The sequence below is a fragment of the Paenibacillus rhizovicinus genome, from assembly GCF_010365285.1.
Classification (GTDB): Bacteria; Bacillota; Bacilli; order Paenibacillales; family Paenibacillaceae; genus Paenibacillus_Z; species Paenibacillus_Z rhizovicinus.
The window spans coordinates 4,807,501-5,268,873 of the sequence record NZ_CP048286.1 but is presented as its reverse complement, the minus strand read 5'-3'; the positions used below and the strand labels follow the sequence as shown (position 1 = coordinate 5,268,873).

Below are 461,373 nucleotides of genomic sequence, written 5' to 3'. Positions count from 1 at the left end.
GGGCGATAATTCGTTTGTTCGACATGACCGTATTCATGTTCGTTATGGCCTCCTGCCGGTCATTGGGAGAGAAGGGCGCATCCGCGATTTCGCAATTTTCGCGATCGGCGGCACGCCCCTCTATCGCAAGACATTCGTTTTATTTGCCTGCTTTAAGCGCGTCGTCTTGTTTCTTGATGAATTCTTCCGGCGTTACCGCTTTGCCGAACAGGGCCTGCACCATGTTGATATGCGTTGCGGAAGCGCCCGGTTTCATCTGCGTATCCAGGTAGAGCGTTACTTTGCTAGCTTTGTTCAGTTCGTTCAGCAGATCGATGAACATTTGCGGCAGTTTGACCGTAGACGTGTCGACCTTCGTAGCCGGGATGACGCCTGCGTCCGTTACGCTGTGCTCGCCCCACTTCTGAACGAAGAAGCTGACGAATTTCTTCGCTTCTTCGACATGCTTGGAGTTCTGGGAAACGAACAAGCCTACGCCGGGTCCGCCTACCCAATCGTCCACGGAGCCTTTGCCGCCTGCGACGGTCGGGAACTTGAAGTAGCCGATTTTATCTTTGAATGCCTGCGGAATGTCCGCGGCAGTCGTGTAATTCGGGACTTCCCACGTGCCCATCGCGTACATCGCCGCCTGCTCGTTCATGAACAAGGCTTTCGCTTCTTCGTTGGACAATCCGTTAGCGCCTTTCACGAATGCGTTCATGTCCACCAGCTCTTGCGCTTGTTTGGCCGCTTCGAGCAGTGCCGGATCCGTGAAATCGTTGCCTGCGACCGCTTTGTCCAGCAAATCCGCGCCGCCGATGCGGTCAGCCATGTACATGTACCAGAACGATGCCGGCCATGCGTCCTTGCCGCCGAGCGTAATCGGCGTCACTTTGTTGTCGTTCAGCGTTTGGATGATTTTCTTCAGGTCATCCAGCGTTTGCGGCGGAGTCAACTTGTATTTGGCGAAAATATCTTTGTTGTAGTAGACCGGAACGATATTCAGCTCGACCGGCAGCGCGTACGTTTTGCCGTTGAAGGCATATGCTTCCGTCGTGCCGGCTACGAACTTGTCCTTCAAGTCGCCTTGCAGCAGATCGTCGAGCGGCGCGAACTTGTTACCGTTTACATAGGGGTCCATGAAACCGGCTGCCCAAGTGAAACCGACATCGGGCATATCGTTCGAAGCGGACAAGATCTTCAGCTTGTTTTTGTACTGCTCGGTTTCCAGCACTTCCGTCGTAATCGTGACGTTCGGGTTGGCTTCTTCGTATTCTTTAATGATTTCCGAAACCATTTTATTTTGCGCGGAGTTGCTGCCGTCCGGCCACAGATGCATCATTTTGAGCGTCATTTTCTCGCCCGTGCCCGCATTCGAACCCGCATTGCCCGACGTTGCATTCGCATTCGCGTTGTTGCCGGAAGTGTTGGATTGGCTGCCGGAATTGCTGTTGTTCGTGTTTCCGCAAGCGGTTGCAACGAGCAGCACGGCAGCAAGAAGGGTGCTTGTCATTACATAATGGCGTTTCATTCGTAGAGTCCCCCTTGATTCGTATGCGAAGGATGTATGCGCTTTCCTTCTTGAAATTAAGTTTATCATTGCTGCCCAAAGGGGATAAGGGTACGGCGTTTGCCTAAAGTTCCACTATTTTTGGATTTCGGTATCCGCCTTGTTCATCTCGGTTCTATATTGCCCAGGGCTCATGGTTTCATATTCCTTGAACAGCTTGTTGAAATATTTCGCGGTCTGGTAGCCGACGCGTTCGGCGATTTCGGCAATGGGCAGGTTCGTCTTCACAAGCATTTCCTTCGCTTTCTGCAGCTTCCTGCGCACGACGTATTCGCTGAAAGTCATCCCGCTCTGCTCTTTGAACAGCGTGCTGAAATAGCTCCCGTTGAGATGGATATGATCCGCCACTTCCTTCAGGCTGACTGCTTCGCCCATATGCTCGTCCACGTATTGCATCGCGCTCTTCACCGGATCGCTTAAGTTCGCTTCGCCGCCGGCAACGGCCATCAGCTGCGGGTCGGCCATCTTCCGCATAAGCCCGATCCGATCGCGTTCTTCTCCCGCCTTGATCGCATCCTCGACGGCCGCGATCAGCTTCTCTCTGCTAACCGGCTTGAGCAAATAATTGACCACGGACAGCTGAATCGCCTGCTGCGCGTATTCGAATTCGGCATGGCCGGAGATCAGGATGACGGAAGGCTGACGCGCCAGCCGCTTGTCTTTCATCTGCGCGACAAGGCTCAGTCCGTTGATTTCCGGCATGCGAATGTCCGTGATCATCAGGTCGACCGCGGTTTCCTCCACGATGGACAGCGCGGTAAATCCGTTATCGGCGGTCAATAATTCGTAAGCCCCGGATGCCCAGGACGCCAGCATCTTCTTCATGCCTTCTCTTGATCTCGGCTCGTCGTCGACGATTAGAATGGTTCGGTTTCTCATATCGTTCTTCCCCCGTTAAGCGGTATTGTAATGCTGACTCGCGTCCCGGCGCCCTTGCGGCTCTGGATCGCGATGCCGGCAGGCGACTTATCGTCATCGCTTGCGAAGTACAGCCGCAGTCTCCGCTGCACGTTCGCGATGCCGACGCCGGAATTTTTGGAAGACGGCACCTTTCCGCTCTCCAAACCGTCGGCGAGCAGCCTGAGCTTCTCTTCGTCCATGCCGGCCCCGTTGTCCTCGACCGTAATGACGATATGATCGCCGGATTGCACGACGGTCAATTCGACGCGTCCCGGCATGACCGTGCTCTCGACGCCATGGAGAATGGCATTCTCCACAAGCGGCTGCAGCAGCAGCTTCGGCAGCTGCACGTCCGCGAATTCGGCAGCGGCATCGATATGCCACGTAAGCCGGTCTTCAAACCGCATTTTCATAATAAGCAAATACCGCTCGACATGCTCCAGCTCGTCCCGCAGGCTGACCCATTCGTCCTTGTTCGGTCCCGTAATGGTGTAGCGGAACAGATCGGACATGGCGACGACGTAAGCGGCCAGCTGATCCTCGTCCTTCTCCAATAACGACCAGTATAACGCATCCAGCGTATTGAACAGAAAATGCGGATGGATTTGCGCCTGCAGCGCCTTCAATTCCGTCCGGCTCTGCGACAGCTCCTTCTCGTACACCAGCTTGATCAGTTCGTTGATGTTGTCGACCATTTGATTGTACGAATAATTCAATTCCTTGATTTCGATCGTGGAAGAAACCGTATCCGTAGGCTTCAGCACGCCGAGGCGGGTGCCTCTCATCGTCTTGATCAGCCTGAATATCGGCCGGGTAATGACCGTAGACAAGAAGAAGGACAGCAGCATGAACAGAATCGTGCCGATGCAGGCAGACACGACGATCGTCGTCCGTACGATGGAGACGCCCTTCGTAATCGTGTCGACCGGCGTCAGGATAAGCAACGTCCATCCGGTTACGGAAGAGCGCTGTTTGACGAGAATGAACGACCGCTTGCCGATCTTGACGGTCTGATCGTCGGACGCCGTCAATCGCGCCGCTTCCGACTGCGAGATCGAGTCGTCGTTCGACGTAATCAATTGGCCGTCCCGCGCCATAAGCAGCATCGTCTCCGCTTCGCTGTCATCGGAAAGCGGATCTTTGAGCGCGAATTTACTGCGGTCCGCGCGAATGAGCAGATAGCCCCCCGTGGAGAAATAACGGTCCACGAGGCTAATTCGGCGTATGGCGAGCAGCGAAACGGGGTTGGACGGATCGATGCCGAACCAGACGATGCTGCCTTCCTCCTCGTTCGCCTGCCGAATCCAATCCTCGCTGACCTTGTCGCCGAGATTCCCTTCATCCAGCGGATACAGCCTGGCGCGGTCTTTGTTATACAGCTCGATCGAATTAATGCCGTCCGTGTACATTTGAACGAGATTGATGATCGGCGGGAGCGCCTGCCGTTCCGCGAACGTGGAGGGCTGTCCGTGCACTTCTTTCAACAACAGCTGCTGCACGTACCCGTTCGTCGACACCAGCGTCGTTAATGAATTGATTTGATCGAGAATGCCCTCCAGTCGTCCGTTGGTCTGAACCGCGGTCTGCTGAATATGCTTCTCGGCATTGTTCTTGAGCAGCGTCGACACCGAATTGAAGGTGATGCCGCCGACGAAGGTTAGAATGACCATCATGACGGCAAGAAATCCGAATAACATTTGATTGCGCAAGGTATTGAGTCTCGATAGCTTCGGCCACACGTTGCGTTACCTTCCTTTCAGCATCTCAGGCTTCGAATACGAATACGTTTGCAGGCCGATTACGTGGAAGCGATTGCGAACCTTCATACAATAACATTTCTATTCATCCAGCGGAATAACCAAGTTGGCCGATCGCGGTCGTGCAGGCAAAACAAATCTTGACAGTGCCATAGAAACGCGTATACATTTGTATACAAATGAATTCGTATACATACGTATACAACCATCGAGGTGAGACGCTATGTGGCTCTTGAAATCCTATTTAAAGCCTTACTGGAAATCCGCTTTATTCGCGCCTTTATTGATGCTGCTCGAGGTCAGCATGGATTTGCTCCAGCCGACGCTGATGGCTCGCATCGTGAATGACGGCATCGGCAAGGGCAATCTCGGCCTTATTCAAAGCACCGGACTCTGGATGGTCATCGTCGCGCTGATCGGCTTAATCGGCGGTGCCGGCTGCACCGTCTACTCCACCATGGCTTCTCAAAATTTCGGCGCGGACCTCAGGAACGGGTTGTTTCAACACGTGCAGAAGCTGTCCGTTCGCCGTCTGGATGAACTGCATGCGGGCTCGTTGATCACCCGGCTGACGAACGACGTGACGCAGGTTCAAACCTTCGTTCAGATGATGCTGCGGATGATCCGCTCCCCGCTACTCGTCATCGGAAGCCTGGTGATGGCGGTCATGATCAGCCTCAAGCTGACGCTTATCCTGGCCGTTGCCGTTCCCGCGCTGTTCCTCGTGCTGTTCGTGTTGATCCGGACTTCCTTCCCGCTCTTCACGAGCGTCCAATCCAAGCTTGACCGGGTAAACACCGTTCTCCAGGAGAATCTATCCGGCATCCGGGTCGTAAAATCCTTCGTGCGCGCCGACTATGAACGCCAGCGCTTCGCCCGCGCGAATCAGGACTTTACCGGCATCGCGATCAAAGCCGGCCGGATCGTCGCGCTCAACATGCCGTTCATGATGCTCATCATGAATGTCAGCACCGTCGCCGTGCTCTGGTACGGCGGCGCGGCGACTTGGAAGGGCAGCCTTCCCGTCGGCGATCTCATCGCTTTCATCAATTACGTTACGCAGCTGCTCTTCTCCATGCTCATGCTGGGAAACATGCTGTCGTTCATCCCCCGTGCCCAGGCGTCGGCCGTCCGGATTCAGGAAGTGCTGGACATGGAGCCTGAGCACGATCAGCCGGAGAACGAGGCACCGCTTGCGGAAGCCGCGCTTCGATCGGGGCAGATTATTTTCGATAACGTCTCCTTTGCCTACGACAACGATCGCAAGGATTATGTGCTGCGGAATATCAGTTTCCGCGCCGAACCCGGCCAGACGGTCGCGATATTAGGCGCCACCGGCGCGGGCAAATCCTCGCTCGTCCATTTGATTCCCCGCTTCTATGACGCGACAGAAGGCAGGGTGATCATCGACGGCTGCGACGTCGGCGATATTCCGCTCGACGCGCTGCGGAACCGGATCGGCATCGTGCTGCAGCAAACGATCCTATTCAGCGGGAAAATCCGGGATAACATCAGCTTCGGCAGACCCGAGGCCACGCTGGAGGAAATCGAGGCTGCCGCCAAAGCCGCAGCTGCGCACGCGTTCATCAGGCTGCTGCCGGACGGCTATGACACGGACCTGAATCAGCGCGGCGTGAACTTATCCGGCGGCCAGAAGCAGCGAATCGCCATTGCCAGAGCGCTGCTGATGCAGCCCGACATCTTGATCCTCGACGACAGCACGAGCGCATTGGATCTCGGAACGGAATCGCGCATCCAGAAGGCGCTCAGAACGATGATGAAACAGAGCACGAACTTGATCATCGCGCAGCGGATCTCGTCGGTCGTGGACGCAGACAAGATTCTCGTTCTGGACCAAGGCATCATCGTGGCCGAAGGCACCCACGAACAGCTGCTTCAGAGCAGCGCGATCTATCAAGATATTTATCGTTCGCAATGGAACGAGGAGGATGTGTCCTATGTCAACGCACGCTAATCGCACGCAGCAAGGTGGCATGAAGCCGCCTTCCTCCCCGATCGGCATCGGCGGTCCCGGCGGTCCCGGCGGTCCCGGTGGCCCAGGCGGTCCCGGCAGGAACATCGCCCCGAAAGTGCGGCCGAAAAACACGTATGCCACGATCAAGCGGCTTTGGAGCTACTTGGGCAGACAACGCACGGGCATGCTGCTTGCCACGCTTCTCACCTTGCTGGGATCCGTCGTCGGCCTGGTCGGTCCCTATCTGATGGGAAAAGCCGTAGACGACTATATTATTCCGCACGACTACGGCGGCCTTGTGCGGTTATGCCTGTTCATGCTTGGCTTCTACGTACTGGGCAATATCGTGTCCTGGGTACAGTCGTACGTGATGACGGGCGTATCCGGCCGGACGGTCCAAGAGCTGCGGCATGACGTATTCGATCGCTATCAGGCACTGCCCCTTCCCTTCTTCGATAGCCGTTCGCACGGCGAGCTGATGAGCCGCGCCACGAACGATATCGAGAATGTGTCCAATTCGTTGAACCAAAGCGTCATTCAAATGCTGACCAGCATCATTACGCTGATCGGCTCGCTCATCATGATGCTGCGGCTGAACTTGGCGTTGACCGGCGTCAGCATGGTATGCATTCCGCTGATGTGGATTGCGACGAAGAAGATCGCGGAGCTGAGCCGCACGAATTTCAAAGGCCAGCAGCAGGCGCTCGGCGCGCTGAACGGATTCATCGAAGAGACGGTAAGCGGCCAGAATACCGTCAAAGCATTTCGCCGGGAAGCAGCGGCCGTTCGGCAATTCCAAGCCATCAATCGGAATTTGAACCAGGCCGGCATCAAGGCCCAAATCGTATCCGGCATGGTCGGACCGGTCATGAACGTGGTGAATAACTTGAGCTTCGCGCTCATCGCCGCAGTCGGCGGGTGGATGGCGCTTCACGACTGGACGACAATCGGCGTTATCGTAAGCTTATTGACGTATTCCAAACAGTTTAACCGCCCCATTAACGAATTGGCCAATCAATACAATATGGTCCAATCGGCGATCGCCGGGGCCGAGCGGGTCTTTGAAGTGTTGGATACGGACACGGAATTCGAGGAACAACGGGATACGCATATTTTGGATGCCGTGAAAGGGGAAGTTGTTTTCAGCGAGGTTACCTTCGGTTATAACCGGGAACGTCCGATTCTTAAGCACGTATCCTTCGCGGCAAAGCCCGGCGACAAAATCGCGCTGGTCGGGCCGACCGGCGCCGGCAAGACGACGATCGTCAATCTGTTGACCCGGTTCTACGACATTGATGCCGGATCGATTACGATCGACGGCGTCGACATTCGCCAGGTCGATAAAAACCATTTGCGCGGCAAGCTCGGCATGGTCCTGCAAGACGCCTACGTGTTCTCGGGCAGCATTCGCGAGAATATCCGATACGGCCGCCTGCAGGCAACGGATGAGGAAATCGAGGCGGCGGCGAAGCTCGCGAATGCGGACAGTTTCATTACGAAGCTTCCGCAAGGCTACGATACGCTGCTCACGTCGGAAGGCAGCAATTTAAGCCATGGCCAGCGGCAGCTGCTTACCATTGCCCGAACCATTCTTGCCGATCCCGCGATACTGATCCTGGACGAAGCGACGAGCAGCATCGATACGAGGACGGAAATGCATATCCTCGATGCCATGCGTACGTTGATGAAAGGCCGCACAAGCTTCGTGATCGCGCATCGCTTGAGCACCATTCAAGACGCCGATCGGATCATCTTCATCCGGGACGGCGAAATCGCGGAACAAGGCACGCATCGCCAGCTGCTCGAAGCCGGCGGCTTGTATTATGAACTGTTTACAAGCCAGTTCCAGCGGGTGGTTTAGGGGGGGTTAACCAAGAAGCTGCGCAGGCGAATGTTCTTCCGATTGCTTAAGGTGATTGGTTTGCGTTTACCGGCGTAGGCCGGGAAATGCAGCATTCACCTACGCTTCTGCAGAATCATTCGACCTGCTCCGCTTTAGGTTAACCCGTATTTTTTAATATAATTAAAGACAGAGAGGCTGCCCCATCGTCATCTAGGATGACTTCTGGGACAGCCCTTTCTTGTTGCATGGCTATTAAGACAACTCCCGACCGAACACTTCGATCTGGCTGAGCGCCGGAAACGGCGAAGGATCATTGGATTTGATCAGATTCTTGAGCGTAACGGATTCGACCTTCCGTGGCGCTATGCTTAGCGCTTGCGGGCGATGGGTCTTGATCAGATCGGCCTTCTCTTGGCTGCCGTCCGAGAATGCGAGCGTCACGTTCTCCCAGTAGTTATCATGCGGGAAGTCCGCGCGAAGCGTCAGCACGACCTTGTCGATGACGACGGTGCGGCCGAAGCTTACCGTGATCTCCGCATCCTCCCGCTGATTGATGCCCCACGATTCATACGGCCATTCCCCGTGCGAATCGTTGACCACGTTCCCGTTAATGGCATTTCGGGCCGCGAACACAGCCTCGCCGCGGGTTTCCACGTTGGCATGCGCATGCGGATAGAGAACCTGATTCTCATGGTGATCATATTCATTGATCGCCAGATTGCGGTAGGCGGATCGTTCTTCCTCCGTGGCCAGCCGCACGCGCAGCACATGCTTCTCGCCCGAAAAGGTTTTGGGCGAATACGAGATACGCTTCTCGCCGAACGGAATCGGGAGCCGGTATTCTTGCCCGCTGAAATAGACAAGTCCAGGATTCATGGCGTCATCCAATTGAATCATCAGATGAACCTTGTCTTCATCGCTCTTGACGACGATGGCATCGCCGGGCGCATAGGCTTGACCGTATACAAGGTTGGCTTGTACGTCATCAGCAGCCGATGCAAGCACGCTGCCGTCTTCATTGTGGATCTCAATCGACAGTTGACTCATTCCCAATCCCCCATGAACTTCAAAATATGCGCATTGCCTGTCCGCGACCAGCTATACCGGCTACACCTTCGCTTGGCGGTAGGCCTCCATGTAGGCTTTCGCTTTGCGCGTAATGTTGTCGAAGTCGCCGCTGGCAACGGCTTCTTTGGTCAAATCGGAACCGATGCCCACGGCGAAGGCCCCTGCCTTGACCCAGTCCTTCAGATTCTCGAGCCCTACGCCGCCGGTCGGCATAATATTTGCTTGCGGCAGCGGTCCCCGCAGCGTCGGAATGATCGATGGCGAATACAGATTGCCCGGAAATAATTTCACGACGTCGACTCCCAGCTCGAGCGCCGCGGTGATTTCCTTCACCGTCATGGCGCCCGGAAGAACCGGTGCTCTGTAGCGATTGCACAGGCGTACCGTAGGCTCGTCGAGGCTCGGGGAAACGACGAATTCCGCCCCTGCCAAGAGCGCGGCTCTCGCCGTCTCGGCATCCAGCACCGTTCCCGCTCCGATGATGGCATAGTTATCCCCGCTAGCGTCGCGGCTCTGATACTTCATGGCGAGCGTGCGAATGGCATCGCATGCGAACGGGACGGTCATCGTAATTTCAATGACAAGGATGCCGCCTTCGATGGCTTTCTCCGCCATGCGGACGACCTCGTCGGGCGAATTGCCCCGCAATACCGCCACGACGCCGGCTTCATGCATGTCCTGCAGTAATTTCAACTTTTTCATACCGCTGTTCCTCCTGGACGATCGATTTGACGCGCCAATAGGGGCGCACTACGCATTCGGATTACTGGCGGACAACGGACAGGAAGCTATCGCGCCATCCAGCCGCCATCCACGCACAGCACATGGCCGTTCATGTAGTTCGAAGCCGCGGAAGCCAAGAATACCGCCGGGCCCTTCAAATCTTCCGGATTGCCCCAGCGTCCCGCCGGAATGCGCTCCAGAATCGCCTGGCTCCGCTTCTCGTCGGCAAGCAGCGGCGCCGTGTTGCGCGTATCGATGTAACCGGGCGCGATCGCGTTGACTTGAATGCCTTTGCTCGCCCATTCGTTCGCCAGCGCTTTCGTGATGCCCGTCACCGCATGCTTGCTCGCCGTGTAACCGGGAACGTTGATGCCGCCTTGGAAGCTGAGCAGCGACGCGATGTTGATGATTTTGCCGCCGCCTCGTTCGATCATGTGATTGCCGGCCAATTGACTTAAGAAGAAGAGCGAGTTGAGGTTAATATCAATAACGTCGTACCAGTCTTTCCTGGCATGCTGGGCTGCCGGCGTGCGGCGAATCGTGCCCGCGTTGTTGACGAGAATATCGATGCTGCCGAAGAAGCCGAGCGCCTCTTGGAACACGTCCTCCAGGCCGTCCGCATTGCTCAGGTCGGCGGAGATTTGCTCGATCGAGCCTCCGAACCCGCGCACGATGGCGACGGTATCGTTGCTGTTCGATGCGGAGACCGCCACGACGGACGCGCCTGCTTCCGCAAGGCCTGCCGCAATGGCTTGGCCGATTCCGCCGGACGTACCGGTGACCAGCGCTGTTTTGCCTGTCAAATCAAAGCTCATTCGTTCCACTCCCTCGTATGATCAGCCGAGCGCCTGCCTGCCGGAAGAACTCGGCCGTTCCGCTCGGCATCCCTGAATCCGTAATAATGGCATCCGCCTGCGCGAGCTTGGCGAACGTGAACAATGCCGCCTGCCCGAATTTGCGATGGTCCGCCACTACGTAAGCCGTTGCCGCCGTCTCCAGCCATGACCGCTTGATGCCGGCAGAATCGCTGGCGTAGATCGTGAAGCCGTACTCCGAATGAACGCCCGTCGTGGACAGGAACGCTTTGGCAATGTTCAACTTGCGATTGAACGCCTCGGCTTCCGGTCCGCTCAGCATGTTGCGCCGCTGATAACCGCCGGGCACGACAAGCCGAATGCGCTCCTTGCGGGCGAGCTCCGCAATAATGTGCACGTCGTTCGTCACGACGGTAAGCGGCAGCTCGGGGAGACGCCTGGCGATCTCGAGCGTCGTCCGCCCGCCATCCAGGGCGATGACTTCGTTCGGCGCGATCAGCGCGATCGCCGCCTCCGCGATCTCCCGCCGTTCGGCCGCTTCCCGGACCGGCGTATCCGCTTGTCGTGCTCCTGCTAATCCTAACGGAGGCGTCTGCGCAAGAACCGCTCCTCCGTGAATGCGCACCAGCATTCCTTTCGCCTCGAGCCTGTCCAAGTCTTCCCGGATCGTCTTCCCCGTCACGAGCAGCTCGCCCGTCAGCTTCGCAACCGTGACTTCCCGTTCCGCCAGCAGCAGGTCCATGATTTTCTCGTATCTTCGTAGTGGATTCATGCGGATTCATCGCTTTCTTGCTTAACGCTCAGCAACGCTTATTTGAGATCGGTCATTTTCACGGCGTCCATGTCTTCGAAAATCTGATTCTCGCCGGCCATGCCCCAGATGAACGTATAGCTGCTCGTGCCGACGCCGCTGTGGATCGACCAGCTCGGCGAAATGACCGCTTGCTCGTTGCGAACGACCATATGGCGCGTCTCTTCGGGCTCGCCCATCAAGTGGAAAACAACGCCGTCTGCCGGCATGTCGAAGTAGAAATACACTTCCGAACGGCGGTTATGTGTATGGCACGGCATCGTATTCCACATGCTTCCAGGCTTAAGCAGCGTCATGCCCATGACGAGCTGGCAGCTTTGGATGCCGCCGGTGTGGATGTAGCGGTAGATCGTGCGTTCGTTGGAATTGGTCTGGCTCCCCAGATGATTCGGGGACGCTTCGCTGATCGCGGCTTTGACCGTCGGATAGGTCTGATGCGCAGGCGTCGAATTGAGGTAATACTTAGCCGGCTGGGAGGCATCGGCACTCGCGAAGCTAACGTCCTTCGCACCGCGTCCGACATAGAGACAGTCCTTGCTCGCCATCTCGTACACTTCGCCATCGACCGTAACCGTACCCGGAGCGCCGACGTTGATAATGCCAATCTCGCGGCGTTCGAGGAAAGTGGCAGCGCCGATTGTCGCCGGATCTGCTTCCAGCTTCACGGGTTCGCTCACCGGAATGACGCCGCCGATGATGAAACGATCCACATGGGAGTAGCTCAGCTCAAGCTTGCCCGGGACGAATAATTGCTCGATCAGAAACTCGTCGCGCAGGCGAGTCGTATCGAAAGCTTTTACTTCATTGGGATGGGAGGCATAACGGATTTCCATGATTTCATTCTCCTTTAGGTTCATTTAAGTTTATTTTATAATTTATAAGTTCATATTAAGTCATTCATGTTCATTTCGCAATCCTATTCCGTACACGACGGACAGCTTTATTCAGGAAGTTCGCAACAAAAAAACCGCCCGAAATAGGCGGTTAGCATACTATAGGAGGTCGGAGTCTAATTAGGCGGTCATCCGCGACAATTGCTCCGCTTTGCCCGAGGTTCGTTGGTACCACACGCCGATCGCAAGGGAGAGCAGGCACACGGCGAGCAGGATCCGATATACGTTTTCGTAAGCCAGGCCGAGCGGGACCTTCTTCTGGACGGCCAGCACCAATCCGAATACCGCAACGGAAACCGACCCGCCGAAAAATTGAATCAGCTGCATCAAGCCCATCCCCGAACCGATCAGTTGCTTGGGCAAGATGCGGGACGTTTCGTTGTTCAACGAAGACAGCGTTGCAGAGAACGAGGGAGAGAAGCATAGATACCCGCACAGAATAACGAGCGGAGAAACCTCGATCGCAAAAGAAAACACCGCCAGCACAACGGCCAGAATACAATGACCGATCAGCAAAAACCGAATATTCCCGTATCGGTCGATCCACTTCCCTACAAACCGGGTTAAGACGGCCGATAATAACGCGCCCGGAGCAATCGTCAGTCCAATGACAATCGCCGATTCTCCGCTCAGGTTGGCCAAGGCCAGCGGCATCAAGAACAGATTGCCCAAATTCAACACCAACACGCAGAATCCGATCGCCGTAAGCTTGCGATAATCTTTCTTCGCGAATAATTCCGGGTTGATGAACGTGATGTTCTTCGCTTTTCTCAGATGCCATACATGCACGTAGAACGAGAGCAGGCTTCCGATGAACCAGAATAAGGAGCGCTGCATGATGGCGACCAGCAGCGTAACGACATTCACGGTCGTTAATAACGCGCCCAGAACATCGAATTTCATCGGCTTCGGTTCTTCTTTCGGCAACAGCCGCATCAATACGGGCAGTACCAGAAGAATGAGGCAGGTCACCGCAAACAATCCGTTAAATCCGAAATACTCGCTGATTACGCCTCCTATGATCGGACCGAAACCGAACGCCATCGCGCTGCCCGTCGAGATCATCGCGATCGCTCTTCCCCGCCGTTCATAAGGGATGTAACGGCTTGCCATCACTAATCCCAGACCAGCCATCGTTCCCGCGCCCGCCGACTGCAAAATCCGCACGGTAAGCAGCTGGTTGAAGCTTTGGGCGAAGATTCCGAATACCGAGGATAAACCGAGAATCGTCAATCCGATCAGCAGCAGCTTCCGCATCGGAATGCTGTCGGACAACCGGCTGTAGATCATCGTCGATAAGGCATAGCCGATGGAGTAGCTGGAAATAATCCAAGACCCCAGGTCCGCCGTAATGTCAAAATCCTTGATGATGCTGGGAATCGATACATTAAACATCGTCGTATTCATAATCACGATAAACACGCCAAACATCCAGATTGGCATGACAACTTTGTCATTCATTGCTATTGTCCTTCTTCCTATCTTCCGGTTCTAGTTGCGCTTGCAGGCGTACTTTAACGTTACTTATGGTAACTTTACTTCACCTTACGTAACTTTACTTAACTTATCGCATTTCGACTCGCATTATGAGCGATTGTATCAAGCACCCGTGCGAATACAGCCAGCTCTTCTTCAGTCAGCCCTTCGACAGCGGCCTCGTGCACCCGAATATCAAGCGGAATCAACCGCTCTGTAAGTTCCTTCCCCGCTGGCGTCAAATAGACTAAAGTAGACCGTTTATCGTTCGGGTTGGCGCTTCTTCTTACGTAGGCCCGCTTCTCCAGCAAATCCAAAATTCGCGTCACGTTACCTTGATCCTTCTCTGCCGCCTGGGCCAAATCTTTCATACTGATTCCTTCTTGTGCATCCAGCCGCTTCAGCAACGACCATTGTTCGCTTGTGATGCCATAGGCGTTAAATTCTTGATTGAACAGGACATTCAACTGTCGCAGCGTCTTCGTAACCATAAAACCGACATGATCATCAAGCTTCATCGGCACCCTCCCAACTATACATGTTATAACATGTATGTTGTGGCATGTAAATGAAGAGGCAGCTGCCAAGCCGTTGCCGAATAAAAAAACAGCGTCCGCATCCATAGCTCAGGCTTGGCGCGAGAGAAACTTATTAGGTAATCGGATAGGTGAATAGTACCGGGATTCGCCGCGCTTACAAGGATGAAAAACCGACCCCGCGCCATGACAGCTCATCGCCTATAAAAAAGAGACCCGCAGCAACGGGCCGCGGGTCTAAGAGATTATATACTAAAGGGGGGTTGCTTATATTATAACTAGGCTACATAAAGACCGGTTAAAGTTCGGGTTGCAATATTATTACAATTTCATTACAAATCAGATATGGACTGCGTCTTCTCGACATCCTTCATGACGCCGCTCGCTAATCTCGCGCCGCAGCCGTAAGCAACGTGAGCGGCTGGCGGCCGGCTACAAGCCGCCCGTCCCGCACATAGCCCTCCTCGCGTCCGGTCAACTCCGTGATGACGCGCCTTCTCCATGCCAGCAGCTTGTCGTTCCATGACTCGATGCCGGCCAAATTCGTCTTCTCTTCCGGATCATGCTTCAAGTCGAACAACTGCTCCTCGCCGGTTTGCGAGAACCAAATATACTTCTCCGAACCATCGGTTGCGAACTGATTCGACAGCGCGCCATAGCTGTGCTCGCCATGAATGTAAGATCTCCATTCCGTCTGCTCGCCTCTGCAGAGCGGCAGCACGCTGCTGCCGTCGACCGCAGCCGGGATCGGCACGCCGGCCAAGTCCAGCAGCGTAGGCATGATGTCCCGCAGCTCGACGACTTCATTGGACTCGCTGCCTTGGCGTAAACCGAGCCGGCCGCCGGGATCGCTTACGATGAACGGCACCTTGGCACTCCCTTCATACGGCAGCGCTTTGCGGAAGTAATGGTGGTCGCCCAGCATTTCCCCATGGTCAGACGCGAACAGAATGACCGTGTTCTCCGATACGCCGTATTCTTGCAGCGCGTTCAACAGCCGGCCGATTTGATCGTCGATATGCGTGATCAGCGCATAATAAGCTGCGCGGGCGCGGTCCAGCCTGCGCCTCGGAAGCTTGCCGAAGATCGCCGTCGGATCGGAGACTCCCTGCTCTGCCGCTTCGCGATCCACCCAGTTTCCGACGGGAGGCTCCGGAAATTCAAGCTCCCTGTACAGATCCAGATACGCCTGCGGCGGATCAAGCGGAGAATGCGGACGAACGAACGAGGTATATAAGAAGAAAGGCTTGCTCGGATCCCTCCGCCGCAAGAAATCGATCGACTGCGTAACCGTCCAATTCGTCGGATGCAGCTCTTCCGCCATATGCCAAGGCCTTGCTACGGTCGAGGCATTGCAATCCAGGCCGTTGTCGGTAATATCCAGCCGCGCGCCCGCGGTCTGTCTCAGCCACGTCAAATAATCGTCGACTTGATCGAAATGGGCATCGACCGTATTGTTAAGCTTCTTGCGGTTATGATGCAAATAGCCGTCATGCAGCACGACATTATGAAAACCGCATAGATGCCGGGCCGGATAAACATGCATCTTGCCGACGCACTGCGTATGATAGCCGGCTGCCGCGAGCTCCCCGGCCATCGTATGCTCGAACTCCCATGGCACGCGGTCTTGATAGCCGACCTTGCCGTGCGAACGCTGGCTCATTCCCGTCAAGAGCGCCGCCCTGGCCGGCACGCATGTCGGCACCGCCGAATAGGCGGACCGAAATAGAACGCCGCCGCGGGCCAGATGGTCCAAATTCGGCGTCTCCACGACGGGATGGCCAAGCACGCCTAAACAGTCCGCGCGCATTTGATCGACCGTAATGAGCAGAATGTTGGGCTTCATTTTAAAATCCGCCTTCCCCGTCAACGAATGGTGGTGTTAGGCTTCCTGCCACAGAAGGCGAAGATTGTCCATCGCGATCCGCGAAGCCGTCTTGCATTCTTCCATGCCTTCGAATTCAACCGTGATGTTGCCGTCGTATCCGGCTGCCTTGATCAGCTTGACGATGCGGCGGATCGGAATTTCGCCATGGCCGACGATCGCGCCGCGCAAATAGTTGCCGTTGCTGCTGCGGAACCAGTCCCCTCCGCCGGGCGGCTCGTCGAACGGCCGGAAGTAGAAATCCTTGAAATGAACCAACGAGGCATAAGGCAGGTTCTTCATGACGCCGATAACCGGATGCTCGTCCACGCACATGAAATTGCCGATGTCGAGCGTCGTCTTGAAATTCGGGCGGTTCACCGCCTGCAGCACGCGCTGCACCCGGTCGCTTGCCTGCACGCTGAAGCCGTGATTCTCGATCGTCGTCGTTATGCCGTACTTCGCCGCATAATCGGCGACGATCCGGCTGCCCTTGACGATGAGCGGCAAGCTCTCCTCGAACCAGGCGATCGTCATCTGCTCCTTCCCGATCGTGAACGCCGTGACGTCATGGCGCATATGCGTCATGCCAAGACGATGAACGAGATCGACATGCGTCCTCATGCGGTCCATCTCCGCTTCGAACGACGCTTCGTCCGGCTGCACGAAATTCGCCGGCATGGAATAATTCGACAACGCGATGCCCGCTTCCTTCGCGCGCTCGCGCACCGCGTCGGCCAATTCCGGATTGTCGACGAGCGTGAAGCCGTACGGCACGATTTCCATATGTTCGCCGCCATTAGCGGCGATCCAGTCCACGGCATCCAGAACCGTCATTTCTCCGGAAGTAAGGGACTTCAATAAACTGTATGTGCTTAAACCGATTTTCATCGCGACTCCGCCTTTCAGCTCAACGAATGTATGAATGCTAATTAAACGCTAACCGGCGATCTCGTCGACGGCGAATTGATCGATAATCAGGCTTCCTCGATCCGTGTCATTACGCAGGATGGCAATATAATAATCGGAGTAAGGACCCGTCTTCGCTTCCGCCCGCCATTCGTGCAAGCCGGCGCGCAGCGGCTTCCGCAGCAATTCCCCTTCCAGTCCGCCGTCCGACGTGCGCAGCGCCACCGCGTACTGACCGTCGCGCTCCGACTTGTAGGCGAACGAGAACGCGTATTTCCGATTCGGCCGCAGCTCCAGCCCGGACGGCAGCGTCCGCAGCAGCTCGCCCGCGAGCGCATCCATCGTTTTCAGCGACCACCGCCCTTCGATCGTGTCCTCCGTATAGCCCGCATGCAGCTGCGAGAGATGCGTCTTGCCGATTCTCGGATCGGCGCTGACGAACAGCCCCCAGCCCTCGTCCACATGCTCGAAATCCTCATAGGCATAATGGCTCGTTACGGTAGGCCGGCTTGATTCCGTGACCCGCACATCGTCGAAATGCACATAGGAATGCGGTTCTCCCGCGCTCGCGGACAGCGTTAGCACGGGCAGAACCTCACCCTCTTCCTCTTCCTTCGCTTCCATCGTTCCCTCTTCGGCCGCCGCCACTTCAAAACGGATTTGCAGGCGCTGATAGCGCGTGCCGCATTTGTCCGAATCGACATCGCAGTTCACGACCGCGGTACGCTTGATCGATCGGATCCGCTCCGGCCCTTCGCAGCAAGTGACGCGGATCGCCGCTTCCCGGCCTTCCGACACTTCCGCCCATACGGAGGCCGAATACGTCTTGCCCCGTTCCAAACCTTGGAGCGTCTGCGAAACCTGCGCATCGGCGCCGCCATTCCCGCCGATGCGCAAATACGACTGGCCGGTACTCGTCTCCGCGATTACGATGTGATCGGTCTTGTCCCCGGAGGAGGATTTCGACCACCATTCGAATCCATGACTTTCGAAGCCCATATCTCTCACCGGACTGCCTTCTCCCCAATTCATGTCCGGAAGCGCGGGCGCCTCTTCGGGATAGAGCACATAAGGCACTCCGGCTTCCGCCTCGATCGCGACGATGCCTTCCAGAACCTCGACGTCGCGGACGAACCGCCGCCCTTGATTCGTTAACCGGTACAGCTTGACTGCCCCGGTCCTGAGCCAGCTGTCCGGGAGCTGCCACGCGGTCTCGCCTCCTTCGGCATTCCAATGGTAAATCTTCGATTCCGCAATGGGATCCCACGGTATGAAGACCGTATCGCCGATCGCGATCGTCCGGCCATGCTTCCGAATGACGGCAGCGCCGTTCTCCAACCGGGACGTGACGCCTCCCTCCAGCATAGCCTCCTCCGAATCCTTCCACCGCAAGATGGCAAAATGCATGAGATAACGATACGGAAGCTGCTTCGTAAAGAACGCCCGTATGGACGCATTCAAATCCCGCTCCCGCTGCCAGCCCATGAAGCCGTTATCGCCATAGCGGGCATAACCGCCTTTAAGCAGCGCATCCTCGGCGTAAGCGTCTTTGTCTTGATGGCCGATAAACCGGGATATGCGGCTGTCGCCGGTAGCATCATGCGTCCAGACCGCGGCGTCATCGAGCGCGTCGGCCTCCTCCGTCCAGATCGTCCAGCCGTTCGCGCGAAGTTTACGGGTCAGCCTCCACGCCGCCCAGTGCTCGTCGCGATACGTATCCACGTAAACGAACCCGAGATGAGGCGCGTTCGCCTTCAATTCATCCAATCGCCGGTCAAAGTCCCCGGAGAGAATATCCGCCTCCCGGTCGATGTAATACGATTGGTCCAGCCAGCGCCAGCCCGGCGTTGTCGTGACGAGCGAGGAAGAGAAGGCTTTGGCCTCGGGATAGGCTTCGCTATGGTTGATATGAACGCCGATGACGGCGCCATATTGACGCGCCCGTTCCGCCAGCAGATTCAGATCCTTCAATCCTCCAGCCCGCTCGTTGAAATTGCTGCCGTAATCGGGATGCCCGCTGTCATGGCCTTCGCTCTGATAGCCCTTGAGCTCGAGCATCTGCCCGAATCCGTCGGTCAACAAATAAAATTTCTTCACGTTATCCAGAATGCGGAGAAACGGAAACTGCGCCAAGCTGGCGAAGTTCATCGCGATATGCGCATAGCTGCCCCGCAGCGTCTCGGCGCCCGGGATGGGAGCCATCGCTTCTCGGACCGCAATCGCCCCGTCCTGCCAATCGACGATGCCGTCCCCGTTGCGGTCGTCCGTCACGATGACTTTGGCCCACAGGTCGCCGACGATCCGCATGTCGGGTCCCCGGTACGTCCAATATGCGTTCCACACCGAGGTTCTCTTATAGCCGTCCCTCTGTAAGGTTTGCACGCACAATCGCCTGCGGTTATGAAGCGAATTGCCGATGACGGCTGCCGCAAGCGCCGTCGTATGCACGATCGCGATCGCCCGGTATACGGGCGCTTGCGCCGCGTGCTGCTCGGATACGAGCCCGAATTCATCGCCTTTGATTCCCTCGGCGCAAGCGAAAGCCGCCCCTGCTTGCACATCGCGAACCGATACGAGCCCATGCTGCGGAAATCCGATCGTGCGGATGCGGAATTCTCCGTCCTCCCGTATCGAAGAAATCCGCAGTTCAAGCACGGCTTCCGAGACGATGATGGCCGCATCCATCTCCACCCGAAGCCGCGGGAAGCTCAGCCGATAAACCGCTTCATGGCCGGACGGCACGGATGCGCGAACGACCGGCTTATACCGTTCCCCGTTCAGCTCGACATAGGCAAGCCGGTCCTCTTGGCCGTACAGGACGGCCCCGCTTGCCCTCCACCGGTAGTGCAGCACGCGCGGGAACGCCGCATCTACTTCCGCCTCCATAAGTTCCGACGACAACCTAAAAGTCGCTGCGTGCGGAGTTAGCTCACCGTCATTCGACGCCTCAAAGTCCGAGCGGTAGATCTCGTCCAATACGCTTGCCTTGGCATCGCTAAAGCAGGCATCCCCGCCTTCGTGCCCATCGCCTGGTTCGCCTTCGTACCCATCCACTGGCTCGCCTTCGTGACCATCGCCCGGTCCGCCTTCGCGTCCATCCACTGGCCAGCCGACATGCCCATCGCCTTGCCCTCCGACATACTCCCCGTCCCGCAAGGCGCAAAAGCCGACAGCTCCCGCCCCCGTCTTCCATTCCGGCAATTCGCCGTGATAGACCTGATAGCCGTTCATATAAACGGTGAGCACGGTGGCGCAGAACCGTAGTACGATCCGGTAGCTTTTGCCTTCGAAGAGCGGATCGGATTGGAACAGCACGCCTTGTTTGCCGCATGGCATGGACCAGATCCAGGTGCTCTTGCCGAACGGATCCATCGGTTTGCCGCAGCCGACGAAGATCCAGCTGTCGACCGCCGAATAGCGGATCACCGCGCCGACCTTGCCCGCGAGATTCATCGGCGTCATCGTGAACGCGAACTCTCCGTCGCCGATGTCCGCCGCGGTCTCGGCCGCGATCGCCGCCGTATGCGAACCGCGCGCGGCCAGTCTGTACGCGTTCCTCTCCTGCCGCCCATATCCGCTGCCGAACGCGATTCGATAAGACGGTCCGGCCGCCTTCGTCATCGCTCTACCGCTTGAACGTTGGCGGACTCGCTCCGCGAGCTTACGCATTCCGGCTCGCCCCAAGTGCTGACCGTAACGCTGACGACCGGCTTCGGATCGCCTTCGAACTTGCAGCTGAACGAGATCGCCTGTCCGCCAGCGCGGACAACCGGCGCGTCCGCGGTCGCTTCGACGGTGCGCAGTAAATTCCAGTTCACATCGTACACGCGGCCGATACGGTCGCCGTCGCAGACGAGATACTCGTTGGCGCGCACCTCCGTGTCGAACGTCATGTACGTCCCGCTCGTATAGAAGGTCGGCCGTTTAATCGACGCCTCCTCGTTGCCGTAAGCAGGCGAGACGCGCAGACGGAAACGCAGCGGCTGCTCGCCGTGCTTGTTGTGGAATGCCCAATCAGCCCCGCCCGGCTGGCCAGGCTGCAATTCATCCGTATTGCATACTAGCGGCCTCGACCAGCTGACAGGAAAGAGATTCCAGCCGCCAACGCCGCCGTTCCCATCGTTCCTGTCGTTCCCGTCATTCCCGTCGTTCCCGCCGTCCGCCGGCTCTAGATGCCAGTCGCCCTTCGGATCGCGCAGCCGCTCCCGCTGCTGCGGCGTGAACGCTCCCGCGCTCCTGGCCGATTCCCATTGGCGCACTTTATCCAGCAGCGCTTCGGCATTGCCGTTGCGACGAAGCACCGCCATATCGGCCGCGAGCGCAAAGCCCGCGCCGAAGCCGGCCGCCTTCGACAGCACCCATTCGATCTCGTCCGGCGTCGTCGCCTCGAACCGCTCGGACGCCGAACGGATGAGGAACCAGCCGAGCATCGGAGGAATGAAATTCCGTTCGAAATACGCCTGATTCGTCAGCCGCCATTCCAGCTGGCCTTCGCGCGTCGACACGCCCCACGGCTCGCCCCAGTTGAAGCGCGTAAAGACATGCCACAGGAAGTTCGGCACGACGATGCTCGCGTCGTTAATGACTTCATCGCCCCATCCGTCGTAGCATTGCTTCACGAACCGGTTCACGCCATAACCGTCGTGGCCCGTCGCGTAGCAACCCTCCAGCCCGTCGAACGAGATTTGCTTCAAACCCGTCTCCCGGAACAGCCCGGCGATTCGTTCGCTGTACGAATCCTGCAGCTCGATGTCCGGGAAGAATACATCGTACGGATGATCCCACAAGCGGCCGATTGACGCTCCGGGCTCATGGGCAGCGGCAGCCGTGCCGTTGGCTCCCCGCTTGACGCCCAGCAGCTTCCAAGGCGCCTGCTCCGTAACCGACGCGTATTCGATGATTTCTGCTCCGAGAACGGCCGAGTTCCGATAGAGGCTCTCCCTGAATGGCTGCGGATCATCGATCGCGAGCTCATCCGCCTCCGCTTCGGCCGGCGCCAGCAGCATGGCCCGTCCCGCCTTCTGCAGTCCCGAAGCCGGAACCGGCGTCACGTAAGGATCGTTCAAGGTCGTAAAGGTAGACAGCGTATGCACGCCGACGTTTACCCCTTCGCGGCCGGCAGTTTCGACGCAGGCCCGCATGCTGTCGTCCCCGTCCGGAAACTGGCCCGGCTTCAGCACGAAATGCCCCCACTTCGCGAACGGATCCGGGTGATACACGTATTTGAGCCCGGCCTGCTTCGTGTACCGCACCGCTTCCTCGATCGTTGCCTCCGAGAAATCGGTAATGAGATACGATTGGGTCGCGGCCGCGGACGTCTTGGCCCATTCGCCTTCCAGCATCGGATGCGGCAAGCCCTCGCCGAGCTCGATCGCTTCGATCACCTCCAGCACGAGGCCCGCCGGGCAGCCGAACAGCGCGATGCCCGTACCGGTCAATTCCGCCTCCCCGCCCTGAATCGGCGCCACGTCTACGGCCTTCAAATTCCAAACCGGCCTGCGGCCGCCCTTCCTCCGGTCGCGTGCGAATGCTTGCAGCAGGCTGCCTCCTTGAATCGGCCAAGCCGTGCTGTCCGCATAGTCGAATTTGCTGCCTTCATAGGCTTCGAGAGCGCATGCAGGCTTATCGAGCTCGGCGGGCCAGCCGCCGATCGTCTTCGCATTCAGCGCCATCAAGCCGATGGCGAATTCCCCGTCGCGAACGACGCCGACGGATTCGCCGATCGATCCTTCCACGCCTGTCGCGTACGGCCCCCACAGGATGGCGCGAATATCCGCGTCCCCGTCCGGTTCCGCAATGCGGAACACCTCGAACGTCGCGTACTGCTCTTTCGCGGCGACTTTCACTTCGATCTGCGCCATGCCGCCTTCGAAGTCCAGGCTGAGTACGCCGCTGCCGCTATCGTACGCCGCCGATTCCGGCGCGAGGATCCGGCTGCCCGCGACGATACTCAACAGCGGCGATCGTACGGCCGCTGCCTCATAGCTTCTTCCGGTCCCCGCATCCGCTAATTCCGTCCATTCTCCCCGGTCATTCAATCCGAACGTTAAGCTTCCCGCTTGCAATCGCATCATCACTCGCATCTCCTCTATCCCCATAAATGTGGATGTCCCTTCCAACCTAGTTGGAAAGGACATCGTTATGCTGCTCTTTATACGGCTTTCGCCGCTATTGTTTCAGATTGGCGTCGTACACCTGCTGCGCTTCCGCAAGCACTTTGTCGCCGCCCATGCTCTTCCATTCCTTGACGAAAGCGTCGAAGTCGTTCAGCGACTTGCGTCCGGTAATGAAGTCGATGAAGTTTTGCGTCGTGAATTGCTTCAGTTTATCCTGCGTTTCGTTGTATACCGGCTTGTTGAACGGCGCGAGAATGTCGATGTTCCGCGTTCCTTGGGCTCTTGTATCCTTAGCCAATTGACGCATGCTCGCGTCCGACGTATAGGAGGTTTGGAAATCATAGTCGTTGAACGAACCGCTCATCGAATAGCTGCCAAGTCCCAATTTCTGACGTTCCTTCTCGTCGGTGTAAGGGGCAATGTATTCGACGGTACCGTTCGCGCCGACCTTCCACTCTTTATCCTTCTCGCCGAAGTTCAGCTTCTCGTAGATGTCCGGATCGAATTGGGAAGCTTCGAATATTTGCATGTACTTGATCATTTTGTCTTGATCCTTCTCCAATTGCTTGCCGAATACGACCCCGGACGCATAGGCCGGATTATACTGCGAAATGCCGTACTTGCCGTCCGGGCCCTTCACGCCGCCCGTAATCGCGAAACTGAAATCCGGGTGCTTCGCCTTCAGCTTGTCGTACCATTGCTCGCCGCCGAGGAACGCGTTGCCCGTCAGGAACGACCACCAGTAGTATTCAACCGCGCCCGTTTTGTCCGTCAGCACCTTATCTTCCACGTTATTGCCTTTGTTGACGACGAATTCGGGATCGATCAGTTCATTCTTATACCAGCGATTCAGCACTTCCAAGGCTTGCTTCGCGCCCGGCTCGATTTCGCCGCGGACGATCTTGCCGTCTTTCTCGCGGAAGATATTCGGGTAAGCGTCGAAGGCGCCGAACACGGAACTGAACATCGACTCGATATTGTCGCCTGCCGCGGTGATGCCGTACGTATCCTTCTTGCCGTCGCCGTCCGGATCGTCGTTGCGGAATTTCGTCAACGCCGCTTCCATTTCATCGAGGGTTTCCGGCGTCTTCGTAATGCCGACTTTCTTCAGCCAATCTTCGCGGAAGGCTAATTGGATACCGTCGATGCCGATATCCCAGATCACGGGCAGCGCGTAGATTTTGCCGTCTCTGCGGACATATTTAAACGGATCGTCCCCGAGGAAGCGCTTGAGCCAAGCGACGTATTTCGGCATGTTCTGCTCGATCAGCTCTTGCGGAATTTCGGAAATGATGCCTTGCTGGAGATACTTGTCGTAGTCGGTGAAGGACGGCTCTTTCATCCAGTCGGGAATATCGCCCGATGAAATCATCAGGTTGACTTTCTCCTTGAACCCTTCGCCGCCGGTCGGCACGAATTCGACGTCGACGCCGAATTTATCGCGGATGGCCTTCACGCCCGGAGCATCGATCTTGGCGATTTCAGGGCTGCTCGTCCAGAACTTCAAGAGCGGCTTCGCGGCAGGCTTATCGTCCGTCTTCCCGGCATCGGCGTTCTTGGCATTCGACGCATCCGTATTTGCGGCCGTATTCGTATTTCCTTGCTTGTTGGCGTTCGCATTTCCATTCGAACCTGAACTTCCGCAGCCCGCGAGCATCGAAACCGCCAATACGCTTACGAGCGCTCCTGCCATCAAACGCTGGTTGTTACCTTTCAAAACGACCAACCCCTTCTCCCCTAGTATGCTTGCCACGCTATCTATTGCAGGGTTGTTATCCCTTAATAGCCCCAATCATAACACCTTTGACAAAATACTTCTGAATGAACGGATACACGGCAAGCATCGGGATAATGGAGAACATCACGATCGTCGCCTGAAGCTGGCGTCCCGTGTACGCCGTGTTTTTGCCGATATTTTGAATGATTTGCGTGATATCGGACGTGTCGTTCTGGATGATGATTTTCCTCAGGACGACCTGCAGCACTTGTTTATTCGGGTCCGTGATATACATAAGCGAATCGAACCACGCATTCCAATGTCCGACGCCGACCCATAAGGCGACCGTTGCAAGCACCGGCTTCGACAGCGGCAGGATGATTTGCGCGAAAATCCGCAGGTAGCCGGCCCCGTCGACCCGCGCCGACTCTTCAAGCTCTTCCGGAATCGCCCGAAAGAAGTTGCGCATGATGAGGACATTGAAGGCCCCGATCATGCCCGGCACGACGAGCGCCCAGATCGTGTTCATCATATGAAGCTCTTTGATCAGCAGATAGGACGGAATCGTTCCGCCGGCGAACAGCATCGTAAACAGGATCATGCCGGTGAAGTACTTGTTGAACGGCAAATCCCTCTTCGAGAGCGGATATGCGGTAATCGACGTGAAGACGATCGATAGCAGCACCCCGAGTACCGTACGGAGCACGGTGTAGGCGTAACCGTTCCAGATCGCGTCGAATTTGAAAGCAAGCTTGTAACTTCCGAACGTCAATTTCGAGGGAAGCAAGACGATTCCGGAAGCATACGCGGCGCCGTCGACGCCCGCTCCGTCCAGCGAGATGACCACCTGCGTCCAGAACGGATAGAGCGTAATCAGCATGATGGCGGCCATCACGGCATAAATCACGAAATCGATCAACCTGTCCGCCGGCGTTTTCTTAACGTTTAACACGGCTCCATTCCTCCTTTCGCTATCGCTTGGGCTACCATAAGGCGTGGTCCTTGCCGCCGATCAGCTTCACGATCCGATTGACGATGAAGATGAGAATCAAGGCAACGACCGATTTGAACAGCCCGACCGCCGTTGCGTAGCTGTAGCTCATTTCGACGATCCCCTTGCGGTAGACGTAGGTGTCGATGATATCGGCGACGTTGTATACCTGCGTGTTGTACATGTTGAAGATTTGGTCGAAGCCCGCATCCAGCACGCCGGACATCGAGAGGATCAGCATGATGGCAATGATCGGGACGAGCATCGGAATCGAGATGTAGAACATCCGCTTGAACCGTCCCGCGCCGTCGATGATCGCCGCTTCGTACAGCTGCGGGTCGATGTTCGATAACGCCGCGAAGTAAATGATGGAGCCCCAGCCGAAGCTTTGAAAGATGCCGGTGATGACGAGAATGGAGCGGAAGTAGCCGGCATCGGCCAGAAACAGCACCGGGTTGCCGCCGAAGAAGCGGATGATCGTGTTAAGCGGGCCCTCCAGCGAGAAGAAGGAGAAGAAGATGCCGGCCAGCACGACCCAGGAAATAAAATGGGGCAAGTAAGTCACGGTTTGGACGACCCGTTTATATTTGCCGTTCGTCACTTCGCTGAGCAGAAGCGCGAAGACGATCGGAACCGGGAAGCCGAACAAGAGCTTGTATAAGCTGATGATGAGCGTATTCTTGAGCACCGTGTAGAAATAGTCGTCGTGGAAGATGGTGCGGAACAGATCGAGTCCCACCCACGGACTGCCCATGATCCCTTTCAAAATCTTAAAATCCTTGAAGGCCAACAGCACGCCGTACATCGGCAAGTATTGGAAAACGACGTAGTAAACGATCGCCGGGACCATCATTAGAAGCAGCACGCGATATTGCTTGATTTTTTTCATCTTCGATCGTCTGAGCATCGCTTTGTCCCGCTTCTTGCCTGCAAGCCGCGCTTCCGCGCCGCTGACGATTACGGTGTCGTTCATGCTCGGCACCCCCTTATGTATGCGTTCTCAATTCCCTTAACCAAACTATAACAAAGGCCGCTTCGGATGAAATTATCAAATATTTTGGAATGCTTTCGTTTTTCTACGAACATTGAACAAACAGAAAAAGCCTGCCCCGCAAGGGACAAGCTCGGCACGAAATGGATATTCAGGACTGTAGATATGCGGGAATGACGATACTCATTTGCGTGCCGCGGTCAACCGCGCTTTCCACCGTAAAGCTGTAATCGGAGCTGTATTTCAGCCGCAGCCGTTCATTGACGTTCTTCATGCCGTAGCCCGAGGAATCGTTCTGCAGCAGCGTATTCGCCGTCTCCAGGGGCATTCCGATCCCGTTGTCTTGAACCTGGAAGACGACCTTGCCGTTGGACAGCTTCGCGGATATGCGCAGCAGCCCTCTTCCGGATTCTTTCCGAGCGATACCGTGCATGATCGCGTTCTCGGCTAGCGGCTGCAGGATGAAATTGATGGTCGTATGGCCGAACACGGCTTCATCGATATCGTATTCCACGTCGAAGCTGTGATCCTTCATCGTTTGAATGATTTCGATATAAGACTTGACGTGCTCCAGCTCGTCTCGCACCGGAATCATGTTATTGCCCCGGTTAAGCCCCGTCCGGTAAAACTTGGAGAGCGTCGTAACGACGCGGCTGATGTCGGCGTCGTCGCTTCGCAGCGCCTTCCAATTGATGAACGACAGCGTGTTGTAGAGAAAATGCGGATTCATCTGCCACTGCAGCGCTTTGAATTCCGCTTCCTTCTGCACGATCTTGTTGCGGAACAGCTCGTCGATGAGATCGTTGAGACGCGCGAGCATGCTGCCGAACCGATTCGTCAGTTCGCCGATTTCGTCCTTGGACTCGCTGCGGATGCGTATGCTCAAATCGCCGATTTCTACCCGCTTCATGACCGAATTCAAGGCATAGATCCTGCGGATCATCGTCTTGGAGAACATCCAAATCATGATCAGCACGATGACGATGCAGCCCGCGATGACGATGAGCGTCGCATTGATGATGGAACCCGCGTTCCGGGACAGCTCCTTGGCGGGCACGATGAAGTAAATCGTCCAGCCCGTCTGCTTGACCGTCTTCTTCACCAGATACGATTCGATGCCGCCGATACGGATCGCGCCTTCTTTCATGCCCTGCAATTGCCCGGCTTCCAACCGCTCTCCCGTGGCGCCTTGGTTCGAATAGATGACGTCTCCGCGGTCGTTGGTAATGGCGACCGTACCGTCCTTCGCAAGCGCTGCCACGTTCTTGAACATGCTGGCTTCGTTGATCCGCATATAGACGAGATTGGTCGCTTTGTCGGAGAAGAATCTCGGGAACGCGGCAACCACGATCAAGCCGTTATCGGAGAACCACTGGCTGCCCTTGCCTTTCAAGGCCGACTGATACCAGTCTTCGTCCTTGACCCGGTCGGCCGACTGCACCGAATCGCCGTACTCCGGCACGTACGTCTGCGTGTAGAACTTGACGTCGTCGATTTCCTGATCGAGCATGACCATCATGTTGAAATACGGCGTCAAATACTCTTGCAGATCATAAGAGAGATTGACCAAATCGCTGTAATCGTTCGTCACGATCTTCTGGAACGTCTTGTTGAGCACGATGGACTGAACCGCGTGATTGTAGCGCTCGACCGAGCCGTCGATGCTGCCGGATATCGTATCCACGTTCTTCACGATGCCTTGAATGCCCTGAATCCGCAGCATTTCCTTGGACTGATTGTAAGCGTAAACACCGAGAACGAGAATGGGGATGATGATGACGACCAGGTAGGATAAGAACAGCTTCTGCTTAAACCGCAGCCGGTTGAGCAGTCCCGTAATCGCCCGCTTCATGGCGCCGCCTCTTCGCGGAACTGCGAGGGGGTCTTGCCGTAATGCGTCTTGAACAGCGTGCTGAAATACGGGAAATTCCCGTAGCCGACCTCAAGTCCGATATCGACGATCTTGCGGTTCGTCGTCAGGAGCAGCTCCTTCGTTTTCTCCATCCGGTGCAGCGTCAGGTATTTGTTAAAGCTGATTCCCATATGCTTCTTGAATAAATGGCTCAAGTAGCTGGGTGAAAGGTAAACGCGCTCCGCCAGCGATTCCAGCGACAAGTCGGTCCCGTATTCGCATTCGATAATGCGCACGATATCCTCGATGACCTTGCGCACCGATTCGGACGTGCCCGTAGCCGCGGGCTGGATGCTCTCCTCCAGAATCGCCAGGACAATTCGGCGCAAGTCGCTTAGCTTGGGCGCCTTATAAATCCGCTCCAAATTCTGCTTGAACGTCTCCGCGCTCTTGTTCGCGGACGCGTCGAACAGGGCTTTTACGATTTCCGTGCACATGTATTTAATGTAGACCACCTGGAATCGATCGCTGTTATGCAGCTCGTCGAACAACTGCTCGAAGCGCAGCTTGGCGTGATCATAACGGGAACGCCCGATGCTCGTCTTCAATTCTTCCAAGGCCTCGTCGGCGGAGAAGGACTGCGCGCTTGCGTCGCTCGAATCGGGATTGGCGAGCAGCACCGTTCCTTCGTCGAAGAAGAACTTGTACTCCAGCATGGACTCCAGCGCATGGAATTGATGATAGAGCTGCTTGATGTCGCCTGCGCAGCCGCCGATCACGACGCTCACGTCCCCGCCGTAGGTTTCCCGGAACCATTGAAGGAGCCGTTTGCCCCCTTCGATCAGCTGCTCCCTGGTTTGTTCCGCATCGGCCTCCATCACGAGCAAGCTCTGGAATTCGTTCAAATGCGCGACCTCGAAGCCGCTTCGGATCACTTCGGCAAGCCGGCGTTCGAAATCTTGATCGAGCAGATCAAAGAACCGGTGCCGCGAATCCAGCATGACGAGACGCACATGAGGACTGCCGTCCAGGCCCGCCACCGGGAAAGGAAGCTCGATCGGAGCGGATTCGTCCGGCAGCGCGGCCGTTTTGCCCAAGATCAGGTCGGAGAGCAGCTTCTGTTTCGTATAATAAGCCTCATTGCGGTAAGCCTCTTCCATGCGGAGCTTCTGCGCTTGTTCAAGCTGTTCTTCCTCGCACGACCGAATGACCTGTTGCACCACTTTCAGAAACTCTTCGACCTGCACCGGCTTCAAGATATATCGGATGGCCTTCAAATCGATCGCCCGCTGCGCATATTCAAACTCCCCGTAGGCACTCATGAAGATCACCTTGACGGGAATGTCCAGCTCCCGGATGCAAGCCGCCAGCTCGAGTCCGTCCATGCCTTTCATCCGGATATCGGAGAATAGAATATCGACCGGATTCTGCTTGATAAACGCCAGCGCGCTCTCGCCGCTGTCCGCTTCGAACGTCTCCAGCGCAAGCCCGTACTTCTCGATCAGAAACTTCACGCCTTCTCTCTCAAACCGTTCGTCGTCAACGATCAGCATCTTGAACACCAGCATTCACCTCGGGTAAGAGTTTCTCTAGCAAGCCGCCCTAAAGATGTCTCCTATTCTAGCATGAGTCCGCCTGTCCATAAACACGCAACCTTAGCTGCTCGCGTTCAACGTATCCTTGCTATCCGCAATCGTGTACCCGTTCTGCCATACATAAGAAAGCAAACGCATTAAAAACATTCAAGCAGCCGTACTTATTGACGGCTGCTTGTCTGAAGAACGATCTATAATGGAAAGTCGTGGGAACGATGCGTCCGATCTAGAGCACAAGCCTCTTAAGCACCCCGAGCATCTGCTGGCCTTGAGGACCGCTTGCGGAAACCCACTCGACGATCGCGGAATCATCGATGACCGTCTTGCCCGCGGCTTGAACGAAACCGATCAATCCTTCCCGCAGGGAGGGACGCAGCGCTTCCGGCGTAAAACAGCGTAGTCCGAAATATGCGTCCCGGCCTTTCTCCGTCCATTCTTCGTTGAGGCCCAGATCAGCCTTCCGATGCTCCCGCCGGACTTCCTTCTCCTGCCGAAGCGCCTCTTCATCTACAATGCCGTCAACGGGGATACCCATCCGCTCGAATTGCTCCTTCGGCGCATCATTATCGCGCATCAACCCTGCCATGAGCCTGATCATTCGCGCCTCGACGGCGATATCCTCGATCGGCGACTGCTGCTTCGGATCCCGTTCCAAGTCGAAGAGCAATGTGCCGTGCACATACGGATTCACGTAGGTATGCGCGGGGATTTCCAGCGTGCGGCATCCTTTCGTAAACGAGAACGGCTCGCGCAGCCGAAGATCGTTCAGTTCCTTCACGTCAAACCGATTGTGCATATGCGTCGGCATGAGCGTGTATTCGAAGAGCGGTCCGTTATCGAAGCGCTGCGGCGCCCTCATGTAGACATATCTGCCGTCCGTCACGTTAATATGTCCGCCGTGCATGCCGAATAACGCCGCTTCCCGAATCGGCTGCCTGTCGGAGCCGTTCGCGCCGCGGAGCGGTTTGCCAAGCATATCCGCCGGAAGCGCCGCATCGAAGAATTCGAGCAGCGTCGGCGCGATATCGATCGTTTGCGCAAGCGTATCGCTGCGCTCCCCTTTCGCTCCGCTTCGGGGATCCCAGACGAAGAGCGGCAGCTGCGCGATCTCGTTATAGAACGGCTGAATGTTTTTGCCCCACCATTCATGCTCCCCGAGCAGGAACCCATGATCGGTGTTCACGATCAGCATCGTATCCTGCCATAGATCATGCCGGTCGAACAGATCCAGCACTTTGCCCAGGTAGGCGTCGCACATGCTGACCAAAGCCGCATATTCATAAACCGCGTGCTGAACCTCCTCCGGCTGCTGCGAGACCCTGCCGTAATCCGGCCAATCGAAATGCTTGCCGTTATACGCATGCGGATAGAGGTCTTTGTACTTCTGCTGGGTGAAGAACGGCTCATGCGGATCGAAGGTTTCGATCTGGAGAAACCAATTATCCTGCGACCGGTTCGTTTCAATGAACGCGATCCCGTTATCGAAGGTAACCGCTTGCGGCTGCTTCTCCTCCGTATCCAGATAGGAGCGGTTCACCCAGTCCTGACGCCACAAATCGCCGATTTTGGGGCCTGACAGCGATTCCGGAATATGGGGATCCCGCACATTGCCCTTCCAGGGATCGCCTTCCTGCCCCCTGGCGTATTCCCACGAATTGAAGCGCGTATGGTAGGTCGCCCCGCCGTCTTCGAAATAATGGGTATGATCCGTGACCAAGTGCGTGTAAACCCCCTTCCGGCGCAAAACATCGACCATGGAATCGTCGAAAGGCTCCAGCGGTCCCCAGCTGCGGTGCAGGAAATTATGCCGCCCGGTATGGAGCTCTCTGCGGGCCGGCATGCAAGGCAGACTCCCCGCATAGCAGTTATCGAAGGTCACGGTCGTCTCCGAGAGCCGTCGGAAGTTCGGCGCTTGCAGCCATTCGCAGCCGTAATTCGGCAGCATATGCCGGTTTAAAGAATCGAACATGACCATTACAGCTTTCATTTATGGCTCACTGCTCCTCTCGCGGGTCAAATTGAAATTGTCTTTATGCCGCCGGCTGTCCGGTTTGCCCGAACGGGGTCGCCATCCATTCGACTTTCATCTATCGGCCCTCCTGATGGGATTGCTCGTACCAGTGGATAACCGCTTCCCGAAGCTCCCGCACTTTGTCCGGGAATTGCAGGCTCAGATTGCTCCGTTCGCCAGGGTCTGTCTCCAGATTGGACAAATGGACGGCATCGGGCGCCTCCCGGCCGAAGTCCAGCTTCCCGTTCAACACCAGCTTCCAGCTCCCTTCGCGAACAGCTAACTGGTCCTCGTAAGACCAGAACAGGCGCTCATGCTGCCCGGCCTGCGGACCGTTTCCGCTCAGAAGAAGCTCCGCGGCGCTCCTCCCATCCAGCGTGACCGCCGGAGATTCGATGCCCGCCAGCTCCAGAAACGTCGGGAGCACGTCCATCATGGCATGCGGCCGGTGCTCTACGCGCCCGCTGCTTACCTTCGATGGATAGCTCATGATCGCAGGCTCGCGAATGCCGCCCTCGAACAAGCTTCCTTTATGCCCCCGGAAAATCCCGGCCGATCCGCCGTAATAGAGATCCTCCGTGCCGTCCAAATAATTGCGCGATTCCGTGGAAGGCCCGTTGTCGCTGGAGAAGAAAATGACCGTATTCTCGTACTGTCCCGTTCTGCGCAAGGCTTCGACAATCTCGCCGACGCCGTCGTCCACCGCGGAAATCATCGCTGCCATGATCCGTTTATCCGGCGGCAGACGGGGATAACGGTCCACATACTTTTGCGGGGCATGCATCGGATAATGCGGCGCGTTATAGGCCGCATACGCGAAGAAAGGCTGCTCCTGCTCATCCCCCTGTTCCAGCTCTCGCCCCGCTTCAATGAATGCGACCGTCTTCGCCGTAATCAGCTCCGTCAGGTATTCGCCGTTGCTCCAGACCTCACGGTCGTTATGCCACAAATCATGGACGGGATTGACGCCACCGCGCTGCTCCCAATAAAAAATATGAGAATAATAGTCGACGCATCCGGCCAGGAAGCCGAAAAATTCGTCAAACCCGTGCGCGTTGGGACTTTGCTCCGGCGTTACGCCCAGATGCCACTTTCCGAACAATCCGGTCCGATAACCCTCCGGCTTCAGCACGGAGGCAATCGTCTTCTGTTCCAACGGCAATCCGGCCGTTCCCCGCTTGCCGCTCAGAATCCGTTCGACCCCGGTGCGCGCGGGATAACGGCCGGTCAGCAGCGACGCCCGGGACGGCGAGCAAACCGGCGAGTTGGAATACCAATTCGTGAACCGGACCCCTTCCTCCGCCAGCCGGTCCAGATGCGGGGTTTGAATGTCTTCGGATCCGTAGCAGCCCAAGTCTCCGTAACCCAAATCATCGCAGTAAATCACGATCAAATTCGGACGTCTCATACTAATGCTCCTTCCGCAAGCCGCTGTTCCGCTGCTCCGCCGTCTTTCTGCCTCCATGGATCAGGCGATGCATCAAGCAGCGTACGGGTATACGCGTGCCGAGGTTCCGCGATAACCGCTTCGGTTTCCCCGCTCTCGACGATCTCCCCGCCGTACATGATGAGCATCCGATCCGACATATATCGCGCGCTCCCCAGATTATGCGTAATCCAGATCAAGGAGAGATCGTAGTCATTCTTCAGGTCAAGCAGCAAATTCATAATGTCGATGCCGACGGATACGTCCAGCATGGATGTCGGCTCGTCGGCGACAAGCACGTTCGGCTTAATGCCGAGCGCTCTGGCGATCATCACCCGCTGCTTCTGCCCGCCGGAGAGCTGCGAGGCGTATTTGTCGATAAACTCCTCCGCGGGCATCAACCCGACCTGGCCAAGCAGCGCTAGTACCTGTTCCCGAATATCGCCCTTCGCGCCATGCAATCGCAGGGGGCGCCCGATGATATCGTGAACCCGATGATTGGGATTCATCGTTTCGAACGGGTCCTGGAAAATCATTTGCAGCTCCCGGGCAACGGCCTTGCGGCTGCGCAGTTTGCTGCCGACTTCTCTGCCCTCAAGCAGAATTTTTCCCTTCGTGGGCGGAATCAAATTGACGATCATGCGGGCAAGCGTGCTTTTGCCGCAGCCGGATTCGCCCACGATGGCCAGCACCTCGCCTTTGCCCAGGGTAAAGCTCACGTCGTTAACGGCCTTGAACGAATTCTTCCGCAGGAATGAGCCGGATTCGAATACTTTGCTAACGCTGTCGACTTGCAGCAACGGTTTCATGGCTGGCCTCCTCCGTTTCATATAAATGGCAGGCCACGCTGCCGCCGGCATCCGTCCTCAAAGCCGGCTGCGCAGCCGAACAAGCCGCGATCGCATGCGCGCAGCGGGGCTGAAAGCGGCAGCCAGCAGGAGGCGCAACCAAGTCGGGCGGCGAACCGGGTATGCCGGAAATACGAACCTTCGGCCCGGTCAGGGAAGGGAACGAACGGAGAAGTCCTTGCGTGTACGGGTGCCTTGCCCCGCGAAGCAGTTGATCGGAACGCCCGACTTCGGCCATTTTCCCTGCGTACATAATGCCGATCCGGTCGCAGATTTCCAACATCAGGGGCAGATCATGCGTAATAAACAGCACGGCGAAGCCCAGTTCCCTCTTCAGCTCGAGGATTCGCTTCACGATGCCTTTCTGCGTGACGACGTCGAGCGCGGTCGTCGGTTCGTCCATAATGATCAAATCCGGCCGCAGCGCCAGCGCCATTGCGATGACGACCCGCTGCCGCATGCCGCCGGAGAGCTCATGCGGATAACTCCGCAGCTTGCCGGCCGGCAGATCCACGAGCGCAAGCAGCGATGCCGCCCGGCTTAAGGCATCGCGCGCGGAGGTGCCCGGCTCATGCGCGAGAATCACGTCCGTCAGCTGATTGCCGATGCGCATGACGGGATTCAAGTTATTCATCGCGCTCTGCAGCACGACCGACATCCGCGACCAGCGATAAGCCAGAAACGCCGCCTCGGACATGCCGGTCAACTCCTGCCCGTCGAATACGATGCTTCCCCCCGCCAATCGGGCCGGCGGCCGAAGCAGGCGGCTGATGCCGTAGGCCGTCGTCGATTTGCCGCAGCCGGACTCGCCGGCCAGGCCGAAGATTTCTCCCCGTTCGATGGAGAAGCTGACGCCGTCCACCGCCTTGAACGCGCCTCGGGGCGAGGCATACTCCACTTGCAAATCCGTAACCTCCAATAAGCTCATGCCAAACCTCCTATGAAAAATGCTGCTGCGCGCCGCGTTTGGCCCGGTAACGCTCCAGCGTCCCGTTGCCGAGCAGGACGAAACCGAAGCAGAAGAGCGCAATGGCAATGCCCGGCGGGACGATCCACCACCACGCGTCGTACATGATCGCATTGTTGCTGTGCGCCAGCGCCAGAATCGTTCCCCAGCTCACGCTCCGGGGATCGCCGATGCCGAGAAAGCTGAGTCCGGCTTCCGCAAGTACCGCCTGCGTCGTGACGCTGACCAGATTCGCCGCGATGATCGGGAACAAGTTCGGCAAAATTTCCTTGACCATGATTTCCGGATTGCTCATCCCGACGACTCTGGCTGCATCCACGTATCCGCGCTGTCTCTCCGAAAGCGTCTGGCTGCGAATGCTTCGAGCCATGTAGAGCCAGCTGAGAAGACCGATAACGAGAATGATACTCGTCAATCCCATGGAGGGCAGGAACGAAGCCAGTATAATCATAAGCGCCATTACGGGAATGATGAGCAGCAGGTCCACGAGAAACATCAAGGCATCGCTCACCCATCTGCGGTAGAAGCCGGCGGTGAGACCGACCAGAACGCCGATAATCGTCGTGATCGCGCCAGCCAGAATGCCGACCAGGAAAGAGGTATGCGTGCCGTAGATCAGCTGGGCAAACACATCCTGGCCATAGCTGTCCGTGCCGAGCAAGTGCTTCAGGGATGGCTTGAGCCAAGGCTCGAAATCGATGTCGTTCTTGGGATACGGGGCGAGCCGCGGTCCGATAAAAGCAGCGGCGGCAAAAAACACCAGGATCGCGATCCCTGCCAGCTGCTTGGCATTGCGTCTTGAAGCCGCTGCCGACGATGCCGATTTGGCTTTCATTGTAATCATCAGCTCCTAATTCAAATTGACGCGCGGATCGATAAAGGGATAGATCAGGTCAGCCAACAGATTGACTGCGATGATCGAGACCGCGATAACCAGAAAAGCGCCTTGAATGAGCGGATAATCGTGATTCAATATCGCGTTGTAGGCAAGCATGCCGATCCCGGGGTAGGAGAACACGATTTCCATCGTGATCGCGCCGCCGACGACATGCCCTAGCGAAAGCATGAAACCCGTGAACGACGGAAGAAACGCGTTCCGGATCCCGTAATGAAACACCCGCCTCCGGGACGACAACCCTTTCGCGCGCGCAAGCACCATATAATCCTCCGATAAGACGCGAATGAGATTGTTGCGAAGGACGAGAATATGAGTGGCGACCGAAGCCAAGGCCAGCGAGGCAACCGGCAGCACGGCGTGATACGCGATCGAACCGATTTGGTGCAGCCTGCTCAGCGAATCGTATTCGACAGGAATGGCTTGCCCCATGGGAAACCAATCCAGCTTGTAGGCAAATATCAGAATAAGCAGAATCCCGACCCAGAAATACGGAACCGAATTAATGAAGAAACTGATGCCGAGCGCCGATTGATCGAACCAAGAACCGGGCTTCAAGGCTCCTTTAATGCCAATGAACCAACCGATGGCGTAGCTTATCAAGGTAGCGACAAGCACGATACCCAGCGTCCAGGGCAAGGCGTGCCAGAGCACGTCCTTGACCGGCACGGGGTAGTTGAAATACGAAATGCCGAGATTGCCATGAAACAATTGCACGACATAGCTGCCGAACTGGTGAATGAGACTCGGGTTGTCAAGCCCGAACTGCTTCCGAAGCGCATTCGCGACATCGGCGGAGCCGAGTGCCGTCTGCGAGGCAATCATCTCAGCGGGATCGCCCCCGATGAGCCGCGGCAGCAGGAAGTTCATCACAATGGCCGCGAGGAGAGTCGCGATCGCAAACGCGACTCTCCGGATAACATAGGATAACTGAATCTTCATCGGGGATAGCTCCTCTTTATTTCTTTGTTACCTTGGCAAGCGAGATGACGGAGGTTGCGGGAACGGACGTATCATAGCCCGTGAAGGCTGTTTCGCTATATGGCGTCTTGCCCGTGCTGTACAGCGTGACGATCGGCGCCAGCTCCGCAATGCGGTCCTGCACTTTCTTGTACAGCTCCGCGCGCTGGTCAGCGCCGGCCGCCGAAGCTTGGTCGAGCCATTGATCGACCTGGGCATCCTTGAATCGTTCCCAGTTCAGGCCGGGCGCGTTCTTGCCGATCGGAGCCGTCATCTTGCTATGGAACACTTCAAGCGCCGCCTGCGGATCCGGCGGGACGGTAATGCCGTTCTGAACGAGATCGTAGTTGCCTGCGGTGGCCAAGCTCGTCAATTCCGGCCAGGTAACGAGTTTAATGGACGTCTCGATTCCCGCCTGCTTCAGCCAGTCGGTAATCATCGTGCCTTCCTTGTTCTGCGCCGGGGCATTCGCTGCCATGTAATACACGAAGGAGAGCTTCACGCCGTCTTTCTCGTAGATGCCTTTGCCGTTCTTCTTGTAGCCCGCATCGCTCAATGTCTTGTTCGCCTGCTCGATGCTAAACTGCGCCGAAGGCGACTTCTGCAGGTCCGCGTCCACCAGACTGCCGAATCCTTGCGACAAGAAGCCCGGATTGCCGAGCGTCGCGGCTCCCATCTCTCCTTTGTCCACGATCTCTTGGCGATTGATCGCCTGCTGAATCGCCTTGCGTACGGCGGGATCTTTCAAACCCGGCTTGTCGTTGTTGATAATAACCGCGAAGGTCGACAGTCCCGGGAACTGCTGAAGCTTGTTATCCTTGTTCTCCAGCAGTTTCGGCAGGCTCGGCATTGCGATGGTACCGGTCGTGCCCTGTATCTCGCCTTTCTGCAGCGACAGCGTGATCGCCGGCGAGTCCTTGAATCGCTGCAGCACCAATTCGCTGATCTTCGGCGCGCCCAAGAAGTAATCCGCGTTGGCAGCCAATAAAACGGCGCTCTCGTTGATGCTTTTGAACGCAAATGCCCCCGTGCCGATCGGCGTCTTGTTCAAGAACGTCTCCGGATTTTCTTTCTCGAACACATGCTTCGGCACAATATATACCGTAGACAGGTAGTTCGGCAGGGAAGGGAACGTGCCGTTCAGTTCGAATACGACCGTATCCGCACCGCTCGCCGTAACCTTGCTGAGCCGGGTATCGCTCCAAAGCTGATAGGAATCCAGAACAGGATGATCCTTGAGCGCTTGGAACGTATAGACCACGTCGTCCGCCGTGAAAGGCTGCCCGTCATGCCACTTGGCCGCCGTATTGAGTTTCACCGTGAACGTCTTTCCGTCCGCGGACCAAGTTCCGCCATCGGTCGCCAACCGATTGATCAGCTCGCCCTTGACCGGATTAAAGTAAAACAGCGAATCGTAAACATAATCGAACAGCGGACGATAATTGCCGGTTTTCAAATACGGATTGAAGTTGTTGACCTGTTCCTGATTGATAATGTCGCCGAGCCGGTAGGAGATTTTCTCTGCTTTGGCCGCATTGTCGGACGGGACCGTTTCCGAACCGGCCTTCTCCGTCGAATTGCCCGCAGCAGGCGAGTTGTTCGCGTTGTTGCCGCAGCTCGTAAGCAAAGCAGCGGATAGCAGCGCGGCAATGCCGAGCGGAAGAAACCTTTTCAAACGCGGTGCTTTCAGTGGTTGCATGCTCATTTCTTATAACCCTCCATCATTCATGAACTGCCGTTCAACCGTCTAATAAAAAAACACAATGCAAATCAAGCGCCGCTTGCGGCCGCTGATGCATTGTGTCTCCGGATGTCCGGTAGATTTATATCCTATAAGAATAGTCGGTTATTCAGCTGATGGTAACATCATACAACCCTGCTAACACTTTGTAAACAGTTATTTATACACTGTTCATATCCTGTCGAATAAAAGGTATAATGAACGTCATTGGAGGATTAGCCAGCTATTTCCCCGAATGTAACTGGTACTCAGACTGCATAGAAAAGAGGCAGGGTCGCGTTGAAAACATGGGAAGAAGAATTAGACGAAATACGCATGAAGCGGCGTGATCAAATCTTGGAGGCCGCCAGGGAACTCTTCCTGGAGAAGGATATGGCTCAAATCACGATGGTCGATATCGTGGCAAAGGCGGGTGTCAGCAGAGTCACGCTTTATAAATATTTCAATTCCATTCACGAAATCGTGTTCGAGATTCAAATCAAAATCATGAACGAGATTTCGTGGTATTTCGAGGTGGACGGCAATTCCGGCAAGACGGGCGCGGACAAGCTCGGCATCATGATGAACGGCTGGCTGCAGCTTTATCGCGAACAGCCCGATCATCTGCGGTTTATCGGGATGTTCGACCACTTCTACCGCAGCTCCTTTCCGTCCGAAGAGCTGCGCAAGCGGTATAAGAACTCCATGGAGGACCGCGGCGAGAAATTCAAAGCCGCCATCGAGGAAGGCATGCGGGACGGCTCGCTGCATAACGTCTTCGATCCGATCGTCCTGGAGACGATGATCCAGAACACGCTGATCAGCATGGTGCTGCGCATGGCTACGAGAGGACATCTGATTCAGAAGCAATGGGGCGTTGACCCCGAGCATACCTTAATCTATCTCATGCAATTCATGTCGCAGTTCGTCCGCACGAACCCGGATCTGACCAAGTTTGAACTGTCATCGGCCGCCGCTCTGCCCGTGGACCCGGACTGACGGGCGGATACGCTTCTGTTTGTTATGGCCGACGATGCAGGCTCGGCAAGCGATCATCATGACAAGGAGCCAGCCCTGGATCTATGCCGGTCCAGGGCTGACTCCTTGTTGTTCAGGTATAAACGTTGTACTGTTCGTGTTCCCGGCGGTCGTTTGCGGCTTAGAACAGAACAATTCCTCGAATAGTCGTCACCTGACTTCATTTATGAACTTGAACTTATTCCCCCGCGTTTCCATCGCCCCTCGACTCTGCCAGACCCCGAAGCGCGATCGAAATCTCCACGTTATCATCCGGAAGGCTCGCGGCTGCCCGGGTAAAGACCCAATATGACGGCAGCATGGCTCTCAGCAGATCATGCTCCGAAGCGTGCAGCCGAAGCCCTTCTATCCGGTCGCCGCCGAAGCTATAATCCGCAGCCTCTTGCCTTCCGAACTTTATCGCCAGCAGGCTCTTGATGCCGCCGATCGTGATGAACGGGAAGCTGTACCCGTGCCGTACTGCCTTCTCCAGGGTCTGCCGGTTATCCTGCGCGTACGTTATCAGCCGCTCCCACTTCACCTCCGGATTGACTAACGCCGCAAGCTCGGCTTCGCTGCCGGAGCGAAGCAGTTCAAGGATCCGCTCCTCCCGAAGCCCGTGCGCGATCAATCTCTCCAGCTGCAGCGCATAGAGCTGGGGCAGCTTCGTCATGACGCCGCTCATACGAGATGACAAGCGACGCTGTGATCGTTTCCGACGTTTCGGAACAGCGGCACTTCCTCCCGGCAGCGGGCAACGGCGAACGGACAGCGCGTATGAAACTTGCAGCCGGACGGCGGATCCGCGGGGTTCGGCAGCTCCCCGCTCAGCACGATTCGTTCGCGCTTCAGCTTCGGAATCGGGATCGGCACGGCGGACAGCAGCGCTTTCGTGTACGGATGCAGCGGATTGCGGAACAGCTCGTCGCGCGAAGCGGTCTCCATCATCGAACCGAGATACATCACGCCGATATGCGAGCAGAGGTGCTCCACGACGCTTAGATCATGGGATATGAATAAATACGTCAAGCCTTGCGTCTCCTGCATCTTGCGGAACAAGTTGATGATCTGCGCTTGAATCGATACATCGAGCGCGGAGACCGGCTCGTCCGCGATGATCAGATCGGGATTCAAGACGAGCGCCCGGGCGATTCCGATGCGCTGGCGCTGCCCGCCGGAGAATTCATGCGGGAACCGATCGATGTGATACGCCGACAAGCCGCAGGCATTCAGCACCTCCATGACCCGTTCGCGAACGGCCTCGCGCGGCACGAGTCCGTGGTCGAGCAGCGCCTCGCCGATCGCGTCGCCGATGCGCACGCGGGGGTTGAGCGAGCTGTACGGATCCTGGAAGATCAGCTGCATTTTGGGGCGAAGCCGGCGCAGCTCCTCCGGCGGCAAATCATAGAGATCGACGCCCTTGAATTTCACTTCGCCGTCCGTCTTGTCCGTCAGCCGCAGTATCGTGCGTCCTACCGTGCTCTTCCCGCTCCCCGACTCGCCGACAAGGCCGAAGGTTTCGCCTTGCTTAATGGAAAAGCTGATATCGTCAACGGCTTTCACGCTGCCGACCGTGCGGCCCAGCAGACCGGATTTGATCGGAAAATGTTTCTTCAGCCCGTTCACCTCGAGCAACGGCCGTTGTGCCTCAGACATGTGCAATCGCCTCCTCATACAACCAGCATGCGACTTTCTGCTGATCCCCGACTTCCTTCAACGCGGGCTGCTTGGTCCTGCAGATATCCATGCAATGCGCGCACCGGTCGTGAAAATAGCATGAAGGCGCGAGCTCCAGCGGATTCGGAACCTGTCCCGGAATGGAATACAGTTCTTCTTGGCGCTGGTTGATAATCGGCTTGGACTTCAGCAAGCCCTGCGTGTAGGGATGCTTCGGATTCTCGAACAGCGCGACAACCTCGCCTTCCTCCACGATCTTGCCCGAGTACATGACCACCACGTAGTCCGCCATCTCCGCCACTACGCCGAGGTCATGCGTAATGAGCAGAATGGACATGCCCGATTCTTCCTTGAAGCGGCGCAGCATATCCAGAATCTGCGCCTGTATCGTAACGTCGAGCGCGGTTGTCGGCTCGTCGGCGATGAGCAGCTTCGGGCCGCATGAGATAGCGATGGCGATCATGATGCGCTGCAGCATGCCGCCGCTCAGCTCATGCGGATACGAATTCGCGATCTGCTCCGCGCGCGAGATGCCCACTTCGCCGATCAGCTCGATCGCCCGCTTCCGCGCGGCTTTCTTGCTTAATTTCTGATGCTCCATGAGCGGTTCCATCAGCTGCTCGCCGATCCGCAGCACGGGATTGAGCGAGGTCATCGGCTCTTGGAAAATCATCGCGATCTCGTTGCCCCGGATGGTGCGAAGCTCGTTGCGGCTCAGCTTCAGCAGGTCTTCGCCGTTGAATGCGATGCTTCCGCCGGCCACCTGGCCCGCCGGCGCCTCGACCAGGCCCATGACCGACATCGCCGTGATGCTCTTCCCGCTGCCGGACTCGCCGACGATGCAGACAATCTCGCCTTCGCGGACCTGCAGACTAACGTCGTCGACGGCGCGGACGATGCCATCCTCGGTCGTGAAATGCGTGCTTAAATTCGTGATGTCAAGAACGTTATTCATGTTCGCGCACACCTACCTTTTCTGCTTGGGGTCCAAGACATCCCGCAGCCCGTCCCCGAAAATATTAATGGCGATGACCGTCGCGAATATCGAGAGACCGGGCGGAATCCAAAGCCACGGATGGTCTTGGAAGTCGATCATATTGTTGGCCGCGTCGATCATATTGCCCCATGTCGGCGTCGGTGCCATCACGCCGAGTCCGAAATAGCTGAGAACGGATTCGTACAGGATCGCTCCGCCGATATTTAACGTGGCAATGACGATGAGCAGCGGCACTAAGTTCGGCAGCAAGTGATTGAATAGTTTCCGGCGGTCGCGAAGACCGAGGACGACGGTCGCCTGCATGTACTCCCGTTCCCGCAGGCTGAGCATTTGGCCGCGAACCATCCTCGCTAGCCCCGGCCACCCGACGATGCTGAGCATCAGCATAACGATGTACATGCGGTATTCCGTCGGCACTTTCCACTCCGACAGCAGCGCGCCTAAGATGAACAGAAGCGGCAAGCTTGGAATCGTTAGCAGCAGATCGGCCAGACGCATGATGATCTGATCGACGATGCCCCGATAGTAGCCGGCGATGACGCCAAGCAGCGAACCCACGAAGACGGACAGCACCATCGAAGCGAGGCCGACCGTCAAGGAGATTCTCCCCGCCTGCAGCACGCGGGTAAGCACGTCGCGTCCAAGCGCGTCCGTGCCCAGCCAGTGCTTGAGACTCGGCGCTTTATTCATGAAGGCCATATGGATCTTGTTGTCCGTGTACGGCGAGAACAGCGGGCCGATGAAGCATGCCGCGAACATGAACGCCACGACGACGAATCCGAACACGGCGAGTTTATTCTTGAGCAGTCGCCTTACGGATTGTCTCCATAGCGACGTATATACAGGTTTAACGGGTTTAGGTTCGGACGGCGACAAAGCCGCAATCCCCTCTCTGTGTATCGTTGACATCCGAATGGACCTCCTACAGCCTGACCCGCGGGTCGGCGACATGGTACAAAATGTCCGAGACCAGCGTTCCGATGACGGTCAAAATCGCGATAAACAAGGTGAATCCCATGAGCAGCGGATAATCCCGCAAACTGAAGGATTGCATATAGAGCTGTCCGATGCCCGGCCAGTTGAAGATTTTCTCGATAATGAGCGAGCCGCCGAACAGCGCGGGAAGCTCGAAACCGACCAGCGTAATGGCCGGCAGCAAGGCGTTGCGCAGCGCATGAGTGAACAATACCTTGCGCTCCTTCAACCCCTTGGCGCGGGCCGTGCGGATATAATCCTGCTTGATGACGTCGATCATGTTGCTTCGGAAGTAGCGCGTCAGAGAGCCGACCCCGAGCAGTGTCATGACCATCACGGGAAGAATCATATGGTGAATGACTTCCTTGATGTAAGCCATTCCCGTCGAATTGCTTCCCGTCGTCAGCATGCCGCCCGGAGGGAGCCACTTCCAATCGACGGCCAGCATCTTGATCAGGAAGAGGCCGATGAAGAACGACGGGATCGACATCGCCGCGAAGAGCGCCACCATGACGATCGTATCGAACCACGAGTACTGCTTGTACGCGGCGACGACGCCGACGACGACGGCAATCAGCCACGTCAAGAACGTGGATACGACCGCGAGCAGGAATGAATTCCAGATGTATTGGTTAAACAAAGTGAGCACGGGCTTCTGCTGCGACAGCGAATAGCCGAAGTCTCCGTGGAAGGCGTTCTTCATCCAGATCGCGTACCGTTCGATCACGGGTTTGTTCAGCCCGTAGATCTCCCGAAGCTCCGCTTTGCGTTCCGGCGTCAGCTTGATATTGCCCGTGATGAAGTCGCCCGGCGTCAAGGCATACAGGCAGAAGATCAAGAAGGAAGCCGCGAATAAAATGACGATCATATACAGGATCCGCTTCGTAATGTACGTGCTCATAATCGACTCCTTAACCTGCGATTCCCCGCCCGGAGATCGGCAGGGAATCGCGTTTGATTAGTTCGTTACTATTGGCTCAGCGTCCAGCTCGGCAGGCTTGGAGCAAGGCCGTTGAACGGGCTGACGCTTAGATTCTGAATCCGTCCGTTATAGGCATACACGCTTTTCTTATAACTCGTGAAGATGACCGGCAGCTCGTCGTTCAGCAGCTTGTAAATATCTTTGTACACGGCTTTGCGCTCGTCGATATTCGACGTTGCCAAGCCCTTGTCGTACAACGCTTTGAACGCCGGATTGTCGTAGCCCGGAATTTCGCCGTCGACGAATTGGAGCAGGCCGTCCGACGGATCGGTCAGGAGCGACGTGGAGAAGGAAGCCATATCGTAATCGCCGCCTTCGACCTTGGAGACGAGCGCATTGAAATCCGCGAATACTTCAGGTTCGAATTTGATGCCCAAAGCTTCGTAATCTTCTTTCGCCACGGCAATGAAGATATCGGTTTCCGGCTTCTTGGAGCCCAGGAAGTGAACCGTCAGCTTCTTGCCGTCCTTCTCGCGAATGCCGTCCGCGCCTGCTTTCCAGCCGGCTTGGTCTAATAGTTCTTTGGCTTTCTCCGCATCATACTTGTACGGGTTGATACCGTCTTCCGTATACGACCACGAGATCGGCGAAGAAGGAATGTTCGCGACTTGGCCCGCGCCCTGCGCCGCGTCCACGTAGATGCTTTGACGATCCAAGCCGTAGGTGAGCGCTTGGCGGACCAGCTTGTCCTGCAAGGCCGGATGCTTCAGGTTCAATTGAAGATAGCCGTACGTGCTCGGCGTATAGGGAAGGATATTAACGAAGCCGAGCGCTTTCAGCTTATCGATATTTTCCTGCGTTGCCGTGAAGGATGCATAGTCGACCTCGCCCGTCTCCAGATACTGCCATGTATCGCCTTGGGCTGTCTTATAAATGAAATGCTCCGTCTTCGGTTTGCCGTCGAAATAATTCTCGTTCGCAATCATTCGGACTTCCTGGCCAGGAATGAATTTCTCCAGCTTGTACGGTCCGGTACCCAAGGGGCTTCCGCTCAGCTTCTTCATGTAATCCAGTTGCCCTTGCTTGTAGTCCTTGCCGTAATACGCCTTGGACAGCACGTCCGATCCGAGCAGCGTCAGCGCGCTGGCATTCGGTTTCTCGAGCGTGACGGAAACCGTCTGCGGATCGATGACTTTGATCCCGGAGATGCTGGTCGCCGTCCCGGCTTTATAGGCGTCGCCGCCTTGAACATGCAGACTGTTTACCAAAGAGTCGCCATCGTACGATTTGTCGTATAGAATCGTCCACGTGAAGGCGACATCGTCAGCCGTGAGCGGCGTGCCGTCGCTGAATTTCAGACCCTGGCGGAGATGGTACGTATAAGTCAGGTTGTCCGCGGATACGTCCCATTTCTCGGCTAAGCCCGGAATCGGAAGTCCTTTTTCGTCGACTTTGACAAGCGGCGTGTACAGCAAGGACGAAACGTTGCCATCGTATCCGCTTTGCTGGAAGTACGGCGTGAACGCTCCGCTCGGATCGGTCAAGCCGACGATAATCGTGTCCGTACGCTGCTTGGCGATGTCCGGCAGTTTGGACATGTCCGAAGCGGTGACAAGCCCTGAAGCGTCAGAATCCGTGGCAGGCGCGGCCGTGTTCGCCGAATTGCTCGGGGCAGGCTGATTGGCTCCCGCCGAGTTGGCGGCGCCTGCATTGTCGTTGTTGTTGCCGCAAGCAGATAACAACAATGCGCTTGCAAGTATAGCTGTTGACAAGGTTGCAATTTTTTTCTTCATGATACCCTCCTGGAATGGACTGCTATATGCCGTCTTTTTTTAATTCCGATAGAATTACTTTGCTTTCTTTGTCCTTATTATAAGTATGAATATCGGTTCTGTAAATAGAGAACCGAAAATAATTTCTTTGTATGAAGAATAATACAGAAGTTCATGATCGGCAACTATACTATCAGCGAGAATTCCTATTGTTTTGCGCCGCACAAAAAAAACGCTCCCGCACCGCGGAACTCGCGATGCGAAAGCGTTGATACAACACACGCAGGCTGCCTATCAGCTGCCCTGCTCGATATAACCCATGATTTTGCTGTGAACCTGCTCCAATGCGCTTGTTCGGAGACTGTAGGCCGTAAGCGTCTCGCCCTCGAAGTGCGCCGTCAGCATGCCGGCATGGCGAAGCTTGGAAATATGATCATGGGTAATCCCTTTGGATAATTCCATATGACGCACGATTTCAATGAACGAACGCGGCCCTTGATTGAGATATCTCAAAATCTTCAACCGGCTCTTCTCCGCCAAGCTGCGGATCATGCGGTACTCATGCGGCGTCAGGAAATCGTCGTCGCCTACGTATACTCTGGCGGCATAATGACAGACGGTGACTTTGCCGAAACTGCTGATGACGTTGATCGGCTGAAAATGATATTGCGGCATGAGAACCACCTGCTCGAGCCCGTTCATGGGCGTGAACGACAGCCCGTTCGTCGTCTCGTCGACGAACGCGAACGGATCCGCGGACGGAAGCGCTTGCTTGCGGGCACGCGCTTCTTGGGCGAGTCCCTCGAGGATCAAGGGGTCGACATGCCGAAAATATTGCTCGTGCCACTGCTCGAACAGCATCGCGGTATGATCGCGGAATTCACCCATCTGGTTCGGGAACTGGTTCCCGTAGGGCGACATTAATTCATACAGATCTCCCGGCGTCATCCCTTTGAGCCAATCGACGAAATCGCCGGCGCCTTCCCCGGGGCATAAATGAACGAGCAGATACGTCAGCTTCCAGTCGCCGTCGATCTGAACGCCGTCCAGCAGCTCCGCCAATTCGGGCGTGATCCGTTGACTGACTTGTTTCGCCCAGGACGGGGATAAATCGAGCTTTTTATGCGATTTACGACAAACATAGGCATGCAGGCTGCCCATGATTTCATACAATGGTTTGAACCTCACATCCAAGCTGTACTCCATGTCCGTACGCCCCTCTCTGCCTTTTATTATAGCAATGGATCTTCGATGCGCACCACTTCGAATTTTTGATGCCGCAACCGAATGGTCCCGGTCTCGGCGGCGTAGAGCGTGGAGAGCGGAAGAGCTGCTTGCTTGACTACACGATCGAATGCGATGCCAAGACAGTAGAAAATGAAAGGTCGGTGTAGAATATTTAATTCCGCCTTTTTATGAAACCGTTTACAATAAACGTGTATTTCATTCGAAAAGGAGGGTTTTTATGAAAGCAGCAAGAAGTAAATTCGCACTATTGTTGGCATTATCGCTCATCTTGTCTTTATCCTTCGTACCCGCCAGTCAAGCGGCGGGCAATGGGAATTTCCAGGTCGTAAACGGCAAAATTTACGACCCCAACGGTAACCGCTATGTCGCAAGCGGGTTAGACATGTATCTCAGCGACGGTACCGCCGACCAAGTCCTTGCCATGTTTCCGGGGATCAACTTCATCCGTATCCCTGATGATGGAATGAATGCTCCTTCCTACTTTTCGTCGTTCATCAATACAATGACCGCGCACGGCGTCGTCTGCGAGATCGAATACCATCCTTGGCCGACGATCGATACGAGCAGCGAGCCTAGCAATTACCTTAGTTGGATCAACTCACTCGCGAATTACTATAAGAGCAATCCCTATGTTTGGATCGGCACCATGAATGAGCCCACGAACGCCGCTTTAACCAATGAACACGTTGCCGTTTACAATCAAGTCAGAAGTACCGGCAACAATAATATCGTTGTCCTCTACACCGAGGGAGCGAATGCCCAAACCCCAAGCAGTTATGCTTCGATGCACGGGGTCGTCTGGGATTCACACTTCTATGGCTGGCTGTCCGACTATTCGACCAATGCAAGTACCGTTCAGAATGCCTATCTTAACGGCACCAAATGGATCGGCGGCGTTAACAACGCTCAATTCGGCTCCACGTATTATAGCAGCACCCTCAGCGCCGACGGGGCGATTCCGCTGATCAACGGGGAGTTCGGACCATCGACCGATGACCTGTCGACCGACGCTAACGCGAATCAAGTCATTGATACAGTCTCCAACTGGGCAGTTACCAATGGTTATTCGCAAGGTTATAGCGGCTGGAGCTGGTGGAGACCCGGCAACGGCATGGATAACGTGCAAAATAGCGGCGTGCTGACGACTTGGGGCACGCAGCTCAAGAATGCCATCCAGGCTACGAAAACGTGGTTAAGCAGCCAACCGGGACTTGGTTCGGCGAATTCGCTTGCCAATACCGGTTTCGAGTCGGGCTTGTCCTCATGGGGGACTTGGGGCAGCGCTTCGGCCGTAGCAAGCAATGCCAATTCCGGAAGCTACTCTGTCAAAGTGCCGAGCGGCGGCGGCGTGTATCAGGATATTAATGCAAGCGCCGGAGTCAGCTATAATCTGTCCGCCTACGGCAAAGCAGATGCAGGCGGCGGCAGCGGCGCCATCTATATCAAGGCCAAGAACGCAAGCGGTACCGATATCGCGGGTTCGGAAGTCGACCTCAACATTACATCCTCCAGCTATAGCAAGAAAACGACAACCTATGTAGCTCCTGCCGGTACGGCAAAACTGGAAGTCGGCGCCTGGACATCGTCCGGGACGATCTACTGCGATGATTATTCGCTTACGCCCAATTTACTTGCCAACCCCGGTTTTGAATCCGGCTTGACTTCATGGGGCAGCTGGGGCAGCGTTTCAGCCGTGACCGGAAATGCCAACTCCGGAAGCTATTCGGCCAAAGTTACGAACGGAAGCGGCGTATTCGAACAACTAAACGCTTCTGCCGGAACGACCTATCATCTCTCGGCTTACGGCAAAGCAGACGCAACCGGTGGCAGCGGCGCCATCTATATCAAGGCCAAGAACGCAAGCGGCGCCGATATCGCGGGTTCGGAAGTCGACCTCAACATTACATCCTCCAGCTACAGCCAGAAGACCGCCACTTACGTAGCTCCTGCAGGTACCGCAAAGCTGGAGATCGGAGCCTGGACGTCTTCCGGGACGATCTACTGCGACGATTACGTCATCTACTAATCGGGTATCGCAACCGTGGGGGAATCGTAGCAACAACGAAGAAAGACCAGTATCCATTAACGGATGCTGGTCTTCTTTGCTAAGGAACTGAATCGCGCTTATTTGCTTTCATAACCGCTTTTCGAATTCTAACGAACCACAGCGGCTTTATGTCTGAGAAAACAAGCGAAAAACCCTCTAAATAGCGTGTTTTCTGAAAATAAGGTTTTCTGGGTTCGTTAGATTTTAATTAGGCCGTTTTTGAGCCAAATAAGCTGCATGGGATTCGTTAGCAGGGACAAGGCAGGCGGCTCGACCGGCATACAGCCGGCATACAGCCCTTACTCACGCATGCCAGATACGCGGCATCGGCATCGATTCTTTTCCCAGCTCGGCCCAAGCGTATTTCAGCAGCAGCTCCGTCTTCAAAGCGGCATGCTCCGGATCATCCCATAGATTGCGAATTTCCTCCGGGTCCTCTTCGAGATCGAATATTTCGCCATAGGTTTGATTGTAATACACCGTGATTTTGTAGCGGTCATCGACGTACGTCTTCTGGTGAATGGTCGTCGGCTCATGCCGGAATTCGCAGATGGCATGATCTCTGGCCGTCTCCCGCTCCCCGAGCCATACGCCGCTTTGATTCACGCCCGTCATTGCGGAAGGTACGGGCAAGCCTGCAAGAGACAGGAACGTAGGCGCCAGATCCACCAGCGATTGAATCGCCGGCGATACGCGTCCGGCCGGAACGCGGGAAGGATAGCGGACCATGAACGGAAGTCTGATCAAGTCCTCGTAATGGAAGCCGCCTTTATGCTGCAGGCCGTGCTGACCGAAGAAATGGCCATGGTCCGTCGTAAACACGACAATCGTATTGTCCGCCATGCCAAGCGCATCGAGTTTATCCAATATCCGGCCGATGGCTTGATCCATGCAGCTAACCATGCCGTAATACGTCGCGACCTGTCTCTTGCGCTCTTCGGGAGAACGCTGAACATGGGAGTGGTAGCCATGAATGCCGAATCCCGTTTCGCGCAAAGCGCCGAAATCCGGATCCTCCTCCTGCGTCATTCGGAAATGCGGCGGATTGCGGTCATGCTCGCCCGGAACGGCCTTCGGAATCGTGAGCCGATCCGGATCATACATCGTATCCCACGGTTCGGGCACGAGATAGTCCGGGTGAGGGTCGAAGAAGCTTGACCATAGGAAGAACGGCTCCTCATTCGCCTTAAACTGCTCGAGCAGCGCGTTCGAACGTTCGGCAATCCACGTATTGTAATGGTACTCCTCCGGAATCGGCCATTTGTGCTCGATCGTTTTATCCATCGTCCCTGTCGGAGGAAGGAAGTAATCGCGCCAATTCAAGCAGCCTTTCTCCTCCATCCACAGCACATAATGCTGACCGACATGCGCCTCGTTCGTATGGTTGCGCGCCAATTCCACATGGTCGAATCCGTAGAAGGGGCCATTGAACTGCTTCCAGAACGCCAAATCTTGCAAAATCGGATAGGCCTCTAAGGACGGATACGCATCCGTGTCGATCAGCGGCTGAAAATGCGCTTTGCCGACCAGCGCCGTCCGATAACCGTTAGCGGCGAAATCCTCGCCGACGGTATGCCGGTCTTCCAGCAGTTTGGTGCCGAGCGTCCACGCGCCGTGCTGACTTGGATACATCCCGGTTATGATCGATGCTCTTGACGGCGTGCAGGTCGGATTCGGACAGTACGCTCTCGTGAACGTCGTTCCTTCCTGCGCCAGCCTGTCCAAATTCGGCGTCTGAATTTCCTTATTGAAGGCACCGATCGTATTCCAATGCTGCTGATCGCTGGTAATGAGCAAAATGTTAGGTTTATCCATGCTAGATTCCCCCTGTCAGCCTATTTGCTAATCGCTATCCTGATTACAAGGTAGAGCAATCCGACTCTTTCGGTCAATCCCCCTTCTCCCTTTCCCGCCAACGAATAGCTAGCCCTCCCCCGTCCGGGAGATCCTTCGGAAAAGAGCCGGCGTTATGCCGGCCTGCTTCTTGAACGCATGATGAAAATAAGAAACGCTGCCGAAGCCGCAGCTATCGGCAATATACGAAATCGAATGATCCGAATGCAGCAGAAGCTCCTTCGCCCTGCTCATCCGTTTGGCACATAGATAAGCCGGCAGCGTAAAGCCTGTCACTCTCCGGAACGTACGGCTAAAATGCTCGGGTCCGACCAGTGCCTGCCGGGCCAGCCAGTCCAGCGTCATCCGTTCATCCAGCGGATGATCGTCAATATAACGCAATATTCCATCCATCCATGCAGCGCTTCTCGAAGGGGCCGGCGCCGCAGCTTCGTCCTGCCGGGTCTGCCGGCGGTTGATTGCGAGCAGCAGACGATGAAGCAGCACGACAAGCGCATGACGGCAGCCGACCCGCGCGCCGGACCACTCGCCGTTCATCTCGACGAGCGTGAGCTCGCATAGGCTCAGCTCCTCCCCTGTCAGCCATTGCCGATGCCCTTCGTCCCCATAGAACGGCTGCAGCGGATCGTAATCGCCGTCAGCCGCAAGCATCTTCACGATCGATGGGCGAAATAAAACGACCGAGCACAGAAACGGCCGGCTCTTGTCCGGAGCCGATCGGTGAAGCACGTTGCCGGCAATCGCAAAGACGCTGCCCTTCTTCATCGCGTACCTTTGATTGTCTATATAGAAGTCGCCTTCTCCTTCGTGAACGATGACGATTTCATGCATATCGTGAAAATGAAAGATCGGGGCAGCGAACTCCGACCGGCCTCTCATGCGGTAAGTCAGCCAAAAGGGGAATCCGGAATCGACGCCAATGGCTTCCTGTTCGACCTGCAAACGGCATCCTCCTTATTCGGATGGCGGCCTGGATCGCAATTCGGCCGACCATAGAAAAAAATCAAAAAAACGCATGCGCATATCGTATTATGACAACTGTGTCTTCCAACGTCCCGCTATACTGAATTGGCAGATAGTAAATAGCAAGGAGGAGCTCCATTGAAACCTTACGAAGACATGCAATTGCCCGATCTGCAAACGAGCTATTCCCTCTCCGGTGAGCAGATTGCGCATTACCGCGAGAACGGTCATACGATCGTCAGAGGCGTCGCTGCCAAGGAAGAGATCGTCCCTTACCGGGAAGTGATCCGACAATGCGTGTTGGCCGATGCCAAGCCTATGGAACCGTTGGAAAAACGTTCGACTTACGGCAAAGCGTTCATCCAGGTCGCGAATTTATGGGAGCGCTCGGAGGCGGCCAGGAAATTCGCTTTTGCGCGGCGCTTCGCCAAGATCGCCGCAGACCTGATGGGCGTGGACGGCGTGCGCATGTATCACGATCAGGCATTGTTCAAGGAACCTGGAGGCGGCCATACGCCATGGCATCAGGACCAAGTATTGTGGCCGATCGATACGGGCAAGACGATCACGATGTGGATGCCGATCGTCGATATTCCCGCAGAGATGGGGTCGATGACTTTCGCTTCCGGCAGCCACAAGCTCGGTTACGCCGTTGATCTGCTGATTTCGGACGAATCGCACCGGACGCTCAAGGAGCTGATCGCGGCCAAAGGGTTCCCGGCCGTTACTTACGGTGCTATGGCGGCGGGAGATGCCACGTTCCATGACGGCTGGACGATGCATAATGCGCCGGCCAATCCGACCGGAGATGCGCGGGAAGTGATGACCGTCATCTACGTAGCCGACGGCGCGCGAGTAGCCGAGGAAATCCGCACGCGTTCCCAAGCGCTCGATCTCGCCGGCTGCATACCTGGCGCAGGGCCGGGAGATCTCATTCAAAGCCCGCTCAATCCGCTCTTATACAGCAGGTCTAGTCCAGGCCAATGAAGCATCCACCGGGCTAAAAAGCACGAATCCGGCGAGGCAAAGGTTCCCCTTTGCCTCGCCGGATCGTTACAACTAGAGCAAGATGGCAGTCACCCTGCTCTCCCTCTCCAGAACTCACATATCGACCCGTTCATCGCCGGCCAGGCCGGTATGAAGCGCGCCGATCAGTCCGGCCTCGTCACCCAATTGCGCCGCCGAGACCTTCAGATACGACGCTTGATGCGGACAATGGCGCCCCAGCTCCTGCCTGATCGGCTCGAGCAATAGATCGCCCGCCGCCGCCACGCCGCCGCCGACGATAATCATCTCCGGGTCCAGCGCATACACGAGCCCGGCAAGCTTGCGCCCGATCAAGGTGCCTACGCGTTCAAACAACGTTCGCGCATCCTTGTCTCCTCGCATGCAAGCCTGATAAACCTCTTGTGCGGTAATGGAACCGCTCCGGGCAGCCAAATCGGGGATGCGGCCCGCAAGCACCAGCTCTTCCGCGAGACGGGCAATGCCGGTCGCGGAGGCGATCGTCTCCAGACACCCCGACTTGCCGCAGGAGCATGGCGCCGTTTCTCCGTCCACGATGTCATGGCCGAACTCGCCGGCCAGCCCGTTCGCCCCGCGAACCATCGCGCCATCCGCCATAATGGCTGCCGCGATGCCGGTGCCGATGGTCAGGCAGATCAAGTTGCGGCAGCCCTTGCCTGCGCCGCCGGCCGCTTCTCCCTTCGCATACGAACGCACGTCATGCTCGATCGCCACGGGCACGTTCAGCCGTTTCTTCATCTCCGCCGCCAAGTGGACGTCATGCCAGCCAAGGTTGCTGGCCTCGCGAACGATGCCATGCACCGCATCGATCTGGCCCGGTACTCCGATCCCGACCCGGCGCAGTCTGCCGCCTGCGCTGCGATCGTCCGCCAGCCGGCGCACCTCGTCCGCCAAGCGATCCAGCATCGGCGCAGCACCCGTGATCCGATCCGGCTTGGCCGTCGCGAAACTGCTTTTCATGACCAGCTTCATTTGCTCGTTAAATAGACCGACAACGGTATTCGTCCCGCCGATGTCGATCCCGGCGTATACGTCGCGCATCATTCTCCATCCCTCGACCGTTCCAAGACGCTAACGCGCCATTAAACGTATTTTCGAATAAACTGCACCGCTTCCGCGATATCGCGCGCTGGATCGTCGCCCGTCTCCCGTTCGACCGTCAAATACCCGTTGTATCCGATTGTCCGAAGCGCCGCAAAATAGTCATCGAAGCGGACATGCCCTTGGCCAAGCGGGACTTCCTTGCAGGTTTGTCTAGCCAGCCGCACCTTCTCGCTGTCGGGCGCGTAGCCATGGAAGCCGTATAAGTCTCTCGGGTCGGCCTCTCCGTACCGGACGCCGTCTTTCACATGCGTATGCACGATATAGTCCTTCAGCGCAATGACGCCGGCAGCGGGATCATCCCCGGTAACCATGATCAGATTGGCGGGATCGAAATTAACCGACACGCCGTTGGTGCTCAGTTTATCGAGGAACGACTTCAAATGCGCGCACCGTTCCGGACCCGTTTCAATCGCGAAATACGCATTCAGGCTTCTTGCATACACGCCAAGCTCCTCGCAGGCGCGCAGCATGCTGTCGTAAATTTCGCCGTTCTCGTCGTCCGGCACGATGCCGATATGGGTCGTGACCACGTTCGAGCCCAATTCTAACGCAAGATCGATAATCCGCTTCGACTTCTCGATCTTCTCGGGATTCATATGCTTATCCTGAAATCCATGTCCGCCAAAGTCCCCGCATAGCGCGGACACTTCCAGGCCGAGGGAATTTAGATAGGCCTTCAATTCGTTCCGCGCGGACGGCGACAGCCGGTCGGGAGCCATCTCGCCGTTGACCGCATAGATTTGTACGCCGTCGGCGCCAACCGCTTTCGCTTTGATCAACCCTTCGCGAATGCCGAGATTAAAACTGTCCACCATGACGCCGATTTTATTAGACAATGCCATAATCGTTCTCCTTCTCCGGCTTATATGAGTTCGTTTCGGTAAACTTCCTTGCCTTGCACATAGGTCGCCTTTAGCGATAATTCACTGTCCAGGATAAGGAAGTCCGCATCCTTGCCGACCGCGATCGAGCCTTTCCTGCTGTCCATTCCGCCTTGGCGGGCAGGTACCAGTGTCAAGGAAGGCAGCACCTTCTCGATAGGCAGTCCGGTATATTCGAGGACGTTGCGGAAGGCCTGAATCATCGTCAAACTGCTTCCGGCGAGCGTTTCCGTTCCATCCAAATAAATCGTTCCTTGCGATACCCGCTGTCTTCCGTATAAGCCGTCGGGCAGCCCCGTGCAATGAACGGCATCCGTAACGACGCATACGTTCATTTCGCCCTTTACCTCATAGAGCATCTTCACCAATGCGGGATGGACATGAACGCCGTCTGCGATCAGCTCCGTCGTCAGCTCGGATAATATCAGCCCCGCTCCGGCGACGCCCGGCTCTCGATGGTGAAGCGGCCGCATCCCGTTGAAGTGGTGCGTCGTATGGGTAACGCCGTTTCTGACGGCCTCGGACACTTCTGCGAACGTCGCATCCGAGTGGCCGATCGAGACCGTAACGCCCCGTTCTTGAAGAAAACGAACCAGCTCCATTCCCCCGGAAAGCTCGGGAGCCACTGTAATCAGCTTCAAATGGCCGCCCGCTGCGGCGATATAGCGTCCCATTTCACCAAGGTCCGGCGTTCTCAATTCATGGACCTTGAACGCGCCTTTGCGTTTCTCGTTCAGAAACGGCCCTTCCATATGGATGCCCGCCAGCGCCGCTCCGGACAAGCCCTGCTCCGCCGCTTGCGCCGCGGCTTTCAGGGCAGCGATGTTCCCTTCCTCGCCCGTGCCCGCCCCTCCGGTCGTCGCAAGAAATGCCGTCGTGCCCCGAGAAGCGTGGAACCGGCTCATGCCGTCGAGATGCTCGTACGTTCCCTCCATCACGGCGAAACCGTTCCCGCCATGCACATGGACGTCAACGAACCCGGGAATAATCAGATCCCCATTCAACGGAATGATGCGGGTATTCTCCTCCATGGCTTGAGGAAGCTCCGCGGCAATCGCGCCGATCGTGCCGTCAGGCAGAACAAGCACATGCCCGCCCTCGATCTTTCCTTCTTCGGTGAACACTGTCCCGTCGACATACCAGGTCGCCGGTCTTGCATTCGTAACCTCGCTCACGCAAGCCACTCTCCTTCGCTGCCTTAAATGATTACCGAATCTCCCGCTTCCGACGAACGGCGGATCGCATCGAGCATTCTGACGACTTGGCAGCCTTGATCCACGCCCGACAACGGCTGTTTCCGTTCCCTTACGCAATCGATGAAATGATTGATTTCGCTCTCGTAATTGTCGTTGCCCGCTACCTTGAGCGTGCTGTCGACAGGCAGATGGCTCAGTTCCTTGAAGACGGTGAACGGATCAAGGCTCGCGCCTCCCTTGGTGCCGTACAGCTCGATCTTGATCGTATCGTCCTGGACGCCGTTCATCGCCCAGCTTGCATCGATTGTAAGCGCGGACCCGTTCTTGAAGGTGATGAACGCCGTGCCGAGATCCTCCACGTCGTAGACCGGATCCGCTTTATTCTCGCTGGACAACGCTTCATAGAAGCCGACTCCCTTCGTGTCGTAAGGAGCGATCTTATGGAACAGCTTCCCCAGCGCGCGCTCCGGTTCCGGCATGCCCATCATCCACCAAGCAGCATCGAGCGCATGAACCCCGATATCCATCATCGGTCCGCCGCCCGAGTATTGATTCGATGTGAACCAGCCGTAAGGGACGCCGCGTCGGCGCATGAAACGCGCTTTGGCGTAATAGATATCGCCTAATTCCCCGGATACCGCGATCGCATGCAGCGCCGCGAACGGGTTGCTGTAACGGGCGCTCATGCCGACCATTACGACCCGGTCCGATGCATTCGCCTTCGCGCGAAGCAGCTCCGCATCTTCGACCGATACGGCCATCGGCTTCTCGACCAGCACGTCAAGTCCGCGCTCCAGCGCCAGCAATGCCAGCCGGACATGGCTTTCATTGAAGGTGCAGATGCTGACGGCATCCAGCACGGTTCCCGAGAACATCGCTTCCGCGGAATCGAATGCTTGATTGATCCCGTACTTCGCGGCGATTTCCCCCGCGCGGGCCAAATCGCGATCGGCTACCGCCACGAGTTCCACATGCGGATTCTTCATATAATTAGGCAAATGGCAGGCATTCGCGATGCCTCCTACGCCAATAACACCGACTCTGACTTTGTTCATTCCAATAACACCTCTCATTAATCATCGAATTTTCCCGAAGCCGGTCGTTAGAATAAAGCGTGATACAACGGCATGCCCACGGCAGCGATAACGATAGCCGGCAGCAAATTGCCTACGTTGATTCGTTTAATCTCCAAAATGTTAATGCCGATCCCGATAATCAGCACGCCGCCGACGGCCGTGATTTGCGCGATGACCGCGTCGAGATCCCCGCTGCTGAGCCCGCTCGAGATTAGCGCCGCGGCCAGAGAGAGGATGCCTTCGTACAGAAGAATCGGCAGCGCCGAGAAGACGACCCCAATCCCTAATGTCGATGCGAAAATGATGGCCAGGAATCCATCCAGCATGGCCTTCGTATACAGAATGTCATGATTATGCCGCAAGCCGCTGTCCAGCGAGCCCAGGACAGCCATCGCTCCGATGCAGAAGACGAGCGTCGCCGTAACGAAGCCCTCGGCCACCGAACCCATCTTCGAGTTTTGCTTGTCGCCGCGGACGACGGCCTTCTCGAGCCAGTCTCCCAACTGCTGGAGACGATCTTCGATGCGGAGCAATTCGCCGATAACGCCGCCCGCTACCAGGCTGAAGATCGTTAACAAGATGTTGGCCGGCTTGATCGCCATCGTTATGCCTAATACGGCGATCGACAAACCCAGCCCTTGCATGACCGTTCTGCGAATGCGATCGGATATGCGAGGAACCAGAACGCCGAGAAATCCCCCGGCAATAATCGCGCAGGCGTTCACGATTGCTCCCCATAACACCATAGTTATCAGATTCCTTTCTGAATGCTAATTAAGCCAACCAGTTCGCCGCTCACTGCCAGTCGAACAACACGCCGTTATAATCATCCTTGCGGAAACGCAGCCCCTCGTAAGCTTGAGGAGCTTCTTCCGGCTTCACGACATGGCTAATCAGCGGTTCGATCTGCAGGCGGTTCTGTTCCATGAGGCTGAACACGACCTTGGAGTTGCGGTAGATTGAATGCTTGACGAACTCGTTCGGCATGACGGGATAGCGCCATTCGTGCGCGCCCTTCAGCGTCAAGTCGCCGCCTTGATAGAGATGGCAATGGTTGAGCGCGTTCGTCAAATCCGTCTGATATTCGCCTCGCGGGCTGCCGAGCAGAATCAACTCGCCGGAGCGCTTCACCCAATCGAGCGCGTCTTCGGCCACCTTCGGCACGCCGGTCGCTTCGATCATCGTGGACACGCCTTCTCCTTGCGTAAACGCCATGATCTGTTCCTTGACGCTGCCCTGTCCGATCTGAACGGCATGATTCAACCCGCACTGCAGGGCCATGCGCAGCCGGCTCTCCGACAGGTCTACGCCGATAACGTTGCCGCCTTGCAGCTTGGCAAGTTGGGATGCCATGTTGCCGACCAGTCCCATCCCGCTCACGCCCACGTAGTCTCCGACTTCAATCCGGGAGGAACGGATTGCCGTGATCGCCACCGTTGCCAGCCGCGTAAAAGGAACCCGGCGCGATTCCAGGCCGTTCGGCACCTTCAGGCAGAAGCCGTCCGTCTCCACCACTTCGTATCTGGCATGGTTGCCATGATGGTAGATACGATCTCCGACCTGGAAGCCGTTCGCTTCCGGGCCGAGCTCTACGATCTCGCTGACGGCCGAGTATCCCGGCACGCCCGGCATGAGGAACCAGCTCTCCAAGCCCGACAGGCATGCGAGTTCCGTTCCCGCGCTGATCAATGTATATAATTTGCGAACCAAGGCTTGCTTTCCTTCTAGCCGGCGATCCGCAATGCTGCCATGTTGAACGTCGACTTTCCAGGGTTCCGTAAAGACGATTTGCGTATTTTCCATCGGGTGCATGCCTTCTTCCAATGAGTAATTGGCGTTCTATGAATATCCATCTGCTACCTAACCATCTGCTACCTAACCATCTGCTATATCCTTGGTTTGCAGCCCCTGACTAGCCTTTCACGGAGCCGACAGTGAGACCCTTAACGAAATACTTTTGCAGAAACGGATAAACCAATATGATGGGCCCGATGCCGACGATGGCCATCGCCATTCTTACGGTTTCGGTCGGAATCGTCGCCGCCACTTTTCCCGCTACGGAGGCATCTACCCTCCCCGAGTTTAAATATTGAATATTGTTGATGACCTTGTACATCAGGTACTGCAGGCTGACGAGATGATTGTTGCTGATGAATACCGAGCTCGTAAACCAATCGTTCCAGTAGGTTAACGTTTGGAAAAGGCCGATCGTCGCCATGACCGGCGTAGATAGCGGAAGGATAATTTGCGCGAATATTCGAACTTCTCCGGACCCGTCGATCTTGGCTGCTTCGATCAAAGACCCGGGTATCGTATTGGAGAAGAAGGTCCGCATGATCAGCACGTTGAACGGCACGACCAGATTGGGTATGATCAGCGCCCACAACGTATCTTTCAATCCCGCGACCGAATAGGCCAAATACCAAGGGACGAGCCCGCCGCTGAACAGCATGGTGAAAAAGACGATGAATGCCAGCGCATTGCGGTACGGCATATCTTTGCGCGAGATCGGAAACGCGTACAGCGCCGTTAACAGCAGACTTCCGATCGTGCCGACAACGGTGACCAGGATTGAAATCCCGTAGCCGCGTATGATTTCGCCGGGGTCCTTGAACAAGTAACGATACGCATAATCGGAAAATTGCTTCGGAATAATGTTATATCCGTGCAGCACGATCGCGTGCTCGTTGGTAAAAGACACGGAGATGACGAGCAGCAGCGGAAACAGGCAAGCGATGGAAAGCAGTATGAATAGCACGACCAACAGCGCGTTCGTCAAACGGGAAATCTGATTCACTGCCGAAGCGGAATCTCCCGTGCCCCCGCTCGTGATTTGAGAATCGATATTTGGATTCATGTCCGCCTCCTCCTAGAACAACGCATTTTCTCTGCTTACGCGGCGAACGATGAGATTCGTAGCCAAAACCAGCACCAAGCCAATTACGGCCTGATAGAATCCGGCAGCCGCCGACATGCCGACATTGCCGCTAATTAAGAGGGAACGATAGACAAACGTATCGATAACATTGGTCGTCGGATACAATGCCCCTGTATTGAGCGGAACCTGGAAGAATAAACCGAAATCCGCATTGAAAATTCTGCCGACCTGCAAGATCACCATGACAATGATGACCGGAAGCATTAACGGAAGCGTGATCCGGCGGATTTGCTGCCATTTCGTGGCCCCGTCGATGACGGCCGCTTCGTAATATTCGTGATCGATTCCCACGATGCCGGCCAAATATACGACCATCCCGTAGCCGACGTTCTTCCAGATATTGACCAATGGAAGGATGAAAATCCAATCCTTCGCTTCCGTATACCAGGAGATCGAGGACAATCCCATCGGCTCCAAAATCGCCTTATTGATATAACCGTTTCCTCCGAGAAAAGCATATGCCAAGTAGCTGACAACGACGAAAGACAGGAAGTAAGGAAATAACAGGACGCTTTGAAACATTCTCGACAGCTTCGTGCTTCGAAGTTCATTCAAGGCAATCGCCAGAAAAATAGCAACTACGGTAGTCATCACGATAAACAACAGATTGTACAGCACCGTATTCCGCGTGGCGATCCACGCATCTTCCGTTTGGAACAGGTATTTGAAATTCTCCAGCCCTTGCCAAGGACTTCCCAGGATCCCATCGGCAAAGTTATAGTTCTTGAAGGCAACGATGACGCCGAACATCGGGATATAGTTGTTGAAGATCAATACCGATAAAGGCAGCAGCAGCATCAAGAACAAGGCACGATATTTGACGATGTTTCGGAGAAATTGCGAAGACATCATGAAGCCCACTCCTTTACTCGCTATCTTCCCTAGGGAGGGAAGGCCGGCAATTCCTTCGAACACCGGCCTGATTGTATTCAACGCTGCGACAATTAACCCTTATTCGCCAGGAATGCGTCGATTTGTTTTTGTCTCTCGGCGATGACCTTCTCAAGTCCCGCCTTCTTCATCTTGTCTACGAAATCAGGCAAAACCTTCTCGTAATCGATCGTTCCCGTTGCCAGACCGTCTATATAGGCATTGTAAACATTATTGATTGCGGCTTCCTCGTTCTTGACCGGATCGGCATTAAAGGTAAAACCTACGATCGGGGACGGTTTTGCCGATGCGTTAAAAGCCTTGTACGCCTCCCACTTCTGGGAATCCTCGTTATCCCACAGATAATCGAGGAACTGGTTGCCTTCCTGCCAGCTGTTTCCCGGCGCATAGGCGCTTTGACCCGCTTGCACGCCGTCCGGCAGCTTGATGACATTATCGCTGACCTTCACGAAATGTTTGCCTTCCACGCCGTTGACGAGCGTATTCAGCAATTGCGCGTCCGTGTGCAGCAGATTGATCAGCATCATCGCGCGATCCGGGTTTTTGGACGTGCGTGAAATCGCTGTCATCGAGCCGGACAGATCGGCACTTGTCGTGTAAGGCTCGCTAAGCGCGACTTGCACGAGCGGATGGCCCCACCCTTGGCTTAGCACTTTATCTTTGCCAGGCGTCAACTGTGACCATTCTGCAAAAACGGTACCTGCTTGATCATTAGCCGTGCTGTCCTTCTGCGTGGCAGGATCTTGCTGGAAGAAGCCCTTTTGATTCCATTCCTTCATCGTCTTCAGCAATTGCAGCATCTCCGGCGTCTCCCATTGATCGACAACCTTGGTCGTTCCGTCAAGCGGAATGACGCCCGGAACCGGATCGCTGCCGTTTTGCTCGTATGGGATTAAAGTCGTTACGTTTTTGGAACCCCAGAACGGCACGACACCAGTCTCTTTGTCCTTGATCGTCTGCAGCATCGGTTCCAGATCGGCCAACGTCTTGACGGTGCTAAGATCGAACTGGTACTTGTCCACCAAATCCTTGTTCAGCATGACGCCGAATTGCTCGGCCAGTTCCTTCTCGATCGGAATCGCGTAATTTTTGCCGTTAATCTGCGTGCCCGAGAGAAGCACCGGATTGATTTGCGCTTTCAGTTCAGGCGCATCCTTGTCGAGCAAATCCGTCAAATCCGTGAATGCGCCTTTGGCGACGTTGACGCTGTAATCGCCGCTGCCCGTCCATACCAGGTCGAACGGTTCGCCGGAAGCGACCATCAAATTGATTTTTTGATCCCAGTTGCCCCAGTCGACTGCGTGAATCTTGACCGTTGCATTGATCTTGTCTTTCAGCTGCTTGTTCATCTCTTCTTCTACCGCAGCAACGTCCTTTTGCTCTCCGCCTGGGTAATAAATTGACAGCTCCACCGGATCCAGACTTGGAGCCGCATCTGGCGTCGCGTTGTTTGCTTTGGCGTCTGTCGACGCGTTGTTTGCTTTCGCGTCCGTCGACGCGTTGTTTGCCGTCCCGCCGTTCGTCGCATGAACCGCATTGGCAGCCGAATCGGAATTACTGTCCTTGGAGCACCCGACAAGTGTCGTAGCCATTACAAGCGATACCGCCAGCGCCGTCGTCCCCATCTTCTTGTTGAACTGCATGGAAATCCCCCTCATCAATCTTCGTAGTCTTCTTCGCGTCTTGCACAGTCCCTATTGTAGAGGCATCCATCAACAAGCTAAATAAAATAATCTACGGCGGCATTCAAAATTCTATTGATTTTCCAAAAGCGGATGCAGCGGGTCGAACGAAGGAAACACATAGTGGTCAATATTGATCAATTTGGCGGTTTTAGCTTCGTTAAGCGACTTGTTATACAGCTCCGTTAACGCTTCCAAGGCCGCTTCCGGCTTCTCTACGCCCTCTACGATTTGCCTGTAGACTTTCATCCGCAGCGAATCGCCTATGTTCTTGGGACCGCTCGAAGATGGCGCATCCTGCAAAATAAACTTGGGCTCTTGCGGGTATGGCGATTCCTCCGATCCAGGCAGGAACGCTTCGAATTCGGGCAGCAAAGGCTGATTTCCGGAATCGCCCGTCACGTCCTGACGCGTCGGAATCAAGTTACCCTGCTTGTATAAGGCGCCAAGGAACGACGGAGATTGCAAAAACTCCCACAGCTCCGCGGCTTCCTGCTTATGCTCCGAAAAGGCATTGATGACGAACGGCGGATCAGGATAAATGATCAGTGCGCCCTTGCCTTTGAGGGATGCATCCAGCAGCGGAGGCATCGCGACTCCCCATTGAAAGGCATGCGCATCCATCGCGCTGAACTGCGCGAAATCCCGGTTGCTCATATACATCATGCCGATATTGCCCTGGGCGAATTGCGTCAAGGCCGTGTCGCTCTTCAGCGATATTTCGCCGGGAAACAAGCCTCCCTCCCGCTTCATCGCCAATATCGTTTCAAACCAAGGACGGTAGACGGTGAAATCGTACCGGCCATGCGCAAAATCATAGTAGTCGATGCCGCTGTACGTATTCGCCAGCTCGAGCGGCTGTATGAAGCCGGCCCAATCTTCGCCCGCCGGAAGCGCAAACCCGTATTTCCGATAACCTGTTCCCGCTTTCGTAATGGAATCGGCGCAGACGCGCAACTCATCGAGCGTGGCCGGCGGCTTCCCTTCCAGGCAGCCAGTTCCTGCTTTCAGCAAATCTTTGTTGTACACAAGACGCAGCGTCATCATGCTGGACGGAACCGCGTAGTAGTGTTCGTTTTCCTTCGTATATTCGGCTGCCCAACGCGGAAAATGCTCGCTGATCTTGCCGTCTACGATCTCGGACAAGTCTTGAAGCCAGTTTTTATAGACATACGTCGTCAGCCAATCCGTTCCAATCTGGAACACGTCGGGAGCTTGTCCAGACGTCATGAGCATATTAAGCGTCTCGTCGTATCCATCGGTCGGCAAGGGCATCAGCTCGACTTTGTACGCAGCATGGTTCGCGTTAAAATCATCCAGCTGCCTCTCCAGGTCCTTCGTCGCCGCGGAGGACTGCACGCCTAACTTGATTTTCACTTGCGGCTTGAACGCCTTGTCGGCGTTCTCCGCTTGCTGGCTATTGGCGTCCGTGCAGCCCGACAACCACATGCATACAAAAATCGCCGCCGAAAGCGAGAGAGTGCTTTTCATCATATCCCTATCCCCTTATAATGTTAAAAATACGAATCATTCCGCAATTGTCTTCTCCAGCATCGAAAGGAAGGCTGCAGCCATGCTCCGGAAGCTCGAATCCTTAATGCCGAACGTCAACCTGAAGTACCGATTGCTGCTCTACTTCCTGGTTCTGGTTATCCTGCCGACTTCGATTATTTCTCTGACCATCTACAACGAGTCGTACCAGACGATCACGAACAACATCAACGCCTCCATACAGAAAAACTTAACGATGACGGAAATCGTCATCAACAAAAAGTTCGACGAAATGGGCGACGTGGCGAACTCCATCTATCTGAATCCGGACATGATCGATATTTTGTCGGCGGACCCTCCGTCCGACCAAATCGGCTTCGTGAACGAACTGGCCAATTTGAACAAAATTCTCGACAGCTATGCGAAACCCAACGGCCCCAATGCCCAATTCGTGCCGAAGCTGTACATGTTGAACAGACCCGAATACTTTCAGTATAATTTCTCTCGCAACGTATCCACGATCAGCGAAATCGAAACGAAGCAATGGTACACCGACTTGCCGCCCAAAGCCCGTTATTCCGTTATCGGATTGCAAATCAATACTACGTCCTCCGGCACGGTCTACACGATCAAGCTCGCCAAGCGTCTGTTCGGATTGAAGAACGTCGCTATTCCCTATGTCGGCCTGTTGACGATCGACGCGGATATTAACGACTTCAACAGCATGCTGGACCAGTTGAAACCTTCCGTCCATAGTTCCGTCTTCATCATCGACAGCCAAGCGAACGTCATCGTGAGCCCGGACCTGTCGTTAGTCAGCGAGAGCATGGCGGATTCGCCCTATATCAAAAAGTTAATGAACAGCCAGAGCAACATCGGCTCGTTCGGCGAACGCATCGGCGGACTGTCCGAGCTCGTCTCCTTCCGGCGGATCGACTCGCTGGGCTGGACGGCCGTCTCCATCTCTCCGACCAGCGACCTGAACGGCAAGCTGATCTCGTTCCGGCGGGCGATGTACGCGGTGCTTGCCCTATGCATGGCGCTGGCTTTCGGAATCGCGCTCGTGCTGTCGAACAATATTACGAATCCGATCCGCAAGTTCATTAAGTCGATGTCCTACGCGCAAGAAGGAAATTTCGACATTCAGATCCAATACGCGCGTAAAGACGAGTTTACCTATTTGTTTAGTCAATACAATAAAATGATAATGCAGATCAAAGAACTGATCAATAAATTGTACGTCAGCGAAGTCAAGAAGAAGGAAGCCGAGCTTAAAGCGCTCCAATCGCAGATTAACCCGCATTTTCTGTACAATACGCTCGACTCGATTAACTGGATCGCGCTCCGTCATGACGTGCCCGACATCAGTCACATGGTGACGAGCCTGTCCGACTTTTTCCGGTACAGCCTCAGCAAAGGAAGAAGCATCATCCTGATCGAAGAAGAGATTCGCCAAGTCGAGAGCTACTTGTCGATTCAGAAATTCCGATTCAAGGATCGGCTCGACTACTCGCTTCAGATCGAACCGGAAGTTTACGGTCATTACACGGTGAAGCTGATTTTGCAGCCGCTAGTTGAAAACGCCATCATCCATGGCATAGAGAAGCGCCACGGCAGAGGCTGCATCGATATCCGGGCACGCATGAACGGGGCGTGGATACATGTCGAAATCGCCGATGACGGTATCGGCGCCGATGTAAATGCGCTGAACGCCATGTTGGACGACAATAGCGGGACGAATAAATCCTTCGGAACGGTAAACGTCAATCAGCGGCTTAAGCAGTTATTCGGCAACGAGGCGGGCATTCGTTATTACGCAAGGGACGGACAAGGCCTTATCGTCGTCGTGACGATTCCGGCCGTTACAACCTGGGAGGATGAAGAGGACCATGCTAACGATGATTATCGCTGACGACGAATACAACGTGCGGGAAGGGTTGAAGGAAGTCGTTCGTTGGGAGGAGCTCGGCATTCAGGTGATCGGGGATGCCGCGGACGGCCAAGAAGCGGTTGAGCGATGCCGCGAACTGAAGCCCGATATCCTTCTGACGGATATCCGCATGCCCCTGATGGACGGGCTGGAAGCCGCGATCAAATTGAGAGAGCTGGGCAATCCCGTTCGGCTCATTATCATAAGCGGCGCGGAAGATTTCAATTACGCGAAGACAGCGCTGAGCCTGAACGCGGACGGTTACATTCTGAAGCCGATCAAGATCGCCGAGCTGCAGCAGACGCTCCGCAAGGTCGTTGCTTCCATCCTCGCCGAGCGCGGCCGGGAAGCGCAGACCGAACAGCTGCAGCAGCAGCTGCATCAGAATATGCCCGTGCTTCGCGAGAAATTTCTGACGCAATTAACGCTTGGCATGATGAAGGACGAGGAAAGCGTACGGCAGAAGATGACTTACTTCGCTTTGCCGTTCACGACGGAAGGACCATGGACGGCTGCCGTGCTCCAAATCGACGATTACGAGAAAGCCGTCGAACGCTACAGCGGAACGAATAAACAGCTGCTCAGCTTCTCGGTCAACAATTTGCTGGAGGAGATCGTGTCCCGAAGCGGGAGCTGCGTCACCTTCTTCATGAATGAAAACGAGCACGTCATTCTGTTCAGCAGCGCAGCGCGCGATGATCGCAGCCCAATGAACGTCTGCCGGGAGATGATTCAATGCGTGCATTCCTTCCTGCAGCTGCCCTCTTCGTGCGGAATCGGGAATCCCGTACGGAATGCCACCGATATTTACAACTCCTATCAGGAGGCGCTGGCGGCCATCAAATACCGGTTCTACACGGGGAAAAATTCGGTACTGTCGATCGGGGATTTTCAATCGGACGACCGGTCCGTGGAGTTCCCTCAGCTCTTCGACGCGGAGCAGGATCTGCTCCGGCTCATCAAACTCGGCGATTCGGAACAGGCAGCAGCCAAAATCCGGTTCATCTTCAATACGCTGTGCGACAATAGGCGCTTGCCTGTCGGATACGTCCAGAGCGTCTGCGCCGAGCTTGTCAACGTGGCGGGCAAAGCCGTGCTCGAGCTCGACGAGAACATCCGGCATATCGTTCCGGATTATTCCTCCGTGTTCCACGATATTTACGGCAAGCGGGAAGCAGCGGAGCTGCAGGAGGTTATGCTTGCCTTCTTCGGCAAGCTGACCGCGCATTTCGCCCTGAAGCATTCCCAGAAAAATGCGCGGACCATTCACAAAATCAAGACGATCATCGAACAAACCTACATGAATCATATTTCCCTGACGAAGCTTGCGGAAGAAGTTTATCTATCGCCGAACTACATCAGCTTGATCTTCAAGCAAGAAACGGGGGAGAGCATTACCGAGTATATTACGAAAGTGCGCATGGAAGCAGCTATGGAGCTGCTGAAATCTCCGGATCTGAAAATACTGGAGGTCAGCGAAATGGTCGGCTTCGAGAACGCGACTTATTTCAGCACCGTGTTCAAGAAATACGCCGGCATGCATCCGCAAAAGCATCGTTCGCTGTATCTGAATGAGTAGCTCTGTTTCGTGCAGAAGGAATACAAGACAAGCATATTGACGTGCCAATCGGCACGTCAATTTGTTTAAATCAAGCTAAAAAGCGGTCATTTACGCTCATCGTTCTACATGCTTCTTTGTAAATCTCGTAGTTCTTTCCACGATATAAGATTAATCCGCTCACTGTTCATTAATTGCTTCATATCGATATCCTTAAGCAGACGATATTCCATTTCCCTTTCTGTATAACAGCTCGTTATTGCTTTTAACTGGTCGGTTATTTTAGACGGATGTAGAGTCAGTTGGGTTATTCCAGGTCTTATGTTCCTTAACAGTTCGGCTAATTGATTCTTCATTTTGCTGTACGCTATTCCGGGATTCAAGCAATACGGAAGAGAAACTATATCATCAATTAATGCGATTTTTCTATCTTTTGCCGAAGCGATCCTTTTTTGAAACAACCTCCGTTGATCGATATTAAAAAAAGGCTGTTCTACGATCCTGTTAGGTAAATTAAATGGGAGGCAATATTTTTCACATAAGTCAAATGCCATTTCTAAAAAATCGCGACCTGTGAATAATCCCATAACGCTCCCCGCATGGCTGTCGAGATGGGTTGGATCAATGCCATTAACGATTGCACTTTGAATCTGAGCCTCCATTTCCATTCGAACCTCATCCTCGTCGGCATTTCTCTCTAGTAAAGCAACATCAGCGTGAAATTTTCCATCTGCTGCGATTAAACTATTCAATGTCCTTTTATTGAACGCCGGTGTATAAGGACTCAACTCACCACTTGTTAGTGTAAGATGAATTCCAATATTCTTTATGCCTTTTTGCTTGCTTATCTCCATAGCTTCCTTTGAATCTGAGCAAGGAATCATAATCGATGCGGAGGTTATAGCGTTATCTTCAAACAAATTAATAATCGCTTCGTTAGTTCCCTTCGTTATTCCGAAATCGTCTGCATTGATAATTAGCAATCGGTCATTGGCTGTAAAGCCTAACTTTTCAATCATCGATTTCCCTCCTGCAACTGATTCATGCGGACAACAAGTATACAGACCTGTCCTTAATGACTCCCCAATGCCGTATTCTACAAGCACAATCCTCATCTCCATCCGATTTCCGATAGAAATTTAAATGTTATCATAGTTTCTTTTATTAAACCCCTTCTTGAAAGCGAATACAATCAAGTTGAAATCATTCTAGTCGAAAGGCCCTCTATGCTTCATTGCTAAATGCCGGTTGCGCGCATCCGCACCGGACAATTCACAACAGAAAGGTGATCATGAATGAGAAGAAAGACATTAAGAAAGGTGACCGGCGTGATCTCGTGCGCCGCTATCCTGCTGTCGTACGGCTATACGCCGCGAATCGCCAGCGCATCGGCACCGGAGGTCTATGATGCCGTAATTTCTGCCCAGGACCAACAGACCGTCAAAGGCTGGGGAATCAACGGAGGCGACGACTATTCCTACTGGGGCGGGGCGATCACTTCAGCGGAACACAAGGCGGAATTCAACGCCGTATTCGGCGGCGTTAATAACAACGGCGATCCCGATCCGGGTCTTGGCATTACGATCGACCGGGTACCCGTCAACATCATGCTCGGCGACGGGGCAGGCAATTTGAATGTCAAATACATGGACGAGAAATGCCAACTGATTCAAGCGCTTGCCGCTAAGAACCTGCCCTACGAAATGTCGGTATGGAGTCCGCCGGTCGGCATGAAAACCCTCCCGATCGCCGGCGACAAAGACGGCAATGGCGGCGTCGTTACGCTTCGGGTGGACAAAGAGGACACGTATGCGAAATATATCGTGAACATGATGAAGTATATTCAAAGCAAAGGATTGCCTCTTCCCCAATTCTTCGCGATTCAGAACGAGCCATGGACGATGGCCGATTACGATGCGGCCTATTATACCCCTCAGCAGTATCAGCGCGTAGTGAAGAAGGTCAGAGCGGCATTGGATGCTACGCAAGGTACCGCCACTGACGTGTCGGCCGTAACGCTGCTCGGACCCGAGGACGGTTATTTCTCCTCCACGCAATTCCTTGGCGAGGATTTCTCCGATCTGGCCAAAGATCCCGAGCTCGATCATGCAATCGGAGCTTTCTCCACGCATTCGTACGACTGGGGTGGCACGGATATCATGTCCTGGGTACGCGCGACGGATAAATACCCGGAGAAGGACAAGCTGATGACCGAATACTGCCCGATCGATCTCGGCGACGGCGAAGCGAACGATCCGCTTGAAATGGCCGTCTATACGATGCAGCGGTTCTCGAACGACATGTCCGCCATGAAGAACAACTACTGGATGTATTGGGACGGTACGGGCGGAGGAACGAATTTCTCCAATGTCAACGCATTGACGGATCACGGCACCGACGATTCCGGCCTGACCGTAGGCACGCCGGGCAAGGATTATGTACGGAAATCGCCGCTCTATTATATTTTGCAAAAAGTATTCACCAATGTTCCCGCCGGTTCCAAGGTTAGAACGGTGACTTCGAATGACCCTGCCCTTACGGTTGCGGAAAGCAACCAAAAAAACGTCGAAGACAAGGTCGCGTTCGTGAACGGGGACAAAACGGTCGTCGTCTTAACCAACCCGACGAACACGGCCAGGCTTACGAACGTAAGCGGTCTGACGGGGACTTCGGCAAAAGTGTATCAGACGTCAACCAAAGATACGGACAAGCCGATGAATCTGGCGCAACAGAAGAATATCGCGAATGGCAAAATCTCCATGGTTTCGCTCGCCCCCTTCAGCGTAACTGTAGTCGTCACTAGCGACGCGGATACGGCTGCACCTACGGTAACCTTCGATCAGCCAGGCAGCTCCGATGCAATGGACGCGACTCACGCCGTAAGAGATGAGCAGTACGAACTGTCCGGCCATCTTGACGAGGCAGGAACGATCGAACTGAGCGTCAACGGGTCTTCGGTTGCGGTCGATCAGCACGATACCGATTTCTCGGCAACGGTGACCTTGTCGCCCGGGATGAATACGATCAGTACGACCGCGACGGATCAATTGGGCAATACCGAGACGGTCCAAAACGCGCTTGCGCTCCGATATGACCCTGACTATATCGGGATCTCATTGGATCAGACGGACGGTTATACAAACAATGCCGACTATACGGTATCGGGTTTCATCAACGCGTCCGACGGAATTGTAACCATCAACGATGATCCGGTTTCTGTCAGTCCAGATGCGTATGCGTTCCAATCGACGGTAACGCTTCATGACGGCGAGAACACCTTTACCGTGAATGCTGCGGATGGGAAAGGCCATGACGCAGCGCCGGCGATCCTTCATGTCAATTTGGATCAGGCAGCTCCGGACATCACCGTGACTTCCGCAACGACTGCTTCAAGATTGGTCTACGTCTTGAAAGGCAGCGTGTCGGAAACAGCCGCCGTTACGATCAACGGTTCATCCGTAACGGTCAATCCCGATCAAACGTTCAGCCAGGTCGTGCCTGTCGTCGAAGGACCGAACACGATCACGGTTACCGCGACGGACAGGGCCGGAAACGTCACGACCAAAGCCATCACGATTGACTGCACGCCGGCGAAGGACGGCGTAATCGCTTCCGGTTTGGCCGAATCCCCTAAGACGTCCACCGCTCCTGACGTGGATGGCATATTGGATCCTAACGAAGGCTGGGTCATCAACAACCAGGTCGGCAAGATGATCTCCGGCATGTCCGATAACGACACGACCTTCGGCACGATGTGGGATGACGACAATCTCTATGTGGGCGTCAAAGTACTGGACGGAAGCCTTCAAAGGAACGCCGCTCACGATGTGTGGCAGGATGACTCGGTCGAAGTTTATCTCGACGGCAGCAATTCGAAAGCGGCTACTTACGATAAGAACGATCATCAGCTTACGTTCGGTTACAGCGATTCGGAATTAGGCGTTGGAGCCGGTATAGCCAAGAAGACGGCGCAGTCCGCTATTGACGGCGGCTATGAAATGGAATTTCAAATCCCTTGGTCGTCTGTCGGCATTACGAAGCCTGCCGCGGGTACGTCCATCGGCTTCGATATCGGCAACAACGATAACGATAACGGCGGCTCCGGCCGAGATAGCGTTCTTATGTGGAACGGTACGGGGGACAACTACAAGGATGCTTCGAAATTCGGCACCTTGTATCTCGGCAACGGGGCAAAGACCGCAGTAGCCGAAGGTCCTCAGGCATTTATTACGGTCGACGGAAACCTGAATGAACCTTCATGGGCATTGAACAACGCGGTATCCAATCCTGCGGCAGGGCATTCGGATAATGCCGTTACGTTCGGCGCCTTGAGCGACGACGCCAACCTCTATGTCGGCGTGGATGTCAAAGATTCGAATCTACAAAGCAACGACGGTGTCGAACTGTATCTCCCCGATGCAACGGGCGCTATTCACCAAGTAGCAGCGGGCTATGACAATCAAACCCTTCCCTCCGGCGGAGATCTTACAGGCATTCAATACCACCAGTTCAAAACGGCGGACGGCTATTCCGTTGAACTGGAAATCCCTTGGAGCGACCTTGATTTGACGCCGACCAGGGATTGGAGCATCCCGGTGGAAATCGTCAATAACGACGATGACGGAGCCGGAAGCGCAGCTCGATTGAGATGGAACGGCAGCGATTCCGCGCTAACCGATGCGGCCTCCTTCGGCAACCTGGTGCTTCACGGCATCTCGATCAAGGAGCAGACCGATACGCCTACCGTGGAAGTACCGGCGGATCTTAAGGACTTTACGGACGAGGCCGCTGACCTCACTATGGTAAACGATAAATCTTCGCATATCGAAGCGATCAATCAAACGTATTTCGAGGGCGATCACGCCGCAAAGTTCATTCAAACGACCGACGGACTCAAGACTCCGACGGAATATGTCACCTATAAGTCGCCCGAAGGCGATATCTATTCGTTCACTATTAATATCGGCCTATTCGGCGACTTCGCGTCGCAGTCGAACTTTCAGGTTCTGGGCTCGGTCGACGGCGTGAACTACCAGCCGATCGTCTTCATCAACAGCCCTGACGCCCAAGGCGTGGATGCCCAAGGCAGGCCTTTCTGGAGTTCCAATTTGACGCCATTGGTCGAGAATCTGAAGGTCAGGTATTTGAAAATTGTATTCCCGTCTCCGACCACGGTCATCAATGAACAGGAAGGCATCAATCACGACCAGGCTTATATCGGCGGCGTCTCCTTCCAATACGCTCCGAAGCCTGCGAATATCCATACCTTCATCGACAATGCCGATGATTTCACGAAGCTGTATGACTTTACCGGCAAAGAAGTAGACGACAATGGAGATTTGGTGCTTGATGGCGAGGGGCATCCCGTAGGAGGCCTGTCGAACACCATTTTCTTCGGCGGTTGGGAAGGCGCGGATGCTACGGATGATGCTGGCAACGTAACAGCTATTGGCGACCATGACTCCGGAAGGTTTAATCCTTCGGCGAATACGACCGATGCATCTACGTATGCCGTTTACAAGTCGCCCGACGGAGATATAACTTCCTTCAACGTCGCAACGACGATCAACGACTCGGCTGCAGATAAGAACAAGTCCCAGTTTACCTTCTACGGATCGACGGACGGTCAAACCTATGAGCCGATCAGCGTCATTACGACGAACGTAGCCGACTACAAGAGCAATCATCACTATTACACGAACACGTCCGTCGCGATGCCAAGCGGCATCGAATACCTGAAGGTCGTATACCCGTATCCGGCCCAAAATTGGGGTATCTTCCTGAATCAGGTCGCGTTCGATTATGTCTCCGCAGTAACGGTTCCGGCCGTCACGGGCATTAGCCCGGCCAGCGGTCCGGTAACGGGAGGCACGTCGGTAACAATCAGCGGTACGGGATTCACCGGCGCCACGGGCGTGATGTTCGGCGCTAACGAGGCAACCTCTTATACCGTCAACAGCGATACGTCCATTACGGCAACCTCTCCTGTCGGAAGCGGCAAAGTGGATGTGACCGTAACTACGCCGGCCGGTACAAGCGCTGCTGTCACGGGCGACAGCTTCACTTACTTGTCAAACGACGATGGCAGTGAAATAACGCTTCCGGCCGTCACGGGTATCAGCCCGGCCAGCGGTCCGGTAACGGGAGGCACGTCGGTAACGATCAGCGGTACGGGGTTCACCGGCGCCACGGGCGTGATGTTCGGCGCTAACGCGGCAACCTCTTATACCGTCAACAGCGATACGTCCATTACGGCAAACTCTCCTGCCGGAAGCGGCAAAGTGGATGTGACCGTAACTACGCCGGCCGGTACAAGCGCTACTGTCACGGGCGACAGCTTCACTTACTTGTCGAACGACGACGGCAGTGAAATAACGCTTCCGGCCGTCACGGGTATCAGCCCGGCCAGCGGTCCGGTAACGGGAGGTACATCGGTAACGATCAGCGGTACGGGGTTCACCGGCGCCACGGGCGTGATGTTCGGCACCAAGGCGGCAGCCTCTTATACCGTCAACAGCGATACGTCCATTACGGCTATCTCTCCTGCCGGAAGCGGCAAGGTGGATGTGACCATAACAACGCCGGCCGGTACAAGCGCTGCTGTTGCGGGCGACAGCTTCACTTACTTGCCGATCGACAATGGCAATACCAACAATACTGGCGGCGGAACTCCACCGGCGAATGGCGGCTCCTCAGGCTCAAATGATGCGTCCAACGGCAATGTAATCGTAACGGACAAGCCAGCATTGGACAGCAGTACGGGGACGGCATCGGTTCAAATCACCGCGGCTGCCGTGGCCGGCGCATTCGAGAAAGCGGCCGCGAACGGGGACGGCGTGAAAACGGTCGAAGTTCAAGTCCCTAAATCGGACGGAGCAAAAGCTTATCAGCTAACCATGCCTGCAAGCCTCTTAACCGCGGGGGATTCAGCTCAAGCGATTAACATCAAGACCGACATCGCGACGGTGACGGTTCCGGAGAATATGCTAACTGCCGAAGCTCCAGCCGACGCGCAGAATGTCTCCCTGATCATTGCTGCCGGAGACAAGAGTACGCTCGCCGCGGATATTCAGGCACAAATAGGCGACAAACCCGTTATTGAGCTACGTCTATTGTTGGATGGCAAACAGACGGCATGGCGTAACGACAGCGCCCCCGTGACGGTCGGCATTCCTTATGCACCAACGGCGGAAGAGTTGAAAGACCCGGAACACATCACGATCTGGTATATCGACAATTCCGGCAAGGCCGTATCCATTCCAAGCGGCAAATACGACGCAGCAACGGGTATGGTGACCTTTAGCACCACCCACTTCAGCGAATATGCGGTGGTCTTCGTGAACAAGACCTTTGCAGACATCGGCAATTACGGCTGGGCGAAGAAACAGATCGAAGTACTGGCCTCCAAGGGCGTCATCAACGGCACATCGGCGCAAACCTTCTCTCCTGCCGCCCGTATTACGAGAGCGGATTATCTGGTTCTGCTGGTCAGGACGCTGGGATTATCGGCGGACTTCACGGACAACTTTGTTGACGTTAATCCTGAAGCGTACTTCTATAAGGAAATCGGCATCGCCAAGAAGCTGGGAATTGCTACGGGAGTCGGCGACAACAGCTTCAATCCCGAAGCTTCGATATCGAGGCAGGAAATGATGACGCTGACCGAGAAGGCGTTAAGAAGCCTCAACCAAATCAGCCAACATGGCTCGGCGGCGGATTTGAACAAATTTGCGGACGGATCCCAGGTTGCGGCCTATGCCGCGGACAGCGTGGCTGCATTATTGAAGGAAGGCTTGATTGAAGGCGACGGCGATTTGATCAAACCGCAAGCCAACACGACAAGAGCGGAAGCTGCCGTATTCCTTTACAGGATCTATAACCTCAAATGACCTGCAAAAGTTCTACATTCTCCTCAACCTGAACTGACCCGAAATAGTTAAACGCAATATGCTTCAAGGCATGAGTCCTGTATTGTACGGGGCTTATGCCTTTTTGTTATTAAGATGCCGAAAGCAGTCAGACCGGCCGGGAGTCGATTGCATGTCCATGATTTGGACAAGTAAGGAATTGTCCCCAAACGTATATTAATACATTTTCTGAATACTCTATGAATACTTGAAAATATACTGCCCGAAATTCTTGAATCTTTCATTTAATCATGACAACGCTCCTATAGACAGGAATGAAATAAAGGAGTACATTGTTATTAATAAATTAAGACCTGGTCTTAAAACCTGTTACTAAGGAGTTGATGTTGATGCTGCAGCATCCTTTACGTTCAGTGGCGGCCATCACCGCTTTCGGCGCTTACGTACCCGAGCGAGTCTTGACGAATAACGATTTGGAACAAATGGTGGAAACGTCGGATGAATGGATTTTCCAGCGGACGGGCATTAAGGAACGGCGGATCGCGGCGGAAGATCAATTCTGCAGCGACATGTGCTTCGGCGCGGTGCGCGACTTGCAGCTGCGGTACGGAGCCGTGCTGGAAGACGTCGATTACGTGCTCGTCGCGACGACGACGCCGGATACGTTCTTCCCGAGCATGGCCGCGCGGGTGCAGGCCGAATTCGGCATCGCCTCCTGCGGCGCAGCCGACATTCAAGCCGCCTGCGCAGGCTTCGTCTCCGCCCTCCAGCTCGCCAACGGCCTGCTGCTGTCTGGCGTTTATCATAAAATTCTCGTCATCGGCGCCGAGACGCTGTCCAAGGCGACGGATTATACCGACCGCACCACCTGCATCCTGTTCGGCGACGGCGCCGGGGCGATGCTCGTGGAACGCCGCGAGGACGGAGCCTTCCTCGCTTCGTATAACAAAACAAAGGGCAGTGACGGCCAGCACTTGTACCGTTCGTCGCTAGCCTCGGCAATCGACGGGGTTCCGATCCAGACGAACGGGAAAATCGTCCAGAATGGCCGGCAGGTATACGCTTGGGCCGTAACCTCGGTAACCAAAGGAATCCAGACGTTGATGGAGCAGAACAGCCTGACGTTTGAAGACATCAGCTGGTTCGTGCCGCACAGCGCCAACATGCGCATCGTCGAATCCGTCTGCGAACGGACCGGCATTCCGCTTGAACGGACGCTGACGAGCGTGCGGGAATACGGCAACACGTCGGCGGCTTCTATCCCGCTGGCGATCGATCTGGCCTTGAAGGAAGACCGCATTAAATCCGGCGACACCTTGCTCTTGTACGGCTTCGGCGGAGGCTTGACGGAGTCGGCGCTGCTGCTTCGCTGGTCGCTGTAAGTTCGACAATAGCGACGACCAAACCGGTTTTTCGGCGCATGCCGGAAGGCCGGTTTCTTTTACATTTTGTCGATTGGGGGCAAAGGCAGTATACTAGAGAGTATACGAACCTATTCGAACCTAATGAAAGCGAAGGTAGCCCCGTTATGGATGAACTGAAGAAGGCTTACGAGCTGCTCGGCCTGCCGGAAGGCGCGGCTAAGGAAGAAGTGGAGAAACGGTACTTCATATTGATTCGCCGCGAACGCTCGACCCGTCAACGCGAAGAGACCGAACAAACGGACGAGCATGCGATGAATTTGGAAGACATCAACAAAGCGTACAAGCTGATTCTGGAATACGAAGAGAAGAAGACGATGGAGGAGTTCAACGCCGCCGCTTACGGCAAGTACAAAGGCATGGCCGGCTCCGCCCAGAAGGTCGACCATTTCTTCAGCTATTATAAATTCCATGTGCTCGGCGTCATTGCCCTCATTCTCGTGATTATTTTCGGAACGAAAGGCTATATCGACCATCGCCACAAAATGGCCGAACTCGCGAAGCTTCCGCCCATTGATGTAAGCGTCTCCTTCTTCGGCGAGTATTACAGCCAGGACGGCAGCTACCCCGTCAGCGACTTGAAGCCGCTGGAAGCGAATTTCTTGTCGCAGTTCCCGAACTGGAAGCGCGTCCAAGCCTTCTTCACGTACGTGCCGACCGACATCAAGAGCGAACAGGATTCCGCGCTCATCCAGAAGAGCATGATCGATCTGATGATGAACAAGGCGGACGTCTATATCTTGGATAAATCGAACTTCGGAAAGCTGGCCACGGAAGGCTCGCTGCTTCCGCTCGACGGCGCGAATGCCGCGAAGCTGGGCACCGGCGACAAACCGGAGCTGCAACTGAAGGCGACGACCGAAGACGTTCCCGAAGAGCATGTCTACGGCGTCGATATCTCCGGCAGCCCGCTCCTGAAGGGACTTCCCGTCGTCGGCAAAGAGTACATCGCAGGGGTCCGCGTCAACTCCGCCCGACCGGATAACGCGCTTGCGTTCATCGAGAAATATTTGGAGTAGAACAGCTGACGCCATAGAAACGCAGTAAAAGGCTTAATCAAAGGCGCAGTCGCCGTACATCATGTACGCGCGGCTGCGTCTTTATTTGTCAGGTCCACTCCGGCTTGGCAGTTTGCTACGCAACTTTACAAGGGAGCGCAGCGTTAAAGACTTGTGAAGGGGGAATTTACATTCGTATTCTACATATCATGCTTGGAGCCGCATTATTGCTTGGCGCGGCAGGCTGCGCGACGGAACAAGGACATGCTGATCATCCGGCTCCATCCAACACCGTTCATGAATCCGTGCCGCTTCCCAAGAGCACGGCAGCGAACGCTGCGGACCAAGTGTTCGTAAGCCGCTCGCTTGGCTTCGGAAGCGTCAATCCCGCTCCTTACGGCATCGTGACTGCTCAGGAACAGATCGATATCTTTACCAAAGCGGTCCAAACCGCCCAGAAAATAGAAGGCGTTCTCGACGTGGCTCAACCGGATTACGATGCCGTCATTCAGCAGGACGGCAACCGCCGGGAAATCCACCTGTGGCTAAACAAAAATAGCGAACACGGCATGTATGCCGAAGTCTCCGACACGGGCACGGGATACCGATTATCGACCGAATCCACGCATGATTTAATGAAGCTCATTTTGGAGATGCCATACGATTCCAAGCAAGCTGCAGCGAATGGCGACCTCGTGATCGCCAATGACCAGTTCAACAATTGGGAGGTCTGGACGCGGTTCATGAAGAACGTGAATGCCGGCACCAAAGACGACATTCAAATCGTGCAATATACGATCGAGGGCGGGCCCATCTTCGATAATCTGAGTTTCGACGGCAAGACGATCAGGCATCAATTCGATAATACGCATGATGCATACGGATCCCCGATGAAGCGATTAGAGTTCTGCAAATCGGTCAAAGAAGAGACGACGGAGTACGGCACGTTCTATACGCTTGCCGGCTGCGGGGACGCAGATGCACCAAGCGAGACCTTCAGACTGCCTATTCCTTAAAGATTTCATTTGCATGCTGCGGACGATAATCCATCTACAATAAAAAAACCAGCGATAGTCCGGGATTCAATAATCGATCCAGGACTGCCGCTGGTTTTTTGCGCTGCCATGCTTCCTTAATTGGCTCTCTCTTGCCCGTTCTTAACCGTTCAGCACCAGATGCTTCAACCCGGTGTAGCGATCCCGCAGCTTATGCGCTTCTTGCATCGATTCCTCGATTAGCGCCTCCGTCAACCCGATCTCGCCGGGATCCGCCGGTCCGCCGGCCCGCTGCAGCCATGCCCGCAGCTGCTCGCTCTCCGGCAGCTTGCCGAAAATAGCCGGATACGCCTCGCCGAGCCGTTCCCGGTACAGCTTCGCCAGCAGCACGGACGCGACGCCGACCTTGGCGCCGTGCAGCAGCTGCCTGCGGCCTTCCGCGATGTACGCCATCTCCCAATGATGCGACAAATGATGCTCGCCGCCCGAAGCCGGACGCGAATGGCCGACGAGCAGCATCGACCAGCCGGACAGCAGCAGCGCCTCCATCAACACTTCGACGCCGCGCTGCGACCCCGTCGCGATCTCGTCCACGGCTTCCACGCATTGCAGGAGCGCGCGTTCCGTGAGCTCGTACGCGAGCGGGCAGAAATGTTCCCCTGCCATCTGCTGCGAGAAACGCCAGTCCGCCAGCGAGGTGAATTTACCCAGCATATCCGCGAAGCCCGCCGCCGTCAGCCGCTGCGGCGCAGCCGCCAGCACGGTCAAATCGGCGAAGATCGCCGCGGGCGCGATGGCCGGTACCGTCTGCTTGAAGCCGTTCACGATAATCGGCGCTCCGACGGACGTGAAGCCGTCGACGGATGCCGCCGTCGGAACGGAGATAAAGCTGCGTCCCGTCTGGAAGCAGACGAAGCGGACGACGTCGTTGATCGTACCCGAACCGACGGCAAGCACGGCCTGCGCTTCCTGCGGCGACTCCAGCAGCACCTGCACGATCGTCTTCTCATCGGCGATGACGTCACCTTGTCCGTTCGGCTTGAGACGGCATACGACGAACGCGACTCCTGCCTGTTTCAACGATGCGGCCAATCGTTCGCCGGCCGCGTTCCACGTGTTCTCGTCGACGACAAGCACGACGGATGCAAAGCCTTGCTCCCGGATGAATGGAGCGACTTTCGCGAGCGCCCCCTCCTCCAATACGCCTGCCATGGTAATCGGCGCATGCACGATACCCTCCGGCTGTTTAGCCGCTGCTTCGTTAATCGCCTGTAACGCTGTCTTGATATCCATGTCGCTTCAATCCCCTCTCTTCGAATCGATGGACGAATGCGTACTCTGCCACCCGCTGTTTCGATTTCGGCCTGAAGAAAACGGCTCCCATCCGCCGTCATGTTTCCAATACCGCCATTTTAACACAAGGAGGATTGCGAGTCTTACAAGAATCGCGAACAAGTACCCAATCGGGCTGAGGACCCCTGACATAAACTAGCGGTAAGTGTGTCCAACGGGAGGAAGAAGCTATGAAGCTGCTGTTCACGTACTTTATTCCGAGCGGTGGAATCGAGACGCTTAACCGGCTGCGCTACCATGCCTTGCGCGCTGTCGGCATCGAGTCGCACGCTCTTTACCTATGGAACGGCGCGGGCGTCCAGAACATGTCGGGCATTCCCCATTTCGTGACCAACAACGATCTTGAAATCATCAACGTTCTTCAAACCAACAAGTATGACGCCGTGATTGTCATTTGCGATCATTTCATGCTGCAGCGGGTGCGCGGACTCGGGTACCGCGGTCCGATCCTCTATGAAGCCCAGGGCCTCGGCACGAAAGAAGACGCAACCGGAACAATCGCATTCGCGACAACCATTATTCGATCGAATGCGCAAGGCGTCATCAGCCCGCCGACTTCGCATTTGATGGAGCTGTTCCAACGTTATCTCGGCAACTTCCCGCGTTTCTATGTGCAAAATATGATCGACACGCAGCAGTTCAGCCATCATGCCGCGCCATGGCTGAATCCGGCGGGCGATCCGATCCTCGGCTGGATCGGACGGCTCGAGCACAACAAGAACTGGCGGCTCTATCTCCGAATCGCCGCCGCGCTGGCAGCGGATCGGCCGAACATGAAATGCTGGATGTTCGAGGACGCGTTCATCTCCGGGCCCGGCGAACGGGAGCAGTTTCACGCCATGGTGAAGGAGCTGGGGCTCGAAACCCGTCTCGTCGTCCGTTCCAACATCCCGCACAGCCATATGCCCTACTATTTGTCCGCCATCGGCGACTCCGGCGGCATGCTGCTGTCCACTTCCTTTACCGAAGGCTTCGGCTATGCCGTCGCCGAGGCGATGAGCTGCCGATGCCCCGTGCTGTCCACCGATTCCGACGGCGTCCGGTGCTTCATCGACCATAACCGCACGGGCAAGTTTTTCATGAGCCGCAGCGCGGAGGAAGCCGTGAAAGAAGCCAAGGAACTGCTGGACAACCGCCCGCTTGCCGAACAGCTCCGCTCGCAGGCGCAGCAGCATATACGGACGCATTTCTCGTTCGGACGCTACGCCGCCGATTTCATCAATGTCCTCGCCGCGATCGGGGTGCATCGCTGACCGGAGCAAGATGGTCCTATGCCTCCGGATCAACTGTCCGTGTCGCACTCGCCCTGTCCGCATATAGTATCTAGAGAAATCTTTTTCGAAGAGGTGCACGATATGCTGCCTAAAGTATCGATCATTATACCGTTCTATAACGATCACTATGTCGATCAAGCGATCGTGAGCGCACTCTACCAAACGTATCCCAACGTGGAAATCATCGTCGTCGACGACGGTTCTACCCGGCATCAGAATGCCCTCGCGCCTTATCGCTCCCGCATCCACTATGTGGGCAAAGCGAACGGCGGCACCGGCAGCGCCTTGAATCACGGCTTCAACATGGCTTCCGGCAAATACATCGCCTGGCTCAGCTCAGACGACCGGTTTCTCTCCGACAAGATCGCCAAGCAAGTGGCTTACATGGAGCAGACGGGCGCGCGGATCAGCCATACCGATTTTCACGTCATGAACGAACATGGCGCGATCACGGAGTACGGCGCAGGGGTAAAATATCCTTCGGCCAAAGCGTTCATCCATGCCTTCCGCCACGGCTGCCCGGTCAACGGCTGCACGATCATGATGACCAAAGAGCTGTTCCACGGCATCGGCGGCTTCAACGCGGGACTTCCGTACACCCATGACTACGATTTCTGGATCCGCGTGCTCTTGTCGCGCGTGGACTTTCATTATATTAACGAGCCGCTCACGCTTTACCGGCGCCATTCCCAGATGGGCACCGTCCAGCATTTCGATACCATCCTAAGCGAAGTCAACAGCGTCAACCAGCACTATGCGCTGCTGATGGATTCGCTGATCGCCCAGCTTCCGGGGTGATCCCCATGTGCCGTACTCAGCCGTACAAGCGAGACGTCTGGCTACCGCATCCTCCAACAAGCTAAATAACGCCCGCTGCCTCCGGCAGTCGGGCTTTTCCTGCTTTTCGTGCTTTTCCTGCCGCTGCGAGCGTGTGCCGATGAACAAAAAAATGATCCCGGCAATCGCCCGTTCGTCTCGTCAACGATACAGGCGCGCAGCGGATCATTTTCACAAGTGGCTATTCTGCAGGAGAGCAGCCGGCCAAGCTAGATCAATTGAACGAAATAACCGATTACATACGCCGCCGGCAATAGAATCAGCTGCGCGAGCATCGTGCCGAGAAACCGCGTCGTCATGAGCACCACGTAGATTTTCCCGAGCTTCGTGCGGTATTCCGCGTTGCTGAGCGCCTTGTCCGTAATCAAGCCGAGCTGCGGATCGATGAAGATCGTCAGCAAAATTGTCGCGATGCCGTTGATGATACCGGACGCTTGCGAGGCCGTCGTGCTGACATGAGGAAACAAGTGAGCTGCGTACAGCGCCGCCAGCACGCCGACGGTATAGAAGGACGTGACGAGAATGCTGAGCAGCATGAACGTCTTCGATATCCCCAAGTACCGGTATCGGCTGAGATTGAACCGGGGCAAACGAATGTAATGCCGCGTGTTTTTGAGCTGGCCGACGGTCACGCTCGTAATCATTTTCGGCACGGATCCGGCAATCTCCAGCTTCGAAATCATGCGGCCGAAGAGGTTCACGCAGGTCGGAAACAGGATAATGGCGATGAGCGTGCCGACCGAAGAGGCAAGCAAAGTCACGCGCAAATAATGAAGCATCGGAAACGACGCATGGGTTCGCCCGTAATCGACGAATTTAGCCGCAATCGGCCCTTGAACCATATTCGCCGTCCGCGAGACAAGCACGATGATTCCCGTCAAAGATAGGGCAACCGCGATTTTATTAAGCCGCACGCCAGCAAGCCGAACGGCATACGAAAGCGTCTCCGCCGTATGAATGATCGTCGTCATGGCGAAGACGATCAACAGATTAGTCAGCAAGCACGTGTCTCCTCTCCCGGAAAAGATCAAGCGCGTTGTGCGAAACTGCGGCTGGCGAATATGGGAATGCGACCAAACGAGCCGCAATCGGCTGAAGAGGCCTACCTTAACGAACTCCACACGCCTTAAACAGTCAAAATGACCCCCGTAAAAAACGTAACGAATCTGAAACCCCTTATTCGGGAACAAAAGGCCCTTCAGCAGAGCAGATACGCCAAATAGCGACGTCTGGATTCGTTACGATGCTAGAAGTCAGTAATAGGAGCGAATAACGCTGCCTAGATTCGTTAGCGTGCAGTCCCGTTCCGGCCGGAGGCCACTACAGCGAAGCACGGAGGCGTGTCCACAAGTTATCCAGGGACACAATGCCTTACCTGCCCGAGCGACGAAGAGAGCCAAATTAGGCCGCAGGCCGGAACGGAGACGGAGTCTCGCCTTTGTAATCGGATTTCTACCGCTAAATGTCTTATCCGATAGAAGAAAATCCGAATTACAACAGCGAGCGCAGTCCCGTTTCCGGCCGGAGGCCACTCCAGCGAAGCGCGGAGGCGTGTCCACAAGTTATCCAGGGACACAACGCCTTACCTGCCCGAACGACGAAGAGAGCCAAATTTGGCCGCAGGCCGGAACGGAGACGAAGTCTCGCCTTTGTAATCGGATTTCTACCGCTAAATGTCTTATCCGATAGAAGGAAATCCGAATTACAACAGCGAGCGCAGTCCCGTTTCCGGCCGGAGGCCACTACAGCGAAGCACGGAGGCGTGTCCACAAGTTATCCAGGGACACAACGCCCTACCTGCCCGAACGACGAAGAGAGCCAAATTTGGCCGCAGGCCGGAACGGAGACGGAGTCTCGCCTTTGTAATCGGATTTCTACCGCTAAATGTCTTATCCGATAGAAGAAAATCCGAATTACAACAGCGAGCGCAGTCCCGTTCCGGCCGGAGGCCACTACAGCGAAGCACGGAGGCGTGTCCACAAGTTATCCAGGGACACAATGCCTTACCTGCCCGAACGACGAAGAGAGCCAAATTCGGCCGCAGGCCGGAACGGAGACGAAGTCTCGCCTTTGTAATCGGATTTCTACCGCTAAATGTCTTATCCGATAGAAGGAAATCCGAATTACAACAGCGAGCGCAGTAGCGTTTCCGGCCGGAGGCCACTACAGCGAAGCGCGGAGGCGTGTCCACAAGTTATCCAGGGACACAATGCCTTACCTGCCCGAACGACGAAGAGAGCCAAATTCGGCCGCAGGCCGGAACGGAGACGGAGTCTCGCCTTTGTAATCGGATTTCAACCGCTAAATGTCTTATCAAATAAGAGGAAACCCGAATTACAACAGCGAGCGCAGTCCCGATCCGGCCGGAGGCCACTACAGCGAAACTTCAAGGAGTATCCTTTAGTCGAACAAAGCGGTGGACAAATACCGCTCGCCGGTATCCGGCAGCAGCACGACGATCGTTTTGCCTTCGTTGCCCGGACGTTTCGCAAGGGTCACAGCGGCAAACGCCGCAGCGCCCGAGGAGATGCCTACGAGCAGGCCTTCCGTCTTGGCCAGCGCCTTTGCCGTTTCGATCGCTTCCTCGTTATGGACCGGAATAATCTCGTCGACCACCTCGCGATTGTAATTGCCCGGCACGAAGCCCGCGCCAATGCCTTGGATCGCATGGCTGCCTTTCGGTCCGCCGGCCAGCACCTGCGAATCGAACGGCTCGACCGCGACGATTTGGACGGAAGGCTTCTTCGCCTTCAAGCCTTCGCCGACGCCGGAGATCGTGCCGCCCGTGCCTACGCCCGCGACGAAAATATCGACGGCGCCTTCCGTGTCCCGCCAAATTTCTTCCGCCGTGGTCTGTTTGTGAATAGCCGGATTGGCCGGGTTCTCGAATTGCTGCGGAATGAACGAGTCCGGAATCTCGGCCGCAAGCTCCTCGGCTTTCTGGATCGCGCCTGCCATGCCTTCCATCGCCGGCGTCAGAATCAGTTCCGCTCCTAGCGCAGTAAGCAGCTTCCGCCGCTCCATGCTGAAGCTCTCCGGCAGCACGATAATCAGCCGGTAACCTAACGCAGCAGCCGCAAAAGCAAGCCCCACGCCCGTATTGCCGCTCGTCGGCTCAATGATAACGGACCCCGGCTTCAATAGCCCGCGTTCCTCCGCATCCTTGATCATCGCGTAGCCGATGCGATCTTTTACGCTGCCGGCCGGATTGAAATATTCAAGTTTGGCGACGATGCTCGCCTGCGCCTGCTGCTTGTCCCCGAAGTTCGAGAGCTCCAGCATCGGCGTATTGCCGATCAAATCCGTTAATTTCTTGGCGATGCCTGCCATAAAATAACCTCCCTATATAAGTCGTACCCTGTCTACCTCAACTATACTAGCCTTACAGCTGCTTCTCGAAACATAAGCTCGACGGGCAGCCGATATATTCGCCGTACGGTTCGATGGAAGAGTATCCGTTTTTCTTGTAAAAAGCGACCGCTTCGACCTGGGGAATCCCCGTCTCCAAACGTATCTCGGCGTACCGGAGCCCACGCGCCTTCTCTTCCAAATAACGAAGAAGCCGCCCGGCAATGCCTTGATTGCGGTATGCCGGCTCCACGTAGAACCGTTTCAGCTCCGTGGAAGCCTCGTCGATTTCCTTGATCGCGCCGCAGCCGACGGGATTACCGTCCACGTAGGCGACGACGAAATGAATATCGGACAAGTGAGGGTCGTCCAAATCGACGACGAATACTTCCTCCGGCGGGTAGATCTCATATAAGTAGGCATCCAGCCTTGCGATCAATTGCAGCAAATCGGGGTTATTTATCTCTACGTCTCTCAGTATGGGTTCATGCATCGTTCGTCTACTCCTTCTTCAATTCGCTAGCCAATGATTCACTTGCCCGATCCATGCGCCTTGCTCGTCCGCAAGCAGTCCCTGCCACCCAGCGCGTTCGGCGGCGTGAATGTTGTTCCGGTGGTCGTCGACGTACAGAATCGACGCGTTCCCGTCCAGCTTCCGATGCAGCTGTTCGAAAATCGCAGCGGACGGTTTGACGGCGCCCGCCTCGCTGGAGATAACGACATGACGCAGATGCGGCAGCAGCGCCTCCAAGTAAGGAGCCAGCCATTCGGCGCGGTGGTTGCTCAGAATGTGAACGTCCGCCAGCTCGCTCCATGCCGGAATGCACTGAAACGCCGGCAGCAGCGACATATTCCGATGCAGCAGTTCCTTGGCCTCCTGCTCCGTCAGCGCCGGACAAACCGCGTTCAGCCAGCGCCAGAAATCATCTTCCGGCAAGCTGCCGTCCCATAAACCATCGCGAATTTCGGCCCCATACGCCTCCCTGATGCTTTCATAGGGCTGGCCCGCCGCATCGCTGATCATCTCCCAGAAACCGGGGGTCAAGTTCGTCACGATTACGCCCCCGGCATCCAGGATCAACTGTTTTCTGCTCATCGTTCTGCTCCTTCCAGCCGTTTGCGCATCACGTACCAGGAGTCCGTACGCGCCGGATATTCGCGGTGCTCCAGCACTTCGTAACCCATGCCCAGATAGAACGGAACATTCTTCGGCACCGACAATCGGACACCGATTCTCGTTTCGACATATCCACGGCCGACGGCGATCCGCTCCGCCGCTTCCATTAATGCCGTTCCGAGTCCCAGGCCTCTTGCGCTATCGACCACGGATAACCTTCCGATATACATATAATCCGCGGCAAAATCAATCTGCACCGAACCGACAGCCTCGCCGCCAAGCCATGCCAGCAATGCTCCGCCGCCGCGCTTGAATTTAGCTTCGATATCGGCGATTTCTTCAAGCAGGGCACCGGAAGGAGGGATGATCCGATCCCTGAATTGTTCAAAGGCTTGCCGCATGATCCGATGCACGATCGGAATTTCGTCCGCCTCTGCCGATCGAATGATGAAGCTCGTATTTTCCGCCGGTCCAGTGAAATCAACCGGTCTCGCATGTTCCTCCCCCATGACTCTCCCCCCGTATTCCGTCTATGGAATCATTGCAAAAACATACGTATCCCGCACCCGCGTGCCGTCCGCGGACAGATCCTCATTGCGCAGCGTTCCCTCATGCCAGTAACCCAGCCGCATCGGAATCGCCTGGCTTCGCTCGTTCAAGGCGTCCACGCGAATCTCCACCCTGCGCGCCATCAGTTCCGTGAACGCGAATACCGTAATGCCCTGCACCGCTTCCGTCATGTAGCCTTTGCCGCTGTGGCGCGTGTCGATCCAATAGCCGATCTCGAACTTCCGCACGTTCCAGTTCGGATTGTGCAGGCCGGAGGAGCCGATGAATTGGCCGTTCGCCTTATCGAAGATAAGCAGCCGAATGTCTTCCCGCTGCACGAATCTGGCATAGGCCAAGCGCAGATTGGACTCCACGCCTTCTTCGGTCGGCTCTTCCTGGGCAAAAGGCAGCCATGGCTGCAGCTCCTTCAGCGAAGCCTTCATCGCTTCGCATACGACGCGCCCGTCGCCGGGACGGGGGACGCGGATCATCAGCCGCTCCGTTTCGAAATGCGTCGGAATATCAATCAGCAATGGGTTCATCGTAATCCCTCCTTATACCTCATGTTCCTTTCATACTAGCATATTCCATCCCTTCGTTCATCAAACCGCCTATTCCGAGAATCGGACGGAGGAACGGTGAAACTATCCGGTTCGCCAAGACGTCTAGGGAGTAAAGAACCGCAAGCTGAAAGGAGCGTTTCGATGAACCTGTTGAACAATCGCCGCTTCCGTCTCCTCCTGCTGCTCCCGATATTCGTGCTCCTCGGGCTGGCTTTGGCCAGCGGCATCCATTCCGGACACGACGGCTCTAAACCACCGGCCAAGCCGTTGCCCGACGCGGATACGATCTTCCTGGAAGGAGCCGCCAAGGCCCGTGAAATTGCTTGGAACCGGCTGCCTGCCGCCGAGCAGCGCACGATCATCGGCAATTGGAAGGAAGCGAAGGTAGCGAATATGCCGATCACAGCTTCCCGTAAAGCCATGAAATCCACGGGCGATGCGCGGCCTGTCTTCCAGGTCACTTTCCCGACAACGGCCGATGCGCTTCTCGGGCCGATCGTCATGTACTTCGATCAAGCGACCTTCGAGTATCTGGGATCCGATATTCGGGAGTGATGATGCGGTTCTGCCAACAGCACGCTCACTCCCTTACTCGCCGCCGCCCTTGCGGTATTCGTAATTCTGCTTGCACAGCTGCAGCAGCTCATGCTTCAGGCCGCGCTTCGGCTGCGTGATGCGCAAGCCGGGGGCCTGTCCCTCCCCTGGTCGGCGAAGCGCCCTGCGAACCGCGGCGGGATCGGCGATTCGATTGACGATCAGCTCGTCCGGCTTCGTCTCTATCCGGTACCTTTGAATCAAGAACCGGTCGCAGGCGGTTTCCGCAAACCCCCGCTCCAGCTCGTGAAGCTGGAAATCCCGCAGCATGCCCTGCTGCACTTTCGCGATCATGACGCCTTCGTCGCCGAAATAAAGCACCTCTTGATTGAGGCTCGTTTCCCGGTCGACGATCTGACGCTCCGGCGTTTTCTCCAAATTGCGGATATGCTCCAGCATGTTCTGCGCCTTCTCGAACTTCAGCTGCTCCGCGTACTCGGCCATTTGGCCGTACATGCGCGCGATGAGCGCATCCTTCGTTCCGCCGAACAGCAGCTCCGACAGCTGCTTCACGTCCTGCGCGTACGCTTCCTCGGTGATATGGCCTTCGCAAACGCCGCTGCATCTGCCGAGATGGTAGAGCAGGCAAGCGCGTTTCGGCAGCACCGCGCAAGAGCGCAGCTTGTAATGATCCGCCAGAAACTCCAGCAGCTCCGTGCGGAATCTCGCATTCGCGAACGGACCGAACCGCTTCGGTTCGTACGCGGGCGTTTCTCCGGCGGTTTTGGAGTTGGCTTTGGCATTGGCGTTCACACTGGAGTTAGAGCTGGCTTTGGCATTGGCGTTAGCATTCGCGTTGGGATAACCGGCGCTCCGCTTCCGCTCGGAAGCCTTCTCCCCGTGCCCGGTGCCGCCCGGTTGCCGCACCGAAAGCATGCCCGGCCGAGCGGACATGCCTGCCTCGCTGCCGGCTGCGATCTGCGCTGCGGCTTCTCCCTGGCTTCGGCCGACTTCATGCTTCTCTTCCGGTTCCGCCGAATACTCGGCTTGAGCGCGCTCGCGGACGGCTGCATCCCCGCTACCACTGACATTCGCTGTCGTACCGTACCTCGCCCCTGACGCCGGCGCAGGCTCCCTCCGGTCTCTGTAATGGACCGCCAGCCGCGGAATGCGTTCCCCGGTCAGCTCCAAATACGCATAGCCGCTGTTGTCCTTTTTCAACGCGCGGTTATAGGGGGGCTTATGTATTTTGATCAAGTTATTTTCAAGCAGCAGGCTTTCCGTTTCATTATTCACGAGAATGATCTCGATGCTGGCGATATTCGCGACGAGCTCGTACGTCCGTTTGCGCGTATGGCGGGTCGTGAAATACGACCGCAGGCGGCTCCGCAGCTTCTTCGACTTGCCGACGTACAGCAGCTGTCCGGCTGCGTCCCGCATCAAATAACAGCCCGGCTTCTCCGGGTAATTGCTGGCCTTGAATACAAACGGCCCCGCAGTATCCATTCCGTCATGACACCTCCGCCGAGCCGCCGGCGCAATCCCCGCAGCTCCTAACCTTAGTTCCTGGACTATCATTGTACTGCCGGCGAATGCTTTTGAAAAGCCGCTCGGGGATGAATGGGCCTGCCGTAGAGCCGATCGTTCGCTCCTACTGGACAAACCGGGGATCCCCGGTCACCACTGATTCCGTCGAACCATCTAACGTTCCTGGCAAGCTGCGCGGACTCACGTTCCGCTATTGGCGGCAAAAGCCTCGATTTGAACGGGTTTACGCTCACATAACGTCTCCTGTGGCCGCCAAAAGCCGAAAGAGGCTATAAGTCCACCTATACCGTCCTATCTGTCCGCCAAACTTCGCGGCCCCGGTATGAGGAAGCCATTGCTCGATTCGCTCTAAAGTGTCTGGATTAAGCAAGACAGAACTAGAAAGACGACTAACAGACGCAGTAAATTCCAAGAAAATAAAATGAATTCAGACCACAGGTTCGGACCGCGAAAATCCCGGCACATGGAAAGTTTTATGCTATACTGACAGAAAACGAGAAGGAGCTGTTGCAAACATGGCCGTTAAGCTGGATATGGTCGGCATCGTCGTCAGCGATATGAAGCGGGCGCTCGACTTTTATCGCGTGCTCGGATTCGAGATTCCCGAAGAGGATAACGGGCATCCGCACGTGGAAATCAAGCACGACGGCGTGCGCATCGCGTTCGATACCGTCGAGGTTGCCAGGGACGTTTACGGCAGCTGGGACGAGCCTTCCGGGCACCGGATCGAGCTTGCATTCCGATGCGAGAGCGCAGAGGAGCTGAACGCGCTGCACCTGAAGATCGCCGGTCAAGGCTACGAGGTGCGCCGCGAGCCGTGGGACGCCTTCTGGGGCCAGCGCTACGCCCTCGTCGCCGACCCGGACGGGAATCTGATCAGCTTGTTCGCCTAAGCTTGTTTCGCTTATACCTTGTTTCGCTTACAATTGTTTACTTTCCGAGCAAGCTCACATGGCCCCCGCAACGACACAAAGACCAGGTATCGCATAATCGCGGTGCCTGGTCTTTGCATTAGCGGCGCTTGACGGAACCTTGCTTCTTCACGATCTCCCTTGCCCGCGGAACGAGCCCGAGCTGCCTTAAGTAAAGCTTCCAGCGCGCTTCGTATTTGGCGAAAGTACCTTTGACCTCTAGCTCGATCGCCTCTTTGTGCTTCACGGTCCCCATTTCTTCGTGCCTGCGGTAGGCGCACAACGGCTCCGGCAAGAGCAGGAACGGCGTTCCCGACAACAGTACCCGGAACCAATAATCCAAATCATGCGTGTACCGCATCGTTTCGCTGAACGGTCCAATGAGACGAAACAGCTCCTTCGTCATGACGACCGTCGAGCCGTTCACGGGGTTGCTCTGCTGAAAGGCGCGGTAGAAATCGCCGGAGGCGATGTCCGGGGGAATGATGTCGAAGGCCGTCATTTTGCCGCGCCCGTCGATCACGTCAAACCCGGTATGGCTGATCAGCGAGCCCGTTCGCTCCATCGCTTCGACCTGGCGTTTGATTTTGTCCGGGTAGAAGCGGTCGTCGGAGCTGAGCCAAGCGACGTACTTGCCGCTCGCCAAGCGGAAACCGCTGTTCAGCGCGCTTGCCGTGCCGCCGTTCGACTGGCCGATGTAATGGATGCGGTCCTCGTACCGGCCGAGCAGGTCTTGATGCGCGTTCGAGCCGTCGTCGACGACGATGATCTCGTAATCGCGGTACGTCTGCGCGAGCACGCTCTCGATCGCCTCCGTCACGTAGGGGTCGTTATAGAACGGAATGACGATCGAGACGAACGGTTTGGATGAAGCGAATGCCATGCTAATCCCCTCCTGCCTCCAGCTCGTAGTAGGTTTAAACGGACAGCCTTGCGGCTGCAAGCGCATCGTCCAGCGACCGCTTCAGCGAATAGCTCGGCGACCAGCCAAGCGCGGCGATCGCGCCGATATCCGCGGGCGCCGGCGAAGCGGCGTCGGAATCGCCGAACTCCCAGCGCAGCGGCTGCAGCGCGACCTCGCCGAACGCGCCGGCGATCTCCCCCAGCGTACGCATGATGCCGGACGCCACGGGATAGACGCGGCCGCTCTCGCCGGCCTGGAACAGCATCTCGTACGCGGCAATCGCATCGCGAACGTCAAGCAGATCCCGCTGCTCGCTCCGCGAGGAGAACCGGAACGGCGCAGGAGCAGCGTCGCCTGCTGCTGCCGCGCGTTCCGAGACCGCCGCGTAGCGCGCGAGCAAGCCGCACAATCCGCCCGATCGGCCGGGGCCGATCAGATTCGACGGCTCCGCGACGATGACTTCCATGCCGAACAGCGACGACCAGCTCTGCGCGACGAGCACCTGCATCGTCTTGCTCAAGCTGTACGGATGCTGCGGCCGGGGACCGTCCGCAGGCCGCGCCGCGCCTGCGCCGGCCGTTCCGGCAGCGGACGCCTCGGCGCCGCCGGCTGCCGGCGACTTCCCGGCCTCCCCGGACCCGGCAAGCGGGAAGCGCAGCATAGATCCCGCGACCAGCACCCTGCACGGTTTACCCAGCCGCCGGATCCCTTCCAGCAAATGAACCGTACCCATCACATTGCTTTGCAGCACCGATGCGGGGTCGCTCCACGACGCGCCGACGGCGTTGGCGCCCGCCAGATGGAGCACGTAATCCGGCGCCGCTCGTTCCGCCAGCGCTTCCGTCTCGCTTCGCGAGGACAGATCGCAGGCCAGGACGGCATCGACGCCGCCGAGCCATGCCCATTCCGCCGCGGCCGCAGCGGGAAGCCGGCGAACCGCTGCAATCACCTGCCAGCCGAGCGAAGCGAAATGCCGGCAAGCGTGCTCGCCGCAGAACCCTCCGGCGCCCGTAACAAGCAGGCGCGGCCGGCTCATGCCCGATTCATCCACTGCGCCAGCTCGTCGAGCATCGGAATGTATCCCGTCGTCCGGTAGTTCCAATCGCGCCGCGTCGAAACCAGCGTACGGTCGATCTCGATCGCATCGTCGGGCACGATCCGCACGCCTTCCGCTTCGAACGCCGCCTGGAACAAGAGCAGCAGCGTATACTTGTTCACCGATTCGCTCGCCGTCAGATGAACAAGGCCGCCGATCTGCGGATTCGCGATGGCGAACGCGGCTGCCTTGGCCAGCTCCACCGTCGTCACGCCGTTCCAGAGCACGTTCGTATACCCTTTGACCGTGCCTTGCTGCGCGAGAAACCATTTCAGCAGACCGATGCCGTTCGTCCGGATTTCCGGTCCGATGATCGAGGTGCGGATCGTCAAATGCCGGCCGTAGTTCATTTCGCCGAGCGCCTTGGAACGCGCATAGACCGACGTTCCGTCCGGTTGGTCGAGCTCCGTGTACGCGCCGCGATCGCCGCTGAACACGCAATCCGAGCTGATATGGATGACCCGCGCGCCGATCGTATCCGCCGCGTGCCGCAGCCAGTGCGGCAGGAAGCCGTTGACCATGTACGCGGCGAGCGGATGCGTCTCGGCGTCCTGATTCAGGACGCCGGCCGCATTGATAATCACGTCCGGCTCTACCGTGCGAACGAGCGCCGCAACCGCGTCCGCATCCGCCGCATCGAGCGGCAGGCTTCCTTCCCCGTCCGCACGGCGCGTCGTGTAGACGACCTCATGCTCAGGCGCGTTTTCCCGAAAATATCGGATCAGCACATGTCCTGCCATGCCGTTGCCTCCGATAACGAGAATCTTCATGACAGGAACCCGCCTCTCACGAGCATGGAACGGATTTCTTCCTTCGACATAATCGATTCGCTGGAGGAGTAGCTGTCGAAATCGACCTTCGGATGCGAGCTGTAATGCTGGCGAAGGCCTGGAATATCGATCGTCGGCAGGATGACGAGGTATTCGTCGTCATAGGCCACCGTCGTCGTGCTTTCGTGTTCCGTCAGCAGGATCTCGTGGATTTTCTCGCCCGGACGGGTACCGGTTTCCACCATCTCCGCGTCAATGCCCATATCCTCCATCAATACCGCCGCCAGGTCGACAATTCGGCAGGTCGGCATCGTCATGACGAAGATTTCCCCGCCGATGCTCTCCGCGGACGCCTTGAACAACAACGAGATCGCATCCTGCAGCGTCAAGAAGAAACGGGTCATTTTCATATCGGTGATGCGCACTTGATTCTTGTTCTTGATTTGGTTCATGAACAAATGCACGACGCTGCCGTTCGTGCCGAGCACGTTGCCGCCGCGCACGCAGACGAAGTTCGTGTTGGAATTGAGCAGGTTCGCGTACACGATCAGCTTCTCGCCGATCGCTTTGGTCATGCCGTAGAAGTTGGACGGGTTCGCCGCTTTATCCGTCGAGATGTAGATCACGCGTTTTACGCCGTTCGAGATGGCCGCTTCGATGACGTTTTGCGTGCCGATGACATTCGTTTTGAGCGCTTCGTAAGGCTGATCCTCACATACGGGCACATGCTTCAAAGCCGCCAAATGAAAGACATAATCCACCCTCTCGCAGGCGCGCATCAGCGCTTCCTTATCCCGGATGTCCCCGATGCAGAAACTGAGGCGCGGATCCTCGAACGAACGGCTCATCGCCACCTGGCTGGATTCGTTGCGGGAGAACACAATGATCTGTTTGGGCTGCTGAGGCAGCAGCTGCCGGATCAATTCGTAGCCCCAGGACCCTGTACCCCCGGTGACCAGTATGCGCTGATTAGTAAACATTCCATTTCCCTCCAAGCACAAATTTAACCACTTTATCCGATACGTCTCCGGCCAGATAACCTTCCGGACAATCCCACTTCGCAGGCAGCGCGGTCATGACCGCCGCCGCTTCCTCGATCCGCACCGCGTTCAGCCCGCAGACGACGTTGCTTCCGCAATCGATCGTCTCCGGCCGTTCCGTCGTCTGCCGGATCGTTACCGTCGGTACGCCGAAGAGGCAGCATTCCTCCTGGACCGTTCCGCTGTCCGTGATGGCCAGCAGCGCATGCTGCTCCAGCCGCACGAAGTCGAAGAATCCCATCGGCTCGTAAAACTCCACCCGTTCATCCATGTCGACCTGGACCGAACCGCCGTCGATACGCGAACGCGTCCGCGGATGAACGCTGCAGATGACGCGCTTGCCGAAGCGCCGCGCCACGCGGTTCAGCCCTTCGAGAATGCCGGTCAGACGCTCCGGCACATCCACGTTCTCCGCGCGGTGCGCCGTGACGAGCACGTAACCGCCGGCCTCGAGGCCGAACCGTTCCAGCACGCCGCTGGCCTCGATCTGCGGCTTGTAATGCGAGATCACCTCGTGGATCGGGTTGCCGGTCTGCACGATCCGGTTGCTCGGGAAGCCTTCCCGCAGCAGATTGCCCTTGCTGTACGATGTATACGGCATGTTGATCGTCGAGACCGCGTCGATGATCCGGCGGTTCTTCTCTTCCGGAACCGACAAATCATAGCAGCGGTTGCCGGCCTCCATATGCACGACCGGGATGCCCATCCGCTCGGCGATGATCGCGCACAGCGCGCTGTTCGTATCGCCGAGCAGCAGCACCACGTCCGGCTTGTGCGCCGTCAGCACGCGCTCCGTTTCCGCGAACATGACGGACAGCTGGCCGCCGAGCGTCTGCTTCGCGTCCGTCAGAAGCACATCCGGCTGCCGCAGGCCCAGCTCCCGGAAGAACACATCCGATAAGGAAGGAGAAAAGTTTTGACCCGTATGCACGAGCACATGCTTGTCGGCCAGCGCATCCAGCTTCTGAATGATCAGACTTAAGCGAATAATCTCAGGGCGCGTGCCCAATATCGTTACTACGCGCATGAATCGTCCCCCCTTCTAATTGAACGGCGTTCCTATGAGCTGCATTGCCGCTACGCCGCTTTCCGGCGGCGCTTCTTCCTGCCGACGGAAGCTCTTCCTCTGCCCGCTCCCGTCCGCCTGCGCTTCCCTGTGCCGCCGCGCCGAAGTCCGCGGCGGCGCTTGCTGCCTCTGCGCAGCCGCGATCGTCTGCGGCGCGCCGGCCGCGGCTCGGGCCCCGCCGTCCCGATCGGCTCGCCGACCGGCCATGCGGCCAGGAAGGCATCCGGCACGACGCTGATATCCTCCGGCCGGTAACCGACGCCAGTCAGGGCCTCCATCGTCCGGAACGGCCGCAGCACGCCCCGATCCAGCAAGTAAATCGCCGGCCCGCTGCCTTTGAACACTTTCGCACGCCGATGGCCCTGCGACTTCAACGTCTCCGCGAACTTGCGCAGCCGGTCCCGGTAGACGGCGATGCCGAAGGCCGCCTGCGCCTGCCTCAAGTTCCGGATGCCAACTGCCTGCAGCGCAGCTTCGTCGCCGAGCAGCGACGAAACGCGGGCGGTCAGCCCCACGATGTCGCCTGTCGGCACCACGCAGCCTTCGTTGCCGGTGGCCCGACCGATTTCGGCAAGACCTCCGGAGCCGTACACGACCGTCGCTTTGCCGAACGCCATGCCTTCCAGCGCCGTCATGCCGAACCCTTCCGCCGTCAGGCTCGGCACGACGAGGAGATCCATCGCCGGGTAGACCGTCGCCACCTGCTCTTCGAACCGGAGCCAGCGAAACCGCTCCAGCAATCCGGCTTGGCGCGCAATATCGAGGCAGCGCTCGAAGTACGTCTCGTCGACGGGATTGCCGACGATCAAGAATCTCGCCTTCGGATGAAGATGCGCCAAGCCGACCGCCATTTGCATGAAATGTTCCAACCCTTTGGCTTCGAAGATCGACGATGAGATGTAACCGACCAGACGCTCATGATCCAGAATGCCGAGCTGCCTGCGCCTGTTCGCCCGATGCTGCAGCCAGTGCTCCGGCTGCAGCTCGTTCTGGTCCCACGAAGGCGGAATGAGCAGCGTCTTCGGAATCATGCCAGGCGTGCGCAGAGGCGCGAGCGTCGCCTCCGAAATGCCGACGACATAGTCGGCGTACTGTTCGAACACCGAGGCCGCCGACGCTTGGTACGGCGTGTCTCGAAGTGCTTCCATCACCGACCAGACGACGGGAATGCCGAGCGCGCGGCCCGCGATGGCGGGAAGCGGGTGGACGCAAGTGTTCACCAGCATGCAGCTCGGCTGTTCGCGGCTCAGCAGCATGAACAATTCAGACCATGACGGCCCTTGCTGCTTCTCAGAAATCTCGTCATGCATATGCGGGAGCGCCAAGTAGAGCGGCACGACCAGCGGAATATCCTGCACGATGACGGGAATGCCCAGCTTCCGGGCATTCACAGCAATGACGCCTTCGCACGGAACGACCAGCGTGCAGGCGAAGAACGGGAGCAGCTCGCGGACCATGAACAACAACAGCTTCTCGGCACCGGTGACGTATTGCGGACTGCAAATATGCGAGAAGATCAGCATTTTCGGCTTGGTATGCTTCAATCGGCTGCCTCGCTCGTTAGCGGCAAAGCACGAGCAGGCGCTCACCTCCGTCCCTTATCGCTCTACTCTTTAATCCTAGTTTTAATATAGTATTTGAAAGGCCGTTGACGCGGCACGACATTTGAACCGCCAGCAAACGCACAAAATGCGGTCCAGCCCGGCCGTACAGCAATCCCGGACAGGCAATCATCCCGGAAACAGCAGTCCAAGCAGGCACTCGATCCGTTTCCCGTACGTATGCTCCCGCATCGTCCTCAGCATGCCGCGCATCGCGATCGTCTGCCGTTCCTCTTCGTGGTTCAGGTAATAGTGGATTTTCTCTATCATTTCTTGCGGGGAAGCATAGGTGACAATGTCATAGCCGGGCGTGTAAAAGGAAGCCAGGTCCTCCCGGAAATCCGTCAGCTGAAGCGTTGCGCAGCCGGCGATTTCGAAGGTGCGGGGGTTGGGCGAAACCGCGGGAATGCCGGCGGTGTTGTTGTTGAACGTATCGTCGTTATGGGAACGATGCATATTGATGACGATTTTGGCGCCGTTGTACATATTGGCGGTTTCCATCGGGCCCATCCAGCGGCCGAGCTCGATTTTGCCCGACAGCAGATGGTACCGCTTAAGCCGCTCCCACCAGATGCCGGAAATATGCGTGTCTTTGGTGGCCAGGAACGACGTCACCTGATCGAAGAACTCTACCCGCTTCCAATAGGCGGAACCGATGAAACAAATCTCGTGGCGCTGCGAGCGCTCCGGGTTGCGGGGCCGGAACGACGCGGGATCCGCGCCAAGGGGCAAATAGTGCACGTTCGGACACCCAAGCCCGCGGTAATACTCGACGCAGACCAGCTCCAGCGTGAAGATGACGTCGTAATGCGGTGCCAGCTTGGAGGTAATGTCCGTATAATACGGATCATCCGTGAACCAGATGGCCGTGCGGATGCCCGCTTCCCGCATGCGGTCGACCTGAGCGACGTCGAATTCCAGGCCGTCAAGCACGAGGACGATGTCCGGCCGAATCCGCAAGGCGAGCTCGGCGACGGGCTGCTTCGTGTCCGTGATCGTCAACTGCCCGACCTGGCCGCGGAATGCATCGGCGATGGCGATATCGAGCGGCGAGTAAGGAAAGCCCTTCCCCGTCGCGACGAACAGCACATGCACCTGCTTCATGGGCGATGGCGGTACCGCGATCCCTTGAAGAGCGGCTTCGCAGCGTCCGAACCAATGCCCATGCTCCCAGCCCATCCGGAAGCCTGCGGCGTGTCCCCGGTTCGTTCTTGGTTTGCGTACGGCTCTGCCGCGCCTTGCCCGCATTTTTCTCATGGCCTTTCTCCTCCCTTCGGTCGGCTTCAGCAGCCGCATGCGCGCGCGCGTCACCATCCCAGCACCTCCGCGATCTGCTGCAGCCGGTGTACGTACGTATGCTCGGCCAGCGTGCGTTTAAGTCCCCGCAGCGCGATGCTCCTTCGTTCGTTCTCGTGTCCCAAGTAATACTCGAGTTTGGCCTTCAGCTCGGCCGCGTCGGCATACGTTTCGATATCCGATCCCGGCGTGTAATATTGCGTCAGATCCTCGCGGCAGTCCGTCAGCTGAAGCGTGCCGCAAGCCGAAATTTCGTACGTCCGCGGGTTGATCGAGCGCCCCGGCAAATTCAGCACGTTCTTGTTGTCCTTGCCCACTTCGGTCGTCCGGTGCAAATTAATGACGATGCGCGCGCCGTTGTAATAGTTGATGGAATCGTCGACGGGCAGCCAGCCTTGCCGGACGAAGCGCTGCAACGTTTTGAAATTTTTCATGCGTTCCCATAGTCCGCCTGCGATGAACACCTTGCGCGTATTCAGAAACGGCGCGAGCGCATCGAACATCTCCACCCGGTTCCAGAACGCCTGGCCGATGAAACAGACGTCGCTGCGGTAGCGTTCCTCGACCTTCTTCGGTTTGAATCGGTTGTGATCGACGGCCAGCGGCATATAGATCACGTTCGCGCAGCCCCGTTCCCGGTACATCTGAATCGTGCTCAGCTCGTGCGTCAGTACAACGTCGTAGCGCGGCGCGATGTACATCGTATCCGCCGTGACATAAGGGTCGTCGGCAAACCAAATAGCCGTCCGTATCCCGAGTGAACGAACGGCATCGACCTGTTCCAGATGATTCGCCGGAAAAACATGAAGCCCGTTCAACACCAGCACCCAGTCCGGCCGAATGAGCGCAGCCTGTTCCGCCATCCGCGCGGCATCCGCGACATAGACCTCGCGGACAATCAGCCGCAGCGCTTCGATGACGCCCTGGTCGATGCCCTCGAAGCCCTGCGGAATATACAGCACGCAGCAGTCTCTCTTCGTCGGTGCCGCCGGCTGCATAAGCCGGTACAAATATTCGCAGGCGCCGTCCCGCAAACCATTCTCATAACCTGACGCGAATCCCGCCGCTGCCGCCTTGGCGTTCCGTTGTTCCTTTGTCTGCACAGTCGCCACCCCTGGGATTATCATTCTTCTGTCACCATATATATGCGAATGACAGGCAAGGCTCTTGGTCACTTGTCCGCGCGGGAATTAAAATTGGCTGATGACCCCCAAGGCGAACGTACATGGCAGCGGACAACGCCCATATTCGGAAATTATTAAAATGAACGCGGAAAACCACCCGTGATTTCAAAAAAGTAGTATAATTCTGGGAGTGCGATCACATATTATAAGAGGTTAAAGTGAGCGAAGGAGGGCTTGATCATTCATTTCTCTAAGAAACAAGTGGAACCCATTCCCGAAGAAGAGACCCCTATCTGGACATGCACGAACGAAAGCTGCTCCTGCTGGATGAGAAACGACTTCTCGTTCGGAGAGTTTCCGAGCTGTCCGATCTGTCATTCCAGCATGACGAGCGACATCAAAAGCCTGCCGGTCTTAACGAACGGCACCAAACGGGGCTTTCAATAAGACAGGCTATTCGCTGACCATGCAAAAAGGCTTTCCCTATCCGTCGATCGCGGCGGTGAGGGAAAGCCTTTTTTTTGGGGGGCAGAGGTTGGTTACGTTGGCCGCGGCGGTGCGGGAGTTGGTCGCGTTCGGTGGGACACGCTGGCTGGCCCGGGAGCGGCATGGAAGTCGATCGCGTTGGCCGAGGCGGCGCGTTGGCAGGCCCGTTGTCGGGGCGGCTGCTCAAAATGCTGTCACCTCAGCAGATTCTCGACTGATTCTTCCCGCTGATTGACCGAATTCGAGCCATGTACTGCACCCAGTACACTACATCGCGGACATTCGGCCAATTTCGAGCCATGTACTGCACCCAGTACACTACATCGCGGACAATCGGCCGAATTCAGGCCATGTACTGCACCCAGTACATTACATCGCGGACTATCGGCCGAATTCGAGCCATGTACTGCCCGTACTGCCCGCTGACCACACCAAAAGTTCTCATCCCGGCAGCTTTTCAGCCCATCCTGCCAGCAAACCTGCCAGTCCCACGGCTAGTCGCTTTTCTTTCCGCTACCAAATTACTGGCGCAACTTTTCCCTCTCCGATCTCATTCCAAAAAGGTTCTCGGCACCCGCTCGCGAATAATACCGGATAGAGAGGTGATTGCGATCAAAATCCATATTATAGGCGGATCGGGCAGCGGCAAGTCCTATATCGCTGCATTACTCAGCCAGAAGCTCCATATCACGCACTACGATTTGGACGATATTTTCTGGGATCATCGTTCGAATGAATACGGCGTGCAAGCGCCCGAGGACGAGCGTAACCGGCAGCTCGGCGAAATCATCAGTCTCGACGCGTGGATCACCGAAGGCGTATACAGATCGTGGGTAGAGCCGATTTTTGCCGCCGCGGATAAAATCGTCGTGCTGATGACGCCCCTGCCCGTGCAAGAAGAGCGAATATGGAAGCGGTACGAAGAACGCATAGCCGGCGCTGTGCCGAGCAAGAAACGCGAGAAGCTCGAGGGCATTCACAACCTGCTGGCGTGGAATAAAAGCTATAATCTGACCAAGCTGCCTCATCTCATCCGCAACTGGGCATACACAGACAAAATGATCACGGTCAGCGATAACCTGGACATTCTTGAGCTCCTTCCCGCTTCCTCCTCCTACGGTGAATGAGACGTCGACGAGCGAAGCTCGAAGCGAGCCGATTGACACCCGCCTAATATCTGGATAAGATTTCACTGTATTTACTCACTAGCAGGAAAGAGGCTCACGTATTTCACCAGGCCCGAATGTCATTAAGTTGAGGAACTAGAACGCAGTTTATTTTCGATCCTGCACGGCAGGGTTTATTTGCGTTGTTTACATCAACCTATGAAACGGAGGCCTTTTCTCATGTCCAAATTCGCAGTCTCGAATGAAGCGTTAGAACATGCATGTCGCCTTTACGGCACGAACGCCAGCGTAACCACGTTCATCGGCGGACTGCAAAATCTCGTCTATGCCTACGCGCAGGATGGACAAGACCTTATACTGCGTCTGACGCCAAGCGCCAACCGGACCGAGCTTCTCGTCCTGAGCGAGCTGGACTGGATCCGCTACCTTGCGGGCAAGGGGATTTCGGTTTCACAACCGATCCGCTCTAAGAACGGTCAATGGACGGAACAGATTCATTCGGCTCATGGCGATTACATTTGCGCAGCTTTCGAGCGGGCTGCGGGAAGAAGAGTGGATTATCCAGAGTGTCTGGAAGACGTCGCCCTGTATGAACGGCTCGGCCGGCTGACAGGGAAGCTGCACGCGCTATCGAGTACCTATCAGCCCGTCATGCCAACGATCCATAGACATGATTGGGAACAAAATTGGTTTCTGCAGCATATCGATCTCCTGCCGGAAACGCAAACCGGCGTTCGCGACAGCTATTTCGAATTGCTCGAATCGATTCGCGGATTACCGAAAACCGATGAAGCCTATGGCCTCATTCACGGTGATATCAACGTGGGGAATTTCATGGTCGATGATCAAGGTGAAGTGACGCTTTTTGACTTTGACGAAGCCCAGTACAGCTGGTTCGTAGAGGACATCGCGGTCCAATTGTATTATTTGGTCTATGTCTACGGCGGAGACGATGGATTGGAGCTGCGGGAAGAACAAGCCAGCCGGTTCATGGAACAGTTCATGAAGGGCTATCAACTTGAACATGCCTTGGACGAATATTGGGTTCGGCAGCTGCCATTATTTCTGCGGCTGAGAGAAATCATCGTATACATCGGTTCCTTTCGAAACTGGGACGGCGACGAAACCTTCAGCGGTTCGAACAATCCATGGTTTATCGATTGGATTGCGGAAAGCAGGTCCAGGATCGAGAACCGACAGCCCATCGTGAATATCTGGGATCGATAAACGAGGAGAAGCTTGCGGTGTCGAACGCTTGGAAATAGGGGTGAATACGCCTGCCGACTGCCGCTTGCCGACTGCCGTTTGCCGCTTGCGGCTTGCGGTTTGTCGCTTGCGGCTTGTCCAACGATTCCAGTCACGCGCAGCCTATCGTGATACCGCGCAAACTTACTCACGCCGTTTATATAACGCCTACTATGTCGTACAATTCATTCCGCCTCCAACGCGAAGAGCGGCCGGAGCATGCCCCTGCCATGCTCCGGCCGCTCTTCGTGCTAGCCGTTCTGCTGTTCGTACGCGATCTGGTGGCCATCCTCGAAGCCTTTGGCAAAGCCGAGGTTGTAGCCCTGATTATAGGCAGCGTCGAAAGCCTTGTTGTAGCCGGCGTTGCTTTGCGGCTGGCGTTTCCGCTGCTTCCTGCGCGGCGAGGCTTTGCTGCCGCGGGAGGACTTGGTCCGTTTGCCCTGCTGCCGCGGCTTCGCGCTGCTTCTGCGTTTCGACCCCGCCGATTTGCGCCTCTTAGAAATGCTTACGGCTGCTGCGACCACTTCGGTTTCCTCCTTTGCGCTCTGGCGGCTTATTGCTGCCGCCCGTCGTTGCTTGCAGGTTCAGCCACGGCTTGGAGGCCGGCTTCCCTGCTCTTCGCTGCGCCGGATGGCGCTCCATCGCGCGCACCATCTCGGAGAGCGTCTGCTGCATAGCTGCGAGCGACTTCATATTGCGCTGAATGGACATAGCCATGCCGGGGTCGTTCCGAGCCATGTCTCCCACACTCTCCAGAATCCGGGCGACTGCCGTCTGGCTGCGGGAAAGCGCGCCGATCAGCGCGATGCGTGCTTCGCGCTCCAGCCGTTTCCGGTCCACTATTCTTTCTCCCCCAAGTCGAAGGAGCCGCCGAGCATGCCTTCAAATCCGCCTCCCGAATCGTTCTCGTGATGATTCAGGGCGGCTTTCAGCACATTCGTCAAACCCATGTTGAGCTTCGTCAGCCCGTCAATGACTTCGACCATTTGATCATGTACGCTCAGCGTCGCCTTCAAGTGATCCTGCTGATCGGCGAATGCGTCCGGCGTCACGTGATTGATCATCCACGACCGCACCTTCTCGGCCTCCAGCGCCTTCGCCTCCAAAATCATCGCCACGTTCAGCTGCAGCTTGGCGGAGGCGTCCAGCATTTTGACATATGCCGTTTCCCGACTCATGAAATGATGCTCCCTTCCACCGCGCTTACTCTTCGTCCTCGACCGCAAATTCCTTCATGACCGTCGATATGGTCACCGCAAGCGATTCCTGCAGCTCGGCAATGCTGTTCAAATAAGCGACGACGCTGCCCGTCACCGCCTTGGAATTGTCCATCAATTCATCAAAGCCTCCGAAACCGGGATGCTGATCCGGAAGCGAATGAACGAGCTGTGCCATTCTGACGGCGACATGGCGCTTACCTTCCAGGATGCGCGACAGCTGTTCATGGGAATGGGACATATGCTCGATCATTTCCGTCACGATCTGCTGCATGACGCCGTCCTCCTTAATCTTCTTCCTGCCCGATGATGACGCGGCCGCTCAATAGAACCCCCATACGGCATTCATCACGGGATCGGTTACTACCAGCATATGCGCGGCATCTGCCGCGCGGTACTGCAGAACCGCCCCGGAGCGTGAATCGGCGGGACCATTCGCAGCCGCGCCGGTCGCTGTACTTATCAGCTATAAATGCTCTGCCACCCGAACCGGCGCAATGACAGGCAAGCCTTCGCCAAGCTGTCCAAGCTGCTCCGGGGATAAGGCGGCTTGGCGCAGCGACAGGCTCCAGGCTTCCGCCGCCTTGGCGCTCGGCACGCGGCGGCGAAGTCCGTTCTCCGCCATGTACATCACGCCGTCCGCCTCCCAGATTTGCGGCTGATCGTACCAGGACGCTTCGACCTCCGCCGCGGAGACCGGCTCGCCTGCCGGCCAGCGGCGCACGTCGATTTGCGAGAGCCGTACGACTGGGACGACTGCCTCGCCGACAATCGGCCTGCGCATGCCCCCTTCGATCCAATACCGCGTCTCCGTTACGCCGCGGACGACGACGCCTTGCGGGAAGAAGGATGACTCGCCTTGCGGCGGCCTGCCCGCGCCCGAGTTTCGCACCGCGTGAATCAGATCATGGGGATTGCCCCATTTGTCCATATAGACATGCTCGTTGCGATCGTTCACTTCATGGAACTTGCTGCCGAGCGCCTTCATGCTCACGCTCCCGAAATGATGGATGAACGTATCGCGCGCGATGATCAGGGCATAGCCCTGCAGCCTGACCCGAATGTTGAAATCGTCATCCTCGAAGTTGCCGATTTCGAAGCCTTCGTCCAAGTATCCCGTCTGCTCCCACAGCTCGCGCCGAAACAACAGGCAGAAGCCCGTCAACCGGTCGGTCCGCTGCCATTTGGCCGGATCGCTGGCATTGAATCTTCGGGCGAACGGCAGTATGCCGTTCTCTTCCGTGTAGGGCACCTCGATGCGCTGATCTCCGCTGATATAGTTCGTTACGGGGCCGACCATGCCGATATTCGGATCGCTGTTCAAGCAGGCCAGCAAATTGTCCAGCCAATGCGGCGTGACGATCGTATCGTTGTTGAGCAGCAGCAGCTTGTTGCCCTTGGCCATCATGAGACCGACGTTGGTCGCGCCGGCAAAGCCGCGGTTCCGGTCCAGCACCCGATAGCGCACGACGCCGCCGACCGATTGCAGGTATTCGGCCGATCCGTCCGTCGACGCATTGTCGACGACGATGATTTCGTACGGCGAGGGCGTGTGATCATGAATGCTTTCGATGCACTTCTGTAAGTAATCGCGCTGATTGAAGCTCGGAATGATGATGCTCGTGCCGTCGAAATACGTGCCGAAGCTTTCCGTCCCCGCACGGACGCCTTCCTGGTACCCCGCAGCCAAGCCGACCGTATAGGTGTTGCCGGATTTCTTCGGCCGACCGTGACGATTGTGGCGGCGGCGCGAGCGCAGCGGTACCTGGCGTCTGCGCCGGGAACGCGTTTGCTTTTTCATAAATCTTGCCCCCTCCTTCTGCTTACCGGCTCCCGAAGGCGGTTACAGCGCATATTTCCCTCTCACGATACCGTCGGCCATATGGCCGAAATCGAGCGCGGTCTTGCCCAGCTCACGCGCAATCCGGGTGCAGAGAATAACAGCGGCGATGCCTGCGGACACAAGCGCCAGATTGAACTCGCTTCCCCTGATCTCGTTCATCACCCGTTCTACGTCATCCACGCCTCTGACCGGACTGATCACGCCGGATACATGAAAACCGCGCTGGCTAAGCACATGAGCAAGCGCCGGCGCCACGTTGCCGATGATCAGCAGCTGCTTGCCCGACAGCAGCGTGTTCAGCAAGCCTGCCTGATGCAGGCTGTAATTAACGGCCGAGGTCGTCAGCCGCATGCCGGCCGGTGCCAAATGATGGCTGCGCAGCACGGGATGCAGCAAAGGTTGAAAATGTTTCCGCCGCGACAGCGGCACGCCGACGATATGAGCCTGCCGGACGGATTCCGCCAGCTGGTCTCTCGCGTTCAAGTCGGGCGGCCTGACCCCGGCGTAGGGCAGGAAGCCGCCTTCGCGCTGAATGGTCGCCGCATCGTAAACGCCTTCCTGGGCAAGCGTCAGCAGCTCGCCGTCCCCCAGCCGAACGACGGAGCAAGGACGCTGCTCGGCGATCGCCGCCTCCATTTCCGCAAAAACCTGATGCACATCCAGCAGCGGCTGACACAGATGCCGGATATGCTCCGCTCCCATTGCGATCACTTCCCGCAAGGTGACTTCGGGCAGCAGCATGTTGACCGGCATCGCCTGTTCCAGCAGCAGCTCGCCGCCTTCGTACAGACCGAGCTCATAGCCCGCCGTATAGGCGTTCTCCTGATAGTTGTCTCTCGGGGGCATGCCGTCCTGCTGGTCGTGGTCCGTCGGCAGCAGCGCCGAAACGGCTTGATCGCCCGGCCGCTTTCTCCATCTCCGGGGGCGGCCGCGGCGCTTAGCTCCTGTTCCTTTCCGGGCCCTTGTCCGTTTCGCGCCTTCGGCACGCTGCTTTTTGGATTTGGGCGCGTTCCCAGGCAAGCGGGGTCCCGCGGCTGCCGCTCCTGAGCCGGAGCCGGCCGTGCTGCGCTTGACCGCGGTTTTCGCCCCGCTCCCGGCTTCGGTCCGAACGGCCGGCCGCGATACGGCGGCTGCCGGTTTAGCAGCCGGCTTAACCGGATTAGCCGGAGCAGCTTTGGCAGTAATCGTCGTCATCTTCAAGGGGGTCATGGGAGATCACCCATCAGTTTCCGGCTTGCTTCCAGCAAGGATCCGAACGTCCCGGCATCCGTCCACCAGCCGCTGAGATGCCGATATGCCAGCTTGCCTTTGGCCGCATAGCCATTGTTGACGTCCGTAATTTCCAGCTCGCCGCGCTGCGAAGGAGACAACGCGCCGATGAGATCGAAGACCGTGCCGTCGTACATGTAGATGCCCGTGACGCAGCTGTCCGTTTGCGGCGCCGACGGCTTCTCGTCGATGTGGACGATATGCCCGTCAACGTCAAACACCGGCACGCCGTAACGTTCCGGATCGGGCACCTGCTTCAGCAAGACCATCGCGCCGTCCGGCTGCGCGCGAAAAGCGTCCAGATGAGGCTTAAGCGGTTCCTCGAACAAATTGTCGCCCAGCAGCACGATAAATTTGTCGTCGCCGCCGATGAACGGCTGCGCCAGCTCCAGCGCCTGCGCAATGCCGCCCGCTTCTTCCTGAATCCGGTAAGTAAGCGATACTCCATAATCTTTGCCGCTGCCGAGAAACGAAGCGAAATCGCCAAGCGCGTCCGGTCCCGTGACCAGCAAAATATCTGAAATGCCCGCGGCCTGCAGACTGATCAGGCCATAGCTGATCATCGGCATCCTTCCAACCGGCAGCAGATGCTTGTTCAGCAGTTTCGTCAGAGGCCGAAGCCGCGTTCCCGTCCCGCCGGCCAAGATAACAGCTTTCAAATGAATGACCTCCTAAACGGTTACTGGTTACATGAAATTCGCAGGATCGACCTGCCATTTTGCAATGAAGAGCGCCCGGTTGCGTTCTACGAGCTGCGAAACTTCTTGAGCGCCGTTCCGTTTGAAGCTCACGCTGCCCTGGTGATGAACGAAGACGTTCCTGCACATCAGCAGGCTGAAGCCGTGCATGCGCGCGCGGAAGCAATAATCGTCGTCCTCGTAATGGCCGGGCGAGAACCGCTCATCCAGCTCCCCGATCCGCTCGTACAGCGTGCGGGGAAACAGCATGCAGAACCCGACCAGCCGCAAGATCGGCTCATGCGCCCGCGCATCGCGAACGAATACATCCGCCGCGATGCGGTGAAAATCATCCATCGTCTCGAAGGGATGATCCACCTGCTGCCTGCCGCTCGCATAGTTGGTTACAGGCCCGACGATGCCCGCGTCCGCGCTGCCGTCAAGCGCCTGCCGCAAGCCGTGCAGCCAGCCGTACGACACGGTGACGTCATTGTTCAGCAGCAGGAAGTAATCGCCGTTCGCCGCTCGCATCCCTTTGTTGCATGCCGTCGGAAACCCGGTGTTGCGCGCGACCGAGACGCAGGTCACGCCTTCCCGGACGCACCATGCGGCGGTGCCGTCCCCCGAGCCGTTATCGACGACGATGATTTCGAACGGGGTCTGCACGGGATCCGTGTACAGCCGAACGGCAGCGACCGCATTTTGCAAGAGCTGCAGCCCGTTATACGTCGGAATAATAATGCTCGTCATGCCGCTCATCGGACGCCTCCTCCTGCTTCAAGCCTGCGCCGGACCCCGTCGGGCAGCGACAGTCTGGCGCCCTTCTCGCGCATCGCGGCCCGCAGTGCTTCGATATGGTCGCCTGCCGACAGCTTCAACCCCGCTTCGGAGAACGCTCCGCCGCCGGCTCCCCAAACGACGGATTTCAGCGAAGAGACGGGACTGCAGCAAATGCGCAGCTTCTGTTCCAATGCCGCCCGATGCGCCATCGGGGGCACGGCGAGCGCCGGCAGCCCGACGCGTTCCATCGCCGAGCGCGTCCAGACATGCGGCAGCACGGCGGCGGAATTGGCGCTCAGCTCCGGTCTGCCCAGCGACCAGTTCATGAATGCCCGGATCCGCGCCGCTTCGTCCCAGCGGCGGAACGCGCCCAGCTGTCCGCTTACGTCGGCCAGCACTAGGTCGTGCCCGGCATGCGCCTCCGCCAGCATCGCCGCGAGCTGCTCTGCCGCGACCGGAATGTTCCCGTCGGCGAACAGCACGAGCTCGGCTGTCGTCATCCGCGCGCCGACCGACCGGCCCACATCCGTGCCCAGCCTTGCCGGGGTATGGTAGACGCTGATCTCCGGCATGGCTCTGAATCGGGCAAAGCTCTCTTCGCCAGCCCCCTCCAGCACGACGATTATGTCCTCGAACGGCAGCCGGAGCAGCTGCCGGACCGCCTCGGTCCCTGTCCCCGGACCTGCCAGCACGACGGCGGCGGCGGTCCTCGTCAACGCGACGGGCACCCACATGCCGCCGGGCTGGCGCAGACCCGCGGCGAATCCGTCCGCATACGCTTGACCGCGTTTCAGCGGATTCCCGGCGCGGGATTCTCTCCCTCCCCGCAAGGAGCGCTGCGTCCAATGCTCGTTCATGCGCAGTTTGGCTTGCCGGCCGTCAAGCGCAGCTCCGCTTCGAAGCAGCGCGGCGCCTTCCGCGAAGCCGGCCATATAGGCGGTTTTCAGCGCTCCCGCTAATCCGCCTCCGCCCGTTTGATCCGGCACGGCGGCTTTCTTCGGCATAGGACTTCCTTTGCCGCCGTTTCTGCTGCCGCTGCCGGCGCTAGCGCCCTTGCTTGCGCGGGTGCCGCTTCCGCCGCCGCTCCGGGTGCTTCTGCTCCTGATGTTGCCGGACCTTCTCGACGAATGCATGTCATCACCTCGCAAATTCGCGTTTTCGCTCCGCGTCTCCGTATCCGCCGCGCTCGTCGCTATGCCGAGCCAGCCAGTCGATCGCCTCCAAATGGTCGCCCACGATCAGCAGCTCCAGCGGATTCGTTCGTTCGCGCTTCTTTCGCAGCAAGTTGAGCTTGCCGACATTAATATGTTTGACCGCCCCCACCTTGCAGCCAAGCCGGACCGCCCTCGCCTGCGCAAGCGGCGGAACGGCGAGCGCTTCCGCGCCGATCATCTCCAGCGCCCGCCGGCTGACGGCATGCGGCACGGCGGTCATCGAGGTGCCCTTCAGGTCGCTCCGGCCCAGCAGCGCGTTAAGCGCATGCTTGGCAAGCACGACGCTGTGAACGGCATGCTTATCCGTCGGGCCGGAATAGTCGTTCAGGGCGACATCCGTTTCTCCCTGAAGAATGGACGTCACGAACGGCCGCAGCTGCGCAGCCGGAATAACCATGTCGCCGTCAATGAACAGCAGCGCTTTGCCTTTCGCGGCGTTCGCCCCGACACCGCGGCCGACGTCGTGGCCAAGCGGTTCGTCGTAGGCAATGACCCGCGCGCCGCTGCTTCTGGCAATGGCCGCGGAGCCGTCCTTGGAGCCGTTCGCGACGACGATCACCTCCGTGCTCGGGTGAACGCGTTTCGCTTCCCGAATAACCCGGCCGATCGTCCGGCGCTCGTTCATGACCGGAATGATGACGGAGACGAGCGGCTCTCCGTGCGCCGTTTCCATTGCCGGCAGCTGCGCCTTCGGCGCTTCCTGCCAAGGCTCTTGGCGCATCGGCGGCAAGGCAAAGCCCGCGGGAGCCAGCGCTTCGGCTTTCGCCGCGGCAGCCTTCGTCTTCCTGCGATGAAGCGGCTGAACAGCCTGCTGATACCGCATGGGCATCGTCTTGGCAGCTGTCTTACGCTTCATCGGCCTTTGGCTGCTCGCGATTGCCGGTCCGTCCGCGGCCGGCATGCCCGGTTTGGCTGCGTACCGGCTGTTCGCGGCTGCAATCTTCGTCGCACGAGCCCCCGGACGCCGCTTCGGCTTGCTGCGGGAGCGTACGGCTTTCTTGGCTGCCGTTGCTGGCATATTCGCTGTCTTCGCTAACGCAGGGACGGAGGCGCGCATACGCATGACGCCTGCGCGAATTGAAAGACCGGGGGTCCGTTTAGTCATGATCAGCAAACCATCCTTATGCCGGGCTGTCTGGGAGCCAAAAGGCTGCGGCATCCTTCTCACCTGCCCTAAATCTTCTTGTTACCAGTTAGTGTATGGACGAATGAGAGTAAGAGGAACGGCTGATGTACGTCAAGGCGGTCGCCTTGCCTGACGTTCCACCCATGCTCGTCAACACAATCTATCAATCCTCATATGCTATTGCGATAAGGAGGTGATTGCATTCATGAATGAAAATCCCGCCATAAGCCAAGCGCTTCGCTCCTTCTTGAATCAAGCGGAAGTCGCATGGTTCCGCGTCTACGATTCCGGCTTCGGCCGCAAAAGAATTTACACCCGCGGAAACGAATACAGCCAGCTGCCGCTCCGTTACAGCACAAAAGCTAAAATATACAGCTATTTCCGCAAATACTGGGGTGTCTCTTTCAGTAAAACGCTGATGTGCAGCATGCAGCCGCTTGTGTACAACGGGCGCGTCTATGTGGTCGTCGGCGACCCCGGCCCCGTTGCGTTCGTCGTAAAATCGGCGCGCGTCGTCAGCTCCACATGCTGCCGCTTGCGAGTAAGAGCCGTGCTCTCCGGCGATCCCGACGGCAATGTCGTCGTCTACTACACGCTCGCGCGGACAGCGAACGGCAGTTATCGCATTATTGGCCGTACGCGTCTCAAATACGATTACCGTTTTACGTGCATGCGTTAGGAAGACCCGGTATGGCATCTATCGCTCGTTTTATTTTGCATCCGGCAGCGTCTCCTCTCGGATGGGATAAGCCCTCCCGGATGGCGCCGACGCTCCGGCGAAGCTTCAAGCCCGTTAAACGCCATGAACGCAAAATCACCCTGCCTCTCGGCAGGGTGATTCATGCTGCATGCATAGCCATGCATAACCAGGCAATGCATGGCGCTATTGTAATGTCAGCGAATAGTTGCTCAAGCCGGTTCCGATCACGTCGGCGTGCGTGAAGTAGAACGTATCGCCTTCTCTGCGGACGAAATCGAGTCCATCCCCGTCGTAATCGAAATCCATGCTGTATTTCCTCTGTTCTTCTACCCGCTTTTGCTCATCCGCGGGAAGCAGCCGTTTGTAGAGCAGCGCGGCCGTCTTCTTCTTCAAATCGACGAGCGCAAGCATCTGCGCATCATAGAGTTGAACGATCAGCGCGTCGTCGGCCGCATAGAGGACCGTCATCGCTTCCTTCGAATCGAGCATTTTAGCGATGTCCGCCTTTTGGGTTACCGTGCCATCCGGCTTGGCAAGCAGCACGCTGCCGCCGTCGACGAGCACGATCCCGCCCGAGTAACGGGAGAGACTGTCCACGTTTCGGCTGCCGTAATAGGACGCTTGGCTTTCCAGTACCAGCTTGTCCTGATGCACAATGAACTTGAACACGTTCGTCCCCAGGCCTGGCTCGCCGTAAATATCCTTCAACGTGACGCCGACGTTATGCGCATCCAGCCGCTCGGACTCCAGGTAGCCGTAGCCTTCCAGCTTCGCGTGAGTCGTTCCTGCCAGAATCGGAGGCGCTCCCCTCTTCGAAGCGTATAAGCGATGCGTAAGTGGATCCAGCCAAAACAAATCCGGTTCATCGGAATCCGCGCTCACGACGTAATGTTCGCCGTACGTGATGCTTACCGTGGCTTGTGCCGGGTCATACCGCAATCCGGCATGCAGGAGCAGGGCTGCCTCGCGCAGCGATACATACATGCGGTTACGCTGCAGGATCAGTGCTTCATGATCCAGTTGGAGCGTCTTCCCGTTGATGACCGCTGATCGGCTACCCGGCCGGAACGCCGCGAAAACGCCCGGATAAGCGAACGTGACCCGCGAGCCGTCCCGTGCCTGCACCAAACTGACTTCGCGAAACAGTTCCCGGAGATCCTGAATCCAAATGTAGACGCGGCCATTTATCGCTTGGATCGGCAGCTTCTGCTCGGTCATCCATTCCCGGCTGCCGTCTATTCGCTTCACTTGAATCGGCTTCGTGGCGGCGTGAGCAGCCGTGCTTGCGTACGCGGCATACGGCGCCGAGGCATTGGCGGTCGGTGCGGCGGCTTCCGCGATGCCTTGAATGAGCAGGGCGGCAAGCAGCAGACGGCATACGATGCCGGCTTGTCTCTTTACATTGCGTAGGGTAAGCTTCTTCTCCATGCGATTCCAACTCCTTATGTAAGCTAGACGCAGGAAACGGATCGATAGTTACAGCGTTTTCCAAGTCGTCGGACGTCATGGAAAAGTAAAAAAACCTCCTTCCCCGCGTTGACCGCGGAAAAGGAGGCGCTGCTTGCATTATTTCGAGCCGATCGCGATCCAGTTGACGAGACCGATCGGTTCAGGGGTAATCCGCGTGCGGACGATTGTCAGCTGAACCGCCGAGGCGGTTTTCTGCTTGATGACCGCGTAGCAGGACGGGGAATCGGTCGTGGCCACGAATACGTACGCGCTGTTCGCAAATGGCTGATCGAAGCCGATCGTCACGTCGAGCTGCTCGCCTTGGCCTTGGAAATTGTACGGCGCGAGGCCGAATTGCTGCAGGGCGATCGTCTCGCGTTTGACCGTGGACACCGGTGCAAAGCTCAGCTTATTCGCATCGATGCTGCCGTCCGCCAAACTCGCCGAATCGACGACCTGACTCTGATCGGAAGATAATCGTACGCCCGGGGCAAAGTGCGCTTCCGTGATGCTGCCTAACGCGAGCTTCGTGCCCGTGACCGCTCCGTCTGCCAGTTTCGCGCTGTTGACTGCGTTGTCTGCCAGCTTGCTTGACTGAATGGCGCCATCTGCCACTTTCGTACTGTCGACTGCGCTGACCGCCAGCTTGCTCGACTGTACCGCTCCGTCCGCCAGTTTCGTGCTGTCGACTGCGTTGTCTGCCAGTTTGCCGGTCAGCACGGAACCTTCTGCTAACTTGCTCGACTGTACCGCTCCGTCCGCCAGTTTCGTGCTGTCGACTGCGTTGTCTGCCAGCTTGCCGGTTTGTACGGCGCCTTCAGCTAACTTGCTCGACTGCACTGCTCCGTCCGCCAGTTTCGTGCTGTCGACTGCTCCGTCTGCCAGCTTGCTCGACTGTACCGCTCCGTCCGCAAGTTTATCGCTGTCGACTGCTCCGTCCGCCAGCTTACCGGTTTGCACGGAACCTTCTGCCAACTTGCTCGACTGCACTGCTCCGTCGGCCAGTTTCGTGCTGTCTACTGCGTTGTCTGCCAACTTGCTCGACTGCACTGCTCCGTCGTCTAGTTTCGTGCTGTCGACTGCGCCGTCTGCCAGCTTGCCGGTTTGCACGACGCCTTCTGCTAACTTGCTCGACTGTACTGCTCCGTCGGCCAATTTCACGCTGTCGACTGCTCCGTCCGCCAGCTTGCCGGACTGTACGGAACCTTCAGCCAATTTGCTCGACTGCACTGCTCCGTCGGCCAATTTCACGCTGTCGACTGCTCCGTCCGCCAGCTTACCGGTTTGCACGGAACCTTCTGCCAGCTTGCTCGACTGTACCGCTCCATCAGCCAGTTTCGCGCTGTCGACTGCTGCGTCCTCCAGCTTACCGGTTTGCACGGAACCTTCTGCCAACTTGCTCGACTGCACCGCTCCGTCCGCCAATTTCGCGCTGTCTACTGCTCCGTCCGCCAGCTTGCCGGTCAGCACGACGCCCTCAGCCAATTTGCTCGACTGCACCGCTCCGTCGGCCAGTTTCGTGCTGTCGACTGCTCCGTCCGCCAGCTTGCCGGACTGTACGGAACCTTCTGCCAATTTGCTCGACTGCACTGCTCCGTCTGCCAATTTCACGCTGTCTACTGCTCCGTCGGCCAGTTTGCCGGACTGCACGGAACCCTCAGCCAACTTGCTCGACTGCACCGCTCCGTCCGCCAATTTCGCGCTGTCGACTGCTCCGTCTGCCAGCTTGCCGGTCAGCACGACGCCCTCAGCCAATTTGCTCGACTGCACCGCTCCATCCGTCAGTTTCGTGCTGTCGACTGCGTTGTCTGCCAGCTTCGCATTATCGACTGCGCCGTCTGCCAATTTGCCCGACACCACCGCGCCGTCTGCCAGCTTCGCACCGTCGACTGCTCCGTCTGCCAGCTTGCTCGACACCACCGCGCCGTCCGCCAGCTTCGCACCGACGACTGCTCCGTCTGCCAACTTGCTCGACGCCACCGCGCCGTCCGCCAGTTTCGCGCTGCCGATTACGCCGTTCGGCAGCTTGCTCGACTGCACTGCTCCGTCTGCGATGCAGTCCGCCGTCACGCTATTTTTCTCGATAACGATTTCTTGTTCTTTCAAGACGCCCGGCGCGAGTTTATCGGCGGTGATTGCGCCGTTCGCGAGCGCTTCCGTGCCGACTGCGCCGATCGCCAGTTTGTCGGATGTCACGGAGCCGTTGCACAACGCGCCGCTTTCCACGGAACCCGGAATCAGATGCACCGTCGTAATCGAACGCGCGGCGATTTTGCCCATCGTTACGGCTCCGGACTGCAGATGGCTTTCGCCGACCGCTCCTCCTGCGAGCTTCGTTGCCGTTACCGCTCCGTCACCCAGTGCGCCTGTCAGAACGGAGCCGTCGCTCAACGACTTGCTCGTAACCGCTCCATGCAGGAGATGGTGCGCGCCGATCGCATTCGGTACGATTTTCTTCGCCGTTACCGAACCGTCCTGCAGCTGATTCTCGCCAACCGCTCCGTTTGCCAGCTTCGCATTCACGACCGAACCATCGCTCAGCGCCGTTGTTCCGACTGCACCGTTCGCCAGTTTGGCGCTCACGACAGCACCGTCTGCCAGCGCATCCGTACCGACCGCGCTGACCGCCAGCTTCGCACGCTCGACCGCGCCGTCCTCCAGCGCCTCCGCACCGACCGCTCCGTTCGCCAGTTTCGCGCTCGTCACTGCTCCGTCTACCAGCGCTGCCGTACCGACCGCGCCTCTCGCCAGCTTCGCACGTTCAACCGCGCCGTCACCCAGCGCCGCAGCGCCAACCGCGCCGTTCGCCAGTTTCGCGCTGCTGACTGCACCGTCGCCGAGCGCTTCCGTGCCGACTGCACCCTTCGCCAGCTTCGAACGCTCAACGGCTCCGTCGCTCAGCGCAAGAGCATCCACCGCTCCGTTCGCCAGCTTCGCGCTTACGACCGCTCCGTCGCCCAGCGCTTCCGTGCCGACCGCTCCGTTCGCCAGGTGCACCGCACCGACGGCTCCGCCGCCGATCGCTTTCGGGCCTACGGCGCCGCTCGCCAGCTTCGCGCTTACGACCGAACCATCGCTCAGCGCTTCCGTGCCGACCGCTCCGTTCGCCAGCTTCGTGCTCACGACCGCTCCGTTGCTCAGCGCCGCCGTGCCGACTGCGCCGTTCGCCAGCTTCGCGCTCACGACAGCCCCGTCGCCGAGCGCTTCCGTGCCGACCGCTCCGATTGCCAGCTTCGTGCTATCGACTGCGCCTTCGCCCAGCGCTGTCGTTCCAACCGCACCGTTCGCCAGCTTCGAACTGCCTACCGCACCCTCCGCAATCGTCTCGCTGCCCACGATACCTGCGATGAGATGCGCGCTCGTAATGGAACGCGCCGCGATTTTGCCAAGCGTTACCGCACCCGTCTGCAGCTGTGCTTCACCGACGGCACCATTGGCAAGCGCCTCGTTGCCGACCGCGCCTCTTTCCAATTGCGCAGCGCCGACGGCTCCGTCCGCCAGAAGTTCGCTGCTGATCGAGCTTCGTTTGATTTTGCTGCCATGGATAATACCGTCCGGCGCTTTCTCGAACGTATAGAACTCCGCCGCCAGATGCGCCTGGGAAATCGACCCTTTACGTATATGGTAGCCCTGGATGGATTCGGCTTTCAGATGTTTGCCTGCAATCGTCTCGAGCTGGATATGATCGCCGCTGATGCTCAGATGCGCCAGCTTCGCGCCCGTTACCGCTTCATCGCAAAGCTGCTCCGTGTCGACCGATTCCCCGGCCAAATGCAGCCGCAGTACGCTGTCGGGTTTCAAATGCGTGCTGCCGACCGAATTCTCCGCCAAGTGATTCGCGTCGACGGCCGCCGCCGCGATATGCTGCCCGTGCACCGCCGATGCCCCGATGGAGCGCGCGTCGACAGCCTCGTTCTGCAAATGGAAAGCTGCGATACTGCCTTCCGCGATTTTCTCTTCCGTGACGGATTCCTTGCCCAGGTGAATATCCCGAATGCTTTCCAGCGACAGATGCGCGCCGAATATCGCCTGCTCCGCCAGATGCTGGCTGCCGACCGACTCGTTAGCAAGATGGCTGCCGTTCACGGCGCCCGGGGCGATTTTATCGCCGGTTACGGCATTTTGCCCGATTGCGCTGCTGACGACCGATCCCGCTGCCAAATGACGGCCGCTTACGACGCCTGGCGACAAATGCTTGCCTTCGATCGACTGCTGCTCCAAGTGACGCGCGCCCAGCACGCCATCCGCAAGCTGTTCGCCCGTAACGGAACCGCTGGCCAGTTTCGACGTTGTTACGCTGCCGTCGGCCAGCTTCTCCGACGTGACCGACCAATCTGTCAATTTATCCGTCGATACGCTCTCCGGCGACAGTTTGAGCGAATTTACCACATGATCCGCCAGATGATGCGAGTAGACCGCGCCAGCCGCTAGATGCCGTTCCGTTACCGCGCCGCTCGCCAGCTTCGCGGATTTGACCGCGCCGTCTTGGATCGCGTTCGTTTCAATCGCCGCTTTGCGGATGTGGAAAGAATCGATCACGCCCGGCTGCAAATGATCCCCCGACACGGATTCCGGCGACAGGGCTTCCTCCGTTACCGCTCCCGCCGACAAATGGAAGGCGCGAATCGCTTCAGGCGCAACCTTGTCGAACGTAATGGATTCGTCGGCCAAATGCTTCGTCAATACCGACAATTCCGCCAGCTTCGCGCTGCTTACGCTGCCCTCGGCGAGCTTCTGCTCGACGACCGCGGCGTCCTGCAGCTGCGAACGTCCGACGGATGCGCTGCTAATATGCGCTTCCTGAACGGCGTTCGCGGCGATTTTCTTGCTAGTGACGGCATGATCGGAAAGGTGTCCATTGAGGATGCCGCCTTCGATCAGCTGTTTGGAACCGACCGATTTCTCGGTTAAATGGCGCTCTTCGATGCTGTCGCTGACCAGCTTATCGCCGCTGATGCTGAAGCGGCTCACATGCCTGCCTTGCACCGCATCGTCGCTCATCTTCGTCGCGGTAATGCTTTTGTCGGCGATTTTGGAGGAGGTGACGGCATGGTCGACCAGCTTGATCGTCGAGATCGACAGATCGGCGATTTTGGACGATGAAACCGATTGATCGTGCAAATGATCGGTCGTGACCTCAGCGGCTGCGATGTGTTGGGCCTTTACGGCTCCGTCCTGCAGTTCCCGCGAGCCTACTGCTTCCTGCGCGATCGCTTCGGACGTGACGGCTTCGGCTTGCAGCTCCCGTGCTCCGATCGCGCCTTTGGCCAGATGGCCGGACACGATTTCGCCCGGCGCGATATGCTTCCCCAGCAGCGCCCCCGGCGCCACATGCTCGGCAAGCAGCAGCCCCGGCTGCAAATGGCTGGATTCAATGGAACCGATGCTAAGTTTCTCGCTCGTCACCGAGCCGTCGCGAAGCTTCGAACGGGTAACCGAGCCTTCGGCCAGCTTGGAGGTACTGATCGCTTCGTTCGCGATGCTTTCCGTACGGACAGCGGCGCTTCTCAGCTTCGAGGTCGTAACGGATTGATCATCGAGTAGATCCGTCGTCACGATCAGCTGTTTCAAATGCTTCGCTTCGATCGAGCCTTCCGCGAGCTTGTCGGCGCTGATCGTCCGGTCCGCCAGCTTCTCCGACGTAATGCTGCTGTCGCGAATCTTGTCGCCCGTGACGGAACGGTCGCGAATCTTCGCGCCGGAAATCGCGTTCTTGGCCAGATGCTCGCCCGTGATGGATTCCGATGCGATTTTGGAGGCGACGATGGCGCCCTCCGAGATATGAATGCTTTCCACTGCAAAATCCGCGATCGACTGCGGCTTCACGGCGCCGGGCTTAATACGGTTGGTATCCACGGATCCGAAGGCCAGCTTCTCGGTCGTTACCGCGTCGTCCGCAATATCGTCGGTGTGCACGAACGGCAGCGGCGAATTCGGCATGCGGCGCTCTTCTACGAACGCTTCTTGCTTAATGAGCTCCTGCTCCGCTACTACTTCTTCTTCTTCTTCCGGCTGTTCCTGTGGAATTTCTTGAACGGCATCCGCTTGAGGAGCTGCAGATACCTCCTGCTCGAGTGCTGCGGAAACTGACGGCAGTTCGGGCTCTTCCGCGACAACAGCCGTGCTTACGAACTCAAAGGACGGCAATACTTCCGCTTGCTGCGGAGGCGTCTCCGTCTGTTGCTGTTGTATAATTTCCGGAGTGCCTTGCTGCTGTTCGACAGCCGGCTCCACGGCTTCCTGCGCTGGGGGTGCCAGCACTTGGGAGGCTGCATTCACCTGAACGGTGCGTTTCTCGTCGGTTTTGTCCGCTGCCGGTTTCTTCTTCTTCAGTTCCTCGAGCCATTTCAACTCCGAAGCATTCGGATTATCCACGTAAAATAACGGCTTCCGCCCTTTCGGGCTTTTTCCCTTGCTGCTCTTCGCCATAGCCCTCTCCTTCTTCCACCTCAATTGTCATAGGTATCATATGCATTCACCCATGGGCAGGTCACATAGCGATAATCAATTTCTATGTAAAAAAAACTGCCCCGCGCGGGAGCAGTTCATTTCAAGCTTGGATCTATTCCGTTTCCACGCTTCAAGGCAGCATTGGAAAGCCTGATTATTGCCGTCGGTGCACGCCGACCGTCTGCTGCACGTTGCCCGCGATCACGACCGTCACCTGCGTTAGCTTCACGGTGCCGTTGCTGTAAATCGCTTTGAACGTGAATGTCAACGGACCGTCCGGCAGCTTCTCGAAATCCGCATCCCACATCTCTCCGCTCCAGTTTGTATGGGACGGATTTATTGATGTCAGACTGACGGTCCGTCCGTTCATCGTCACTTTCACCTCGATCGCATCGGTATCCGTCACCGTGTCGGTCGTCGAAGCGCCGAGCAGGAAACGTTCTCCCGCCCAAAACACATTGTACGCGCGCGGCTGATCCGCATCGCCACCTGCATCCCGATTGCTCGCTATGCGGCGCTCGTCCCACAAATCCGTATGCCTCACTTCCCCGGCAACCGACAAGGGGAGCACGACAATGTTCTTCGTTACCGCGACCGGCGCTGCCTTGCCGTCGGATATCGTCATCCGCACCTTGTACGTGCCGACCTTCAAGCCGATAAATTGCGGTCCAGCCTTGTCTGTATAAGAAGGGGCGACAGTATAATCGTATCCGGCCGATGCTCCGTCCGGATCCGTGACCGCGTACGAAACGCTTAGCATGTCCAGATCCGGATCGCTGACAGCCTGCGTAATGCGAATCGGGTCGCCCTCGTACGCCGGTTTGGGCAGCCAGTCGAAATCTCCCTCCGGCTGCCGGTTCGTTTCTATGAAGAAGAAATGCGGATCGCTGTAATCGCTCCAGTCGTAGCCGTCGAAGACGCGGACAAGCACGTACATATCCACATGCTCCGGCAATTCGACGCCAGGTGTCCAGAGCAGCAAGTTCCCGCTCTTGATTCCCGAATCCTGTTCCAGCACCCCGCCGTAACGGTATACCTTCACTTGGAACTTCGTCTCCGGATCATCGTCCGGATCGCCGTAGTTCCATTTGAATGTCGGTGTCCGCGTTTCAACCTTCGTCGGAGCGTTCTGATCCGTGCTGGCCGGAAGATAAAGCTGTGCGACTGGTAGCCGGTTCACAATTTCGATCGTATGCGTAACGCTGTCTACTTGGCCCAAATGATCCTCGACCGTTTGCCTCAGTTGGAAGGCTCCCATCGTGCTGAATGTCTTCGTCCAAGAGGTTCGCGAAGCACTGGCCATCGTTTCGTTGCCGCTGGCCATGTTCTGCATGTAGTATTCGTGCGGCAGATTCTCTCTAGCCCCGTCTTCCTTGTCCCATGCGGTTGAGTTAATCGTTATGGCCGCTCCGCGGTAGCCAGTTGTCGGAACCGTAAATCCGGCATGCGGCGGCTCGTCCGGGGTGGGAGGTGAACTGATCGTAACCGTCTTTTCAAGAAAATCGGACCATGCGCCGTAATAGGAATAGGTAAGGCTTTGAAGTGATCTCTGCCTTTTCCCCTCCTCCACACCGTACGTGCTAGTTTCCCAGCATACGGCGTTCCATCTTCAAGCGATAAGATCAAATAAGTTCCATGTTACTCATTTTCCGATATTGGTTTAATATCTTGACCATGTTGTCCGATAGATCGAACCTAGTCTTGAGTGACATTATCGTATCGTGATCTGTAGTATGAATGAGTTTATGGATATCTTTGTGGATGATTCTCAGATTATTGAACTTGTCTGTTCCACCTAGATTGGTTGGAAGAAAGTGATGACAGTGAACGGTAGTTGCATACAGGAATTGACCTGTTATTTCGCATTTCCCCATTTTCATACTGTATCGACTAATTCGATTATCCATATATTCAATACTACGATTTGGAATATTTGAGTTCATAAGGTTAATGATTTCCGTCTGCACATCCGGCCTTAGGCTTCTGTGTACCATTTTTCGTCCTTCTTCAGTGAATATGGAAAGTCTAGGATCAAAATTTAGATTCGTTTCCGTATTCACTTGACCGAGTGGGTATAAGTACACTCGCCCTACCCTATAGGTTTTCCAACTTGTTTTGTAAAACTTTAAATAGGATGGCGGCGGATTGCTTGGATGCTCATATATTCCGACCTTTAGGATACGATTGAACATGAACGTTCTGAGATCGTAGGCAAGACGTGAGAATGCGTTGCATACATGAGTTGCCTTTTTGAAGTAGAGATGTAATCCAAGAACGAAACTATTATAAGCGAGCGCATTTCCTGCATTTGGGTATCGACGTATTTTCTCGATACGTTCCTTTGCTTCTTTCTTGATTTGCGCCTTCTTTTTGGCGTTTATCCCGGTATGGGCTACTCGCTTATTCGCCTTTTTCGTCGCTTTGATCGTGAATCCCAAGAATTCAGATTTTCTTTTTCTTAGATTCACAATTTGCGACTTGTCCGGCGAGATGTCCAGTTGCAGACGGTCTTTTAAGTAAAGTCTGGCAGCATGGTACCACTTTTCGGCTGACTTCCAATCACGACAGATGATTTTGAAATCATCTGCGTATCGGACGATATATCCTTCTTTTAGATTGGAACGTTTGAGAGCGCGCAACCTGTTCTCGTTATGCTTGAAAGGGAAGTGACTCTCGAACTTTTCCCATTGCCCGGCTACCCACATATCGAGATCATGCAGGACAATGTTAGACAGAAGTGGAGATAGGATGCCACCTTGCGGCGTGCCTTTAGTCGGTCTTCCTTCTCCTGATATTTCAGCCTTTAGCATCTTACCTATGATACGCAGAACCCTTCTATCTCTTATTCCCATGTTCCAGAGTTGCTTGATGAGCCTCGTGTGATTGACATTATCGAAGAAGCCTTTTATGTCGATATCTACAACAAAATGGAGATCGGCATGATTAATTAAATGCTGCACCCTCGCTATCGCATGATGCGTAGAGCGAAGAGGTCGAAATCCATAACTATGTTTGAAGAAATGAGCTTCTGCAATTGGTTCAAGAACTTGTTTGAAGCATTCTTGAATGATTCGGTCAATGATACACGGGATACCAAGCGGTCTTTGTTTGCCGTTGGGCTTAGGGATAAAGACACGTCTGACAGCCTTTGGATTATAGTTTTCTAGCTTGTTTTGGATTAGATTTACTACCTCAGTGTCAGTCAACTTCTTAATGTCAGCAATTGTCTTACCATCTGTTCCAGCAGTCATGGAGCCTTCATTCGCTTTCATCATTCGATATGCCAGTAGAATGTTTTCTCTCGACGTAATGATAGGATATAGGTCATCGAAAGATTGCTTCCGTTTAGCTCTCTCATGCAAATTCGTGAAGGTTCCTGTCATGTCGTAATAGTCCCAATATCTTAGAGCCTGCACTGTGGCATCTTATCCCTTCGGACAACGATGTTCCCACGTTCTTACCTGATCGGTGCAGTTCACGTTTGGAAAATTTGTTCTTTATCTTTGAAGACTTGGGGCTGTTCCTCCACGCTCATTACAAGCGTTTCATCAGTCGTGCCCCTACTCTCACAAGGATTAATGCATTTCGGCTATTACACCTTATAGCAACCGTCTCGGATAGCAGTCCTTATTTCGACGTTCCTTGTTTTCCTTGTTCCTCATGATTTAGCTATCCATACATAGCCGTAGGTGCTGCCTTTGAGCCTGTGAACGCTCCACCGCCATAGTCCGGTGCGACGAATTTCATAGACGAAATATCTTACTTTTCGCCGGTTCACCCCAACGTTTGTTGGGCTATACGTTTCCGTATAGTGTCGAATCTAGACCCGTACATTCAGCAGTTCGTCAGTTCCGTAGGGAACATTCTCACCATAGCCTGTTTTTCAGCCGCCCGACCTATCCGTAAGCATACCTTCCTTGCGGTGGCTTTAGCTTCCGTTCAGCCGACTTCACCTGGCTTCGTACATCTTGCATCTGCCTGTAAGACGCACGCAGGAATATTAGCGGGATGGTTTCGGTATACGTGGTTTCCTCATTCCCATCCTCAATCATAAAGTTAGGTTCATTGAACCTCTGCATTTCCCCATGAGTATGGGTTATAGCAGAACAAGTCGCACCTCATCCTTGACCGCAAGCCCAACTGTGTAGGTACCGGCTTCTTTCGGCGTTACCAGCTTCGTAGCTACGTAATCGCCGGAAGGCGTGATGTAGTAAAACTTTTTTTCCAATATCCCTTTTGTCTGTAGGTAATCAATCCCTGTTGCCTCTGTAGAGTAGTTTGTTGCGCTCAAATATCGGTCCGGGTCATGGCTGCGATCCGTCCATTTGACGGTGCGGTCTGCATTCACGCTGACATCGTAGTCCACTACCGGAGGGCGATGGACGATCAGCGTTCGGACAGCCTTGTTGGACGGCTTGCGATACTCGGCGAAGGCGCTGGACGGATAAAGAAAATTCGGATTCGGATCATCAACCGTCTTGTATGTCACATCATACACGCCAACCTTATCCAGCTGCATGACCGGTTTCTGATAGACCTTGCCGCTGAAGGACGAAGGGCCAGACTTGCCGTCTCCGGCATCCAAGAACTTCTCCTTCACTTTGTTGTACGTCCATTCCGTTAAGCTGGCAATCATCGGATCCTTCTCGGCATCGTCGTTCGTAATGGTGTACGCCATGTCTTGCCCGACAAGCGCAACGCCTTGCATTTTGGACGTAACGCTCCTATCTTGCAGATCGGAATAGCTCATGTTAAAAAACTCTGTACGCGGAATTTCCGAAAACGGCCCGAACTGCCCGTCTCCGAACGTATCGTCGAAGACATCGATCATCGGAACGCCGTCAACGTACACCTTGATTTTTTTGTCCAGCGTAGTGATCTTCATCTGATAGGTTTGGTACGTTTTGAAACTGAACGGCATGGACTGGATGACGGTCCGATGCCCGCCCTCTACCTTCACAAGCTGCAACTTCTGAGCATTCTGCTCTACCCGATACATATTCGAGTTATCCTGTACGCCGAAGCTGAAGCCCGAGAATACGTTACCTCCAACCCCGAGATTCATTTTGATTTTGTAGTTGATCATCATGTTTTTCAGATGCAGACTGCTGTTTAACAGTTGATTCTGCGAACTTAATGCTTCATTCATGGACGTGTTTTCAGACGAACTTATTAAATAAGTTTGATTATATCTAGTTTTCCCCGCAGTCCATCCAGAAGCTGTAAACGCGACTTTCATCGTCCCATCATCTTGCAATGAAATACTAGGATTACCGTTTCCGGTATAGGAGGCTGGATTTAAAGCAGCTATAACGGTTTTCTTCCCTGTACCTAAATCTATACGGCTAACGGTGTAATTGCTTACTGAGCTTCTTTCTAAAATAATCAAACCTGCGGAGTTATCTGCTAGTTTTGCAGTTAATGTGTTTACACCATTTGCCAGGGTATAACTCCATTTCTGAGTTAACGATCCGTCACTATTCACAGAAAATCCTTTGAGCATAGTCCCGTTCAATCCGTAGACTATGTTGGAAGGAGTTACACCGTAAATATCATAAGCATAAGTACCTCCAGTTAGAGTAAAAACCCGACTTTGATCCGAAGTTTTGTATACTTTCCCTTGGCTGGATACGACGTATTTACCATCGTAAGTTGGATATAAATAATTGTACGTTGACACAAAATCATCTCGTATGTTGCCAGTGGAAGGAGATGAGCCACTATATTCATTTCCATCAGTAATAGGATTGAAAATATAATAACTATAGTTAGTATAAAAATTATATCTCATTTTCAAATCAGGGTTATAACTATTATAAACATAATCAAAAATGCTACTGGTGGAAGTATACATGTAGCCATAGCTCTTTGTATTTGTTGGAGTATTTCCCCCCCAATTAAATAGTTTCTTCGTTCCCAAAAAATAATTTATCCCCGCGTAGACCTGATAGTACATAACGTCACCAAAAGCGGTAGGTAAATATAGATATCGATTCAGGTCATTTGTAAGATCTATTCGATTCCCATTAATAACAGCTTGATAGGATACACTCGATGGTGCTCCTGAGGGATTTATAAAACTAGCCATTGTATAAGTCGCAATTGACTCATAGGACGTCCCCGGATTATAACCTCTCGTATATACAAGCTGGTTGATGGAATCTACTCCTATGACCAGATCAACATTATCACGCTTCACGATAAAGGTGAGTGTGCCAGAAGAATCCCGATGATAGATTCTTGTAGTTTCAGATCCCCTATCACCAGTGAGTTCGTTTTTAGCAATATAACCATTGCCTAAATCCCAATCAGCCCCTCTTACATAGGTTGAGGAAATATCCGTATAGTATCCATATGGTTGTAGATCTACAACGGATACATTTTTTGTTGGAGCTATAGTTGTACTGAACCTTCCAAAGTTAGTAGGGGAATGCACAAGCGCTCCGGTTGCCGCATTATAGTTAAAACTGCTGCCCTTTAAAGCGGTTTTGAAGTCACTATTATTCCAGCCGACACTTGTTAACGCGTTCCCTTTTAACGGAATTGGAATGATTGGAACCGGGTTTTTGGTTTCGCTCGAAATATCAAAGTTTACGCTCGGCGCATCATTGATGACTTCGAAGTCGAATACTCCGTTCGCCATTTTGCCCCAATCCTCTTTCAGATCCACGTAGAACTTATATTTACCGACGCGGGTAGGATGGAATGTAAATTCTTTATTGGCATTCATGGTGACGGAGACCAACGTTTCGTCGGAATAAATGCCGTCGTTGTCCGAATCATACCGATAGCTGACATTGTTTATCACGAGCTTGTCGCCATCCGGTGAATAGGACGTATCTTTGAACGGCACATCCGCATTCCGAATGTTCGGGCTCGTATACTCCAGCTGCGGAATGGGCGGCAAGTCCTCCAATACGGTTAGCGTGTGCTGGGCCGGCGCAAGCGACTTCAGACCAATGGAATCATAAACGTCCAATGTGATCTTCTCCGTACCTATCGTCGTGTACACCTCATGGACATTCGTCCACTCGTCGCGCGTATGGTTAATCGTGCGGCCATCAATCGGGCTGTAGCTGCGATCGCTGGTAAACGGCCCCGATAAGGGTCTTCCCTCTACTACTTTATCGGGACCGTCGATAATCGGAACAGGATTCGGCGGAACAATCGTAATGGATGTCGATGCCGTCGCTATCGCTCCGAACGTGTCATGCATCGTGGCCGTAATGCTATGATATCCACGAACGTCCATCGGGATATTGACGTACTGGAGATAATGATTTTGCCCTTTGCTCGGTATCGACTGGATCCAAGCATCTCCTTCAGCAAACTTAAAACCATCAAATGTAATCGTATCTCCGTCCGGATCGGTTGGCGTCGGCACCGTAGGATCTTGAATGACGACCAGATCCAGAACGGAGCCTTCGGAAATTTGCGTCAATGGCTTCGTAGGATTGCTCGGGGAGACAAAAGCAATTTGAAACTCAGGCGGATGATTGTTCGCCGGTCCCGTCATTTCCAAGGTCTTCGGACCGATCCAGCTCGAATCGCCGCAGCTCGTCGTGATCTTCAAATACACTAGCTGCGTTCCAACGCCCAGTACGGAAGGGTAATTTGCATACGTAAACGTCATATCTGCTGATTGACTGGTTTGAGGACTGCTTGTCCAGTCAAAGCCATCTCGGCTAAATCTCCAGGTATGCGATATATACGTGCACCCGTTCAGATAGAAATTTTTCGGATGAAGCTTAAAGGTGGTTTTGTACGGGATTTTCGGGTCAATGACATCAAAATCCCCCGTAAAGTCAACGGGCATTTCATAGTAGAACGTGATATAGGCTCCCGTTAACGATGGGGTCAGCGATACCGATTGACTCATCTTCGTCGTTTCTGTATTGGAAAAAGAGACATATGATAAGTTACTGCCCTTACTTACCCCATACTTTGAATCAGGACTATAGGAAGCGCTAAATGGTAATGAAGCAATCGGGATGACCTGTTCTTGCTGCTGCGTGTATGTACCGGTTGGGCCGCTGCGAACCATATGCCGAATATTGACCTTTCCGGCCATATTAATGTCGTAGTAGTAATTGATTTGGACTGGATTGGGGAATGCAGCCCTTGTGTAGACGCCAAGATTATAGTCGGCATTAACCATAGTACCGCTAGGCGTGCTGCCCGACGTGGATTTCTTATAGCCCGCATAAGTGTAACCGGAACCGGCAGACGGGACATCGTGTTTGAACGGATAGGACGTATTTTCTTTTAAAATCGCTTCCCGATCGCTTAATCCGGCCACACCGTCCAAGCTGTTGTTGTTCAGGTCGAAGTGCTTGATGATGACTTTCCCATCGGTGGGGGCTGCAGGGTTATCGTAGAAATAATAGAGGTAGACCGTGTTCGGAAAAGCTGCCTTGGTGTACGTGCCCAGGTTATACTCGGCGGGCGGTGCGAAGAGCGGATCGCCCGGAGCGCTTCCGGACGTGGATTTTTTATAGCCTTGATAGGTGTAACCGGAACCGGCTGCCGGCGCATCATGGGTGAAGGAATATGGCGTGTTTTCTTTCAATAATTGTTCTCTATTATTCAGTCCCGCTACGCCGTCTAGGCTGTTGCCGGCCATATCGAAGTGTTTGATGATGATTTTGCCGTCGGTAGATTTCGGTTCATAGTACAAGTTTAAATAGTAAATGTCATACGTCGCATCATAGACGACAGTAGGTGGGTTTTCTGATACGATACTTCCGCCTGATGGCGAACCTTCCGTGCTTTTTTTATAACCGACATAATCATATTTCGGATTGGTCTCGGGAGTGATAGATACAGGAACGCTTCCCATATCAGTCGACTGACCCTTAAAGTCGCTATCGATATTAGTTCCATCTGTCAATTTGTAATGGACTTCCATTCGACCGTTGAGTTCGAAAGCGAACATTACTGGGAAGTAGTAACGATAACCGTTGACGTTAGGCGAACAGCCACCACAAGCGCTTTCTAATGATCTAAGATCATAAGTTTCAGCACTTATTAAATCACCTTTCATAGTAACGTTTAACGAAACCGAGCTTGTATTTAATCCTGACACGCCCGATTTGGTCGGAACCGATGGGTTGCTACCCACATACGGACTATAATCGTCGAAATATTGTCCCCTCGAATCATAAAAAATACCAGTATCTCTCTGTGAAACCGCTGAAAAAGGGGTAACATTTACATTTTTTACTGTGCGACCGGAAAACGTAAATGTATAGGGATTCGTTATCGTGACACCTGTTCTATTGGGAGGATCAGGACTCCAGTTCCCTCCTGATGAATCTGACCATATATCCTCATACACAAATCCAACGGCGTAGCGCATGTTCGAATTTTTATAATCCCCGACGGGATAATTACCTCGCTCTCTTACCGGCTGAACGGTCGGATTTCCACTAGCCGATACATGCTCCATAAACTTTGAAGGAAACAAAGTTGCTATTATCGCTATAGCTCCGATAATAGCAACGATTTGTTTGAATTTACTATTCATATTTACCTCCATGGATTTTTCATCATAACCTTAGCCATCTCTTTGCTATTTACTATGAGTCCCTTTCGAACATCGAAATACTCATATTTTTTTAAGCTATTCAACGTACCGCCGATTTTACTCGTATCGTTATAGTAAAAGTGAATTCCTTTTTTAGGTATTTTTGTTAGGTAATTCAATCCATATGCAACAACAGGTTTTTGTTTTGAAAGATAATAGTAAGATGGTGCCATTGAAGCACGAGTATTCACGATCGTTTGCAAATAAAGATGATTATTTTGATCATGTGCAAGATCCATACGATAAGTTGTCATCACATCATCTTTATATGGTAAATCGGATGCATCCACTATATAGGTTCTCTCATATATCCCCATTCCACTTTTCGCCAAAAAGTCGGAATCATTGAAATAAGTCAGATATGGTTCGAAATCAACTGGTTGCCTAATGTCCCTTATATTAGGCACGTCTTTACTGCCAATCCATACAAACTGCAATATACTGTCCCACTCAACCGCGACACCCAACCCCTCACTCACCACACGCAGCGGCACCAACGTCCTCCCCTTAACCACCTTCACCGGCACAGCCAGCCTGGTCGTTTTGCCGTTAATCGATGCTGTCGACGCTCCTATCGTAAGTGAGAGGGTACTCTTCCCCTTCACAATGCGGATATTCTTTCCCGTCAGCGTTAGCTTGCCGCCAAGCTTGTCCGATACAACACGCAGGGGTACTAGAGTCGTCCCATTTACACTCTCTGGTTGCACGTCAGTCGGTAGTTGGCGCGCGTTGTAGAGCAGCTTAATGGGCATATCTACCTTTGTAATCTTTGCTTTTTCCGCAGCAATGGCCGAACTTCCACCAGCCAAACTACTAGCTAAAAGTGTCGCGCCAACCACAGCCATCGTAAATTTGTTCATGTTCATATGAAAAACCTCCCGAGTAATGGTAATCGTCTCTAATAGCCTTTCAAGCCCGGATTCCCTAGGCGAAGCGAACTAGGCTCATAGGACTCGATCAACTAACATATATTACCATTGTTTGCTAGATTTCGACGATACCTGCCACGCTAAAAAATCCCCAAAATTTTCAAGGCCCCACCACGCGAATACGCAAAAAAGCACCTGCGTGCAAGCTGAATAAACCAGCCTGCAAACAGGTGCTTCCTGTTGCATGAGACTCCAAATCGTCCCAAAACTAATTCTTATATTACGTAAGATACCGACAAATTTCAACCTTTTTCTTACAATTCTGCCACCTTTATTCGTTACCTCTCCGACAAAAGCTCCAGCCAGCGGTTCGCGGAGTGCTGCCACGTGAAGTGCTGCTCCACCCGTTGGCGGCTCTGCAGGCCCATTTCCCGACGCAGCTGGTCGTTGCATAAGAGTTCCAGCAGACGCGAGCGCATCTCCGCTACGACATGCTCGGGATCCACCATGTAACCTGTCACGCCATGGTCGATGATCTCCTTCATCCCGCCAGCGCGGGTCGCGACGACCGGCAGGCCGCAAGCCATCGCCTCCACGTTCACGAGTCCGAACGCCTCCCGGTTCCCGGACGGAACGACCGCAACATCGGCTCCGAGAAACCAGCTCGGCACTTCGGAATAAGGCACGTACGGGACGAAAACCACATGCCCTTTCATCGACCGCCCTATCCGATGAAGCTGGCGAACGTAAGCCGTGGTCCGGTACGAACCGTAGAATGCGCCGCCAACGATCACGAGCAGCACCGACGGATGTTCTTTTATGAGCTGCGGCATCAGCTTGAGCAGATGATGCACGCCTTTGATTTCCTGCAGCCGGCCCATGAACAGCACGACGCTGCGCCCGAGCCATTTCCGCTTCGTACGGAGCTCCGCGCGCTGCAAGGCCCCGGCAGCCGAATACTGGGACGGAAACCGTTCTACGTCCACCCCGGGGTAGACGACCCTCAGCTTATCCGCGCACGCCGGCACGCGACTCGCCGCATCTTCTCTCAGAAATTCGCTATTGACGATAATGCGTTCAGCCGCATGAAAACATTTGGACAAGGTCCGAAGCGGAATCGCCCGCTCCCGGATAAAGGTGTTGGAGTGCAGATTCAACCAGATTGGCCTCGAAGGCTTCAGCTGCTTCAGCTTAAGCACGTAACGGGGACGGTTTTCCACCTGCAGCACGTCGGGCCGAAGCTTGCCGACCGCGCGTTTCACGCATTTGATGTAGCGCTGCTTGTTAGCCGCCGGGAATCGTTCGATCGCCGCACCGCCAACGTTGCCCCGCTTGCCGAGCGAACGGCTGATACGCCCGTAAATATGCGCTTCGACATGCGGAACGAGCAGCGGCACGGTCTTTTCCACGACACGCTCGACGGAGCTGCTATTCAGGGACGGCAGAGGAAACGTACCCGGCGTCACAAATGCGACTTTGGGTTTATCCATGGCGCGCAGACCGCCTCTCCAGATAGAAAATGTGCTGTTACAGCATACGCCGGAATGCCAAGCCGGCAACCGCCATCTGCCTGATTCGCCGCGCGTTGGTTCGCCCAACTATTTGTCCCGCGTCCGCAGCTGCGCAAACAGCAGGCTCATGCCATATGGGCCCATATAGCTGCCGCTAATCAGAAAGGGCCAACTGAGCAGCACCTCGTGCACCTGCGTCATGAACACGGTATCGTCCAGCAGCGTCTTCATGATCGCATGGGCCGCTTCGGTAAAAAACAATATGTACGCCAATACGGCCAGCAGATCCAGCACTCGTCTGGCTCCGCGGTTCCAGATCCTCAGCCAAGTCAGCAGCGCGCCTCCCACGACGGTTGCAAGCAGAATCATTCCAAACATCGTCAATCACCTCATCCTCACTATTCGCCAACGCCGCCCGGCTTAAACCTGTGGGAATGTATTCTATTGATAATTACCCCGCGATATGTCAAACTAGTCCCAGACCATCCAGAACTGCCCTTAATCAAGAGAGGACGTGAACGACCGGCATGACCAAATGGCTGCTCCGATCCATGACCGAGCTTAGCTCGCGCAAATGGATTTCGCGCATAACGGGCCGATTCGCCCAATCGCCCGCCAGCCGGCATTTTATTCCCAGGTTCGCCCGCATGTACGGCATTGCTGTCCAGGAAGCCGAGAAACAACTGCATGAATATAGCACGCTGAACGAATTTTTCACGAGACGATTGAAACCCGGTGCCCGGCCGGTCAATTCGGATCCGAACGCGCTTGTCAGTCCCGTCGACGCGCTTATTACAGGCTGCGGCCCTATCGAGCAAGGAACGATCGTGAATGTCAAAGGACAGGATTACACGATCGAGGAGCTGCTGAACCACTCGCCGCGCACGGAGAATTACAAAAACGGCTACTATATGGTCCTTTATTTAAGCCCGACCGATTACCACCGCATACATACGCCAATCGCCGGCACGATCGTGGAACGCGAGCATGTGCCGGGTAAAGTATATCCTGTCAACGATTTCGGCCTCCGCCATATGCGCCGGGTGCTCAGCCGCAACGAACGGCTCATCACCTACATGCGCCATTCTAGCGCGGAGACGGCCATCGTCAAAGTCGGCGCCATGAACGTCAGCAGCATCAAGTACGTGCAGCCGCTGCGCGACAAGATGGAACGGGGCGACGATCTCGCCTATTTCGAATTCGGCTCCACCGTCGTGCTGCTCACCGAGGACGACAGCTTCTTCCCTCGCGCCGATTTGAAAACCGGCTTGAAAGTACGCATGGGCGAGAAGCTCGGTACGCTGGCCGAGCAATAAACGCAAAAAAACGTCAAGCTGATGCAGCTTGGCGTTTTTTAATGCAATCTTATCGCTATTTGGTCGTAACGACGTTGGTCACTTGCCGGCTTTGGGCCGCCTTCTGCGATGGCGGCCGCCGGAACCGCCAGTTCCTCCACTTCCGGCATCATCGCTCCGACCGGCGGCGACGCTCCGTCCGCCGGCGACGTTCCGACCGGTGCCGCCGCTATGGCCGCGCGAAGCGCCCGTTGCTGAAGGCGCTCTGCCGGCCTTGGCCGCCACAGCTGTCGCGGGAGCAGGCTCCGTCATGGTCATCGGATACGGATGATCCTTAATGACCGGAACCCGCTGCTTGATCACTTTCTCGATGTCCTTCAGGAACGGAATTTCTTCGTGCTCGCAGAACGAAATCGCAATCCCGCTTAATCCCGCCCGGCCGGTCCGGCCGATCCGATGCACGTACGTCTCCGGAATATTCGGCAGGTTATAGTTGATCACATGCGACAGCTCGTCGATGTCGATGCCCCGGGCCGCGATGTCCGTCGCTACCAGCAAGCGCGTCACGCCGTTCTTGAAATTATTCAACGCCGTTTGGCGGGCGGTCTGCGACTTGTCCCCATGAATCGCCTGCGCGGCGATCTGCGCCTTCGTCAGGCCGCGAACCACCCGATCCGCGCCGCGTTTCGTGCGGGTGAATACGAGCGCGCTGCCGATCGACTTGTCCTGCAGGAGATCGATCAGCAGCGGCAGTTTATTCGGCTTATCCACGAAATAAAGCGATTGCCGGATCCGTTCTGCCGTCGAGGAGACGGGCGTAATCTCGATTTTCACCGGATTCGTCAGCAGCGAGTCTACCAGCGATTTGATCTCGTTCGGCAGCGTCGCCGAGAAGAACAGCGTCTGCCGTTTGGCGGGCAGCTTGGCGATGATGCGCTTCATGTCATGAATGAAGCCCATGTCGAGCATGCGGTCGGCTTCGTCCAGTACCAGAATCTGTACATGCCGCAGGTCCGCGAACCCTTGATTCATCAGATCGATGAGCCGGCCAGGCGTGGCAATTAGAATGTCCGTGCCTTGAGCGAGCTCCTGCTCCTGCGCCTTCTGCGAGACGCCGCCCACGATGACGGCGCTGCGCAGGTTCATGAAGCGCCCGTATGCTTTGCAATTATCGGCAATCTGAATAGCCAGTTCCCTCGTCGGCGTCAATATCAGCGAGCGAATGACGCGTTTGCCGTTCGGTCGATCCTGCTTGGCTCCCAGCAGCTGCAGGATGGGCAGCAAGAATGCCGCCGTCTTGCCTGTTCCCGTCTGGGCACAGCCGAACAAGTCGCGACCGGCCAGCACCGGCGGAATCGCCTGCGTTTGAATGGGCGTCGGCTGCTTATAATTTTCTTTGGCCAACGCTTTAAGAATAGGTGGAATAAGTTGCAATTGTTCGAATGTCATAAGTTCTCCTTCGTGAAGCTGCCGTCCAAGCGGAAGCTGCCTTCTAGCATTATACACTAGATGAAGCGCTTAGCCGGACTTTAGAGCGGAATCCTGCAATTCCCATTCGGATGTTCGCTCAAAATATGGATCGCATGCAACAACTTGTAGCCATTCACCTATAGTTATGTCATCGCCGGATGGAAGTCATTTTGTGAAACATCTCGTCTAATAACATGATCTCGGCTTTTTGGCTGACGGCATGATTCCCAAGCTTTACATCAATTATGAAGTCATTGCTCAGCATCTGGCGGTAACGGGAAATAATATCGTTGTCAGACATTTCTCCCATCGCTTTCGTTTCGGGCGGGATTACCGGAATTCCGGCTTGCTCTACCAGGCGAATGTTTTGTTTAATAGCTGCGGCGATCTTGCTTAGCGTGCTTGCGCTTCTTGCCGTCCCGATGTCCACCATTCCGTCATTCGTATAGAAATGCTTGTTGACGATAGCCAACGCAGTATGCGAAATATGGAACGCCCGAATATTTTCCTGGATTTCATAATGCAAATTCACCGATTCGAAGATTTGGGCAAGCTCTTTCACTCTTTCGGTCGTCAGTCCATTTATTTCACCAAAAATGGTTCCTTGATGTTTCTCGGAGCCAAACTGAGCGTATAGAACACCTTGTTTAATATCTCCACCGGCGCCCGGGAATCCCGGAAGTAAGCGATCGCCCACGATTTCAAGCCAAGAGTCGTATCCTATGGTGTTGGTCAAAGTGACGATGTTCTTGCTCCAATTATCCTTGATCGCGGACAGGGCAGATTCGGCCTGATCATATCTGACCGGGACCAAAATAAAATCATAACAATCATCGTTCTCAAGTTTTTCGATTGTCTTGATCGATAATTGCTTGATGGTTCCATTATCGTTATATTTCAATCCTTCCCTTCTCAGCGCCTCCAGTCTCTTTCCTCGTGCTAATATAGTAACGTCTAATCCCGACTGCGCTAAGCGAAGTGCATATACACTGCCAATTACGCCGGCGCCAAATATCAAGAGTCTATATGGGTTGGCTCTCAAATTCGATCCTTCCCTTCAAGGAATCCGTCATAGATTGTTTAAACGACACCTGTTCGATAAGATAATAATATCGCAGGCTTTTGATTTCAACCGGCAGAGTCCGAAGAAAGTCGCTTAGACAACACATTGTGCGATTTGATGTTAAAAAAGGGGAGGCGGCGCAATGGCAAATCAGGAAGATCCGAGGGTAATGCGCACACGGCAGTTAATTAGAGGAGCATTCAGAGACTTGCTGCAAAGAAAAGGATTTGAAACAATCACCATCAAGGATATCGCTCAGAAAGCTACCGTCAACCGTGCCACCTTTTATGCCCATTTTGAAGATAAATTTGCTTTGCTTGACGAAATCACGGAACAGGCCTTTCATGAGAGGCTTCCAGAGCAAGTGGCGAATGCGCAGGAATTTACTGACGAAATATGTAACCAGCTCATCTTGATGACGCACCAATACATCGTGGATTTTTATCGGATCTGCAGAATGGATTCCAAGTCGATGGCTACGCTTGTCGATGACAAAATAAAAAAAATGCTGCAGCAAACGATAGAAAGAATTTTCATGAAAGGGGATACCTCCCACGGGGCGGACAGGCGTCATATCAAAGTCATGGCGGCCATGACCGGCGCATCCATCTATAGCGCTGCGCATTATTGGTTAACTGTCGAGGATACTAATCGAGTCGAGGTGCTTGTAGACATCGTTCGGCCCTATGTAATGAACGGCTTGAGGCTGTAACGGCAATCGCAAAGGAGACTTGGACATGAGCCTGTCAAGCGCCCTCCAACTCCCTGCAAGCCGCTTCGATCAACGCCCCGCCTTGCGCGATCTGCCCTTCCTTCAAATGGGCGAACCCGAACAGCGCCGTGCACCGCGGTTCCCCGTTCTCCCACAACGAATCGCCGATCGACCAGTTCACGCCTTCCGCATCGCACCGTTCCCTCAGCCGGACATACTGCTTCTCATCCCCCCGCCACTCGGCGTACATATGCAGACCCGCATCCGCTGGCACGAAGCGAAACCATGGCGCAAGCCGCGCCTCCACCTCTTCCCGAAACGCCAACAGCCGGCGCCCGATAATCCGCTTCATCCGCCTGACATGCTTGGCATACGCGCCGCTCCCGATAAAATGCGCCATCGCCCGCTGTTCGACCAGCGCCGTCGGATGCGGCTCCAGCAGCGCTTTGGCCAGCCGGAACGGCTCCAGCAGCGCATCCGGCAGCACGACGTAGCCCAAACGCAGATCCACGAACATCGTCTTCGAGAACGTCCCGATATAGACGACCCGATCCTCGCGATCCAGCGCCTTCAGCGGTTCCACCGGCCTGCCGCCCCAGCGCAGCTCGCTGTCGTAGTCGTCCTCGATGATGACGGCGCCTCGGCGCGATGCCCAAGCGAGCAGCTCCGCCCTGCGCTCGGCGGACAACACGGCTCCCGTCGGGAACTGCCGCGTCGGCGATACGAGCAGCAGCCGGGCAACCCAATCTTGCGGTACGATGCCGCAATCGTCGACAACCGCGGCTAGCAGGACGCCGCCCTCCGCCGTTACCGCACGCTTGATGCCGGCATAGCACGGATTTTCGACCACCGCCGGCATGCCGGGTTCGACCAGCAGCATGGCTAACAGCGCAATCGCCTGCATGGAGCCGTTCGTGATGTACACGTTGGCGGCGCTTGCGCGAATGCCCCGCTCGCGCCGAAGATCGTGCGCGATGGCCTCGCGCAGGGGCAAATAGCCTTCCACGGGAGCCGTAATCGCCGGAAAAGCCGCCATCATCTCGCGGATTTCCGCATGCATGGCCGATTTCCACGCTTCTGCCGGGAATAACTCCGCGTCCGTCTCCCGGAGCCGGAAGCTGATTCGTTCCAAAGCGCCGTCATGCGGATTCGGCGGATGATTCTCCACGAGCCTGAACCTGGCTTTCCCAGCTACCAGCCGTTCTCCCCGCGCAGACAAGGCAATCGGAGCCGCACCCGCGCGCCGATCCGATTCGGGTCCGTGCAGCGGAAAGCCGCTAGTCGCAACGAAGGTTCCGCTTCCCCCCTCCGCGCGGGCGAAGCCTTCCGCGATCAGCATATCGTAAGCCGCATTCACGGAACCGCGGGATAACCCGTATAATTCCGATAGCTTCCGGCTGGACGGCAGCCGGGTTCCGCCGCTCAACATCCCGCTTACGATCGCTTCCCGCAGCGCCTGGAACAACGCCTCCGTCTTGCGCCCAAGCTCCCCGTAATAGCGTTCATACGCGATTCGAAAATCCAAGTCCATATGCCCTGCCTCCAATTGCCGACCGTAACTACTGCCAAGTGGTCTAATAAAACTAATCATAATTGGATCTTCTGAGTTGTCAATGTCCGTTGTATGCTTGGAGCTATCCATTGGAAAACGGAGGAATGGCCATGCGCAGAACGGAATTCGAAGTCAACGAGGAGAACGATTCGGAGGAAATCACAAGCTTCATGGAGGAGATGAGCTTCGGCTTTCTCGGCACCGTCGCAGAAGACGGCTTACCGTCGATGACGCCGCTTAATTTCGTCTACGTTAACGGGAGCGTTTATTTTCACGGGAGCCGGATCGGGGAGAAAATGACCCAGCTCAAGAAAAACCAGCGTGTCACGTTCATGGCGGCGAAGGAGTACGCGATCATCCCGTCCTATTTCAGCGATCCGCTCCTGGCGTGCCCTGCGACGGCTTATTTCAAATCGGTGCGGGTGGACGGACAGGCCGTCATCGTGGATGATTTGGCCGAAAAGGCGGCCGCGCTCGAAGCGCTCATGCGCAAGCTGCAGCCTGAAGGGGGTTATAAAACGATTGATTCGGCGGATCCCGATTACGTTCCTCGCCTGAAGGGCGTTGCGGTCGTGCGCATCGACGCGGACCGCATCAGCGGGAAATTCAAGTTCGGGCAAAACCTCAAACAGCCGGCCCGCGAGTCCATCACGGCCCAGCTGGCGGAACGCGGCTTGCCGCTGGATGCGGAGACGATCGCGCTCATGAATCAATTTTGCCCGCATGCCAAGGGAATGATCGGCGACTAGAAGATGATTTCTATTAGACGACAGCCAAGCCTATCGGAAATTCGACTGCGGCGCCGACGCCTACCGAATTTCCGACGGGCTTTTGCCCGTGTACTGCTTGAACTGCCGGCTGAAGAAGAAGATATCCCGATAGCCCAGCGCGTCCGCGACCTCGGTCACGTTCATCCCGGCATGCATGAGCAAATGCTGCGCCCGCTCGATCCGGGTACGGATCATGTACGACTGGACGGACGAGCCGATCAATTCCTTGAATTTAATGGAGAAATAGCGCGGAGACAGCTGGGCCCGCTGCGCCAAATCCTCGACGCGGTGCGCAATGCTCGGGTTCTGGTGGATGTAGTTGGCGATTTCGTGAATCGCCTCCGTCAGCTGGTTGCTCGCTTTCCGCTCTTCGACGGGGATCTCTTGATCGCCCCGCAGCAGATGAATCACAAGCTGCTTGAGGATCAGCTGCGCCTCTTCCTCCGCCGCATACGTCTTGACCAGGAACAGACGGACGTAGCGGGAGAGGAGATATTCGAAATCGACGGTTTCTTGCAGCATCCGATACGGCTGCGGAATCAAATCGACCGGCTCGGAAACGTCGAAATGGATGTACGTCAGCACCAGCGGCCTTTGCGGATCGTGGGTGGCGCTCGTGAAATCGCCCGGCCGGAACAGGAAGCAGCTGCCTTTGCCGACAGGCACCGGCACGCCGTTCAGCAGCACTTCCCCGATGCCGCTCCACACGTAGAACAAATCGTAATTGGCAAGCGGCTTCTCGCGCTTCGCCCACTTCCAACTCGGCTCGCAGACGATTTTGGCGAACGCGGATTTTAATAGAAACGATGTCGGCGAACAGTGCAGCATCTCCGGCTTCCTCCCAGCTTTTAAACGAATGTCGTTGCCATCATACAATACTGCGAAGCCTTTGCCAACATGCCGCGCGGGCTTTGCCTAGTTTGCTTTTGAATCGGACAACGATTACAAATAATATTCGAAAAATCTATGGACTTTCATGGCCTTCCGATGCCTTGAAGTGGTATAATATCACCTAATCGGTTTCCAAATCGGAAATCAAACTAAGAGACTGAACTACCGGAAGGATGAATGAAGTCCATGAACCCACTTGCCCAGCAATTGAACGCGACGATTGAGCGCGAGAACGGCCACGTTTTCCAGATGTTATCCGCACTCGGTAAAGCCATCTATTTTCCGAAGGAAGGCATCTTGAGCCAATCGGCCGAAGCAAAAGCGAAGGCGAAGAAGTACAACGCAACGATCGGCATCGCGATCGAGAACGGTCAGCCGATGCATCTGAAAGTCATTCAAGACACGCTCTCCGCGTACAATCCGAAGGATCTGTACGAATACGCGCCTCCAGCCGGCAAACCCGAGCTGCGCAGCGCATGGCGTGTCAAAATGCTGAAGGAAAATCCGTCGCTTGCGAACAAAGCTTACGGTAATCCAGTCGTCACCAATGCGCTTACGCATGGTCTCAGCATCGTCGCGGACTTGTTCGCGGATGTCGGTGACGCCGTCATTATTCCGAATAAAAACTGGGAAAATTACGAACTGACCTTCGGCGTTCGCCGCGGGGCAGAAATCGTTGAATATCCGCTGTACAACAGCGAAAACCGCTTCAACAGCCAAGGGCTGCGCGAAGCGCTGCTGGCGCAGAAGGACAAAGGCAAAGCCATCGTCGTCCTGAACTTCCCGAACAACCCGACGGGCTACACGCCGGGCGCGCAAGAAGGCGCCGAAATCGTCGCTGCGCTGAACGACGCTGCCGAAGCCGGCATTAACGTCGTAGCCGTCACGGATGACGCCTACTTCGGCTTGTTCTTCGAAGGCTCCATGCAAGAATCGCTGTTCGGCCAACTGGCCGGCCTGCACCCGCGCGTGCTGCCGATCAAAGTCGACGGCGCGACCAAAGAAGAATACGTCTGGGGCTTCCGCGTCGGCTTTATCACCTACGCCGGCGGTTCCGATGCGATTCTGAGCGCGCTTGAGCAGAAGACGCTCGGCATCATCCGCGCGACGATCTCCAGCGGTCCGCACCCTTCGCAGACGTTCGTCCTGAAGGCGCTGCAGTCGCCGGAATTCGATGCGCAGAAGGAAGAGAAATTCGCGATCATGAAAGGCCGTGCCAATACGGTAAAAGGCCTGCTCGACAGCGGCCGTTACGGCGACGTGTGGTCGTACTATCCGTTCAACTCCGGCTACTTCATGTGCCTGAAGCTAAACGGCGTGGATGCGGAAACCGTCCGCACGCGCCTGCTGGACGAATACCAAATCGGTACGATCGCGCTCGGCGAAAGCGACCTGCGCGTTGCGTTCTCGTGCATCGAGGAAGCGAACCTGGAAGAGCTGTTCGACACGATCTATAAAGCCGTACAGGACGTGGCTGTAGCAAGCCGCAAATAAGGCTTCGGTTTTGCGATGGGCGCTCCCGTGGTGCTTCGCACCAAAGTCGCTCCCATTCGAAAAACCTTCGCTGGCAATGAAAGAAAGAGGCTGTCTCGATTTCAACTCGAGACGGCCTCTTTTTTGCGTAAATGCAACCCATACATTACCCCTTATCCAGCGCCTCGGTTAACAGCACCTCGACGCTAGGAACTCTCGCCCGCCTCGACTGGAGCTTTGCCGGAGCCGGCCCAAGCACGATCCAAGACCAGTAGATGAACCGGTGCGCCAGAAGCAGAACCACTACCGACGCGCCGAGCGCGAATAGGAAGCCTCCCGCTGTCCAGAGCAGATATGCCGGCGGCTGCGCGGAGGCAAGCGGATGGCGGTGATAGATAAGCAGGAACAAGGGATGAATGAGATAGATGCCGAACGATAATGCGCCTAAATTCGTCAAAGCGGCCGTCGCAAGACGAACAACCGCATGACGCCTAAGCCAGACGCAGACTTTCAACATAACAAGCGTCGTCAATAACGTGAACAGGTTGTATCCGATTTCGAACCAATACCCTGCCGGGGCCGGAGCGCCCGTCCGGTACTGATCATACATCCAAACGAATCCGAACGTCACGCCCACCCAAGCTAACGATAGCAGCTTAGGCATGAAGGAACGCCGCGTTCCGCTTGCCATAAACCAGTTCTTGAACGCATCCGATCGCATGCCCAGATAAGCACCGATCAGGAAAGCCGAGAAATACATAAACGACCAATCGCCTTTGGCTTCGAGATGCCAATAGTACCGGTTTAACAAATAGAATGCCCATTGGACGGCGAACCCGAACGGAATGGCCAGCTTCACCGGCATCCGCAGCTTCCGGAACAGCAGCAGCAGAAGCGGAAACAGCACGTACAGCTGGATCGTAATCAATATATAGTAAAGGTGCGCGTAGGATTTTCCAGTCAGCAAATGCTCGCCAAATTGCCTCAGCATGCCGGCAGGCTGCCAAGCTCGATGGTTCAACGCATGCATGACCAGTTCATAACCGAGCGAAACAAACAGGTACGGCAAGACCAGCTGCCTCAACCGCTTCCGATAGAAGGTCCTGATCGTGAATAACGTCAGCGGCCGCTCGAAATAATTATAAAACAGCACAAACCCGGATAGAAACACAAAAGCCGGCACGCAGAACAGCGAGAACGTATTGAGAAAGATATAGAATCCTCGCAGAATAGAATTCGGCACCTCGACGACTGCCTTAGACGTAGAATGAACCATCAGTACGCCTAATATCGCGATTCCCCTCAGCATTTCGAGCTCCGGCACACGTTCTTTGTTCATCCGTCCGGCAGCGGCAATCGTACTTGTCTTCATCTGTTGAACAGCCCCTTCCCCCGTGAAACACAGGCCGCGGACATTTCCTTCCTAATGTGATCCAAATGATTCGAACCTATGAGTGACAGCCGCATCGTTATCATAGTCCCCGTATCTGAACCAAAACTGAGCGCACCCTGAAAGAGAAGGATGGCTGAAGGATGGCTGAAAAACGAGCCGACGCCATGACGCCATACGCCAAAAAAGAGACCGCTCCTTCAGGTCGCTCGACCTTCGGGAACTGTCTCTTATTACACGGGTGTAACGCTATTCTAATCAGTGCTCCACGCTGCTTAAATCGATGCCTTCTCTTTCGCATACCGGTTAGCCGGAATAGCCAGGCCGAGGTTGCCGCGAAGCGTATCGCTTTCGTACTCGGTCCGGAACAGGCCGCGCTCCTGGAGAATCGGCACGACGAGGTCTACGAAATCCGTCAGCCCGTTCGGCACGGCTTCGGCAATCATGAAGCCGTCCACGGCGCCGCGTACGAACCATTCCTCGATTTGATCGGCCACCTTCTCCGGCGTCCCGATGAACCGGCTTCGCGGCGTCACTGATTGGAGAGCGACCTGGCGAAGCGTCAAATTGCGCTCTTTCGCGTCGCGCTTGATCTTGTCCGTGCCGCTCTGGAAACTGTTGCGGCCGAGATCGCCGATCTCCGGGAACGGCTCGTCGAGCGGATACTGGGAGAAATCGTGATGCTCGAAGAACCGGCCCAAGTAATTGAGCGCCGTCTCGATCGTAATGAGATTGGCCACTTCCTGATACTTGCGCTCCGCCTCTTCATCCGTTGCGCCGACGATCGGTCCGATGCCCGGGAAGATGAGCACTTCGTCCGCGGATCGGCCGAAGGACGCCGCGCGCGCCTTGATGTCGTCATAGAACGCGATTGCATCTTCGATATTCTCGTGCCCGGCAAAAATCGCATCGGCTTCTTTCGCCGCGTAATTCTTGCCGACCTCGGACGCACCCGCTTGGAAGATCACCGGCCGTCCCTGCTTGGAACGCGCGATGTTCAGCGGCCCTTTGACCGAGAAGAACTCGCCTTCGTGGTTCAGCGCATGCACCTTCTCCGGATCGAAAAACACGCCGGATGCTTTATCTCGCACGAACGCGTCATCCTCCCAGGAATCCCACAGCCCGCGCGTCACTTCCAGATATTCCGTCGCGATCCGATAGCGGAGATCATGCTCCGGATGCTCCTTCTTGCTGTAGTTCAGCGCCGATCCTTCAAGCGGGGAAGTCACGACATTCCAGCCTGCGCGCCCCCCGCTCAGCACGTCGAGCGAGCCGAACTGGCGAGCGACCGTGAACGGTTCGCTATAGGAAGTCGACAGCGTGCCGACGAGACCGATGTTCGTGCTGATCGCGGCGAGCGCGCTCAAGATCGAGATCGGCTCGAAGCGGTTTTGGAAATGCGGAATCGATTTCTCGTTGATGTATAAGCCGTCCGCGACGAATACCAAGTCCATCTTGCCCGCTTCCGCCTTCTGCACCCAGCTTTTGTACAATTCGAAGTTTACGCTGGCGTCCGACTTGATTTCCGGGTGACGCCACAGGGCGGGATTGCCGCCAACGCCGTGCAGCATGGCACCGAGTTTCAATTGTTTGCGAGGTTTGCTCATGATTATTCCTCCTAATGGGTGAAGCTTGAAATTCGAGCATTCGATGCCCGTTCAGGCAACGGCGTAAGCAGACGTAATGCGTTCGATTTGAGCAATATGATGATGCACATGCTTGACGAAGCCCTGGACGACGTCGCGCAGCGACACGGTTTCATCTTTGAAATTCACGCCTGTTTTCTCCCATGCTTCCGGCGCAAGGCGTTTCAGCAAGAGCAGATTATAGGTCAAATACGACTCGTAGAAAGCAAGAATATCCTGTGCGGAGCCTTCGTTGGCGAGCGACGAATCCACCCATGCGTTCTGGTTGAAAGCCGGAAGCTTCGCGGCGGATCCCGCCAGAATTTCGCGAATCCGGAAACCGACGACGATCGCATGGTCCGTCAGATGCGACAATACCTCCGTCACGCTCCACGTGCCGGGCGCCGCCTTCCATGTCAATTGATCCTCGTTCAAGCTCGCGATCTTCTGCTTCAGCTGCTGATGAAGCGTGGAATAATCGGACAGCAGCGTTTCAATGGGATTGGCATGTACAGTCATAGGGTAGTCCCTCCGTTTTGCGTGCTGCGGGCCGAACCCGCGCCGGATTTTACAATGAGAGCTTATATAAAGCTTGTTTGGATCAACCACGATCACTTTATCCTGGCTCTGTGCTGATACTGGGGCTGGGGCTGATACGGGAGCTATGCAGATGCTGGTGCTGGTCTCTGGTTCAGCTCTTACTCGGACGCAAGGCCCAGCAGCGCCGATTCGGCCAAACGAGCGAAAAACGACGCGCTCGGCAGCAGTGCGGCCTCATCGATATCGAATGCGGGATGATGCCATTCCCGTGGTCCGGACGTCCCCATGAACACGAACAGTCCCGGCACCTCGCGCTGATAGAAAGCAAAGTCCTCGCCGGCTGGAGAAGGCGTCGGCGTAATCGCCTGCAGCCCCGCATCTGCTGCCGCTTGAAGCGCAAGCGGCACGAGCGAAGCGGCGTTCGTCACGGGCGGCGGTCCTTGAATCCAGCGAACGTTCGCCGTCGTCCCGAAAGCCGCCGCCACTCCCTCGATAACTTCCTGAAACCGTCGCAGCACAATTTCACGGACCCCTTCATCGAACGTACGAATCGTGCCGTCGAGCACCGCCTTGTCGGAAATCACGTTCCAAGCGGTACCGCTGTTCAGCTTCGTGACGCTGATGACCGCGCTTTGCAGCGGACCGACGTTGCGGCTCACGATCGTCTGCAGCGCGGTGATCATATGCGCCGCGGCGACGATGGGATCGATGCCCGCTTCGGGCACCGCGGCATGCGAGCCCAGCCCCGCGACTTCAACGACGAACCCGTCAGCCGCCGCCATGAGCGGACCTTCCTTGATGCCGACCGTGCCTACGGGCAGATCCGGCTTGTTATGCATGCCGAAGACGGCTTTTACGCCTTCCAACGCGCCGGCGGCAATCAATTGCTGCGCGCCTTTGGCCTTCTCCTCCGCCGGCTGGAACAGGAACCGGACTGTCCCCCGAAGCTCCCGCTCGCGCGCCTTCAGGAGCAGCGCCGTGCCGACGATGGCAGCCGTATGAAAATCATGCCCGCACGCATGCATCCGGCCAGGCACCTGGGACGCGAACGGCAAGCCCGTCTCTTCCTGAATCGGCAGCGCGTCGATATCCGCGCGGACCGCGACGACCGGGCCCGGCAGCAAGCCGCCGATTTCGGCGACGAGTCCCGTCCGCAGCCCGTAATCGATGACTCGAATGTCCGCTTCTTCCAGCCAGCGGCGAATCGATGCCGTCGTCTCGAATTCCTCCTGCGACAGTTCCGGGTTCCGGTGCAGCTGGCGGCGAATGGCGACCAACTGCTTCTGTAGTTGTTCCTCATCCCGACTCTCCGCGCCGGCCCTGCCGTTTCCTTCCAACCGTTCAACCAAGTGAATCCCTCCTGCTAATCAAGACCGCCCGAGCTTTCAACGACGCCTGGGCCATCTCCTCTTATCCGATCTATCTTGTCTAGTCTATATCAATCCCGCCTAAGCCGACGAAACTTCCGACAGAGCCGCCTCGGCAACCGCCTCCTGCAGCAGCTCGAACGAGCGAAGCCGCTTCTCGAAGTTCGGGACGTTCGTCGTAATGATGAACTCTTCCACACCGTATTTACGCTGCAGATCAAGCAGCTTGGCGCGCACCGTCTCCTTCGAGCCCTTCGTCACCTCGGGTTCCTTCACCTCGATGCGATACTTCTCGTTGGACTGCTTGCCGTATTCCTCCGCCTGCTCGACCGTGCCGACGGTCAGCGTCCGTCCGCTTTCCAGATGAATCTTCACTTGCTTATGATTGCCGGCCAATGCTGCGGCTTCCTCGTCGCTGTCCGCAACGACGGCTGACAAGGCGAAGATGGCCTGCGGCTGACGGCCGCTCTCGGCGTTGAACTGTGTCCGATAGGCCGCGAATGCCGCCAGCGCCACTTCTTCATCGCCGTTGATGAACTGCGAGAACACGTACGGCAGACCGAGCGACGCCGCGATTTCGGCGCTTCCGACGCTCGTTCCGAGCACGTACAGCTCAGGCGCCGTTTCCGGCGAAGGGGATGCTTTCAGCCCTGCGAGCGGATGATCGTCCTCCAGCTTATCGTGGATGAACTTCTCCAGCTCCACGATCTTCTCCGTCAACGTCGGCGGATTTTCGATTCCGCGCTGGAGCGCCTGCGTCGAGCGCGGCAGCCCGCCAGGAGCGCGTCCGATGCCGAGATCAACGCGGCCAGGGGCGAGGGACGCCAGCACGTTGAAATTCTCGGCGACCTTGTAGGGACTATAATGCTGCAGCATGATGCCGCCCGAGCCGATCGTAATGCGTTCGGTCTTGGCAAGCAGATGCGAGATGAGCACTTCCGGAGAGGAGCCGCCGATAAACGAGGAATCGTGATGCTCCGACACCCACAACCGTCTGTAACCGAGCGCCTCCGCCCGCTGCGCCAGCGTCACCGTGTGCTGAAAAGCTTCCACCGCCGTTTCTCCCGGAAATATCGGCGTTTGATCCAAAATGCTAAGTATAATTCCCATTGCTTTCCCCTCCTGATGATCGTTAGATAGGTTAGATGGAATAGGCCGGCTCCGGCATGATCCGTTTGAAGAATTGCTTCGTCCGCTCTTCCTGCGGCTTGTTGAAAATCTCCTTCGGCGCGCCTTCTTCGACGATGACGCCGCCGTCCATGAACACCACGTGATTCGCCACGTCGCGGGCAAAGCCCATCTCGTGCGTGACGACGATCATCGTGATGCCTTCCTTGGCAATCCGGCGGATAACCGACAGCACCTCGCCGACCAGCTCGGGATCGAGCGCCGACGTAGGTTCGTCGAACAGGATGACTTCCGGGTTCAACGCCAGCGCCCGGGCAATGCCGACGCGCTGCTGCTGTCCGCCCGAGAGCATGCTTGGATAAGCGTCCAGCTTCTCGCCGAGTCCGACCTTCTCCAGCACTTCGATGCTTCTGCGGCGCGCCGTCTCCTTGGGCATTTTCTGCACGATGACGAGCCCTTCCATCACGTTTTCAAGCACCGTCTTGTGCTTGAATAAGTTATAGTGCTGGAACACCATCGCCGATTTGCCGCGCAGCGCGTGAATGTCCTTCTTGCCGGCATGGGCGCAGTCGAGTTCGAAGTCGCCGATCGCGATCCGTCCTTCGTTCGGACGCTCCAAGTAGTTGATGCAGCGCAGCAGCGTCGTTTTGCCAGAGCCGCTCGGGCCCAGAATGACGACGACCTCGCCTTTCTCCACTTTAAGGTCGATGCCTTGCAGCACTTGCTGTTTCCCGAACGATTTCGTAATCCCCGTCAACTTAATCATGCGACCCCACCTCGATTGTACAGATTGATTCGTTTCTCCAGGATGACGGCGACGCGTTCGATGAGCACGGTGAGCCCCCAGAAAATAACGGCGGCGGCCAGATAAGCCTCGAAAAACTTCCAGTTCGTCGAAGCGACGATCTGAGCCTTGGCGAAAATCTCCACGACCGACACGGTGAAAGCCAGCGTCGACGCATGCAGCATGCCGATGACCGCATTCGCTAAATTCGGAATGCTCGCTGCGAAAGCTTGCGGGAAGACGATGCGCCGAATCGCCTGCGGCGTCGTCATGCCGACGGAGTAAGCGGCTTCGATCTGCCCGCGATTCACGGTAAGCAGACCGGAACGCACAACCTCCGACATATAGCCGCCCGCCGTCAGCGAGAACGCCAGAAAAGCGAAATAGATATAAGGAATGGACGCCGAGCGGAAGCCGAAGCCCAACTGTTCGCTCAAGCCGTCGATGAGCATCGGCAGTCCGAAATAGATAATCAGCAGATGCGTCAGCATCGGCGTGCCCCGGATGAACGTGACGTACGCGGAGGCGATGGGATGCAGGAACGGCACTTTATAGATGCGGATGAACGCAACCGCCGTTCCGATGATGAAGCCGCAAAGCACCGATACCGCCGTAATGAGCAGACTGGTCGGAATCACCGGCAGCAGCTTGACGAAGGCTTCCCAGATGAACGATGGATCCAGCTTCATTTACCTCGCCTCCTCTCTAAACCGAACGTTCCTCTCGCGGGTGAAAAACTGTTTGATCCGGCGAAACCGCTCGCGCCGATAGACCGGAAACGACTCGACGGCGCGCTTCTCGTGACGCAGCAGCCGCTTTTCGAGAACCAGCAGCAGCCGTTCCAGCACGATGCTGATAACGAGATAGATCAGCGCCAAGGAAATATAACTTTCGACGAAATGATTCGTCAGCGTCGCCAGCGACGACGTCTTGCCCGTCATCTCCATCACGCCGAGCGAGAACGCAAGCGACGTGTCCTTCAGCAGCGCCAGGATGACATTCGAGAGAACCGGCACCGCGATCGCCAGCGCCTGCGGCATCACGATGCGCGTGAAGGCCTGGTAACCGGACATGCCGACGGAATAGGCGGCTTCCACCTGCCCGCGATCGACGGACGCGACGGCCGAACGAATCGTCTCCGACACGTAAGCGCCGGTATGAAGCCCGTAAGTAACAATGACGAACAGCAATACGGGAGCACGGCTGATGTCGATGCCGATCAGCTTCAATACTTCGGGCAGCCCGTAGTAGAACAAGAAGAGCTGAATCAGAATCGGCGTACCCCGGAAGAAGGAAGCATAGAGTTGAGACAGCCGCTGCAGCACCGGAACCTTGTAGAGGCGCGGGAGCGCCGCGATGAAGCCGAAGATCAGACCGGCCAGCAGCGCCCCCCCTGCGATGAGCAACGTCGTTTGCAGCGTACTTAACAGCTTAGGGAAAAACGTGAAGACATAGCTGATGTCGAACTTCGCGCCCATCTTCTTTTCCCTCCTTCAGCTTTATTGTTGGGTGTAGTCGGCTCCGAGCCATTGAACGCTCAGCTTGCTAAGCGTGCCGTCCGATTTGAGTTCTTTGATCGCGCCGTCCACGGCATCGGCCAGCTTCTGGCCGTCCGGATCGTTTTTGCGGAATACGAATTGCACGTCGGCTTCCTCAAGCGTATCGCCGACCACTTGCAATTTTTTTTGCGGATCGATCAGACCCAGCGTGAAGTCGGCCCCGAGCGTTGCAGCCACGCGTCCTGTCGTCAACTGATTGACGGTATCGTTAGCAGCGCCGTTCGTATAGACGATCTTAATCGCATTATCATGCGTCTTGTTATAGTTTTCCAGCAGCGTCGCCTCGGCGCTCGTCGCGCTCGTCAGCACCTTCTTGCCTTTCAGATCATCCAACGATTTGAATGTTTCTTTGCTGTCAGCCGGTACGATGATCTTCGTTTTCCAGTGCGCGTACGCTTCCTTGTTGAACAGGTATTTCTCCGCCCGTTCCGGATTCTGCTCCATCTCATGGGCCACGAAATCGATTTTCTTCGTTTCCAGGCTCAGCAGCAAATTGGAGAAATCCATCGTTTGGAACTCGAATTCGTAACCCGGGAGACGCTTGTCGATCTCCTTGACCAGCTCGACGTCGAAGCCCGTCAGCTTGCCGTTCTCGTCCAGGAAGCATACTTTCGGAAACTGCGTGCCCGTGCCGACGATGATTTTCTTCACGTCCGCTGCGTTGTTACCGCCGCTCGCGGTTTGCGTGTCGTTCGATGCCTGATTGCCGGATGCGTTCGCGCTTGCGTTCTTGTTGTCGTTCTTCGTTCCGCATCCCGTCGTCACTACCGTTATTGCCACCAAAGCCAAGCCTGCCGTACCGATCATTGTCTTGTTCATAACCCCATCTACCTCCACTGTGTGTTTGAAATAGCTGCCTTCACCTGAAAAGCAAAGGTCTCGTATGGACCTCCACAGGAATGGTAGATCGCCGATTATTATTAACTTTATAATTCCAATCGTTTTAATCGGAATTGAATTGAACTTAATTTACCATCCCAGGTCCGCAGCAGTCAATCCATTTATCGATAGAGATTTTCTATATGTCCATGGAGGGAGTCTATCTGTGAATCGGAACGGGATAATGGTCGATGGAATATGGAAAAGCAGAGGCAGGGATGCGTATGCCGACTGCGCGCAGTGCCGGCGGGCAGCGTCCGTTAGCGAGCGTTACTGGCCGAACAGCGCCTGGCCGATTTCCATTAGCGAATCCGCGAACATCGCATGCTCGCCATTGCGGGAAATCAGGTTCGTCTGCAGCGTAATGCCGTCCAGCTCGTCGAACTCGATCGGGAACAACCGGTTCGCCCGCACCTCCTGCTCCACGCACAGCCCAGGCAGGAAGCAGATGCCGGCCCGCTCCAATACGAGCTTCTTCGCCGATTCGGAGTTATCGACGAGATACTCGATGTTCGGCTGATGATCCAGGCTGTCGAACACCCGGTGCACCCGCATCCAGTCGAGCGATCCGCATTCGAAGAAGACGAGCGGCTGGAAGCTGATCTCCTCGATCGACACCTTTTCCTTTTGCATAAAGGGATGTCCCCCGTACACGTAAAGCTTGATCGGATCCTCGTAAAATCTATAAGAGCTCAGCGTCGGATGCGCTACCTTCCGCACGAAGGCCAAATCGATCTCCTTGTTGTGCAGCTTGTTGACGAGTTCGTCCGTCCCCGCCGTGAACAGCTTGATATGAATTTCCGGATACCGCTGCTTCAATCGCGGCAGCAAGCTCGGGATCAGGTAGTTCGATACGGAAACCGTCGCGCCGATCCGCAGCTCATGCGGAATCGTTTTGCGCTGCTGCATGTGCTGCTTGCCCTTCTGGAACGTCTGCATAATCTGCTGTGCGTAGGGAAGAAACTGCTTCCCTTTGTCCGTCAGCGCGATCTGCTTTCCCAGCCTGTCGAACAGCTTGCAGTCCAGTTCCCGCTCCAGCGTTTGGATGCGCGCCGTGACCGAGGGCTGCGACAGGAAGAGCACCTCGGCCGCTTTATTGAAGCTCCCGTAGTGGTTCACGTACACGAACGCCTCGATATTTTCGATGTTCATAGTCGGGTTCGCTCCTCAATTTTAATTATTCATATCCGATAACTTGGAATTACTCGTATTCTAAAGCAATCCCCTACCTCCGTCAATCGAAACGGACCAAAATCATCCAGTCGGATTTGCATTTGGGGAGGCGGACATGGCACACTGTTGGTAAGTGCCAACTGTACGCTATCGGTATGTTGAACTCGCAATAGCTAGCTAGAAACTTCTATCGATTTATTGAAATTTTAAATAACCAATTTAAAAGGTCGGAATAATAGGCTATACTAGTCTGAAAGCTGCAACGCTTCTATCAGGTTAGCATTGAAGGAGGAAATTTCGATGGGACTAACAATTCGGGATGTAACGGCAGCAGACCGCGATGCGGTACTGCAGGTCACCGTTGATGCGTATACGCAATATTCGGGGTCGCTGCCCGCGGACAGATGGGAGCCTTACCGCAACGCCATACTCGCTTCCTTCGATAACGAAGGACCTGCCGCGAGAATCGTCGCGACGGAGGACGACCGCATCGTTGGATCCGTGCAGCTCTTCCTCGGTTCGGAATCTGCCTACGGCGCACCGGAGCTCGGCATCACGGGCCCGATCATCCGCTATCTGGCCGTCCCGCCCGAGCATCGCGGCAAAGGCATCGCAACCGCGCTCATCCGCGAAGCCGTCTCCCGCTCCATTGGGCTCGGTGCGGACTGGCTGCATCTCCACACCTCCGATATGATGGCCTCCGCGGTCAGCCTTTACGAACGTCTCGGCTTCGAGCGCGCCGTCAATACCGACGTGAAGAACGGCGAAACGCTGGTCAAAGGGTATCGCCTTGATCTTAAAGCAAAAGCAGCCTCCCTGTAGCGGTTCGCACCCCGATCGTTAGACATCATCTAACGACTGGAGGTGCAGTTCACCAACGGGAGACTGCTTATGGAATCATGCATGGACACGACGCGAAAGCTGCCTCTTGGGCAGCTTTATTTGGCGTTGTCGACGATGCGCTGCTTGCGCGGGGATCGTGCGCCATATGGGCGGGAATCCGGTGAAATCAATCTTTCCCCGCCGGAACGAGCTCCTAGTCATCATCCGGATCGAACAGCAGCTTCTTCCGCACGCGCGAAGGCCGCAGCGCCAGCACGTACAAGACCGACAAGGCGAGCGCCGCAAGCGCGGGCGCCAGTTCCCCATGCCCCGGCAGCCAGATGCCTTGCGGCAGCCAGATCAAGACCGCGCAGATCAGCGATGCGAAGCGGTCGACGAGCAGTACGGCGTCATGACGCGTCTTCTCCGGCAGCGGGTAGACGAGCCGCCAGACGGAATGCCTGTGGGACTGCGCAAGCGAGCCCAGCTGAATGCCGCTGAGCCAAACGAACAGCAGGCAGACGCCCGCCGAGCCCCAGCCCTGCCATAAGCCCGCGTATGCGGAGAGCATGCCGGACACGATTCCAAGGCCAGTCAGCCGAATAACGATGCCGCCAAGCTCCGTTCGGACGAGCGTATACGCATATAAGTACGTGAAAGCATTGTTCTTGCCGTAGGGAACGAACCTTGCCAGCCAAGAGACATAGCCTCTGGACCGGACGGCGGCGGACTCTGTCGGCACGTCGGCGAAGGCGCTGAAGAACGCCATGTACCGCCGGCGCGTCACCTGCTCCTCCGCGATCAAGGTCATCCATGGCAGCGGGTAGCGCGACAAGCGCCCATATAACAGCCAGAAGAGACCGCCGACCACGACGAGATAGACCAGCGTTTTCCACAACTCGATCTGCAGCAAAGCACCTGCGGCGATGGCGGTCGACGCCCAGCGCAGCAGCCGGACGGCGCGTCTGCTGGCGCGTTCGACGAGCTGCCGTTCGCGCCAGGCTGCGGCGATGTTCATCAATTTCAGCAGCAGCGCGAAAATAAAGATTAGAACGACGGGCGTCGTCGCCGGACCTGCCGAGTAGAGCGGCAGATATAACACGCAAACGAGCAAAACCCCGGCAGCGCAGGCGAAGCCGTTATAGCGGAACGAACGCCGGATATAGGCGGGCATCTCCGCTTCGCGGGGCACCAGAAAGACGATATCCGCCTCGCGCAGCCAAGTTCGCAGCGGGCTCCAACAGATTATCGGCGTCAAGACGACGACGCCGACCAGCGTGAACGGGAAGTTCGCCGGCATGTCCCGCAGCAGCATGCCGTATCCCGCCAGTCCGGCGAGCAGCAGCATGATGACAACGCCGGGCAGCCCGCTCTGCGTCATGTCGCGGAAATACGGGATGGCTCCGCGCCAGAAATCCCCGGCTCGCTTGCGCCACAGCGCATTAACGGAACGATCCATGCGCGCCCCCGTTGGCCACCAAGCGATAGAAGGCTTCCTCCAGCGATCCCGCGCCGGCCGTCCGCGTCATGCCGGCCTTCTCGCACACGTCGGCCAGCGTGCCCTGCGCGACGATGACGCCTTGATGCAGCACGATGAACCGGCTGCAGTACGATTCCACCGTGGACAAAATATGCGAGCTCATGAACACGGACGACCCTTCCTTCGTCACCTCGACCAGCTTATCGAGAAGCGAACGGATCCCGAGCGGATCCAAGCCGAGAAACGGCTCGTCGATGACATACAAGGATGGCCGCGCAAGCAGCGCGTTCATGATCATCACCTTCTGCCGCATTCCTTTGGACAGATGCGATGCGAAAGCGCCTTTCTTCGGCTTCATGTAGAACTCTTCCAACAGACCTTCGGTCCGTTTCTCATAAAGCGATTCTTCGACGCCGTAGGCCATGCCCGTCAATCGCAAATGCTCTTCTACGGTGAGCTCGTCGAAGAGCAGCGGCGATTCCGGCACGTAAGCCAGCGCCTGGCGATACTGCTCCGGCTGTTCCGCAAGCGTATGCCCGCCGATGCGGATCTCGCCTTCGTGCGCCTGCATCAGGCCAAGAATATGCTTGATGGCCGTGCTTTTGCCCGCGCCGTTCAAGCCGATCAGTCCGACCATTTCGCCTGCGGCAACCTCGAAATTCAAATCATGCAGAACAGGTCTTCGGGGACTATAGCCGCCGGTCAGACCTTTCACTTCCAATACGGGTTTCATCGCGATCACCTCTTTGTCTCTACCCTGAATACTACCAAATTTTCGAAGAAATGAAAAACGGCCGTTCCGTTCAGCCGCTTGAGGCGAAGGCCGGATCTCGAGCCCAAAAGCAAAAGAGCCTTCGCTCCCGTCAGTCAAGCGGGAATGAAGGCTCTAATTAAGCACCGGCTGGTGCGCGGTTCGTGCGCGTTATGCTCGATAAGCGCGCTTTTATTAGGAAACGACTTTAATCGCAGTCACAACGCCGTTCGTGAGCGTCAGCTCAAGCGCTTGGCCGACTTCGAGCAGCGCCGCATCGCCGATAACCGTTACTTCGGGAGATACAGCGTACGAATATTTCTGCGTACCGCCGGTCGTGAGATCTTTCGTAATGGAAATGATCGTCATTCTGCCCGACGAGTTCACCTTGTACGAATCGAATTTGCCGCTATCTTTCGTCACGACCTGGTCGGCAGCCGCCTTCGTCACTTCGATGAATACGACTTTGTTCTGGTACGTACGAACGAGCACTTCGTCTCCTGCTTTCAGAGCAGCCGCGGTCGCCTTCACGTTATTGCGGAAGATGAATACGTTCGGGTCGAGCGCCAGCGCCACTTCGCTATTGTCTGCTTTCACGACCGTAATCGATCCGGCCGACGCAGATACTTTCAACGTACCCGTAATCGCCGCCGCATCGTGATCCGGAAGCTGTTCGTCCGTGCGGTCAAGCAGGGCTGCCAATTCGGCGCGCGTCACGGGCTGGTTCGGACGGAACGTATTGTTCTCGTAACCCGTGATGAGGTTCTTCTCGAGCGCTACTTCCACATAGCCGACGGAGCCGGCAGGAATGCTCTTCGCATCCTTGAACGTCAACTGCGAATTGACTTTCGCTTTCGCTTCGGCTTCAAGGCCGAGCGCCTTCACGAGCAGCGTTGCCGCGAACAAACGCGTTGCCGGCTTGTCCGCCTGAATAGCGTCGTCCGTCTCGTTGAACAGGTCTTTCTCCAAAGCGACGGCTACGTAACCGACTGCCCAAGGATATTTCTTCGTCAGCTGATCGGCGTCCTTGAAGTTGAGCTTCGTGCTCATCTCGGCTTGCGACTCCGCTTGCTCTTTCAATCCCATCAGGCGGACAGCCGCCACGATGGACTCGATGCGCGTGATTTGCTGCTGCGGCTTGAACGTGCCGTCTTCGTAGCCGTTGAACACGCCTTTGGAAGCCAAACGAATAATATATTCCATCGCCCATTTGAGATCCTGCTCATCCTTGAAGTGCAGGTTGATCCCGGAGCCGTTGCCGTTGTTGCCTTTGTTGTTAACGTTACTATTGCCGTTGTTCTTGCCGCCGTTGTTGCGATCTTCTTGCTTGCCGTTTTCGCGTTCGTTATGTCCGTTTCCTTTACCGTCGGCGAATGCGCTGCCCGCGCCTCCTGCCAAAGTCAGTAACGCTATCGATGTGACTGCCGCCTTTTTCAACATGGCCTTTTTCATAATGATGCCACTCTCCTCGCGATGCGGTCCCAGCCGCGTTTTTTAACGTTCGCTCATATCCTTCGGGACCATGCAAATGCTTTCAGGGGGTAGCAGGTGAAAATTTTGTCAGCAAAGCGCAGCACCCGCAGCCCCTGGCATGCGACATTTACGACGGCTTCCCTAGAAGAAATCAATAGGGCCCAACCAGAGCACTGTCCGTCGAAAGCCGCGAAAATACTCGGTTTTCCGGGTTTGCCTGCTTGGCCGGCAACCTGCTGGGCAAGCAGGCTGAACTACCAATAACCACGCACCATGCAGCCGCGCAAAAAAAACCGGAACGGCATTCTGCATGCCATTCCGGTTTCACCCTTTATGCGATTAAGCTTGCTCGCGCAAGATGCGACTGCGATGCTTGCTCTCGTAAAATGCGACTGCGATGTGCGCTCGTCTTGCTTACTTTTCGCCCTGTTCGCCGTCGCGCTTCGCTTTGAGCCATTTCGGCGCGCCTTTGTTCTTCCGTTCCCGCTCCAGCTCTTTCTTGGATTTAGCGGGCTTCGACTGCTTCGGATCCTGCTTGCGAGGCGCAGCGGCTTGTCCGGAACGAGAAGCCGGCGTCGATTGCCCGCCGGCGATAGTTGCCCGGCGCGCGGCCGGCTCCGCAGCCGCTTCGCCGGATTGAGCCGGTGCCGGCGGTTTACGGGCTGCGGACAAACCGCCAGCCGCGGAGGCACCTTGGCCCGGTCTGCGCGCTGCGTCGCCGCTGCTCCGGGTCGAGCTGAATTCCCGCCGAGGTCTATCCTCGCCGCGAACGCCTTGTTCCTCGCCCGGCGACCACAGTTTGCCCTTGTACATCGTTTTCTCCTGCAAATCGATGCCGAGCTGCTTGCGGAACTTGTCCATGATGAACAGCTGGTTCCGCGTCACGATGGACACGACCGTACCGGATTTCCCCATCCGTCCCGTCCGTCCGGAGCGGTGAACGTAATGATCGGCATCCAGCGCCGGATCCAAATGGACGACGAGCGCCAAATCCGCGATATCGAGTCCTCGGGCCGCAACGTCCGTTGCAAGCAGGATCTGCAGCCGGCCTTCCCTGAACCGGGCCAGCGTCGACGAGCGCCGTTGTTTGTCGGCATCGCCGTACAGCGTCTCCACGGAGAAGCCTTCGTATTTCAGCTTCGCTTCATAATTCGCGATTTCGTCCGTTTCGTTAATGAATAGCAGCGCTGACGCCGGTTTCAGCAGATGAATCAAGCGCCTTGCTGTATCCGCCTTATCGCGCTTGTCGCAGACAACGTAATAGTGGGCGACTTTGCTCGGCGTTTGCTGGTCAGGACTCACGTTCACCTGCTTCGGCTCCCGCATCCAGCGCTCCTCGACATCGGCCATCGCCTGCGGCCGCGTCGCCGAGAAGAAGGCGATCTGCCGGTCGCGCAGCATGCCCTTCAGCAGTGTTTCCACTTCGATCGTCGACCCGAGATTGAACACTTGATCCGCTTCGTCGATAATGACAAGCCGAATGCCGTGCAGCTTCAATTTGCCGGACTTCACCAGTTCGTGAATACGCCCCGGCGTACCGACGACGATGTGCGGATGCTCCCGCAGCTTCTCCACTTGGCGCTGCATGGATGCTCCGCCGATGAGCTGCTGCGTCTTCACGCCGAGCGCTTCGCCGTACGTCTCCGCCACGCGGAAAATTTGCATCGCCAGCTCCTGCGTAGGCGCAAGCACCATGATTTGCACGGCACTGCTCGCCGTGTCGACCCGCTGGATAGCAGGCAGCATGTAGGCCAGCGTCTTGCCCGAGCCCGTCTGCGATTTCGCGGAAATATCATGCCCCGCCAGCATCAGCGGAATGGTCTCCGCCTGCACCGGCGTCGGCGCTTCGATTTTATTCATTCGTAACGCTTCGATCAGCTGCGGCTGCAGCTGTAACGTTTCCCAAGACACATGCATCAAACTCCTCTTATACTTACTTGCCTGTGAACCACTACTTACGGTTGAGCCATCTGCCCGCAACCCGGTCGGCCAAACGCGGAAACAGTCCGTACAGACGGATGCCGACGGATGCCGATAACGGCAAATCCACTTCCGGCGTCCGCTTCTCGATGACCTTGACGATCGCACTCGCAACCTGCTCCGGCTTCAGCATGTAGCCGCGTACCCGGCTCGCATAGGATCCGTCCGGATCCGCCGTTTGCAGGAAAGGAGTGTCGATCGGACCGGGATTGACAGCCGATACGGCAATATTGAAAGGCGCGAGCTCCGAGCGTATGGCGTTCGTGAACCCCAATACCGCATGCTTCGTCGCCGCGTAACCGGAAGACTTCGACGTGCTTAGTTTGCCCGCCATGGATGCGACGTTCACGATATGTCCGCCGCCCTGCGCGCGCATGACCGGAAGCACTGCTTTCGCGCATCGGACGATCCCCATATAGTTCGTGTCCATCATCGCTTGAAACCGCTCGACCGGCGCATCCTCGAACAGCTCGAACAGCCCGAATCCGGCATTGTTCAGCAGCACGTCGATACGGCCGTAATCTTCCGCGACCCTCCGAACGGCTTCCTGAACCGACCCGAAATCCGTCACGTCCAGCTCATAGCAGCCGTGCTTCTGCGGAATGGACTGCGATATCCGCTCCAGCTTCTCTCTGCTGCGGCCGGTAAGAATCGGCACGGCGCCTTGCGCAGCCAGCATTTTGGCCGTTTCTGCGCCGATCCCGCTCGCCGCGCCGGTGATCAGTACGATTTTCCCATGCAACACCTGTCATCACCTGCCTTTCAGTTTACTGCAAAGGGTACGAATAGGCAAAACGAATCCGTTCCCCGAACGGCCCGCGCATGCGGCAAGCGACGGTCGACGCTGTCCTTTTGACGGCGCGGCGCGCCAAAATCCAGAAAAATCCAATCCTATTATAAGCAAAAACTAATCTGTCCGGAATATAAAAAAAGCTCCCACGGGAGCTTGAAAAATGCTACGATGCAAGTAGAACTTGAATGTCCAGCTCGCCGATTCCTTCCATAATGAGCGGGATCGTCAATGCTTTGGAAGCCTTGAAACCCGCATCCTGCGCGGAATGAATCACTTTCGGCGGCGTAATGTCCACCCTCACGCCCTGGTTGAAGAGCATCGTGCTGGCGTTGCCGCTGATCATATTGCCGAGCTCGCTAATCGCGCTTTTGCCCATTTCGTCCATTTCGGCAATGGCGTAGCCGCCCATCATCGCGGAAACCATCTTGAGCGCTACCTGCTCGCTTAATCCAAAAACGATATCACCGTTCATTTGGCCGTTGAGGCCGATTTGAATCCATATATGATTTTCCATGAACGTTACGTCCTTGATGCCGAGCTGCCCGGTAGAAGGTCTGATCTGAATCACTTGCTCGATCACGATTTTAGCGGACTCTAGGAAGGGATTGATGTACTCAGCCTTCATCTTGAGGTAGCGCCCCTTTGCAACGTTGTCGGTGAACTTCTTCCTAATTATACAAGAATAATTAGGTCAAGTATACCATTCCGCTCAAGTTTGCTGGATTATGTCGAATCATCGCCCCGAGACCGCGCTAAAATTCGTACTTTCGATTCAGATTTCCCCCTTACCGGATACCCAATTAAGGAGGATGACCGTGCCAAACGTATGGACCCATTTTTTATTCGGGCAGCGATGCCTCCGCATGCTTGGCGAAGAAACGCTCATTGCGCATCCGGCGCGTAAGCGTCTATTCAATATGGGCTGCCAAGGTCCGGACTTTCTATTCTATCATCATTTCCTCCCCTGGCAGAAAGACAAGACGATGAACAAGCTCGGGAGCGCCATGCATGAACGGCACTGCGGCCCGGCTCTGCTCGATATGCTCGATGCGGTCGATCACCTGCCCGATTCCGATCCGTCCAAGGACGACTCGCTCGCCTATGCATTAGGCTTCCTGCTGCATCATCTCTTGGACCGCGTCATGCATCCTTACGTCTTCAGCCGTTCCGGCTTCCGTAAGTGGGATCATCAGCGTTTCGAAGTAATGATGGATACGCTCATCGTCCGCAAGCTGCTCGGCATAGATACCTGGAAGACGGAAGTGTGGCGCGAAATCGATATGCGAGGCGCACTGCCGGACGCGATCGTAGACGCTTTCGAACAAATCTCGGCCGTGCATTATTCCGATTTCGCTCCGCTGATCCGCCGGGAGCAGTGGCGCGGCGCCATGGGCGACATGATTCGCGCGCAGCGGCTGTTCCACGATCCAAGCGGAATCAAACGCGTGCTGACGTTCGGGCAGATCGATCCCTTCGTGTACAAGCGGCATCTGCCGAAGCTGGATATTTTGAACGAATCGCGCCGTCCTTGGCTTGATCCGACCGATGGGCAAACGAGACACGATGACGATATATGGATGCTGTGGGACCGGGCGATGGACGAAAGCAAACCTGTTCTGAAAGCCGTCCTGCTATGGCTGCGCTGCAACGAATCGGAGCAGAACGATCTTCAAGAACCCATTACGCCTTCCAAGCACCAGCTTCGCGAAGCGGCTTCGCAATTGATCGGCAACCGCTCCTACGAAACCGGCTGCGGCTGCGACAGCGGCTTATCGATCCGTTTCGAAGATCCGATCTGGTCGTTATGACACTTGTTCCCGGCTGCCATTCGCCCGTCGAAACCGCAGCCGTATCAGCCTGAGCCGGTCATAGAGCATGTCGAGCGACTTGCCCTTCCCCTGATCCGCATCCTCCCCGTACACCTGATGCAGCACCGGTTTCAAGTAGCGGTCGCCGAGCGTTTGCAGCGCGTCCCAGACAAGCTGCTGCTCGAAATCCGGCATTTCCGCAAGCTCTCGTTCGATGAGCGGCTCCAGATCATAGCCTTCCGTTTCCAGCTTCTCGATCCGCTCCATCAAGTCGCGGCGCGGCAGATCGACTTGCTCCTGCAGCTCGTCGATCGACTTCCCCTCCGCGATTGCGCGGAGCAGCTCCCGTTTCTCCGACAGCCGGTCCATCTGCGCTTTGAGCTTATTCTCCTTCTGCTTGTACGTCCACTTCGTATACGTCTTCGGATCGAGCGTTCCCGCTACCCAATCGAGCGGAAAATGCGTGTCTCGCTGGAATAAACGCGTAATCGCCAGCACTTCCTCGCCGTAGGCCGCTTGCTTGGCTTCGCCCCAACCCGGAATTTGCAACAGTTCCTCCAGCTGCTGCGGCACGAATGCGCTGATCATCCAGAGCATCCGGTTCGTCGCGACCAGGTAGGCCGACTTCTTGATGGCGACCGCCTTGGCACGCCGCCAATCGCGCAGCGCGTGGAATAACTCTTCATTGCCGTTCTGCTCGCCGTAACACTGGATCATCGAGTACAACGTGCCGGTCCCTTCCACAGTCCTGCGTTCGTCAAGCATGCCGTCGATTAGCGGCAAGAAGCCTTCTCCCATCTGCACGGCAACGCCATGCCGGAAGGCCGTCATCATTTCTTCCCACGAGCCGCCCTCGTACCAAATTTGCTGATCCCCGGCCTGTTGGGTTTCGGAATCCGAATCCGTCCATATGACCGACCATACGCCGTTCTGCTCGCAAATCGACAACTGGGCTTCGCCGGCTGCCGCGATTTCGCCGCCGGCTCTCTCAAAAGTGTTCAAAAATACGACCTGCATGACAGGCACCTCCGCTATTAGGAATGATCAAATCCATCTGGAAGATAAACGCAAAAAAAGCACCTCTTCGCGCCATAGCATGGCGAAAAGAGGTGCTTCCTCACGTTCAACGATTTGATTGCTCACATCATAGCATACGGCGGATCGGATAGGCAATAGCGAAGTTCCATTTTCTCCCTGAGCGCGTGTTGCCCGCTTTGCAAGCGGGATGCTATGATAGACGCATTAAAGGAGGAACGCCCGATGCTGCTGCCTGATTATGATTTTATGTCCGATATGACCGAACAAACGACTACCCGCTTCGTTACGTTCATTACGCCGAACCTGAAACGGTTCGACCTGGCCATCATGACGACGAGCCGTTTCTACGGCAAGAAGCTGATTACCGATCTGCAAAGCGGTCGCACCGCGATCGTCGGACAGGATGATTTGGACGAAGACGGATACTTGGAATATACGTACAAACTGACGGAAGAAGAAGCTGGCGACCTGCGCCAATTTCTCGAACTCGTGGTGGGAACGGTGAATTTTACCGACTGATCGGGGTACACTGAAACGGTAAAAAACAATAATCCGTTTCAGGAGGTAGCCGGCTTGTTCAAAAAAGAAGATCGTCAATCGTATACGGATTTCAAAGCTGTCGAGTCCCAACGCAACGACCTCGCTGCAGAAGAGTTCCCGGAAGGCCCGTATGGTTCCGGAATCCCGTCGCCGTCGCTTGGCAAAAGCACGCCTTGGCGGATCGACATGCGCTCGCCGAACCGGTTCGATTACGAGAACCGCGAGCTGCATGAAGGGATTGACCGCGACTATCCCGGCGAGGACAGCTACCCGGATGCCATAGATGAACCTTGACTGACCGAACCCGCGACGCAGACAAAGCCCGCCTGGCGGAGATGACCGAGAATGGCCATCCCGATGCCGGCGGGCTTTGTGCTGTGCCTTCGTCCATAGCCGCGAGCGAGAACTGCAGGGCGGTTATGGTTCGTCAGTTCTGCTCGTTCAAAGCTGCTAGTAGCGAAGCTGCTTGCCGAACAACAGCGCATTGCTGAGAAGCCTGCCCGGCGCGGTTACCGTCTTCCCTTGAAACATCATGCCGGATGAAGCCCCGCCGTCGAGATTCATCGCCTGCCGCGCGCCGAGCTGCGCCATCACTTCGGCCCACTGCTTCATCGTCGCGCCGGATACGGTTGCGATCATGACGGAACCGTCCCTGAGGATGGCAATGCCGCTGCGCGCGCCGCCGCCGGTCAAGATCTTGGGATCGCGGAATCCTTCGGCTGTCGGATTGAGCGTGACCTTCCCGTCCGTGACAAGCCGCGGACCTGCTCCGACCGCGGTATGCACGCCGCTCCAATCGACGGCCGAGCCTTTCAAATTCGTCATGTTAAGCGAGTAAGACACCCGGCTGCCGACCTGGAATCGGTTCGCTTGTCCGGCCTCCCCGCCTTGATAGACGATCACGTAGCCGTCCGACGGGATTAAGCTATCCGCGCCATTATGGATGGCAGTCACGACTCCGCGCTGCACGACGACGGCATGCTCGGCTTTGAACCCCAGCGACGTGCCGCGCTGAGGCGTAAAGAGCGTCGCCGTCGATTGGCCGGAAGGCAGCCGATTCATGAAATACGCATACCACGAGCTTGTTCCGCCGTCCGGTGCCGACACGCTGCCACGAATCCCGATCCGCAGCGTGTCCATCACCGCACTGCCGTCCCACTTGAACCCGATGGACGTGCCGGTGTTGCCGATATGCTGCGGAAGGCTTCCACTGATCAGCATGCCGTACGGATCCGGAACGCCGCTGTAGGAGTCGAAGAAAGCGCCGTTAATCGCAATATCCGCATGGTAGGCGGAAACCATGCCGGCCAGCGATTGCGTCGTGCCGACCTTCCGGTTCGCATAGCCGGTCGTGACCGGCATGCCCTTGGGAATCGTCACGGTCTTTACCGCGAAGCTTCTTCCGGCTGCCTTGACCGTACGATTCTCGAGCTTCGGCTCGAACGCAAGCTTATTCGATGCGGCCGGCTTCGTCACGACGACCGGCAGCTTCAAGGTGCCCGAATAGCCCGCGGATGCCGGCGATACGCTGATCGTGAGCGTCGTTGTGCCCGTGGCGACCGGAATCAGCACGCCGGCTTCGTTCACTTTCGCAATGGCCGGATTTCCGGTTGCGTACAGCAGCTGCACCTGCGCGGACGATTTCACCTTCGGAGCGGCCGGGAATTGCTTGCCCAGCTGCAGATTCACGGTGGCTGCCGGGTATGTCAACTTCACGGACTGGCTCTTTGCAGCCGTTGCGGCCGAAGACCCAGCCCCCGAGCTTGACGCTTTGGGCGCGGTTGGCGCTTTGGGTGCGGTTGGTGCTTTGGGCGCGTCTGGCGCGGTTGGTCCGGCAATGCTGCCGGCTGACGCTTGCGCCGTCCATACCGCCGGCGATACGGACAGCAGCGCCGTCAACAAAGATGCGGCGGCGACGGATTTGAGATTCGGTTTCTTCATGATGCGACTAGCTCCTCTATATGCAATTTCAGATGCGACAAGGACGATATGCGGCATATGCAAGGCCGAATATGGCTCCCTCTTCCATTTGTCGGCAGCGAATGGAAGAAAGTGAACCGCTATCCCGCATTACTCCTCGCGCGAAAGGACCAATATCCAGTCCGACCCTCGTCCCGACGAGGGAGGCACGAAAGCCGCAGCCCGATCGGCGATTCCGCCGGCCGAAGCCGTAGTGTCGCTTTGCAAGGAATCGCCGCTTCTCGGATCCAGCCACGCCGCAGTGAAACTCGCGTTGCCGAAGCCGCTCAGATCCAGCTCGAACGTCCTTCCTTTCGGAGAATAAACCCAAACGTAGCCCTCGCCGCGCATGACGCTGACGCGGTCGCCGCCGGTGTAATTGTAGCGCAGCAGCTCCTGAGCCGGAACTCTTCCTTGCAGCGGCCGCGACTCCATCAGCCGCCGGAGGATGGCCATCTGATTGGCGCCGGGCAGCGACAAGGCTTCACGCCAATGCGTGCGGGGATAGCAAACCGGCTCGAATGCCGGTCCATGAAACTGCCAGACGTCATGGCATCCGTACGTGTGCCCGCATGCGCCGGCGAATACGGACCAATAGGCGCCCTGCCTCGTTTCATAGTCGTCGAAATAGCCGTTCTCCGGCAGCCAGTTAATGGGATGATCCTCGTAGCGCGGCTCGGCATCCAACGCAGGCTTGATCGGAAAGCGTCCGTAATCGCGTTCGATGAATTGGTAGGACGTCTCCAAGTCGCGCGCGAAATGGTAACTGCCCGCCATATGGAAATCCAGCCATTCGTCAGCCGGAAAATAAATCGACGACCCGCGGCAAACATGGAAGGTAATCAAATGCGACCCGCCGTCCCCGTCCTTCAAGCCGCGGGCCATGCTGCGCCACAGTTCCTTCAGCGTACCGTGCGGGTCGCTGCTTTCCGTATAATCCCGGTCGCCGCCCAGCACCCATACGATGTTCGGCTCGTCGCGATAGCGGCTGCCGAGCCACCGTCCGTAACGGTATGCGCGGTCGATTGCCGCCTCCGCCCCCTGATTCCCGTAAGCGGGATTGAAAATCCGCGGACCGTCGCCCGGCTCCAGCACTTTATCCCCCCAAGCCGGCAATAGCGCCATGTACATGCCATGTTCGCCGGCCATCCGGATCATTTCGTCCGCCAGCTCGAAATAGCTCTCGTTCGGTCGATCCGAATCCAGTTCGTGCAGCGGGACTTCGCCATAGGCGTTGCCGGCTTTCAAGCCGTTCATCTCCGCTAGCAGTGCCGCTTGTATGACGTTGAAGCCCTGCTCCTTCCGCTTGGCGAAATAATATGCTGCTTCCTCGCGGGTCAACCGATTGAACAACTCCCATGCCGTGTCGCCGATCCAGACGAACGGCGTGCCGTCCGCCATATTCAACCATCTTTTATCCTCGCTTATGCGCAATTGCTGCATCGTTCCCGCTCCCCTTCTTACCGTCGGCAGCCATCCCAGAACTGCCGTGCTTTATCTAACGACGTGATTTTTAGCCGATTCTACCGCCCGATAGATCGCGAGCAGAACCGGCTCGAAACGTTCAAAAGTATACGGCAGCCACCGAGCAGTATCCTTGGCTTCTGCTTCTGCTTCTGCTTCTGTCTTTGCCTTCGCTTCGGCTCCTAGCGAGAATTGCTTTTCCGATTCCACTGCCGCCGTGCGCTGACCGCTCCCGTACGTATCCAGCCAATGCTCGAGCAATCCCCAAGGACCGTCATATCGGGGGGCCGGACAGACGACTTCACGGTTGCGCCCAAGCGGCGAGTACTGGTGCAGGGAAGTGTCCGTCAGCACGGCCGATGCCTTGGAGCCCTCGACGGTTACTTCCCCCAAATACGAATACGGCTCGCGTTTGGAGCACCAAACCGTCTCGTAATTCAGCCGATAATCCGCGGTCTCTGCCAGCACCGAAGCAACGGTCCGCGTGCCGGCTCGGGAGAAGGCGGGTTCGAACGAATGCGCGTACAAGCGAAGCGGCTCGAAACCGAATAGATCGTGCAGCACGCTAAAATGATGATAGGATAAGTCCTCCAGCACGAGATGACGATAGCTCTTCATCCAATCATGGATTTCGTAAGGAAGACGGCAGCGCCATGTGATTTGCTCGACTGCACCTAGCTCATCCTCATCCACCAGCCGCTTCAACGCGCGGACGGACGGCATATACCGGTAATGCTCGCCGACGAACAATCGCCCCGGGCCGCGCTTGCTCAGCTCCGACAGCCGTTCGACGTCGGACATGGCATGGAGGCGCAGCTTCTTCACCAGAACGTCGATGTTCTCCCGGAGGAGCCGTTCCATAACGGGAAAGCTTGTCTTGCGGTCGTTGGACACGCAGACGAACGCGGTATCCGGAGCCGATAATTCGAGCGCCTCCTCGAGGCTGGCGAACAGTCGACAATGCTGCAGCTGCGCAGGCAGTCCCTGCGGTTTAACCGAACTCGATCCCCATTCTCCGTATACGTCGACGATGCCCGCAACCACGATGCCGGGAAGACCCGGCCATTCCGCAAGCCCTTCTATGCCAACGAAGAGAAGCCGCGGTTTGCGCGGCTCCCCAGCAACTTCTATCGTTCTCCGATCGTTCATCGGATGATCCTGACGGGCTGTTTGGCGGCAGCCGATTCATACGCGGCAAGGGCGACGCGCACGGCTTCAAGGCCGTCCTCTCCGGTAATCGCTACCGGCTTGTCGTTGCGGACGCTGTCGACGAAGGAAGCGACGAGTCCGGCATCCATGTCCGAACCCCAGTTGACCCAAGAGGTTTTCAGCGTCGCGTCTTTGTGAACCACGATGTTTTGCTTGAACAGGTCGACTTTGCTTACGCCGGCGCTGCCGACGATCTCCAGCGTGACATCTCCCCAGGTCGGAAAAGATTTCGTGCGCGACCAGGAAGGATCCAGCGAAGCAATGACGCCGTTATCGAACGAAAACACGAGCATCCCGCAGTCGTCGGCATCGATTTTGTGGAAACGCGTGCCGATTTCCGCGTAGACCTCGGTGATTTCCGCGCCTGGCATGATCCAGCGCATCAGGTCGACGACATGAACCGTATGGTCGATGACGGCGCCGCCGCCGGATTTCGCTTTGTCGATAAACCAGCCGCCAGGCATCGAGCCTCGGTTCGTGCCTTGAATGGCGCGGATGTTGCCGAGCTTGCCGCTCTCGACGCCGCGTTTCATCGCCGCGGCCGCAGGGTGAAACCGGCACGGGAACGCGGTCATCAGCTTAACCCCGCTCTTGCGTGCCGCGGATACGATCTCCTGGGCGCTCTCCACGGAGTCCGCCAACGGCTTCTCGCACAAAATATGCTTGCCGGCCTGCGCGGCTGCGACAGCGATCTCGCGGTGCAGCGCGTTCTCCGAACAGATGACGACGGCATCGATATCCGTTGCCAGCAGCTTCTCGTAATCTTGCTCCCAATGCGTGCCGAAATCATTCGCCGCCTGCCGGCCGCGGGTTTCATCCGCCTCCGCGACGCCGGCGATTTCAACGCCCAGCTTGCGCAAGCCGTGCACGTATGCATAGACATGCATGTGGGCAACGCCCAATAGGCCGATCTTCATTCAGGCATTCCCCTTTCCGAAGCTTTCCATTTCCACGGCCGTACCGGTCACGGCCGATTGGATGCAAGCCAAGCTGATGCGCAACGCCTCATAGGCATCCTCCGCGGTCAAGACAGGGTCGATGCCATCCTCGATGCAGCGCAGGAAGTGATCGAGCTCCGTGTCGTACGGCGACCGGTCGAGCGCGCTTTGCGGAATTTGAACGGCGGCTTGGTTGGCTTCCTTGGCGGCCAAGCGGACCTGGTTCGTAACGGCATCCTCGGAATTCACGGACAAAATGCCGCCATCGCCCGCAACCTCAAGCCGCGTCGCGAAGCCCTCGGGGAAGGCCCACGAGCCATTGGCGTATCCGATCGCGCCGCTGCGGAAGCGCAGCGTCACGAACGCGTGATCCGGCGACCGGGTATCGCCCGATGCGAGCAAACTGCGCGCATAGACGCGTTCGACTTCGCCGAAAGTCCAGCGGAGCCAATCGAAGTCATGAAGAAGGAGATCGAGCAGCACGCCGCCGGATTTCTCGAAGTCCAGGTACCAGCCGTCAAATCCGCGCGGGCAAGCGCTGACCCGCTCCGTGCGGACCGTACCGGCTTCGCCGATCTCTCCCCGTTGGATCAGCTCCCTAACCTGCGCGTATTCCGGGAAGAAACGGACCACGTGGCCGACGTACAGGTGAACGCCCGCATCGCGGCAAGCGTCGATCATCGCCCGGGCATCGGCAAGATTGCCGGCGATCGGTTTCTCGCAGATGACGTGCTTGCCGTATGCAGCAGCGCGCAGCACGTAGTCTTTATGTGCGAAAGTAGGCACGCATACGTCGATGACGTCCGGATTCTCGGCTTCCATGAGTGCTTCCAACGTGGCGTAAGCGCGCGTCCCGAGCCGTTCCGCCATCGCGGCGGCGGCTTCAAAGCGGGCATCGAAGATGCCGACAAGATCGGCGCGCGGATTGCGCGCATGAGCCTCGGCATGAACGGCCCCCATGGAGCCGGCGCCGATAAGAGCGATTCGCATTCTGATACCTCCTAAAAGTTTTGCGAGCGAAGCCCGCAGCCGGGGAACCCGGCGAGAAAGCAAAACTACTTCGAAAGCATTAGCTTAAGTTTTGCGATGGCTAAGCCTCGCAGCCCTCTCTTGATTCCAGGCCGCGAGCGCCTGCCAGAACGTGTCCGGGATAGAAACGCGCAGCGCCTCTAGCGTCGAGACGACTTCATCTTCGTCCCTCGGACCGGTCAAATTCATGGCGATGCCCGCGCAGCGCAGCGGGAACTGAAGCGCTGCAGCCAGCACCGAAACGCCGTGCGCAGCGCATAGATCGTATACTTCCGCCGCGAGTCCGCGCCGAATGACTGTCTCTTCATGCCATGCCGGTACTTGCAGCGTCCGCGGATCGGCGCCTGTCAGCATGCCGGCCGATAGCGGGCTGCCATTGACGATGCCGGCATCAAGGCTTTCGGCAAGCCGGATCAAAGGCGAGGCGCTTTGATCGATCGGCGTATAGTCCGAGTAGGTCAATACGGAATCGACATGCCCGTTCGCAATGACCTCCTCCAGCAAGTCCAGCGGACGCGTCCCGAGGCCGATATAGCGGATTTTGCCGGCGCTTCTTGCTTCCTGCAGCGCTTCGAGCGCCCCTCCTGCCCCGAGGACTTGACTGAGCGTATACACATCGTGGATTTGCAGCAGATCGATATAATCCGTCCGAAATCTTCGCAGGCTCTCGTCGACGCTGCGTGCGACGGCGGCTTTGGCCTCCGCTGGCGTGAGCGTCTTCGGAATAGGAGCCTTCGTTGCCACGAAGATCGATGAACGAAGCCCGGAATGGGCGCCGATAAAGCTGCCGACGACGAATTCGCTTTCACCGTAAGCCGCAGACGTATCGAAATAGCGCACGCCGAGCTCGTAAGCCCGCTCCAGCACGGCCTTGTCCTTGCGCAGCTTGTCGGGCTGAAGGCCATCGCGCCCGAGCCAGGCGGCACCGATGCCGTAAGCCCATTCACGATCACCGTCCCGCAGACGGAAACGGCGTACTTCCTCGTTAAACGGAGGATTGATTCCGGTAGGACGGGTCATAGACAAAGCGTTCCACCTCCAACTCCAGTCTTAATTGAGACGACGGATGCAGCAGCACCTCGAACTGACGGTCATGGATATCCGTTACTTCGATACGTTGCCCGTCTTCCGAGAGAACCGCCGCGCTTAGAAATCGATGCTCGCCGAAGGCGCCGGCCTGCAAGCGCAGCTCCCGAACAAGCGAGCTGTCCAGATTGACCAGCGCGAGCACGACGCAGCCGGTGCGATCTTCTCGACGAGCGCCGCAACGTCCTTCGGCAGTCCGGGGCGTTTACCCGCGATATCCCAATATACAACCGTGGCCATTACGAGGCCGCCTTTGTAAACCGGCAGCGGCGCGCCCATCGTAAGCTGCAGCAGCCCTTCGACCGTAACCGGATTCCGTTTCTGCAGATAAGAATCGGTGTACGTTGCCGGATCTTGCCGGTCTTCACGGATGAAGCGAAGCCGTTCTTCGATTTGCGCTAAGTTGTGTTCCATAATTCTTTCGGGATAATAAGGGAAGTTTCCTGCTAGATAGGCCGCCCAAGCGGCATCATGGCCGCCGAGACCCTTGGCCGGTTTCTTGACGATGCGCGCTCCCAGTCGCGCGTATCCTGGTTGCGAAGCCGCTGCGCCAGCGCCAGATCTGACGCCTCCTGCGACATATGCCACAGATGGATCGGGAATCGGGCATCCATCGGCTGGAATTCGAGCCATCCGTCCCGCGAGACGATTTCTCCGTCATCCGCTTGAAGAACGCCGGGAATCCACAGTTTGTAGCGATGCTGCAGCCCGGCATCCCCATATTTGTAAGGAACGCGCAGCGTCCCCTTGTCTTCGATGCCCTGCTCGGCCAGCCGCTCGATCTGCGTCCGGGCGAAGGCCATATAAGACATGTCCCCGGTCAGCAATGTCGCATTCTCGGCCGCGATCAAGACCGCGTCTCCGACCGACAGCCAGCCATGCGGCCATGTCCAGCCGTCATAACCGCCGTACCATTTGCCGCTCAGCGTCTCGCCGATCACGCCTGACAGACCGACGTTATCGGGAACGAGCCGGCCGTTCTTCTCCGCCCGTTCGATCCACGCATCGACGTATTCCTTCACCCAGGTCCGGTATTTCTCGTCGCCGGTATGCAGATACGCGTTCGCAACCATCGTCGCCGCCGCCAAATTCGCGATGACGTCGCCATGAGACAAGCGCTCGCGCATGATTTCGCCCATAGCCGCCGCGTGCTCGGGACGGCGGATATCTTCGATCTCCGTAATGCCCGGCACATCGCCGAAAGGCAAGCCGTAGAACGATTTCCAATCCTCGTAAACCCATGGCTCGCCGGTGAAATTGCGGAAAGCCGGCCCTTTGCTGCCGGAAAAGGCGCAGCGGATCAGCTTCAGCCGCCCATCATAATTCGGCGCATCCGGATCTTTATTCATGAAGAAGCCGGCATAGCGGATCGACCGCTCCCGGTTGCGCCCGGCGTCCGGCGCCGCCAAGTTTAAAGGGTAGAAGAATAAGTACCCTTCGCCTTGATGAAACCAATCGTAGCCTTGCTCGTATTCTTTTACGGTGACGGGATGGCCGTGACCGCTGTCATACTGCGTGAATTGCTGCGTAATCGCATCGTACTCGCGCAGCGAAATCTCGAGATACTCGCGGTTTCCGCCAAGCAGGTACAGCAGCGGCCAGTTCTGAAAGCTCTCGTAGGCGTCGTCAAGTTCGTCGATGCCGACATGGTTCGGATCGACCGGCCACATCAAGCTGCCGTCTTCTTTGACGTACTTGGCCATGACGGGCTCATATACGTTCTCGAGCTCCGCGAAAAGCTTGCGTTGCAGCAATGCCCAGCGAGGGGGGCGTCCCAAACGGGATCTTGCTTTCGATTCTTGTCATCGGCATTTCTCCTTCCACCCCTACTTTAATGACTTCCGGCTTGGGGTCATAGTGTCCGTTTGGCAGATCAGCGCCCATTTCGAACCGAATCGTGATCTCGAACCGGTTCAGCGCGATTGAATGGCGCGCAAAATAAAAAATCCAGCCGCAGGCTGCGACTGGAAAGAACGGTACATGTCTACGGGCGGCGCGATGGATCGCAGTTGTTCAGGGGGACGCCTTCTTCCTTTAACAGCTCCAGCGCCTCCGCGATTTTCTCGGCAATAGTGAACAACAGTTCATTGAACGCCTCATCCGCATGTACTTGGTTTAGGTCTTGCTTCTGCTCTTGATCTTCATTTTCATTGACCGATCCCATTGCTTTCAAGGTTTCCATAGCTGCCTCCTGCCTTGATGAATCTTCGATCAACACGGTAAACAATAAGGCTCGTTATTCATCAACCGCATTTAAATACCAGTTACTGGATTATGAGGTGAATTTGTGTTCATGTATGTTAAAATTATAATGAATTAATCGTTACATAACCGTTACATCCTGCGGTTCTTCATAGATCGCTATTATCTCATTCTCGTCTAGTCGAAACGACCCTGACTGGAGGCTTCCCATTGTCATTCGCTCACTCACATTCGATTTTCAATTATCGGTTCCAGCCCTCTCAACACCCGGTGGCCGAGACGATCATGCTCCTTCACGGGAACGGCTTCAACAGTTCATTCTGGGGTGAAATGGCGGTTCGCTTGAATGAACGCTTTCATCTGCTCTTCATGGATCTGCTGCCCGGCCATGCGGGGGAGATGTCCTGGGAGCTGCTTTGTGACGAACTGCATGCCGTGCTCGAGAAATTGGCGATCGAGGAGCTCCATATCGTTGGACACAGCTTCGGAGGATCGCTTGCGGTCGCTTACGCGAATCGGCATCCGGACCGGGTCAAGAAACTCGTCTTGCTATCGCTCGCCGTCTTCTATCCCATGGTAGAAGGAGAACAGATCGTGCACAACTTTTTGCGCCATATCGAGCAAGAAGGCGTCCCTGCCGTCGCCCGCCGCGAATTCATACCGTTCCTGACCTTGCTTCCCGAGGGTCACGTAACGCTTGAAGCTCTCTATCAGGCGTACGATCAATTGGAACCGCAGCACTATATCCGGTTATTCAAATTGCAGATGCTCGCGCGGCCGATCCACGAGCGGCATCAAATTTCCACTCCGACGCTGCTGCTTGCCGGTGAACGGGATAAGCTGTATTTGCCTCAGCTGCAGTCGATCACGGCAGGTTATTTCACTCGCGGATCGTTTCTGATCGTGCCGCAGGCGGCGAACGCCCTGTTCATTGACCAGCCGCAATTGACGGCCCAATGGATCCGGGATTTCCTGTTGCAAGCCTCGGATGAAGAACCGCCGCTCGCTTCCAGGACCATGTCCAGCCATATTCCTTCGCTCATTTATTCTGTCATGCATGCGGCGGCTCCGATCACGACGCCTCCGAAGCCTGTCGAACGCCGTGAGCCTTCCTTGTCCCTCTCGTTGTTTCACGCGTTCCATGTTCGCTTGAACGGGATTGAGATCGTGGACGGATGGGACAAGCGTTATGCCAAAAACATCCTAGCCTACTTGGCGATGCATCCAGTGTGCACGCGGGAGGAACTGTGCGACGCCTTGTTTCCGGGACTGAACCGTTCTGCCGCGCTCAATAACTTGCGCGTCTATGTGGGGCATTTGAAGAAGCTGCTGGAGCTGCCGGAGGGTGAATCGATTCTGATGACCGACCGCAAGTATATCCGGCTGAAGGCCGTGATCGATTGCGACCTGCAATGCTATGACGAGGAGATCAAGCGCATTCTGTTTATCAAGGGCGAAGAGGCCAAATGCGCGGCTGCCAGAGACTTCCTGCAGCGGCTCGGCGATGCATCCATAATGACCGGCATCTACGATCAATGGTTCCTTGACTATCGTTCCTACTTCGAAGAGCTGATCGTCAGTCTGTCCCAATGGGCCGCATCCTGGGAAGCACGGATGAACCGGCCGGATTCGGCGCTGTTCTTCGAGAAAATCGCAGGCCGGCTGCTTGACGATCCGATGTAGACGCTTGCGGCCGGCCTATGTAAATGCATCCATTCTACCAATATCGTTGCGATTCTTGTCCTTCCTATTCTATGATAGACGTATCTTATTGATAGAACAGGATGGATACGGCAATGAACGAGAACAAAATACTGATCGTCGACGGCATGGCCCTGCTCTTCCGAGCTTTTTTCGCGCAGTCGTACGATGCTCGCAGAATGGCGGACGGCACGCCGACGAACGCCATTTATGGCTTCATGCAATACTTATTCGATGCCGTGAACCGATTCGAGCCGACGCATGTATTGTGCTGCTGGGATATGGGAAGCAAGACGTTCCGCACGGACATGTACGCGAATTACAAGGCAAACCGGCCCGAAGCGCCGAATGATCTTATCCCGCAATTCTCGCTGGTGAAAGACATCGTTGCCGCACTCGGCATTCCGAACGTCGGACTGGAAGGCTACGAGGCGGACGATTGCATCGGAACGCTGTCGCAGAAGTTGAGCGGACTTGGCCATGTCTACGTGCTGACGGGCGACCAGGATATGCTGCAGCTGGTGTCCGAACAGATTCATGTCGTGATCATGAAGAAGGGACGCGGGAATTACGCGGTGTACGACATCGCGTTCCTTCGGGAAGACAAAGGCGTGCATCCGTTCCAGATCATCGAGATGAAAGGACTGACCGGCGATACGAGCGACAACTATCCCGGCGTCAAAGGCATCGGCGAGAAGACGGCGCTGAAGCTGCTGCAGGAATACGAATCGATCGACGGTATTCTGAGCAACCTGGACGCGCTGTCCAAGAGCATCAAAGCAAAAATCGAATCCGATCTCGACATGCTGCACTTATCCCGTACGCTGGCCCGCATCAATATCGAAGTGCCGATCCACTGCGAACTGGACGCCTGTCAATGGGCCGTTCCGATGGATACGGCGCAGCAGGTGTTCGATCAGTACCGGTTGTCGTCGCTGTTGAAGCTGATTGGCTAGATCGGCGGCCGGTTAACCGATCCATGCCTCGCATAGGAGCTGTTCAAATGGAGACAGTCGTGAACGAAGAGATGATTTTGAACGACCTGGCACAAACCTTTCATCGATGCTTCGGCTTGAACATCATCGACGCTGCTCCCATTCGACGAGGCTGGCTAAACTTAAAATGGAAAGTCACGACTCCGGCAGGCGCATATGTACTGAAACAATACAACAAACAAAGATATCGCATCTATAATTCCGAGGAGCTGCTGTTTGCTTTCGATCAACAGGTAAGATTGCATGATCAAGGATTAGCATGCCCTAAATTGTTATCGCACGATGATCGTATCTTGCTTCGATCCGATCAGGGGGAACTGTTCATGGCGATGGAATTTTGCCAGGGCAGCATCATTCCGGCCGGTAAAGCCAATGCCCTTCAAATGTACGATTTAGGCTTGGCGACCGGGAAAATGCATCGCATGTTGAATGACGGATCAATCGGCATGAAGAAGAGCCCTTACTTTATCCCTCCGACCCGCGAGGAACGAATCGCTCATTGGAAGTCCGAATCGGAAGCAGCCCAGGCTGCCGGGAAGGCACATTTGCTTGCCGAGCTGGATACGCAGCTAAGCGCGACGGAACATTTCGATATGGACAGGCTCGACTACCTGCAATCCGGATGGGCGCATCGTGATTTATGGGTGGACAATCTATTATTCGATCCTCTCGGATTAACGGCCATTCTGGATTTTGACCGGTTAAGATATGATTATCCGCAGCTTGATGCCGCGCGCGCCGTCATATCCTGTGCCTTAGATGATCAATTGGACGTCTCCTTGGCTTCAGCGTTCATGGAAGGGTACAAAGAGGAACGCAGTACGGCCGAGGGATACTTAACGAATGCCTTGCAGCTGCTGTGGTATATGGAAAGTACATGGTGGATCAATGCGAACATGGATCAACATAGCGTACCTCCTGCCCGCTTTGCGAAGGAAATGAAATGGCTCGCTCATAATCGGAAGCTCATACGCGATCTGTTAGGTAACATGTAACAGGTAATATGCGCAACATGCTAGTGAAGGTATAGAAAAAGGGACATCGACCGCGGATCAGCCGCAGCGATGTCCCTTTTCTATTCCAGCCCCGTACGCCGTCTAGAACGAGGAGCTGTATAGAAGCCTCGATTTCATTCTAGTCCGGTTCATGAACTCAGCACTCACCACGGATGAATGCGCCTATGCGCAGCGCCGCTTCCCGCAGACGGTCTTCATTCTCCACGAGCGCGATTCTGACGTACCCTTCGCCTTCCGCACCGAACGCATCGCCTGGGATGACGGCAACGCCTGCCCGTTCGAGCATTTCCCGGGAAATTCGACGCGAGTCCCAAGGCTCTGACAACAGCCATTGCATAGGCGGCAGCTTCGCCCATAGAAACATCGTTGCTTTCGGGCGCTCGATCATCCAACCCTGCTCCGACAATGCTTCTATCAGCACATCCCGGCGGCGCTCATACCTGGCTCCAACCTTATCTCCGGCACCCGATAGATCCAGATCCAATGCAGCGATGCCCGCTTCCTGCACGGGAAGAAATACGCCGTAATCGATATTGGCCTTCAGCTCGCGCATCGCCGCGACCGCTTCGCGGTTTCCGGCAAGGAAGCCGATGCGGCAGCCAGCCATATTGAAGCTCTTCGACAACGAATGGAATTCCACGGCCGTCTCGATCGCACCTTCGACTTCCAATATGCTCGGCGGCCGGTAACCGTCGAATGCCATTTCCGAATAAGCTAAATCATGGACAATGAGGACGCCGTGCGCTTGGGCGGTTTCGACCGCATGACGGAAGAAAGCCAGATCCGCTACCGCGGAAACCGGATTGCTCGGATAATTGAGCAGCATGAATTTCGTTCGTGCCCAAACCTCGTCCGGAATGGCGGAGAAGTCGGGCAAATAGTTATTCTCGGCCCGAAGCGGCATCAGGTAGGGCTCGATGCCGGCCAGCGCCATTCCCGCCGCGTAAACCGGATAGCCGGGATCGGGCAGCAGCGCAATATCGTCGGGATTGCATAGGGCTAAAGCCAAATGACCGAGACCGTCCTGCGAGCCCATCAGCGAGACGAGCTCCTGCCCGGGATCGACGCGGATGCCGAACCGGAATGCCAGCCATTCCGCTGCTTTCGCAAGGAAGGCAGCCGTGCCTTTCGAACCGGGATAGCCGTACGCATCGTCGCGCAGCGCCGCTTCGCCCAACACTTGTCTAATCGCCGCGGCAGGCGGCAGATCGGGGCTGCCGATGCTTAAATCGATGACGTCAAGGCCGCGGCCAGCCGCCGTTCGCTTCCAATCGGCAACCTCGGCAAAGATCGACGAGCCGAGCCGCGATAACCGGTCCGCCCGCCATGTTTTCGTAGTCATACGCTCGTCCCCCTCGTAATCGTCAGCCCCAGATGCGGTCGAAATCTTCTTCCTTGAATCCTACCGTTACCGTAGCGCCGTCCGTTACGACGGGACGCTTAATGAGCCGTCCGTTGGAAGCGAGCAGCGCAATCTTCTCGCTGTCCGTCATGCCGGGAAGCTTGTCCTTCAGTCCCATTTCCTTGTACGCCTCGCCGGACGTATTGAAGAACTTCTTCACGTCCAAGCCGCTCTTCTTCACAAGATCCGCCAGCACGTCCGCAGGCGGTGCCGCTTCGAACACATTATGCGCTTCCAGCTCGTATCCTTTGCTCTTCAGCGATTTGATCGCCATGCGGCAGGTACCGCACTTTGGATATTCATAGATCGTTAGTTTCTTCATCGTGATGTGGTCTCCATTCGTATCGTATCCGTCTTGCAGCCGATGCTGCTTCAACGTCTATAGCTTCTTCATCTCCGCTTCCAGCTGCCCCAAATCAACCGGCAGCGATGCTTCGAAGGTCATGCGCTCCCGCGTGATCGGATGCGTGAACGACAATATCGCCGCATGCAGCGCCTGCCGGTCAACGAAAGACTCCAACAATTCCGCGGCAGCGGGCTTGGCCACAATTTGCGGATTCCCTTCGGCTGCGGCTGCAAATCCATACAGCTTGTCCCCGATGAGCGGGCAGCCGACATGCTTCATATGGACGCGGATTTGATGCGTCCGTCCCGTTTCCAGCTTCAAATTCACTTTCGCAGCCGCCCCGCCGCCATAGACGGCTTCCACTTCGTAATGCGTCACGGACGGATAACCGTCCGGCGTTACGACGCGCAGATGCGGATTCTCCTTGTCGCGGTCGATCGGCTCGTCGATCGTCGCTGCGGCCGTTGGAGGTGCCCCGTACACGTACGCCCGGTAACGTTTATCCACTTCGCCGCTTTGCAGCTGCTCCGAGAGCTGCTGATGAATATATGCCGTCTTCGCGATCGCTACGAGTCCCGACGTTTCTTCGTCCAGCCGGTGGATCGGCCTGAACCGCACCCGCTCCCCGCGCTCCTTCCAATAATGGACGACCCCGTTCGCCAGCGTCCCCGTATAATGACCGTGCGTCGGATGGACGATGATGCCCGGCGGCTTGTTCACGACGAGCAAATCCGCATCCTCGTACACGATATCCAGCGCCATCGGCTCCGGCAGAATATCGTCGGATTCTTCCTGCTCCATCCGCAGCTCCAGCAAATCCCCAGCCGCCACCCTGTCATTCGTGTACACGCGCGCGCCGTTGACCGTAATGCCGAGATCCGTCAGCTTCAATCGCGACAGCAGCTTGCGGGAAACGCCGAGCCGCCGCTCCAGGACGGTGCGCACCATTTTGCCGGCATCTTCTTCCGACGCGCGCACCGAGAGCGGCGGATAATACATCGTCTCGCTCATGATTCGCGCTTGCGGAACACGTCCGCACTCCGAATATAAGCCGTATCCTCCACGCCAAGCTTCGCATTCGCCGCGCGGGCAGCCGCGAAGAAATAATCCGACAGCCGGTTCAAATACATCATCACCGGCGCATGAACCTCGACTTCCGCGCTCAAGGTCACCGCGCGCCGTTCCGCCCGGCGGCATACGGTACGGCAAACATGCAGCAGCGCCGATACTTCGCTTCCTCCCGGCAAGATGAAACGGGTAATCTCCGGCGCAGCTTCCGTATGCGCGTCGATCCAGCCCTCCAGCCGGACGGCCGCTTCCTCCGTCAGCTTGAATTCACGTCCGGCCGGATCACGGAATGCCAAGTCCGACCCGCAGTCGAACAGCTCCTGCTGAATCTCCATCAGCTCCTCGACCAGCTCATCGAGCTGCCCGGTCGCTGCCGCAACTGCTGCCGCATGGGCGGCGAAGCTATTAAGCTCGTCGATCGTGCCGTATGCTTCCACGCGGCTGTCGTCCTTGCGGACGCGTCCGCCTTTAACGGAGGTTTGACCCTCGTCTCCTGTACGCGTGTATATTTTCATGTTCTACTCTCCCTCGATACAGCCTGAAATGCCCATTCGCTACATTCCACTATAGCACAAAACGATCCGATCAGGCTCGCCGCCTCATGGCCGCTAGCAGCAGGTCAGCGGTGCACCGGCAGAGCCAGCTTCCCGTCCCGGCAATCCTGCCCTAACGAAAGAAAAGAAGTCCCGGGTAAAGGACCTCTTCTCGATTGCTTGCACACCTATGATCAGCTCAGCTGCGCTGTGCCTCTGTTTGTCTTAAACCGCATGTATTCGTTGATTTTCGTATCCAGCAATCGGCTGAGGCCAATGACTTTCTCCGAACTGAATGTCGCTTCTTCTACGTAGGATTGCTCCATTTTCATGCGCAAGGCATGAATTTCGTCTTCTAATCGACGTATGGAAGATGAGGATACAAGCTTAAGACCCGTTTTTGCACAAGTCATTGCCATCCCTCCTGTCATCAATCAACGCAATCCAACGACGCTTGTGCAGAGCGGCGGCTTAAAGATTTTATAAAGATCACCCAAATTATAACAAAGAATGACAATAAAGACTATCTCTATTTTATTGTCCCTTTAATTTCCTGACGTACTGCCCCATTCGCTCGATCGCTTCGGTCAGCTGGCTGACGGAAGTCGCATAAGAGCAGCGGAGATGGCCTTCGCCGCCGAGACCGAATACGTCGCCCGGCACCGCCGCTACCTTCTGATCGTTGAGCAGCCCTGTCGCGAACTCCTCCGAGGTGAGGCCAAGTCCAGCGATCGAAGGGAACGCGTAGAACGCGCCCTGCGGCTCATGGCATTCCAGGCCGATGTCGCGGAATCCCTTCACGACAAGCCTGCGGCGCTGGTTATACGACTCCACCATACGGTCCTTCTCTTCCATGCCGTTGCGCAGCGCTTCAAGCGCCGCGACTTGTGCCATGTTGGAGGCGCACATAACCGTATATTGATGAATCTTCAGCATAGCTGCGATCAGTTCCGGATGTCCGCAAGCGTAGCCAAGCCGCCAGCCCGTCATGGCGAATGACTTCGAGAAGCCGCTCACCAAGATGGTGCGGTCTTTCATGCCGGGCATCGCCGCGAAGCTGACATGCTTCGTTCCATACGTCAGCTCGGCGTAGATTTCATCGGAGATGACGATCAGATCGTTCTCTTCTACCACTTTGGCGATCGGCAGCCAATCCTCGTACGTCATGATGCCGCCGGTCGGATTGCTCGGATAGCACAGAATAAGCAGCTTGGAACGCGGCGTTATGGCCGCGCGCAGCGATTCCGCGGTCAGCTTGAACTCATCCTTCGCGAACGTCTCGACGCCGACCGGAATGCCGCCGCTGAGCGCCGTAATCGGGGAATACGAGATATAGCAAGGCTCCGGTACGAGAATCTCGTCTCCGGGAGCGATCAGCGCGCGAAGCGCCAAATCGATCGCTTCGCTGCCGCCTACCGTAACCAGCACTTCCTTGCCCGGGTCATAGGTGACATTGAACTGGCTGTGCAGGTAATACGCGATTTCCTCGCGCAGCTCCGGCGTGCCCGCATTGGACGTATATTGCGTTTTGCCCATCTCGAGCGCATACACGCAAGCCTCGCGGACATGCCAAGGGGTAACGAAATCGGGCTCGCCGACGCCGAGCGTGATGATGTCCTTCCGGCCCGCCGCTAAATCAAAGAACCGCCGGATACCGGACGGTTTAATCGCTCTGACCTGAGGCGCCAGATACTCTGCCATCGATTCGCGCTTGATCGGCCTGCTCTGTTGTTTCTCATCGATAATCATAAGGAACCCGCCCCCTTACGGCGAGATGAGAAGACGATGGTCATCCTCATGCTCTTCGAATATAATGCCGTCTTGCTTGTATTTTTTTAAGATGAAAAAGGTTTTGGTGGAAAGCACGGCATCGATCGGAGACAGCTTATTGGATACGAAGGATGCCACGTCCTTCAGCGTCTTGCCCTGAACCTCGACAAGCAGATCGTACGCGCCGGACATTAAGTATACCGATTTCACTTCCGGATATAAGTAGATCCGTTCCGCGATGCCTTCGAACCCGCGGCCGCGTTCCGGCGTAATTTGAACTTCGATAAGTGCGGTAACCTTCTCGTCTTCAACCTTGCTCCAATTGACAACGGTCGCATATTTGACGATGATATGATCCTGCTCCATTTCCGCAATCGCCTGCTTCACTTCGTCCACCGGCACATCGATCATCGTCGCGATCAGTTCCGCAGAGCGCCTTGCATCTTCCTTCAGCAGTTCGAGTATTTGCATTTTCCGTCCATCCATCGTCAAACCCTCCTGATCTTAACTATAAAAACTATATTACAACGAATCCAAGCTTCCTGCAAAGAAGAATGCGTTCCTGCTCGCCCGCTTTCGCCCGTCGGACGGACCCCCCGATATGGAAAAAGACCCCGAAGGGTCTTTGCGCATCTATCGTCAGACTACATATACATCGGATTGCCGCCCTGCATGTGCTGCGAGCCGCCTTGCTGCTGCAAGTGCTGCTGTTGCATATGCTGCTGCATCTGCTGCGCTTGCATTTGCTGTTGCTGCTGATATTGATACTGCGAGCTGCGGAACGCGGACTGACCGAAGCCGATCTGCTGCAGAAACTGCTCTGTCTTATGCTCCGTCTGCTGATTCTGCTGCAGCGATTTGTCGATATCCTGGCGAAGCGCCGGGGATGCCGTGCTGTACATATTGTTTTGTTCCATGACTTTGTAGAGCTGGCCCTGCATTTGCAGCGTGCTGTTAAGCAGGTTCGTGAACAGCTGGCGCACTTGCTGGCAGCTTGCTTCCGTCGCGGCAGTCGCATACTCGCTCACTACCCGCTTCAGATCAGCCAGAACGGTATACGCCAAATCCTCGTCGGACAGCATGGGATGGGAATGGGCTTGTCCTTGTTGTTGTTGCATGTGGTTAGATCCTCCCGGTCGCTTAATAGGGTTCCGTTAGTGCGATTGCGGCTGCGTAGGCGCGAGCTGTTGATGCTGGCCGATCGCATGAATCAGCATTTGCGTATGCTGTTGATGCGTTTGAATCATGTGCATGCCGATCTGTTTGAGTGCCGGAGTGCTGGCGGATGCGGCCATGACCGCGTTTTGCTTAATTAACAAATCCTCGTTCGAGATGGAGTCCACAAGGTACTCCAATTCCTTGCCCGTCAACGGTTGAATCAAGACAATCCCTCCTAATTCCATGGATTTTAATCCTTGAATAGTATGTCCGCGCCCTTAATTTCCTATGTAACGCTTCTTCCCCGAGGGGAAGAACCGGTTGCTGCGATCGTTACGGCAGGTGAACCGTCTTCACGTGGTCGAAGTGCAGATAAACGGAGTTTCCGCCGGCGGTAGACAGCTCGATAATGTTTTGGTCGATGCTTTTGAGTACGCCGATCTTGTTCGGATTCTCGCCTAAGTCCAGAATCACGAACTCGCCGATCAGCTTGCGAAGCTGTTGGTCGAAGGTACGGGCCAATGTAATCGGAGAAGGTTTCAACGGAAACTGCTCGGGCGTCAGCGTGTAGGGCGTCACGTTCGGATTGTAGGGAATGAGAAATTTCAGATGCTGCAGCGACACGATCACCGAATGGTACACGGGCGAATAGAAAACGAAAAAATCATTCATGACGCTCGTTAGATAGCCGTGTATCGATTGATTGCCGGTAATATAAATTTCGGAGAACATGCCTTTGGCGTTCATGAGCACTTTTCGGTAGGAAATGGGATCGTTCTGGGGTTCGAAAGGCAGCTCCGGTACTTGGATTTCCTGCGTGTCGACTTTGGCCATGCGCAGCTGCTGAACATGAATGAGCGGAATGTACAGGAATTGCGTACCGTTATGAATAACGAGTATGTCTTGGCCCATATCGATGAGCTTGCCTTGAATCGGCATCGTCTTCCCTGAAATATCAAGCTCGACGTAACGGTCTAACAAAGGGTGACGATATTTCATGAAATCGACCTCCTTTCATCCAGTTAATTGCGTCCGGGCTCTAAAGACTGCTATAGACTGGCCGGCTGCATACGTGTGAAATGGAGATTCGGGTCGGTCAGCGACTTCGTCCTGGCCGCGATAACATATAAGTTGTTTATGAGGGTTTGACGGAATCGTCAGCCCCGCCGGAGGCATCCGCAATCGCATAGATACCGAACGCAAACAAAAGGATATGTCAGGGAGTCCACGGGCGCCAAAATCTCCAGTACAGGGAGCGAAGCACGGCCATATGATGCAAAATGAAGGGTGCAGCGCCGGCAGCGAGTCCGTGATCAGCGGGAATCCCGGGCCGGGTCCATGAGGATCCGGCCGGGCCGCCGATTCAGACTACTTGCAAAGCCGGGAAGCCGCAGATCGTGCAATCAGCCTTTTTTGCCCCGCAACGTGCTGGAGGTTTTACCGCTTTTTTTGCCGGTTTTGCTGTTTTTGCTGCTCGTGTTACGGTTGTTGGCGTTGCCGTTTGCGCCGGACGAGTTGTTTTTGCTGCCGGAAGAGCTGTTTTTGCTGCCGGAAGAGCTGTTTTTGCTGCCGCCGGAAGAAGATTTGTCTCCACGGCTGCCGCCGCTTGCATAGATGCCGGCTGTTTTGACCGTTTTGATGTGGTAAAGCGGGATTTGTACCAGCTCAGGACCGACGACAAGCAGCAGCGCTTCACTTCCGACTTGCGCGATGAAGCCTTCGATTTTCTCCGGGCCGCCCCAGTTGATTTGAACGAACTTGCGTGTCAGCTGGTGAAGTACGCCGACGAAGCTGTTCGCCATGATAAAAGTACGGGTGCCGCCTGTGCCTTGAGATCCGTTAGAGCCGCGGGATCCGCCGGAGCCTTTCGGAAGGTCGGTAACGCTTTTTACATGGCTGGCGTTCACGTAGACGAGTCCTCCTGATGCTTTGAGCACGAGGTAACCGGTTTGAACGCCAAGCAGTTTGCCTTCCAGCGACTCGGGGCCGCCGCGGTTGATGCGCACGTTCATGCCGACTTGCTCGTTCAAGAAGTTGCTGCCGCCTTTTTGGCTTTTGTTGCTTTTGTTGCTTTTGTTGCTTTTGTTACAATTGCTCTTGTTGTGGTTTTGCTGCATGCCTTGATCGCCAAGCATGCCATACGGTTTGTAGCTGACTGCTTCGTTTCCCATGTTTCCCCAGCAAAGATTCATACTGAAATCCCTCCGCATTAATAGATTCTAACCTGCCCCATGAAGACCAAAGGGTGCAAACACGATCCGATACCTGCTGCCAAGGTGAACGGCTGACGCCATTCCTTGGCGGCGACGCGCTTTTCAAATAACGGTTCATCCTACTCGCTTCGGCATTCATCCCTCCATTGCTTGCCCCTGTGAAATCTATCATGGGAGACAATTTATAATGTATTTATATGTATCCGGTATCGATAGGGTACTAGATTGTCATCTATTTCTAATAAGTTGAGTCAATCACCCGGTGCGATTGATAGATTCGCAACATAGCTTGTATAGAATCTACTAAAAGGAGTTGAAGTATAAATGGCTAATCAAAAGAAAGCAAACATGAGTAAATCGCAAGGTTCCAAGGGTTCTCACGGTTCTAATGGCTCCCACGGCTCCCATGGTTCCCAAGGATCCAACGGTTCCCAAGGCTCGCACGGTTCCCAAGGCTCCCGTGGTTCCCATGGCTCCCGTGGTTCCCATGGCTCGCAAGGCTCCCGTGGTTCCCATGGCTCCCAAGGATCCCGTGGTTCCCAAGGATCCAAAGGATCCCAAGGATCCCAAGGATCCCGTGGTTCCCGCGGTTCTCAAGGCTCGCAAGGCTCCCGTGGTTCCTTCGGTTCCCCAGGCTCGCAAGGTACCCGCGGCAACAACAGCGGCTGGTACGGCAAATAAGGAGTGACCGATAGACGATCGCCCGCATAGTGTAAATAAGCTGAAGCCTATCGGATGCGATAGGCTTTATCTTTTGCCTAAGGAGATGGTCGAATGTCCGGGGAAGGGCTGGCTACGCGCAAAATAACGATTGACGAGGCCGATCTGAGTCGCCTTCAGGCCGATGTGTGGAGCAATGAATTCGCACCCGTCAAGCTTGAAATGGACGGCGTCGCAATGGATGCTAAACTGCGGTTTCGCGGAGGCCATACACGGAATTATCCCAAGAAGTCCTACGAGATCCATTACGGCACTAACGGAATTCTTCATTGGAATGCGGAGTTCGACGATCCGTCGATGATTCGCAATGCGCTATCCTTCCGTTTCTTCAGGATGATGGGACTGCCCGCGCCACGCACGAAGCATATGTGGCTGGAGTGGAACGGTTATCCGCACGGGGTTTATTTGGAAATCGAGTCGGTCGATTCGGCGTTCTTCCGCAGACGGAACATCGGCTCCAAGTCGCTAATCTACGCGGTCAACGACAAGGCCAATTTCAGCTTGATTGATCCGGAGACCGAGGAACGCAAGGAATCGCTGATGGAAGGCTACAGGGTAATGAAGGGGAACGTTTATACGGAGAAACGGCTTGTTCGTTTCGTGAGCAGGATTAATCGCCTGCCGCGGGGGACGCTGCGTTCCTATATGGCCAAACGGCTCGACTTGAACGTCTATTTGAAATGGCTTGCCGGGGCCGTGCTTACGGGTAATTATGACGGATTTGACCAGAACTATGCGCTCTACGAGCATACGTCGACGGGAAAATACCGGATTATTCCTTGGGACTACGAGGGCACATGGGGAAGAAACTGCTACGGAAGGCTGTGCGGCAGCGATTTGGTCGACGTGAAGGGTTACAACGCGCTGACCGTCAAAGTGTTGTCCTACAAGTCCTGCAGGCAGGCTTACCGCAAAATATTAAAGAATATGCTGAACAGCAAATTTACGCTCGACGCGATCGAACCCGTCATCGACAGCATGTACGAGCAGATCAGGCCTGCCATACGGGACGATTTCACGCGAAAATGGCCCTTCCGCTCCTTCGAGGAGGAACCGGAACTGTTCCGCAGCTACATTCGGGAGCGTAGAGCCATTATTGAGGAAGAATTAGAAGTTTGGAAAGATTAATTGAAGCCCCGAAGCACCGATGCACCAGTAACATAGGCAACAGCAACAAGGGCAGCAAAAAATCTCAATCTCACGATACCTCGAACAGACATGCGAATCGCCGGTTAAAATAACCCCATACTTAAATAACGCTCACCGCTGTCAGGAGCTATGCAGAGCACCCGCCCGCCCGGTCCGATCCGGCGGGCCTGTTCCATTGCGGCCCAGACGGACGCGCCGGACGAAGGTCCGAGCAGCAGCCCTTCTTCCCGGGCGAGCCTGCGCATCGTATCTACCGCCGCATCGTCCGCCACTTGCACGATTTCATCATACACGGACGTATTCAAGATGCTCGGGACGAAACCCGGGCTCGTGCCGACAAGCTTATGCGGCCCGGGTTTGCCGCCGGACAGCACGGGCGAGCCGAGCGGCTCCACAACGGCGACATAGAGCCCGGGAATGGCGGCTTTCAACGTTTCTCCCGTTCCCGTTATCGTGCCGCCTGTTCCCGCCGAGGCGACGAACACATCCAATCTGCCGTCCGTTTGACGAAGGATTTCCGGCGCGGTCGTCACGCGGTGGATTTCTGGATTGGCTTCGTTCTCGAATTGATTCGGAATGTAGCTTCCCGGCCGCTCCGCCTGCAGCTCGAATGCACGCTTGATTGCGCCCGGCATCCGTTCCGCCGCGGGTGTCAGCTCGACCTCCGCGCCATAGGCTTTCAGCAGCCCGATCCGTTCTTTCGTCATATTGTCAGGCATAACGAGAATCAGCTTGTAGCCTTTGGCCGCAGCGTTCATCGCCAGACCGATGCCGGTATTCCCGCTCGTCGGCTCGATGATGGTCGCGCCCGGCTTCAGCAAGCCTCGCGCTTCCCCTGACGCGATCAGCGCATAGGCCGCCCGGTCCTTGACGCTCCCGCTCGGGTTAAAGCGTTCCAGCTTTACCAGCACTTCCGCGGAGCCTTGTTCCTGCATCCGATTCAACGCCACGACGGGCGTTTCCCCAATCAGCGCCGTAATATCATTCACAATGCGCGGCATCGTTTCTCGACTCCCCCTAACCTCACGAAGAGGTCTCTGTTTCTTTCCTTCCTTGCGCAGCGGCCTTCCCCACCAAGTTCCGCATCAGCCACCAGCCGAGAATGGGAAAAGCTCCTACTGCCAGCATCAGCCCAGGCACGACGTAGGTCGAATCCTCCATGTAAGGCAGAACGAGCAAATAGGCGGCTACGCCGATCATACGTCCAACCGTCAATCCCGCTTCGCGCAGAATGACGAACTCTTCGCGCTGTTTCGCGCTGTCCTCCGTGCTGCCGATCAGATCAAACACCGTCGACGTCATCGGAATAATGTAGAGCGGCATGAACAGTGCCGTTCCAATGCCGAAAATCAGCAGCGTGGTATAAGATAACGGCCAGAACAGCGGCGCAATAACGGCGGTCACGGCAATCGAGCCGATCAGCATCGCAGCCCGTCTTCGCTCAGGCTTCAGCATGCGTCCGATCAGCCAGAAGCTGACCAGCGCCACGAGCGACGTTACGAGGGAGAAATTGCCGAGCTTCCCTTCATTCTTCGTAGCCAAAAAGACGAGCAGGCCCACGAAGAACATGTACACGCCTTCGCGCACGCCTTGGCAAATGATCGCCGGAACGGCGTGACGCCACGGATTGCCCGGTTCGCGCAGCTGCCGGAAGCCATGCAGCCACTCGTAGGTACCGGACGATTCCCGCTTCTTTAACCAGAAGCTTAGCACCACGGCTACCGCGAAGATGATGGACGACACCGTGAAAATAATATGATAGCCGCGCTCGCCCTTGCTCATCGTAATGAGCCAGCCCGAAATCCAAGGCGCCACGATGCCTGCTCCCGATCCGAGAAGTCCCGCCCAGCCGTTAAACCGATCGCGGTTGCCCGGCTCCGTCACCTCGAAATAAACGACGTTGAACGCCAGCCAGAACAGTCCGTTGCCGATGCCGATCATAATGCCTAGCGGCACCGCATACGTGACGGCGGCTTTCCCCAGCATCAGCACGACGAAATAGAACAAGCCGGACAGCGCCACGCCGAACCGGAGACTGTTCATCTTATTATGTTCCTTGACCCATTTGCCCGCCAGCCAGAACGTGAGTCCGCTTACGACGAATTGCGTCAAATTGAAATAACCGACCAGCGCAAAGGACTGGCTGGACTTCCATAGATAAATCGGCAAAAACGTTCCCGACAGCGCATTGGCCGTACCGAGCAGCGCCTGAACGGCAAGCAGCAATATCGCTTGTCCGTCCAGCGTACGGGTGTTGAAATCCCGTTTTCCGCCGATTTCATTAGATACGGTCCGCATGTTTCCCTTATCCTTGCCCGCGAACCAGCGCGATTGAACGGTATGTTTACCCTGCTCCAAGCAGCATCCCTCCTGCCTGCTGCAATTGCAGCATGGGAGTAAGGTACCCTCTTGCCAGAGCCGACATGCCGGAAAACGCGATTTACATGAACTTGCCAGCCCGGTTGATTACAGCTCTTCGGAGCCGGAAGACTGGGTAAGCAAATGAACGAGGCGCTCCTGATCCTCTACCGACAAACGATTCACGGTATGGAAGCAGGATGGGCATACGTAGAGGACAAGCGCAAACGGCGTTGCCAGAATCGGCTCGCCAAGCGCAGCCGGAATTCTCGGCGTAAAACCGTTCCCCGTGACGATCTGCGTTCCCGCTTCCAGCATCAGCTCATGGCAGGTCGGACATTCCGGCGCTTCCAACTGGTCGTCCAGCACGCCTTCCATCGATTGTTCGAGTACGAGCCGTTCGCGGTTATACTCGCGGAAGTCGGTCATATCGTCCGCGCCGTCTTCCTCCCAATCCGCGGAATCGTTAGCGCCCGCTTGCTCTTCTTCTCCCTCGCTGTCGTCCAGATCCAATTGCAGCGTACGGTAACCGGACAGCTCGTTCTCGCAGTGCGGGCAATTCCGCTCGGGTCCGATCTCCTCGTCCCATACGATTTCCGTCTGGCACCATGGACAAACTACGGGTCCTTCTTCTTCGTGCTTGTGTTGATCGCTCATGATACTTCGCTCCTTATTGCATTAAGTAGTAGACGCCAAAAATGACGAATAACGCGGCTAACGCAAACAGCGTTCCCCATAAATATTTCATTTGTTCCAACATCCCCCAAAATTCATGCTGCTGCCGTGACTGCCTTACGCAATCGTTGCGCCGATGACGTAAGACAGCGATATGGATATGATCATCGCGATAAAGCCGACCGCCCGGTTATCCTTCTGAATTTCATCGTCGATCCGAAATACCGGCGTCAGGAATTCGAACAGGAAATAAGCCGCGAGCAGGAGCGCGTAACCGAACATCGCCCATACCATGCTCTGATAGACGGTCTCGTTGGCTTCGATCGAGAAACGGAATAAATTGCAGATACCGAATATTTTACCTCCGGTCGCCATCGCGACGGCCATGTTGCCCTTCTTGATTTCCTGCCAGCATTTATAGCGCGTGACGAGCTCGAAGACGTATAAGAACACGAGCAGCGCCAGCACCGCTACCGAAACGTAAGCGAGCGATGCCGCGAAAGTATTGCTCAGCAGCCGGTCAACTTCTTTATCCATCGCGCAGCCTCCGTCTTCTTACTTCAATTCCGCTACGGTAACGCCTGCTCCGCCCTCGCCGTATCTCCCCAGGCGGTAGCCTTTCACATGCTTGTGCCTGCGCAGGAAATCGCTGATTCCGCTTCGCAGCACGCCAGTTCCGTGGCCGTGAATAATGAAGACCTGGCCGAAACCGGCAAGGAAGGATTCATCCAGGAAGCGGTCCACTTCCAGAATCGCTTCTTCGAGGTTCGAGCCGCGCAAGTCGAGCTCCGAGCGGACGTTCTCGTCGCGGGTCCGTTTCAAGCTGGTTGCAATCTTCGGCTGCTGCGTCTTGGACGTCTCGGCGCGCTTCACGAGCTCGAGGTCGCTGACGGCCACCTTCATCTTCAGAATGCCGAGTTGAACGAGCGCGTCGCTGCCGCTCAGTTCCACGACATGGCCCCGCTGGCCGAGGCTGTAGACCATGACCTCGTCGCCGTTCTCGATTTGCTGCGGCTTGTTGGCTTTCGCCTTGCTCTTGGCGTTCTTGCGCGCTTCCGGCGTCGCCTCGTCCAGCCTTCGGCGGGCTTCCGTCAGCTTATGATCCTTCACCGCGGCGCCTTCTTCCTGCGCCAGTTTGCGCAGATCGGCGATGATTTCTTCCGCCTCGCGCTTCGCGCGCAGCATCACTTCGCGAGCTTCATCCTGCGCCTTCGCGAGCAGCTTCTCGCGCTGCTCCTCGAACCGCTGCAGCTCTGCTTCATGGCGCGCTTGCTGCGCCTCCAATTGCTTCCGTAGCGCTTCGGCGGTCTGGCGCTCGTTCTCGGCGCCGATCCGGTTCTCCTCCAAGGAAGCGATCATCGACTCGACGCGAATATCCTCTTCGCTCACTTCGCCGCGCGCATGCTCGATAATTTTGCTTTGCAAACCGAGCCGCTCCGCGATGGCGAATGCGTTGCTTCGTCCAGGCACGCCGACCAGCAGCCGGTAAGTCGGGCTCAGCGTAGCGATATCGAATTCCATGCTCGCATTGATGACGCCTTTGCGGTTATAGGCATAGGCTTTCAACTCGCTATAGTGTGTCGTCGCGACGATCCGGCAGTCCAGCTTATGCATATGCTCCAGAATCGCAATGGCAAGAGCTGAACCTTCCGCAGGGTCCGTTCCGGCCCCGAGCTCGTCGAGCAGCACAAGGCTCTTCGGCGTCATCGTGTTCAAAATGCGAATGATATTCGTCATATGGCTGGAAAACGTACTGAGGTTCTGTTCGATGCTTTGCTCGTCCCCGATATCGGCGTACAGCGCGTCGAACACGCAAAGCTGGCTGCCTTCTTCGGCAGGCACGTACAAGCCGGACATGGCCATCAGGCTGAGCAGGCCGATCGTTTTCAGAGAGACAGTCTTACCACCGGTATTCGGACCTGTGACGATGATGGCCGTATACTCGTTGCCGAGCTCGACATCGATCGGAACGACTTGTTCCCGCGGGATAAGCGGATGCCGCCCCTTGCGCAGCTTCAAGAAGCCCCTGTCGTTCATCCGCGGCATGGAAGCGCCCATAATATGGGCGAGACGCGCCTTGGCAAAGGCAAAATCCAGCTTGCCGAGCAGATCCAAATCGAGGATCAGATCATCGGCATATTCCGCCGCAAGCGCGGTCAGCTTCTGCAAAATCTTCTCGATCTCGCGCTCTTCGCCAAGACGAAGCTCGCGCAGCTTGTTGTTCATGACGACGATCGCTTCCGGTTCGATGAACAGCGTCGCGCCGGAACCCGACTGATCGTGGATAATACCGCCGAAATTCGAGCGGTATTCCTGTTTGACCGGGATTACATAACGATCGTTCCGAATCGTAATGATCGCGTCCTGCAGCATCTTCTGCACGGAAGAGGAGCGAATCATGCCTTCGAGCTTCTCGCGCACGCGCGACTCTCCCGCCCGGAGCTCTCTGCGGATGTTCGCCAGCTCGGCGCTCGCGCTGTCCATCACTTCGGCCTGGTCGTCGATGCAGAAGAAGATCGCGTCTTCCAGCGCCTTATGCTCCGTCAGCTGTTCGGCCATTGCGGCCAGCGTCGGTACAGGATCGTCATCATGCAGCTGAAGCACGTGACGTTTGACGCGCCTGCCTCCCCGTACCGTCTCCGCGATTTCGAGCAGCTCCGCCGGGTTCAAGGTACCGCCGATTTTGGAGCGCAGCAAAGAAGGCTTGATATCTGCGACGCCGCCGAACGGCGCGCTTCCCTTCAGACGGTCGGCTTTGTAAGCTTCGTCCGTCACTTGCAGCGCGTATTTGACATCCTCCAGGTCGGAACTGGGATGCAGCGCCTCGACCTCGGCTTTTCCGAGCGCCGTCGCGGCATGTTGAGCTAATTTATATACAATTTTCGCATAATCCAGCGTGTGTAGTATTTTACTGTCCAAGCGAGCACAACCCCTCTCGCTTCCTATTATAGCCGAAGAAAACGCCATATGCTACGACCGCGCGCTTCCATGAATGGCACCGCGGAAAAAGGTAACACTACATGTACACGAGAAGGTTCCATGCTTTCTTGGACATCTGGCCAATGCTTACGGAACTCGGTCGCAATTTCGGCTCGAAGAGGCGGTCAGAAGGTTTGCCACTACATTTTGCAGGAGGTTATTCGATATGCATTTTCTTGGTCATGTCGTTCGATTTATTGTAGCCGCGATCGTATTGATGATTGTCGGTTACATTGTGCCTGACTTCAGCGTAGGCGGATTCTGGAGCGCGTTCTTCCTGGCGCTTGTCATCGCTGCCCTCGGCTGGATCGTGGAAGGGATTTTCGGCAAGAGAGTTACGCCGTTCGGACGCGGCATCGTCGGCTTCCTGATGAGCGCGCTGGTCATTTGGGTCGCGCAGTTCATTGTCGGAGGGGTTTCGGTCACTTGGCTTGGGGCGATACTTGCCGCGCTCGTCATCGGCATCATCGACCTGTTCATTCCGATCAGCACGCCGTACGAGGCCGGAAGAGACCGCGATCGCGCATAGGGATTCAACAGATCGTCACAGAAATTTCGTCCCGTTCGCGCTATACTGGAAATGATCAACATTCCATGTTAGAGAAGGGGAAACGAAATTCATGAAAAAAATGCTGCTTATCTCCATGATGCTTGCCGCTGCGATCTTCGTTCTGGCTGCTTGCGGCTCGAACTCGAATTCCAATACGAACAACAGCTCGAGCTCCAACGTTGAAGACACGGGCACGGCTGCTTCCGCCAAAGTAACGATCAAGGCGAAGCGCTTCGAATTCGACAAGCCTGTCTACAACATCAAAAAAGGCGAGCCGACCGAAATCACCGTCGTATCCGAAGACGGCGTTCACGGCGTGGAGATCCCCGATTTCGACGATCTGAAGCTTGTCTCCGGCAAAGCAAAGGTCGTAACGTTCAATGACGCGGGCACCTACGAATTCCATTGCGACATTCCATGCGGCAACGGTCACGGCAAAATGGTTGCCAAAATCGTCGTCGAATAAGGTGATCGCGCAATGCCATTGTTAATGGCGGAGTGCTTATCATTCCGCGGAAGTTCAAGATCAAGAATAGGACAACCCTTATTCTAGCTTGGACTTCAATTGGGTAAAACCCGAGTTCTCGGCAGCTGCTTGCCGAGACTCGGGTTTTCTTGTTATTCGCACCTTGGCTTGAGATGCCTCGCACACAAGTCCGAGATACTCAACGCTCAACGCTCAACGCTCAACGCTCAACGCTCAACGGTCAACGACTTGGAGATGGTATAGTGATTTCTTATTGTCTTTATAAGCATTATTAATGAAGCTGTATTTTTATGAGCCGTTCGAATAAATATATCGCAAACAATCCTATGTTTATAAGAAAGTCTAATACTTGTCCTATTCCAACCCCGCGGCATTGTCTGATACGATGTCTGCAACGACAACGAAGAGGGTGGAGTATATGGCAACAGGCAAACTGCAAGGACGAGTCGCTGTCATCACGGGGGCGGGAACGGGACTGGGCCAAGCGACCGCGCTTGCGTTCGCGGCGGAAGGCGCGCATGTCGCGCTGATCGGGAGACGGCCCGGCAAGCTGGAAGAAACGGCCGCGGCGATTCGCGCGGCAGGCGAGGCCGGACGCGTGCTCGTCGTGCAAGCCGACGTTTCTTCCGAGCAAGACGTCCAGCATGCCGTCGGCTGGATTGCTGCCGAGCTCGGCGCCGTCGATATCCTCGTGAACAATGCGGCACTGCTCGAGCCCGGCTCCGTGCTGGAATTGGAAGCCGCGGAGTGGACAAGGCAGCTTGCTACGAATTTGACCGGACCGTTCCTGATGACGCGGGCCGTCCTTCCATTCATGCGCCGGGCCCGCTACGGGCGGATCATCAATATTACGTCAGGCCTGGCAAGCAACGGCGCAGGCGGGTACGCCGCTTACAGCGCATCCAAGGCCGGCTTGGAATCGCTCACGCGCACGACGGCCGATGAGGAGCATAACTACGGAATCCTGGCCAATGCGTTCAATCCCGGCACGATCCGCACCGAAATGCACGCCACGGGCAAAGATCCGCAAGGGGTCACGCCTGAGCTGGTGCGCCTTGCGTCACTGCCCCGGCATAGCGAGACGGGATCGATTATTGCGATCTGAACGCACGAGTATATAATAATGGACAGCGATAAGAATTGAGCAGTTGCCAGCGAAAACGGAACAACTGATTATGGAAAAAGAGGACAGATGCCTTGAGCGGCCCGGTTATGCACCGGGCGCGCAGGCACTGTCCTCTTTTGATTTCCGTCATGCGAGCCAGACGGTTATGAGAGCAAAAGTCGGTTACAAGAGCAAGAGTCAGTTACGAGGGCAAAGTCGGTTACATTGGCAAGAGCCAGGCTTATAACAGTCTCAAGCTCTCGCTCGCGCGCTCGCCTTGTTGTCCTGTGAACCTCAGCTCTTCTCGATCATTTCGATCCAATCGTTGAATTCGGTTTGCAGCATCCGGTATTCCGTCACCAGCTTGCCGTGCTCGGTTTGCAACTGCTCGTGTACGGCCCGAAGCTCCTGCTTGTCCTGCACCGCCTCGTTGAGAGCCGTTTCCAGCTCCGCAAAGCGTTCATCGATCTGCTGCGATTGCTGCTTCGACATTCTAACTTCGTCTTCGATCAGCCGCAGCTGATCCAGCAAGCCGGCTTCCGATTCGGCATGAGCCGCAGCCTGCTGCCTCGCCAGCTCGATCTCGGCTTCCGCCGCCTTCGCCTGGCGATCGATCTCGGCGGCCGCTTCGTCCGCGACGCGTTCCGCTTCCGCCATTTGGTTGCGCGCTTCGCGCATCAGCTCGGCTGCACGGTCTTCCGCAGCCTCCAGCCTATGCGCCAATTCGGCATTCTGGCTGCCAAGCAGCTCCAGCTCCTGCCGGATGCGGTCCCGGTCGCCTTGCAGTTCCACTTGCAGCTGCACGTACTCTTCGGCGCTGCGACGCGCATCCGCCAGCTGCGCGTTCAGATCGCTAAGCTGCGCTTCCTGCTGCTGGAACGCTTCCGCGCGACGATGCTCGCTGCGCTGCAGCTGCTCTGCATGCTGCCGCAGCTGTTCCGCAGCGTATTCCTGTTCGCGAAGCTCCTGCTGCAGGCGTTCCATGGCCGTCCGCTGCGCTTCTTCCTGCTCGGATGCTTCCAAGAGCAGCAGTTCGGCGCTCTCCTTAGCATCAAGCACTTGCTTATGCATGCGCTCCAGTTCAGAGCGGGCATTATCCAGCTGCTCGGCAAGCTGGCGGCTCTCGCTATGAAGCGCTTCGCTCCGTTGCTGGTGCTCCGCCTGCATAGCCTGCTCCCGCTCCGACGCCTGCGCAAGGGCGGCTTCCAGCTGCCGCTGATGCGCTGCCGCCAGAGCCGCAACTTCGTCCGCGCCTTCCTGCAGCGCCTGTTCCAGCAGCTGCTGCGCGGTCTCGCGCTCTTGCGCCAGCATCGCAGCGGCTCTCGCCTGCTCTTCGGTTTGCGCTTCCCGCAGCTGCGCCAACCGTTCCTCAGCCGCCGCTTCGGCTTCAGCGCGGGTACGCTCTACATGCTCGCGCGACTCTTGGCGGATACGGTCCGCTTCCGCTTCGGCATCCATGCGCGTTTGCTCCAGCTGCGCCAGCAGCTCTGCCCGAATTTCAGCCAGCTGCTCGGATGCCGCGGCTGCGGTCGCTTCTTGCAGTGCCCTCTCGCGGCGCAGCTCTTCCTCGTGTTTGTCCTGCGTTTCGATCAGCTCCAAGAGCGCAGCTTCGCGCTCTTGCTCCAGTTCGCCGTGCGAGCGTTCGCGCTGCTCGGCGAGCTGCGCTTCCATTGCCCGGCGATGTTCCGCAAGCTGGGCTTGGAGCGCTTCGCGCAGCTGCTCGAGCTCTTCCGCGGCTTTCAATTCCGCGGCTTGCATCGCTTGATCGTGGCCTTTGCGCGCTTCCGCCGCTCTCGCGGCTGCACCCAGCAGCATCTGCTCGTAAGCTTCGCGTTCCGCTTCGGCCTTCGCCATCGCGTCCTGCAGAGCCTTCGCGTGCACGGCTCTCTCCGCTTCGGCTTTCGCTTCCGCTTCGCGCAATGCTGCTTCGCGTTCTGCCGCAGCTTTCGCTTCCGCGGCCTGCAGTTCCCGCTCGTATGCTTCCAGCGCCTCAAGCTCGGCTAGCTCACGCTGCTCGCGTTCCTGCTCCAGCTGCGACTCCAGCGTCTCGCGCAAGCGCGTCATCTGTGCGGCAGCCGCCTCTTTGGCAGCGGTTATTTCGGCTTCGGCCGCTTCCCTTACCCGTGCCAGCTCTTCTTCAACTTCGACGCGCTCAGCTGCCGCTCTGACTTCCGCTTCACGCAGCTGCGCTTCCAATGCCTCGCGCTCCGCTTCCGCGTTCATCGCCGCTTCGCGCAGCGCCAACTCGAGGGCTTCCAGCGCCTCCAATTCAGCCAGTTCCTGCTGCTCGCGCGCTTGCTCCAGCTGCGACTCCATCGCGGCACGGAGTCGGCCCAGCTCGGCCGCTGCCGTTTCTTGCGCTGCCGCCAGCTCCAGCTCAGCCGCTTCCCTCACGCGCAGCAGCTCCGCTTCAGTCGCGCCGAGCGCTTCCGCTGCTCGCGCTTCCGCGTCCAAAAGCGCCGCCGCATGGGCTTCGCGTTCGGCCGCAGCCTGCGCTTGAGCGGCCTGCAGCTCCCGCTCTACCGCTTCGCGCTCCGAAGCCGCGCGCGCTTCAACGTCACGAAGCGCCTGCTCCTGCGCTTCCAATGCTTCGAGCTCCGACAGCTCCCGGAGCTCGCGCTCTTGCTCCAGCGCCAGCCGCTGCTGCGCAAGCTCCGCTTCCATTGTTGCGCGAAGCTGAGCCTGCTCGGCAGCAGCCGCTTCCGTAACGCGCGCAAGCTCCGCTTCGAGCGCCTCGCGCTCCCGAGCGCGTTCAGCCGCTGCGGCTTCCAGCTCCGCCGCCGCCCGTACTTCAACGGATTGAAGCGCCTCCTGCGCAGCTTGCGAGGCTAAATCTTGGCGTTCCCACTCTTGCTCCAGTTCCAGACGCTGCTCCGTTAACTGGCCTTCAAGCGTCTCGCGCACACCGGCCAATTCAGCCGCTGCCGCCTCGCGCTCAGCCTTAAGCTCCTCTGCAGCACTTTCGCGCACACGCGCCAGTTCGGCTTCAAGCGTCTCGCGCACACCGGCCAATTCAGCCGCTGCCGCCTCGCGTTCAGCCTTAAGCTCCTCTTCAGCACTTTCGCGCACACGCGCCAGCTCGGCTTCTGTCGTCTCCCGCACATCGGCCAATTCAGCCGCTGCCGCCTCGCGCGCATGTCCAAGCTCTTCTGCCGCGCCTTCGCGCACACGGGTCAGCTCGACTTCAGCCGCTTCAAGCGCCTCGGCTAATTCCGCGGCCGCTGTCTCGCGCACGCGCCCAAGCTCCGCGGAAGCCTCTTCGCGCGCACGCATCAGCTCGGCTTCAAGCGCCTCGCGTACGCCAGCCAGTTCAGCAGCCGCCGCTTCGCGTTCGGCCGCTGCCTGCGCCTCGGCGGCCAGTTTAGCGCCCGCGAGCGATTCTTCGGCTTCCAGCGTCTCCAGCAAACGGCTCTCCCGCTCCTGTTCCAACGCCTGCCGTTGTTGTTCCAGCTCGCGCTCCAGCGATTCGCGAAGCCGTGCCAGCTCCGTCTCCAGCTCTTCCCGAATGCGGGAGGATTCGGCCGCGGCCGCCTCGCGTTCCTCGGCCAGCTTGATCTCAGCGTCGAGGCGCGCGCGTTCCAATGCTTCCTGACCCTCTAGCGCGGACAGCCCATGCAGTTCCTGCTCTTCGGCAAGCGCGTTCCTCGCCTGAAGAAGCTCCGCTTCCATAGCCTCCCGTACAGCGGCCAATTCGGCAGTCGCTGCTTCGCGTTCGCGTCCAAGCTCCGCTGCAGCCGCTTCGCGCACGCGCGCCAGCTCGGCTTCCAAAGCATCTCGGACGCCGGCTAATTCCTCGGCCGCGGCTTCGCGTTCTTCTGCCGCCTTCGCTTCCGCTTCGCGAAGCGCTTCATCCATCCGTCCCTGCAGCGTTGCCGCAAGACGTTCCATTTCAACCAGCGCGGCTTCGCTTTCCAGCTCGCGTTCGAGTTCCATCGCTTTCCGCTCGCTGTCGAATGCCGCCGCAGCCGCTTCGCGCTCCGCGCCATGCTCCTCGAGCATGCGCAGCTGCTCCGTCAGATCAGCTTCGCGTGCCGCTTCATGCTCCAGCCGCTCCCGGGCAAGCTCGGCGCTAGCCGCGGCCAGTTCCTCCGCAAGCCGCGCTTCCAGCTCCGCACGCACGCGTGCCAGCTCGGCGTTTGCCGCGGCTAGCGCTTCGGCATGCTTCGCTTCCGCTTCGCCCACGGCTGTTTCAAGGCGAAGCTGCAGTTGGGTGCTCGTCCGCTCCAACTCCGTGCGCGCGCGTTCCCGCTCCTCTTCCAGTGCCGCTTCCGCGCTGAGTCGCTCGGCCTCCAGCTGACTTTGAAGCGTATCCAAAACCAGTTTCGCCTGCTCCAGCTCCGCCACGGCCAGTCTGCGGCGCTCCTCCGTCTCGTCCATCCGCTCGTTCTCCGTGCGCAGCCGGAACATTTCCTCGGCCATCTGAACCGAAGCCAGCATCGCAAGCTTAGGCAAATCCAAGCGCGGATAGCCCTTGGCGAGTTTATGTAAGTTATCGTCGACGTAAGCGGCAATCCGCTTAATGTAATCAGGGTTGTTATGACCAGTCAGTTTGAATTGGTTACCGTATATATCAACCGTCACACGTGTCCTATCGGCAGCGTTCATGAGGGTATCCTCCTATTGATCCAGGTGAAAATTTCATTGTCCCATTCTCGACGCTCATCTCTTCAGATCATCCGTTTCCGTCAGTCTTCGTCACTTCCTGCTGTCTGTCTGCCGCAAACCTGAACCGAATACTCGCTGTCGCAAACGCGTTTCTCTACGGCCGCTGCCACCTATGGACCAATTCAAATCGAGTCTAAGATAAACAAAGCCGCATCGATATTCGTTCGCAAGGAACTAATTCGATGCGGCTAAGGGCATCTCCTGCCTATTTACGCAATTCTGCTTCAAAAGATTGTTCTAATTTAGCGACGACTTTACCGTGCAGCTCCGTCACTTCTTCGTCCGTCAGCGTACGCTCCGGATGACGGTAAACGAGAGACAGCGCGACGCTTTTCTTATCCGCGCCCAGCTTCTCGCCGGTGTAGATGTCGAAGATGCGAATCGACTCCAGCAGCTCGCCTGCCGTCTCGGCGGCGGCATGCATCAGTTTGCCCGCTTCCACCTCGCGGTTCAGCACGACGGCGATGTCGCGTTCCATTGCCGGGTAACGAGGCAGCGCCTTATAAACGATATCGAAGTCGGCCGCTTCGTACAACGGCGCAAGCTCAAGCTCGAGCACGTACGTATCGCCGAGATCGTGGTCGATTTGGACCGTCGGGTGAAGCTGGCCCAGATAACCGATCGTAACGCCTCCTCGCTCGCCGTGGAAGACGATAGCCGCGGTACGGCCCGGGTGCATATGCTCAGGCTGCGCCGCTTCGTAGCCAATCTCTCCGCTGACGCCAAGCACGTCCGCCACGGTTTCCAGCATACCTTTCAAATCGTAGAAATCGTATGCCTCTGCCTTGCTGTTCCATTCCGCGCGCACGCGGCTGCCGGTCAGCAGAATAGCCAAACGGTGCTTCTCGTGCGGCAAACGGGTAAGCGTTTCTTCATCCGTATGGAAGACGCTGCCGATTTCGAATATCGCGGCGTCGTCGTTTTTGCGATTGCGGTTGTACACGGCCGTTTCAAGCAGCTGCGGCAGCAGGCTCGTGCGGAGCACGCTGCGGTCCTCGCTCATCGGAAGCGCAAGGCGCACAGGCTGAACGTCCGCGCCGTTCAAGGCCGGGAACAATGTCGTCCGGTCCGGGTGGGTGAACGAGTAACTGATCACTTCGTGCAGCCCGGCATCCGTCAGCCGCTTGCGCAGCTCGCGGCGGATCGCCTGCGGCTTCGTCAGCGCGCCCGGCGTAGCTGCTCCCTCGATCGCCGTCGTCGGGATATTATCGTAGCCGAACAAGCGCGCCGCTTCTTCGATCAAGTCGACGTCGCGGGTAATATCGCCGCGGCGGCTCGGCACATCTACTGTAAATACCCCGTCGTCCGAAAGTTGAAACGGAAATTGCAAACGGCCGAAAATCGTCTCGAGCTCCAGCTTCGACAACTCCGTGCCCAGGTAGCGGTTGATCTTGTCGATGGATACGGTCACGATCGTCTTGGCTGCCGGTTCCGCGATTTCTTCCACGACGCCGTCAAGCACATGGCCGCCGGCGTATTGCGCCATCAGCGCGGCCGCCCGGTCGAGCGCCGGGATCACGCGCGCCGGATCGACGCCTTTCTCGAAGCGAACGCTGGATTCCGAACGGAGCCCGACTTGGCGGGACGTCTTGCGGACGGTGCCGCCGTCGAAGCGCGCGGATTCCAGCAGGATGTTAACGGTCGATGCCGTTACTTCGGAGTCGGCTCCGCCCATGACGCCAGCAAGCGCAAGCGGCGATTGGCCGTCCGCGATGACGAGCATGTGCGGCTCAAGCTTCCGCTCTTGACCGTCCAGCGTCGTCATCGTTTCGCCGTCGTTCGCAAGGCGCACGACGATGCGGCCGTCTTGGATTCGATCCGCGTCGAATGCATGCAGCGGCTGGCCGTATTCCAGCATGACGAAGTTCGTAATGTCGACGACGTTGCTGATCGGACGGATGCCTGCCGCCATCAGGCGGTTCTGCATCCAGAGCGGCGAAGGTCCGACTTGAACGCCTTTGATGTAACGAGCGGAATAGTGCGCGCACTGTTCCTTCGCATCGATGCGAACCGACACATGCGCGGACGCTTGTTCCGCGGAGTCGCTCAACCGGCTGTCGGGCAGCTTCACCGTGCGGCCTGTCAAAGCGCCGACTTCGTAAGCAACGCCCAGCATGCTGAGGCAGTCCGAACGGTTCGGCGTCAGGTCAAGCTCGAGCACCTCGTCGTCGATCGCGAGCACGTCAAGGATGGAAGCGCCGATCTCCGTTCCTTCCGGCAGCACGAGAATACCCTCTTGCTGTTCTTTCGGAAGCAGCTTGTCGTTCAAGCCGAGTTCCTTGGCGGAGCAAATCATGCCTTGGGACTCTACGCCGCGCAGCTTGGCTTTCTTGATTGCGAAGTCGCCGGGAAGCACCGCGCCGATCGTCGCGACGGGAACGAGCTGGCCGGCCGCGACGTTCTTCGCGCCGCAGACGATTTGCAGCGGTTCGGGACCGCCGACATCGACCGTGGTCACGTTCAGCTTGTCTGCGTCGGGATGCTTCTCTTTCGTCAGCACGCGGCCGACGACGACGCCGGTCACGCCTTTATTGCGGGATTCCACGACATCGATCTCGATGCCGCCGCTCGTCATCAGCTCGGCCAGCTGCTTGCCGGCGTAGCCGTCCAAATCGATATATTGACTTAACCATTTATAAGATACGTTCATCGTATTAGCCTCCCTCTCACATTCGGACAAACTGGCTCAGGAAGCGCAGGTCGTTCGTATAGAAATGACGAATGTCGTCAATGCCGTATTTCAAGATCGCGATCCGCTCCACGCCCATGCCGAACGCAAAACCGCTCATTTCGTTCGGGTCGTAGCCGCCCATTTCGAGCACGCGCGGATGGACCATGCCGCAGCCGAGAATCTCGATCCAGCCCGTATGCTTGCACATCCGGCAGCCGTGACCGCCGCATTTCACGCACGTGACGTCAACCTCCGCGCTTGGCTCCGTGAACGGGAAGAAGCTCGGACGCAGGCGGATTTGCGCTTGCTTGCCGTACATCAGCTGCACGAACTGCAGCAGCGTGCCCTTGAGATCGCTCATGCGGATGTTCGGTCCGATGACGAGGCCTTCGATTTGATTGAACTGGAACGAATGCGTCGCGTCGTCGTCGTCGCGGCGGTATACTTTGCCGGGGCAGATGACTTTGACCGGTTTGCCGTTCATCGCTTTCATCGTGCGCACTTGCACCGGCGACGTGTGCGTCCGCATCAGAATCTCGTCCGTCACGTAGAACGAATCCTGCATGTCGCGCGCCGGGTGGTTCTTCGGCAGGTTCAGCGCTTCGAAGTTGAAGAAGTCGGTCTCGACTTCCGGTCCTTCCGCAATGGTGTAGCCCATTCCGATGAACGCGTCCTCGATTTCCTGCGCGACTTTGTTCAGCGGATGAACGGCGCCCGCGCCCAGCTTCTTGCCGGGCAGCGTGACGTCGATCGTCTCCGCGCGAAGGCGGTTCTCCGTCTCGGCTTGTTGGAAAGCGGCCTGCTTCGTCTCGATAACCTCTTCGATCGCGGCGCGCACTTCATTGCCTACTTGCCCGATAACCGGACGCTCTTCGGCGCTCAAGCTTCCCATGCCGCGGAGAATTTCCGTCAGCGCGCCCTTCTTGCCCAAATATTTGACCCGCAGGTCGTTCAGCTGCTGCGGACCGGCAACTTCCTGCAGCTCCTGCAGCGCCTCGGCGCGCAGTGCTTCCAAACGCTCTTTCATTCCATCCAGCCCCTTCTTAGACAAATAAAAAAACGGTCCTCTCTCCCCGTAAGGGACGAAAGAACCGTGTTACCACCCTAATTCAAACTGCCGGCCGCAATAATAATAACGCCTGGGCAATTCCTCATTAACGCCGGATATCGGCCGGACGACCGGAGCTCCCTACCTCATGCAGCCAAGTCGGCGCACCCGTTCAGAAGCCTGCTCGGAAGCGAACTTCGGCAGCCTGATTTCCTAAAGACGCTCTCAGTCAACGGCGTCTTCTCCCTGGCAAGAAAGCACTGCGTACTCTTCTTCCTCATCGCATTTACGTATATGTTTACCATTATACGAAATTTCTATAACCGTCCGCAAGTCCCGTCCTGCGGGCGTTCCGCCTATTTTTGAACGTTTAACGTTTCTTCCGCGTCATCGCTGCGATAAGTGCCAGCGCACCGAGCACGACTGCCGCGATCGCCAGGCCCAGCGTTACGTTTTCCTTCGTGCTGCTATCGCTGTCCGCCGTATCCATGGTGTCCGAAGCAGCCGTCGTGCCGTGGCCGTCGCCTTCGCCCGTTCCCGCGATGACCGTCGTTACGGATGCCGGATGGTCGCCGCCGTCGGCTTCGATCCATTCCACGACGGATTTGTCGGAGTAAGTCTGGTACGCTTTCCATGACAGCTGCGTCGCGTCGTCGGCCACCTTGCCGCTGACGCGGAAATCGGTGAATTCCGTCTGCGAGAGGCCTGCGCCTTCCGCCGTCCAAGTGATGGACTTGACTGCTTTCGTGTCCGGGGCAAGCTCCAGGTCGTATTTCCAGCCCGCCTTCGGTTCCACGCGGCTGACGGCTACGCCATCCGGCACTTTTACTTGAATGCTCGTCGTCGTGACGTTTTCTTTCTCGCTCGGCACCCGAACGGAGAACACCTCGTAAGCCCCTTGCGTCGTCTCCTTCGGTTGTACCGTTACATGCGCGCTTGCCATTGAAGCGAACAAGAACAGCGACATCACCGCGACCCCGATAACCGAAAATTTCTTCATGCGATTCATCATATTGCAAACATCCTCCCTGCGGTCAACTAATCCCGCTGCCATTGCGCAGCGTTTCCCTATGAGCGAGTATACCTCAGTCCGGAGCCGGCGGCATGACTCGAAGGGGCTATGCGATTGTTACGAAAAAGTGTCTCGTCCCTATCTGGATTGGCTCCCGATCCTCCCGCTAATCCTTGACGAGCCCTTTTTCCAGCGCATAACGCGTCAATTGAACCCGGTTTTCAAGATGCAGCTTCTGCAAAATGTTTTTCAGATGGTTTTTGACCGTATGCTCCGATAAACCGAAATTTTCGGCGATCTGCCGGTTGGAGCCGCCCGAGGCTACCTGCTCCAGCACTTCGCGCTCGCGCTGGGTCAGCGCCGTATGCATCGGCGCATCGGAATTCCGGCCGCCGATCTTAGCCTGGCCTTCCGGCTTCCCCGCCCGCTGCGTCTTCCCGGCGCCGCTCCCGCCGTTGAATTCCTGCAGCATGCGAAAGGCCAGTTCCTTGGGCAGCGGCGCTTCGTCCAGCGTCACGGCCCGCAAATAGTCCAGCCAAGACGAGGGGGACAGATTCTTGAGCAGGTAGCCTTGCGCGCCGCGCTTGATCGACTCGAACAGATCCGTAATATCGTCGGAGACGGTCACCATGACGATTTTGATCAGCGGGTCGATGGATTTAATCGACTGCGTCGCTTCCATGCCCGACATGACGGGCATATTAATGTCCATCAGCACCAGGTCGGGCGCGAGTTCAGCCGCCAGCACGACGGCTTGCTCGCCGTTCGCCGCCTCTCCCACGATTTCAAACTCCGGGGCGCCGGACAAAATCTCGCGCATGCCTTCCCGTCCATGCGGATGGTCGTCCGCCAGCAGCACCCTGATCGTTGTTCCATTCCCGCTCATCGTCTCACCCTCTCTTCACGACTTCCACGACCGTTCCGCCCTCGTCGGCGCGGCATACGGTAAACTGCCAGCCCATCGCGGCCGCGCGTCCCTGCATCATCCGCACGCCGTAACGTCCCTTCGCCAGCAGCTGCCCCGGCTCCGCTCCGATTCCATCGTCGCTGACCGTGCATCGGAACGCCTCGTCCGACAGGCCATCCCCGGGAACGGCCCGAACCGTCAAGCCGGAAGCGCCGGCATGCTTCCGCACGTTAAGCATCGCTTCGCGCACGATGGCAAGCAGCTCTACTTTCTCCTTGCCCGTCAGCCTGGAGTCGGCCAATTGCCAATCCAGCTCCACGTTCAAGCCGCCAAGCGCAAGCTCGTCGGCCATTTCCCGTACCGCCTGCATCCACTGGACGTCGGTTCTGGACGGCTCGCTGCGCAGGCCGGCGATCGACTGCCTGACGTCCTCGTAGACATGCTTCACCGTTCGGCGCAGCTGCTGCGCCGTCTCCGCCGCATGCCCGGGATCTTTGGCATGCTCCAATTTATCCAGCTTCACCGACACCAGAAACAGCGATTGCGAAATTCCGTCATGCAGCTCCCTTGCCAGCTGTTCGCGTTCCATGAAAGCCGCTTCGGCCGACTTGGAACGCTGCAGCGTCTCCTGGGTATCCTCCAGCATGTTGAACAGCTTGATCAGCAGCGTTGCCGTCACCGTAATGACAATGACGGGAGTAAGCGCGTTGCCGAGGCCCATGGACAGATACGGCAGCAGCAGCGTATGGCGCAAATACTCCCAGATCGCGACCGTCAGCGTCGGCGTCCACAGAATAAGCCATTTGATGCGCTTGTATGTCATGTCCCGGCCTCCTCTCGGCTATTCTGCTGCACGCCGCTTGCGTGCATCCTTGTTTAGTAATTCCGGAAGTCGACTTTCTGCACGGTTTCATTGTCGTCTTTGTCCATGATGCGGATTTCCGCCTCCCAGCGGCCGGCGAACGGAATGAACGGCCCTTTCGCTTGATACGCGGATTTCACGAAGCCGTCGAAATCGGTCAATTCCGTATCCTCGAAAGGTTTAACCGGGACATCGATCGGACCGAGCTCCTTGCGGTCCAGCGAGAACAGCCGTACCAGCACCGACTTCGCTTCGCCGACGGTGTCCGGCAGCCAGACTTTGACGGTAAATTCGTTATCGCCCGCTTTATTAGGCGTTACGCGGAAGGACACGTGCATTTTGTCGCCCATTTGATGATAAGTAACAGGCTCATTGGCCGGCAGCGGACTGATGTACGTGAACAATGCCGCCACGATGATTATGAGCGCCATCAGCGCCGCATCGGCGCGAAGCAGGACGGCTATCGGCAGTTCCCCTTTTCTAACCTTCAGATGGAGCGTGCCGCCGACGCCGAGCACCAGAACGACAAGGCCGGTCTTGATCAGGAGCAGCGTCCCCCACGACGTGTAGAACAGATACTTCAGGCTCGGCAGGAACAGCAGCGTCATGCCAACGCCGGACAGTACCAGCAGCATGAGCGAAAGCAGCGCCGCACGCGAGAACACGACCGCGAATCGGCCCGCCTCCTTACGATCCTTGCTCCACAGCAGCAGCAGCAGCGTCAAGCCGCCTGCCCATACCGATGCCGCCAGAAGATGAATCCAGTCGAACAGAATCGATGCAGCCTTCGGCGAGAAGACCGCCGCATGTCCGCTCCAGCTTTCCACGCCCAGGATCGCCGCGGCCCACAACGTTCTCGCCAGCGGGTGCATCCGGACGAACAGGAACCCGGCCAGCGCCAGTACCAGCATCGCGATCCATTCCCTGCCTACCGACGTTTCCAGGAACAGCTTGCTGTAATCTCCGGAGGGATAGCCTTTCAATATCTCCCGCGCATGCACGAAGATATAGAGCAGCACGGAGACGAGCAGCGTCCGGAGCGCAATGGGCTCCCATTTCTTCTGGATGTCCTGCAGCATGCTTCCCCGGCCTCTGGCCAGCAGCGGCCAGATCATAAGTCCAGCCGTCCAAAGCAGCGCCGCGTAATATAAAGAACGTACGGCATAAATGATGAACTGATTGGTCGTCAGCTCTGTGGAGGCACCATGTCCCTCGTGGCCTAACGCCTTGTGGGGATCAAAGGCCGAAGCGTCCACGCCCTGGGGCGGATTGCCGACGACGAAGACGTAGGAGCCGCTGACCGGATGGCCGTCCGCCGAAATAATCGCGTAGGACACCGTATAGACGCCCTCCCCTAGTTTAGGGAGCGCCAGCGTAATGGATTTGCGGTCTGCGCTCGTCTTCGGATCCGCATCCGTCACCCGGCGGGATTTGTCGTCGAGCACCTCGAGCGAACCGACCTTGGCTTCAATTGCTTCATTAAAGGCGAGCTTTACCTCTTTCGGGCTTTGCTCGTATTTGGTGTTCTGCTCGGGCGTCGCGCCTTCGAGCTCCGCATGCGCGAACGCGGCGGACGGCCCGGCGAACAGCATCGAGCACAGCCATATAGCAAGCATCGCCGCTTTGACGATGGAATGGACAGGTTTTCTTTGACCGCCGATCAACATCTTGTGTGGTTTCATCCTCTCTCTTCGAAATCCGGATCGCATATCCGATAACTAAACCTAGTGTACTAGAGCCGAAAGGCGAGCACCAACCATAAATCCAACTTTTGTTTGAACGAACGCAATTAGGCCAAAAAGGCGATTAACCGCGTGTCCCTATTATTGTCACGACACATCCGCAGCCGGAAGTGCTATAATAGTTTTTCGCTTACTTACTTTTTTTATTTTTTTATGCGGAGACCGCCGGCTCCCCGGTATCGTTTGCAATTGGCGCGGCTGTACGTTTTCATCGATTTTTCATGCCGAAAATGCCGCTTTCGGAACACCTGGATGTCGAATAGTTTGCCTTGACAGGCACTATATATCGGTGTAGGTTATGTAAGTACTAACAACATATTGTGTATAACGGGTTGTCAGACGACAACCTTCGACAAGGAGTGGCTCTGCCCGTGGATATCATTAAAAGGAATGGACAGAAAGAAGAACTTATCTTTTCCAAGCTGAAGAAAGTTATTGATTTCTCGTGTGTCGGCTATAACGACTGCGATCCGCTGGAGCTGGAAACAGCCTTGCTTCCTTATTTCCGCAACAACATCACGACGAAAGAAATTCAACGTACGCTGACGCAAGTTGCGGTTGAGAAAACAAGCATCGAACAGCCGAACTGGCAGTACGTTGCAGCCAAACTTCTCGTGTACGATCTCTATAAAGAGTCCGCGATCAATCGCAAATACGGTTATTTCGGCTACGGCGATTTCTACTCTCTCATCACGTACCTGACCGACAAAGGGTTATACGGCAGCTACATATTGGAACACTACACGCGTGAAGAAATCCGCGAGCTGGGCAATTACATCGTGCCTGAGCGCGACTACCTGTTCAACTACATCGGCCTGAAGACATTGTCAGACCGTTACCTGATCAAGAGCTTCGGCGGCGACGTGCTTGAACTGCCGCAAGAGCTGTTCATGGGCGTAGCGATGCACTTGGCTATGAAAGAAGAGGACAAGCTGGGCTGGGCGCGTAAATTCTACGACGTGTTGAGCCGCCTGCAAATGACGGTTGCTACGCCGACGCTGGCGAATGCCCGCAAACCGTTCCACCAGCTGTCCAGCTGCTTCATCGATACCGTTCCCGACAACCTGTGGGGCATTTACAACGTTGATTCCAGCTTCGCTCAAGTTTCCAAATTCGGCGGCGGCATGGGCATCTACATCGGCAAAGTGCGCAGCCGCGGCTCCAACATCCGCGGATACAAAGGCGTTGCCGGCGGCGTCGTGCCTTGGATCAAGAACTACAACAATACGGCTGTCGCGGTCGATCAGCTCGGCGTTCGTTCCGGCGCCGTAGCCGTTTACCTCGACGTTTGGCATAAAGATATTTTCGACTTCCTGAACTTGAAAACGAACAACGGCGATGACCGGATGAAAGCCCACGATATTTTCCCGGGCGTCTGCATTCCCGACCTGTTCATGCGCAAAGTACAGGAGCGCGCTTCCTGGTACCTGTTCGATCCGCACGAAGTCCGCAGCTACATGGGCTATGCGCTTGAAGACGCTTGGGGCGAAGAATGGGAACGCCGTTACGAAGAGTGCGTGAACCATCCGGAGCTCTCCAAAGAAGAAGTACCGGCGATCGAAATCATGAAACGCATCCTGGCAAGCTCCTTCGAAACGGGCACTCCGTTCGTATTCTACCGCGACACGGTCAACCGCGCGAATCCGAACAAGCACAAAGGCATCATCTACTGCTCCAACCTGTGCACGGAGATCTGCCAGAACATGAGCCCGACGGAATACATCACGACGACGCACGAAGACGGCATCATCACGACGCAAGTCAAGAGCGGCGACTATGTCGTGTGCAACCTCTCTTCCCTCAACCTCGGCCGTACGCGTTCGAACGAGGAAATCGCAGAGGTCGTCAGCTGCCAAATGCGCATGATGGACAACGTCATCGACTTGAATCACTATCCGATTCCGCAAGCGGAAATTACGAACCAGAAATACCGCGCCGTCGGTCTCGGCACGAGCGGCTACCATCAGTGGCTCGCGCTGAACGCCATCGCATGGGAATCCGAAGAGCATCTTGACCGCGCAGACGAGCTGTACGAGTGGATCAATTACTGCGCCATCAAAGCTTCGATGGAAATTTCCAAAGAAAAAGGCGCCTTCCGCGTATTCGAAGGCAGCGAATGGCAGACCGGCGCTTATTTCGAATCGCGCGGTTACGATGCCCCTCACTGGCAGAAGCTAAAACAGGACGTAGCCGAGCACGGCGTCCGCAACGGCTGGATGTTCGCCATCGCGCCTACGGCATCGACGTCGCTGATCGCCGGTTCCACGGCGGGTATCGACCCGATCTTCAACAAGTTCTTCGTCGAAGAGAAGAAGAATGCGGTCATCCCGCAAACGGCGCCGAACCTGAACGAAGAAACGTTCTGGTACTACAAAGAAGCGCACACGATCGATCAGCACTGGAGCATCCGCGCAGCGGGCCGCCGTCAGCGCCACATCGACCAAGCGCAATCCTTCAACCTTTATATTACGCCGAACTACTCGGCCAAAGAATTCATGGACCTGTATATGTCCGCATGGGAAAACGGGCTGAAAACCGTTTACTATTGCCGTAATAAAAGCTTAGAAGTCGAGGATTGCGTGAGCTGCAGCTCATAAGCCCATCATTGAAATGAAGTTGCCCTGCGGGACAGTATGAGTTTCCAATCGCTGTTGTAACCGGATTTCTTTGAATTTATACATTCAGAAATGGTTGAAATCCGGTTACAAAGGCGACCGCTTAAGAGTTTTCGCAAGAAAACTCACTTCGGAAGCATGAACTGCTTTTCCAACTTCATACTGCCCTCCGGGCACTTTTTCAATGGGAGTACTTAAAAACGCTGCAACACTTAAGGTAGCAGGAAAAGAAGGAGGCAGCCCATTTCATGGAACTGCAGAAGAAGAAACTTTTCAACGAGGAAGGCGACCGCGACTGGGGTAAACGCCGCATGATCGGCGGTAACACCACGAACCTCATCGAGCTGAACAACGTTAAATACGACTGGGCCACGAAGATGTACCGGAACATGATGAACAACTTCTGGATTCCGGAAGAGATTCCGCTTGCCCAGGATGCCAAAGACTACAAACACCTGTCGCTCTCCGAGCGTAACAGCTACGATAAAATCATCAGCTTCTTGATCTTCCTTGATTCGCTGCAAACGGCGAATCTGCCGAATATCAACGAGTACATTACGGCACCCGAAGTTAATCTCTGTCTGACTGTACAGACGTTCCAGGAAGCCGTTCACAGCCAATCCTACTCTTATATTTTAGACAGCGTCTGTGCTCCGGAGGTACGTGACCAGATTTACAATCTGTGGCGCGAGGACAAAAACCTGTTGAAACGCAACCGGTTCATCACTGACCTCTACGAGAATTTTATTGCGAATCCTTCGTCGCAGAACCTGATCAAGACGATTATGGCGAACTATATTCTCGAAGGCATCTACTTCTACAGCGGCTTCAGCTTCTTCTATGCCCTGGGCCGTCAAGGCAAGATGCTCGGAACGGTATCCGAAATCAAATACATCCAGCGCGATGAATTGACTCACTTGGCGCTGTTCCAAGGGATCTTCCGCGAAATCCGCAAGGAAAACGCCGAAATGTTCACGCCGGTTCTGATCGAAGAGCTGCGTCAAATGATGCGCACTGCCGTCGAACACGAGATCGAGTGGGGCAAATACATCACGAACAATCAAATTCCCGGTTTGACGGACGAAATTATCGACGCCTACATCAAATTCCTGTCCAACGAGCGTTTGCGCAAGTTGAACCTGGAGATCTTGTATCCGGAGATCGTTGAACATCCGATGCGATGGGTCGAAAGCTTCAGCAACATGAACGGCATGAAAACCGACTTCTTCGAGCAGAAGGTCACGAACTACAGCAAATCGTCCAACCTCAACTGGGGCGATCTGTAAGACCATCTTTCATAGACCGCTTCCGGGCCCGGTTACAGGGCAGGAGGCGGTTTTTTTCGTGCGTGCGGCGACCCGTTGTTCCATCCGCCGCAATGCGAGCATAATGTAAACGAACAGGAAACTGACAGGCCGTTTCAGGAATGGCATCCTTCATGGTACAATACGCTTAGAAAAGCGCGTAACCAACAGCACGAGCATCAACTGGATTGGAATGAGGAAGACTATTTAAGAGAAGAGCCAGCCTCTCCCGCACAAGGTAAGCCCGTTGAACCTGCGCTGTCATGAGACAGGCTTCCGGAAACGAAAATCATAACCGCCCGCCTCAGCCGGACGACCGCGCAAGACTTAAGTCCAGCATCAAAACTAGACTGCGGCCGTTAACACGCTTTCCGGACATCCATGTACACTTGATGAAGAAAGAACGTGGAAAAGAGGGTATTACATATGTCCCAACAAATTTATGTCATTAATGCGGCTCTCGCCGTTCTGCTGCTGCTTCTCGCCTTATGCGCCGGCTTCATGTCGGGCAGTCTTGCTTTTCGCAAGACGGAGGAATCCCTGCAGCGTACTTCGATCGCGACGCTGGCCCTGCTCGGCGCGATGTCGCTCATTTCTGTCGGGAAGGTCACGATGCTCATCGCGACGTATTCATATCGCAGCTGGTTCGTTCTTGACTCGGCCCTGCTTTTCTTAACGCTCATTATGGTCCCTACGGCCGCGATCGCCGTTTTCTCGCTCCCCCGGCTGCTTCAGCTGGCAAAGCTTCAGCCGCGCGAGACGGAAACCGCCGTCAGCCGTACCAAGCGGCGCGCGGCATCCGAAGTCGGCCTCGTCGTGCCGATTCAAGTGATGATGATCGAAGCGCTGCTGTATGCGGCGATCAACGTCTTCCCGCTGGGCATGGAACTGCGCAAACAAGTGTTAATCTTCGGCTTGTTCGTGCTCATGTCGCCCGTCGTACTCATCTGGCGGCAATCGATCCGTCATCGGCGGATTCACCGGGATGACGGAACATCGACCATTCATTTCATCAAACGGGTCGTATTCATAACGATGGCCTTCATGCTGCTTGCGTTCGGTATTATCCATACGATGAACAATGCAAAAACGCTCAGCGACGATGACGCCGCTGAGCGCAGTGAACGATTCCAAATTTCGGTTACTCCTGTTGTCTATATGGGGAGATGACCGCCGGGCTAAGCCTGGTTTCGACCTTCCTTGCGGGCCAGATGATCCGGCCAGTAATTCCCCTTTATGGCCGGACAGCCCCGCGGATGGTCCCACACGTACACCCAGCCCTGCCTTAAAGGCGATTCCAGATCCTCCGCCCACACCCGATCGTAATCGTTCTCCTCTTCGATGCCGTAAAACTGTTCCAGCTCATCCATCTGCTTCAAACCTTGCTCATTCACGGTAATCCATAACCCGCGCACGCGCATCTTGCCTGCGTGTGTTTCTGCGTCGCGCAGCATTGCGGGATACGCTCCATAATCGACAAGCCGTCCGCGGACGACACCGGGCTCCATCCGGCGGATGAACGGAGCCGCGACATCATGATTGCTTTGTCCGGGCAGCAGGGTGCCGTATATAAATACCGACAGTTCTCGCTCGCTCATCGGCGGCGACGCCTCCTCCCGTTAGGCCAGTGAAACATCAGGTACAGCGGTTACGCGGTTTGGCTGCGATGCCGGAACCAATTCTCGAACAAATTCGCCGGAATCGGCTGCGTGAAATAATAGCCTTGCGCTTCTTCGCAATTCCGTTCGCGCAGGAACTGAATCTGTTCGTCGTTCTCGACGCCCTCGGCCGTCACTTTCAGCTTCAGGTTCTTCGCCATCGTCGTAATGGTCGAGACGATCGCGGCATCGCTGCCGCCTTTGGTCACGTCGTTCACGAAGCAGCGGTCGATCTTCAGCTTATCGATCGGGAAACGCTTGAGCGAGCTGAGCGAGCTATAGCCCGTTCCGAAATCGTCGATGCTGATTTGCACGCCAAGCTCCTTCAAGCTCGACAGCGTGTCAGCGGCAAACTCCACGTCGCTCGTCATGCTTTCCGTTATTTCCAGCTCCAAATATTTCGGCGGCATGCCTGACTGCTCCAAAATCGCTTTGATCCGGTCTGCCAGCTGATGCTGCCTGAACTGACGCATGGACAGATTGACCGACATCATCATCGGCGGAAGTCCGGAATCCTGCCACAGCTTATTTTGCCTGCAGGCAGCGCCCAGCACCCATTCCCCCAGCTGCAGGATCAGTCCGTTCTCCTCCGTGAGCGGAATAAACTCGCTCGGCGGGAGCAAGCCGCGCTTCGGGTGATGCCAGCGCACCAGCGCTTCCACGCCGACCACTTTGCCGCTGTTTAAATTGACGAGCGGCTGATAAGCGAGCGCGAACTGTTCCTCGTCGATCGCCCGCCGCAGATCGCTCTCCAGCCGCAGCCGATCATGCGCTTTGCGGTTCATCTCGGGCTCGTAGCTGGAATACTCGTTGCGATGTGCTTTGGCCGAATACAAGGCCGTATCCGCGTTCTTAAGCAAGACTTCGACGCTGTCCCCGTCCTGCGGGTAGAACGATACCCCGAGGCTGATCGTAATATGATACTCCGCTTCATCCAGAACGAACGGAGCGTCGAATAAGCCCATGATCGATTTCGCCTGTTTCTCCACCTGGGCCGCGTCCGCTTCCGCCTCCAAATTCGGCATGAGCATTACGAATTCGTCACCGCCCATCCGGTAAACGCGATTCGTATTGCCCGCCGCCAGGCGAAGCCGTTCGGAGACGGCTTGCAGCATCCGGTCGCCGAACGAGTGCCCGAGCGCATCGTTGATCGTCTTGAAGCGATCGATGTCGAGCAGAAATACGGCGATGCGGCCGTTGCTCAGCTGGGCGAGCTTCAGTTCCTCGTTCAGCTGCTCCTTCAGCAGTCGGCGGTTGGACAACCCGGTAAGCTCATCGTGGTACGCAAGGAAGTTGATGCGGGATTCCGTCCGTTTGTACTGCTGGAACGGCTCCTCGATCGTGACGTAATAGATGCCCTTCATTAAGAAGTAGTAACCTGCCAGCTTATACGCATGGCCGATCAGCATATCGCTGTTATGCGCATAGACGCTGAGCATGAATTGCAGATCCGACAACAGGAAGAACACCATCGATTGCACGATCGTAAGCATCGCCTGCGGCCGCTCGTTCCTGTTGCGGTACAACACCATGAAAATCGTGCCGATATACGCGAATGCGATGATGGACTCCGATGCAAATCGCAGCTGCTTCACATGCGCTACGGTATCGAACAGCGGCACCACATTCGGCGTCAGCTTGTAAATCAGCACGGACAGCGCGCCGGCAAGAACGAACGCTGACATAAACGCCGGGAGCCGTCTGCCGGCGGGTACCTGTTCATCGTTGACGCGGAAAATAATGAACACCCCTATGGAGCCCGCCAATTGCGCCGTTAACGTAAACAGAAGCGTCATGGGCATGGCTCCGATGAGCCGGTAGAACGGCATTCCTTCCAGTGTCAATTCGTGCAGCAGATCAAACAAGCCCACTGCTCCGAACAGCGCTGCCGTATACAAGCGATGCTTTGACAAGGATTTAACGAAGAACATCCAGCCTAATACAAGCATCGTAAAGCTCACGGCAAAGCCCAGCAGTTCCATGCCGGAATGGAGGAACAGGAAGGGTTTCTTCGGAATCGCCCCGTACAGCTCGTGATGGAAGATCCGCAGAAGAACAAAGCTTAGAATGGCGGCGAAAGCGGTCCCCATCGTTATTTTTTCCGCCCGGTTTATCGACATGAGGTCCTCCTTCAACAAGTTAGCCAATGATAAGTTCGTGCCCTTTGCGGGTTATGGACGATGTGGCGGGCGTAGTGCGATACCTGCTGCGATTAAACCTTGATGAAGTCGAGCGGCGAACAGCGCTGCGTGCAGGCCGTCGCCGTGCAGACAAACCGTGTCCCCTTGGAGAGCGATGCGCGTCCCATCGCTTGTCGTCACATGGCCGGAGGCGATGATGTCCAGCGTTTGAGCCAGCGCTTCTTCCGCGCTTTGGAGAACGGCGTTCGGCTGCGTTCTGGGCGTCAAGCTGCCATCCGTCCGATAGGTGCGGTCGGCGAAAACTTCTGCCGCCCCGCGAACGCCCTGGCGCTCGGCTTCGCTCAGCAGCACGCTTCCCGACTGCGCGTAGAGAATCAGTGCCGGATCGTAAACGCGGACTGCCCGGACGAACGCTTCGGCAAGCTCCGGTTCGCGTCCGGCCATATGGTAAAGGGCGCCATGCGGTTTGACATGGCGCAACGTTCCGCCGGCGGCGCGAACGAACGCATCCAGCGCGCCAATCTGGTAGAGCGTGTAATCATAGACTTCCTGCGGACTGACTGCCATCTCGCGGCGGCCGAAGCCCAGCCGGTCCGGCAGGCCGGGATGCGCGCCGATCGCGACGCCGGCTTGAACGGACCGGTCCGCCGCTTCGCGGATCGTATGGGGATCCCCCGCATGAAAGCCGCAGGCGATATTGACGGAAGTCACGCAGGCTAGCAATTCCCGGTCTTGGCCGAAGGTATAGGCACCGAAACTTTCTCCGAAATCGCAGTTGAGGTCGATGAAGCGCCGGTCCGTCGGCGAAACGTCGTTACGTATCATATCGGCAGGCTGAGCCCCTTTCTTCATCCATCGGAGCTAATAAAATGTTGTGAATGTCATAACGGCGGCCAGCAGCCGCATTTCCCGCTCGAATTCGAGCTGCAGCCGCTGGGCTTCCGCCAGCGTAATTTCTTTGAAGGTTACCCGGCTGCCCGGTTTGCACTGCGCGAGGAGCGGCAGGTCGACCGAGACGACATGGGCGATTTTGGGGTAGCCGCCAGTGGTTTGGGAGTCGGCGGCGAGTATGATCGGCGTCCCGCCGGCCGGCACCTGAATCGTGCCGGCGACGACGCCGTGCGACAGCAGTTCCGCGCTGTCGCTGCGTTCCAGCGGGGGGCCTTCGAGACGGACCCCCATGCGATCGGACGCGGGAGCCACGCGGAAGCGCTCCCGCGTCAGCGCCGTACGGGCCGCTTCGCGGAACTGCCCGTACTCGGCGCCCGGCATCACGCGGAGCTCGATGCCGGCTTCGGTTGCGCCGCCATAGGCGAGCGGCGGCGCGAACCAGCGCGGGGCCGCCCAGCTGCGGCGGCGGCCCTGCGGCTCTGCCGCGGCGCGCGCGGCGAGCGCGGCGCGCCAAGCGGCCGCGCGCGGGGCTCGGCGCCGCAGGTGAGCGCGTCGCCGGGCCGGAGCGGCCGGCCCGCGATGCCGCCGATGCCGGCTCGCGCATCGGTGCCGCGGCTGCCAAGGGCCGCGTCGGCGGCAAAGCCGCCGCCGGCCGCGAGGTATGCGCGGCAGCCGCCCGCGGCGGCGCCGAAGGCGAGGACCGATCCCGCCCGGGCCCAGAACGGCCGCCACAGCGGGAGCTCCTCGCCGTCGATCGACGGCGGCATGGCCGCGCCGCAGACGGCGAGCAGCAGATCGCGCTCCAGGACCAGCTCCGGTCCGATGAGCGTCAGCTCCAGCGTCGCTTCGCTCTCGTCGTTGCCGACGAGCAGGTTTGCCATGCGGTGGGCGTACCGGTCCATGGCTCCGCCTTCGGCAACGCCGTCCTTCCGCCAGCCTGGCCGCCCGAGGTCCTGCACCGTCGTGTACAGACCCGGCTTCAATACGCGCAGGCTCATGTTAACCGTCCCCTCTCGCTACCATGGCTTCGGCCGTGATGGGAATGAACCGCAGCACGTCGCCGGCGCGCAGCAGAGACGGCTCCCCTCGTCCGGGATCGAACAGCCGCACCGGGGTACGGCCAATCAATTGCCAGCCCCCCGGCGAAGCCAGCGGATAGATGCCCGTCTGGCAGCCGGCGATGCCGACGGAACCAGCGGACACGCGGCTTCGCGGCGACGATCTGCGCGGCTGGGCAAGCGCTTCGGGAAGTCCGGTCAAATACGGAAAGCCGGGCATGAAGCCGATCATCGCGACCTTGTAGTCAAAACGGCTGTGCAGCGCGATGAAGGCCTCTTCCGCCAAGCCGGAACGCGCAGCGCAATCGGCCAAATCGGGCCCGTATTCCCCGCCGTAGCAGACCGGAATCTCCACGATGCGGATTTCCCCATCATCCGCTGACTCAGTATGCGCGAGCAAAGGTTCAATGAACGAAACCGCATAATCGTAAGGCAGCGGCCGTTCGTTCCTCCCGAGTCCCCCCGCGCCGGCGAGACCCCAAACGACCAGCGGTTCATAGACGATCGTTACCGTGTCGTAAGCGGGGATAACGTCGACGATCCACGATACGCCTAGATTTCGAATCCGCAGCGCCAGCTCGGAAGCCAGCTTCCATAACGGAACATTCCCTTCTTCCTTCAACCCGATGACGAGCGCGCGATCGCCAAGCGGCCAAACGCTAAAAGATGAAGCATGCGCAAAATGTAAATTATTCTTCATATTTCACCAAAATTCGACATTAGAAATCCCGGTTGGAAAAACTTGCTGTTTTTCAGCTAATCCCTTCTAGTTTGTACCATTCCGCGTCTCTTGTCCAGCATCTTTCAATTGGTTTTCAAAAACTATTTTTCGACAAGAAGACCGCTATTGCGCGGCGTAACGATTGATCACATTCACGAGCAAATCGTTCAAAGCCTTCACCTCGAATATGCCTGTCGCCGGTTCCAAATGGTCGCCGCCGATCCCGCTGTGATCGGTCAGTAACAAGTAAGTTCCGCCCGTCGCCGCCGCCATGAACCGCATCAAATATTCCGTATGCACGTCAACGCCGCTGGACGCGACCGGAATGATACGAATGCCGTCGGCCGCCGCCTCTTCCGTCAGTTCCTGAATCCGCTTCGTCACTTTGCGTTCATGGTGCGGCGGCGCGTCCATGACGAGAAACAGCAGCCTCGCCCGCGCATCATCGCTCCACTCGTGCTGATCGATCGCGTTCTCAAGCGCCCTGTCCACCGCTTCGGGAAAATCCCCGCCGCCCGCGGCATGCTGATCCGACAGCTGCGCAACCGCCTTGTCGACATCGTCCGTGAACGCGAAAGGCTTCACGACGTAATCGTCGCCGCGATCGCGGTAGAAGTTCGCGCTCACCCGAATGGCGAGCTGCTGCCCGTTATCCCGATCCACGCGCTTCACGACGTCTTTCAGCTCCGTCTTCAAATAATCCAGTTCATCCCCCATGGATCCCGTCGTGTCCACCAGCAGCATTAAATCCAATGCGCTGGCCGTCTTGACCGGCTGCTCCAGCTCAACCTTCAGCGCTTCCGCGCGCGGAACGGGCACGTTCCCGTACCGCTTCAGCTGATCGCCGAACGAAACGGAAACGCCGTATTTGTCCTGCGAACCCTGTTCATCGTATAAGCCAGCGTACACGTAAGCGATCCCTTCGTTATTCGTACGCGCCTCCCATACGGCCTCTCCATCGTCTCTCGTCAGCGTCACGGCCGCATCCGCGACGGGCTTGCCGTCCGAGACCACGTCGACTTCCAGCCGGCGCTCAGGATAAAAAGACCAATACGACGTATTCTCCTGCCCTTCTCCGCTTTGAAGCAGGTTCAGCCATCCCTTCCATTCCGCGGTATCGTTCCACTCGCCTGCGGTCAATTGACCGGGCTTGGAATCGTCGTACTGCGAGGATTCTCCCCGCTCAAGCCCGGGCGGCGGGGAATCTCCCCGGTCTTCTTCTGCAGGGTCGTCTGAATGGGACGAATCGGAGGAGTCGGAAGCGGCGCTGTCATCGTGCGTCTCCGTTGTGGAATCTCGGTCTGTTAAACGCGAAGAATCGCCGCCGGAATTGTCCGAAGATGCTTTGTCGGCGCTTGCATTCGCGTCGGATTCGGAACTCGCTGCGTTATCGGCAGCATTTGAATTCGAACCGCAGCCGCCTAATAACGGCACGAGCGTCAATGCCAGAACGAGCAGAATCGCGGCGGACGCCCTCATCGTTCGAATCGCGCGGACAGCTTTCATCGCCAGCTTTGCATGTGCCGCAAGCTTTTTCTGTACATTTCCCATTTTCCAGTCCCCCTTTTTTTTCTTTCGGACAGTAAAAAATTGTAAATGGCCATCAAACTCCTGACGCTGCGCCCGATGCTTTTGTTGCAATCCCCGCAAGGCGACATTACAATGGGGAATAACGTTTTTTCCGAACCGAAAGGAGGCGGCATTCGCCATGGAAACTTATCATGTGGCAGAGCTGTCCATTACGTATGAAGGCGTAACGACGAAGCTCTCGTTCCGTGCCGCTCAGCTCGTTGTCGTCACCGACGCCGGCTACAAGCTCTGGTATCTTGAGGTCGATGGGATGACGCAGCACGCATTGCTCCAAATGTTCAATGAAACCGATCAAATCGGCGTTGCCTTGAACGGCGTGACGGCCGGCGGACGGCCGTTCGCGGGCTCCGGTTATTTCCATCCCAATGTGCCGCACAGCGCTGCGGCAATCCGCGGCGACGGCGAGCTCCCCGGCTTCTAATCCGGCTGCAGGCAAGTCTCATGCACGCTGCAAGCTTTTCGAAACGAAAAAAAACAGCTCCGGCTCGACCCCTGACAGGGACGAAACCGGAGCTGTTTTTTGTATATCGCCAAGTTACTGTTACGTTGCTGCCGTGTTGCTGCCGCTATGCTAGGTTGCTTCCAAGCGGTTCGCCGATTATTGAGGCGCGATGCCTTTGAAGAACAGCTCGAAGGTCATCGTCATGCGGGTGTCGAGCGGCTCATCGTCCATTTCCATGGCCCAGATGATGAGCGTGCCGAAATACGATTGGAACGCTTGCTGCGCCAGCATCTCGGCGGGCATGTCCTTGCGGATCTCTCCGTTCTCCTGCGCCTGCAAAATAAGCGGATGGAGCGACTCCGATAACGTATCCAGCAGCTCGTTATGCGCATCGAGGGAGCTGCCGCTGCCGAGCATGGCCTGGAACAGGGCCCGTGTCAGCGGCTTGTTCAATTCGAACCGTTTGACGATCTCGAAGATGAGCAGCTGCAGACGCGGCACGAGCGGACCCGGCGTGTCCTTCAGCTTCTCCACTTCTTTGATCGCAAATATCCCCTGCAGGTCGCATATGAGTTCATCTTTGGATGAAAAATAGTTAAAAAACGTGCCTTTGGCGACGCCTGCCAGCTTGGCGATCGCTTCGACCGTCGTCAATTCATAGCCCTGCTCTGAAAAGAGGGTCAGCGCCGCTTCCTTGATTCGCGTCCGCGTTTGTTCTTTCTTTAGCTCGCGATTCATGCCTCGAATCCTCCGTCAATTGAGCGTTCTTGTACGCCAATTGTAGCATAGCGGGTGTTTTCCGTAAACCATATGTGACCACCGGTCATTTTTATCAAAGTTATTGGATTAACCATCCATACAGTATGAGTTCGATTACAGGCATTCCCCATCAATCATAAGGATTTAACGAATGTGAAATAATTATGACCGATAGTACAATATATTGACTTTCCATTTTCTGCTGCGCTATAACTATTCATAGAGAAGACCTTTGCCTAAGGAGGAAATACGTATGTTAGAACGGTTCATCCGCGGCCTCGCCCGCGCCAAATGGGCGATTCTGCTGGGATGGCTGGCGATCGCCGCCGTTGCCGTGCTGGCGCTGCCCGACTTGGCCTCCATCGTCCGCCAAACCGAGCAGAAATTCGTGCCGGCGGATTCCGAATCCGTCGTCGCCAAGAATATGCTCGCCCGGATCAATCCCGAAAGCACGACAAGGTCGAGCGCTATCCTCGTCTATTCCCGGGAGGGCGGCATGAACGACCAGGACCGGGCTTGGCTGAAGGCCAAAGCCTCGGAGCTCGCGGGCTTGGACGGCAAAGACGGGTTCAAGTCCGTCCAATCCGCCTACGAAACGCCGGAGCTCGCTTCCAAGTTCCGCAGCAAGGACGGCACGACCGAGATGCTTATCGTCGGATTCTCCGGAACCGATAACGACGCACTCACCCAAGACGCCGTCGACTCGCTGAACGAGCGGATCAAGGGGGCGCCCGAAGGCAGCAAAGTGGAGCTGACCGGCAGCGCGCCGATCGGCAAAGATTTTCAGGAGAGTTCGTCGAACGGCTTGAAGAAGACCGAGCTCCTGACCGTAGGGCTCGTTCTTGTCATCCTGCTGATCGTCTTCCGCTCGCCCGTCGCTCCTTTCGTCCCGCTCATTACGATCGGCATTTCGCTCGTCATCACGAGAGGGCTCGTGGCCGCCGCAACGCATTGGGGCATGCCGGTATCCTCGTTCACGGAGTCGTTCCTGATCGCCGTCATGTTCGGTGCGGGGACCGATTATTGCATTCTGCTCATCCAGCGCTTCCGCGAGGAATTGAGCCGCGACGGCGACAAAGTCGAAGCGCTCGTACGCACGGTGCGCACCGTCGGCAAGACGGTGGCTTTCTCCGCGAGCACCGTATTCGTCGCGTTCTTCCTGATCGGCTTCGCGCAGTTCGGCCTGTACCAGTCCGCCGTCGGCGTTTCCATCGGCGTGGCCGTGACGCTCATCGCCGGCCTGACGCTGACGCCCGCGCTGCTGATGATTTTCGGCCAAGCGACGTTCTGGCCTTCGAGAATCGCCGACGGCCAAGGCCACGGGGAATCGAAAATGTGGAACGCGATGGCTTCGCTCGCCGCACGCAGACCCGTCGCGATTCTGCTTGTGACCGTTATTTTGCTGGCGCCGCTGACGCTGCTCTACCACAATAAGCGATCCTTCGACGACCTGGCCGAGATCAGTCCGAGCCTCGGCTCCGTGCAAGGCTTCCGTCAGGTAGAGCGATCCTTCGGTTCCGGCGAAGTGTTCCCGCTCTCCATCGCGATCACGTCGGACGCTTCCATGCGGACGCCGGAAGCGCTCGCCGCCATGGAAACGGCCAGCGCCAGCGTCGCCAAGCTGAGCGGGGTCAAGGAAGTGCGCAGCGCCGTCAGGCCGCTCGGCGTTCAGCTGGCCGACCTGACGGTAACCGATCAATTGACCAAAACATCCGAAGCGCTGCAGCAGTTAAAGGAAGGCGTCGACAAGGTCGCCGGCGGCCTGACGGATGCCGAGAGCTCCATCGCGGGCGGACAGGGCGATGTCGACAAGCTCGCCGGCGGTCTGCGCACGATGGCAGGCAAGACCAAGGAAGCGCAAGCCGGCTTGGATCGAATCTACGGCGGCTTGCAGCAGGCATCCAAAGGCGCGGAACAGCTCGCCGGAGGTGTCGGGCAAAGCGTCTCCGTATCGGATTCCATGAGCAGCGATTTGACCGCCTTGCTGAAGAGCCATCCGGAGCTGAAGGACGATGCATCCATGCGCAAGCTCATGGCCACGCAGCAAGGTCTGTCTGACGGACTGAAGCAGCTGAAGGGCGGCGCCGACCGATTGTCGTCCAGCTTCTCGCAGCTGAATCCCGGCGTCGCGAAAGTTGCTGGCGGACTAGGGCAACTGGCTTCGGGCCAGACGGACGCCGCCGACGGCGCAGCCAAGCTTGGCACGGGTCTGAAAAACCTCACGGGAGGCCTGAGCGCGGGAGCCCAAGGTCTCGGCGATGTCTCGAAGGGACTCGCGCAAGTGAAAGAAGCGGAGCAATCGATTGGCGACAGCCAAATTCCTGGCTGGAATTTGCCGCAATCCGCGCTCGATAGTCCCGAGCTGCAGCAGGCGCTGGACTACTACATCGCCAAAGACGGCAAAACCGCGAAGATCGACGTCGTCCTCGCCGTCAATCCGTACTCGCCCGAGGCGCAGGACACCGTCGGCCAAGTCCGCGACGCGCTGCGCCATAGCCTAAGCGGAAGCTCCCTCGCCGACGCTAAAGTCTATGTGTCCGGCACCTCCGCGCAGATTTCCGAGCTGAAGTCGTTATCGAAGAGCGACTTTATGCGGACGGGCGCTTTCGTGCTGATCGGTATCTTCATCGTGCTGATGATCATGCTTCGCTCCCTGCTCGCGCCGCTCTATCTGCTGCTGTCGCTCGTCTTCAACTTCCTGGTGACGATGGGCATCGTGGAGTTCACCTTCGTCAAGCTGCTCGGCAAGGAAGGCTTGTCCTGGAGCGCTTCCTTCTTCATCTTCCTCATCATCGTGGCGCTCGGGGTCGATTACAGCATCTTCCTGATGGCGCGGTTCAAGGAAGAATATCGCCCGGGAGGCATTCGGCAAGCGATGACGAAGGCGATGTCCACGACTGGCGGCGTCATCGTATCGGCGGCCGTGATCATGGGCGGCACGTTCGCCGCACTCATGATGTCCGGCGTCAACACGCTGCTTCAGATCGGCGCAGGCATCGTCGTCGGCCTAATCCTCTACGCGTTCGTGTTCATGGGACTCGTCGTCCCGGCGCTGGCGAATTTGTTCGGCGAAGCGAATTGGTTTTTTGGCAAAGCCCGTAAGAAAAAAAAATATGAAGGCGAAACTAATGTATAAGCCAAAGACATATAAAAAGGGCCTGCTCATGCGAGCGGCCCTTTTTATTATCCGGAATATTTTGTATAAGCGCATAAAGTATTTTTATTAATATTGTTATCGTTATGTTTAATACTTGGGTGGATTTGGTGAAAATGATCGAGAAATACAGGGTAAATAATATTTGTACTGTGGTCAAATATTGCGATTAATCTAAGTGATTGTTTGACCCCCAGCTGCCAGTAATTCAGATTTTCATTCCCGCTCTCATCCATGAGTTGTTTATTATATATTTCTTCGATAATTTTATTAACCAAAATAATTTTATCTTTGGCTAATGAATGACAATGCGGGAATTGGAGTTTTGTATTATGTCGAATTATCTCCCAGTTTGATTGAATTATTGGAATTACATCCTTGAAGACTTGCACAATTGCAGAAGCGAATTCCTCTTCGTTTTTCAACAGATTTGTAAATCCTTTTATACTAATGCTCTTAAGCCAACGATCATAAGAAAAGTCAAAAGTCAGCCTTTCGTAAGTTCCCGGATCTTTTTTATTTTTAACTGTATCCTGCGGAGTAATGGATGGTTTAAAATTACCTTTAATCTTTTTCCTCATAGCGTTAGTCTTCGTCCAATACGTATTGTATGTATTGGTCAAACATATCCTCGTCTCTAATTTCCTCATTACAACGGTCCAATGGCTGATAGCCCTGCCTTGCGTTTATCCAAGGGATTTCTTGATGAGATATCGACTCAAGCTGGTTCCCAGTATAGCCGCCATAAATTGAATAAACCTGATTCAGCACATCAATAGTATCTTCATCGAATTCCGCAAGTGGGCCTGAATACTGAGGAATTTCAGCAAACCTTAAATCTCTGTACATTTGGTACACTTCCGGTATGACAGGACCATGAACCCATGCCTCAAAACGAGCGTTAAACAACCTGTTGGTCAATTCATTGCGTCTTTCATTTTGCAAGGTTAAGTACCATGCATATGCATAATACAGCATTTTCTGAAGCTTTTTAGGAGTCATACCTTTCTTGGAAAGAAGCCAGTTGATCACGTCTTCAATTTGATACACCATAGAAATTACCTCCGACACGAACGTGATAAGAACAGCAGTTCGTATAAATTCATTATAATTATGCCACAGTTGTGTTCTATTGTATACGTTTTTCACTCAGAATTACGAATCTAACCAAAAAGGCTGTAACCGTCCCTCATGGGCAGTTACAGCCTTTTTTTCATGTGAATATCCGTTACGCCAACAGATGCCGCGCAGCTTGCTCCGTATGCGCGAACAGTTCTTCCAGCTCCAGATGCTGAATATATTCGAGCGCGCCTCTCGTATCCTCCGAACTGCCTCCGCTTTCTTGGAGCGCTACCATCGCGGTGAAGGCGCTGGCATTCCAGCGGACTTGGCGGGCGATCGCGGCAATGCCGTCCCGTACTGCGCCTTCCGGCAGATCGCTTAAGACCGTGCTGTTCCGTACCCAATCCGCGGCCCGGTCCTGCAGCTTCTGCATCGCGGGATGCGGACCCGCATTGTGAAACCAGTAGTTGGCGTTCGAGAAGTCGCCTTCCATGCGATGCATGATGCCATGCCAATAAGCTCCCGTCGGATCGTCCTCGATCTCCTGCGCGTGCGCATGCGAAGCGTCCAAGCTTTCATTCAACAGATGAAGCCCTGCCATTAAGGCAATCAGTTCCGTCTTATCGCCGCTCGGCGTTGCCGCAGTGATAATCGGCAGCTCCGCAATGCGTTGATCCAGCGCCGCGTCCCATGCCTTCTCCGGCATAAGGGCTTGAAGCGTCTGCCGGGTTTCCAACCGTTCCACGATAAGCGTCAATTCATTGTTCATACGGCGACTGCTCCTTCCGGCGTCTAACGCCAGCCTGTTGTGAGGATGAATGAAAATCAGAAAATAGTAGAATGGATTCTATTGTAAATGATGCATCGCGGCAATTCAATATCGCCCAAGGCATGAATCTTGCAATCGGAATAAGCTGGTCGACGGAATTCTCCCGTGAACCTGACTGATCGAGCCGCCCCAAGCTGCCGGTCAAGTCATATCACTCCCCCCCCGGAGCATAGAATCAACAGAAATCGATATGCCGGGAGGTACTGCGATGGAGCCTGCCCAAGACATTGTTATCGGAATCGAGGACATCGAATCGGCGATTGCCGACAATCGTTTCGTCATCTATTACCAACCGCAAATCTCCGTGAACGACCACAAAATCTACGGCGCAGAAGCGCTTACGAGATTAATCCACCCCGTTCACGGCTTGCTTGCTCCACATTATTTTATAGAAACTTCCGAGCAAGATGCCCGCGTTGCCGCAAATTTATTTTATTATATATGCAAAGACGCGGCCGGATGGCTGCAAGAACCGCAACTATCCGACTGGCGTTTCTCGATAAACGTTTCCCTTCGAACGATGCTGGGCGAAACGTTCAAGGAACGGCTGGCGGCCATCTTCGATCGCGGCGCGGCGAACCGAATCACGCTGGAATTAACGGAATCGGAAGAACTGTGCAGCAGCTATTCCGATTTGCGCCGCCTCTTCGCCGAACTGCAGCGTTCAGGCTTTCGCATCGCGTTCGATGATTTCGGCAAAGGCCAGCGGCATCTCTTCGACGTGCTTCACTTGCCGGTCGATATCGTCAAATTAGACAGAGCCTTCGTGACCGCTTTGTCCGCCCACGCTCAATTATCCGGATTATTCCGCCCCCTCCTGCAAGAGTTCCATTCGCGCGGAATCCTAACGGTCATTGAAGGCATCGAACTGCAGGAGCAATATCGCGCATGGAGAGCACTCGGCATCGATGCCGTCCAAGGCTACATCGTCGGGAAACCGATGCCTATGGAACTCCTTATAGACAGGACTACCGGGATCGAATCCCATCGTTATTAATCTTTGTTATCCGTGCATACCGATCTACCACACCTCTCGGCCCGCCGACGTCTCTTCGCACTGCTATTCATCCATGAAGAAAGCTCCCGAGCCATGAAGTCTCGGGAGCTTAATTGTTTATCGAGAATGATCACTTATGAACTTCCGGCTTATTTGCTGTGCAGCACTTCCGGCGTGGTCAGCTTGTCGTAGAAATCGACCGCTTTGTCCTTGTCTGCGGAATCGCGCAGCGCCATTGCGGAACGAGGGTGCTCATCCAGCATGCCCGTGATCATGTACGGGATGATGTAGCCCCACTCTTCCTTCTCGCGAAGCGGAATCATGTATTTCTCGATCATGTCGAGAACCGGGCGTACGTTGTACTTCGTATTCTTCAGGTGAGCGACGAGCAGCTCCGTGCAGCAGTTGCCTGCCGCGCGGCCCATGCCGTATACGGAAGCATCGAGCAGCTCGACGCCTTTGTCGACGGCAGTGAGCGTATTCGCGAACGCCAGCTGCATGTTGTTATGCGTATGCACGCCAAGACGCTTGCTCGGCAGATGCTTCTGGAATTTACTGATCAGGTAGTCGAAATCCTTCGGATCCAAGCTGCCGTAGGAATCCACGACGTAAACGACGTCCACGACGCTTGCTTCGATCAGCTCGAACGCTTCCAACAGCTGGTTCTCCATCACGTTGGAGAGCGCCATGATGTTCAGCGTCGTCTCGTAGCCGCGGTCATGGAATACTTTTACGAGCTCGAGCGCCTTCTCGACGTCCTGAATGTAGCAGGCAACGCGGATCAGGTCCAGCAGGCTTTCTTCGCGCGGCAGGATGTCGTTCTCGTCAACGCGACCGATATCAACGAGTGCGGACAGCTTCGTGTTCAGCTTCTGCGGGATGACTTTGCGCAGGAAATCGTCATCCAGGAAACGCCATGGACCTGCGGATTCCGCGCCTTTCAGCAGTTTAGGGGAGTTTTTGTAACCAATTTCCATATAGTCAACGCCGGCTTCATTCAATGTTTGGTACAGATGCTGAACGAATTCGACGCTGAAATCCCAGTTATTGACGAGCCCGCCGTCACGGATCGTGCAGTCGACGATTTTGCAATTGTTGTTGTTTTTTGCGTTCATGTGCGTGTACTCCTTTGGTCCATACTTTTTTAATCATCATACTTGAAATCTTCCATGAACGCAAAAAAAATTTTGTCGCTTTAACGCGTATAAGCACTAATGCAAAATCATTATATCATCGCATCGGCGCGCACGACTTCGTCGAATTTCTCGGCCGTGATCAGCCCGCTGCGGACGGCGGCTTCGCGCAAGGTCAGCCCTTCCTTATGCGCGGCCTTCGCGATGGACGCGGCATTCTCGTAGCCGATGTGCGGATTCAGCGCCGTCACGAGCATGAGCGATTCGTTCAGATACTTCCCGATCGCCTCGCGGTTCGGCTCGATGCCGACGGCGCAATGCTCGTCGAACGAGCGCATGGCGTCTCCGAGCAGCCGCGCGGATTGCAGGAAGTTGTGAATGATGACGGGCTTGAACACGTTAAGCTCGAAATTGCCCTGGCTTGCTGCGAAGCCGATCGCCGCATCGTTGCCCATCACTTGGCAGACGACCATCGTCATCGCCTCGCACTGGGTAGGGTTCACTTTGCCCGGCATGATGGAGCTGCCGGGTTCGTTCTCCGGAATCGAAATTTCGCCGATGCCGCAGCGGGGCCCGCTCGCCAGCCAGCGGACGTCGTTGGCGATCTTCATGAGATCCGCGGCCAGTGCCTTGAACGCGCCGTGGACGAAGACGATTTCGTCATGGCTCGTCAGCGCATGGAATTTGTTCGGCGCGCTGACGAAGCGCTTGCCGGTCAGGCCGCTGATCTCGGCGGCGACCTTCTCGCTGAAGCCCGGCGGCGCGTTCAGCCCCGTGCCGACGGCCGTGCCGCCGATGGCAAGCTCGCGAAGCTCCTCGCGGGCCGTGCCGATGTTACGCTCGGCCTTCTCGAGCATGCGAACCCAGCCGCTGATCTCCTGGCCGAGCGTGAGCGGCGTCGCGTCCTGCAAATGCGTGCGGCCGATCTTGATGATATCGGCGAACGCCGCGCTCTTCCGCGCGAGCGTCGCTTTGAGCTGCGCGATGGCGGGCAGCACGGTGTCTTCGACGGCAATCAGCGCCGCGACGTGCATGGCGGTCGGAAACGTGTCGTTCGAGCTCTGCGACCGGTTGACGTCGTCGTTCGGATGCACCTTGGCGCCGCCCGCTCCGCCGCTGCCGGCTTCGAGCAGCTGGCCCGCGCGGCGCGCAATGACCTCATTGGCGTTCATGTTCGACTGGGTGCCGCTTCCCGTCTGCCAGACGGCCAGCGGGAATTCCCCGTCCCATTGACCGGCGATGATCTCGTCCGCTGCCGAGGCGATCGCGCTCGCCTTCGCCTCGTCCAGCTTGCCGAGCCCGCCGTTGACGATCGCCGCCGCCTTCTTCAAATACGCGAAAGCATGAATGAGCTCGCGCGGCATTTTCTCCGTGCCGATCTTGAAATTATGCAGGCTCCGCTCGGTCTGCGCGCCCCACAGCCGGTTCGCGTCGACTTTGATTTCGCCCATGGAATCTTTCTCGATCCGATAGTCCATCGTATATGCCCCTTCCCATCGTTAACGTCAATCGGCGCCGCGGCGCTCGCTACTCTCTATTCAAGCAAAGAGGCGATGCATGAATCTGCTCCACGCGCCGCCTCTTTCCATGATTGCCTATTTCAAGGTATGCGATACGGCATCCCTTCATCTCTTCTCCGGTCGAGTCGTCGGTCCACTGGCGTCCGCAGCCCGAGCAGCCGGCTGCACGATCAATTTTTTCTTTATTTTTCCAGCTTTTATACTTTATAATATTCGGAAACTACTACACCAAGAGAGGTACATACATGGACACGACAATATCCGTCTTCTTGCAACTAGCCGATGCCGTAATTATTACCGATACTCGCCATCGGATTATCGACGTGAATGCGACATACGAGAGAGTTACCGGGTATTCGAGAGACGAAATCGTTGGTATGAAAGCGGGCTTGTTGAAATCCGGACTAACGCCCGCGAAGACGTATGATGATATGAAGGAGAGTCTGGGCCAAGACAAACCGTGGTCGGGCGTGTTTATTAACCGCAAGCGGAACAAGGAGCTATGGTACTCGAACATCACCATCTCGCTCGTGAAATCCGGAGACGAGGCGTATTATATCGGCGTCTTCCGGGATTTGGCCCAACTAAAGGAAGGGGTCTACATCTCGGAGACCCGAAAGTCGAAAATCCAATACGAGATTTTAAAAGTATTGGCGCTGTCCTGCGAGGTGCGCGACCCCGATATCGAAGGACATCTCGTCCGCGTCCAAGAATTGACGACCGGGCTGCTGCATCAATATAATGCGCTGAAACGATCCGTCCTTACGGAGGCGTACATCCAGAGCGTCGTGAACGCTTGCATCCTGCACGACATCGGCAAGTCGGGCATTCCGGAAGGCATCTTGTACAAGCCGGGCAAGCTTAACGTGTACGAAAGGGCGATTATGGAAACCCATCCGCTGATCGGCGCAGACATCCTCAATAAAATTTCAACCGAGCTCGATGACGAGCTTTTCCAGCAGGAAATGAAGATTGCCAAAGATATCGTCTCCTTCCATCACGAGAAATGGGATGGCACGGGGTATCCGAGCCGTCTGAAGGAGGACGAAATCCCATTCGAGGCCCAAATCGTGTCGATCGTGGATGTCTACGACGCGCTGACAAGCAGACGTGCCTACAAGGACGCGTGGCCGGCAGAACAGGCCGCGGACTATTTGCGGAACCAGAAGGGTATCAGCTTCAACCCCGAATTGGTCGATATTTTTTGCAACTTCATGATTCGCGGGACAAGTGGAAATCTTAACGAGGAGAAGCGAAGCGGCCAGAAAGTTGACGCCATGAAGGAGCGAACGGAATGAAATCTTCCCTGCCCATTATCGTCCGTTCAACGGAAATCGATATTAACGGCCACGTCAATAACGCGAAATACCTGGAATATTTCGAGTGGGGCCGCGAAGAATGGTACGAACAATGCGGGCTGCCGTACGAGACGTTCGGAATGATGGGCATTCAAACGGTGACCGTGAACATTAACGTGAACTACAGACAAGAATGCAGACAAGGCGATCGATTAACGGTCATCTGCCATCCCGACCGTGTCGGCCGTTCCAGCTATGTATTGAAACAAGAACTCGTCGACGAGCAAGGCTCCGTGCGCGCCGATGCGCTCGTGACAAGCGTAACGATAGATACCTCCACGCGACGAAGCCGCGAAGTGCCGGACGAGCTGCGGCGGTTCTTCGCGGCAGAGAGTCACTAAACCAATAAGCCATAATGCCGAAGAACGCCGCATCGCTGCGGCGTTCTTCGGCATACGGATATAGCGGCATGTTCCTACTGATCGGCATCCATCTGAATGCCTTGGCGGAGCTGCAGGCCCTCGGCTTCCGATCCGGCCAGCAGCCGTTCGACGGCGTACACGAGTCCAAGAACGGCGACCAAGCCCGCAAGCGAAGCGGCGACCGATAACGGGGGCATCCACAAATTCGCCGGATGGGCGAAGAACGGAATCAGCGACACGGCGACGATCGGCGGGGCGTTAAGTTTCCATGTCCGCACGAGCCAGATCGTGGCGAGCGTGCTGATAAACAGCGAGACCATTCCCTCGTTCACGGCATACGCGAGCGTTCCGATGACCGAGGACGCCACCGCGCCTACCGCGATACCGCCAAGTTCCGGCAGTCGGGGCGAACGTGTAATAAACAGAAACCCGAACGCTCCCAGCGTTGGGAAGAACAGCATGTGCATGCCGGACACATGCGAGGACAACCAGTAGATAAACATAATATATAGACCAAGGCCGACAGAACGGATGATCATGACGCGGCAACCTTCCTTTCGCTCGACAAGCTTCGTACAAACTTGACATCGCAAGTAGCTTTTTCGAGTTTAATTCAGTTACCCGCAAGCGTCAATGGTAATTTCATTAGGCCTGGGCGCCCAGGTCCGGAGCGCGGCAGACGGTCCGATCGATCAGTTCGATTCGCTTTCTTTCGCGTACTTCCCTCTAAATTCGCCCGCGCTGATGCCGGCATAGGACTTGAAGCGTTTATAAAACCAGTCCAATTCGCCGTAACCGACCGCAAGGGCAATCTCGTACACTTTCTTGTCCGTGCGCAGCAGCAATTCCTTGGCCTTCTCCATGCGCACTTGCAGCAAATACTCGTTAAACGACGAATCGGTTCCGGCTTTGAACAATTTGCCCAAATAGTTCGGGTTCAAGAACACCTGCCCTGCGACGGTACGCAGACTGACGTTCGAATGATACTGCTCCTGCACGATGCGCTTGACCGTGCCGATGACGGAGTTCGGCTGCATGTCCTTCAGGCGGTTCAACAAGAGCAGCACGCCGACGCATTTCATGTCGACGAACGCGAACAGCTCGTCGATCGTCTTCGTTCTCATCACGCGGTCGTAATCGCCGTAATCGTGATGGAACAACAGCTCCGAGTTCGCGCCGTAGGATGTCGCGAGCTGCAGCAGCTGCACGAGCATCTCCAAGACGGCGGCGCGAATGCGATTTCCGCCGAGGCCGCTGGACTTGCAGCACTCCCACAGCCGCCCGAGCGCCTCCTTCACTTCGCCTTCCCGTTGGTTCCGGATCGCTTCGTACACGGCCTCTTGAAGCGCATGAAGCTCCGGGCTTTCCGCCTCTCCTCCGTCAGCGTTCGTCGCGGTCAGAATCGAACCCTTGCCCCGCAAGAACTTCGCGTCCAACGCCTTCTCCGCGGAATCGTACGCTTGGTGTACACCCCGCAGGTCTCCTGCGGCCTGGCCCACTCCGATGCTTACCGTTTCCTTAACATTGACCCGCACGGCCGCTCCGATCTCCTCCGCGAGCTTGACCGGCATATCGTCATTCCGCGCGTTCAAGCCGCCGGTGCCGAATAAGAGCAGTCCGTACCGTTCTTCGGTATCCTCGAACACATATCCTTTGCCGTCGCACATCTCCTCCAGCACATTGCGCACCGCGAAGCTTTTGAGCTCGATATCCCGTTCCGTCAGCTTGCCGTCGTCCGCGGACAGGAAATCCATTTCCACGACGAGGCAATGCAAGCGTTCCGCCTCATTCCGCAGGTTCAGCAGCCGGAACTGTTCCTCCAGCTCCGGCGAAGAGAGAGGTCCGTGCGCCAGCCTTCTAAGAAACTGGTCTCTGAGGGCGGTTAAGCCAAGATCGCGCTGCCTGCGCAGCAGCTGCCGCTCGGCGATCGACGCGCCGATCCGGCGAAGAGCCGCGATGAGATCGTCCTCGTCGACCGGCTTGAGCAGGTAATCGTTCACCCCCAGCTTCAATCCTTGCCTGGCGTATTCGAAATCCTCGTAGCCGCTCAGAATAACGACTTCCGCATCCGAGACGCCTCTCAGCTTCTCGATAAACTCCAGCCCGTTCATCGTCGGCATCCGGATATCCGTCAGGACGAGTGAGAAGTGGCGCTGCCGCATCAATTCCAGCGCTTGTTTCCCGTCTTCCGCTTCTCCCGTTATTTTGAATCCGAATGCCTTCCAGTCGATCAAATATTGAAGCGACTGCCTGGCGAGCGGTTCGTCGTCGACGATCAACACTTCATACATCGGAGCTCCCCCTGTTCTTGTCCGTTTCCGCGCGCCGCAACGGGATCATCATCGTTATCGTAGTTCCTTCCCCTTCGACGCTGCTCACTCTGATTCCGTACGGCTCGCCGTACAAATATCTCAACCTGGCATGCACATTGCGCAAGCCGATATGATGATCGCTTACGAGCGAATTTTTGTCCTTCAGCCATTGTTCGATCTCGGCCAGCCGCTCCTTCGCCATGCCAAGTCCGTCGTCGCCCACCGTCAAGACGAGATGCTCTCCGTCGTTCTCCCCGGTTACCCAAATGCGCGATTGCTCCGGATTGAGCTCGATGCCGTGCGAGATCGCATTCTCGACCAATGGCTGAATGATCAGCTTCGGTATGGAGACGTCCAGTTTGTCTTGGGGCATGTCGATGGAGTAGGTAAACTTATGTCCGAAACGATACTGTTGAATTTGCAAATAGTTATCGACAAAATCGATCTCTTCGGCCAAGCGGGTCATTTGTCCGCCGTTCTTCAGCATCATGCGGAACGACTTGGCCAGCAGCCCGACGACTTTCGCCGTATCCCTTTCTCCGACGATAAGCAGCTTGCCCCGGATCATATTCAGCACATTGAATAGAAAGTGCGGATTGATCTGCGTTTGCAGCGCGTACAACTCCACTTCTTTCGTCCGGAAGGCTTGCTCCTTGCGGTCGATCTCCGATTGGTAAACCTCGCTGATCAGCTGCCCGAGCCGCATCACCATCAGATTGTACATCTCGCCGAGCTGGGCGACTTCGTCCTTGCCCTTGACCACGACGAAGCTTTGGAAGTTATCTTTATGAACGCGTCTCATTTTGACCGACAATTCGGATAATCTGCGCGTCATGCCTATGGTAATCGTCCCGATGAGAATCACGGAGATCACGAAGGCCGCTCCGAATAGCACGTAAGAGATCGAGCGAAGCTGATTGATCTTCGGCGTTAATTCATTCACCGGCATGAAGGCGATCACTTTCATGCCTCTTACGATATTGCGCGATTCCAGCGTTTGAAACAGGACCTGGTAGGGTTTGCCCTCCACTTCGGCGCGGAAGCTTCCGCTTGTCTGCCCGAGAATCCGATCTCCGAACGGCAAGCTCGAGAGCGAAGCCAGCTGCTCGCCCTCCCCGCTGCTATCGATCACCACCGTACCGTCCGCAAGCGTAAACAAGATTCGTTTGTTTTTGCTTTCCTGCTGGATTAATTCCTTGAACTTGCTCAGCTTGATCTCCAGGTTGACGACGCTCGGAGACTTGGCGTCGACGTTATTGAGCCGCTTGCGAACGCTGATGACGGGATCGACGTCATGGGCAGGATCGCTCAAATACGGAGCCGTCCAATATCCGCCTTTCTTGTTGTCCATCGCTTGTTCATACCAATCGCTGTCGCGTATTTCTTGATCGATCACCGTCACGTTCGCGAACGTGAACGTCGGATTATCGGTATACACTTTCACGTTGGCGATGTCCTTCGTCTGCCGGACGGCCGATATGAAAGGCTGAAATTGCTGGGCATACACCTCGTAAGCTTCCAACTGGTCGGCATAGCGCTGATCCAGAATGAGGTTAATGTTCGTGTTCAAGAACAGCGTATTGGCGATCTCTTCGTACGACTCCAGCTTATTGTCGAGATTTTGGCTCGTTTGGGACAAGGACAAGGTCGCATTCTCGATGACATAGTCATAGACGAGTTTGCTGCTTCGCTGCAAGAGCACGTAGGTTAATGACCCCAGCAGAAACAAGATGATGAATAAATTGGCGAGAATGAGCTTCGTTCGGATTTTCATGTTCGCTACCTCGTCCTTTGGAATGTCCCGCCAGCAGTTAACGCGCCCAGGCATGAACACGACCGGAAAAAGACAATAGACTCCTTGCCTCCCTTAAAAAGAGAGACAAGGAGCTTATTTCGTCTTACTCTCCGATCGTCGCCTTGAATTTCGCGTTGAAATCCGCCCACAGCTTCGTATACGATGCGTTGACGTCCGCGAGCCCGGCTTTGTCCATCGCGGATTTCATATCGCCCCATGCGCCGTCGAACGCCGTCGCGTCCTTGGACATGACGAGCTTCGGCAGATATTTCTTCCATGCCTCTTCGATTTTCTTGGATTGCAGCTGTACGTCGTCCGGCGGCGTCAGGTTCCACAAGTAACCCGGCAATACGGTAGCCGCGGGAAGGAAATCCGCCCATACTTGCTTGCCGTACTGCGCCAGCACGTCTTTGGTCATATCGTCGTACGTGCTGAGCACGTACTCCTTGGTCAACGGCGTAGCATAATCCCCGTCGGCCAGTTTAGCCCCGTCCCCGACGTTAAACCAGAATCCGCTTCCCGTTCCCTCCGTTTCGAAGCCTTCCTTCACTTTATAGTCCGGATCCGTTTTGATCTTCTCGATCACATCCGGTTTGAGCGTGCGCACGCCGTTCACCACGTCGTAATGCGTGCCTTCGATTCCCCACTGCGTCAAAATTTGACCTTCGTCGGAGAACAGGTAATCGATGAGCTGGATAATCCGTTCCGGATTTTTCGCCGATTTCGTGATGGCCCACTGCAGGCTTCCGGAGAAAATCGGCACGACCGTGTTCGTGTTGTTCACCGTGCTGTCCGTAAACTGGATCGGCAGGTGCGCGAAAGCGCGTTCCGGATGGCCATCGGCGCGGAATTGCGTTTCGATGCTGCCGAGCATCCATGCCGGAGCGTAAGCGGCGAGCACGCGGCCTTGCGATAGTTTCTTGCCCAGATCCTCCTGCGAGAACGCTTCCTTGTCGTAAAGTCCGTTCGTATACAATTTGTTCAGGAATTGATAATACGTTTTGGCATCGTCGCTGACCGGGTTGTACTGCACGTTGCCGGCGTCATCGATCCGGAAATTCCCGTGATCCGGCAACCCGGACGCGCTAATAATCGGGTTATTGTACTCGATATTGACTTGCCAGCCGCTCATCGCGCCGGAGAAGCCGATCGTTTCTTTGCCGTCGATCGTCGGATGTTTGTCTTTGTACGCTTTAATAATGTCGTACAACTGATCGAGCGTCTTGATTTCCGGATAGCCCGCTTCTTTCAGGACATCGTATTGCACGATAAAGTTGGCGGAGGCGTCGGCTTTCGCTTCGCGGCTCTTGTTCACGCCGTAGATCGACCAGATCTTGCCGTCCGCGTCTTTCATCAGATTGTAGAATTCGCCGAATTTCTCTTTGATGTGGGGACCGTATTGTTCGATGAGATCGTTAAGCGGGATAATCGCGTCGCCGTCTTTATATTTCTGCACTTCGGCCGGTCCCATCGCCAGGATATCCGGATAGTCGCCGGCAGCGAGCCAGAGGTCTTCTTTCTGCGTCTCGTCGCCCACGATCAGGTCGTACTTGAACGAAACGCCTGTCTTCTCTGCAACCGCTTTCGAAATCGGCGTGTCTCCGGTCAGTTTTTCGTTCGAGGTGTTCATGCTGTACGTAATCGGCTCCAGGCTTTGGCTTGCGCTTGCGTCGGCATTGCCGCTTGCATTGGCGTTGCCGCTGGCGTTAGCGTTACCGCCGGCAGCGGCGTTACCGCCAGAATCTGCAGGCGCGCTGCCGTTCGTCGAATCCGCCTTTGCCGAGGCCGCATTCTTGTCGTCGTTATTTCCGTTCGAGCAGCCTGTGATCGAAGACGCGAGCAGCAGCGAGATAACTGTCCATGCGGCGCCTTTCCTCCATGTTCTACTAGTCATTGCGACACCCTCTCATATGGTCTATTAATTATATCATCGGAGTGGAAGCTCCTGCGATATCGGGTTTTGGCGGGCTTGGTTCAGGCCCGGGCTATTCTTTCATCGCGGCGAACGTCATCCCTTTGACGAAGTATCGCTGAAGGAACGGATAGACGAACAGGATGGGCACGGTCACGATAATGGTCATGGCCGCCCGGATCGTTTCGGGATTCGTCCTGCGGGCGTCCGATCCGTCGATATGCGTATTCTGGTCGAACACTTGGTTCACGGAACCGATCAATACTTTCTGAAGCTCGAATTGCAGCAGGTTCAAATGCGGGTTCCGGCTGGCGTACAAGTAGTTATCGAACCAAGAATTCCAATGCGCGACGGCGACATACAACGTAACCGTGGCCATGACAGGCATGCTGACCAGGATGACGATTCGGAACAAAATCTGAAAGTCGGACGCCCCGTCGATTCGGGCCGACTCCACGATGCCGTCGGGAAGCGATTCGAAGTAGCTGCGCATGATGATGACGTTGAATACGCCGATTAACGTAGGAAGAATATAGACGGCGCCATGGTTGATCAGGTGAATGTTCTTGACGAGCAGGTAGAACGGAATCAATCCGCCGTTCACGTACATCGTGACGATCAGGATGATGTTGAAGGATTTGCGGAACATGAACTCCTTGCGGCTTAACACGTAGGCAAGCATCGCCGTGCTGATGACGCCTAGTCCGGCTCCGAGCACGGTCCTGACGACGGAACGAACGGCGGCCATGGCCAAATTGTTATTGGCGAAGATCGTATCGTAATTTTGCAGCGTGAATATCCGGGGCCAGACGTAGATCGTCCCTTTCAGCGTATCCTGCGCGTCGTTCAGGGAGATCGCCAATAAGTTGAGAAACGGGAACAGGGTCACGATTCCCATCATGAGCAGCAGCGCATAATTCGTCGTTAGAAACGCGTAGTCTCCCCACGTGCGGCGATGCGTCATTTTCTATCACCTTCCAGTCCATATGCCTCTTATTAGAACAGCCGGTTGCGGGTCGTCCGGTTCGCGATGAAGTTGACGGCGACGACCATGGCGATGCTGACCAACGATTTGAACATGCTGACCGCCACGCCGTACGAATAATCGCCGATGCTCGTCGAATACTTCAACGCATACAGGTCGAGCACTTCCGAGCGATCGATAACGACGGGATTGCCTAGCAGGAATTGAGATTCGTAACCGCTCTGGATGATCCAGCCCACGGACATGATCAAGAGCAGGATCGCGGTCGGCATGATGCCGGGAATGGAGACGTAACGCATCTTCTGCAATCGCTTCGCTCCGTCGACTTCCGCCGCCTCGTAGTGCTCCGGATTAAGACCCGAGAGGACCGCCAGGTAAATAATCGTGTTCCACCCGAGCTCTTTCCAGAAATTCGCCGCCGTATGGATCCACCAGAACAAATCCGCTTTGCCGAGAAAATAGATCGGTTCGTTCACGATGCCGAGCTTCATGAGCAGCGCGTTCACCACGCCGCTGTCCGGCGAAAGCAGCGTCGCGAAAATATTGGCGATGACCACCCAGGAGACGAAATGGGGAATGTACGTGATCGTCTGAATCGTTCGCTTGAAGAACCGGCTTCTCACCTCGTTCAGCATGAGCGCGAGCGCAATCGCTCCGAAAAACCCGGTGACAAGGTTCAGCACCCCCATGACGACCGTATTGCGCAGCGCGTTGAAAAATTGCGGATCCCGGAACAGCAGCTTGAAATTGTCGAAGCCGGCGAACGGGCTGTGCCAGATGCCTTTGGCCACCTTGTATTTCTCGAACGCCATGATCCATCCCCACAACGGTCCGTACGAGAACAGCACGACGATGAGGACGAAGGGGACGGACATCAGGAGCAGCTGATATTGCCGGCGCAGTCTGCGCCCGAAGGATAAGGAAGGCTGCGCACCCATAGGTACGGGGTGAACTTGGGGGGCGGGTTTGGCCATGATAGGCTCCTTTCGTTACATGCTTGCGGCGTTGCGCTATGCCTTAATTATGCCGGGGGAGACAGCGGACCAACAACCCGACAAACGGGTGATCGTAACCCGGCAAATAACAACTGAATGCCAGGCAAGCAAAGCAAAGCAAAACAAAAGAACCGCAGGACGGACATGCCGGCCGGCGGTTCTATGGCAAAGCTAAAATCGAATCATTGCGAAATCGATTCATTCGACCGTTCCAAAGCAAGGATGCCGTTAGCAGCCAAACTCGTGACGCCCCTTATCGTTCTCCCCGTGAGAAGGTCGACGCAGCCGTCCTCGATCGCGAAGCTGACCTCGCATTCGTTATGGTTGATGACGAAAATCACTTCCCGCCTGCCGTCGCCCTCGCGCCGGACCGCCTCGACCCCTTGCGGCAGCGAAGGGAGAACGGGCTTCAGCCCCGCTTCCGCGCTTATCCCGTCGAACAAAGCGTTTAGCGTCGAACGGTCGAGCTCCGTTCCGATATAGTAGGCACGCCCGGCGCCATATTCGTTGCGGGTGACCGCAGGGCAGCCCGCGAAGTAATCGTTCGTAAACCGGACGACCGTCGATGCTCCGATCGGTTCGATGACGTCGTACCACGTCGCGGCTTGGCCGGCAAGCCCGGCGTTTCCGAACGCTTCGGCAAAAGCCAGCCCGACCGGATGCTCCGGTTCGATAATGCCGTAATCATCGACTTCGATGCCAAGCAAGCCTGCGAACGGACCCGGCAGTATCTCCGGCAGCATCCGGTTATTCCATTCCTTGGCGCCGGCGCGGAAATCCATCACGACGGTGCCGCCTGCGCGAACATAATCGTGAATCGCGCGGACGGTCGCCTCCTTGGACATCATGAGGTTGGGGACAATCAGCAAATCGTAGCCGTCGAACCCGGCCGAGTCCGGAGAGATCACGTCGACTTGAATATTGCGATCGTGGAAATAGCGATAATAGTCCGCCTGATGATCCTTGTAAACGAAGCCGCTTGCATGCGGCTGAATTTCGAATGCCCATTCGTTGTGGAAGCATTTCACGATGGCGGCCTTCGAGCGTACGGTCGTATCGGCCAGCAGCGGCGCCAAGCGGGCAAGCTCTTCGCCGACTTGCCGGACTTCCCTGTACTTCCTGCCCGGCTTGCCGTGATGCTGCAGAATACCGTGCCAATATTCCTCCAGCGCGTACGTTAACGTCCGCCAGCGGAAATAGACGATCGCGTCCGCCCCGCGCGCGACGGACTGGTACGTCCAGCGCCGGAGCTCTCCCGGCTTCGGCGTCGGTGAGAACGTATTCGTGCACGGCGTGCCGCTCTGATGCTCGAGTACCCAGTAGTTCATGCCCTTCAGCCCGCGCATCGCGTCATGGTTGATCCCCGTCCGAAATGCGCGTTCCTCGGGCACTTTTTTCATGATCGGATAAATATCCAGCGACACGAGATCGAGATCCGCGGAGAGGTCGTAATAATCGAGGTCGTTGAAGCTCCCCATCAAATTCGTCGTAATCGGCTGGGCAGGCGGGCAATGCTCGCGAAGAATGCCGATTTGCAGCGCTTGATAGCCGCGGACCGAATCGGAAGAGAACCTGCGGAAATCGAGAACGAGCCCGGGATTATGTCCCTGATGGACGGAATAAGCCGGCAGATGCACCTGTTCCCATGCCGTGAACAGCTGGCTGGAGAAAATCGTGCCCCATTCCTCGTTCAAGCGGTCAAGCGTCGCGTATTTCCGTTTCAGCCAGCCGACGAACGCCGTCTTGCAGCTGTCGCAGTAACAGCGCGCGGTATCGATCGCGCCAAGCTCGTTGTCGATCTGCCAGCCGATGACGTCGGGATGGCTGCCGTATCGCTTGGCCATCTCCGTGACGATCGCGCGGGTGTAGTCGCGATACGTCGCATTGTTCGAGCAGTAGCTGCGCCTCGTGCCGAAGCCTCGGACATGTCCCTGATAATCCCGCTGGTAAATATCCGGATGCTTGTCGAGCAGCCACTTCGGCGGACCTGCCGTAGGCGTCCCCAGAATCGTTCGAATCCCGTAAGCGCTGAATAGCGCGATCGCTTCGTCCAGCCATTCGAAGTCGAACTCGCCTTCCGCGGGCTCCATCTTGATCCAAGCGAACTCCGCCATCCGAACGACGTTAAATCCCGCTTCCTTCATCATTCGGGCGTCGGTTTCCCATCTTTCCTTGACCCAGTGTTCCGGATAATAACAAGCTCCGAACAACATTCGTGTTTCCTCCCCGTTTTCGAACGTATAAACTGCTGCGCACCTGGCATTATAGCGAATCGGCGTGGCCGCGGTAAGCTTCGATAACGCTGTTTTCACCCGTCAAACGAGACATGTTGTTCGTTCTGGACGCGGTCAGCCGCAGCACAAAGAGCCGTCCCCGGCGCTGATGCGCACCGGGGACAGCTCGAACTGCCCCGTAGCTATGTGATGTGATGCGTATGCATCACATTATTCGATGCTGGACTTCTCCCTTACCACTCCGCGAACGAACCGTCTTCGTAAGCCAGACGAGGCGTGTCCCATTCGCCGGCATGGCTGCGCTCGATCAACATTTCCTCGTTGATTTCGATGCCCAGACCCGGGCCCTGCGGCACCGCAATGCTGCCGTTCACGATCTGGAATGGATTCTTCAGATAGCCTTCGCCGAGATCCCATTTCTCCGCCATTGACGGATGCTCTTGGATGAGGAAGTTCGGCGTGCAAGCATCGAGCTGCAAGCAAGAAGCGAGCGAGATCGGTCCGAGCGGATTATGCGGCGCGATGGAGGCGTAATACGTTTCGGCCATCGCGGCGATTTTGCGGCCCTCGAAGATACCGCCGGCATGGCACAGATCCGGCTGCACGATCGCGATAGCGCCTTTCTCCAGCGCCTCGCGGAAGCCCCAGCGGGTGAACAGCCGCTCGCCCGAAGCGATCGGAATGCTCGTCGACTGCGCGACGCGCAGCAAGGAATCCACGTTCTCCGGCAAGCAAGGCTCCTCGATGAACATCGGATAATACGGCTCCAGCGCGGCCGCAAGCCGGATCGACATGGCCGGGCTGACGCGCCCGTGGAAATCGATCGCGACGTCGAGCTCGCTGCCCGCCGCCTCGCGGATAGCCGCGAATCTTGCCGTCACGTTCTCGACGAAAGCGAGAGAGTCGACGTGGCGCACCGGCGCGTCGACGCCGATCTTGATCGCGGTGAAGCCCGCTTCCATCTTCTTCTTCGCGTTCGCGCCGATGTCGCTTGGCGTTGCCCCGCCGCAATGGCTGTACATGCGGATCGATTCGCGGACTTTGCCGCCGAGCATTTCATAAACGGGCATATTGTAATACTTGCCCTTGATGTCCCACAGCGCCTGCTCGATGCCGCTGATTGCGCTTACAAGAACAGGTCCGCCGCGGTAGAACGATCCCCGGTACATGACCTGCCAATGGTGCTCGATACGCAGCGGGTCTTCGCCGATCAGATACCGTTTCAATTCTTCCACAGCCGTTGCGACGGTGAGGGCGCGGCCTTCCACGATCGGCTCGCCCCATCCGCAAATGCCCTCGTCGGTTTCGATCTTCAGAAACAGCCACCGCGGCTTCACATGGTACAGCTTCATATCGGTGATTTTCATATCGTATTCGTCTCCTCCTGTGATTTCGTTGTCGTCCCGGAACCCATCCTCGGCAATCGTTACGTTCGTTACGTTCGTTGCGCCTTATGCTTTGTCAGCCCACACCGGCAGCAGCGCGCCGCCGTCCATGAACATCGTCGTTCCCGTCATATAGCCCGCCTTGTCGGAGGCGAGGAACACGGCTGCTTCGCCGACCTCGTCGGTCGTCGCGAAACGGCCAAGCGGAATATGCGACGAGATGCGTTCTCTGCCCGCGCGCGCCCGTTCGTCCCTCGGCTCGCCGAGCGCGGTATAGCCGGGAGCGATCCCGATGACGCGGATGCCGTAAGGGGCCAGATCGAGCGCCATGTTCTTCGTCAGCTTATTGACCGCAGCCTTCGCCGCGGCGTACACCGTCGCGTTCGACCACGTGCCCTCCGTATGATTGGAGCTGATATGGATAAGCGCGCCCTTCGTTCCCTGTTCCGCCATGATGCGTGCCGCGCGTTGCGAGCAGAAGTACAGTCCTTTCAGATCGGTGTTCATCACTTCGTCGAACAGCTCCGGCGTCGTCTCCAGAAACGGCTTCATCCTCGTAATGCCGGAATTGGCTACGGACACGTCCAGCCGGTCGAACGATGCACGGAAGCCGTCGAACAGCTTGTCTACCCCGTCGATCGTCGAGATATCCGCCTGCACGGCCTCTGCCCGCATGCCCATGGCGCGAATATCCTGCACGACCGCTTCCGCGCCTTCCGCGCTGCGGTTGTAATTGACGCATACGTCATACCCCGCCCTGGCAAAAGCCAACGCGATCCCACTGCCGATTCCTCTGCCTGACCCGGTTACCAATGCTACTTTCCGTTCCAACTTCATCCCCCTCTTCCGCTGCTAAGCCGTCTCACAAGCTAACTATAACGGCCGCGAAAAGTCACAAGTATAGGGTAATCGTCTTGTTTACAGGGGTAATCCGATGGACATGGCATGTTTGTATGGGACGAACATATGCTATAATTGGTAAAAAATCGACGATGGGGTGTTCATGCATGCTAGGTAGAAGCGGCAATCCAACCTTGAACGACAAGACCTTCGAGCGTTCAGGCCATGGTTCGTATTCGGGCGCGGACCGGATGACGATCGACGGAACGGTGAACAAAACGTTCATCACGCTTGCCGTGCTGCTCGGGGCGGCATTCGCGACGTGGAACATGTATTTCAAAGGCAACGATGTCATGCCTTACGTGATCGGCGGGGCTATCGGCGGATTGATTTGCGCATTGATTATCAGCTTCAAACCCCGTACGGCACCGTTTCTGGTACCGGTCTACGCGGCGCTCGAAGGCGCATTCCTGGGCGGGCTAAGCGCGAATTACGAGCAAGCGTACGGCGGCATCACGATGCAGGCGGCCCTTATTACGATGTGCGTGTTCTTCGCCCTGCTCGTCGCTTACAAGACGCGGATTATCCGCGCGACCGAGAACTTCAAGCTCGGCGTATTCGCCGCAACGGCCGGCATCGCGCTCGTCTACTTAGCGAGCATGGTGCTGAACATGTTCAACGTGACCGTTCCCTACCTGCATGACAATACGCTGATCGGCGTCGGCATCTCGCTTGTCATCGTCGTCGTCGCGGCTCTTAACCTCGTGCTGGATTTCGATTTCATCGAACAGGGCGCAGATCGCGGAGCACCGAAATATATGGAATGGTACGGCGCATTCGGCCTGATCGTCACGCTCGTCTGGCTGTACGTTGAAATTCTCCGCCTGCTTTCGAAGCTGCGGAGCAGATAATTACGTCTCTATGAAACAAGCTCGCATGAACCTTCAAGTCCGCGTACGCGCGGATGAGAAGGTTCTTTTTTGCGTCGGGCATTAGAACGCATAGTTCTCGCAATTAAGGGAAAAGCTCTTCTAGACGTAACATGTCCTTAATAATGGATGTACAGGAGGAGTAACCCACGTTGAAAACCATGATGAAAATTGCAATCGCCTGCATGCTCGCAATGTTGTTTGCGATCGCACTGCCGCATGACGCGAGCGCTGAAACCATCCCCATGCTGAAGGACGTTCAGCAGTTGTCGGCCAATCAACTGAAGGTGACGTACGACCAACCGGTCGATGGGACCAAAGGAACGACACCGGCCAATTACTGGATTCAAAGCATGAGCGAAACGATGCCAACCGGTATCGCCACGCTCGGCATGAACGACAGCGTCGGTCCCGGAAACGCGTTGACCGCCGACCGAGTAACCATTACGTCGGCGGATACATCGAGTACGAGCTTTATCCTGACGTTCAAGCAGCCTATCCAAACGGGCAAATCGTACAAATTGATCATTTGCTACGTGACGGCTCCGAATGCTCCGCCGTACAGCGGGGACAACGGATCCCGGGTATTCGTCGGCAAGTAACGGAAGCGGGTAAGACGGCAGTCGCAGAACCGTTTAGAACCGTTCAGCGCACTCGGTTCAGTGCAGTCCAGAACAGCAAAGAGCTCCGTCCCGATCGGGACGGAGCTCTTTCTCTGTTATCCCGCTGTCGATGAAGCGAACCTTCCTCCGCCTCGCGCGAATCAGCGGATCCGCTCGTATTCTTCCATGAAGGCAAGCTGCATGCCCGCGAAGATATAGTCATATAAGAAAAGAAGCAGGAAGAAGATTAACGATACCCACACCGCATTGATCAATAGTCCGAACAGCACATTCAGCAGAACGGCTTTAACGATGAGGCTCGCCGTCGCGCCGGTACGATTGCGGAAAGCCCGAAGCGCGCGGGGGAATGCTTGAACGATGGTGCAGTTCTCGGCGACGAGCGTAAATTCCAGATACACGAACCACACGCGGAGAATGAGAAAAGCCACCAAGCTGATAACCGCGCCCGCGCCATGCAGGACGACGAACGCCAGACTGCCTCCGATCAGCATCAGCCCGAGCACAAGCAGGTTCAGCAGCAGCATTCGGCCGAAGAAGCGCCGGCCGTACTTGCCGAATACGCCCAGGGAGATCGGCCGCTCATGGACCGCTTCGCGAAGCAGACCGATATACCCGCCTTGGAAGAAAGCTTGAATGAGCAGGAATCCGAGCAGGACGAGAAGCACCGATGCCACGCTTCCTGCATGAATGCCCCCGCCGGCGTTCAATTGCACGGTACCCGCCATAAACCGCTGCTCCGCCACGGCGCTGATGGAGGGCATGCCCATCTGCAGCGCAAACTTGAAGGTCAGATGCGAACTGCCGTGAAAGCCGTTCATAAGAATTCCGACGAGAACGGATAAGCCGTCGATCGCGACCGGCAGCCCGACAAGCAAGGGCAATCCCGGCAGCTTGCGAATCGCGCTAAGCAGCATTCCATCGCCTCCTTTAGCTTGTAGTACGCGCTTTTTCCAATAAATGTTGCATGAAACAGCCGTTGACGGCATACAAGTGCGGCGCGGATTTACCCCGGTGCCGAAAGACGGTAAAATAAGGTGAGCTGAAAGGCCCGAACGAATTTCCAAACGATTGCGAGGAATCCAAAATGAATCAAGAAACGATGGAGCTGTTCCGAACGTTGACGGACTTCCAAGCAGCATCCGGCTTCGAGCGGGAGCTGCGCGGTTTTGTCCGCGGTGAATTGGAGAAATATACGAACGAGATCGTGCAGGACCGGCTGGGAAGTATCTTCGGCGTGCTGCGCGGTGACGAGAAAGGGCCTGTCATCATGGCGGCGGGCCATCTGGACGAGGTAGGCTTCTTGATCACCGGCATTACCGAGAACGGAATGCTTCGCTTCCAGACGCTGGGCGGCTGGTTCAGCCAAGTGCTGCCGGCGCAGCGCATTCAAGTGATGACGGACAACGGGCCGCTCGTCGGCATCATCGGCACGACGCCCGTTCATCTGCTCGATGAGGCGGCCCGCGGCAAGCCGCTCGACGTGAAGGGGATGTATATCGACATCGGCGCAGACAGCAAAGCGCATGCGCTGGAGATCGGCGTCCGTATCGGCCAACAGGCCGTGCCGTACTGTCCGTTCACGCCGCTGGCCAATCCGAAGAAAATCATGGCCAAAGCCTGGGACAACCGCTACGGCGTCGGGCTTGCCATCGAGCTGTTGAAGGAACTGCAGGGCAAGCAGCTGCCGAACGTGCTCTACTCCGGCGCGACGGTGCAGGAGGAGCTCGGTTTGCGCGGCGCGCGAACCTCGTCCAACATGATCAAGCCGGACCTCTTCTTCGCCATGGACGCCAGCGCCGCCAACGACATGAACGGCGACAAGTCCGCTTTCGGCCAGCTCGGGCAAGGGGCGCTGCTGCGCATCTACGACCCGACGATGCTGACACATCGCGGCATGGTCGAATACGTGCTGGACACGGCGTCCACCCACGGGATTCCGTATCAATACTTCGTATCGCCCGGCGGTACCGACGCCGGTGCCGTCCATACGCAGGGCAGCGGCATTCCGTCGACGGTGATCGGAGTATGCGCGCGTTACATCCACACGTCCGCTTCCGTGCTCCATACCGACGATTACGACGCGGCTAAGGAATTGCTCGTGAAGCTCGTGGCAAGCTGCGATGCGTCGACCTATCGGACGATTCTCGACCGCTCTTAAGGCAGGTTCTTCGAAACGTATAACGCAAAAACACGCCGGTCGAGCTCGACCGGCGTGTTTTTGCCGTTGCTTCTTTCCATGCTTCTATCTCCTAGACGATAACGGGCAGCGTCTGAAGCCCGCGGAACAATATATTCGGGCGCCAATCAGCTCTGTCCTCCGCAAGGCGCATATGCGGAAACCGGTTCAACAGCGTTCGGATGGCGATCTCGCCTTCCAAGCGCGCGAGCGGCGCGCCGAGACAGAAATGAGCGCCGGTCGCGAACGCAAGATGACGGTTCGGCTGACGAGCGATATCGAACCGGTTCGGGTCATTGAACTGGGCGGGATCGCGGTTCGCTGCTCCAAGCATCACGATGACGCTCTGCCCCCGGGGAATCGTCTTGCCGCCGATTTCGCAGTCGGCGGACGCGATGCGGGATGTCGTCTGCACCGGACCCTCGTACCGCAGCACTTCTTCGATTGCGGAGGCGATTAATTCGGGGCGTTCCAACAGCAGCGCATGCTGGTCGGGCTGGGTAAGCAGCAAACGAACGGCGTTGCCGATCAGGTTCACGGTCGTTTCATGGCCGGCAACGAGCAGCAATACGCAGGTCGCGATCATTTCCTGTTCGGTCAGCGCATCGGATTTCTCTTGCGCCGCAAGCAGATCGCTGATCATATCCTCGCGCGGAGCGGCTCGGCGTTCCGCGATCAACAGGCGGAAATACTCGGTAATCTCGCTTGTCGCCTTCATGGTCTGCTCCGCGAATTGCGGCGTCTGGTCGGAGCCTTCGAGCACCTTGGCGAACACATGCGACCAATCTTTGAACAGCTCGCGGTCTTCGGGAGGCACGCCGAGCAGCTCGGCAATGACAATCACCGGCAGCGTAAACGCGAACGAGGCGATCAGGTCAGGCCGCCCCTCTTCCTCCATGCGGTCCGCAAGATAGTCCGCAATCTCTTGAATGCCCGTTTTCAGCCGCTGCATCGTTCTCGGGGTGAACGCATGGCTGACCAACGAGCGCAATCGCGTATGGGCGGGCGCGTCGCGAAGCAGCATCCAATTATTCAACAGCTCGTTGACGGGCTTCCATTCCGGCGGAGGTTCCGGAATTTCCGTGCCTTCGGGCATGGCGTTCCGGTATTCGCGGACGAATACGGGATCCTTCAAGATCCGGTTGACGTCCTCATAACGCGAAACGATCCAGAACCAGCGTTCTTCAATGTAATGAACGGGCTCTTGTTCAAGCAAATAATCGTAAAACGGATAGGGATCATCATGCAAACGATTCGAATAAGTCCCAAACCAGGAGGCAATATCGGTCTTTCCGAAGGCCGGCTGCTGCATGCTCACAAGCTACACTTCCCTTTGCATAGGCGGAATTTCCGTCCGTCCGTTCGTGCCCGGAACAGGATGGTTCTTACTACTTCACCATCGAATCCCGATCCCCTGCCTGGTCGCGCACCCACTATTTTCATAAAGAGCCCGCGAAACATTACGAGGTATCGCTTCGTCCATAATGTGAAAGGCTAGAGTTAGAAGAAAGGGTGTATGCAAATGAAAGAACCGTCATCCGGGCGATTCGCCCCTGTTCGTTTACGTTCACGGCTGCTATCGGCCGTTCTCATAGCGCTAACCTTGCTTGCGAGCGCTGGCTGCGGAAGCGCATCCGACAATAACAGCGCCGCCGATTCCGGAGACAAGGCCGTGAAGACAGGCTTGCTCATCTCCGACAAGTTAAGCGCGGGCGAGAATCCGTTTCTGACGGCGGGCATCGACGATCCGAAAAAATTTCAAGAGGTCTTTGGCGCAGTGAAAGCGGCGATCGCCCGCGGCGACAAGGCCGAAGTCGCGAATCATATCCTGTACCCGCTGCGCGTGAACGGAGCGTCCGGGACCGAGTTGATTCAGACAAGGGGCGAATTCGTCAAACAATACGATGCCATCATGACGAAACAAGTCCGGAATGCCATTGCCAGCCAATCGTTCGATCAATTGTTCATCAACTATCAAGGCGTCATGGTCGGCAACGGAGAGATTTGGTTCGCGGGCAGCGCGGATAAGCCGCAGGTCATCGGCATGATCGCGATCAACCACGATATCGGCACACGCTAGCAGCCCGCCCTATTGATGAAATCCTAATCCATGCCTTAATTGAAAAGGCTCCGCTGGAATTCCGCGATGCTCGCGTACTCGTCTTCCAGCTTATCGGCAATCCGCAAGTAAATCGGCAGCAGCCTCTGATACAGAGCTGCTGCTTTTTCGTTTGGCCGGTGCGCATGGGTAGCTCCGACCATACGGGAAATCATATCGAACGAATCCGCCCGTCCGATCGCGATCAGACCCAGAACGACGGCGCCCAGGCACGAGCTCTCGAAGCTCTCCGGAATGACGACTTCTTGATCGAAAATATCGGCCATCATTTGGCGCCACAGCTCCGAACGCGCGAAGCCGCCGGTCGCATGGATGCGCTTCGGCTTGCCCGTCGTCTCCTCGAGCGCCTTCAGCACCGCGTACAGATTATAATTGATGCCTTCCAGCACGGCGCGCATCATATGTTCCTTGCCGTGGTGCAGCGTCAGCCCGAAGAAGGAGCCGCGCGCGTCGGCATTCCACAGCGGCGCCCGCTCCCCCGTCAAATACGGATGGAACAGCAGTCCGTCCGAGCCGGGACGCACCCGCTCCATGATTTGCGTCAGCAGATCGTACGGATCCTTGCCGAGACGCTTGGCCGTCTCGATCTCGGAAGCGCCAAGCTCATCCTTCAACCAGCGGAAGATGACGCCGCCGTTATTGACCGCCCCGCCGATCACCCACTTGTCCGCCGTCAGCGCGTAACAGAAATAACGCCCCTTCGGATCCGTCACGGGCTTGTCCACGACCGCGCGAACCGCTCCGCTCGTGCCGATCGTTACCGCGACGACGCCCGGCTCGATCGCATTCACGCCGAGGTTGGACAGCACGCCGTCACTCGCGCCAACGACGAACGGCGTCTCCGGCAGCAAGCCCATGACGGCCGCGTATTCCGGCTTCATGCCGCGCATGACATGCGTCGTCGGCACGAGCGTCGACAACCGATCCGGCCCAATGCCCGCGACGTCCAGCGCCTCCGCGTCCCAATCCAGCTTCTCGAGGTTAAGCATCCCCGTGGCGGAAGCGATGGAATGGTCGATCACGTATTCACCGAACAGCTTGCCGAACACGTACTCCTTGATCGAGATGAATTTCCACGCCGCATTGAAGATTTCCGGCATGTCGTGTCGCAGCCATAACAGCTTCGTAATCGGCGACATCGGATGAATCGGCGTGCCCGTCCGCCGGTAGAGCGCATGCCCGTTCATTTCGTCCTTCAGTCTGGCCGACCAGCCCGCGCTGCGATTGTCCGCCCAGGTCAGGCAATTCATGAGCGGATTGCCCGCTCCGTCGATCGGAATGACGCTGTGCATCGCCGAGCTGAACGAAGCGAGCAGTACCGCGCCCGCTTCGATTCTCGCCGTCGCCATCACTTGCTTCACCGTCGAGACGACCGCCGAGAAAATATGCTCCGGGTCTTGCTCCGCAATGGACGGCGTCGGCGTGTAGAGCGGATAACCCTCGTGTGCCATCGTGACGACTTCCCCATTTTCGCGGAACAGCACCGATTTCGTGCTGGTTGTTCCGATATCGATGCCGATCATGTATGTTTCCTGCTGACGTTCCATTTCTATATGTACCTTCTTTCCGTTTTTGCACTGCTGCTCGCGTAGGATTTACCTCTTATTTTAGCTAATCTTCCAACGGATTTCACCTCTTGCAGCAGGAAGGGGCATTTCGATTCCCTACATCCAGTCTATCGCCATGCCATCATCAAAAAAGACGCACCATGAAGTGCGCCCCTCCAAAAGCTTGATTACGCTTCTTCTCCCCGAAACGAATGTCTCTCTTCCGGCGCTGCCTTGAGCACGAACGGTCCGACTGCCGCCGTCAATGCGAGCAAGCCGATGCCGATGAACATGGAGATGCCGTAGCTCTGCAGCCAGTACGCGCCATGCTCGATCTGCTTGTAAATCCATCCGCCCAGCAGCGGGCCGATAAAGCCCGTCGCGCCGGTCAGCGCGGAGAAGACGGCGACGTACATAGGACGGTCAGACTTCGGCGTGTCCCCGATAATAAAGTTGAAGATGAGCAAATTATAGCCGCCGAGTCCGATGCCGAGCGTAATATTAACGAGCATAAGGACGAGAATGACCGGCAAAAACGCAATGCCCGCCCATAATACGCAGGAAACCGCGATGATCGGCAGCGCCCACAGCAGCAGCGTCCGCGTCGCATACCTCGCGTTCATGTTGCCCCAATAATAATAGCTGAACATCGTCACGACCATTTGCACCGTCGTAATGATGGTAATCCACTGCTTGCTTAAATGCAGCGTTTCCAACATGACGTACGAGAAAAGCGGGATGGCGATATTTTGCAGCAGAATGAATCCCGCAATGAACAACGTCGCCTTCATATAACTCTTATCTTTAAGCGGTTTCCCGAACAGTGCCGCCGAGCTTGAAGCAGCCGATCGTTCGAACGGCAAATTCGGATAGCGTAATAGCTCGACAGCGTTCCAAACGGTACATAGAGCGCTTACAGCATACAGGATGACAAAAGCCGTCCGCTCGTCCAGCTGCTGGAGAATTTGACCGCCGATCAACAGCGAAATACTCGCCACGGCCCAGTGGATCGTATTGCGAATGCCGAAATATCGTCCCCTGACCTGGGCGGGCACCATATCCGCAATGATGGACGTCCAGAATACCGAGCTGGTCGATGCGCAAACGAAGGACATTAAGAACATGCCGATAAATACGTCCACCCGAAGCGAAGCCGTCACCAAGAACGGAATAAGCCCCGTCGCGACCCAAAGCGTTCGATGCGTGATGGCGAATACAGCCAGCAGCAGCCGCCTGTTCGTGAAGCGCTGAATATAGAAGGCGGCAACGAGCTGCACGAGGTTGGCAAGCGCCGGAATCGCGACCACAAGTCCGACATCCGACGCCGTCCCCCCGAGAAAAATAACATAAATGGTTAAGATCGGCCCGCCCAGCAAGTTGCCGATTATATTGGCGGGAATGCCTTCCGTGATGGAAGTGAGCAGCCCCCTGCGCTGGTCGGACAAGTTTTTACGGCGAAATACCGATATGACGTGATTCCAAAATGACATGACCTTCGTCACAGCTCCCCATGTGAATCTCTAGATGTACGCCTTTAAGCCTTGTCGTCAGCCAATAACTCGCCAAGCGTCCGGACCATGACGCCGGTTCCGCCTTTTACCTCCCATGACCGGTCCCGCTCCAGCCAAGCCGTGCCCGCGATATCCAAGTGCACCCAAGGCTTCTCTTCCGCGAAAGCGCCGATGAACAAGCCGCCGATGCTGGCTGCGCCGTAGCGGCTGCCGCCGTTCTTCATATCCGCCGCCTCGCTGTCCAGCTGCCGGCGGAATTCCGGATACGGCGGCAGCGGCCAAATCCGCTCGCCCGCTTGCTTCGAAGCCGCAATGACCTGCTGCTGCAGCGATTCGTCGTTCGTTACCGCGCCTGTCGCCACATCGCCGAGCAGGACGAGGACGGCCCCCGTCAACGTCGCTATGTCGATGAGCTTCGTTGCTCCGCCGCGAATCGCCGTCGTGAGGCCGTCGGCCAGCACAAGCCGGCCTTCCGCGTCCGTATTGACGATTTCGACTGTCGTGCCGTTCATCATCGTCAGTACGTCGCCGGGCTTGAATGCGCGGTCGGACGGCATGTTCTCCGCCGTTGGGATGACGAAGACCGCGTTGCGTTTCGGTTTGGTCTCGCCGAAGATGCGCACCAGGCCAAGCACCGCCGCCGCGCCGCCCATATCCGATATCATTTCTTCCATGCCGGGGCCTTTCTTCAGCGAGATGCCGCCGGTATCGAACGTAATGCCTTTGCCGACGATGCCCCATATCTCCGCATCATCCGGATTGCCCCGATACTGGATGACGATCATCCGCGGCGGATTGATGCTGCCTTTGCCGACGCCGATCAAGCCGCCCATCCCTTGTGCTTCTGCGGCAGCCTCGTCAATGATCTCGCATTCGAAGCCATAGCTGCCTGCCAGCCGCCGTGCTTCCTCCGCAAGCTTCGAAGGAACGAGCGCATTTGCGGGCAGATTCGTCAAGTCCCGGGCATACATCGCCGCTTCCGCGAAGAGGCTGCCGCGCCGGATGCCGGCTTCCCAATCCGCGGTGACGGCTGCCGCGGCGTCTTCCGCAAGCTGATCCGTCGGCGTGAACGCGACGGAAGCGATCAGCGACTTTCTGCGCGTGTCGATCTTCTTCGCCGTCGTGCGCGTGTACAGACCGAGCAGATAGCCCTCCGTCATCGCTTGCGCAGCTTGCTTGATCGTGAAACCCGGCTGACCCTTCCCGTCATTCGCCGCTGCCGCTCTTGCAGTCGCCGCAGCAGCTGTCGTTAAGCAGGCCGGCAGCAGATGCTTCACCGTGACCGCCTTCAACCGTTTCGCCGCTTTCGCGGCTGCAGCCGCCGCATCGCGCAAACCGTCCGTCGTCAAGCTATCTGGCGTCGCGATGCCGACATAGACGACGTGCGCGGACGGATACAAGCCGAGCGTCGGCAGTACGAGCGTTTCCTTAAGATCGGCCTTGAACAGCTCTTTAGCCGCATGCTGCCTCATCGCATCGTCGAGGACGCCATGAATCCATGTTCCTTCTTTGGAACCCTTGGCACAATCAGTGCCGTTCAGTTCCCGCTTGCTTACGAAAGCAATGACGACATCGACAGTTCCGACCTCGTCTGCGCCTGCGCCGTATGTGAAATGAATGCTCATCGGATGAACACCCTCCAGTCCTTATCCATTTCTTACTAACCTATGAAGCCATTCCCTGAAAGGACCCCGAAACGCCAAAAAACCGGGGTTTTCCCCGGTTTTCCGTAACGATGACCCGAGTCTTATCCCGATTCTAATCGTTTATTCCGCTAATGGCAAATAGATCTTGAACTCCGTGCCTTCGCCGGTATTGCTGGCCACGCGGATCTTCCCGCCATGGTTCCGGACGATACGATAGCTGACAGACAGCCCTAGGCCGGTGCCCGCCGCCTTCGTCGTATAGAACGGATCGAACAGCTTGGATTTCGTCACGTGATCCATGCCGTTGCCGTTGTCCCTGATCGTAATCTCGGCGTCGCGGCCTTCGCGTCTCGTAATAATATCGATCCTGCCGCTCCGCTCGTCCTCCAAATCGCCGATGGCATCCATCGCATTGCGGACGATGTTCAACACGACCTGCTTCACCTGCTTCACGTCGATCGACACCGAGATATCCTCATCATAGGTTTCGAACTGAATTTGACAGCCCTTCATGAGCGCTTCGCTGTCGGACAAAAGAATGACTTCCTTCAGCAGGCCGTTAATGCGCACCTTCTGCTTCATCGGCGCGGAAGGCTTCGAGGAATTTAGAAATTCATAGATGATATCGTTGGCGCGGTCGATTTCCGTCAAGATAATGCGAGAATACTCTTCCTTCCCAAGCTGCGTGAGATGGGGCCTCAACAGCTGGATAAAGCCGCGAATCGAGGTTAGCGGATTGCGAATTTCATGCGCGATGGAGGCGGCGATTTTGCCGAGCATCGCGAGCTTGTCGTTCTGATAGGCCGACTGCTCGATTTGCTTGTACTCCGTCACGTCTTTCACGCTGAACAAATAATCGCCTTCCAGCTCATCGCCGTAGGTGACCGTCACGAGCAGCGTGCGGCCGTTCGCGTCCACGAACTCGAGATACCTGCTTCGCCTCAGGAACGTTTCCTTGTATAAGCGCAGAATGATCCGTTTCGTGCTTTTGCTCAGTTTGCTATGCGTCAAAATATTGATTAAATTGCAGCCGATTAGCGTCTTGCGGGGAATATCGAGCAGTTTGGCCATCTGCACGTTAACGAAGGACAGCATGCCGTCCCCGTCAAAAATCGCGATGCCGCTGTCCATATGCTGCAGAACGTTTTCATACTTATTCTTGACCATCATGACCGAGCGTTGAGAGCGGATCAGCATTTCGCTCATTTCGCTAAAGCGCTGCTCCGAGCTTTGCTCCGGTTGTATCCGGAACCGAAACGCGACCATAAGATCGATCAAAAAAATAAATGAGCGGCTATACAGCCGCAGTGCTTCCTCGGAATCGACGTTTGCTACGAGCATCTGCATGGATTCTTCATGAACGGCGATAATGTCCTCCGGATGAATATTCTCAAGCATCTTGCCGATTTCCGTAGCCTCGAATAGCGATGCTTCGCTGCCGCTGCGCATATATTCAGCGAGCGCAGGGAAGTATCGCATACGGATTGCCTGCATGATTTACTCCTCTCCTGCCGCACAAATCGGTGAATCGATGCGCAGTGGAGCGTGAACCCATTTATGAAACGTTATCATGGTTCCTCGCATCTGATCGTGACTGAGCTCCATCGAATCCGTCATTTTCTCCATCCATTGCAAATGAATTCGATTCGGCCCTTTGAAATGATCGAATAGTCTGACTTCGATTCCACTGGCAGAATCTCCTTTGTACAAGCTGACCGGGCGAATCGTCATATGTCCTTTCGCCGAGATGGAAAGGAGCTTGAGCGCCAATTCCGAAATGGTATACGCGATGACGGTTTGATCGACTAGGCTGAACCCTATAGTTTTGGCGATTTCCCTTCCTCTATGACGTGCCTGGATCGCGTCCGATTTCTCCTGAATTTGGAATATTTCCACGTAATAGCTCGCCTCCGCCCTTAAAAATGTGCGTGCAGATTCCGAGTTGAGATCGCTTACAATAATCATAGAAAAAACCACTAAATTATGTCAACAGGAGAAACTGTCGAAAGCACTCGACAACAGGGGACTATTCTACCCATTGTCGCTGCGAAACGTCCTATTTATGCTCCGCAGGTAACCTCCATAAGAAAAAGGCGCCTCCAAATCAGCGCCTTCTCTGTGATCCGATACGGGCTTTGCCCTACCTGTTTCCTTTGTTCTTGCCGCTGTCTTGCATCTGGCTTTTCCCTTTATCGCTGCCTTTTCCCGTATCTTTTTCCAAACCTTTTTCATTGTCTCTATCTTTGTCTTTATCTTTGTCTTTAACTTTCCCGTTATCGCTGTCTTTATCGTTCTCTTTATCGTTGCGGTTATCCCGATCATCGTTCTTGTCCAAGCCGGAGTCGCGAGAACTGTCTTCCCGGGTTGCGCTTTGGTTCTCTTTCCCCTGATTAACGCCGCTATGGCGGCTGTCAGAAGCGTTTTTCGCCTCTTCCCTGCCGCCTTCTTTGTTATCCGAACCCTTATTGCCGCTTATGGTGCCGGAGGATTTGGAATTCGTTTGGGATTGCTGTTTTGAAGGTGCTTTGGGCTTGGACCACGGAACGCCGCCAAACCCGTTTTTGCCGCCCGAGCCGTTGTTTCCTTGGCTGCCGGCACCTCCCTTACCGCTCTTGTTTCCTTGGCTGCGATCGTCACCGCTTCCATTCTTTTGACCATTTATACCGGCGCTGCCAGGGCTGCTGGAGCTTCCTTTGCCATGACTGGATGAGCTTCCGCCGCCTTGGCCGCCGACAGCTCCGCCGCTGCCGGAACCGCCTGTATTATTGCCCGGGGAATGCTCGCTAATATTAATGACGCCGCCTTGTTGGAGCGTACGATCATTACCGGAGCCGCTCTTGTCATTGCCCGAGCTCTTCTTGCCATTGCCGGAAACATTCTTACCGTTACCGGAGCCCTTCTTGGAACCGCTCCATTTATTATGCTTGGCCTGCTCTTTCTTCAACAAGTCCTCAAGCTGCTGCTTCTGCTTCTCCCACAGCTTCTCGTTGTCCGTTTCCTTCGAGGCCGGCGGCTTCGATGCCTGCGGCTTGACGGTTTGCGGGTTCACGGTCTGCGGTGCCGCGGTTTGCGCTTTATTCGGATCAGTGCCTGCTGGCTTGCTGACTTTAGCGCTGCTTTCTTGATTTTTCATCACCGCTGCAACGCCGCCCATCGGCTTCGCCGCTTGATGAATGGATTCTTGTTTCAAATCCTTGATGGAAATCCGGTAGCCTTGCTCCTTGGCCATCAAGTAAAATGCCATTTTACCGGAAGAAATCCCTGCCCGTTTCGCTTCGTCGCGAATCCCCTCCGGCGCGGATACCGTCGTCACTTCTATCGCGAGCTGGCGTCCCTTCTCCGTCTTCGAGAGCGACTTGCGAACGGCGTCGTCCATATGCGAAGTCAGGCTGACTTCCTCTGCCGGCTTCACTTGTGCGCCGACGGCTACGCTCGTAATCACGACATCGCCTTCGCCGCTATTCAAGTAAGGACCGGCGCTGATGCGGTCCATGATCGCCTCCGTGACCGTTTGCAGCGACTGTCCTTTGAATTTCAAGCCTTTCGTGACATCCTCGCCGTCGGTATTGATCGGCCGCAGCTCCTCGACCCGCTCATTCTTATCGATGCCCAGCTCGATGCTGGGATTGACGTCCATGGTCAAATAGGCGACGACGGAAGAGGGATGCGAGAAATGCTGTGCAATGACAGGCACGAACAGAAGGAGCATGATTGCTGCGGCACCGACGCTGAAGCTGTACAGCTTGCGCGTCCGCTGCATCCGTCTTTGCTCCGAGAAGGTGAATTCTTCACCGATTCCGGGCTTGAGAGCGGTGCGTACTTTACGGAATTGACCGTCCGGCATTAATACGATAACGTGCTTGCTGCCGGTTTCCATAACGATTCCACGGCTCATGCTCTCACTCCTTCCACTGCGGGCAGTTCCTTTTGAGGCGGTTCTTGGGGCTTGATGTATTGCTGCAAATATGGAAAATCTCCATTATGTAAGATTGTCAAAGCGATAATATATTTCCGGTTACGCTCGATCGTTTTGCGGGAAACGCCAATCATCTCGCAGAGCTCCTTAATCGGAAGCTTCTGTTTCGTTTCCAATTGATCGTATAACTCCGGATCATTCGCCAACCGCCGGCTGATCGTAATAAGCAGCTGCCTGGAATCGGAGTGTTTGGGCGAAATGTCGGGCAGTTCGCCGAACGTGATGCCGAATTCTCTCAGCCTGCCGTCAAACTCCGCGATCTCGAACCTGCGCGCTTCCGTTTCCTGCGTCAACGAATACCGATTCAACGCCTCGTTCGTTTCGATGACGTTAACGGTCGATTCTTCTTCGTCATCCTGGTCGAAAGCACTATAAGGTACGGTGACATGATGCCTACTTTCTTTGCGGACATAGTCAATAAGCCTGCGCCGAATGACCGTTTCGGCAAAGCCGAGGAACGATTTTCCTGCTTGACTTGAGTACTGTCCGATCGCTTCGTCAAAAGCGGCCAGCGCGATACTGAATTCATCCGAGCTGGCGGGATCGATATATCTCTTGCAAAATCGGCTCGTCACCTTGGCGATATAGGGCTGATAAGCGTCAATAAAAGCATTTCTCGACGCTTCGCCGCTGCGAATCAGCTCCACCGTTTCTTCCGGAGTGATTCGTGCTTCGGGGGTGACTGCGGACGTATCGTGCTTGCCGCCGAAAATTCGTTTGAACAGAACGAGTAACAACCAGCTCCACCTCACATCTACAGTATTCGGGTCATCGTGTTTGCTTTGAGGGGGTAGACATTAATAAATTCTAATGATCCGCAAAATAAAAAAGCCCCCTTCTTCAGGAGGCTTCTGCCGCTAACAATATCCTTCTGAGGTCTTGCGCTGCCTGAGCTTATTACGCCGCTGATTCAGCACGCCAAGCCGCTTCTTCAGTTCCCCCTGCCAGCTCTCGTCGCTGATTTGCTTCGCGAAGCATAACAAATCGAGCGCCATGTCTATCTGACTGCTGACGACGTCCATGGGGTCTTCGTTCTCGTTATTGACGCAATTCTCGAATAGCACATTGTCTTCCTGTTCGACATATTCAATGAAATCGACTTCGGAAGCACCGTCGCCATGCGCGTATTCCGCCAGAATTTCGTATTCGTTCTCAATTAAGTAATGAATCTCGACGCGGTGGCAAACCGGACAGAACAGAATAGGGACATTGTGAATATGAGTACGAAAATGCTTTAACGTACCATTCGTGCCAATCATGCTGGCACCGCAGCAAAAGCTCATGCCGGACTCCCTCCTTAACTGCATTACCTCAATCCTGCGCATCTGAAACATGATTTAACTTATTCGCCCTTAGATGGCAAAATTCCTGCTTGCGCGCGTCAGGCCGATAAGCTGATTGTTACCTCGCGGCCGCTCTTTATGCATGCGAAGAAGCCCGAGGTCTATGAAAGACCCCGGGCTTCTGCCGTTCAGGGAACGGTTCTTATTTAGCAACCAGGTGTTTGTCGCCTGGTTTCCAGTTGATTGGGCACAGACCGCCGGATTGCAGAGCTTGCAGTACGCGGAGTGTTTCTTCAACGGAACGGCCAACGTCGTTGTGGTTAACGACTTGGTATTTGATTTCGCCTTCCGGATCGATGATGAACAGGCCGCGCAATGCGATACCTTCTTCTTCGATCAGAACGCCGTAGTCGCGAGCAACGTTCTTCGTGATGTCGGCTGCGAGCGGGAAGCTCAGTTGGCCAAGACCGTTATCGTTAACAGGCGTGTTGATCCACGCGCGGTGGCTGTGTTTGCTGTCTACGCTGACGCCGAGGATTTCGGTGTTCAACTTCGTGAATTGCTCGGAAGCCTGGCTAAGCGCCGTAATTTCTGTCGGGCAAACAAATGTGAAATCCAATGGGTAGAAGAAAAGGACGAGCCATTTGCCTTTGTAATCGGAAAGAGCTGCCGTGCTGAAATCTTGTCCATTGCCAATAACGGTCTCCATCGAGAAATCAGGAGCCGGACGGCCAACCAAACGTTCTGCCATGTGGAAAAACCTCCTAAAAAGTTTGTATAGTATTGTGTTGAGAATGAAACTCAGTTGTAGACTACGTTTAGAATAATACCAACTCTTTGGAACGAAGTCAATATTGAAATTATTACTTATTTATAATTATTCTAATTTATTTCTTCATTGCCGCGATGATCAGATCGCCCATTTCAATCGTGCCGATCGCTTTGCTCTTATCGACTGCGATGTCGCCCGTACGGTGACCTGCATCCAGAACGGACTTCACCGCGTCTTCGATGCATTGCGCCGCTTCGGCATAACCGAACGTCAGACGGAACATCAGCGCTACGGAGAGAATCGTTGCGATCGGGTTGGAAATGCCTTGACCCGCGATATCCGGCGCGGAACCGTGTACCGGCTCGTAAAGGCCGAAGCTGCCTTCGCCAAGCGATGCGGAGGACAGCATGCCGATGGAGCCCGTAAGCATGGCTGCTTCATCGCTGATGATGTCGCCGAACATGTTCTCGGTTACGATAACGTCGAAGCTGGAAGGACGGCGCAGCAGCTGCATTGCGCAGTTGTCGACAAGTACGTGCTCCAATTCAACATCCGGATACTCGACCGCGATCCGGTTAACGACTTCGCGCCACAGACGGGAAGTTTCCAGCACGTTCGCTTTATCGACGGAAGCCAATTTCTTGCGGCGCGTGCGCGCGATTTCGAAGCCTTGGCGCGCGATGCGCTCTACTTCTTTCACGTTGTATACGCAAGTGTCGACCGCTTCTTCGCCATGCTCGCCTTCGCGGCGGAATTTCTCGCCGAAGTAGATGCCGCCCGTAAGCTCGCGCACGACGATGAGGTCCGTGCCGTCAAGCACTTCGGGTTTCAGCGTGGACGCTTCTTTCAAGCAGTCGAACACGTTCGCGGGACGGATGTTGGAGAACAAGCCGAGCGCTTTGCGAATGCCGAGCAGGCCTGTTTCAGGACGAAGCTCTTTGGAGTTGTTGTCCCATTTCGGGCCGCCTACTGCGCCAAGAAGAACAGCGTCGGCGTTCTTGCAGATGTCGAGCGTTTCTTGCGGAAGCGGCGTGCCTTTCTCGTCGATCGCGATGCCGCCGAACAGGCCGTGCTCCGTTTCGAATTGATAGCCGAACAGTTCTTCCGTTCTCTTCAATACTTTCAGCGCTTCGCCAACAACCTCGGGGCCGATGCCGTCGCCGGCGATAACGGCGATTTTTTTCACTTCTGCCATGGAAAATGCCTCTCCTTTATTCAGGACTTGAACGTCCTTGATTATGATTCTCAGTCTAACCATAGTTGTACCATAAGAACGCCATAAAGACAAAGATATGAAAGCTATGACTTTTATAGGCTCAGCATATAAGAGGACGAATTCAAGCGGGCGTGATCGGGTTGCGCAATCAATCGTGCATGCCGACCTCCTGTTCAGGGTTGAGCATGCCTTCCGCCGCCTCGGTCTTATTGCCTGCGTTTGCTTGTTCGCGATCCCGCCAGCGTTGATTGATCAGCGTAATTCCGAAGCAGATCAGACCGAGCATGAGGAATGCGATCATTTTGTAGAGCGTATCTTCGCCGGACAAATCGAACATCAGCGTCTTCACGGCCACGACGGCAAGCACGCAGGATCCGAACCAACGGAACAAGACTCCCCTGCTGTAGGCGCCCCATAAGAACAGCAGCATGGCATAGACGCCCCAAGTAACGGACAGCATCAGCATCGTTCCATCCGCCCAGAAATAAGCATCGCTTGCGTTCAGGATCTGGACCGTCAGCAGACCGCCCACGATCAGATGGGATAGCAGGGCATACACGTGGCCGATTACGGCATGCTCGGAGGATTCTGGCCGGATACCATCGAACCGGACTTTTCTCGCAAAGTAGAACCCGATCGCCGCCAGCAGCATCCAGGCAGCCGCTCCGCCGTTCAAGAATGGAACATAGACGTCAAACCAATTAATCTGCGGGACATTCCAGGTTGCCGCGAACCAATAAACGCCCGTGATTAACCAGATGACCGATGCAATCAGCTTCAACAGGTCCGATCGCAGTTTCATGCCGCCTGCCAGTGCGATCAAGGCAATGCACGACCATACATACACGCCGATGATCGGGCGGTATTCCGATCCTCCGCCAAGCTCGGACAGGCCGATAAGGAATACGAATGCGCCGAACAGCAGATGCGAGTAGATCGCGACTTTGCCTTGCTTGTCGATTTGAGCGACCACGGCGCTCATCGCCATGTACAGCGCGCCGATCGCCAATAAGAGGACGGTCATCGAATGCCCTTCGCCGCCGAGCAGCGTAGGCGCCCACAAGCCGAAGAGGACCGTATTCGCGAAGCTCGCCGTCATATTCCAGCCCGCATAGCCGCATTTCTCCCGCCACGCGGCGACGAAGAATGCGAGCGCATAGAACACGAACGCCGCCAGGGCATAACTCATTGGCTTCGTCAGCCAGCCGCTGTCCGCATGCGAGAAATTCAAATAATAAACGGCATATAAGATCCACGTGGCGACAAATGCGCCGATTCTCGGTTCGAGCCACGACTTCGCGATGCTGATGGCGAAGAATACGGCATTGACGACCAGCAGATACAGGAAGAGCGGAAATACGTGATCCGCTTCCGGTTGCAAGACGAACGGAGCAAGCAGCGCGCCACCCAGGCCAAGCCCGAGAAGAAGCCTGAAATTGTATGCGTACGCGAACGCCGTCATCGCGACGGTTATGACCGACATGACGATGAACACGGTAAGCGGCTCCCAGATCGCTTCATACACACCGGCGTAAATCCCTGTCATGTACCAGGCAGCAGCGCCAAGACCTGTCGCGAACTCGCCTAGACGTCTGCGGTTCATGTCTGCGCGCCGCGAGAGCTTGAGCCCTGCCGCAATGGCGCCGCCGCCTGCCAGCAGTCCGGCCCCGATTTTCATCTGTACCGTAATCAGCCCTTCGTCCAAGGTGTACTTGAACAGCGTAGCCAGCGCTGCCAGCAGGAATAATACGCCGATCAGCGTCGTCCAATGTCTTTTCCACAATTCGTTCATGTCCATCAAGCCCCCGTTTGGGATGAAGTATTAGGATGTGCTCCTTACTTCATATTGTAGGGGGCTGCCGTAAACCCTATAAGTACCAACTTTCTCTGGTACCTCCACCGGAACGGTACACGCGGGCAGATCTCAGAACAAATCGTGGTCCTTCGCCTTCTGCGCCGCTTCCTTGCTGCTCTTCCCGCCGATCTTGCGCAGTATATTGCCCACGTGATTCTTAACCGTACGCAGCGATAAGAACGACTGCTCGGCAATCTGCGTCTGGCTGTAGCCATCGTGAATCATCGCTAATAGCTGCACCTCCGACGGGGTCAGCATGCGCTTGAATTTATCGGTTTCGTACTCCCTTTCCAGCTTCTTCAGCCTGCGGAACTCCTCCAGCATCTGTCTTGCGGCAAACGCGTCGATTGCGGATTGATCCGCGGCCGCCTGCCGAATGGCTGCCGGAATGGAGGCGAAATCCGATTTAACGAGGTAATTGACGGCTCCCGCCTTGAACGCCTCCGCGACGAATGCTTTGTCCTCCATGGACGTGAGCATAATAATCCGGGCTTGCGTCGCAGCGGACAACTCGCCAGCGAGTTTCAATCCTTCCGGGTTATCAGCCATCATAATGTCGAGCAGGACGACGTCTGGACTGCATGCCGCAGCCAACTGGAGCACGGCCGCCGGTTCGTCCGTTTCGCCGACTACCTGCATGTCCGGTTCTCCGTTCAGAAACGACGACAGTCCCCTGCGCCAATCCGGATCGTCCTCAACAAGCAAGATTCCAATGGATCGTTTGTGCATCGCGTGCCTCCTTCCCTTCTGAAACAGCTTACATCAGGCGGTATTTACGCTTTCTTAGATTGCGAAAATGAAACCGCACGGTCGTGCCGGATCCCGGCTCGCTGCTAATGCGGAGCTCTCCGCCCTGCCGGCTCATGAGCTGGTAGCAATACGCAAGGCCCAAGCCGAAATTCATGGCCTTGCCGCGCTTGGTCGTGAAGAATGGCTCCGTCACTTTGCGCAAATGCGCCTTCTCGATTCCCGTTCCCGTATCGCGGATCTCGATCGTGCTGCCATGCCGGCCGGCGAGAACAGCGACAGTCAAGACACCGCCGCCTGCCGCCATCGCGTCGATCGCGTTTTGCAGGACGTTATGTATGGCTTCTTTCGTTTGTTCGGGATCCGCTATCGCCGTCGCTTCTTCATTCAGCTCCGAGCGAACGGCGATCCCCTTGTCCGCCGTCTGCGCGGCGACTGCGGCAAGCTGGCTCTTCACCAGCCCGGCAAGCGCAACCTCCTGCGTCTGCAGCCGGAGCTCCTGCGTCCGTTCATGGACGCTCCGGATCATGGCTTCAATATGTACGGCAGCCGTGCTGACGACGCTCAAATCCGCTCTGAGCTCCGCTTGTTCCCCCGCTTCGCGGGTCATCTTGTCGGCGAACAGCTTAATCTTGCCGATGTCGTTCTTGATCGCGTGGTTCAGCATGGCGGTTCCGCTTGTAATGGCGCGCAGCGAATAGTCGAGCTGCCGTTTCTCGATGAGCAGCTGCACGCCCAGGAAGCCGAAGTTAAACAGGGAGAAGAGGAAGATAACGAACGCAAAGCCGATCGGCCAGACGTTATACACCCATAGCCGGTACAAGCCGAATAGCGGCAGCACATAGTTCATCGTCAATGCGATCAGCACGACCGGAAGCACGGCGAGCAGCAGCAGCGCATGCGCGCGGCGTTCCGCCGGATGAATGAATCGTTTGGCTGCAAGCAGCAAGGCTCCGAGCGTAAAATAAGGCAACGCCCAAATCGCCAGCAACCGATAGTGAACCGGATAGTCGTCCGCGATCGGCAGCAGAAGCATGCCCAGCGGCAGAGCTAGTGCCGCGACCGAGATCCGGCGGTTGATGCCGGCTGGAAGCAAGTCCCGGTTATAAGATGCCCCAAAGCACAGAAAACCGTAGGGCAGTCCGTAATAACTGCACCACGAGCAGCCGCGCTGAATGACGCGCATCGTCTGCTCTCCCGCGGCATAGATGTCTCCCCGTTCCAGCATGCCGACGATCCAGCCCTCCAGCACGGAGGCCAGCGCGCCCATCCCGCCGCAGAATGCGACCAGGCTCAGCCATCGTCCAGCCGGATTCCGCCGGTTGGCAATCAATAATAGTCCCGAAACCAGCCATAGCACGATCCAAACAAACAACATCCCGAAGCGGCTCCTCTATTAACAATTCCTGCGATTGTCGGATTTTCTTTATTATACCATGGCGCTCAGCCGGCCAGCGCAAGAATCCGCCACGATCCAGAACGAGAAAAGGCCCCTGACGCCGCTCGCTTTCGCGAAGGGCGCAGGGGCCGAATCCTATACGAGCAAAGCTTACTTCTTGATCCAGTGCATCAATTCGCGAAGTTGACCGCCGACCACTTCGATCGGGTGTTGTGCTTCGTTGCGGCGAGTAGCCGTCATGAATGCATTGTTGGATTGGTTCTCCAAGATGAAGTCGCGAGCGAATTTACCTTGTTGAATGTCAGTAAGAACGGCTTTCATTGCTTTTTTCGTTTCGTCTGTTACGACGCGAGGACCTGTTACGTAGTCGCCGTATTCAGCCGTGTTGGAGATGGAGTCGCGCATAGTGGACAGGCCGCCTTCATACATCAGGTCAACGATGAGCTTCAGCTCATGCAGACACTCGAAGTATGCCATTTCTGGCGCGTAGCCTGCTTCAACCAGCGTTTCGAAACCTGCTTTAACGAGGGCAGTAGCGCCGCCGCAAAGTACGGCTTGCTCGCCGAACAGATCGGTTTCGGTTTCTTCGCGGAACGAAGTTTCGATAACCCCTGCGCGCGTGCAGCCGATGCCTTTTGCATATGCAAGGCCGATTGCTTGTGCATTGCCAGTAGCGTCTTGCTCGATCGCGATCAGACCAGGAACGCCGAAGCCTTCAACATACGTACGGCGAACCATGTGACCTGGCGATTTAGGAGCAACGAGCAATACGTCGTTGTCTTTGCGAGGTTTGATTTGGCCGAAATGAACGTTGAAACCGTGGGAGAACATCAGAGCTGCGCCGTGTTTCAGGTTTGGCTCGATTTCTTCTTTGTACACGCGTGCTTGCGTTTCGTCCGGCATCAGGATTTGAACAACGTCAGCCAGTTTAACCGCTTCGCCAACGGACAATACTTCGAAACCGTCGTTTTTCGCTTTTTCAGCGGATTTACCGGCGCGAAGACCGATAATGACTTTCAGACCGCTGTCGCGCAGGTTTTGCGCTTGGGCGTGACCTTGGGAACCATAACCGATGACCGCGATTGTTTTGCCTTGAAGAACGCCTTGGTCTGCATCTTTTTCGTAATACAATTTAACTGCCATTGTAGATAATGCCTCCTTTAATTTAACCCTTTTGAGCGGGTGTTACAGGCGGGACGCTGCCTAAGACCGGTTGGACCTGTCCGAGAAAGGACCCGGACCCGGAACCGGAACAAGATGCACCGGAACAAGATGCAACAACAAACATCGTCTGCCGCGCTCTAACCCCCGCTCAAAAGCGGTGTTTCGTTCATTGGTTTGATTGGTTTGCTTGGTTTGCGTTTCTGTTCTTACTTCGCGTTGCCGCGAGTCATTGCCGTAACGCCCGTGCGGGACAGCTCGCGAATGCCGTAAGGCTTCATGAGCTCGACCATGGCATCGATTTTCTCCGTATCGCCGACGACTTGCACCATCAACGAATGAGTGCCGATATCGACGACAGCTGCCCGGAATGTTTCGACGACGCCCATAATTTCAGGACGCGCGGCAGGCTCGGCGCTTACTTTAATCAGTGCCAGCTCGCGCGCAACCATCGGGTTCGCGCTGAGATCGATGACTTTAATAACGTCGATAAGCTTGTACAATTGCTTGATGACTTGTTCCAGCGTGTTGTCGTCGCCCGTCGTAACGATGACCATCCGGGACAAGCCGGCTTCCTCGCTCGTCCCGACGGTGATGCTTTCGATATTGAAGCCGCGGCGTCCGAACAAGCCGGATACACGCTGGAGGACGCCGGGCTGGTCATTGACAAGAACGGCTATCGTATGTCTTTTCATTCCGCATCCCCCATTAACATTTGATCGATCGTGGACCCTTGCGTAACCATCGGATACACGTTCTCATGCTTGCGTACAACGAATTCCACGACGGCCGGACCTGGATGATTCATCGCTTCCGTCCATGCCGCGCGCGCCTCTTCCTTCGTCGAAGCACGGAAGCCTTTTACGCCGTAAGCATCCGCCAATTTCACGAAATCCGGGCTGCCGGACAGATCGATATGGCTGTAACGGTTATCGTAAATCAGCTCCTGCCATTGACGGACCATGCCGAGTACCTGGTTGTTGATAATAACAACCTTGACCGGAATGTTGTTGATGGCGCAGATCGCCAGCTCTTGCGCGCACATTTGCATGCCGCCGTCGCCGTTGATGGAAATAACCAGGCGATCCGGGTTCGCCATTTGCGCGCCGATCGCCGAAGGGAAACCGAAGCCCATCGTGCCGAGGCCGCCGGACGTAACCCAAGAGCGCGGCTTGTTGAACTTATAGAACTGCGCGGCCCACATTTGATGCTGACCGACGTCCGTCGTCACGATTGCTTCGCCTTTGGATTCCTCGTACAGCATTTCGATAACCCATTGCGGCTTCAGCTCGTCTTCGCTGTCGGTGTATTTGTAAGGCTTCTCTTGCTTGGATGCGAGCAACTGCGCGCGCCAAGCGTCTGCTTTGGCGGCATACTTCACGTCTTTGTTGGCGATTTGCAGCACTGTCTTCACGTCGCCGACGATTGGAATATCCGTCGGAACGTTTTTGCCTATTTCGGCCGGATCGATGTCGATATGAACGATTTTGGCATGCGGCGCGAAGCCTTTCAGCTTGCCGGTTACGCGGTCATCGAAGCGAGCTCCGATATTAATGAGCAAATCCGACGACTGGATCGCCGTGTTCGCCGTGTACGTGCCGTGCATGCCCGGCATGCCGAGCCAGAGATCTTCGCCGCTTGGGAATGCGCCGAGGCCGAGAAGCGTCGTCGTAATCGGAATGCCCGATTTGATGATAAACTCATGCAGTTCTTCATGGCCGCCGGAGTACACGACACCGCCGCCTGCCAGCACGATCGGACGTTCAGCTTCCTGAATCGCTTTGATCATCTTGTCGACTTGCAGCTTGTTCGGCTGTACTGTCGGGTTGTAGCCGCGGATGCTCACTTCCGTCACCGGCTCGAACATCGTCAATTCTGCGGAAACATCCTTCGGAATGTCGATGAGCACGGGACCTTTACGGCCCGTATTCGCAATATGGAACGCCTCGTGGATGATACGCGGCAGATCAGCCGCTTTTCTTACGAGATAGCTATGTTTCGTAATCGGCATCGTGATGCCCGTAATGTCCGCTTCCTGAAAAGCATCCGTACCGATCAAAGTCGTCGCTACGTTACCGGTGATGACGACCAGCGGCACCGAATCCATATACGCAGTCGCGATGCCCGTGACCAGGTTCGTCGCCCCAGGTCCCGATGTCGCGATACACACGCCGACTTTACCGCTTGCCCGCGCATAGCCGTCTGCCGCATGAATGGCGCCTTGCTCGTGACGGGTCAGCAGATGCTGAAAATCCGAGAAGCCATGCATGGCGTCGTAGATGTACAATACCGCGCCGCCCGGATAACCGAACACGCAATCGACGTCCTCCAACACCAAGCTGCGAAGTAAAATTTCTGAGCCCGTGATGACCTCCGGTTTTCTCAGTTTTTCTTTGATTTCCTCTTTTGACCTTAACGTTGCGTTTTGAGCGACCATTAAGTCGTCCTCCCTTCTTAAAAAAACAAAAAAACCTTTCGTCCCAGACGCGTATTGCGTCCAGGGACGAAAGGTTTAGCTTCCGTGGTACCACCCAGTTTGTCATGCGCCTCACGGCACATAACCTCATAAGGTAAGAAACGAACGCAAAAGGTTGCTTCTACCTTGGCACATTAACGTGTGCCCTACGATTTTCCCTAATGCGTGACGCTTGTCGGCGCAACTTTTCAGGAAAACAGCTCCGAGGTGAGCTCGTTGGAAAGGGATTTTGGCGTCGGTTTCAGCAGTTCCGTACGCTCTCTGGAGCAAAAGGGCCCTTAACACTTCGTCCTCTTCATAGCCGATCACTTTATTAAAGATGAACTTGCTGCCGAATACGGCACCACTGTTCTTCTTAACTTATCGCTTATTATATGCTCTGCGATTCCATACGTCAAGAAGAAGGATGAGCATTCCGAGAAAAACTTATGTACGCTCTCCGGCAGCGTGCGCGCAGTCCGCGGCAGCGACATAGAATATAGCACCATTCGACCAAAGAAAGCGGGATGCCTTATGATTCGAGCACGCCGGGCGCGAACGGACGATACGGAAATCATCCGCCTGATCAAACAAGAGCTGATCCCTCTCTCCCATACAGCATCGCCCCGGGATGCCCAAACGATACGCGAGCTGCCTAAACGCATGAACGACGGCGTCTCGCTCGTTTATTCCCGGACCAAGAGAAGCACGCCCATGGGCTATATCCATTATTATATCCGCGACGACGTGCTTCTCTACGACCTGCTGGTCGTACATCCGCAGCACCGCGGCAAACAAATCGGCACATCGCTCATGAACCATGCCGAAGCGCAGGGCAGGGAACGAGGCGTGAAACTCGCCAGGCTGTTCGTGGACCACGGAAATCCAAGAGCCCAGCGGCTCTATGCCAGACTGGGCTTTCAGACTGTCCGCTACTATTCGGATTTGCGCTGCTACGAGATGTTGAAATCGCTGCTGTAGCCAGCTTGATGGTGTCGGCCTGCTGCTGTAGCCAGCTTGATGGTGTCGGCCTGCGCTTGCTTCCGCTCGGCCGATTGAACGCTCGGCCGTTCTTGACCGCATGCGGCGCCGTTTAGAAGAACGGCGTATTCACGAAGCCGGGGCCGGGCTGGCAGCAGCAGCCGCCGTCGAAACCGGGACCGGGGCCAAAGCCGGGGCCGCCGAAACCGGGACCGCCGAAGCCAGGACCGAAACCAGGGCCGCCGAAGCCGGGACCGAAGCCAGGACCGAAACCGCCGAAGCCGAAACCGCCGCCGGCGAACAAGCCGATTGCCAGCAGATCGAACAAGACGAGCGGAATGATCGCTCTCGTCTGTACTTCTTTGCCTTTAACGACGGGAACCAGCTGCAGCTGATTTTGGTGCATCCGAACGAGCTTGCCCGTCACGACCGAACCGTCTTTGCGAACCGCATAGATGGTTTTTCCGACCAGCTTTTGCGCTTGTTCTTTTGTAACGCGTGGCATAGGATTTCCTCCTCATGAAATGTACTTCCATTGCTTGTGTTTGCCTAATACGGCAAATGTACTTGCCCGACATTTGCCTCGAAAGGTAAAACGGCGTTGTCCTATACTCTATTCACTAGCAGAAGATTTCGATTGTACCGATGTCCCTAGTACAATACACCAAATCGTAGCGCCTTCCCTTATAGAAGCCTCCGTACAAATCGGCTTCGCCAAGCCGATTCTTCTTTTTCAAGCGACAAAGGCGCAGCTCCTGAGTACCAGGAAGCTGCGCCTTTGTCGCTGCGATATAACCAATAACCAGTAACCAGTAACCAAGAGCCAATATGCCAGTAGCCAATATGCCTTTGCCGTAATGGCACGTCTTCCCCTTAGCCGATCACCGTCAAGGTTTTCGGATAATTCGTCAGCACCTCGACGCCGCTCGCGGTCACGAGTACGTCATCCTCGATGCGCACGCCGCCGAGCCCGGACACATAGACGCCGGGTTCGATCGTAAACGTCATCCCTTCGCGCAGCAGTTCCAAGTTGTTCCCGTGCACCGACGGATATTCGTGAATATCGAGGCCGAGCCCGTGTCCGAGCCGGTGATTGAATTGCGGGCCGAATCCTGCGGCCGCGATCGATTCGCGGGCCGCGCGATCCAAGCTGCCGAACGAGGCTCCCGGACGAACCGCTTCGATCGCCCGCAGATTCCCTTCAAGCACGGCGGCATAGATTCGCTTCATCTCGTCCGTAATCTGGCCGACGGCGAATGTCCTTGTTATGTCGGATGCATATCCGTCCGCGAACACGCCAAGGTCAAACAGCAGCAATTCCCCTTCCCGTACAGCCGTTCGGTCCGGCATGCCGTGCGGCATCGCGGATTTCGCGCCGGCCAATACGAGCGTATCGAACGAAGGTCCTTGCGCGCCTCTCTTCTTCATCTGGTATTCGAGCTCGGCGACAAGCTCGATTTCCGTGACGCCGGGCTTCACCAAGGCAGCTCCCGCCTGCAGCACTTCTTCCACGATGCGGACCGCGTTTCGCATGCGTTCCGCTTCCTCGGGAGACTTGGTCACGCGCATCTCCCGCAGCGGCATGCCGATATCCGCGTACACTTCGGCGCCGATTGCCGCGCGGAGCGTCTCGAACCTGCTGACGCTTAGATGGTCCTTCTCGATGCCTAACGAGCGAACGCCGTCCGGCATAAGGCCGCGAAGGATCGCATAGGCGTCGTCGGTATCCGAATGGGTATGGATATGCTTAACCGACGCCGCCGCGTGAGCCGCCTCATAATCGAGCGCGGGCACAAGCAGGAACGCTTCTTTCCCTCGAGGCAGCAGCATGCCAAGAAACCGCTCATGGGGATCCGAAGCGAATCCCGTCAGATAATACACATGCTTCGGCTCGGTAATCAGCATCGCGTCGATGCCATTGTCGTCCATATAGGCTTGCAGCTTATTTATAGAAGCACTCATCCGATAACCACCTTTCTTTCCTCTCCCTGCTATTGTACGTTTCCGAACCGAATGTATCCAGTTCGACAGCGCCTCCGCCTCTCTCGAACCGCACGGATCGCACAAAAAAACGCCCTCCGCGAAGGAGAGCGCTTCTTCATCTATAGCTTCAGTAAACTACGCGTTTACTTTTTCTTTTGCAAGGTTAGCAAATGCGTTGAACGAGTTGATATCGTTCACGGCGAGGTCAGCCAGTACTTTACGGTTGACTTCAACGCCGGCTTGTTTCAAGCCGAACATGAATTTGCTGTAGGACAGGCCGTTTTGGCGAGCTGCCGCGTTGATACGAACGATCCACAGTTTGCGGATGTCGCGTTTGTGTTGACGACGGTCACGGTATGCGTACAGCAAAGATTTCATTACTTGCTCTTTAGCTGTTTTAAACAGGCGATGCTTGGAACCGAAATAACCTTTTGCTAGTTTCAAAATTCTTTTACGACGACGTGCGCGGACGAATCCGCCTTTAACTCTTGCCATGAGTAGAAACCTCCCGAGTAATTAATTGAAATTATGAATTAACCTTTGATGTTTGCAAGACCTTGAGCCAGGCGTTTTACGTCGCCAGGAGCCATAACTGGGTTTGTAGCCAGAACGCGTTTTTGACGAGCGGATTTGCCCGACAGCAAGTGGTTTTTGTAAGCTTTATAACGCATTACTTTACCTGTACCCGTAATTTTGAAGCGGTCTTTCAAGCTGCTGTGCGTTTTCATTTTAGGCATGTGGTGTTCCTCCTCAAAGAATGTTAGTTAGTCGTTTTCGGAGCCAGAATCATGATCATGCTGCGGCCTTCAAGCTTCGGCACGCGCTCCATGACGCACAAATCGGACACTTCGTTTGCAAGCCGGTCCAAAATCTTCTGGCCGACGGAAGCATGCGTAATTTCACGACCGCGGAAACGGACGGAACATTTCACTTTATCGCCTTCGCCTAGGAATTTCACGACATTACGGAATTTGGTTTGGTAGTCGTTCTCGTCGATGTTCGCACGGAACCAAACTTCCTTGGTGTCAACGATCTTCTGGTTCTTGCGGGCTTCCTTCTCTTTCTTCTGCTGCTCATAACGGAATTTGCCATAGTCCATGATGCGGCACACCGGCGGTTTCGCTGTCGGTGCAACGTTCACGAGGTCCATGTTCAAATCGATTGCCATTTGCAGTGCTTCACGGAAAAGCTTGATGCCGATCTGCTCGCCTTCGGCGCCTACGACGCGGACTTCTCTCGCCCGAATCTCATCATTGATTTGATGTTCCCTGCTAATAACCTGCCACCTCCAAAGTTTATGAATCGAGAAGTCGCCTTCTCTCAAAAAGATCAGAAAAGAACGCGTAATCCTCATACTTACTGATCTGATCTTCCCAGCAAAAGCAAAAAATGCGGATCCGCTCGGGACCCGCATTCCAATAACCAAGATTAAAGGCTTCCTAATCAGCGCATGGCTGACAGCCTGTTCTTAATCATCGATCGCAAACCGTTCAGCCGCAGCCGAATAGGTGAGAAGCGGGCGCCTCTGCTTGTGCGTAAAACGTGAAATTATCGTTTCAAGACACGTTACCGAAATAATATAGCATAGTTCATTGCCTACAGTCAACCTCTTTGTGGAGGCCGCATTTTGTAACGCCATGGCGTATACCGGCTTCGTATCGAGATTGCGATGACCGCTCCCGTGGTGCTCCGCACCAAAGTCGTTCTCATTCGCAATCTCGATGCTTCGCCGATCGCCCAAGTCGATTCAAGCAAGCCTCAAAACGCTACACCTGCTTGCTCTGCACCTCTTCAAGACGAAGCACGCGCGTATGCTGCGTGTGGCTCCATTGCTTGTTGTTCTGCGTGAAGAACGCGTAGAACGTGATCGGCAGCCAGGACAGTTGGAAGAACACCATCGAGAACAAGTGCGCGTACATTTTCCACGACTTGATGCCTTCGAGCATCATGACGAGCGGGAACATGACGACCGTTGCCGTAATGGCTACGATCGCAACCCAGCTAGGCAGGTAGTAATAAATCGATGCGAACACGTTGTCCGCCGGAATCAGGTTATCCATGTACAGCAGCGCCGTGACGAGGAAACCGAGGAACGTATTGTATACCGAGATGGAATACAGCGCCGCGTCGAACTTGACGAAGCTGCGCTCCTTGATGCTCTGCCAGAGCAGCGGGAAGAAGTAGCTCCGCGCGACGGTGAAGTGACCTTGCATCCAGCGCAGACGCTGGCGGGCCGAGGCCTTGAACGTGAGCGGCTTCTCGTCGTATACCTTCGCGTCGTAATTCAACACAGGATGAATGCCGCGCTTCACGCAGCGCATGGAGAACTCCAAATCCTCGACAAGGCTCGTCGCCCCCCAGCCCATTTCTTTCATGAGCTCGGTATCGAAGCACATCCCCGTGCCGCCAAGGTAATTGGCCATGTTCAGGTTGCGGCGGGACAGCTGCCACAGCCGGTTGCAGTACCAATACGTGATGGCATAAGAAGCCGTAACCCAGGAATCCGTTGGATTCTTCGTATCCAGGTACCCTTGGATGACTTTATGGCCTTCGCACAGATCGTTGTTCATATGAACAAGGAAGTCGTTGCCTACGAGGTTGTCGGCGTCGAACATCACGATGGCGTCGTATTGGCGCGGCATCGCCCACAATTCCTTCAGCATCCACTCGATCGCATGGCCTTTCCCGCGCAGATGCGGGTTCTTGCGTTCGCATGCTTGGACGCCGTAGCCGCGTACGATTTCGGCCGTGTTGTCCGTGCAGTTGTCGCAAATGACGAAGATATCGTAAAGTTCTTTCGGGTAATCCAGTTTTTGCAAGTTCTCGACGAGCGCCCCGACCACTTGGGCTTCATTGTGCGCGGCTACGAGGACGGCAAACGATTTTTGCGGCTTATGCTGAGCGGTTTTGCGTTTTCTGACGATGCCGAACAGGGAAATCGTGAATTGATAAACCCCTACGAAAGCCAGAAAAATTTGAAACAAAATAATGATGGTGTTAATCATTATTTTTTACTACCCCCTTGAGACCCCATTTTTGTCATATTTTCTCTAGTTTTTTAAACCTTCGCCGAGGTATCTATTTTTTGTAAACCGCGGCCTTACTGATTTTCCATGCTGAACGGCCTTTTGTCAAAAGTAGAAATCGGCGCTGAGCGCCTAAGAAAGCGGAGAAAAGCGCTTGCATTGGAGATGTACGGAACAAAACCGCTTTTTTCTTCCGTATCGCCCTTATTTTCAACCATTTACGGTTAAATCATGTTTCATTTTGTATTAACGAGAAATAAATCGGCAAAGTTTCAACGGTTCAGCCCCTTATGTGACGAATTGATGAACTCATGTCCGCCCGGGACACCGCCTCAAATTTGGCCAGCAGTTCATCGAATATCAAGTCCCAGGACTGCCGCATGCTGTGCGCTAGCCCGCGGGCCATGAATTGGTTCCGCATGCCTTCGTCGTTGTAGAGCCGCGCCAGCGCATCGCTGAACGCATCGGCATTGCCAGGCTCGCATCGAAGACCGTTCCATTCATGCCGGACGGTATCCACGACGCCTCCGGTGTCGGCGCAGATTACGGGCGTGCCGCATGCCATGGCTTCCAATACTACGTTGCCGAATGTCTCGGTCGCGGAAGGGAATAGAAACACATCCGCCGCGGCATACCACTGCTGCAGCTCCGCGACGAAGCCTAGAAAATGCGCGGAAACCCCTTGCTGCAGCGCCTGCTGCTTAAGGTTATCCATGGACGGACCGTCACCTGCGATGACGAGCGCGGCATCCTTGCAAACGTCGCGCTGAAACTTCGCAAACGCCGAGATGGCGATGTCTGCGTTTTTCTCCGGGGCAAGCCTGCCCGCGTAGAACACGATGTATGGGCTGCGTTCAAGGCCGTGGTTGGCCAGCAGCTGCTTCTTGTCAACGTTCGGATGGTAACTCTTCGTATCCACGCCGCGCGTCCAGACGTCCAGACGCTTCTCGTCCCACCCCCGTTCCTTCAGATCCTGAAGCGTTGATTTGGAGGGCACGAATATAGACCGGCAATCGGCATGAAACCAATTGATATACCTCCATAACATCTTAACCATCCATTGGATATTGTAAAACGCTAAATAGCGATCAAAATGCGTATGGTAGGAAGCAATCAGCGGAATCCGGTGTTTCTTGGCATAATGAATGCCGAACAAGCCCATGTTAAACGGCGTGGCAACATGGATGACCGTCGGTTTGAACGCATCCAGCGCCCTGCGCACGTGAATGGGATTCGGCAAGGCGAGCCGGCATTCCGGATAAAGAAAGAATGGGAGACTGGCGAAACGTTCGACGAAAGGCGAAGCTTCGCGAGACTTCGAGACCGCCGGGTCAGGAGCAAAAACAAGGCAGGGTACGTCCTGCATGCGCAAATAGTCCGTCCATCGTTCCAAAGTCCGGGCAACCCCGTTTATCTCGGGTGCAAACGTATCCGTGAATAAGGCAAGCCGCATTCGAAATCGCCTCCATTATTCGGCCTTCGCAGCACTTCCGTCCAAGCCTGCAGGGCTGCTCGCAACCGGTATTTGGATGTAGTGTAAAGGAATTGTATTACCGCGGTATCAACCCTTCGTGAAGGGATGATGAAGAATTAATACGGCCTTAGCAGACCGTTGATGCCGCGGTAACATTCCGGACTTATGCTGAAATTGCTGGAGCAGGAAGCAGAATCGCATACTGGAGGGGATCGGCGTGGTTAACATGGTTTTCTGGGCGCTAACGCAAGAGCAGCGGATATTCTTCTGGGCGAACCGCAGGCCGTCGCATCAAGGCCTGAACCGATGGCTGAGCCGATGGCTGGGTACGATTACCCATATGGGCGGGGCAAGCTTCACGCTGCTTTCGTCGCTGGTCTGCGCGCTTGCCGCCGACGGTTCCTGGAGTACGGCGGGCTGGCAATCCCTGTCGGCCGTTGCGATCAGCCATCTCCCTGTCGCGATCGTGAAACGCAAATTCCGCCGTCTGCGTCCGTACCAGGCGCTGGCAGAGGTCCATACATGCAGAAAGCCGCTGTGCGACTCGTCATTTCCCTCCGGTCACACAACGGCTATATTCGCTTGGCTTATCCCTTGGCTGTTGGCCGATCCGGCCTTGCTTCCCATCCTAGCGCCCGCGGCGCTTCTGATCGGCGGCTCGGTGGCCTGGTCGCGCATGTATCTCGGCCTTCATTACCCTTCCGACGTCACGGTCGGCGCCGTACTGGGCTCGCTGACTTCCGTGCTCGTCTCCGCGGCTTGGTCCTTCATCTGAGCCGCATGCTTTGCTGACCGGTGGGCGGCAATCGCTTGCTCGCCGATCACGACTTCCACGCGGTGAATATTGTTGCCGCGCTCGACGAACTTGCCTTCGTATTCCGTAAGCACGAGATCGTCGCGCAGCTCTTCCTTATGCAGATGGAGCGAAATGTTGCGCATGTGCAGCTCCATGTCGGCAAAGCTGTTGAGCGAGAATTCGAATAAGGACTGCGAATCCGTCTTGAAATGTATTTCGCCCAAGTCGTTCAAAATCTCCATGTATTTGGCCACGAAGCGCGGATGCGTCAAGCGGCGGCGCGCATGCTTGGCTTTCGGCCACGGATCGCTGAAGTTCAGATGAATGCGCTGCACTTCGTTCGGCGCAAACATGTTCTCGATGCCTTCGATGTTGGCGCGGAGCAGCGCCAGATTCGGCGGCTGCGCCGTTCCGTGCGCCGCTTCCCAGGCGTTGCGGGCTTTCTCGCTCGCGCGGCGGATCAACTCGTCGTACATGTCCACCCCGATAAAATTAATATGCGGGTTCCGCACGCTCATATCGCTGATGAACTTGCCTTTTCCCATGCCAAGCTCGATATAGATGGGATTGTCGTTGCCGAAAAACTCGCGCCAACGTCCCTTGTGCGGCGTTGCGTCCAATACGACCAGCTCCGGCTGGGCTTCGATGCTTTCCAATATTCCTTTTCTTCCTCTAAGGCGCATAATGCATTCATTCCTCCACGTTTTCGTAAGCTAGTCCTTATTGTGCCCGAATTTCGCACTTCTTGTAAAGTCCGAATGCCCGGCCTCTCTCCCGCCGACCCGCCAGGGAAGCAAATAAAAAAGCCGAGGGCTGCGGGCCGTCGGCTTCTAGTTTATTTAGGGAGCACGTAATCGTAATCTTAGTTCATCAATTGTCTTGGAGCGCTCTCCTGCGACTCCAATATATCATGCAGCTTCTTGCGAGCGGATACTTCGATTTTATGGTTGCCGTGGAACCGGATTCCGGCCAGGGACATTAATTCTTTTCTCGTTAATTCAACCATCACTTTCTCATCGCCTTGCGGAATTTTCACTTGCTTCTCCATTCTTCATCACCTCACTGAATTATTCATGCGGATTTCCAGAAAACCAACTTGTTATGAGAAGTAGTTAGAAGGTAGTAAAAGTAGTGTATTTGTTGATCTGTCGCACTTTTAATATAACAGTTCATGTCAGGTTTAGCAAGCCCTATTTTAAAATAAATCGCTTTCATTTACCAGCTGTTTTCCCTGCTCGTACGACAAATTCCGGAACTTCTTCCGGAACTTCAAGCCTAGGCGTCATGGCGTTTTGCGCGAAATTTCGTTATGATTGTATGTAACCGCAAGACGAAAGCGAAGAAACTATCGAAGCAAGAGGAGCTGCAGCAGTATGCACGTGCAAACTAAGCCCGATGCCGCCTCCCTTCCTCCTAGGCTGTGGAGCGACAAAAGGTTTCATACATGGAATAACGAAATGCGCGAGCAATTCGGAGGCAAAGTATTCAAAGTGATGCTGGACGCGGGCTTCACCTGTCCGAACCGGGACGGATCCATCGCGGCCGGCGGCTGCACGTTCTGCAGCGCGCGGGGCTCGGGCGATTTTGCCGGCAGCCGGCGGGACGATCTGATTACCCAGTTCAATAAAATCCGCGACCTGCAGCATCAGAAATGGCCGGAAGCCCGGTACATCGGCTATTTCCAGGCGTATACGAACACGTACGCGCCCGTAGAGGAGCTTCGCGAGTATTATGAAGCGATTCTCGTTCAACCCGGCGTCGTCGGATTATCGATCGCCACGCGGCCGGACTGCCTGCCCGACGATGTCGTCGATTACTTGGCCGAATTGAACGAACGCACCTACCTGTGGGTGGAGATGGGACTGCAGACGATTCACGAATCGACGTCAACGCTTATCAATCGGGCGCATGATACGGCATGCTACGAAGATGCCGTGAAACGGCTGCGCGCACGGGGCATACGCGTCTGCGCCCATATTATCTACGGCTTGCCGCAGGAAACCCATGAGATGATGATGGATACGGGCCGGGCCGTCGCCGCTATGGATGTGCAAGGCATTAAAATTCATCTGCTTCATCTAATGCGCAAGACGCCCATGGTGAAGCAGTACGAGGCCGGCCTGCTCCGTTTCCTGGACCAAGACGAGTACGTGAAGCTGATCGTCGATACGCTGGAGCTGCTGCCGCCGGACATGATCGTTCACCGGTTGACCGGCGACGCGCCCCGGGATCTGCTGATCGGCCCGATGTGGAGTCTGAAGAAATGGGAAGTGCTGAATGCCATCGACCATGAGCTGGCCAGCCGCAATACGTGGCAGGGCCGCCTCTGGGAGGAACGGTAAAATGGGCTTCCTCAGCGTGCTCGGCATGGCGCAGCGGCTTGTGAAGGAACGCGTCGCGCCGGGCGGCGTCGTCATCGACGCCACCTGCGGCAACGGCGTGGACACGCAGTTTCTGGCGGAGCTTGTCGGACCGCGCGGCAGAGTATACGCGTTCGACATCCAGGTGGACGCGCTGGAGCGAACGCGGGCGCGGCTTGCTGCGCTTGCCGATGCGGGCGCCAGTAGAATCGGCGGTACAACCGTGCAGGCCGGGCAAGCTGCGACGGCTGCCGAAACCAACAACTCTGCTGCAGTTAACGGCAGCAGAATCGACGGATCCGCCGGGCGGGACGCTGTCTCCGGCGGAAATTCAGCCCGGCAGGCTGCTGCTGCCCCCGGGCCGCTCCGGCTTGTGCATGCCAGCCATGCGGAGATGGACAAGCATCTAGCTGCGGAAGATCGCGGCGCCGTCGCGGCCGTCATGTTCAACCTCGGCTATTTGCCGGGAGCGAATACGGACCAGGCTGTCATTACGGAGCCTGCTTCCACGCTTGCAGCGCTGGAGAACGCCTTGACGCTGCTGCGTCCCGGCGGCCTGATTACCGCCGTCCTCTACCCCGGCCATCCCGGCGGGTTCGAGGAAGCGGAAGCCGTGGCAGGCTGGGCATCCTCCCTGCCGCAGCCGACTGGCCAGGCAATGCTGTATCGCATGGTCCAGAAAGCAGAAGCGCCTTACTTGATCGCCATCGAGAAGAAGTAATGAAACACGGCGATCATGAAGCACGAATGAGTCATGCACGTCCGCCAGCAGCTATGCCATTCTAGCAACCACCATTCTAAAGGAGGAATTATTCATGGCAGTTCGTAAATTGGAGCACGTAGGCATTATGGTCAGCGATATGGAGAAGTCGATTGCATTCTACACCGAGGTTGTCGGACTTAAGCATCTGTACACGCTGCCGCACTCGAACGGCTTCATTCTGATGGCTTTCCTATCCGGAACCGACGGCGGGGAGACTGAAATCGAGCTGATCCAGAACTATCCGGGCGAACTCGCAGTCGAAGGCAGAACGCATCATACCGCATTCACTGTCGATGACATCGAGGAAGAATTCTCGCGTATCTCCGGCCTTTCGCATGTAAAAATGCGCGATACGGAAATCACCACGCTGCCGAACGGCGCCCGCTATTTCTTCTTCGAAGGACCGGACGGCGAGTTCCTGGAAATGTTCCAGCCCGGCAAGAACTAGTCATTCGCTGCATCAAGCTTACCAACCATAGAGAAACCATATTTCGGATAGAGGAGAGAACCAAATTGACACAAGCATATCCATTGCAATTCAAACCCGAGATGAAAGAACGTATTTGGGGAGGCCGCGCGCTGGAGCAATTCGGCCTGGAGCTGCCGGAAGGCGCCATCGGCGAAGGCTGGATGATCGGCGATCACCCGAACGGCACGACCAAAGTGATGAACGGCGCGCTCGCGGGCCTCGGTCTCGATGAAATCCGCGAACAATACGGACGCGAATATTTTGGCACGAAAGGCTACGCGGAGAACGGCCGTTTCCCGCTTCTCATCAAGCTGCTCGATTGCAACGACGATCTGTCCATTCAAGTTCACCCGACGGATACCTATGACCGACTGCCGAAAGGCGAGCTGGGCAAAACCGAGATGTGGTACATATTGGCGGCTGAGCCCGGCGCAAAAATCATCTACGGCCTTAAAGACGGCGTCGACCGCCCAGCGCTTGCGGCAGCCATCGAAGAAGGCCGCGTCATGGACTGCCTGCAGGAAGTTCCCGTCGAAGCAGGCGATGCGTTCTACATCCCGGCCGGAACCGTCCACGCACTGTGCGCAGGCGTCGTCGTCGCCGAAATCCAGCAAAACTCCGATACGACCTACCGGGTGTTCGACTATAACCGTCCGGGTCTGGACGGCAAGCTCCGCGAGCTGCATGTCGAAGATTCGCTTAACGTGACTGCCTATGAAGGCGCTGGCGCAAGCCGCATGAAAACGGACGGCATCGGCGGCAACGAATGGCTCGTCATTGCGGAATCGCCGTATTTCATCGTTGAGAAAGGCCTCGTACGCTCACCGTGGAAGCTGTCCACGACGCCGGAATCGTTCGTCATTCTCGTCATTGCCGAAGGCAGCGGTTCGCTATCCTGGGATGGCGGCAAGCAAGACGTGAAAGCCGGCGAATGCTTCCTGCTTCCAGCCAGCCTCGGCGGCTACGAGCTGGATGGCAGCATGACCGTGCTTCGCAGCGTAACGCCTTAAGTTTTTTCAAACCGTCATCACACGCAAACTTCAATGCAAACAAACAGACAATCGACTAACAGACAATCGACTAACAGACAAGCAAGAGAGCGATTATGCAAGAGAGCAAGTAAGCAGACAAACAGACAAAGAAACATCCCCCGACGCATTCGATCGGGGGATGTTTTTGTTAACCTGATTCAAACGACCCGGAGCACGAACGGCGCCGTGACGACTTGTCCTTCGTATTGAAACTGCGCCCATAACTTGTACACGCCAGCCTTCGGGAATTCCGCGTGGAACATCACGCTCGAGCCCGTGCTCATCTCGGCAGCCGCATGCACATGCAAATACTGCTCGGCTTTCTCATCCAGGATGACGCAATGGCCCGCCGTACCCAAGTACGGCTCGAGTACGATTCGTTCGTCCGTCCCTGCCTTCCGCACGCTGAACGCCAACATCACCATCTCGCCTGCTTTCAGTTCATTGAGCTGCGGCATGGCGGTCAGTTTAATGTCGAGTCCGTTCACGGTCACCGTCGGCAAGGCGTTCTGCGTTGCATCCGCCGCCTCGAGCTCTTGCGCCGCCCCCGTTCCTCCTCCGCTGACGTCCATCCATTGCTTATATACGGTCAGTCCTTTGCCGTCCGGCATGAATTCCGATACGAGGAGAAACGGCCCGCCGCGCGGAAACGTGAGCTTCACCGAAAACTTCCCTTGCCCCTCGTACTCGGGATGAAGATGCTGAAACTCGGACAGATCCTTGCTGACGACGATGAAATGCATCAGCTTCGTCATGTCGTCGGCGAATGCCTGAACCGGCCGACCGGAAGCATCGCTGACTTGCAGCGTCAACGCTGCCTCCGCGCCGGCGGAGGGCTGACCGTCCTCGGCTTCCGCCGTCACTCGATAGCCCCGGTCGGATACGTTGCCCATCTGGCCGGCCTGCTGCAAATAATGCAGCAGCCCTTTGGTTGGCGGGTGCACGTCCACGCCGCTCATCGTGCCGCTCCCGCAGCCGCCCAGAAGCAGTATCGCCGCAAGCAGCCCGGCTGCGCTCCATATCCGTCGGGCTTGTGCCACGATTGCCATTATTGCGTCATCCCCTTGCCGGCGGCGGCTGGTGCGAGGCGTACGCATGCTTCGAGGCGAGCAGCTGCAGCCCCATCGACAGCAGCGTCGCTTCGACGATCGCCCCCGCCCAAAACTCCGTCTCCCAGCCGATGCTGTCGGAGATGGTCATCCAGGCAAAATAAAAGCCCCAAAGCGCGATCGGCACCGCGGCCGCAATGACCCGCTCGGCCAATGCGCGTCCTTCGCCGGCACGCAGCACCCGGTATAGAATATCGCCGACCAAGCCGGCTCCCAGCGCGACGAAGATCGACGGGTAGTTTTGGAAGCCGTCCAGCACGTTCATCATGACCGAGACGAGCGTGAATAACGCGGTCATCGTGCCAGCCGGCAGCGTCCATCTCTTCATGAGCAAGAAAACGGGGAACATGTAAACGATCGTATCGATAAGGATATAAGAAATTCCGCGTGTCTTGTTCATATCATCCAGCAAGCCGCCGCCGCCGATTTGGTAGTTGTACCAAAGGATGGTCGACTCTGCAGGCAAATTGTAGCGAAACATCCAAGCATACATCAAGAAGAAGCTGACGGCGCCCGTCGTGACGACGAGCGACAGAAAAGCGGGCGCGAACGTGCGCCAATCCGGTTTCGTCACGGCCGCATTATGCCAGCTGGCACGGAACGGGCTCGAGAGGATCAATAACGCGCCGAGCAGCAGGATCAGGTGCGTCGGGCTCAGAAGCGCGGCAATATTTTGTTCGATGCCGAATACCGTATGCCAGTACATATCTCCGAGGCCGCCAAGCAGGAAGATGAAGACCCCGACGAGACCCAGCCCGTAGCCGACAGGAGCTGCAGCCGTCCAAGGCAAGCCGGATGCATGCCTCGACTGGAGCAGCAGCCAGCCCATCCAGACTGCAGAAGCAAGGAATCCCGAATACAAAATGGCATGCCAGGGGGTGAAGAACGTCTCCACGACGCCGTGGTTATGCGCGAAGCCGTCGATGAATATCCCTCCGATGAGCCAAATGCCGAACAGAATCGTCACATATTCCTTGCTTGTGGTTACGCGGGCTGCCGGCTGCCTGGTTTGCGCCAACGAAACTTGCATCCTTCTTCGCCTCCTCGTAGTTGACCGTATGCTCCGCCAAATCCAAATCCAAATCTAAATCCATAGATATACAGCGCTTTCATTCCAAGTTTAACTTGCCAAGCGCAGGAAGAAAAGAGGCTGTCGAATTAATCGACAGCCCCCATCGCCTTCTCGCGGCCTCTCAGCACGCCGCGCTCCTCCAGAACAGCGACAACCGCATAAGCGGCAAAGATCGCCAATATGAACATGAGCGGATAACCATAGCGTCCGAAGGTAATAAATGGTAGATGAATGAACCAATAATAGAGAAACGGCAGCAGAATCGGCATGATTCGTTTGAACCCGCTCCGGATGAGCGCTAACACGATGCCGGCGAAGCCGATAAGCACGAAGATCCATTGCATCACGTTGATCGCCGGCCGCGGCAGCCCCGGAACCGGACGGGAGTAGAACGGATTTTCGAATAGCTGAATGGATTTGCCGACCGTAAACCAGTACGTATACGGCAGCGTCTGATGCTTGAAGCCGTAGGCTATGAGGCGCTTCGCCGTCCGCTTCTGCTCCGTGTCGTAGCCCGCGAACAGGTTCTTGCTGTCGCCTTTGTATTCCGGATATTGCTCGAAGAAGCCTTTCGGCGGCGCTGCGCGTTCGATCAATGCTCCGAGCAGCATCGGATTGCCCGTCGACTTCGTAAACGGAATAAATTCATGGAAATCCACGTAATTGCGAATCCACCATGGGGTGAGCAGCAGCATGCTGCTGACGCCGACGATAGCCGTATATTTGACGATTTCAGCACAGCTGTACCGATGAATAAGCCACATGATCAGCAGGCAGACGGGAATGAGCGCGCACTGCGGCTTCACGTAGCAGGCTAGTCCAAGCATGATGCCCGCAAACACGTACGCGCCTGCCGTACGGCGTTTCACCGCATAGAGAAAACTGCAGATCAGCAACAAAAAGAGCAGTTTGAACGTCGATTCAGTTAGAATCGCGCCGGAGGCGAACAAGTTCGGGACATACAGCGCGTCGAGCAGTATGGCAGCGACGGCAACCCGCCTGCCAAGCGTCTCGCGTACCAGGATGAAGATCAGATAGACCGAGGCGGCCTGCATGAGGCATTGCAGAATCCGGAATCCCATGACCGCCGCATCGCGGTCCAGAAACGACATAAATCCGCTTAATAGGACGGGAATGGCCGGCATAATGAAATTCGTCGGCTGCAGACCGCTGTTGTAGACGAGCGTTCCCTGTTCGAGCAGCACCTGCGCGGAGTAGACGTATTTGACATCATCGTTGTTTCGCAGCTCGTAAGAGCCAAGCAGGAAGTGATCCCCCAGCCACAGCACGACGATCAGATGGACCAGAAACACAGCCGCAATAACAATCCAAAGGAACTTCTTCATGCGGGAGGATTCCGTTCGTAAAGAAAACAATTCGACAACTCCTTCCAGATATCTGGTATTCTTTTTATGATCGTTTTCTATTATACTTATAGAATTTGGTAGAAAACAACTTCCGCGGCATTGAAGATGGGAAAGAAGGTTTATGCAAGATGCAGCAAAAGCGCAACAGCGATATTCTGGTCATCATTCCGGCGTACAACGAAGAAGCGACGCTCGCCAGAACCGTACACGATTTGAAAAGGCATACGCCTTACGATTTCGTCGTCATTGACGACGGCTCCAAGGACCGAACGCCTGCAATTATCCGCGAGGAAGGCTTTCCTTCCCTCCGGCATGCCGTCAATCTCGGCATCGGCGGCTCCATGCAGAGCGGCTATCAATACGCGCAGCGCGGCGGCTACGAATACGCCATTCAATTGGATGCCGACGGCCAGCACCGGCCGGAAGACATCGAGAAGCTTGTCCGCGAAATCTCGGCGAGCGGCTCCGATATGGTCATCGGCTCGCGATTCGTCGAGAAGAGCAGCTATAGAGGCAGTCTGTCCCGCCGCGTCGGGATATTCTATTTTCACCAATTGATTCGGATGCTGACGGGCATTCCCGTCCATGACCCCACATCGGGCTTCCGGATCGTCGGACGCGCGGCCATCGCGCAGTTCGCCCGCAATTATCCGACGGACTATCCCGAGGTCGAAGTGCTGGTCAGCTTGTCCAAGCGAGGCTTCAAAATCAAGGAGATCAGCGTGGAAATGCGCGGCCGTCAAGGCGGAACGTCGTCCATCAACTGGTCCAAGTCGATCTATTACATGTTGAAAGTCACTTTATTCTCGCTAATCCGCAAGAGCTTCTCCTAGGAGCCTACAGGCCTATGGACAATCGATTAGGCGAGGCAGAAACAGAACTAACTGAATGATCGAAAGGGATTTTAACATGAATCAGTTTGTCGCAATCCTCATTACGGTATTCTTCCTGGGGCTGATCATCTATTTCACGGTGACGCATAAGCTGAAGGACCGTTATGCTTTCCTCTGGCTCGTCACCGCCGTCGCCGGCGTCTTGGCGGCAGCCTGCATCCCTTTGCTCAACCGGTTCGCGGTATGGCTCGGGATCGCTTATATGCCGACGTTCGTGTTTCTCGTCACGATTATTTTCATACTCGCGCTGCTCGTGCGGCAGACGATCAGCCTGTCCAAGCAGTCCGATCGAATCAAAACGTTGACGCAGGAGTTTGCCGTCATGGAGAAGAGCCTCCTCGAGCTTCATCAAACGGTGAAAGGACGTGAGGCGCCGTGAATCTCGTGCAATTCCTGCTCATTCTGGCGAACACGCTCATGCTCGTAACCGGGCAGTTTCTATGGAAATACGGACTCATGCAGCGGGACAAGCCGTTCGAATCGCTTCGGACCATTCTGGAGCTTATGTTCTCGCCCTACATACTCGGCGGCTTGTTCATTTACGGCTGCGCGACCGTCCTGTGGCTCTTCATCGTATCCAAGGTCGATCTCGGCCTTGCCTATCCGATTCAAAGCCTGGCGTATATCATCTCGATCATCGGTGCGTACTATCTGTTCGACGAATCGCTGAACGGCCTCAAGATTGCCGGGTGCCTGCTTATTCTGGCCGGCGTTGCCTGCATCGGGCTGTCCGCCAAATACGCTTGATCGACGTTTGAATACGGCTGGCTGAAGAGCTACAAAACAAAAAGCACGACGCCAGCTAAAGCCCCGCGCAGCCTGCAAGATTGCAAGCTGCAGAACGGACGCTTCGGCTCGCTCGTGCTTTTTCGTCGTCTGTTATCCTAATCGTTTAAGCGTTCGGGTCGCCGATTCCGCAGCCGTCGTCCGTGCATACTTGACCCGTACCGCTGTTCGTCGAAGAAGGGTCCAGCATGATCAGCGGCTTCTCTTCTTCCCAGCACTTGTTCAGCACATCGAGGAATACCTCGCTAGGCTGCGCTCCCGCTACCGCGTATTTGCGGTTGATGACATAGAACGGCACGCCGTTCGCGCCGAGCTGCGACGCTTCGCTGCATTCCGCCTGCACTTCGCTCGTGAACTCATCGCCGCGCAGCACCGCTTCCGCTTCTTTCGGATCCAGACCGATTGCTTCCGCGATCGCGATCAGCGTCTCGATCTTGCCCACATGCTTCGAATCGGTAAAATACGCCTTGAACAGCTGCTCGGCCGCTTCCGTCCGCTTGCCGTAACGGCCCGCAAAATGAATGAGCCGATGCGCATCGAGCGAATTCGCCGGGTACGCATGCTCGAAGTTGTACGTCAATCCGAGCTCGGCTGCCTGCTTGACGAGATTCTCGTGCATCTCGACGGACTGCTCCCGGCTGATGCCGTATTTCTTGGCGACCAGGCCGTACGCGTCCAGTTCCGGTTCCTTTGCCGCGTTCGGATCCAATTGGAAGCTCCGATACACGACTTCGATTTCATCCTTGTGCGCGAACTTCGCGAGCCCCGCTTCAAACCTGCGTTTGCCGATATAACAGAACGGGCAAGCAATGTCGGACCATACTTCGACTTTCATGCGAACACTCCCCTGATTATCCTAAGCCGTTAACGATCCGGCCCTCATTTTACATGCTTGACTGTATTATACCGCCATCTCCCCGACAGGTCGAATATTCCGAGGCATGAAAACAACATGACCGCGGGATAAAAGCAGGACTAGCCGTTTGCAGCGAGAATTGTACACTCATAGCCACTCCATTCGAAAAGGGGACATGATTGTGCAGACGAATCTATTCGGCAACGAGGCAGCCAAACGCGAGTTCCATTGGGCGAACGAACCTGAGCAATGGTCATATACGGAAGAAGGCGGACTCTTCGTCGCGGCTCCGGCCAAGGCAGACTATTACCAGGATCCGGCCGGCAAGCATATCGTCAGCTCGGCTCCTTTCCTGCGGCGGCAGGCAGGCGACTCGTTCGAGCTGACGACCAGGCTCAGCGCTGCGATGGCGGACAAGTACGATTCCGGCTGCCTCATGGTGCTGGGCGACGACCGGAATTGGGCGAAGCTGTGCTTCGAGCACAACGGCCGCTATGCGACGATCGTCTCCGTCGTTACGCAGAACGGCGTTTCCGACGACTGCAACTCCATGCGCGTCGACGTGGAGAAGCCCTATCTGCGCATCGCTAGAGCGGGGCATTGCTTCACGTTGTCCTACTCCGCAGACGGTGAAGAATGGGAGCAGGTCCGTTACTTCGGCATGCAGCTTCCCGCCTTCTGTCAGGTGGGCGTCGTCGCGCAGTCGCCGCAAGGGTCGGGATGCGCGGTCACGTTTGACTTCCTGACGCTGACGGAGCCCGAACGCGGTTAGCCTAACCTAACCTAGCCTAGCCTCATGCGCGCACTCAAAAGAAGCGTTAATAAACGCGCAAAGACCGCTTCCCGATAACCGGGAAGCGGTCTTCTATGTTCAGGCGTGCCGGCTTCGGCCCTGCCGGATCGTCGCGAGTCCCGCGGTGGCGCAGCTTGCTGCAAGTCGCGCTCGCGCCGACGCAGCGCCTCCGAACGGTAGCCGACGCGTTGTTAGCGTTAGCCGCGCAGTACGGCCTCGATGCCGGCCAGCTCTTCGTCCGTGAACGAGAGATTGTTCAGCGCCGCCACGTTGTCTTCGATCTGGCTGACGCGGCTTGCGCCGATCAGCGCCGATGTCACGCGTCCGCCGCGCAGCACCCACGCGAGCGACATTTGCGCCAGCGATTGGCCGCGTTCTTGCGCGATCGCGTTCAGCTTCTGCAGCTTCGCCACGACTTGCGGCGTTACCTGGCCTTCCTGCAGCGCGCCCGTCGTGCTTGCCGCGCGGGAATCGCCGGGAATGCTGCCGCCCAAGTACTTGTTCGTCAGCAGGCCTTGCGCAAGCGGACAGAAGGCGATGCTGCCGACGCCGTTCTCCTGCAGCACGTCTTGCAAGCCGTTCTCGATCCAGCGGTCGAGCATGCTGTAGCTCGGCTGGTGAATCAGAAGCCGCGTGCCCAGCTTGTTCATGATGGCAATGGCTTCGGCCGTTTGCTCCGCGCTGTAGCTGGAGATCCCGACATAGAGCGCCTTGCCGGAGCGAACGATAGAGTCGAGCGCGCCCATCGTTTCTTCAAGCGGCGTTTCCGGATCGAAGCGGTGGGAGTAGAAAATATCGACGTAGTCGAGGTTCATCCGCTTCAAGCTTTGGTCGAGGCTCGAGATCAAATATTTGCGGGAGCCCCACTCGCCGTAAGGTCCCGGCCACATATAATAACCGGCCTTGGACGAAATGACCAGCTCGTCGCGGTACGGCTGCAGGTCCGTCGCCATCATGCGGCCGAACATCTCTTCCGCGGATCCGGCCGGAGGGCCGTAGTTGTTCGCCAGGTCGAAATGCGTGATGCCGAGATCGAAAGCTCTGCGAAGCATGGCACGACCGTTCTCGTACGTATCCACGCCGCCGAAGTTATGCCAAAGTCCAAGGGAAATCGCGGGAAGCTTCAGTCCCGATTTGCCAACGCGATTGTAAGTCATCGATGCGTATCGTTCTTGATTTGCTGCGTATACCACCAGTATCGCTCCTTCTTGGTTCTTAGTGGATGAAGACCCTATCATCTTACCCCAGCTCGTCCAATTGGCTCAAGCTTGAATTACGGGCTGCAGCGGCAGCGTGAAGAATTCCGCGGCACGCTGTTCGCCCTTGCCGCCGCCGCTGTAGATGACGATGAGCAGCGTTTCTTCGTCCGCCGACACCGTGCCTTCCGCCAGATACCGACGCAGATCGAACGGCAGCCGCTCGATGACGGCATGCTTCTGCAGCTCCTTCTCGTTCAAGCCGAGCGCGGCGAACGACTCCGATACGTCGGCAGGCCGTTCCGCCAGCCGTCTCATCCAGCCGCTCCAATCGGCTTTCTCCATGCTGAAATCCCACCATACTTTACGCGGCTTGTAGTTATGGCCGAGGAAGTAGTCGAGCTTCATCAGGCCGAGCGTGACGTCAAGCGACCAGTCCAGCTCCGCCGATTCGGCGCGGTTCGCGTAGTCTTCCGAGAGAAACGCCCATAGACGCGCGAACAGATCCTCCAGCTGATGGCCGATCTTCTGCCAGCCGCGGCCTTCCCAGAAGTCGCCGAAGAACTGGAAGAAGTCGAATGCCGACGGAAACGCCCGCCCGATCAAGTACAGCAGCGCATGGTCCATCCGATGCGCGTTCCAATATTTCTCCAGCACGTCCTCGACGCGCTTGATGCGCACGATGTCCGAGAACGGCAGGATATCGTTGCCGAGGATCTCGTAAGGCGCGCGGTCCATGTAGATGTAGCCGTGCTTCTCCGCGTCGATCCGCATGCCGGTACCGCGGAGCATCTTCAGGAAGCCGAGCTGCAGCTCTTCCGGCCGCAGCGCGAACACGTCGTTGAACGTCGTGCGGAAGGAATCGTAATTCTCGTGCGGCAAGCCCGCGATCAAATCGAGATGCTGATCGATTTTGCCGCTTTCCTTCACCTTCATGACCGTACGCGACAGCTTCGTGAAGTTTTGGCGGCGCTGCACCGCTTCGTTCGTCAGGTCGTTCGTGGATTGCACGCCGATCTCGAAACGGAAGATGCCCGGCGGCGCGTTCTCCGCCAAATAATCGAGCACTTCCGGACGCATGATATCCGCCGTGATTTCGAACTGGAACACGCAGCCCCGGTGGTTCTCGATCAGGAAGCGGAAGATCTCGAGCGCATAGTCGCGCTTGATATTGAACGTCCGGTCTACGAATTTAATGAGCTTCGCGCCGGAGTCGATCAAGTACAAGATGTCCGACTTCGTCCGTTCCATATCGAAATACCGCACGCCGACCTCGATGCTCGATAGGCAGAATTGGCAGCTGAACGGACAGCCCCGGCTCGTTTCGAAGTATACGACGCGGCTGGCGAGCCTGGATACGTCCTCCGGGAAGCGATGCGGCGAAGGCAGCGTCGCCAGATCGAGCTTCGGACGCGGCGGGTTGACGATCGTCTCGATCCGTCCGTCCGCGTGCTCCTTGCGATACGCAAGCCCGAACACCATATGGAGCTTGCGGGAGCCGGACAGCTCCGTCAGCAAATGGTGGAATGTCTCTTCCCCTTCGCCGACAACGATATAATCGACCTGCGGCAGCCGCTCCAGCCAGTGCGCCGAATCGTAGCTGACCTCGGGACCGCCCAGCACGATGCGCAGCTGCGGTTTGATTTTGCGGAGCATGTCGATGACGGTGATCGTCTCTTCGATGTTCCAAATATAGCAGGAGAAGCCCACGACATCGGGTTCATGCGCGAACAAGTCCGCGACGATGTTCATCGCGGGGTCCTTGATCGTGTATTCGGCGATATCGATATCGAAATCCTTCTCGCTGTAGGCCTTCAGGCAACGAAGCGCCAGCGAGGTGTGTATATATTTGGCGTTCAAGGTCGCCAGTACGACTTTCATTATTCGTCATTCCTTCATTATCACGATTTGGACTAACCTCTATTGTACCGAAATCGGGAACAAAAAAGAAGAGCGGTCCCCGGCCGTGCCGCATCCTATCCTGCTGGCGCACCGCTGGAACCGCTCTTTATCATGATTTCGCATTCGTTATTCGTCTGGTGCTGCGTTCAGTGCTTCGCGTTCTGTTACGCGTTCACGCGAACAATCGCATGGTCTTTGCCCTGGTAGTCGATGACCGGGAAGCGGACGCGCCATTTGCCGTCTTCGAGCTTCGTTACCTCGTCTGCATCGAACCCTCTCGGCTCGAAGCTGAATGTCTGCTCGTAGTAGACCGTCATCTGAATGTTGTCGTCAGGCAGCAGCTTGCGCAGCGTAGAACCTGCATCGATCGCCCAGTAGCGAAGGTCTTCGCTTGCGGCATGCCCGTAAATCATATAGAACGACGGATCGATCAGCGCCTTGATCACGAGCCAGCCGTCCGCATCGCGCGTGACCTCGAAGCTTTTGAGCTCCGTCGTTCCTTGCGAAGATTGGATTTCCGCATAATGGTCTTCCATGAACTCGCGAATCCTATCCAAGGAAGCGTCTTTCAACGAATCCGGCATATCGCTTGGCAAGAAGCCGATTTTGCTTGGAGCCTTATCCTCGATGTCGTACATGAGCAGATAGATATGCATGGAGCTGACGGCGAAATTCAAGTCCGCTTGCGTATCGTCGATCCCGGCCGAGGTAATACCGACTAATTCCCCGTAATCGTTGAATAAGCCGCCGCCCGAGCTGCCGTGATCAATCGGCACGCTGATTTGGTATTCATACGGATCGCCATATGCCGTCGATACGTTGCTGATGATCCCTTCCGATACCGTGTTCTGAACGCCCTGCGGACTGCCGATCGCTACGACGTGTTCGCCCTTGGTGACGCCAAGCCCGACATCGACAGGCTCGATATTCAGCGGCGTCTTCGTCTTCAAGACGGCCAGATCGTAATCTTCGTCGTAACCGACGATGCCTTCAATCTCCACTTGCTTGCCGTTCACCAGCGTCGCAGTCGCTTTCTCCGCGTCCGCGATGACATGGTAGTTGGTCAGGATTTCGTCCGTGTCGATGACGACCCCGCTTCCTAAACCTTTATCCGTCGTGATCATGACGACTTTGCCGTCGTTCTTCTGTACGTTTTGTTCCGTCGTCAGCAATTTGGGCTTCAGCGCTTCTTGCGCCTTCGCCGCTTCATCCATTTTCTTCTTCAAGATGGCTTCCGAAGAAGTAATGCGGATGATACGCTGCGCCGCGTTGTATTCTACTTCGGCGCCCAGCGCTTCGGCTATGAAGCGAAGCGGTACCATCGTCGCGCCATTCATCTGCTGAGGCGCTGCCGTCAGCGCGATCGCTTTACCGTTTATGATGGCGCTCTTCGATCCGATTTGCAGCGAAATTCGCGTCGAGCTTTTCACGGCAAAAATCGTCTTGGTGTTCGCTTCCCACGTCACGCTGGAATGAAGCGCCTGGAAGATGCTGCGCATAGGCACGAGCGTCGTCCCTTTCTGGGAGACCGGGGACGGGTTGAGCGCCAGCTTGCTTCCGTCGATGGTTACGCTGATCGCGGTTGTCTGCGCGCTGACAGCCGATGCTGCCGATACGGAGCCCGATGCGCCGAACATGGAGACCGGGGTAAGGACGAGGCCTGCTGCAAGTACGGATGAGAGCACTTTCTTCTTTAGTCCGAATTTCAAATTCACTGAGTGTTGCCTCCAATAATCTCCTAAATTTAACATTACTTCATGGTAGCATTGCGCATCAGGTTTTGTCTATGAATTCGGTGTGAAACTATTTGGAAGTTTCATAGGGACGCGGGCGCGTTATTGCTGCTTGAACTCCGTCGGCGTCAGCCCCGTCTCCTCCTTGAAGTTGCGCGAGAAATAATGCACGCTCGTATACCCGAGCCGTTCCGCGATCGCCTCCATCTTCTCTCCGCTGAGCAGATAGAATTTGGCTTTGCGGATCCGCTGCGAAATCAGGTACTGCTTCGGATTGTCGCCCGTGCATTTCCGGAACAGGGACGAGAAGTAGATCGCATGATAGCCGCATAGCGCCGCCAGCTCGGCCACGGTCCAGTTCTTCTCCGGTTCCCGGTGGATGGCCTGCAGCGCGGGCTCGATCTTGCTCTGCTCCGCCGACTTGGGCCTGCCGGCCAGACGATGGCGGACCATCAGCAGCAGGAGCTCCGTCATGAGCGAACGGAGAAGCATGGCGTAGCCGGGCTGTTCGTTCATATACTCTTTGACGATCCGCATCAGCGTAGGCTCGATGCCGGCGATCGTCATGAAAGGCGGAAGCTCCAGCTTCTCGTCCGCGCCCAGCGCAAGCTTGTAGACGTATCTCCGGCTCTCGGCCATCGTCCCTTCGCCGCAATAGTGGATGTTGAAAGCCGGATGAACCGGCACGGGAGAAGCATGGCGGAACTGAAAATGGATGCCGATGAATACGGCTTCTTCCAGAATGGTAATGGAATGCGGACAATCCGGGCCGTACAACGCGGATTCTCCAGGACCGATCGTGCGGGCGTCGCCGCCGATGACGATCGCCGCCCGGCCGGATAGCAGATGGAAGAACTGAAAATCCGGATTGATCCGAGGTCCGAACACCGTCCCGGCCTCAATGAAGGCATGGCTTGCAAAATTGACCGTCGGCTGCAGCTCCTCAAGCGCCGCGATGAGAATTTCGCCTTCTCCCCGCTCCATTCGGCATGCCTCCTTTCATACAATATTTATCGGTTTCTCGTGCACCGCGGATGATATTAGAAAAGTGCAAAGCCCTGTTTTATATATGTAAATACACCGCTTACATCTTGCGATATGCTTACTTCATAGCAAAGCGGCGCCATTATAACAGCCGCTCAGGGAGGAATAGGAATATGTTAAGTCAAGCACAGTTGGACGAATTTGAAAAGAATGGCTTTTTGAAAGGCGACGTCGTGCTCAGCGACGAGGAAGTGGAATCGCTTCGCGAAGAGCTGGATAAAGTCATGAACGGCGAATCGGTGACGAAGCCGGTACTGAACCACGACATGCTCAATTCCGACTCCCCGTACGATAACATGAAAATGATCGCGAGCGACCGCGTCGTGCAGATCGTCAACATTTGGATGGCAAGCGACCGCTTCCTGAAGCACGCCGCCCATCCGCAAATTTGCGAGGAAGTCGCGCAGCTGTCCCACACGAACTCGCTTCGGATCTGGCATGACCAGGTTCAATACAAGCCGCCGGTAACGGGCGGACCTACGGCATGGCATCAGGATCACCCGCTCTGGCCGATCATCCAGCCGGCCGATCTCGTCAGCGCATGGGTGGCGCTGGACGACGCCGTCATCGAGAACGGCTGCATGTGGATGGTGCCCGGCAGCCATAAGTGGGGCAACCACCAGCGTTACTTGTCCAGCACGAAAGACTTCAAACCGTTCCATAAGCAGCCGGAAATGCTGCCGAACAACGCCAACGTCGAAGCGGTGCCGTTCGAAATCAAGAAAGGCCAAGTCGGCTACCACCACTGCCTGACGTGGCATGGCAGCCCGCACAACCGTTCCGAGATGAAACGCCGCGCCATCGCCGTTCACTATATGCCGGGCCATACGCGCTACGAGCCGATCGGCGAGCACGTCATGCTCTCCTACGTCAACGTGAAGCCGGGCGAGCTGCTGGTCGGCGATCATTTCCCCGAAGTCTTCAACAAGCAAGGCGTGAAAATTTAACCGCGGACTCCCACAAGGGGCTGCCGGCCAGTCATGCGACATGACTGCCGGCAGCCCTTCTTTGCGCCTCGGCTGTCACGCCCTTCTTTGCGGCTCGGCGGTCACGCCGCAGGGCAGCCGCCCCCACGCTCACGCCATCCGCGCCCACGACGGACGCGGGTTTCCGCCGGTTAAGTTTGTAAGGAAACTCTTCTTTCGGTATAGTAAGAGATAGAATGAATGTTTAGGAGCGTACATGAACCATGGAAAAGAAACGTCCATATAAAACCGCCGCAGCGTCCGGCAAACCGGCAGCCCGCGGCAAATCCGCGCCTTCCGGCAGTCCGCGTCCGCAAGGCCAAGGCAAATCCGCCGCCGCCGGGCGACCGTCGCCGGTCAAGGCCTCTGCCGCGCCCAAGGCGTCCGCCAAGCAAGCCGTTCGCAGCTTCGAGGTGAAGGAGCCGGCGGAACTGCTGGCCTTCCTGCTCCAGCATGTTACCGGCGAAGGCCGCAACGCCATTAAATCGATGCTGAGCCGCGGGCAAATCGCCGTCGGCGGAAAGCCCGCGAAGCTGTTCAACCATCCGCTGCAGCCCGGTCAAACCGTTACGGTATCCAAAGAGCGCATCGTCGAGAAACCGCCGCTGATCGGACTGACCATCCTGCATGAAGACGATGATGTGATCGTCGTCTTGAAGGAAGCCGGCTTACTGTCCATCGCCTCCGACCAAGAGAGCGAATTGACCGCTTACCGCCAGTTGACGGCGCATGTTCGTACCACCGATCCTTATAACCGCATCTTCGTCGTGCACCGGCTGGACCGCGATACGTCCGGCGTCATGATGTTCGCGAAGAGCGAGCAGGTGCAGCAGCAGCTCCAGACGACATGGCAGGACAGCGTGGAGGAACGTACGTACATCGCGCTCGTCGAGGGCAAAGTGAAGAAGCCGGAAGGAACGATTTCTTCGTACTTGAAAGAAAGCAAGACGCTGAAAATGTACTCCACCTCCAATCAGACCGACGCGCAGCATGCCGTAACGCATTACAAGGTGCTGCAAAGCAACGCGAATTTCTCCTTGCTCGAGGTTGCTCTGGAAACCGGCCGCAAGAATCAAATCCGCGTCCATATGGAAGACATCGGCCATCCGATCGTCGGGGACAAGAAGTACGGCTCCCGTTCAAGAGCCATCGGCCGTCTCGGCTTGCATGCCCGGGTACTGGCGTTCAAGCATCCGTCGACGGGCACGCTCGTCCGGTTCGAAACCGAGATTCCAAAGCTCTTCCTGAATCCGTTCAAAGAAGGCTTCAACCCGAGATAGCGCGAACGGCAGGCTCGCCATTCTTACGCAGCTCGACAAGCAAACAAGCGCATGACGGCCAATCGTTGGCCGATGCGCTTGTTTGCTTTGTCACGCTATGCCCTTCATCGTTCAATCGTGATCCCGCTCCCCGATTCCGAACGTTGGCTGCGCTGGTACGCATCCAGTTGATCCGCCGGATTCATGACCGCGTTGCCGTGACAGACCTCAAGCCGTTTCGGACGAAGCTTCCGAACGATTTCACTGCTTCTGACCGCTTCCGCCATATCTCCCGTGAACATCGGCATCGGTTTCTTCAGCTTCCCCCGTTTCGACGTGAACAAATCGCCTGCGAGCAAGACGCCATCCTTCTCGTGGTAATATACGACATGCCCCGGCGAATGACCTGGCGTCAAATGCACCGAAAGTCCGCCAACCATCTCAAGCGCTCCGTCTTCCTTCTTGGCCAGAGGCTGCGCCAGCCCGCGTTCCACGGACTGCTGCTCCTTCTTGCGGCGCGGATACTTCACTCGTCCTTCCATGTAGGGAATTTCAATCTCATGGGCAAGCACGGCCGCATCGGGATAGCGAGCCCGCAGACCCTGGATCGCTCCCGTATGATCGGAATGACCGTGCGTCAGCGCAATGCGGCGAATAGGAAGCCCCAGCTTCTTCTCGGCAAAGGCCGCTATTCCCTTCGTCATCATGGAAATGCCCGCATCCACAAGCGTAATCCCGTCTTCCTCCACGACCGCCCAGACATGAATGGGTATGATCACCCACGTGCTCAAGCTCCAAACATGCTCGGATATCTGTTCTACCTTCATTATTTTCCCGCTCCTCTCGTTATAACCGCTGGTTAGTAACCGTTGGTTATAATATATGCCAACGATCATCGACTGTCAATGATTTTATGAGCGGATGGATAAAATCAGGACGGATCGCCCTGCGGCAAATCGACAGATCGGCGACAGCATTCGTCAAATGAAGGAATTGTAAATACGGACGAGCTTAGCGCGGAATAGGCAGGAAATTCGGCCGAATTTGATATAATTTATAATATTCTGAATATTTACATAATATCAATATGCCTGTACACTTAAGTCAGATCAAACAAGACGAGCGCCGCTCCTCACCGAAGATTGTGAAGGAAACGCATTCGACACTGGTTGATCGGCAGTCCACTTTCATACGGAGAGGGGATAGTCCATTGGAGAATGTCAGCGAAGCGTGTTCCAATCTAACTCGTGAAAGGAGCAGCTCGGGTTAATATGAAGGGACATGCGGGGACGCAACGAAAATATACGAATGAAGGATTCACGTCAAGGTGTCAGGTGATGATTGGAGTGAAGGATTTAAGTGAAGGATTTCAAGTAATGATTCAAGTAAAGGATTCGACTTAATGGCTCGAATGGAGAGTCGTTAACGAAGTGAAAATCTGAAAATGTGTTTGAGCATTTTGAATGGAGAGCGGTAAATAATTGAATAGATGGATATGGAACAAATAGGGATTTCGGTTGTCAGCAGACAAGCGGAATCCCTATTAGCGTTATGCGCGCATTCCTCGACATCTGCCTTCTGCCTCCCTCCTTCTGCATTCTTCTGCATTCTGTATCCTGCATGCGCAGACTTCGGGCGAATACCGCTTGACTGCGGCCATTTGGTTAGATTAATATCTAATTAGATAACCGTTAAACAAACTCAAGACAGGCGGTGCCGCGATGATTCAGCTCGACAAAATCGTCAATTACCATAAAGCGCTGGCCGATCCGACGCGGATCCGGATGCTGGTTCTGCTGGCCGAAGGCGAGATGACCGGACAAGCGCTGGCCGAGAAGCTATGCCTCTCTCCTGCCACGATCACTCATCATGCCGCCAAGCTTCGCGGGGTCAGCCTCATTCACGAACGGCGCGACAAGAATGCGATCTTTTTTTCGCTGGATCATTATTTTCTGAAACAGTACGAAGGCTCGTTGAGCGCCGTTCTCACGAAGTCGGAGGCTGCCGAAATCAAGGAGGCAGAACCGATGGACGAGAAGAACGAGCGGCTGAAGCAGTCCGTGCTGCGCAATTTCTTCACTTCGGACGGCAAACTGAAGCACATCCCCGCACAACTGAAGAAGAAGCGCATCGTGCTGGAGTCGCTTGCGGAGAAACTGGAGGAAGGCCGCAGCTACACGGAGAAAGAACTGAATGCCTTCATCAAGGCGTATCATCCCGACTTTGCGACCATTCGGCGGGAATTCATCATGCATGCTTATTTGTACCGGGAAACGGAAGTGTACGAGCGCAATCCGAAGGAAATGTGGGAACGCTGGGAGACGCTGGCATAGAGAAAAGAAAAGAAGAGGCACTAGGCGCGATGCATGCGAGCCGGAGTGCCCCTTGATTTATTTAACCAATGATTTTATCGAAAATAAAGATGACTTGCTGCGCCTGATGCTTGGTTCGCAGCTGCTCCTGCAGCTCCTTGCCGGAAGCATAGTCCGCTACGGCTGCCCGCTCCACCTGCTCGTAATTGGCATCCATGGCGACCAATTCGTAAGGATTGTAACCGTTTTTCAAATAAAAACGCTCGACCTTCAAATCGTCGGCTGCGCCAAGATCGATTCTGCGCATGCCTCTTCGCCGGACCGCCTCTTCAAACGCTGCATTCAGCCGGGAACCAACCCCCGTTCTTGCTAGTTGCTTCGTCTCCTCCAACGTGACGGCGATTCCCTGCAGTGCCGCAGTGGATGCATCTCTTCGCGACGGGTGCCCGTAGACGATGCCGACCAACTCATCTCCCGCGAACGCTGCCAGATATAAATCGGGATTGCCCGTGGCGCGTTGCAGAAACTCTTCATAGGACTCCCTGTCCAGATAATCGCATTGAAACGCATGCGCCGCCGCATGATCTTCGGCACGGATTGCTCTAATTTCTATCTCCATCGCAGCTGCCCCCTTTGTAGTCGGTACCCCGCGCGTGCGGTACACCGTACTATTCTCGGTTCTCCCGCTAACTCCTGCTATAGTAAACGTTATGATCGCCGCCAACAATAAAAGGCTGCCGATCACAATGGATCAGGCAGCCTTCGTCATTTTACTCGCCGGTAATGTTGTTTTCCTTCAAAATCACGTCATGCGCGCCGCCTTCGACAATACTTGTCGCGGACACGAGCGTAATCCGAGCATTGCTCTGCAGCTCTGCAATCGAGATGGAACCGCAGTTGCACATGGTCGATTTGATCTTGTGGATCGTCTTGCCCAGGTTCTCCTGCAGGCTGCCCGCGTACGGCACGTAGGAATCGACGCCTTCTTCGAACATAAGGCCCGCCTTGCCGCCCGTGTCGTACCGTTCCCAGTTGCGGGCACGGTTAGAGCCTTCGCCCCAGAACTCTTTCACGAAATTGTTGCCGACTTTCAGCTTGCGCGTCGGGCTCTCGTCGAAACGGGCAAAGTAACGGCCCATCATGACGAAATCCGCGCCCATCGCGAGCGCAAGCGTAATATGGTAGTCGTGCACGATACCGCCGTCGGAGCAGATCGGCACGTAGATGCCGGTTTGCTGGTAGTACTCGTCGCGCGCCGCCGCCACTTCGATCAAAGAGGAGGCTTGTCCGCGGCCAATGCCCTTCTGTTCGCGCGTAATGCAGATGGAACCGCCGCCGATGCCGATTTTGATGAAATCCGCACCCGCTTCAACGAGGTATAGGAAGCCTTCGCGGTCGACCACGTTGCCTGCGCCGATTTTGACGTCATCGAAATTCGATTTGACGAATTCGATGGTTTCCTTCTGCCATTCGGAATAACCGTCCGAGGAGTCGATGACCAGTACGTCTACGCCGGCCTCGACGAGCGCCGGAACGCGTTCCGTATAATCCTTCGTATTGATGCCCGCCCCGACGATGTAGCTTTTGTTCGCATCGAGCAGCTCGGTCGGGTTTTCTTTGTGCTCGTCATAGTCTTTGCGGAAGACCAGGTATTCCAGATTGCCCTCTTCGTTCACGACGGGAAGGCAGTTCAGCTTGTGATCCCAAATCAGATCGTTCGCTTCCGAGAGCGTAATGCCGGATTTGCCGTAAATCAGCTTCGAGAACGGCGTCATGAAGTCGCCGACGGATTTGGACTGCGCATCGCGGCTGATCCGGTAATCGCGTCCTGTCACGATGCCGAGCAGCTTGCCTTTCGGCGAACCGTCGCTCGTGATGGCAACGGTGGAATGTCCCGTCCGTTCCTTCAGTTCAAGCACGTCTTTCAGCGTATGGCTTGGCGTCAGGTTGGAGCGGCTGACAACGAAGCCCGCCTTGTAGCTCTTCGCTTTGCGAACCATTTCCGCCTGAGCCTCGATCGTCTGCGATCCGAAGATGAAGGAGATGCCGCCGCAGCGTGCCAGCGCGACAGCCATCCGGTCGTCGGATACCGCCTGCATGACGGCGGAAGAGAACGGAATATTGAGCGAGTACTTCGGCGTTTCGCCCTTCTTGAACTTCACGATCGGGGTCTTGAGCGAAACGTTGGACGGGTTGCAAGCTTTGGTCGTCAGGTTCGGCACCAGCAGAAATTCACTGAAGGTGCGGGACGGTTCCATGTAATAGTGTGCCAAAAAATGTCGCCTCCTGCATATTGGATTCCGGATAAATTTTTACAAGCATATCACAGAGCCCTGAAACAAGCAATGGAAGTAGTTATTTTTACATATAAGCATAGCAATGCGTCCGCTTCCATCCGAGATGGAGAGCGAACGCATTGGGAAACAAGCCGAAAATTAGGGATTGCCCGCTTGCTTATTTGTTAGCTGCAGCGCCGGATTCGGCTGCCTGCAGCAGCTCCATTGCCTTGTTGCGCTGCGGATCCTCCACCTTGTATTTATCCATCAATTTCGTTAATACGCGGTATGCGGTCAGATCGTTCATATCGCCGGTGACAGGCAGCGATTCTTTCTGTTGGAAGGATCGCACCGCCTCGGACGTCGCAGCATCGTAAATTCCCGACCCTTGGCCGGTATCGTACCCGATCGTTTGGAGCATCTTCTGCACCGTGACGACTTTATCGCCGTAATCGCCGACGGTCAGCTTGAGACCGGCGTCCAGTCTCGGCAGCAAGGCATAATCGGGCGCCGCGACGACAACGTTAGGATCGATGCCCTTCTTATGAATCCATTGGCCGTCCGGCGTCCGCCACTGCGCTTCCGTCAGTTTCAGCACGGAGCCGTCCTTCAACTGGTTGAAGTTCTGCACGATCCCCTTACCGAACGTCTTCTCGCCGACAACTTGCGCGCCGGCCGTATCTTTGAGCGCCGCAGTCAGCACTTCGGCCGAGCTTGCCGTGTGCGCATCCACAAGGATGGCGATCGGCAGCGTCCACGGCTCTTTCTGAGTGGACTTGTGCGTCAGCACCCGCTTCTCGCCCTTATAGACGACCTGAACGATCGTCTTGTCTTTCGGCACGAACCGGTTGGCGATTTCGATCGTCGGGTTGAGCAGCCCGCCCGGATTGCCGCGCAAGTCAAGCAGCAGCGACTTCATGCCTTTCTTCTGCAGGCTCTTGATCGCCGCATCGAATTCGTCCGCCGTCTTCTCCGCGAAACGGCTGATCGTAATTTCGCCGATGCCGCCCGCCTTCATCTCGGAATATACCGTCAGCACCGGCACGTCGCCGCGCACGACCTTCATCGTCATCGTCTTCCCGGACCGGTTAACCTGCAGCGTCACCGTGGAACCGGACTTGCCCTGGAGCTTTTCTTTCAGCTCGTCGAAGGTCCAGCCTTGCACGCTTTTGCCGTCGATGCTGACGATCTCGTCTTCTTTCAACAGCTTCGCTTTCTCGGCCGGCGCCCCTTTAATGACGCTGTCGATGATGAACGCGCCGTCCTGCTGCCGAATCTCCACGCCGATCCCGACGAAATGATCCTGGTAAGACTGCACGTACGCTTCTCCCTTATCCTCCGACAAATACACGGAGTAAGGATCCTGCAGCGAACCCACCATGCCTTCGGCAGCGCCGTCGACCAGCGCTTTGGACTGGGCGCCGTTCAAGTAATCATGCATGATTTCGTTGTACGCGTAGGATAAATTGCCGAATGCCTTATCCTTGACGATGGGATACTGGAGCAGTATGCTGAGCCGGCCGCCCGCGAAACCGCCCACGAGAAGAAGGAGCATCACGACAACGACCGTCGTCCTCCGCTGTTTCATCGCTTTCTCGCCAAACTTGTTCATTCCGACACCTCTTCCACAATCAACCTGTTTCCTCACTCTATCGCATTCGAAGAGCTGTCGCAAGTTCGTCCGGCGCACATGCCGCAAGCCGCAAAACAGCCCCCTCCCGGGCGCATGCCCGCAGCGAATACATTCGGCTGTCTGCATGTCCCGGAGGGGGCTATGATTAATGGCAGGTATCTTCTACAAAGACGATGGTATGGCTGGATTTCGAATGTTGATGGCGTCTGAAATTACGAAGGCACTTTCTCCGACGACAGGTTCAGCCAAGTGCTCTCTTCCGCGGACAAGACGACTTGCAGCGCCTTCACGCTGTCTTCCAGCTCGGAAGGCTTCTGCGGTCCGATGATCGCCGCGACCGGAAACGGCTGGTTCAATACGTACGCGAGCGCGATTTGGTTCGCCGTCACGCCGTATTTCTCCGCCAGCACGGTTGCCCGGCGCTTGCGTTCCCAGTTCTCGTCGCTGTAGTTGACGCGGACCATCTCCGCATCCTCGCGGTTGTCCTGCGAATAGCGATCCGTGAAGAAGCCGCCGGATTGCGACGACCACGACAGGATCGGAAGCTGGGACTCTGCATGCCAAGCTTCATCTTCCGCCGTCGTTGTCACGCATCCCGCCCACCGCGCTTCGTTCGGACGCGCAAGCGCCAGGTTCGGGCTGCTGCAGCTGAAGCCGGTCAGACCGTGCTTCGCCGCATATTCATTCGCTTCGCGGATGCGCGCCACGCTCCAGTTGGAAGCGCCGATCGCCCGGCAGCGGCCAGAGGCCAGCTGATCATTCAAGCCTTCCAGGATGTAGCCCACATGGACGTTCGTATCGTCGCGATGCAGCAGATACATATCCATATAATCCGTCGCCAGACGTTCCAGCGATTCCACCAAGTCGCTTTGAATGCAAGCCTTCGTCATGCGCGACTGCTCGTACGGATGCGCGCCTTTGCCAATGATGACGAATTCGCTGCGATTGCCGCGCGTTTCCATCCATTTGCCGATTGCCTGCGCCGAGCTCGCGCCATAAATATGGCCGGTGTCGATCGCATTGCCTCCCGTTGCCGCGTAAGCGTCCAACAGTCCGCCCGAATAATCCATATCTTCGATCCTCAGCATCATGGAGCCTTGAATCAGCTTCGTTATCCCTTGGGGTATGCCTGCAACCTCTATTCGTTTCATTCCTTCAGCTCTCCCTTTTCCTTCATAATTCGATATTGAGGGTCTAATCCATTCTCTTCAACCTGCGGCCAGCGCATGAATGGAACGCTTACTCGTAATTCTAGTTTAATAAAGGATTGCGCCGCGCAACATCGAAATATATTGATGACTTAGAACGATATTGACATCCATGCGTATAGGAGCGAGCAATCATGCTGCAAAATCATCTCACCTTGCCGCTGCTGAACGGCGATCGTTTCTACTGTTTCCCGGAATCCGCAGGCCACTATTTCCCATCCCACGAGCATGAAGTATTCCGGCAGACCGGCGCGATGCAGGAATTCAATTTTCATTTCATCGTATCCGGGTACGGCTATATTGAGATCGACGGCCGGCGCCAGGAGCTTGGAGCCGGAGACTGTTTTCTCTATTTCCCCGGCGATAAGCAGGTCTATTACGCCCATCCCGAGCAGCCGTGGGAAATCAAATGGGTTCATTTCTACGGCAGCGCCGTTTCGGCGGACCTGAAGGAACGCGGCTTCCATCGCTCCGTGCCATGGCGGCTTCGCACTTCGGCCGAGCTGGAGACGCGCATCGACGAGCTGCTGATCGAGATCGAGCGCCATAAGCTGCTTCACCCCAGCCGCGTCTCGATGCTGATGTACGGCATTCTCGCGGAGTTTATCGAGCAAGCCACGCCGATGAAAGGCCCGAGCGCCGGCAAAGCGACAGCCGTCGAGCGCATGCTTGCGCTGCTCCCCGAGCTGCAGGCTTCCGCTGCCGAGCCGTTCGATTTGGACGCCTGGGCCGCGCGCGCCGCCACGAACCGCTATACGTTCTGCCGCTGGTTTCGGCGCGCCGTCGGCCAGACGCCGCTCGCTTTTCTGACCATGTGCCGCATCCAGCAGGCGAAGGCGCTTCTCGTGGAGCGCCCGGAGCTCGTCATCGGCGAAGTCGCCCGTTTGTCCGGTTACGAGACGGCGAGCTACTTCAATAAACGGTTCCAGGAGAGCGAAAACATGACGCCGAGCGCCTACAGGCAGCAGTTCGCGGGAACGCGCGCTTTACGAATATAACGCTTGTTCCCTCTGTCGTTTTCCGCTACAATCAATGGAAATGCGTAAGCTAAAGAGAGAAGGAGCGCGAGAGAATGACCTACAAACTGATTGCCATCGACATCGACGACACGCTGTTGACTGACGATATTATCGTAACGCCCGGGACGAAAGCAGCCTTGGCTGCAGCAATAGAGCGCGGCGTATTCGTTACGCTGGCGACCGGACGGATGTTTCCGTCGGCGAAGAAGATCGCCAAGCAGATCGAACTGAACGTGCCGATCATCACTTACCAAGGTTCGATGATCAAGACATTGCTCGACGAGCAGGTGCTCTACGAACGTTACGTACCGCAAGACGCGGCCAGAGAGCTGATCGCGTTCTGCGAAGCGAACGATCTCCATCTGCAGCTGTACATCAACGATATCCTGTACGTGCGGGAAGGCAACGAGAAAGCGCGCGGCTACTCCAAGCTGTCGAACATCCCATTCGTCGTGGAGCCCGACTTCGAGAAGCTGATCGAGCAGCCATCCGCCAAGATGCTCATGATCGACGATCCGGCCCGCCTCGACGAAATGGCAGAACGGCTGGCTCCGCTCATCGGGGACCGCGTTCATATTACGAAATCGAAGGCGCATTACCTCGAAGTGACGCACAAGGAAGGCACCAAGGGCCACGCGATCACCTTCATGGCCGAGCATATCGGCTGTACGCTCGACGAAGTCATCGCCATCGGCGATTCCTGGAACGATCACGAGATGATCGAAGCCGCCGGGCTTGGCGTCGCAATGGGCAATGCCCTGCCGAAGCTGAAGGAAATCGCGCAGTTCGTGACCAAATCGAACAACGAAGAAGGCGTCAAGCACGTCATCGATACCTTCATTCTGCAAACGGTATAACGTGCGCATACAATGAAAGAGCTGCAGCTTCCGTCCAGGTCGGACGGGACGCTGCAGCTCTTTTTCGTGCGGGATTCGGCATGAAGCGTGGATGGATACCGATTCATGGCTCCCGCGTCACCAATGCCGCTCATTATATGGAAAAGTAAGTCCATAGCGACAAGAGTACCGAGGTAACGAGCATGGCTCCGAGCGAGCGCAGCACGCCGCCGTCCAAGCTGCGGAGGTTCACGTTCAGTCCGAGTCCGACCATTGCCATCGTGAGCAAGAAGGTCGTCAAGAACGTCAGGCCATTCATGAATGCAGGCTGGGCCTGAATGAAGGCGTGCCCGATGCTGCTGCTGCCCAGCAAGCTCATGGCCGCGAAGCCGAGCAGGAACCAAGGGAACTGCAGGGGCGCCGATTGCTTCTCGCTATGTTCTCCTGTCTTGCTGCCGCGCCTGCGGCTGATGACGCGCTGGATATAGACGAGCGCCAGGCACATCGGAACGAGCAGGAATACGCGGCCCAGCTTCGCCAGCAGCGCGAGCGCCAAGGCATCCTGCCCGGCCGGCGAAGCCGCCAGCGCAGCATGCGCGATTTCATGCAAGCTCGTGCCGGACCAGACGCCGTATTGCAGGTCCGTCATGCCGAGCAGCGGCCGCAGCAAGGTGTAAGCAACGGCGAACAGCGTGCCGACCAGCGCGATCAAGCCCGCGCTCACCGCCGTATCCTCGTCCTTCGAACGGAGGATCGGGGACACGGCCGCGATTGCCGCCGCTCCGCAAATGCCCGTGCCGATGCCGAGCAGAAGCGACAGCTTGAGATCGGCCCGCATCCATTTCGCCAGCAGCATCGTGCAGCCGACGGCGAACAGCACGACGACGACGTCTCGGGCGAGCAGGCCAAGTCCATCGCGATAGATGGCCGTAATGTTCAGCTTGACGCCGTAAAGGATGATCGCGAAACGCAGCAGGTTTTTGCTGGCGAACTGGATACCGGACCTCAGCGGCTGCGGATATCCGATGAAATGCCGATAGCCGATCGCGAGCAGGATGGCGCAGGCCATCTGCCCCGCATAATGAAAACCGGGCAGGAACGAGAGTCCGCAGCCGGCGGCGGCGATGAGAAACGTGAATGCAATGCCGCCGGCACGCTGCTTGCAGCCGCGGAGAAGCAGTGCGGATAAGCCGAGCGGCTTCATCGTGTATGGTATCGTCATGACAGTTGCCGCCTCCGAGAGATTGGAATGGTTGGGTTGATCGAGATGGAATCCACAGATACGGTGGGATTGGTTCCCATTATACCGCCGGCCCTCCGATAAGAGAAATCAATCCTTATGATGGAATGAATAACGAATTGTTATGCTGGCGGCAGCGCGTTTGCTCTTGTAACCTACTCTGTAACTTTCTCGTTACCGTTTTGTTACGATCCTGGAGCCGCGTGTGTATATATTGGTACTAGACAAACCATGGAGGGATTCAGATGACCAACCGCAATCACGCCCGCTCACGCAAGCCCATTGTCAAAACCGCCGCCGCAGCCCTTATGGGCACCGCACTCATCTTTAGCGCCGCTGCGCCATTCGCATTCGCCGCGGATGCCGCTTCAGCCGGAGACATGCCGACTGCCAAGCCGATCGCCGTCGTCTCTTCCGCTACACCTATTTCGGATGCCGCGCACCTCACGTTCCGCAGCGTCCAGCAGACGACGGACCAGCTGGAAACCGATCTGCAAATACCGGTCATCACCGGCATGAAGGATACGGCCTATCAGAATACGCTGAACGCCAATCTGGCTGCGCGCGTCCAAGCCGCCGCCGACGCTATCTCGAAACAAGCGAAGGACGACTATGCGGCGAACGACAGCTCATATCCGTTCCGCGCCTACGGCATCACGGTCCGAAGCGAACTGCTCTCCGACGGCAGCGCGGCCGCGCGAGGCGTACTGTCGTTCCGCGTTTACACGTACACCTATACCGGCGGCGCGCATGGCAGTACCATCGTCACGACCTACAACATCCGCAACTCGGAGCAAGCATCCCCGCTGAAGCTGAAGGATTTTTTCGGGGCGGACTACAAGACCGTCATCAACAAAGCGGTCAAAGCGGAAATCGCCAAGCGTCCTGACGACTTCTTCCTGGATACGCCTTTCCGTACGATCGCCGACGATCAAGCATTCTATATCCGTAACGGCGTCGCTTATATCATCTTTCAACAGTATGAAATCGCGCCGTATGCCGCCGGCATGCCTGAATTCGCAATTGCCGTTCCAAACTTCCTGGCATCCTTCCCGGCAAATGCGAACAAGCTGCCTCTAATGGCAGGAGGCAAATCCGTTGAAGGCGCGCACCTGTACGTCGCCTCCGGAGGCCAAGCAATGGTGCCGCTGCGCCCGATTGCCGCCGCGCTCGGTTTCAAAATCACCTACGTCGCAAGCAGCCATAAAACATTCTTGACCGGGTTCGGCCAATCATCCTTCATCGTCACGGGGAAAAACCGCTACGCCGCAGGGGAAAACGCTTCGTTCTCCCTCGGCGCCGCGCCAGCTTCGATCAGCGGTACGCTGTATGTGCCTGCCGACTTCTTCACGACGGTGCTGGGCGTCGGAGTCGCGTATACGAAGCAGGCGATTACGTTCGGGAAGTAAAAGCCGATCGTATTCCCATCGCTATTGTATCGAGCTGCTTAACATGAAAAAACGGCCTTGCCGCATTTGCGGTCAAGGCCGTTTTTTCATTCTTCGAAGCTATAAGCTCTGCTTCATGGTCACTTGCTGCTTTTCATTCGCTGCTTTTTGTTTAATTGCCAGCCAGCACCTGATACCAGACGCCTTTCGGCGAATAGAGCGTGCTGCGAACCTCGTTCCAACCGCCCAAGTAGGAGATGTCGAACAAGCCTGGAGGCGTGACGAAATCGCCTTTGACCTCGTTCATGACGGATGCGTTCACGGGACGGAAGCCGTACTTGGCAAGAATTCGCTGTGCATCCTCCGAGTGCAAATAAGCGACGAACGCATCCGCGACTTTCCGCGAGCCATGCTTGTCGGCGTTCTTGTCGACGACGGCGGCGGGATTCTCGATCAGAATCGTCGAGGACGGCACGACTTCTTCGTAAGCCACGCCCTGCCTGATCCGCGACAGCAATTCATTCTCGTACGTAATGATGACGTCGCCGAAGCCGTACTCGAACGCGGCCATGGAGGCGCGCCCGCTCTTGTCCAGCGACTCCACGTTGCGATGGATGCTTTTCAGGAACGCTTTCGCGTAGGCCGGGTCTTTCTTGCCTGTCTTCGCCTCGGACTCCTTCAACCCCGCGCCGTACATCGCATTGATGTCCCATTGCGCGCCGCCGGACGTCTTCGGATTCGGATAGAGCACCTTGACGCCTTTGCGGGTCAAGTCGCCCCAATCATGGATTCCCTTGGGATTGCCCTTGCGGGTCCCCATAACGGCGATGGAGCGCGTAATCATGCCGGCGTCACCGAACTGCTTGCGCCAGTCGTTCGTGATGAAACCGGCCTGCTGGATCTTCTCGATATCGCTTTCCATCGCCATGACGGCCACATCCGCCTCGAAGCCGCCGGCAATGGCCCGCGCTTGCGTGCTCGAAGCCTCGTACGACTCTTGAAACGTGACGGTCTGCCCCGTCTTCGCTTTCCACTGCTTCGCGAAAGCCGGCAGCAGTTCGGCGAAGGAATCTCTCGCCACGGAGTAAGCGCCGATGACGAGCGTTACGCTGCCTTTCGGAGCAGCAGGCTGCCCGCTGCCGTCGATGGCCGAGCCGCCCGTGTCGTCCTTCCCGCATGCCGCGGTCAGCAGCAGGGTGATGGAGAGGAGCGCCGCACCTGCAAATCGCCATCCTTTTAGTAGGGTAGGTTTCATTGTGCACACAACACTTTCTATGAGGTAGGAAGACTGCATTCATGAAGACGGTCACGAAACTCGAACTTGCTTCGCATGGCCTCCCGATACGTTAAATGAAAATCGGCATCGGATCTTCCTTCATCTTGTTCTCCATGATCCAGGTGTCGTTGTCGTTGAATAAGTAAGCACGGTGAATGAGGACGCTGATCGGCTCGCCCGGCGTCAGCACTTCCTTCTCCAGCGAACGGTACGTGATCAGCTTAATGCCTTCGATCTCCACTTCCACCATCCATTCGCTGCCGCGGAAATGCAGTTGCCGCACGATGCCTTCGACGGTCGCGGACGGAATCCGGAAGTCCCCGCGTTTGCCGATCTCGATATATTCCGGACGGATCAGCGCTTTCGTTCCCGGCCAATTAGCCGCTTCCTCGAAGCCCTTCAGCTGCTCCACGTGCTCGACGATCGTCGATTCGCCGATGAAGCTGGCCACGAATTGCGTCTGCGGGCTTTTGTAAATATCCCATGGCGTTCCCTTCTGTTCCAGGCGCCCTTTGTTGATGATCATGATTTCGTCCGCCACTTCGATCGCCTCGTCCTGGTCATGCGTGACGAAGATCGACGTAATGCCGAGCCGCTCGATCATCTCTTTGAGCCAGGTGCGAAGCTCGGTGCGAATCTTGGCGTCGATCGCCGCGAACGGCTCGTCGAGCAGCAGCAGCTGCGGCTGCGGGGCGAGCGCCCGTGCGAAAGCCACGCGCTGGCGCTGACCGCCGGACAGCTGATGCGGATAGCGGTGCTCGAAGCCTTTGAGCCCCGTCAGCTCGATCAGCGACATGACGCGCTCGCGGATGACGTCCTTCGCTTCCTTCTTCACTTTCAATCCGAACGCTACGTTGTCGTAGACGGTCATATGCTTGAACAAGGCATAGTTCTGGAACACGAAGCCGATGCCCCGCTCTTGCGGAGGCAAATCGTTCACTCGTTTGCCGTGGAAGATAATATCGCCCGACGACGGCGTTTCCAAGCCAGCCAGCATGCGAAGGATCGACGTTTTGCCGCCGCCGCTCGGACCGAGAAGGCCGATCAGCTTGCCTTTGGCAATATCGAAACTAACCTCGCGTACGGCATGGAAATCGCCGAATTGTTTATTTAAACCGCGCACCTCGATATGCATCGTTCAATGCACTTCCTTTCTCTTCTTGGCCCATTCCATAAGCAGCAGCAATCCGACGGAGAAAGCGGCCAGCACCAGCGCCACGCTGCTCGCTTCCGTCACGTTGAAGTTCTCGACATCCTGATAGACGAGCGTTGTCGCCGTCTGCGTCTTGTTCATAATATTGCCGGAAACGACGAGAACGGCTCCGAATTCACCGAGCGTTCTGGCGACCGTCAGCACGACGCCATAAATCACGCCCCAGCGGATAGACGGCCAGGTCACTTTCCAGAAAGTATACCACGAGTAAGCCCCGAGCGTAGAGGCCGCTTCTTCCTGCTGCGCGCCGATTTCTTGCAGCACCGGCATGACCTCCCGCACCATCAGCGGGAACGTTACGAACAAGGTCGCCAGAATCATGCCAGGCAGCGCGTAGACGATTTTAATGCCGATATCTTCGAAGAATGCCCCGAGAACCGAATTCGGTCCCAATACGAGTACGATCATCAAACCGCCGATGACAGGCGATACCGCGAACGGAAGGTCGACGATGCTGTTGAGCAGCCCTTTGACCCGGCGCGACATCCAGGTTGCCCGCACGAGATAAATCGCCAGCATGACGCCGAACAGCGTATTCAGCAGCGTGACGATGACGACCAGAATGCCGGTCATCATGAGTGCGTGAAGGGACTGTGCGCGCGTAAGCGATTCCGTAAAGCCGCTCCAGCCATCGCCCCATGAGCCGACGAATATCTTCGCCAGCGGCGCAACCAATAGAATCAGAAACACGAGATAGGTGAGCGCGATCCATAACTTTCTCATTTGCCCTGCCTCCTCGCCTGAACGAGGTTGACGGCGCCGAGAATGAGGAAGGACAGCGTCAGCAGCAGCACGGATACCGCGGCAGCCCCTTGCGCGTTATCGCTCTCGATCTCGCCGAAAATATAGACCGACGCGATCAGCGTCTTGCCCGGAATGTTGCCGGCCACAAGGACGACGGCGCCGAATTCCGCCAGCGCGCGAGAGAAGGCCAGCATCGCGCCGCTGATAATTCCCGGAAGCATGGACGGGAAAATCACTTGCATGAACGTTCTTGCTTTGGACGCTCCGAGCGTATAGGAAGCTTCCTCCTCGGATTTGTCCAACTCTTCCAAGAGCGGCTGCACGCCGCGAATGACGAACGGAAACGTCACGAATATCATCGCCACTATAATGGCCGGTTCGTGAAAGACGATTTCAAAACCCAGCTTATCCGCAAGGCCGCCGACGAAGCTGTTCGGCCCTAGCAGCAGCAATATCATTAAGCCGCCGACTGCGGTCGGCAGCGCAAAAGGCAAATCGACAAGACTGTTCAACAGCCGTCGCCCCGGAAACCGGTAGCGGATGAGAACCCAACCGATCATCGTGCCCAGCAGCACGTTAATGACCGTGGAGATGAGTGCGAGCTTGATCGTCAGCAGCACGGCTTCCCATGCCAGCTGATCCGTCACGCTTTCCCAGAACGGCGACCAGCCCAGTTTCAAGGATTGAGAGTAGACGCCTATAATCGGCAAAACGACGAGTAAAATAAAATAGAGCATGATCGTGCTGCGAAACCCGAAGCTCCACAAGCGGCCGCGCATTATGAAATTCAAGCTGAATAACCTCCTGACGCTTTCCTTGAGGAATCGCGGTTTGGAATCAAATTATAATCCCTATTACATTACTTGGTATTAACACTTTAGCAGACGACTGGATGTCTAGTCAATCCTAAATCCTTCGCCAATCCCGTCTTTTCTGCTCAGAAGACAGGCAGAAGTTCCTTACACGGTATGCTTATCGAATCTCGAAAATAATTATGCGTCAAGAAAGGAACAAAAAGCTCCCCAGCGGCTGTCATAAGACCGCTGGGGAGCTCCTGTGGACGGCGGGAGCGTTACTCGCCGTCAATATAATACTTATCTTCGCCGATCATCAGAACGGCCTGTCCTTGCGTTAAATCGGTTATCCACGCCGCGAACCGTTCCGCTTCCGGCGCGGCAGGCAGGCACGTAATCACGACGCGGTCCGTAAACTCCGTTCCGCCGATGCGGACGCCGCGCGCATGGAACTCGTTCTCGAGCTTGCCATACCAGGTATAGTCGACATCTACGATGACTTCCCGGTGCAGCACGTTCGTGATGGCCTCGGCCGCCTCGATCGCCGCAACGGCACCGTCGGTATAAGCGCGAATCAATCCGCCTGCGCCCAGCATGATCCCGCCGAAGTAACGGGTCACGACGATGACGACGTTCTTGAGACCTTGATGCTTCATGACCTCGAGAATCGGTTTGCCCGCCGTACCGCTCGGCTCTCCGTCATCCGACTGCTTCTGGATTTCGTCCCGCTCGCCGATGACATACGCCGAACAATTGTGCGATGCATTCCAGTGCTGCTTCTTCAGCTCTTCGATGAATGCGATCGCTTCTTCTTCGGAAGCGACGGGCTTGCCGTAACCGATGAAGCGCGACTTCTTAATGACGATCTCTTGGCTGCCCTGCTGCCGCAGCGTCCGATAGCTGTTCAGCATGGCTCTCGATTAAAGGCGAGCTTCCAGCTCGGCTTTCTCCTTCTCGTAGCCCGGTTTGCCCAGGAGCGCGAACATGTTCTTCTTGTACGCTTCAACGCCCGGCTGATCGAACGGGTTAACGCCAAGCAGGTAACCGCTGATGCCGCAGGCGATTTCGAAGAAGTAAACCAGGTAGCCGAACGTGTACGGCTTCATGTCCGCGATGTTCACCACGAAGTTCGGCACTTGGCCGTCCGTGTGCGCGAGCAGCGTGCCCTCGAACGCTTTTTTGTTCACGAAGTCCATCGTTTTGCCCGTCAGGAAGTTCAGGCCGTCCAAATCGCTGTCGTCGTGCGCGATCGTGATTTGCTCTGCCACTTGCTCTACTTGAATGACCGTTTCGAAGATATTCCGGTTGCCCTCTTGGATGAATTGTCCCATGGAGTGCAGGTCGGTCGAGAAATCGACGGCCGCCGGGAAAATACCTTTGTAGTCTTTGCCTTCGCTTTCGCCGTACAGCTGTTTCCACCATTCCGACACGAAGTGAAGGGCAGGCTCGTAGTTAACGAGGATTTCCGTCGCTTTGCCTTTACGGTAGAGCGCGTTGCGAGCCGCTGCGTATTGGTACGCTTCGTTCTCGGCCAGGTCCGGATTGTTGTACGCGACCGACGCGTCCGCAGCGCCTTGCATCATCTCTTCGATGTTGATGCCCGCAGCTGCGATCGGCAGCAAGCCGACAGCCGTCAGCACGGAATAGCGTCCGCCTACGTCGTCCGGGATGATGAAGGATTCGTAGCCTTCTTCGCTTGCCAGCTTCTTGAGCGCGCCTTTCTCGCGGTCCGTCGTCGCGTAGATGCGTTTGCGCGCTTCGGCTTTGCCGTATTTGGTTTCCAATGCTTCGCGGAATACGCGGAAGGCGATCGCCGGCTCGGTCGTCGTGCCGGATTTGGAGATGACGTTGATCGACCAGTCGCGGCCTTCCAACAGCTGCAGCAAATGCGTCACATATGTAGAGCTGATATTGTTGCCCGCGAAGAGGATTTGCGGCGTTTTGCGCTGTTCCTGCGGGAGAAGGTTATAGAAAGAGTTCGAAAGCATCTCGATCGCCGCGCGCGCGCCGAGGTAAGAGCCGCCGATGCCGATGACAACGAGCACTTCGGAGTCGGATTTGATTTTCTCGGCCGCTTTCTGGATGCGGGAGAATTCTTCTTTATCGTAGTTCGTAGGCAAATCGATCCAGCCCAGGTAATCCGAGCCTGCGCCCGTACCGCCCCGAAGCTGATCGTGCGCCGTGCGAACCTGTTGTGCCAAATTATCGATTTCGTGCTGGCCGATGAAGCCAAGCGCTTTGCTGTAATCAAACTTTACCGCTTTACTCATTGCTTGAAGACCTCCTAAAAGTTTTACTCGCACGTAGTGACCCGAGCGGCAAGCCGCCGCCGGACAAGTCCTTTTTACACAGGATAAGGATAATGGATTTCATAGGCAAATACAAGGGAATGGCGGCGCGAATACAGCTTGTCCGAAAATTATGATAAAATGGACGCAGCTACATAACGGAAAACTAAAGGAGATGTCAGTCATGTTCAAAATCGGTTTTATCGGTTTAGGCGTCATGGGCGAACCTATGGCCGCCAACTTGTTGCGGAAGGGCTATCCGGTCACGGTTTACAACCGTACGCCGGGCAAAGCGGCGAAGCTGGTCGAGCTTGGCGCGGATGAAGCGCAAACGCCCGCGGCCATTGCCCGTGCCTCAGAGATCGTCATCACGATGATCAGCAACGATGACTCCATCCGCGAGGTCTATTACGGGGAGAACGGCTTGCTCGGCGCGCTCATGCCGGGGACCGTCATCATAGATAGCAGCACGATCTCGCCAGCGCTTTCCCGCCAGCTGCATCAAGACATTGCCGGCAAATTCGGCGATTTCCTCGATGCGCCCGTTACCGGAAGCAAGCCGGCTGCGGAGAGCGGCACGCTTACCTTCATGGTCGGCGGAGACATTCAAGTGCTGCATAAAGTGAAGGACGTCATCCAAGCGATGGGCCGCAAAATCATCCCGATGGGTCCAGGCGGTAGCGGTTCGACCGCGAAGCTGGCTCATAACACGGTCGTCGGCATCAACGTTGCCGGGCTCGTGGAAGGAATGGCGATCGCCGCAAGCGGAGGCATCGATGCGAAATCGTTCTTGGAGCTCGTACAGTCCGGCGGCGCGGCGAGCAAGATGGCCGAGCTGAAGACGCCCAAGTTCCTGGAGCGCGACTTCAGCGTCCAGTTCTCGCTCGCGCTCATGCTGAAGGACTTGCGCCTCGCTTCGCAGATGTCGGATGAGCTGAAGACGCCGACGCCGATTCTCGAGACGGTCAAGAGCCTGTACCAGATCGGCGATTCCATGGGCTTCGGCGATTTCGACCTCTCCGCGCTGGCGCACAGCTACGAGCAGTGGATCAATAAACGCATCACGAACTACAGCGATGCGGAAGATTTCACGGCTGCAGCGAGCGCCGAACCTGCCGCAGCGACGGACCAGAAGACATCGTCCGCGAAATTCGGCGACCGCAGACGCAGCGAGCGCCTCGCGATAAACGTGCCGCTGAAAATGTCCGTGTACCAATGGGAACAAGAAGGCAATTTCACGGGCCAGCTGATCGACTGCACGCTGCGCGATCTCTCGGACAGCGGGTTGCAAATTATTTCGAACGCTCCGCTCGAGCGCGATATGTTCGTCGTCATCTACTTCCCGCAGGATGCCGCGCTGCCTCCGGTCACGGGCCGCATCATTCGCATCGAGCCGAGCGGCGACGGGTTCCGCTACGGCTGCATGCTGGCAGGCCTCGCGCCGTACCAGCGCCTGCAGCTGGAAGATTACATCAACAAGCAGATCATCACGGCCGACTAAATCGGCGGCCCGATGCCCCAAGCGCAACAAAAAGGCTGCTTCACCTACCGCATGCGCGGCGAGGTGGAGCAGCCTTTGTTTTACCTTTATCTTTGTACCGTTTTACCGTTTGTGATCGGTCGACCGTTTGACCGGTCGCTTATTCTTGGATGTAAGAGCAAGCGTAGTCCGTGATGGAAGCGACTTGCAGCTTGAATTTGGAGTTAGCCGGAACGGTGAACTCGCCTTCGCCGGAAATGCTGATCCATTCGGAGTCGCCCGGAAGCAGTACTTTCAGGTCGCCTGCGAGGATTTCCATGATTTCTTTGGCATCCGTGCCGAATTCATATTCGCCTGGCAGCATGATGCCAAGCGTTTTTTTCGTGCCGTCCGCGAACAGAACGGTGCGGCTGGATACTTTGCCGTCGAAGTAAAGGTTAGCTTTCTTGATTACGGTTACGTTCTCGTACTGGGACATAAGGGCATAATCTCCTCTGCGTATGAATGATTGCTATGCAAAGCGGGGCTCACGAACGCTTATCTGGCAAGCGACGTAAGCCCCGCGGTTAACGGGCGAGCTTCGAACGGGGACTACAGCAATGCTTTCACTTTGCTGACGACGTTCTCGACCGTGAAGCCGTATTCCGCGATGACGCGGTCGCCTTTCGCGGATGCGCCGAACGTATTGATCCCGAGCACGGCGCCTTGATCGCCGACATAGCGTTCCCAGCCGAACGGCGAAGCCATTTCGATCGCGAGGCGCGCTTTGACTTCCGGCAGAATGACGGAGTCTTTGTAAGCTTTCGATTGACGCTCGAACAGGTCGAAGCTTGGCATGCTGATGACGCGAACGTCGATGCCTTCCGCCGCGAGTGCTTTCTGAGCGGCAACCGCCAATTGAACTTCGGAACCCGTCGCGATCAGCTGTGCCTGCGGTTTGCCGTTTGCTGCGTCAGCAACGACATACGCGCCTTTGACGATGCCTTCGCGAGAGTTTTCGTTCGTGCCTTCCAGCACCGGCAGGTTTTGGCGAGTCAGCACCAACGCTACCGGTTGGTCTGCGTTCGACAACGCGTATGCCCATGCCGACGACGTTTCGTTCGCATCCGCTGGACGGATAACCGTCAGCTGCGGGATGATGCGCAGGGAAGCCAATTGCTCGATCGGCTCATGCGTAGGGCCGTCTTCGCCGACTGCGATACTGTCATGCGTCAGCACGAACACGACCGGCTGTTTCATCAGCGCGGACAGACGTACTGCCGGACGCAGGTAATCCGTGAATACGAAGAACGTTGCGCCGTAAGGCTTCACGCCGCCGTGCAGGCTCATGCCGTTAACGGCTGCGGCCATCGCGAATTCGCGAACGCCGAAGTATACGTTGCGGCCTTCGTAGCTGCCTGGCTTGAAGACAGGCAAGCCTTTCAGATGCGTCATCGTGGAGCTCTCAAGGTCAGCGGAACCGCCGATCAGGTTCGGAATGTTCTTCGCCAAGCCGTTCAGAGCGTTACCGGATGCAACGCGCGTCGACAATGCTTTGTCTGCAGGCGTGTAAGCCGGCAGATCTTTGTCCCAGCCCTCAGGCAGGTTGCCGCTGATCGCCGTCTCGAATTGAGCCGCCAATTCAGGATGAGCGGATTTGTAAGAAGCGAAGAGCGCATCCCATGCCGCGTTGGCTTTCTCGCCGTTTGCTTTCACGTCGGCGAAGTGCGCGCTGACTTCAGCCGGCACGTGGAAAGCTTCGTTATCCCAGCCGTAGAACTGCTTCGTCAATACCGTCTCGTCAGCGCCAAGCGGGCTGCCGTGCGTGCCGAGGTGGCCGCCTTTGCCGCCTTTGTTCGGGCTGCCGTAACCGATCGTCGTCTTCACTTCGATCAGCGTCGGTTTGCTGAGGTCGGCTTGTGCCGCCGCTACCGCTTTCGCCAGCGCGTTCAGATCGTTGCCGTCTTCTACGCGCAGCACTTGCCAGCCGTAAGCTTCGAAACGGCCTTGCACGTTCTCGGAGAACGACAGGTTCAGCTCGCCGTCGAGCGAGATATCGTTGGAATCATACAGCACGACGAGTTTGCCGAGCTTCAGGTGAGCCGCGAGCGAAGCCGCTTCGCTTGCCACGCCTTCCATCAGGTCGCCGTCGCCGCAGATCGCGAACGTAAAGTGATCGATAATATTCAGGTCTTGTTTATTGTAAGTCGCGCCGAGGTGCGCTTCAGCCATTGCCATGCCGACTGCCATTGCTACCCCTTGTCCAAGCGGGCCTGTCGTTGCGTCTACGCCGGCCGTGTGGCCGAACTCCGGGTGACCCGGTGTCAGCGATCCCCATTGACGGAAGTTTTGCAGCTCTTCGATCGGAAGATCGTAGCCCGACAGGTGAAGCAGGCTGTACAGCAGCATGGAACCATGACCTGCGGAAAGCACGAAGCGGTCGCGATTGATCCAAGTCGGATTGGATGGATTGTGGTTCATTGTTTTCGCGAACAATTGATAGCCCATCGGAGCGGCTCCCATTGGCATGCCCGGGTGGCCGGAATTGGCTTTCTCGATCGAATCAATCGCAAGCGTGCGAATGGTGTCGATGGAAAGCTGGTCGATGGATTTCTGAGTAACTGTCATTACGTAAACTCCTCCTAAATCGCAATGGGTACTGCATTGGTTCTCTCTATGTGTTCTAACGGCGGATTTCCCGCACTGGCTTTGAAATATTGTACCACTACCACTTCGCCATTTCCATCCTAATCGCTTCGCTGTCCGTAAATTCGACAATAAATCTCCTCACGCGGCAGACCGGACGCGGTTAAAACGGTACTTTCCCAGAAAAGCCCGCTCCCCATGGAACGACCTTCCAATTATCCATCCAAGAGTTCCGATCGCGCACGCAAAAAAACGCGCCAGCTTCGGGAAAACCCGGCTGACGCGCTTTTGGCAATGAAGCCTGCGTTGCGATTATGCAATTAGTTAAACACGACCGTCTTGTTCTGGTGAACGAGGATCCGGTCTTCCACATGCCACTTCACGGCGCGCGCAAGCACGACGCGTTCGATGGTGCGGCCGATCCGTTTGAGATTGTCGACATCGTCGCGGTGGCTGACGCGCTGGACGTCCTGCTCGATGATGGGACCGCCGTCGAGCTCCTCCGTCACGTAATGCGCCGTTGCGCCGATGATTTTGACGCCGCGCTGATAAGCTTGCGCATATGGCTTGCCGCCGACGAACGCCGGCAAGAAGGAATGATGAATGTTAATAATCCGGTTCGGGAACTGCTCGATGAATTTAGGCGAGATGATTTGCATGTACCGCGCCAGAACGATAATGTCCGCTTTGCCCGTTACGGCCTCAAGCTGCTGCTTCTCGGCTTCGGCCTTCGTATCCGGCGTAACCGGGATATGATGGAACGGAATGCCGAACGATTCGACAAGCCCTCTCATATCGGGATGGTTGCTCACGACCATCGCGATTTCCGCGTCCAGGTCGCCCGCCTGCCATTGCCAGAGCAACTCTAGCAGGCAGTGGTCTTCCTTGGATACGAATATTGCGAGACGCTTCTTGCGGCTCGCGCGGAACGTATGCCATTTCATCTCGAAACGGTCCGCCACGCGGGTGAAATCCTCTTGAAGCACCGGAAGCTCGCGCTCCAGGTCGCCCAGATCGAATTCAAAGCGAATGAAGAACATGCCGCCGCCCGGGTTCAGCGTGTATTGATCCGATTGCACGATGTTCGCGCCGTGTTCGTAGAGAAACTGCGACACGGCCGCAACGATTCCGTTGCGGTCCGGGCAGGATATCAGCATTCGCGCGCGGCCGGACTTGTCCGGCCGCTGCGAGGACTGCTGGATTTGATCATTATTTTGCATATGAAAATTGTCTTCCTTCCGTCAACAAATGATAGAACTAGCGTTGGCCGAAGCCGGTCTTACGCGTTTACGAGCAGCGTCTTGCCTGCGAACCAGGCCGTAATGCGCTGGTTGACCGCTTCTTCCGAGAGATCGGGCAGCACGCGATGCTCGGCAACGAGGTCGTACAAGCGGTCCATCGGCTCGCGCGGATCGGCTTTCTTCGCTTTGGCATCGTTCTTCAGCACGTCCCATACGTTCAGCACGAACTGGCGATGGTCGATGTCCTGCTTGCTGAAGAAGTGGTGCAGCCGTTCGACGTCGTCCAGGAACTGGCCGCCGAAACGGGTAGACGCGTCTCCGCGAAGCAAAGCGATTTCCGCTTCGTACATCGGGCGCTGCGTCTTGTCTTCTTGGCCGATCCACGGCGTCTCGAGAATGAACGGACGGCCCTTGAGCGCCTCGTGATGGACGATATTGCGGATAGCGTCGTGGCCGATCCAGCCCGCTCCGATCGGAGCATGGCGGTCTTTGCCGGCGCCGCGCGGGTTCTTGCTGTCGTTGACATGCACGATCGCCACGCGGTTCAAGCCGACGATCCGGTCGAATTCGTTCAATACGCCGTCAAGGTCATTGACGAGGTCATAGCCGGCATCATGCATATGGCAGGTATCCATGCAGACGGTCAGTCTGTCGTTGGAGCTGACTTTATCGATGATGGACGCGATTTCCTCGAAGCTGCGGCCGATTTCCGTTCCTTTGCCCGCCATCGTTTCAAGCGCGATGTTGACATTCGTTTCTTTCGTGCCGTTCAGCACTTCGTTCAGACCTTCGGCGATCCGGGCAATGCCGAATTCCGCGTCTTTGTCCGTGTACGCGCCCGGATGCAGCACGATATTGCGAACGCCGATCGCATCCGTGCGGCGGATTTCCTCTTGCAGGAATCGTACCGCCAGCTCGAACGTGTCTTCTTTATAGGAACCGAGGTTAACAATATACGGAGCATGCACGACGATTTCGTCGATCCCCGCCTCGCTCATTGCTGCCTTGCCTTCCGGAATATACAGGTCTTCCATTGGCTTGCGGCGCGTATTCTGCGGCGCACCGGTATAGATCATGAATGTGCTGGAGCCGTAAGATACGGCCTCGTTCGCTGCGGTAAGCAGCCCTTTATCGGAAAATGAAACATGCGAACCGATTTTCAACATGGGATGAATTTCGCTCCTTTCGTTTATACGACGGACTTCTGCAGGATGCAGGTCGCAGTTAAACGCTTGTCCTTCCTATTTTACAAGGAATGGCGGAATAAATCTAGGTTACGGATTTTCCCTTCTGTTGCGAGAAGTGCGCTGCTTGGCTTATAATAGGAAAGATTTCTCGTTTGGATGAGGCATAATGCGCGGCAAGAGGTGAAGGATTACGATGGCTCCGGATTGGTTCATGTATTTCATATTGTTTTGGGCGGTTGTCATGATCGTCTTCATGTCGATCGGCGGATACTTCATGTTCCGCAAATTCCTGAAGGTGCTCCCGCAGCGGGACGGCAAGTCCAAGCTGGACTGGCAGAATTATTGGGTGGAGCGCAGCCGCGGCATGTGGCCCGAGGACTCCAAGCAGTTTCTGGAGAAGCTCGTCGCGCCGGTTCCAGGCGCTTTCCGCGATATTGCCAGACATTCGATCGCAGCCAAAATCGCGCAAGTGGCGGTTGAAGGCGGAGCTGACGAAGTGTCGCGCAACCACTGTATCGAAGGCTATATTCGGGCAACGCCGAAACGCGATTACCGCAGCCTGATCACGTTTCTGGAAAGAGAACAGATCGATTACAAACCGTACTCGCATTTATTGAATAAATAAGCCGCCCCTTAAGGCGGCTTTTGTTGTACCATTGAAGCAATTGAGATCCTACAGGGATGGAATAATGGGGGCGATCGGAATGAAAGTGGCGGTAACCGGAGGAACGGGCTATGTCGGAAGCTTGCTTGTAGACGCGCTGTTGCGCCGCGGGGACGAAGTCACCGTAATCTCGAGGTCCGAGAGACTGCGGGAAACGAAGCCCAACCTTTCCTGCGTATCGTGGAAACGGCTCGCCGAAACGCCTGCCGCATTGGATGGCTGCGACGCCATCGTAAACTTGGCCGGAGAATCCATTAGCCGGCGTTGGACTGCGGAAGGGAAGCAGGCCATTCTGCAATCCCGGCTGGATGCCGCCCAGGCGATCGCTTCGGCCGTTGCGTCCTTGGCCAATAAACCGCCGGTTGTCGTGAACGCGTCCGGCATCTCGATTTACGGAACGGATGCCAGCGTCGCCCATGACGAACAGAGCGGCGTGCGAGGCACGGACTTTCTCGCTTCCGTCGTGCAGAAGTGGGAATCCGCGGCGGACCGCATTCCCGCGAGCCGCCTCGTCAAGGTGCGCATCGGTCTCGTGCTCGGGATGAAAGGCGGCGCCTTCCCGGCGATGGCGATGCCTTACCGACTATTCGCGGGCGGCCGGATCGGCAGCGGGAAACAATGGATTCCGTGGATTCACGAAGACGATATGGTCCGTCTGCTTATATTCTGCATCGATAATCCGCAGATCGAAGGTCCCGTCAACGCCTGCGCGCCCGAGCCGGCGACCAACGATGACTTCGGACGGGCAATCGGCAAAGCAGCCGGAAGACCGCATTGGTTTCCGCTGCCGCCTTTTCTCTTGAAGACGGCGCTTGGCGAGCTCTCCTTCCTGCTGCTCGAAGGATCCAGAGCCATTCCGCGCAAAGCGCTGGAACACGGATTCAAGTTTCGGTATGCGACATTGAAAGAGGCCTTGGGCCAGTTACTGGGACGAACTTAGCTGCGCTTAGCAGGCAGCGGTTCGTTCCTTTCGGGGATTAAGAGCCTTGTCTTCGTTCATTGATGTCTCCTTAGGCATACAACCAGCCGCTGTTATTTCCGCCAAAACGTTGAACAGTCCGCCTTATCCGCGATATTATACGCGATCATTTTCCCGAGTAATGCGAAATCAACCGGACGATCCCAAGTGAAGCGTACCAGCTCCTTGGTGTGGCCGAAACCAGCCTGCTCAATGTCATCCGCGAACCGGATCATTCCTGCCTTCTCAGGGGCAACAGCCAAATGTTTCTTGGCTACGCTGAAGCCAATGATAAACGTGCCGTGGTCGGTAAACATCGGCTGATTCCATGCAATCTTAGGTTCGAGTTGGGGGAATTGTTCGGCTACCCAAGCCAAAACCTCTTCCGTTCGAGCCTGATGTTCCGGGTTATCAATGCTTGCTAGATAGGCTGCGAAAGCTTCCATGTCGTTCCCTCCTATACTACCTTCTTATACAGCGTAAACGGCTTGACTTGCTTGAAGCCGCCTTCCGAAGTGAAATCATGATGATCAATTTCTTTTATTTTAATAGCTTCTATGAATCCCCAATGGTTATACATCTTGATTAACTGTTCTTCATCCAATTCGACGCCGATCGTGAGCTCCGTACACCCTTTCTCGATCGCCCGTTCGAAAACACGCTCCATTAAACGGCTTCCAATTCCCTTGCCCTGATAGGCCGGATGGACTCTAAATGCACATAAATAGGCCCGATTGATTCCGTTTGCCTGATCGGGATCCGGTGAATCGAACACGAGCTGTAATTCACCAACTAGCTTGCCGTCTTCTGACTCACACACCCATAACTCCTGCGTACCCGCTTGGACAGCTTCCATATATTTTATTTTAGTATCGTTATATTTGCCCCACGACCACTCTAATCGATCAAAGTCCTGCACTTCGCCTATGCGGTAAAACACGATTATCTATTCCCCCGCTCACTCTCACTAAACTCATCCTTCACGCTTTGCATCTGAGTAATATGGCGTTTGGCATGCAGGCATAAGAAATAAATATATTGATAGACATCAATCTTTCCCAGATTATTGACCGTCATGGTCGTTTTATACAAAATCCCTTCGCCGTTGGGGATGTCTTTCAGTATTTCTATGCATTCATGGATCTGCTCCTGCAATAACGCTTTCACTTCACTTAATGTCTTCTCACCGGTCGGTTCCATGTGTTCGGGTCTGATCCATTTGAAAGACTTGTGTGCTGCAATCTTATCCAAATCAACTAAATTATCAGGGTAGTTGGCAACGGCATGCGCGAGATCCGCTTTGGCCGCAAGGTCTAGAGCCTTCTTCTTCCCCTTACGAATCAAAATTAATAGAAAGTAATTCGTTAATGTAACATGCTCGAGGATTTGTTCAATGCTCCAGCCTTCATGCGGTTTGTAGCTAAGCATATCTGAACGTAAATCAAACCATTCATCGTAAGTGTTCAAGGTTAGTGAAAGTTCTTGGCCAATGAACGCGATAGATTGTTTTACCGTCATTGCTCTTCCCACCCTTAATTCCTAAGTTAAGCTGCTGCCGCAGGGACAACCTTTCCGTCATGCATGTAAACTATAATATCATTTCCACTATCTTGTCCTTTAAAATAGAGGTATCAACTCACGAATATCATGCTTTAATCTTGATGGATGCCTGGGGTGGCCAGACTTTGTTTTCATCAAACAAAAAAGTTCAAAACCATTCTGCTGCAACATATCCATAACAACTTGATTTCGCTTATTTAGAAAATGTTTTTCGCCCCAAGCAGCTACGATCGTTTCTGATCTTGCCGCAGCTTCGATGATATGTTTATCATTATCCTTGCCAATTGGATCCATGGATTCTATTAATTTCTGGGGATTTGTTGAAATGAAACTAAATAAATTAACGACTTCAAACGAGCCGAATCCCAATTTCTTTGCAAAAAACAAACACTGCTTAGAAGTTTGATCCTCAGTAACCTCACTTGCAGTGCTTGGATTTAACATGATATATAAGAGTCTCGGCAGCCCGGTATCCCATTCACGCGTAAGGCTGTATCTATACATTTTCTGCTCATCGAAAATGGCTGATAAACGCATACAGTCACCTCTTGGTTAAGGTTTTATGCCCTGTCCGGACCGAGGGCGAATGCCCGAAGCGTGAATACGGTGTTGTATGAAACCAGTGCCTTCTTCAAATATTCTTAATTTAACTTGTATATCTTTGCTTAAGTTCTTTAATAAATACTTCAATTGGATTTTTATAATCTATAGCCTTATAGATAAATCTATTATTCCATCTAAGCCATTCAGAAATAGTTCTTTAAGTTTTTGATTCTGTCCCGATCTTATGCCGGTGACTGTTAGACTCAATCTTGTAAGATCATTCATAAACACGTAATGTTTCTTTCGATATAGATTAAAGATGTTTACATGCCAACAGAAAAATAAATCTGATTTACCAACTGTTCCAGGCTGAATTTTAAGATCCTTCAACGTATCTTTCGTAGCTTTAAATATAAGCATGTAGATTATCCTTTCTTTCTTGTGCTGGTTAAGTACGTGTGCGCAGGTCATTAGAATTAGCCAGTGCAAGGTTGTCCGGCTGCTATTATTCCATGATCTTATTTAGTGGTAACATAGGTACAACTTTTCCATTATGAATCAACACTGTTATCTTCTCTCGGTTATCTTCACCTTTAAAGTAGACTTCGGTTTCACACCCAACCATCATGTAACATTCCTCTTTAGATTCACCAACATATTCAAATGTTTGAGTTTTATTGTTTTCCTTCAAGTACTTTAAAGCCTTATACTTGTTACTATTTATTATCTGATATTGATTATAAGAGTAGTATGCTAAGCCTATACCTAGGAGGATAGCAATCAGAATTATAAGGTATCTTGTATTGCTTCTCATTCAATTCCCCTTGTATTCATAGGATTCTTGTATGTAAATAAACTCATTTGCTCTTCCGATAATTAATTAAAAGACATAGCAGATTAGAAAGAATACCGTAAAAAGCAACTATAAGTGGATAAAATATATAAATATGAAAAGTATCACGATCTGTGTAAACTGTAATACTACTTAAATACGAATAGGTTACATCTTTTATGGTGCCATTAGATAATTGAGTTAGATCGAGCATACTTCTAATATCTCCGTACAAATGCTGAAAAGCATTGAGCAACGCAAATAATATGATCAGATTATTTAAAAGAAGACTTTTCTGGAATTTGTCCATCAATTACCTTCCTTTGCTTTTCATCTAACGTTCTTGTATTCACGAACTCGAGAGGCTGAGGCGAACAACAGCGAACGGTTCATCAGACTTAGGCTCGCTGTAATTACCTTTAATTGCTTTTAAATCTTACCTGCCCTTTTTAAGTGAATACGAATTTCATTCTCTAGCTGATCTCCATAAAGCTTTCCGTCCAAAGTATGATAACCACTCGTATGCTCACCTTCATCGTCATCACCAGTTATTGTTAAACCCACCATTTCATAAAAACCAATTTCTTTGCGTATGTTCTCAAACTTCTTAAGAATTTCTCCCCCCAGTCGTAAACCTTTCTTATATTCTCCCAAAAAGCCTTCTTCTTTTACTTTTTCAATATTGTTGTCGAGGCTATCCGTAAGGTTGAGTTCTTTTAATATCTTCTTAAAATATAGTGGAACCTCGTGCCATGATAAATCTGGACATCCAGCAGCAGCACGGACCCGAAGGTGCCGGCCGAATTTCGGTTAGGTAAATCAAAAGGAACTGCTCGATCGCTTTCTATTCTTTCTTTTTCATTTTCTGTTAGTAAAACAACAAATACACTTTGATCCATGGCTATCGAATAATATTGGAATCCTGTGTCATCAATAAGTTTATTGATATCCTTCAATATCTCCATGTTAATGAAATCACTTTGCTTTGATAATTTATATTTGTATTGCTTATTGTTTAGTGTGAAGTATACATTCACTGGACCTTCTGTACTCTTCCATTCTTCATGAACATCTGTCAGTATAAATTCACCTTGCGAAATATCAGACCACTCTTTTAACGTCTTTACATAAGCATTATTCCCTTCAACGACATCCATTTCGAGGTCCTTGAACCAGGTCTTACTATTGTCTAACCCCCACACGAATAGATCACCAAAAGCAAAATAGTAATTTTCTTCGGATGGACTAAAAGGGTCAAAAAACTGACTAAATTGATTTTCTTTATTTATTTTCTCAGTCACATCCTCCACTGTTAATTGTGTATCCTTATAAAATCCTAATTGCTTATAGTAATTAAAAGCATCTTGAATTCGTTGTTGTCTCGTCATCATTCCGAATTTATAAAAGCTATTCCTAATATTTGATTCCATCGTTTCACTGATATTGTCACTATGTGATGATCCGCCGATTAATTTTAATAACACAGTACAAATTGCTATTATTAAAACTACTGCACCTATTTTTTTCGGAGACATAATACTCCCTCATTGATTTTCAAATTATGCGATCCTTTTATATGTAACGTTCTTGTATTCACAAACCCTCATTGGCTTATGTGAGCAGAGGGAATGGCCGCGACGTAGTTAGCCTGTCACTTTTTCATTATCTTCCGATAAATATAAATAAAAGGGAACCAAAACATGACTCCATGTCCCGCTCCGACAATTGCCATTATAATTGGCATAAAGACAACGGCTATTAATCCAGCTTTATATCCATGGATCTCTTTCTCGTCCATGTTAAAAACAAAATCACTTGAATTTAGAGAGTAAATAAAAAAGACTATTCCTAGTACTATTCCAAAAATTCCATAAATGATAGTTGATCTCTTAACTACTGATCTCATGTTGTTTTCCTTTCAATCTTTAAGTTAGTGTTGACTATTACTTCGTGAGGCTTGCCGAACACCTAATGCAGTTACGTCCCGACGGGCTTAGGGGGGCTGGATGTGATCACTCGCTTCTCAGATTGACCCCGAGTGTGAATACGGTGTTAGCCGAAGGAAGTTCTGGAAGCAGCCATTGTATTTAAGGCGTTCTCAAAATAGCTATAAACTTCATCTGCAATTCCTAGAAACTCTTCAACAGGTACATGACTATCCAAGTAACAAGCATACAGATAATCAACTAAAGCGGAGTCAATCTCGCAATAGTCTAATATGGCATTCTTCATCTTAATAATGTCATCTTGCCATACACCTGTATCTTCTAGAACCAGAGAGTATAATGCACGAATTAATCTCTTAGAATAACCTTTCATATATCTAGTTTTCATTGTGTTATCGCTAGCATTAAATAGTAAATTATGTATACGACCTACTTCCTCCTTGGTCTCTGTATTTAAGTCTAAAATGAACGCTGGAGAAGTAATTATCGGTGGCACTTTTTCACCAACGTCATGACCATATATACAAACACAAATGATCTTAATCCAAAAACCCCACTCATTCGGTTTACTTAATACATCGTCAATTGAGCAAATTATCGTATCAATTTTAGTTACTATTGAATATTCTTCCAAAAGCCTGTCTTTAATAGTTGACAATCTTTCGTAATCAATATCTTTGGGATTTTCACATACAATAGTAAAGTCTGCATCTGACTTAAAAGGTTTAGCAGTTCCTTTTGGAATCGAGCCACACATATAAATGCTATGAATCTTACCTTTAAATTCGGTAAGTATATTGTCTTTATACTTATCAACAAAATCCTTATACTCACTTTGTATTACAATTCTATTTATAACTTTTTCTAAAATCATATAAGCTCCTCCAAACATGTAAGAACTTCTTTCGGCTAACGTTGTTGGATTCTCGAAGTCCTACCACCTTAAAGGAGCTAAAGGAGCGAAGCGACTGGCCGCGATGCGGTTAGGGGGTGCAGGTGTGTCCGGCCGAATCTGCTTCCTCGCTACTGATCTTCTTACTTCTGCCGGACCGAGGGCCGAATGGCCCGAAGCGTGAATATGGTGTTATGTGAAGAGCTCCACTCCTAGAAATATTTACAAACGGCCCTCTAATTCATTCACAATATTTTTCCAGGTTTTATATTCTTCCGACTCTTCCCATAACTCTTTTAGTTCAGACTCTTTCTTTATCTTCTTAATTGCTTTCTTAGCTATAGGTAGTAAGCTTTTTCCTTGTCCTTTATGTATTTCAACCCATTCATGAAGTCCTTCTACATAATTTGAATCATTAACTAGTATTTCACCTGGTTTTCCTTGCAATGCAGCAAGAAGTTCAATGGCTCCAAGAGCATTTGAAGCAAGATCTACTTCTACATATTCCTCATCTATGACTGACTCAATGGTTTCTTTAATTAATTCTATGCCCTCTGATTCTAATAGATCTGCTTTCCAATCCAAGACATCATCGTTCTCAAAAATGCCCGTTCCCCATGCTCCCATAAAACACACTCCATCTCTTCATGATTTGTCATTCGATCTTGGAGAAATTCACATAACGTTGTTGTATTCACGAACCCTCACTGGCTTAAGGGGCGCATGCCCCGGGTCCGACGGACTTAGCCAGTGCAGGGCTGTCCAGCTCTGCCAGACCGAGAGCCTGGTGACCCGATGCGTGAATACGGTGTTATCCGAGGTAACTGTCTTCTTGAGTTATCTACCAAAAGATATCTTTCAGTCCCACCAACTTACTAATCCTGAATCAGTTTTTATTTCACTTGCTGTTTTATTGAACTCAAAAAAATCTTTCTTTAAACATTCAGTTATATCTTCTTCAATTACTGTCATTCCTTCAATTGATACCCTATAATCATTGCGAAAAGGTGAGACAACGTATCCGTATACAAATACGCTTTGGTGCTTCCTTAAAAATTCATAGAACAATTGAATGCTTGGTGCATCATTATGTCGTTCTTCAGGGTCTATAAATTTCAGTTCCATTAATTTCTCTAATACATTAATTCTTACTGGTTCAAATCGTACCACTCTTCTCATTAATGCTCGATTTTCCCAATCTATCTCCACTTTGAGTAAACTATCTCTTGTCTTATAATCGAGGTTATATTTAAACGATTCAAAATCCTCCATGATATCCCTCCCAAGTACTTGATGTTTACACAGAAGCACAGATGTTTCGAATAACTAATGTCAGATATGTACGGCTGAAATCACTTCCAGGCTTCTCAACTTAGGTCCGGGTCAAGGGCGACAGGCCGCTGCATGAATGAGGTGTTAGCTAAAGTCACCTCTTCTCGAAATAGCTAAAAAACACTCTTCTTTATTAAGTTCAATTCATCTAAGAGATTTGTTTCTAGATTTTCATTCCACTCATCTGGATTATTAATTACTAACGGGAATTTACTGTTATTCAATAAATAATATTTCATTTGTAAATAACTACCAAGCGGGAAGTCTTGGGCATTCCACTGTTTTCTATATCCAACTATCCCATGATTCTTTAGTATTGTTTCCATTGAAATAACGACTTCTGTAATTAGTTGCTTCAGTTCACATTCTTCATTGAATTCTAACTTGCCTGGAATCTCTTTAATGCCATCAATAAAAACAGTAATTGCTATTTGCACTTTATCATTTGATATCTTTTTAATGCTCCAGCTATGTATTGCAGGTTCTGATTCCCAGTCAAATTGAACAACATTCTTTACATCAGACGGAGTACATTCAGGGATTAGCAATTAAATGGATTTAACTAGATCTATTAATGGTTCTGACAAATAGCTTGGAAAAATGTAAATCTCTGAACTTCCAATTTGAAGATGGACATCAGCCCAGCCAACACTATTGAGTTTGTATGAAAACTTCATGGCCATCCCACCGTAATTTCTTTATGGTCTCGGTTATTTCAGCTAGCGTTCTTGGATTCACGAACCCTCACTGATATGCTAGCAAATCTTTATTTATCTTCTTCAGGATTTGTATATAAGCCCATTATTTCTATGACTTCCATTTCTCCTACTTTTTTTGATCCTTCCATAAAATATCCCTTAACTCCAATCTTGATCCGATGTTTATGTATTTCGCTCCTCATTTCAGGTATTAACACCCACATCCTTGCTGTGCCTCTTTGAGGCACCTGAATATTATCTTCAAATATGACTTCCCCTAATTCATCCTCAAATTCCGGATGAATCATGTAAATCCCCGTTTCTTTAATATCGTCTCCCTCATAAGAAAAATCACTTCTATATCCCTGGAAAGGTAAATTTCTTCTTCCCCCTTCTTCTGTTAAATAAAATCGATAGTTAACTCTAAAATCAGGAGGATGATTTCTAATTTCTTCATATGAAACCCACATAAAAGACCTCCAAAAATAGATAAATAGTCTTCAGCAATGTTGCCTACCGTTCGTGTATCGCGAACCCGAGAGGCTTAAGTGACCGTAGGGAACGGGGAGCCAGACTTTGCCTCGCAGGGTTGCCCGGCTGAATCTACCCTCGGCACTTCTGCATCGGTCCGGACCAAGGGCGTAAGCCCTCGTGAATACGGTGTTATACTCAGTAGTTGCCGTCTTGAAATACTTTCAACCGTTCTTCAAATTCCGTAATGCATTATGTATCCTTTGTTATTTGAAGACTGTTTTGCAAAATCAATTAGTTTTTGAATTTCAAGTAGATATTTTGTTTTGGAGATTTTATTACGTGTTTCTTCCCAATAGGTATCTCCATCCGGTTCTTCCCGCCATATTGTCGGACCCTTAAAGTTGATAATATCTGGTGCCTCATGTATCAATGAACTCCAACTGTTCAAGACATTTAAAAGCTTCTTAGATCCTTCATTATTTATAAAAGTGATGCCATAATAATTAAGTCCAAAGCCTTCAACTTTAGTCTCTGGATTGTAGGTGGGGACCCAATTAAGAAAATCAATTATATAGGTAACTATGTCATCTGATAATTCCACTTTATGTTTCCAGGTATTCCGGTTGTGATAATACCACTCTATTCGATTACTAGGATGTAAGTCATTGGGAAGAAAAAAGAATTCATGATTCAATGCCATAATATCACCTGGGAATTGTCATCCCTTTAATTTATTTGTACTGTACTGCAGCTATTGTGTATAACATTCTTATATTCACGACGTTCCACCGACTTAAGGCCCCGAAGGAGCCGGGCGCGATGTGCTTAGTCGGTGCGGATGTGTCTAGCTGAATATGCTTCCTGCTACTGCCAATTGCATCCTCAAGATATATCATACCTCGGCTGGACCGAGGGCCGTATGGCCCGATGCGTGAATATGGTGTTTTCCGATGCCCCTTCATAGAGACGCTCTTATAGCTGTATACTTAAAAACTTGATTATTCTTAAAACTCAAAGTCTAGATTTAACTCGTCAAATCTTAATGAATTGGAATTTTTAATTTTAAATTTTTGTTTTAGATTTTCAGATCCAGCATATGTAATTAGATTCTTAACAAAGAGACTATATATAAATATTTCTTTTAGAATTTCATACGTTTCTTCCTCATTCACCTTGATAATCTTAGAGTGAAAATGTTTCTTAATAAAGTTATTGGGCGTAAATTTCAACTCAATATATTGGTAAACTTCAAATTCGCTAAATTCCTTGTCTTTAGCATTCTCAGTTAAGTATTCATAAAAACCATTAATGCTACCTTGCGACTTTACAGCCTTAGCAAACGTATCTACTTTTTTGTGCTCAATGAACCTCTTTAAATACAATGTGATAACCAAAAGAAAAATAACAAAAACAATAGAATTTAGTAAAGATTTATTTAGCGGCGAATATTTAAAAACAGTACCGCTAAGTTGTTCTATTTGAGTAGATACTGCAATCAGAGCAGACAATACAAACGTAATTCCCAGTGCCCTATAGTTCCTCACCGTTGGTTTATAAGAAGCAACTAACTCTTGTGTTTTTTCAGTGACTTTAGTCGATTTTAATGATTTAATTTCACTTTCCAAAGTTTTGACTTTATCGGATAAATTACTACATGATAATTGAAGATACTGTATTTCATTTTTATATCTTTCTAATTCCCTTTCACTCTTCAGCAACTCTTGTTTACTCTGAACGATCTCAAAATCCTTGTCATACACGACTATATCCCTAGGATTTATCATTCTTTCTTTCATCATATATTCTGATAGATTATCTAAGTGTTTATAACATGTCTTAAATCGATCCTCGGCCTCAGACTTTTCGTCCGTCTCTTTAAATAAATCGGGATGTGTTTTTAAGCGATACCGATATAGCATTTCATATAACTCTTGTGGGCTTAAATCTTCATCAGTGCCAAGAAAATCTTTAACTGACTGAACAACTGTTGAATGGTCTCTGTTCGACATATTGCAAATCACCTCATAATACTAATGGTTGTATTTATTAAATTCTCACATTTCGATACTGATTTGATAATTACTAGCTTTGTAGCTATAAGAGGTTTCGGATAAACCTTCTTGTATTCACGACGTCCTTCCACATTAAAGGAGCGAAGCCCCTCGCCGCGACCGCGGTTAGGTGGAAGGATGTGTCCGGCTGAATCTGCTTCCCTGCTACTGAAATTCCTTTTCGAATCCTCTTCTAACTTCTACCGGACCGAGGGCCGCATGGCCCGAAGCGTGAATATGGTGTTATGCGACGGTGCTCTGATTAGCCCACAGTTTTATTTCCTTAACATCATTTCAATAATTCGCCTTGTTCCCCCATCATCAGGTTCGGCTTCATCCCATTGACTTCCATACATTCCATCTGTACTTCTAATTAAGAAATCAAGTTCAATCCAACTTTCTTCAATAATTAGTTTGAATATATAGGCTATCCTATTTACCATATATTTATTTAATGTTTTCATATCTGCTTCAGATAGCTGATCATTTGGACTAGCATGCATATCTTCTATTGGTTCATTCCTAAAGTAAAATGAGTAATTGCCTTAGAAATCATTGTAATATTTTGCTCTACAAGTAATTGTTTCTTTACTGCAATATTCTTTTCTCTTGAGTCTTCAGATTTCGCTAATAATAAATCATCTAGAATTGAGTTCCTTATTGTAATACCATGTTTCTTCCGTTGGTAGGAAATCTTTGATTCTTTCACATCAAACAATTTTGAAATCATATAATCTGATATCTCTTCATCAATAAACATGGTTTTAAGAATGTCAGTTGATAGTTCCTCAATCTTTAATATCTCACCAGCATCTTTCCGAATCTTAAAGCCTTCATAGATTCCCATTTAGAATTCTCCTTTTGAATTAATATCTCCTCACTGTCGTATAACGTTCTTGAATTCTTGACGCTCGAAGAATGACGGGTGTGTCCGGCTGAATCCACTTCCAGACTTCTCAACTTCGGTCCGGACCTAGGGTAAAGCCCGAAGCGTGAATGCGGTGTTATAGGATGTCAGCACCCTCTTTGAATTAACTAGGAAGATAATTCATTTCTAATCTTAATTGCCAGTTTAACGAAGTCTAAATGTTTTTGATATGTCTCTTTCGAAAAAAAAATCCTGGATTCTACTATTCGGGGAGCCTGTTTCGCAATCTCTGGATACTTAACATAAAGAAATGAATAAAGGACATCTTTCTCTTTAACTGTAGGAATAATAGGTGCAACCGGTACAGCCAGCGGTCGATCCTCTTTAGCTATCTCTTCCGGAGTTGTCATACCAAATTCTTTCATAGTCTGATGTAACATATCCACCAGTCTTATCAAGTTGTATTCGGTCAAATTCAACAATCTTCAATTTTGAAGGTCTTCTTGAAAGGGTTTCGTAATACATAGTAACTTCTAGAACTTCTTGTCCTGCTAAAGAAGGTACAGGTTTATATTGTTGAATATTCGGCTTTGTAATTTTCGTTACTATTTATTCTTTTGAGATGAACACCCGAGCAATTCCACCCAATGAAAATCATCCTTTCAAAGTTCTTTCAGCATAGTTCTGATTTCAGATAACGTTCTGTGTATTCAAGACATCCGACGAATGTCGGATGTGTCCGGCTAATTCCACTTCCAAGCTTCTCTACTTCGATCCGGACCGAGGGCAAAGCCCTGAGCGTGAATGCGGTGTTAGCCGACGCACCACACTTCTTAGTGTTATCCTTCATAAATCATATAATTTGAATATAAGAATCGAATTCACTTTCTGGGTCTTCACCTTTAAATCTTTCATCATAGACTTCAAAACATACAATGTCATGTTGATCATAATTATTTGACGCTAGCCAATCTATAAGGGTATAGAATGTTTCACCAATCTTACTTAATGGGCCTTTATGAGTCATTCCAACATACTGACCAGCTGGTATCACATAAGAAAACATACCTTCTGGAATTTCTATCATTTGTGCAACTTCTATCCCCGCTAAATACCCTGGTTTATTTCTCTTAATAACCCCAAGAGTTTCAGGAGAATTCTTGCGACCATGTATTTCTTGAATTCTTGAAAATAAAATAGGCCAAACATCTCCAGGGTTTATAGGGCTTTCTATGTTTCCTATTCCAATTACTTTCTTCTCTTGAAATTCATAAACCTCAGGTTTCATATAATACCTCCGTCTTTTTATGGGCGTATGCCCGATGCGTGAATATGGTGTTAGGTGATGTCCCCGACTTCTTGAACTACTCACATTATCCTTGGATTCCCTTATATCGTTTACTGTTTCAGTTTTACATTATTTAGATTTCATTTCCCGTAACTTTTGATTTATGTCATCTAATGATTTTTGAACTGATTCCATTTTCTTCAATCCGGAATATTGATTTCCTATAATCCCTGCAAACCCAATCACAACAACCAAAGTTATTAATATTAATAAATAATCCATTAAAATTTTCTCCTTCTTAATTGCTCTCGTTTTCAAATAAAGGAGCAAGTCCTCCAAGCACCACGGCGCGGTTAGGTGGTGAGATGTATCCGGCTGCTTCCTCTTCCCTGCTAATGAAAATCCATCCCCGAATCCGCTTCTAACATCTGCCGGACCGAGGACCGAATGGGCCCGAAGTGTGAATAATGTGTTGTAAGAAATCGGCTCTTCTATAAACGTTCCTTCAAAATACGAATAAGCACTGCTCATCATACTTGCCTAATGTAAGTTTCATTGAGGTCATCCTTTCTCAGTATACCAATTCAACTAAATACTGGAAACAAACGAAATAGAGGTTTGCTTGGACAGCTGCAAAAAACAAAAAAGAGATTCTCGTTCTTGAGAACGACGAAATCTCTCCTTTTGGCAAGTATCAATTGATCCCTTATCTATCATTCAACCTGCTCGAAAAATATAAACTGGCCCCTGATCGCCGGCCAGTTGAAGCTCGTCGGTATCCGCGAGGTCATAGGTTTTGTATGGCACCATCGCGTTGCCATTCAACTTGCTTCCGTTCCGTGACCCCATATCTTTGGCGGACCAGCGGCCATCGCTGGCTACGAGCTCCATATGGGCTCTTGAAATGCCGGATGCCTGATCCATGTAATGCGTTCCTTCATTAGAACGGCCGATTATAAACTGCCGCTGTTCCAGCCGGATTTTCTCGGCTTGCCCCTCCGTCTGCCTCTCCAGCCAAGGCAGATGGCTTTTCTCGTCCGGCGTCTCCTTGGCTTCTTGACCGAGCAAGACCGTCGCGTCATTTGCCTTGAGCGGCATAATACTTTGCGGCTTGAAGGAGACTCCCCCCGAATTCGGCGAATCAACTACTCCTCGTTCTTGTTGAGGTGCCTGCCGCTGGCTTTGATAGGCTTCCTGCCGTGCCTCATTCCCTGGATTCTGCCGCGCATCCAGCCGGCGATTATCCCAGGCTGCAGCCGATTCGCTGGTCCTGCCGGCCAATCGTTCCGAGCCTCCCGCACCCAGAACGACCGAATTCGGCACAAAATCATCGTCAGCTGCCCATTCCTTTCCGCCGCCGCTCCATCCTGTGTGTGCTTCCTCCGAACGTTCTCCGGCCATGTCTCTTTCCTTGACGCGACGCAACGCGATCAGACCGATGGCTCCAATCATCAATGTCAATCCGCTGGAAAGGAGCATATTCGTCTGCGTAGGCGCCGCTAAATAGAGGAACCGCCAAATGATCGCAGTGACGAGCACGGCTCCCGCACCGATCATCCATCCTGTCCTGGACGAACCTTTGGTTTGTTCTTGAATCTCGGTTAACGGAAGGTCAACCTCTCTTGCCTGGTCAGAACGGCCCGCTATTTTCAAGCTGTCCCAACCTTGTTCCACCGGCACTCGTTCGTGATGGATCACGGACCGGTCGGCCTGCGTTTGCTCGAAGGGAATAGAAACTCCTTCTAATCGTAGAGATGGAGGACTAGCAGAGGCAGCTTGCTCCTTCGTAGCTGCTGCTTTCTCCCCCCTGGCAGCTTCGCCGCTTTGTACCTCCCCAACCGCGACTATCTTCAGGCTGGCTCCAAGCAATGCGAGCAGCGTCTGCCGGAGCTGATCCCACGACACATGCTCCCCCCGCAAATGCTGGAATACCTGCTGCAAGCCGATCCCATCCGGCTCGTCGATATCGCCTACCCAGCGGATTGCCATAGCCAGCACCGCTTCTCCTGCGGAAGAAACCGCTCGCTGCTCGCGAAGCGGCACGTAAGCAAGCACCGCATCATCCCAATGATCGCCGATGAAAATATACTGTTCGTGCAGAAGGAAGCAATCTGCGCGAAGCATATAATGCCGGCAGTCGTCCAATGCTTCGACGACGGTCAGCAGCAGCGTATAGAAATCGAACATCGTCATTCGCTGCGTCTGAAGCCGATGCATTAACATCCGTTTGCCGTTCAGCGGATAGCGGAACGTGATGCAGCCGTCAATATCGATCCATTCCATCGGCAAGAGCTTCGGAATCCGCTGCCCCTGCAGCATTTGAATTTCGATACTGTCCAGTTGTTCCCTGGTCACGCCGGACTTCAAGTCCACAATCATTTCGTGGCCGCGTTTCATGGCGAAGTCGACCCGAAGCTCGTCCATCATCATCTTCGATTCCTCCTAAGTTCATTACAACGTCATCATGCACCAAGCTGTCACAGCCCCAGGGAGGACCGCGATCATAAATGGAAACCGCATGCTCCCCGAATCCGTGAAGTTCGCTTCCCAAGCCTGCAGCCGGGAATTGGAAGTCAATACGCACACCGCCCCGAGCAGGAGCCGCTTGCCGAATGAGCGATTCACGAACAGGATGACAAGCCCCATTAACCCGCCGTACAGGACGGCGTACATAAATACTTGCAGCACGGCTTCGACGCCGACCACCGCCCCTAAAGCAGCGAAAAATTTCACGTCGCCTGCCCCTATCCCTTTTAATAGATAGAGCATCACTAACGGAGCGAGTCCTGCCGCCGCCCCGGCTATCGCTTGCAATCCTCCGTCCGCGCCGCCAATGGTCAAGTGATAAGCGACGCCGAGCGAGAAGAAGGCAATATTTAACCCGTTCGGGATGGTCATCGTCCGAATGTCGCTAATAAATGCCGCGCCCACGAACAACGCTGCCAAGATACAGGTCACCGTATTATCCATTCGTTCCTTCCTCCCCTTCCGGTTTCTTCTGTACGACAAAATGTCTGGCAGCCGTCGTTCCGTCGCTTGCAGTCACGACGATCTCCCACGTGCCGGGTGTCGTATTGCCGGACACCAGCCATGACCACTCCGCAACGCCGTCGCCGTCCGTTACGATATCGCCCAAATGTCTGGCAACGCTTCGGCCGCTCTTATAGAGCACTTGAATGGATAAGCTGCGCCCCGGACTTGACTTGACGACTACCCTTGCTTGGTGACCAGGCCTTGCGGGGGATGGCTCGATCAACACGATTTGGATCGGAGCATGCTCGGAATCGGCATCACTCCCGAGCCTGGGCGACGGCAGCGTATCCGGTGTCCATACCCGTTCCTGCGCGCGTTCAGTGAGAACGATAGTCTTGCGCGTGAACGGAAAACCAAGCTTGAATGCATATTCCGCCTCAATGGCAATGCACAAATCATCTTTGTTCTTCAGATCAGGCAGCGAGATCTTGGAAAGATGCAGACGTTCCGGATCAAGGACGGACGTATCCGCTTCGTGGCGAAGCATCGGTTCGATAACGGAACGGCCAACCGTTGCAGCCGCAGTATCCACGATGGTGTCCCAATCGCCCCTCAAAGCCGCAGCCAACAACGGACCGGACGGCGAGGGCAGCCAGCTCTCCAGCTTGTCTGCCAAGAATCGGACTGCAGGCAGCGGTTCGCCGGCGGCCGACGAATTGCTGCCAGAAGCGGTTGACGTATTACCGCTTGCGGCAGGCATGTTGCTGCCGGAGGCGGTTGACGTATTACCGCTTGCGGCAGGCATATTGCTGCCGGAGGCAGCCCTGTCGTCGCTGGAGGATGACGAGTCTCCACCCGATTGCGAAGCGTCCCCGGACGTGTCCGCGGATGATGAATCTCCATCATTCTCGCCAGCCTGATCGGCACTGTCGTTCTGCGCTCCCTGCACGGCGAGATCAATCGGATGGATATTCGCTGCGGCTTGCCGGACCGTTTGCGAGACTGCGCTATGAAGCGCCATCTGCGCCTCGCTCATTTGAATCAGACAGATGAAGAACATAACCGCCATCAGCGCTATGGGCAGCACCAAACTCGCTTCGAGCGCAATACTGCCCGCTTCGCCGCGCCTTCTATCCGTATGAAGTTCCGATCGACTGCGTTCTCTCATAACGGCCGTCATTTACCTTTCCACTCAATATGTCTGCTGCCGTAAAGATCTTCATTAACCCGGGCACGAACCATAGATTAACCGATGACGTCATTTCACCGGATAAGCCCGTCGCTGCCTGGGCTAAATCGGCACCCGTATTATGCTCGATGACGGCGATGATGCGAGCCGTTCTCGCTTGGGCTCCGCTGCCGTGCAGAATAAGGAATACGCGCAGATAATCCGCATAGGTCAGATCGACGGGAACGTACTTCGACAGCTGCACTTTTCCCGTATTCGTCAGAGTAACCATATCCGCGACCGCCTTCTCTAACCCATACAAGACAGCCGCCGCCAACACGAGCAGCGGATGTCCAAGCGCCCGGCATTCGATGAATCCTTCCATCGTCCGGATCGCCAGCCGTGCCGCGAATACCTCCCCGGCAGCGGCAGCGATATTCGCAGCAGGTTCTTGAAACCCATAGAGGATATATTCGATTTCTTGATTCTGGAGCGCCAGCGCCTCCGAGAACGATGCCTGGTCACCGCCCGTAAAAATCCCCTGCAGCTTCTTGGGATCAAAGCTGCGAAAGCGATGACTGACATATTCGTTGACGTAGAGAGGATCGCGGATGCCCGCCAGCAGATCGGCCATTCCGCCGAACATCGATCCCATGGAGGTCATCGCCGACTCCGCTTCATCGCCTGGATTGTCGGTGCTTTGCGATTCATCTTCACTTGCTTTCGTCTCAGTCGCAGCCTCATTAAACTGCAAATTATCGTCCGCCAGCTTCTTCACTTCGTCGAAATCCCGTTTCAATTCTTCCTGGCCTGGGGCAGATGTCATGCCGCCAAGCAGCGCCTTGACTTCGCTCCATTTGGATTTGGCCGCAGCCTCCTTGGATTTGCGCTCTCCGTCATGGGCATGCCGGCGCTGAAAATCGTCCTGCCTGGCTTGAATGACCGTTCCCGGGTTCAAATACCGTGCCGAATACGTGTTTACGGCATTATTCACGTTCGACCAAGCTGCATTTAGCGCTCCGCCTCCCCCAGTCGAGGATACCGCCGAGAGAACCGCGGACTGGAAAGATGACGATACTGACGCAATCTGCCCATAAAGAGTCAGTTGTTCGTTTAGTTCAGTCCGATACGCGGTAAACCATCCCGATTCCAACACAAGCTCTTCGGCGGACTCTCTTGTTTCCCCATATTGAAATAGCTCTTCCGTCGTCATGGACGAGCTCTCGCTTCCCGCAATATCCGCATCCGCCAAATGATCGAAACCGCTGGATGCCTGCGACTCCCGCATACGTTCAACTGCGGATGCAATGGCTGCGTTGATCTGCTCCGCCGTTTGAAGTTCGGCTAACGCTTCCTGCGTATCGCCGCGGCGGCTTTCCAACCCGGCGTCGGCGGCACGCTTGACGGACGCGGCCTCACTCTGCGACTGGCTGACATAAGCGGCGATTTCGCTCGTATGCACCGGCTCCTCTTCTTCGTCCAAGGAAGCGTCAGCTTGACGCCAGCTTTCATAACTGCCGTAACCGCTGACGATCCCTGAAGCACTCCCCAGCTCGTCCTCCAGGCGGGATACGTTCGAAGCGCTCTCTTGCTGAAGCTCCATAACTCGCTTGAGATGCTGCTCGCGTTCCTCATACAGCTTCCTGACATCCTCCAGCACGCTGATCGTCGCGGTCGCTTCCTTCATTGCCGAGCCCATCGGTACGAAACGCGAGGCGATCTCCATCGTGAAATCGATCGGCGCCTTATACTTCATCTCCTCCAGCACCTGACGCGTAAACACCTTTTGATTGCCAAGCACTTCCTGCGTGTCCACATGTGAGGCCTCGCGCTTGATTCGCAGCAGCTGAAAGCCATTCTCTTCTTGGTCCGGCCAATTATTGTCCGCTGCCTGCGCGAACAGCTCGTTTCGGTCCGTTCCTCCCGCGCCGAACAAACCGTACCGTTCATATAACGCTTCGTCGTAAGCGGACAAAGCGGAACGAATGCCGGACTGCGCGGCCAGCTCGGTCTGCCTGTTGAACGCGGCGATTCTCGCATAATCGATCAACAGCGACGTGAACAACAGCATGGCTGCCGTCGAAACGATCAGATAGATCGAAACCGCCCCGTCCTCCCGGCGCCAAATCGAGAAGCCCGGCCGGCGGCGAATGCGCCGCCATGCTGCAATCCGGCCGTTTCGCCGCCCGCCGATCATGGGCTTAGCGCCTTCCGTCCGCCTAATATCTTCTGGGCCTGGTTGCGTTTATCGTTATCCATACCGCCTTTGAACTTCCCGGTATAATAGCGCACCAGCTCAACGTTGCGAATCAATTCGACCGGATCGACGATGGATGCGGAGCCTGCCGTTACTGGACTCGAATGACCGAGCAGCATTTCGAGCGGATGAATAGAGATCGGCTGGCGCAGCTTGAGACCGATTCGCTTCTCCAGCGTCCCGGAATAATGCATCGTTCCTTCGAACGGGCCGCCGACTCGCGCGGCTTCCGCCTTCATTTTGCGCACAGGCAAGGACGTCCCGTCCCCGCCAATGTCTCTACCACCATCTCCACCGCTGTCTCCTTCGCCCGCATCACCCGCCCCATCGCCTGAATTACCTGCTGCGCTACCCCGGTCTACACTCATACTTGCCCCGACTGCAATCTCAATTCCCTCGCCGCCTCCTTGTTCTGATCCGAAGCCGAATAAGGTTTTCAGCGCGCCGTTATCCGCCAGCCGCCAATACAATCCATCGTACTCGCCCGTCGGGGCGATTCCGCTCAGCGGGTCCCGCGAACTGTTGTCCCAGCGAAAGGCCGTCCGCTCCGATGTCAGCGAAGCAGTGTGATACAAGACGACGTTCTGATACGCGTACATGCTGAACATAAGCAGTGCAATCAAGATGAGGAACAGCACGGGGAAGACCATACTCGCTTCCAACGTAAAATTGCCGTCTTCCCGTTTCGCCAATTCGGCGAGCCAGCGATTAGCTCTCATCGAAAATCGTGTTCGCCTTCTCGTCCGCGCTGCCCATCAGATCTTTGAGCAGGCCGATGATCCAGTCCTTGAACAACAGCGCCAAAATAATAACGACCGCGATTATAAGCACAACCTCCAACGTACCCAAGCCTTCCTCGTTCTTCCAAAACGAACGTACCGCCTGCTTCAATTTGCGCATATGAATCCTCTCCCTAGTGGAATGTTTTGTCGATCCTATTAACCTCGCATCATTAATATCGCTGGCGACGCGACAAGCACCATCAGTACGAAGAAGATGCCGACAAGCGGGAATACCAGCTTCGAAGACGCTTCCTCGCCGCGAGCGCGGACGATCGCCTTGCGCTTCTCCCACATCGCATAAGACAGCTCCTTCAACGAGAGCACCAGCCTGTCTCCGCCGCGTCTATAATTGAGCAGCATCGTCGTCGTGAACACCGACACTTCCTGTACGCCGCAGCGCCGGCTGAACATTTCCATCGCCGCGGCGAACGACTCGCCGTTGCGGACGGATTCGTTCACGCGGCGCAGCTCCAGCAGCAGCGGATGCAGCGTCTGCTCGTCATTCCGCTCCGCGCAGCGAACCAAGGCGCGCTGCAGCGTTTCCCCCGCGCCGAGCAGCAGCATCAACTTATTGAGCAGCTCCGGCAGCAGCAGCACGATATCTTGTTTTCGGCGCTTTACCGTGCCTTCGACTTCCCTCCATTTTGCCGCCGGAATGACGACTCCGAGCAACAGCCCCAAACCGAGCAATGCAGGCTCGCTGCTCAAGACGCTCAACCAGGCGCCTGCCCATGCGGCCATATAGCCGAAACCGATTGCTTCGGCGATAAATCCGCGGCTCGCTTCAGCGGTCCAAGCCCTTCCGTGCAGCAGGAGCAGCTTGCCATGCAAGCCGGCCGTCTGCGTCTGGAAACGATCCGGCAGCCCGCTCCGCTCCAGCAAATACCGGAACGGCGCCGACAGCCAGCGTTCTTTCGCATCTCTCTTGCCTCTGCCACTCCGTTGGCTCACGATAATCGCGAAACACCAGACTACCGTCAGCAGTATTCCAACCGCCCAACCAGCCACCATCAACGCCGACTCCTTACAAGCGGATTTTCATGATTTTCGACATCAGGACATAACATCCGCCCAGTGCGAACAGCGCTCCGGTCAACAACAGATATCCCGCCCCGCTGTACAGCGGGGCCATATACTCGGGCGCGGTTAAGCTCAAGAAGGCCAAGAAGACGAAAGGGACCGCCATCATGATCCGGGATTCGAACCGCTTCTGAGCGACCATGACGGAAATTTCCTGCTGTACCTCCAGCTTCTCGCCGATCATCTGGGACGTACGGCGAATAACGTCCACCATGTCCCCGCCAGATCGCTTGCATGTCGTGAACACATCCGTGAATTGCGTAATATCCTCGATTCCAGCCCGCCTGCTGAAATCGGTCAGCACCTGCTCAAGCGGCTCCCCGATGCCCAAACGAACGGAGATAACGTCGAATTCCCTCACGATTTCCGTCTCCGGACTGGGATACATCAGTTTCAAATCCTCATGCGCCGTCATAAAGGCGTTCTCGACGGATCGGCCGGCTGCCAGCGAGGAAGCAATCGAGTAAAGCGCCTCCTTGAACTGCTGCGCCAGCCGCACCTTGCGTTGTTCCAGCAGGAACTTGCGGTACGCTCTGGGAACGACGATTCCGGCTGCAGACAATACGAGCGCCGCGGGGATCGACCGATAAAACAAGAACGCTGCCAAGAATACGACTCCGCCCCCGACCAGCGCCGCCGTTACGAATTGCCGCTTGGTCAGCCGGTAATCCGCATACTGGACCAAGCCCCCGGCGTCGCGGGCCCTCGTTCTTGCTGCCTCCGAATCCGGCCAAGCTGCCCATTCTATCCAATCTCTCTTCGGGCGTATCGGTTTCTTTGGGCTTACAGGCATCCTCATGCGCCCTCGCCTCCCCAAATCTCGGTGATGCCCGCCATCTTTAATTTCCATGTCCGCTGCAGCTCATTCCCGGTCCGCTTCAATTCGCCGAGCAAGCGTCCGCTCGCCTCCCCTTCCTCCTCGAAACGGTACAGCGGCTGCATGACGACCTCTCCGTTCACGATGCCGGTCACTTCGCAGATTTCCGTGACGCGGCGCGAACGGTCGCGAAGCCTGGACAGATGTACGATAACGTCGATGGCCGAACCGATTTGCTGCCGGATGACGGCGACGGGCAAATCGGCGCCTGCCAGCGCCATCGTTTCCAGACGCGCGATCATATCGCGGGCGCTGTTCGAATGGCCGGTACTCAAAGACCCGTCATGGCCCGTATTCATTGCTTGCAGCATATCGATCGTTTCCCCGCCGCGCACCTCGCCTACGATAATGCGGTTCGGCCGCATCCGAAGCGAAGCCCGAATCAGCTCGCGCATCGAGATCGCTCCCTTTCCTTCCGTATTGGCATTACGCGTCTCCAGCTTGACGAGATTGGGGATGGAGACGATTTGCAGCTCCGCGGCATCTTCGATCGTCACCAGCCGTTCGTCCTCGGGAATGAATTGCGACAACGCGTTCAGAAACGTTGTCTTGCCGGAGCCCGTTCCTCCGCTAATGAACAGGTTGTATTTCGCTTTGACCAGCTTTTCCAGAAAGCCGGCCGCCTCTTCCGGCAGAGCTCCTAGCCCGATCAAATCTCTCATTAATAGCGGTTTCTCCGGGAACTTCCGAATCGTCACCGTCGGCCCCTTCAGCGCGATCGGCGGCAGCACGATATGTACCCTGGATCCGTCCTTCAAACGGGCGTCCACGATCGGAGAAGATTCATTAACGACACGGTTCACGCCGGCCACAACCGATTGGATCAAGTCTTCCAGGCGCTCCCTGCTCTCGAACGCGAACGGCATTCGCATCAGCTGCCCGCCCCGTTCGACGAAGAGCTCCTCATGACCGTTAATCATGATTTCCGTCACGGAGGGATCGTCCATCAGCGGCTGAATTAGATCGAGACCGCGGAAGGCATGAAATAGACGCCGCACCAATTGGACCTTCTCGCCTGCCGGCAGCGGATGATCCATGCACCACTCGAACACGACGCGCTCGATCTTACCCGTCAATTCACCGTCCGAGACGGCGCTGTCCAATGCCAGCTGCCCGCGGATGCGTTCCTTCAGGAGCTGTATCGTTTCTTCGCTCATGTCCTCGCCTCCTACAGGATGCCGAGCCTGCGGAGCAGTGCGTCCACGGCGCCCCGATATTGCGGCACCATCGCCCCTGTCCCGCTTAAATACTCGCCGCCCGCCCATTCCTCCACGAACGGAAGCACGGCATCCATTCGAGCCTGCTTTCCATCCGTTAACGTTCTATCATTCAGCGCGCCTCCAACCTGCACGAACCTGAACTTCGGCTTCTGTGCCTTGAATTCCGGTCCGAACTTCCTGTCGGCGAATGAAATCGCCAGCTCATTCTTGCGAAAGCTCGCGATATCCGGCGTCGTTAGCCATAGAATGGCATCGCTTTCCTCGAATACCGCTGCGTGCATGGCATCCATCCTGCTGTCCAAATCCACGACAATGAGGCCGTAATTGCCGGCAGCCGCAATGGCGGCAATCAGCTTCTTCGCCTGGTCCGTCCCGAGCGCCAGACGCTCGTCAGGATTATTGCAAGGGACGAACGCATCCAGGCTGTACGCCGGATACCGTTTGCGATAGGCCAACACGGCGGATACGCCTTGATCGGAATCCGATTGGATCGCATATAGAAGTTTGGAGAAATCATCGCCGCCCGCGCTTCCATCCGAGGACAAAGGCAATGATGCATTCCATTGTTCCAGGTTGAGATAGAACGATCGAAGCCCTGCGATGTCGGCGTGACGGGCGAGCTGCAGCGCAAGCGTCGTCTTCCCCGTCCCGCCCGAGGCGGAATACACGGTTACGACAACAGGCCCTTTCCCGCGAAGCGCCGGTTTAGGCAGCTGGTTTCCCTCGGCCGCATACAGCGAGGTAATGGCTTGCAGCAGCTGGGGCAGCGGCTGAAACTGCAGCAATTCCTTCTCGTACTTGGACTGCCCGTAGTAATCAACGAACGCAGCCGTCGTAAGATCCTCGGGCAGATCGCCCAGCTCGCCGAGCATGGCCGGCTGCGCGGCCAGCAGATCGATCGCATACCCGCTGCGGATAAATCCGCGCAGCGCCGCTGCGTTAGTGAATGCCGTCAGCTGCCAGTTCTCGCCGAACGACGAATGACGGATATATTCGGCAAGACGCTCGATATAATCGCTGTCGTTTACGGCCGCAATCAGATTTCGTTTGTTCATGATCTTCGATTCCACACTCCTCCGAGGATGAAAAGAACGCAAAAAAAGCACCATAACGACGCAGTTATCTGCGCGGTTACGGTGCTTCCGTAGCGACATAAATTCAATTGCCCATAATTTACCACGTACTCAAGCCGCCAGTCAACCCCTTTTATTTTTTCGATGTATCCGTTTCCATGCCAAAATACTAGTTGCTTATCTTTTGTAAGTAAATTATACTTACGTTAGTAACATATCAAAATTTGAGTTACTTAATTTTACAATTCATCCATATGAAAAGGGAGTTGTCATTATGAGCCAAACCAATACAACTGCTGCCCTGACAGCAGAAGAAGTCATGCGTGCCCGTCAATCCGTCCGTCAGTATAAGAGAGACGTTGTTATCCCGCAAGAAACGCTGAACGAAATTCTTGAACTCGCTGCAGCAGCTCCATCTTCGTGGAACCTGCAGCAATGGCGCTTCCTGGTTGTTCAAGAGCAAGCGCAGAAGGACTTCTTGCTTCCGATCGCTTACGGCCAAAAACAAGTATCCGACGCTTCCGCGGTAATCGTCGTTCTTGGCGATCTGCAAGCGCAAATCACGGGCCGCGAAATCTTCGAAGGCGCAGCAGCAGCAGGCCACATGCCGCAAGAAGTTGCCGACACGATGATCAAGCAAATCGAAGGCGCCTATGCGTTCGAGCAAGTTGCGCGCGACGAAGCGAACAAGAATGCCGGTCTTGCTTCCATGCAGCTGATGCTTGCAGCCAAAGCCAAAGGCTACGACACCGTGCCAATGGGCGGTTTCGACAAAGAGAAGCTGGTTGAAGCTTTGAAAATCCCTTCCCGCTTCATCCCGGTCATGATGATCGCCCTCGGCGAGGCAGCTACGCCAGCGCGTCCGTCCGGCCGCTTGCCGCTCAGCAAATTGGTCATTAACGAATCGTTCTAATTATCCGCTACCCCTTCCCTTTATATAACGAAAGCCCTCCGTTCTCCATAAGAGACCGCGAGGGCTTTCCTTTTGTCCATTCGTCCGATAAGCCGATGCAATGCTAATGCACCGTTTGTTCGCCGCCATGTCCTTGCTCGCTGGCATAGAGGTCCAACGGATGAGAAGATACCGGCTGCTTGCCGAAAAACAAGCCGATTTCGCGTGCCGCGCTTGCCGCGGAATCCGAACCGTGCACGATGTTGCCTGCAATATCCATCGCAAAATCGCCCCGGATCGTACCGGTAGACGCTTCCACGGGATTCGTCTTCCCGATCAAGGCACGCGCGTTCTCTACCGCATGTTCCCCCTGCCAGACCATCGCGCACACGGGCCCCGAAGTTAAATAGTCGACAAGCTCGCCGAAGAACGGCTTCGTCCGCAAGTCGCTGTAATGCTGCTCTGCCAGCAAACGGTCAATTCGCAGCAGCTCGATGGCCGCAAGCGTAAATCCCTTTTGTTCGAACCGCGCGATGATCGGACCGATCAGTCCTCTTCGAACGCCGTCCGGTTTAACCATAACAAATGTTTGTTCCAGCTGCATAACCAATCCCCTTTCCGTGATCACCTAAGTCTTGCGTTCCGCCGTGAGGGCAGAAAAACGGCGCAGACGCCTTTGCAGGCCGCACCGTTCCTTCTAGACTTCAGTATTCCACGGCATGGAAGTTTTCATTCCTCATTCGCCGATCGAAATTCGCCGCCTATCGCCTATTCTTCCGTCAGCGCCAGGAACGCGTCCACGTCCTCGAGCAGCAGCGACACGGCCTCGCGCCAGAAGTCCGGCTGATCCAATCGAACGCCCAGATGCTTCTCGGCCAGTTGCTCGACCGTCATCAGCCCCGTATCCCGCAGCAGCGAGACATAGCGACCCGCGAACGACGGCCCCGCTTTCTTCGCAATGGCATATATGCCGCCGCTGAACAAATAGCCGAACGTATACGGGAAATTATAGAACGGGACATCCGTTAAATAGAAATGCAGCTTCGCCGCCCAGAAATGCGGATGCAGCTCGCCGAGCGCGCCGCTGAACGCTTCGCGCTGCGCCTCTTCCATAAGCCCGTTCAGCTCTTCCTGGCCGACCATGCCTTCGCGGCGTTTCTCGTAGAAGCGCGTCTCGAACAGGAACCGGGCATGGATGTTCATGAAGAAAGCCACGGCGTTCTGCAGCTTCTCGTCCAGCAGCGCCAGCTTCTCGTCGCGTTCCGTTGCCGCTTCCAGCGCGGAGTCCGCCACGATCATCTCGGCGAACGTAGATGCCGTCTCCGCCACGTTCATCGCATATTCCTGCGCCAGCGGCGGCAGATCGTTCATCACGTGCTGATGATACGCGTGGCCGAGCTCGTGCGCCAATGTCGACACATTATCCGGCGTGCCGGAGTAGGTCATGAATATACGCGTTTGCTCGCTCTTCGGAAACGACGTGCAGAACCCGCCGGGACGCTTGCCGGGGCGGTCTTCCGCCTCGATCCATGCATCTTTGAACGCCATCTCCGTAAAATCCGCCAAGTCCGGGCTGAAAGCGCCGAACTGTTCTTTGATGAACGCCGCCGCTTCGTCGTATGAAACTTTCTTCTCCGTCTGACCGATCGGCGCAGCTACATCGTGCCAATCCAATTGCTCGAGCCCGAGCAGCTTCGCCTTGCGCTCAAGATAGCGCACAAGCTTCGGCTTTCCTTCCGTAACCGCCGACCACATCGCGTTCAGCGTCGCTTCGCTCATCCGGTTCATCTCTAGCGGTTCCTTCAGGATGGCATCCCCGGATGCATGGGCGAGCAGTTCCGCGTCAGCGGAACGACCAGCCCAGCCGCGTTTGCCGTACAGCTTCATACGGAAGCCGGAAATGCGATTCAGCGTATCCGCGCACAGGTCGGCCTGTTCGCCCCACACCCGTTCCCATTCGCGGAAAGCCGCTTCGCGCACGGAACGATTGCTGTTCGAGAGCCGATTGAACATCTGTCCGGCCGACAGCTGCTTGACCGTGCCGTCTTCCTCCGTCGCCTCGAACCGAATCCGGGAAACGATCGTATTGTAAAAATCGCCCCAGCCATGATACCCGTCGACTGCCAGCTCCCCGGCCAGCGCTTCCTGCTCCGGCGGCAGCTTCTCCTTCGCCGCTTCGCGGCGCTCGTTCAGCACGAACGCAACGGGCGCGGCCTCGCTGGATTGCAGCCAAGCCTTCCACGACGCTTCGTCGGTGCGGAGCAGCTTCTCGTCGTAGCTCGTCAGCGCGGCGTTGAACTTCGCCGACATCGTCTTCACGCGATCGTTCAGGCCGTTCGCGGCTGCGTCTTTCATTTGCTGCGCCTGCAGGCAGGATACGAACGAATCGGACTGACGCAGACGAAGCAGGATGGACTGCACCGCAGCGGTCCAGCTGGTCAGCTGTTCCGTGGATGGAGCCGCTCCTTGCGGCAATGTCGCTAGCTCGCCGTACAGCGCTTCGATATCGCGCTCCATGCCGGCCAGCTCCTCCAGAAATGACGCGGAGCTTGAGCCGCCCGCGTAAATGACATCTAAATCCCAAGTAATCGGATATTGCGTGGTCATAAGGGTCCCTCCTAATGTAACTGTGTAAGAAGTGTAGTTAAAGGCAAACCGTTCGTGCTTCAAATGCACGGCCGGGCGTACGTTGCGTATTAAGCAGCATCGGTGTATAACTGATTATAACGGTAATGTTGTCCCTTTTACCAATCCTATGCCGTCCCGGTTTCCTTTCCTAACAAGGGCCAATGAAGATAAGGAGTTGACACCGATGTCCCAACCATTGCAGCTTTCCGCCGAGACAGCCGTGAAGCTGGCCAAGGAATTGAACGTTCCGCTGGAGCATCTCATGCATATGCCGAAGCATATTTTATTGCAGAAAATCGCCGAGCTTGCGAAAGCGGCCCCTAGTCCCGAGAGCACGCCCGAAGACAAGGGAGACGGCAACCCGTGATTCCGTTCGAGCGCACCTTGCCGTACGACATCATCATGAAGGACGTGTATGTCCCTTCCTGTCCCTTCTGCAGCAAGGATAACGTCCTGCTCCCGCTTCGGCCGCGAGAGCTCTCGGATATCCACACCGGCAAGAAGCGGCTGCTCGTCTTCCCTTGCTGCCATAATCGCGTTACTGTCGTAGATGTCGACCAGGACTACCTGCTGACTGATACCGTGCTGCGACGCGCGTAAGGCTTGCCATCGTACGTAAATAAACCAAGAAACCGCCCGGGCTTCATGCCCAGGCGGTTTCTTGGTTTTGCTCACGTGATTGTCGAACCTGCTACGCGATACTACTCGATACTACGCGATACCCGCAGCGGTCTCGTCGTCGAGCCCCGTCTGCTCTTCGCGGATCAGCTGCCACTGCTCCCGGCTTGCCCGAATCATTGCGGCATCCGTGATTTTCTTGTCGTTCACGACGCGGGAAAACCAGCGTACGGCCAAGCGAGGCTCCCCGATGCGGCGGTTCAGCTCCCCGATCAAATACATCAGCTTCGCATTGTTCAGCGAAACGCCTTCCGTCTCGAACACCGTAACGTACGCATCGAGCGCAAAACGCAAGAAACGCTGCTCCTGCTCCCGGTCCTCCATCGAACGGTAGATCCAGGCGATGTGATGCAGAATGCCTGCGACGATCCGTTCCTTCTCCCCGATAACGCCCGCGCAGAGCAAAGCGATCTTATAGCAGGCCAAAGCCTGCTCTCTTGTCCGGCTGCCTCCGTATTCGCGGCGCGTCCATCGCGCGCCGATCTGCTCGTAATACTTCTTCCGCTGGGCATCCGTCATCGCCGTAATACCGTTCTCCGTCGAGGCGAACCCGCAGTCCGGACAGACGAAGACAACGTAATAGTCCGGATTGATCTCGGTTTTATAGGAAGCGCAGAAGTCGGTATCCTGACGGATCGACTTCTTGAAGCTTGGCCGGACACGCGACGTTGCAAAGGAACCCTCACAGCAAAGGCAGGTTTTGGTTGTCTCGTATAAAGGTTCCATGTCATCACGTCTCCAGATCGTAGGTTTAGGGTTGATTAATAAAGTGATGCGCCGGCCCCGAAAGCCGATCCAGCATCAGCTCCTGCAGCTCCATCGGCAAATCCGTCTCGGACAGCGCCGCGCGCATGCAGCTCAGCCAAGCTTCGGCGCGCTCCGGCGTGATCGGAAAAGGCATATGCCGCGCCCGCATCATCGGATGGCCGTACTGGTCGGAGTACAGGGATGGACCGCCGAAAAACTGGGATAAAAACAAGGTTTGCTTCTCCATGACAGGGTCGATGTCCGCCGGGAACAGCGGTCCCAGCAGCGGATGCTTCTGTACTTTAGGATAAAAGGCCTGAACGATTCCTTTGATGCCTTCGACTCCTCCAACCGCCTCGAAAATAGTGCTATAGTTATTCATCGTCTTTTTCATCTCCGTTTTGTAGGTCTTTGGAATTATTTTTTTGAAATTTTTTCAGGATATTTCATGCCATCACTATTCGTACCAGGCAATTGAACCGGACGGACGCCTTTTTCGACAGGCGGGCATGAACCATGAACATCAAAAAAATGCCCTCGCGCAGGAGGGCATTGCGGCAGTAGTATGATGGTGCGACTAAAGAACTGGATCAACTTTCATAATCCTCTTCTCCGGGAGCTATAAGCGACTCGCGGATGACGTACACGAAAGCACAGACAAGAATGCCGGCAATTATACTCATCGTCATCACCTCAAGCGTTTGTCTTAATCCGATTGTACCATAACCGGGATTAAAATACACCTCGTTTTGCAAGCGTTTTCTAAATTAATATATCTCCTAATAACTGGGCCTCCGGGACAAGATTCGCATGGACAAGTGATGAATGCGCGCCCCCCGACATATAGCAGTAATAGCCTGTTTTTCAATTGGCATTTAGGAGGGAAGATCCCCTTGTATATCGTCCGGTTTCTGCTGCGTCCGTCCGTCATCCCCGCTTGGTCGGCAGCCGTGCTCGTGCTGCTGCTCGCGGCTTTCCCCGCCCAAGCATTGGAGGCTTCCCTGCGCGGCCTGTCCATCTGGTGGGAAGTGCTGTTCCCGGCTCTCTTCCCCTTCTTCGTCATTTCCGAACTGCTTCTCGGCTTCGGCATCGTCCATTTCTTCGGCAAAATCCTCGATCCGCTTATGCGGCCATTGTTCCGCATTCCGGGCATCGGCGGCTTCGTCGTCACGATGGGCTACGCATCCGGCTATCCCGTCGGCGCGCGGCTGACCGCGCAGCTGTGGGAGCAGAAACTGATCAACCGGGCCGAGGGAGAGCGCCTCGTGGCTTTCACGACGACGTCCGACCCGATCTTCCTGATCGGCGCCGTATCGGTCGGTTTCTTCCACAGCGTAGCGCTCGCTCCCGTCCTTGCCGCTGCCCATTACTTCGGAGGGCTCATTATCGGCCTGCTCATGCGCTTCCATGATCGTCACGCCCCTGCCAGCAGCGAGAAGAAGGAACGGCGCGCGGGGGCTCGCCGCAAGAGCCGCGTAGCCGAGGCGCTGGAAGCGATGCATGTCGCCCGCATGATGGATGGCCGGCCGCTCGGCAAGCTGCTGCAGGATGCCGTCCAGGCGGCGCTGCGCCTGATGATCGTCGTCGGCGGACTCGTCGTCGTCTTCTCCGTCATCATGGAACTGCTTCGCCAGACTGGCAGCATCGACATGCTGGGCGGGGGCATCCGCGCGGTGCTCGGACTCGTCGGCATGCCTCCCGCACTATCGGATGCCGTCGTAAGCGGCACCTTCGAGGTTACGCTCGGCGCGCGCGCCGCGGGCTCCGCCGCCGGGAGCGGCCTCGTTCACCAAGTCGCGATCGCCGCGTTCGTGTTGTCCTGGGCAGGCCTTTCCGTTCATGCCCAAGTGGCCAGCCTGCTGAGCCGCACGGACTTGCGCTACAAGCCTTTTCTGATCGCGCGTCTCCTTCACGGCTTCATCGCCGCCGCGCTCGTTTATGCGCTCTGGGGCTGGCTCGGTCCTGCCCTGTAACGTTGTATTCGCCCCGGTTTTCGGCTATGATGCAAGGAGATACAGGCCGTTTGCCGCAAGGCAGAGCCGTCCTAGCGATGCAGGGTGCGGTTCTTATCCTTGAAGGCTCCGGCTGTACGGAAGGAGCTACAACTTTTGAATTACGTAGTCATTGACAGAGGCGATGAGCTGTCGAAGAAGCTCGCCGCCGATTTCCATAGGCTTGCGGCCGCCCGGGGCTTTACCCGTAACGACGACCGGCCCGAGATCGTCATCTCCATCGGCGGCGACGGAACGCTGCTGCAAGCTTTTCACACGCACGCGGACCGCATCGACGAACTTGCTTTCGTCGGTATTCACACCGGCCATCTCGGCTTCTTCGCGGACTGGAAAATCGACGAGCTGGAGGAACTCGTCCGCATGATGGCGGAGGACGAGCCCAAGATCGTGCGCTATCCGCTTGCCGAAATCGTGCTGGATACGTCCGAAGGACTTTCTACCTATATCGCGGTTAACGAATTCACGCTCAAGGGCGTGGACAATACGCTCGTCGCTCAAATCGATATCAACGACGAGCTCTTCGAGATGTTCCGGGGCGACGGCATCGTCGTATCGACGCCGTCCGGCAGTACGGCCTACAACAAAAGCTTGGGCGGCGCCGTCATCCATCCGTCCATCGAATGCTTGCAGATCGCGGAAATCGCGTCCATCAACAATCGGGTATACCGCACGCTCGGCTCTTCGGTCGTTCTGCCGCAGCATCACCACTGCGACATTATTTCCCGCAAAGACCAGCGGCTGCAATTAACGTTCGACCATCTGAACATCACGAGATCCGATATCCGTTCCATCCGGTGCAGCGTATCCGCGCGCAAAATCAGCTTTGCCCGCTACCGGCCATTCCCGTTCTGGAACCGGGTGCGCGAAGCGTTCCTCGGCTACGAAGTGAAATAGCCATGAACCAGTACCGCGCTTTCTATCGCATCGTGAAGCCGTATCGCTGGCTCGTCGCCTTAACGCTGTTCATAGGCGCCATCAAGTTCGCGATTCCGCTTACGCTGCCGCTGTTCATCAAATACGTCGTGGACGATGTGCTGCTCTCGAGCCTGCCCGCCGCCGACAAAACCTCCAAGCTGTTCAAAGCGATCGGCTTGGCCTTCCTGATCTTCGTCGTGCTGCGCTACCCGATCGAATATTACCGCCAGTACTTCGCGCAATTCACGACGAGCCGCGTGCTCTACGACCTCCGGAATAAGCTGTACGTCCATCTGCAGCAGCTGTCGCTGCGCTTCTATCAGAACCGCAAATCCGGTGAAATCATTTCGCGGATGATGAACGACGTCGAACAGACCAAAGCGCTCGTCGAAACCGGCCTCATGAACATTTGGCTGGATATGTTCACGCTCGTCATCGCGCTCGTCATCATGTTCAACATGAACGTGCCGCTTACGTTCGTCGCGATCGCGATTCTGCCGTTCTACGGCTACGCGGTCAAGAAGCTGTACAAGCGGCTGCGCGGCTACTCCCGGTCGCGTTCCCAGGCGCTCGCGGACATGCAGGGGTACTTGAACGAGCATGTGAACGGCATTCCCGTCGTCAAAAGCTTCACGCTGGAGCAATACGAGGAGGAGCAGTTCGGCAGCCGCAACCGGACGTTTCTGACGCGGGCATTCGCCCTCACCCGCTGGAACGCGCTTACGCAATCCATCGTCAACACGCTGACTGAAATCGCGCCGCTTCTCGTGCTTGCCTGCGGCGGATACCTGGTCGTGCAGGAAACGTTGACGCTCGGCGAGTTCGTCGCGTTCTACGGCTACCTGGACCGGCTCTATGCGCCGCTGCGCCGGCTCGTCAATTCCTCGACCGAGCTGACCCAAGCTTCGGCTTCCCTGGATCGCGTCATGGAGCTGCTGGACGAGCAGCCGGAAATCAAGGATGCGCCGCATGCCGCCGCGCTTCCTTCCGTTCGGGGCGATATCGTCTTCGACAACGTTTCCTTCCGCTATCACGACGAGACGGAGTGGGTGCTGCGGCATATCAATCTGACGATCCCGCACGGCCGCACCGCTGCCCTCGTCGGCATGAGCGGCGGAGGCAAGTCATCGATGGTCAGCCTGCTCGCGCGGTTCTACGACGTGCAGGAAGGCCGCATCTTGATCGATGGCCGGCCCATTGACGGAATGACCCAGCAAAGCTTGCGCTCCCATATCGGCATGGTGCTGCAGGACAACATCCTGTTCAGCGGCTCCGTGCGCGAGAACGTACTGCTCGGCAATCCCGAGTCGTCGGAAGAAGCCATGATGGAGGCAGCCAAGAAAGCGAACGCCCACGACTTCATCCTCTCCTTACCCAAAGGGTACGACACTGAAATCGGCGAGCGGGGCGTGAAGCTGTCCGGCGGACAGAAACAGCGGATCGCCATCGCCCGCGTGTTCTTGAAGGATCCCGCCATTCTCGTGCTGGACGAAGCGACGTCGGCGCTGGACCTGGAGTCGGAGCATGCCATTCAGGAATCGCTGGCGGAGCTGGCGCGCAACCGGACGACGCTTGTCGTCGCCCACCGCTTGTCGACCATCACGCATGCGAACCCCATCGTCGTGATCGAACACGGCGAGATCGTGGAGCAGGGCTCGCACGAGGAATTGATGGCCCTGAACGGGGCTTACGCGCGGCTGTATAACGTGCAGTATTTATAACTCAAATAATCGCGCAACGCGATGCAACCAAAAAACGCCGGTTCACCCCACGAGGGATGAACCGGCGTTTTCGTCGTTAGCTCTGTTTCGGCGCAGCGTCTTTGTTTCTGTTCGACGGCTGCTGTTGTTGGTGGTGTTGTTGGTGATGCTGTTGGTGATGCTGTTGGTTATGCGGCTGGTTCGGTTCGGAAGCTGCCGCAACCGGCGCTTTCTGATTGAAATGACGCTGCTTGCTGCGTCCGCGGTCCGAACGATCGCCGCGGTTATCCGGCTGACGTTCGCCGCGGTCATTACGCTCGCCGCTGCGCTCCGGCCTGTCGCCGCGATGCTGGCGCTCCGGCCGTTCGCCGCCGCGGTCGTTCTTCTCCGGACGATCGCCGCGCTCAGACTGATGGCCGCGTCCGGCTTGCTGTCCCTGGCGGGCGCCGTGCTCGCGGTCCTTGCCGGACGACTTGCGATGGTTGTCGCGCGAGCCTTCCCGCTCCTTATCAGGCTCCTTGGCCGTTTCCTTGCGGCTGTTCCGCTGCTGCTCTCGGCGCAAATCCCGCTCATGCCGCGGCATGAACTTCACGTGCTGATTCTCGGCCGCCGGAGCATCGGCTGCCTTGGCCGCCGCGATGGTGCGGGAAGCCGTGAGATAGGCTTCCTCCGCGCCGTCCGGCAGTTCGATGACTTCGATCTCGCCGCCTTCGCCGAGCTCCCCGTCCTCGCCCTGCTTCACGCCGCCAGGCTGCTTCTCCAGAACGAAGTAAGCGCAGCCGAAATTGCAATATTCGTTAATATAATCCGCAATGGAGGAAATAACGCTCTCCCGCGTCGCTTTCGGATGGGTGTCGCGGAAAAACCCTTTAAGCCGCAGCTGATTGTAGCCCCAGTCCCCGACGACGTAATCGTAGCGTTCCAGCACTTCGCTGTACCGCTCGCGGAACGCTTCCAGATTCCAACCGTTTCTGTTCTCATGAATCAATGCGTAGGCTCTTCCGCTAATATGGATCAAGACAGCTTCTCAACTCCTTAAAAGTTTTGCGATCACGGTTCGCTGCCGGTTAGCCGGCATAATGAGCAAAACTAATTCGCAAGCCTAAGCTCACAGGGATGCGCTCTGGGCTTCCTCCGCGGATTTGACCTGCTCGTGCGCGTGATAGGAGCTGCGAACGAGCGGTGCGGACTCTACATGGCTGAAGCCGCGCTTCAAGCCTTCTTCTTTCAGCTTCGCGAACTCGTCTGGATGAACATAGCGCGCGATCGGCATATGATTCGGCGTCGGCTGCAAATATTGACCGAGCGTCAAAATGTTGCAGTCTACGGCGCGCAAATCGTCCATCGCTTGCAAAATCTCATCCCATTCCTCGCCGACGCCGAGCATGATGCTCGACTTCGTCGGAATGTCAGGCTGCATTTCTTTCGCCCGTTTCAGCAGCTCCATGGAGCGCGGGTACTTCGCTTTCGCGCGAACCCGGTTCGAGAGCCTTGCGACGGTCTCTATATTATGGTTCAAAATATCGGGTTTCGCGTCCATCACGGCTTGAAGCGCATCCCAATTGCCCATGAAATCGGGGATGAGCACTTCTACGCTGCATAGAGGCAGCTTGCGGCGAACGGCTTTGATCGTTTCCACGAAAATGCTTGCCCCGCCGTCGGCCAGATCGTCGCGCGCCACCGAAGTGACGACGCAGTGGCGAAGGCCCATCTGTTCCGCGGCTTCCGCGACGCGTTCCGGTTCTTGCAGATCAAGCTCCGTCGGCAGCCCGGTCTTCACCGCGCAGAACCGGCAGGCCCGCGTGCAAATGTCGCCGAGAATCATGAACGTCGCCGTGCGGTTCGCCCAGCATTCGTATATATTCGGACAGCGAGCTTCCTCGCAAACCGTGTGCAGCGTCTTGGAACGCATCATATCTTTCAGTTCGGCGTAATTGCCGCCCGTCGTTAATTTAATTCGGAGCCAATCCGGCTTCGGTTGTTTTTCCTGCGTCTTCATTTTATGCGGTACCTCTGCTTTCCTGTTCACTCTGCGTCTTATTATAGCATGTTTCGGATAAAAACCAATGATTTGCAAACCATAACAGCAGAGCAGCGCCGCTGAAGCTGCATCCATTTTCGCGGAGAAACCGGTTCGACGACGGTCCGTCAGCGCTATTGCGGAACGGATCCCGGCCGGCATCTTATTTGGAGGCTGAACCATGTGAAATCATATGCTTTCCGCCTCATGGCGGTATTGCCGCTGGCGTTCTCGCTGCTCCTGCAGCCGTTGCCCGTGCGCGCGAACGCAGCGGTCCCGAACAAAACAGTAACCCAAGACGAGCTTTATGCCAAACGGAAAATTCTGTATGACGAAATCAGCGTCGTAACCGGCATTCCCTGGTATCGCTTGGCCGCTATCGATCAATACGAGCGGACCCTGACCAAGGCGCGCCCCAAGACCCGTTCCCAGCTGGGCGAATACGTCAGCGTGTTCGTAGCCGACACGGAATGGGCCGGCGAGTTGAACCCGGACAGCGAAGACCAATTCCCTCTGTCCATCCACTGGTTCCACGGCATTGGCGAAGACGGGGACGGCGACGGACTTGCCAGCCGCACGAACGATACCGACCTGCTGTACGCCATGGCCAACCACCTGCTCCAGTTCGGAACGGAAGAAGACGATTTTGCCATCGGGCTATGGCAGTATTATCACAATACGCGGGCGGTGCAGCGCATCCGCCAATTCGCGCGGCTGTATGAAAACTATGGCCAGCTGAACTTGTTCCAGCATGCGTTTCCCGTGCCGATCGGTTCCACGTATTCGTACAAAGGAACCTGGGGCACCCGCCGCAGCTGGGGCGGATACCGCATTCACGAGGGCACCGATATTTTCGCCAATCACGGCGTACCCGTGCGCAGCACCTGCTTCGGGGTCATCGAGGTGAAGGGCTGGAACCCTTACGGCGGCTGGAGGCTCGGCATCCGCGACCTCAATAACTACTATCATTACTATGCGCACCTAAGCGGCTATGACAAGACAATAGACGTAGGCACCATCGTGAAGCCGGGCCAAGTGGTCGGCTGGGTAGGCAGCTCCGGCTACGGCCGTCCCGGAACGCAGGGCAAATTCCCGCCGCATCTGCATTACGGCATCTATCGCGACCGCGGGCTCGTTGAATGGTCCTTCGATCCGTACCCAAGCTTGCGGCAATGGGAAATCGAAGAAAGACGCAGTCTGCGCAAACGGTAAGGGCACGATCGCCAATACAGAAGAGCGCTTATCCGGGTCAAGCCGATAAGCGCTCTTCTTCGTTTATTCGGACCGGGGCACGTCGTCCTCTTCCTTAACGGACGTCCCGGCCGGCAAGCTGTTCTCGTTCTCGTTCGCGGTTCCGTCCGCGGAGCTGTCGGCCGATCCCTTGCCCGGATTCGAGGGAATCGCGATGCTCGGCGCATTCGGCGCGGAGTCGCCGACGGGATTGCCGTTGTTGTCGTAATAATACGTCGGCACGTCGCCCACGACGAGCAGGTAGGAGATCGGAATTTCCGTTTCCACCAGTTCCGGCTGCGTATCGAAAGGAATGATGATCGATACTTCGGCCACGATGTGCATGTACACTTCCACGAGAATCATATTGATGCCGGCATCCTTCTGCCGCGTATTCAAATCTACTTTCACGGCGCCGATCGGCTCGAACTTGACCGGAATGCGCGGACCGAACGAGGCGATGATCGCGCTTCCGAGCGCCTGGCCGAGCGGGATTTTCTCCGGAATGTCGCCCATATGGTTGAGCGTGGCTTGAACCGTATCGATCGTCTCCGACGTGATGCGCATATGTTCGGCGTAGTTCAGCATGAAGCCGGATATTTTGCCGTTGCTGTTCGTTTTCCACTCGATCAGCTTGTCGGCGTCCGTATGTCCCGCCACTTGTTCCGTAATCGACTTGTTGATCGCCTGCGTCGCCACCTGCTTCACGCGGACCTGCGCGACGGTCATCAACGGTTTCTGAAGATTGCGTTCCACGAATATAAACGTTTGGAAGAAGAACAGCAGGAACAGAAACGCCAGAAAAAGAAGCAGTTTGCGCCGTTTCGGTTTCCGTCCGCTGCCGCTATTGCCGCCGGAGCGGCGCCGGACGCCCCTGCTCCGCCAGCCTCGTCTGCCCCATCTGCGCATGTGGCAGCCCCCTTCCTTGCCTTTGTCCGCATTCCCCTTCCAAGCTTATGCGGGACATGGACAAAAAAGAAGGCTTACGGACGCGACAGCAGTCCCATGCCGATACAAGCCGCAACGGACAGCTTGCGCTTGCCGTTGTCGAAGTCGATCTCGACCATATCGCGGCTGGCCGAGAGGAATTTCCCCGCTCCGAACGCCTCGTGCATGACCGCATCGCCAGCTTTCAGCCCGTCGAAGCTCTTCAGCGCATGCGGATTGCGTTCGGACGGCTGCTCGCCCGGACGGCCTTCGGTCACGGTGACGCCGGAGCCCGCAGCGCCGCTTGCCCGCCGTTTCGTTCCCGTCGCCGCCGGCTTCCCGGATGCCGATCGCCGCCCGGGCGCCTCCGTATTCCATGCCGCCTCCGGCCGGCGCACGGCCGCAGCCGGAGCCGGCGCTTGCTGCGGCGACTGCAGCTGACGCACGGCCGCCATGAACTGCGATTCCTTCGCCTCTTCGCCATCGCGCTTGCCGTAGCTGAGCAGCGTAAGCTCGCGTTTGGCCCTTGTCATGCCGACGTAGAACAGGCGCACCGCTTCTTCCATAAGCGGCGAAACTTCGCCTTCCACCTTCTTCATATCCTCGTTCGATGGAATGATGCCGTCGATCAGATCGACCATGAACACGCGCTCGAACTCCAAGCCTTTCGCGCTGTGCAGCGTGGAGAACGTCACCGCGTCCGCGTGCTTGTTCTTCTTGGACGCCTTCATGACCGCCTCCAAATATTTCAGCCGGTTCGCGAAATCCTCCAGCGTATCCAGGCCATCCGCAATATCCTCCAGCGTGTTCAGGATGCCGATCAGGTTCTCCTTGCGGAAGCCGAGCCGCTCGCACATCCGGTCGATCGCCCGCTCGTAGCCGAGCTTGAACCGGATCAAGCGGATGGCAGCCCGCGGCTCCATGCTTCGCATCGCTTGGAACGACTCCTTGCATTCCAGCAGCTGCTTCGGCTGATAATCCTGCAGCGGCACGTGGCTGACCAGGTTGTCGAACACGGATTCCCCGTTGTCGATGCCGGCCAATGCGGCCATTTGCACCTTGGAGATATAACCGGCCATCTTCGTATGAATCTTCTCCAGCAGATCGGGACGCTTGTCCGTGTAAGCCATGCGCATGAAGCCCAGCACGTCCTCCAGCACCCAATGGGAGAAGAACCGGTTGTCCCCGTCCTTCATGTAGAACGGGATGCCGCGGCGCTCGAACTCGTTCATCAGCATGATCGACGAAGCGTTGTTGCGGTACAGCACGGCTGTCTCGCTGAGCTGTTCCGTGCCCTCGATCGCTGCCGCCACGTATTTCGCTTGCCCTTTGTAATCGTCGAGCTGCTTGAGATAAATCGGCCGGTTGCTCGGATTGCGGGTGAACATGTTCTTGTCGTAGCGCTGCTCGTTGCGCTTGATGAACTTGTTCGCGATGTCCACGATGTTGCGCGAAGACCGGTAGTTCTGTTCCATTTTCAAGACGGAAGCCTCAGGGAACACATTCCGGAAATCGAGCAGGTACTGAGGCTCCGCGGCCCGCCACGTATAGATGCTCTGATCGTCGTCCGCCACGACGCACAGGCAGCCATGCCTTCTCGCCAGCTTCTCGATGATCGCATGCTGGACGAGCGACGTATCCTGGCTTTCGTCGGTCAGGACATAATCGAAGCGGTTCTGGTATTTCCAGAGCAGTTCGCCGCCGCTCTCCAGCGCGCCGTTCGCCAGCACGAGCATATCGTCGTAATCGACCAACAGCTTGCCCGCGAACGACCGCTTGAACGATTCGTATTCCTTCGCCACGAGCGCCGCCTCGGGCACGTCGCATTTGACGGACTCCCATTCCCGCTCCGGAATCAGCTTGTTCTTGACGTAGCTTATATACGTCGTCAGCTCTTCCATCTGATCCTCGGTCAGATTCTCGCTCCGCACCTTCCGGTACAAATCGCGAAGGATCAGCTTCTTGTGCAGGGGCAGCTCTTCATCCTCCTGCTGTTCCACTTCGCCTTCGATGATCTGGAACGACATCCGGGACCTCCGCAGATGCTCCCGCATGACCTCGAACGCGAAGCTGTGGATGGTGGAGAATTGCACGCCGCCGTCCGGATGGTCCGGGAAGAAACGGCCGTACCGCTCCTTCATGTCCTGCGCCGACGCCCGGCTGAACGTGACCGCCTTGATCCGCGAAGGATGAACGCCCTTCACCTCGATCAAGTAGCCGATGCGCATAATGATCGTCGTCGTCTTGCCGGAGCCCGGCGAAGCGAGCAGCAGCAGCGCGCCCTCCGTCTGCAGGACGGCTTTCTTCTGTACCTCGTTCAAAGCGACGCCAAGCTCTGCGTGCTTGCGCGCGAAAAAATCGTTCCGTGCTCCCGACATCTCCATCTGCCTTCCGTTCGCGAGACGCAAACATCCCTCTCCGGCTCTTGGAGAGGGATGAAAGTCGATCCGCCGTTGTCTATACGTTTAAGTATCGCAAGAACCGGGCGCCCGGCGCAAGGGTTAATTTTTCCGCGCGGCCGGCCGCTGACCGACCCGCCGGATGACGGCGACCGCCCATAACAGCAGCGGGATGCCGAGCATATGGATCGGAAGCAGGTAAGGAATCGCGATACGCTGCGGGAAGATAACGGAGCTGTCCACGAAGTCGCGGGGAATGCAAGCGATGAGAAGAACGATCGGGACGACTGCCCACCCCATGCGCCGCCATTTCCGCACCTTCAGCCATTGGGCGCTCCCGTAGGTGCAAACGAAGAAATAAAGCGACACTTTGATAAAGACGCTTACGATCCAGATGGCGATCACGAACGAATCGAGATTTTGAACAAAGTCGAAATACGAGATGCTGCGAATCAAATTGAAATACGGATACGTATCGCCTGCGCCTGCCGCTTGCCCCATCACCGCGATGGTCAGCAAGGTGGCGATGCTGGTCAGCAACGCCGACAGGCCCACGCCGAACAAGGCGGGCTTCGTCCCCGATTTCGGCTCCCGCACGAACGCATACAACACGAGCAGCATGATGCAGTCGCCGAGGAAAGCCGTTGTCGGCAGCGAGCCCAGCAGAATCTTCGTCATCCCCGTATCCGCGTAAAAGGGGAGCAGGTTATTGATCTTCGCGCCGCTGATCGTCATCACGAGCGGGACGAGGATGCCGAGCAAGACGAACGGTCCGAATAATTCCGCGCATCTCGCGATCACTTCGATACCCGACAATGCGGCATAGACAGCGGTCAGAAGCAGGCCAAGCATCGGTACGAGCATAGGCGTCCGCGGCAAAATCGTCGATAATATAAACTCCGAATACTGCCGCAGGATCATGCCCAGCACGACAAACCAGAACGCCATGTAGAGACCTACGATAACGTGGCCGATCCATTTGCCGACGATCAGCATGACGTATTCGATGAAGGTTCGTGAAGGGAACCGTTGGCTGAGCCTGGAATGAACATAAGCCATGAACAGTCCCAGGAAGCCCGCGACGATGATCGACAGCCAAGCATCCTGCTTGGCTGCCGCGATAGCAGGATTGATGGTCAGCAGAATGGTCATCCCCGCTTGCATGGCCGCCACGAGCCAGAACAGCTGTTTTCCGCCGATGAGCATCTCCTTCTTCATGAGCCAGCCCGCCCGCCGTTAATCAAATGTATGCCGATACGTCCGAACAGCGCGTCGATGCATTGACTCGGACCCGGCAGTTGGGGAAAGAAGAACAGTAGAACCGCCAATAGCCAAGCGACGGCGAGCAGCGTCCAGTAGACGATTCTCTCCTTCCTGGGCGATCTGCGCATCCATCGCCACTGGAGGACGGTAATCAAGAAACTGACTGTCAGCAAGCTAGGGATCGCAGTCCAGGTCATCGTTCGTTCTCTCCGCTCTGTTTCGTCGCCTTCACATCGGACAAGCCCGGCCGAAGCAGCCGGGAATCCGGCAGCACCGTGACCTCGACCTCCGGAAACAGCTCGTCCCACCGGTTCTGGGCGCGGTGCCATGTTTTCGGATAAGCGCGGTGGAATTCCCCGGCAAAATCGAAGACGTCCGCTTTCAACTCCCGCTGCACCTTCAAGAGCGCAAGCGATACGCGAGCCAACATATCCGCGTTCATGGCTTTCTGAACGCGCTTGGCAGCCAGCGTACCCGACATCAAATTCTGTGACGTCGTATTCTGCAGCGCATCCGATTCCGTGCGAATCCGAACCGTCATGCTCCATTTGCCGTCCTTGATATGCGGAATCAGCTTGGTCTTGCTCCTCAACAGCTTCATGGATACGTTACCTTTCGCGCCTTCCGGGTTCACCGTTACAACGGCGTATTTGATCTCGTTGCGCAGCCATAGAATGCCCCGGGTAGTGGTCTCGTCTACCACGCCGATCATCCGATCTCCTCTGAAAATCGCCGTTCCGTTCGCGTAACTGACCACTTTGTCGGGATTCTTTTTGGAATTCGGCGCATTTTTCTTAATCCAAGGCAGGGCGGCGGCACCCGAATCTCCGGTCAGCATTTTGGAAAGCTCGGTCATCGTCACGCTCATCGAAGCCTTGCTTTTGGCGATCTCCCGGAGGGCTTCCGACGAGTCCCGTTCCAGTACGGAAGGGATATCGAGCGAATTTTTTGCTTTGCCTTGACTGACGTAGATATATGCCCGTTCCCTCGGCTGGGGAGCCCGCATGAGATAGTCCACATCGTCCCGAATGCCTTTCCTGGCCTCGGCTTCCCCGAAAATAATGACTTCGGCGTGTCCCCAGAACAGTTTGCGCGGCATTTTCTCCTGCAAATGCGACAGTGCGTCAGCAATGTTCTCGCCGATGGCGGAAATGACGAACGTATTGGATGAACCGACGCCGCCCTTGGCGCCCATCTCCATGCCGCCGCTTCCTCCGCCTCCGCTCGAGGCCCGTGGGATGAAGATCTGCACGGATAACTGGATTTGCTTATCATCATACCTGTCGATCGCCGCTCCCGTAATGAGCGCCAAATCGTTGACTTCCGTCCGGTCCCAGCAGCCCGCGAGCAGCGATGTGCCGACCAGGCCCGCCGCTAGAAGGCAGGCGCGGAATAGCCGCCGATGGTTCATGACCTCGCTCCCCTCGCCAAGGCGACGCCGAGCATCAGCAGCGGAATGACCATCAGAATAAGCTGATAGAAGAACGGGACGCTGCCGCCTATCAGCTGCTTCAGCTCCTGGAAATCCGGCGCGCACCAAATGCTGAATAGAATCATCAGCAGGCCGATCGGGGCAATGAGCATGCGATAGTCGGATAAGCGCAGGAGCTGCGCGCTCCCGAGCGCGGTCACGTAATAGACCATCGTAACCTTAATGAAAATCGCGACAAGCCAGGTCGCCATCAACAGGGATTCGATATGCTCTAGGAAATCGGACAAGGAAATGTACCGTACGGCATTGAGAAACGGATAATTGAATCCTTTATTCGTATTGCCGAAGATAAGCAGCACCGCCAAATTAACGATCAAAATCGTAACCATGATCGTGGCGAGGCTGATGAACGTCCATTTCATGGCGGAAATGCTCTTCTTCGCCAAGTACGGCAAGAAAAACGAGATAAAGAAAAACTGCGAGAACCAGGAGGAGGGTACGATCGTCGACCGCAAGAGCGGCAGCGGCCCGTATTCCATGATCGGAAACATCTCCTTCACTTGCATGTCCGGGATCATAAGTACCAGCATGAACAGGACGAACACCAGCGCGATCGGGGTAAGCAGCTGAGACGCTCTCGCCCATACTTCCAAGCCTTGATGCACCGCATAGGCACTTACGGCAATCAGGCTGAGGAGGACGAAGACCATCGGCGTCTCCATCAGAAACGTCGCGGCTATGAATTCCCCGTACTGCCGGAGGACGAGTCCATTGGTGTACAGAAACGAAACCAGATAGAACAACGCAATCAGCCGGCCGACATACGCGCCTAGAATCGATTCGCAGTATTGGACGAAAGTTTCTCGCGGATATCGCTCGTGAAGCTTGCACATCACGACGATTACCAGCGCTCCGAACAAGGAAGAGACGACGGGCGTGGCCCACATGTCGCGTCCGGCCGTATTCATCGTGATGGACGGAACGGTGAGCACTACTGTCCCCGCGATGACCGGATGCAGGAATATGGCAAGCTGCAGCGGTGAAATGCGGCCTTTTTCGATCATGATGACTCATTCCCTCTTGGCGGTTCTGGTTTTAAGCCGGGTGCTTGCCGGTTGGGATTCGGCGATTTCCCGTTCTGATTCGGCCGTCTGCGCATCATCCATATCGGCGAGCGGACGAGCACGTCTTTCAATTCGTCGCCCTTCAGCGGAGCGAGCGGCTGCATGTAAGGCTCGCCGAAGGAACGCAGCGAACATAAGTGGACGACGACGATGATGAGGCCCAGCATCAACCCGAGCAAACCCAGCATGCCTGCTAGAATCATGATCGGGAAACGCAGCATCCGGATCGCGATCGCGCTGCTGTATTGCGGCATCATGAAGGAAGCGATCCCGGTAATCGCGACGACCATGACCATCGGCGCGGATACGAGTCCCGCCGAGGTTGCAGCCTGCCCGATTACGAGCGCCCCGACGATGCTGACCGCGGCGCCGACCTGCTTGGGCAATCGGACGCCTGCCTCGCGCAGCGCCTCGAAGGAAATCTCCATCAGCAGCGCCTCCACAAGCGCGGGAAAAGGGATATCCTCTCTCGATTTCGCGATACTGAGCAGAAGCGAGGTCGGAACCATCTCTTGGTGATACGTGAGAATAGATACGTACAAGGAAGGCAAGACGAGCGTCATGATGAAGAACAGATAACGAAGCCAGCGAATCAGCGTCCCGATATAGAACCGTTGATAATAATCCTCCGGAGACTGCAACATGGAGAACAGCGTCGTAGGCGCGACTAATACAAACGGCGTCCCGTCGACCAGGATCGCGATCCGGCCTTCCAACAGGCCTGCACAGATAACGTCCGGGCGCTCCGTGGCCTGCATTTGCGGAAAGGGAGAGAACGGATTGTCCTCGATCAATCCTTCGAGGTAGCCGCTTTCCAGAATGCCGTCGATGTCGATGCCCGTGATCCGCTCCTGCGCCTCGGCGACCAGCGCTTCGCCCGCAATGCCTTCGATATAGACGATGTTCACTTCCGTTTGCGTTTGGCGCCCGATTCGGAAAGGAAGCATTTTGAGCGCAGGCGTTTTGATTTTGCGGCGCAGCATGGAACGATTGACGCTTATCGTCTCCGTGAATCCTTCACGCGGACCGCGGACGACGGATTCGGCGCCCGGCTCCTCGATGGAACGCTTCTCCCACTTGGCCAACCCCATGGCGAAGCATTGCGTCAAGCCCGACACGAAGAGAAGGATGCAGCCGTTCCCGATATGCGAGACGGCATCCTGGACTGTTTTGACCGTCTGCAGGTTGGATATGGACAGCGCTGCCCCGAGCACATCCATGGCGTTCTCATCATGAAGCGGGGGCGACTCGCGCTGCAAGGCGCGAATAATATGCTGATCGAGCACGTCCACATTGACCATGCCGTCGAGGAACACGATTAACGATTCAGTCGATCCCCCGAATTTCAATTCACGGAAGATGACATCGTTGCAATTCGAATAGATGCTTCTCATAGCCGCATAATTGACAGCCAGCGTGGGAGAAATTGGTTGCGGGTCAGCGTTGGCGTCCATTAAGAAGTCTCCTTGTCGGTATTCCCTCTTAATTTTTCCATAATCTGCTGTCAGTAAACGCGCAGCCGGATGAGCGATTTCCCGCTGCCGCTATCCGCAATCACCCTTACAAGTGAAAGAAGCCGCGTCGTAACTGGGGATTCGCCCCCGCACGAAGCAGCTTCATCATTACATGTCGTTCCTATTGCTTCTCGTTCATCGTCCCCGCTTAAGGAAGCCGGTAATTCGCGAACGGCTCGCCGTGACGGAACGGTGCGCTTGCGGCTTCCAATTCCGCTTCGAGCTCCGCGGTCATCGCGATCGAGAGGCTGCTCAGGTTGTCCTCCAGCTGCTCGGCCCTCGTGGCGCCGGCAATGACCGTCGATACGGCCGGACGGGCCATCAGCCATGCCAGCGACAACGCGCCCGGCCGATAACCGTGCGCTTCCGCGATCCGTTTGACCGCATGGCCCAGCGCTAATTCACGCTCGTTCATGAATCGGTTGAAGCCTTTGTCGGTCTCCGCCCTGGACCCGGACGGCGCGGTGCCCGACGGATCGGACGCGTATTTGCCGCTCAGAATACCGCCTGCAAGAGGGAAGTACGGGATGATCCCGACTCCCTGATCCAGGCAAGCCGGCACCAGCTCGCGCTCCGGCGTGCGATCGGCAAGCGAGTAGCTCGTCTGTACGGAGACGTACCGGTCGAACCCTCGCAGCTCGCTGATGCCGAGCGCCTTGGTCAGCTCCCAGGCCGCGTAATTCGATGCGCCGATGTAGCGCACTTTCCCCGCGCTGACAAAGTCGTCGAGCGCGCGGAGCGTTTCCTCGAGCGGGGTATAGGGATCGAACGTATGGATTTGGTACACGTCCACATAGTCGGTCTGAAGCCGTTTCAGGCTCTCCTCCAGCTCCCGCTGCAGATGATGCCGGGACGAGCCGCTTCCGTTCGGTCCTTCCCTGCGCGGAAGTCCCGCTTTCGTGGCGAGCACGGCTCTGTCGCGCTTGCCGCTCAGCGCATGCCCGATGATGGTTTCGGATTCCGTTCCCGCGTATATATTGGCCGTATCGATGAAATTGATTCCCCTGTCCAGGGCGCAGTCAATGATCGCGGTCGATGCCGCGCGATCGCAGCGCTTGCCGAATGCGTTCGTGCCGAGCCCGAGCGCCGATACGGCGAGCCCGCTCCTGCCAAGACGACGATAGTCCATGATTGTTCTCTCCTTTGCTTGCAGCTCACGAATGATAATTTCCCAGCTATTGCTATGCTTAGTATCCTCCGTGCCCGGATTCGTGTCAAATCCCGCGATATTGAAATTATATTGGGAATTAAGCGCGATTTTTGATACAATAGTTGAAAATTTGTTGAAGGGGATCGTTATGGATTACATCAGCACACGAGGCAAAATCGCACCTGTCGGTTTTATCGACGGCGTCTTAATGGGACTGGCCGACGACGGCGGACTGCTCGTTCCGAAGCAAATCCCGCAATTATCCGAAGCTACGCTAAACGCCTGGCAGCAGCTCTCTTATCCGGAGCTTGCGCTGGAACTGTTCTCGCTCTATGTCGACGGTGAAATCCCCCGCGAAGAATTGAAGCAGCTCGTCGACGAAAGCTACGGCACGTTCCGCGACGACGAAGTCACGCCGGTACGCCGCGTGAATAACGGCCTGCATATCCTGGAGCTGTTCCACGGCCCGACGTTCGCGTTCAAGGACATCGCTCTCCAATTCCTTGGCAATCTGTACGCCTATATTTCCAAGAAGCATAATTCCACCATCCACATCCTTGGCGCCACTTCCGGCGATACCGGCGCGTCCGCGATCGAAGGGGTGCGCGGCAAGGAAGGCATTCGCATCTGCATCCTGCATCCGCATGGCAAAGTCAGCAAAGTCCAAGAGCTGCAAATGACGACGGTCGACGATGCCAACGTGCTGAACCTGTCCGTCGACGGCAACTTCGACGACTGCCAGCGCATCATCAAGGAACTGTTCGCCGACGTCAATTTCAAGCAGCAGTACCACCTGCGCGCGATCAATTCCATCAACATCGCGCGGATTCTCGCGCAGACGGTTTATTACTTCTACGCTTACTTCCAGCTGGCCAAGCAGGGCCAAGGCGAGAAGGTCAACTTCAGCGTGCCGACTGGCAACTTCGGCGACATCTTCGCAGGCTACATGGCCAAACGCATGGGCTTGCCGATCAACAAGCTCATCCTGGCGACCAACGAGAACAACATTCTGGAGCGCTTCGTCACGGAAGGCGTCTACCAGCCGGGCGAGTTCCGCGGTACGCACAGCCCGTCCATGGACATCCAAGTGGCGAGTAACTTCGAGCGCTACTTGTACTACTTGAACGGCGAGGACGCAGGCATTGTCTCCGGCCTGATGGACGACTTCAAGCGCGACGGGCGCATCGTCATCGCCGGCGAGGCGCTGCGGCAAGTGCAGGCCGACTTCGCGGCGTACGGCGTGCAGAACGACGAGTGCCTGAGCGAAATCAGCAGCTGCTACAAGGAATACGGCTACCTGCTCGATCCGCACACGGCTTGCGGCGTGGCGGCGGCTCATCGCTTCACGGCGGAAGACGAAGTCACCGTAGCCCTGTCGACGGCGCATCCGGCCAAATTCGACGAGGCCATCCGGATCCTCGATATTAAGCAAACGGCGCCGGCTCAAATCCAAGCGCTGTCCGACAAGCCGCAGTTCCAGACCCGCGTGACGGGCACGAACGAAGCGGTGTCGGAGCAGTTGGTTCGTTTCTTCTAATATTGTTTTCTTCGCATCAAACAAACAGCTCCCGGACAGGAACGTTGACGTTCCGTCGGGAGCTGTTTGTTTTGACTCATGGGGCGGGCGATGTCCAATTTATGTGAACTGAACGATTCTCGCCTGTTGACATAATGGATATGTACTTATGAATGCTGCAATCAATGGCCCACGTTTGACCTTGCATGACAAAGTTATTCCTTAGGTTGAAGACGACGTTATAAATTGTATAATGCCAATCGTAACCAACAGGAGCATCACGACAACAATAAACCCTACCGCAAACTTTAACCCTTTCGAAAACCGCGATTTCTGCTGGAGCTTACTCTCCACCATCGCTAGTCGTTCCTTCAGTTCTGCTACTTCTTTATCCGGATCCATTTCGCAGCCCCTTTACGTAAGGTTCTTGAAGTTATCCATTTGCCCAGCGTTCTGCATGCTGTTGAAGATACTGATCGATCAGGGCATAGAGGATGCCGACGGCTCCGAATAGGAGGATCGCGGTGCTGATATTCAGATCAAATTCCCGAACATAACTTTCATTATACAAGTGATTGAACATGTAACTCCCGCCAATGAGGCCGAAGATGAAATAGAGCAGCACCCGGCCGAAGGCAGCCTTCACGAACTTGCTGATTAGAATCGATATCGGTACCATAATACTAGCGCAAAGCACTGCTTCGAGGACGATCAGGAAAACGAAAACCAAGCCGATATTTCGAAGGCCGTAATATTCGGATGTCGTTATCTTCGAGCCCTCCAGTAGTTCCAAGCTCAGCGCCGCGGCGAAAAATAAGAGAATCATAGACATCCATTGAATGAAGTACCTGACAACCCGCAACATGAACACCTGCCTATTCGAGCCCTAGCAGCTCTAAAGTGACCACATATGAATTTCTTTCCTTTCCTGACGCTGCGAAGAGAACTAAAGTTGCGTTATCACCCCCCTGCTGCATGCACGGTCACTTTGCGCTTTATTTTCCGGCTCACGGGTTAATTTCATCTTATGAAGGGGTGAGCGGTTTGAAGAAACTACTGGCGATTATCGTCATACTTGCGGCAGTGCTCTTTATTGCGGCACTCTTCGTCGTTTGGCTCGCCATTCGCACCTTTCCATACTCGCCGTAAGTTCTGTGATTCGTTAGCCGGATACGGGCTGAATCAAGGCTCGAATTTCTTGGTCGACGATTCTGTAATTCCAAGGCGTGAAGTAAACATGGGCGCCGTCGTCATAAAGGATAAACGCATACGCGATCGGATCGTCCGTGTAGAAAACCATTTCATAATCCTCCGAGTCGCGATCGCCGAATTGAGGGTTGTAATTTTGTTTGTCTTCACCGCTGTCCAGCAGTTGAATGAATCGCTTCAACTTAACGCCTGTTAACGTCTTATACGGCCTAATATCCTGTTGATGGAACAGTTCAATCCGCTCCACCTTGTCCTTGGCGATATCTTTGTAATGCTTCAAGGCCGTTTGAGCATAGTTCTCTTCCACATACAACCGATAGCCGCCAATGGAGGCTGCGTTCTTCACCGCAAGGACTTCGCTCGTCGAGAAACCTTCCACGCGATACAGCTTCGTTCCGATTTCCAAAAATGCCGCATCCCCGTCCTTCGCATGATAACTCGAATTCGTAACGACGTCCGCGACCTTGAATTTCACTTCACCCACTACTGCATTCGTAACCCGGCCCGGGTCCTTGATGACGTATTCCCATGATTCGGTGTAAGAATGCCCGTCCAGCTTGACGAAATCCACCCAATCAATGGCAACGTCTGTCCTCTTCGGATCGGTTTGGTTAGTCGAGCAGCCGCATAGGAGCAGCACGGCTGCCACGACGGCAAGCATCATTCTTGCCATGTTCAGATCCCCCCTCGCTTCTTATAGACGAAATCCCCCGTAACTGGTTGCAGTTGGAAAATAAAAAGACGATGCAGCAAGCGCATCGTCTCGTTATCTATTCAATTGCTGCCGGCTTGCTCCCAATGGCGTCCAGGCGCTTCTTCGCTTCCTCGTATACGTCCTTCGAGAGCGGACCCCGCTCGGCGTAACGGAGATTTTCCATCAGATGGACGGGATTTTTGGTACCGACGATCGTCGTCGTCATGGAAGGATGGGACAAGGTGAAGCGCAGCAGAAATCCGGTACGCTGCTCGCCATGCTCCAACAATTCGTCCAGCTTCGCTTCCTCCCATGCGCGCCAGCGATCTTCCGAGCCGCGCCCGATGCCCGGCTCGCCCTGTCCGACGCCGCCCCGAATGATAATGCCCGCTCCGGTATCCGCCGCCTTCGTCACCCAATTCTCGTGCTCGCGCTCCAGAGCGGAGTAGGGCAGCTGGAACGTATCGAATGTCCCCCAGTCCACGAAGGGAGGAAGGTTCGGAACGTAAGAGGATACGCCGATGAAACGGGCCTTGCCGCTGGCTTGAATTTCCTTCAGCACGTCCACGAGCTCGCCTTCCTCGGCTTGCTGAGGCGTCGGTCCGTGCAGCTGCAGAACGTCGACATAGTCGGTTCGCAAACGTTGTAAGCTCGTATCGATATTATGAAGCAAATTATCGCGCGTCCATATATGGGACGTCTCGTCATGATCGCCGCGGTCGGTGACGCAGCAGCCGCATTTCGTCGCTAGGATGAACTCGTTCCGGCGGCGGCTCACGAAGCGGCCGATCAATTCCTCGCTGCGGCCGTAATCGTACGAGGTGTCGATCAGGTTGATGCCTGCGTCAAGCACGGCATGCAGAATGCGCTCCGCATCGGCGTCCTCGAGCGGCCGTCCGCTCCATACGCGCGGGCCGCGAATTTCCATGGCGCCGTAGCTCAATTTCGTGACCGGCAATCCGGTGCGGCCTAATATCGTTTTGTCCATCGTTCCAGCTCCTTTTCCATGCGATTACAATAACATGCTGGCCCCGTCCAAACGGATGGTGGTACCCGTCATGAACGACGTTTCGTCCGAGGCGATATAGCAAACCAGCGAAGCGACGTCCGCCGGCAGTCCGATGCGCCCCAGCGGAAATTTCAATCGGTTCGCCTTGTTGCTGAACTTGCCGACGTCGACGGCGCCGGGCGCGATCGTATTGACCGTGATGCCGTAACGCGCAAGCTCGATGGCGCTTTCTCTGCCGAGCATTTTGATGCCGCCCTTCGACATGCTGTAGACCGGGTCGAAGTCGGTCGGTCGTTTGCCGTGGACGGAGGAGATATTGATAATGCGGCCGAAATTTCGTTGCTTCATATGAGGGAGGACCGCTTGGATGCACTGCCAATACCCTTTAAGATTAACGTTCATGACGCGGTCGTATTGCTCCTCCGTATAATCGAACAACTGGAGGTTAAGCTGCAGCGCCGCGTTGTTGACCAGAATGTCGATGCCGCCCAGCTCGGCGGCAGCCGTATCGGCCATTCGGACGATCTGCCCCCGATCGGCGACGTCTGCCTGTATGATCATGCACTTGCCGCCCAGCTCCTCGATTAGGCGCTGCGTGTCTTTGGCTCCGGCATCGCTGGAGTTGTAGTGAATCGCGACATGCGCGCCGCGTCTTGCAAGCTCGACGGCGACGCCTTTGCCGATGCCCGTCCCCGCGCCGGTGACGAGTGCGGACTTACCGCTCAAGCTTTGGCTCATGGCTATCGTTCCTCTCCCCGGCAGGCTTGTTCATGCGACGATCCATATAATGCAGACTGAAGCCGCCGTCTAGTCGAATATCCGCTCCGTTCACATAACTGGCTTCCTCCCCGGCTAGGAAGAAGGCAAGCTCGGCCAAATCGCCGGCCGTTCCGAGCTTCGTGCTGGGCACCTTGTAACGATAGTTGTCGTAGAGTCCCGAAAGCTCACTTGGAAAAGAAGCGTCCGTGCCTTCGACGGGGCCCATCTCGATCACATTGACGCGAATGCCGAACCGCCCCAGAAACAACGCCGCTTCATGGGCCAGCATCTTCACCGCGCCTTGCGAGGCGCTGTACGCGAAGGACGAGCCGTTCGGCTTCTCGCCGTGAATGGAGCTGACGAAGATAATGCTGCCGCCGCCTCTGTCCGCCATCCGTCTGCCGAACGCCTGCGTACAGAAAAAAGCGGATTTGGCGTTCCTCTGCATGATGTGGAGAAACTCCGTTTCCTCGCAGTCTTCGACGCTGGCGGGACTCATGGCGCTGCAATTGTGAATCATGACATCGACCGGGCCGATCCGCTTCTCGGCCTGATCCAGCATGGCGGATATACCGCTGCCGCTGCATAGATCGACATGCGTAATGAGCGCCTCCGTGCCTGCGGCTCTGCAGGCAGCGAGCGCTTCTTCCCATTCCTTGTCGTCCCTGCTGCTGTTCAGAATCAGATCCGTGCCGCCCTGGCTGAATCGAGCGAGAAGGCCCTCGCCGGACCAGCTGTCGGCATCCGCGATAAAGACTACTTTCCTGGGCACGCCTTGTCCCCCCTCATGAATCAAGGATTCCATACGATTCTCGTTACATGACCATCTTACCGATTGATCGAAGCGAAAAGCGATGCCGTATATTTAAGATTTTGTTTGATTATTTACAGTTGATGAGGCTGCGTCACCCTCCGCGGCATTGCGCTTCCGACATCAAAAAGCTCCCCTCCTGGCAGCAGGCTACTTCACTTCGCCTGTCTGCTATTCGGGGAGCCCATTGACCATGCCTGTTTTGGCGGCCGGGGCCGCTATGTGCCGCTATTATTTCAGGTCAAAACGATCTGCGTTCATGACTTTGACCCAAGCGGCCGCAAAGTCGCGGACGAACTTTTCTTGATTATCGTCCTGCGCATACACTTCCGCAATGGCACGCAGAACGGAATTCGAACCGAACACGAGGTCTACGATCGTCGCCGTGCGCACGACTTTGCCCGTACCGCGGTCCGTACCTTCGTATACGCCTCCGGCTGCGGGCTTCCATGCAATGCCCATATCCAGCAGGTTCACGAAGAAGTCGTTCGAGAGCGTGCCTACCCGATCGGTGAATACGCCATGATCGGTGCCTTCGAAGTTCGTGCCCAGCACGCGCATGCCTCCGACGAGCGCCGTCATTTCCGGCGCACTCAGGTTCAGCAGCTGCGCCTTATCGACCAGAAGCTCGGCCGGGCTTACGCTGTACTGCTTCTTCTGGTAGTTGCGGAAACCATCGGCGACCGGCTCCAGCACGGCGAAGCTTTCGACATCGGTTTGTTCTTGCGAAGCATCGCCGCGTCCAGGGGCAAAAGGCACGCTCACTTCAAAGCCTGCATCTCTTGCAGCCTTCTCTACCGCAGCGCTGCCGCCGAGCACGATCAAGTCCGCCAAGCTCACTTTCTTATCCAGCCCCGCTTGAATGCCTTCGAGAACCGTAAGTACTTTGGCCAGCTGCGCAGGCTGGTTCGCTTCCCAATCCTTCTGAGGAGCAAGGCGGATGCGGGAACCGTTCGCGCCGCCGCGCATATCGGAGCCGCGGAACGTGCTCGCCGACGCCCAAGCCGTCGTTACCAGTTCGCCGACCGTGAGACCGGCGTCAAGCAGCTTGATTTTCAACGCCGCTACATCGGCATCCGTTAATTCGTTCTCCCCGGCATCGATCGGATCTTGCCAGATCAATACTTCGGCCGGCACCTCCGGACCCAGATATCTTGCGCGCGGACCCATGTCGCGGTGCGTCAGTTTGAACCACGCGCGCGCGAATACGTCGGCGAATTCTTCCGGATTCGCATGGAAGCGGCGAGAAATCTTCTCGTAAGCCGGATCCGCGCGCAACGCCATATCCGCCGTGGTCATTATCGTCGGAATACGAACGGAGGCATCTTCCGCGTCCGGCGCAAGATGTTCCTCGGCGGGATTTACGGGCGCCCACTGATTCGCCCCTGCCGGGCTCTTCGTAAGCTCCCACTCATAGGCGAACATGAGATCGAAATAACCATTATCCCACTGCGTCGGGTTCGCCGTCCAAGCGCCTTCGATACCGCTCGTGATGGTGTCGCGGCCTTTGCCCGATCCATGCGTGCTTAACCAGCCTAGGCCGAGCGCTTCGACGGGAGCACCCTCTGGTTCTTTGCCTACAAGCGCCGCATCTCCCGCACCGTGCGCCTTGCCGAACGTATGTCCGCCGGCCACGAGCGCTACGGTTTCTTCATCGTCCATTCCCATCCGTTTGAAGGTTTCGCGGATGTCGCGGGCGCTTGCAAGCGGATCCGGTTTACCGTTCGGGCCTTCCGGATTCACGTAGATCAGCCCCATCTGAACGGCGGCAAGCGGATTATCCAGCTCGCGATCGCCTTTGTAGCGCTTATCGCCCAGCCACTCCGTCTCCACTCCCCAGAAGATATCCTCTTCCGGATGCCAGACGTCCTCGCGGCCGCCGCCGAAGCCGAATGTCTTGCCGCCCATGGATTCGATCGCGACATTGCCCGTTAATATAAACAAGTCGGCCCAAGAGATCTTGTTGCCGTATTTTTGCTTGATCGGCCACAGCAATCGGCGTGCTTTGTCAAGGTTGCCGTTGTCCGGCCAGCTGTTCAGCGGAGCAAAACGCTGCGTCCCGGTTCCGGCCCCGCCGCGGCCGTCGCCCGTGCGGTAAGTGCCCGCGGAATGCCAAGCCATCCGGATAAAGAACGGACCGTAATGTCCGTAGTCTGCCGGCCACCAATCTTGGCTGTTCGTCATCAGATCGCGCAGATCCTGCTTCAGGGCTTGGTAATCCAGCTCTGCGAAGGCTTCGGCATAATTAAACGCCTCGCCCATCGGGTTCGATTTCTTGTCGTGCTGATGCAGAATGTTCAAGTTCAGCTGATTCGGCCACCAATTTCTATTCGTCGTGCCGCTGGAGCTGGGAGTCGTCGTGCTGCCGTGCGGGAACGGGCATTTTCCGCCAGAGGAAGCCATGTCCAAGTGTATCACTCCTATGATTTATAATAAATTCTAAATAATAATTATTATAATTAAAGTTATAAAGGTATTCGGATCAGAACGCAACTCCTTTTTTTGCTATAACGCGAAAACCGCTCTCTCTTCCTGATTGTATTCATCTTGCGATGTAATATGTGGGCAAGTATTCGAACTTGTAAACGTTCAGTTGTCCATGTCCCGTCATATGCATTACCGATCGGGTTTCACGAGGATAAGGGCTGGCTGCTCCTCTTCCTGCGCTTTCATAAAGTAACCTTGCGTATCTTGCAAACGTGACGAGGGCTGGTCTCCCTTAAACGTAATCGTATCCGTGATAACCACTTCTCCGTTTATCGGAATTGGTTTATTGACCGTAATGATCGGCACCTCGTCTTGAGGAATAGGTTGGTCCGAAGCCGTTATGCAAGGCTGTATCCATTCAATCACGTAGGACTTCTTCCCTTCGTTTCTGATCGTTACTTTCAAGCCGCGTTCCGGATGGCCTGGATCGTTAAGTTCAAGATCGCTAATCCTCAAATCCATGCCCGCCTGCAATAAGCCCTTGACGCTGGAAACAATAGACCCGTCTTTACGATCGACATTATAAATCACGGCCGGCGTATTCAAGATCGCCGGATGTCCGGCAGCATCCAGAGCGACCTGCCAAACCTTAACGAACTTCTCGCGGGTTGGCGAATACGCATCGCCAGCCGACGTTACCCGATTGAATCGATTCCAAATCTTCGCTTCTTGATAGCCGTCCTTGGCAGCCTGCGAGAGGGCGAATCGTTCGGCTTCTTCGCTGGAAATCGATTTCCCCTTATTCTGAACTGCGATCAGGCTTACAGCGACAAGGACGAGTATAATTGCGAGATGAGCATATTTCTTCATTCGTTCCTCCATCGATCCACATCCTGAATAATCGGCTGCTCGCTGTCCGACTAAGGATCCCTTATTGAAGTACATTCCCCTGCAAGGAGTACCGCATCAGTTCATTCGTAATTTCCAATGCGTCCTCCCTTTGGAGCGCGGGCGCCGATATGACATGCCCGTCACGGCCATCGAAACCAGACTGTCCCGTTCGAGCATTACTTGCGAGCTTCAAGATCGTGAACTTGCTGAAATCATCGTTCACAATAAGAGTGCCGTACGTGAACATTTTGGGCTGACCCTTGTCGTTATAGGCATATAAGAGTACGGCTTCACCGTGTTTGCTCAGCTTGATATGTAATTGCCTATGCGCTTTGGGGACAGGTATCGCTTCACCTTGAATATCGATGGTTCCGATAAACGTTCTAACTCCCTTTAAGTTCTTTCTCACGGTACCGTTTATCAATAGGATAGTTGGCACATAATCGCGGTTGCCCTCACCTAGCTGGTAGGCGATACCTTGAATCTTCAAATGATAGCGATGAGGATAGGTATAGATGATTCCCCATGCTGCCAATGACGCGATTAGAAGTACAAACACGAACCATCTAAAGCGGTTAGTCATGCACGACTTCCTCCATCCAAATTTTTACACCATCAACTATTTAACGTTATCGGATCGTTTTGGTTGCGCCGCATGACAAAAAGCCGCTTGAACAGCGGCTTTCTTGATCGATATCACCACGGGTAAAATGTGTCCGTGACTTATGGACGTACGATCGTTCCGTCCGCCTTCCGGTCGATCGGATACGGCTGGTGATAGATTCGCGTCTTCGTCTCCGGGCTTACGAGCTTCGCTGCCTTCTCCTCGTCGATGTCGATGCCGAGCCCCGGGCGCTCATTCGCATAGAGATGTCCGTCCTTCAGCACCGCATGCCCCGGGAATGCTTCGAGCTCCTCGGCACGGAACGTATTCTCCTCCTGGATGCCGAAGTTCCAGATGGCCATATCCAGATGCATGGCCGCGGCTTGGTTGACGGGATCGTTGTCCCCGCCTTCCTGCCATGCCGTGCGGACGCCGTAGGCCTCGGCGAAAGCGGCGATTTTGCGGCAGGCCGAGATGCCGCCTCCCTTGGACACGCGGACGCGGATGTAATCGATCAACCGCTCTTGAATAAGCGGCATCCATTCATGCGGACTCGTGAACAGCTCTCCCATCGCTTGCGGCGTGGTGCTCTGCTGCCGAATCGAGCGGAACCAGGCAATCTGCTCCGGCGGGAGCACGTCTTCGAGGAAGAATAAACGGTACGGCTCCAGCCGCTTCGACAGGATGACCGCCCCCTGCGGAGACAGATGCTCATGCACGTCATGCGTGAATTTGGCAGCCGAGCCGAAGCGCGCGCGCAGCTGCTCGAACATGTCCGGAATCGCTTCCAGGTACGCTTCTTCGTCGAAGACGACCTTCGCAGGCCAGGCATTGGAAGGCCTCTTCGCCTCGTCGGCAGGAAGGAACCCGCCGCCCCCATACTGGCCCAGCTGGCAGCGAACGACCGAATAGCCCTCTTCCTGATAGCGGGCGATATCCTCGATCAGCTCGCCGATATCCCTCCCGCTTGCATGCGCGTAGCAGGGCACGGCCGCGCGGCTCGGTCCGCCGAGCAGCCGATGCACCGGCATGCCGGCTTCCTTGCCCTTGATGTCCCAGAGCGCCATGTCGATCGCGCCGATCGCCGTCATCAGCGCGGAGCCGTTGCGCCAATAACCGCTCTGGTACATGGACTGCCAAATGTCTTCGATCGCGCCGGCATCGCGTCCGATCAGCGTCGGCGCGAGCAGCTCCTCGATGACGGCCGCGACGGCGCTCGGATTGAAATAATCGTTCGCCGACCCGATTCCGTACAATCCATCCTGATCCGTCTCCACCTTGACGATCGTCCAGCTGGCGTCATGCCGCGTGCGAATAAGCCTGATTCGCTTGATCTTGGTCATCGATCCGTAACCCTCCCGATTGTCGCTTCCAGCCTCTAGTATTCGCTCCGACAGCCCTATTTCCCTACTTGATCATATGGTAGGGATAATAGGGAGGAAGCGGTTTCGTGTAGGTGTCACGCGCGAATTTGATTTGGTTCGGCGTCCACTGCGAATAAAACAAGCGGGTGTCGTGATCGTCGCTGAGCGCGAGCACTTCGGGCACCGTCGCCCAGTTCGTCAGCGGATAGCTCGACGCCCGGGAATGATAGTTATGCATCGTCCGCCGGCCGTGCGTGCACGCCGCGCTGCCGCCCTTCCGCGTGTGATACGTCGTGATATTGTACAGCACCGCGGTTCCGGCTTTGCCCCGGATCGGGATCTCCTCGTAAGCTTCGCCCTGCTTCTCCTTCGCTTCGGCCAATGTTCCATACGTATGGCTGTTCGGCACCAGACAGAAGGCCGGGCAGCATTCGTGGACGTCCGACAAATAATAGATGACGCATGCGTACGTGCTGATATAAGGATTCTCGGGATCGAAAATCTTCCCGCCGATGGTGCCGTAATAGCTGATGTCACGGTGGAAATTCATCTCGCTGCTGCTCGCCCGGTCCGCGGAAACGTCCCGGAAATCGAATTGGGCGAAGCGCGCCTCGCCGAGCAGTACCTCCTGGATGAGCGGGAAAATCTTCGGATGGCGGATGAATCGATCCATCTCCAGCGGATGCTTCTCCAGAAAGCTGCCCGTGCCGACCGCGCCTTCGATCGGCTTATGCCATTGCTCGGGATTCTCTTTCAATGAAGCTTCGACCAAAACGTTCAAGTAATCGAGCTCCTCCTGCGACAATGCATTCGGAATGACGGCGAAGCCATTCTCCTTATAGTGCGCCAGAATATCCTCTTTCGTCGTTTGCACCGCGTTTGCAGCCATCGTTCGTTCGCCTCGCTTTCGCGTGATAGTGGCTCATTAGCCTTTGACGGAACCCAGCATAATGCCTTTGACAAAATATTTCTGCAGGAACGGATAGACCAGAAGAATCGGCACGATAGCGAATATGATCGTTGCGGCCTTAATATTCTCCGGCTGGACGACCAAGTGGCTGGAATCGTTCAACGTGCTCGTGTTCTGCGTTCCCATGTTGAGCATGTTGAAATCGATGATGATCGAGCGCAGCACCATCTGAAGCGGCCACTTGCTGTTGTCGCTGATGAAGTACAATGCGGAGAAGAAATCATTCCAGTGCCCGACCGCATAGAACAACCCGACCGTGGCGATTACGGGTTTGGACAACGGGAGAATAACGCTCCACAGCACGCGCATATCCGAAGCGCCATCGATCCGGGCCGATTCCTCTAAGCTCTCCGGAATGCTCCAGAAGAAGTTGCGCATCAGGATCAGGTTAAACGGCGCGACCAGCTGCGGGATGATCAACACCCAGACGCTGTCGAGGAGCCCGATATTCTTGAGCAAAATGTACATCGGGATCAGGCCCGCGCCGAACAGCATCGGAATAATGACCAGCCACAGCAAGAAACGATGACCTGGAATTTGCGTCTTCGATAAGCCGTAAGCGCCCGTTGCCGTGAACACCAGATTGAGGAACGTGCCCACGACCGTAACGAATACGGTGATGCCGAAAGCCTTCAACAGCACTTCCGTATTGAAAATGTATTTGTACGCTTCGATCGTGAACGACTTGGGCCAGATCATCATCGGATTCTTGTAGATCTCGTGCGCCTCGCTGAAGGAGATCGCCCATACGTTCACCATCGGCAGCAGCGTAATCAAGCCCGCCACGATCAGGATGAGGTAAATGATGCTCTGCGCCCACCAAGGGTTCGCATCCAAGCTTCTAGACTTGATGGACTTCGACTGTTTGGCGGCTTGCGCGGCATGGGTAGATTGCGCGGCATGGGCAGGTTGTTCTACCATAGCGATTTCTCCCCCATCCTGCGTATGATCGTATTCGCCGTAATGATGAGGATCATCCCGATGACGCCTTTGAACAACCCTACGGCCGTGGCAAGCTCGAATTGCGATTGCAGAATCCCCAGCCGGTATACATACGTATCGATGATATCCCCGACGTCATAGACGGCCGGATTAAGGAACATGAAAATTTGGTCGAAGCCGGCATCCAATATGCCCGCGAGCTGCAAGCAGAACAGCAGCGCGATAATCGGCCTGATGCCAGGCAGCGTAATATGCCAAATTTGCCTCAGCTTCCCGGCTCCGTCGATTTTGGCCGCCTCGTACAGCTGTCCGTCTATGCCGGACAAGGCCGCTAAATAGATGATCGCGCCCCAGCCGAATTCCTTCATGATCGCCGTTATGACAACGAGCGTGCGGAACACGTCCGGGTTCGTCGTGAAATTGAATTTATCCAAGCCCGTATTCACCAGCACCAGATTGATAATGCCGCTCGGGCCGATAAAGTTGTAGATAATGCCCGCGAATACGACCCACGACAGGAAATGGGGGAAGTACGTGATCGTCTGAATGAACCGCTTGAAGAAGACATGCCTCACTTCGTTCAGCAGCAAAGCGAACAGAATCGGTACCGGGAAGCCGAAGAGCAGCCGATAGAGGCTGATGATGACCGTGTTCCTCAGCAGCTCCGGAAACTTCTCCGACGTAAACATCGATTTGAAATGCTCGAAGCCGACCCAGGGGCTGTCCATGATGCCGGCAATGATTTTAAAGTCCTTGAAGGCGATCGTAATGCCGTAGAAAGGCGCATAGGTGAATATCGCAAAATATACGATGGTCGGTAAAATCAGAAGATAGATAAACCGCGACTTCCAAATCTGCGTGCCTAGCCTGCGGTTTCTATGCTGCCTGCCTTTGTTCGGCAGAGGCATCTCCGGATTCCCGTGGGGAGCATAGACGGATTTCGCGCCCATTCAATCAGTCCTTTCCTCGAAACCTGCCGGAAAAGCGCCGGAATAGGGCGCTTGGACTGCCCGATCCCGGCAACCGGCTTGTTAGTCGACATAGTTCGGTTCGGATTTATTCTTCTGCAGCTCGTTTACCTCGTCGATGATTTTCTGACCGCCTGCATCCAAGTATTTCTGGTACGCCGCCTTATACTTCTCTTTGGTCAAATTCATGTCCGTCAGAATGCTGCCGTCTACCTTCGCCATGTAATCCTCCCAAAGCTGCGCCCCCATCTTCGCTTGGGTCGGAGAGGTCACGGTCGGATCTTTATAATCGTTGAAAGGCGATGCGGCGTATTTCTCGAACATGCTCTTGTAATAGTCGAACTGATCGCCGATCCCGGTTCCGATGAAATTCAGTTTCTGCGCATCCCAGTCCAGCTTCTCGCTCATCGGATCGATGAATTTAAGCGGCTCGATCTGGGCGTTCTTATAGGCGTCCTCCCGCTTCTCGTCCGGAATCGGCACTTTCTTGCCTTCCGGATCCACCGTGTACGTCTTGCCTTCGATGCCGTATCTCCGGAAGTCGGAGCCATCGGTCAACGACCAGTTCAGGAACTTGAAGAATTGCGCTGCTTTATCCTTCGCCTTCGCGTTGATGTAGAATCCTCTGTCCTGCGGGAATACGACGCGCGTTCCGCCTTGCTGGCCATCCGGACCCTTCAGCGGGGACATGATCTTGATTTCCGCGTTCGGCACGTTCTTCTTCAGGTCGGTGTAGAGGGATTGCAGGTTCCCGCCGAGAATGACGGCTGCGCGGCCGGCCTTGAATTTCGTCTCGCCGAAGGAAGGATCCGGATTGACGCCCGCTTCTTCGTCGAACAATCCGCGTTTCTTCAAGTCCTGCAGCCAGAATTTAAAGTTCAACGTCTCGTCCTGCATTTCCGCCGGAACGATCTTGTTCGGATCGTCCTTGGAAGGCGCCCAGCCGGAGACGGCGCCGAACGAGGTGCCCAGATCCTTCGCCGCCCAGAAAGGAACCGTGTTGCCGTGCGTCATCGGCACGATGTCTTTGCCGCTGGCTTTGATTTTCTCCAGCGCGGCTTCCAGCTCCGCGACGGAAGTCGGCTCTGCTATGCCGAGCTCATCGAAGATGTCGGCACGGTAATTGATGAAGAAGGGGACGACCGGATAAATCAAATTGGGAATGAAGTAGATATCCCCTTTAGCGTCGGCCATCTTCTCCCAGATTCCGGCGGGTACCGCATTCTTCACGGCCGGATATTGATCCAGGTAATCATTGATTTTCAGAAATGCGCCTTGATCCTGCAGATCCTTCCAGAACGGATCTACCGGGCCTCCGCCCCAGATGACGTCCGGCATGTTGCCGCCTGCCGCCGTCGTCTTGATGGTGGCATCATAGTCGACGACCGGGATAATGCGCACGTCGATGTCGACATTCGCCTCTTTGAACAATTCTTTCTCGTAGGCGCCGCCCTTGGTGTACGTGGCTGGCCCCCAGGTCGGCCGTGTATAGCTGAATTTAAAAGGACCCGAATCGCTCTTGCCGTCATTCGCTTTCTCGCCCGTCGTTCCCCCGTTTGCGCCGCCTTCCGCCGATGAGCCCGAGTTGTTGTTATTACTGCAACCGATGATAAGACTGAGCAGCATAATCACTGCGAGAGACAACAATCCGGCGACCCTTGCTTGTTTCTTGTCCGGTTTCATTCGCTCCATATTCATCCTCCTCGTTGAGTTCAACCCACTTCCTAGTCATAGCCAGCTAGCATTTCAGCAAAAAAGAACGATAGCCCCCCTATTCCAATTCGGTTCTATTTATGAAAAATTCCGGATGCGGAATGTTTCAACGCCATTAGGTATGCGCTTACATTTCTGTGAAAAGAGAACAAGCTCATCTAGGGTGGAGGTTCGGGTCGATCGTCGTGAGTGCGTGCATATAGCGGATGAATGCTCTAGGTGCGGTTGCTGCAGGCGCGAACGCTGCGGGCCGCGAAGCTGCCGGCAGGAAGCTGCAGGTGCGGACGCTATGGGCCGTGAAGCTGCTGGTGAGAAGGAACCTATTATCGCGGAGAGGATGTGGTATTTTATTCTTGTCTACGTTGGTATATACCTGTAATGTCAAGGCATGAACTCTATATGTTCTTGGCATGAATGTTAGCATCACTGGTAAACAGTTGTAAATGGCGGCCAACACCTGTTATGTATGGTTTTTGTAAGAAAATCGATGTTTTTTGCGCAATTTTGGGGTGAATTCTCCATTTTTGAGCGATCTGCGGCAATTGAACCTATAGTCCTATGTTCATCTTTACAACTTTTCGAGCGGCCTATAAGATGATATATAACAAGTCTTAAGAAGACATGAGGTTGCAGATATGGCCAAAAACATTCAACATCTCTCTCTTTATGAGCAAATCAAACATTATCTGATTTCGGAGATCGAGCTCGCGCATTGGAAGCCCCACGATAAGCTTCCCTCGGAGTACGAGTTGACCAAGCAATTCTCCGTCAGCCGGATTACCGTGAAGAAGGCGATGTCCGATCTGGTTGAGCAAGGCATCGTATACCGCGTCCAAGGGAAAGGCAGTTACGTAGCCGAGCCCGATACGGCGCTCTCCACGGGCGACGCGCCCCGGCCGCTGCAAACGCAAACCGTTGCGCTGCTGCTCCCCTTCATTAACAACCAGCATAATGCCTTGCTGCTTAATGGCGTCGAGCGCATCCTCTCGGAAGCGGGCTACTCGCTGCTCTTCTGCAACACGGAGAACTCCATCGCCAAGGAAGAACGCGTCATCCGGGAGATGATCGCGCGCAAGGTCGCAGGCATGATCGTTTATCCCGTCGACGGCGAATCGTATAATCGGGAAATTTTGCAGCTTACGCTCGATGCCTTCCCGCTTGTCGTCATGGATCGTTATTTGCGCGGAATCGACACGAACTGCGTATGTCCGAACAATTTAAGAGGCGCCCAGGAAGCCGTCGACTACTTGATCTCTCTCGGACACCGCAATATCGGCTTTCTGTCGACGACAATTACCGACACCAGCAGCATCGAGGACCGTCTGGCCGGCTATGAAAAATCGCTGGCCGAGCATCAGATCCCGATCGACCGCCGCTACCGGTATGCCGGTATCGAGCTGGGCGAACCCAAGCCGATCAAGGCGAAAATCAGGGATTTTCTAGAGCGGAATCCCGAGATGACGGCGATCTTCGCCATTAATCCGGGACTTGGACTGCAAGTGATAAGAGCGGCTTCGGAGATGGGCATTCGCGTGCCGGAGGAGCTGTCCCTCATTTTCTTCGACGATTTCGAGCTTTCGGAATTCTACAGCGTCAGGCCGACGTATGTCAGCCAGGAAGAGAACGTGCTCGGTCAAGAAGCGGCCAAGCTGCTCATCTCCGTCATGGAGAATCCGGAGCAGGAGACGCAAAAGCTGTTCTTCACGCCGAAATTAATCGTGAGGGAATCGACCGCGAAGCCGGGTGTACGGGGGTCGGGCACCGGGAGCGAGGGCGGTTAGACAGAGAAAAAGGTCCTGCCTTTCGACGGGCAGGACCTTTTTGCTCGGCCTTGGGCCAGGTTGGTGCCAAGAGCTGCACCTCGTACACTACATTTGCGGAAAACTGACGCATTCGAGCCATGAGCTGCACCCACTACACTACATGTGCGGAAAACCGGCGCGTTCGAGCCATGAGCTGCACCCAGTAACCTCACACGCTAATTTGTACGATTTTTCGTACAGAACCCCCGTTACCGGCTACCCCTCACGCTGCTTTGTACGATTTTTCGTACAAAACCCCAGCTACCGGCTGCCTCACACGCTGCTTTGTACGATTTTTCGTACAAAACCCCAGCTACAGGCTACCTCCCACGCTGCTTTGTACGATTTTTCGTACAAAAGCCCAGCGACGGGCTGCCTCACACGCTGCTATGTATGATTTTTCGTGCAAACCCCCAGCGACGGGCTACCTCTCACGGCCCCCCGTACACTACATGTGTGGAAAACCAGTGAACCAGTTTTGCGCCACTTTTCAGTTGCGGCGATAGCTTTTCCCCAGTTCGAACCGCTTTGGCGTCACTTCCCTGCCACCGGGGCAGCTTTTCCCCAGTCCACTTTAGCGCCAGACGTTCCCGACACGCCACAAAAGCCCGGACGCCTCCGTTCTGAACGAACGAGGCTGCCCGGGCTTTCTCTACTTCCCACGGCTAGGACAGTATGCTGCGTTACGAGTTAAGCCGGATCTCCTGCGCTTTGCCATCCCATACAACCTGATAGCCAGTCAGTTCCGCAAGATCTCGCAAGGGCAGCATGACGGCACTATCCACGACTTTGGAAGGTGTCATCGTTTGAATTGAACCGTTGACGTCAACGACGCTCGCCAAAGGCTGAAAGGCAATCGTTTGGCTGCCGACGACGGCCGTGACGGTTTGGCTCGCGCCATCCCAATTCACCTTGGCCCCCAGCATTTCGAAGATTTCCCGCATCGGAATAAACACGCGCGAATCGTCGATCATCAGCTGATGCTCCAATGCCATCGTTTTACCGTTCAACAGCAATTTCCCCGCGTAATGCTGCAGGACCGAATAGCCATGCTGCACGGCAATGGCGTCAAAAGTAAGCTTCGACGATGTAATGACGACGCGCGTACCGAGCTCGATTTGCGGGAACAGCCAGTGGATCTCATCGTTCTTCATGCGAATGCAGCCCGCGCTTACATATTTGCCGATGGATGAAGCCTTATTATTGCCATGAATCGCGTAGGTCGTTCCTTCCGTCCCATTGACCTCCAGCCCCAGCCATCGGTCGCCGAGCGGATTTCGGGGATCGCCGCCGGGAATTTTGTCTTTGTAATACGGCCTGTTCTTAATCTTGTTCACGATCTTGAAGCTTCCCTCCGGGGTCAAATCACGGGTCTTGCCCGTAGCGACGGAGAAGGTTTTGATCAGCTCGCCGCCCTCGTAGAACGCCAATTGATTCGTTTTCTTGTTGATGACAAGCAGCTGATCTTTGCTTGCCGCGGCACTTGCGCTAGTAAGGGACAGGACATTCCATAGAAGCAGCAACACGATCGATAGACTACTAACTTTCAAGCTGTACCGGCTCAAAACTAAACGACCTCCCATTCCGATAAGGATCCATGTAGTAATCTATGATGAGGACAGTCTCCGCCATCACTCCGATTTCACAGGTTGGGCTGCCGCCCCCGGCAATCGGTGTCGAATGCGCGGCGAAATCGCGGGCTATGCATCTCCCGAATGTCGAGAAAGGCCTTGCGAATCCGCAAGGCCCTTCTCCAGTCGGCAGCTTAGCAGCTATCGCCTTGCGCCTTAATTCGCCAGGATCAAATCTCCGAATTGCGCCGGATCCTTGCCGTTCGCGATACCGCCCATGTAGGACAGCCAGCCTTTGCGGCCGCTGCCGTCGCTGTCGTTGACGACGAAGGACAAGCCGATGTCTTTCGTGCCCGCATAAGCGGCCGGACGGATATCGTCCCAGTCAAAAGCAAGCGTGTACGTCGTCGTCTTCGCCGTTTCATCCCGCTTCACGAATCCGTGGCTCCGCGTCAGCAGCTGCCCGGCGCTCAGGCCGAGTGCCGCATAATCCGACCGGTCGACCGCGATGCCGTAAGCGCCCGTCGACGAATTAAGCGCCGCCGTGAAGCTGAGATGCGGTCCGCCGGCGACTGGCCCCGAAGCGCGTGCCGGGTCGATGGACACCTGCAGGCTGTCGCCCGCCCAGGCATCCACGATGTTCGCCTGCGTCATCGAGTGAATATCGTCCTTCACTTGAACGGCCAGGTAGAGATAATCGTCGTCCCATTTCACTTTGGCCGTGGCGCTCTGATCGTTGACGCCGCTCCATGTCCCGGAGGCTTGGGACTGCTGGTTCAGCACGATATCCGTCGCCCCCGTCCATTCGCTCGCATGGATCGTGCCGTCGATCGTAATGGCCGCTGCCGCCTTATGCGCCACGAGCGCACTGATCGGACGCTGCACATCGAAGGCGTAGCCGCCGTTCAGCTGGACATGGAACGCGAAGCTTCCCGTCGCGTAGCTGTCCAGCGTCGGAATCGTGAATACCGCTGTCTGGGACGCGTTCGCGGCTACCGACGAGATCGTCTTCGTCTGCGTCCAGCCGTTCGGTCCTGTCGCCGTCACGACGATATTCGTGGTCGCGCCGGAGGCATGGTTGCTGTATTTGAAATTCAAGTCATACCCGCCGGAGGCGTTCACCGAAGGGGAAATCTCCGTGCTGTACAGCCCCTTCGTCGTATAGCTGACGTTCTGGGTGGTATATGTCGTGCCGCCCGAGACCGGCGTAATGCCGATCGTGCCTTGGAACTGCTGGAAGCTGGAAGGCACGCTGAGCACGAGGGTGTCCTTCGCGTGACCGGAAGTGAAGCTCCCGCCCGATACGACCGACCAGCCTGACGGCAGGCTCAAGTTATACGTGCCGGACAATGCTTGCGCCGAGGAGTCGCGCGTGATGTCGATGGATACGTTGCTGCCCGGCGTCACGCTCGCGCTGGTAAAGACCGGGGTGAACCCCGTATTCTGAACTTGGAATACCCGTACCCAGTCCACGTACATTTCAGCCGTATTGCCGTAACGGTCGAAGCCGCCGCGGTAGGAGTCGGCATCGCTCTTGCGGAACGCATTGTTGATCATGAAGTAGTTGCCTACCGTCCAGCTGCGGTCCAGCGTCGGATGCGAAGAGCCCGGAATGTACTGGTCGTCGAAATAGTAGTACGTCGTATCTTCTGTAATCAGCATGCCGTACGTATGCCAGCCTTCGGACAAATTCACGCCATTGCCGAAACTGTTGGTGCTGGCGGTGCCGCCGGTATGAATGCCGCCGTAGCCGTCGCCCCACGTATGATGGTTGAAAGTCGTTGTCGTCGGATTGCCGCCCATGTAGGCTTCAAGCACGTCGAGCTCGTCATTGCCCGGTCTGCCGTTCGGATCGTTCGGCGACAAGGTCCAGAATGCCGGCCATAAGCCCGGATTCGGCGGGAGGAACATACGCGTCTCGAAGTATTGCGCGGCGCCCGGCTTCGTCGTGAATCCGGAACCGTCCGTGCCCATCGAAGCCAGGAAGCCGGTCGTAAACGTTTGGCCCCAGTTCGGTTCGACGACCGTGCTGCCCCAGTCCTTCGTCTCGATCTTCATATAATCCGAATTCACGATGGAGAAGGGACTGTAGTTGCTGACCGCGCTGCCGTATGAATAGTTCGGCGGCGTGAATTTCGCGTCCGCGTATTCCGGCCAGCCGCTCGGATCCGGTTTGGCGGCGGCGTATTTGTCGGCGCCCGCGCCGGTGTACGAGATCGTCGGCATCGTCGTGAAGTCGTCCAGGAACACCTGCTGCATCGTCAGCCCGTGTGCCGCGATGGCCGCCGGAACCGTGCTGCGCGTGTTGGCCGGACCGCCGTTCCATGCCGTCGTGCCTGCGTTATTGATTAGCTGCAGGTAGCTGTCGTCGGATTCGCCGCTCGCGTTCCAAGCCTTGATATGGATCGCGACCGGTCCTTCCGGGAAGTCCGCCGCGTTGAACGTGAAGGTGCCTTTGCCGTTGTCGTTCTGATCTAGCGCGATGTTCGAAGACGTCAACGCCTTCATGTACCCGTACGCATTCGTATGCGCGCTATCCGGCGCGTGCAGCGATTCCGCGCTCGCGCTCGTAAAGCCGGGCGCATAGAACGTCACGCCGACTTGGCCATTGATCGCCGAATAGTACGTCGGGCTCGTTACCGTGATGAGCTTGAATTTATAAGGGCTCGTGCCGCCGCCTGCGCTTGGCGTGTATTCGAACGCCTTGATCAGTGCGTAGGCGCTGCCGGAAATGGACTTGCCCGCCACTTTGACGGTGAGGGTATGGGCGCCTGCCGGGAGGCCGGTTTCCTCGAATACGTTGGCCGAATCCACCCACGTCGCGTTATACGTATCGATCGTGCTCTCCAGGAGACCGTCGATGTACACTTTAACGATGCCGCCCTGCTGCTGCTTCGTCATGTAGAGCGCGATGGTCGTGCCCGTGAAGTGGAAGTCGACGGATTCGTTGGCGTTATCGACGTTGTCGTACATCCATGACCAGCCGTCGCTCCACCAGCCTGCGCCGTTAAACGTAAACTCCGGCTCTGCCGCGTTGGTCGTCCAACCGCCCGAATGCGGATTGCTGTCCGCGTTCACCACGACTTTATTCGGATCGGTGCCCGGATCGGTCGGCGTCTGCTCGGTGCCGTAGTCGAATGCCTTGACCAGCACGTACGCATTGCCCGCGATCGACTTGCCGGCCGTCTCGATCTTGATGGCGTGCGCGCCCTGCGTCAAGCTCGTATTCTCGTATACTTTCGCCGATTCCACCCATGTCGGGTTCGCCGTATCCACGGTCGTCATCAGCGTGCCGTCCACATAGATATTCGCTTTGCCGCCCTCTGCGTGCTTCGTCATGTACAGCGCGATGGAGTTGCCCGTGAAATTAAACTGGACCGCTTCATTCGCATTGGCAACATTGTCGTACATCCACGACCAGCCGTCGCTCCACCAGCCCGTACCCGTAAAGGTAAACGCCGTCTGCGCCGCGTTGGCGCTCCATTGGCCCGAGCCCGGGACAGCCGCTGCATCTACGAGCGTATGCCCGGCCGCCGGCGCCGGCGGCGGATCCAGATTCACCGGAGGCTGCGAACCGTAATCGAACGCCTTGATGAGCACGTAGGCATTGCCGGCGATCGATTTGCCCGCCACCTCGACCTTAATGGCATGGGCGCCCTGCGTCAGGCCCGTTTGCTCGTACACTTTCGCCGATTCCACCCAGCCAGCGTTCAACGTATCGACCGTGGTTTTCAGCGCGCCGTCCACGTAAATATTCACTTTGCCGCCTTCCGCGTGCTTCGTCATGTACAGCGCAATGGAGTTGCCCGTGAAATTAAACTGGACCGCTTCATTGGCGTTGGCGACGTTGTCGTACATCCACGACCAGCTGTCGCTCCACCACTGCGTACCCGTGAAGGTGAAGGACGTTTGCGTCGTATTGTCGGTCCATCTGCCCGTGCCCGGCACGCTGGCCGCATTCACGAGCGTATGGTTCGCCGCGGGCGCCGGAGGCGGATCCAGATTCGGCGACGGCGCCGAGCCGTATACGAACGACTTGATCAGCACGTACGCATCCGTCGCGATGGATTTGCCCGCGACTTCGACCTTCAGCGTGTGCGCGCCGCTGGCCAGCCCCATCTGCTCGAACACTTTCGCCGATTCGACCCAGGTCGGGTTGACCGTATCGACCGTGCTCTTCAGCGTGCCGTCCACGTAAATATTCACTTTGCCCCCATGATCGTGCTTCGACATATTCAGCGCGATATAATCGCCCGTAAAATGAAACGTGACCGCCTCGTTCGCATTCGAAACGTTGTCGTACATCCACGACCAGGTGTCGCTCCACCACTGCGTGCCCGTGAAGGTGAAAGCCGTTTGCGTCGCATTGCCGGTCCATTGACCGCTGTAAGGAACGGTGCTCGCATCCACCGTCGTCAACAGTTCGCCCGGCAGCGGATCGGCAGAGGTGCTGCGCGCTGTCCCGGGAATGAGCCCGGAGAGCATAAGAACGGCGGCAAGCAGCAGTGCCGTCCACTTGGTCATCGGTTTGATTTTCAATATAATCCTCCTATTCGCGCTTGGATTCCATTCGAGTACGCGTCACGCGAGCGGCAGCCCGCGCCTTATCCCCTCCTTCGCCGACGTGCTTTTCCGCTTTCCTGCAGTAGGACGAATGCACCATGGCGAAAAGATCGTATCATCGGCGTTATACGGTTCATAGAGGCCAAACTTATGATTTCTATGGTAGAATAAGCAGTTTGTTTTGCGGATTCGTTTCCCGATGAATCGCTTCTACCCGTTACGCGGCTGCTTTAATTTCCCCCTATACTCGTTCGGCGTCTTGCCGGTATGCTTCTTGAATACCTCGGAGAAGTAGGCCGGATCGGAGTAACCTACCAGCTCCACGATTTCATACACCTTGTAGCTGTTGTCGAGCATCAGCTCCTTCGCTTTATTCATCCGAACGGTCGTCAAATATTTCAGAAAACGCTCGCCCGCATTCTTGAACAGCAGGGACAAATGCCCCGTCGAGATAAAGACATGATCCGCTACTTCCTTCAGCGTCAAGCTTCGACTGTAATTCGCTTTCATGTAGCGCTTGGCTTCCACGAGAATAATGCTGTCCCGGGACACGGAAAACTGATCTTGATCCGGCTCATCCACGACGGCCTCATCTTCTTCTTCTCCGGTCACCGGCTGCCAGTGAAGGCCGTTCTCTTCCATGCGCGTTTCCGCCGCGCGTTGGGCGCCTTCCTCCTCCGCGTTCTCGGCTAGCACCGACTTTGCGGACTGCATGGAACGACAGACGGCGGATACGCTTGCGACGGTCAACCCGATGCCGATGGAGAACGTCGACTTGAACAGGCCGATATACCGGTGCAGCTGGCCGACGATATCCCCGAAGCGCTGACGGTCGCCGTCCTTGGACAGCAAATAGACCTCCAAACCCGCTTTGTCGACCAGATGATAGCCGAAATGCTGCGAGTCCCAGAGGTCGCTCATAATATTGTCCAGCGAGAAGGCAAGCAAATTGCGTTCCCGATCCGGGATGCGCTGACGATGAACGGCAAGCCGGTCCAACCGGATGACCGCGGCCGTGTAAGTATCCGCTTCCAGCAGCACCTCGCCTTCCGCGCTGTCTTGTTCAAGCACTTCCCCTTGCAGCGGACGCTCGAACAGCCTGCCGAGAAAATCCTCCCGCAGCACTTTCGTCAATTGGGTCGCTTTGCGCGTCAGCACCTCCAGCCGGTGACGATTCTGCTTCTGCTCGTCCAGCCGGGCCGTCAATCGCTTCATCGTGCCGGCCAATTCCGTGAACGACACGGGTTTGAGCAAGTAGTCGACCGCGCCGTGCTGCGTCGCTTTCTGCGCATAGCCGAAATCGCTGTAGCCCGATAATACGATGACTTTGATAAACGGATAGTAGCGATGCAGCGATTCCATCAGCGCTATGCCGTCCATGAACGGCATGCGAATGTCCGTCATCACAATGTCGACGGGATAGGCCGAAATAAATTGAAGCGCTTCCAATCCATGGGCGCAACTGCCGGCGACTTGGATATCATGGTCCCCCCATGTCCAACCCGCCAAGCCGTCGCGAATCACTTTCTCGTCGTCAACAATCAATAGCTGGTACATGCCAGATCGTCCCCCCGAGCGGAGTATTCTTCGCCTGCCTGCTTCAATCTGTTCCTCTTTCACTCACTTGCTTGCAATCTATCATTTCCCCCCTCTCGTCGATGGACAAAACGGCGACGTCGCCGTCGCCGCCCGTTTTCCTATAATAAAACATCTCTTCAAATATTGTCCATACCGCCAACAGCAGCTGCGCCTATGCTTCCCGCTCCCCATGTCTTGTTCGGCCGATCGCCCATTCGCAGCGTAAGCACGCCTCCGCCGGTCACATCCGCATGGCTGATGCGCGGCTCGGCCAGCGGCCGTCCATTGATCTCCGCGGCTTGAATGTACTTGTTCCGCTCGGAGACGCCTTCCGCATGGATCGTAAACGTCTTGCCCCCGCCGACGGCGATCGACGTCCGCTCGAACAGCGGGCTGCCGATTTCATAGCTCGCCTTGCCCGGGCAGATCGGATAGAAGCCCATTGCGCTGAACACGTACCAGGACGACATCGCCCCGTTATCCTCGTCGCCGCAAATGCCGGTCGGCGTCGCTTGATACCAGAGCTTCATGATTTCCCGCAAGCGGCGCTGCGCCTTCCACGGCGATGCCGTGTAATTGTACAGGTACGGAATATGGAACGCCGGTTCATTGCCTTGGCAATATTGGCCGATCAGTCCGGTCGCATCCGGGAATTGCCCGAGGAAACGGTATTTGGATCCATCGTACTGCTCGGTAAACAGCGCATCCAGCCGTTCTTCAAACTTCTCCGGGCCGCCCATCAACTCGATCAGCCCTTCGATATCATGCTGAACGTGGAAGTTATAGATCCAAGCGTTGCATTCGGAGAAATAATCTCTGCCGCCCAGCCCGCCGCCGTATTTCGGATCGAACGGCTCGATCCATTCGCCGTCGGCCGACTTCGGCGACATGAATCCGGTGGCGTCGTTATACAGCTTGCGGTAGTTCTGCGAACGCTGCATGAAATGCTCGTAGTCCTCCGTATAGCCTAGATCCCGGGCAAACTGCGCGATGCACCAGTCGTCGTAAGCATGCTCCAGCGTCACGGCGACCGACTGCCGCCGTTCGAAGCCGTCCACTTCTTTCACCCACTCGCTCTCGCCCGGACGGAGCGCCGGATAGAAGCCCTGCTCCATATAATGGCGGTCCAGTTCCGTTAACGGCCCGTGTACCCATGGCAGCATCGTCACTTCCGTCGCGTTGACCTTCATCGCCTCGAATGCTTTGGCCGCATCGAAATTCCGGTATCCTTTGGCGAACACGTCATAGATAAGCGCGGCGGTATGGTTGCCCGTCATAACCGGCAGGTCTCCCTGCACGAACGGGAACTGCGGCAGCCACCCGCACTGCTCGTACATGCGGACGTAGGATTGGATCATATCCTGCTTGCGCTCCGGATCCAGCAGCAGCTGCAGCGGGTGAAGGCAGCGGTACGTATCCCAGATATTGTCCGACACATAGAAGTCGCGGCCGGCGCTCTCGTGAATTCGGCCGTCATAGGCGCTGTAGTAGCGGCCATCCTCCGTAATGCTGCTCATATTAAGAAGCGAACGATACAGCGAGGTATAGAAAATCGTCTTCTGCTCCTCGGAGCCGCCGGTCACTTCGATCCGGCTGAGCGCGCTCTGCCAGATCTCGCGGGCCGCTTGTTTCGTTTGCTCGAAACTGCGTCCGTCCAGCTCGCTGCCCGCATTGCGCTTCGCCTGCTCCGCGTCGATATACGAGATGCCTGCTTGAACTTCGAGCAGGCCCTCCGGAGCCTTCGTCCGGAGCATGCATCCGGCTTGGCGTTCCGACCGCCATTCCCCGAATCGCTCGACCGGCTGCGAGAATGCGAGAAACGTATAATGAGTCACGCCGTTCAGCGTGCCTTGGACGACCGCCGACCGCTCGCTTAGCAGCGCCAGGCTGCCATTCGCGGGAAATCCGACCGATATGGCGGCGACCGAAGCATCCGGATAACGGAAACGGTAGTGAGCGGATTGATAGGAAGCCGTCATTTCCGCCTCGATGCCTTCATCCTCCAGCAGCACGCTGTAGGCGTAAGGCGTCGCTTGCTCCAGGTCGTGATCGTAGAGCGACGAGAGCGATGCCGGGTCGGACAGGGCAGCGTTCCGCGTCGGCATCAGACTGGCGCATCCGGCCGGGAAGCCGAAGATCCGGTCCGCCAAATATTTGTCCGCAATGCCCGGCGTCGTTATCGGCGCAAGCTTCATCATGCCGTGCGGCAGCGAAACCGTAGGCGAAGTTGCGGTAAGCAAATGGCCAATCGAGCCGATCAACGGATTGACATAATCAACAGCAAGCATGGAATCCCCTCCAAATCATCAGTCCCTTCCATTGTAACAAGGCAAATTTACCAGCTATATAAGGCAAACCTCTAAAACATACGGGTATTCCTATGCACCTTGTCCCATAAAACAAAAACGCGCACCGAATGAATCCGGTGCGCGTCCAATGCATGTCGGCGAGGACCGGACGAATTCCGGCACACTCGCGTTAAATCAAATTCGATTTCTTAAGCAGTCGTTCGACCATTGCCGCCACTTCCGCGCGCGTCACGGCTTCTTGCGGCGCAAGGCGATTGCCGTCGCGGCCGTGGAAACCTGCCTTTTCCGCATACAAAAAATACCGCAGCACAGCGCTGTTACGCTGCATTGCGGTATCCTCCATAAAGATTCGTACCTGCCTTAAGCATCCGCCGCACAGCGAAAGCCCATATTGCCCGTGGAGCTGTCCGGCGTATTGGAGCTGCGCGCGGCCACCCGGTACCGGTTGCAGTACGACTTGTGGCAGAGGTAGGACCCTCCTCGCGTCACCCGGCTTACGCCCGTTACGGGACCTTGCGGGTTCACGCCGCTTCCCGGCGCTTCCGCTGGCTGAGCGGTGAACCAGTCGCCGCACCACTCCCACACGTTGCCGACCATGTTGTACAGACCGTAGCCGTTCGGAGCAAAAGAACGTACCGGCGCGGTACCCGCATAGCCGTCGGAGGCATTGTTCTTATCGGGGAATTTGCCCTGCCAGATGTTGCAGCGGTGCTCCCCGTCCGGCTTCAGCAGGTCGCCCCACGGATATCGCTTCTGCGCGAGTCCGCCTCGCGCCGCGTATTCCCATTCCGCTTCCGTCGGCAAGCGTTTCCCCGCCCACTTCGCGTAGGCCGCGGCATCGCTCCACGACACGTGAACGACAGGGTGATCGAGCCGATCGTCGATCCCGGATCCTTCGCCTTCCGGCTTGTGCCAGCTTGCGCCGTCGACGGCCAGCCACCAAGGCACTCCGGGCACCGGCTTGGCAGCGGCTCTCGCTGCTTCCGGCACGAACAGATGGAAGACGAACGACCAGCCGAACCGCTCCGCTTCGGTGACGTAGCCGGTCGCCTCCGCGAAAGCGGCGAATTCCGCATTCGTAACGGCGCAGGCATCCATATAGAAGGGGGACAATGCGACCTTCCGGATCGGGCCTTCGCCGTCTCGCGGGAATCCCTCCTCGTCATCGGTACCCATGAGGAACTCGCCGCCTGGCAAATAGATCATGTCTCTTCTCGTCTGTTGGCTGACGAGAGAATCAGCTTCCGGAGCCGAATCAGCCAGTTCCGGCTGCGCGTCGGCTTGCATATCGGCTTGTCCTCGTTCCAACGCTTCCGGCTCTGCTCTTGATACCCCGCAGCAGCAAGACGGCTTGTGATCAGCTTCCATCGTTGTCGTATCTCCTTTATCCGCAAGCTTATTGTCCATAAACGCAAATGAGACAGGCCACAATACGAGGAGGTCCCCAAGCATGTCTCCGACTCTCCGGCCGACAAGCGACCGCGATGCAAATTGGCTAATTCCAACGAAATTACTCGGTTATTATTATGTTTCGTATGATACCTGCAGGGTTTAATCGTGTCAACCGCTTTTATGCGTTCGTCGTCTAGCATCTAGCGTATAGTTGCCGCACGAAACATCGCTACCGTCGCTGCACGCACCAAGGGCCGCTCCCGTCCGGTCGGACGAGAGCGGCCCTATTGGCATGCGTATTACTGCTGCTGCAGCATCAGGATGCGGTACAGGATGACCGCCATTTCGGCGCGGTTCGTTGATTTGGCCGGCTCGATGCCGACCGTGCCGCCCTTCACGATGCCCGCCTTCACCAGCGCGGCAACGGACTTGGCGGCATAATCGGCGACTTGGCCTTTATCGGCAAAACCATCCAGCTCCTTGCCGGACGGCTCCGGCAGCTCCTTGCCGATGGCATGCAGCGTACGATCGATCATGACCATCATTTCCTGGCGGGACACCGCCGCTTCGGGCTTAAACCCCGCTCCGTCGCCGGTGGCAATGCCAAGCGCTTTGGCCGCGGCAATCGCGTCATAATAATATTTGCCTTTCGGGACATCGGCAAAATTGCCTCCGTCCGTCTGCGGCGACTTGAGGTTGAACGCTCTTACGAGCATCAGAATCAGATCGCCCCGCTTCACGGATTGGGCAGGCTCGTATTTGCCGTTACCCGTTCCGCCTACGATGCCATGGCTGGCCAGATAGTTGATGGACTCCGCGGCCCACGACCACTTGGCGCCGAGATCGCTGAATTTGCCCGCAGCGCTCGCAAGTACCGAAATTCCGGCATCCGGATGCAGCTCGGTCATGGCCAGCTTCGAATCGACCAGCTTCAAATCTTGAATGGCGACCTTGGCCGAACCGGTGCCGATCTCTTCGAATGTGAATGCGGCCAATGTCGCGCTGCCGCTAACGCCGGCCGTTTTGCCGATTTTCGTATGGGCGAAGCGTACCTGCCCGTCGGTCAGAATCGGTTCAGTCGACATGCCCGCGATGCTGCTCGCCGCTTCCTTGAACCGCAGCTTGCCCGCATCGTAACTGAGCGTAACATCGAATGCATAAACGTCGGCTAGATTCTTTCCTTGCAGCTCGATCTTGATCGAACCGTCAGCGGCAGGTGAAGCCGTAATCGCCTTCAGCGCGAAGGACTGCACCGCGGCCGCGCGGGCCGGCGCAAGTCCTTGGGCTCCGATCAGCAGGCAAATAAGAAAACCGAACAATAGTTTACGCGACATGGCGATCACACTTCCTTCCTTATGCAAATCGTAAATGAGAAGACGGAAAGGAAGGCCCGAGAGCCTTCCTCCGTTTCGTTCGAAACATGCGTTACTGTTCGAGCCATCCGTCGAGAATCATGCGGGCAACGGCGGCAAGCGATTGGATCGTAATCTCGCCGTCGTCGAACATGTCGGCTGCGGCAATGGCATCCCAGCCCTCGTCCGTCGATTTCAGGCCGAAGTATTTCACGACGAGCGACAAATCCTTGGTCGTAATGCCCGTCTCGCCCGGTACGAGCGTAATGATCTTGGTCAGGAACGTTTGGACCGCGGCATTCAAATCGCTAACGGCCTGATTCACCTGGCCTTGCGTCGCCGAAGCATTATTCGTTACGGCACTTGCAGCGTTGATTGCGGCTTGCAGCGCGGCTTTCGAACCGACCGCGAACTTGCCGAGTTTCGTGCCTTCCACCGCAGTGCCGTATTTGCCTTGTGCGGCTGTAATTGCAGCGTTCAGCGCGGCCTTGTCGGCGTTAACGACTACGACCTTGCCGTTAAATGCCGTTACCGCGCTTGCGAGTGCCGCTGCGGCTGCGTTCACCTGATCTTGCGTTGCCGCAGTGTTGTCTCTCACTGCTGCCGCGCTGTCGATAGCTGATTGCAGCGCCGCTTTGGCGCCCGGCGTGTAGTTGCCGGCTTCCGAACCCTCAACCGCGTGGTCGTGCAGATTCTGCGCGCTGTCGATTGCTGCGCTGAGCTCGCTCTTATCGGTATTGCCGATGGCGATGTTCGCGGAAGCGGAAGCCGTATCGACGGTAGTCGAGTTGCCGTCATCGATAACCTCGAAGTCCGTCAGCGAGATCGAAGTCGTGCCGACCGCCGCGTCGGCTTTGACGGTGCCATGCAGCACCAGCAGGTCGCTGTCGGCCTGCACGCTGCTGCTTGCGCCTTCGCTCGCCATCAGGATGCGGATTTGGCCAAGCTCCGGTTTCACCGCCGTGCCAAGCACGTGGAAGTGATCCTTCAAGGAGGCAATGGCCCCTTCGGCAAGGCTAAGCTTGCCGTCTTCGCCGGCAACCGTGTCGAATGCCACTTTGCTCGGATCGTAATTCACGATCAGATCCGCAAGCGTGAACGGATCGGTTACGCCGGCAATGCCGACTTGGAAATCGACCGGCTGGCCGACGAAAGCCGATGCCGGAGCGTTGATCGTCGCGTGCAGGCTATCCGTCGGTTCCGGTTCCTGCGGCTGCAGCGAAGTTTCCGACGACAAGATCAAATCGCCGAACTTGAGCGGATCTTTGCCGCTGGAGATGCCGTCCATGTAAGAGATCCAGCCTTCGCGTCCCCCGCCGTCGTTGTCGTTGACGATGACCGAGATGCCGAGATCGGTCAGGTCCGCCGTCGCCGGCTTGCGGGCGTCGGTGAGGATGCTGTTCCACGGGAAGGCGACCACGTAGTTCGTCAAGTGGTTCGCTTCGTCACGGGTGAATTTGTACTTGATGTCGTTCAGGTTCCCGGTCGTGACCGGCCCCCATGTTTCATTGCCGAGCGCGGACTCGCCCGTCGTCGCGTTCAGCGACGCGATGAAGCGCGGATGGTTGTCGCTCGTTGCCGTTCTGCCCGGACGTTCAGGGTCGAACGACACCTGCAGGCTGTCGGCGCCCCAAGAATCGTATACGTTTGCCGCGGACATGCTGTGCACGTCGTCCGTTACTTTAACGGCAAGATAGAGATAGTTGTCGTCCCACTTCACGTATTGATCGCCCGAACGGTCGCCAGCCTGAGCACCGCTCATGTGGATGACTTGCGAGCCGGCCCATGCATCCGCGTCGATCGTGCCGTCAAGCGCGCCGCCGACGAGAATCGGATGCTCCGGATTGACGCGCGTTGCCGTCAAATCGCTGATGTCCTTGTCGAAGGAACGGTCGTAACCGTCCGCATTCGTAATATGGAATGTGAAATGCGTGCGGCTGTCGGCCGACAGCATCGCGGCCGGAATCGTGACGTACTGCGTCGTGCCGCCAGCGATGTCGCCGAAGGCGTAACTGCCTGCCGCCGCGGCAGGTTCCGTAACCTGCACGGTGCCGCCGGCAACGGTGCCCGAATCGTGCTTGTTCGTGAGCGCGACTTTGACGTCATAGCCGTTCTTCGCCGCGTTCTGCACCGGATAAATTTCGACGCCGATCGAATCGTCCGTGTTCTTCGTCTGCACGGTCAGCGTCTTGTAATTCGTGCCGCTCGCTACTGGCGTAATCTTCAAGTCGTACGTGTATTTGGCGTAATTATCCGGTACGTGCAGCACCAGCGTGTCTTTCGACGAGCCCGCGCTGAACGTGCCGCCGGAGACGACCGACCAGCCTTGCGGCATGTCGACTTGATACGTTCCGCTGAGTGCTTTCGCGCCGTCGCTTACGCGGTTAATATCCAGGCTGATGTCTTGACCTGGCGTAACGTTGACCGGACTGAATACGGCCGTGTCGAAGATAACGTCAGCCGGATTTACCGGTTTCTCATATGCGCGCACCCAGTCGATGTACATGTCGGATTGATCGCCGTAGCGGTCGAAGCCGTAGCCTGGCGGGAATGCGTCGCTTTGCGTCATCGCGTTGTTGATCAGGAAGTAGCTTCCTTTGCGCCACGACAACGGCAGCGTCTTCTGCTTGTAGACTTCCTTGTTGTCGAAGTAGTACGTCGTGTAATCTTCTTTAACCAACACGCCGTACGTGTGGAAGCCCATCGAGATGTTGCCGGCGTCGCTGCCGATCAGGTCGACCGTGTTGACCGCCTTGCCGCCGCCATCCAGATTATCGTAGCCCCATGGATGGGTCGCGATGGAATAACCCGACACGTTCGGCGGATACGCCTCGATAATATCGAGCTCGTCGGTCGCTTCGTCGTTCACGCCCGTCAGCGTCCAGAACGCCGGCCATTGGCCCGGGTTGGCACCGACGAAGAAGCGAGCCTCCAAGTATTGATCCGTGTAGCCTTTCGTGCGGAAGCCTACGCCGTCATCGCCGACGGAGCTGAGGAAGCCCGTCGTATAGTGGCGTTGGTAGCCGTCGACGTTGGCCGGCAGCTTCTCTTCGTAGTACTTCGTCTTGATCTTCAAGTAGTCTTCGATTTGCTCGAACGGATCGTACGCGCTGCCGCGGTCGGCGAACAAGGCATTGCCGTAATCCTTGTAATCCGGCTTGTGCGAAGCGTACGTCGTGCGTTGGCCTTGGCCGTCGATGCCCGTCTTCGAAATCGTAGGCATCGTCTTGTAGTCGTCCTGGAACGTCACCTGCATGTCAAGGCCGTCCAATTGCGACGGCATCGGCGCGTTCTCCAAGCCCATATTCCAATCCGCGCCGCCGTTATTGTAGAACTGGAAGTAATCCTCGATCGTCTTCGAGCCGTCCGCCTTCGTCGCCGTCACCTTCACGGCTACCGGGCCGTGCGGGTATTGATCGGCGTCGAACGTGATCGAGCCTTTGCCGTCGCTGTCCAGCGTAACGTCGGCCAGCTTGACGATATACCCGGATGCGTCCGTGTGCTCGGCGTCCGGTTGATGCAGCATGTAGCCTGCGGCAGCCGTGTAGCCGCCCTTCGCCGTGAAATTCAATGTCGTCTCGCCGTCAAGCTCGGCACGGTAAGCCGGCGATTGCAGCGTGACCAAATCCGGCAAGGCGATCTTCGGCGCAACGACGGATACCGTCTGTTCCGCGTATTTGACGCCATTGACGATCGGAGCGATCTTGATCGTGCCGTTCGGCAGCGCGTAAGCCGCCGGTACGCTGACGACGATCGTGTCGCTCGCGCTGCCTGCCGCGAAGCTGGCACCGGACACGACGGACCAGTTGTTGTCCGGGAACGTCACTTCGTACGTGCCGGCCATCTCCTGAGCGCTCTCGTCGCGCGTGATCGTGATGCTCGCGTTCTCGCCTTGAACGACGTTCAGCGATGCTGGCGCCGCGAAGCCCGGAACGGTCGCGTTCGGGTCATAGACGTACTCGAATCCGTCGACAACGACAGCTCCGCGCCCGGCCACGGTCTTGACCTTCAGCTCCAGCTTATGCTCGCCGCCGCGCAAGCCGGTCTTCTCGAATACTTTCGCATTCGATACCGTATTAGTCGTCTTGGAATCAATCGTCGTCTGGAACACGCCGTCCAAGTAGACGTCCAACAATCCGCCTGCATCGAAAGTACGCATGAAGACCGATACGGCCGTACCATCGAACGTGAATGCGTTCACGTCGCCGTTGTTGCCGGCGTTATCGTACATGTAGCCATACGAATCATGCCACCAGCCGCCGGTCGTGGCGAAATAATCTTTGGATTGCGTCGATTTATCAAACTGTCCCCAGTTGCCGCCGTCTCCGCCCTGGGTGTTCTTGTACGGATACGTCGTGGAATCGACGCGAATCGTTTGAATTTCGTTCGACTTCACGTAATCGTATTCGAAGCCCTCCAGCACGATCGAACCGCCTGGCCTCGTGACGACTAGCTTGAGCGCATGGTTCCCGACAGGGAGACCGCTCTTGCTGAATACCCGCTTCTTGCCGCTGCTGCCGTTCGTATCGACCGAGCCTTGTTTGACGCCGTCGATATACACGTCGAACGCGCTGCCGCCGTCGATATAGCGGGCGTACAGCCCGACGGCATCGCCCTCGAAGTTGAACGTCACGTCTTGTTCCGTACCGGCCGTGATGTACATCCATGCCCAGCTGTCTTTCCACCAGTTGCCGTGGAACGAGAAGTAATCGTTCGGCTGCGAGCTGTGGTCGAACGACGTCCAAGCGCCGTCCGTGCCTCCGTTTGCAGTCACGTACGGATAAGTACTGCCGTCAACCGTACGCTTCTCGCCGATACCCGTAATGGCCGGAGCTTCCGGCGCGTCCGGCGCCTGCACGGTTACCTTCATCGGATCGTAGGTACCGTCGCTGCTCGTCGGCGTAATATTGACTTGGCCGTTCTTGCTCGTGTAGTTCGAAGGAACTTTCAGTTGAATCGTGTCCTCGTAATGGTTGGTCGAGAACGACTGGCTCGTTGCCGTCTGCCAATTATCGCCTGCCTTCACTTGCCATCCGCTTGTCGGGAACGTCAGGTTGTACGTACCGAAGCGCGTTCCTGCCGCACCATTACGGTTAATGATTACGGAGATTTCGTCCCCCGGCGCTGCCTTGAAGAACGTATTTTCTGTCCAGAATTTTGGCATATTCGGGTCTTCGAAATGGCGGAATTCGAAGCCCGCGATACGAAGGTAACGCGTGGCTGCGTTATTCGCGCCTTTAATCTTCAACGTATGGTCTCCATCTTCGAGACCTGTCTTCTCGAACGCCCGGAATGGCTGATCCTGGGTTGCGTACGTATCGATATGCTGCTGCATTACGCCGTCCAAGTAAATGTCGCCTTCACCGCACTGGTTGCATTTCGTCATATCGAGCGCGATAGAAGTGCCGTTGAAGTTGAAGTTCAACTCGGTATCCGCTGATTCTTGAACGTACATCCAGCTCCAGCCATCGCGCCACCAGCCGCCGTTGATGAATTCAAAATAGCTACCGAGGTTCGTGCTCGGATCGTACGTATTCCAACCGCCCTGATCGTTGCCATTCTCCGTGCTGCGATACGGATACGTGCTGCTATCGATGCGAATCAATTCACCCGTCGCACCGGTCGCAGTCGCACTGACGACGATCGGCGAGTAGGACGTACCTCCGCTCGCTACCGGCGTAATCGTGATATCCGACGTCTCGTCGTAATCGTTCGGAACGAGGAACGTCAGCGTGTCTTTGCTCGAGCCTGCCGCGAAAGGCGCGCTATACGAACCGTTCATGTCGACGAATTGACCGTCGTCCATGATTTTCCAGCCTGCCGGCGCATCGATGTGATAGGCTCCGGACAACGCTGCGGCATCTGCGTTGCGGCTTACATTGACTTTCACCACGTCGCCGGATAGCGCCTTGACGGTATCGTCGCTCTCGAACCGGACCGTGCCCGGCGCGTCTTGATAAACGCGGACCCAGTCGACGTAAGTGTCGGCCTCGTTGCCGTAACGCGTGAAGCCGCCCGGTACGTCGAAGTTCTCGAACGGATCCGCGGCATTGCCGTTAATGCCGTAGTGATCGGACACGGCAGCATTCAGGATGAAATAATTGCCGTATTCCCAGCTGAAAGGCAATGTTTTGTGACGCGTTACTTCCACGTTGTCGCAGTAGTAGTACGTCCAATCTTTCGTGATGTAGACGGCCAGCGTATGGAAGCCCATCGCCAGATTGATATTGTTGAACGCGGCCGTATCAAGGTTGGCGCTGTACCCGCCGCCGAGCTTGCTGGCGTCGTAGCTTGCAGCCGCCGGTTTGTCGTAACCCCAAGGATGCCATGCGATCTGATAACCGGAAGGCGTGCCCAAGTAGCCCTCGATAATGTCCAGCTCGTCGCTCGGCTGGTTCGCCAGGTCCGGATTCTGGACGTAGCCGTTCGCCGTCAATGTCCAGAACGCCGGCCACATGCCAGGGTTCGGACCGAAGAACATCCGCGCCTCGAAATATTGATTCCGTCCGCCTTCCGTATGGAAGCCGCCGCCCGCTTGGTTCATGGAGGACAGATAGCCGGTACTGACCTTCTGCTTCCAATAATCGTTGCGGACATAACCTGTCGGATGGTAGACCGTCGACAGCTTCATATACTCGTTGTCTTCGATCGAGAACGGGTTATTCGGCCCGTCGGCATCTTCGAACGCCGCCCAGCCGAACATGCCGCCGCGTGCCTCGTCGACCTTGGCCGACGCGTAAGTCGCGCCGATGCCGGTCTTGTTGATCGTCGGCATCGTTTTGAAATCATCTTCGAACACGTTGTCCATGCCGACCGTGACCGGATTGACCGGTGCTTGATCAAGCCCGGCTCTCCACTCCACGCCGACCTTGTTATTCAGCTGCAGATAGGCATTGTCGATTTCGGTGCCGTTCTGAAACACCTGAATACGCACGGAAATCGGGCCGTTCGGATATTGGGAGGCCGGAAAAGCAATGCTTCCGTTCCCGTCCGCGAGCGTCACGTCGCCGACCAAATCCTTCGTGCCGTTATTGTTATTGTTCAAATCGGCCGGTTGCTTCTGCGAATACACTTTAGCTGTCGTGCCGAGCTTGTTGTAAAATTCAATGTTGATGGTGTTGCTCGTAATGTCCGAACGATACGCTGGTGAAATAACAGAGGTGATACGATCTCCATCGTCCGCTGCGGCCTGAACCGTATTTGGAAAGCCAAATCCGACAAAAGCCGATACAAGCAAGGAAAACGTCAGCAGTAACGCCATGGAACGGTGATACCGTTGCCATTCGCGCTTAATCCTCATATAGCTACCTCCCTGAGTCCATCGTTGTAATAACTTTACGAAAACTCCCTTCGATTCCGCCTGCAGCGCTGTTTTCCGCAGACCTTCAATTTTCTGGCTGTTAAAGTCGAAAATAGCCTCCTTCGTAACTGAATTCTGACAGTTCTTGCACTTGTCCTACATCATTATAATGAAAAAATGTAAGCACTTACATATGGTAATCCTCCAATTTGTATGGTAATAGCATGATGTCCACCGCAGTTTAGCGCGGACGATCGTCTTGGCAGCGATCGCAGAAGTCCGTCCGCGAACTAGGTTGCGACCGTCCAAGTCACATGATACACGGCCCGTAAAACAGCAAGAGACAGCCGGTTTATCCTCCCGGCTGCCTCGAAACGCGCAGTCATTTTCCATTATTCGGATTGCGTTGCAGTCAGCTCCCACATATCGAACCCGGCCATCGCGGAGCGCGCAGCTTCCCCGAACAGCGATACGCCCGCGCCTTGCTCCTGCATCGGATAGATTCTGGCGGACAAGCAGGTCGTCTCGTTGCAGAACACTTCGACCGTCGTACGATCCACGAAGACGTGGAGCTTCAGCCGTCCGTCTTTCGCCTCGAAATCGCCGGATATCGGCGTCTTGTGCGTCAGCGGCGACAAGCTTGAATCGCTTCGGTCGATCGTGATTTGCTTCGCGGCCGGATCAACGACAATACGGGTCTCCTCCCGGCCGTCCTCGGAGCGCAGGACGCCGATTCCGAACGGCGACGCTGCGCCGGCAAGGTCGAACTCCGCGAGCAGTTCCACCGTTCTCCCTTGAAGGCCCGCGATCCAGCGATCGCCTTCCGCGGCGAGCGACTCCCGTCCGGCATGCTGTCCGCGCAGCCGCTGCAATTCCGGCACCGGCCTCATCGCAAGCCGGCCCGAAGCCGTCAGCTCCATGACTCTCGGCAGTGCCTGAACGCCCGACCAGCCATCGGCGCCTGTGAATTCTCCCCGCGCAACGTCGGGCATCCAGCCGAACAGAATGCATCTGTTCCGATCATCGGTAAGCAAATTAGGCGCATAATAGCCTTCCCAGCCCGAATGATCGACGATTCCTTGCGTTTCGGGAATCAGTTGATAGGTATCCGAGAGTTTGCCCGTTAAGTACTTCACGACGCCGCCGGGGGAATAGATAAGCACATACCGGTCGTCTTGCCGATATACAAGCGGACATTCGCACAACGAGACCTCGGGGTCGATGTATAGGAAGTTCAGAAACGACCACTGTTCGAGATCGGCAGACTTGTAGATCGTCACGCAGCCTTTGCCTTCATAGGCGCCTCCGGTAACCATCAGCCATTCCTCGCCTTGCCGCCATACGAAGGGATCCCGCCATTCCCGAACATCGGCGCCGTCATGAAGCTCCGACGTAAGGACAGGGTTGCCCGGATGCTTCGTCCAAGTCATCAGCCCGTCCGTGCTCGTCGCCATCCACTGTTCGGCGCCCGTCGCCGCGTTTCGCTCGCCATCGCCGATGCTCGTATAGAAGATTCTAGCTTCCGTGCCGTCCTGTACGGCGCAGCCGGAGAAGCAGTGAACTTCGCCAAGCTCGTTCGACGGGTAAAGCGCGATCGGCAGATGCTCCCAATGCACGAGGTCCAAGCTGCGCGCATGCCCCCAATGAATGGTTCCCCACTTGTCGCCGTACGGATTGTATTGATAGAAGAGATGATAGTACCCTTCGAAGAAAATCGTCCCGTTCGGATCGTTCATCCAATTGCGTTCCGGCAGGAAATGATAGGTTGGCCGATATTGTTGTCCCATGTTTCATTCGCCCCTTCTGGCTGTTCAGCCCAATCGGTCTTCGGTTAGGAAATCTCTTGTTTCTTCTCCTTGTACCACTCCTTTTCCTGCCTTAGGTAAGACTTCCGCATATACAAACGACCGAATTACTGTTTGGCACCCCTGCCATAGCGTGCGCTATGAATACATTTGAAGGAAAATGAGCATTTGAATTTTCTCTCTAAGCGACGATATATATCTAGTGCGGGAAATAACTTCATCATAAGGAGATACTACCATGACTAATAAATTTATAACTTTATTGCAATATCTGTCGGATGAGCCATTGGCAGGCCAGAGGAAGCCTAATCGGGGATTTAAGGCAGTCGCGCAACGTATGGAGCAGGTCCTAAACCCAAGAAACAATTCTGCATTTGCATTAGCACCCGATAAAGTATGTCCTCTTGTAAGCTCCGGAGAACGAATGAAATACGTGATTCTCGGTTTGAACCCCCATGATGATGGACCGAAGGGCGATTTACATCACCTCGCGACTTGGGAGGAACTCGCCGACTATCACGTTCCGACAAACTTGTACGGCGACAATATATTCGATCGAGTACTGCTCCCGAACGTTGCTTATTATCGCAGGGTTGGTACGCTAGTTCATTCGCTAGAAGAACGAAGATATATCAAGTGGCCCGACTTCAGAAAAGGACTTAATGCAGAGCAGACGAAAGAAAAATATAGGCAGATGATCGACAAAACGCCGATCGGGGTTGCGGAAGTAATTCCGTTCGCCTCCAAAAAAATCTCGCTGGGCGATAAAGCGTTGGAAAACCTAATGGCTGTCAGCAGCGAATACCGTAATTACCTTAAGGCTCTGCTCGAACTAATCGTCTCCAATACAACGGAAGATGCCTGGATTATCTGTAATGGTAGCGGAGCCTGCCAGGCGTTCGAGGAGATCATGCGTCTTGAAAGCAAGCCTTTAAAAAATTGGATTAGTGAATCAGAAGTGAAAAAATATGCTCTGTATACGTTTAAAGGTAAAAAGGTGCTGATGCTGTACCAATTCTTGAACATAATGAACGGAGCTTTGAACTCGCACGGACAAATCGGAGCGATGATTGAGGATGTCATTCAAGCAAGCGATCAGATCGACAATGCCCCCGAATCTGGCACTGAATTCGATCAAGAATAGAATCAAGATTAGAATGGGAGAAAGACCGGACCTCGCTAGCATCATGCAAGCGAAATCCGGTCTTTTCTATGATGAAGTCCCATAACCGATCGAACAACGTTCGCATACGATAGAAGGGTTGCCGCAAATTCGGACCTAACGATTGCCATCGCAGAGGTGAACCAATGGACTTCAATAAATTGTTATCCTTGAATATGGGAAATTACACGCGCCAATTCCCATTGAAGAACTCGTTCGGAAACGTATTTCCCGTTCTGAACGACCAGCTGTTGAGCGGCTTTCTCCAAATTGATGAGAAGGATACCGTGCTCGATATCGGCGGCGGATCCAACCCTTTTCATCGGGCGAATGTCGTGACGGAGCCCTTCTTAAACCGCAATTCGCATCGGGGCGGAATGAGCGTTCCCGCTTCTTTTGACTATGTGGAATGTTTTGCGGAGAAGCTGCCTTTCGACGATAAAAGCTTTGATTTCGTCATCTCCAGACAAGTATTCGAACATACCGTCTCGCCCAAGGACGCCTGCGAAGAAATGATGCGGGTCGGGAAGCGCGGCTTTATCGAAACCCCGCAAAAAATATTCGAGCTTCTATTGGGCCCTAATCCATCGCATAACTGGTTCGTGACCCTGCAAGGAGATACCATCGTGTTCGAACGGCGCATGTTCATCCGCCACCCGTTCCGGCATCTATCCATGAGCGCCGTTCCATCGTCGCCGGAGATGCAAATGCTGGCTCATTGGGAATTCAAAAATATAAGCAACGTGCAGTATTATTGGGAGAATCGCATCAAGTACGAAGTAATCGATCATGAGGGCGGGTTCGACTACAACAATCCGGATCACGCCTCGCAGTCGCATCTCGACGTTGCGATCTGTTCGCTGCTGTTAGGCGGCTACTACTTGCCGCACCGGGAAGCGGACGCGCTCGAAGCCGTTCGCTTAAAGCCGGATTGGGCGTTGGCTAGGAATACGCTCGGCGTCATCCAATGGAAGATGGGCAAGCTGGACAAAGCAAAGCAAGCGTTCGAAGCCGCGCTTCTGTTGGAAAACCGAGACGAATATCGCCACAATGCAGCTTTAATAGAAGGAGACGTACCGGTTGTGGTTGATTTTGAAGATACGCTCGGCATGGATGAGCGATTCTATGCCAAGTACAGTAAAACGGGGCATTTCGATATGATGAGCTATTTGTTTAAAACTCACGCATGAATCAAGGCGATCGATTTCAAGAATTCCTCGATCTTCATCTTAGTAGCTTCCAATGGGCGATTCTCATGTCTGCCATGCAGGAAGAACCCATGCTCCATGCCGTCGTAGGCTACCCAGGCGATGTCGTTGCCTGCCGCCGCCATTCGGGCTACGAAGTCTCTATTCTGTTCGAGAAGATCGTCCGCGGTTCCGATCATCCATAACGTGGGCGGCAAACAATGCTTCACGTTGTGGTAAGGCGACATTTCGCGCGCTTGCTCGAGCAGCTCGGGATAGCGTCTTGTCATGATGTCGACTGCATCCATTCCTGCACCGAAAATCACCAATGCGTTCGGCATATGATTCGTACTCAGATGGTCGCCGTCATTATTCATGTGCTCGAACATGATGGCGGACACGGAGATATACCCGCCGGCCGACGACCCGCATACAACGATCTTCTCAGGGTCGACCCCGATATCCGCTGCATGCTCGCGCACCCACCGAACGGCGGATTTGACGTCGCAGATCGCTTGAATCGGAGTAAACCCTTCATCATGGCCGTTCCGATAATCGACGCAGATCGCGACAACGCCCTTTGAGGCTAGATACGCTGCATGGTGCTGAAAATCCGCCGGCGTTCGGGGGCCTGGAAAGACGAATGGATATACCCGCACTAAGATTTCCCCCTCTAGTCTTCAATTCTAGTCCTGCCAGATCCAAGCAATGATATAATTGTAGACATATTTCATTAATAGAAGGTGCTCATGGATGGATCATTTGTTTCAGCTGCCCGATTTGTACAGCGCCATTCGCATTCCGGGCATGGAGTATGCCGTACAGCAAGCCGGATGGAGCTACCCCGATCATCGCCATCCCTATTTCGAGTTTCTGTTCTGCATTTCTGGGGAGATGGAACAATGGGTGAACGGAAGAATGTATCGGATGTATCCCGGAGACGCGATTATCATTCAATCGGAAATGCTGCATCGTACGGAAACGCGGATGGATTGCAGTTATTTCGATTTCCATTTCGAAGTGGAGGTCAACGTCATCCATATGATCTTCCAACTGGCAGCCGAACCTTTGCTTCGCAGCGAAGCTTATCCTTACGTGTCGGAATGGGTATTCCGATTCATCAATCGGTTCGGCGAGCAATTGCAGACGATGATGGCGGCCGAGAAGAAGCAAGGCGCCGCGATGATGGACGAAATGTCCGCCTCCGTCAGCCAGCTGCAAATTCATTCCAGCATCTTGAATTTCATCGGAGAGCTGGCTTCGGATCTCATCCATGTCCAGCACCGCCTGCATCCTTCATCCGGCATCAAGCCCTCGCAGATGAAGCTGGCGCGGGAAGCCGCCTACTGGATGGAATATCACCTGCATACGCCGATCAATATTTCGGCCTTGGCTGCGCGATTGAATGTCCACCGGACCTACTTGCACGAATGCTTCAAACTCGTTTACGGCGTTTCGCCCTCCGTCTTTCACCAGCGGATTCGCATCCGCGAAGCCAAGAAGATGCTGCAAACCTCCAACGCCAGCATCGAAGAGATCGCCCATTCGCTTTGCTATTCGTCGGCCAGTCATTTCAGCCATGCCTTCCGGACAGCATCGGGCGTTTCTCCCCAGCGATTCCGCAGCGCGAACGGGCCTTCGGCGAAGCCTGCACCGAAGTAAGCGCTCCCGTCAGATTTTTTACTACATATATATAAAATCACCGGACGATTAGAAATGGCGGACATGAATCTCCGATGCTACGATGAGGGAATGAATGCATTCCGTATCGAAGGAGCCTTGTCACGATGAGTATTCGAATCTTTAAATCATTATGGGGAATGGAACAGTTGTCCTATCGGGAAAGCATCGAACGAATCGCGGCCGCGGGCTACGACGGCGTAGAAGCAACCGTTCCCCCGCCGGAACATGAACGCGAATTCGCGGAACTCTTGCATGAACATCGATTGGACTACATCGCGCTGATCGGCTCGACCGGTCAAACCTTAAGCGCCCACGAGGAGTCATTCGCGAGAGGAATCGAACGGGCCGCCGCATTGAACCCGCTTCTCGCCATTTCCCATAGTGCCCGGGATTGCATGTCGTTCGAGGAACAGCTCCAATTCTTCCGTTCGGCGCTTCGGTCCCAATCGGCAGCCGGCTTGCCCGTCGGGCATGAAACCCATCGCCATCGCGCCATGTACACGCCGTGGAACACGGCCAAACTGCTGGAAGAATTGCCGGATTTGCGCATAACGGCCGATTTCAGCCATTGGTGCTGCGTCTGCGAATCCTTGCTCGAAGACCAGGCGGAAGCGCTGCGGATTGCTTGCGAGCGCACGATTCATATCCATGCGCGAGTCGGTCACGCGCAAGGCCCGCAGGTTCCGCATCCAGGCGCACCGGAATACGCGCAAGAGCTGGCCGCGCACGAAGCATGGTGGAGAACCATTCTTCAAGCCCGCCAATCGTCCGGCTTCGAAACGACGACGCTCACGCCGGAATACGGACCTCCCGGCTATATGCAGACGCTCCCCTTCACCCGCCAGCCCGTGTCCGATTTATGGGACACTTGCCTTTGGATGGGGGAGCGTATACGGAAGTCGTTCCGTTAGGCTTCTCCGACGAAAAAAGCTTCCAAGCCGTTGCAGCCTGGAAGCTTTTTTATACGTGCTATAAACCCCGCGCACGCTCACGGTTGTTCCCTCGGATTGCTTATCGCCGAAGCAGTCAATAGTTCGCTTTCCCGATAAGCCTTTGGATTCTGACCGGTTATCTTTTTGAAAACGCGGCTGAAATGCTCATGATTCGAGTAACCGACTTTGCTGGAAACCTCGGCGATTTTAAAGCCTGCTTTCAACAATTTCTTCGCTTCGTTTATTCGCAATTGTGTCAGGTAATTCATATAGCTGCAGCCGAGCTCTTTGGAGAATTGCTTGCTGATGTACGTCTCGCTGACGCCGACGACCTCGCTGATCGCGCTTTGGCTGATCTCTTCCCGATAATGGTCCTCGAGGAACTTCTTCACTTTGGTCACCAGCATGCTGTAAGCCGGCTGCTCCCGCCCCTGGTGAAGCGCGCCGTGCACGCAGCCGAGCAGCTCCTTGAGCCAGGCAAGCGACCGTTCCATCGTTTCCATTTGCCGAACCGTATCCACCGGATCCGAAGCGACGCCTTGCAGCTGCGCCCAGCGAATCCCTTTGGCATACAGCAGTCCGCCGGTCTCCCAGACGGTGTCGACGAACCACGCTTTCATTTGCTCCGGATCCATGCTTGCCGTTAACCGGGGAATGAGCTTTCTCACTTTAAGGAGCATTTCCGGCCATGCCGCTTCATCCGGATTTTGCAGCGCTTCCGCCAGCTCCGTCCTGTATGCCGCCAGCTGCTGAAGCAGCGAATGAACGAGCGTCTCTTGCTCGGCCGAAGGTTTACCGCCGCCTTCGTACTCGAGCAGAACGCCGAAGCCTCTATAATAGCGCATGGCCGCCGCGCTGCTGGCTTGGTGATACAACTGATGCCAAGCGTATTTCTTGCCCAGTCCCAGCTCGCTCATGCCCATGGCAGCGGTAACATTCGCATACTGCTTCAAGCGCGTATGCACCGTCGCGAAGAACGAATGAACCTTCCCGTTGACGCTGGACGCGCTGCGATCATTGGCGAACGAACAGAATAGCACGTATTCGCCTTCGCCTTTATAGTAGATTTCCGCCGCAAGCGGCATGGCAGCAAGAATCGTCTGCATCGTCTGTTGAATGAGAACCGGGAGATCCCGCAGATCGTCATTGCCCGAGGTCCGCAGCACCAGCACCATCTGATGAAATCCGCATAATAGCAGGTCGTCCGACGCCAGCGTACCGGCCGCTAAACCGCCTTCCGGCTGCCGCTCTCCCGATAAAAGCTGCTTTATGAATGCGTCCCGTTCTTGGCCGCGCTGCCGCATGTCGTCGGCCGATTCGGCACTCGCGTTAGGCCCTGCCTCTTTACGGGATTGGCTTAGCGCCTGAACGACCTTCGTGAATACGGGAAAGATATGTTCCTCGTCCATGTCGGTTTTGACCACATAATCCATGGCCCCGAGCAGGAAAGCTTCGCGCACGTAACTGTAGTTGTTATAGGCGCTCAGTACGACGATCGCCAGATCCCGCGCTCGTCCCGACGCCGATAACGTCTTTAACAATTCGATGCCGTTCATTCGGGGCATCTCGATGTCGACGACCAGGATATCGATGTCCGGCATCTGTTCCAGGCTCGACATCGCTTCCACGCCATTGCCGGCTTCGACCGCAATGCGAATGCCAAGAGAGCTCCAGTCGATCATATGGTGCAGCGCAAGCCTAACCAGCGGCTCGTCATCCACGATCATCATTTTAAACACCGGGAACCCTCCCCTCTCGTCTGGCTGCTGCTATCCTTTTACCGCGCCATCCATCAAGCCTTTGAAAATATAGCGTTGAAATACGATGTAGAAAATGATGCTTGGCAGCAGAACCAGCATAATACCCGCGCAAAGCTCTGGCAAGTTGGAGCTGCGCTCGCTGACGAAGCTCATGAGCGACGTAGGCAGCGTGGCGAGATGTTTGTTCGGCATGTACAGGTTTTGCACGTAGATGTCGTTCATAATGGTCACGCTTTTCAAAATCCCCAAGGTTGCCGTCGCAGGAAGGAGCAGCGGGAAAATAATCGAGCGAAAAATTCTGAAATAGGTAGCGCCGTCCAGCATTGCGCTTTCGTCCAGCTGCGTCGAGATTTTCTCCAAAAACTGAATGTAAATATAGATCTGCATAATGTCGGTACCGATATAAATCATGGTCGGCGCGCCCAGCGAATTGTATAAATGCAGCGCGTGAATGAGCTGGAATCGGGCGATTTCGGTCGTATACGCAGGGATAATCATCGCCAGCAGGAACAGTGCGATGACCGCTTTCTTCAGCTTAAAATCAAAGCGGTTCAGAATATAAGCGGTCATCGTGCCGAGCAGCACATTGCCGAGCAGACTGCCTGCGACAAGCAGGACCGTGTTCTTCAATCCGACCAGCATGCCCCCGTCATGATAAGCGTTGATATAGTTATCGAGATTGAACCAGTTCGCAGGCAAGGAGAACGGCGAAGTCGCCCCGAGCTCTTGCTCCGTCTTGAATGATCCGAACACGACTAACAGAATCGGAATAAACACGATGGCAGTCATTAAGATGAAATTGCCGTAGTACGTCGCGCCGCTGGCCAGTGCTCCCCGTTTCTTCGCAGAAAGTTCCATGTTTTACTCGCTCCTGTCTTTGATGATCCAGTTTTGAAGTCCCGAGAACACGACGATTAATAGAAGCAAACTAACCGCCATTGCCGAAGCCAAACCGTAGTTATTGAACGTAAAGGCGGTTTGCAGGGAGAAGAGTCCGAAGGTGCTGCTCGCCGTTCCGGGGCCCCCGCCCGTCATGACGTAAGGAATATCGTATTGAAGCAGCGCGCCGGACACGTTAAGGAACAAGATGATTTCAATGACGCGGCGGATGCCGGGAATGGTGACGTAGCGCAGCTGCTTCCAGAATCCCGCGCCGTCAAGCTGCGCAGCCTCGTACAAATCCGCCGGAACGGACTGCAAGCCTGCGAGAAACAGGATGACATGCACGCCGCAGAACCGCCACAAAGACACGGCCACGAGCGAGTAATTCACGATATGCAGGTCGCTGAGCCAGCCCTTGATCATGAAATCCAACCCTAGCCCGTGCAGCAGTCCGTTCAACGGCCCATTAATCGGATTATAGAAATAACTAAACATATAACCTACCGCAACCCCGTTGATGATATACGGCATAAGTACCGTGAACCGAAAGAACGAGCTTCCTCTTAACGTCCGGTTCAACAGTACGGCGGTCATGAGTTCAAGCGGGATCGCCAGCGTATGGATCAGGAAGTAGATGCCGTTGTTGCGAATCGCCTGCCATGCGTCCGGGAAGTCCAGAAACAGCTTCTTATAGTTATCGAATCCGATATTCGTCATCGACTTGCTGTAGCCGTTCCAGTCGGTGAAGCTGTAATGAAACAATTGGATCGTTGGATAAATCAGGAAAAGCAGCATTAACGTGACCGGAATCAGCAGAAAAGAAAAGATGATGATGCGTTGCTGAAGCTTGTTGTTCACTTTCATTCCTCCTGAAATCATAATGATTGGGCTGATGCATCGTATATGCCCGGTTTCTCTAACCCCTCGGTTCGCCCCTTTGTCTAAGCGTGAAGCTAACGAATGCTTAGAATGACTATACTTATCTTAATGTAAATGTAAGAGCTTACAAATGATGATTCCTGACGTAAACTTGATCTTTTATGAAGTCGGACATATAAAAAACAGGGCAGAAGAGAAGCCGTTGCTTCTCTTCTGCCCTTGTGTTGGACGTGGTTCTAAATCAAGCCGATCGCCCCCAACGCGCGGAGCAAAACGACGGCTGCCTGAGCACGGTTCGAAGTATCGCCGGGCGATAAAGTAACGGCGTCCGATAACGTCTTCACGGTGCCCGTCACGATATGGTTCTGAATGCTCCAAGCAAATGCCGCTTGGTCGGAAGCCGCTACGGCGTGCGCATCCGCGAAGGCATTCAATACGGAACGATCCACGCCGGACAATGCATCCTTATTCACGTAAGCCGCGAAGGCTGCCGTTGCTCTGACCATTTCGGCTCTCGTAATCGGTTTAGTCGGTTCGAGTTTCGGGCCTTCCACCCAATCCAAGAGACCCGCCTGATAAGCAATCGCCAGCTGGTCGTACGGCCATTCGCCGGGTCTTGCGGCAACATCCGAATAAGGCAGCTTCACATGGCCTGCGGGATTCGCCCCCAGACCCAATGCATTAACGAGCATCGTCATATATTCGGCGCGGGAGATGGCTGCTTTCGGATCATAGATACCGCCGCCTCTGCCCGTCACGAGCAATCGCGACGCCGCTTCTTCTACGGCTTCCTTCGCCCATGAAGAATGACCCATGTCTTTAAACATGCTGCCTTCACCTGCCGCGATCGCATAGATGCTGTGCGTGGCTGTCTCTACTTCGGCATATAATTGACCGTCGAGGATCACCTGTTTGACTAATCTGGAGCCTGCGTTGACCGTATTTCCTTGATCGTCTTTCTCCAGTACGATTGCCGCCAACGGCTGACCCTTATAGCTGTTGTCAATCTTAATGAAGAAGGTTCGCAGCCCGTCGAAATTCGCTGCTTTGAATGTGCTGCCGTTAGGTGCGACAAGCGTAAGATTCACTTCGTATTCCGCGCTTATGGCGCGATGATTGGCCTGTCGATTGCCCAGCGCGGATTGGGCATCTGCTGCTTCGCCGACTTTATGGATGGAGACGACGACGCTTAAGTCATCCTCCGTCGTGTGGTTGGCGGCAATGAAATCGCTTAGCCCGATAATATGGCGCAGTACGTCCACGGATAACGGATATTGAACATCCTTGCCGGCAAGGAGCAGCTCGGCGGAACCGTTCACTGCCGCGGCTGCCAATAAATCATGCGCGCTGAACGTTGCCGAGATGTCGGCATCGGATCCGTTATGGGCGAAATCAACGACCGTTTGCTGGGTCGTCTTATTCACCGTGACCTCCGTGCCGGCTCCTCCTTCCAATGCGATAACAATCCGAACCGCATCGTTCGTCGTGCCGGAGCCTTCGCCGGCGCCGCTTCCGCTGCTGCCCGTGCCGCTGCCCGCATTGCTGCCGGTGCCACTGCCCGTGCCGCCCGTGCTGCTGGAAGCATGAACAACAAACGGCGCCGCTGCCACGGCATCCTCGCCATGATACGAAGCGGATACGACTACGGATTGATTCTTCGACTTTCTGGCAATCGGGTTAAACGTGAACGTCGCGGTACTGCTCGCCGCCTCATAACTGAAATTCGTGAAGGCCAGCGCGCTGCTTGTCGCTCCGCCGATGCTCACCGTTCCGGCAAAATCGGCTGCCGTCGGCGCGGACGCCGGGTTGTCCGAGAGAACCGCATGCAAGGTTCCGTTCACTGCATCCACGGAAGCGATATGCGCGTCAGCCGCCGGCGCCGATAGATCATCGACGACCAAATCGTCGACGACCAGGACAACGTCGGTTGCCGAATAATTAGGTTGCGCAGTCGGCTTCACCGCTTCAATAGCCAAGTAATAATCGCTGTAATCGCCCGTGTTCAGCTCCAATTCGGCAGCCGCTGTTCCGGTGGATCGAATAATCGGCAGCGTGAATCCGGGGATATTCGAAATACCGGTACCGGTCTGCGTCGAAAACTCCGCGCTGACTGTAGGGCCGCCGGATCTTGACTTGGCGGAAATCCGATACAGCCCGCTCGTGTTCGCTTGATATTTAATGCCAACCTTATACGTTTTATGAGGCTGCAGCTTCAACGTAGACGGTACGGTGCCCAGGATCTCCGACACAAGCGGCGTGCTCGGGTTATTGATGAAATCCTGTTCGTTCGATTTGAGCGAGTAATTGCCGTCGAACGCATACGTCATCGGCTGCGAGATATTCGGGTCGGCCGCTTTCTGCGCATCGCTCGCCTTCTCGGCCAGATGCGTCTGATTGCCGCTCGCTGCCGCACGGAACATGAACGGACCGTAGCCCTCCGATACGTTCTCGAAATCCTCGTAGAAATAATGGGAACCGAGAACCGTCTTGCCTGGATTCTCCCACAGCTTCACGTCGTCGAACCATACGTTCGACGTGCTGTCGGACGTGGCAGCGGCTTTCAATTCAATCGTTGCTTTGCCCGTTGCATCTGCCGTGAAATCCACTTTCATCCGCTCATAATACGTGTTCTTGAATTTGCTCGGCTCCTCCAGGTTCTTGATGGTGGAAGCGCTGATCGAGTTGACTACGGCCGGTCCGCCGTAGTTGTTCACTTCAATAGATACATTCCGGTCGGACGTGCTTGGAGAAGTATCGTCATTATTAGCATTGGAGCCGTTATTGATATCCGCCCAGACCGAAGCCGTATAGGTCTTGCCTGGCGTAAGTCCCGTCACGGTTTGCGAGATCGTCGCATCCTCTTTGCCCGTAACTTTAAGATAACTGTTCTGGAGATAGTCATGCGCCACGGAAACGTGGGAAGCAGCCGCGTCAGCCGCGGATGTCTTCTGCCAGGACGCGAACGCCCCGCTGTCGAATCCAGGATCTTTCAAAGGTCCGCCAACGCCAAAGTCGGCTGCTTGCTGAATATCCGATTGCCGTTCGTCCGACTTGGATTTATAGATGACATAAGGCGTGCCGATCGTCGTATTGCCGATCGTCACTTGTCCGTTCGATACCGTAAGCGTCCGGTCCCACGCCCGTCCGTTGTCGGTCAGCTTGTACATTTCGACGGTCGTCGATCCGCTCCAGCTATCCGGCAGATCCCATGTCGTAGAACCGCCTTTCGGATTCCAATAATAGATTTTGGATTCATTTTGCGGATCCCACGGCAGGAACAGCTGCGCTTTTTGATTCAAGACGTCCAGCTGCCCTTCTCCGGTATTGCCGCCGTCCTTATGATCAAGCACATCGTAAACGGCGATCGTTTTGCCGTCTTTCTTCAGCGATGCCGTGCCGATGAGATAGTTCGGGTCCGATGCGCTCGCATGGTAGTTCTCCATCTGCGCCGTAACGCCGCCGCCGAATACGACCTGGCTGTCGACGCCTGCGCTGTCGCGTTTGATATCCAGGATCGGGAAGTGCTGCATGTACTTCGTCAGCAAGTTGTTATTGTAGAACAAATCGATGCCGTTCTGGATATCGGTTCTGCCCTGCCACGTGCCGACGCCTGCTTGCAGCATGCCGCGCAAGAGATCGCTGGTGTACGGGCTTGGGGCCTGGAACGTATCTTGATACTGATTCTTAATGAAACGGATGATCAAGCTTCCGGCCGTTTGACTCGGATAATACGGATCGGTGCCCCAGTGCGTCCAAATGACATTCTGTTCCATCGGTCCGGAGAATTCCGTCCCGAACCAGAAGCCTAATTTATTTTGGATGATATTCGCGAACTGGTTAGCATGCCAGCCTGCGCCGCTATAGATATCGTCATAGACCATCGCGAGGTTCGGCACTTCCTGCTTGAGCTGCGTATATCTCCGCTCTAATTCCCCGCTGGATAAATCCTTCGCGCGATCGGTCGGATACGTGGGATCGACCCAATCGTAATTGGAATTCGTGTCGGCCCAATTCTCCGGCTTGGCGTAGTAAGCGTCCGGATCCTGAGCGTCGATGTTCGTATGGACGCCTACTTTCACGTTGTACTTTAATCCTTCGTCGACTAGCGTGTTGAAATCTTTCAATCCGCCTTCGCGGATTCCGAAGTGACCCGCGACATCGGGATGGCTGTCGTCATGTCCTTCCGACTCGTAGCCCTTCTCCAGAATCAATTGTCCGAAGCCGTCGTACAGGTTATACAGCTTCTTGGCGTTGTCGAGCGTCCGCAAGTACGGATTCTGCGTTAAGCTGTTAAAGTTCATCGAGATGTAGGAGACATAATCGTTAATTTGATCTGCTCCAGGCGTAAGATCCTGCGACCACAGCTCCCTGAACCCGATGGCCGCGTCTTTCCAATCCGCCGTGCCGTCCCCGTTGGCATCCGGCGATACGATAACCGTAGACGAGAAATCGAAGACGGGCGGGAATTTGCTGTCATCGGCAACATCGCCGCGAACCGTCCAAGCGCCATTCCACATCGCAAGCTGTTTATTCACGCCGTCGCTGTCCGGCTCGATGTCCATGACGACTTTAGACGGGGTTTCGACGACGTCGTTCATGAGCGCGGCCGCAAGCTTGCCGTCGCTTACGAAGCCGTACGTTCTCATTCTGCTGCCCGGCGTCTGGCTCTTCAGATTCGATCCGAATACCGGATCGTTCGTGTAGAACTCATCGTTCATCGTGTTCCATGCCCCGGTAACCCACGACGCGGCCCCTTGCGCATCCGCGTTGCTGCTGGATACGGACACCAGCTTCTGATTCGGAATAGAGAACGTGCGCGTTTGAAAGCCGGCCGGTTCTCTGTTGATGTGCGTGTTCATCTGCACTTTATTGCCGACCGCTTTGAACGTAACGTCCACGTTCACATTTCCGAGCGCTGCATCCGTGTTATCGTCAACGACGGGAATATCCAAGTTGTAGACGGCCGTGTCCGCGCCTGTCTGCGTGACATGGTTGACCGCTGCAATACTGTCGTTGCCGTTGATATTCACCGCGTACAAGAAGTCGCTCTGACCCTGCAGCACATCCGAAGCTTCGCCGCCAAGCCACGTGTAGCTGCGCACGGCCGGGAACCGATTATCGAGACTCACGCTTAATTTGTCCGATGCAATCGTGATCGGCGCCAGCGGCGTCGGTGCCGGCGGCGTCGGCGGGACATAGGTTTCCTGCGACAGCTGACGGATTTCGATCTTCTTCGGGTAATTCCAGCTTTTCAAGCCCGCTTTGCCCGGACCTGCCGGGAAATCCGCGCTGCCGCTGAAAGCCAATACATCGTTTAACCACAGCTTCACGGATTGGCCGATATATTTGATTTTCACCGTGTAATCCGTGTCGGCCACGATGTCCGGGCCTGTACTGGTGAATTCCCCATAGTGGGATCCGTCGGTTTGCCACCCCCAATGCCCGTTGGAATCATAATAGATGCCCGCATAGGGTTGATCCGGTCCCATATACTTGAAGATAAACCCGATTCGGCCGGCATTTCCGTCCGTTCTGAATTTCAACGTGTACGTGCCGTCCTGAATGGCAAGCGAGTTATTATCGTAAATATCGTCGAACAAGCTGTTGAACGTCAATCCGTTATTCCCGATCGTCGGCGCTGGTGACAGCGGCGAGCCATTGACCTTATTCCAAGTTCCCGTTACGCCATCCTCGTAATTCCGGATATACGCGGTAGCTTGAGGCGGCGTGTAGACATCGTCGTCGCTATACGTCAAGGACAGCTCGTCCAAGTACGTCGTCAATGCGTTTGCCGAGCTTGCAGCATAACCCACGTAACCGTTCGCCGTCGAAAACCCGGTTTGCGTGCCGGAATATATCTGCGTTCCATCGACGGTAAGCGTATACGCGTCGCCTGCGTAATCGATCGTTGCCGTATGCGGCGTCCCCAAGCTTAGAGGCTGAGGGTCTTCCGTCAAACCGACGCTTACGTCTTCGCCATCTTGTTGGCCGACCAGCTGCCAATTCCCGGAGCTGTCCGTCCGCACGGAGCTCCAATTGGCGGCATCCCGGTATCTGAACAACAGACCCGCTTGCTCGTAATCGCCGTTCAGTTGGAACTTAGCGCTGTACGAACCGTTGCTCACCTGCGGCGAATTCGTATCCACGACTTGACTGGAACCATTCGTTGTCGTGAGTTTAGCGACTTTCCCGGTAAAGCCCGCAACGGGCGTTTGCAGCGAATACTGAGGTACAGCCGCGCTAGCCGCGCTCATGTTCATGCCCGCCGTCGCATCGTTCGTGAAATCCCGCGCGTAGACGATTTGCCCGCTGCTGCTGTCCGTCACTTTAATATCATCGATATGGATCGCTTTTTTGCTGTAATAGGACCGGAACCCGATTTTCCCGGCTGCCGTCGGCAGCTGGTTGTCCGTTGTTTGCGAGAAGACCTGGTTGCCGTCGAGGTAGACTTCATAGCTGTCGCCGTTGAAAACCTCTTTAATCGTATACGTTTTGCCGGATTCCAGTTTGGCCGCAGGATTAGCATGCACGCCCCACGCCTCGGCCCCGCCATTAAATCCGTCCCAGAGCCAGCCGCCCGGATCGCGGACAATCAATGCATAGTGCGCCGGATCGGTGTATCTCGTAATAAGGCCGAATTGCTCCGTGCTTCCGCCATCGATGCTGATCTTGGCCTCGACCGTGCCGTTAGCCACATCCGGCATATCGTTGAAGTAGACGATTTCGTTTCCGCCGTTCGGATTCACAGCCGTTAGGAATTGCCCGTTCATTTCGGAATATGTAGCTGCCGAGTCAATCACGGTGTCTGACGTGACGCCGTCCATTTCGGCAAGGCTTGCCTCGGAACCGCTTTCAAACGTGTTCGAATAAACCGTAGAAGCCGGCGAGGCCTCTGCAACACGGCTGCCGGCGTGGAACGCGCTCGCTGCCGGAAGCGTTCCCGACGTGGCCATTAACATCATGACAAGAAGCCCGCTAATCTTGGTTTGGAACGATTTCATTAGTAACCTCCCATGATCCGTAACGTTATTTTCAAAAAAAGTGCGGCCATTCACTGAATGACCGCCCCTCCTTGATTCTTGCTGCTTGCTCCTTGCTGCTTGCTCCTTGCTTCTTGATGCCTAAGCACCAGGACCGCGCAGCCGATTATTTATTTGCCGCTACCGCCTTGGACCATTTGCCATTCAAGTCCTTCTCGATGCCGTCCAACGATTTGCCCGCGAAAATGCTTTGCGCGATCTTATGCGTATCGTACTGCGCGGCGCCGCTGACTTTGGCATAGCCGGCATCCGTCGCGTTATAGACGAACGGCGTGAACGGATACTGCTTCATCCATTTATTGAAGAACGGATTCTCGACCGTGATGCCGTCCATCGTAGAGAACTGCTGCATTTTGTTGATGTATGCTTGGTAAACGTCCTTGCTGAACATCCATTCCAGGAACGCCTTCGCTTCGTCCACGTTTTTGGAGTCCTTGTTGATCCCTACGTTCATATCGGACATCGTCATTGCCGTAATCGGCTGGCTCGCGTCATCGTTGAACGGCAGCGGGAATGCGCCCAAATCTTCATCCGATTTCACTTTATCCATGTAGCTCGGATAGTACCATTGGCCGAGCGCGATCATGGCTGCTTTGCCCGATTCGAACTGCTGCGTGGACTGGTCGAACGAGATCGACAGCGCATCCGGACCCGCGTATTTCTTGTCGGAGATTACCTTCAGCAGCTTGCCGGCTTTGTCGAACGTGCTTTCCGCCGTGAACGGAGCATCCGTCTTTGCCAGGTTGGCCAAATAATCGGGATCGCCGGACATCACGTGCGGACCGAATTCCATGAACGGATAGAAGGTCCAGTCGTCCTTGCCGCCGATGGAGATTGGCGTATACTTGCCGTTCGCTTTGATTTTATCCATCACGGACAAAAACTCGGGAAGCGTCTTCGGTACTTCCAGGTTCATTTCCTTGAACATGCTCGGATGGTAATACACGAATTCCGAGAAAGATACGAGCGGAAGACCGAGCACCTTGCCGTCGACTTTCGTAGCGAATGTATTCGTCTTCGTTGCTTCCAGATCATCCAGCGGCAGCATCGTATCCTTGTAAACCTGGAAGGATGCCGGCTTCAGATAGAATAGATCCGGCATATCGTTGGCAGCCAGACGGACCTTCAAATATTGCCCGCTGTTATCCGGCACCTTCTCGACTTCGATCGTAACGTTCGGCTTCTGAGCCGAATATTCTTTTGCTTTCTCTGTCCAGAAATCGATATCCGCCTGCGCGTCCCAAATGGCGAGCTTCAGCTTCACCGGATCGCTGGAAGCAGCGGCGTCCGTATTACCGGTTGCTGCCGTATTGTCCGCAGCCCCTTGGTTTGCCGCGTTCGTCGTGTTCGCCTTGTTTGTATTGTTCGACGCATTGGACGTGTTTGCACTGTTTGAACCGCAACCGGTCAGAACACTGGTAACCAGTCCAAGCGCAAGCAGCGAACTTCCCCATTTTTTTCTGTTCATCGATTGACCCTCCATTTGAATTGGCATATTGTTGCTCGTTCATTGCTGTTTTTATCTTACCGGAAATGAAAAGGCTTACACATGATCGATTTTGAACCAAATTGATGTATTATGAATTCATTTTTCATCGTGTTTACGATTGCGCCGGTCCGTTCAATTCATCCGTGCCGTCCTCGACGATGTGGTAAATCGCCGGAATCGCCAGCATGACGCTTAATCCGGAAGGCTCGTTCTGTTCCATTCGGATGCCGTACTCCTCGCCATAATGGAGCTGGATCCGGCGATGGACGTTCGCGATCCCCATCCCGCTGAAGGCGCCGTTGCGGTCTCCGGTCAGAATCCGTTCAAGCCCCTCCTTGGTCATGCCGACGCCGTTGTCCGCGATTTCTATGCGAAGCACGCCTTCTTGAATTCGAATGCGGATGCTGATTTTCCCGATGACGTTCTGGGCCGCGAGACCATGCAGGATGCAGTTCTCGAGAATCGGCTGCAGCAGCAGCTTTAGAATATACAAGGCATTCGCGGCCTCTTCGACATCCCACTCCACCTCGACCGCGTTCCCGTAACGAGTCTGCATAATGTACAAGTAGTGCTTCAGATTTTCCACTTCTTCCCCAAGCTTCGTCTCGCTTCCCCCGCGATTAAAGGATGACGACACGAGCCGCATAAGCGATTGCGTCATATTGCGTATGTTATCGACTTTGCTGATGACGGCCATCAGTTTAATCGAGTTCAAGGTATTGATTAAGAAGTGAGGATTGATTTGCGATTGCAGCGCCGCGAACTCCGCCTTGCTCTTCTCTCTCTCCTGGTCTTCCTTCTGTTTGATGAGATGCAGGATCTGCTCCATCATGTGGTTGAACGTGCGGCCCAGAATGACCGTCTCCTCGAAACCGGAGGCTTCGATTTTGGTATTCAGTTTCCCGTCCATGACGCGCGACATTTTCAGAACGAGCAGATGAAGCGGTTTCGTAATCCCGTAGACAAGCAGCAGCGAAATGACGGAAATAAGGACAACCACCCCCATCGTGCCCCATAAGACGTAACGGAAGATTTGATCGTACCTGACCGTCAATTCCGCAAAAGGAATTTGGTAAATGACCTTCCAGTCCGCAGTGCCTACCGTCGAGTAGGCCACTAACGTCGAAGTGCCGTTCAACTGCTGTTCGAAATGCCCTTCCTTGGACAAGGAGATACGGTCCCGCAGCTTAGGATCTACTGTGCTAATGCTCTTAGCGTTATAACTGGTCGCGAGGACTTGTCCATCCTTATTGGCAATGCGGAACGAGAACGCTCCGCGGTATAAGTCCTGCCATAGTATCTTCTCGAAAGCATCCTTGGAGAAAACGATATAGATCATTTCGACGTTATGCATCATCTGCATATAGCTCGGCGCGATGGCCGCGGCAATGCGGGTTTCGTCCGTATCGCCGTACAGCACATCCGTTTGATTGCCGATGAAATGCACATGGTCCTGATCGGACAGCACCGTTCTGTACCACTGCGTATGCCGCAGGGAATCCGGATCCTTCTGCAAGTCTTTCAAGTACGAATAAGTGCCGCCCTGTTTATAAAAGAACGTGACCGACTGCAAGTGACCGGACATCGACGCCCCGTAATTGTCCAAAATCTTCGCAAGCTCGTCCTGATAGTCGTGCCGGGATCCTTCGTCGCCTTGGCGCACTTTCGTCGCCGTGCCCAGCACATCGCGGTCCATTCCGATCAAAGCCGTGAAGTTGACCGTCTTATTGATTTCTTGTTCTTCGGAGTACGTAACGGCCCGCAGCGTCTGCATCGTCCGGTCCGTCGTTTGCGAGATCAGGTCATGCTTGTACACCTGAAGAATCGTTGCGCTGATAAGGGCAATCGGCAGCGAAATCATAATAATCAATACGAGTCTGAGCACAGTCGATAGCTTCCAGGGTTTCAAAATGCGTCCCATACAATCCCCTACCCCGCCTTGAAATGAATTTTAAGACCCATTATAGCATGGCTGCGCGTGAGGATAGTCTGAATAATATTTTGATTGAAGTCGTCATTTATTTGATTTAGAATACCAATTAAATTGATTTTTCCAACCAAAGAGAGGCGGGGCATTCGTGAATCATTTTGCAATCGAAGGCCGTAAATTCCTGTTCAACGGGAATGAAATTCAACTAATATCCGGTGCCATTCACTACTTCCGCGTCGTTCCCGAGTACTGGAGAGACCGCCTGCTGAAGCTGAAAGCCTGCGGCTTCAACACGGTTGAAACGTACCTGGCGTGGAACGTTCACGAGCCGAAACAGGGCCAATTCTGCTTTACGGGCGCGGCGGATATCGTCCGGTTCATCGAAATCGCGGCCGAATTGGAGCTGCATGTCATCGTGCGCCCGAGCCCGTATATTTGCGCCGAGTGGGAATTCGGCGGCCTGCCTTCCTGGCTGCTGGCGGAAGACGGCATGCGGCTGCGCTGCAATTACCAGCCGTACCTGGACCTCGTCGATGCCTACTATGACACGTTAATGCCCCTGCTGGTACCGCTTCTCATCACGAACGGCGGACCCATTATCGCCATGCAGGTCGAGAACGAATACGGCAGCTACGGCAATGACAGGAACTACCTCGACTATTTGCGCCAAGGGATGATTCGCCGCGGCATCGACGTACTGCTCTTCACGTCGGACGGTCCGGAGGACCATATGCTCCAAGGCGGATCCCTGCCGGGTACGCTGGCGACCGCGAATTTCGGTTCCCGTCCCGAAGAATCGTTCGGCAAATTAAGCGAGTACGAGCCGAACAATCCGCTCGTATGCATGGAATATTGGAATGGCTGGTTCGATCATTGGGGCGAGGAGCACCATGTCCGGGGCTATGACGACGTTGCGGACGTGCTTGACCGCATTCTGAAATCGGGCGCTTCCGTTAACTTCTACATGTTCCAAGGCGGCACGAATTTCGGCTTCTATAACGGCGCCAATTTCTTCGACAAGTACGAGCCGACCGTCACCAGCTATGACTATAATGCGCTCCTCAGCGAATCCGGCGAAGTAACGCCCAAGTATTTCGCGATCCGGGATGTCATTTCTAAATATGCGGATGTTCCGGCCGATCTCCTCCCCGAGCCGCTTCCGAAGACAGGTTACGGGGTCGTCCGCATGACCGAACAAGCCCGTCTGTTCGACGTGCTCCATACGTTGTCGAATCCGGTAGAGAGCGTGTATCCGGAAACGATGGAAAAGCTCGGTCAGGATTATGGGTTTATCCTGTATACGACCCGCGTAAGCGGCCCTAGACCCCGAAGCAAAGTCGTGGTCCAGGAAGTTCGCGACCGTGCGCTGGTCTACGTGGATCAAGCCTATCAAGGGGTTATCGAACGGAATTCCCACTCGTTATCGCTCCAGATCGGAGACGATGACATTGCGATCGAAGTACCGAGCGGCGGAACTACGCTGAGCTTGCTCGTCGAGAACTTAGGGCGCGTCAACTACGGCTGGAAGATGCATGATCCGAAGGGGATTACGGAAGGGGTTCGCTTAGAGCGCCAGTTCCTCTACGATTGGACGATCCATCCGCTGCCGCTGGACGACTTGTCCGGACTCGTCTATCAACCGATAGCGGCTGCGAATGCTAACGAGGGGCCGACCTTCTATCGCGGGACGTTCGAAGCCGCGGAGCTTGCCGATACGTTCTTGAACATGGAAGGCTGGACGAAAGGCGTCGTGTTCATCAACGGCTTTAATCTAGGCCGTTATTGGGAGATCGGTCCGCAAAAGACGCTCTACGTCCCTGCTCCGCTGCTTCGGGTCGGAGACAATGAAATCGTCGTATTCGAGCTGCATGGCATGCAAGAAGCGTCGGTAACGATGCAGGCCAATCCGGATCTCGGCTAAACGTTACGTCCGGAGCGAACTCGATCCAGTCCGCTCTTCAAAGCAAAAACACGGAAAGTCGCTGTGACGATCCGTGTTTTTGTGCATCCAGGTCATTTGTACAGGTAATCGCTCTTTTCTTCCACGAATCTTTCATACTCGCGAACGACATAATCGGTCTGTACGACCTTCAATGTCCTCGCCCCTCCGGCATCCCAGTCGATAATGCCTTCTTCTTGCAACCTCTTCAGATGCGCGTATATCGAAGAGTGACTTCGCAGTCCAACGAAATTACGGATTTCATCGACTGTTGGAGGCATTCCATTCTTTGCTGTATAGTTAAGTATCGAACAGGCAATCTCAAGGTTTTTTTGCGATATACGCATGCTTGATCCCTCCGAATAAGAACATATGTTCTTATTTTAGTGCGGAACGAATCTAAAATCAAGTCTTGACCAAACCAACTATCGTCGGTAAGTTTAAGTTCAACTCACATTTCGGAGGTATTTATGCCAAAATTACGACCGCTCCTCACCCATGCGGATTTCGAACGCATGCGGATCTTCACGCGTCCCATAGACGTCTGGCAGGATGGCCAGCTAGTCGATCGTGCAGTCATCATACAAGCGCATGATGAAACGAACGTTACATCCGATGCGAATAAACAGTATGAGAAGTCGGCTTTTCAGTTCTTTTATGGTTCGCATTTATAAAAGGCAATCCAAGGAAGGTTGCGTTACGAGGGCAATCGCCCGATTAAAACACCTGCACATCGCATTTAAAACAAGATAATTCCCGCGACCCCGGATGACAATACCACCATGACGGGATGTAATTTGTAGCGAACCGTTCCAAGCAGCGCTCCCGCGCAGATAATCAACGTAGCCGCTGTCTGCCAAGTAAGCAAGGAAGTCTTATGGGACATAAAACCGAAATGCAAGGCTGAATAAACGATAACGCCCGTGATAACCGGACGAAGTCCATAGAGCGAGGATTTCACAATCTTGTTGTCGAATAATCGGTAACACACCGCGACCATAATCACGATGATCAGCAGCGAAGGCAGGACAATCCCTGCGGTTGCCGCAATCGCGCCGCTGAGACCGAATGCGTGGTAACCGATTAACGTGGCCGCATTCGTCGCAATCGGCCCTGGCGCCGTACCGGCAACGGAGACGAGATCCTGGAACTGGCTTGTCTCCAGCCAGCCGTGGGCGCTCGTTTCTCTCTCCATGAACGAGATGACGGAATACCCCCCGCCAAACGAAACTACTCCGATTTTCATGAAAATGATAAACATCTCCCACAGGGATGCCACCTACGAATCCCCTCCATAACTTAAATATAATACTCCGGATACAAGAAACCTGGATTCGTCTTTGCTTCTTCCTTTTCCGTTTTCGCTTGATAGCCCAGCTTCTTTTTGGTCATCACGACGACGATCCCGACACAGGCTCCGCCCAGCATAACAACGACCTGATTAATGGATGTAAACAGTAATAAAAGCAAAGTCGCCGCCGCAACCAGCTTCGTCGTGCGATCAAACAGAGCTGCCTTCGCCATCTTATACGCTGCCATAATAATCAAGGCTATCACTGCCCCATGAATCCCTTTAAGCGCCGCAGCCACTTTTACTTGATGCTCGAATAACGAATAGAATAGGCTCAGCACGCAGACAATGACGAACGTAGGCATCGTAATGCCCAGTACGGCTGCAACCGCGCCCGGGATGCCTCCTAACCGATATCCAATAAATGCTGCGGCATTGATGCCAACGCCCCCTGGTGCCGATCCCGCGATCGCAATGACATTCCCCATCTCGGACGACGCCAGCCAGCCCCGTTTCGTAATAACTTCCTTCTCAATCACCGGTATCATGGCATAACCGCCTCCGAATGTGGAAGGACCGATGCGGAAGAACACCCAGAACACCCGGAATAGGAGCAGCATGTTGTCTTTTACCATCATGAACCCTCCCTCTGCTACGAAACCAGTTCGACTTTCTTTATTATACATTCTTTTTTTCATTTTGGAATAAAGTAATTTTGTTATCATCCATCAGGCTTTCTTATAGCCGCAAGCTCTTTGCTTGCACTCATTTTGACAGAGTGAGTTGTATCCCTAATTCACATCAGCTAAGATAGTTCAATGAAGTATAAATCAATAGGGTAAGTTGGGATAGTTGATGGACGCGCCTCATGCCAAGCTGGATACCAAAAAAAAGATTTATCAATACATTGCCGATCAAGGCATTGTCTCGAAGATCGACCTTCTGTCCTACTTTACGATAACGACCAGCACAATGAACCGACTGCTGGATGATCTTCTTGCGGACGGACTCATTCAAGAATCCGGACGGGGTTCTTCTACCGGCGGCAGAAAACCGATCTTATATGAAATTAACCCTCATTACGGCTATATCATCGGACTCGAAATATCGCGATTCTATTCATCTCTCGGCCTATACGATATGCAGCTGAACGCCAAGTCGTTAGTAAGATGGCGCATGGACGAAGACATGACCCCCGAAAAGTTCGTCGCGCATACCGCGGGGCAAATCCGGGCGCTGTTGAAGGACCATGATTTGACGCAAGACCGAATTATAAGCATTGGCATCGGCGCGGTCGGTCCCCTTGACCGCGCGAGAAACATGATCTTGAAGCCGCTGCATTTTCGTGCCCAAGGCTGGTCCGACGTACCTATTTGCCGGCTAATCGAAGAGGCCTGCGGTATTCCGGCAATCCTGGATAATGGCGCCAATACAGCACTCATCGGGGAGCATTGGGCGTTACGTCAAGAGCAGCTGCAGCATATGCTCTATGTGCATGCGGGCGTCAGTCTGCGTTCGGCCATGATGTCCCATGGCCGCATCATACACGGTTCTGTGGACATGGAAGGTTCCATTGGTCAGATGATTATCCAAAGGGATGGCCCGCGTCTGCAAGATACGGGGAATTTCGGCGCTTTAGAAGCTTTCGTATCCGTCCCCGCGCTAGAGAAGCAGGCGCAGTCCCATGTGGATTTAAGGGGAGCCAACTATGATTCGCTATTGAGGGAATTATCGAAGAGCAATCCGATTGTACAGGAGTTATTCCTGGAAGCAGCCCGCAATCTCGGAATAGGTTTAGCGAATCTCATTAATTCGTTTCACCCCGAAACCGTTATTCTCGGCGGAGCTTTGATCAGCTCTCATGAACGTTTCTACTCGGCTGCCATCGAAACCGCGATTGCAAATACATACTATCATCCGGAATACTCCCCGATTTTCTCCAAGGGAGCGTTAAAGGAAGACGCCGTTGCGACAGGGGCCGCACTGTTGGCAAGGGAGCATTTCACGTTTTGAAACTGTATGTAAAGAAAAAAGTCCTGACAATCAAGGGTTCTTGATTATCAGGACTTTTATTCGTATCCTGCTCTGACTTTCATTCCTTAAGAAAATCCCAATGGATAACTGATGTAAATCATGCCAGCCGCTGGTCTTTGCAACACAAAAAGCCGAAGTTTACGCGGCATTTTCCTAGACGTCCAGACTTCGTTTTTGGCTTATGCTTGTGAGTTCAAAATCCTCTTTGGAGATCCCCATCTCCAAGGCCAGCTTCTTCTTTATCACCATTGCTTGCTGTAAGCTGGTAGCTCGGTATTCAAACGAAGTGCCGGATGGATCTTCGAAAGTATAGTAGCATTTTTGATTCGACAAGAACGATTCACCTCGCTTTGCTGACAGTTATCTGAATCATTATGTCCCTGATTGAAGTTTATAAACGGATTATTAGGGCTGATCACCTGGTTAACCCGTTTTACGCAAAAGACCCGAGGAAACCCTCGGGTCTTTTACTTTACTTATAACGCCGCTGCCGCATCGCCTCATACAACAACACCGTCGATGCCATCGCCACGTTCAGCGACTCCGATTTGCCGTGCATCGGAATGATCATCCGGGTATCGACCTGCGCAAGCGCCGCTTCCGATAGGCCGTCGGACTCGCTGCCGAGCAGCAGCCAGGTCGGCCCGCTCCAGTCGTAGCTGTAGCAGGTGGCCGAAGCCTGAAGGCTCGTCCCTACAAGCTGAATGCCCCGCTTCTTCGCTTCCGGCAGCAGCTCCGACAAGTCTCCCTCAAGGACGGGCAGATGGAACAGCGAGCCCATCGTCGAGCGCACCGTCTTCGGATTATAGAGATCGACGCAGCCCCGTCCTAGAATAACCGCATCCGCGCCGACGGCATCCGCGCTTCGGATAATAGTTCCGACGTTGCCGGGATCGCGCACGCCGTCCAGCACGACGACGAGCGAATCCGGACGATACAATGCTGCATCGTCCGCCAACGGTTTCGCCACGACGCCGAACACCGGCGGCGGCGTATCCGTCCCCGTGCATTTGGCCATGATGGCCGGCGTCACTTCGATCAACTCGCAGTCGGTTTGACTCAGCAGCGTTCTCAGTTCGCCGGGCACGCCGCGTTCCGAGTCGACGACGATCATCTCGACGTCCGCTCCCGCAAGCAGCGCTTCCTGCACCAGATGCACGCCCTCGATCAGGAAGCGGCCGCTCCGGTCCCGATGCTTCTTCTCGAGCAGCGCCGCCATCGTTTTCACTTTTTCATTTTGCAAAGAAATAATGCTTGTCATTCGATTATTTGAGTTCCGCACGTGTCTATTCAGCCTTCCGCATACGATAGTTCTAATTCGGATAAATCTTCGGTTTTCCCGACGATAACGAGCAAGTCGCCATTCATGATAACGTCTTCCGCGTAAGGCGCGACGTTCACGTCATCCGGACCGCGTTTGATTGCAAGTACATTGCATTTATATCTCGCCCGGATATCGAGCTGCATTAAGTTTTTGCCGATCGTGAACGATGGCGCCTTCATTTCCACGATGCCGTAATCATTGGACAGCTCGATGTATTCCAAAATATTCGGCGAAATGAGATGATGCGCGACTCGCAGTCCCATATCCCGCTCCGGAAAAACAACCTTGTTCGCGCCGATCTTGTCCAGCACTTTGCCATGCAGCGCGTTCTGCGCCTTCACGATGAGCTCCGGCACGCCAAGCTCCTTCAGGATCAACGTTGTCAGGATGCTGGCTTGAATGTCCTCGCCGATCGCCACGATGACGACATCGAAATTACGCAATCCGAGCGAGCGCATCGCTTCCTCATCCGTGGAATTCGCAGCCACCGCATGGGTCACCCAATTGGAAACCTCTTGAATCTTCTGTTCATCCGCATCGATGGCCAGTACATCGAAGCCCAATTCGGACAGTTCGTGGGCGACGCTGGAACCGAATCTCCCCATGCCGATAACCGCATACTGCTTCTTCGTTTTCGCCAATCCATGACCCTCCTGCAACGATAATCAAGTTAGCTTATTATAGCATATCTTCCGAAGATAACCGAATCCCGCCGACAGCCAATCCGGCATGAATTCACTCTGGTGAGGAGATATTAAACGGGAATTCAGGTGATGGAGGGATAGGTTTGAACAATCTTGATTTGCGGCAAGCGATCGTCCGCCGGGTCCAAAATAAATCCGGCGAGGAGTTGACCGACGTCATTGAAAGCTCCATCGGCGCCGATGAACGGGCACTGCCCGGATTAGGTGTGCTGTTCGAAATGATTTGGCAGGACAGCGAGTCGCCCGAGCGGAACCGAATGGTCGAGCTCTTATACAATCATCTTCACCATGCCGAGACCGCGACTCCAAGTCCTAGCTAATCGCGTGAACCGTCGCAAGATCGCCCATTCTTTCGCATGAGCATGATCATGGTACCATTGGAACACAACAATTCGCCGTCGCCGGATACCGCCATATCCATTCGCCTAGTCCGCCGCGTGCGTACCATACGAAGCAGCAAGCGCCCGACGCGTCCCAGCGTTCGGCGCTTCTGCGCATGCGCGTTTCCTCCGTCAGCTAGGAATAGTGTTCCTATTTCAACCCCAACTCATGTAACCGATCGATAAGCGATTAACCGTATATTCGAAAAAACAGCCTGTCCATTAGAAATGGACAGACTGTCTGAATTTTGTCTTCGCACAGCCTATACCGAACGAACATGCTCGCCGATTATTAAGAAGCCGTAGGCGAACTCTCAAGCGCCGGCATTGGCTCGGGACGCTGGCAAGTGCTTTCCATGACGTAATGCTTGCCATCGCGCGATGCGTCGTGGAAACCATGCATCGCTTCCAGCACATGATACGCCATCGCCCCGTTCGCGCGATGTTGGCCGCCTTCGCGGATCGCGCGTGCCATATCGGCCACGCCGATGCCGCGGTTGTTGTCCGTGTTGCCATGCGTCAACGCAATCTCTTCCCATTCGCCGCCCAGACGGCGCAGTTTCACCGTTCCGCCGAACGTGTTTGGATCCGGCACCAGCAAAGAGCCAGCGCTGCCATGCACTTCAATGTTCGGCAGCGAGGTGCCGGCTTTCGTATCGAAGCTCGTGATGAGCGTACCGACGGCGCCGCTCTCGAAATCGAGCACGCCGGCAATATGCGTAGGCGTCTCGACCTTCATCACTTTGCCGTTCTTCTTCTCGCTCGTGATCGTACGCTCCGGGTACGAAATAACCGCCGAACCCGTTACTCTGCGGATGGGTCCCAGCAGCGCGATGTAAGCCGTCAAATAGTAAGGGCCCATATCGAACATCGGACCGCCGCCGACTTCGTAGAAGAACTCCGGATCCGGATGCCAGCCTTCAGGTCCGCCGCCCATCATGAAACCGGAAATCGAGATCGTCTGACCGATCGCGCCATCATCGATCAGCTTACGGCAAGTTTGGATGCCGCCGCCGAGGAACGTCTCGGGAGCGCTTGCGACGCGCAGCCCTTTCGCCGCCGCCAGTTCCAGTACTTGTCTGCCTTCCTCGCGCGTAACGGCAAGGGGCTTCTCGACGTAGACATGCTTGCCGGCTTCAAGCGCCTGCAGACATACATTGGCGTGTGCTTTCGGGAACGTCAAGTTGACGACGATCTCGATCTCGGGATCCGCCATCAATTGCTCTACGGTATACGCCTTCGGCAGCTCGAATTCTGCGGCACGCATTTTCGCGCGCTCCAGATCGATATCGGCCGCGGCCACAAGTTCGATTTCGGGATATTTCTTCAAGTTCGTAAAGTAAATTTGACTGATGTTGCCGCAACCGACAACTCCGACTTTAACAGGCTTCATTCATTTAATCTCCTTTGACTCTTAAATAGAAGGACCGGTCTTCGCCGCCCTCGTGAAACGCATACCTGGCATCAGGTTAAATAAAACAGCCCGCCCATGGGGGCAGGCTGTTGCCCTACCTGAAGTATACGCTATTGCACGAAAATTCCGAAAGACTTTGAACGAAATTTTCATGCGTATTACACGAAAATTCCGTAAGGCTTTGATCGAAATTTTCATGTAAAAATTATTTCGACTGCGTTTCCAATGCAGGCATCGGCTCAGGACGCGAGCAAGTGCTCTCCATCACGTAATGCTTGCCGTCGCGGGACGCATCGTGAATGCCGTGCATGGCTTCCAGAACGTGATACGCCATCTCGCCGTTCGCACGGTGCTGGCCGCCCTCGCGGATCGCGCGAGCCATGTCCGCTACGCCAATGCCGCGATTATTGTTCGTGTAACCATGCGTCATTTCGATTTCTTCCCAGTCTCCGCCGGCGCGGCGCAGTTTGATCTTGCCGCCGAAGTTGTTCGGATCCGGAACGAGCAATGTACCTTCGCTGCCGTGTACTTCGATGTTCGGCAGCGTAGTGCCTGCTTTCGCGTCGAAGCTCGTAATGAGCGTGCCGATCAAGCCGTTCTCGAAATCAAGCACGCCCGTAATGTTGGTCGGCGTCTCGACGACGATTTTTTGGCCGCGCTTCTTCTCGCTCGTAATCGTCCGCTCCGGATAGGAGATGCGCGCGGAACCCGTTACGCGTTTGATCGGGCCGAACAGCGTCACGAATGCCGTCAAATAGTAAGGACCCATATCGAACATCGGACCGCCGCCGATTTGATAGTAGAACTCCGGATCCGGATGCCAGCTCTCGTGGCCGCCGCCGATCATGAAGCCCGTAGCCGATACCGGCGTACCGATGGCGCCATCGTCGATCAGCTTACGGCAAGTTTGGATACCGCCGCCGAGGAAAGTCTCGGGCGCACTTGCAACGCGCAATCCTTTCGCTGCCGCCAATTCCAGTACTTGTTTGCCTTCCTCGCGCGTAACGACGATCGGCTTCTCGACGTAGACATGCTTGCCAGCTTCCAATGCCTGCAGGCAGACGGATGCATGCGCTTTCGGAATCGTCAGGTTGACGACGATCTCGATCTCCGGGTCTGCGAGCAGCTGCTCGACCGTATACGCCTTTTCCAGATCGAACTCGGCCGCACGGGCCTTCGCGCGCTCGATATCGATATCGGCTGCAGCGACAAGATCGATTTCCGGGTACGTTTTCAAGTTCGTGAAATAAATATGGCTGATATTACCGCAGCCGATAATGCCTACTTTTACTGGCTTCATGGATGAATCCTCCTAATAAGTAAGTGCATTTGGAATAAATAATGGAATAAAGAATGGTATAAAGAATGGAATAAGTAAGGAATGAATTTAACGAGCCGCCCACAAGAAACCGCGGCGCATCAGTTCAAGCGTCTGCGGCATGGCGACGATGTTCGCCTGGTGGCCGAGCGAGTTGTAGTAAACGCGGCCTTGTCCCCAGGATTTCGTCCAGACGACCGGCATTTTCACGTCGCCGAAATTCGTCGTCGCGTGTACTTTGACTGCTGGATCGACATGCATGTAATACTGCTCGGAGACGACTTCGAAATCGCCGATGCCGCTTGTCAGCGGGTCGTTCGCGTCCACAAGGTTGACGTCGTAACGAACGCCGTCATTGCCCGGATGCGCTACCCACTGGCCGCCGACCATGAATTGAAAATCCGTCTCGTTGCGGAAGGAATCCCCCATGCCGCCGTGACAGCCCGCGATGCCGCAGCCCGCGTTTACAGCGTCCAGCAAGGGACGAAGCTGCTGCTGCGTAATTTGGCCCATCGTCCATACCGGTACGATCAGGTCCAGGCTAGCCATCAATTCCGCATCTTCGAACGAAGCAAGCGTATCCGATACGGTTACGTCGAAGCCTTCTTCGCGCAACAAGCCCGTGAAAATTTCTCCGACTTCCTTCGGCTGATGGCCATCCCATCCGCCCCAAACGATCAATGCCTTTTTCATGTCCAGACCATCCTCTATCAATCAATTTAGTCGTACTAGATTTAACGAAGCTCCGAGATCGCGACCCAACGGCGCTCCTCGATGGATTTATCGACTGCTTCCAGCACCGCTTGGCATTCCACGCCGTCTACGAAGTTCGGAACCGGCTGGCGGTCCTCTGCAATCGCATTCATAAACTCGACCATTTCGTGCGTAAACGTATGCTCGTAACCGATCGTATGTCCGGCCGGCCACCAGTTCTCGCTGTATGCATGCGCTCCATCCGTTGCCAGTACGCGGCGGAAGCCCTGCACGTCGTCGGCATCGTCAGAGAAGTACACCTGCAGCTCATTGACACGTTCGAAGTCGAACTTGATGCTGCCTTTGCTGCCGTTGATTTCGAATGAATTCGTGCAGCGGTGACCCGGCGCGAAGCGCGTCGCTTCGATGCTGCCGAGTGCGCCGTTTGCGAAACGGGCCAGGAACAGCGTCGCGTCGTCAACCGTTACTTCGCCTTTCGGTGCGTCTTTATCGCCTTTGGCAGTCAATCCGCCGGTCGTAGCCGTCAGCAGCGGACGCTCTTTAACGAACGTTTCGCTCATGCCGATAACTTCATTGAATTCGCCGACAAGGAAACGAGCCATGTCGATGACATGGGCGCCAAGGTCGCCATGCGCGCCGGAACCGGCAATTTCCTTCTGCAGGCGCCAGACGAGCGGGAATTCGGGATCAACGATCCAATCTTGCAGGAAGAAACCGCGGAAGTGAAAAATTTTGCCGATGCGGCCTTCTTCGATCAGCTTCTTCGCCAGCAGAACAGCCGGAGCGAAACGGTAATTGAAGCCGACCATATGCTTGATGCCGGCTTTCTCGGCCGCATTCAGCATTTCGACCGAATCCGCCAAGTTGAGCGCAAGCGGTTTCTCGCAGAAGATATGCTTGCCGGCAGCAGCTGCGGCAATCGCGATTTCCTTATGCGCGTCGCTCGGCGCATTGATATCGACGACATCGATATCGTCGCGTTCGACGAGCTTGCGCCAATCCGTCTCCGCGCTCTCCCAACCGAATTGCGCGCGAGCCTGCTCCAGGCCTACAGGGTCACGTCCGCAGATCGCCGTCATTTGAGGGCGCGTTACGTTCGGGAAGAACATTGGCATCGCACGGTAAGCGTTGCTATGGGCTTTCCCCATAAATTTATAACCGATCATTCCTACTCGAATATTGCTCATCGTTAGTCCCCTCTCGGAATATAGATTGAAAGTCCAACATGCGGCTTCAGGCGTTCATCGATTCATCGAACATGGAGGAAGGCCGTTCGATCAGCTTTACCGGCAGTTTGATTTCGAAGGGAGACACGGCCGTCTCTTCTCCGCTTGCCTGCGCAACCGCATCCAGCAGCTTCGCGGCGGCTTCGCTGCCGATTTCGAAGAATGGCACGCGGATCGACGTCAGCGGCGGGTCCGTCATGCGCACGACGTCCGAATCGTCGCAGCCGATCAGCGCGATGTCTTCGCCGACTTTGATGCCCTGCTCCTTCAAACCTTGCAGCAAGCCGATCGCCATCCGGTCGTTAGCGGCGATTACGGCGTCGATGCCTTGCTCGCGCATCAGCGTTGCAATCGCTTTCGCTTGCATGTAACCGCTCTTGCGGCTGTAGTTGCCGAGCAATACGCGTTCCGGAAGGAACGGTATGCCGGCTTCTTCCAGTGCCTGCCGATAGCCTTCCAAGCGGTCGCGGCTGTTGGAGTAGACGGACGGCCCGTTCAGGAAACAAATCTGTCTGCATCCCTGCTCCAGCAGATGCTTGACGGCCTCGCTGCTGCCAGTCCGCTGATCGGCATCCACCGAGTTGTACGTCTCGCCTTCGAACCGTTGATTGACGAGGCAGAACGGATGGCTGCCTTCCTTCAGTTCGGCAAGCGCTTCGCGTTCGGACGGCACGTCCTGGGCGCCGATGATAATGCACCCGTCCACCTTCTGCATGCGGAACAAGTTCGCATAGTTCCTCGGCTCATCGGGTTCGCGGAATAACAACAGCAGATCATAGCCGCGTTGTTTGGCCGTCATGCCGATCCCGCTGAGAACTTCGGAGAAATAGTACGTGGAGAACAAATTCACTTTCGGCAGCATGGGAAGTATAACGCCCAGGTTTCCACTCCGTCGAAGCGCAAACCGCTGCGCCAGCGCGCTCGGCACGTAATTGAGCTGCTGCGCCGCCTCAATGACTCGTCTCGCCGTTTCTTCCTTTACCGCAGCCCCGCCGCCGCTCAAAACGCGCGAAACCGTCGCTTCCGATACACCGGCAAGCTCAGCGACCTTTTTACGGATAAGTCCTTCCTCCCGTCCAGTCATTTCATGGTTGTCATTATAATGTACACGCGTACATTCTCTCATGCGGGATTCCTGTTGTCAACGGAGAATCTCGGCGAATCGTGTTAAATTTTAGGATATTTGTTAGTGATTCCTTGTCGAATGGCACTAGTTCCTTTATACTAAATGTGGTCAAATTGTGTCTATAACAAGAATAGAATGGGGAATGAAAGAATGTACAACATCGCGCAAAAAAGCCAGTTGGATGCTCGCGAATTGCTGCTATTGGACCAAGAGGTCCGGTCGCAAGGCAAGAGCGTGCTCGTGGCCTATATCCTATGGTTCTTCCTGGCTGGCTTCGGGGCGCATCGTTTCTATGTCAAACGGACCGGCAGCGCCATCGTCATGCTTATTCTTACGCTAACGATCGTCGGCGCTGTCGTTACGGGAATTTGGGCATTGATCGACGCTTTCCTCCTGCACGGCATCGTGAAGGAAGAGAATCAGAAGGTCGAAGCGCGCATCATGGACGATATCCTGTCTCAGAAGCATTTCAACAATGCGATGAGTCGCTAGGCCGCCTCTGATGCTGAATAAACAGGATCTATCGTTGGAAGAGCTGATGCTTCTGAACTCCGAGCTGCGCGGCGCGGAGAAGTCCTCGGGCGTCGCATATCTTATGCTGCTGGGCGGCCACTTCGGGCTGCATCGCTTCTATCTGAAACGCAAAGGAACAGGCGCTGCTCAATTGGCCCTCTTCATCGCAGCCATCTTCTTCTATTTCATGATCGCAATCGCATCCGCAGTGGACTCCACGCCGTTTACCATCGTTTCGGTAACGATGTGCGTCCTGCCCGCCGTCGCGCTGTTCGTATGGATCATCGTCGATTTATTCCTGCTGCCTGGCATGATCCGCGCCTACAACCAAGGCGTGCAGCAAGCCATCATCGCCGAAATCCTTCATTATCGCAAGATGGAACAGCTGGCCGGCCGCGGCTAAACGCGACAAGTCGACGAACGCGTCGGCCAATCCGTTTCGTCTGGCAGCGTGCAGGGCTTATAGGAAAAAAGACCTCGAATCTGCGTTAAAACGCGGACTCGAGGTCTTTTTAATTTAATAAACGAGCTGGCGGGCCTTAAGGCGCCATCTCCAAAAACTTGGAGGTTGGGTTCTTATCCATTGCCGTACGCATGGCGTATTCGTTCTCGAACAAAGCCACGTAATTATCCTTCTTGTCTTTAACGAGCGACGAATTGATCCGGTATTTGGACGGATCGATCTTGTCGTCGACAATCCAGCGCGCGAATTGGAACGGCATCCGGTGCAGCATAATGTCTACGCCGTATTCAGAACGCATCCGATGCTCGAATACTTCGAACTGCAGCTGGCCGACAACGCCGAGAATCGTCTCGTCGAAGTTGCCCGTGGAATGGAACACCTGGATGGTGCCTTCTTCCGTCAGCTGGTCGATGCCTTTCTGGTACTGCTTATGCTTCAGCGCATTCTTAACGGTTACCTTCGCGAACAGCTCCGGCGAGAACGTCGGCAGCTCGTCGAAGACGATCTCGCTGCCTTGCGACAACGAATCGCCGATCCGGAAGATGCCGGGATCGAACAGGCCGATAATGTCGCCCGGATACGCGTTCTCGACGATATCGCGATCCTGCGCCAGGAATTGCTGCGGCTGCGACAGCTTGATGTCTTTGCCGTTGCGCACGTGACGGACGCTCATGCCGCGTTCGAACCGGCCGGAGCAGATACGCAAGAACGCGATCCGGTCGCGGTGGGCAGGATTCATGTTCGCTTGGATTTTGAATACATAGCCCGAGAACTTCTCGTTCGTCGGTTCAATCGGACCGCTCGTGCTTTGGCGCGGCGTCGGAGCCGGTGCCAGCTGCAGGAAGTTCTCCAAGAATGTCTGCACGCCGAAGTTGTTCACCGCGCTGCCGAAGAAGAGCGGCGTCAGCTCGCCTGCGCGAACCTTCTCGTAATCGAACGGATCTCCCGCGACGTCAAGCAGCTCCAAATCCGCGATCAGCTGGTCCGTCAAATAATCGCCGGCCATCTCCCGAATATGCGGATCGTTGTAATCCTCGACCTTTTGAACCTCGATCGTCGAATGATCGTTGCCCCGGAAGAGCTCCACTTGATTCTTCATCCGGTCATAGACACCGCACAACTCGCGGCCCATGCCGATCGGCCAGTTCATCGGAACGGCCCGGATGCCGAGAACGCGCTCAAGCTCTTCCATGAGCTCGAACGGATTCTGTCCTTCGCGGTCCAGTTTGTTGATGAACGTGAAGATCGGAATGCCGCGCTTGCTGCAAACCTGGAACAGCTTGATCGTTTGCGCCTCGACGCCTTTAGCGACGTCGATCAGCATAACCGCGCTGTCCGCCGCAGTCAGCGTCCGGTACGTATCTTCACTGAAGTCCTGGTGACCGGGCGTATCCAATATATTCACGCGGTGACCGCTGTAATCGAATTGCATAACGGAAGATGTAACGGAAATTCCCCGCTGCTTCTCGATTTCCATCCAGTCGCTCGTCGCGTGACGGCTCGCTTTGCGCGCTTTGACCGATCCCGCTTCGCGGATCGCGCCTCCGAACAGGAGCAGCTTCTCCGTCAGCGTCGTTTTCCCCGCATCGGGGTGAGAGATGATGGCGAACGTGCGCCTCTTCTCGACTTCTTGTTTGATTTCATCCGCAATTGTTTTACTCATGATAGTTCCCTTCGTCCCTTTACATACCGCCGATCAAGAGCGCGCGGGCTGGAGCCGCATCGATTCCTTTAAGCTTAAGCGGCGCATTGATCCTGAAATAACTGCCGGGTGCGACCTCCATCATTCAGCCGCAGCCCTTCAACGATAATAATGTGTTGCGAAAATGTTGCGAAATAACGAGCGCTGCGTCGGCAGCCCGTTCTGAGAAGCTCGATGCATGCGCACCAGTACGCGTTCCGCGAATGCCATGCCGACCAGTTGTTCCAAGCCGATCGATTCGATCGTCTCGCGATCCTTCAGCATATGCAAGGGCGCATCCACATGCGTACCGCGGTGCATACACCATCGACGATCTTACTTGGGCCCGCCCGAAATCCAAATGACGTTGTCCTCGGCTTGGCCGTTGACCGGCCACCAGTGGAATCCATCCTGCGCGAGCAGCTCGTCGGTACGCGCTGGTCCCCACGATCCCGCAGGGTAGAGCTGCAGGCTGGCGCTGTCTTCGCGCCAAGCATTAGCGATACGGTCCACGAACGTCCAAGCCTGAGCCACTTCATCCCAACGGGTGAAGTACGTCGACTCGCCGCGGGCCGCGTCGTAGATCAAGCGCTCATACGCTTCGGGCGTATTGATGCCGACCATGCAGCTTTGGCAGAATTCCATCGATACCGGCTGCACGACATTGTCGACGCCAGGTTTCTTCGCATTGATTTTGATATAAATGCCTTCCATCGGGTTAACCCGGATAACAAGCAGGTTCGGCGCCAGATCGTGGCGATTCGCGAAGAGGATGTTGTCAGGCACGTTTTTGAACTCGATGACGACCTCGGTCGTTTTCACCGGGAGGCGCTTGCCCGTACGGATATAGAACGGCACGCCCGCCCAGCGGAAATTATCCAAGTACACGCGTGCTGCAAAATACGTTTCCGTCGCCGACTGCGGGTTGACGGAATCTTCTTCGCGATAGCCAGGCAGCGGCTTGCCTTTGTTCTCGCCGGCGCTGTATTGGCCGCGGATGACGTTCGCGTTGACTGCCTCCGCCGATTCGAACGGACGCAGCGAACGAAGTGCTTTTACCTTCTCGTCCCGAATGTCTTCGGGATGCAGACGGCTTGGCGGCTCCATGGCGATCATCGCCAGCATTTGCATCATATGGTTCTGGACCATGTCGCGCAGCGCGCCCGATTTATCGTAATAACCGCCGCGCTCTTCGACGCCAACCGTTTCGGAAAGCGTGATTTGCACGTTCGCGATATGCTTATTGTTCCACAGCGGCTCGAAAAATGCATTGGAGAACCGAAGAACTTCAATATTTTGTACCATTTCCTTGCCCAAGTAGTGGTCGATTCGATAGATCTCCTCTTCCTGGAATACTTGACTGAGCTGTGCGTTCAGCTTGCGGGCCGATTCCAGATCGTAGCCGAACGGCTTCTCGATAACGAGACGGTTCCAGCCTGTCGAATCCAGCATGCCGCCGTCGCGCAGGTTGAACGATACCGGACCGAACAATTCCGGAGCCAAAGCCAAATAGAAGAGGCGATTGCCCGGAATATCGAACTTCGCGTCCAATTCCTTGGACAGACTGGCCAGTTCGCGGAAGCCGTCCACATTGTTGATATCGAGAGACATATAAACGAAATGCGACGCAAAACGCTCCCACTGCTCCGCATCATCCGCTTTGTACCGGCTGAATTCGCCGATCGATTCGTAAACGTCCGCACGGAACTGCTCGTTCGTGCGCGGTCTGCGCGCTAGACCGACGACAGCGAAATCCTCGGCCAATTTACCTTCTTTATATAAGCTGAAAAGCGCGGGAAACAGTTTGCGGCGAGCCAAATCGCCAGTCGCCCCAAATAGATAATAAACCGCACCCTCTGCGGCAATAGAGTCGTGTTTGCTCACTTCGGTCATTCCCTCATTCTCTCATATGTATTTTTATGCAACAATTGACAGACTGCTTTTAATGTAGTTTAGCATAACAAGCGGTTAGATGCTATTCATGCAGGCATAAAAAAACGTGCCGCCGCCTGAATCTTTTTACTTCTCTTGCATCGCGTAATCGCCGGTAATCAGCGGCACGCCTATAATCAATTCCGGCACTTTGCCGGTCCCGGAAACCGACTCCGCGATCTGTAAATTGACCGTTTTCTCTCCGCTCTGCACCTTGCTCGCCAGCTTATCGCTGAAATACGTCAAACTGCTCGTATGACCGTCGTCATAGGTCTCCGTTTCCTTGGCCGATGCAGCCTTCGCAACCCGTGCACCCGCTCCGTCACCGGCAGCGTTGCCTTTGACGGTCAAGCCGCCGCGGAGAGGCAATCCGGCATGGGCGATACTCTCCTCGACTTGCTTTATGGCGGTTGACATGGCCTGCTTCTCCGCGTCCTCGGAAGCGTTCATCAGCAGTACGATATCATAGAGCGGCTTTTCGGCTGTAAGACCGGACGCGTCTGTACCCGTATCGGTATTATCCCCCGTTTCGTCCTCGGATGCTTGCCGCGAATGCAGCCACAGCGTCATTTTGTAAGCAGCATCCGAGGCAACCACATCGATGGGGCTGCTATCGGACAACTGGCCGCTCAAATGAAAGCCGAGGCCGGCAGCGAACGCTTTTGCGGCTTGCAATGAAACGGCTCCGTCCCAACGAAAGGTCCATTGCGCGCTGCGTGCACCACCGGCGAATTCTGAATCGCTCCATGACCAGACCGACTCGAAATCGGAACTAAGCGGCCGGAGCGCACCCGAGTCCGAGTGCTGCCCGTTCTTTCCGCTTGCCACAGCCCAGACGACGGCCCCGATAAGAATCAACAGCGCCGCGAAGATGCCGGCCTGCGGGAACCGTTTACGTTTCATTGACCGGATCGGTGTCAGCTCGAGGGACTTCTCAGCCATCATCAACCACTCCTCGCTCAGCTTCATTTACAGGGCGAAATGGGTAGAAATCCATACGCATCCGCCTCTGGGTGAATATACTGTCACAAGGTGAAACGACTCAAGCCTTCCCTCTGGGGCGGGGCGCGGCGCGTTTCATTCCGGAGAAATCCAAGCACGGCCTTGGGTTTCAAGATACTCCAGGGGAGGTGTCAGTACCGAATGGAACAAATTTATCCGCTGCACGAAGAGAATATTAAGCAGTTTTGCGGAATGTCCGTATGCGTGGTCACGCACGATGGCAAGAGACATGTAGGTGTATTGAGCCGTTGTCATGAAGGAAAAATCATGCTGAATGAACGTCCCGAGTCGACCGTTAATGCGACCGTGGGCATTCAACAAGGCAAAGTGACCAAAGTGACCAATCAAAAGAGCAAGAAGCAGAAAAAAGGAAAAACGACGGCCGAGAGCAAACCGAAGGAAACGGCACAAACACAGGCCTATTACCCCTACGATCCGTATTACGGCGATGCCTATGGTTATGGCAGCTACGGGTTCGGCTTCGGCGAGTCGCTTGCATTCGATTTGGCCTCCATCGCATTCCTGTTCCTGCTTATTTAACGACCGTTCGAGTGCCCGAGTCTTGCGCAATCGCTGCGAGCCTCGGGCTTATGCTTGGCTAAGGCTTGTCCGCTTGGTTTATCGTCGTAATAACGCAAATAGTAACGCAAATGAAACAATATGGATCATCCGAAACCGTTTAAAAACCGAATATTCAGAAATATATAGTGCTGCTGCTCCATTATCTGGTATCTTTAGAATAGCATAAACTGTTGTCGGAGGCGATTATTGTGGTGATGCCCTACACTGTACCCGCGATCTTCGGAACTGTGCGCCGTTCAGACGAGCCCATTGTCCCTGTCGAGAGATACGCTATGTATCCGTATTCGTATGCGGATAATTACTGGTGGTGGAACAACCGGAACAAAGGCGCCGCGAAGCAATCGCATGACCTGAAGCCTGTCCGCGTCAAGGTTCCCGCTTCATTGCCTAGAGAGGCGAGGGAATCCTTGCAGGCTGCCTTGGAAGCGTCAACCGCATGGCTTGAGCAATGTGTACGGGTGAGAGATGCGGTGTCTGATTTCACGCAGCGTAACTGTGCGCTTCTTGCGAATAGAACCGTCGGTGCAGAAGGGAATATCAGCGGCCGTGCGGAGAATGGAGCCCCGATCGGTCAATTTACCGTACAAATCGATTCGATTGCGCGGTCCCAGAGGAATGTCAGCTTCGATGTGATGCCCTTTGCACCATCCGTCATCGCTCCCGGCGTCCATCGGATGAACGTGTACGCCGACTCCTTCAGCGAAGTATATACGATTGCCGTACGGCAAGGAGAGTCCAATATTGCCGCGCTCCGGAAGCTGCGCGATGCGGTGAACGCAAGCAGTCTTCACGTGCGCGCAGAACTGGAGACGGAACCGTCGGCGGGAATCGTGAGAGTGGAACTCAGCGCCATCCATTCGGGCACGGAACATGCTTTCCTTCTTGAGGATCTAGATCATGGCAAGATCGTTAAAGCCAGCGGAATCGGACGAGTCGCCATGCCAGCATCCAACGCTGTATTTGCCATAGACGGCGGAGCTGCAGCGGTTTCTTCAACCAATCGAATCACGGCCTGGAACGATCAGGCCACACTGGATATAACCTTTGCTGGTATCGGCAGCACCAGTACCGTCCGCGTGGAGCCAGACCTCACGAACCTATCGGAACGGTTACGCTTCTTGGCAGAAGGCATCAACACCCTGCATGCCATCCAAACCGATTCGAGGGGAAGTCTGGAGCCGACCCTCATGAAGCCAATTGACGAAGCCATGACGCATGCCGGAGCGAAGACTGCCGGAATTTATCGGCTGCATGACGGTTCATGGCAGCTGGACGAAGAGAAGCTTCTGGCGGCCGCAAGCCTGCGGTTTGAGGACCTGAAGCGGCAGCTGACAGGGCGGAACGGGTTTGCGGCGGCGCTCGGCGAAGAGCTTCGCCGAACGGCAAGCTTGCCGACCAAGGCGCTGATCAACGTCAAATCCGATGCCTTTCAACCCTTTACGCGCTACAGCGCTTCTTCCGAACCTTATCTGCAGCTGCGGCTAAGCGGCTTCCATGTGGATGACGTCTTGTAGACCCCGTGCTGCTGCTGCTGACTACAATACAATGACATCCACGATCGCGCCTGCATCAGCACCGCTTGCGCCTGCCTTCAAGCGAATCAAGCCATCTGCGTTCGGAATGGATGCCATCATGCTCGATTTGCCAAAAGCCAGCGGGTCTGCATAAAGCATCCCGTTCTCGGTATACAGCCGCGCCCGTACAAAGCGTTCGTGCGGGCTTCCTTTGTCGAAGCCGCCGACCAGCTTGGCTGTCACCTGCTTCGGCCTTGCTGCTTCTTCCGATGCGCCCTGCATCCGAAGCAAAGCAGCCCGGGCGAACAGTTCGAAGCCGACGAAGCAGGCACCGGGATTGCCTGAGAGGGCAATCAACAATTTGCCGGAAATGACAGCCGCAGACGTCGGCGCTCCTGGCCGCATCGCCGCTTTGTTGAACAGCAGACGGCTGTCCTGCGGGAGGAGCGCACGAGGCGATGGATTGGAAGCTGGCGGAAGCTGGCTGGCCAGCGGGAGTAAGGACCGTGCAGAAGCGGAAGCTTGTCCAAGCTGGCCGTCTTCCGAACGAGCCATTTCCATGGCAGGTTGGGGTGCGGTTGTACTTGGGGCCGCATCTGAGCCCAACTGCGTCGCTTCTGCAATCGGCTCGCTTGAGATTGCATCCAAGGCGGCAGCTCTCGGCTCTGCCGGTGGTACAGGCCCGAAGCTGCCCTGACGGCATGAGACTCCAGCTCCGTGTGCTGCAGCTGCCTTCAATACGACTGCGCCTGATACCGCCGCCGATGGCGCAGCATTCCCAATAATGACCTCATCGGAGTCTAGCGGCTTCCCTTTCCCCTTCCCTCCGTATCGCTCTATAGATCCGCCGGCTTCGGTCCGCTCCATCCATTCTCCCTGCTCCTTCTCCGTACCGATGAGCCGAAGCAGACTCGCCATAACATCATAATCGCCGACCGACACGCCGCCGGTCGTGATGACCATGTCGCATTGCTGCAGCGCATCTGCGATCGCTTGCGCCGCTGCGCTTTGCTCGTCCGGAACGCGGCCGAATAAGACCGGCACGCCCCCATACTGCGCAACGAGCGCGGCTACCATCGCGCTGTTGCTATCGCGAATGCGGCCCGGCTCGAGCGGCGCCTCGACCGGCAGCAGCTCGGCGCCGGTCGCGAGCACCGCGACGCGCGGCCGCGCATACACCGGCACATGGGCATAGCCGAATGTGCCGAGCAGGGCCAAATGGCCCGGCCGCAGCAGCTCGCCGGGCCGCGCGAACTCGCTGCCGCGGGCGAACTCCTCGCCCCGCGGCGCGATGTGCTGACCGGGCTCGGCGGTGCTCCGCACCTGCACCGCCGGCAGCCCGTCAACCCAGGCGTCCGCCGTCTGCTCCAGCATGACGACGGCGTCCGCCCCTGGAGGCACGGCGCCGCCCGTCATAATGCGGACGGCAGTGCCCGGGGCCACGGCCGCCGAGGCGAGCGCGCCGGCGGCGACCGTGTCGGCCACGCGCAGCGTCGCCGGTGCCCCCGGCGACGCCAGCGCCGTATCCGCGCTGCGGACGGCGAACCCGTCCAGTCCGGCCCGCGCGAAAGGCGGCCAGTCCGTCGTCGCGCTGACCGTCTCCGCCAGCCGCCGGCCCCCGGCCTCCCACAGCGGCACGGATTCCTGCCGCCCCGGAGCGGCCGCCTCCAAGACGAGGCGCATCGCCTCGTCGACTTTTATGGCGCGTCTGCGAAACCGCGCCTCCCCTTGCAATTGCCCCTCGCTCATACACCCTCCGCTACGATCATCCGGCATTTCCTTTCATTGTATCAGAATACGGAACAAGCGGGGATACGCCGTATGATATAATTAACCAGGCCGCCAAATGTCGAAAGGAGCGCACATCATGCACTCGCAATCCGAGTTTCTCAAGCAACCACCGAACCGCACGCCGTTCGTCCTCCAAGTCGTCGGCTACAAGAACAGTGGCAAAACGACCCTGATCACAAAGCTCATCCTACGGCTGAAGCAAGCCGGCTTGCTCGTCGGCACCGTCAAGCACGATGCGCATGATTTCGATATGGACAAGCCGGGCACGGATACATGGCAGCATCAAGAAGCTGGCGCGGACATAACGGCCATCAGCTCGGCTTCCCGCAGCGCCGTCATCAGCAGACGACCTGAGCCGCTGTCGGTTCTGCTTGGACATATGCAGCATGCCGATATCGTGCTTGTCGAGGGCTTTAAGCAGGAGCACTACCCCAAAATCATTCTGCTGCGCGACACGAACGACTGCGAGCTCCTAAGTCTTACGAATCCCTATATGGCCGTCATGTGGCCGCAAGCGGAACCGATTCGCATGCAAGCCGCCGTTCCGGTATTCGCGCTCGATGAGGAAGCGCGCATCGCAGAGGGGATTTTCAAAAACCTGACGCCACGAACGACTAAATAGTCAGCCTCTTTGCTTCTGTTGCTTCTGTTGCTTCTGTTGCTTCTGTTGCTTCTGTTGCTTCTGTGCCTCTTTGCTTCTGTTGCTTCTGTGCCTCTTTGCCTCTGTTACTTCTGTGCCTCTATGCCCCTGTTTCTTCTATGCAGTCTTTCCTTCACCTCTCCGGACCCGTTGCCATCCCAATGAACAACAAAAAAGACGCTCTCCCAAGCGTCCATCCCTATCCCTATCCCTATCCCCACGGAGGCACAGCTGATCTAACCAACCGTTCCGATTCAGCCTGCCTCGTCTAGTTATTCCGCTCCCGGGCACCTCAACAAGTCAATCCCTTACTCCGCAAGTCCCTGCTTATGCGCATATATCGCCGCCTGCGTCCGGTCTTCCACGCCCAGCTTCGCGAAAATATTCGTCACATGGAATTTGACCGTCTTGATGCCGATGAACAGCTCTTCCGCGATCTCCTGGTTGGACATGCCTTTGCCGACGCATTTGAGCACATCCATTTCCCGTTCGGTCAGCTGATCGTGCAAGGGCTTAACCGCTTCCGTCTTCGGCTGGCGAAAACGATTCATCATCTTAGCCGCGACCTGCGATTCCAGTACGGATTGGCCGCGGGATGCGGCGCGGATCGCTTCGGCGATTTCATTCGCGCGCGATGTTTTGAGCAGATAGCTGAATGCCCCTGCTTCGATAACCGGGTACATTTTGCCGTCGTCCAAGTAGCTGGTCAGCACGATGACTTTGCATTCCGGATAGAGCTCCATCAATCTCCGCGTCGTCTCCACGCCGTCCATGCCTTCCATGACGAGGTCCATCAGTACGACGTCCGGCCGATACGCCTGCGCCAAACGAATGCCCTCCTGGCCGTTGCTCGCCTCGCCGACGACCTCAATGCCGTCTTCCGTATTTAACACCGCCGCAAGGCCGATGCGCACCATCTCGTGATCGTCGACGAGCAGCACTTTAATCGGCTGTTCGATGCTGTCCATTTGTTCGATCGCTTCCATTCGTTGATCTTCCCCTCCATCATGATGCCGAAGGCACCCAAATATCTATAACGACCCCGTTGCCGGGCGAAGTAATCAGCTTCATGGAGCCGCCCAGTTCGTTCACGCGTTCCTCCATCGTCAGCAAGCCGTACGACGTCTGCTTTTTCTCTTCCAAAAAGAAACCGACGCCGTTATCCTGCACCGTCAACCGCACGTAAGCGCCTGCCTGCTGTAAGTATATATTAAGCTGATCCGCCTTGGAATGCCGCAGCGAATTGGAGAGCGCCTCCTGCGCGATCCGAAACAGATGGTCCTCTGCTTCCCCGCCCAGCTTCACGGCCACATCCGCCTCCAGCGTAATCGCCATCGGCACCTTCTGTTTGAGCTCTTCCACGAGGCTGTGCAGCGCCTGGCTTAGATGTTTTCCGTCCAAATGCACCGGCCGCAGATGCAGCAGCAGCGCGCGCATTTCCGACTGCGCCACGGAAGCCATTTCCTCGATGAGCTGCACCTGCCGTTTCGCGCGTTCCCAATCCTTCTCCATCGTCCGGCTGACCGCCGTCGCCGTCATCGAGATGGCGAATAACTGCTGGCTGACCGCATCGTGCAGCTCGCGCGCCAGACGCTGCCGTTCCTCGATAACCGCCGTAAAACGAACCTGCTCCGTCCACGCCTCATCCTCTTCGGACATCGTTTCCTCGGTCACGTCGTCTCCGCCCTCTCCCGGGATCGTCACGCGCTGGCGTTGGCGTTTGCGCCTCTGCTGGTCGGAGAGCCGCTTGAGCGCAGCGCGGAGCTTTACGCCTTGCAAATAACTATATACCGCGGCAAACACGAGCGCAGTCGCGATGACCGTTAGTCCTATTAATGCCGCCTTGCTCTGCAGGGCGAAAAGCTTCAAATATCCCGTTCCCTGCAGCACCAGCACGCTTAATCCCAAAATCACGAACAGCCAAAGAACGGTCTCCGCCACGTTTTTGCGTTTCTCGGCAGCTTGGACAAGCGCCGGCGGCGGTTCGTTGCGGTAGGTGACCGGAGGAACTCCCTGATCCGGGAGCATGATAGGCCGTTCGGACGAAGCCTTCGGTTCTTCGCGATGGAATGACGATTGATCGCTCAAGGCCGTTCCTCCTTCCTATGTAGAAACGCGCAAAAACATGCCAGTGGCCGATGCCAATGAAACGCATCGACCTAGGCATAGTGTTCGTTTATTCTGCGAAACGCTATTCAGCGGATGGCGGGTTCAGTCTGCTCTTGAGTGCTTGCAGCTGCTCCTCGACTTTCAACTGTTTGGATGGATCGGCGGAGCCAGCCGCCGTGACCGGACCGTTGTAGGAACCGAATGGCACCCGCATGACGTCTGCTTCCGCTTCCATCTGCATGATTTTCTCTTCCATACGGCTGAAGCCGCGCGATGCATTGCCGCTCTCGATCGTGTGTACCGAGCTCACCTGCGCCATTTGCTTCTTCGCCTTCGCCATTTGGGCGCGGGCTGCAAGCTCGTTGCGTTTGTTGCGAAGCTGATAGTACTCGTCTTTCATGCCGTGCAGCTGATTCATCAGCTCTTCGGCCTGCGACTTCGCGCTTCCGTGCAGATCCGTGAATTCGGCCGTCTTCTGGTCGAAGAAGATTTTCTCCTCCAGCAGTTTGCGCGCCAGCTCTTCCTGACCGGCACGAAGCGCAGTCTCGGCTTTCGCCTCGCGGTCAGCGCCGCTTCTTGACGCTTCCTCCAAACGCTGCAGCATGCGGCGCTCGTTAGCCATTTGTTTCGCGACCGTCAGTTCGGCCGCATGGATCTCAGCCTCCATGTCGCGCAGATATTGATTCAGCATAACGACCGGATCTTCCATTTTATCCAACAGCTCGTGAACGGATGCTTTCGTCATATCTTTCATTCGTTTGAAAATACTCATTGTTAAACATCTCCCTTCTCGTGTTTGGCCAGTTTTGCGCGAAGCTCTTCAATTTCTTTCTTCAGGGCGCGTTTCTCCAAATCTTCCATCATTGCATCTATGTTTGTCGAAGCATGCGCCTGCGTTTGGGCAGGCGGTTTCTGCCACGACGGTCCTGGCTGGGACGGCGTTCCGTAAGAACTGCCATAGGAGCTTCCGCTTTGCCCAAAGCCTTGGGAATTGCCATATGGATTGCCACCGTTATACGGTCCATGGTTTTGGTTGTTCCAACCGCCGCCGTATCCGCCTTGACCCGATCCGTAGCCTCCGCCAAACTCATACGGATTCTTAGGCACGACCAAGCCCGCTAATATATAAACAACAATCAATGCGCCGCTCGTAAAGACCGTGACGACGATCAGCAGAATCCGCACCAGCGTCGCATCTACATTCAACAACTCGGCAAGTCCGCCGCAGAGGCCGAACAACTTTTTGTCGCGTCGCGATCGATACAGCTTCTTCATTGCGATTTCCATCCTTCCTGCTGCAGTTTGCGCTTCAATTGCTCCATTTCGCGCTCAATCACATTTTGTACCGACTGTCCTGCACTAGTAACCCAATCCTGTCCTGCCTTGCGCAGGTCGCGGAGACTGCGAGCCTCCAGCTCCATGTCGCTGATTCGGTCGTCCAGCCTGCGGAATATCCCGGAGGATTGCTGACCTGGCGCAGAGTTGAAAACGCCATTTTGCGTGTAACGCTCGTTCAATCGCTGTTGCAGCCGAAGCGACTCCATCCGTGCCGCAAAATACTCCCGCTTATCGTAAACGCTCTGATACTCGCTGCGAAGCTCGCGAAGCTGTTCTTCCAGCTCTCTGATGCTTTGAGCGGCTTGTTCATACAACTCGCGGTACTGAGCGGCGCGCTCTTCGCTTGACGCTTTCTCCATCAGAGCGATGCGGGCAACATGCTCTTCGCCTGCTTTCAACGCGATGATGGCTTGCTGTTCGCGTTTTTCTTTCAATTGCTCCGCTTGCAGCCATTGCGTTTTCAAATGGTTGCCGTGTCCTGCGCACTGTTGATACAATTTCTCGGCCTGAATGATTTCCTCCCGCGTCGACCATAGAAACTGATCGATCAGCTTAACGGGATCCTCGGCCTTCTCCAGCCGCTCGTTCAACGTCGCAGCCGTCATGTCCCTCACTCTTCGCAAAATGCTCATTGCTTGATCCTCCTTCGTTCCGAACGTTAACGATTATTGCGGCTTATCCGAAATGTCTTTTACCGTCATTACTGCGATTCAAACCAGGTGATAGATTAAATTCGCTTTCCTTTAAACATCGCCACGCCCCATACGATCAATACGATCGCAAGCAGAAGCGAGAACAAGCCGAAGAGTTTCGGGAGAAGCATCAAGCCGCCTACGACGATCAGGATCGAGCCGATTACTTTGCTGTCGTTTCTAACCCCGACAACGCCAAGACCAATCAGGATGAAAGGCATCAGAAGTCCAACGATCCAACCGAGGTGAATGCCAAGAAACTTCATCACCATCAATCCGCCAAAAACAACCAAAACCGCGCCAAGTGCATTTTTTCCGTTCATGTTATGTCACCGCCTCTCAATTCGATCAATCTTACTAGCTCATTACGTGCTTTGCGTTGCTGATGTTTCGTTTCTTGCTTATGTCCTTATTGTAGGTTGTTTTCGCATTCTTCAAAACGGACCCGCGACGGTATTTCACCCTAGACCTCAGGCGGGGACTCTACAGACCCTCAGACTGAACTGCCGCTTTCATACGCAGCCTATCACATTATCCGCTTCTCCGGTGTAGTTCTGATGAAGATATAAGTAGAGATGACAAAAAGCCTGCAAGATCAGTGATCCAACAGGCTTGAATAAGCGATTTTCCTAATCCACGTACTTCAGCACGTCAATCCGAATAAGCAATTACCTGTACTAACTCATTCAATACATCCAAGCTTCTTCTCGAATCATCGATATGATCGGAAATGGAGTCCAACCGCTTACTCACCATACTTAATTCGCTTTTGATGTCTTTCAATACGGCAATCAGTCTTTCTTCGAAGTCGGTCATCGGCATCCTCTCCTCAACATCGTTTACAGATGTATATGTACAAAGCGCCGAGAAGTTGAACAACACTATAAACGAAAAAACGCCGACTGGACTATGTCCAATCAGCGTCTATGTTTTCGTTATTCATTGTAAAAGTGGTGCCGGCGAGAGGACTCGAACCTCCACGGTTTCCCTCACGATTTTGAGTCGCGCGCGTCTGCCATTCCGCCACGCCGGCATTTTTTGTTGGCGTGCCCTAAGAGATTCGAACTCCTGACCTTTTGATTCGTAGTCAAACGCTCTATCCAGCTGAGCTAAGGGCACAAATTAATGAAGTTGTGGAGGCGCCACCCAGACTCGAACTGGGGGTAAAGCTTTTGCAGAGCTCTGCCTTACCACTTGGCTATGGCGCCAGATGAAGAATGGAGCGGAAGACGGGAATCGAACCCGCGACCCTCGCCTTGGCAAGGCGATGCTCTACCGCTGAGCCACTTCCGCGTAAATGGCTGGGGATCTAGGATTCGAACCTAGGGAATGACGGAGTCAAAGTCCGTTGCCTTACCGCTTGGCTAATCCCCAACATTTAATTTCATACTTATAGTTAAAATGGGGCGACCGATGGGAATTGAACCCACGAATGCCGGATCCACAAACCGGTGCGTTAACCACTTCGCCACGATCGCCATATATAACTATTTGAAATTGGCAGGGGCAGCAGGAATTGAACCCACACTAACGGTTTTGGAGACCGCTGTTCTACCCTTAAACTATGCCCCTATAAAAAAGTGGTGGAGGATGATGGATTCGAACCACCGAACCGTGAGGAAGAGATTTACAGTCTCCCGCGTTTGGCCACTTCGCTAATCCTCCATGAAAATGGTGCCGGCGATAGGAGTCGAACCCACGACCTACTGATTACAAGTCAGTTGCTCTACCAACTGAGCTACACCGGCATATTAACTTATTGCTTGTCTTAAATGGTGGCTCGGGACGGAATCGAACCGCCGACACGAGGATTTTCAGTCCTCTGCTCTACCAACTGAGCTACCGAGCCTTACTTGGTTATAATGGCGGAGCCGACGGGATTCGAACCCGCGGTCTCCTGCGTGACAGGCAGGCATGTTGGGCCACTACACCACGGCTCCACATTATAATTCTCGGTAAGACACCGAAGATAATTGGTTGCGGGGGCAGGATTTGAACCTGCGGCCTTCGGGTTATGAGCCCGACGAGCTACCGGGCTGCTCCACCCCGCGTCATTAGAAATCATTGCTATGCAATTATGGTGGAGGCTGACGGGATCGAACCGCCGACCCTCTGCTTGTAAGGCAGATGCTCTCCCAGCTGAGCTAAGCCTCCATGTTTGAGCGACAAGTAATACTATAACTCATTTACTATGCTCATTGCAAGTCATTTTTTGAAGAATTTTTAGAGAAATTGGTGACCCGTAGGGGACTCGAACCCCTGTTACCTCCGTGAAAGGGAGGTGTCTTAACCACTTGACCAACGGGCCGTATCTGGCGGAGAGCGAGGGATTCGAACCCTCGAGACGCGGTTAGCGCCTACACGATTTCCAATCGTGCTCCTTCGACCACTCGGACAGCTCTCCAGAAATGGCTCCCCGAACAGGACTCGAACCTGTGACAACTCGATTAACAGTCGAGTGCTCTACCAACTGAGCTATCAGGGAACAGTATGTTATTCGGGCAACTTACACCCTGAAAACTGGATACGAACTTTTGCGAAGGTTTCTTGCTTAGCTTAGCTAAAGAGCATGTTCTTGGATAAGCCCTCGACCGATTAGTATTCGTCAGCTCCACGCATTGCTGCGCTTCCACCTCGAACCTATCAACCTCGTCGTCTTCAAGGGGTCTTACATACTGGGAAATCTCATCTTGAGGGGGGCTTCACGCTTAGATGCTTTCAGCGCTTATCCCGTCCGCACTTGGCTACCCAGCGATGCTCCTGGCGGAACAACTGGTACACCAGCGGTGCGTCCATCCCGGTCCTCTCGTACTAAGGACAGCTCCTCTCAAATTTCCTACGCCCACGACAGATAGGGACCGAACTGTCTCACGACGTTCTGAACCCAGCTCGCGTACCGCTTTAATGGGCGAACAGCCCAACCCTTGGGACCTACTTCAGCCCCAGGATGCGATGAGCCGACATCGAGGTGCCAAACCTCCCCGTCGATGTGGACTCTTGGGGGAGATAAGCCTGTTATCCCCAGGGTAGCTTTTATCCGTTGAGCGATGGCCCTTCCATGCGGTACCACCGGATCACTAAGCCCGACTTTCGTCCCTGCTCGACTTGTAGGTCTCGCAGTCAAGCTCCCTTATGCCTTTGCACGCTACGAATGATTTCCAACCATTCTGAGGGAACCTTTGGGCGCCTCCGTTACATTTTAGGAGGCGACCGCCCCAGTCAAACTGCCCACCTGACACGGTCCCTGTACCGGATTACGGTACCAGGTTAGAACTCCGATACGATCAGGGTGGTATCCCAACGATGCCTCCATCGAAGCTGGCGCTCCGATTTCTAAGGCTCCCACCTATCCTGTACAGATCGTACCAAAGTCCAATATCAAGCTGCAGTAAAGCTCCATGGGGTCTTTCCGTCTTGTCGCGGGTAACCTGCATCTTCACAGGTATTAAAATTTCACCGGATCTCTCGTTGAGACAGCGCCCAAGTCGTTACGCCATTCGTGCGGGTCAGAATTTACCTGACAAGGAATTTCGCTACCTTAGGACCGTTATAGTTACGGCCGCCGTTTACTGGGGCTTCGGTTCATAGCTTCGCCTTGCGGCTAACCACTCCCCTTAACCTTCCAGCACCGGGCAGGCGTCAGCCCGTATACTTCGCCTTACGGCTTCGCACAGACCTGTGTTTTTGCTAAACAGTCGCTTGGGCCTTTTCACTGCGGCCCCCTCGGGCTATTCACCCTACCGAGGCACCCTTCTCCCGAAGTTACGGGGTCATTTTGCCGAGTTCCTTAACGAGAGTTCTTCCGAGCGCCTTAGCATACTCTGCTCGACTACCTGTGTCGGTTTGCGGTACGGGCACCTTCACCTGGCTAGAGGCTTTTCTTGGCAGCCTGAACTCATGACCTTCGCTACTGCAATTTTCGCTCCCCATCACAGCCCAGCCTTATCGATGTGCGGATTTGCCTACACATCAGCCTCACTGCTTGGACGGACATCCATCAGTCCGCGTCACTATCCTTCTGCGTCACCCCATTGCTCGTAACGGCTTACGGTGGTACAGGAATATCAACCTGTTGTCCTTCGACTACGCCTTTCGGCCTCGCCTTAGGTCCCGACTTACCCTGAGCGGACGAGCCTTCCTCAGGAATCCTTAGTCTTACGGCGGACAAGATTCTCACTTGTCTTTTCGTTACTCATACCGGCATTCTCACTTGAATGCGCTCCACCAGTCCTTACGGTCTGACTTCAACGTACATTCAACGCTCCCCTACCCCTGATGCATACGCATCAAGCCATAGCTTCGGTGGTGTGTTTAGCCCCGTTACATTTTCGGCGCAGAGTCACTCGACCAGTGAGCTATTACGCACTCTTTAAATGGTGGCTGCTTCTAAGCCAACATCCTGGTTGTCTTTGCAACTCCACATCCTTTCCCACTTAACACACACTTGGGGACCTTAGCTGATGGTCTGGGCTGTTTCCCTCTTGACAATGGATCTTAGCACTCACTGTCTGACTCCCGGATATAAGTACATGGCATTCGGAGTTTGACTGGACTTGGTAACCCTTGGCGGGCCCCGCACCCAATCAGTGCTCTACCTCCACGACTCTTACTCCGAGGCTAGCCCTAAAGCTATTTCGGGGAGAACCAGCTATCTCCGAGTTCGATTGGAATTTCTCCGCTACCCCCACCTCATCCCCGAATTTTTCAACATTCGTGGGTTCGGGCCTCCAGTGCGTGTTACCGCACCTTCACCCTGGACAGGGGTAGATCACACGGTTTCGGGTCTACGTCCACATACTATGTCGCCCTATTCAGACTCGCTTTCGCTGCGGCTCCGGCTCTTCACCTTAACCTTGCATGGGAACGTAACTCGCCGGTTCATTCTACAAAAGGCACGCCATCACCCATATAGAGGGCTCTGACTTTTTGTAAGCGCACGGTTTCAGGTTCTGTTTCACTCCGCTTCCGCGGTGCTTTTCACCTTTCCCTCACGGTACTGCTTCGCTATCGGTCGCTAGGGAGTATTTAGCCTTGGCAGATGGTCCTGCCGGATTCCCACGAGGTTTCACGTGTCTCGCGGTACTCAGGATCCGTCTCGGAGAGTGCTGACTTTGGACTACAGGGCTTTTACCTCTTATAGCGGGCCTTTCCAGACCTCTTCGTCTAATCAACACCTTTGTAACTCCATGTGAGACGTCCTACAACCCCAAGGAGCAAGCTCCTTGGTTTGGGCTAATCCGCGTTCGCTCGCCGCTACTGACGGAATCACTATTGTTTTCTCTTCCTCAGGGTACTTAGATGTTTCAGTTCC

Annotated in this window: 388 protein-coding genes, 16 tRNA genes and 1 rRNA gene (2 of these 405 cut by a window edge); 87 read left to right on the top strand and 318 right to left on the bottom strand. The window is 55.6% G+C overall.

Translation table 11 applies throughout. The annotated features are described in order from the left end of the window. The 4 genes from GZH47_RS23605 to GZH47_RS23590 all read right to left on the bottom strand — a co-directional run. Window positions 1-37, bottom strand: the start of a protein-coding gene (locus GZH47_RS23605) for a carbohydrate ABC transporter permease (RefSeq protein WP_162643484.1). It extends 845 nt beyond the left edge of the window; the window shows 37 of its 882 coding nt (coding positions 1-37); it begins with the start codon at window positions 35-37; the stop codon falls past the left edge of the window. Between the two features lie 102 nt (window positions 38-139). Beyond that, window positions 140-1,510 (bottom strand): extracellular solute-binding protein, encoded by a 1,371-nt coding sequence (locus GZH47_RS23600; protein ID WP_162643483.1) that lies wholly within the window; start codon window positions 1,508-1,510, stop codon window positions 140-142. A gap of 114 nt (window positions 1,511-1,624) precedes the next feature. After that, complete coding sequence (locus tag GZH47_RS23595) at window positions 1,625-2,428, bottom strand: response regulator transcription factor (protein WP_162643482.1); 804 nt, start codon at window positions 2,426-2,428, stop codon at window positions 1,625-1,627. After that, window positions 2,425-4,188: a sensor histidine kinase gene (locus GZH47_RS23590; RefSeq protein ID WP_162643481.1), complete on the bottom strand. Its 1,764-nt coding sequence runs from the start codon at window positions 4,186-4,188 to the stop codon at window positions 2,425-2,427. The genes GZH47_RS23595 and GZH47_RS23590 overlap by 4 nt, the downstream gene beginning before the upstream one ends. Before the next feature lie 241 nt (window positions 4,189-4,429). On the opposite strand from GZH47_RS23590, the gene GZH47_RS23585 reads away from it, so the two are divergent. Both GZH47_RS23585 and GZH47_RS23580 read left to right on the top strand, forming a co-directional pair. Beyond that, entirely contained in the window at window positions 4,430-6,181 is a 1,752-nt protein-coding gene (locus GZH47_RS23585) for an ABC transporter ATP-binding protein (RefSeq protein WP_162643480.1), read from the top strand. Next, complete coding sequence (locus tag GZH47_RS23580) at window positions 6,165-8,042, top strand: ABC transporter ATP-binding protein (RefSeq protein ID WP_225446176.1); 1,878 nt, start codon at window positions 6,165-6,167, stop codon at window positions 8,040-8,042. Before GZH47_RS23585 ends, GZH47_RS23580 begins: the two co-directional genes overlap by 17 nt. Before the next feature lie 234 nt (window positions 8,043-8,276). On the opposite strand, the gene GZH47_RS23575 is transcribed toward GZH47_RS23580, so the two are convergent. From GZH47_RS23575 to GZH47_RS23465, 23 genes are all read right to left on the bottom strand, one after another. Then, window positions 8,277-9,071 (bottom strand): carbohydrate-binding protein, encoded by a 795-nt coding sequence (locus GZH47_RS23575; protein WP_162643479.1) that lies wholly within the window; start codon window positions 9,069-9,071, stop codon window positions 8,277-8,279. A 60-nt stretch (window positions 9,072-9,131) separates the two neighbouring features. Next, window positions 9,132-9,794 carry a bifunctional 2-keto-4-hydroxyglutarate aldolase/2-keto-3-deoxy-6-phosphogluconate aldolase gene (locus tag GZH47_RS23570; RefSeq protein WP_162643478.1) on the bottom strand — a complete coding sequence of 221 codons (663 nt, stop codon included), beginning with the start codon at window positions 9,792-9,794 and terminating at the stop codon, window positions 9,132-9,134. Between the two features lie 86 nt (window positions 9,795-9,880). Next, window positions 9,881-10,630 carry a 2-dehydro-3-deoxy-D-gluconate 5-dehydrogenase KduD gene (kduD, locus tag GZH47_RS23565; protein ID WP_162643477.1) on the bottom strand — a complete coding sequence of 250 codons (750 nt, stop codon included), beginning with the start codon at window positions 10,628-10,630 and terminating at the stop codon, window positions 9,881-9,883. Next, entirely contained in the window at window positions 10,620-11,402 is a 783-nt protein-coding gene (locus tag GZH47_RS23560; protein ID WP_162643476.1) for a DeoR/GlpR family DNA-binding transcription regulator, read from the bottom strand. The genes kduD and GZH47_RS23560 overlap by 11 nt, the downstream gene beginning before the upstream one ends. A gap of 38 nt (window positions 11,403-11,440) precedes the next feature. Beyond that, window positions 11,441-12,274 carry a 5-dehydro-4-deoxy-D-glucuronate isomerase gene (kduI, locus tag GZH47_RS23555; protein WP_162643475.1) on the bottom strand — a complete coding sequence of 278 codons (834 nt, stop codon included), beginning with the start codon at window positions 12,272-12,274 and terminating at the stop codon, window positions 11,441-11,443. 180 nt (window positions 12,275-12,454) lie between these two features. After that, on the bottom strand, window positions 12,455-13,795 hold the full coding sequence (locus tag GZH47_RS23550) for an MFS transporter (protein ID WP_162643474.1): 1,341 nt from the start codon (window positions 13,793-13,795) through the stop codon (window positions 12,455-12,457). Window positions 13,796-13,893: 98 nt separating this feature from the next. Next, window positions 13,894-14,328: a MarR family winged helix-turn-helix transcriptional regulator gene (locus GZH47_RS23545; protein ID WP_162643473.1), complete on the bottom strand. Its 435-nt coding sequence runs from the start codon at window positions 14,326-14,328 to the stop codon at window positions 13,894-13,896. A 403-nt stretch (window positions 14,329-14,731) separates the two neighbouring features. Further along, the gene (locus tag GZH47_RS23540; RefSeq protein ID WP_162643472.1) at window positions 14,732-16,192 is read right to left on the bottom strand and encodes an arylsulfatase; all 1,461 of its coding nucleotides are present in this window, start codon (window positions 16,190-16,192) and stop codon (window positions 14,732-14,734) included. Between the two features lie 36 nt (window positions 16,193-16,228). Further along, complete coding sequence (locus GZH47_RS23535) at window positions 16,229-17,101, bottom strand: sugar phosphate isomerase/epimerase family protein (protein ID WP_162643471.1); 873 nt, start codon at window positions 17,099-17,101, stop codon at window positions 16,229-16,231. A 48-nt stretch (window positions 17,102-17,149) separates the two neighbouring features. After that, window positions 17,150-20,788, bottom strand: coding sequence for an endo-alpha-N-acetylgalactosaminidase family protein (locus tag GZH47_RS23530; RefSeq protein ID WP_162643470.1), 3,639 nt, complete (start codon window positions 20,786-20,788; stop codon window positions 17,150-17,152). Further along, complete coding sequence (locus GZH47_RS23525) at window positions 20,737-23,193, bottom strand: hypothetical protein (RefSeq protein ID WP_162643468.1); 2,457 nt, start codon at window positions 23,191-23,193, stop codon at window positions 20,737-20,739. The genes GZH47_RS23530 and GZH47_RS23525 overlap by 52 nt, the downstream gene beginning before the upstream one ends. A gap of 94 nt (window positions 23,194-23,287) precedes the next feature. Then, a complete protein-coding gene (locus tag GZH47_RS23520) occupies window positions 23,288-24,952 on the bottom strand; it encodes an extracellular solute-binding protein (RefSeq protein WP_162643467.1) in 1,665 nt (554 codons plus the stop codon). A 55-nt stretch (window positions 24,953-25,007) separates the two neighbouring features. Continuing rightward, window positions 25,008-25,904, bottom strand: coding sequence for a carbohydrate ABC transporter permease (locus tag GZH47_RS23515; RefSeq protein WP_162643466.1), 897 nt, complete (start codon window positions 25,902-25,904; stop codon window positions 25,008-25,010). Between the two features lie 31 nt (window positions 25,905-25,935). Next, a complete protein-coding gene (locus tag GZH47_RS23510) occupies window positions 25,936-26,916 on the bottom strand; it encodes an ABC transporter permease (RefSeq protein WP_225446175.1) in 981 nt (326 codons plus the stop codon). Window positions 26,917-27,085: 169 nt separating this feature from the next. After that, window positions 27,086-28,786, bottom strand: a complete 1,701-nt coding sequence (locus GZH47_RS23505) for a cache domain-containing sensor histidine kinase (RefSeq protein WP_162643465.1) — start codon at window positions 28,784-28,786, stop codon at window positions 27,086-27,088. After that, complete coding sequence (locus tag GZH47_RS23500; protein WP_225446569.1) at window positions 28,783-30,339, bottom strand: response regulator transcription factor; 1,557 nt, start codon at window positions 30,337-30,339, stop codon at window positions 28,783-28,785. Before GZH47_RS23500 ends, GZH47_RS23505 begins: the two co-directional genes overlap by 4 nt. Before the next feature lie 268 nt (window positions 30,340-30,607). Further along, window positions 30,608-32,368 (bottom strand): sulfatase, encoded by a 1,761-nt coding sequence (locus GZH47_RS23495; protein WP_162643463.1) that lies wholly within the window; start codon window positions 32,366-32,368, stop codon window positions 30,608-30,610. A gap of 100 nt (window positions 32,369-32,468) precedes the next feature. Next, window positions 32,469-33,800 carry a sulfatase-like hydrolase/transferase gene (locus GZH47_RS23490; protein WP_162643462.1) on the bottom strand — a complete coding sequence of 444 codons (1,332 nt, stop codon included), beginning with the start codon at window positions 33,798-33,800 and terminating at the stop codon, window positions 32,469-32,471. Further along, on the bottom strand, window positions 33,797-34,627 hold the full coding sequence (locus tag GZH47_RS23485) for an ABC transporter ATP-binding protein (protein WP_162643461.1): 831 nt from the start codon (window positions 34,625-34,627) through the stop codon (window positions 33,797-33,799). Before GZH47_RS23485 ends, GZH47_RS23490 begins: the two co-directional genes overlap by 4 nt. After that, window positions 34,596-35,594, bottom strand: coding sequence for an ABC transporter ATP-binding protein (locus tag GZH47_RS23480; protein WP_162643460.1), 999 nt, complete (start codon window positions 35,592-35,594; stop codon window positions 34,596-34,598). The genes GZH47_RS23485 and GZH47_RS23480 overlap by 32 nt, the downstream gene beginning before the upstream one ends. A 10-nt stretch (window positions 35,595-35,604) precedes the next feature. Beyond that, window positions 35,605-36,468, bottom strand: a complete 864-nt coding sequence (locus tag GZH47_RS23475; RefSeq protein WP_162643459.1) for an ABC transporter permease — start codon at window positions 36,466-36,468, stop codon at window positions 35,605-35,607. A gap of 15 nt (window positions 36,469-36,483) precedes the next feature. After that, window positions 36,484-37,470: an ABC transporter permease gene (locus tag GZH47_RS23470; RefSeq protein WP_162643458.1), complete on the bottom strand. Its 987-nt coding sequence runs from the start codon at window positions 37,468-37,470 to the stop codon at window positions 36,484-36,486. A gap of 16 nt (window positions 37,471-37,486) precedes the next feature. Then, entirely contained in the window at window positions 37,487-39,193 is a 1,707-nt protein-coding gene (locus GZH47_RS23465; RefSeq protein WP_162643457.1) for an ABC transporter substrate-binding protein, read from the bottom strand. A gap of 315 nt (window positions 39,194-39,508) precedes the next feature. Here GZH47_RS23465 and GZH47_RS23460 point away from each other — a divergent pair, with 315 nt between their 5' ends. After that, a complete protein-coding gene (locus GZH47_RS23460; RefSeq protein ID WP_162643456.1) occupies window positions 39,509-40,207 on the top strand; it encodes a TetR/AcrR family transcriptional regulator in 699 nt (232 codons plus the stop codon). 217 nt (window positions 40,208-40,424) lie between these two features. Here the strand turns inward: GZH47_RS23460 and GZH47_RS23455 are convergent, their stop codons facing one another. The 7 genes from GZH47_RS23455 to GZH47_RS23425 all read right to left on the bottom strand — a co-directional run bounded on the left by GZH47_RS23455 (window position 40,425) and on the right by GZH47_RS23425 (window position 47,774). Further along, on the bottom strand, window positions 40,425-40,898 hold the full coding sequence (locus GZH47_RS23455; protein WP_162643455.1) for a hypothetical protein: 474 nt from the start codon (window positions 40,896-40,898) through the stop codon (window positions 40,425-40,427). An 8-nt stretch (window positions 40,899-40,906) separates the two neighbouring features. Continuing rightward, on the bottom strand, window positions 40,907-41,881 hold the full coding sequence (locus tag GZH47_RS23450; RefSeq protein ID WP_162643454.1) for an ABC transporter ATP-binding protein: 975 nt from the start codon (window positions 41,879-41,881) through the stop codon (window positions 40,907-40,909). Then, the gene (locus GZH47_RS23445; RefSeq protein WP_162643453.1) at window positions 41,874-42,857 is read right to left on the bottom strand and encodes an ABC transporter ATP-binding protein; all 984 of its coding nucleotides are present in this window, start codon (window positions 42,855-42,857) and stop codon (window positions 41,874-41,876) included. The genes GZH47_RS23450 and GZH47_RS23445 overlap by 8 nt, the downstream gene beginning before the upstream one ends. A gap of 12 nt (window positions 42,858-42,869) precedes the next feature. Beyond that, the gene (gene opp4C, locus GZH47_RS23440; RefSeq protein ID WP_162643451.1) at window positions 42,870-43,808 is read right to left on the bottom strand and encodes an oligopeptide ABC transporter permease; all 939 of its coding nucleotides are present in this window, start codon (window positions 43,806-43,808) and stop codon (window positions 42,870-42,872) included. A 13-nt stretch (window positions 43,809-43,821) separates the two neighbouring features. Continuing rightward, on the bottom strand, window positions 43,822-44,775 hold the full coding sequence (locus GZH47_RS23435) for an ABC transporter permease (protein WP_162643450.1): 954 nt from the start codon (window positions 44,773-44,775) through the stop codon (window positions 43,822-43,824). A gap of 68 nt (window positions 44,776-44,843) precedes the next feature. Further along, window positions 44,844-46,589: an ABC transporter substrate-binding protein gene (locus GZH47_RS23430; RefSeq protein WP_162643449.1), complete on the bottom strand. Its 1,746-nt coding sequence runs from the start codon at window positions 46,587-46,589 to the stop codon at window positions 44,844-44,846. A 273-nt stretch (window positions 46,590-46,862) separates the two neighbouring features. Continuing rightward, complete coding sequence (locus GZH47_RS23425) at window positions 46,863-47,774, bottom strand: ArsR/SmtB family transcription factor (protein ID WP_162643448.1); 912 nt, start codon at window positions 47,772-47,774, stop codon at window positions 46,863-46,865. A gap of 259 nt (window positions 47,775-48,033) precedes the next feature. On the opposite strand from GZH47_RS23425, the gene GZH47_RS23420 reads away from it, so the two are divergent. Next, window positions 48,034-49,842 (top strand): cellulase family glycosylhydrolase, encoded by a 1,809-nt coding sequence (locus GZH47_RS23420; RefSeq protein WP_162643447.1) that lies wholly within the window; start codon window positions 48,034-48,036, stop codon window positions 49,840-49,842. Between the two features lie 324 nt (window positions 49,843-50,166). Here the strand turns inward: GZH47_RS23420 and GZH47_RS23415 are convergent, their stop codons facing one another. After that, the gene (locus tag GZH47_RS23415; RefSeq protein ID WP_162643446.1) at window positions 50,167-51,678 is read right to left on the bottom strand and encodes a sulfatase family protein; all 1,512 of its coding nucleotides are present in this window, start codon (window positions 51,676-51,678) and stop codon (window positions 50,167-50,169) included. A gap of 108 nt (window positions 51,679-51,786) precedes the next feature. Next, complete coding sequence (locus tag GZH47_RS23410; RefSeq protein ID WP_162643445.1) at window positions 51,787-52,659, bottom strand: AraC family transcriptional regulator; 873 nt, start codon at window positions 52,657-52,659, stop codon at window positions 51,787-51,789. Window positions 52,660-52,818: 159 nt separating this feature from the next. On the opposite strand from GZH47_RS23410, the gene GZH47_RS23405 reads away from it, so the two are divergent. Continuing rightward, entirely contained in the window at window positions 52,819-53,667 is an 849-nt protein-coding gene (locus tag GZH47_RS23405) for a phytanoyl-CoA dioxygenase family protein (protein WP_225446174.1), read from the top strand. 114 nt (window positions 53,668-53,781) lie between these two features. Here GZH47_RS23405 and GZH47_RS23400 read toward each other — a convergent pair whose 3' ends face one another. The 10 genes from GZH47_RS23400 to GZH47_RS23355 form a co-directional block, all read right to left on the bottom strand. Further along, complete coding sequence (locus GZH47_RS23400; protein ID WP_162643444.1) at window positions 53,782-54,750, bottom strand: ROK family protein; 969 nt, start codon at window positions 54,748-54,750, stop codon at window positions 53,782-53,784. 38 nt (window positions 54,751-54,788) lie between these two features. Beyond that, window positions 54,789-55,652, bottom strand: coding sequence for a sugar phosphate isomerase/epimerase family protein (locus GZH47_RS23395; RefSeq protein WP_162643443.1), 864 nt, complete (start codon window positions 55,650-55,652; stop codon window positions 54,789-54,791). 20 nt (window positions 55,653-55,672) lie between these two features. Beyond that, on the bottom strand, window positions 55,673-56,866 hold the full coding sequence (gene nagA / locus GZH47_RS23390; protein ID WP_162643442.1) for an N-acetylglucosamine-6-phosphate deacetylase: 1,194 nt from the start codon (window positions 56,864-56,866) through the stop codon (window positions 55,673-55,675). Window positions 56,867-56,889: 23 nt separating this feature from the next. Continuing rightward, the gene (locus GZH47_RS23385) at window positions 56,890-57,942 is read right to left on the bottom strand and encodes a Gfo/Idh/MocA family protein (protein ID WP_162643441.1); all 1,053 of its coding nucleotides are present in this window, start codon (window positions 57,940-57,942) and stop codon (window positions 56,890-56,892) included. Between the two features lie 47 nt (window positions 57,943-57,989). Beyond that, window positions 57,990-58,709, bottom strand: coding sequence for a DUF554 domain-containing protein (locus GZH47_RS23380; protein WP_162643440.1), 720 nt, complete (start codon window positions 58,707-58,709; stop codon window positions 57,990-57,992). 49 nt (window positions 58,710-58,758) lie between these two features. Next, window positions 58,759-59,766, bottom strand: a complete 1,008-nt coding sequence (locus GZH47_RS23375; RefSeq protein WP_162643439.1) for a zinc-dependent alcohol dehydrogenase — start codon at window positions 59,764-59,766, stop codon at window positions 58,759-58,761. A gap of 109 nt (window positions 59,767-59,875) precedes the next feature. Then, window positions 59,876-60,820 (bottom strand): carbohydrate ABC transporter permease, encoded by a 945-nt coding sequence (locus GZH47_RS23370; RefSeq protein ID WP_162643438.1) that lies wholly within the window; start codon window positions 60,818-60,820, stop codon window positions 59,876-59,878. 12 nt (window positions 60,821-60,832) lie between these two features. Continuing rightward, entirely contained in the window at window positions 60,833-61,753 is a 921-nt protein-coding gene (locus GZH47_RS23365) for an ABC transporter permease (RefSeq protein ID WP_162643437.1), read from the bottom strand. Between the two features lie 92 nt (window positions 61,754-61,845). Continuing rightward, entirely contained in the window at window positions 61,846-63,435 is a 1,590-nt protein-coding gene (locus GZH47_RS23360) for an ABC transporter substrate-binding protein (RefSeq protein WP_162643436.1), read from the bottom strand. Window positions 63,436-63,546: 111 nt separating this feature from the next. Continuing rightward, window positions 63,547-64,968: an ABC transporter substrate-binding protein gene (locus GZH47_RS23355; RefSeq protein ID WP_162643435.1), complete on the bottom strand. Its 1,422-nt coding sequence runs from the start codon at window positions 64,966-64,968 to the stop codon at window positions 63,547-63,549. A gap of 79 nt (window positions 64,969-65,047) precedes the next feature. On the opposite strand from GZH47_RS23355, the gene GZH47_RS23350 reads away from it, so the two are divergent. After that, entirely contained in the window at window positions 65,048-66,877 is a 1,830-nt protein-coding gene (locus GZH47_RS23350; protein ID WP_162643433.1) for a sensor histidine kinase, read from the top strand. Further along, complete coding sequence (locus GZH47_RS23345; RefSeq protein ID WP_162643432.1) at window positions 66,855-68,474, top strand: response regulator; 1,620 nt, start codon at window positions 66,855-66,857, stop codon at window positions 68,472-68,474. The genes GZH47_RS23350 and GZH47_RS23345 overlap by 23 nt, the downstream gene beginning before the upstream one ends. Window positions 68,475-68,578: 104 nt before the next feature. Here the strand turns inward: GZH47_RS23345 and GZH47_RS23340 are convergent, their stop codons facing one another. Continuing rightward, a complete protein-coding gene (locus tag GZH47_RS23340; RefSeq protein WP_162643431.1) occupies window positions 68,579-69,472 on the bottom strand; it encodes a polysaccharide deacetylase family protein in 894 nt (297 codons plus the stop codon). A gap of 276 nt (window positions 69,473-69,748) precedes the next feature. On the opposite strand from GZH47_RS23340, the gene GZH47_RS23335 reads away from it, so the two are divergent. The 4 genes from GZH47_RS23335 (at window position 69,749) to GZH47_RS23320 (ending at window position 79,756) form a co-directional block, all read left to right on the top strand. Then, the gene (locus tag GZH47_RS23335; RefSeq protein WP_162643430.1) at window positions 69,749-76,342 is read left to right on the top strand and encodes a sugar-binding protein; all 6,594 of its coding nucleotides are present in this window, start codon (window positions 69,749-69,751) and stop codon (window positions 76,340-76,342) included. Window positions 76,343-76,710: 368 nt separating this feature from the next. Continuing rightward, window positions 76,711-77,703: a ketoacyl-ACP synthase III gene (locus GZH47_RS23330; protein ID WP_162643429.1), complete on the top strand. Its 993-nt coding sequence runs from the start codon at window positions 76,711-76,713 to the stop codon at window positions 77,701-77,703. A 146-nt stretch (window positions 77,704-77,849) separates the two neighbouring features. Next, entirely contained in the window at window positions 77,850-78,761 is a 912-nt protein-coding gene (locus tag GZH47_RS23325) for a J domain-containing protein (protein WP_162643428.1), read from the top strand. 206 nt (window positions 78,762-78,967) lie between these two features. Next, entirely contained in the window at window positions 78,968-79,756 is a 789-nt protein-coding gene (locus tag GZH47_RS23320) for a DUF4362 domain-containing protein (RefSeq protein ID WP_162643427.1), read from the top strand. 141 nt (window positions 79,757-79,897) lie between these two features. Here the strand turns inward: GZH47_RS23320 and GZH47_RS23315 are convergent, their stop codons facing one another. Further along, window positions 79,898-81,028 (bottom strand): sn-glycerol-1-phosphate dehydrogenase, encoded by a 1,131-nt coding sequence (locus GZH47_RS23315; protein WP_162643426.1) that lies wholly within the window; start codon window positions 81,026-81,028, stop codon window positions 79,898-79,900. Between the two features lie 230 nt (window positions 81,029-81,258). On the opposite strand from GZH47_RS23315, the gene GZH47_RS23310 reads away from it, so the two are divergent. Together GZH47_RS23310 and GZH47_RS23305 are read left to right on the top strand one after the other, a co-directional pair. Further along, the gene (locus GZH47_RS23310) at window positions 81,259-82,341 is read left to right on the top strand and encodes a glycosyltransferase family 4 protein (RefSeq protein WP_162643425.1); all 1,083 of its coding nucleotides are present in this window, start codon (window positions 81,259-81,261) and stop codon (window positions 82,339-82,341) included. 102 nt (window positions 82,342-82,443) lie between these two features. Further along, on the top strand, window positions 82,444-83,160 hold the full coding sequence (locus GZH47_RS23305; RefSeq protein ID WP_162643424.1) for a glycosyltransferase: 717 nt from the start codon (window positions 82,444-82,446) through the stop codon (window positions 83,158-83,160). A gap of 248 nt (window positions 83,161-83,408) precedes the next feature. Here GZH47_RS23305 and GZH47_RS23300 read toward each other — a convergent pair whose 3' ends face one another. The 6 genes from GZH47_RS23300 to GZH47_RS23275 form a co-directional block, all read right to left on the bottom strand. Next, a complete protein-coding gene (locus tag GZH47_RS23300) occupies window positions 83,409-84,200 on the bottom strand; it encodes a lipid II flippase Amj family protein (RefSeq protein ID WP_162643423.1) in 792 nt (263 codons plus the stop codon). Window positions 84,201-85,599: 1,399 nt separating this feature from the next. Beyond that, complete coding sequence (cysK, locus tag GZH47_RS23295; protein ID WP_162643422.1) at window positions 85,600-86,529, bottom strand: cysteine synthase A; 930 nt, start codon at window positions 86,527-86,529, stop codon at window positions 85,600-85,602. A 52-nt stretch (window positions 86,530-86,581) separates the two neighbouring features. Beyond that, a complete protein-coding gene (locus tag GZH47_RS23290; protein ID WP_162643421.1) occupies window positions 86,582-87,040 on the bottom strand; it encodes a GNAT family N-acetyltransferase in 459 nt (152 codons plus the stop codon). 18 nt (window positions 87,041-87,058) lie between these two features. Continuing rightward, a complete protein-coding gene (locus tag GZH47_RS23285) occupies window positions 87,059-87,643 on the bottom strand; it encodes an HAD family hydrolase (protein WP_162643420.1) in 585 nt (194 codons plus the stop codon). Then, complete coding sequence (locus GZH47_RS23280) at window positions 87,640-88,173, bottom strand: GNAT family N-acetyltransferase (protein ID WP_162643419.1); 534 nt, start codon at window positions 88,171-88,173, stop codon at window positions 87,640-87,642. Before GZH47_RS23280 ends, GZH47_RS23285 begins: the two co-directional genes overlap by 4 nt. A gap of 21 nt (window positions 88,174-88,194) precedes the next feature. Next, window positions 88,195-88,755 (bottom strand): GNAT family N-acetyltransferase, encoded by a 561-nt coding sequence (locus GZH47_RS23275; RefSeq protein ID WP_162643418.1) that lies wholly within the window; start codon window positions 88,753-88,755, stop codon window positions 88,195-88,197. A gap of 162 nt (window positions 88,756-88,917) precedes the next feature. Here GZH47_RS23275 and GZH47_RS23270 point away from each other — a divergent pair, with 162 nt between their 5' ends. After that, window positions 88,918-89,331, top strand: a complete 414-nt coding sequence (locus GZH47_RS23270; protein ID WP_162643417.1) for a hypothetical protein — start codon at window positions 88,918-88,920, stop codon at window positions 89,329-89,331. 33 nt (window positions 89,332-89,364) lie between these two features. Here the strand turns inward: GZH47_RS23270 and GZH47_RS34195 are convergent, their stop codons facing one another. After that, window positions 89,365-90,816 carry a GIY-YIG nuclease family protein gene (locus GZH47_RS34195; protein WP_225446173.1) on the bottom strand — a complete coding sequence of 484 codons (1,452 nt, stop codon included), beginning with the start codon at window positions 90,814-90,816 and terminating at the stop codon, window positions 89,365-89,367. A gap of 557 nt (window positions 90,817-91,373) precedes the next feature. Here GZH47_RS34195 and GZH47_RS23260 point away from each other — a divergent pair. Further along, window positions 91,374-91,751: a VOC family protein gene (locus GZH47_RS23260; protein ID WP_162643416.1), complete on the top strand. Its 378-nt coding sequence runs from the start codon at window positions 91,374-91,376 to the stop codon at window positions 91,749-91,751. Window positions 91,752-91,869: 118 nt separating this feature from the next. On the opposite strand, the gene GZH47_RS23255 is transcribed toward GZH47_RS23260, so the two are convergent. The 8 genes from GZH47_RS23255 to GZH47_RS23220 form a co-directional block, all read right to left on the bottom strand. Further along, entirely contained in the window at window positions 91,870-92,652 is a 783-nt protein-coding gene (locus GZH47_RS23255; RefSeq protein WP_162643415.1) for a glycosyltransferase, read from the bottom strand. Between the two features lie 34 nt (window positions 92,653-92,686). Continuing rightward, entirely contained in the window at window positions 92,687-93,709 is a 1,023-nt protein-coding gene (locus GZH47_RS23250) for an NAD-dependent epimerase/dehydratase family protein (protein ID WP_162643414.1), read from the bottom strand. Next, on the bottom strand, window positions 93,706-94,539 hold the full coding sequence (locus tag GZH47_RS23245) for a dTDP-4-dehydrorhamnose reductase family protein (RefSeq protein WP_162643413.1): 834 nt from the start codon (window positions 94,537-94,539) through the stop codon (window positions 93,706-93,708). Before GZH47_RS23245 ends, GZH47_RS23250 begins: the two co-directional genes overlap by 4 nt. After that, entirely contained in the window at window positions 94,536-95,519 is a 984-nt protein-coding gene (locus tag GZH47_RS23240; RefSeq protein ID WP_162643412.1) for a polysaccharide biosynthesis protein, read from the bottom strand. The genes GZH47_RS23245 and GZH47_RS23240 overlap by 4 nt, the downstream gene beginning before the upstream one ends. Beyond that, on the bottom strand, window positions 95,509-96,606 hold the full coding sequence (wecB, locus tag GZH47_RS23235) for a non-hydrolyzing UDP-N-acetylglucosamine 2-epimerase (protein ID WP_162643411.1): 1,098 nt from the start codon (window positions 96,604-96,606) through the stop codon (window positions 95,509-95,511). The genes GZH47_RS23240 and wecB overlap by 11 nt, the downstream gene beginning before the upstream one ends. Before the next feature lie 50 nt (window positions 96,607-96,656). After that, entirely contained in the window at window positions 96,657-98,189 is a 1,533-nt protein-coding gene (locus tag GZH47_RS23230) for a glycosyltransferase family 4 protein (protein ID WP_162643410.1), read from the bottom strand. Between the two features lie 186 nt (window positions 98,190-98,375). After that, on the bottom strand, window positions 98,376-99,503 hold the full coding sequence (locus tag GZH47_RS23225; protein ID WP_162643409.1) for a CgeB family protein: 1,128 nt from the start codon (window positions 99,501-99,503) through the stop codon (window positions 98,376-98,378). Window positions 99,504-99,553: 50 nt separating this feature from the next. Then, window positions 99,554-100,645: a CgeB family protein gene (locus GZH47_RS23220; RefSeq protein WP_225446172.1), complete on the bottom strand. Its 1,092-nt coding sequence runs from the start codon at window positions 100,643-100,645 to the stop codon at window positions 99,554-99,556. A 255-nt stretch (window positions 100,646-100,900) separates the two neighbouring features. On the opposite strand from GZH47_RS23220, the gene GZH47_RS23215 reads away from it, so the two are divergent. The 3 genes from GZH47_RS23215 to GZH47_RS23205 all read left to right on the top strand — a co-directional run bounded on the left by GZH47_RS23215 (window position 100,901) and on the right by GZH47_RS23205 (window position 103,506). Then, window positions 100,901-101,113 carry a cold-shock protein gene (locus GZH47_RS23215; protein ID WP_404823711.1) on the top strand — a complete coding sequence of 71 codons (213 nt, stop codon included), beginning with the start codon at window positions 100,901-100,903 and terminating at the stop codon, window positions 101,111-101,113. Window positions 101,114-101,754: 641 nt separating this feature from the next. Continuing rightward, window positions 101,755-102,279: a P-loop NTPase family protein gene (locus tag GZH47_RS23210; RefSeq protein ID WP_162643406.1), complete on the top strand. Its 525-nt coding sequence runs from the start codon at window positions 101,755-101,757 to the stop codon at window positions 102,277-102,279. A gap of 219 nt (window positions 102,280-102,498) precedes the next feature. Continuing rightward, on the top strand, window positions 102,499-103,506 hold the full coding sequence (locus GZH47_RS23205) for a phosphotransferase enzyme family protein (RefSeq protein WP_162643405.1): 1,008 nt from the start codon (window positions 102,499-102,501) through the stop codon (window positions 103,504-103,506). Window positions 103,507-103,775: 269 nt separating this feature from the next. On the opposite strand, the gene GZH47_RS23200 is transcribed toward GZH47_RS23205, so the two are convergent. The 10 genes from GZH47_RS23200 to GZH47_RS34530 all read right to left on the bottom strand — a co-directional run bounded on the left by GZH47_RS23200 (window position 103,776) and on the right by GZH47_RS34530 (window position 111,629). Beyond that, window positions 103,776-104,048 (bottom strand): hypothetical protein, encoded by a 273-nt coding sequence (locus GZH47_RS23200; RefSeq protein ID WP_162643404.1) that lies wholly within the window; start codon window positions 104,046-104,048, stop codon window positions 103,776-103,778. Next, a complete protein-coding gene (locus GZH47_RS23195) occupies window positions 104,020-104,364 on the bottom strand; it encodes a hypothetical protein (protein ID WP_162643403.1) in 345 nt (114 codons plus the stop codon). The genes GZH47_RS23200 and GZH47_RS23195 overlap by 29 nt, the downstream gene beginning before the upstream one ends. After that, window positions 104,364-104,702, bottom strand: a complete 339-nt coding sequence (locus GZH47_RS23190; RefSeq protein ID WP_162643402.1) for an alpha-helical endospore appendage domain-containing protein — start codon at window positions 104,700-104,702, stop codon at window positions 104,364-104,366. Before GZH47_RS23190 ends, GZH47_RS23195 begins: the two co-directional genes overlap by 1 nt. A 25-nt stretch (window positions 104,703-104,727) precedes the next feature. Then, entirely contained in the window at window positions 104,728-105,015 is a 288-nt protein-coding gene (locus GZH47_RS23185; protein ID WP_162643401.1) for a nucleoside-diphosphate sugar epimerase, read from the bottom strand. A gap of 192 nt (window positions 105,016-105,207) precedes the next feature. After that, window positions 105,208-106,542 carry a glycosyltransferase family 2 protein gene (locus tag GZH47_RS23180; protein ID WP_162643400.1) on the bottom strand — a complete coding sequence of 445 codons (1,335 nt, stop codon included), beginning with the start codon at window positions 106,540-106,542 and terminating at the stop codon, window positions 105,208-105,210. Between the two features lie 42 nt (window positions 106,543-106,584). Next, a complete protein-coding gene (locus tag GZH47_RS23175) occupies window positions 106,585-107,793 on the bottom strand; it encodes a GT-D fold domain-containing protein (protein ID WP_225446171.1) in 1,209 nt (402 codons plus the stop codon). Then, on the bottom strand, window positions 107,790-108,512 hold the full coding sequence (locus GZH47_RS23170; RefSeq protein WP_162643399.1) for a sugar phosphate nucleotidyltransferase: 723 nt from the start codon (window positions 108,510-108,512) through the stop codon (window positions 107,790-107,792). Before GZH47_RS23170 ends, GZH47_RS23175 begins: the two co-directional genes overlap by 4 nt. 27 nt (window positions 108,513-108,539) lie before the next feature. Further along, entirely contained in the window at window positions 108,540-109,289 is a 750-nt protein-coding gene (locus GZH47_RS23165) for a glycosyltransferase family 2 protein (protein WP_162643398.1), read from the bottom strand. Continuing rightward, window positions 109,286-110,443, bottom strand: coding sequence for a glycosyltransferase family 2 protein (locus GZH47_RS23160; RefSeq protein WP_162643397.1), 1,158 nt, complete (start codon window positions 110,441-110,443; stop codon window positions 109,286-109,288). Before GZH47_RS23160 ends, GZH47_RS23165 begins: the two co-directional genes overlap by 4 nt. Before the next feature lie 4 nt (window positions 110,444-110,447). Further along, complete coding sequence (locus GZH47_RS34530) at window positions 110,448-111,629, bottom strand: glycosyltransferase family 2 protein (RefSeq protein WP_318653379.1); 1,182 nt, start codon at window positions 111,627-111,629, stop codon at window positions 110,448-110,450. Window positions 111,630-111,855: 226 nt separating this feature from the next. Between GZH47_RS34530 and GZH47_RS23150 the strand changes: the two genes are divergently transcribed. Further along, window positions 111,856-112,329 carry a DL-endopeptidase inhibitor IseA family protein gene (locus tag GZH47_RS23150; RefSeq protein WP_162643396.1) on the top strand — a complete coding sequence of 158 codons (474 nt, stop codon included), beginning with the start codon at window positions 111,856-111,858 and terminating at the stop codon, window positions 112,327-112,329. 204 nt (window positions 112,330-112,533) lie between these two features. Here the strand turns inward: GZH47_RS23150 and GZH47_RS23145 are convergent, their stop codons facing one another. The 8 genes from GZH47_RS23145 to GZH47_RS23110 form a co-directional block, all read right to left on the bottom strand. Continuing rightward, entirely contained in the window at window positions 112,534-113,778 is a 1,245-nt protein-coding gene (locus tag GZH47_RS23145) for a stalk domain-containing protein (protein WP_162643395.1), read from the bottom strand. Between the two features lie 138 nt (window positions 113,779-113,916). Next, window positions 113,917-120,228 (bottom strand): WIAG-tail domain, encoded by a 6,312-nt coding sequence (locus GZH47_RS23140; RefSeq protein WP_162643394.1) that lies wholly within the window; start codon window positions 120,226-120,228, stop codon window positions 113,917-113,919. Window positions 120,229-120,403: 175 nt separating this feature from the next. Next, window positions 120,404-121,819 (bottom strand): hypothetical protein, encoded by a 1,416-nt coding sequence (locus tag GZH47_RS23135; protein ID WP_162643393.1) that lies wholly within the window; start codon window positions 121,817-121,819, stop codon window positions 120,404-120,406. A gap of 52 nt (window positions 121,820-121,871) precedes the next feature. Next, window positions 121,872-123,632 (bottom strand): group II intron reverse transcriptase/maturase, encoded by a 1,761-nt coding sequence (ltrA, locus tag GZH47_RS23130; RefSeq protein ID WP_162643392.1) that lies wholly within the window; start codon window positions 123,630-123,632, stop codon window positions 121,872-121,874. A 713-nt stretch (window positions 123,633-124,345) separates the two neighbouring features. Then, the gene (locus GZH47_RS23125) at window positions 124,346-129,775 is read right to left on the bottom strand and encodes a hypothetical protein (RefSeq protein ID WP_162643391.1); all 5,430 of its coding nucleotides are present in this window, start codon (window positions 129,773-129,775) and stop codon (window positions 124,346-124,348) included. A 2-nt stretch (window positions 129,776-129,777) separates the two neighbouring features. After that, a complete protein-coding gene (locus GZH47_RS23120) occupies window positions 129,778-130,701 on the bottom strand; it encodes a copper amine oxidase N-terminal domain-containing protein (RefSeq protein ID WP_162643390.1) in 924 nt (307 codons plus the stop codon). Between the two features lie 341 nt (window positions 130,702-131,042). Then, a complete protein-coding gene (locus tag GZH47_RS23115) occupies window positions 131,043-132,194 on the bottom strand; it encodes a glycosyltransferase family 4 protein (protein ID WP_162643389.1) in 1,152 nt (383 codons plus the stop codon). Window positions 132,195-132,302: 108 nt separating this feature from the next. Next, a complete protein-coding gene (locus GZH47_RS23110) occupies window positions 132,303-132,593 on the bottom strand; it encodes a hypothetical protein (RefSeq protein WP_162643388.1) in 291 nt (96 codons plus the stop codon). Between the two features lie 149 nt (window positions 132,594-132,742). Here GZH47_RS23110 and asd point away from each other — a divergent pair, with 149 nt between their 5' ends. Next, on the top strand, window positions 132,743-133,531 hold the full coding sequence (asd, locus tag GZH47_RS23105) for an archaetidylserine decarboxylase (protein WP_162643387.1): 789 nt from the start codon (window positions 132,743-132,745) through the stop codon (window positions 133,529-133,531). Between the two features lie 78 nt (window positions 133,532-133,609). Here the strand turns inward: asd and GZH47_RS23100 are convergent, their stop codons facing one another. Together GZH47_RS23100 and GZH47_RS23095 are read right to left on the bottom strand one after the other, a co-directional pair. Then, window positions 133,610-134,959: a DEAD/DEAH box helicase gene (locus tag GZH47_RS23100; RefSeq protein WP_162643385.1), complete on the bottom strand. Its 1,350-nt coding sequence runs from the start codon at window positions 134,957-134,959 to the stop codon at window positions 133,610-133,612. A 169-nt stretch (window positions 134,960-135,128) separates the two neighbouring features. After that, on the bottom strand, window positions 135,129-135,998 hold the full coding sequence (locus tag GZH47_RS23095) for a 2-dehydropantoate 2-reductase N-terminal domain-containing protein (protein WP_225446568.1): 870 nt from the start codon (window positions 135,996-135,998) through the stop codon (window positions 135,129-135,131). A gap of 187 nt (window positions 135,999-136,185) precedes the next feature. On the opposite strand from GZH47_RS23095, the gene GZH47_RS23090 reads away from it, so the two are divergent. Further along, on the top strand, window positions 136,186-136,755 hold the full coding sequence (locus tag GZH47_RS23090; RefSeq protein ID WP_162643383.1) for a TetR/AcrR family transcriptional regulator: 570 nt from the start codon (window positions 136,186-136,188) through the stop codon (window positions 136,753-136,755). A 34-nt stretch (window positions 136,756-136,789) separates the two neighbouring features. Here GZH47_RS23090 and pdxR read toward each other — a convergent pair whose 3' ends face one another. Further along, the gene (gene pdxR, locus GZH47_RS23085) at window positions 136,790-138,286 is read right to left on the bottom strand and encodes a MocR-like pyridoxine biosynthesis transcription factor PdxR (RefSeq protein ID WP_162643382.1); all 1,497 of its coding nucleotides are present in this window, start codon (window positions 138,284-138,286) and stop codon (window positions 136,790-136,792) included. Between the two features lie 131 nt (window positions 138,287-138,417). Here pdxR and GZH47_RS23080 point away from each other — a divergent pair, with 131 nt between their 5' ends. Continuing rightward, a complete protein-coding gene (locus GZH47_RS23080) occupies window positions 138,418-139,056 on the top strand; it encodes a pyridoxamine 5'-phosphate oxidase family protein (RefSeq protein ID WP_162643381.1) in 639 nt (212 codons plus the stop codon). 60 nt (window positions 139,057-139,116) lie between these two features. On the opposite strand, the gene GZH47_RS23075 is transcribed toward GZH47_RS23080, so the two are convergent. After that, window positions 139,117-139,905 (bottom strand): helix-turn-helix domain-containing protein, encoded by a 789-nt coding sequence (locus tag GZH47_RS23075; protein ID WP_162643380.1) that lies wholly within the window; start codon window positions 139,903-139,905, stop codon window positions 139,117-139,119. A gap of 249 nt (window positions 139,906-140,154) precedes the next feature. Here GZH47_RS23075 and GZH47_RS23070 point away from each other — a divergent pair, with 249 nt between their 5' ends. After that, complete coding sequence (locus tag GZH47_RS23070; RefSeq protein WP_162643379.1) at window positions 140,155-141,462, top strand: aminotransferase class I/II-fold pyridoxal phosphate-dependent enzyme; 1,308 nt, start codon at window positions 140,155-140,157, stop codon at window positions 141,460-141,462. Between the two features lie 145 nt (window positions 141,463-141,607). Here GZH47_RS23070 and GZH47_RS23065 read toward each other — a convergent pair whose 3' ends face one another. The 10 genes from GZH47_RS23065 to GZH47_RS23020 form a co-directional block, all read right to left on the bottom strand. Then, a complete protein-coding gene (locus GZH47_RS23065; protein WP_162643378.1) occupies window positions 141,608-142,813 on the bottom strand; it encodes an acyltransferase in 1,206 nt (401 codons plus the stop codon). Window positions 142,814-143,106: 293 nt separating this feature from the next. Further along, window positions 143,107-144,438 (bottom strand): LLM class flavin-dependent oxidoreductase, encoded by a 1,332-nt coding sequence (locus GZH47_RS23060; protein ID WP_162643377.1) that lies wholly within the window; start codon window positions 144,436-144,438, stop codon window positions 143,107-143,109. Window positions 144,439-144,489: 51 nt separating this feature from the next. Beyond that, the gene (locus tag GZH47_RS23055; protein WP_162643376.1) at window positions 144,490-144,975 is read right to left on the bottom strand and encodes a DinB family protein; all 486 of its coding nucleotides are present in this window, start codon (window positions 144,973-144,975) and stop codon (window positions 144,490-144,492) included. Window positions 144,976-145,154: 179 nt separating this feature from the next. Then, entirely contained in the window at window positions 145,155-146,273 is a 1,119-nt protein-coding gene (locus GZH47_RS23050) for an amidohydrolase (RefSeq protein WP_404823822.1), read from the bottom strand. Between the two features lie 171 nt (window positions 146,274-146,444). Continuing rightward, window positions 146,445-147,473 (bottom strand): LLM class flavin-dependent oxidoreductase, encoded by a 1,029-nt coding sequence (locus GZH47_RS23045; RefSeq protein WP_162643375.1) that lies wholly within the window; start codon window positions 147,471-147,473, stop codon window positions 146,445-146,447. Window positions 147,474-147,504: 31 nt separating this feature from the next. Then, window positions 147,505-148,257, bottom strand: coding sequence for an amino acid ABC transporter ATP-binding protein (locus GZH47_RS23040; RefSeq protein ID WP_162643374.1), 753 nt, complete (start codon window positions 148,255-148,257; stop codon window positions 147,505-147,507). Continuing rightward, window positions 148,254-148,964, bottom strand: coding sequence for an amino acid ABC transporter permease (locus GZH47_RS23035; RefSeq protein ID WP_162643373.1), 711 nt, complete (start codon window positions 148,962-148,964; stop codon window positions 148,254-148,256). The genes GZH47_RS23040 and GZH47_RS23035 overlap by 4 nt, the downstream gene beginning before the upstream one ends. Beyond that, window positions 148,965-149,753: an amino acid ABC transporter permease gene (locus GZH47_RS23030; protein WP_162643372.1), complete on the bottom strand. Its 789-nt coding sequence runs from the start codon at window positions 149,751-149,753 to the stop codon at window positions 148,965-148,967. 21 nt (window positions 149,754-149,774) lie between these two features. Beyond that, the gene (locus GZH47_RS23025) at window positions 149,775-150,653 is read right to left on the bottom strand and encodes a transporter substrate-binding domain-containing protein (RefSeq protein WP_162643371.1); all 879 of its coding nucleotides are present in this window, start codon (window positions 150,651-150,653) and stop codon (window positions 149,775-149,777) included. A 330-nt stretch (window positions 150,654-150,983) separates the two neighbouring features. Next, window positions 150,984-151,865: a LysR family transcriptional regulator gene (locus GZH47_RS23020; protein WP_162643370.1), complete on the bottom strand. Its 882-nt coding sequence runs from the start codon at window positions 151,863-151,865 to the stop codon at window positions 150,984-150,986. 321 nt (window positions 151,866-152,186) lie between these two features. Between GZH47_RS23020 and GZH47_RS23015 the strand changes: the two genes are divergently transcribed. After that, a complete protein-coding gene (locus tag GZH47_RS23015) occupies window positions 152,187-152,708 on the top strand; it encodes a GNAT family N-acetyltransferase (protein ID WP_162643369.1) in 522 nt (173 codons plus the stop codon). Between the two features lie 214 nt (window positions 152,709-152,922). Here GZH47_RS23015 and GZH47_RS23010 read toward each other — a convergent pair whose 3' ends face one another. From GZH47_RS23010 to GZH47_RS22985, 6 genes are all read right to left on the bottom strand, one after another. Then, window positions 152,923-154,167 carry an ABC transporter permease gene (locus tag GZH47_RS23010; protein WP_162643368.1) on the bottom strand — a complete coding sequence of 415 codons (1,245 nt, stop codon included), beginning with the start codon at window positions 154,165-154,167 and terminating at the stop codon, window positions 152,923-152,925. Further along, on the bottom strand, window positions 154,151-154,927 hold the full coding sequence (locus tag GZH47_RS23005) for an ABC transporter ATP-binding protein (RefSeq protein WP_162645385.1): 777 nt from the start codon (window positions 154,925-154,927) through the stop codon (window positions 154,151-154,153). Before GZH47_RS23005 ends, GZH47_RS23010 begins: the two co-directional genes overlap by 17 nt. Window positions 154,928-155,134: 207 nt before the next feature. Then, the gene (locus GZH47_RS23000) at window positions 155,135-156,391 is read right to left on the bottom strand and encodes an S-layer homology domain-containing protein (RefSeq protein ID WP_162643367.1); all 1,257 of its coding nucleotides are present in this window, start codon (window positions 156,389-156,391) and stop codon (window positions 155,135-155,137) included. A gap of 435 nt (window positions 156,392-156,826) precedes the next feature. Then, entirely contained in the window at window positions 156,827-158,329 is a 1,503-nt protein-coding gene (locus GZH47_RS22995) for a DEAD/DEAH box helicase (protein WP_162643366.1), read from the bottom strand. Window positions 158,330-158,363: 34 nt separating this feature from the next. Beyond that, complete coding sequence (locus tag GZH47_RS22990) at window positions 158,364-159,137, bottom strand: SDR family NAD(P)-dependent oxidoreductase (protein ID WP_162643364.1); 774 nt, start codon at window positions 159,135-159,137, stop codon at window positions 158,364-158,366. Between the two features lie 211 nt (window positions 159,138-159,348). Continuing rightward, complete coding sequence (locus GZH47_RS22985) at window positions 159,349-159,810, bottom strand: chemotaxis protein CheX (protein ID WP_162643363.1); 462 nt, start codon at window positions 159,808-159,810, stop codon at window positions 159,349-159,351. Window positions 159,811-159,994: 184 nt separating this feature from the next. On the opposite strand from GZH47_RS22985, the gene GZH47_RS22980 reads away from it, so the two are divergent. Beyond that, complete coding sequence (locus GZH47_RS22980; protein ID WP_404823710.1) at window positions 159,995-160,993, top strand: zinc dependent phospholipase C family protein; 999 nt, start codon at window positions 159,995-159,997, stop codon at window positions 160,991-160,993. On the opposite strand, the gene GZH47_RS22975 is transcribed toward GZH47_RS22980, so the two are convergent. Beyond that, entirely contained in the window at window positions 160,988-162,010 is a 1,023-nt protein-coding gene (locus GZH47_RS22975; RefSeq protein ID WP_162643361.1) for an HRDC domain-containing protein, read from the bottom strand. The genes GZH47_RS22980 and GZH47_RS22975 overlap by 6 nt on opposite strands. 243 nt (window positions 162,011-162,253) lie before the next feature. Between GZH47_RS22975 and GZH47_RS22970 the strand changes: the two genes are divergently transcribed. After that, entirely contained in the window at window positions 162,254-162,550 is a 297-nt protein-coding gene (locus GZH47_RS22970) for a DUF3055 domain-containing protein (RefSeq protein ID WP_192043536.1), read from the top strand. A gap of 54 nt (window positions 162,551-162,604) precedes the next feature. Next, window positions 162,605-162,865, top strand: a complete 261-nt coding sequence (locus GZH47_RS22965) for a hypothetical protein (protein ID WP_162643360.1) — start codon at window positions 162,605-162,607, stop codon at window positions 162,863-162,865. A 156-nt stretch (window positions 162,866-163,021) separates the two neighbouring features. Here the strand turns inward: GZH47_RS22965 and GZH47_RS22960 are convergent, their stop codons facing one another. The 9 genes from GZH47_RS22960 to GZH47_RS22920 all read right to left on the bottom strand — a co-directional run bounded on the left by GZH47_RS22960 (window position 163,022) and on the right by GZH47_RS22920 (window position 172,438). Beyond that, window positions 163,022-164,512, bottom strand: coding sequence for a phosphodiester glycosidase family protein (locus GZH47_RS22960; RefSeq protein ID WP_162643359.1), 1,491 nt, complete (start codon window positions 164,510-164,512; stop codon window positions 163,022-163,024). Between the two features lie 129 nt (window positions 164,513-164,641). Then, window positions 164,642-165,973, bottom strand: a complete 1,332-nt coding sequence (locus GZH47_RS22955; protein WP_162643358.1) for a glycoside hydrolase family 140 protein — start codon at window positions 165,971-165,973, stop codon at window positions 164,642-164,644. A gap of 51 nt (window positions 165,974-166,024) precedes the next feature. Further along, the gene (locus tag GZH47_RS22950) at window positions 166,025-167,143 is read right to left on the bottom strand and encodes a Gfo/Idh/MocA family protein (protein WP_162643357.1); all 1,119 of its coding nucleotides are present in this window, start codon (window positions 167,141-167,143) and stop codon (window positions 166,025-166,027) included. Further along, on the bottom strand, window positions 167,140-168,120 hold the full coding sequence (locus GZH47_RS22945) for a Gfo/Idh/MocA family protein (RefSeq protein ID WP_162643356.1): 981 nt from the start codon (window positions 168,118-168,120) through the stop codon (window positions 167,140-167,142). Before GZH47_RS22945 ends, GZH47_RS22950 begins: the two co-directional genes overlap by 4 nt. Next, the gene (locus tag GZH47_RS22940) at window positions 168,121-169,131 is read right to left on the bottom strand and encodes a Gfo/Idh/MocA family protein (RefSeq protein WP_162643355.1); all 1,011 of its coding nucleotides are present in this window, start codon (window positions 169,129-169,131) and stop codon (window positions 168,121-168,123) included. 84 nt (window positions 169,132-169,215) lie between these two features. Next, window positions 169,216-170,190: an aldo/keto reductase gene (locus tag GZH47_RS22935; protein ID WP_162643354.1), complete on the bottom strand. Its 975-nt coding sequence runs from the start codon at window positions 170,188-170,190 to the stop codon at window positions 169,216-169,218. A gap of 126 nt (window positions 170,191-170,316) precedes the next feature. Continuing rightward, window positions 170,317-170,670 (bottom strand): DUF8034 domain-containing protein, encoded by a 354-nt coding sequence (locus GZH47_RS22930; RefSeq protein ID WP_162643353.1) that lies wholly within the window; start codon window positions 170,668-170,670, stop codon window positions 170,317-170,319. 32 nt (window positions 170,671-170,702) lie between these two features. Continuing rightward, on the bottom strand, window positions 170,703-172,034 hold the full coding sequence (locus tag GZH47_RS22925; RefSeq protein WP_162643352.1) for a DUF8034 domain-containing protein: 1,332 nt from the start codon (window positions 172,032-172,034) through the stop codon (window positions 170,703-170,705). A 206-nt stretch (window positions 172,035-172,240) separates the two neighbouring features. Beyond that, a complete protein-coding gene (locus tag GZH47_RS22920) occupies window positions 172,241-172,438 on the bottom strand; it encodes a hypothetical protein (protein ID WP_162643351.1) in 198 nt (65 codons plus the stop codon). Window positions 172,439-172,668: 230 nt separating this feature from the next. On the opposite strand from GZH47_RS22920, the gene GZH47_RS22915 reads away from it, so the two are divergent. The 3 genes from GZH47_RS22915 (at window position 172,669) to GZH47_RS22905 (ending at window position 176,149) form a co-directional block, all read left to right on the top strand. After that, a complete protein-coding gene (locus tag GZH47_RS22915; protein ID WP_162643349.1) occupies window positions 172,669-174,141 on the top strand; it encodes an alpha/beta fold hydrolase in 1,473 nt (490 codons plus the stop codon). Between the two features lie 113 nt (window positions 174,142-174,254). After that, window positions 174,255-175,115 carry a 5'-3' exonuclease gene (locus tag GZH47_RS22910; RefSeq protein ID WP_162643348.1) on the top strand — a complete coding sequence of 287 codons (861 nt, stop codon included), beginning with the start codon at window positions 174,255-174,257 and terminating at the stop codon, window positions 175,113-175,115. A 47-nt stretch (window positions 175,116-175,162) separates the two neighbouring features. Then, window positions 175,163-176,149, top strand: a complete 987-nt coding sequence (locus tag GZH47_RS22905; RefSeq protein ID WP_162643347.1) for a phosphotransferase — start codon at window positions 175,163-175,165, stop codon at window positions 176,147-176,149. A gap of 157 nt (window positions 176,150-176,306) precedes the next feature. On the opposite strand, the gene GZH47_RS22900 is transcribed toward GZH47_RS22905, so the two are convergent. The 11 genes from GZH47_RS22900 to GZH47_RS22850 form a co-directional block, all read right to left on the bottom strand. Further along, entirely contained in the window at window positions 176,307-177,512 is a 1,206-nt protein-coding gene (locus GZH47_RS22900) for an aminotransferase class I/II-fold pyridoxal phosphate-dependent enzyme (RefSeq protein WP_162643346.1), read from the bottom strand. Between the two features lie 22 nt (window positions 177,513-177,534). Continuing rightward, on the bottom strand, window positions 177,535-177,894 hold the full coding sequence (locus GZH47_RS22895) for a Spx/MgsR family RNA polymerase-binding regulatory protein (RefSeq protein ID WP_162645383.1): 360 nt from the start codon (window positions 177,892-177,894) through the stop codon (window positions 177,535-177,537). A 57-nt stretch (window positions 177,895-177,951) separates the two neighbouring features. Next, window positions 177,952-178,929 (bottom strand): RluA family pseudouridine synthase, encoded by a 978-nt coding sequence (locus GZH47_RS22890; RefSeq protein ID WP_162643345.1) that lies wholly within the window; start codon window positions 178,927-178,929, stop codon window positions 177,952-177,954. After that, window positions 178,926-179,501, bottom strand: a complete 576-nt coding sequence (locus GZH47_RS22885; RefSeq protein ID WP_162643344.1) for a cob(I)yrinic acid a,c-diamide adenosyltransferase — start codon at window positions 179,499-179,501, stop codon at window positions 178,926-178,928. Before GZH47_RS22885 ends, GZH47_RS22890 begins: the two co-directional genes overlap by 4 nt. Before the next feature lie 212 nt (window positions 179,502-179,713). Then, window positions 179,714-179,932: an aspartyl-phosphate phosphatase Spo0E family protein gene (locus GZH47_RS22880; protein WP_225446170.1), complete on the bottom strand. Its 219-nt coding sequence runs from the start codon at window positions 179,930-179,932 to the stop codon at window positions 179,714-179,716. A gap of 121 nt (window positions 179,933-180,053) precedes the next feature. After that, window positions 180,054-181,268 carry an aminotransferase class I/II-fold pyridoxal phosphate-dependent enzyme gene (locus GZH47_RS22875; protein WP_162643343.1) on the bottom strand — a complete coding sequence of 405 codons (1,215 nt, stop codon included), beginning with the start codon at window positions 181,266-181,268 and terminating at the stop codon, window positions 180,054-180,056. 15 nt (window positions 181,269-181,283) lie between these two features. Continuing rightward, complete coding sequence (locus tag GZH47_RS22870) at window positions 181,284-181,775, bottom strand: Lrp/AsnC family transcriptional regulator (protein ID WP_162643342.1); 492 nt, start codon at window positions 181,773-181,775, stop codon at window positions 181,284-181,286. A gap of 158 nt (window positions 181,776-181,933) precedes the next feature. Beyond that, a complete protein-coding gene (locus tag GZH47_RS22865) occupies window positions 181,934-182,407 on the bottom strand; it encodes a spore coat protein (protein ID WP_162643341.1) in 474 nt (157 codons plus the stop codon). A 36-nt stretch (window positions 182,408-182,443) separates the two neighbouring features. Continuing rightward, a complete protein-coding gene (locus GZH47_RS22860) occupies window positions 182,444-182,671 on the bottom strand; it encodes a hypothetical protein (RefSeq protein ID WP_404823708.1) in 228 nt (75 codons plus the stop codon). Window positions 182,672-182,780: 109 nt separating this feature from the next. Next, the gene (locus tag GZH47_RS22855) at window positions 182,781-183,446 is read right to left on the bottom strand and encodes a DUF2642 domain-containing protein (RefSeq protein WP_162643339.1); all 666 of its coding nucleotides are present in this window, start codon (window positions 183,444-183,446) and stop codon (window positions 182,781-182,783) included. A gap of 404 nt (window positions 183,447-183,850) precedes the next feature. Beyond that, window positions 183,851-184,639, bottom strand: a complete 789-nt coding sequence (locus GZH47_RS22850; RefSeq protein ID WP_225446169.1) for a hypothetical protein — start codon at window positions 184,637-184,639, stop codon at window positions 183,851-183,853. 795 nt (window positions 184,640-185,434) lie between these two features. Here GZH47_RS22850 and GZH47_RS22840 point away from each other — a divergent pair. Further along, window positions 185,435-186,508, top strand: coding sequence for a CotH kinase family protein (locus tag GZH47_RS22840; RefSeq protein WP_162643336.1), 1,074 nt, complete (start codon window positions 185,435-185,437; stop codon window positions 186,506-186,508). A gap of 104 nt (window positions 186,509-186,612) precedes the next feature. Here the strand turns inward: GZH47_RS22840 and cysK (GZH47_RS22835) are convergent, their stop codons facing one another. From cysK (GZH47_RS22835) to GZH47_RS22815, 5 genes are all read right to left on the bottom strand, one after another. After that, the gene (cysK, locus tag GZH47_RS22835; protein WP_162643335.1) at window positions 186,613-187,530 is read right to left on the bottom strand and encodes a cysteine synthase A; all 918 of its coding nucleotides are present in this window, start codon (window positions 187,528-187,530) and stop codon (window positions 186,613-186,615) included. Window positions 187,531-187,552: 22 nt separating this feature from the next. Then, the gene (locus tag GZH47_RS22830; RefSeq protein WP_225446168.1) at window positions 187,553-188,887 is read right to left on the bottom strand and encodes an MFS transporter; all 1,335 of its coding nucleotides are present in this window, start codon (window positions 188,885-188,887) and stop codon (window positions 187,553-187,555) included. 108 nt (window positions 188,888-188,995) lie between these two features. Further along, the gene (locus tag GZH47_RS22825) at window positions 188,996-189,544 is read right to left on the bottom strand and encodes a hypothetical protein (RefSeq protein ID WP_162643334.1); all 549 of its coding nucleotides are present in this window, start codon (window positions 189,542-189,544) and stop codon (window positions 188,996-188,998) included. 135 nt (window positions 189,545-189,679) lie between these two features. Next, on the bottom strand, window positions 189,680-190,099 hold the full coding sequence (locus GZH47_RS22820) for a DUF350 domain-containing protein (protein ID WP_162643333.1): 420 nt from the start codon (window positions 190,097-190,099) through the stop codon (window positions 189,680-189,682). Window positions 190,100-190,117: 18 nt separating this feature from the next. Continuing rightward, window positions 190,118-192,481, bottom strand: coding sequence for an endonuclease MutS2 (locus GZH47_RS22815; RefSeq protein WP_162643331.1), 2,364 nt, complete (start codon window positions 192,479-192,481; stop codon window positions 190,118-190,120). A gap of 226 nt (window positions 192,482-192,707) precedes the next feature. Here GZH47_RS22815 and GZH47_RS22810 point away from each other — a divergent pair, with 226 nt between their 5' ends. The 3 genes from GZH47_RS22810 to GZH47_RS22800 all read left to right on the top strand — a co-directional run bounded on the left by GZH47_RS22810 (window position 192,708) and on the right by GZH47_RS22800 (window position 194,683). Beyond that, on the top strand, window positions 192,708-193,070 hold the full coding sequence (locus GZH47_RS22810) for a phage holin family protein (RefSeq protein ID WP_162643330.1): 363 nt from the start codon (window positions 192,708-192,710) through the stop codon (window positions 193,068-193,070). 91 nt (window positions 193,071-193,161) lie between these two features. After that, on the top strand, window positions 193,162-193,557 hold the full coding sequence (locus GZH47_RS22805; protein ID WP_162643329.1) for a cupredoxin domain-containing protein: 396 nt from the start codon (window positions 193,162-193,164) through the stop codon (window positions 193,555-193,557). 439 nt (window positions 193,558-193,996) lie between these two features. Next, window positions 193,997-194,683 (top strand): SDR family NAD(P)-dependent oxidoreductase, encoded by a 687-nt coding sequence (locus GZH47_RS22800; RefSeq protein WP_162643328.1) that lies wholly within the window; start codon window positions 193,997-193,999, stop codon window positions 194,681-194,683. Window positions 194,684-194,977: 294 nt separating this feature from the next. Here the strand turns inward: GZH47_RS22800 and GZH47_RS22795 are convergent, their stop codons facing one another. The 7 genes from GZH47_RS22795 to GZH47_RS22765 form a co-directional block, all read right to left on the bottom strand. Then, a complete protein-coding gene (locus GZH47_RS22795) occupies window positions 194,978-199,288 on the bottom strand; it encodes a hypothetical protein (protein WP_162643327.1) in 4,311 nt (1,436 codons plus the stop codon). 265 nt (window positions 199,289-199,553) lie between these two features. Next, window positions 199,554-201,998 carry a phenylalanine--tRNA ligase subunit beta gene (pheT, locus tag GZH47_RS22790; protein WP_162643326.1) on the bottom strand — a complete coding sequence of 815 codons (2,445 nt, stop codon included), beginning with the start codon at window positions 201,996-201,998 and terminating at the stop codon, window positions 199,554-199,556. A 16-nt stretch (window positions 201,999-202,014) separates the two neighbouring features. Beyond that, window positions 202,015-203,046, bottom strand: a complete 1,032-nt coding sequence (pheS, locus tag GZH47_RS22785) for a phenylalanine--tRNA ligase subunit alpha (protein WP_162643325.1) — start codon at window positions 203,044-203,046, stop codon at window positions 202,015-202,017. 391 nt (window positions 203,047-203,437) lie between these two features. Beyond that, window positions 203,438-204,079 carry a YcnI family copper-binding membrane protein gene (locus GZH47_RS22780; protein WP_225446167.1) on the bottom strand — a complete coding sequence of 214 codons (642 nt, stop codon included), beginning with the start codon at window positions 204,077-204,079 and terminating at the stop codon, window positions 203,438-203,440. 166 nt (window positions 204,080-204,245) lie between these two features. After that, complete coding sequence (locus GZH47_RS22775; protein WP_162643324.1) at window positions 204,246-204,965, bottom strand: response regulator; 720 nt, start codon at window positions 204,963-204,965, stop codon at window positions 204,246-204,248. Window positions 204,966-204,969: 4 nt separating this feature from the next. Next, window positions 204,970-205,809, bottom strand: a complete 840-nt coding sequence (locus tag GZH47_RS22770; protein WP_162643323.1) for a sensor histidine kinase — start codon at window positions 205,807-205,809, stop codon at window positions 204,970-204,972. Window positions 205,810-205,862: 53 nt separating this feature from the next. Continuing rightward, window positions 205,863-207,530, bottom strand: coding sequence for a copper resistance CopC/CopD family protein (locus tag GZH47_RS22765; protein ID WP_225446166.1), 1,668 nt, complete (start codon window positions 207,528-207,530; stop codon window positions 205,863-205,865). Window positions 207,531-207,961: 431 nt separating this feature from the next. Between GZH47_RS22765 and GZH47_RS22760 the strand changes: the two genes are divergently transcribed. The 3 genes from GZH47_RS22760 to GZH47_RS22750 all read left to right on the top strand — a co-directional run bounded on the left by GZH47_RS22760 (window position 207,962) and on the right by GZH47_RS22750 (window position 212,679). After that, window positions 207,962-210,187 carry a ribonucleoside-diphosphate reductase subunit alpha gene (locus GZH47_RS22760; RefSeq protein ID WP_162643322.1) on the top strand — a complete coding sequence of 742 codons (2,226 nt, stop codon included), beginning with the start codon at window positions 207,962-207,964 and terminating at the stop codon, window positions 210,185-210,187. A 266-nt stretch (window positions 210,188-210,453) separates the two neighbouring features. Continuing rightward, complete coding sequence (locus GZH47_RS22755) at window positions 210,454-211,491, top strand: ribonucleotide-diphosphate reductase subunit beta (protein WP_162643321.1); 1,038 nt, start codon at window positions 210,454-210,456, stop codon at window positions 211,489-211,491. A 444-nt stretch (window positions 211,492-211,935) separates the two neighbouring features. Then, on the top strand, window positions 211,936-212,679 hold the full coding sequence (locus GZH47_RS22750; RefSeq protein ID WP_162643320.1) for a hypothetical protein: 744 nt from the start codon (window positions 211,936-211,938) through the stop codon (window positions 212,677-212,679). Window positions 212,680-212,687: 8 nt separating this feature from the next. Here the strand turns inward: GZH47_RS22750 and GZH47_RS22745 are convergent, their stop codons facing one another. From GZH47_RS22745 to GZH47_RS22720, 7 genes are all read right to left on the bottom strand, one after another. After that, the gene (locus GZH47_RS22745; protein WP_162643319.1) at window positions 212,688-213,107 is read right to left on the bottom strand and encodes a gamma-glutamylcyclotransferase family protein; all 420 of its coding nucleotides are present in this window, start codon (window positions 213,105-213,107) and stop codon (window positions 212,688-212,690) included. 50 nt (window positions 213,108-213,157) lie between these two features. Beyond that, on the bottom strand, window positions 213,158-215,287 hold the full coding sequence (locus tag GZH47_RS22740; RefSeq protein ID WP_162643317.1) for a putative bifunctional diguanylate cyclase/phosphodiesterase: 2,130 nt from the start codon (window positions 215,285-215,287) through the stop codon (window positions 213,158-213,160). Window positions 215,288-215,338: 51 nt separating this feature from the next. Next, entirely contained in the window at window positions 215,339-216,133 is a 795-nt protein-coding gene (locus tag GZH47_RS22735) for a LamB/YcsF family protein (RefSeq protein WP_162643316.1), read from the bottom strand. 36 nt (window positions 216,134-216,169) lie between these two features. Next, on the bottom strand, window positions 216,170-216,580 hold the full coding sequence (locus GZH47_RS34405) for a 5-oxoprolinase subunit C family protein (protein WP_263866868.1): 411 nt from the start codon (window positions 216,578-216,580) through the stop codon (window positions 216,170-216,172). After that, complete coding sequence (locus GZH47_RS34400; protein WP_263866867.1) at window positions 216,580-217,197, bottom strand: 5-oxoprolinase subunit C family protein; 618 nt, start codon at window positions 217,195-217,197, stop codon at window positions 216,580-216,582. Before GZH47_RS34400 ends, GZH47_RS34405 begins: the two co-directional genes overlap by 1 nt. 1 nt (window position 217,198) lies before the next feature. Continuing rightward, window positions 217,199-217,957: a 5-oxoprolinase subunit PxpB gene (gene pxpB, locus GZH47_RS22725; protein ID WP_162643315.1), complete on the bottom strand. Its 759-nt coding sequence runs from the start codon at window positions 217,955-217,957 to the stop codon at window positions 217,199-217,201. A 144-nt stretch (window positions 217,958-218,101) separates the two neighbouring features. Next, on the bottom strand, window positions 218,102-219,529 hold the full coding sequence (locus tag GZH47_RS22720; RefSeq protein WP_162643314.1) for a VWA domain-containing protein: 1,428 nt from the start codon (window positions 219,527-219,529) through the stop codon (window positions 218,102-218,104). 157 nt (window positions 219,530-219,686) lie between these two features. Between GZH47_RS22720 and GZH47_RS22715 the strand changes: the two genes are divergently transcribed. Continuing rightward, window positions 219,687-219,989: a hypothetical protein gene (locus GZH47_RS22715; protein WP_162643313.1), complete on the top strand. Its 303-nt coding sequence runs from the start codon at window positions 219,687-219,689 to the stop codon at window positions 219,987-219,989. Window positions 219,990-220,166: 177 nt separating this feature from the next. Here the strand turns inward: GZH47_RS22715 and GZH47_RS22710 are convergent, their stop codons facing one another. Next, window positions 220,167-220,748: a TetR/AcrR family transcriptional regulator gene (locus tag GZH47_RS22710; RefSeq protein WP_162643312.1), complete on the bottom strand. Its 582-nt coding sequence runs from the start codon at window positions 220,746-220,748 to the stop codon at window positions 220,167-220,169. Between the two features lie 274 nt (window positions 220,749-221,022). Here GZH47_RS22710 and GZH47_RS22705 point away from each other — a divergent pair, with 274 nt between their 5' ends. After that, window positions 221,023-223,905, top strand: a complete 2,883-nt coding sequence (locus tag GZH47_RS22705; protein WP_162643311.1) for an MMPL family transporter — start codon at window positions 221,023-221,025, stop codon at window positions 223,903-223,905. 47 nt (window positions 223,906-223,952) lie between these two features. Here GZH47_RS22705 and GZH47_RS22700 read toward each other — a convergent pair whose 3' ends face one another. The 3 genes from GZH47_RS22700 to GZH47_RS22690 all read right to left on the bottom strand — a co-directional run bounded on the left by GZH47_RS22700 (window position 223,953) and on the right by GZH47_RS22690 (window position 225,754). Further along, on the bottom strand, window positions 223,953-224,504 hold the full coding sequence (locus GZH47_RS22700; protein ID WP_162643310.1) for a hypothetical protein: 552 nt from the start codon (window positions 224,502-224,504) through the stop codon (window positions 223,953-223,955). A 4-nt stretch (window positions 224,505-224,508) separates the two neighbouring features. Then, window positions 224,509-224,976, bottom strand: a complete 468-nt coding sequence (locus GZH47_RS22695) for a Panacea domain-containing protein (protein ID WP_162643309.1) — start codon at window positions 224,974-224,976, stop codon at window positions 224,509-224,511. A gap of 175 nt (window positions 224,977-225,151) precedes the next feature. Next, window positions 225,152-225,754 (bottom strand): hypothetical protein, encoded by a 603-nt coding sequence (locus GZH47_RS22690; RefSeq protein ID WP_162643307.1) that lies wholly within the window; start codon window positions 225,752-225,754, stop codon window positions 225,152-225,154. Between the two features lie 268 nt (window positions 225,755-226,022). Here GZH47_RS22690 and GZH47_RS22685 point away from each other — a divergent pair, with 268 nt between their 5' ends. Continuing rightward, complete coding sequence (locus GZH47_RS22685) at window positions 226,023-226,811, top strand: EAL domain-containing protein (RefSeq protein WP_162643306.1); 789 nt, start codon at window positions 226,023-226,025, stop codon at window positions 226,809-226,811. 149 nt (window positions 226,812-226,960) lie between these two features. On the opposite strand, the gene GZH47_RS22680 is transcribed toward GZH47_RS22685, so the two are convergent. Together GZH47_RS22680 and fumC are read right to left on the bottom strand one after the other, a co-directional pair. Then, entirely contained in the window at window positions 226,961-227,926 is a 966-nt protein-coding gene (locus GZH47_RS22680) for an aldolase catalytic domain-containing protein (protein ID WP_162643305.1), read from the bottom strand. 110 nt (window positions 227,927-228,036) lie between these two features. Further along, window positions 228,037-229,422 carry a class II fumarate hydratase gene (gene fumC / locus GZH47_RS22675; RefSeq protein ID WP_162643304.1) on the bottom strand — a complete coding sequence of 462 codons (1,386 nt, stop codon included), beginning with the start codon at window positions 229,420-229,422 and terminating at the stop codon, window positions 228,037-228,039. A gap of 287 nt (window positions 229,423-229,709) precedes the next feature. Here fumC and GZH47_RS22670 point away from each other — a divergent pair, with 287 nt between their 5' ends. Beyond that, on the top strand, window positions 229,710-230,762 hold the full coding sequence (locus GZH47_RS22670) for an HD domain-containing phosphohydrolase (RefSeq protein ID WP_162643303.1): 1,053 nt from the start codon (window positions 229,710-229,712) through the stop codon (window positions 230,760-230,762). Next, window positions 230,759-231,163: an acyl-CoA thioesterase gene (locus tag GZH47_RS22665; protein ID WP_162643302.1), complete on the top strand. Its 405-nt coding sequence runs from the start codon at window positions 230,759-230,761 to the stop codon at window positions 231,161-231,163. The genes GZH47_RS22670 and GZH47_RS22665 overlap by 4 nt, the downstream gene beginning before the upstream one ends. A 74-nt stretch (window positions 231,164-231,237) precedes the next feature. On the opposite strand, the gene GZH47_RS22660 is transcribed toward GZH47_RS22665, so the two are convergent. The 9 genes from GZH47_RS22660 to GZH47_RS22620 form a co-directional block, all read right to left on the bottom strand. After that, window positions 231,238-231,723 carry a hypothetical protein gene (locus GZH47_RS22660; RefSeq protein WP_162643301.1) on the bottom strand — a complete coding sequence of 162 codons (486 nt, stop codon included), beginning with the start codon at window positions 231,721-231,723 and terminating at the stop codon, window positions 231,238-231,240. A gap of 153 nt (window positions 231,724-231,876) precedes the next feature. After that, on the bottom strand, window positions 231,877-233,475 hold the full coding sequence (locus tag GZH47_RS22655; protein ID WP_162643300.1) for a response regulator: 1,599 nt from the start codon (window positions 233,473-233,475) through the stop codon (window positions 231,877-231,879). After that, window positions 233,468-235,270, bottom strand: coding sequence for a cache domain-containing sensor histidine kinase (locus GZH47_RS22650; protein WP_162643299.1), 1,803 nt, complete (start codon window positions 235,268-235,270; stop codon window positions 233,468-233,470). The genes GZH47_RS22655 and GZH47_RS22650 overlap by 8 nt, the downstream gene beginning before the upstream one ends. A gap of 124 nt (window positions 235,271-235,394) precedes the next feature. Beyond that, window positions 235,395-237,185, bottom strand: coding sequence for a type 2 periplasmic-binding domain-containing protein (locus tag GZH47_RS22645; RefSeq protein ID WP_162643298.1), 1,791 nt, complete (start codon window positions 237,183-237,185; stop codon window positions 235,395-235,397). Window positions 237,186-237,276: 91 nt separating this feature from the next. After that, window positions 237,277-238,167: a carbohydrate ABC transporter permease gene (locus GZH47_RS22640; protein ID WP_162643297.1), complete on the bottom strand. Its 891-nt coding sequence runs from the start codon at window positions 238,165-238,167 to the stop codon at window positions 237,277-237,279. A gap of 32 nt (window positions 238,168-238,199) precedes the next feature. Beyond that, window positions 238,200-239,162 carry an ABC transporter permease gene (locus GZH47_RS22635; protein WP_162643296.1) on the bottom strand — a complete coding sequence of 321 codons (963 nt, stop codon included), beginning with the start codon at window positions 239,160-239,162 and terminating at the stop codon, window positions 238,200-238,202. Window positions 239,163-239,365: 203 nt separating this feature from the next. Next, on the bottom strand, window positions 239,366-241,396 hold the full coding sequence (locus tag GZH47_RS22630) for a beta-galactosidase (protein ID WP_162643295.1): 2,031 nt from the start codon (window positions 241,394-241,396) through the stop codon (window positions 239,366-239,368). A 254-nt stretch (window positions 241,397-241,650) separates the two neighbouring features. Next, window positions 241,651-242,784, bottom strand: a complete 1,134-nt coding sequence (dgoD, locus tag GZH47_RS22625; RefSeq protein ID WP_162643294.1) for a galactonate dehydratase — start codon at window positions 242,782-242,784, stop codon at window positions 241,651-241,653. Window positions 242,785-242,868: 84 nt separating this feature from the next. Next, window positions 242,869-243,633, bottom strand: a complete 765-nt coding sequence (locus GZH47_RS22620; RefSeq protein ID WP_162643293.1) for an SDR family NAD(P)-dependent oxidoreductase — start codon at window positions 243,631-243,633, stop codon at window positions 242,869-242,871. Window positions 243,634-243,809: 176 nt separating this feature from the next. Between GZH47_RS22620 and GZH47_RS22615 the strand changes: the two genes are divergently transcribed. Continuing rightward, window positions 243,810-244,553 (top strand): Bax inhibitor-1/YccA family protein, encoded by a 744-nt coding sequence (locus GZH47_RS22615; RefSeq protein ID WP_162643292.1) that lies wholly within the window; start codon window positions 243,810-243,812, stop codon window positions 244,551-244,553. A gap of 179 nt (window positions 244,554-244,732) precedes the next feature. Continuing rightward, window positions 244,733-245,173, top strand: coding sequence for a hypothetical protein (locus tag GZH47_RS22610; protein ID WP_225446566.1), 441 nt, complete (start codon window positions 244,733-244,735; stop codon window positions 245,171-245,173). A gap of 161 nt (window positions 245,174-245,334) precedes the next feature. Here GZH47_RS22610 and GZH47_RS22605 read toward each other — a convergent pair whose 3' ends face one another. Further along, the gene (locus tag GZH47_RS22605; RefSeq protein ID WP_162643291.1) at window positions 245,335-246,108 is read right to left on the bottom strand and encodes a hypothetical protein; all 774 of its coding nucleotides are present in this window, start codon (window positions 246,106-246,108) and stop codon (window positions 245,335-245,337) included. A gap of 170 nt (window positions 246,109-246,278) precedes the next feature. Here GZH47_RS22605 and GZH47_RS22600 point away from each other — a divergent pair, with 170 nt between their 5' ends. After that, a complete protein-coding gene (locus tag GZH47_RS22600; RefSeq protein ID WP_162643290.1) occupies window positions 246,279-247,352 on the top strand; it encodes a M42 family metallopeptidase in 1,074 nt (357 codons plus the stop codon). Between the two features lie 91 nt (window positions 247,353-247,443). On the opposite strand, the gene GZH47_RS22595 is transcribed toward GZH47_RS22600, so the two are convergent. Beyond that, window positions 247,444-248,682, bottom strand: coding sequence for a cytochrome P450 (locus GZH47_RS22595; RefSeq protein ID WP_162645377.1), 1,239 nt, complete (start codon window positions 248,680-248,682; stop codon window positions 247,444-247,446). A gap of 210 nt (window positions 248,683-248,892) precedes the next feature. Here GZH47_RS22595 and GZH47_RS22590 point away from each other — a divergent pair, with 210 nt between their 5' ends. Beyond that, entirely contained in the window at window positions 248,893-249,450 is a 558-nt protein-coding gene (locus GZH47_RS22590; protein ID WP_162643289.1) for a hypothetical protein, read from the top strand. 35 nt (window positions 249,451-249,485) lie between these two features. On the opposite strand, the gene gntK is transcribed toward GZH47_RS22590, so the two are convergent. From gntK to ilvB, 16 genes are all read right to left on the bottom strand, one after another. Continuing rightward, a complete protein-coding gene (gene gntK / locus GZH47_RS22585) occupies window positions 249,486-251,036 on the bottom strand; it encodes a gluconokinase (protein WP_162643288.1) in 1,551 nt (516 codons plus the stop codon). A 188-nt stretch (window positions 251,037-251,224) separates the two neighbouring features. Beyond that, window positions 251,225-252,526, bottom strand: coding sequence for an MFS transporter (locus tag GZH47_RS22580; RefSeq protein WP_162643287.1), 1,302 nt, complete (start codon window positions 252,524-252,526; stop codon window positions 251,225-251,227). A gap of 44 nt (window positions 252,527-252,570) precedes the next feature. Next, a complete protein-coding gene (locus tag GZH47_RS22575; protein WP_162643285.1) occupies window positions 252,571-254,172 on the bottom strand; it encodes a leucyl aminopeptidase in 1,602 nt (533 codons plus the stop codon). Window positions 254,173-254,313: 141 nt separating this feature from the next. Further along, window positions 254,314-255,687 (bottom strand): ATP-binding protein, encoded by a 1,374-nt coding sequence (locus GZH47_RS22570; protein WP_162643284.1) that lies wholly within the window; start codon window positions 255,685-255,687, stop codon window positions 254,314-254,316. Window positions 255,688-255,690: 3 nt separating this feature from the next. After that, window positions 255,691-256,089, bottom strand: a complete 399-nt coding sequence (locus tag GZH47_RS22565; RefSeq protein WP_162643283.1) for an ATP-binding protein — start codon at window positions 256,087-256,089, stop codon at window positions 255,691-255,693. A gap of 244 nt (window positions 256,090-256,333) precedes the next feature. Next, window positions 256,334-258,088, bottom strand: a complete 1,755-nt coding sequence (locus GZH47_RS22560) for an anti-sigma factor domain-containing protein (protein WP_162643282.1) — start codon at window positions 258,086-258,088, stop codon at window positions 256,334-256,336. Beyond that, window positions 258,085-258,906, bottom strand: coding sequence for an RNA polymerase sigma factor SigI (sigI, locus tag GZH47_RS22555; RefSeq protein ID WP_162643281.1), 822 nt, complete (start codon window positions 258,904-258,906; stop codon window positions 258,085-258,087). Before sigI ends, GZH47_RS22560 begins: the two co-directional genes overlap by 4 nt. A gap of 120 nt (window positions 258,907-259,026) precedes the next feature. Further along, the gene (locus GZH47_RS22550; protein WP_162643280.1) at window positions 259,027-259,452 is read right to left on the bottom strand and encodes a hypothetical protein; all 426 of its coding nucleotides are present in this window, start codon (window positions 259,450-259,452) and stop codon (window positions 259,027-259,029) included. A 202-nt stretch (window positions 259,453-259,654) separates the two neighbouring features. Further along, entirely contained in the window at window positions 259,655-260,203 is a 549-nt protein-coding gene (locus GZH47_RS22545) for a peroxiredoxin (RefSeq protein ID WP_162643279.1), read from the bottom strand. Window positions 260,204-260,339: 136 nt separating this feature from the next. Then, entirely contained in the window at window positions 260,340-261,419 is a 1,080-nt protein-coding gene (gene leuB, locus GZH47_RS22540) for a 3-isopropylmalate dehydrogenase (RefSeq protein WP_162643278.1), read from the bottom strand. 169 nt (window positions 261,420-261,588) lie between these two features. Continuing rightward, entirely contained in the window at window positions 261,589-263,232 is a 1,644-nt protein-coding gene (locus GZH47_RS22535) for a DUF2339 domain-containing protein (RefSeq protein WP_162643277.1), read from the bottom strand. Between the two features lie 132 nt (window positions 263,233-263,364). Next, window positions 263,365-264,024, bottom strand: a complete 660-nt coding sequence (locus GZH47_RS22530; RefSeq protein WP_162643275.1) for a response regulator transcription factor — start codon at window positions 264,022-264,024, stop codon at window positions 263,365-263,367. A 28-nt stretch (window positions 264,025-264,052) separates the two neighbouring features. Continuing rightward, a complete protein-coding gene (locus GZH47_RS22525; protein WP_162643274.1) occupies window positions 264,053-265,420 on the bottom strand; it encodes a sensor histidine kinase in 1,368 nt (455 codons plus the stop codon). A 171-nt stretch (window positions 265,421-265,591) separates the two neighbouring features. Then, a complete protein-coding gene (gene ilvC / locus GZH47_RS22520) occupies window positions 265,592-266,584 on the bottom strand; it encodes a ketol-acid reductoisomerase (protein WP_162643273.1) in 993 nt (330 codons plus the stop codon). Window positions 266,585-266,811: 227 nt separating this feature from the next. Then, window positions 266,812-267,297, bottom strand: a complete 486-nt coding sequence (gene ilvN / locus GZH47_RS22515; protein ID WP_162643272.1) for an acetolactate synthase small subunit — start codon at window positions 267,295-267,297, stop codon at window positions 266,812-266,814. After that, the gene (gene ilvB, locus GZH47_RS22510; protein WP_162643271.1) at window positions 267,294-269,039 is read right to left on the bottom strand and encodes a biosynthetic-type acetolactate synthase large subunit; all 1,746 of its coding nucleotides are present in this window, start codon (window positions 269,037-269,039) and stop codon (window positions 267,294-267,296) included. Before ilvB ends, ilvN begins: the two co-directional genes overlap by 4 nt. Window positions 269,040-269,591: 552 nt before the next feature. Between ilvB and GZH47_RS22505 the strand changes: the two genes are divergently transcribed. Then, window positions 269,592-270,038 (top strand): GNAT family N-acetyltransferase, encoded by a 447-nt coding sequence (locus GZH47_RS22505; protein ID WP_162643270.1) that lies wholly within the window; start codon window positions 269,592-269,594, stop codon window positions 270,036-270,038. 112 nt (window positions 270,039-270,150) lie between these two features. Here the strand turns inward: GZH47_RS22505 and GZH47_RS22500 are convergent, their stop codons facing one another. The 7 genes from GZH47_RS22500 to GZH47_RS22470 all read right to left on the bottom strand — a co-directional run bounded on the left by GZH47_RS22500 (window position 270,151) and on the right by GZH47_RS22470 (window position 276,500). Further along, complete coding sequence (locus GZH47_RS22500; protein ID WP_162643269.1) at window positions 270,151-270,543, bottom strand: hypothetical protein; 393 nt, start codon at window positions 270,541-270,543, stop codon at window positions 270,151-270,153. A gap of 368 nt (window positions 270,544-270,911) precedes the next feature. Continuing rightward, complete coding sequence (locus GZH47_RS22495; RefSeq protein ID WP_162643268.1) at window positions 270,912-272,000, bottom strand: M24 family metallopeptidase; 1,089 nt, start codon at window positions 271,998-272,000, stop codon at window positions 270,912-270,914. A 156-nt stretch (window positions 272,001-272,156) separates the two neighbouring features. Then, the gene (gene rplT / locus GZH47_RS22490; RefSeq protein ID WP_162643267.1) at window positions 272,157-272,516 is read right to left on the bottom strand and encodes a 50S ribosomal protein L20; all 360 of its coding nucleotides are present in this window, start codon (window positions 272,514-272,516) and stop codon (window positions 272,157-272,159) included. Window positions 272,517-272,554: 38 nt separating this feature from the next. After that, a complete protein-coding gene (rpmI, locus tag GZH47_RS22485) occupies window positions 272,555-272,758 on the bottom strand; it encodes a 50S ribosomal protein L35 (RefSeq protein WP_162643265.1) in 204 nt (67 codons plus the stop codon). A gap of 23 nt (window positions 272,759-272,781) precedes the next feature. Continuing rightward, a complete protein-coding gene (infC, locus tag GZH47_RS22480) occupies window positions 272,782-273,375 on the bottom strand; it encodes a translation initiation factor IF-3 (RefSeq protein WP_162643264.1) in 594 nt (197 codons plus the stop codon). Between the two features lie 412 nt (window positions 273,376-273,787). Continuing rightward, window positions 273,788-275,026: a glycosyltransferase family 2 protein gene (locus GZH47_RS22475; RefSeq protein WP_162643263.1), complete on the bottom strand. Its 1,239-nt coding sequence runs from the start codon at window positions 275,024-275,026 to the stop codon at window positions 273,788-273,790. Between the two features lie 301 nt (window positions 275,027-275,327). Continuing rightward, entirely contained in the window at window positions 275,328-276,500 is a 1,173-nt protein-coding gene (locus GZH47_RS22470; RefSeq protein WP_162643262.1) for a glycosyltransferase family 4 protein, read from the bottom strand. A gap of 247 nt (window positions 276,501-276,747) precedes the next feature. On the opposite strand from GZH47_RS22470, the gene GZH47_RS22465 reads away from it, so the two are divergent. Next, on the top strand, window positions 276,748-277,296 hold the full coding sequence (locus GZH47_RS22465; protein ID WP_162645376.1) for a phosphatase PAP2 family protein: 549 nt from the start codon (window positions 276,748-276,750) through the stop codon (window positions 277,294-277,296). Here the strand turns inward: GZH47_RS22465 and trmB are convergent. Both trmB and GZH47_RS22455 read right to left on the bottom strand, forming a co-directional pair. Further along, window positions 277,215-278,000 carry a tRNA (guanosine(46)-N7)-methyltransferase TrmB gene (trmB, locus tag GZH47_RS22460; protein ID WP_162643261.1) on the bottom strand — a complete coding sequence of 262 codons (786 nt, stop codon included), beginning with the start codon at window positions 277,998-278,000 and terminating at the stop codon, window positions 277,215-277,217. The genes GZH47_RS22465 and trmB overlap by 82 nt on opposite strands. Before the next feature lie 179 nt (window positions 278,001-278,179). Then, complete coding sequence (locus GZH47_RS22455; RefSeq protein ID WP_162643260.1) at window positions 278,180-278,365, bottom strand: hypothetical protein; 186 nt, start codon at window positions 278,363-278,365, stop codon at window positions 278,180-278,182. A gap of 325 nt (window positions 278,366-278,690) precedes the next feature. Here GZH47_RS22455 and GZH47_RS22450 point away from each other — a divergent pair, with 325 nt between their 5' ends. The 4 genes from GZH47_RS22450 (at window position 278,691) to GZH47_RS22435 (ending at window position 281,919) form a co-directional block, all read left to right on the top strand. Further along, window positions 278,691-279,659 carry a tRNA modification radical SAM protein MnmL/YtqA gene (locus GZH47_RS22450; protein ID WP_162643259.1) on the top strand — a complete coding sequence of 323 codons (969 nt, stop codon included), beginning with the start codon at window positions 278,691-278,693 and terminating at the stop codon, window positions 279,657-279,659. Between the two features lies 1 nt (window position 279,660). After that, window positions 279,661-280,398: a class I SAM-dependent methyltransferase gene (locus GZH47_RS22445; protein ID WP_162643258.1), complete on the top strand. Its 738-nt coding sequence runs from the start codon at window positions 279,661-279,663 to the stop codon at window positions 280,396-280,398. Window positions 280,399-280,492: 94 nt separating this feature from the next. Then, window positions 280,493-280,888, top strand: a complete 396-nt coding sequence (locus tag GZH47_RS22440; RefSeq protein ID WP_162643257.1) for a VOC family protein — start codon at window positions 280,493-280,495, stop codon at window positions 280,886-280,888. A 65-nt stretch (window positions 280,889-280,953) separates the two neighbouring features. Beyond that, window positions 280,954-281,919 (top strand): type I phosphomannose isomerase catalytic subunit, encoded by a 966-nt coding sequence (locus GZH47_RS22435; RefSeq protein WP_162643256.1) that lies wholly within the window; start codon window positions 280,954-280,956, stop codon window positions 281,917-281,919. 179 nt (window positions 281,920-282,098) lie between these two features. Here GZH47_RS22435 and GZH47_RS22430 read toward each other — a convergent pair whose 3' ends face one another. The 3 genes from GZH47_RS22430 to GZH47_RS22420 all read right to left on the bottom strand — a co-directional run bounded on the left by GZH47_RS22430 (window position 282,099) and on the right by GZH47_RS22420 (window position 285,497). Then, entirely contained in the window at window positions 282,099-282,989 is an 891-nt protein-coding gene (locus GZH47_RS22430) for a hypothetical protein (RefSeq protein ID WP_162643255.1), read from the bottom strand. 7 nt (window positions 282,990-282,996) lie between these two features. After that, window positions 282,997-284,079: a hypothetical protein gene (locus tag GZH47_RS22425; protein ID WP_162643254.1), complete on the bottom strand. Its 1,083-nt coding sequence runs from the start codon at window positions 284,077-284,079 to the stop codon at window positions 282,997-282,999. A 128-nt stretch (window positions 284,080-284,207) separates the two neighbouring features. After that, window positions 284,208-285,497 carry a glycosyltransferase family 39 protein gene (locus GZH47_RS22420; RefSeq protein ID WP_162643253.1) on the bottom strand — a complete coding sequence of 430 codons (1,290 nt, stop codon included), beginning with the start codon at window positions 285,495-285,497 and terminating at the stop codon, window positions 284,208-284,210. Between the two features lie 119 nt (window positions 285,498-285,616). Here GZH47_RS22420 and GZH47_RS22415 point away from each other — a divergent pair, with 119 nt between their 5' ends. The 3 genes from GZH47_RS22415 (at window position 285,617) to GZH47_RS22405 (ending at window position 287,128) form a co-directional block, all read left to right on the top strand. Continuing rightward, complete coding sequence (locus GZH47_RS22415) at window positions 285,617-286,321, top strand: glycosyltransferase family 2 protein (protein ID WP_162643252.1); 705 nt, start codon at window positions 285,617-285,619, stop codon at window positions 286,319-286,321. A 76-nt stretch (window positions 286,322-286,397) separates the two neighbouring features. Continuing rightward, window positions 286,398-286,760 carry a DUF2304 domain-containing protein gene (locus GZH47_RS22410; RefSeq protein ID WP_162643251.1) on the top strand — a complete coding sequence of 121 codons (363 nt, stop codon included), beginning with the start codon at window positions 286,398-286,400 and terminating at the stop codon, window positions 286,758-286,760. Further along, a complete protein-coding gene (locus tag GZH47_RS22405) occupies window positions 286,757-287,128 on the top strand; it encodes an EamA family transporter (RefSeq protein WP_192043535.1) in 372 nt (123 codons plus the stop codon). Before GZH47_RS22410 ends, GZH47_RS22405 begins: the two co-directional genes overlap by 4 nt. A gap of 145 nt (window positions 287,129-287,273) precedes the next feature. On the opposite strand, the gene GZH47_RS22400 is transcribed toward GZH47_RS22405, so the two are convergent. After that, the gene (locus GZH47_RS22400; RefSeq protein ID WP_162643250.1) at window positions 287,274-288,002 is read right to left on the bottom strand and encodes a DsbA family oxidoreductase; all 729 of its coding nucleotides are present in this window, start codon (window positions 288,000-288,002) and stop codon (window positions 287,274-287,276) included. 196 nt (window positions 288,003-288,198) lie between these two features. Here GZH47_RS22400 and GZH47_RS22395 point away from each other — a divergent pair, with 196 nt between their 5' ends. Further along, window positions 288,199-288,795 carry a DUF1349 domain-containing protein gene (locus tag GZH47_RS22395; protein WP_192043534.1) on the top strand — a complete coding sequence of 199 codons (597 nt, stop codon included), beginning with the start codon at window positions 288,199-288,201 and terminating at the stop codon, window positions 288,793-288,795. A 218-nt stretch (window positions 288,796-289,013) separates the two neighbouring features. Here GZH47_RS22395 and mgrA read toward each other — a convergent pair whose 3' ends face one another. The 4 genes from mgrA to GZH47_RS22375 form a co-directional block, all read right to left on the bottom strand. Next, complete coding sequence (mgrA, locus tag GZH47_RS22390) at window positions 289,014-290,009, bottom strand: L-glyceraldehyde 3-phosphate reductase (RefSeq protein WP_162643248.1); 996 nt, start codon at window positions 290,007-290,009, stop codon at window positions 289,014-289,016. Window positions 290,010-290,078: 69 nt separating this feature from the next. Then, complete coding sequence (locus GZH47_RS22385) at window positions 290,079-291,893, bottom strand: B12-binding domain-containing radical SAM protein (protein ID WP_192043533.1); 1,815 nt, start codon at window positions 291,891-291,893, stop codon at window positions 290,079-290,081. A 185-nt stretch (window positions 291,894-292,078) separates the two neighbouring features. Next, on the bottom strand, window positions 292,079-293,629 hold the full coding sequence (locus GZH47_RS22380) for a stalk domain-containing protein (RefSeq protein ID WP_162643247.1): 1,551 nt from the start codon (window positions 293,627-293,629) through the stop codon (window positions 292,079-292,081). 120 nt (window positions 293,630-293,749) lie between these two features. Beyond that, entirely contained in the window at window positions 293,750-294,631 is an 882-nt protein-coding gene (locus GZH47_RS22375) for a helix-turn-helix transcriptional regulator (RefSeq protein WP_162643246.1), read from the bottom strand. 173 nt (window positions 294,632-294,804) lie between these two features. Between GZH47_RS22375 and GZH47_RS22370 the strand changes: the two genes are divergently transcribed. Both GZH47_RS22370 and GZH47_RS22365 read left to right on the top strand, forming a co-directional pair. Next, window positions 294,805-295,638: a phytanoyl-CoA dioxygenase family protein gene (locus tag GZH47_RS22370; protein ID WP_162643244.1), complete on the top strand. Its 834-nt coding sequence runs from the start codon at window positions 294,805-294,807 to the stop codon at window positions 295,636-295,638. A 242-nt stretch (window positions 295,639-295,880) separates the two neighbouring features. Beyond that, window positions 295,881-296,936 carry an RluA family pseudouridine synthase gene (locus GZH47_RS22365; protein WP_162643243.1) on the top strand — a complete coding sequence of 352 codons (1,056 nt, stop codon included), beginning with the start codon at window positions 295,881-295,883 and terminating at the stop codon, window positions 296,934-296,936. Window positions 296,937-297,040: 104 nt separating this feature from the next. On the opposite strand, the gene GZH47_RS22360 is transcribed toward GZH47_RS22365, so the two are convergent. After that, a complete protein-coding gene (locus GZH47_RS22360; protein ID WP_162643242.1) occupies window positions 297,041-297,742 on the bottom strand; it encodes an MBL fold metallo-hydrolase in 702 nt (233 codons plus the stop codon). Window positions 297,743-298,639: 897 nt separating this feature from the next. On the opposite strand from GZH47_RS22360, the gene GZH47_RS22355 reads away from it, so the two are divergent. Further along, window positions 298,640-299,248, top strand: a complete 609-nt coding sequence (locus GZH47_RS22355; protein ID WP_162645373.1) for a DUF2087 domain-containing protein — start codon at window positions 298,640-298,642, stop codon at window positions 299,246-299,248. A 61-nt stretch (window positions 299,249-299,309) separates the two neighbouring features. Here GZH47_RS22355 and GZH47_RS22350 read toward each other — a convergent pair whose 3' ends face one another. The 4 genes from GZH47_RS22350 to GZH47_RS22335 all read right to left on the bottom strand — a co-directional run bounded on the left by GZH47_RS22350 (window position 299,310) and on the right by GZH47_RS22335 (window position 304,287). After that, window positions 299,310-299,846 (bottom strand): GNAT family N-acetyltransferase, encoded by a 537-nt coding sequence (locus GZH47_RS22350; protein WP_162643241.1) that lies wholly within the window; start codon window positions 299,844-299,846, stop codon window positions 299,310-299,312. Window positions 299,847-299,997: 151 nt separating this feature from the next. Then, window positions 299,998-301,500: an IMP dehydrogenase gene (locus tag GZH47_RS22345; RefSeq protein ID WP_162643240.1), complete on the bottom strand. Its 1,503-nt coding sequence runs from the start codon at window positions 301,498-301,500 to the stop codon at window positions 299,998-300,000. A 181-nt stretch (window positions 301,501-301,681) separates the two neighbouring features. Further along, on the bottom strand, window positions 301,682-303,115 hold the full coding sequence (locus GZH47_RS22340) for a S41 family peptidase (protein WP_162643239.1): 1,434 nt from the start codon (window positions 303,113-303,115) through the stop codon (window positions 301,682-301,684). 233 nt (window positions 303,116-303,348) lie between these two features. Beyond that, the gene (locus tag GZH47_RS22335) at window positions 303,349-304,287 is read right to left on the bottom strand and encodes an aldo/keto reductase (RefSeq protein WP_162643237.1); all 939 of its coding nucleotides are present in this window, start codon (window positions 304,285-304,287) and stop codon (window positions 303,349-303,351) included. 191 nt (window positions 304,288-304,478) lie between these two features. Between GZH47_RS22335 and GZH47_RS22330 the strand changes: the two genes are divergently transcribed. Continuing rightward, on the top strand, window positions 304,479-305,342 hold the full coding sequence (locus tag GZH47_RS22330) for a helix-turn-helix transcriptional regulator (RefSeq protein ID WP_162643236.1): 864 nt from the start codon (window positions 304,479-304,481) through the stop codon (window positions 305,340-305,342). A 74-nt stretch (window positions 305,343-305,416) separates the two neighbouring features. Then, the gene (locus GZH47_RS22325; RefSeq protein ID WP_162643235.1) at window positions 305,417-306,220 is read left to right on the top strand and encodes a Cof-type HAD-IIB family hydrolase; all 804 of its coding nucleotides are present in this window, start codon (window positions 305,417-305,419) and stop codon (window positions 306,218-306,220) included. 133 nt (window positions 306,221-306,353) lie between these two features. Here the strand turns inward: GZH47_RS22325 and GZH47_RS22320 are convergent, their stop codons facing one another. After that, complete coding sequence (locus GZH47_RS22320; protein ID WP_225446565.1) at window positions 306,354-307,403, bottom strand: YeiH family protein; 1,050 nt, start codon at window positions 307,401-307,403, stop codon at window positions 306,354-306,356. A gap of 281 nt (window positions 307,404-307,684) precedes the next feature. Between GZH47_RS22320 and GZH47_RS22315 the strand changes: the two genes are divergently transcribed. Further along, window positions 307,685-308,848 (top strand): PdaC/SigV domain-containing protein, encoded by a 1,164-nt coding sequence (locus GZH47_RS22315; RefSeq protein ID WP_162643233.1) that lies wholly within the window; start codon window positions 307,685-307,687, stop codon window positions 308,846-308,848. Window positions 308,849-308,999: 151 nt separating this feature from the next. Here the strand turns inward: GZH47_RS22315 and GZH47_RS22310 are convergent, their stop codons facing one another. The 6 genes from GZH47_RS22310 to GZH47_RS22285 all read right to left on the bottom strand — a co-directional run bounded on the left by GZH47_RS22310 (window position 309,000) and on the right by GZH47_RS22285 (window position 315,124). Beyond that, window positions 309,000-310,082, bottom strand: a complete 1,083-nt coding sequence (locus tag GZH47_RS22310; protein WP_162643232.1) for a sulfate ABC transporter substrate-binding protein — start codon at window positions 310,080-310,082, stop codon at window positions 309,000-309,002. A gap of 91 nt (window positions 310,083-310,173) precedes the next feature. After that, window positions 310,174-311,238 carry a sulfate/molybdate ABC transporter ATP-binding protein gene (locus GZH47_RS22305; RefSeq protein WP_162643231.1) on the bottom strand — a complete coding sequence of 355 codons (1,065 nt, stop codon included), beginning with the start codon at window positions 311,236-311,238 and terminating at the stop codon, window positions 310,174-310,176. A 3-nt stretch (window positions 311,239-311,241) separates the two neighbouring features. Further along, window positions 311,242-312,039, bottom strand: coding sequence for a sulfate ABC transporter permease subunit (locus tag GZH47_RS22300; RefSeq protein WP_162643230.1), 798 nt, complete (start codon window positions 312,037-312,039; stop codon window positions 311,242-311,244). Then, window positions 312,036-312,839, bottom strand: coding sequence for a sulfate ABC transporter permease subunit CysT (gene cysT / locus GZH47_RS22295; protein ID WP_404823820.1), 804 nt, complete (start codon window positions 312,837-312,839; stop codon window positions 312,036-312,038). Before cysT ends, GZH47_RS22300 begins: the two co-directional genes overlap by 4 nt. Window positions 312,840-313,132: 293 nt before the next feature. Then, window positions 313,133-313,765, bottom strand: coding sequence for a YigZ family protein (locus tag GZH47_RS22290; protein ID WP_162643227.1), 633 nt, complete (start codon window positions 313,763-313,765; stop codon window positions 313,133-313,135). A gap of 9 nt (window positions 313,766-313,774) precedes the next feature. Continuing rightward, window positions 313,775-315,124 carry a glucose-6-phosphate isomerase gene (locus GZH47_RS22285; protein WP_162643226.1) on the bottom strand — a complete coding sequence of 450 codons (1,350 nt, stop codon included), beginning with the start codon at window positions 315,122-315,124 and terminating at the stop codon, window positions 313,775-313,777. A 202-nt stretch (window positions 315,125-315,326) separates the two neighbouring features. On the opposite strand from GZH47_RS22285, the gene GZH47_RS22280 reads away from it, so the two are divergent. Further along, the gene (locus tag GZH47_RS22280) at window positions 315,327-316,643 is read left to right on the top strand and encodes an NAD(P)-binding domain-containing protein (protein WP_162643225.1); all 1,317 of its coding nucleotides are present in this window, start codon (window positions 315,327-315,329) and stop codon (window positions 316,641-316,643) included. 139 nt (window positions 316,644-316,782) lie between these two features. Here GZH47_RS22280 and ppnP read toward each other — a convergent pair whose 3' ends face one another. The 4 genes from ppnP to GZH47_RS22260 all read right to left on the bottom strand — a co-directional run bounded on the left by ppnP (window position 316,783) and on the right by GZH47_RS22260 (window position 321,654). Beyond that, the gene (ppnP, locus tag GZH47_RS22275; RefSeq protein ID WP_162643224.1) at window positions 316,783-317,100 is read right to left on the bottom strand and encodes a pyrimidine/purine nucleoside phosphorylase; all 318 of its coding nucleotides are present in this window, start codon (window positions 317,098-317,100) and stop codon (window positions 316,783-316,785) included. A 113-nt stretch (window positions 317,101-317,213) separates the two neighbouring features. Beyond that, window positions 317,214-319,229 (bottom strand): transketolase, encoded by a 2,016-nt coding sequence (gene tkt / locus GZH47_RS22270; protein WP_162643223.1) that lies wholly within the window; start codon window positions 319,227-319,229, stop codon window positions 317,214-317,216. A 338-nt stretch (window positions 319,230-319,567) separates the two neighbouring features. Beyond that, the gene (purU, locus tag GZH47_RS22265; protein WP_162643222.1) at window positions 319,568-320,467 is read right to left on the bottom strand and encodes a formyltetrahydrofolate deformylase; all 900 of its coding nucleotides are present in this window, start codon (window positions 320,465-320,467) and stop codon (window positions 319,568-319,570) included. Between the two features lie 59 nt (window positions 320,468-320,526). Next, window positions 320,527-321,654, bottom strand: a complete 1,128-nt coding sequence (locus GZH47_RS22260; protein WP_162643221.1) for a deoxyribonuclease IV — start codon at window positions 321,652-321,654, stop codon at window positions 320,527-320,529. A 214-nt stretch (window positions 321,655-321,868) separates the two neighbouring features. On the opposite strand from GZH47_RS22260, the gene GZH47_RS22255 reads away from it, so the two are divergent. Continuing rightward, entirely contained in the window at window positions 321,869-322,300 is a 432-nt protein-coding gene (locus tag GZH47_RS22255; protein WP_162643220.1) for a DUF2621 family protein, read from the top strand. 79 nt (window positions 322,301-322,379) lie between these two features. Beyond that, window positions 322,380-323,279, top strand: coding sequence for a TIGR01777 family oxidoreductase (locus tag GZH47_RS22250; protein ID WP_162643219.1), 900 nt, complete (start codon window positions 322,380-322,382; stop codon window positions 323,277-323,279). A gap of 92 nt (window positions 323,280-323,371) precedes the next feature. Here GZH47_RS22250 and GZH47_RS22245 read toward each other — a convergent pair whose 3' ends face one another. The 30 genes from GZH47_RS22245 to GZH47_RS22105 all read right to left on the bottom strand — a co-directional run bounded on the left by GZH47_RS22245 (window position 323,372) and on the right by GZH47_RS22105 (window position 347,193). Next, entirely contained in the window at window positions 323,372-323,743 is a 372-nt protein-coding gene (locus GZH47_RS22245; protein WP_162643218.1) for an iron chaperone, read from the bottom strand. Between the two features lie 11 nt (window positions 323,744-323,754). Continuing rightward, window positions 323,755-324,237, bottom strand: a complete 483-nt coding sequence (locus GZH47_RS22240; RefSeq protein WP_162643217.1) for a GNAT family N-acetyltransferase — start codon at window positions 324,235-324,237, stop codon at window positions 323,755-323,757. 2 nt (window positions 324,238-324,239) lie between these two features. Then, window positions 324,240-324,815, bottom strand: a complete 576-nt coding sequence (locus GZH47_RS22235) for a DinB family protein (RefSeq protein WP_162643216.1) — start codon at window positions 324,813-324,815, stop codon at window positions 324,240-324,242. A gap of 99 nt (window positions 324,816-324,914) precedes the next feature. Continuing rightward, the gene (locus GZH47_RS22230; protein ID WP_162643215.1) at window positions 324,915-325,394 is read right to left on the bottom strand and encodes a DUF1643 domain-containing protein; all 480 of its coding nucleotides are present in this window, start codon (window positions 325,392-325,394) and stop codon (window positions 324,915-324,917) included. A gap of 168 nt (window positions 325,395-325,562) precedes the next feature. Continuing rightward, window positions 325,563-325,820, bottom strand: a complete 258-nt coding sequence (locus tag GZH47_RS34675; RefSeq protein WP_404823703.1) for a DUF6933 domain-containing protein — start codon at window positions 325,818-325,820, stop codon at window positions 325,563-325,565. An 85-nt stretch (window positions 325,821-325,905) separates the two neighbouring features. Continuing rightward, window positions 325,906-326,214, bottom strand: coding sequence for a hypothetical protein (locus tag GZH47_RS22225; protein WP_162643214.1), 309 nt, complete (start codon window positions 326,212-326,214; stop codon window positions 325,906-325,908). A gap of 447 nt (window positions 326,215-326,661) precedes the next feature. Continuing rightward, window positions 326,662-326,886, bottom strand: a complete 225-nt coding sequence (locus GZH47_RS22220) for a hypothetical protein (protein WP_162643213.1) — start codon at window positions 326,884-326,886, stop codon at window positions 326,662-326,664. Between the two features lie 62 nt (window positions 326,887-326,948). Continuing rightward, complete coding sequence (locus GZH47_RS22215) at window positions 326,949-327,767, bottom strand: hypothetical protein (RefSeq protein ID WP_162643212.1); 819 nt, start codon at window positions 327,765-327,767, stop codon at window positions 326,949-326,951. A 517-nt stretch (window positions 327,768-328,284) separates the two neighbouring features. Continuing rightward, a complete protein-coding gene (locus tag GZH47_RS22210; protein WP_162643211.1) occupies window positions 328,285-329,052 on the bottom strand; it encodes a nucleotidyltransferase domain-containing protein in 768 nt (255 codons plus the stop codon). A 240-nt stretch (window positions 329,053-329,292) separates the two neighbouring features. Beyond that, window positions 329,293-329,697, bottom strand: a complete 405-nt coding sequence (locus tag GZH47_RS22205) for a DUF4259 domain-containing protein (RefSeq protein ID WP_162643210.1) — start codon at window positions 329,695-329,697, stop codon at window positions 329,293-329,295. Between the two features lie 231 nt (window positions 329,698-329,928). Continuing rightward, window positions 329,929-330,342, bottom strand: coding sequence for a hypothetical protein (locus GZH47_RS22200; protein ID WP_162643209.1), 414 nt, complete (start codon window positions 330,340-330,342; stop codon window positions 329,929-329,931). 173 nt (window positions 330,343-330,515) lie between these two features. Beyond that, entirely contained in the window at window positions 330,516-330,839 is a 324-nt protein-coding gene (locus tag GZH47_RS22195) for a hypothetical protein (RefSeq protein ID WP_162643208.1), read from the bottom strand. Window positions 330,840-331,168: 329 nt separating this feature from the next. Continuing rightward, the gene (locus GZH47_RS22190) at window positions 331,169-331,570 is read right to left on the bottom strand and encodes a hypothetical protein (protein ID WP_162643207.1); all 402 of its coding nucleotides are present in this window, start codon (window positions 331,568-331,570) and stop codon (window positions 331,169-331,171) included. Window positions 331,571-331,806: 236 nt separating this feature from the next. Next, a complete protein-coding gene (locus GZH47_RS22185; RefSeq protein ID WP_162643206.1) occupies window positions 331,807-332,274 on the bottom strand; it encodes a coagulation factor 5/8 type-like protein in 468 nt (155 codons plus the stop codon). Between the two features lie 304 nt (window positions 332,275-332,578). Continuing rightward, on the bottom strand, window positions 332,579-333,583 hold the full coding sequence (locus tag GZH47_RS22180) for a hypothetical protein (RefSeq protein ID WP_162643205.1): 1,005 nt from the start codon (window positions 333,581-333,583) through the stop codon (window positions 332,579-332,581). A 317-nt stretch (window positions 333,584-333,900) separates the two neighbouring features. Next, window positions 333,901-334,128, bottom strand: coding sequence for a hypothetical protein (locus tag GZH47_RS22175; protein WP_162643204.1), 228 nt, complete (start codon window positions 334,126-334,128; stop codon window positions 333,901-333,903). 5 nt (window positions 334,129-334,133) lie between these two features. Further along, window positions 334,134-334,472, bottom strand: a complete 339-nt coding sequence (locus GZH47_RS22170; RefSeq protein ID WP_162643203.1) for a hypothetical protein — start codon at window positions 334,470-334,472, stop codon at window positions 334,134-334,136. Between the two features lie 188 nt (window positions 334,473-334,660). Further along, window positions 334,661-334,966, bottom strand: a complete 306-nt coding sequence (locus GZH47_RS22165; protein ID WP_162643202.1) for a hypothetical protein — start codon at window positions 334,964-334,966, stop codon at window positions 334,661-334,663. Between the two features lie 380 nt (window positions 334,967-335,346). Then, window positions 335,347-335,781: a GyrI-like domain-containing protein gene (locus GZH47_RS22160; RefSeq protein ID WP_162643201.1), complete on the bottom strand. Its 435-nt coding sequence runs from the start codon at window positions 335,779-335,781 to the stop codon at window positions 335,347-335,349. A 129-nt stretch (window positions 335,782-335,910) separates the two neighbouring features. Continuing rightward, complete coding sequence (locus tag GZH47_RS22155; RefSeq protein WP_162643200.1) at window positions 335,911-336,063, bottom strand: ABC transporter ATP-binding protein; 153 nt, start codon at window positions 336,061-336,063, stop codon at window positions 335,911-335,913. Window positions 336,064-336,498: 435 nt separating this feature from the next. Next, on the bottom strand, window positions 336,499-338,211 hold the full coding sequence (locus GZH47_RS22150; RefSeq protein WP_162643199.1) for a DUF6382 and FHA domain-containing protein: 1,713 nt from the start codon (window positions 338,209-338,211) through the stop codon (window positions 336,499-336,501). Window positions 338,212-338,232: 21 nt separating this feature from the next. After that, window positions 338,233-338,751, bottom strand: a complete 519-nt coding sequence (locus GZH47_RS22145; protein ID WP_162643198.1) for an A24 family peptidase — start codon at window positions 338,749-338,751, stop codon at window positions 338,233-338,235. Further along, a complete protein-coding gene (locus tag GZH47_RS22140; protein WP_162643197.1) occupies window positions 338,744-339,922 on the bottom strand; it encodes a TadE/TadG family type IV pilus assembly protein in 1,179 nt (392 codons plus the stop codon). Before GZH47_RS22140 ends, GZH47_RS22145 begins: the two co-directional genes overlap by 8 nt. After that, a complete protein-coding gene (locus GZH47_RS22135; protein WP_162643196.1) occupies window positions 339,885-342,119 on the bottom strand; it encodes a hypothetical protein in 2,235 nt (744 codons plus the stop codon). The genes GZH47_RS22140 and GZH47_RS22135 overlap by 38 nt, the downstream gene beginning before the upstream one ends. Next, a complete protein-coding gene (locus GZH47_RS22130; protein ID WP_162643195.1) occupies window positions 342,116-342,898 on the bottom strand; it encodes a TadE/TadG family type IV pilus assembly protein in 783 nt (260 codons plus the stop codon). The genes GZH47_RS22135 and GZH47_RS22130 overlap by 4 nt, the downstream gene beginning before the upstream one ends. Beyond that, window positions 342,888-343,079: a Flp1 family type IVb pilin gene (locus GZH47_RS22125; RefSeq protein WP_162643194.1), complete on the bottom strand. Its 192-nt coding sequence runs from the start codon at window positions 343,077-343,079 to the stop codon at window positions 342,888-342,890. Before GZH47_RS22125 ends, GZH47_RS22130 begins: the two co-directional genes overlap by 11 nt. A 38-nt stretch (window positions 343,080-343,117) precedes the next feature. After that, entirely contained in the window at window positions 343,118-343,972 is an 855-nt protein-coding gene (locus GZH47_RS22120; RefSeq protein ID WP_162643193.1) for a type II secretion system F family protein, read from the bottom strand. A gap of 13 nt (window positions 343,973-343,985) precedes the next feature. Next, the gene (locus GZH47_RS22115; protein ID WP_162643191.1) at window positions 343,986-344,840 is read right to left on the bottom strand and encodes a type II secretion system F family protein; all 855 of its coding nucleotides are present in this window, start codon (window positions 344,838-344,840) and stop codon (window positions 343,986-343,988) included. Then, window positions 344,837-346,075, bottom strand: coding sequence for a TadA family conjugal transfer-associated ATPase (locus tag GZH47_RS22110; protein ID WP_162643190.1), 1,239 nt, complete (start codon window positions 346,073-346,075; stop codon window positions 344,837-344,839). Before GZH47_RS22110 ends, GZH47_RS22115 begins: the two co-directional genes overlap by 4 nt. An 11-nt stretch (window positions 346,076-346,086) precedes the next feature. After that, on the bottom strand, window positions 346,087-347,193 hold the full coding sequence (locus tag GZH47_RS22105) for a P-loop NTPase family protein (RefSeq protein WP_162643189.1): 1,107 nt from the start codon (window positions 347,191-347,193) through the stop codon (window positions 346,087-346,089). A gap of 292 nt (window positions 347,194-347,485) precedes the next feature. On the opposite strand from GZH47_RS22105, the gene GZH47_RS22100 reads away from it, so the two are divergent. Beyond that, window positions 347,486-348,124, top strand: a complete 639-nt coding sequence (locus tag GZH47_RS22100) for a nitroreductase family protein (protein WP_162643188.1) — start codon at window positions 347,486-347,488, stop codon at window positions 348,122-348,124. 103 nt (window positions 348,125-348,227) lie between these two features. On the opposite strand, the gene ndk is transcribed toward GZH47_RS22100, so the two are convergent. Beyond that, window positions 348,228-348,701, bottom strand: a complete 474-nt coding sequence (gene ndk / locus GZH47_RS22095; protein ID WP_162645372.1) for a nucleoside-diphosphate kinase — start codon at window positions 348,699-348,701, stop codon at window positions 348,228-348,230. Between the two features lie 170 nt (window positions 348,702-348,871). Then, window positions 348,872-350,710 (bottom strand): M3 family oligoendopeptidase, encoded by a 1,839-nt coding sequence (locus GZH47_RS22090; RefSeq protein ID WP_162643187.1) that lies wholly within the window; start codon window positions 350,708-350,710, stop codon window positions 348,872-348,874. 205 nt (window positions 350,711-350,915) lie between these two features. Between GZH47_RS22090 and GZH47_RS22085 the strand changes: the two genes are divergently transcribed. After that, window positions 350,916-351,098: a YycC family protein gene (locus tag GZH47_RS22085; protein ID WP_162643186.1), complete on the top strand. Its 183-nt coding sequence runs from the start codon at window positions 350,916-350,918 to the stop codon at window positions 351,096-351,098. Continuing rightward, on the top strand, window positions 351,095-351,331 hold the full coding sequence (locus GZH47_RS22080) for a hypothetical protein (RefSeq protein WP_162643185.1): 237 nt from the start codon (window positions 351,095-351,097) through the stop codon (window positions 351,329-351,331). Before GZH47_RS22085 ends, GZH47_RS22080 begins: the two co-directional genes overlap by 4 nt. 111 nt (window positions 351,332-351,442) lie before the next feature. On the opposite strand, the gene GZH47_RS22075 is transcribed toward GZH47_RS22080, so the two are convergent. Then, window positions 351,443-352,135 (bottom strand): DUF2225 domain-containing protein, encoded by a 693-nt coding sequence (locus GZH47_RS22075; RefSeq protein WP_162643184.1) that lies wholly within the window; start codon window positions 352,133-352,135, stop codon window positions 351,443-351,445. 25 nt (window positions 352,136-352,160) lie between these two features. Continuing rightward, window positions 352,161-352,538: a globin domain-containing protein gene (locus GZH47_RS22070; RefSeq protein WP_162643183.1), complete on the bottom strand. Its 378-nt coding sequence runs from the start codon at window positions 352,536-352,538 to the stop codon at window positions 352,161-352,163. A 517-nt stretch (window positions 352,539-353,055) separates the two neighbouring features. Here GZH47_RS22070 and ylbJ point away from each other — a divergent pair. The 3 genes from ylbJ to GZH47_RS22055 all read left to right on the top strand — a co-directional run bounded on the left by ylbJ (window position 353,056) and on the right by GZH47_RS22055 (window position 356,804). Then, window positions 353,056-354,129: a sporulation integral membrane protein YlbJ gene (gene ylbJ / locus GZH47_RS22065; protein WP_225446563.1), complete on the top strand. Its 1,074-nt coding sequence runs from the start codon at window positions 353,056-353,058 to the stop codon at window positions 354,127-354,129. 135 nt (window positions 354,130-354,264) lie between these two features. Beyond that, window positions 354,265-355,062, top strand: coding sequence for an NAD kinase (locus GZH47_RS22060; RefSeq protein ID WP_162643182.1), 798 nt, complete (start codon window positions 354,265-354,267; stop codon window positions 355,060-355,062). A 2-nt stretch (window positions 355,063-355,064) separates the two neighbouring features. After that, window positions 355,065-356,804 (top strand): ABC transporter ATP-binding protein, encoded by a 1,740-nt coding sequence (locus tag GZH47_RS22055; protein WP_162643181.1) that lies wholly within the window; start codon window positions 355,065-355,067, stop codon window positions 356,802-356,804. Between the two features lie 76 nt (window positions 356,805-356,880). Here the strand turns inward: GZH47_RS22055 and GZH47_RS22050 are convergent, their stop codons facing one another. Together GZH47_RS22050 and lipA are read right to left on the bottom strand one after the other, a co-directional pair. Further along, window positions 356,881-357,801, bottom strand: a complete 921-nt coding sequence (locus GZH47_RS22050) for a YutD family protein (RefSeq protein ID WP_162643180.1) — start codon at window positions 357,799-357,801, stop codon at window positions 356,881-356,883. Between the two features lie 90 nt (window positions 357,802-357,891). Continuing rightward, entirely contained in the window at window positions 357,892-358,899 is a 1,008-nt protein-coding gene (gene lipA, locus GZH47_RS22045) for a lipoyl synthase (protein WP_162643179.1), read from the bottom strand. A gap of 111 nt (window positions 358,900-359,010) precedes the next feature. Here lipA and GZH47_RS22040 point away from each other — a divergent pair, with 111 nt between their 5' ends. Then, window positions 359,011-360,015 (top strand): M23 family metallopeptidase, encoded by a 1,005-nt coding sequence (locus GZH47_RS22040; RefSeq protein ID WP_162645370.1) that lies wholly within the window; start codon window positions 359,011-359,013, stop codon window positions 360,013-360,015. Between the two features lie 63 nt (window positions 360,016-360,078). Here GZH47_RS22040 and yunB read toward each other — a convergent pair whose 3' ends face one another. From yunB to GZH47_RS22005, 7 genes are all read right to left on the bottom strand, one after another. Beyond that, entirely contained in the window at window positions 360,079-360,942 is an 864-nt protein-coding gene (gene yunB / locus GZH47_RS22035; RefSeq protein WP_162643178.1) for a sporulation protein YunB, read from the bottom strand. Between the two features lie 74 nt (window positions 360,943-361,016). After that, window positions 361,017-363,338, bottom strand: a complete 2,322-nt coding sequence (locus GZH47_RS22030; protein ID WP_162643177.1) for an ATP-dependent helicase — start codon at window positions 363,336-363,338, stop codon at window positions 361,017-361,019. A gap of 123 nt (window positions 363,339-363,461) precedes the next feature. Then, window positions 363,462-364,577, bottom strand: coding sequence for a GerAB/ArcD/ProY family transporter (locus tag GZH47_RS22025; protein ID WP_162643176.1), 1,116 nt, complete (start codon window positions 364,575-364,577; stop codon window positions 363,462-363,464). 238 nt (window positions 364,578-364,815) lie between these two features. Next, window positions 364,816-366,033: a Ger(x)C family spore germination protein gene (locus GZH47_RS22020; protein ID WP_162643175.1), complete on the bottom strand. Its 1,218-nt coding sequence runs from the start codon at window positions 366,031-366,033 to the stop codon at window positions 364,816-364,818. After that, window positions 366,030-367,118 (bottom strand): GerAB/ArcD/ProY family transporter, encoded by a 1,089-nt coding sequence (locus GZH47_RS22015; protein ID WP_162643174.1) that lies wholly within the window; start codon window positions 367,116-367,118, stop codon window positions 366,030-366,032. The genes GZH47_RS22020 and GZH47_RS22015 overlap by 4 nt, the downstream gene beginning before the upstream one ends. Further along, window positions 367,115-368,632, bottom strand: coding sequence for a spore germination protein (locus GZH47_RS22010; RefSeq protein WP_162643173.1), 1,518 nt, complete (start codon window positions 368,630-368,632; stop codon window positions 367,115-367,117). The genes GZH47_RS22015 and GZH47_RS22010 overlap by 4 nt, the downstream gene beginning before the upstream one ends. 208 nt (window positions 368,633-368,840) lie before the next feature. Next, the gene (locus GZH47_RS22005) at window positions 368,841-369,821 is read right to left on the bottom strand and encodes an aldo/keto reductase (RefSeq protein WP_162643172.1); all 981 of its coding nucleotides are present in this window, start codon (window positions 369,819-369,821) and stop codon (window positions 368,841-368,843) included. Window positions 369,822-369,990: 169 nt separating this feature from the next. On the opposite strand from GZH47_RS22005, the gene thrC reads away from it, so the two are divergent. Then, window positions 369,991-371,379: a threonine synthase gene (gene thrC, locus GZH47_RS22000; protein ID WP_162643171.1), complete on the top strand. Its 1,389-nt coding sequence runs from the start codon at window positions 369,991-369,993 to the stop codon at window positions 371,377-371,379. A gap of 412 nt (window positions 371,380-371,791) precedes the next feature. Here the strand turns inward: thrC and GZH47_RS21995 are convergent, their stop codons facing one another. From GZH47_RS21995 to GZH47_RS21935, 13 genes are all read right to left on the bottom strand, one after another. After that, on the bottom strand, window positions 371,792-372,184 hold the full coding sequence (locus GZH47_RS21995; RefSeq protein ID WP_225446163.1) for a hypothetical protein: 393 nt from the start codon (window positions 372,182-372,184) through the stop codon (window positions 371,792-371,794). Between the two features lie 336 nt (window positions 372,185-372,520). Continuing rightward, a complete protein-coding gene (locus GZH47_RS21990; protein WP_162643169.1) occupies window positions 372,521-373,240 on the bottom strand; it encodes a hypothetical protein in 720 nt (239 codons plus the stop codon). Between the two features lie 97 nt (window positions 373,241-373,337). Beyond that, complete coding sequence (locus GZH47_RS21985) at window positions 373,338-374,249, bottom strand: aldo/keto reductase (RefSeq protein WP_162643168.1); 912 nt, start codon at window positions 374,247-374,249, stop codon at window positions 373,338-373,340. A 24-nt stretch (window positions 374,250-374,273) separates the two neighbouring features. Next, window positions 374,274-375,008 (bottom strand): SDR family NAD(P)-dependent oxidoreductase, encoded by a 735-nt coding sequence (locus GZH47_RS21980; protein WP_162643167.1) that lies wholly within the window; start codon window positions 375,006-375,008, stop codon window positions 374,274-374,276. After that, complete coding sequence (locus tag GZH47_RS21975) at window positions 374,986-375,801, bottom strand: SDR family NAD(P)-dependent oxidoreductase (RefSeq protein WP_162643166.1); 816 nt, start codon at window positions 375,799-375,801, stop codon at window positions 374,986-374,988. The genes GZH47_RS21980 and GZH47_RS21975 overlap by 23 nt, the downstream gene beginning before the upstream one ends. A gap of 270 nt (window positions 375,802-376,071) precedes the next feature. Then, complete coding sequence (gene katG, locus GZH47_RS21970) at window positions 376,072-378,243, bottom strand: catalase/peroxidase HPI (protein ID WP_192043653.1); 2,172 nt, start codon at window positions 378,241-378,243, stop codon at window positions 376,072-376,074. A gap of 213 nt (window positions 378,244-378,456) precedes the next feature. Further along, window positions 378,457-379,149 carry a hypothetical protein gene (locus GZH47_RS21965; RefSeq protein ID WP_162643164.1) on the bottom strand — a complete coding sequence of 231 codons (693 nt, stop codon included), beginning with the start codon at window positions 379,147-379,149 and terminating at the stop codon, window positions 378,457-378,459. Between the two features lie 49 nt (window positions 379,150-379,198). Then, window positions 379,199-379,741, bottom strand: a complete 543-nt coding sequence (locus GZH47_RS21960) for a hypothetical protein (RefSeq protein WP_162643162.1) — start codon at window positions 379,739-379,741, stop codon at window positions 379,199-379,201. 140 nt (window positions 379,742-379,881) lie between these two features. After that, window positions 379,882-381,105: an enolase C-terminal domain-like protein gene (locus tag GZH47_RS21955; RefSeq protein WP_162643161.1), complete on the bottom strand. Its 1,224-nt coding sequence runs from the start codon at window positions 381,103-381,105 to the stop codon at window positions 379,882-379,884. A 64-nt stretch (window positions 381,106-381,169) separates the two neighbouring features. Continuing rightward, a complete protein-coding gene (locus tag GZH47_RS21950) occupies window positions 381,170-382,015 on the bottom strand; it encodes a phytanoyl-CoA dioxygenase family protein (RefSeq protein WP_162643160.1) in 846 nt (281 codons plus the stop codon). Between the two features lie 36 nt (window positions 382,016-382,051). Continuing rightward, window positions 382,052-383,017: a carbohydrate ABC transporter permease gene (locus GZH47_RS21945; RefSeq protein WP_162643159.1), complete on the bottom strand. Its 966-nt coding sequence runs from the start codon at window positions 383,015-383,017 to the stop codon at window positions 382,052-382,054. Next, on the bottom strand, window positions 383,011-383,988 hold the full coding sequence (locus GZH47_RS21940) for an ABC transporter permease (protein ID WP_225446162.1): 978 nt from the start codon (window positions 383,986-383,988) through the stop codon (window positions 383,011-383,013). Before GZH47_RS21940 ends, GZH47_RS21945 begins: the two co-directional genes overlap by 7 nt. Before the next feature lie 81 nt (window positions 383,989-384,069). Continuing rightward, window positions 384,070-385,698, bottom strand: coding sequence for a type 2 periplasmic-binding domain-containing protein (locus GZH47_RS21935; protein WP_162643158.1), 1,629 nt, complete (start codon window positions 385,696-385,698; stop codon window positions 384,070-384,072). A 656-nt stretch (window positions 385,699-386,354) separates the two neighbouring features. On the opposite strand from GZH47_RS21935, the gene GZH47_RS21930 reads away from it, so the two are divergent. Further along, window positions 386,355-387,500: a GntR family transcriptional regulator gene (locus GZH47_RS21930; protein ID WP_162643157.1), complete on the top strand. Its 1,146-nt coding sequence runs from the start codon at window positions 386,355-386,357 to the stop codon at window positions 387,498-387,500. Window positions 387,501-388,204: 704 nt separating this feature from the next. Here GZH47_RS21930 and GZH47_RS21925 read toward each other — a convergent pair. The 9 genes from GZH47_RS21925 to GZH47_RS21885 form a co-directional block, all read right to left on the bottom strand. After that, on the bottom strand, window positions 388,205-389,086 hold the full coding sequence (locus GZH47_RS21925; RefSeq protein WP_318653378.1) for a L,D-transpeptidase family protein: 882 nt from the start codon (window positions 389,084-389,086) through the stop codon (window positions 388,205-388,207). A 222-nt stretch (window positions 389,087-389,308) separates the two neighbouring features. Further along, window positions 389,309-393,631: a sugar-binding protein gene (locus tag GZH47_RS21920; RefSeq protein ID WP_162643155.1), complete on the bottom strand. Its 4,323-nt coding sequence runs from the start codon at window positions 393,629-393,631 to the stop codon at window positions 389,309-389,311. Between the two features lie 234 nt (window positions 393,632-393,865). Then, entirely contained in the window at window positions 393,866-395,212 is a 1,347-nt protein-coding gene (locus GZH47_RS21915) for a response regulator transcription factor (RefSeq protein ID WP_162643154.1), read from the bottom strand. Between the two features lie 158 nt (window positions 395,213-395,370). Continuing rightward, window positions 395,371-397,521, bottom strand: a complete 2,151-nt coding sequence (locus GZH47_RS21910) for a GH92 family glycosyl hydrolase (RefSeq protein WP_162643153.1) — start codon at window positions 397,519-397,521, stop codon at window positions 395,371-395,373. 190 nt (window positions 397,522-397,711) lie between these two features. Continuing rightward, on the bottom strand, window positions 397,712-397,870 hold the full coding sequence (locus tag GZH47_RS21905) for a hypothetical protein (protein ID WP_162643152.1): 159 nt from the start codon (window positions 397,868-397,870) through the stop codon (window positions 397,712-397,714). Between the two features lie 32 nt (window positions 397,871-397,902). Next, complete coding sequence (locus tag GZH47_RS21900) at window positions 397,903-398,910, bottom strand: formylglycine-generating enzyme family protein (RefSeq protein WP_162643151.1); 1,008 nt, start codon at window positions 398,908-398,910, stop codon at window positions 397,903-397,905. Window positions 398,911-399,233: 323 nt separating this feature from the next. Beyond that, window positions 399,234-400,268 carry an S-layer homology domain-containing protein gene (locus tag GZH47_RS21895; RefSeq protein ID WP_162643150.1) on the bottom strand — a complete coding sequence of 345 codons (1,035 nt, stop codon included), beginning with the start codon at window positions 400,266-400,268 and terminating at the stop codon, window positions 399,234-399,236. Between the two features lie 91 nt (window positions 400,269-400,359). Continuing rightward, the gene (locus GZH47_RS21890; RefSeq protein ID WP_162643149.1) at window positions 400,360-407,586 is read right to left on the bottom strand and encodes a sugar-binding protein; all 7,227 of its coding nucleotides are present in this window, start codon (window positions 407,584-407,586) and stop codon (window positions 400,360-400,362) included. Window positions 407,587-407,978: 392 nt separating this feature from the next. Further along, window positions 407,979-409,373: a glycoside hydrolase family 32 protein gene (locus GZH47_RS21885; protein ID WP_162643148.1), complete on the bottom strand. Its 1,395-nt coding sequence runs from the start codon at window positions 409,371-409,373 to the stop codon at window positions 407,979-407,981. A 256-nt stretch (window positions 409,374-409,629) separates the two neighbouring features. Here GZH47_RS21885 and GZH47_RS21880 point away from each other — a divergent pair, with 256 nt between their 5' ends. Together GZH47_RS21880 and GZH47_RS21875 are read left to right on the top strand one after the other, a co-directional pair. Next, the gene (locus GZH47_RS21880) at window positions 409,630-410,535 is read left to right on the top strand and encodes a hypothetical protein (protein ID WP_162643147.1); all 906 of its coding nucleotides are present in this window, start codon (window positions 409,630-409,632) and stop codon (window positions 410,533-410,535) included. A 164-nt stretch (window positions 410,536-410,699) separates the two neighbouring features. Further along, window positions 410,700-411,743, top strand: a complete 1,044-nt coding sequence (locus GZH47_RS21875; RefSeq protein WP_162643146.1) for a methyltransferase domain-containing protein — start codon at window positions 410,700-410,702, stop codon at window positions 411,741-411,743. Here the strand turns inward: GZH47_RS21875 and GZH47_RS21870 are convergent. After that, complete coding sequence (locus tag GZH47_RS21870; protein WP_225446161.1) at window positions 411,734-412,399, bottom strand: alpha/beta hydrolase; 666 nt, start codon at window positions 412,397-412,399, stop codon at window positions 411,734-411,736. The genes GZH47_RS21875 and GZH47_RS21870 overlap by 10 nt on opposite strands. A gap of 94 nt (window positions 412,400-412,493) precedes the next feature. Between GZH47_RS21870 and GZH47_RS21865 the strand changes: the two genes are divergently transcribed. Then, window positions 412,494-413,402 (top strand): AraC family transcriptional regulator, encoded by a 909-nt coding sequence (locus GZH47_RS21865; RefSeq protein ID WP_162643145.1) that lies wholly within the window; start codon window positions 412,494-412,496, stop codon window positions 413,400-413,402. Between the two features lie 125 nt (window positions 413,403-413,527). Further along, the gene (locus GZH47_RS21860) at window positions 413,528-414,334 is read left to right on the top strand and encodes a sugar phosphate isomerase/epimerase family protein (protein WP_162643144.1); all 807 of its coding nucleotides are present in this window, start codon (window positions 413,528-413,530) and stop codon (window positions 414,332-414,334) included. 77 nt (window positions 414,335-414,411) lie between these two features. Here GZH47_RS21860 and GZH47_RS21855 read toward each other — a convergent pair whose 3' ends face one another. From GZH47_RS21855 to GZH47_RS21830, 6 genes are all read right to left on the bottom strand, one after another. Further along, entirely contained in the window at window positions 414,412-416,085 is a 1,674-nt protein-coding gene (locus GZH47_RS21855; protein ID WP_225446561.1) for a response regulator transcription factor, read from the bottom strand. A 39-nt stretch (window positions 416,086-416,124) separates the two neighbouring features. Further along, window positions 416,125-416,973 carry a carbohydrate ABC transporter permease gene (locus tag GZH47_RS21850; protein WP_162643142.1) on the bottom strand — a complete coding sequence of 283 codons (849 nt, stop codon included), beginning with the start codon at window positions 416,971-416,973 and terminating at the stop codon, window positions 416,125-416,127. A 3-nt stretch (window positions 416,974-416,976) separates the two neighbouring features. Next, a complete protein-coding gene (locus GZH47_RS21845) occupies window positions 416,977-417,855 on the bottom strand; it encodes a carbohydrate ABC transporter permease (RefSeq protein ID WP_404823702.1) in 879 nt (292 codons plus the stop codon). 257 nt (window positions 417,856-418,112) lie between these two features. Next, window positions 418,113-424,877: an endo-alpha-N-acetylgalactosaminidase family protein gene (locus GZH47_RS21840; RefSeq protein ID WP_162643140.1), complete on the bottom strand. Its 6,765-nt coding sequence runs from the start codon at window positions 424,875-424,877 to the stop codon at window positions 418,113-418,115. Between the two features lie 145 nt (window positions 424,878-425,022). Further along, window positions 425,023-426,384 carry an ABC transporter substrate-binding protein gene (locus tag GZH47_RS21835; protein ID WP_162643139.1) on the bottom strand — a complete coding sequence of 454 codons (1,362 nt, stop codon included), beginning with the start codon at window positions 426,382-426,384 and terminating at the stop codon, window positions 425,023-425,025. A gap of 133 nt (window positions 426,385-426,517) precedes the next feature. After that, window positions 426,518-428,290, bottom strand: a complete 1,773-nt coding sequence (locus GZH47_RS21830; RefSeq protein ID WP_162643138.1) for a cache domain-containing sensor histidine kinase — start codon at window positions 428,288-428,290, stop codon at window positions 426,518-426,520. 193 nt (window positions 428,291-428,483) lie between these two features. On the opposite strand from GZH47_RS21830, the gene GZH47_RS21825 reads away from it, so the two are divergent. Next, entirely contained in the window at window positions 428,484-430,256 is a 1,773-nt protein-coding gene (locus tag GZH47_RS21825) for a glycoside hydrolase family 35 protein (protein WP_162643137.1), read from the top strand. 92 nt (window positions 430,257-430,348) lie between these two features. On the opposite strand, the gene GZH47_RS21820 is transcribed toward GZH47_RS21825, so the two are convergent. Beyond that, complete coding sequence (locus tag GZH47_RS21820; RefSeq protein WP_162643136.1) at window positions 430,349-430,621, bottom strand: LexA family protein; 273 nt, start codon at window positions 430,619-430,621, stop codon at window positions 430,349-430,351. A 123-nt stretch (window positions 430,622-430,744) separates the two neighbouring features. Here GZH47_RS21820 and GZH47_RS21815 point away from each other — a divergent pair, with 123 nt between their 5' ends. Further along, window positions 430,745-430,948 (top strand): hypothetical protein, encoded by a 204-nt coding sequence (locus GZH47_RS21815; RefSeq protein WP_162643135.1) that lies wholly within the window; start codon window positions 430,745-430,747, stop codon window positions 430,946-430,948. Window positions 430,949-431,013: 65 nt separating this feature from the next. Here GZH47_RS21815 and GZH47_RS21810 read toward each other — a convergent pair whose 3' ends face one another. Together GZH47_RS21810 and GZH47_RS21805 are read right to left on the bottom strand one after the other, a co-directional pair. Next, on the bottom strand, window positions 431,014-431,535 hold the full coding sequence (locus GZH47_RS21810; RefSeq protein ID WP_162645367.1) for a chromate transporter: 522 nt from the start codon (window positions 431,533-431,535) through the stop codon (window positions 431,014-431,016). A 38-nt stretch (window positions 431,536-431,573) separates the two neighbouring features. Next, entirely contained in the window at window positions 431,574-432,203 is a 630-nt protein-coding gene (locus tag GZH47_RS21805; RefSeq protein WP_162643134.1) for a chromate transporter, read from the bottom strand. 217 nt (window positions 432,204-432,420) lie between these two features. Here GZH47_RS21805 and GZH47_RS21800 point away from each other — a divergent pair, with 217 nt between their 5' ends. Then, window positions 432,421-433,578, top strand: a complete 1,158-nt coding sequence (locus GZH47_RS21800; RefSeq protein ID WP_162645366.1) for an ROK family protein — start codon at window positions 432,421-432,423, stop codon at window positions 433,576-433,578. Window positions 433,579-434,071: 493 nt separating this feature from the next. On the opposite strand, the gene GZH47_RS21795 is transcribed toward GZH47_RS21800, so the two are convergent. Together GZH47_RS21795 and GZH47_RS21790 are read right to left on the bottom strand one after the other, a co-directional pair. Then, complete coding sequence (locus tag GZH47_RS21795; RefSeq protein ID WP_162643133.1) at window positions 434,072-434,860, bottom strand: TrmH family RNA methyltransferase; 789 nt, start codon at window positions 434,858-434,860, stop codon at window positions 434,072-434,074. A gap of 29 nt (window positions 434,861-434,889) precedes the next feature. Beyond that, the gene (locus GZH47_RS21790; RefSeq protein ID WP_263866865.1) at window positions 434,890-435,564 is read right to left on the bottom strand and encodes a potassium channel family protein; all 675 of its coding nucleotides are present in this window, start codon (window positions 435,562-435,564) and stop codon (window positions 434,890-434,892) included. Window positions 435,565-435,710: 146 nt separating this feature from the next. Between GZH47_RS21790 and sspI the strand changes: the two genes are divergently transcribed. Beyond that, entirely contained in the window at window positions 435,711-435,947 is a 237-nt protein-coding gene (sspI, locus tag GZH47_RS21785) for a small acid-soluble spore protein SspI (RefSeq protein ID WP_162643132.1), read from the top strand. A gap of 352 nt (window positions 435,948-436,299) precedes the next feature. Here sspI and GZH47_RS21780 read toward each other — a convergent pair whose 3' ends face one another. From GZH47_RS21780 to GZH47_RS21760, 5 genes are all read right to left on the bottom strand, one after another. Continuing rightward, window positions 436,300-437,400 (bottom strand): Gfo/Idh/MocA family protein, encoded by a 1,101-nt coding sequence (locus tag GZH47_RS21780; RefSeq protein WP_162643131.1) that lies wholly within the window; start codon window positions 437,398-437,400, stop codon window positions 436,300-436,302. Window positions 437,401-437,626: 226 nt separating this feature from the next. Continuing rightward, window positions 437,627-438,721, bottom strand: coding sequence for a Gfo/Idh/MocA family protein (locus GZH47_RS21775; RefSeq protein WP_162643130.1), 1,095 nt, complete (start codon window positions 438,719-438,721; stop codon window positions 437,627-437,629). Between the two features lie 87 nt (window positions 438,722-438,808). Continuing rightward, entirely contained in the window at window positions 438,809-439,432 is a 624-nt protein-coding gene (locus GZH47_RS21770; protein WP_162643128.1) for a ThuA domain-containing protein, read from the bottom strand. A gap of 41 nt (window positions 439,433-439,473) precedes the next feature. Next, window positions 439,474-440,640 carry a Gfo/Idh/MocA family protein gene (locus GZH47_RS21765; RefSeq protein ID WP_162643127.1) on the bottom strand — a complete coding sequence of 389 codons (1,167 nt, stop codon included), beginning with the start codon at window positions 440,638-440,640 and terminating at the stop codon, window positions 439,474-439,476. Between the two features lie 46 nt (window positions 440,641-440,686). Then, a complete protein-coding gene (locus tag GZH47_RS21760; protein WP_162645364.1) occupies window positions 440,687-441,763 on the bottom strand; it encodes a LacI family DNA-binding transcriptional regulator in 1,077 nt (358 codons plus the stop codon). Between the two features lie 192 nt (window positions 441,764-441,955). Here GZH47_RS21760 and GZH47_RS21755 point away from each other — a divergent pair, with 192 nt between their 5' ends. Together GZH47_RS21755 and GZH47_RS21750 are read left to right on the top strand one after the other, a co-directional pair. Continuing rightward, the gene (locus tag GZH47_RS21755) at window positions 441,956-442,297 is read left to right on the top strand and encodes a TM2 domain-containing protein (protein WP_162643126.1); all 342 of its coding nucleotides are present in this window, start codon (window positions 441,956-441,958) and stop codon (window positions 442,295-442,297) included. A 10-nt stretch (window positions 442,298-442,307) separates the two neighbouring features. Further along, a complete protein-coding gene (locus tag GZH47_RS21750; protein WP_162643125.1) occupies window positions 442,308-442,721 on the top strand; it encodes an NINE protein in 414 nt (137 codons plus the stop codon). 136 nt (window positions 442,722-442,857) lie between these two features. Here GZH47_RS21750 and GZH47_RS21745 read toward each other — a convergent pair whose 3' ends face one another. The 4 genes from GZH47_RS21745 to GZH47_RS21730 all read right to left on the bottom strand — a co-directional run bounded on the left by GZH47_RS21745 (window position 442,858) and on the right by GZH47_RS21730 (window position 447,339). Continuing rightward, window positions 442,858-444,444: a peptide chain release factor 3 gene (locus tag GZH47_RS21745; protein ID WP_162643124.1), complete on the bottom strand. Its 1,587-nt coding sequence runs from the start codon at window positions 444,442-444,444 to the stop codon at window positions 442,858-442,860. A gap of 138 nt (window positions 444,445-444,582) precedes the next feature. After that, window positions 444,583-444,747 carry a hypothetical protein gene (locus GZH47_RS33880; RefSeq protein ID WP_263866864.1) on the bottom strand — a complete coding sequence of 55 codons (165 nt, stop codon included), beginning with the start codon at window positions 444,745-444,747 and terminating at the stop codon, window positions 444,583-444,585. A gap of 51 nt (window positions 444,748-444,798) precedes the next feature. Continuing rightward, a complete protein-coding gene (gene zwf / locus GZH47_RS21735) occupies window positions 444,799-446,355 on the bottom strand; it encodes a glucose-6-phosphate dehydrogenase (RefSeq protein WP_162643123.1) in 1,557 nt (518 codons plus the stop codon). Between the two features lie 126 nt (window positions 446,356-446,481). Further along, the gene (locus tag GZH47_RS21730) at window positions 446,482-447,339 is read right to left on the bottom strand and encodes a YwmB family TATA-box binding protein (RefSeq protein ID WP_225446159.1); all 858 of its coding nucleotides are present in this window, start codon (window positions 447,337-447,339) and stop codon (window positions 446,482-446,484) included. Window positions 447,340-447,537: 198 nt separating this feature from the next. On the opposite strand from GZH47_RS21730, the gene GZH47_RS21725 reads away from it, so the two are divergent. Both GZH47_RS21725 and GZH47_RS21720 read left to right on the top strand, forming a co-directional pair. Then, the gene (locus tag GZH47_RS21725) at window positions 447,538-447,936 is read left to right on the top strand and encodes a hypothetical protein (protein WP_162643121.1); all 399 of its coding nucleotides are present in this window, start codon (window positions 447,538-447,540) and stop codon (window positions 447,934-447,936) included. A 314-nt stretch (window positions 447,937-448,250) separates the two neighbouring features. Further along, entirely contained in the window at window positions 448,251-449,492 is a 1,242-nt protein-coding gene (locus GZH47_RS21720) for a hypothetical protein (RefSeq protein WP_162643120.1), read from the top strand. A gap of 21 nt (window positions 449,493-449,513) precedes the next feature. Here the strand turns inward: GZH47_RS21720 and GZH47_RS34185 are convergent, their stop codons facing one another. Next, a complete protein-coding gene (locus GZH47_RS34185; RefSeq protein WP_225446158.1) occupies window positions 449,514-451,241 on the bottom strand; it encodes a molybdopterin-binding protein in 1,728 nt (575 codons plus the stop codon). A gap of 118 nt (window positions 451,242-451,359) precedes the next feature. Between GZH47_RS34185 and mobB the strand changes: the two genes are divergently transcribed. Further along, window positions 451,360-451,905, top strand: a complete 546-nt coding sequence (gene mobB, locus GZH47_RS21710; RefSeq protein ID WP_162643119.1) for a molybdopterin-guanine dinucleotide biosynthesis protein B — start codon at window positions 451,360-451,362, stop codon at window positions 451,903-451,905. A gap of 326 nt (window positions 451,906-452,231) precedes the next feature. Here mobB and GZH47_RS21705 read toward each other — a convergent pair whose 3' ends face one another. The 24 genes from GZH47_RS21705 to GZH47_RS21590 all read right to left on the bottom strand — a co-directional run. Continuing rightward, a complete protein-coding gene (locus tag GZH47_RS21705) occupies window positions 452,232-452,909 on the bottom strand; it encodes a response regulator (protein WP_162643118.1) in 678 nt (225 codons plus the stop codon). A 19-nt stretch (window positions 452,910-452,928) separates the two neighbouring features. After that, window positions 452,929-454,011: a sensor histidine kinase gene (locus GZH47_RS21700; RefSeq protein WP_225446157.1), complete on the bottom strand. Its 1,083-nt coding sequence runs from the start codon at window positions 454,009-454,011 to the stop codon at window positions 452,929-452,931. Between the two features lie 103 nt (window positions 454,012-454,114). Next, window positions 454,115-454,804 carry a PspA/IM30 family protein gene (locus GZH47_RS21695; protein WP_162643117.1) on the bottom strand — a complete coding sequence of 230 codons (690 nt, stop codon included), beginning with the start codon at window positions 454,802-454,804 and terminating at the stop codon, window positions 454,115-454,117. A gap of 2 nt (window positions 454,805-454,806) precedes the next feature. Continuing rightward, window positions 454,807-455,307, bottom strand: coding sequence for a PspC domain-containing protein (locus GZH47_RS21690; RefSeq protein ID WP_162643116.1), 501 nt, complete (start codon window positions 455,305-455,307; stop codon window positions 454,807-454,809). Beyond that, on the bottom strand, window positions 455,304-456,002 hold the full coding sequence (locus tag GZH47_RS21685; RefSeq protein ID WP_162643114.1) for a PspA/IM30 family protein: 699 nt from the start codon (window positions 456,000-456,002) through the stop codon (window positions 455,304-455,306). The genes GZH47_RS21690 and GZH47_RS21685 overlap by 4 nt, the downstream gene beginning before the upstream one ends. 95 nt (window positions 456,003-456,097) lie before the next feature. Further along, on the bottom strand, window positions 456,098-456,385 hold the full coding sequence (locus GZH47_RS21680) for a LiaF transmembrane domain-containing protein (RefSeq protein ID WP_162643113.1): 288 nt from the start codon (window positions 456,383-456,385) through the stop codon (window positions 456,098-456,100). Window positions 456,386-456,713: 328 nt separating this feature from the next. After that, the gene (locus GZH47_RS21675; RefSeq protein WP_162643112.1) at window positions 456,714-456,878 is read right to left on the bottom strand and encodes a hypothetical protein; all 165 of its coding nucleotides are present in this window, start codon (window positions 456,876-456,878) and stop codon (window positions 456,714-456,716) included. Window positions 456,879-457,013: 135 nt separating this feature from the next. Then, window positions 457,014-457,095, bottom strand: a tRNA-Leu gene (locus GZH47_RS21670). Between the two features lie 9 nt (window positions 457,096-457,104). Beyond that, window positions 457,105-457,181: transfer RNA gene (locus tag GZH47_RS21665), tRNA-Arg, on the bottom strand. Between the two features lie 15 nt (window positions 457,182-457,196). After that, window positions 457,197-457,270 (bottom strand) — tRNA-Cys (locus GZH47_RS21660). A 10-nt stretch (window positions 457,271-457,280) separates the two neighbouring features. Continuing rightward, window positions 457,281-457,355: transfer RNA gene (locus tag GZH47_RS21655), tRNA-Gly, on the bottom strand. Window positions 457,356-457,360: 5 nt separating this feature from the next. Further along, window positions 457,361-457,436: transfer RNA gene (locus tag GZH47_RS21650), tRNA-Gln, on the bottom strand. A gap of 28 nt (window positions 457,437-457,464) precedes the next feature. After that, window positions 457,465-457,540, bottom strand: a tRNA-His gene (locus GZH47_RS21645). Between the two features lie 20 nt (window positions 457,541-457,560). Then, window positions 457,561-457,634, bottom strand: a tRNA-Trp gene (locus GZH47_RS21640). Window positions 457,635-457,643: 9 nt separating this feature from the next. Further along, window positions 457,644-457,727, bottom strand: a tRNA-Tyr gene (locus GZH47_RS21635). A 7-nt stretch (window positions 457,728-457,734) separates the two neighbouring features. After that, window positions 457,735-457,810 (bottom strand) — tRNA-Thr (locus GZH47_RS21630). Between the two features lie 25 nt (window positions 457,811-457,835). Then, a tRNA-Phe gene (locus GZH47_RS21625) sits at window positions 457,836-457,911 on the bottom strand. Between the two features lie 14 nt (window positions 457,912-457,925). After that, window positions 457,926-458,002, bottom strand: a tRNA-Asp gene (locus tag GZH47_RS21620). Between the two features lie 34 nt (window positions 458,003-458,036). Next, window positions 458,037-458,113: transfer RNA gene (locus GZH47_RS21615), tRNA-Met, on the bottom strand. Window positions 458,114-458,140: 27 nt separating this feature from the next. Continuing rightward, a tRNA-Val gene (locus GZH47_RS21610) sits at window positions 458,141-458,216 on the bottom strand. 79 nt (window positions 458,217-458,295) lie between these two features. Further along, window positions 458,296-458,370, bottom strand: a tRNA-Glu gene (locus GZH47_RS21605). Between the two features lie 5 nt (window positions 458,371-458,375). Then, a tRNA-Ser gene (locus tag GZH47_RS21600) sits at window positions 458,376-458,466 on the bottom strand. 5 nt (window positions 458,467-458,471) lie between these two features. Then, window positions 458,472-458,547, bottom strand: a tRNA-Asn gene (locus tag GZH47_RS21595). 90 nt (window positions 458,548-458,637) lie between these two features. Continuing rightward, window positions 458,638-461,373 (bottom strand): 23S ribosomal RNA (locus GZH47_RS21590) (it continues 190 nt past the right edge of the window).

Bases quoted from the DNA above. Each gene is read 5' to 3' on its own strand.
- GZH47_RS22590 (WP_162643289.1), top strand. From the start codon at position 248,893: ATGAAAGAACCGTCATCCGGGCGATTCGCCCCTGTTCGTTTACGTTCA.
- GZH47_RS22795 (WP_162643327.1), bottom strand. From the start codon at position 199,288: ATGAACGCTGCCGATAGGACACGTGTGACGGTTGATATATACGGTAAC.
- GZH47_RS22365 (WP_162643243.1), top strand. From the start codon at position 295,881: ATGGAAAAGAAACGTCCATATAAAACCGCCGCAGCGTCCGGCAAACCG.
- GZH47_RS22950 (WP_162643357.1), bottom strand. From the start codon at position 167,143: ATGAACGATCGGAGAACGATAGAAGTTGCTGGGGAGCCGCGCAAACCG.
- GZH47_RS22300 (WP_162643230.1), bottom strand. From the start codon at position 312,039: ATGAGAAAGTTATGGATCGCGCTCACCTATCTCGTGTTTCTGATTCTA.
- GZH47_RS22155 (WP_162643200.1), bottom strand. From the start codon at position 336,063: ATGGATTATTTATTAATATTAATAACTTTGGTTGTTGTGATTGGGTTT.
- GZH47_RS23280 (WP_162643419.1), bottom strand. From the start codon at position 88,173: ATGGGGGAGGAACATGCGAGACCGGTTGATTTCACTGGACCGGCGGAA.
- GZH47_RS22230 (WP_162643215.1), bottom strand. From the start codon at position 325,394: ATGCGTTTATCAGCCATTTTCGATGAGCAGAAAATGTATAGATACAGC.
- GZH47_RS22870 (WP_162643342.1), bottom strand. From the start codon at position 181,775: ATGGATGGACGGAAAATGCAAATACTCGAACTGCTGAAGGAAGATGCA.
- GZH47_RS22160 (WP_162643201.1), bottom strand. From the start codon at position 335,781: ATGAAACCTGAGGTTTATGAATTTCAAGAGAAGAAAGTAATTGGAATA.
- fumC (WP_162643304.1), bottom strand. From the start codon at position 229,422: ATGGACTATCGGATCGAGAAAGATTCCATGGGCGAAATCAAAGTCGAC.
- GZH47_RS22130 (WP_162643195.1), bottom strand. From the start codon at position 342,898: ATGAGAGCTAATCGCTGGCTCGCCGAATTGGCGAAACGGGAAGACGGC.
- trmB (WP_162643261.1), bottom strand. From the start codon at position 278,000: ATGCGCCTTAGAGGAAGAAAAGGAATATTGGAAAGCATCGAAGCCCAG.
- GZH47_RS22255 (WP_162643220.1), top strand. From the start codon at position 321,869: ATGGCTCCGGATTGGTTCATGTATTTCATATTGTTTTGGGCGGTTGTC.
- GZH47_RS23365 (WP_162643437.1), bottom strand. From the start codon at position 61,753: ATGATGTCTTCGCAATTTCTCCGAAACATCGTCAAATATCGTGCCTTG.
- GZH47_RS23540 (WP_162643472.1), bottom strand. From the start codon at position 16,192: ATGAAGCCCAACATTCTGCTCATTACGGTCGATCAAATGCGCGCGGAC.
- GZH47_RS23380 (WP_162643440.1), bottom strand. From the start codon at position 58,709: ATGGTGTTATGGGGAGCAATCGTGAACGCCTGCGCGATTATTGCCGGG.
- GZH47_RS22205 (WP_162643210.1), bottom strand. From the start codon at position 329,697: ATGGGAGCATGGGGAACGGGCATTTTTGAGAACGATGATGTCTTGGAT.
- GZH47_RS22800 (WP_162643328.1), top strand. From the start codon at position 193,997: ATGGCAACAGGCAAACTGCAAGGACGAGTCGCTGTCATCACGGGGGCG.
- GZH47_RS22245 (WP_162643218.1), bottom strand. From the start codon at position 323,743: ATGGAAGCTTTCGCAGCCTATCTAGCAAGCATTGATAACCCGGAACAT.
- GZH47_RS22310 (WP_162643232.1), bottom strand. From the start codon at position 310,082: ATGAAACCTACCCTACTAAAAGGATGGCGATTTGCAGGTGCGGCGCTC.
- GZH47_RS21985 (WP_162643168.1), bottom strand. From the start codon at position 374,249: ATGGACAAAACGATATTAGGCCGCACCGGATTGCCGGTCACGAAATTG.
- zwf (WP_162643123.1), bottom strand. From the start codon at position 446,355: ATGACCGAAGTGAGCAAACACGACTCTATTGCCGCAGAGGGTGCGGTT.
- GZH47_RS23010 (WP_162643368.1), bottom strand. From the start codon at position 154,167: ATGGATCGTTCCGTTAATGCGCTGTGGCGCAAGCGAGCCGGGGATTTC.
- GZH47_RS22335 (WP_162643237.1), bottom strand. From the start codon at position 304,287: ATGAAACGAATAGAGGTTGCAGGCATACCCCAAGGGATAACGAAGCTG.
- GZH47_RS22595 (WP_162645377.1), bottom strand. From the start codon at position 248,682: ATGCAGCAGCCGGCCTTCGGAAAGACCGATATTGCCTCCTGGTTTGGG.
- GZH47_RS23580 (WP_225446176.1), top strand. From the start codon at position 6,165: ATGTCAACGCACGCTAATCGCACGCAGCAAGGTGGCATGAAGCCGCCT.
- GZH47_RS23000 (WP_162643367.1), bottom strand. From the start codon at position 156,391: ATGAAAAAGGCCATGTTGAAAAAGGCGGCAGTCACATCGATAGCGTTA.
- GZH47_RS22940 (WP_162643355.1), bottom strand. From the start codon at position 169,131: ATGCGAATCGCTCTTATCGGCGCCGGCTCCATGGGGGCCGTTCATGCC.
- GZH47_RS21855 (WP_225446561.1), bottom strand. From the start codon at position 416,085: ATGATGATCGTGGATGACGAGCCGCTGGTTAGGCTTGCGCTGCACCAT.
- tkt (WP_162643223.1), bottom strand. From the start codon at position 319,229: ATGACAGTTACTCAGAAATCCATCGACCAGCTTTCCATCGACACCATT.
- GZH47_RS34185 (WP_225446158.1), bottom strand. From the start codon at position 451,241: ATGAGCGAGGGGCAATTGCAAGGGGAGGCGCGGTTTCGCAGACGCGCC.
- GZH47_RS22995 (WP_162643366.1), bottom strand. From the start codon at position 158,329: ATGCATGTGTCTTGGGAAACGTTACAGCTGCAGCCGCAGCTGATCGAA.
- GZH47_RS22820 (WP_162643333.1), bottom strand. From the start codon at position 190,099: ATGGATAAAGAAGTTGACCGGCTGCTGAGCAATACTTTCGCGGCATCG.
- GZH47_RS23370 (WP_162643438.1), bottom strand. From the start codon at position 60,820: ATGAATCCAAATATCGATTCTCAAATCACGAGCGGGGGCACGGGAGAT.
- GZH47_RS23425 (WP_162643448.1), bottom strand. From the start codon at position 47,774: ATGGAGTACAGCTTGGATGTGAGGTTCAAACCATTGTATGAAATCATG.
- GZH47_RS22280 (WP_162643225.1), top strand. From the start codon at position 315,327: ATGTTCAAAATCGGTTTTATCGGTTTAGGCGTCATGGGCGAACCTATG.
- GZH47_RS22285 (WP_162643226.1), bottom strand. From the start codon at position 315,124: ATGAGTAAAGCGGTAAAGTTTGATTACAGCAAAGCGCTTGGCTTCATC.
- GZH47_RS22610 (WP_225446566.1), top strand. From the start codon at position 244,733: ATGATGAAAATTGCAATCGCCTGCATGCTCGCAATGTTGTTTGCGATC.
- GZH47_RS22180 (WP_162643205.1), bottom strand. From the start codon at position 333,583: ATGTCGAACAGAGACCATTCAACAGTTGTTCAGTCAGTTAAAGATTTT.
- GZH47_RS22170 (WP_162643203.1), bottom strand. From the start codon at position 334,472: ATGGGAATCTATGAAGGCTTTAAGATTCGGAAAGATGCTGGTGAGATA.
- GZH47_RS21905 (WP_162643152.1), bottom strand. From the start codon at position 397,870: ATGCAGCGTAACAGCGCTGTGCTGCGGTATTTTTTGTATGCGGAAAAG.
- GZH47_RS21690 (WP_162643116.1), bottom strand. From the start codon at position 455,307: ATGAAGAAGCTGTATCGATCGCGACGCGACAAAAAGTTGTTCGGCCTC.
- GZH47_RS22745 (WP_162643319.1), bottom strand. From the start codon at position 213,107: ATGAGCGAGCGAGAACTGTCGGTATTTATATACGGCACCCTGCTGCCC.
- GZH47_RS22145 (WP_162643198.1), bottom strand. From the start codon at position 338,751: ATGGATAATACGGTGACCTGTATCTTGGCAGCGTTGTTCGTGGGCGCG.
- GZH47_RS22135 (WP_162643196.1), bottom strand. From the start codon at position 342,119: ATGATCGGCGGGCGGCGAAACGGCCGGATTGCAGCATGGCGGCGCATT.
- thrC (WP_162643171.1), top strand. From the start codon at position 369,991: ATGGATTACATCAGCACACGAGGCAAAATCGCACCTGTCGGTTTTATC.
- GZH47_RS23290 (WP_162643421.1), bottom strand. From the start codon at position 87,040: ATGCATGAACCCATACTGAGAGACGTAGAGATAAATAACCCCGATTTG.
- GZH47_RS21760 (WP_162645364.1), bottom strand. From the start codon at position 441,763: ATGACTGGACGGGAGGAAGGACTTATCCGTAAAAAGGTCGCTGAGCTT.
- GZH47_RS21945 (WP_162643159.1), bottom strand. From the start codon at position 383,017: ATGGTAGAACAACCTGCCCATGCCGCGCAATCTACCCATGCCGCGCAA.
- GZH47_RS22470 (WP_162643262.1), bottom strand. From the start codon at position 276,500: ATGCGGCTTGCCTTATTCACGGATACGTTTGCACCCGAGATAAACGGG.
- GZH47_RS23080 (WP_162643381.1), top strand. From the start codon at position 138,418: ATGCGCAGAACGGAATTCGAAGTCAACGAGGAGAACGATTCGGAGGAA.
- GZH47_RS21990 (WP_162643169.1), bottom strand. From the start codon at position 373,240: ATGGCAAGAATGATGCTTGCCGTCGTGGCAGCCGTGCTGCTCCTATGC.
- GZH47_RS22040 (WP_162645370.1), top strand. From the start codon at position 359,011: ATGGCGGTATTGCCGCTGGCGTTCTCGCTGCTCCTGCAGCCGTTGCCC.
- GZH47_RS23485 (WP_162643461.1), bottom strand. From the start codon at position 34,627: ATGAAACCGTTGCTGCAAGTCGACAGCGTTAGCAAAGTATTCGAATCC.
- GZH47_RS23150 (WP_162643396.1), top strand. From the start codon at position 111,856: ATGAATGAAAATCCCGCCATAAGCCAAGCGCTTCGCTCCTTCTTGAAT.
- GZH47_RS22740 (WP_162643317.1), bottom strand. From the start codon at position 215,287: ATGTCGATAAACCGGGCGGAAAAAATAACGATGGGGACCGCTTTCGCC.
- GZH47_RS22895 (WP_162645383.1), bottom strand. From the start codon at position 177,894: ATGAAGAAACTAACGATCTATGAATATCCAAAGTGCGGTACCTGCCGC.
- GZH47_RS21885 (WP_162643148.1), bottom strand. From the start codon at position 409,373: ATGGGACAACAATATCGGCCAACCTATCATTTCCTGCCGGAACGCAAT.
- GZH47_RS22400 (WP_162643250.1), bottom strand. From the start codon at position 288,002: ATGAAAGTCGAAGTATGGTCCGACATTGCTTGCCCGTTCTGTTATATC.
- GZH47_RS23225 (WP_162643409.1), bottom strand. From the start codon at position 99,503: ATGAGAAAAATGCGGGCAAGGCGCGGCAGAGCCGTACGCAAACCAAGA.
- GZH47_RS22415 (WP_162643252.1), top strand. From the start codon at position 285,617: ATGCAGCAAAAGCGCAACAGCGATATTCTGGTCATCATTCCGGCGTAC.
- GZH47_RS22780 (WP_225446167.1), bottom strand. From the start codon at position 204,079: ATGATGAATCGCATGAAGAAATTTTCGGTTATCGGGGTCGCGGTGATG.
- GZH47_RS23550 (WP_162643474.1), bottom strand. From the start codon at position 13,795: ATGAATGACAAAGTTGTCATGCCAATCTGGATGTTTGGCGTGTTTATC.
- GZH47_RS23260 (WP_162643416.1), top strand. From the start codon at position 91,374: ATGGCCGTTAAGCTGGATATGGTCGGCATCGTCGTCAGCGATATGAAG.
- GZH47_RS22900 (WP_162643346.1), bottom strand. From the start codon at position 177,512: ATGACTACGAAAACATGGCGGGCGGACCGGTTATCGCGGCTCGGCTCG.
- GZH47_RS23120 (WP_162643390.1), bottom strand. From the start codon at position 130,701: ATGAACATGAACAAATTTACGATGGCTGTGGTTGGCGCGACACTTTTA.
- GZH47_RS23510 (WP_225446175.1), bottom strand. From the start codon at position 26,916: ATGAACGACACCGTAATCGTCAGCGGCGCGGAAGCGCGGCTTGCAGGC.
- GZH47_RS23360 (WP_162643436.1), bottom strand. From the start codon at position 63,435: ATGCAGTTCAACAAGAAGATGGGGACGACGGCGCTGGCGGTATCGCTT.
- GZH47_RS22150 (WP_162643199.1), bottom strand. From the start codon at position 338,211: ATGATGATGGACGAGCTTCGGGTCGACTTCGCCATGAAACGCGGCCAC.
- GZH47_RS22655 (WP_162643300.1), bottom strand. From the start codon at position 233,475: ATGTATGAAGTGTTGATCGTCGACGACGAACCGCTCGCCAGGCAGTCG.
- asd (WP_162643387.1), top strand. From the start codon at position 132,743: ATGACCAAATGGCTGCTCCGATCCATGACCGAGCTTAGCTCGCGCAAA.
- GZH47_RS23250 (WP_162643414.1), bottom strand. From the start codon at position 93,709: ATGAGCCGGCCGCGCCTGCTTGTTACGGGCGCCGGAGGGTTCTGCGGC.
- GZH47_RS22600 (WP_162643290.1), top strand. From the start codon at position 246,279: ATGAATCAAGAAACGATGGAGCTGTTCCGAACGTTGACGGACTTCCAA.
- GZH47_RS22850 (WP_225446169.1), bottom strand. From the start codon at position 184,639: ATGAATCTTTGCTGGGGAAACATGGGAAACGAAGCAGTCAGCTACAAA.
- GZH47_RS22290 (WP_162643227.1), bottom strand. From the start codon at position 313,765: ATGCTGAACAGCTATCGGACGCTGCGGCAGCAGGGCAGCCAAGAGATC.
- GZH47_RS22735 (WP_162643316.1), bottom strand. From the start codon at position 216,133: ATGATACGTAACGACGTTTCGCCGACGGACCGGCGCTTCATCGACCTC.
- GZH47_RS23415 (WP_162643446.1), bottom strand. From the start codon at position 51,678: ATGGATAAACCTAACATTTTGCTCATTACCAGCGATCAGCAGCATTGG.
- GZH47_RS21850 (WP_162643142.1), bottom strand. From the start codon at position 416,973: ATGGAACTTTCTGCGAAGAAACGGGGAGCACTGGCCAGCGGCGCGACG.
- GZH47_RS22640 (WP_162643297.1), bottom strand. From the start codon at position 238,167: ATGACGCATCGCCGCACGTGGGGAGACTACGCGTTTCTAACGACGAAT.
- GZH47_RS22105 (WP_162643189.1), bottom strand. From the start codon at position 347,193: ATGAACAAACGAAATCTGATTGCGGCCGTAAACGACAGCGATTATATC.
- GZH47_RS22125 (WP_162643194.1), bottom strand. From the start codon at position 343,079: ATGCGCAAATTGAAGCAGGCGGTACGTTCGTTTTGGAAGAACGAGGAA.
- GZH47_RS21930 (WP_162643157.1), top strand. From the start codon at position 386,355: ATGGCCAAAAACATTCAACATCTCTCTCTTTATGAGCAAATCAAACAT.
- GZH47_RS22945 (WP_162643356.1), bottom strand. From the start codon at position 168,120: ATGAAGATCGGCCTATTGGGCGTTGCCCACATGCATGTCTATGCATAC.
- gntK (WP_162643288.1), bottom strand. From the start codon at position 251,036: ATGGAACGTCAGCAGGAAACATACATGATCGGCATCGATATCGGAACA.
- GZH47_RS23240 (WP_162643412.1), bottom strand. From the start codon at position 95,519: ATGTTTACTAATCAGCGCATACTGGTCACCGGGGGTACAGGGTCCTGG.
- GZH47_RS23285 (WP_162643420.1), bottom strand. From the start codon at position 87,643: ATGAGCAGAAAACAGTTGATCCTGGATGCCGGGGGCGTAATCGTGACG.
- GZH47_RS23060 (WP_162643377.1), bottom strand. From the start codon at position 144,438: ATGAGCAAACCTCGCAAACAATTGAAACTCGGTGCCATGCTGCACGGC.
- GZH47_RS23495 (WP_162643463.1), bottom strand. From the start codon at position 32,368: ATGAAAGCTGTAATGGTCATGTTCGATTCTTTAAACCGGCATATGCTG.
- GZH47_RS21820 (WP_162643136.1), bottom strand. From the start codon at position 430,621: ATGCGTATATCGCAAAAAAACCTTGAGATTGCCTGTTCGATACTTAAC.
- GZH47_RS21915 (WP_162643154.1), bottom strand. From the start codon at position 395,212: ATGTACCAGCTATTGATTGTTGACGACGAGAAAGTGATTCGCGACGGC.
- GZH47_RS22440 (WP_162643257.1), top strand. From the start codon at position 280,493: ATGGCAGTTCGTAAATTGGAGCACGTAGGCATTATGGTCAGCGATATG.
- GZH47_RS23145 (WP_162643395.1), bottom strand. From the start codon at position 113,778: ATGGAGAAGAAGCTTACCCTACGCAATGTAAAGAGACAAGCCGGCATC.
- GZH47_RS21910 (WP_162643153.1), bottom strand. From the start codon at position 397,521: ATGCTTGCTGTTGATTATGTCAATCCGTTGATCGGCTCGATTGGCCAT.
- GZH47_RS22775 (WP_162643324.1), bottom strand. From the start codon at position 204,965: ATGAGCGGGAATGGAACAACGATCAGGGTGCTGCTGGCGGACGACCAT.
- GZH47_RS22385 (WP_192043533.1), bottom strand. From the start codon at position 291,893: ATGAAAGTCGTACTGGCGACCTTGAACGCCAAATATATACACACCTCG.
- leuB (WP_162643278.1), bottom strand. From the start codon at position 261,419: ATGGCAGAAGTGAAAAAAATCGCCGTTATCGCCGGCGACGGCATCGGC.
- GZH47_RS23065 (WP_162643378.1), bottom strand. From the start codon at position 142,813: ATGAAGACAAGTACGATTGCCGCTGCCGGACGGATGAACAAAGAACGT.
- GZH47_RS22695 (WP_162643309.1), bottom strand. From the start codon at position 224,976: ATGGTGTATCAAATTGAAGACGTGATCAACTGGCTTCTTTCCAAGAAA.
- GZH47_RS22700 (WP_162643310.1), bottom strand. From the start codon at position 224,504: ATGAGGAAAAAGATTAAAGGTAATTTTAAACCATCCATTACTCCGCAG.
- GZH47_RS22360 (WP_162643242.1), bottom strand. From the start codon at position 297,742: ATGAAGGTAGAACAGATATCCGAGCATGTTTGGAGCTTGAGCACGTGG.
- GZH47_RS22530 (WP_162643275.1), bottom strand. From the start codon at position 264,024: ATGCACAAACGATCCATTGGAATCTTGCTTGTTGAGGACGATCCGGAT.
- GZH47_RS23305 (WP_162643424.1), top strand. From the start codon at position 82,444: ATGCTGCCTAAAGTATCGATCATTATACCGTTCTATAACGATCACTAT.
- GZH47_RS23185 (WP_162643401.1), bottom strand. From the start codon at position 105,015: ATGCAGCAGATCGTGACGGAAATGATCGAGCATATGTCCCATTCCCAT.
- GZH47_RS22715 (WP_162643313.1), top strand. From the start codon at position 219,687: ATGGAAACTTATCATGTGGCAGAGCTGTCCATTACGTATGAAGGCGTA.
- GZH47_RS23275 (WP_162643418.1), bottom strand. From the start codon at position 88,755: ATGAACCCATTGCTGATTGATATTCCGACGCATTTCGAAACGGAGCGG.
- GZH47_RS23100 (WP_162643385.1), bottom strand. From the start codon at position 134,959: ATGACATTCGAACAATTGCAACTTATTCCACCTATTCTTAAAGCGTTG.
- GZH47_RS23020 (WP_162643370.1), bottom strand. From the start codon at position 151,865: ATGAACATCGAAAATATCGAGGCGTTCGTGTACGTGAACCACTACGGG.
- GZH47_RS22880 (WP_225446170.1), bottom strand. From the start codon at position 179,932: ATGACTTGTGCAAAAACGGGTCTTAAGCTTGTATCCTCATCTTCCATA.
- GZH47_RS22350 (WP_162643241.1), bottom strand. From the start codon at position 299,846: ATGGAGATAGAAATTAGAGCAATCCGTGCCGAAGATCATGCGGCGGCG.
- GZH47_RS21695 (WP_162643117.1), bottom strand. From the start codon at position 454,804: ATGAGTATTTTCAAACGAATGAAAGATATGACGAAAGCATCCGTTCAC.
- GZH47_RS22100 (WP_162643188.1), top strand. From the start codon at position 347,486: ATGAGCCAAACCAATACAACTGCTGCCCTGACAGCAGAAGAAGTCATG.
- GZH47_RS23345 (WP_162643432.1), top strand. From the start codon at position 66,855: ATGCTAACGATGATTATCGCTGACGACGAATACAACGTGCGGGAAGGG.
- GZH47_RS23025 (WP_162643371.1), bottom strand. From the start codon at position 150,653: ATGAACAAGACAATGATCGGTACGGCAGGCTTGGCTTTGGTGGCAATA.
- GZH47_RS34405 (WP_263866868.1), bottom strand. From the start codon at position 216,580: ATGCCGGGCGCCGAGTACGGGCAGTTCCGCGAAGCGGCCCGTACGGCG.
- GZH47_RS22375 (WP_162643246.1), bottom strand. From the start codon at position 294,631: ATGGAGCGGGGAGAAGGCGAAATTCTCATCGCGGCGCTTGAGGAGCTG.
- GZH47_RS22885 (WP_162643344.1), bottom strand. From the start codon at position 179,501: ATGAAAATATACACGCGTACAGGAGACGAGGGTCAAACCTCCGTTAAA.
- GZH47_RS22200 (WP_162643209.1), bottom strand. From the start codon at position 330,342: ATGGAGGATTTTGAATCGTTTAAATATAACCTCGATTATAAGACAAGA.
- GZH47_RS21800 (WP_162645366.1), top strand. From the start codon at position 432,421: ATGGACGCGCCTCATGCCAAGCTGGATACCAAAAAAAAGATTTATCAA.
- GZH47_RS22985 (WP_162643363.1), bottom strand. From the start codon at position 159,810: ATGAAGGCTGAGTACATCAATCCCTTCCTAGAGTCCGCTAAAATCGTG.
- GZH47_RS23110 (WP_162643388.1), bottom strand. From the start codon at position 132,593: ATGTTTGGAATGATTCTGCTTGCAACCGTCGTGGGAGGCGCGCTGCTG.
- GZH47_RS22680 (WP_162643305.1), bottom strand. From the start codon at position 227,926: ATGAACGCAAAAAACAACAACAATTGCAAAATCGTCGACTGCACGATC.
- GZH47_RS23340 (WP_162643431.1), bottom strand. From the start codon at position 69,472: ATGATTGAAAAGTTAGGCTTTACAGCCAATGACCGATTGCTAATTATC.
- GZH47_RS22575 (WP_162643285.1), bottom strand. From the start codon at position 254,172: ATGAGCATTCATTTCACATACGGCGCAGGCGCAGACGAGGTCGGAACT.
- GZH47_RS22010 (WP_162643173.1), bottom strand. From the start codon at position 368,632: ATGGACGCCAACGCTGACCCGCAACCAATTTCTCCCACGCTGGCTGTC.
- ltrA (WP_162643392.1), bottom strand. From the start codon at position 123,632: ATGACAGGAACCTTCACGAATTTGCATGAGAGAGCTAAACGGAAGCAA.
- pheT (WP_162643326.1), bottom strand. From the start codon at position 201,998: ATGAACGTATCTTATAAATGGTTAAGTCAATATATCGATTTGGACGGC.
- dgoD (WP_162643294.1), bottom strand. From the start codon at position 242,784: ATGAAAATCACCGATATGAAGCTGTACCATGTGAAGCCGCGGTGGCTG.
- GZH47_RS33880 (WP_263866864.1), bottom strand. From the start codon at position 444,747: ATGCTGAAGGATCGCGAGACGATCGAATCGATCGGCTTGGAACAACTG.
- GZH47_RS21860 (WP_162643144.1), top strand. From the start codon at position 413,528: ATGAGTATTCGAATCTTTAAATCATTATGGGGAATGGAACAGTTGTCC.
- GZH47_RS22225 (WP_162643214.1), bottom strand. From the start codon at position 326,214: ATGAGAAGCAATACAAGATACCTTATAATTCTGATTGCTATCCTCCTA.
- GZH47_RS21865 (WP_162643145.1), top strand. From the start codon at position 412,494: ATGGATCATTTGTTTCAGCTGCCCGATTTGTACAGCGCCATTCGCATT.
- GZH47_RS21950 (WP_162643160.1), bottom strand. From the start codon at position 382,015: ATGGCTGCAAACGCGGTGCAAACGACGAAAGAGGATATTCTGGCGCAC.
- GZH47_RS21980 (WP_162643167.1), bottom strand. From the start codon at position 375,008: ATGAGCCAAAGCTTGAGCGGTAAGTCCGCACTCGTCACCGGCGCGGGG.
- GZH47_RS23505 (WP_162643465.1), bottom strand. From the start codon at position 28,786: ATGAAGCGGGCGATTACGGGACTGCTCAACCGGCTGCGGTTTAAGCAG.
- GZH47_RS22370 (WP_162643244.1), top strand. From the start codon at position 294,805: ATGTTAAGTCAAGCACAGTTGGACGAATTTGAAAAGAATGGCTTTTTG.
- GZH47_RS22075 (WP_162643184.1), bottom strand. From the start codon at position 352,135: ATGGAACCTTTATACGAGACAACCAAAACCTGCCTTTGCTGTGAGGGT.
- GZH47_RS22455 (WP_162643260.1), bottom strand. From the start codon at position 278,365: ATGGAGAAGCAAGTGAAAATTCCGCAAGGCGATGAGAAAGTGATGGTT.
- GZH47_RS22320 (WP_225446565.1), bottom strand. From the start codon at position 307,403: ATGAAGCCGCTCGGCTTATCCGCACTGCTTCTCCGCGGCTGCAAGCAG.
- GZH47_RS22615 (WP_162643292.1), top strand. From the start codon at position 243,810: ATGCTAGGTAGAAGCGGCAATCCAACCTTGAACGACAAGACCTTCGAG.
- GZH47_RS22855 (WP_162643339.1), bottom strand. From the start codon at position 183,446: ATGAAATATCGTCACCCTTTGTTAGACCGTTACGTCGAGCTTGATATT.
- GZH47_RS22500 (WP_162643269.1), bottom strand. From the start codon at position 270,543: ATGCCACGCGTTACAAAAGAACAAGCGCAAAAGCTGGTCGGAAAAACC.
- GZH47_RS22325 (WP_162643235.1), top strand. From the start codon at position 305,417: ATGACCTACAAACTGATTGCCATCGACATCGACGACACGCTGTTGACT.
- GZH47_RS22395 (WP_192043534.1), top strand. From the start codon at position 288,199: ATGATTGTGCAGACGAATCTATTCGGCAACGAGGCAGCCAAACGCGAG.
- GZH47_RS23525 (WP_162643468.1), bottom strand. From the start codon at position 23,193: ATGATGCGATTGCAAGCGGGAAGCTTAACGTTCGGATTGAATGACCGG.
- GZH47_RS22090 (WP_162643187.1), bottom strand. From the start codon at position 350,710: ATGACCACGCAATATCCGATTACTTGGGATTTAGATGTCATTTACGCG.
- GZH47_RS23430 (WP_162643449.1), bottom strand. From the start codon at position 46,589: ATGAAGAAAAAAATTGCAACCTTGTCAACAGCTATACTTGCAAGCGCA.
- cysK (WP_162643422.1), bottom strand. From the start codon at position 86,529: ATGGCAGGCATCGCCAAGAAATTAACGGATTTGATCGGCAATACGCCG.
- GZH47_RS22185 (WP_162643206.1), bottom strand. From the start codon at position 332,274: ATGGCATTGAATCATGAATTCTTTTTTCTTCCCAATGACTTACATCCT.
- GZH47_RS21725 (WP_162643121.1), top strand. From the start codon at position 447,538: ATGGAACAAATTTATCCGCTGCACGAAGAGAATATTAAGCAGTTTTGC.
- GZH47_RS21895 (WP_162643150.1), bottom strand. From the start codon at position 400,268: ATGTCGCGTAAACTATTGTTCGGTTTTCTTATTTGCCTGCTGATCGGA.
- GZH47_RS22330 (WP_162643236.1), top strand. From the start codon at position 304,479: ATGCTGCAAAATCATCTCACCTTGCCGCTGCTGAACGGCGATCGTTTC.
- GZH47_RS22190 (WP_162643207.1), bottom strand. From the start codon at position 331,570: ATGTGGGTTTCATATGAAGAAATTAGAAATCATCCTCCTGATTTTAGA.
- GZH47_RS22005 (WP_162643172.1), bottom strand. From the start codon at position 369,821: ATGGACTATCGTCGTCTTGGCAGGAGCGGGCTCGCCGTATCGGCGCTC.
- GZH47_RS23480 (WP_162643460.1), bottom strand. From the start codon at position 35,594: ATGAGCTTATTGGAGGTTACGGATTTGCAAGTGGAGTATGCCTCGCCC.
- purU (WP_162643222.1), bottom strand. From the start codon at position 320,467: ATGCAAAATAATGATCAAATCCAGCAGTCCTCGCAGCGGCCGGACAAG.
- GZH47_RS23325 (WP_162643428.1), top strand. From the start codon at position 77,850: ATGGATGAACTGAAGAAGGCTTACGAGCTGCTCGGCCTGCCGGAAGGC.
- GZH47_RS21705 (WP_162643118.1), bottom strand. From the start codon at position 452,909: ATGGAAGCGATCGAACAAATGGACAGCATCGAACAGCCGATTAAAGTG.
- GZH47_RS22580 (WP_162643287.1), bottom strand. From the start codon at position 252,526: ATGTCATTTTGGAATCACGTCATATCGGTATTTCGCCGTAAAAACTTG.
- GZH47_RS21680 (WP_162643113.1), bottom strand. From the start codon at position 456,385: ATGAACGGAAAAAATGCACTTGGCGCGGTTTTGGTTGTTTTTGGCGGA.
- GZH47_RS21675 (WP_162643112.1), bottom strand. From the start codon at position 456,878: ATGACCGACTTCGAAGAAAGACTGATTGCCGTATTGAAAGACATCAAA.
- GZH47_RS23315 (WP_162643426.1), bottom strand. From the start codon at position 81,028: ATGGATATCAAGACAGCGTTACAGGCGATTAACGAAGCAGCGGCTAAA.
- ilvC (WP_162643273.1), bottom strand. From the start codon at position 266,584: ATGGCAGTTAAATTGTATTACGAAAAAGATGCAGACCAAGGCGTTCTT.
- GZH47_RS22055 (WP_162643181.1), top strand. From the start codon at position 355,065: ATGAACCAGTACCGCGCTTTCTATCGCATCGTGAAGCCGTATCGCTGG.
- GZH47_RS22070 (WP_162643183.1), bottom strand. From the start codon at position 352,538: ATGAATAACTATAGCACTATTTTCGAGGCGGTTGGAGGAGTCGAAGGC.
- GZH47_RS22570 (WP_162643284.1), bottom strand. From the start codon at position 255,687: ATGCAGGCAATCCGTATGCGATACTTCCCTGCGCTCGCTGAATATATG.
- GZH47_RS22115 (WP_162643191.1), bottom strand. From the start codon at position 344,840: ATGAGGATGCCTGTAAGCCCAAAGAAACCGATACGCCCGAAGAGAGAT.
- GZH47_RS23375 (WP_162643439.1), bottom strand. From the start codon at position 59,766: ATGGAAAATACGCAAATCGTCTTTACGGAACCCTGGAAAGTCGACGTT.
- GZH47_RS22710 (WP_162643312.1), bottom strand. From the start codon at position 220,748: ATGAATCGCGAGCTAAAGAAAGAACAAACGCGGACGCGAATCAAGGAA.
- GZH47_RS23245 (WP_162643413.1), bottom strand. From the start codon at position 94,539: ATGAAGATTCTCGTTATCGGAGGCAACGGCATGGCAGGACATGTGCTG.
- GZH47_RS22175 (WP_162643204.1), bottom strand. From the start codon at position 334,128: ATGCATGCTAGTCCAAATGATCAGCTATCTGAAGCAGATATGAAAACA.
- GZH47_RS23335 (WP_162643430.1), top strand. From the start codon at position 69,749: ATGAGAAGAAAGACATTAAGAAAGGTGACCGGCGTGATCTCGTGCGCC.
- GZH47_RS22765 (WP_225446166.1), bottom strand. From the start codon at position 207,530: ATGAAACCACACAAGATGTTGATCGGCGGTCAAAGAAAACCTGTCCAT.
- katG (WP_192043653.1), bottom strand. From the start codon at position 378,243: ATGGCTTCCTCTGGCGGAAAATGCCCGTTCCCGCACGGCAGCACGACG.
- GZH47_RS21765 (WP_162643127.1), bottom strand. From the start codon at position 440,640: ATGAGCAATATTCGAGTAGGAATGATCGGTTATAAATTTATGGGGAAA.
- GZH47_RS23420 (WP_162643447.1), top strand. From the start codon at position 48,034: ATGAAAGCAGCAAGAAGTAAATTCGCACTATTGTTGGCATTATCGCTC.
- GZH47_RS23040 (WP_162643374.1), bottom strand. From the start codon at position 148,257: ATGATTAAGTTGACGGGGATTACGAAATCGTTCGGGAAACAGCAAGTG.
- GZH47_RS22970 (WP_192043536.1), top strand. From the start codon at position 162,254: ATGCTGCTGCCTGATTATGATTTTATGTCCGATATGACCGAACAAACG.
- GZH47_RS23465 (WP_162643457.1), bottom strand. From the start codon at position 39,193: ATGAGCATGCAACCACTGAAAGCACCGCGTTTGAAAAGGTTTCTTCCG.
- ppnP (WP_162643224.1), bottom strand. From the start codon at position 317,100: ATGTCCCAGTACGAGAACGTAACCGTAATCAAGAAAGCTAACCTTTAC.
- GZH47_RS22505 (WP_162643270.1), top strand. From the start codon at position 269,592: ATGATTCGAGCACGCCGGGCGCGAACGGACGATACGGAAATCATCCGC.
- GZH47_RS23270 (WP_162643417.1), top strand. From the start codon at position 88,918: ATGAACCTGTTGAACAATCGCCGCTTCCGTCTCCTCCTGCTGCTCCCG.
- GZH47_RS21815 (WP_162643135.1), top strand. From the start codon at position 430,745: ATGCCAAAATTACGACCGCTCCTCACCCATGCGGATTTCGAACGCATG.
- GZH47_RS22670 (WP_162643303.1), top strand. From the start codon at position 229,710: ATGGACACGACAATATCCGTCTTCTTGCAACTAGCCGATGCCGTAATT.
- GZH47_RS21960 (WP_162643162.1), bottom strand. From the start codon at position 379,741: ATGACTAACCGCTTTAGATGGTTCGTGTTTGTACTTCTAATCGCGTCA.
- GZH47_RS23045 (WP_162643375.1), bottom strand. From the start codon at position 147,473: ATGGGAATTATACTTAGCATTTTGGATCAAACGCCGATATTTCCGGGA.
- GZH47_RS22110 (WP_162643190.1), bottom strand. From the start codon at position 346,075: ATGAGCGAAGAAACGATACAGCTCCTGAAGGAACGCATCCGCGGGCAG.
- GZH47_RS22085 (WP_162643186.1), top strand. From the start codon at position 350,916: ATGTCCCAACCATTGCAGCTTTCCGCCGAGACAGCCGTGAAGCTGGCC.
- mobB (WP_162643119.1), top strand. From the start codon at position 451,360: ATGCACTCGCAATCCGAGTTTCTCAAGCAACCACCGAACCGCACGCCG.
- GZH47_RS23070 (WP_162643379.1), top strand. From the start codon at position 140,155: ATGAACCCACTTGCCCAGCAATTGAACGCGACGATTGAGCGCGAGAAC.
- rpmI (WP_162643265.1), bottom strand. From the start codon at position 272,758: ATGCCTAAAATGAAAACGCACAGCAGCTTGAAAGACCGCTTCAAAATT.
- GZH47_RS22690 (WP_162643307.1), bottom strand. From the start codon at position 225,754: ATGAACAATGAATTGACGCTTATCGTGGAACGGTTGGAAACCCGGCAG.
- GZH47_RS22720 (WP_162643314.1), bottom strand. From the start codon at position 219,529: ATGGGAAATGTACAGAAAAAGCTTGCGGCACATGCAAAGCTGGCGATG.
- GZH47_RS21720 (WP_162643120.1), top strand. From the start codon at position 448,251: ATGTATCCGTATTCGTATGCGGATAATTACTGGTGGTGGAACAACCGG.
- GZH47_RS23175 (WP_225446171.1), bottom strand. From the start codon at position 107,793: ATGACCCCCTTGAAGATGACGACGATTACTGCCAAAGCTGCTCCGGCT.
- GZH47_RS23560 (WP_162643476.1), bottom strand. From the start codon at position 11,402: ATGAATCCACTACGAAGATACGAGAAAATCATGGACCTGCTGCTGGCG.
- GZH47_RS34400 (WP_263866867.1), bottom strand. From the start codon at position 217,197: ATGAGCCTGCGCGTATTGAAGCCGGGTCTGTACACGACGGTGCAGGAC.
- GZH47_RS23400 (WP_162643444.1), bottom strand. From the start codon at position 54,750: ATGATGCGCGACGTATACGCCGGGATCGACATCGGCGGGACGAATACC.
- GZH47_RS21835 (WP_162643139.1), bottom strand. From the start codon at position 426,384: ATGAACAGAAAAAAATGGGGAAGTTCGCTGCTTGCGCTTGGACTGGTT.
- ilvB (WP_162643271.1), bottom strand. From the start codon at position 269,039: ATGGTCGCTCAAAACGCAACGTTAAGGTCAAAAGAGGAAATCAAAGAA.
- GZH47_RS22025 (WP_162643176.1), bottom strand. From the start codon at position 364,577: ATGAAGAAGGAGATGCTCATCGGCGGAAAACAGCTGTTCTGGCTCGTG.
- kduI (WP_162643475.1), bottom strand. From the start codon at position 12,274: ATGGAAATCCGTTATGCCTCCCATCCCAATGAAGTAAAAGCTTTCGAT.
- ilvN (WP_162643272.1), bottom strand. From the start codon at position 267,297: ATGAAAAGACATACGATAGCCGTTCTTGTCAATGACCAGCCCGGCGTC.
- GZH47_RS22930 (WP_162643353.1), bottom strand. From the start codon at position 170,670: ATGGAACACAACTTAGCGCAAATCGAAGAACGGCTTCGCTTCATCCGT.
- GZH47_RS23455 (WP_162643455.1), bottom strand. From the start codon at position 40,898: ATGACGAAGCTGCCCCAGCTCTATGCGCTGCAGCTGGAGAGATTGATC.
- GZH47_RS22445 (WP_162643258.1), top strand. From the start codon at position 279,661: ATGGGCTTCCTCAGCGTGCTCGGCATGGCGCAGCGGCTTGTGAAGGAA.
- pdxR (WP_162643382.1), bottom strand. From the start codon at position 138,286: ATGGACTTGGATTTTCGAATCGCGTATGAACGCTATTACGGGGAGCTT.
- GZH47_RS22425 (WP_162643254.1), bottom strand. From the start codon at position 284,079: ATGCAAGTTTCGTTGGCGCAAACCAGGCAGCCGGCAGCCCGCGTAACC.
- kduD (WP_162643477.1), bottom strand. From the start codon at position 10,630: ATGAGCTTTGATTTGACAGGCAAAACAGCGCTGGTCACCGGTACGTCC.
- GZH47_RS22810 (WP_162643330.1), top strand. From the start codon at position 192,708: ATGCATTTTCTTGGTCATGTCGTTCGATTTATTGTAGCCGCGATCGTA.
- GZH47_RS22650 (WP_162643299.1), bottom strand. From the start codon at position 235,270: ATGAAAATCCGAACGAAGCTCATTCTCGCCAATTTATTCATCATCTTG.
- GZH47_RS23075 (WP_162643380.1), bottom strand. From the start codon at position 139,905: ATGCTGCACTGTTCGCCGACATCGTTTCTATTAAAATCCGCGTTCGCC.
- GZH47_RS23575 (WP_162643479.1), bottom strand. From the start codon at position 9,071: ATGAGTCAACTGTCGATTGAGATCCACAATGAAGACGGCAGCGTGCTT.
- GZH47_RS22120 (WP_162643193.1), bottom strand. From the start codon at position 343,972: ATGGTGGCTGGTTGGGCGGTTGGAATACTGCTGACGGTAGTCTGGTGT.
- GZH47_RS21965 (WP_162643164.1), bottom strand. From the start codon at position 379,149: ATGGAGGAACGAATGAAGAAATATGCTCATCTCGCAATTATACTCGTC.
- GZH47_RS22660 (WP_162643301.1), bottom strand. From the start codon at position 231,723: ATGATCATCCGTTCTGTCGGCCTTGGTCTATATATTATGTTTATCTAC.
- GZH47_RS22825 (WP_162643334.1), bottom strand. From the start codon at position 189,544: ATGAGCGATCAACACAAGCACGAAGAAGAAGGACCCGTAGTTTGTCCA.
- GZH47_RS22020 (WP_162643175.1), bottom strand. From the start codon at position 366,033: ATGAACCATCGGCGGCTATTCCGCGCCTGCCTTCTAGCGGCGGGCCTG.
- GZH47_RS22975 (WP_162643361.1), bottom strand. From the start codon at position 162,010: ATGCAGGTCGTATTTTTGAACACTTTTGAGAGAGCCGGCGGCGAAATC.
- wecB (WP_162643411.1), bottom strand. From the start codon at position 96,606: ATGCGCGTAGTAACGATATTGGGCACGCGCCCTGAGATTATTCGCTTA.
- GZH47_RS23475 (WP_162643459.1), bottom strand. From the start codon at position 36,468: ATGAAAGCCAAATCGGCATCGTCGGCAGCGGCTTCAAGACGCAATGCC.
- GZH47_RS23165 (WP_162643398.1), bottom strand. From the start codon at position 109,289: ATGAGCGGCATGACGAGCATTATTATTCCGACGTATAACGGGCTGCAG.
- GZH47_RS22920 (WP_162643351.1), bottom strand. From the start codon at position 172,438: ATGGAAACCTTGAAAGCAATGGGATCGGTCAATGAAAATGAAGATCAA.
- GZH47_RS22545 (WP_162643279.1), bottom strand. From the start codon at position 260,203: ATGGCAGAACGTTTGGTTGGCCGTCCGGCTCCTGATTTCTCGATGGAG.
- GZH47_RS21880 (WP_162643147.1), top strand. From the start codon at position 409,630: ATGACTAATAAATTTATAACTTTATTGCAATATCTGTCGGATGAGCCA.
- GZH47_RS23015 (WP_162643369.1), top strand. From the start codon at position 152,187: ATGGGACTAACAATTCGGGATGTAACGGCAGCAGACCGCGATGCGGTA.
- GZH47_RS23530 (WP_162643470.1), bottom strand. From the start codon at position 20,788: ATGCGTAAGCTCGCGGAGCGAGTCCGCCAACGTTCAAGCGGTAGAGCG.
- GZH47_RS22910 (WP_162643348.1), top strand. From the start codon at position 174,255: ATGAACGAGAACAAAATACTGATCGTCGACGGCATGGCCCTGCTCTTC.
- GZH47_RS22770 (WP_162643323.1), bottom strand. From the start codon at position 205,809: ATGACATACAAGCGCATCAAATGGCTTATTCTGTGGACGCCGACGCTG.
- GZH47_RS22890 (WP_162643345.1), bottom strand. From the start codon at position 178,929: ATGAGCGAGACGATGTATTATCCGCCGCTCTCGGTGCGCGCGTCGGAA.
- GZH47_RS22430 (WP_162643255.1), bottom strand. From the start codon at position 282,989: ATGGCAATCGTGGCACAAGCCCGACGGATATGGAGCGCAGCCGGGCTG.
- GZH47_RS22340 (WP_162643239.1), bottom strand. From the start codon at position 303,115: ATGAACAAGTTTGGCGAGAAAGCGATGAAACAGCGGAGGACGACGGTC.
- GZH47_RS22905 (WP_162643347.1), top strand. From the start codon at position 175,163: ATGGAGACAGTCGTGAACGAAGAGATGATTTTGAACGACCTGGCACAA.
- GZH47_RS22705 (WP_162643311.1), top strand. From the start codon at position 221,023: ATGTTAGAACGGTTCATCCGCGGCCTCGCCCGCGCCAAATGGGCGATT.
- GZH47_RS21775 (WP_162643130.1), bottom strand. From the start codon at position 438,721: ATGAAGCCAGTAAAAGTAGGCATTATCGGCTGCGGTAATATCAGCCAT.
- GZH47_RS23600 (WP_162643483.1), bottom strand. From the start codon at position 1,510: ATGAAACGCCATTATGTAATGACAAGCACCCTTCTTGCTGCCGTGCTG.
- GZH47_RS23470 (WP_162643458.1), bottom strand. From the start codon at position 37,470: ATGAAGATTCAGTTATCCTATGTTATCCGGAGAGTCGCGTTTGCGATC.
- lipA (WP_162643179.1), bottom strand. From the start codon at position 358,899: ATGGATGCAGCTTCAGCGGCGCTGCTCTGCTGTTATGGTTTGCAAATC.
- GZH47_RS22935 (WP_162643354.1), bottom strand. From the start codon at position 170,190: ATGACCCGTCCTACCGGAATCAATCCTCCGTTTAACGAGGAAGTACGC.
- GZH47_RS21900 (WP_162643151.1), bottom strand. From the start codon at position 398,910: ATGGAAGCTGATCACAAGCCGTCTTGCTGCTGCGGGGTATCAAGAGCA.
- GZH47_RS23435 (WP_162643450.1), bottom strand. From the start codon at position 44,775: ATGAGCACGTACATTACGAAGCGGATCCTGTATATGATCGTCATTTTA.
- GZH47_RS22215 (WP_162643212.1), bottom strand. From the start codon at position 327,767: ATGTCTCCGAAAAAAATAGGTGCAGTAGTTTTAATAATAGCAATTTGT.
- GZH47_RS22235 (WP_162643216.1), bottom strand. From the start codon at position 324,815: ATGACGGTAAAACAATCTATCGCGTTCATTGGCCAAGAACTTTCACTA.
- GZH47_RS22755 (WP_162643321.1), top strand. From the start codon at position 210,454: ATGGAACTGCAGAAGAAGAAACTTTTCAACGAGGAAGGCGACCGCGAC.
- GZH47_RS23180 (WP_162643400.1), bottom strand. From the start codon at position 106,542: ATGAAAAAGCAAACGCGTTCCCGGCGCAGACGCCAGGTACCGCTGCGC.
- GZH47_RS22750 (WP_162643320.1), top strand. From the start codon at position 211,936: ATGTCCCAACAAATTTATGTCATTAATGCGGCTCTCGCCGTTCTGCTG.
- GZH47_RS22955 (WP_162643358.1), bottom strand. From the start codon at position 165,973: ATGCAGCAATTGCGCATAAGCGAGGATAAAAGATGGTTGAATATGGCG.
- GZH47_RS34675 (WP_404823703.1), bottom strand. From the start codon at position 325,820: ATGCTTATATTTAAAGCTACGAAAGATACGTTGAAGGATCTTAAAATT.
- GZH47_RS23205 (WP_162643405.1), top strand. From the start codon at position 102,499: ATGTCCAAATTCGCAGTCTCGAATGAAGCGTTAGAACATGCATGTCGC.
- GZH47_RS22305 (WP_162643231.1), bottom strand. From the start codon at position 311,238: ATGCATATCGAGGTGCGCGGTTTAAATAAACAATTCGGCGATTTCCAT.
- GZH47_RS22840 (WP_162643336.1), top strand. From the start codon at position 185,435: ATGTCCGGGGAAGGGCTGGCTACGCGCAAAATAACGATTGACGAGGCC.
- GZH47_RS23450 (WP_162643454.1), bottom strand. From the start codon at position 41,881: ATGTCTGAGGCACAACGGCCGTTGCTCGAGGTGAACGGGCTGAAGAAA.
- GZH47_RS22980 (WP_404823710.1), top strand. From the start codon at position 159,995: ATGACCGTGCCAAACGTATGGACCCATTTTTTATTCGGGCAGCGATGC.
- GZH47_RS22450 (WP_162643259.1), top strand. From the start codon at position 278,691: ATGCACGTGCAAACTAAGCCCGATGCCGCCTCCCTTCCTCCTAGGCTG.
- GZH47_RS22960 (WP_162643359.1), bottom strand. From the start codon at position 164,512: ATGAAGAAACCGAATCTCAAATCCGTCGCCGCCGCATCTTTGTTGACG.
- GZH47_RS23090 (WP_162643383.1), top strand. From the start codon at position 136,186: ATGGCAAATCAGGAAGATCCGAGGGTAATGCGCACACGGCAGTTAATT.
- GZH47_RS22030 (WP_162643177.1), bottom strand. From the start codon at position 363,338: ATGTCGGGAGCACGGAACGATTTTTTCGCGCGCAAGCACGCAGAGCTT.
- GZH47_RS23140 (WP_162643394.1), bottom strand. From the start codon at position 120,228: ATGGCGAAGAGCAGCAAGGGAAAAAGCCCGAAAGGGCGGAAGCCGTTA.
- GZH47_RS23585 (WP_162643480.1), top strand. From the start codon at position 4,430: ATGTGGCTCTTGAAATCCTATTTAAAGCCTTACTGGAAATCCGCTTTA.
- GZH47_RS23385 (WP_162643441.1), bottom strand. From the start codon at position 57,942: ATGAACAAAGTCAGAGTCGGTGTTATTGGCGTAGGAGGCATCGCGAAT.
- GZH47_RS23545 (WP_162643473.1), bottom strand. From the start codon at position 14,328: ATGAAGCTTGATGATCATGTCGGTTTTATGGTTACGAAGACGCTGCGA.
- GZH47_RS22250 (WP_162643219.1), top strand. From the start codon at position 322,380: ATGAAAGTGGCGGTAACCGGAGGAACGGGCTATGTCGGAAGCTTGCTT.
- GZH47_RS21745 (WP_162643124.1), bottom strand. From the start codon at position 444,444: ATGAGTAAAACAATTGCGGATGAAATCAAACAAGAAGTCGAGAAGAGG.
- GZH47_RS22525 (WP_162643274.1), bottom strand. From the start codon at position 265,420: ATGTTGTTTGTTTGGATCGTGCTATGGCTGGTTTCGGGACTATTATTG.
- infC (WP_162643264.1), bottom strand. From the start codon at position 273,375: ATGAGGATTACGCGTTCTTTTCTGATCTTTTTGAGAGAAGGCGACTTC.
- GZH47_RS21750 (WP_162643125.1), top strand. From the start codon at position 442,308: ATGCTGAATAAACAGGATCTATCGTTGGAAGAGCTGATGCTTCTGAAC.
- GZH47_RS22315 (WP_162643233.1), top strand. From the start codon at position 307,685: ATGACCAACCGCAATCACGCCCGCTCACGCAAGCCCATTGTCAAAACC.
- GZH47_RS22685 (WP_162643306.1), top strand. From the start codon at position 226,023: ATGGAGCCTGCCCAAGACATTGTTATCGGAATCGAGGACATCGAATCG.
- GZH47_RS21795 (WP_162643133.1), bottom strand. From the start codon at position 434,860: ATGACAAGCATTATTTCTTTGCAAAATGAAAAAGTGAAAACGATGGCG.
- GZH47_RS23125 (WP_162643391.1), bottom strand. From the start codon at position 129,775: ATGAATAGTAAATTCAAACAAATCGTTGCTATTATCGGAGCTATAGCG.
- GZH47_RS22475 (WP_162643263.1), bottom strand. From the start codon at position 275,026: ATGATTAACACCATCATTATTTTGTTTCAAATTTTTCTGGCTTTCGTA.
- GZH47_RS21780 (WP_162643131.1), bottom strand. From the start codon at position 437,400: ATGAAGCCTGTTAAAGTCGGAGTTGTCGGTTGCGGCAACATCAGTCAA.
- GZH47_RS23500 (WP_225446569.1), bottom strand. From the start codon at position 30,339: ATGCTGATCGTTGACGACGAACGGTTTGAGAGAGAAGGCGTGAAGTTT.
- yunB (WP_162643178.1), bottom strand. From the start codon at position 360,942: ATGCGCAGATGGGGCAGACGAGGCTGGCGGAGCAGGGGCGTCCGGCGC.
- GZH47_RS22865 (WP_162643341.1), bottom strand. From the start codon at position 182,407: ATGCAACAACAACAAGGACAAGCCCATTCCCATCCCATGCTGTCCGAC.
- GZH47_RS23490 (WP_162643462.1), bottom strand. From the start codon at position 33,800: ATGAGACGTCCGAATTTGATCGTGATTTACTGCGATGATTTGGGTTAC.
- GZH47_RS22665 (WP_162643302.1), top strand. From the start codon at position 230,759: ATGAAATCTTCCCTGCCCATTATCGTCCGTTCAACGGAAATCGATATT.
- GZH47_RS22535 (WP_162643277.1), bottom strand. From the start codon at position 263,232: ATGAACGAATTGTGGAAAAGACATTGGACGACGCTGATCGGCGTATTA.
- GZH47_RS22630 (WP_162643295.1), bottom strand. From the start codon at position 241,396: ATGTTGTTCGGAGCTTGTTATTATCCGGAACACTGGGTCAAGGAAAGA.
- opp4C (WP_162643451.1), bottom strand. From the start codon at position 43,808: ATGTCAACGATACACAGAGAGGGGATTGCGGCTTTGTCGCCGTCCGAA.
- GZH47_RS23350 (WP_162643433.1), top strand. From the start codon at position 65,048: ATGCTCCGGAAGCTCGAATCCTTAATGCCGAACGTCAACCTGAAGTAC.
- GZH47_RS22495 (WP_162643268.1), bottom strand. From the start codon at position 272,000: ATGAGTGCTTCTATAAATAAGCTGCAAGCCTATATGGACGACAATGGC.
- GZH47_RS21755 (WP_162643126.1), top strand. From the start codon at position 441,956: ATGTACAACATCGCGCAAAAAAGCCAGTTGGATGCTCGCGAATTGCTG.
- GZH47_RS21875 (WP_162643146.1), top strand. From the start codon at position 410,700: ATGGACTTCAATAAATTGTTATCCTTGAATATGGGAAATTACACGCGC.
- GZH47_RS23445 (WP_162643453.1), bottom strand. From the start codon at position 42,857: ATGAATAACGTTCTTGACATCACGAATTTAAGCACGCATTTCACGACC.
- GZH47_RS23035 (WP_162643373.1), bottom strand. From the start codon at position 148,964: ATGAAGCTGGATCCATCGTTCATCTGGGAAGCCTTCGTCAAGCTGCTG.
- GZH47_RS22635 (WP_162643296.1), bottom strand. From the start codon at position 239,162: ATGGCCAAACCCGCCCCCCAAGTTCACCCCGTACCTATGGGTGCGCAG.
- GZH47_RS21810 (WP_162645367.1), bottom strand. From the start codon at position 431,535: ATGTTTATCATTTTCATGAAAATCGGAGTAGTTTCGTTTGGCGGGGGG.
- GZH47_RS34530 (WP_318653379.1), bottom strand. From the start codon at position 111,629: ATGACTAAACGGACCCCCGGTCTTTCAATTCGCGCAGGCGTCATGCGT.
- GZH47_RS23330 (WP_162643429.1), top strand. From the start codon at position 76,711: ATGCTGCAGCATCCTTTACGTTCAGTGGCGGCCATCACCGCTTTCGGC.
- cysT (WP_404823820.1), bottom strand. From the start codon at position 312,839: ATGCGCGGCCGCTTGTGGAGCTTCGGGTTTCGCAGCACGATCATGCTC.
- GZH47_RS22875 (WP_162643343.1), bottom strand. From the start codon at position 181,268: ATGATTATCGATGAGAAACAACAGAGCAGGCCGATCAAGCGCGAATCG.
- GZH47_RS23310 (WP_162643425.1), top strand. From the start codon at position 81,259: ATGAAGCTGCTGTTCACGTACTTTATTCCGAGCGGTGGAATCGAGACG.
- pheS (WP_162643325.1), bottom strand. From the start codon at position 203,046: ATGAAAGAGCGTTTGGAAGCACTGCGCGCCGAGGCGCTGCAGGAGCTG.
- cysK (WP_162643335.1), bottom strand. From the start codon at position 187,530: ATGCCGCGCATTGTGAATGATATTACGGCGCTGATTGGGGAAACGCCC.
- GZH47_RS22550 (WP_162643280.1), bottom strand. From the start codon at position 259,452: ATGAGCTTTTGCTGCGGTGCCAGCATGATTGGCACGAATGGTACGTTA.
- GZH47_RS23395 (WP_162643443.1), bottom strand. From the start codon at position 55,652: ATGGCATTGTCTAATAAAATCGGCGTCATGGTGGACAGTTTTAATCTC.
- GZH47_RS22605 (WP_162643291.1), bottom strand. From the start codon at position 246,108: ATGCTGCTTAGCGCGATTCGCAAGCTGCCGGGATTGCCCTTGCTTGTC.
- GZH47_RS21840 (WP_162643140.1), bottom strand. From the start codon at position 424,877: ATGAAATCGTTCCAAACCAAGATTAGCGGGCTTCTTGTCATGATGTTA.
- GZH47_RS21685 (WP_162643114.1), bottom strand. From the start codon at position 456,002: ATGAGCATTTTGCGAAGAGTGAGGGACATGACGGCTGCGACGTTGAAC.
- GZH47_RS23535 (WP_162643471.1), bottom strand. From the start codon at position 17,101: ATGAAAATCGGTTTAAGCACATACAGTTTATTGAAGTCCCTTACTTCC.
- GZH47_RS21805 (WP_162643134.1), bottom strand. From the start codon at position 432,203: ATGATGGTAAAAGACAACATGCTGCTCCTATTCCGGGTGTTCTGGGTG.
- GZH47_RS23055 (WP_162643376.1), bottom strand. From the start codon at position 144,975: ATGACTGTACATGCCAATCCCATTGAAACGCTGCTGTCCGATTATTCC.
- GZH47_RS22410 (WP_162643251.1), top strand. From the start codon at position 286,398: ATGAATCAGTTTGTCGCAATCCTCATTACGGTATTCTTCCTGGGGCTG.
- GZH47_RS22210 (WP_162643211.1), bottom strand. From the start codon at position 329,052: ATGATTTTAGAAAAAGTTATAAATAGAATTGTAATACAAAGTGAGTAT.
- GZH47_RS34195 (WP_225446173.1), bottom strand. From the start codon at position 90,816: ATGGATACTGCGGGGCCGTTTGTATTCAAGGCCAGCAATTACCCGGAG.
- GZH47_RS21770 (WP_162643128.1), bottom strand. From the start codon at position 439,432: ATGAAAAAGGCATTGATCGTTTGGGGCGGATGGGATGGCCATCAGCCG.
- GZH47_RS23355 (WP_162643435.1), bottom strand. From the start codon at position 64,968: ATGATGAAAAGCACTCTCTCGCTTTCGGCGGCGATTTTTGTATGCATG.
- GZH47_RS23190 (WP_162643402.1), bottom strand. From the start codon at position 104,702: ATGAGTCGGGAAACGGCATATGTCAAAATGCTGGACGCCTCCGCCAAG.
- GZH47_RS23255 (WP_162643415.1), bottom strand. From the start codon at position 92,652: ATGGCATTCGCTTCATCCAAACCGTTCGTCTCGATCGTCATTCCGTTC.
- GZH47_RS22140 (WP_162643197.1), bottom strand. From the start codon at position 339,922: ATGAGAGAACGCAGTCGATCGGAACTTCATACGGATAGAAGGCGCGGC.
- GZH47_RS23570 (WP_162643478.1), bottom strand. From the start codon at position 9,794: ATGAAAAAGTTGAAATTACTGCAGGACATGCATGAAGCCGGCGTCGTG.
- GZH47_RS23115 (WP_162643389.1), bottom strand. From the start codon at position 132,194: ATGGATAAACCCAAAGTCGCATTTGTGACGCCGGGTACGTTTCCTCTG.
- GZH47_RS21935 (WP_162643158.1), bottom strand. From the start codon at position 385,698: ATGGAGCGAATGAAACCGGACAAGAAACAAGCAAGGGTCGCCGGATTG.
- GZH47_RS22560 (WP_162643282.1), bottom strand. From the start codon at position 258,088: ATGAGCCGTGGAATCGTTATGGAAACCGGCAGCAAGCACGTTATCGTA.
- GZH47_RS22805 (WP_162643329.1), top strand. From the start codon at position 193,162: ATGAAAAAAATGCTGCTTATCTCCATGATGCTTGCCGCTGCGATCTTC.
- GZH47_RS22015 (WP_162643174.1), bottom strand. From the start codon at position 367,118: ATGATCGAAAAAGGCCGCATTTCACCGCTGCAGCTTGCCATATTCCTG.
- GZH47_RS22465 (WP_162645376.1), top strand. From the start codon at position 276,748: ATGGTTTTCTGGGCGCTAACGCAAGAGCAGCGGATATTCTTCTGGGCG.
- rplT (WP_162643267.1), bottom strand. From the start codon at position 272,516: ATGGCAAGAGTTAAAGGCGGATTCGTCCGCGCACGTCGTCGTAAAAGA.
- GZH47_RS22645 (WP_162643298.1), bottom strand. From the start codon at position 237,185: ATGACTAGTAGAACATGGAGGAAAGGCGCCGCATGGACAGTTATCTCG.
- GZH47_RS21995 (WP_225446163.1), bottom strand. From the start codon at position 372,184: ATGATTCTCTTATTTTTCGCCGCGGCGCTGAGCTTGGAACTACTGGAG.
- GZH47_RS22260 (WP_162643221.1), bottom strand. From the start codon at position 321,654: ATGTTGAAAATCGGTTCGCATGTTTCATTTTCCGATAAAGGGCTGCTT.
- GZH47_RS23595 (WP_162643482.1), bottom strand. From the start codon at position 2,428: ATGAGAAACCGAACCATTCTAATCGTCGACGACGAGCCGAGATCAAGA.
- pxpB (WP_162643315.1), bottom strand. From the start codon at position 217,957: ATGAAGAATAATTTACATTTTGCGCATGCTTCATCTTTTAGCGTTTGG.
- GZH47_RS23160 (WP_162643397.1), bottom strand. From the start codon at position 110,443: ATGCATTCGTCGAGAAGGTCCGGCAACATCAGGAGCAGAAGCACCCGG.
- GZH47_RS21730 (WP_225446159.1), bottom strand. From the start codon at position 447,339: ATGATGGCTGAGAAGTCCCTCGAGCTGACACCGATCCGGTCAATGAAA.
- GZH47_RS21955 (WP_162643161.1), bottom strand. From the start codon at position 381,105: ATGACCAAGATCAAGCGAATCAGGCTTATTCGCACGCGGCATGACGCC.
- GZH47_RS21940 (WP_225446162.1), bottom strand. From the start codon at position 383,988: ATGGGCGCGAAATCCGTCTATGCTCCCCACGGGAATCCGGAGATGCCT.
- GZH47_RS23030 (WP_162643372.1), bottom strand. From the start codon at position 149,753: ATGGGCGCGAAGTTCGACATCAGCTATGTCTTCACGTTTTTCCCTAAG.
- GZH47_RS21890 (WP_162643149.1), bottom strand. From the start codon at position 407,586: ATGAGGATTAAGCGCGAATGGCAACGGTATCACCGTTCCATGGCGTTA.